This is a genomic window from Sulfitobacter mediterraneus (assembly GCF_016801775.1).
Lineage (GTDB): Bacteria > Pseudomonadota > Alphaproteobacteria > Rhodobacterales > Rhodobacteraceae > Sulfitobacter > Sulfitobacter mediterraneus_A.
In genome coordinates this window covers 1,645,510-2,101,225 of the sequence record NZ_CP069004.1, presented here as the reverse complement: position 1 = coordinate 2,101,225, position 455,716 = coordinate 1,645,510, and the positions used below count along the sequence as shown (strand labels likewise).

The 455,716-nt window shown below is 58.3% G+C and carries 435 protein-coding genes, 2 tRNA genes, 2 pseudogenes, 1 riboswitch and 1 other annotated feature (2 of these 441 running past the window's edge); of the genes and pseudogenes, 258 read left to right on the top strand and 181 right to left on the bottom strand.

Annotation, left to right across the window (positions count from 1 at the left end; genetic code table 11):
• Positions 1-515 carry the 5' portion of a 4Fe-4S binding protein gene (locus JNX03_RS10275; protein ID WP_203208979.1) on the bottom strand. The gene continues 1,435 nt to the left of window position 1, outside the view, so the window shows 515 of its 1,950 coding nt (coding positions 1-515); it begins with the start codon at positions 513-515; its stop codon lies beyond the left edge, outside the window.
• Positions 516-885: 370 nt separating this feature from the next.
• Here JNX03_RS10275 and JNX03_RS10270 point away from each other — a divergent pair, with 370 nt between their 5' ends.
• The 10 genes from JNX03_RS10270 (at position 886) to JNX03_RS10225 (ending at position 10,591) form a co-directional block, all read left to right on the top strand.
• A complete protein-coding gene (locus JNX03_RS10270; protein ID WP_203212215.1) occupies positions 886-1,425 on the top strand; it encodes a DUF3305 domain-containing protein in 540 nt (179 codons plus the stop codon).
• Positions 1,422-2,042, top strand: a complete 621-nt coding sequence (locus tag JNX03_RS10265; protein WP_203208978.1) for a DUF3306 domain-containing protein — start codon at positions 1,422-1,424, stop codon at positions 2,040-2,042. The genes JNX03_RS10270 and JNX03_RS10265 overlap by 4 nt, the downstream gene beginning before the upstream one ends.
• Positions 2,043-2,056: 14 nt before the next feature.
• Positions 2,057-2,665 carry a TorD/DmsD family molecular chaperone gene (locus tag JNX03_RS10260; protein ID WP_203208977.1) on the top strand — a complete coding sequence of 203 codons (609 nt, stop codon included), beginning with the start codon at positions 2,057-2,059 and terminating at the stop codon, positions 2,663-2,665.
• 50 nt (positions 2,666-2,715) lie between these two features.
• A complete protein-coding gene (locus JNX03_RS10255; RefSeq protein ID WP_203208976.1) occupies positions 2,716-2,907 on the top strand; it encodes a twin-arginine translocation signal domain-containing protein in 192 nt (63 codons plus the stop codon).
• Positions 2,908-3,018: 111 nt separating this feature from the next.
• Entirely contained in the window at positions 3,019-5,913 is a 2,895-nt protein-coding gene (locus tag JNX03_RS10250; protein ID WP_203208975.1) for a formate dehydrogenase subunit alpha, read from the top strand.
• A gap of 12 nt (positions 5,914-5,925) precedes the next feature.
• A complete protein-coding gene (fdh3B, locus tag JNX03_RS10245; RefSeq protein ID WP_203208974.1) occupies positions 5,926-6,519 on the top strand; it encodes a formate dehydrogenase FDH3 subunit beta in 594 nt (197 codons plus the stop codon).
• A 102-nt stretch (positions 6,520-6,621) separates the two neighbouring features.
• Positions 6,622-7,809, top strand: a complete 1,188-nt coding sequence (locus tag JNX03_RS10240) for a formate dehydrogenase subunit gamma (protein ID WP_203208973.1) — start codon at positions 6,622-6,624, stop codon at positions 7,807-7,809.
• 3 nt (positions 7,810-7,812) lie between these two features.
• Complete coding sequence (locus tag JNX03_RS10235; RefSeq protein WP_203208972.1) at positions 7,813-9,114, top strand: c-type cytochrome; 1,302 nt, start codon at positions 7,813-7,815, stop codon at positions 9,112-9,114.
• Complete coding sequence (locus tag JNX03_RS10230; RefSeq protein ID WP_203208971.1) at positions 9,111-9,248, top strand: hypothetical protein; 138 nt, start codon at positions 9,111-9,113, stop codon at positions 9,246-9,248. Before JNX03_RS10235 ends, JNX03_RS10230 begins: the two co-directional genes overlap by 4 nt.
• On the top strand, positions 9,245-10,591 hold the full coding sequence (locus JNX03_RS10225; RefSeq protein WP_203208970.1) for a sigma-54-dependent transcriptional regulator: 1,347 nt from the start codon (positions 9,245-9,247) through the stop codon (positions 10,589-10,591). Before JNX03_RS10230 ends, JNX03_RS10225 begins: the two co-directional genes overlap by 4 nt.
• A 3-nt stretch (positions 10,592-10,594) precedes the next feature.
• On the opposite strand, the gene JNX03_RS10220 is transcribed toward JNX03_RS10225, so the two are convergent.
• Positions 10,595-12,553 (bottom strand): sensor histidine kinase, encoded by a 1,959-nt coding sequence (locus tag JNX03_RS10220; RefSeq protein ID WP_203208969.1) that lies wholly within the window; start codon positions 12,551-12,553, stop codon positions 10,595-10,597.
• A gap of 2 nt (positions 12,554-12,555) precedes the next feature.
• Here JNX03_RS10220 and JNX03_RS10215 point away from each other — a divergent pair, with 2 nt between their 5' ends.
• A complete protein-coding gene (locus JNX03_RS10215; protein ID WP_203208968.1) occupies positions 12,556-13,899 on the top strand; it encodes a hypothetical protein in 1,344 nt (447 codons plus the stop codon).
• Between the two features lie 9 nt (positions 13,900-13,908).
• On the opposite strand, the gene JNX03_RS10210 is transcribed toward JNX03_RS10215, so the two are convergent.
• A complete protein-coding gene (locus JNX03_RS10210; protein WP_203208967.1) occupies positions 13,909-14,619 on the bottom strand; it encodes a cyclic nucleotide-binding domain-containing protein in 711 nt (236 codons plus the stop codon).
• Between the two features lie 264 nt (positions 14,620-14,883).
• Here JNX03_RS10210 and JNX03_RS10205 point away from each other — a divergent pair, with 264 nt between their 5' ends.
• The 16 genes from JNX03_RS10205 (at position 14,884) to JNX03_RS10130 (ending at position 33,517) form a co-directional block, all read left to right on the top strand.
• Positions 14,884-16,296, top strand: a complete 1,413-nt coding sequence (locus JNX03_RS10205) for an MFS transporter (protein WP_203208966.1) — start codon at positions 14,884-14,886, stop codon at positions 16,294-16,296.
• A 58-nt stretch (positions 16,297-16,354) separates the two neighbouring features.
• Positions 16,355-17,971, top strand: a complete 1,617-nt coding sequence (locus JNX03_RS10200; protein ID WP_203208965.1) for an MFS transporter — start codon at positions 16,355-16,357, stop codon at positions 17,969-17,971.
• An 81-nt stretch (positions 17,972-18,052) separates the two neighbouring features.
• Positions 18,053-21,772, top strand: a complete 3,720-nt coding sequence (locus tag JNX03_RS10195; RefSeq protein WP_203208964.1) for a nitrate reductase subunit alpha — start codon at positions 18,053-18,055, stop codon at positions 21,770-21,772.
• Positions 21,769-23,292 carry a nitrate reductase subunit beta gene (gene narH / locus JNX03_RS10190; protein WP_203208963.1) on the top strand — a complete coding sequence of 508 codons (1,524 nt, stop codon included), beginning with the start codon at positions 21,769-21,771 and terminating at the stop codon, positions 23,290-23,292. The genes JNX03_RS10195 and narH overlap by 4 nt, the downstream gene beginning before the upstream one ends.
• A gap of 1 nt (position 23,293) precedes the next feature.
• Complete coding sequence (gene narJ, locus JNX03_RS10185; protein WP_203208962.1) at positions 23,294-23,998, top strand: nitrate reductase molybdenum cofactor assembly chaperone; 705 nt, start codon at positions 23,294-23,296, stop codon at positions 23,996-23,998.
• Between the two features lie 13 nt (positions 23,999-24,011).
• A complete protein-coding gene (narI, locus tag JNX03_RS10180; RefSeq protein WP_203208961.1) occupies positions 24,012-24,740 on the top strand; it encodes a respiratory nitrate reductase subunit gamma in 729 nt (242 codons plus the stop codon).
• Positions 24,740-25,537, top strand: coding sequence for a peptidylprolyl isomerase (locus JNX03_RS10175; RefSeq protein ID WP_203208960.1), 798 nt, complete (start codon positions 24,740-24,742; stop codon positions 25,535-25,537). The genes narI and JNX03_RS10175 overlap by 1 nt, the downstream gene beginning before the upstream one ends.
• A 20-nt stretch (positions 25,538-25,557) precedes the next feature.
• Positions 25,558-26,118, top strand: a complete 561-nt coding sequence (locus tag JNX03_RS10170; RefSeq protein WP_203208959.1) for a hemerythrin domain-containing protein — start codon at positions 25,558-25,560, stop codon at positions 26,116-26,118.
• 48 nt (positions 26,119-26,166) lie between these two features.
• The gene (locus JNX03_RS10165) at positions 26,167-27,444 is read left to right on the top strand and encodes a molybdopterin molybdotransferase MoeA (RefSeq protein ID WP_203208958.1); all 1,278 of its coding nucleotides are present in this window, start codon (positions 26,167-26,169) and stop codon (positions 27,442-27,444) included.
• Positions 27,445-27,449: 5 nt separating this feature from the next.
• A complete protein-coding gene (locus tag JNX03_RS10160; RefSeq protein WP_203212214.1) occupies positions 27,450-27,971 on the top strand; it encodes a DUF2478 domain-containing protein in 522 nt (173 codons plus the stop codon).
• Positions 27,972-28,077: 106 nt separating this feature from the next.
• Entirely contained in the window at positions 28,078-28,350 is a 273-nt protein-coding gene (locus tag JNX03_RS10155) for a DUF6455 family protein (protein ID WP_203208957.1), read from the top strand.
• A 386-nt stretch (positions 28,351-28,736) separates the two neighbouring features.
• The gene (locus JNX03_RS10150; RefSeq protein ID WP_203208956.1) at positions 28,737-29,798 is read left to right on the top strand and encodes an extracellular solute-binding protein; all 1,062 of its coding nucleotides are present in this window, start codon (positions 28,737-28,739) and stop codon (positions 29,796-29,798) included.
• Between the two features lie 70 nt (positions 29,799-29,868).
• On the top strand, positions 29,869-30,975 hold the full coding sequence (locus JNX03_RS10145; RefSeq protein WP_203208955.1) for an ABC transporter ATP-binding protein: 1,107 nt from the start codon (positions 29,869-29,871) through the stop codon (positions 30,973-30,975).
• Positions 30,975-31,838, top strand: a complete 864-nt coding sequence (locus tag JNX03_RS10140; RefSeq protein WP_203212213.1) for an ABC transporter permease — start codon at positions 30,975-30,977, stop codon at positions 31,836-31,838. The genes JNX03_RS10145 and JNX03_RS10140 overlap by 1 nt, the downstream gene beginning before the upstream one ends.
• A 1-nt stretch (position 31,839) precedes the next feature.
• Complete coding sequence (locus JNX03_RS10135) at positions 31,840-32,685, top strand: ABC transporter permease (protein WP_203208954.1); 846 nt, start codon at positions 31,840-31,842, stop codon at positions 32,683-32,685.
• 64 nt (positions 32,686-32,749) lie between these two features.
• The gene (locus JNX03_RS10130; protein ID WP_203208953.1) at positions 32,750-33,517 is read left to right on the top strand and encodes an SDR family NAD(P)-dependent oxidoreductase; all 768 of its coding nucleotides are present in this window, start codon (positions 32,750-32,752) and stop codon (positions 33,515-33,517) included.
• A gap of 43 nt (positions 33,518-33,560) precedes the next feature.
• Here the strand turns inward: JNX03_RS10130 and JNX03_RS10125 are convergent, their stop codons facing one another.
• The 6 genes from JNX03_RS10125 to JNX03_RS10100 are packed head-to-tail and all read right to left on the bottom strand — an operon-like array spanning position 33,561 to position 39,505.
• On the bottom strand, positions 33,561-33,944 hold the full coding sequence (locus JNX03_RS10125) for a Na+/H+ antiporter subunit G (RefSeq protein WP_203208952.1): 384 nt from the start codon (positions 33,942-33,944) through the stop codon (positions 33,561-33,563).
• Positions 33,941-34,228, bottom strand: a complete 288-nt coding sequence (locus JNX03_RS10120; protein ID WP_203208951.1) for a K+/H+ antiporter subunit F — start codon at positions 34,226-34,228, stop codon at positions 33,941-33,943. The genes JNX03_RS10125 and JNX03_RS10120 overlap by 4 nt, the downstream gene beginning before the upstream one ends.
• The gene (locus JNX03_RS10115; RefSeq protein ID WP_203212212.1) at positions 34,228-34,725 is read right to left on the bottom strand and encodes a Na+/H+ antiporter subunit E; all 498 of its coding nucleotides are present in this window, start codon (positions 34,723-34,725) and stop codon (positions 34,228-34,230) included. Before JNX03_RS10115 ends, JNX03_RS10120 begins: the two co-directional genes overlap by 1 nt.
• A gap of 4 nt (positions 34,726-34,729) precedes the next feature.
• On the bottom strand, positions 34,730-36,277 hold the full coding sequence (locus JNX03_RS10110; RefSeq protein WP_203208950.1) for a monovalent cation/H+ antiporter subunit D: 1,548 nt from the start codon (positions 36,275-36,277) through the stop codon (positions 34,730-34,732).
• Positions 36,274-36,630 carry a Na+/H+ antiporter subunit C gene (locus JNX03_RS10105; RefSeq protein ID WP_203208949.1) on the bottom strand — a complete coding sequence of 119 codons (357 nt, stop codon included), beginning with the start codon at positions 36,628-36,630 and terminating at the stop codon, positions 36,274-36,276. The genes JNX03_RS10110 and JNX03_RS10105 overlap by 4 nt, the downstream gene beginning before the upstream one ends.
• A gap of 1 nt (position 36,631) precedes the next feature.
• The gene (locus tag JNX03_RS10100; protein ID WP_203208948.1) at positions 36,632-39,505 is read right to left on the bottom strand and encodes a monovalent cation/H+ antiporter subunit A; all 2,874 of its coding nucleotides are present in this window, start codon (positions 39,503-39,505) and stop codon (positions 36,632-36,634) included.
• 223 nt (positions 39,506-39,728) lie between these two features.
• Between JNX03_RS10100 and JNX03_RS10095 the strand changes: the two genes are divergently transcribed.
• Positions 39,729-40,691 (top strand): NADPH:quinone oxidoreductase family protein, encoded by a 963-nt coding sequence (locus tag JNX03_RS10095; protein WP_203208947.1) that lies wholly within the window; start codon positions 39,729-39,731, stop codon positions 40,689-40,691.
• Between the two features lie 3 nt (positions 40,692-40,694).
• Here JNX03_RS10095 and JNX03_RS10090 read toward each other — a convergent pair whose 3' ends face one another.
• Positions 40,695-41,672, bottom strand: a complete 978-nt coding sequence (locus JNX03_RS10090; RefSeq protein WP_203208946.1) for a DMT family transporter — start codon at positions 41,670-41,672, stop codon at positions 40,695-40,697.
• A gap of 77 nt (positions 41,673-41,749) precedes the next feature.
• Here JNX03_RS10090 and JNX03_RS10085 point away from each other — a divergent pair, with 77 nt between their 5' ends.
• From JNX03_RS10085 to JNX03_RS10030, 12 genes are all read left to right on the top strand, one after another.
• On the top strand, positions 41,750-42,262 hold the full coding sequence (locus tag JNX03_RS10085; protein WP_203208945.1) for a CoxG family protein: 513 nt from the start codon (positions 41,750-41,752) through the stop codon (positions 42,260-42,262).
• A 62-nt stretch (positions 42,263-42,324) separates the two neighbouring features.
• Complete coding sequence (locus tag JNX03_RS10080; RefSeq protein ID WP_203208944.1) at positions 42,325-43,254, top strand: ABC transporter ATP-binding protein; 930 nt, start codon at positions 42,325-42,327, stop codon at positions 43,252-43,254.
• The gene (locus tag JNX03_RS10075) at positions 43,251-44,012 is read left to right on the top strand and encodes an ABC transporter permease (RefSeq protein WP_203208943.1); all 762 of its coding nucleotides are present in this window, start codon (positions 43,251-43,253) and stop codon (positions 44,010-44,012) included. The genes JNX03_RS10080 and JNX03_RS10075 overlap by 4 nt, the downstream gene beginning before the upstream one ends.
• Positions 44,013-44,065: 53 nt before the next feature.
• The gene (locus tag JNX03_RS10070; protein ID WP_203208942.1) at positions 44,066-44,863 is read left to right on the top strand and encodes a S49 family peptidase; all 798 of its coding nucleotides are present in this window, start codon (positions 44,066-44,068) and stop codon (positions 44,861-44,863) included.
• A gap of 167 nt (positions 44,864-45,030) precedes the next feature.
• A complete protein-coding gene (locus JNX03_RS10065) occupies positions 45,031-45,987 on the top strand; it encodes a calcium/sodium antiporter (protein ID WP_231024250.1) in 957 nt (318 codons plus the stop codon).
• Positions 45,988-45,997: 10 nt separating this feature from the next.
• Positions 45,998-46,777, top strand: coding sequence for an SDR family oxidoreductase (locus tag JNX03_RS10060; RefSeq protein ID WP_203208941.1), 780 nt, complete (start codon positions 45,998-46,000; stop codon positions 46,775-46,777).
• 288 nt (positions 46,778-47,065) lie between these two features.
• Positions 47,066-48,931 carry an excinuclease ABC subunit UvrC gene (uvrC, locus tag JNX03_RS10055; protein ID WP_203208940.1) on the top strand — a complete coding sequence of 622 codons (1,866 nt, stop codon included), beginning with the start codon at positions 47,066-47,068 and terminating at the stop codon, positions 48,929-48,931.
• Between the two features lie 76 nt (positions 48,932-49,007).
• A complete protein-coding gene (gene pgsA, locus JNX03_RS10050) occupies positions 49,008-49,673 on the top strand; it encodes a CDP-diacylglycerol--glycerol-3-phosphate 3-phosphatidyltransferase (protein ID WP_203208939.1) in 666 nt (221 codons plus the stop codon).
• Positions 49,673-49,918, top strand: a complete 246-nt coding sequence (moaD, locus tag JNX03_RS10045) for a molybdopterin converting factor subunit 1 (RefSeq protein ID WP_203208938.1) — start codon at positions 49,673-49,675, stop codon at positions 49,916-49,918. The genes pgsA and moaD overlap by 1 nt, the downstream gene beginning before the upstream one ends.
• A gap of 3 nt (positions 49,919-49,921) precedes the next feature.
• Positions 49,922-50,365, top strand: coding sequence for a molybdenum cofactor biosynthesis protein MoaE (locus JNX03_RS10040; protein WP_203208937.1), 444 nt, complete (start codon positions 49,922-49,924; stop codon positions 50,363-50,365).
• Positions 50,366-50,473: 108 nt separating this feature from the next.
• Complete coding sequence (locus tag JNX03_RS10035; RefSeq protein WP_203208936.1) at positions 50,474-50,920, top strand: universal stress protein; 447 nt, start codon at positions 50,474-50,476, stop codon at positions 50,918-50,920.
• Positions 50,921-50,969: 49 nt separating this feature from the next.
• Entirely contained in the window at positions 50,970-51,467 is a 498-nt protein-coding gene (locus JNX03_RS10030) for a thiol-disulfide oxidoreductase DCC family protein (RefSeq protein ID WP_231024252.1), read from the top strand.
• A gap of 46 nt (positions 51,468-51,513) precedes the next feature.
• On the opposite strand, the gene JNX03_RS10025 is transcribed toward JNX03_RS10030, so the two are convergent.
• From JNX03_RS10025 to ubiA, 3 genes are all read right to left on the bottom strand, one after another.
• Positions 51,514-51,840 carry a hypothetical protein gene (locus JNX03_RS10025; protein ID WP_025047970.1) on the bottom strand — a complete coding sequence of 109 codons (327 nt, stop codon included), beginning with the start codon at positions 51,838-51,840 and terminating at the stop codon, positions 51,514-51,516.
• Positions 51,827-53,734 (bottom strand): OmpA family protein, encoded by a 1,908-nt coding sequence (locus tag JNX03_RS10020; RefSeq protein ID WP_203208935.1) that lies wholly within the window; start codon positions 53,732-53,734, stop codon positions 51,827-51,829. Before JNX03_RS10020 ends, JNX03_RS10025 begins: the two co-directional genes overlap by 14 nt.
• Positions 53,735-53,795: 61 nt before the next feature.
• Positions 53,796-54,770: a 4-hydroxybenzoate octaprenyltransferase gene (ubiA, locus tag JNX03_RS10015; RefSeq protein ID WP_203208934.1), complete on the bottom strand. Its 975-nt coding sequence runs from the start codon at positions 54,768-54,770 to the stop codon at positions 53,796-53,798.
• 12 nt (positions 54,771-54,782) lie between these two features.
• Here ubiA and JNX03_RS10010 point away from each other — a divergent pair, with 12 nt between their 5' ends.
• The 4 genes from JNX03_RS10010 (at position 54,783) to JNX03_RS09995 (ending at position 57,952) form a co-directional block, all read left to right on the top strand.
• Positions 54,783-55,511: a 16S rRNA (uracil(1498)-N(3))-methyltransferase gene (locus JNX03_RS10010; RefSeq protein ID WP_203208933.1), complete on the top strand. Its 729-nt coding sequence runs from the start codon at positions 54,783-54,785 to the stop codon at positions 55,509-55,511.
• An 89-nt stretch (positions 55,512-55,600) separates the two neighbouring features.
• Positions 55,601-56,128, top strand: a complete 528-nt coding sequence (locus JNX03_RS10005; protein WP_203208932.1) for a hypothetical protein — start codon at positions 55,601-55,603, stop codon at positions 56,126-56,128.
• A gap of 60 nt (positions 56,129-56,188) precedes the next feature.
• On the top strand, positions 56,189-57,559 hold the full coding sequence (locus JNX03_RS10000; RefSeq protein ID WP_203208931.1) for a glutamate--cysteine ligase: 1,371 nt from the start codon (positions 56,189-56,191) through the stop codon (positions 57,557-57,559).
• A gap of 120 nt (positions 57,560-57,679) precedes the next feature.
• The gene (locus JNX03_RS09995; protein ID WP_203208930.1) at positions 57,680-57,952 is read left to right on the top strand and encodes a hypothetical protein; all 273 of its coding nucleotides are present in this window, start codon (positions 57,680-57,682) and stop codon (positions 57,950-57,952) included.
• A 20-nt stretch (positions 57,953-57,972) separates the two neighbouring features.
• Here JNX03_RS09995 and JNX03_RS09990 read toward each other — a convergent pair whose 3' ends face one another.
• From JNX03_RS09990 to JNX03_RS09960, 7 genes are all read right to left on the bottom strand, one after another.
• Positions 57,973-58,596, bottom strand: a complete 624-nt coding sequence (locus JNX03_RS09990) for a LysE family translocator (RefSeq protein ID WP_203208929.1) — start codon at positions 58,594-58,596, stop codon at positions 57,973-57,975.
• On the bottom strand, positions 58,593-58,826 hold the full coding sequence (locus JNX03_RS09985; RefSeq protein WP_203212209.1) for a hypothetical protein: 234 nt from the start codon (positions 58,824-58,826) through the stop codon (positions 58,593-58,595). The genes JNX03_RS09990 and JNX03_RS09985 overlap by 4 nt, the downstream gene beginning before the upstream one ends.
• Before the next feature lie 41 nt (positions 58,827-58,867).
• The gene (gene plsY / locus JNX03_RS09980) at positions 58,868-59,476 is read right to left on the bottom strand and encodes a glycerol-3-phosphate 1-O-acyltransferase PlsY (protein WP_203208928.1); all 609 of its coding nucleotides are present in this window, start codon (positions 59,474-59,476) and stop codon (positions 58,868-58,870) included.
• On the bottom strand, positions 59,476-60,750 hold the full coding sequence (gene pyrC / locus JNX03_RS09975; RefSeq protein ID WP_203208927.1) for a dihydroorotase: 1,275 nt from the start codon (positions 60,748-60,750) through the stop codon (positions 59,476-59,478). The genes plsY and pyrC overlap by 1 nt, the downstream gene beginning before the upstream one ends.
• 79 nt (positions 60,751-60,829) lie before the next feature.
• Positions 60,830-61,285, bottom strand: a complete 456-nt coding sequence (locus tag JNX03_RS09970) for a hypothetical protein (RefSeq protein ID WP_203208926.1) — start codon at positions 61,283-61,285, stop codon at positions 60,830-60,832.
• 139 nt (positions 61,286-61,424) lie between these two features.
• Complete coding sequence (locus JNX03_RS09965) at positions 61,425-61,949, bottom strand: hypothetical protein (RefSeq protein WP_203208925.1); 525 nt, start codon at positions 61,947-61,949, stop codon at positions 61,425-61,427.
• Between the two features lie 42 nt (positions 61,950-61,991).
• Complete coding sequence (locus JNX03_RS09960; RefSeq protein ID WP_120504432.1) at positions 61,992-62,933, bottom strand: aspartate carbamoyltransferase catalytic subunit; 942 nt, start codon at positions 62,931-62,933, stop codon at positions 61,992-61,994.
• 150 nt (positions 62,934-63,083) lie between these two features.
• Between JNX03_RS09960 and JNX03_RS09955 the strand changes: the two genes are divergently transcribed.
• The 5 genes from JNX03_RS09955 to JNX03_RS09935 all read left to right on the top strand — a co-directional run bounded on the left by JNX03_RS09955 (position 63,084) and on the right by JNX03_RS09935 (position 69,966).
• Positions 63,084-63,854, top strand: a complete 771-nt coding sequence (locus JNX03_RS09955) for a uracil-DNA glycosylase (protein WP_203208924.1) — start codon at positions 63,084-63,086, stop codon at positions 63,852-63,854.
• Positions 63,851-64,465, top strand: coding sequence for a LysE family translocator (locus JNX03_RS09950; RefSeq protein WP_203208923.1), 615 nt, complete (start codon positions 63,851-63,853; stop codon positions 64,463-64,465). The genes JNX03_RS09955 and JNX03_RS09950 overlap by 4 nt, the downstream gene beginning before the upstream one ends.
• Positions 64,462-65,004 carry a molybdenum cofactor biosynthesis protein B gene (gene moaB, locus JNX03_RS09945; RefSeq protein ID WP_203208922.1) on the top strand — a complete coding sequence of 181 codons (543 nt, stop codon included), beginning with the start codon at positions 64,462-64,464 and terminating at the stop codon, positions 65,002-65,004. Before JNX03_RS09950 ends, moaB begins: the two co-directional genes overlap by 4 nt.
• Before the next feature lie 91 nt (positions 65,005-65,095).
• Entirely contained in the window at positions 65,096-66,562 is a 1,467-nt protein-coding gene (locus tag JNX03_RS09940; RefSeq protein ID WP_203212208.1) for an efflux RND transporter periplasmic adaptor subunit, read from the top strand.
• Between the two features lie 2 nt (positions 66,563-66,564).
• Entirely contained in the window at positions 66,565-69,966 is a 3,402-nt protein-coding gene (locus tag JNX03_RS09935) for an efflux RND transporter permease subunit (protein ID WP_203208921.1), read from the top strand.
• Position 69,967: 1 nt separating this feature from the next.
• Here JNX03_RS09935 and JNX03_RS09930 read toward each other — a convergent pair whose 3' ends face one another.
• Positions 69,968-70,789, bottom strand: a complete 822-nt coding sequence (locus tag JNX03_RS09930; RefSeq protein ID WP_203208920.1) for a protein-disulfide reductase DsbD domain-containing protein — start codon at positions 70,787-70,789, stop codon at positions 69,968-69,970.
• A 128-nt stretch (positions 70,790-70,917) separates the two neighbouring features.
• On the opposite strand from JNX03_RS09930, the gene JNX03_RS09925 reads away from it, so the two are divergent.
• Complete coding sequence (locus tag JNX03_RS09925; RefSeq protein ID WP_203208919.1) at positions 70,918-71,493, top strand: YqgE/AlgH family protein; 576 nt, start codon at positions 70,918-70,920, stop codon at positions 71,491-71,493.
• 8 nt (positions 71,494-71,501) lie between these two features.
• On the opposite strand, the gene JNX03_RS09920 is transcribed toward JNX03_RS09925, so the two are convergent.
• Complete coding sequence (locus tag JNX03_RS09920) at positions 71,502-72,443, bottom strand: L-threonylcarbamoyladenylate synthase (RefSeq protein WP_203212207.1); 942 nt, start codon at positions 72,441-72,443, stop codon at positions 71,502-71,504.
• Between the two features lie 132 nt (positions 72,444-72,575).
• Between JNX03_RS09920 and JNX03_RS09915 the strand changes: the two genes are divergently transcribed.
• The 5 genes from JNX03_RS09915 (at position 72,576) to JNX03_RS09895 (ending at position 76,696) form a co-directional block, all read left to right on the top strand.
• On the top strand, positions 72,576-74,288 hold the full coding sequence (locus JNX03_RS09915; RefSeq protein ID WP_203208918.1) for an acyl-CoA dehydrogenase: 1,713 nt from the start codon (positions 72,576-72,578) through the stop codon (positions 74,286-74,288).
• The gene (locus JNX03_RS09910) at positions 74,288-75,340 is read left to right on the top strand and encodes an MBL fold metallo-hydrolase (RefSeq protein WP_203208917.1); all 1,053 of its coding nucleotides are present in this window, start codon (positions 74,288-74,290) and stop codon (positions 75,338-75,340) included. The genes JNX03_RS09915 and JNX03_RS09910 overlap by 1 nt, the downstream gene beginning before the upstream one ends.
• A 9-nt stretch (positions 75,341-75,349) precedes the next feature.
• Positions 75,350-75,823, top strand: a complete 474-nt coding sequence (locus JNX03_RS09905; RefSeq protein ID WP_203208916.1) for a DUF6173 family protein — start codon at positions 75,350-75,352, stop codon at positions 75,821-75,823.
• Positions 75,824-75,926: 103 nt separating this feature from the next.
• Entirely contained in the window at positions 75,927-76,061 is a 135-nt protein-coding gene (locus JNX03_RS09900; RefSeq protein ID WP_025047946.1) for an aa3-type cytochrome c oxidase subunit IV, read from the top strand.
• Between the two features lie 29 nt (positions 76,062-76,090).
• Complete coding sequence (locus JNX03_RS09895) at positions 76,091-76,696, top strand: hypothetical protein (protein ID WP_203208915.1); 606 nt, start codon at positions 76,091-76,093, stop codon at positions 76,694-76,696.
• A 6-nt stretch (positions 76,697-76,702) separates the two neighbouring features.
• Here the strand turns inward: JNX03_RS09895 and JNX03_RS09890 are convergent, their stop codons facing one another.
• Both JNX03_RS09890 and JNX03_RS09885 read right to left on the bottom strand, forming a co-directional pair.
• Positions 76,703-77,029: an AzlD domain-containing protein gene (locus JNX03_RS09890; RefSeq protein ID WP_203208914.1), complete on the bottom strand. Its 327-nt coding sequence runs from the start codon at positions 77,027-77,029 to the stop codon at positions 76,703-76,705.
• Positions 77,026-77,745: an AzlC family ABC transporter permease gene (locus tag JNX03_RS09885; RefSeq protein WP_203208913.1), complete on the bottom strand. Its 720-nt coding sequence runs from the start codon at positions 77,743-77,745 to the stop codon at positions 77,026-77,028. Before JNX03_RS09885 ends, JNX03_RS09890 begins: the two co-directional genes overlap by 4 nt.
• A gap of 23 nt (positions 77,746-77,768) precedes the next feature.
• On the opposite strand from JNX03_RS09885, the gene JNX03_RS09880 reads away from it, so the two are divergent.
• The 5 genes from JNX03_RS09880 (at position 77,769) to JNX03_RS09860 (ending at position 82,529) form a co-directional block, all read left to right on the top strand.
• On the top strand, positions 77,769-78,683 hold the full coding sequence (locus JNX03_RS09880) for a formate dehydrogenase accessory sulfurtransferase FdhD (protein WP_203208912.1): 915 nt from the start codon (positions 77,769-77,771) through the stop codon (positions 78,681-78,683).
• Positions 78,680-79,282 carry a molybdenum cofactor guanylyltransferase MobA gene (mobA, locus tag JNX03_RS09875; RefSeq protein ID WP_203208911.1) on the top strand — a complete coding sequence of 201 codons (603 nt, stop codon included), beginning with the start codon at positions 78,680-78,682 and terminating at the stop codon, positions 79,280-79,282. Before JNX03_RS09880 ends, mobA begins: the two co-directional genes overlap by 4 nt.
• A complete protein-coding gene (gene mobB / locus JNX03_RS09870; protein ID WP_203208910.1) occupies positions 79,279-79,770 on the top strand; it encodes a molybdopterin-guanine dinucleotide biosynthesis protein B in 492 nt (163 codons plus the stop codon). The genes mobA and mobB overlap by 4 nt, the downstream gene beginning before the upstream one ends.
• A 20-nt stretch (positions 79,771-79,790) precedes the next feature.
• The gene (locus JNX03_RS09865; RefSeq protein ID WP_203212206.1) at positions 79,791-81,842 is read left to right on the top strand and encodes a molybdenum cofactor synthesis domain-containing protein; all 2,052 of its coding nucleotides are present in this window, start codon (positions 79,791-79,793) and stop codon (positions 81,840-81,842) included.
• Between the two features lie 252 nt (positions 81,843-82,094).
• Positions 82,095-82,529 carry a GNAT family N-acetyltransferase gene (locus tag JNX03_RS09860; RefSeq protein WP_203208909.1) on the top strand — a complete coding sequence of 145 codons (435 nt, stop codon included), beginning with the start codon at positions 82,095-82,097 and terminating at the stop codon, positions 82,527-82,529.
• 39 nt (positions 82,530-82,568) lie between these two features.
• Here the strand turns inward: JNX03_RS09860 and JNX03_RS09855 are convergent, their stop codons facing one another.
• The 3 genes from JNX03_RS09855 to JNX03_RS09845 form a co-directional block, all read right to left on the bottom strand.
• The gene (locus JNX03_RS09855; RefSeq protein ID WP_203208908.1) at positions 82,569-83,618 is read right to left on the bottom strand and encodes a hypothetical protein; all 1,050 of its coding nucleotides are present in this window, start codon (positions 83,616-83,618) and stop codon (positions 82,569-82,571) included.
• 14 nt (positions 83,619-83,632) lie between these two features.
• Positions 83,633-84,103: a transcription elongation factor GreA gene (gene greA, locus JNX03_RS09850; RefSeq protein ID WP_203208907.1), complete on the bottom strand. Its 471-nt coding sequence runs from the start codon at positions 84,101-84,103 to the stop codon at positions 83,633-83,635.
• Positions 84,104-84,244: 141 nt separating this feature from the next.
• Positions 84,245-84,625: a VOC family protein gene (locus tag JNX03_RS09845; protein WP_203208906.1), complete on the bottom strand. Its 381-nt coding sequence runs from the start codon at positions 84,623-84,625 to the stop codon at positions 84,245-84,247.
• An 87-nt stretch (positions 84,626-84,712) separates the two neighbouring features.
• Between JNX03_RS09845 and soxR the strand changes: the two genes are divergently transcribed.
• From soxR to JNX03_RS09825, 4 genes are all read left to right on the top strand, one after another.
• Positions 84,713-85,168, top strand: coding sequence for a redox-sensitive transcriptional activator SoxR (soxR, locus tag JNX03_RS09840; protein ID WP_203208905.1), 456 nt, complete (start codon positions 84,713-84,715; stop codon positions 85,166-85,168).
• Positions 85,169-85,362: 194 nt separating this feature from the next.
• Positions 85,363-87,012, top strand: coding sequence for an electron transfer flavoprotein-ubiquinone oxidoreductase (locus tag JNX03_RS09835; protein WP_203208904.1), 1,650 nt, complete (start codon positions 85,363-85,365; stop codon positions 87,010-87,012).
• 166 nt (positions 87,013-87,178) lie between these two features.
• A complete protein-coding gene (locus JNX03_RS09830) occupies positions 87,179-88,894 on the top strand; it encodes a tetratricopeptide repeat protein (protein WP_203208903.1) in 1,716 nt (571 codons plus the stop codon).
• Positions 88,884-89,690 (top strand): 4-(cytidine 5'-diphospho)-2-C-methyl-D-erythritol kinase, encoded by an 807-nt coding sequence (locus JNX03_RS09825; protein WP_203208902.1) that lies wholly within the window; start codon positions 88,884-88,886, stop codon positions 89,688-89,690. Before JNX03_RS09830 ends, JNX03_RS09825 begins: the two co-directional genes overlap by 11 nt.
• On the opposite strand, the gene JNX03_RS09820 is transcribed toward JNX03_RS09825, so the two are convergent.
• The gene (locus JNX03_RS09820) at positions 89,683-90,681 is read right to left on the bottom strand and encodes a polyprenyl synthetase family protein (protein WP_203208901.1); all 999 of its coding nucleotides are present in this window, start codon (positions 90,679-90,681) and stop codon (positions 89,683-89,685) included. The genes JNX03_RS09825 and JNX03_RS09820 overlap by 8 nt on opposite strands.
• A 56-nt stretch (positions 90,682-90,737) precedes the next feature.
• Between JNX03_RS09820 and JNX03_RS09815 the strand changes: the two genes are divergently transcribed.
• The 3 genes from JNX03_RS09815 to JNX03_RS09805 all read left to right on the top strand — a co-directional run bounded on the left by JNX03_RS09815 (position 90,738) and on the right by JNX03_RS09805 (position 91,977).
• Entirely contained in the window at positions 90,738-90,953 is a 216-nt protein-coding gene (locus JNX03_RS09815) for a DUF2007 domain-containing protein (RefSeq protein ID WP_203208900.1), read from the top strand.
• On the top strand, positions 90,950-91,702 hold the full coding sequence (locus tag JNX03_RS09810) for a tRNA1(Val) (adenine(37)-N6)-methyltransferase (RefSeq protein ID WP_203208899.1): 753 nt from the start codon (positions 90,950-90,952) through the stop codon (positions 91,700-91,702). Before JNX03_RS09815 ends, JNX03_RS09810 begins: the two co-directional genes overlap by 4 nt.
• Positions 91,703-91,812: 110 nt before the next feature.
• Entirely contained in the window at positions 91,813-91,977 is a 165-nt protein-coding gene (locus JNX03_RS09805) for a YdcH family protein (RefSeq protein WP_081785672.1), read from the top strand.
• Positions 91,978-91,989: 12 nt separating this feature from the next.
• Here JNX03_RS09805 and yddG read toward each other — a convergent pair whose 3' ends face one another.
• The 5 genes from yddG to JNX03_RS09780 form a co-directional block, all read right to left on the bottom strand.
• Positions 91,990-92,853, bottom strand: a complete 864-nt coding sequence (gene yddG, locus JNX03_RS09800; protein ID WP_203208898.1) for an aromatic amino acid exporter YddG — start codon at positions 92,851-92,853, stop codon at positions 91,990-91,992.
• Positions 92,850-93,788, bottom strand: a complete 939-nt coding sequence (locus tag JNX03_RS09795; protein WP_203208897.1) for a transcriptional regulator GcvA — start codon at positions 93,786-93,788, stop codon at positions 92,850-92,852. The genes yddG and JNX03_RS09795 overlap by 4 nt, the downstream gene beginning before the upstream one ends.
• Before the next feature lie 330 nt (positions 93,789-94,118).
• On the bottom strand, positions 94,119-94,841 hold the full coding sequence (gene phbB, locus JNX03_RS09790; protein ID WP_203208896.1) for an acetoacetyl-CoA reductase: 723 nt from the start codon (positions 94,839-94,841) through the stop codon (positions 94,119-94,121).
• Positions 94,842-94,917: 76 nt separating this feature from the next.
• Positions 94,918-96,093 (bottom strand): acetyl-CoA C-acetyltransferase, encoded by a 1,176-nt coding sequence (locus JNX03_RS09785; RefSeq protein WP_203208895.1) that lies wholly within the window; start codon positions 96,091-96,093, stop codon positions 94,918-94,920.
• 121 nt (positions 96,094-96,214) lie between these two features.
• Positions 96,215-97,060: an EAL domain-containing protein gene (locus tag JNX03_RS09780; protein WP_203208894.1), complete on the bottom strand. Its 846-nt coding sequence runs from the start codon at positions 97,058-97,060 to the stop codon at positions 96,215-96,217.
• Between the two features lie 100 nt (positions 97,061-97,160).
• On the opposite strand from JNX03_RS09780, the gene JNX03_RS09775 reads away from it, so the two are divergent.
• The 5 genes from JNX03_RS09775 (at position 97,161) to JNX03_RS09755 (ending at position 101,654) form a co-directional block, all read left to right on the top strand.
• The gene (locus JNX03_RS09775) at positions 97,161-97,730 is read left to right on the top strand and encodes a DNA-3-methyladenine glycosylase I (RefSeq protein WP_203208893.1); all 570 of its coding nucleotides are present in this window, start codon (positions 97,161-97,163) and stop codon (positions 97,728-97,730) included.
• Positions 97,731-98,128: 398 nt separating this feature from the next.
• Positions 98,129-98,749: a 30S ribosomal protein S4 gene (rpsD, locus tag JNX03_RS09770; protein WP_203208892.1), complete on the top strand. Its 621-nt coding sequence runs from the start codon at positions 98,129-98,131 to the stop codon at positions 98,747-98,749.
• A 126-nt stretch (positions 98,750-98,875) separates the two neighbouring features.
• Positions 98,876-99,958 carry a histidinol-phosphate transaminase gene (gene hisC / locus JNX03_RS09765; RefSeq protein ID WP_203208891.1) on the top strand — a complete coding sequence of 361 codons (1,083 nt, stop codon included), beginning with the start codon at positions 98,876-98,878 and terminating at the stop codon, positions 99,956-99,958.
• On the top strand, positions 99,955-100,878 hold the full coding sequence (locus JNX03_RS09760) for a prephenate/arogenate dehydrogenase family protein (RefSeq protein WP_203208890.1): 924 nt from the start codon (positions 99,955-99,957) through the stop codon (positions 100,876-100,878). Before hisC ends, JNX03_RS09760 begins: the two co-directional genes overlap by 4 nt.
• Positions 100,878-101,654 carry an extensin-like domain-containing protein gene (locus JNX03_RS09755; RefSeq protein ID WP_203208889.1) on the top strand — a complete coding sequence of 259 codons (777 nt, stop codon included), beginning with the start codon at positions 100,878-100,880 and terminating at the stop codon, positions 101,652-101,654. Before JNX03_RS09760 ends, JNX03_RS09755 begins: the two co-directional genes overlap by 1 nt.
• On the opposite strand, the gene JNX03_RS09750 is transcribed toward JNX03_RS09755, so the two are convergent.
• Positions 101,655-102,659 (bottom strand): DUF2125 domain-containing protein, encoded by a 1,005-nt coding sequence (locus tag JNX03_RS09750; RefSeq protein ID WP_203208888.1) that lies wholly within the window; start codon positions 102,657-102,659, stop codon positions 101,655-101,657. It lies immediately after the preceding gene.
• A gap of 66 nt (positions 102,660-102,725) precedes the next feature.
• Here JNX03_RS09750 and JNX03_RS09745 point away from each other — a divergent pair, with 66 nt between their 5' ends.
• The 3 genes from JNX03_RS09745 to JNX03_RS09735 all read left to right on the top strand — a co-directional run bounded on the left by JNX03_RS09745 (position 102,726) and on the right by JNX03_RS09735 (position 106,625).
• Positions 102,726-103,256 carry a gamma-glutamylcyclotransferase gene (locus JNX03_RS09745; protein ID WP_203208887.1) on the top strand — a complete coding sequence of 177 codons (531 nt, stop codon included), beginning with the start codon at positions 102,726-102,728 and terminating at the stop codon, positions 103,254-103,256.
• 73 nt (positions 103,257-103,329) lie between these two features.
• Positions 103,330-104,535: a biopolymer transporter ExbB gene (locus JNX03_RS09740; protein ID WP_203208886.1), complete on the top strand. Its 1,206-nt coding sequence runs from the start codon at positions 103,330-103,332 to the stop codon at positions 104,533-104,535.
• Between the two features lie 2 nt (positions 104,536-104,537).
• On the top strand, positions 104,538-106,625 hold the full coding sequence (locus JNX03_RS09735; RefSeq protein WP_203208885.1) for a peptidoglycan -binding protein: 2,088 nt from the start codon (positions 104,538-104,540) through the stop codon (positions 106,623-106,625).
• Between the two features lie 4 nt (positions 106,626-106,629).
• Here the strand turns inward: JNX03_RS09735 and JNX03_RS09730 are convergent, their stop codons facing one another.
• From JNX03_RS09730 to gloB, 3 genes are all read right to left on the bottom strand, one after another.
• The gene (locus JNX03_RS09730; protein ID WP_231024253.1) at positions 106,630-107,580 is read right to left on the bottom strand and encodes a M23 family metallopeptidase; all 951 of its coding nucleotides are present in this window, start codon (positions 107,578-107,580) and stop codon (positions 106,630-106,632) included.
• Positions 107,581-107,594: 14 nt separating this feature from the next.
• Positions 107,595-109,916: an ATP-dependent Clp protease ATP-binding subunit ClpA gene (gene clpA, locus JNX03_RS09725; protein ID WP_025047909.1), complete on the bottom strand. Its 2,322-nt coding sequence runs from the start codon at positions 109,914-109,916 to the stop codon at positions 107,595-107,597.
• A 174-nt stretch (positions 109,917-110,090) separates the two neighbouring features.
• Positions 110,091-110,858, bottom strand: a complete 768-nt coding sequence (gloB, locus tag JNX03_RS09720; protein ID WP_203208883.1) for a hydroxyacylglutathione hydrolase — start codon at positions 110,856-110,858, stop codon at positions 110,091-110,093.
• Between the two features lie 62 nt (positions 110,859-110,920).
• Here gloB and JNX03_RS09715 point away from each other — a divergent pair, with 62 nt between their 5' ends.
• The 8 genes from JNX03_RS09715 to JNX03_RS09680 all read left to right on the top strand — a co-directional run bounded on the left by JNX03_RS09715 (position 110,921) and on the right by JNX03_RS09680 (position 117,761).
• Positions 110,921-111,667, top strand: a complete 747-nt coding sequence (locus JNX03_RS09715; protein WP_203208882.1) for a methyltransferase domain-containing protein — start codon at positions 110,921-110,923, stop codon at positions 111,665-111,667.
• Between the two features lie 86 nt (positions 111,668-111,753).
• A complete protein-coding gene (locus JNX03_RS09710) occupies positions 111,754-112,071 on the top strand; it encodes a DUF3775 domain-containing protein (protein WP_203197486.1) in 318 nt (105 codons plus the stop codon).
• Between the two features lie 334 nt (positions 112,072-112,405).
• Complete coding sequence (locus JNX03_RS09705) at positions 112,406-112,966, top strand: F0F1 ATP synthase subunit delta (RefSeq protein WP_203208881.1); 561 nt, start codon at positions 112,406-112,408, stop codon at positions 112,964-112,966.
• Positions 112,967-114,505 (top strand): F0F1 ATP synthase subunit alpha, encoded by a 1,539-nt coding sequence (gene atpA, locus JNX03_RS09700; protein WP_203208880.1) that lies wholly within the window; start codon positions 112,967-112,969, stop codon positions 114,503-114,505.
• A 14-nt stretch (positions 114,506-114,519) separates the two neighbouring features.
• Entirely contained in the window at positions 114,520-115,398 is an 879-nt protein-coding gene (locus tag JNX03_RS09695; protein WP_203208879.1) for a F0F1 ATP synthase subunit gamma, read from the top strand.
• Positions 115,399-115,417: 19 nt separating this feature from the next.
• Positions 115,418-116,842, top strand: a complete 1,425-nt coding sequence (gene atpD / locus JNX03_RS09690; protein WP_203208878.1) for a F0F1 ATP synthase subunit beta — start codon at positions 115,418-115,420, stop codon at positions 116,840-116,842.
• A gap of 15 nt (positions 116,843-116,857) precedes the next feature.
• Positions 116,858-117,295: a F0F1 ATP synthase subunit epsilon gene (locus JNX03_RS09685; RefSeq protein WP_025047901.1), complete on the top strand. Its 438-nt coding sequence runs from the start codon at positions 116,858-116,860 to the stop codon at positions 117,293-117,295.
• Positions 117,296-117,410: 115 nt separating this feature from the next.
• Positions 117,411-117,761: an H-type lectin domain-containing protein gene (locus JNX03_RS09680; protein ID WP_203208877.1), complete on the top strand. Its 351-nt coding sequence runs from the start codon at positions 117,411-117,413 to the stop codon at positions 117,759-117,761.
• A gap of 8 nt (positions 117,762-117,769) precedes the next feature.
• On the opposite strand, the gene JNX03_RS09675 is transcribed toward JNX03_RS09680, so the two are convergent.
• The gene (locus tag JNX03_RS09675; protein ID WP_203208876.1) at positions 117,770-118,789 is read right to left on the bottom strand and encodes a ribose-phosphate pyrophosphokinase; all 1,020 of its coding nucleotides are present in this window, start codon (positions 118,787-118,789) and stop codon (positions 117,770-117,772) included.
• Between the two features lie 105 nt (positions 118,790-118,894).
• On the opposite strand from JNX03_RS09675, the gene JNX03_RS09670 reads away from it, so the two are divergent.
• A complete protein-coding gene (locus JNX03_RS09670) occupies positions 118,895-119,491 on the top strand; it encodes a 2-hydroxychromene-2-carboxylate isomerase (RefSeq protein WP_203208875.1) in 597 nt (198 codons plus the stop codon).
• On the top strand, positions 119,488-120,291 hold the full coding sequence (locus JNX03_RS09665) for an alpha/beta fold hydrolase (protein ID WP_203208874.1): 804 nt from the start codon (positions 119,488-119,490) through the stop codon (positions 120,289-120,291). Before JNX03_RS09670 ends, JNX03_RS09665 begins: the two co-directional genes overlap by 4 nt.
• Before the next feature lie 7 nt (positions 120,292-120,298).
• On the opposite strand, the gene JNX03_RS09660 is transcribed toward JNX03_RS09665, so the two are convergent.
• From JNX03_RS09660 to JNX03_RS09640, 5 genes are all read right to left on the bottom strand, one after another.
• Positions 120,299-121,333, bottom strand: a complete 1,035-nt coding sequence (locus JNX03_RS09660) for a threonine aldolase family protein (RefSeq protein WP_203208873.1) — start codon at positions 121,331-121,333, stop codon at positions 120,299-120,301.
• Positions 121,333-121,803 (bottom strand): YcgN family cysteine cluster protein, encoded by a 471-nt coding sequence (locus JNX03_RS09655; RefSeq protein WP_203208872.1) that lies wholly within the window; start codon positions 121,801-121,803, stop codon positions 121,333-121,335. The genes JNX03_RS09660 and JNX03_RS09655 overlap by 1 nt, the downstream gene beginning before the upstream one ends.
• Entirely contained in the window at positions 121,800-122,732 is a 933-nt protein-coding gene (locus JNX03_RS09650) for a bifunctional riboflavin kinase/FAD synthetase (protein WP_203208871.1), read from the bottom strand. The genes JNX03_RS09655 and JNX03_RS09650 overlap by 4 nt, the downstream gene beginning before the upstream one ends.
• Positions 122,733-122,849: 117 nt before the next feature.
• The gene (locus JNX03_RS09645; protein ID WP_025047893.1) at positions 122,850-123,293 is read right to left on the bottom strand and encodes a MaoC family dehydratase; all 444 of its coding nucleotides are present in this window, start codon (positions 123,291-123,293) and stop codon (positions 122,850-122,852) included.
• 90 nt (positions 123,294-123,383) lie between these two features.
• On the bottom strand, positions 123,384-124,256 hold the full coding sequence (locus JNX03_RS09640) for a TIGR01459 family HAD-type hydrolase (RefSeq protein ID WP_203208870.1): 873 nt from the start codon (positions 124,254-124,256) through the stop codon (positions 123,384-123,386).
• A 213-nt stretch (positions 124,257-124,469) separates the two neighbouring features.
• Between JNX03_RS09640 and JNX03_RS09635 the strand changes: the two genes are divergently transcribed.
• Complete coding sequence (locus JNX03_RS09635) at positions 124,470-124,820, top strand: hypothetical protein (RefSeq protein ID WP_203208869.1); 351 nt, start codon at positions 124,470-124,472, stop codon at positions 124,818-124,820.
• A gap of 79 nt (positions 124,821-124,899) precedes the next feature.
• On the opposite strand, the gene JNX03_RS09630 is transcribed toward JNX03_RS09635, so the two are convergent.
• Together JNX03_RS09630 and JNX03_RS09625 are read right to left on the bottom strand one after the other, a co-directional pair.
• Entirely contained in the window at positions 124,900-125,820 is a 921-nt protein-coding gene (locus JNX03_RS09630) for a manganese-dependent inorganic pyrophosphatase (RefSeq protein ID WP_203208868.1), read from the bottom strand.
• A 62-nt stretch (positions 125,821-125,882) separates the two neighbouring features.
• Positions 125,883-126,260, bottom strand: coding sequence for an MmcQ/YjbR family DNA-binding protein (locus tag JNX03_RS09625; protein ID WP_203208867.1), 378 nt, complete (start codon positions 126,258-126,260; stop codon positions 125,883-125,885).
• A 52-nt stretch (positions 126,261-126,312) separates the two neighbouring features.
• Here JNX03_RS09625 and JNX03_RS09620 point away from each other — a divergent pair, with 52 nt between their 5' ends.
• The 3 genes from JNX03_RS09620 (at position 126,313) to groL (ending at position 129,238) form a co-directional block, all read left to right on the top strand.
• A complete protein-coding gene (locus JNX03_RS09620) occupies positions 126,313-126,993 on the top strand; it encodes a DUF2161 domain-containing phosphodiesterase (protein WP_203208866.1) in 681 nt (226 codons plus the stop codon).
• A gap of 189 nt (positions 126,994-127,182) precedes the next feature.
• A complete protein-coding gene (gene groES, locus JNX03_RS09615; RefSeq protein ID WP_025047887.1) occupies positions 127,183-127,470 on the top strand; it encodes a co-chaperone GroES in 288 nt (95 codons plus the stop codon).
• Between the two features lie 115 nt (positions 127,471-127,585).
• The gene (groL, locus tag JNX03_RS09610) at positions 127,586-129,238 is read left to right on the top strand and encodes a chaperonin GroEL (protein ID WP_203208865.1); all 1,653 of its coding nucleotides are present in this window, start codon (positions 127,586-127,588) and stop codon (positions 129,236-129,238) included.
• A gap of 83 nt (positions 129,239-129,321) precedes the next feature.
• Here the strand turns inward: groL and JNX03_RS09605 are convergent, their stop codons facing one another.
• Positions 129,322-129,759, bottom strand: coding sequence for a response regulator (locus tag JNX03_RS09605; protein WP_203208864.1), 438 nt, complete (start codon positions 129,757-129,759; stop codon positions 129,322-129,324).
• Between the two features lie 21 nt (positions 129,760-129,780).
• Complete coding sequence (locus JNX03_RS09600; protein ID WP_203240748.1) at positions 129,781-131,778, bottom strand: sensor histidine kinase; 1,998 nt, start codon at positions 131,776-131,778, stop codon at positions 129,781-129,783.
• A gap of 73 nt (positions 131,779-131,851) precedes the next feature.
• Here JNX03_RS09600 and JNX03_RS09595 point away from each other — a divergent pair, with 73 nt between their 5' ends.
• From JNX03_RS09595 to JNX03_RS09580, 4 genes are all read left to right on the top strand, one after another.
• Positions 131,852-133,336, top strand: a complete 1,485-nt coding sequence (locus JNX03_RS09595; RefSeq protein WP_231024256.1) for an ABC transporter substrate-binding protein — start codon at positions 131,852-131,854, stop codon at positions 133,334-133,336.
• A 76-nt stretch (positions 133,337-133,412) separates the two neighbouring features.
• A complete protein-coding gene (locus JNX03_RS09590) occupies positions 133,413-134,144 on the top strand; it encodes a sensor histidine kinase (RefSeq protein ID WP_203208862.1) in 732 nt (243 codons plus the stop codon).
• 69 nt (positions 134,145-134,213) lie between these two features.
• A complete protein-coding gene (locus tag JNX03_RS09585) occupies positions 134,214-134,936 on the top strand; it encodes a response regulator (protein WP_203208861.1) in 723 nt (240 codons plus the stop codon).
• A gap of 59 nt (positions 134,937-134,995) precedes the next feature.
• Positions 134,996-135,844 (top strand): DMT family transporter, encoded by an 849-nt coding sequence (locus JNX03_RS09580; protein WP_203208860.1) that lies wholly within the window; start codon positions 134,996-134,998, stop codon positions 135,842-135,844.
• Here the strand turns inward: JNX03_RS09580 and JNX03_RS09575 are convergent.
• Positions 135,810-136,202 (bottom strand): NUDIX domain-containing protein, encoded by a 393-nt coding sequence (locus JNX03_RS09575; RefSeq protein ID WP_231024258.1) that lies wholly within the window; start codon positions 136,200-136,202, stop codon positions 135,810-135,812. The two genes, JNX03_RS09580 and JNX03_RS09575, sit on opposite strands and share 35 nt — an antisense overlap.
• A 130-nt stretch (positions 136,203-136,332) precedes the next feature.
• Here JNX03_RS09575 and JNX03_RS09570 point away from each other — a divergent pair, with 130 nt between their 5' ends.
• Positions 136,333-137,121, top strand: coding sequence for an alpha/beta fold hydrolase (locus tag JNX03_RS09570; RefSeq protein ID WP_203208858.1), 789 nt, complete (start codon positions 136,333-136,335; stop codon positions 137,119-137,121).
• Positions 137,108-138,250: an alpha-D-ribose 1-methylphosphonate 5-triphosphate diphosphatase gene (locus JNX03_RS09565; RefSeq protein ID WP_203208857.1), complete on the top strand. Its 1,143-nt coding sequence runs from the start codon at positions 137,108-137,110 to the stop codon at positions 138,248-138,250. Before JNX03_RS09570 ends, JNX03_RS09565 begins: the two co-directional genes overlap by 14 nt.
• Here the strand turns inward: JNX03_RS09565 and JNX03_RS09560 are convergent, their stop codons facing one another.
• From JNX03_RS09560 to JNX03_RS09550, 3 genes are all read right to left on the bottom strand, one after another.
• Positions 138,251-139,321 carry a 5-(carboxyamino)imidazole ribonucleotide synthase gene (locus JNX03_RS09560; protein WP_203208856.1) on the bottom strand — a complete coding sequence of 357 codons (1,071 nt, stop codon included), beginning with the start codon at positions 139,319-139,321 and terminating at the stop codon, positions 138,251-138,253.
• Positions 139,314-139,802 carry a 5-(carboxyamino)imidazole ribonucleotide mutase gene (gene purE, locus JNX03_RS09555; RefSeq protein ID WP_203208855.1) on the bottom strand — a complete coding sequence of 163 codons (489 nt, stop codon included), beginning with the start codon at positions 139,800-139,802 and terminating at the stop codon, positions 139,314-139,316. The genes JNX03_RS09560 and purE overlap by 8 nt, the downstream gene beginning before the upstream one ends.
• Before the next feature lie 80 nt (positions 139,803-139,882).
• Positions 139,883-140,107: a YdcH family protein gene (locus JNX03_RS09550; protein ID WP_025047875.1), complete on the bottom strand. Its 225-nt coding sequence runs from the start codon at positions 140,105-140,107 to the stop codon at positions 139,883-139,885.
• A gap of 164 nt (positions 140,108-140,271) precedes the next feature.
• Between JNX03_RS09550 and JNX03_RS09545 the strand changes: the two genes are divergently transcribed.
• On the top strand, positions 140,272-140,685 hold the full coding sequence (locus JNX03_RS09545) for an Hsp20 family protein (protein WP_203208854.1): 414 nt from the start codon (positions 140,272-140,274) through the stop codon (positions 140,683-140,685).
• A 4-nt stretch (positions 140,686-140,689) separates the two neighbouring features.
• The gene (locus tag JNX03_RS09540) at positions 140,690-140,911 is read left to right on the top strand and encodes a DUF1150 family protein (protein WP_231024260.1); all 222 of its coding nucleotides are present in this window, start codon (positions 140,690-140,692) and stop codon (positions 140,909-140,911) included.
• Between the two features lie 73 nt (positions 140,912-140,984).
• Here the strand turns inward: JNX03_RS09540 and JNX03_RS09535 are convergent, their stop codons facing one another.
• Both JNX03_RS09535 and trxB read right to left on the bottom strand, forming a co-directional pair.
• Positions 140,985-142,709: a bifunctional sulfate adenylyltransferase/adenylylsulfate kinase gene (locus JNX03_RS09535; protein ID WP_203208853.1), complete on the bottom strand. Its 1,725-nt coding sequence runs from the start codon at positions 142,707-142,709 to the stop codon at positions 140,985-140,987.
• A 156-nt stretch (positions 142,710-142,865) separates the two neighbouring features.
• Positions 142,866-143,870: a thioredoxin-disulfide reductase gene (trxB, locus tag JNX03_RS09530; RefSeq protein WP_203208852.1), complete on the bottom strand. Its 1,005-nt coding sequence runs from the start codon at positions 143,868-143,870 to the stop codon at positions 142,866-142,868.
• A 284-nt stretch (positions 143,871-144,154) separates the two neighbouring features.
• Here trxB and JNX03_RS09525 point away from each other — a divergent pair, with 284 nt between their 5' ends.
• Positions 144,155-144,655: an Lrp/AsnC family transcriptional regulator gene (locus JNX03_RS09525; RefSeq protein WP_203208851.1), complete on the top strand. Its 501-nt coding sequence runs from the start codon at positions 144,155-144,157 to the stop codon at positions 144,653-144,655.
• On the opposite strand, the gene JNX03_RS09520 is transcribed toward JNX03_RS09525, so the two are convergent.
• The 5 genes from JNX03_RS09520 to lgt all read right to left on the bottom strand — a co-directional run bounded on the left by JNX03_RS09520 (position 144,646) and on the right by lgt (position 148,872).
• Positions 144,646-145,446, bottom strand: coding sequence for a Hint domain-containing protein (locus JNX03_RS09520; protein ID WP_231024262.1), 801 nt, complete (start codon positions 145,444-145,446; stop codon positions 144,646-144,648). The two genes, JNX03_RS09525 and JNX03_RS09520, sit on opposite strands and share 10 nt — an antisense overlap.
• A 307-nt stretch (positions 145,447-145,753) precedes the next feature.
• Positions 145,754-145,897 carry a hypothetical protein gene (locus JNX03_RS09515; protein ID WP_203208850.1) on the bottom strand — a complete coding sequence of 48 codons (144 nt, stop codon included), beginning with the start codon at positions 145,895-145,897 and terminating at the stop codon, positions 145,754-145,756.
• Positions 145,898-146,183: 286 nt separating this feature from the next.
• On the bottom strand, positions 146,184-146,939 hold the full coding sequence (gene pgeF, locus JNX03_RS09510; protein WP_203208849.1) for a peptidoglycan editing factor PgeF: 756 nt from the start codon (positions 146,937-146,939) through the stop codon (positions 146,184-146,186).
• Positions 146,936-147,997, bottom strand: coding sequence for a class I SAM-dependent methyltransferase (locus tag JNX03_RS09505; RefSeq protein ID WP_203208848.1), 1,062 nt, complete (start codon positions 147,995-147,997; stop codon positions 146,936-146,938). The genes pgeF and JNX03_RS09505 overlap by 4 nt, the downstream gene beginning before the upstream one ends.
• Complete coding sequence (lgt, locus tag JNX03_RS09500; protein ID WP_203208847.1) at positions 147,994-148,872, bottom strand: prolipoprotein diacylglyceryl transferase; 879 nt, start codon at positions 148,870-148,872, stop codon at positions 147,994-147,996. The genes JNX03_RS09505 and lgt overlap by 4 nt, the downstream gene beginning before the upstream one ends.
• Before the next feature lie 96 nt (positions 148,873-148,968).
• On the opposite strand from lgt, the gene JNX03_RS09495 reads away from it, so the two are divergent.
• The 5 genes from JNX03_RS09495 to JNX03_RS09475 all read left to right on the top strand — a co-directional run bounded on the left by JNX03_RS09495 (position 148,969) and on the right by JNX03_RS09475 (position 152,178).
• Positions 148,969-149,208, top strand: a complete 240-nt coding sequence (locus JNX03_RS09495) for an accessory factor UbiK family protein (RefSeq protein ID WP_025047864.1) — start codon at positions 148,969-148,971, stop codon at positions 149,206-149,208.
• Between the two features lie 343 nt (positions 149,209-149,551).
• A complete protein-coding gene (locus JNX03_RS09490; RefSeq protein ID WP_203208846.1) occupies positions 149,552-150,052 on the top strand; it encodes a YbjN domain-containing protein in 501 nt (166 codons plus the stop codon).
• Between the two features lie 32 nt (positions 150,053-150,084).
• A complete protein-coding gene (proC, locus tag JNX03_RS09485) occupies positions 150,085-150,900 on the top strand; it encodes a pyrroline-5-carboxylate reductase (RefSeq protein WP_203208845.1) in 816 nt (271 codons plus the stop codon).
• On the top strand, positions 150,893-151,231 hold the full coding sequence (locus JNX03_RS09480) for a tRNA-binding protein (protein WP_203208844.1): 339 nt from the start codon (positions 150,893-150,895) through the stop codon (positions 151,229-151,231). Before proC ends, JNX03_RS09480 begins: the two co-directional genes overlap by 8 nt.
• Entirely contained in the window at positions 151,228-152,178 is a 951-nt protein-coding gene (locus JNX03_RS09475) for a 2-hydroxyacid dehydrogenase (RefSeq protein WP_203208843.1), read from the top strand. Before JNX03_RS09480 ends, JNX03_RS09475 begins: the two co-directional genes overlap by 4 nt.
• A 48-nt stretch (positions 152,179-152,226) precedes the next feature.
• On the opposite strand, the gene JNX03_RS09470 is transcribed toward JNX03_RS09475, so the two are convergent.
• On the bottom strand, positions 152,227-153,429 hold the full coding sequence (locus JNX03_RS09470) for a GAF domain-containing sensor histidine kinase (protein WP_203208842.1): 1,203 nt from the start codon (positions 153,427-153,429) through the stop codon (positions 152,227-152,229).
• A gap of 111 nt (positions 153,430-153,540) precedes the next feature.
• Positions 153,541-154,119, bottom strand: coding sequence for a thymidine kinase (locus JNX03_RS09465; RefSeq protein ID WP_203208841.1), 579 nt, complete (start codon positions 154,117-154,119; stop codon positions 153,541-153,543).
• Between the two features lie 207 nt (positions 154,120-154,326).
• On the opposite strand from JNX03_RS09465, the gene JNX03_RS09460 reads away from it, so the two are divergent.
• On the top strand, positions 154,327-154,785 hold the full coding sequence (locus JNX03_RS09460) for a hypothetical protein (protein ID WP_203208840.1): 459 nt from the start codon (positions 154,327-154,329) through the stop codon (positions 154,783-154,785).
• A 20-nt stretch (positions 154,786-154,805) separates the two neighbouring features.
• Here the strand turns inward: JNX03_RS09460 and JNX03_RS09455 are convergent, their stop codons facing one another.
• Entirely contained in the window at positions 154,806-155,930 is a 1,125-nt protein-coding gene (locus tag JNX03_RS09455; protein ID WP_203208839.1) for a beta-ketoacyl-ACP synthase III, read from the bottom strand.
• 118 nt (positions 155,931-156,048) lie between these two features.
• Here JNX03_RS09455 and JNX03_RS09450 point away from each other — a divergent pair, with 118 nt between their 5' ends.
• Entirely contained in the window at positions 156,049-156,930 is an 882-nt protein-coding gene (locus JNX03_RS09450; RefSeq protein WP_203240799.1) for a hypothetical protein, read from the top strand.
• 3 nt (positions 156,931-156,933) lie between these two features.
• Here the strand turns inward: JNX03_RS09450 and carB are convergent, their stop codons facing one another.
• Positions 156,934-160,266 carry a carbamoyl-phosphate synthase large subunit gene (carB, locus tag JNX03_RS09445; RefSeq protein ID WP_203208837.1) on the bottom strand — a complete coding sequence of 1,111 codons (3,333 nt, stop codon included), beginning with the start codon at positions 160,264-160,266 and terminating at the stop codon, positions 156,934-156,936.
• Positions 160,267-160,405: 139 nt separating this feature from the next.
• A complete protein-coding gene (locus JNX03_RS09440) occupies positions 160,406-161,176 on the bottom strand; it encodes an alpha/beta fold hydrolase (RefSeq protein ID WP_203208836.1) in 771 nt (256 codons plus the stop codon).
• 53 nt (positions 161,177-161,229) lie between these two features.
• Here JNX03_RS09440 and JNX03_RS09435 point away from each other — a divergent pair, with 53 nt between their 5' ends.
• The gene (locus JNX03_RS09435; protein WP_203208835.1) at positions 161,230-161,604 is read left to right on the top strand and encodes a hypothetical protein; all 375 of its coding nucleotides are present in this window, start codon (positions 161,230-161,232) and stop codon (positions 161,602-161,604) included.
• Here JNX03_RS09435 and JNX03_RS09430 read toward each other — a convergent pair.
• The 3 genes from JNX03_RS09430 to JNX03_RS09420 are packed head-to-tail and all read right to left on the bottom strand — an operon-like array spanning position 161,595 to position 163,417.
• Complete coding sequence (locus JNX03_RS09430) at positions 161,595-162,455, bottom strand: DUF817 domain-containing protein (protein ID WP_231024263.1); 861 nt, start codon at positions 162,453-162,455, stop codon at positions 161,595-161,597. The two genes, JNX03_RS09435 and JNX03_RS09430, sit on opposite strands and share 10 nt — an antisense overlap.
• 18 nt (positions 162,456-162,473) lie before the next feature.
• Entirely contained in the window at positions 162,474-162,869 is a 396-nt protein-coding gene (locus tag JNX03_RS09425) for a (R)-mandelonitrile lyase (RefSeq protein ID WP_203208834.1), read from the bottom strand.
• Positions 162,866-163,417 carry a TetR/AcrR family transcriptional regulator gene (locus JNX03_RS09420; RefSeq protein ID WP_203208833.1) on the bottom strand — a complete coding sequence of 184 codons (552 nt, stop codon included), beginning with the start codon at positions 163,415-163,417 and terminating at the stop codon, positions 162,866-162,868. The genes JNX03_RS09425 and JNX03_RS09420 overlap by 4 nt, the downstream gene beginning before the upstream one ends.
• Positions 163,418-163,525: 108 nt before the next feature.
• Here JNX03_RS09420 and JNX03_RS09415 point away from each other — a divergent pair, with 108 nt between their 5' ends.
• Positions 163,526-164,302: an SDR family NAD(P)-dependent oxidoreductase gene (locus JNX03_RS09415; protein ID WP_203208832.1), complete on the top strand. Its 777-nt coding sequence runs from the start codon at positions 163,526-163,528 to the stop codon at positions 164,300-164,302.
• 87 nt (positions 164,303-164,389) lie between these two features.
• Here JNX03_RS09415 and JNX03_RS09410 read toward each other — a convergent pair whose 3' ends face one another.
• Both JNX03_RS09410 and glyA read right to left on the bottom strand, forming a co-directional pair.
• Positions 164,390-164,743: a phasin family protein gene (locus tag JNX03_RS09410; protein WP_203208831.1), complete on the bottom strand. Its 354-nt coding sequence runs from the start codon at positions 164,741-164,743 to the stop codon at positions 164,390-164,392.
• Positions 164,744-164,954: 211 nt separating this feature from the next.
• Positions 164,955-166,232, bottom strand: coding sequence for a serine hydroxymethyltransferase (glyA, locus tag JNX03_RS09405; RefSeq protein ID WP_203208830.1), 1,278 nt, complete (start codon positions 166,230-166,232; stop codon positions 164,955-164,957).
• Between the two features lie 166 nt (positions 166,233-166,398).
• On the opposite strand from glyA, the gene JNX03_RS09400 reads away from it, so the two are divergent.
• Together JNX03_RS09400 and JNX03_RS09395 are read left to right on the top strand one after the other, a co-directional pair.
• A complete protein-coding gene (locus JNX03_RS09400) occupies positions 166,399-167,160 on the top strand; it encodes an NAD kinase (protein WP_203208829.1) in 762 nt (253 codons plus the stop codon).
• A 94-nt stretch (positions 167,161-167,254) separates the two neighbouring features.
• Positions 167,255-167,452, top strand: coding sequence for a CsbD family protein (locus tag JNX03_RS09395; protein WP_203208828.1), 198 nt, complete (start codon positions 167,255-167,257; stop codon positions 167,450-167,452).
• A 51-nt stretch (positions 167,453-167,503) separates the two neighbouring features.
• Here JNX03_RS09395 and JNX03_RS09390 read toward each other — a convergent pair whose 3' ends face one another.
• Positions 167,504-169,393 (bottom strand): propionyl-CoA synthetase, encoded by a 1,890-nt coding sequence (locus JNX03_RS09390; protein WP_203208827.1) that lies wholly within the window; start codon positions 169,391-169,393, stop codon positions 167,504-167,506.
• 229 nt (positions 169,394-169,622) lie between these two features.
• On the bottom strand, positions 169,623-171,896 hold the full coding sequence (locus JNX03_RS09385; RefSeq protein WP_203208826.1) for an NADP-dependent malic enzyme: 2,274 nt from the start codon (positions 171,894-171,896) through the stop codon (positions 169,623-169,625).
• Positions 171,897-172,085: 189 nt separating this feature from the next.
• On the opposite strand from JNX03_RS09385, the gene JNX03_RS09380 reads away from it, so the two are divergent.
• The 5 genes from JNX03_RS09380 (at position 172,086) to JNX03_RS09360 (ending at position 177,011) form a co-directional block, all read left to right on the top strand.
• On the top strand, positions 172,086-172,481 hold the full coding sequence (locus tag JNX03_RS09380; protein WP_203208825.1) for a cytidine deaminase: 396 nt from the start codon (positions 172,086-172,088) through the stop codon (positions 172,479-172,481).
• Positions 172,482-173,789: a thymidine phosphorylase gene (locus JNX03_RS09375; RefSeq protein WP_203208824.1), complete on the top strand. Its 1,308-nt coding sequence runs from the start codon at positions 172,482-172,484 to the stop codon at positions 173,787-173,789.
• On the top strand, positions 173,789-174,982 hold the full coding sequence (locus tag JNX03_RS09370; protein WP_203208823.1) for a phosphopentomutase: 1,194 nt from the start codon (positions 173,789-173,791) through the stop codon (positions 174,980-174,982). Before JNX03_RS09375 ends, JNX03_RS09370 begins: the two co-directional genes overlap by 1 nt.
• 135 nt (positions 174,983-175,117) lie before the next feature.
• Positions 175,118-175,759, top strand: coding sequence for a uracil phosphoribosyltransferase (upp, locus tag JNX03_RS09365; protein WP_203208822.1), 642 nt, complete (start codon positions 175,118-175,120; stop codon positions 175,757-175,759).
• 97 nt (positions 175,760-175,856) lie between these two features.
• Positions 175,857-177,011, top strand: coding sequence for an SPOR domain-containing protein (locus JNX03_RS09360; RefSeq protein WP_203208821.1), 1,155 nt, complete (start codon positions 175,857-175,859; stop codon positions 177,009-177,011).
• Here the strand turns inward: JNX03_RS09360 and JNX03_RS09355 are convergent.
• From JNX03_RS09355 to JNX03_RS09345, 3 genes are all read right to left on the bottom strand, one after another.
• Positions 176,984-177,736 (bottom strand): SGNH/GDSL hydrolase family protein, encoded by a 753-nt coding sequence (locus JNX03_RS09355; protein ID WP_203240746.1) that lies wholly within the window; start codon positions 177,734-177,736, stop codon positions 176,984-176,986. The two genes, JNX03_RS09360 and JNX03_RS09355, sit on opposite strands and share 28 nt — an antisense overlap.
• Before the next feature lie 4 nt (positions 177,737-177,740).
• Positions 177,741-178,754, bottom strand: coding sequence for a hypothetical protein (locus JNX03_RS09350; RefSeq protein ID WP_203208819.1), 1,014 nt, complete (start codon positions 178,752-178,754; stop codon positions 177,741-177,743).
• A 97-nt stretch (positions 178,755-178,851) separates the two neighbouring features.
• Positions 178,852-180,483: an AMP-binding protein gene (locus tag JNX03_RS09345; RefSeq protein WP_203208818.1), complete on the bottom strand. Its 1,632-nt coding sequence runs from the start codon at positions 180,481-180,483 to the stop codon at positions 178,852-178,854.
• A gap of 92 nt (positions 180,484-180,575) precedes the next feature.
• Between JNX03_RS09345 and JNX03_RS09340 the strand changes: the two genes are divergently transcribed.
• Positions 180,576-181,502 (top strand): DMT family transporter, encoded by a 927-nt coding sequence (locus JNX03_RS09340; protein WP_280526473.1) that lies wholly within the window; start codon positions 180,576-180,578, stop codon positions 181,500-181,502.
• 9 nt (positions 181,503-181,511) lie between these two features.
• Positions 181,512-182,159 carry a sulfotransferase family 2 domain-containing protein gene (locus tag JNX03_RS09335; RefSeq protein ID WP_203208817.1) on the top strand — a complete coding sequence of 216 codons (648 nt, stop codon included), beginning with the start codon at positions 181,512-181,514 and terminating at the stop codon, positions 182,157-182,159.
• Positions 182,160-182,169: 10 nt separating this feature from the next.
• Here the strand turns inward: JNX03_RS09335 and JNX03_RS09330 are convergent, their stop codons facing one another.
• The gene (locus tag JNX03_RS09330) at positions 182,170-182,526 is read right to left on the bottom strand and encodes a winged helix-turn-helix transcriptional regulator (RefSeq protein WP_203208816.1); all 357 of its coding nucleotides are present in this window, start codon (positions 182,524-182,526) and stop codon (positions 182,170-182,172) included.
• A 66-nt stretch (positions 182,527-182,592) separates the two neighbouring features.
• Between JNX03_RS09330 and JNX03_RS09325 the strand changes: the two genes are divergently transcribed.
• On the top strand, positions 182,593-183,507 hold the full coding sequence (locus tag JNX03_RS09325) for a DMT family transporter (protein ID WP_203208815.1): 915 nt from the start codon (positions 182,593-182,595) through the stop codon (positions 183,505-183,507).
• Here JNX03_RS09325 and JNX03_RS09320 read toward each other — a convergent pair.
• The 8 genes from JNX03_RS09320 to JNX03_RS09285 form a co-directional block, all read right to left on the bottom strand.
• Positions 183,497-184,762, bottom strand: coding sequence for a cytosine deaminase (locus tag JNX03_RS09320; RefSeq protein ID WP_203208814.1), 1,266 nt, complete (start codon positions 184,760-184,762; stop codon positions 183,497-183,499). The genes JNX03_RS09325 and JNX03_RS09320 overlap by 11 nt on opposite strands.
• Before the next feature lie 144 nt (positions 184,763-184,906).
• Positions 184,907-187,111 (bottom strand): 3-hydroxyacyl-CoA dehydrogenase NAD-binding domain-containing protein, encoded by a 2,205-nt coding sequence (locus JNX03_RS09315; RefSeq protein WP_203208813.1) that lies wholly within the window; start codon positions 187,109-187,111, stop codon positions 184,907-184,909.
• A gap of 21 nt (positions 187,112-187,132) precedes the next feature.
• Positions 187,133-188,344: an acetyl-CoA C-acetyltransferase gene (locus JNX03_RS09310; RefSeq protein ID WP_203208812.1), complete on the bottom strand. Its 1,212-nt coding sequence runs from the start codon at positions 188,342-188,344 to the stop codon at positions 187,133-187,135.
• 11 nt (positions 188,345-188,355) lie between these two features.
• Positions 188,356-188,994, bottom strand: a complete 639-nt coding sequence (locus JNX03_RS09305; RefSeq protein ID WP_203208811.1) for a glutathione S-transferase family protein — start codon at positions 188,992-188,994, stop codon at positions 188,356-188,358.
• A gap of 170 nt (positions 188,995-189,164) precedes the next feature.
• Positions 189,165-190,313 (bottom strand): acyl-CoA dehydrogenase family protein, encoded by a 1,149-nt coding sequence (locus JNX03_RS09300; protein WP_203212200.1) that lies wholly within the window; start codon positions 190,311-190,313, stop codon positions 189,165-189,167.
• Positions 190,314-190,347: 34 nt separating this feature from the next.
• Positions 190,348-190,560: a hypothetical protein gene (locus JNX03_RS09295; RefSeq protein ID WP_203208810.1), complete on the bottom strand. Its 213-nt coding sequence runs from the start codon at positions 190,558-190,560 to the stop codon at positions 190,348-190,350.
• 48 nt (positions 190,561-190,608) lie between these two features.
• Positions 190,609-192,390, bottom strand: coding sequence for an acyl-CoA dehydrogenase C-terminal domain-containing protein (locus tag JNX03_RS09290; RefSeq protein ID WP_203208809.1), 1,782 nt, complete (start codon positions 192,388-192,390; stop codon positions 190,609-190,611).
• Between the two features lie 54 nt (positions 192,391-192,444).
• Complete coding sequence (locus JNX03_RS09285; RefSeq protein WP_203208808.1) at positions 192,445-192,846, bottom strand: MerR family transcriptional regulator; 402 nt, start codon at positions 192,844-192,846, stop codon at positions 192,445-192,447.
• A gap of 276 nt (positions 192,847-193,122) precedes the next feature.
• Here JNX03_RS09285 and JNX03_RS09280 point away from each other — a divergent pair, with 276 nt between their 5' ends.
• Both JNX03_RS09280 and JNX03_RS09275 read left to right on the top strand, forming a co-directional pair.
• The gene (locus JNX03_RS09280) at positions 193,123-193,881 is read left to right on the top strand and encodes a helix-turn-helix transcriptional regulator (RefSeq protein WP_203208807.1); all 759 of its coding nucleotides are present in this window, start codon (positions 193,123-193,125) and stop codon (positions 193,879-193,881) included.
• 79 nt (positions 193,882-193,960) lie between these two features.
• On the top strand, positions 193,961-194,179 hold the full coding sequence (locus JNX03_RS09275) for a hypothetical protein (RefSeq protein ID WP_203208806.1): 219 nt from the start codon (positions 193,961-193,963) through the stop codon (positions 194,177-194,179).
• A 27-nt stretch (positions 194,180-194,206) separates the two neighbouring features.
• Here the strand turns inward: JNX03_RS09275 and JNX03_RS09270 are convergent, their stop codons facing one another.
• Positions 194,207-194,581, bottom strand: a complete 375-nt coding sequence (locus tag JNX03_RS09270) for a MerR family transcriptional regulator (protein WP_203208805.1) — start codon at positions 194,579-194,581, stop codon at positions 194,207-194,209.
• A gap of 119 nt (positions 194,582-194,700) precedes the next feature.
• Between JNX03_RS09270 and JNX03_RS09265 the strand changes: the two genes are divergently transcribed.
• The 3 genes from JNX03_RS09265 to JNX03_RS09255 are packed head-to-tail and all read left to right on the top strand — an operon-like array spanning position 194,701 to position 196,984.
• Positions 194,701-195,123: a PaaI family thioesterase gene (locus JNX03_RS09265; RefSeq protein WP_203208804.1), complete on the top strand. Its 423-nt coding sequence runs from the start codon at positions 194,701-194,703 to the stop codon at positions 195,121-195,123.
• Entirely contained in the window at positions 195,120-195,632 is a 513-nt protein-coding gene (locus tag JNX03_RS09260; RefSeq protein WP_203208803.1) for a PaaI family thioesterase, read from the top strand. The genes JNX03_RS09265 and JNX03_RS09260 overlap by 4 nt, the downstream gene beginning before the upstream one ends.
• Positions 195,632-196,984 (top strand): MATE family efflux transporter, encoded by a 1,353-nt coding sequence (locus JNX03_RS09255; protein ID WP_203208802.1) that lies wholly within the window; start codon positions 195,632-195,634, stop codon positions 196,982-196,984. Before JNX03_RS09260 ends, JNX03_RS09255 begins: the two co-directional genes overlap by 1 nt.
• 123 nt (positions 196,985-197,107) lie before the next feature.
• Here JNX03_RS09255 and arsC read toward each other — a convergent pair whose 3' ends face one another.
• From arsC to JNX03_RS09235, 4 genes are read right to left on the bottom strand one after another with little or no spacing between them, the layout of a single operon-like run.
• The gene (arsC, locus tag JNX03_RS09250) at positions 197,108-197,452 is read right to left on the bottom strand and encodes an arsenate reductase (glutaredoxin) (RefSeq protein WP_203208801.1); all 345 of its coding nucleotides are present in this window, start codon (positions 197,450-197,452) and stop codon (positions 197,108-197,110) included.
• A complete protein-coding gene (locus JNX03_RS09245) occupies positions 197,449-198,492 on the bottom strand; it encodes a quinone-dependent dihydroorotate dehydrogenase (RefSeq protein WP_203208800.1) in 1,044 nt (347 codons plus the stop codon). Before JNX03_RS09245 ends, arsC begins: the two co-directional genes overlap by 4 nt.
• Positions 198,489-198,920 (bottom strand): DUF1330 domain-containing protein, encoded by a 432-nt coding sequence (locus JNX03_RS09240; protein ID WP_203208799.1) that lies wholly within the window; start codon positions 198,918-198,920, stop codon positions 198,489-198,491. The genes JNX03_RS09245 and JNX03_RS09240 overlap by 4 nt, the downstream gene beginning before the upstream one ends.
• Positions 198,917-199,267, bottom strand: a complete 351-nt coding sequence (locus JNX03_RS09235) for a DUF952 domain-containing protein (protein WP_203208798.1) — start codon at positions 199,265-199,267, stop codon at positions 198,917-198,919. The genes JNX03_RS09240 and JNX03_RS09235 overlap by 4 nt, the downstream gene beginning before the upstream one ends.
• Positions 199,268-199,425: 158 nt before the next feature.
• Between JNX03_RS09235 and JNX03_RS09230 the strand changes: the two genes are divergently transcribed.
• Positions 199,426-200,982 (top strand): bifunctional metallophosphatase/5'-nucleotidase, encoded by a 1,557-nt coding sequence (locus JNX03_RS09230; RefSeq protein ID WP_203208797.1) that lies wholly within the window; start codon positions 199,426-199,428, stop codon positions 200,980-200,982.
• Between the two features lie 124 nt (positions 200,983-201,106).
• Here the strand turns inward: JNX03_RS09230 and JNX03_RS09225 are convergent, their stop codons facing one another.
• On the bottom strand, positions 201,107-202,141 hold the full coding sequence (locus JNX03_RS09225) for a helix-turn-helix domain-containing protein (protein WP_203208796.1): 1,035 nt from the start codon (positions 202,139-202,141) through the stop codon (positions 201,107-201,109).
• Positions 202,142-202,286: 145 nt separating this feature from the next.
• Here JNX03_RS09225 and JNX03_RS09220 point away from each other — a divergent pair, with 145 nt between their 5' ends.
• A complete protein-coding gene (locus JNX03_RS09220; RefSeq protein WP_203212067.1) occupies positions 202,287-203,312 on the top strand; it encodes an alpha/beta hydrolase family protein in 1,026 nt (341 codons plus the stop codon).
• Between the two features lie 104 nt (positions 203,313-203,416).
• The gene (locus tag JNX03_RS09215; RefSeq protein ID WP_203212066.1) at positions 203,417-204,082 is read left to right on the top strand and encodes an SOS response-associated peptidase; all 666 of its coding nucleotides are present in this window, start codon (positions 203,417-203,419) and stop codon (positions 204,080-204,082) included.
• A 42-nt stretch (positions 204,083-204,124) separates the two neighbouring features.
• On the opposite strand, the gene JNX03_RS09210 is transcribed toward JNX03_RS09215, so the two are convergent.
• On the bottom strand, positions 204,125-204,475 hold the full coding sequence (locus JNX03_RS09210) for a hypothetical protein (RefSeq protein ID WP_203240800.1): 351 nt from the start codon (positions 204,473-204,475) through the stop codon (positions 204,125-204,127).
• Positions 204,476-204,565: 90 nt separating this feature from the next.
• Positions 204,566-205,465, bottom strand: a complete 900-nt coding sequence (locus JNX03_RS09205) for a LysR substrate-binding domain-containing protein (RefSeq protein ID WP_203212199.1) — start codon at positions 205,463-205,465, stop codon at positions 204,566-204,568.
• 99 nt (positions 205,466-205,564) lie between these two features.
• On the opposite strand from JNX03_RS09205, the gene JNX03_RS09200 reads away from it, so the two are divergent.
• Positions 205,565-206,788: an acyl-CoA dehydrogenase gene (locus JNX03_RS09200; RefSeq protein ID WP_203212064.1), complete on the top strand. Its 1,224-nt coding sequence runs from the start codon at positions 205,565-205,567 to the stop codon at positions 206,786-206,788.
• A gap of 155 nt (positions 206,789-206,943) precedes the next feature.
• Positions 206,944-209,133: a thiamine pyrophosphate-dependent enzyme gene (locus JNX03_RS09195; protein ID WP_203212063.1), complete on the top strand. Its 2,190-nt coding sequence runs from the start codon at positions 206,944-206,946 to the stop codon at positions 209,131-209,133.
• Here the strand turns inward: JNX03_RS09195 and JNX03_RS09190 are convergent.
• From JNX03_RS09190 to JNX03_RS09145, 10 genes are all read right to left on the bottom strand, one after another.
• Positions 209,130-210,362, bottom strand: coding sequence for a mandelate racemase/muconate lactonizing enzyme family protein (locus JNX03_RS09190; protein ID WP_203212062.1), 1,233 nt, complete (start codon positions 210,360-210,362; stop codon positions 209,130-209,132). The two genes, JNX03_RS09195 and JNX03_RS09190, sit on opposite strands and share 4 nt — an antisense overlap.
• 128 nt (positions 210,363-210,490) lie before the next feature.
• Positions 210,491-211,579 (bottom strand): Zn-dependent alcohol dehydrogenase, encoded by a 1,089-nt coding sequence (locus tag JNX03_RS09185; RefSeq protein WP_203212061.1) that lies wholly within the window; start codon positions 211,577-211,579, stop codon positions 210,491-210,493.
• A gap of 92 nt (positions 211,580-211,671) precedes the next feature.
• A complete protein-coding gene (locus tag JNX03_RS09180; protein ID WP_203212060.1) occupies positions 211,672-212,871 on the bottom strand; it encodes a TCR/Tet family MFS transporter in 1,200 nt (399 codons plus the stop codon).
• Positions 212,872-212,875: 4 nt separating this feature from the next.
• Positions 212,876-214,201: a class-II fumarase/aspartase family protein gene (locus JNX03_RS09175; RefSeq protein ID WP_203212059.1), complete on the bottom strand. Its 1,326-nt coding sequence runs from the start codon at positions 214,199-214,201 to the stop codon at positions 212,876-212,878.
• A 3-nt stretch (positions 214,202-214,204) separates the two neighbouring features.
• Entirely contained in the window at positions 214,205-214,585 is a 381-nt protein-coding gene (gene pcaC / locus JNX03_RS09170; RefSeq protein ID WP_025049800.1) for a 4-carboxymuconolactone decarboxylase, read from the bottom strand.
• The gene (pcaD, locus tag JNX03_RS09165) at positions 214,578-215,366 is read right to left on the bottom strand and encodes a 3-oxoadipate enol-lactonase (protein ID WP_203212198.1); all 789 of its coding nucleotides are present in this window, start codon (positions 215,364-215,366) and stop codon (positions 214,578-214,580) included. Before pcaD ends, pcaC begins: the two co-directional genes overlap by 8 nt.
• Positions 215,366-216,562 (bottom strand): endonuclease/exonuclease/phosphatase family protein, encoded by a 1,197-nt coding sequence (locus JNX03_RS09160; RefSeq protein WP_203212058.1) that lies wholly within the window; start codon positions 216,560-216,562, stop codon positions 215,366-215,368. The genes pcaD and JNX03_RS09160 overlap by 1 nt, the downstream gene beginning before the upstream one ends.
• Positions 216,559-217,530 carry a threonine ammonia-lyase gene (locus JNX03_RS09155; RefSeq protein WP_203212057.1) on the bottom strand — a complete coding sequence of 324 codons (972 nt, stop codon included), beginning with the start codon at positions 217,528-217,530 and terminating at the stop codon, positions 216,559-216,561. Before JNX03_RS09155 ends, JNX03_RS09160 begins: the two co-directional genes overlap by 4 nt.
• Positions 217,527-218,351, bottom strand: a complete 825-nt coding sequence (locus JNX03_RS09150) for an alpha/beta fold hydrolase (protein WP_203212197.1) — start codon at positions 218,349-218,351, stop codon at positions 217,527-217,529. Before JNX03_RS09150 ends, JNX03_RS09155 begins: the two co-directional genes overlap by 4 nt.
• Positions 218,351-219,037, bottom strand: coding sequence for a haloacid dehalogenase type II (locus JNX03_RS09145; RefSeq protein WP_203212056.1), 687 nt, complete (start codon positions 219,035-219,037; stop codon positions 218,351-218,353). Before JNX03_RS09145 ends, JNX03_RS09150 begins: the two co-directional genes overlap by 1 nt.
• A gap of 182 nt (positions 219,038-219,219) precedes the next feature.
• On the opposite strand from JNX03_RS09145, the gene JNX03_RS09140 reads away from it, so the two are divergent.
• Complete coding sequence (locus JNX03_RS09140; RefSeq protein ID WP_203212055.1) at positions 219,220-219,648, top strand: FKBP-type peptidyl-prolyl cis-trans isomerase; 429 nt, start codon at positions 219,220-219,222, stop codon at positions 219,646-219,648.
• Positions 219,649-219,669: 21 nt separating this feature from the next.
• On the opposite strand, the gene JNX03_RS09135 is transcribed toward JNX03_RS09140, so the two are convergent.
• Positions 219,670-220,023 carry a hypothetical protein gene (locus JNX03_RS09135; RefSeq protein WP_203240801.1) on the bottom strand — a complete coding sequence of 118 codons (354 nt, stop codon included), beginning with the start codon at positions 220,021-220,023 and terminating at the stop codon, positions 219,670-219,672.
• 102 nt (positions 220,024-220,125) lie between these two features.
• Here JNX03_RS09135 and JNX03_RS09130 point away from each other — a divergent pair, with 102 nt between their 5' ends.
• Entirely contained in the window at positions 220,126-221,241 is a 1,116-nt protein-coding gene (locus tag JNX03_RS09130; RefSeq protein ID WP_203212053.1) for a THUMP domain-containing class I SAM-dependent RNA methyltransferase, read from the top strand.
• 99 nt (positions 221,242-221,340) lie between these two features.
• Complete coding sequence (locus JNX03_RS09125; protein WP_203212052.1) at positions 221,341-221,586, top strand: hypothetical protein; 246 nt, start codon at positions 221,341-221,343, stop codon at positions 221,584-221,586.
• Between the two features lie 6 nt (positions 221,587-221,592).
• On the opposite strand, the gene JNX03_RS09120 is transcribed toward JNX03_RS09125, so the two are convergent.
• From JNX03_RS09120 to fabA, 4 genes are all read right to left on the bottom strand, one after another.
• The gene (locus tag JNX03_RS09120) at positions 221,593-222,384 is read right to left on the bottom strand and encodes an enoyl-ACP reductase FabI (protein WP_203212051.1); all 792 of its coding nucleotides are present in this window, start codon (positions 222,382-222,384) and stop codon (positions 221,593-221,595) included.
• Between the two features lie 8 nt (positions 222,385-222,392).
• Entirely contained in the window at positions 222,393-223,622 is a 1,230-nt protein-coding gene (fabB, locus tag JNX03_RS09115; protein WP_203212050.1) for a beta-ketoacyl-ACP synthase I, read from the bottom strand.
• 407 nt (positions 223,623-224,029) lie between these two features.
• Positions 224,030-224,827 carry a hypothetical protein gene (locus tag JNX03_RS09110; RefSeq protein ID WP_203212049.1) on the bottom strand — a complete coding sequence of 266 codons (798 nt, stop codon included), beginning with the start codon at positions 224,825-224,827 and terminating at the stop codon, positions 224,030-224,032.
• A 1-nt stretch (position 224,828) separates the two neighbouring features.
• Positions 224,829-225,338, bottom strand: coding sequence for a bifunctional 3-hydroxydecanoyl-ACP dehydratase/trans-2-decenoyl-ACP isomerase (fabA, locus tag JNX03_RS09105; protein ID WP_203212048.1), 510 nt, complete (start codon positions 225,336-225,338; stop codon positions 224,829-224,831).
• A 187-nt stretch (positions 225,339-225,525) separates the two neighbouring features.
• On the opposite strand from fabA, the gene irrA reads away from it, so the two are divergent.
• Positions 225,526-225,948: an iron response transcriptional regulator IrrA gene (gene irrA / locus JNX03_RS09100; RefSeq protein ID WP_203212047.1), complete on the top strand. Its 423-nt coding sequence runs from the start codon at positions 225,526-225,528 to the stop codon at positions 225,946-225,948.
• Here irrA and JNX03_RS09095 read toward each other — a convergent pair.
• Positions 225,945-226,853, bottom strand: a complete 909-nt coding sequence (locus tag JNX03_RS09095) for a LysR family transcriptional regulator (RefSeq protein WP_203212046.1) — start codon at positions 226,851-226,853, stop codon at positions 225,945-225,947. The two genes, irrA and JNX03_RS09095, sit on opposite strands and share 4 nt — an antisense overlap.
• A gap of 89 nt (positions 226,854-226,942) precedes the next feature.
• Here JNX03_RS09095 and JNX03_RS09090 point away from each other — a divergent pair, with 89 nt between their 5' ends.
• On the top strand, positions 226,943-227,737 hold the full coding sequence (locus JNX03_RS09090; RefSeq protein ID WP_203212045.1) for a phytanoyl-CoA dioxygenase family protein: 795 nt from the start codon (positions 226,943-226,945) through the stop codon (positions 227,735-227,737).
• Here the strand turns inward: JNX03_RS09090 and JNX03_RS09085 are convergent, their stop codons facing one another.
• Together JNX03_RS09085 and JNX03_RS09080 are read right to left on the bottom strand one after the other, a co-directional pair.
• Entirely contained in the window at positions 227,738-228,583 is an 846-nt protein-coding gene (locus tag JNX03_RS09085; RefSeq protein ID WP_203212044.1) for a sterol desaturase family protein, read from the bottom strand.
• A gap of 1 nt (position 228,584) precedes the next feature.
• Entirely contained in the window at positions 228,585-229,454 is an 870-nt protein-coding gene (locus tag JNX03_RS09080; RefSeq protein WP_203212043.1) for a glycosyltransferase family 2 protein, read from the bottom strand.
• 111 nt (positions 229,455-229,565) lie between these two features.
• Between JNX03_RS09080 and miaB the strand changes: the two genes are divergently transcribed.
• The 8 genes from miaB to metK all read left to right on the top strand — a co-directional run bounded on the left by miaB (position 229,566) and on the right by metK (position 237,406).
• Positions 229,566-230,888, top strand: a complete 1,323-nt coding sequence (gene miaB, locus JNX03_RS09075; RefSeq protein ID WP_203212042.1) for a tRNA (N6-isopentenyl adenosine(37)-C2)-methylthiotransferase MiaB — start codon at positions 229,566-229,568, stop codon at positions 230,886-230,888.
• A 197-nt stretch (positions 230,889-231,085) separates the two neighbouring features.
• Positions 231,086-231,658: an OmpA family protein gene (locus JNX03_RS09070; protein WP_419584931.1), complete on the top strand. Its 573-nt coding sequence runs from the start codon at positions 231,086-231,088 to the stop codon at positions 231,656-231,658.
• Between the two features lie 11 nt (positions 231,659-231,669).
• On the top strand, positions 231,670-231,993 hold the full coding sequence (locus tag JNX03_RS09065; RefSeq protein WP_203212041.1) for a hypothetical protein: 324 nt from the start codon (positions 231,670-231,672) through the stop codon (positions 231,991-231,993).
• A gap of 147 nt (positions 231,994-232,140) precedes the next feature.
• Entirely contained in the window at positions 232,141-233,139 is a 999-nt protein-coding gene (locus tag JNX03_RS09060; protein WP_203212195.1) for a PhoH family protein, read from the top strand.
• A 69-nt stretch (positions 233,140-233,208) separates the two neighbouring features.
• Positions 233,209-233,724: an rRNA maturation RNase YbeY gene (ybeY, locus tag JNX03_RS09055; RefSeq protein WP_203212040.1), complete on the top strand. Its 516-nt coding sequence runs from the start codon at positions 233,209-233,211 to the stop codon at positions 233,722-233,724.
• A 25-nt stretch (positions 233,725-233,749) separates the two neighbouring features.
• Positions 233,750-234,649, top strand: a complete 900-nt coding sequence (locus JNX03_RS09050; protein ID WP_203212039.1) for a hemolysin family protein — start codon at positions 233,750-233,752, stop codon at positions 234,647-234,649.
• Entirely contained in the window at positions 234,646-236,133 is a 1,488-nt protein-coding gene (gene lnt, locus JNX03_RS09045) for an apolipoprotein N-acyltransferase (protein WP_203212038.1), read from the top strand. Before JNX03_RS09050 ends, lnt begins: the two co-directional genes overlap by 4 nt.
• Positions 236,134-236,170: 37 nt before the next feature.
• A riboswitch (SAM-SAH riboswitch) is annotated at positions 236,171-236,220 on the top strand.
• Positions 236,221-236,224: 4 nt separating this feature from the next.
• On the top strand, positions 236,225-237,406 hold the full coding sequence (metK, locus tag JNX03_RS09040) for a methionine adenosyltransferase (protein WP_203212037.1): 1,182 nt from the start codon (positions 236,225-236,227) through the stop codon (positions 237,404-237,406).
• A gap of 71 nt (positions 237,407-237,477) precedes the next feature.
• On the opposite strand, the gene JNX03_RS09035 is transcribed toward metK, so the two are convergent.
• A complete protein-coding gene (locus JNX03_RS09035) occupies positions 237,478-238,254 on the bottom strand; it encodes a response regulator (protein ID WP_203212036.1) in 777 nt (258 codons plus the stop codon).
• 103 nt (positions 238,255-238,357) lie between these two features.
• Between JNX03_RS09035 and trmB the strand changes: the two genes are divergently transcribed.
• From trmB to JNX03_RS08995, 8 genes and pseudogenes are all read left to right on the top strand, one after another.
• Entirely contained in the window at positions 238,358-239,059 is a 702-nt protein-coding gene (gene trmB / locus JNX03_RS09030; protein ID WP_203212035.1) for a tRNA (guanosine(46)-N7)-methyltransferase TrmB, read from the top strand.
• Between the two features lie 179 nt (positions 239,060-239,238).
• A complete protein-coding gene (gene aroA, locus JNX03_RS09025) occupies positions 239,239-240,591 on the top strand; it encodes a 3-phosphoshikimate 1-carboxyvinyltransferase (RefSeq protein ID WP_203212034.1) in 1,353 nt (450 codons plus the stop codon).
• Positions 240,591-241,106, top strand: coding sequence for a hypothetical protein (locus JNX03_RS09020; protein ID WP_203212033.1), 516 nt, complete (start codon positions 240,591-240,593; stop codon positions 241,104-241,106). The genes aroA and JNX03_RS09020 overlap by 1 nt, the downstream gene beginning before the upstream one ends.
• Positions 241,103-241,741: a (d)CMP kinase gene (locus tag JNX03_RS09015; protein WP_203212032.1), complete on the top strand. Its 639-nt coding sequence runs from the start codon at positions 241,103-241,105 to the stop codon at positions 241,739-241,741. Before JNX03_RS09020 ends, JNX03_RS09015 begins: the two co-directional genes overlap by 4 nt.
• Before the next feature lie 333 nt (positions 241,742-242,074).
• Positions 242,075-243,748, top strand: a complete 1,674-nt coding sequence (rpsA, locus tag JNX03_RS09010; protein WP_203212031.1) for a 30S ribosomal protein S1 — start codon at positions 242,075-242,077, stop codon at positions 243,746-243,748.
• 257 nt (positions 243,749-244,005) lie between these two features.
• Positions 244,006-244,314 (top strand): annotated as a pseudogene (ihfB, locus tag JNX03_RS09005) (integration host factor subunit beta); the annotation flags it as partial.
• Positions 244,314-244,664, top strand: a complete 351-nt coding sequence (locus JNX03_RS09000; RefSeq protein ID WP_203212030.1) for a LapA family protein — start codon at positions 244,314-244,316, stop codon at positions 244,662-244,664. The pseudogene ihfB and the gene JNX03_RS09000, both read left to right, overlap by 1 nt.
• Positions 244,665-244,672: 8 nt before the next feature.
• Positions 244,673-245,320: a phosphoribosylanthranilate isomerase gene (locus JNX03_RS08995; RefSeq protein ID WP_203212029.1), complete on the top strand. Its 648-nt coding sequence runs from the start codon at positions 244,673-244,675 to the stop codon at positions 245,318-245,320.
• A 90-nt stretch (positions 245,321-245,410) separates the two neighbouring features.
• On the opposite strand, the gene JNX03_RS08990 is transcribed toward JNX03_RS08995, so the two are convergent.
• The 6 genes from JNX03_RS08990 to JNX03_RS08965 all read right to left on the bottom strand — a co-directional run bounded on the left by JNX03_RS08990 (position 245,411) and on the right by JNX03_RS08965 (position 251,958).
• A complete protein-coding gene (locus JNX03_RS08990) occupies positions 245,411-246,907 on the bottom strand; it encodes a phosphomannomutase/phosphoglucomutase (protein ID WP_203212028.1) in 1,497 nt (498 codons plus the stop codon).
• Positions 246,908-246,931: 24 nt separating this feature from the next.
• A complete protein-coding gene (gene kdsA, locus JNX03_RS08985; protein ID WP_203212027.1) occupies positions 246,932-247,765 on the bottom strand; it encodes a 3-deoxy-8-phosphooctulonate synthase in 834 nt (277 codons plus the stop codon).
• Positions 247,762-249,669 (bottom strand): capsule biosynthesis protein, encoded by a 1,908-nt coding sequence (locus tag JNX03_RS08980; protein WP_203212026.1) that lies wholly within the window; start codon positions 249,667-249,669, stop codon positions 247,762-247,764. Before JNX03_RS08980 ends, kdsA begins: the two co-directional genes overlap by 4 nt.
• Entirely contained in the window at positions 249,647-250,306 is a 660-nt protein-coding gene (locus JNX03_RS08975) for an ABC transporter ATP-binding protein (protein WP_203212025.1), read from the bottom strand. Before JNX03_RS08975 ends, JNX03_RS08980 begins: the two co-directional genes overlap by 23 nt.
• A 289-nt stretch (positions 250,307-250,595) precedes the next feature.
• Positions 250,596-251,621, bottom strand: a complete 1,026-nt coding sequence (locus tag JNX03_RS08970) for a permease (protein WP_203212024.1) — start codon at positions 251,619-251,621, stop codon at positions 250,596-250,598.
• On the bottom strand, positions 251,614-251,958 hold the full coding sequence (locus JNX03_RS08965; protein ID WP_025049839.1) for an ArsR/SmtB family transcription factor: 345 nt from the start codon (positions 251,956-251,958) through the stop codon (positions 251,614-251,616). The genes JNX03_RS08970 and JNX03_RS08965 overlap by 8 nt, the downstream gene beginning before the upstream one ends.
• Positions 251,959-252,077: 119 nt before the next feature.
• Between JNX03_RS08965 and JNX03_RS08960 the strand changes: the two genes are divergently transcribed.
• The 4 genes from JNX03_RS08960 to JNX03_RS08945 all read left to right on the top strand — a co-directional run bounded on the left by JNX03_RS08960 (position 252,078) and on the right by JNX03_RS08945 (position 254,587).
• Entirely contained in the window at positions 252,078-252,665 is a 588-nt protein-coding gene (locus tag JNX03_RS08960; protein WP_203212023.1) for a uracil-DNA glycosylase family protein, read from the top strand.
• Complete coding sequence (locus JNX03_RS08955) at positions 252,658-253,440, top strand: SseB family protein (RefSeq protein WP_203212022.1); 783 nt, start codon at positions 252,658-252,660, stop codon at positions 253,438-253,440. The genes JNX03_RS08960 and JNX03_RS08955 overlap by 8 nt, the downstream gene beginning before the upstream one ends.
• 128 nt (positions 253,441-253,568) lie before the next feature.
• Entirely contained in the window at positions 253,569-254,093 is a 525-nt protein-coding gene (locus JNX03_RS08950; RefSeq protein ID WP_203212021.1) for a YHS domain-containing (seleno)protein, read from the top strand.
• A gap of 68 nt (positions 254,094-254,161) precedes the next feature.
• A complete protein-coding gene (locus tag JNX03_RS08945; RefSeq protein WP_203212194.1) occupies positions 254,162-254,587 on the top strand; it encodes a rhodanese-like domain-containing protein in 426 nt (141 codons plus the stop codon).
• On the opposite strand, the gene mdoH is transcribed toward JNX03_RS08945, so the two are convergent.
• From mdoH to JNX03_RS08905, 8 genes are all read right to left on the bottom strand, one after another.
• Positions 254,588-256,471 carry a glucans biosynthesis glucosyltransferase MdoH gene (mdoH, locus tag JNX03_RS08940; RefSeq protein WP_231024266.1) on the bottom strand — a complete coding sequence of 628 codons (1,884 nt, stop codon included), beginning with the start codon at positions 256,469-256,471 and terminating at the stop codon, positions 254,588-254,590.
• Complete coding sequence (locus JNX03_RS08935) at positions 256,468-257,997, bottom strand: glucan biosynthesis protein (RefSeq protein WP_203212020.1); 1,530 nt, start codon at positions 257,995-257,997, stop codon at positions 256,468-256,470. Before JNX03_RS08935 ends, mdoH begins: the two co-directional genes overlap by 4 nt.
• The gene (locus JNX03_RS08930; RefSeq protein WP_203212019.1) at positions 257,997-259,253 is read right to left on the bottom strand and encodes an OpgC family protein; all 1,257 of its coding nucleotides are present in this window, start codon (positions 259,251-259,253) and stop codon (positions 257,997-257,999) included. The genes JNX03_RS08935 and JNX03_RS08930 overlap by 1 nt, the downstream gene beginning before the upstream one ends.
• A 29-nt stretch (positions 259,254-259,282) precedes the next feature.
• On the bottom strand, positions 259,283-260,632 hold the full coding sequence (locus tag JNX03_RS08925) for a tetratricopeptide repeat protein (protein ID WP_231024267.1): 1,350 nt from the start codon (positions 260,630-260,632) through the stop codon (positions 259,283-259,285).
• 184 nt (positions 260,633-260,816) lie between these two features.
• Positions 260,817-262,040 carry a CaiB/BaiF CoA transferase family protein gene (locus JNX03_RS08920; RefSeq protein ID WP_203212018.1) on the bottom strand — a complete coding sequence of 408 codons (1,224 nt, stop codon included), beginning with the start codon at positions 262,038-262,040 and terminating at the stop codon, positions 260,817-260,819.
• Positions 262,024-263,640: a thiamine pyrophosphate-binding protein gene (locus tag JNX03_RS08915; protein WP_203212191.1), complete on the bottom strand. Its 1,617-nt coding sequence runs from the start codon at positions 263,638-263,640 to the stop codon at positions 262,024-262,026. The genes JNX03_RS08920 and JNX03_RS08915 overlap by 17 nt, the downstream gene beginning before the upstream one ends.
• A gap of 322 nt (positions 263,641-263,962) precedes the next feature.
• The gene (locus JNX03_RS08910; RefSeq protein WP_025049850.1) at positions 263,963-264,538 is read right to left on the bottom strand and encodes a GcrA family cell cycle regulator; all 576 of its coding nucleotides are present in this window, start codon (positions 264,536-264,538) and stop codon (positions 263,963-263,965) included.
• 103 nt (positions 264,539-264,641) lie between these two features.
• Positions 264,642-265,550, bottom strand: coding sequence for a DMT family transporter (locus JNX03_RS08905; protein WP_203212017.1), 909 nt, complete (start codon positions 265,548-265,550; stop codon positions 264,642-264,644).
• A 265-nt stretch (positions 265,551-265,815) separates the two neighbouring features.
• On the opposite strand from JNX03_RS08905, the gene JNX03_RS08900 reads away from it, so the two are divergent.
• The 3 genes from JNX03_RS08900 (at position 265,816) to JNX03_RS08890 (ending at position 268,976) form a co-directional block, all read left to right on the top strand.
• Positions 265,816-266,988, top strand: a complete 1,173-nt coding sequence (locus JNX03_RS08900; RefSeq protein WP_203212016.1) for an aspartate aminotransferase family protein — start codon at positions 265,816-265,818, stop codon at positions 266,986-266,988.
• A 70-nt stretch (positions 266,989-267,058) separates the two neighbouring features.
• Positions 267,059-267,964, top strand: coding sequence for an ornithine carbamoyltransferase (gene argF, locus JNX03_RS08895; RefSeq protein WP_203212015.1), 906 nt, complete (start codon positions 267,059-267,061; stop codon positions 267,962-267,964).
• Positions 267,954-268,976 carry a 2-dehydropantoate 2-reductase gene (locus tag JNX03_RS08890; protein ID WP_203212014.1) on the top strand — a complete coding sequence of 341 codons (1,023 nt, stop codon included), beginning with the start codon at positions 267,954-267,956 and terminating at the stop codon, positions 268,974-268,976. Before argF ends, JNX03_RS08890 begins: the two co-directional genes overlap by 11 nt.
• On the opposite strand, the gene JNX03_RS08885 is transcribed toward JNX03_RS08890, so the two are convergent.
• The 3 genes from JNX03_RS08885 to JNX03_RS08875 form a co-directional block, all read right to left on the bottom strand.
• On the bottom strand, positions 268,973-270,460 hold the full coding sequence (locus JNX03_RS08885) for an inorganic phosphate transporter (RefSeq protein ID WP_203212013.1): 1,488 nt from the start codon (positions 270,458-270,460) through the stop codon (positions 268,973-268,975). The genes JNX03_RS08890 and JNX03_RS08885 overlap by 4 nt on opposite strands.
• Positions 270,461-270,599: 139 nt before the next feature.
• Positions 270,600-271,058 carry an NUDIX hydrolase gene (locus JNX03_RS08880; protein WP_203212012.1) on the bottom strand — a complete coding sequence of 153 codons (459 nt, stop codon included), beginning with the start codon at positions 271,056-271,058 and terminating at the stop codon, positions 270,600-270,602.
• A gap of 174 nt (positions 271,059-271,232) precedes the next feature.
• Complete coding sequence (locus JNX03_RS08875; RefSeq protein WP_203212011.1) at positions 271,233-273,422, bottom strand: NADP-dependent isocitrate dehydrogenase; 2,190 nt, start codon at positions 273,420-273,422, stop codon at positions 271,233-271,235.
• Between the two features lie 255 nt (positions 273,423-273,677).
• On the opposite strand from JNX03_RS08875, the gene gndA reads away from it, so the two are divergent.
• Entirely contained in the window at positions 273,678-275,096 is a 1,419-nt protein-coding gene (gene gndA, locus JNX03_RS08870; RefSeq protein ID WP_203212010.1) for an NADP-dependent phosphogluconate dehydrogenase, read from the top strand.
• Between the two features lie 8 nt (positions 275,097-275,104).
• Here gndA and truA read toward each other — a convergent pair whose 3' ends face one another.
• On the bottom strand, positions 275,105-275,872 hold the full coding sequence (truA, locus tag JNX03_RS08865) for a tRNA pseudouridine(38-40) synthase TruA (protein WP_203212009.1): 768 nt from the start codon (positions 275,870-275,872) through the stop codon (positions 275,105-275,107).
• A 90-nt stretch (positions 275,873-275,962) separates the two neighbouring features.
• On the opposite strand from truA, the gene JNX03_RS08860 reads away from it, so the two are divergent.
• The 5 genes from JNX03_RS08860 to JNX03_RS08840 all read left to right on the top strand — a co-directional run bounded on the left by JNX03_RS08860 (position 275,963) and on the right by JNX03_RS08840 (position 282,585).
• Entirely contained in the window at positions 275,963-277,378 is a 1,416-nt protein-coding gene (locus JNX03_RS08860) for a YcjX family protein (protein ID WP_203212008.1), read from the top strand.
• Entirely contained in the window at positions 277,375-277,818 is a 444-nt protein-coding gene (locus JNX03_RS08855) for a GNAT family N-acetyltransferase (RefSeq protein ID WP_231024269.1), read from the top strand. The genes JNX03_RS08860 and JNX03_RS08855 overlap by 4 nt, the downstream gene beginning before the upstream one ends.
• The gene (locus JNX03_RS08850) at positions 277,818-278,819 is read left to right on the top strand and encodes a YcjF family protein (RefSeq protein WP_203212007.1); all 1,002 of its coding nucleotides are present in this window, start codon (positions 277,818-277,820) and stop codon (positions 278,817-278,819) included. Before JNX03_RS08855 ends, JNX03_RS08850 begins: the two co-directional genes overlap by 1 nt.
• 292 nt (positions 278,820-279,111) lie before the next feature.
• Positions 279,112-282,036 (top strand): isoleucine--tRNA ligase, encoded by a 2,925-nt coding sequence (ileS, locus tag JNX03_RS08845; RefSeq protein WP_203212006.1) that lies wholly within the window; start codon positions 279,112-279,114, stop codon positions 282,034-282,036.
• Positions 282,037-282,129: 93 nt separating this feature from the next.
• Entirely contained in the window at positions 282,130-282,585 is a 456-nt protein-coding gene (locus JNX03_RS08840) for a methylated-DNA--[protein]-cysteine S-methyltransferase (RefSeq protein WP_203212005.1), read from the top strand.
• Here JNX03_RS08840 and JNX03_RS08835 read toward each other — a convergent pair whose 3' ends face one another.
• Complete coding sequence (locus JNX03_RS08835) at positions 282,586-284,043, bottom strand: MFS transporter (protein ID WP_203212004.1); 1,458 nt, start codon at positions 284,041-284,043, stop codon at positions 282,586-282,588.
• 70 nt (positions 284,044-284,113) lie between these two features.
• Complete coding sequence (locus tag JNX03_RS08830; protein ID WP_203212003.1) at positions 284,114-284,803, bottom strand: CDP-alcohol phosphatidyltransferase family protein; 690 nt, start codon at positions 284,801-284,803, stop codon at positions 284,114-284,116.
• A 244-nt stretch (positions 284,804-285,047) separates the two neighbouring features.
• Here JNX03_RS08830 and rpmB point away from each other — a divergent pair, with 244 nt between their 5' ends.
• The 3 genes from rpmB (at position 285,048) to JNX03_RS08815 (ending at position 286,296) form a co-directional block, all read left to right on the top strand.
• Complete coding sequence (gene rpmB / locus JNX03_RS08825; protein WP_203212002.1) at positions 285,048-285,347, top strand: 50S ribosomal protein L28; 300 nt, start codon at positions 285,048-285,050, stop codon at positions 285,345-285,347.
• A 106-nt stretch (positions 285,348-285,453) separates the two neighbouring features.
• A complete protein-coding gene (locus JNX03_RS08820; RefSeq protein WP_203212001.1) occupies positions 285,454-285,789 on the top strand; it encodes a hypothetical protein in 336 nt (111 codons plus the stop codon).
• A 39-nt stretch (positions 285,790-285,828) separates the two neighbouring features.
• Positions 285,829-286,296 (top strand): copper chaperone PCu(A)C, encoded by a 468-nt coding sequence (locus tag JNX03_RS08815; RefSeq protein WP_231024271.1) that lies wholly within the window; start codon positions 285,829-285,831, stop codon positions 286,294-286,296.
• A gap of 80 nt (positions 286,297-286,376) precedes the next feature.
• Here the strand turns inward: JNX03_RS08815 and JNX03_RS08810 are convergent, their stop codons facing one another.
• A complete protein-coding gene (locus tag JNX03_RS08810; RefSeq protein ID WP_203212000.1) occupies positions 286,377-287,081 on the bottom strand; it encodes an NAD-dependent deacylase in 705 nt (234 codons plus the stop codon).
• The gene (locus JNX03_RS08805) at positions 287,078-288,052 is read right to left on the bottom strand and encodes a LysR family transcriptional regulator (RefSeq protein ID WP_203211999.1); all 975 of its coding nucleotides are present in this window, start codon (positions 288,050-288,052) and stop codon (positions 287,078-287,080) included. The genes JNX03_RS08810 and JNX03_RS08805 overlap by 4 nt, the downstream gene beginning before the upstream one ends.
• A 173-nt stretch (positions 288,053-288,225) precedes the next feature.
• Here JNX03_RS08805 and JNX03_RS08800 point away from each other — a divergent pair, with 173 nt between their 5' ends.
• From JNX03_RS08800 to JNX03_RS08735, 14 genes are all read left to right on the top strand, one after another.
• Entirely contained in the window at positions 288,226-289,101 is an 876-nt protein-coding gene (locus tag JNX03_RS08800) for a carbon-nitrogen hydrolase family protein (RefSeq protein WP_203211998.1), read from the top strand.
• Positions 289,102-289,182: 81 nt separating this feature from the next.
• On the top strand, positions 289,183-289,401 hold the full coding sequence (infA, locus tag JNX03_RS08795; RefSeq protein WP_005978431.1) for a translation initiation factor IF-1: 219 nt from the start codon (positions 289,183-289,185) through the stop codon (positions 289,399-289,401).
• Positions 289,402-289,520: 119 nt separating this feature from the next.
• Complete coding sequence (locus JNX03_RS08790; protein WP_203211997.1) at positions 289,521-290,099, top strand: Maf family protein; 579 nt, start codon at positions 289,521-289,523, stop codon at positions 290,097-290,099.
• Entirely contained in the window at positions 290,096-291,118 is a 1,023-nt protein-coding gene (locus JNX03_RS08785; RefSeq protein ID WP_203211996.1) for a ribonuclease E/G, read from the top strand. Before JNX03_RS08790 ends, JNX03_RS08785 begins: the two co-directional genes overlap by 4 nt.
• Complete coding sequence (locus JNX03_RS08780; RefSeq protein ID WP_203211995.1) at positions 291,115-291,306, top strand: DNA gyrase inhibitor YacG; 192 nt, start codon at positions 291,115-291,117, stop codon at positions 291,304-291,306. Before JNX03_RS08785 ends, JNX03_RS08780 begins: the two co-directional genes overlap by 4 nt.
• Before the next feature lie 102 nt (positions 291,307-291,408).
• Positions 291,409-291,483: transfer RNA gene (locus JNX03_RS08775), tRNA-Phe, on the top strand.
• Between the two features lie 152 nt (positions 291,484-291,635).
• Complete coding sequence (locus JNX03_RS08770; RefSeq protein WP_203211994.1) at positions 291,636-292,829, top strand: tyrosine-type recombinase/integrase; 1,194 nt, start codon at positions 291,636-291,638, stop codon at positions 292,827-292,829.
• Positions 292,826-293,641 (top strand): hypothetical protein, encoded by an 816-nt coding sequence (locus JNX03_RS08765; RefSeq protein WP_203211993.1) that lies wholly within the window; start codon positions 292,826-292,828, stop codon positions 293,639-293,641. The genes JNX03_RS08770 and JNX03_RS08765 overlap by 4 nt, the downstream gene beginning before the upstream one ends.
• 138 nt (positions 293,642-293,779) lie before the next feature.
• Entirely contained in the window at positions 293,780-294,007 is a 228-nt protein-coding gene (locus tag JNX03_RS08760; protein WP_203211992.1) for a helix-turn-helix transcriptional regulator, read from the top strand.
• Between the two features lie 81 nt (positions 294,008-294,088).
• Positions 294,089-294,388, top strand: a complete 300-nt coding sequence (locus JNX03_RS08755; RefSeq protein ID WP_203211991.1) for a hypothetical protein — start codon at positions 294,089-294,091, stop codon at positions 294,386-294,388.
• Between the two features lie 64 nt (positions 294,389-294,452).
• Entirely contained in the window at positions 294,453-296,726 is a 2,274-nt protein-coding gene (locus tag JNX03_RS08750) for a primase-helicase family protein (protein WP_203211990.1), read from the top strand.
• 444 nt (positions 296,727-297,170) lie between these two features.
• Entirely contained in the window at positions 297,171-297,491 is a 321-nt protein-coding gene (locus JNX03_RS20715; protein ID WP_203212188.1) for a transposase, read from the top strand.
• A 180-nt stretch (positions 297,492-297,671) separates the two neighbouring features.
• Positions 297,672-298,751, top strand: coding sequence for a ComEC/Rec2 family competence protein (locus JNX03_RS08740; protein ID WP_203211989.1), 1,080 nt, complete (start codon positions 297,672-297,674; stop codon positions 298,749-298,751).
• 94 nt (positions 298,752-298,845) lie between these two features.
• Positions 298,846-300,753: a CHAT domain-containing protein gene (locus tag JNX03_RS08735; RefSeq protein ID WP_203211988.1), complete on the top strand. Its 1,908-nt coding sequence runs from the start codon at positions 298,846-298,848 to the stop codon at positions 300,751-300,753.
• On the opposite strand, the gene JNX03_RS08730 is transcribed toward JNX03_RS08735, so the two are convergent.
• From JNX03_RS08730 to JNX03_RS20710, 3 genes are all read right to left on the bottom strand, one after another.
• A complete protein-coding gene (locus JNX03_RS08730; RefSeq protein WP_203211987.1) occupies positions 300,743-302,983 on the bottom strand; it encodes a S8 family peptidase in 2,241 nt (746 codons plus the stop codon). The two genes, JNX03_RS08735 and JNX03_RS08730, sit on opposite strands and share 11 nt — an antisense overlap.
• Positions 302,984-303,317: 334 nt before the next feature.
• The gene (locus tag JNX03_RS08725) at positions 303,318-304,298 is read right to left on the bottom strand and encodes an AAA family ATPase (RefSeq protein WP_203211986.1); all 981 of its coding nucleotides are present in this window, start codon (positions 304,296-304,298) and stop codon (positions 303,318-303,320) included.
• 273 nt (positions 304,299-304,571) lie between these two features.
• Positions 304,572-305,753: a T6SS phospholipase effector Tle1-like catalytic domain-containing protein gene (locus JNX03_RS20710; protein WP_203211985.1), complete on the bottom strand. Its 1,182-nt coding sequence runs from the start codon at positions 305,751-305,753 to the stop codon at positions 304,572-304,574.
• Between the two features lie 900 nt (positions 305,754-306,653).
• Between JNX03_RS20710 and JNX03_RS08715 the strand changes: the two are divergent.
• The 11 genes and pseudogenes from JNX03_RS08715 (at position 306,654) to JNX03_RS08660 (ending at position 317,062) form a co-directional block, all read left to right on the top strand.
• Positions 306,654-308,078: pseudogene (locus JNX03_RS08715) on the top strand (IS3 family transposase).
• Positions 306,941-307,057 (top strand) — a sequence feature (AL1L pseudoknot). (Overlaps the previous pseudogene by 117 nt.)
• Positions 308,079-308,140: 62 nt before the next feature.
• Positions 308,141-308,560 (top strand): DUF6326 family protein, encoded by a 420-nt coding sequence (locus JNX03_RS08705; protein WP_203211984.1) that lies wholly within the window; start codon positions 308,141-308,143, stop codon positions 308,558-308,560.
• Between the two features lie 168 nt (positions 308,561-308,728).
• Entirely contained in the window at positions 308,729-309,547 is an 819-nt protein-coding gene (locus tag JNX03_RS08700) for a fumarylacetoacetate hydrolase family protein (RefSeq protein WP_203211983.1), read from the top strand.
• Positions 309,544-310,179, top strand: a complete 636-nt coding sequence (locus JNX03_RS08695; RefSeq protein ID WP_203211982.1) for an RraA family protein — start codon at positions 309,544-309,546, stop codon at positions 310,177-310,179. The genes JNX03_RS08700 and JNX03_RS08695 overlap by 4 nt, the downstream gene beginning before the upstream one ends.
• 56 nt (positions 310,180-310,235) lie before the next feature.
• On the top strand, positions 310,236-311,288 hold the full coding sequence (locus JNX03_RS08690) for a C4-dicarboxylate TRAP transporter substrate-binding protein (RefSeq protein ID WP_203211981.1): 1,053 nt from the start codon (positions 310,236-310,238) through the stop codon (positions 311,286-311,288).
• Between the two features lie 4 nt (positions 311,289-311,292).
• Positions 311,293-311,808 (top strand): TRAP transporter small permease, encoded by a 516-nt coding sequence (locus JNX03_RS08685; protein WP_203211980.1) that lies wholly within the window; start codon positions 311,293-311,295, stop codon positions 311,806-311,808.
• Positions 311,805-313,115 (top strand): TRAP transporter large permease, encoded by a 1,311-nt coding sequence (locus JNX03_RS08680; protein WP_203211979.1) that lies wholly within the window; start codon positions 311,805-311,807, stop codon positions 313,113-313,115. The genes JNX03_RS08685 and JNX03_RS08680 overlap by 4 nt, the downstream gene beginning before the upstream one ends.
• An 11-nt stretch (positions 313,116-313,126) precedes the next feature.
• On the top strand, positions 313,127-313,855 hold the full coding sequence (locus tag JNX03_RS08675) for a class II aldolase/adducin family protein (protein WP_203211978.1): 729 nt from the start codon (positions 313,127-313,129) through the stop codon (positions 313,853-313,855).
• The gene (locus tag JNX03_RS08670) at positions 313,852-314,277 is read left to right on the top strand and encodes a (2Fe-2S)-binding protein (RefSeq protein WP_203211977.1); all 426 of its coding nucleotides are present in this window, start codon (positions 313,852-313,854) and stop codon (positions 314,275-314,277) included. Before JNX03_RS08675 ends, JNX03_RS08670 begins: the two co-directional genes overlap by 4 nt.
• Positions 314,274-316,370: a xanthine dehydrogenase family protein molybdopterin-binding subunit gene (locus JNX03_RS08665; protein WP_203211976.1), complete on the top strand. Its 2,097-nt coding sequence runs from the start codon at positions 314,274-314,276 to the stop codon at positions 316,368-316,370. Before JNX03_RS08670 ends, JNX03_RS08665 begins: the two co-directional genes overlap by 4 nt.
• A complete protein-coding gene (locus JNX03_RS08660; RefSeq protein ID WP_203211975.1) occupies positions 316,367-317,062 on the top strand; it encodes a GntR family transcriptional regulator in 696 nt (231 codons plus the stop codon). Before JNX03_RS08665 ends, JNX03_RS08660 begins: the two co-directional genes overlap by 4 nt.
• A 321-nt stretch (positions 317,063-317,383) precedes the next feature.
• On the opposite strand, the gene JNX03_RS08655 is transcribed toward JNX03_RS08660, so the two are convergent.
• Positions 317,384-317,971 (bottom strand): DUF2199 domain-containing protein, encoded by a 588-nt coding sequence (locus JNX03_RS08655; RefSeq protein ID WP_203211974.1) that lies wholly within the window; start codon positions 317,969-317,971, stop codon positions 317,384-317,386.
• A gap of 189 nt (positions 317,972-318,160) precedes the next feature.
• Between JNX03_RS08655 and JNX03_RS08650 the strand changes: the two genes are divergently transcribed.
• Positions 318,161-318,736 (top strand): hypothetical protein, encoded by a 576-nt coding sequence (locus tag JNX03_RS08650; protein WP_203211973.1) that lies wholly within the window; start codon positions 318,161-318,163, stop codon positions 318,734-318,736.
• Between the two features lie 565 nt (positions 318,737-319,301).
• On the opposite strand, the gene JNX03_RS08645 is transcribed toward JNX03_RS08650, so the two are convergent.
• Entirely contained in the window at positions 319,302-320,294 is a 993-nt protein-coding gene (locus JNX03_RS08645; RefSeq protein WP_203211972.1) for an AraC family transcriptional regulator, read from the bottom strand.
• Between the two features lie 137 nt (positions 320,295-320,431).
• On the opposite strand from JNX03_RS08645, the gene JNX03_RS08640 reads away from it, so the two are divergent.
• Positions 320,432-320,848, top strand: a complete 417-nt coding sequence (locus tag JNX03_RS08640; protein WP_203211971.1) for a DUF4345 domain-containing protein — start codon at positions 320,432-320,434, stop codon at positions 320,846-320,848.
• 20 nt (positions 320,849-320,868) lie between these two features.
• Here JNX03_RS08640 and JNX03_RS08635 read toward each other — a convergent pair whose 3' ends face one another.
• The 4 genes from JNX03_RS08635 to JNX03_RS08620 all read right to left on the bottom strand — a co-directional run bounded on the left by JNX03_RS08635 (position 320,869) and on the right by JNX03_RS08620 (position 325,174).
• The gene (locus JNX03_RS08635) at positions 320,869-321,846 is read right to left on the bottom strand and encodes a LacI family DNA-binding transcriptional regulator (protein WP_231024274.1); all 978 of its coding nucleotides are present in this window, start codon (positions 321,844-321,846) and stop codon (positions 320,869-320,871) included.
• A 64-nt stretch (positions 321,847-321,910) separates the two neighbouring features.
• Positions 321,911-322,876, bottom strand: coding sequence for a DUF4432 family protein (locus JNX03_RS08630; RefSeq protein WP_203211969.1), 966 nt, complete (start codon positions 322,874-322,876; stop codon positions 321,911-321,913).
• 49 nt (positions 322,877-322,925) lie between these two features.
• Positions 322,926-324,113, bottom strand: a complete 1,188-nt coding sequence (locus JNX03_RS08625) for a Gfo/Idh/MocA family protein (protein WP_203211968.1) — start codon at positions 324,111-324,113, stop codon at positions 322,926-322,928.
• A gap of 5 nt (positions 324,114-324,118) precedes the next feature.
• Positions 324,119-325,174 (bottom strand): sugar phosphate isomerase/epimerase family protein, encoded by a 1,056-nt coding sequence (locus JNX03_RS08620; RefSeq protein WP_203211967.1) that lies wholly within the window; start codon positions 325,172-325,174, stop codon positions 324,119-324,121.
• A 327-nt stretch (positions 325,175-325,501) separates the two neighbouring features.
• Between JNX03_RS08620 and JNX03_RS08615 the strand changes: the two genes are divergently transcribed.
• The 10 genes from JNX03_RS08615 to JNX03_RS08570 are packed head-to-tail and all read left to right on the top strand — an operon-like array spanning position 325,502 to position 335,919.
• Positions 325,502-327,112, top strand: coding sequence for an ABC transporter substrate-binding protein (locus tag JNX03_RS08615; RefSeq protein ID WP_203211966.1), 1,611 nt, complete (start codon positions 325,502-325,504; stop codon positions 327,110-327,112).
• Between the two features lie 58 nt (positions 327,113-327,170).
• Positions 327,171-328,019: a carbohydrate ABC transporter permease gene (locus JNX03_RS08610; RefSeq protein ID WP_037908891.1), complete on the top strand. Its 849-nt coding sequence runs from the start codon at positions 327,171-327,173 to the stop codon at positions 328,017-328,019.
• Positions 328,016-328,963: a carbohydrate ABC transporter permease gene (locus tag JNX03_RS08605; RefSeq protein WP_203211965.1), complete on the top strand. Its 948-nt coding sequence runs from the start codon at positions 328,016-328,018 to the stop codon at positions 328,961-328,963. Before JNX03_RS08610 ends, JNX03_RS08605 begins: the two co-directional genes overlap by 4 nt.
• Positions 328,963-330,075, top strand: a complete 1,113-nt coding sequence (locus JNX03_RS08600) for an ABC transporter ATP-binding protein (protein ID WP_203211964.1) — start codon at positions 328,963-328,965, stop codon at positions 330,073-330,075. Before JNX03_RS08605 ends, JNX03_RS08600 begins: the two co-directional genes overlap by 1 nt.
• Complete coding sequence (locus tag JNX03_RS08595) at positions 330,076-331,122, top strand: ABC transporter ATP-binding protein (protein WP_203211963.1); 1,047 nt, start codon at positions 330,076-330,078, stop codon at positions 331,120-331,122.
• Positions 331,119-332,048: a 3-hydroxyacyl-CoA dehydrogenase gene (locus JNX03_RS08590; RefSeq protein WP_203211962.1), complete on the top strand. Its 930-nt coding sequence runs from the start codon at positions 331,119-331,121 to the stop codon at positions 332,046-332,048. The genes JNX03_RS08595 and JNX03_RS08590 overlap by 4 nt, the downstream gene beginning before the upstream one ends.
• 4 nt (positions 332,049-332,052) lie before the next feature.
• Positions 332,053-332,991, top strand: a complete 939-nt coding sequence (locus tag JNX03_RS08585) for a 3-keto-5-aminohexanoate cleavage protein (protein WP_203211961.1) — start codon at positions 332,053-332,055, stop codon at positions 332,989-332,991.
• Positions 332,991-333,866 carry an SMP-30/gluconolactonase/LRE family protein gene (locus tag JNX03_RS08580; protein WP_203211960.1) on the top strand — a complete coding sequence of 292 codons (876 nt, stop codon included), beginning with the start codon at positions 332,991-332,993 and terminating at the stop codon, positions 333,864-333,866. Before JNX03_RS08585 ends, JNX03_RS08580 begins: the two co-directional genes overlap by 1 nt.
• Before the next feature lie 12 nt (positions 333,867-333,878).
• Positions 333,879-334,655, top strand: a complete 777-nt coding sequence (locus tag JNX03_RS08575; RefSeq protein ID WP_203211959.1) for an oxidoreductase — start codon at positions 333,879-333,881, stop codon at positions 334,653-334,655.
• The gene (locus tag JNX03_RS08570; protein ID WP_203211958.1) at positions 334,636-335,919 is read left to right on the top strand and encodes a glycerate kinase type-2 family protein; all 1,284 of its coding nucleotides are present in this window, start codon (positions 334,636-334,638) and stop codon (positions 335,917-335,919) included. The genes JNX03_RS08575 and JNX03_RS08570 overlap by 20 nt, the downstream gene beginning before the upstream one ends.
• Before the next feature lie 38 nt (positions 335,920-335,957).
• Here the strand turns inward: JNX03_RS08570 and JNX03_RS08565 are convergent, their stop codons facing one another.
• Both JNX03_RS08565 and JNX03_RS08560 read right to left on the bottom strand, forming a co-directional pair.
• Positions 335,958-337,556, bottom strand: a complete 1,599-nt coding sequence (locus tag JNX03_RS08565; protein WP_203211957.1) for a tetratricopeptide repeat-containing sulfotransferase family protein — start codon at positions 337,554-337,556, stop codon at positions 335,958-335,960.
• A 126-nt stretch (positions 337,557-337,682) separates the two neighbouring features.
• Positions 337,683-341,138 carry an indolepyruvate ferredoxin oxidoreductase family protein gene (locus tag JNX03_RS08560; RefSeq protein ID WP_203211956.1) on the bottom strand — a complete coding sequence of 1,152 codons (3,456 nt, stop codon included), beginning with the start codon at positions 341,136-341,138 and terminating at the stop codon, positions 337,683-337,685.
• A 253-nt stretch (positions 341,139-341,391) separates the two neighbouring features.
• Between JNX03_RS08560 and JNX03_RS08555 the strand changes: the two genes are divergently transcribed.
• The 7 genes from JNX03_RS08555 to JNX03_RS08525 all read left to right on the top strand — a co-directional run bounded on the left by JNX03_RS08555 (position 341,392) and on the right by JNX03_RS08525 (position 349,165).
• Positions 341,392-342,345, top strand: coding sequence for an ornithine cyclodeaminase family protein (locus tag JNX03_RS08555; protein WP_203211955.1), 954 nt, complete (start codon positions 341,392-341,394; stop codon positions 342,343-342,345).
• A gap of 227 nt (positions 342,346-342,572) precedes the next feature.
• On the top strand, positions 342,573-344,132 hold the full coding sequence (locus JNX03_RS08550; RefSeq protein WP_203211954.1) for an ABC transporter substrate-binding protein: 1,560 nt from the start codon (positions 342,573-342,575) through the stop codon (positions 344,130-344,132).
• A 128-nt stretch (positions 344,133-344,260) separates the two neighbouring features.
• Complete coding sequence (locus tag JNX03_RS08545; RefSeq protein WP_203211953.1) at positions 344,261-345,241, top strand: ABC transporter permease; 981 nt, start codon at positions 344,261-344,263, stop codon at positions 345,239-345,241.
• Positions 345,238-346,182: an ABC transporter permease gene (locus tag JNX03_RS08540; protein ID WP_203211952.1), complete on the top strand. Its 945-nt coding sequence runs from the start codon at positions 345,238-345,240 to the stop codon at positions 346,180-346,182. The genes JNX03_RS08545 and JNX03_RS08540 overlap by 4 nt, the downstream gene beginning before the upstream one ends.
• A gap of 5 nt (positions 346,183-346,187) precedes the next feature.
• Positions 346,188-347,180, top strand: a complete 993-nt coding sequence (locus JNX03_RS08535; protein WP_203211951.1) for an ABC transporter ATP-binding protein — start codon at positions 346,188-346,190, stop codon at positions 347,178-347,180.
• Positions 347,177-348,208 (top strand): ABC transporter ATP-binding protein, encoded by a 1,032-nt coding sequence (locus JNX03_RS08530; RefSeq protein WP_203211950.1) that lies wholly within the window; start codon positions 347,177-347,179, stop codon positions 348,206-348,208. Before JNX03_RS08535 ends, JNX03_RS08530 begins: the two co-directional genes overlap by 4 nt.
• 30 nt (positions 348,209-348,238) lie before the next feature.
• Complete coding sequence (locus JNX03_RS08525; RefSeq protein WP_203211949.1) at positions 348,239-349,165, top strand: LysR family transcriptional regulator; 927 nt, start codon at positions 348,239-348,241, stop codon at positions 349,163-349,165.
• A 44-nt stretch (positions 349,166-349,209) separates the two neighbouring features.
• On the opposite strand, the gene JNX03_RS08520 is transcribed toward JNX03_RS08525, so the two are convergent.
• From JNX03_RS08520 to JNX03_RS08505, 4 genes are all read right to left on the bottom strand, one after another.
• Positions 349,210-349,647, bottom strand: coding sequence for a universal stress protein (locus JNX03_RS08520; protein ID WP_203211948.1), 438 nt, complete (start codon positions 349,645-349,647; stop codon positions 349,210-349,212).
• The gene (locus JNX03_RS08515; protein ID WP_203211947.1) at positions 349,644-352,250 is read right to left on the bottom strand and encodes a TRAP transporter permease; all 2,607 of its coding nucleotides are present in this window, start codon (positions 352,248-352,250) and stop codon (positions 349,644-349,646) included. The genes JNX03_RS08520 and JNX03_RS08515 overlap by 4 nt, the downstream gene beginning before the upstream one ends.
• Before the next feature lie 96 nt (positions 352,251-352,346).
• Positions 352,347-353,315 (bottom strand): TAXI family TRAP transporter solute-binding subunit, encoded by a 969-nt coding sequence (locus JNX03_RS08510; protein ID WP_203211946.1) that lies wholly within the window; start codon positions 353,313-353,315, stop codon positions 352,347-352,349.
• Between the two features lie 37 nt (positions 353,316-353,352).
• On the bottom strand, positions 353,353-354,219 hold the full coding sequence (locus JNX03_RS08505) for a MurR/RpiR family transcriptional regulator (protein WP_203211945.1): 867 nt from the start codon (positions 354,217-354,219) through the stop codon (positions 353,353-353,355).
• A 108-nt stretch (positions 354,220-354,327) separates the two neighbouring features.
• Between JNX03_RS08505 and JNX03_RS08500 the strand changes: the two genes are divergently transcribed.
• The 5 genes from JNX03_RS08500 to JNX03_RS08480 all read left to right on the top strand — a co-directional run bounded on the left by JNX03_RS08500 (position 354,328) and on the right by JNX03_RS08480 (position 359,717).
• The gene (locus JNX03_RS08500) at positions 354,328-355,647 is read left to right on the top strand and encodes an aspartate aminotransferase family protein (protein WP_203211944.1); all 1,320 of its coding nucleotides are present in this window, start codon (positions 354,328-354,330) and stop codon (positions 355,645-355,647) included.
• Positions 355,644-356,438, top strand: a complete 795-nt coding sequence (locus JNX03_RS08495; protein ID WP_203211943.1) for a 3-keto-5-aminohexanoate cleavage protein — start codon at positions 355,644-355,646, stop codon at positions 356,436-356,438. The genes JNX03_RS08500 and JNX03_RS08495 overlap by 4 nt, the downstream gene beginning before the upstream one ends.
• Before the next feature lie 173 nt (positions 356,439-356,611).
• A complete protein-coding gene (locus JNX03_RS08490; protein ID WP_203211942.1) occupies positions 356,612-357,646 on the top strand; it encodes a fatty acid desaturase in 1,035 nt (344 codons plus the stop codon).
• A gap of 477 nt (positions 357,647-358,123) precedes the next feature.
• Positions 358,124-358,720 (top strand): putative adhesin, encoded by a 597-nt coding sequence (locus JNX03_RS08485; RefSeq protein WP_203211941.1) that lies wholly within the window; start codon positions 358,124-358,126, stop codon positions 358,718-358,720.
• Positions 358,721-358,925: 205 nt separating this feature from the next.
• A complete protein-coding gene (locus JNX03_RS08480) occupies positions 358,926-359,717 on the top strand; it encodes a hypothetical protein (RefSeq protein ID WP_203240802.1) in 792 nt (263 codons plus the stop codon).
• 5 nt (positions 359,718-359,722) lie between these two features.
• Here the strand turns inward: JNX03_RS08480 and JNX03_RS08475 are convergent, their stop codons facing one another.
• Positions 359,723-367,828, bottom strand: a complete 8,106-nt coding sequence (locus tag JNX03_RS08475; RefSeq protein ID WP_203211939.1) for a DUF4214 domain-containing protein — start codon at positions 367,826-367,828, stop codon at positions 359,723-359,725.
• A gap of 325 nt (positions 367,829-368,153) precedes the next feature.
• Between JNX03_RS08475 and JNX03_RS08470 the strand changes: the two genes are divergently transcribed.
• Complete coding sequence (locus tag JNX03_RS08470) at positions 368,154-369,665, top strand: caspase family protein (protein WP_203211938.1); 1,512 nt, start codon at positions 368,154-368,156, stop codon at positions 369,663-369,665.
• A 58-nt stretch (positions 369,666-369,723) separates the two neighbouring features.
• Here JNX03_RS08470 and JNX03_RS08465 read toward each other — a convergent pair whose 3' ends face one another.
• Complete coding sequence (locus tag JNX03_RS08465) at positions 369,724-370,434, bottom strand: hypothetical protein (RefSeq protein WP_203211937.1); 711 nt, start codon at positions 370,432-370,434, stop codon at positions 369,724-369,726.
• 236 nt (positions 370,435-370,670) lie between these two features.
• Here JNX03_RS08465 and JNX03_RS08460 point away from each other — a divergent pair, with 236 nt between their 5' ends.
• Positions 370,671-371,180 carry a hypothetical protein gene (locus tag JNX03_RS08460; protein WP_203211936.1) on the top strand — a complete coding sequence of 170 codons (510 nt, stop codon included), beginning with the start codon at positions 370,671-370,673 and terminating at the stop codon, positions 371,178-371,180.
• Positions 371,181-371,201: 21 nt separating this feature from the next.
• On the opposite strand, the gene JNX03_RS08455 is transcribed toward JNX03_RS08460, so the two are convergent.
• The 5 genes from JNX03_RS08455 to JNX03_RS08435 are packed head-to-tail and all read right to left on the bottom strand — an operon-like array spanning position 371,202 to position 374,659.
• On the bottom strand, positions 371,202-372,749 hold the full coding sequence (locus tag JNX03_RS08455; RefSeq protein WP_203211935.1) for a DUF4384 domain-containing protein: 1,548 nt from the start codon (positions 372,747-372,749) through the stop codon (positions 371,202-371,204).
• On the bottom strand, positions 372,746-373,162 hold the full coding sequence (locus JNX03_RS08450) for an ExbD/TolR family protein (protein ID WP_203211934.1): 417 nt from the start codon (positions 373,160-373,162) through the stop codon (positions 372,746-372,748). The genes JNX03_RS08455 and JNX03_RS08450 overlap by 4 nt, the downstream gene beginning before the upstream one ends.
• Entirely contained in the window at positions 373,159-373,599 is a 441-nt protein-coding gene (locus tag JNX03_RS08445) for an ExbD/TolR family protein (protein ID WP_203211933.1), read from the bottom strand. The genes JNX03_RS08450 and JNX03_RS08445 overlap by 4 nt, the downstream gene beginning before the upstream one ends.
• 10 nt (positions 373,600-373,609) lie before the next feature.
• Entirely contained in the window at positions 373,610-374,233 is a 624-nt protein-coding gene (locus JNX03_RS08440; RefSeq protein ID WP_203211932.1) for a MotA/TolQ/ExbB proton channel family protein, read from the bottom strand.
• Positions 374,234-374,236: 3 nt separating this feature from the next.
• A complete protein-coding gene (locus JNX03_RS08435; RefSeq protein WP_311201469.1) occupies positions 374,237-374,659 on the bottom strand; it encodes a hypothetical protein in 423 nt (140 codons plus the stop codon).
• Between the two features lie 293 nt (positions 374,660-374,952).
• Between JNX03_RS08435 and JNX03_RS08430 the strand changes: the two genes are divergently transcribed.
• The 19 genes from JNX03_RS08430 (at position 374,953) to JNX03_RS08340 (ending at position 399,270) form a co-directional block, all read left to right on the top strand.
• On the top strand, positions 374,953-376,083 hold the full coding sequence (locus tag JNX03_RS08430; protein WP_203211931.1) for a class I SAM-dependent methyltransferase: 1,131 nt from the start codon (positions 374,953-374,955) through the stop codon (positions 376,081-376,083).
• A 241-nt stretch (positions 376,084-376,324) separates the two neighbouring features.
• A complete protein-coding gene (gene tssA, locus JNX03_RS08425) occupies positions 376,325-377,365 on the top strand; it encodes a type VI secretion system protein TssA (protein ID WP_231024276.1) in 1,041 nt (346 codons plus the stop codon).
• 62 nt (positions 377,366-377,427) lie between these two features.
• Positions 377,428-377,949, top strand: coding sequence for a type VI secretion system contractile sheath small subunit (tssB, locus tag JNX03_RS08420; RefSeq protein ID WP_203211930.1), 522 nt, complete (start codon positions 377,428-377,430; stop codon positions 377,947-377,949).
• Positions 377,950-377,952: 3 nt separating this feature from the next.
• Positions 377,953-379,446 carry a type VI secretion system contractile sheath large subunit gene (gene tssC, locus JNX03_RS08415; protein WP_203211929.1) on the top strand — a complete coding sequence of 498 codons (1,494 nt, stop codon included), beginning with the start codon at positions 377,953-377,955 and terminating at the stop codon, positions 379,444-379,446.
• Between the two features lie 87 nt (positions 379,447-379,533).
• On the top strand, positions 379,534-380,025 hold the full coding sequence (locus JNX03_RS08410; RefSeq protein WP_203211928.1) for an Hcp family type VI secretion system effector: 492 nt from the start codon (positions 379,534-379,536) through the stop codon (positions 380,023-380,025).
• A gap of 60 nt (positions 380,026-380,085) precedes the next feature.
• Positions 380,086-380,922 (top strand): type VI secretion system accessory protein TagJ, encoded by an 837-nt coding sequence (locus JNX03_RS08405; protein ID WP_203211927.1) that lies wholly within the window; start codon positions 380,086-380,088, stop codon positions 380,920-380,922.
• Positions 380,915-381,412 (top strand): type VI secretion system baseplate subunit TssE, encoded by a 498-nt coding sequence (tssE, locus tag JNX03_RS08400; RefSeq protein ID WP_203211926.1) that lies wholly within the window; start codon positions 380,915-380,917, stop codon positions 381,410-381,412. The genes JNX03_RS08405 and tssE overlap by 8 nt, the downstream gene beginning before the upstream one ends.
• 6 nt (positions 381,413-381,418) lie before the next feature.
• The gene (gene tssF / locus JNX03_RS08395; RefSeq protein ID WP_203211925.1) at positions 381,419-383,299 is read left to right on the top strand and encodes a type VI secretion system baseplate subunit TssF; all 1,881 of its coding nucleotides are present in this window, start codon (positions 381,419-381,421) and stop codon (positions 383,297-383,299) included.
• A complete protein-coding gene (tssG, locus tag JNX03_RS08390) occupies positions 383,263-384,306 on the top strand; it encodes a type VI secretion system baseplate subunit TssG (RefSeq protein ID WP_203211924.1) in 1,044 nt (347 codons plus the stop codon). Before tssF ends, tssG begins: the two co-directional genes overlap by 37 nt.
• Before the next feature lie 38 nt (positions 384,307-384,344).
• The gene (tssH, locus tag JNX03_RS08385; protein ID WP_203211923.1) at positions 384,345-387,056 is read left to right on the top strand and encodes a type VI secretion system ATPase TssH; all 2,712 of its coding nucleotides are present in this window, start codon (positions 384,345-384,347) and stop codon (positions 387,054-387,056) included.
• A gap of 91 nt (positions 387,057-387,147) precedes the next feature.
• On the top strand, positions 387,148-389,151 hold the full coding sequence (locus JNX03_RS08380) for a type VI secretion system Vgr family protein (protein ID WP_203211922.1): 2,004 nt from the start codon (positions 387,148-387,150) through the stop codon (positions 389,149-389,151).
• Between the two features lie 11 nt (positions 389,152-389,162).
• Complete coding sequence (locus tag JNX03_RS08375) at positions 389,163-389,768, top strand: DUF6931 family protein (RefSeq protein WP_203211921.1); 606 nt, start codon at positions 389,163-389,165, stop codon at positions 389,766-389,768.
• Positions 389,769-389,772: 4 nt separating this feature from the next.
• A complete protein-coding gene (locus JNX03_RS08370; RefSeq protein WP_203211920.1) occupies positions 389,773-390,072 on the top strand; it encodes a PAAR domain-containing protein in 300 nt (99 codons plus the stop codon).
• Between the two features lie 9 nt (positions 390,073-390,081).
• Positions 390,082-391,488 carry a type VI secretion system-associated FHA domain protein TagH gene (gene tagH / locus JNX03_RS08365; RefSeq protein ID WP_203211919.1) on the top strand — a complete coding sequence of 469 codons (1,407 nt, stop codon included), beginning with the start codon at positions 390,082-390,084 and terminating at the stop codon, positions 391,486-391,488.
• 33 nt (positions 391,489-391,521) lie between these two features.
• Entirely contained in the window at positions 391,522-392,862 is a 1,341-nt protein-coding gene (gene tssK, locus JNX03_RS08360) for a type VI secretion system baseplate subunit TssK (protein ID WP_203211918.1), read from the top strand.
• 15 nt (positions 392,863-392,877) lie between these two features.
• Positions 392,878-394,311, top strand: coding sequence for a type IVB secretion system protein IcmH/DotU (gene icmH / locus JNX03_RS08355; protein WP_203211917.1), 1,434 nt, complete (start codon positions 392,878-392,880; stop codon positions 394,309-394,311).
• On the top strand, positions 394,308-397,868 hold the full coding sequence (gene tssM, locus JNX03_RS08350; protein WP_203211916.1) for a type VI secretion system membrane subunit TssM: 3,561 nt from the start codon (positions 394,308-394,310) through the stop codon (positions 397,866-397,868). The genes icmH and tssM overlap by 4 nt, the downstream gene beginning before the upstream one ends.
• Positions 397,868-398,551 (top strand): type VI secretion system-associated protein TagF, encoded by a 684-nt coding sequence (tagF, locus tag JNX03_RS08345; RefSeq protein ID WP_203211915.1) that lies wholly within the window; start codon positions 397,868-397,870, stop codon positions 398,549-398,551. Before tssM ends, tagF begins: the two co-directional genes overlap by 1 nt.
• Entirely contained in the window at positions 398,548-399,270 is a 723-nt protein-coding gene (locus tag JNX03_RS08340; protein ID WP_203211914.1) for a PP2C family protein-serine/threonine phosphatase, read from the top strand. The genes tagF and JNX03_RS08340 overlap by 4 nt, the downstream gene beginning before the upstream one ends.
• A 17-nt stretch (positions 399,271-399,287) precedes the next feature.
• Here the strand turns inward: JNX03_RS08340 and JNX03_RS08335 are convergent, their stop codons facing one another.
• Together JNX03_RS08335 and JNX03_RS08330 are read right to left on the bottom strand one after the other, a co-directional pair.
• Positions 399,288-401,459, bottom strand: coding sequence for a serine/threonine protein kinase (locus JNX03_RS08335; protein ID WP_203211913.1), 2,172 nt, complete (start codon positions 401,457-401,459; stop codon positions 399,288-399,290).
• A gap of 34 nt (positions 401,460-401,493) precedes the next feature.
• Positions 401,494-402,048 (bottom strand): OmpA family protein, encoded by a 555-nt coding sequence (locus tag JNX03_RS08330; protein ID WP_203211912.1) that lies wholly within the window; start codon positions 402,046-402,048, stop codon positions 401,494-401,496.
• Positions 402,049-402,249: 201 nt separating this feature from the next.
• Here JNX03_RS08330 and JNX03_RS08325 point away from each other — a divergent pair, with 201 nt between their 5' ends.
• The 5 genes from JNX03_RS08325 to JNX03_RS08305 all read left to right on the top strand — a co-directional run bounded on the left by JNX03_RS08325 (position 402,250) and on the right by JNX03_RS08305 (position 408,169).
• Positions 402,250-403,107 (top strand): M15 family metallopeptidase, encoded by an 858-nt coding sequence (locus JNX03_RS08325; RefSeq protein ID WP_203211911.1) that lies wholly within the window; start codon positions 402,250-402,252, stop codon positions 403,105-403,107.
• Between the two features lie 185 nt (positions 403,108-403,292).
• Positions 403,293-403,682: a hypothetical protein gene (locus JNX03_RS08320; RefSeq protein ID WP_203211910.1), complete on the top strand. Its 390-nt coding sequence runs from the start codon at positions 403,293-403,295 to the stop codon at positions 403,680-403,682.
• Between the two features lie 131 nt (positions 403,683-403,813).
• Positions 403,814-405,565, top strand: coding sequence for a hypothetical protein (locus JNX03_RS08315; protein WP_203245103.1), 1,752 nt, complete (start codon positions 403,814-403,816; stop codon positions 405,563-405,565).
• On the top strand, positions 405,558-406,805 hold the full coding sequence (locus JNX03_RS08310) for a ribulose-bisphosphate carboxylase large subunit family protein (protein WP_203211908.1): 1,248 nt from the start codon (positions 405,558-405,560) through the stop codon (positions 406,803-406,805). The genes JNX03_RS08315 and JNX03_RS08310 overlap by 8 nt, the downstream gene beginning before the upstream one ends.
• Positions 406,802-408,169, top strand: coding sequence for a four-carbon acid sugar kinase family protein (locus JNX03_RS08305; RefSeq protein WP_203211907.1), 1,368 nt, complete (start codon positions 406,802-406,804; stop codon positions 408,167-408,169). The genes JNX03_RS08310 and JNX03_RS08305 overlap by 4 nt, the downstream gene beginning before the upstream one ends.
• Here JNX03_RS08305 and JNX03_RS08300 read toward each other — a convergent pair.
• Together JNX03_RS08300 and JNX03_RS08295 are read right to left on the bottom strand one after the other, a co-directional pair.
• A complete protein-coding gene (locus tag JNX03_RS08300) occupies positions 408,154-408,987 on the bottom strand; it encodes a sugar phosphate isomerase/epimerase family protein (protein WP_203211906.1) in 834 nt (277 codons plus the stop codon). The two genes, JNX03_RS08305 and JNX03_RS08300, sit on opposite strands and share 16 nt — an antisense overlap.
• 3 nt (positions 408,988-408,990) lie before the next feature.
• A complete protein-coding gene (locus tag JNX03_RS08295; protein WP_203211905.1) occupies positions 408,991-409,827 on the bottom strand; it encodes a phosphogluconate dehydrogenase C-terminal domain-containing protein in 837 nt (278 codons plus the stop codon).
• A 179-nt stretch (positions 409,828-410,006) separates the two neighbouring features.
• Here JNX03_RS08295 and nanR point away from each other — a divergent pair, with 179 nt between their 5' ends.
• Positions 410,007-410,732, top strand: coding sequence for a transcriptional regulator NanR (gene nanR, locus JNX03_RS08290; protein WP_203211904.1), 726 nt, complete (start codon positions 410,007-410,009; stop codon positions 410,730-410,732).
• A 20-nt stretch (positions 410,733-410,752) separates the two neighbouring features.
• On the opposite strand, the gene JNX03_RS08285 is transcribed toward nanR, so the two are convergent.
• Genes JNX03_RS08285 through JNX03_RS08255 form a run of 7 tightly spaced genes read right to left on the bottom strand, consistent with a single transcriptional unit; the run spans position 410,753 to position 418,412 of the window.
• Positions 410,753-411,754 (bottom strand): Gfo/Idh/MocA family protein, encoded by a 1,002-nt coding sequence (locus tag JNX03_RS08285; RefSeq protein ID WP_203211903.1) that lies wholly within the window; start codon positions 411,752-411,754, stop codon positions 410,753-410,755.
• 4 nt (positions 411,755-411,758) lie between these two features.
• Positions 411,759-413,192 (bottom strand): sulfatase-like hydrolase/transferase, encoded by a 1,434-nt coding sequence (locus JNX03_RS08280; RefSeq protein ID WP_203211902.1) that lies wholly within the window; start codon positions 413,190-413,192, stop codon positions 411,759-411,761.
• A 27-nt stretch (positions 413,193-413,219) separates the two neighbouring features.
• The gene (locus JNX03_RS08275) at positions 413,220-413,954 is read right to left on the bottom strand and encodes a hypothetical protein (protein WP_203211901.1); all 735 of its coding nucleotides are present in this window, start codon (positions 413,952-413,954) and stop codon (positions 413,220-413,222) included.
• Positions 413,951-415,036, bottom strand: coding sequence for an ABC transporter ATP-binding protein (locus JNX03_RS08270; RefSeq protein ID WP_203211900.1), 1,086 nt, complete (start codon positions 415,034-415,036; stop codon positions 413,951-413,953). Before JNX03_RS08270 ends, JNX03_RS08275 begins: the two co-directional genes overlap by 4 nt.
• A 4-nt stretch (positions 415,037-415,040) precedes the next feature.
• Entirely contained in the window at positions 415,041-416,042 is a 1,002-nt protein-coding gene (locus JNX03_RS08265; RefSeq protein ID WP_203211899.1) for a carbohydrate ABC transporter permease, read from the bottom strand.
• Positions 416,042-417,022 carry a carbohydrate ABC transporter permease gene (locus JNX03_RS08260; protein ID WP_203211898.1) on the bottom strand — a complete coding sequence of 327 codons (981 nt, stop codon included), beginning with the start codon at positions 417,020-417,022 and terminating at the stop codon, positions 416,042-416,044. The genes JNX03_RS08265 and JNX03_RS08260 overlap by 1 nt, the downstream gene beginning before the upstream one ends.
• Before the next feature lie 49 nt (positions 417,023-417,071).
• Entirely contained in the window at positions 417,072-418,412 is a 1,341-nt protein-coding gene (locus tag JNX03_RS08255) for an ABC transporter substrate-binding protein (RefSeq protein WP_203211897.1), read from the bottom strand.
• A gap of 402 nt (positions 418,413-418,814) precedes the next feature.
• Here JNX03_RS08255 and JNX03_RS08245 point away from each other — a divergent pair, with 402 nt between their 5' ends.
• A complete protein-coding gene (locus JNX03_RS08245; protein WP_203211895.1) occupies positions 418,815-420,095 on the top strand; it encodes a tetratricopeptide repeat protein in 1,281 nt (426 codons plus the stop codon).
• A gap of 122 nt (positions 420,096-420,217) precedes the next feature.
• Positions 420,218-420,922 (top strand): TetR/AcrR family transcriptional regulator, encoded by a 705-nt coding sequence (locus JNX03_RS08240; protein ID WP_203211894.1) that lies wholly within the window; start codon positions 420,218-420,220, stop codon positions 420,920-420,922.
• Between the two features lie 27 nt (positions 420,923-420,949).
• Here JNX03_RS08240 and JNX03_RS08235 read toward each other — a convergent pair whose 3' ends face one another.
• From JNX03_RS08235 to JNX03_RS08195, 9 genes are all read right to left on the bottom strand, one after another.
• Positions 420,950-421,837, bottom strand: coding sequence for an SDR family oxidoreductase (locus JNX03_RS08235; protein WP_203211893.1), 888 nt, complete (start codon positions 421,835-421,837; stop codon positions 420,950-420,952).
• On the bottom strand, positions 421,824-422,768 hold the full coding sequence (locus tag JNX03_RS08230; RefSeq protein ID WP_203211892.1) for an alpha/beta hydrolase: 945 nt from the start codon (positions 422,766-422,768) through the stop codon (positions 421,824-421,826). The genes JNX03_RS08235 and JNX03_RS08230 overlap by 14 nt, the downstream gene beginning before the upstream one ends.
• Entirely contained in the window at positions 422,765-424,156 is a 1,392-nt protein-coding gene (locus tag JNX03_RS08225) for an MFS transporter (protein WP_203211891.1), read from the bottom strand. The genes JNX03_RS08230 and JNX03_RS08225 overlap by 4 nt, the downstream gene beginning before the upstream one ends.
• Positions 424,157-424,462: 306 nt before the next feature.
• Positions 424,463-424,765 (bottom strand): UxaA family hydrolase, encoded by a 303-nt coding sequence (locus JNX03_RS08220; RefSeq protein WP_203211890.1) that lies wholly within the window; start codon positions 424,763-424,765, stop codon positions 424,463-424,465.
• A complete protein-coding gene (locus JNX03_RS08215) occupies positions 424,762-425,928 on the bottom strand; it encodes a UxaA family hydrolase (protein ID WP_203240744.1) in 1,167 nt (388 codons plus the stop codon). Before JNX03_RS08215 ends, JNX03_RS08220 begins: the two co-directional genes overlap by 4 nt.
• A gap of 19 nt (positions 425,929-425,947) precedes the next feature.
• Positions 425,948-426,787, bottom strand: a complete 840-nt coding sequence (locus tag JNX03_RS08210; RefSeq protein WP_203211888.1) for an amidohydrolase family protein — start codon at positions 426,785-426,787, stop codon at positions 425,948-425,950.
• Positions 426,784-428,268, bottom strand: coding sequence for a tripartite tricarboxylate transporter permease (locus JNX03_RS08205; RefSeq protein WP_203240804.1), 1,485 nt, complete (start codon positions 428,266-428,268; stop codon positions 426,784-426,786). Before JNX03_RS08205 ends, JNX03_RS08210 begins: the two co-directional genes overlap by 4 nt.
• 3 nt (positions 428,269-428,271) lie before the next feature.
• Entirely contained in the window at positions 428,272-428,772 is a 501-nt protein-coding gene (locus JNX03_RS08200) for a tripartite tricarboxylate transporter TctB family protein (RefSeq protein WP_203211886.1), read from the bottom strand.
• Positions 428,769-429,713: a Bug family tripartite tricarboxylate transporter substrate binding protein gene (locus JNX03_RS08195; RefSeq protein ID WP_203211885.1), complete on the bottom strand. Its 945-nt coding sequence runs from the start codon at positions 429,711-429,713 to the stop codon at positions 428,769-428,771. Before JNX03_RS08195 ends, JNX03_RS08200 begins: the two co-directional genes overlap by 4 nt.
• A gap of 117 nt (positions 429,714-429,830) precedes the next feature.
• Between JNX03_RS08195 and JNX03_RS08190 the strand changes: the two genes are divergently transcribed.
• Positions 429,831-430,724, top strand: a complete 894-nt coding sequence (locus tag JNX03_RS08190; protein ID WP_203211884.1) for a LysR family transcriptional regulator — start codon at positions 429,831-429,833, stop codon at positions 430,722-430,724.
• A gap of 79 nt (positions 430,725-430,803) precedes the next feature.
• Here the strand turns inward: JNX03_RS08190 and JNX03_RS08185 are convergent, their stop codons facing one another.
• Positions 430,804-431,490 (bottom strand): GntR family transcriptional regulator, encoded by a 687-nt coding sequence (locus JNX03_RS08185; protein ID WP_203211883.1) that lies wholly within the window; start codon positions 431,488-431,490, stop codon positions 430,804-430,806.
• A gap of 106 nt (positions 431,491-431,596) precedes the next feature.
• On the opposite strand from JNX03_RS08185, the gene JNX03_RS08180 reads away from it, so the two are divergent.
• The 14 genes from JNX03_RS08180 to JNX03_RS08115 all read left to right on the top strand — a co-directional run bounded on the left by JNX03_RS08180 (position 431,597) and on the right by JNX03_RS08115 (position 447,213).
• Positions 431,597-432,931: an FAD-dependent oxidoreductase gene (locus JNX03_RS08180; RefSeq protein WP_203211882.1), complete on the top strand. Its 1,335-nt coding sequence runs from the start codon at positions 431,597-431,599 to the stop codon at positions 432,929-432,931.
• Between the two features lie 24 nt (positions 432,932-432,955).
• Entirely contained in the window at positions 432,956-433,708 is a 753-nt protein-coding gene (locus JNX03_RS08175; RefSeq protein WP_203211881.1) for an enoyl-CoA hydratase/isomerase family protein, read from the top strand.
• The gene (locus tag JNX03_RS08170; RefSeq protein ID WP_203211880.1) at positions 433,705-435,303 is read left to right on the top strand and encodes an acyl CoA:acetate/3-ketoacid CoA transferase; all 1,599 of its coding nucleotides are present in this window, start codon (positions 433,705-433,707) and stop codon (positions 435,301-435,303) included. Before JNX03_RS08175 ends, JNX03_RS08170 begins: the two co-directional genes overlap by 4 nt.
• Positions 435,300-436,391 carry a dihydrodipicolinate synthase family protein gene (locus JNX03_RS08165; protein ID WP_203211879.1) on the top strand — a complete coding sequence of 364 codons (1,092 nt, stop codon included), beginning with the start codon at positions 435,300-435,302 and terminating at the stop codon, positions 436,389-436,391. The genes JNX03_RS08170 and JNX03_RS08165 overlap by 4 nt, the downstream gene beginning before the upstream one ends.
• Before the next feature lie 24 nt (positions 436,392-436,415).
• Positions 436,416-437,471, top strand: a complete 1,056-nt coding sequence (locus JNX03_RS08160; protein ID WP_203211878.1) for an NAD-dependent epimerase/dehydratase family protein — start codon at positions 436,416-436,418, stop codon at positions 437,469-437,471.
• Positions 437,472-437,510: 39 nt separating this feature from the next.
• A complete protein-coding gene (locus tag JNX03_RS08155) occupies positions 437,511-438,263 on the top strand; it encodes an ABC transporter permease (protein WP_203211877.1) in 753 nt (250 codons plus the stop codon).
• Positions 438,260-439,036 carry an ABC transporter ATP-binding protein gene (locus JNX03_RS08150; RefSeq protein ID WP_203211876.1) on the top strand — a complete coding sequence of 259 codons (777 nt, stop codon included), beginning with the start codon at positions 438,260-438,262 and terminating at the stop codon, positions 439,034-439,036. The genes JNX03_RS08155 and JNX03_RS08150 overlap by 4 nt, the downstream gene beginning before the upstream one ends.
• Positions 439,037-439,071: 35 nt before the next feature.
• Positions 439,072-440,052, top strand: coding sequence for an ABC transporter substrate-binding protein (locus tag JNX03_RS08145; RefSeq protein ID WP_203211875.1), 981 nt, complete (start codon positions 439,072-439,074; stop codon positions 440,050-440,052).
• 60 nt (positions 440,053-440,112) lie between these two features.
• Complete coding sequence (locus JNX03_RS08140) at positions 440,113-441,543, top strand: mandelate racemase (RefSeq protein ID WP_203211874.1); 1,431 nt, start codon at positions 440,113-440,115, stop codon at positions 441,541-441,543.
• Between the two features lie 109 nt (positions 441,544-441,652).
• Positions 441,653-441,727, top strand: a tRNA-Gly gene (locus tag JNX03_RS08135).
• 99 nt (positions 441,728-441,826) lie between these two features.
• Positions 441,827-443,650, top strand: a complete 1,824-nt coding sequence (locus tag JNX03_RS08130; protein WP_203211873.1) for an ABC transporter transmembrane domain-containing protein — start codon at positions 441,827-441,829, stop codon at positions 443,648-443,650.
• 65 nt (positions 443,651-443,715) lie between these two features.
• Entirely contained in the window at positions 443,716-444,147 is a 432-nt protein-coding gene (lysM, locus tag JNX03_RS08125) for a peptidoglycan-binding protein LysM (protein WP_037908994.1), read from the top strand.
• A gap of 235 nt (positions 444,148-444,382) precedes the next feature.
• Positions 444,383-446,260 carry an acyl-CoA synthetase gene (locus tag JNX03_RS08120; protein ID WP_203212184.1) on the top strand — a complete coding sequence of 626 codons (1,878 nt, stop codon included), beginning with the start codon at positions 444,383-444,385 and terminating at the stop codon, positions 446,258-446,260.
• Positions 446,257-447,213 (top strand): alpha/beta hydrolase, encoded by a 957-nt coding sequence (locus JNX03_RS08115; protein WP_231024278.1) that lies wholly within the window; start codon positions 446,257-446,259, stop codon positions 447,211-447,213. The genes JNX03_RS08120 and JNX03_RS08115 overlap by 4 nt, the downstream gene beginning before the upstream one ends.
• A gap of 18 nt (positions 447,214-447,231) precedes the next feature.
• Here the strand turns inward: JNX03_RS08115 and JNX03_RS08110 are convergent, their stop codons facing one another.
• The gene (locus JNX03_RS08110) at positions 447,232-448,068 is read right to left on the bottom strand and encodes an alkaline phosphatase family protein (RefSeq protein ID WP_203211872.1); all 837 of its coding nucleotides are present in this window, start codon (positions 448,066-448,068) and stop codon (positions 447,232-447,234) included.
• Between the two features lie 213 nt (positions 448,069-448,281).
• Between JNX03_RS08110 and JNX03_RS08105 the strand changes: the two genes are divergently transcribed.
• Positions 448,282-449,508 carry a hypothetical protein gene (locus tag JNX03_RS08105; RefSeq protein ID WP_203211871.1) on the top strand — a complete coding sequence of 409 codons (1,227 nt, stop codon included), beginning with the start codon at positions 448,282-448,284 and terminating at the stop codon, positions 449,506-449,508.
• A 6-nt stretch (positions 449,509-449,514) separates the two neighbouring features.
• Here the strand turns inward: JNX03_RS08105 and JNX03_RS08100 are convergent, their stop codons facing one another.
• The 6 genes from JNX03_RS08100 to JNX03_RS08075 all read right to left on the bottom strand — a co-directional run.
• Positions 449,515-450,012 (bottom strand): cysteine hydrolase family protein, encoded by a 498-nt coding sequence (locus JNX03_RS08100; RefSeq protein WP_231024281.1) that lies wholly within the window; start codon positions 450,010-450,012, stop codon positions 449,515-449,517.
• A 122-nt stretch (positions 450,013-450,134) separates the two neighbouring features.
• On the bottom strand, positions 450,135-450,536 hold the full coding sequence (locus JNX03_RS08095) for a MarR family winged helix-turn-helix transcriptional regulator (RefSeq protein WP_231024283.1): 402 nt from the start codon (positions 450,534-450,536) through the stop codon (positions 450,135-450,137).
• 188 nt (positions 450,537-450,724) lie between these two features.
• The gene (locus JNX03_RS08090; RefSeq protein WP_203211869.1) at positions 450,725-452,476 is read right to left on the bottom strand and encodes a DUF4214 domain-containing protein; all 1,752 of its coding nucleotides are present in this window, start codon (positions 452,474-452,476) and stop codon (positions 450,725-450,727) included.
• Positions 452,477-452,648: 172 nt separating this feature from the next.
• Positions 452,649-454,286 (bottom strand): ABC transporter ATP-binding protein, encoded by a 1,638-nt coding sequence (locus tag JNX03_RS08085; protein ID WP_203211868.1) that lies wholly within the window; start codon positions 454,284-454,286, stop codon positions 452,649-452,651.
• A complete protein-coding gene (locus JNX03_RS08080; RefSeq protein WP_203211867.1) occupies positions 454,283-455,098 on the bottom strand; it encodes an ABC transporter permease in 816 nt (271 codons plus the stop codon). The genes JNX03_RS08085 and JNX03_RS08080 overlap by 4 nt, the downstream gene beginning before the upstream one ends.
• A protein-coding gene (locus tag JNX03_RS08075; RefSeq protein WP_025047785.1) for an ABC transporter permease crosses the window boundary here: on the bottom strand, positions 455,095-455,716 show its 3' portion. It continues 335 nt past the right edge of the window; the window shows 622 of its 957 coding nt (coding positions 336-957); its start codon lies beyond the right edge, outside the window; the stop codon is at positions 455,095-455,097. The genes JNX03_RS08080 and JNX03_RS08075 overlap by 4 nt, the downstream gene beginning before the upstream one ends.

Below are 455,716 nucleotides of genomic sequence, written 5' to 3'. Positions count from 1 at the left end.
TTTGCGGCTTTCAAGCGGCCCACAACAACATCGAAATTGCGGCTATCCAATCCATCGGGAGGGGTCGGCAACAGGACTGTCACGCTCAGATATTGGCAAAGCTGCGCGGCAATTTGCAGGGCCGTTTCGTCCCGCGCGAGGATCAGGCAAAGCCCCTCAGAAACGACATCAAGGGTCTTGGCGGTGGCGGCGGGTAAGGTCGCCTCGGCCACCAGCGCGGCCATTTTGGGTAGTTTTGGGGCGTCATCTGCGCTCCAACCTGCCCTGTCGCGCAGGTCTAGAGTGGCGGGGGCAGGAGCGTCCAGACTGTCTGCAAGCTCTGCAAAAAGAGCCGATTCTTGGGCACAGCAAAAAATTGCATCCCCGGTCGAGATCGCCTCTGCAGCAGCATTTGACTGGACCGTGCAGAGGGCGGAATGCACCTTTGAGCAGGGCAGGCCGGAGGCCGATGTGAGGCCCTCCGCGTCTATGGTTTGGGTGTTCGAGCAATTGCATAAAATCAATGATTTAGACATGTATTTGCCACCCCATTTCTTGCCTGTTTCGGGGCGCATTTTGCGTCCCGAAGCCAATCTAAGTAGGCATGATTCCTGTGGCCCGTAAACCGGCTTTTTGGTGGTGCCTCTGCCGGATCGGGGGCGAATCAGTTGGGATGATTCGGCGGTTCTGCGACGAGGTATATTTCCGATCATTTTGGTCGAGATAGACAATAAGTCCGAACCGGCCCTGTCCGACTTTTACAATTGCCCAAATTGTCCGCAATCTGATCAAAGCCTGTGCCAGCCCCAATTCGCGCTTTGTCCAAGAGCGACGTTAGGGCAGGCTTTACTGGCAATACGAAAACTCCGGGGCCAAGTGATCCACAATCCGCAACAGTATGAGACGATGCCGATGGGCGTTGTGCTGCGCCGCACACCGGGCGTGACCCGTTGGGCGAAGTGGTCATGGCGGGCTGTTGGTGTGTTGCCCGGCGCAGCAGAGGCCAATTGGGCCGCCCTGCGCAAGGATGGCGAGATCACCGAATTTCATGCCGCGACACTGATGCTTGAGCTGCATGGCGCTGAAACGGATGCATATCTGCACGGGCTCGCCGCGCAGGTGCCTTGTCTCTATGTGGTCATGCGCGAAACCGACGATGCGGCGCGGCCCTTTGATTTGGTTCTGATCACCGCCTCGCCCTATGAGGCGCAGGATTACGCGGACAACGGAGAGGACGTGGTCGAAAAGATCGCGATGCCCCCGATTGTGATCGGTTGGGTCGAAGCCTTCGCGCAGCGTTTCCACACCGAAGAGGTCTTCAAGAAACGGCGCCGCGACAAGAAAGATATCGGTCTTGTTGAAGACGGGATCGGCGATGTGCGGATTGCCCAGATGGCGGATGTTTACCGCGCCCCGAGCAAGGCCAAGAAGGAGCGCCTGCAATGAGCCGCAGTGATTTTTGGTCGCGGCGCAAGGCCGCGGTGGAGGCGGAAGCCGAAGGGGATGCACAAGCGCTGTTGCAAGCTGAGGCCGCGGGGCAGGGCGCCGCTTTGGCGGAAAAGACCGACGCAGAGATCCTTGAAGAGTTGGGCCTGCCTGACCCGGATACCTTGAGCGAAGGCGACGATTTCAAAGTCTTCCTGACCCAAAGTGTTCCTGCCCGCATTCGTGACCGTGCCCTGCGCCGCCTTTGGATCAGCAATCCGGTTTTGGCCAATGTCGATGGGCTGGTCGATTATGGTGAGGATTTCACCGATGCGTCTTTCCTGCTGGGCAATCTGCAGACGGCCTATCAGGTCGGCAAAGGCATGACAGCCCATGTTGAGGAACTGGCCCGCCAAGCGGAGGCAGAAAAAACCGCCGGCGAAGAGCCTGTGGCGCTTGAAGACGAAACCGAGACCGCACCTCAAGAGCCTGCGCAAGACACGATGCCAGAGGATGATCTGATCGCCGCAGCTGAGCCGCAGCCAAGTGCAACCGAAGAAACACACGAGCCTGAGTTGGCCGCCGCGCCCCGGCGGATGCGTTTTGTATTCGACACGCCCCAGCAGGTGTCTGCGTGACCAAGGAGACCGATATGACCGCCACCGCAGAGCAGATCACCATTGCGCCCGAAGACCGGCAGCGGGCCGATCTGTACAATTTCCTAGGTCTGCTTCTGGCCGGACCACCCAATGAGATGCTGCTGGAACAATGCGCCGATCTTGGCGGTGATGATGGCCCGCTTGGCACAGCAATCAATGCGCTGGCAAAGATCGCCAGGCTGTCCAAGCCCGCGCAGGTGGAACGCGAATTTAACAAGCTGTTCATCGGTTTGGGCCGGGGCGAGCTTTTGCCCTACGCAAGCTACTATTTGACCGGTTTTCTCAATGAAAAGCCACTGGCCAGCCTGCGACGCGATATGGCAGCGCGGGGGATGCGCCGTGCGCCAAATGTCTATGAGCCGGAGGACAACATCGCCTCCTTGATGGAGTTGATGGGCGCGATGATCGTTGGCCGTTTTGGCGCGCCCGCGCCGCTGGACGATCAAAAAGTGTTTTTTAACAGACACATCACCCCTTGGGCGGGGCATTTCTATTCGGATTTGGAAGCTGCAAAGAACTCGGTTTTCTATGCTGCGGTCGGCGCTGTTGGCCGGGTGTTCATGGAAATCGAGAGCGAAGGCTTTCGGATGAGCGCGGGCTAACCCCCGCATTTTTGGCGGGCAACCGTCACCCACCAGAGAGGAGGACTCTCATGACCAAGAAAAACGAGGAGGCAACAAGCCGACGCGATTTTCTCAAGCTGGCGGCGACCGGCGCACCTGCTGCGGCAGTTGCCGTTGTTGCCACCGGGGGCACGGCCGAGGCCGCGGAACCCGACCTGTCCTTGGAAAAGATGCAGGATACCGCGCACACCCGCGCCTACTACGACAGCGCCCGTTTCTGACCGGAACCGGACGATGTGAACTGCCACAGGCGACTGGTTGCGATTGGCCCGACTGCCTGCGGATTTCGTTAACCCAGCTCAGTCCAAAGATGGACAGCAAGGGAGGTTTAAATGCTTAGGAAAAAGACCAACGGGGTAGCGAGACGCCCCCAGCGGACAAGTATCCTGTCTGACGTCGCGGAGAAATCCGTCGACCGCCGTGCGTTCCTGCGCGGCAGCGGTCTGGCCATTGGTGGTCTTGCCGCAATCAGCGCCACCGGCGGTACGGTGACGCAAGCCAGCGCGGCATCCGCTGCGAGCGCGGCTGTTGAAACGATCAAATCGGTCTGCACCCATTGTTCGGTGGGCTGTACCGTTGTGGCCGAGGTGCAAAACGGTGTTTGGGTCGGGCAGGAGCCCGGCTGGGACAGCCCGTTCAACCTTGGTGCCCATTGCGCCAAGGGGGCGTCGGTGCGCGAACACGCGCACGGCGAACGCCGTCTGAAGTATCCGATGAAGAAAGAGGGCGGTGAGTGGAAGCGCATCAGCTGGGAACAGGCGATCAACGAGATCGGCGACGGCATGATGAACATCCGCGAAGAAAGCGGCCCTGACAGTGTCTATTGGCTGGGTTCGGCCAAGCACAGCAACGAACAGGCCTATTTGTTCCGCAAGTTTGCTGCCTATTGGGGCACCAACAACGTGGACCACCAGGCCCGGATCTGTCACTCGACCACAGTTGCCGGTGTTGCAAACACCTGGGGCTATGGCGCGATGACCAACTCCTACAATGACATCCACAATTCCAAGGCGATCTTCATTATCGGCGGCAACCCGGCCGAGGCGCATCCTGTCTCGCTGTTGCACGTGTTGAAAGCCAAGGAACAGAACAACGCGCCTCTGATCGTCTGCGATCCGCGGTTCACCCGCACGGCGGCCCATGCCGACGAATATGTGCGGTTCCGTCCCGGTACGGATGTGGCTCTGGTTTGGGGTATTCTCTATCACATCTTCGAAAACGGTTGGGAGGACAAAGAGTTCATCCGCACCCGTGTCTGGGGCATGGACCAGATCCGCGAGGAAGTGGCCAAATGGAACCCCGAAGAGGTCGAGCGTGTCACGGGCGCGCCGGGTTCTCAGCTGCGCCGCGTGGCGCGGACCATGGTCAACAATCGCCCCGGCACTGTGATCTGGTGCATGGGCGGCACGCAGCACACCAATGGCAACAACAACACCCGTGCCTATTGCATCCTTCAGCTGGCGCTGGGGAACATGGGCACAAGCGGTGGCGGCACCAACATCTTCCGCGGCCACGACAACGTACAGGGTGCGACCGACCTTGGTGTTCTGTCCCATACCCTGCCGGGTTACTACGGACTTTCCAAAGGGGCCTGGGCGCATTGGGCGCGGGTCTGGGAGGAAGATCCCGAATGGCTGGCCGGTCAGTTCGACAAGATCACTGGCGCAGATGGCAAGGACAAGAGCCTGCAAAATCTCAAGGGCATTCCGGTCTCGCGCTGGATTGACGGCGTCCTTGAGGACGAAGGCAACATGGACCAGCCCAACAAGGTGCGGGCCATGGTTCTGTGGGGCCACGCCCCGAACAGCCAGACGCGCGGTCCCGAGATGAAGACAGCGATGGAAAAGCTGGATATGCTGGTCGTGATTGACCCCTATCCAACGGTTTCTGCTGTTTTGCATGATCGCACGGACGGTGTTTACCTGTTGCCTGCTGCAACCCAGTTTGAAACGCGTGGCTCGGTCACCGCATCAAACCGGTCGTTCCAGTGGCGCGACAAGGTTGTGGACCCGCTGTTCGAATCCAAAACCGACCATGAGATCATAGGCCTGTTCGCCAAGAAGTTCGGCTGGTCCGATCGTTTCTTCCGCAATATCGAAATGGAAGACGATGTGACTCCCAATGTCGAAAGTGTCACGCGCGAGTTTAACCGCGGTCTTTGGACCATCGGTTACACCGGACAAAGCCCGGAACGGCTCAAGATGCACATGGCAAATCAGCATACCTTTGACCGCACCACCTTGCAGGCCATCGGTGGTCCGGCAGATGGCGATTACTATGGTCTGCCATGGCCGTGTTGGGGCACCGCCGAGATGAACCATCCCGGCACGCCGAACCTGTATGACATGTCCAAACCCGTGTCTGAGGGCGGTCTGACATTCCGCGCCCGCTTTGGTGTGGAACGCGATGGCGATAACCTTCTGGCCGAAGGGGTCTACAGCAAGAACTCGGAAATTCAGGACGGCTATCCCGAATTCACGATGCAGATGCTGATGGATCTGGGCTGGGACAGTGATCTGACGGATGATGAACGCGCTGCCATTGACGCGGTGGCCGGTCCCAAGACCAACTGGAAAACCGACCTTTCGGGCGGGATTCAGCGGGTCGCGATCAAGCATGAATGTGCGCCCTTCGGGAATGCCAAGGCGCGTGCGGTTGTGTGGACCTTCCCCGATCCGGTGCCATTGCACCGCGAGCCGCTCTATACGCCGCGGCGCGATCTGGTGGCGGATTATCCGACCTATGAGGATCGTCAGGACTACCGCCTGCCGACGCTCTATGCCTCGATCCAGAAAAACGACTTTTCCAAGGAGTATCCGATTGTCCTCACCTCCGGCCGTTTGGTCGAATATGAGGGCGGGGGCGAGGAAAGCCGTTCCAATCCCTGGCTGGCCGAGCTTCAGCAAGACATGTTTGTCGAGATCAACCCGCGTGATGCCAACAACATCGGGCTGCGGGATGGCGCACAGGTCTGGGTCGAAGGGCCAGAGGGCGGCAAGGTCAAGGTTATGGCGATGGTCACAGAGCGGGTCGGTGAAGGCGTTGCCTTTATGCCGTTCCACTTTGGCGGACATTTCCAGGGTCAGGATCTGCGGGACAAATACCCCGACGGTGCAGACCCCTATGTCCTGGGTGAAAGTTCAAACACAGCCCAGACCTATGGCTATGATTCCGTAACGCAAATGCAAGAGACCAAGACCACTCTTTGCAAAATCAGCGCAGCATAAGGAGAACGAGAAATGGCAAGAGCTAAGTTCCTCTGTGACGCCGAACGCTGCATTGAATGCAACGCCTGTGTCACCGCCTGTAAGAACGAGCATGAGGTGCCCTGGGGGATCAACCGCCGCCGCGTGGTGACCCTCAATGACGGCAAACCGGGCGAACGTTCGCTGTCGGTGGCCTGTATGCATTGTTCGGACGCACCATGTATGGCCGTCTGTCCGGTGGATTGCTTCTACCAGAACGAAGAAGGCGTCGTGTTGCATTCCAAAGATCTGTGCATCGGTTGCGGCTATTGCTTCTATGCGTGCCCGTTTGGCGCGCCGCAGTATCCGCAGGCGGGCAACTTTGGCAGCCGTGGCAAGATGGACAAATGTACCTTCTGCGCGGGTGGTCCCGAAGAGACCCACTCCACCGCCGAATTCGCCAAATACGGCCGCAACCGGATCGCAGAGGGCAAATTGCCGATCTGCGCCGAGATGTGTTCGACCAAGGCGCTTTTGGCTGGGGACGGCGATGTTGTGTCAGCGATCTACCGTGAGCGCGTTGTCGCACGCGGCTTTGGCTCGGGTGCATGGGGCTGGGGCACGGCCTATGACCAAAAGGGTGGCTAAGCCGCTCCTTTGGTTTTGAACCAACAGGGTGGCCCGTGGTCTTGTTACCTGCCGGGCCACCCGACCTTGATTTTAACCCTTTCAGATTTGGGAGGTGGGCCCATGCTTCGCGTGGCACTCGCACTCGTCCTTTCCCTGATGCTTGGCCTGACGGCGCAAGCACAGACAACCCCTGACCGCAGCGCCACCGGCGGGGCACAGACCCTTGCCGATATTCTGGCCCGTCAACGTGGCGAGCCTGTGGATGACAGCGCAATGCGCAGCGATACGGGCAATCCGGCGGATGTCGCGGGCGCGGCGCAGCTTGGCCCGATCGGGGGCACCTCTGATCCAGAGGTCTGGCGGGCGATCCGCTATGGCTCTGCCGAGACCCGCGTGTCTGCGGGTGGTGAGGTGGCCAGCGTTCTGGTGCAGGATGGCGGCATGAAATGGCTGAGCTGGCGCGACGGGCCACTGCGGACCTACGGCGGCTGGCTTTTGATCGGCACGCTGGGGGCGCTGGTGCTGTTCTATCTGCTGCGCGGTCGCATCCGCATCGACGAAGAGATGACAGGCCGCACAGTGACCCGGTTCAAGGCGATTGAACGCTTTGGTCACTGGTTGCTGGCGGGATCGTTTGTCCTGCTGGGGCTGACCGGGCTGGTGTCCCTCTTCGGGCGGGTCTTTATCGCGCCCTATCTGGGCCGAGAGGTGAATGCGACCTTGCTGAACGCATCGAAATGGATTCACAACAACGTGGCTTGGGCGTTCATTATCGGGCTAGTGATGATCTTTGTGATGTGGGTGGTTCACAACATCCCGAACCGGACTGACCTTGTTTGGCTGCGTCAGTTTGGCGGCATCATCGGCAAGAACCATCCGCCGGCGAAGAAGTTCAACGCCGGACAGAAGTTGATCTTTTGGTCGGTGATCCTGTTCGGTACATCCATCGCCGTTTCGGGTGTGTCGCTTCTGTTTCCCTATGAGCTGCCGCTGTTTGCCAAGACCTTTGCCATTCTCAACGATCTTGGGTTGCCAGGGTTGGTCGGTATGGAGCCCTTGCCCGTGATGTTGTCACCGCAGGAAGAGATGCAGTTTGCCCAAGGTTGGCACGCGATCATGGCATTTGTTCTGATGGCGATCATTCTGGCGCATATCTATATCGGCTCGGTCGGGATGGAGGGCGCCTATGACGCCATGGGCAGCGGCGAGGTGGATGAAGCCTGGGCGCATCAGCACCATTCGATCTGGTTGGATGAGATGAAAGAGGCGGGCAAAGATGGCCCGCAAAAGGCCCATCCGGCAGAATAGGCGATGCGGCTTTTTGCGACGATGTCTTTGATTGTGACGCTTTGCGCTGGCGCGGCCTTGGCGCAAAGCTTTACCACGCTCAAGGGGCACGGCGGCCCGATTATGGGGCTGGCCGTATCCAGCAGGGGGCAAGTCGCCACCGCCAGTTTCGACAATTCTGTGGGCCTTTGGGACGGACGCACTCCGCAATGGCTGGAGGGGCATGAGGCGGCGGTGAACGCAGTTGTATTCCTGCCAGACGGGGGGGTGGTCTCGGCCGGGGATGACTTTACGGTGCGGCTTTGGGAGGGCGCGCAGAGCCGGATCATCGGACAGCACAAAGGCAAAGTGACTGCTCTGGCAATTGCGCCCGATGGAGGGCTCATTGCCTCGGCCAGTTGGGACGGGACCATTGGCCTTTGGCCGCTGGCAGAGGGCAGTGGTAGTGTCATGAAATTGCGCGACAGCGGTGTGAACGATATCGTGTTCGGGGATGGTGGCGACAGCCTGTTTGCTGCGACCACGAAGGGCGAAGTGCTGTTGTTTGACCTGACAAAAGACGCACAGCCGCGGCCATTGGTGAAACACGGATTTGGCGTGAATGAGCTGGCGCTGGGGCCGCAGGGCCGCTGGCTGGCTTACGGCGCGGTGGACGGCGGCACGCGCATTCTGGATACAGTCACCGGCGTAGCTTTGGCTGACTTTACCCTGGACCGAAAGCCGATCCTGTCCATGGTGTATCATGACGGTGCTGGCTTGTTGGCGGTGGGTGACGGGCAGGGCTACATCATGCTGGTGGACACCCGATCCTGGCGCATCCGACAGGATTTTCGTGCCACGCGGCAAGGCCCGATCTGGGCGCTGGCGTTTTCACCGGATGGGGCGATGGTCTGGGCGGGCGGGCTTGATGACCTGGCCTATGGCTGGCCGATTGCTTTGATGGACCAGTTTGATCCTGCGATTGGGCAGGAGCGATCCTTTCTCAAAGAGGCCAGCGAGATGACCAATGGAGAGCGGCAATTCATGCGTAAATGTTCGATCTGCCACGCGCTTGACGCCGGTGCCTCGCGCAAGGCCGGTCCGACCCTGTACGGGGTCTTTGGCCGCACTGCGGGCCGCCTGCCGGGCTATCCCTATTCGCCAACGCTGGCAGGATCGGATATCGTTTGGACAGATGCGACAATCGACCAATTGTTCGATCTGGGACCAGATCACTATATCCCCGGGTCGAAAATGCCGATGCAGGTCATTGCCGCGCCGCAGGACCGGCGGGATTTGATAGAGTTTCTAAAGATCCATTCCCAGACAAAGGAGACAAAGCCATGAAAGCGATGTTCACCAGTTTCGCCGCCATCATTGTTATTGCGGTTGTTGCCAGCTTCGGGCTGGAAAGGGCGGGATTTTCGTCTGAAGAAGTCAACGCGGGCCCGTCCGTGAGATTGGGCAAAGGCAGCCAATGAAACCTGCCGCACCGGACGAATACGGCGAAAGCCTAGCCCATGCTTCGATCCTTGTGATCGACGATGAGCCTGGCATGCGCAACTTTCTGATGAAGATCCTCAAGCCGCGTTGCAAACGGGTGGAGCAAGCGGCCTCAACCGTCGAGGCTACTGCGCTGCTGGATCGCAGTTTCTTCGATCTGGTGATCCTCGACAATATCATGCCGGGGAAAACCGGGCTGGACTGGGTGCGCGAGCAACGCAATGTCGGGCTGTTTTCCGATACGATCCTGATCACCGCCTATGCGGATCTGGAAACCGCGATCAAAGCGGTGCGGACAGGTGTCGCAGACTTTGTACTCAAGCCGTTTCGCGCCAATCAGATCCTCAATGCCGCCGCACGGGCGCTGGACCGCCAGAATCTGCGGCGCGAGAATTTCCTGCTCAAACACGAGCTTGCTGGCGAAGGCAGCCATGCGCGGGGGCGGCTTTTGGGCAATTCTGCCGCAATCAGCGAAGTGCGCGATATTCTGGAACGGCTTGCTCCATTGCCAACCTCGGTCTTGTTTACGGGCGCCACCGGCACGGGCAAAGAGGTGGCCGCGCGGACCTTGCATTCGCTGTCAGACCGGGCCGACAAACCCTTTGTTGCGGTGAATTGCGCGGTGATTTCTCCTGACCGGATTGCGCAGGAACTGTTTGGTTTGGTCGACAATCAGGACCGCCGCAGTGATGGGCTGTTCCTGCATGCCGAGGGTGGGACGCTTTTCCTTGATGAGGTGGTGCAAATGCCCGAACAGGTGCAGGCCGCCTTGTTGCGGGTGCTGGAAGAACAGCGCATTCGCCCTGTCGGGGCAGAGCGGGAAATTCCGCTGAACCTGCGGTTCCTGTTCGCCACCAACGCCGATCTGGATCAGGCCGTCGCCGAAGGGCGGTTCCGGGCCGATCTCTATCACCGTATCAACGTGATGAAGGTCGAGATGCCCCCCTTGCGTGACCGCGCAGGCGATATATCGGAACTTGCGGCGCTGTTCTTGCGGCAATTTTCCAAGACGCTGGGTCTGCCCGCGATTGAGCTTGACGAAGAAACCTTGCTGAAATTTGCCCGCTACGATTGGCCCGGAAACGTGCGGGAATTGCGCAATCTGATTGAACGTTCGGTGATCCTTGGCACCTTTCCGGACAAGTTCGCCGGGGGGGGGCAGATCACCGGAACCCGTGCCATTGAATCGCTTGATCTGGTGATGCAACGGCACATCATGCACATACTGGATGAATGCGATGGCAACCGGGCAGAGGCCGCGCGGCGGCTGGGCGTTTCGCGCAAGACCGTGGATCGCAAATGCGCGGCTTGGGGTGTCTGATTGTCAAAAACTGTCTGGCGCTTCGGGCAGCCAGATTGAAAAGGCCGCGCCCCGCTTGCGCCGGTTGCGCACCCGGATCAGACCACCCGCCCGCTGAATCAATGTCTGGCTGATAGACAGACCCAGCCCGGTGCCTTCTGCCAGTTTGGTCGTAAAAAACGGATCAAACAGGGTATTGAGATTCTCATCCGGAATGCCCGGCCCGGTATCGGCAATTTGCAGGCATGTTCCGGCCTTGCCTTCAAGTTCCTCTGGAAACAGAGAAACAGTCAGCCTGCCATCCTGCTCCATCGCCTGTACCGCATTCACCAGCAGGTTCACGATCACCTGCTGCAACTCCCCCTCGTCAATCCGGACGGGAGGGGCGGGCGCAAGGTCAGTTTCAACCGTGATCTGGGTGTTGGATAACGTGTGGCCAATCAGAACAAGGCTGTCTTCGGTGACGCGGCCAATGTCCACAGTTTCCTCAGAGCTGCTGAATTCACTGGGGCGGGCAAATTGCAACAGCTTGCCAACGATGGCCCCGATCCGCTGCACCTGTCGGTCGATCAGGGACAGTTCGGTTGCCACCTCTTCGGCGCGGGTGTCGAGGGTTTGGCGGATCACGTCAACGTTGCCTTGGATCACCGCAACGGGGTTGTTGATCTCATGGGCGACACCTGCGGTGATCTCGCCAATCGAGGCCAGCTTCTCTGACATGACCAGTTGTTTGAAGGTCTCTTCCAGCTTGTAATTGGCTTCTTTTAGCTCCGCTGTGCGATCTTCAACCCGTTCATTCAGCTCATCCGCCCAAGATCGCAACGCCTGATCCCGCTCCTGTACCTGATCGAGCAGGGTATCGAGGTGGCTGGCGACAAGGCCAATTTCATCGTTTGACCCCACATCGCCATTGCGGGCATTCAGATCACCCTTCTCCACACGGGTCATGGTCTGGATCATGCGTTCGAGCGGCGAAAAGATGCCTTTGGCCATGCGCAGAAAAAACGGGATCGACACCGCAAGCAGCAGCAGAAACGCGATAAACAGCGCCAGATAGGCTTGTTGTTTTGCGGCGACAAAGGGCGCTTCGAGAAACCCGACATAAAGCATGCCGACACGTTCACCAAAGCTGTCGGAGATGGGCAGGTATCCCGAGATGTACCAATCATTCACCACAAAGGCGCGGTCGAGCCATGTTTTGCCGTCATCCAGCACTTTGCCGCGCACGACGGCAGAAACCCGGGTGCCCAGGGCGCGGACATCCTCGAACAGGCGCACGTTGGTCGAGACCCGGACATCCTCAAGAAACAGGGTCGCCGTGCCTTGCCGGTCGCCCCCCGTGGCAGCGTTGAGATAGACCAGCGCGTTGATCGTATCGATGAACCCCAGATTGCGGTTCAACAGGATGCCGCCCACCAGAACACCGCGATTGCCGCCTTGGCCCACGGGGCTAGCGGTGTGAACCACCATGCCGCGGTCTTCGACCGTGCGGGTGGTGGGTACGGCAGCTTGGGTCTCGATCAAGGGGACGCGGGCCCGCGTGGCCAGATCGCCGGGCAGGGCAGCGAGATCGGCGGCTGAGAAAATGTCGATGGCGGTGGCTGGCCGCCCGCGTTTGGCCGATGCGATCACAGGCCATTGATGTGCTGGTCCGGCGGTCTGATCAGGTGGGAGGTAATACAGAAAATCCAGTTGATACGCCCGCTGCTTGGCCTTCAGAAAGGTTGCCAATTCGGCCCGGTTTTGATCCAGCTCTGCGAGAAACTCGGCGGATTCGGTGATCCCCGTCATGTGGGTTCCGGTGCCATCCAGGATGCGGCCCAGATATTGCTCTGCGATCCGCAAATCACTGGCGACATTGGCAATTAGGATGTTGTCATATTCCGATGTCCAACGGTTCATGCCCAATAGCAGCATCAGCGGCATCAACACGACCATCGGCAACAAGGCCAAGGTCAAAAGGCGCAGCCGGACGGACTTCAACAGTGCGTACTGATTGGAAAACGGATCATGGCAAAACCCTACTTTGCCGATGCAGCCGATGCAATTTGTGTCATTTTTGCCAAAGTACTTTTCGACAAGTCAAATACCTTTTTCGTGAAATATTATTTTGTGGTACCGTTGAGGTAGTATCAGCCAACTTCGGCGAAACCGGAAAGTTGGGACATGTTTTGAGGTCTATGTATGTGGTGCACGGCAAGTTAAAAAGTCAGGTACGATCAAAGCGAAGTTCAGTTTTTTGGCGTCAACAAAAGGCAAGCGCTCTTGCCATAGGTCTTTGCGCGTTTTTTGGGAATGACGGCGCAATGGCTCAAGAAGCCGAAGTTTCGGCGCCAAAGACCGCACCGATAGCCGCATCCGCAAGCGACACGGCAAACGGCGCAGCACGCCAAACCCTCCCGATTGATTGCGGCGAAAACTCAACCACCATTGAACGTCAGGTGAAAAACCCAATGCGAATGGAGGTCGTCGATCCGACCAAGGCAGATTGGGCGGAGTACGAGCGCCGCGTTCTGGAGCAGTTCAATACAGACGGCGCATCCAAGCAAAAGACCGCGCCACCGGAGCCGGAGACGATAACAGAAACCACCGAGGGCTGCGCACTGGATGAGTGGGACGCTGAGCGGATGGCACCGGGTCTGGACCCCGAAAACGAGATAATGGTCACATACACCGGCAAAGTTACCAACCGGACCCAGGAAGGCCAAGGCACGGAGAACCAATCCGAAAGTGCAGGCGGGCGCAACCAAAAGGCCGGTGAAACCCTGCCAAGCGCCAAGGATATTTCACTCATGAAATCCATAGAGGATTTCTTGCAATCCGCGGTTTTTCGGTACGGGCTTGTCGCTGTTTTGGGCATTGCGCTGGTTTTGGTGTCAAAAACGCTGTTCCAACTGGCTTTGGGGTTCTTCTTTCGCCGGAGAAATTGCAGAATTGAGGCGGTCTTGTTGACAATCAATGACGAGTTTCCCGGGACTATCCTGATCTTGGGCAAGCTGGGTTGCCGATTTGCTGCTGATGATTTTGGCAAGATCGACCGGCTATTGGACACGCCCGACTTTGTCGATTTTTCGATCTCAATCGGGGGAAATGTGCGGCCAGTGTTCATCAATCGCACGCATGGCGCCGCATTCGCAGCCTTTTTCGTCGACCCACTCAAACGAAAAGAACAAGCCGAGATACTGCAACTTTCAACGATCAAGCCTCAGTTTGCCAGTTGGAAACCGGCAAAGAACGGCGGCAGGGGCGGGGTAAAGACGGTAAGGGCGAGGCTGGCGCGGCTGCAAGAAATGCGCGAGGAGGAACTTGCCCGCAAGGCAACGTCCTAACCGAACGGCTTAGCTCAGTGGATCGTCTATCAACGGGTCCGGCTTGGCCAATGAGGCCAGATCATCGGCATCTGCGATATGAACACTGGTTCCATTCACGGTCACACCATAAGGCTTGAGCGCCTTGATCGCGCGGGACAGGTTTTCCGGCGTCATACCCATTTGTGATGCGATTTTGCGTTTTTCGATGTTCAGCTCGAAAGTGCCGTTGCCGTTGCCATTACCATTGGCGCGGTTGTGATGCTTAAGAAGGTAGTTCGCCAGGCGTTCGATCGACGTGCGCAGTTTGAGATCTTTGCTGTTTTTGACGACCCCGCGATAACATTGGGCCAGTTCGGTCACCAAGGCACGCGAAAATCCGTTGTCGATATCGTAGATCTGCCGCACGTCCGTAGATGGCAGCAAGACAATGCGGCTTTTCTCCAAGGTGCGGGCTGACATCAGGTACGGCGCATCTTTGATCGTTGCTGCAAGGATGAAGGTCGAAACCGGTCTGACAATGGCCATTGTGGATTCGCGGCCATTCCAGGTGGCAAACAGCTCAACCGCTCCAGAAATGATCACATGCAGAAAATCGCTTGGCTCACCTTCTGAAATCAGCTCGATCTGCGGCGGGAAGTTCTGGACGTAGGAACCGCGCATAAGCGATTCAAAATTGTCGTCGGCCATCTCGGCAAAGATCGGCAATGCCCGAATATTCGTGGTTTCCGACTCATTCATGCTCAATGTTCACCCAAGCGAAGTTCGGACAGTTATCATATGTCTGCTTGATATATGTCAAACCAATTTGGGAAATTCTTTGATCTCTGGATTTGCGCGCCTCAAACCCGCAGATGACAAATTTCTGAGAAAGCCTTGTTTTGGCCCAATTTCTTAAAGACTTGATCCAGATCAAAACCGGCCAACTTGAAACGGCACAGGTTCCTCCAAAAGCAGCTCAGGACGGCCAATACGGGCCTGTCTGGGGATCGGAAGGAGAGACCAATGGAGCTTCAGAACAAGGCCACAAGTCTTTGGGGCAATTTCTTTAACGTAAAGATGGTGCAGATCAGAACGTTCCACATGACGTGGTTTGCGTTCTTCTCGTGCTTCTTTGCATGGTTTGGTATCGCGCCGCTGATGTCTGTTGTGCGCGATGAGTTGCAGCTGACAAAGGATCAGATCGGCTGGGCCATCATTGGCTCGGTGTCCGCAACCATCTTTGCGCGGCTGTTCATCGGCTGGCTCTGTGATCGGATCGGGCCAAGGAAATCCTACACATGGTTGCTGATCCTCGGGTCGCTGCCCGTAATGGGGATTGGCCTGGCGCAATCCTTTGAGACCTTTTTGCTGTTCCGGGTTCTGATCGGCTGTATCGGTGCATCCTTTGTAATCACCCAATACCACACATCCGTTATGTTCGCGCCCAACGTGGTCGGACAGGCCAACGCCACTTCGGCGGGCTGGGGGAACCTAGGCGGTGGTGTGACACAGTTTGTGATGCCGCTGTTGTTCTCGGTGTTCGTCGTTGGCTTTGGCTTTTCCGAGGCTGTCGGCTGGCGTGCGTCGATGATGGTTGTTGGCTCGATCATCTTTGTCACCGGGATCGCGTATTACTTCCTCACTCAGGATGCCCCTGACGGCAACTTTGATGAGCTCCGTGCGCAAGGCCGCATGGGTGAGAAAAAGAAAGTCACCGGCAACTATATGGCCGCATTGGCTGACCCGCGCGTTTGGGTTCTGTTTGTCATCTACGGTGCCTGCTTCGGGATCGAGTTGACCGTCAACAACGTCGCCGCGCTGTACTTCATGGATTACTTTGACCTGACCCTTGTCACCGCCGGTCTGGTGGCCGCGTCCTTTGGTCTTATGAACATGTTTGCGCGGACCCTTGGCGGGATCTTCGGTGACAACTTCGGTTCGCTCTGGGGCCTGCGTGGCCGCGCGTTCTGGCTGTTCGTCTGTATCTTCTGTGAAGGTCTGGCGCTGATGTTGTTCAGCCAGATGAGCGTTCTGTTCCTGGCTCTGCCTGCGCTGATTGTTTTCTCGCTGTTCACCCAGATGGCCGAAGGGGCGACCTATTCGGTGGTGCCATTCATCAACAAGAAGGCACTGGGCGCTGTGGCCGGTGTTGTGGGCGCGGGCGGTAACGCCGGTGCGGTTCTGGCGGGTTTCCTGTTCAAGAACACAATCGACTGGTCCGAAGCGTTCTTCATCCTTGGCATTATCGTGACCTGCGCATCCTTCATGGCTTTCTTTGTCCGGTTCTCGACCCGGCAGGAAGATGAAGAACGGGCCAACTTTGCCGCCGCCAATATCGAAACTCTGCGCGCCCGTGCCGCCAAGGCCAATGCCGCGCTGGAAGAAGGCATTCAGGCCATTGCCCGCAAGGACGGGCAGGCACCTGCAGCCGATTAATCACTGAACACGGCGGGCCAGGATCGGCCCGCCATCACGCTCATCTTGGAGGTATCAAGTGGGACAAGATCTAAGAAACTGGAACATTGAGGACGAAGGCTATTGGTCCTCTACCGGCAAGGCGATTGCCACACGCAACCTGTGGATTTCGATCCCCAGCCTGCTCTGCGGCTTCGCGGTCTGGCTGTACTGGGGCATCATCACCGTTCAGATGATCAACCTCGGCTTTGCCTTTGACCAGTCGCAGCTGTTCACGCTGGGCGCCATTGCCGGTCTGACCGGTGCGACCCTGCGCATTCCGTCAACATTCTTCATCCGTATCGCGGGCGGCAAGAACACCATCGTTTTCACCACAGCATTGCTGATGATCCCCGCTGCGGGTGCGGGTATTGCACTGCAAGACCCTGACACGCCGCTGTGGTATTTCCAGATTCTCGCCTTCCTGTCGGGTATCGGTGGCGGTAATTTCTCGTCCTCGATGTCCAACATCAGCTTCTTCTATCCGAAGAAAAAGCTGGGCTATGCGCTGGGCATGAACGCCGGTCTGGGCAACTTTGGTGTGACCACCATGCAAATCCTCATCCCGCTGGTAATGACGGTTGGTATCTTTGGTGGCGAAAGCCGCACGCTGGTCAACACATCCGGCACGCTGATCGGCAAGATTCCTGCCGGCACAGAGACCTATATCCACAACGCGGGCCTGATCTGGCTGGTGTTCCTGATCCCGTTGGCCATCATCGGCTGGATGGGCATGAACAACATCCGAGACGAACATGTCTCGCCTGACATCCCCAACCCGCTTGGTGGCTTTGCCATCATCACCGGTATGCTGTTGCTGGGCCTTGGCGCCGCTGCATTCGGCCTTTGGCTGCTGCTGCCGCAAACCGAAGGTGGGTTGCCAACATCAGGTATGGGCGTGTCCAAATGGATCGTGCTGCCCATCGTCATCGCTCTGACCGTCGGTCTGTTGAAGTTGATCCCCGGTGCCGTTGGCCAGAACCTGACACGTCAGTATCGGATATTTGGCAACAAGCACACTTGGGCCATGACCGTGATCTACACAATGACCTTCGGTTCGTTCATCGGCTTCTCGGCCGCACTGGCGCTGACCATCAAGGTGGTCTTTGGTTTCAGCCACATCGAAGTGGACGGGCTGATGACCCACGACACCGTGAACCCCAATGGCCCCTCGGCCCTGATGTTTGCATGGATGGGGCCGTTCATCGGCGCACTGATCCGTCCGATCGGTGGTATCTGGGCTGACAAGGCCGGTGGCGCGAAAGTGACGCAGATCATCTCGATCGTCATGGTCGCATCTGCCCTGGGCGTCGCTTACTTCATCCAGGCGGCCTACAACTCGGCCACGCCGGAACAGTACTTCTACCCGTTCCTGGGCCTGTTCCTGATCCTGTTCGCCGCCACCGGCATCGGCAACGGATCGACCTTCCGGACAATCGGTGTGGTGTTCGACAAAGAGCAGGCTGGCCCTGCACTGGGTTGGACGGCTGCTGTGGCTGCCTACGGTGCCTTCATCATCCCCAAAGTCTTTGGTGAGCAGTTGAAGGCCGGCACCCCCGAACTGGCGCTTTACGGTTTCGCGATCTTCTACGCGGTCTGCATCGTCATCAACTGGTGGTTCTACCTGCGCCCCGGCGCCTATGTCAAAAACCCATAATTCCACGCCATTGACGGCCTGCGCCGCCGTTTCGGCGCAGGCCCACCCCCTTAACGATACCTCAGGAGAGGAGCTAGCAAGATGAGCCACCTGCTCGACAGATTGAACTTTCTCCAGTCAAAAGAACTGGAAAAATTCTCGAACGGCCACGGGCAAGTGACCCGCGAGAACCGCGATTGGGAAGAGACCTATCGCAACCGCTGGCGCCACGACAAGATCGTGCGCTCGACCCATGGTGTGAACTGCACCGGCTCATGTAGCTGGAAGATCTACGTCAAATCCGGGATCGTCACATGGGAAACCCAGCAGACGGACTATCCGCGCACCCGTGCGGGCCTGCCCAACCACGAACCGCGTGGCTGTGCACGTGGCGCATCCTACAGCTGGTATCTGTATTCCGCGAACCGGGTGAAGAACCCGCTGATCCGCGGCAAACTTTTGAAAGTCTGGCGCGAGATGCGCAAGACCATGACCCCGATCGAGGCCTGGACCAAGCTTCAGAATGACCCGATCCTGCGGGCCAACTATGTCAAATCCCGTGGCAAGGGCGGCTTTGTCCGCGCGACATGGGATGAAAGCACCGAAATCATCGCGACCGCCAATGCCTATACGGCCAAGACATACGGTCCGGACCGCGTCTTCGGCTTCTCGCCCATTCCGGCGATGTCGATGGTCAGCTATGCCGCCGGATCGCGGTATCTGAGCCTGATGGGCGGCGTCTGCATGTCCTTCTATGACTGGTATTGCGACTTGCCACCGGCCTCTCCGATGACATGGGGCGAACAGACCGACGTGCCGGAAAGTGCCGATTGGTACAACGCGGGCTTCTTGCTGCTTTGGGGCTCCAACGTGCCGCAGACCCGGACACCGGATGCGCACTTCTACACCGAGGCACGCTATCGCGGCACCAAATCCGCTGTGATTTGCCCGGACTATTCCGAAGCGGCCAAGTTTGGCGACGTCTGGTTGGCCCCGAAACAGGGCACCGACAGCGCCTTGGCAATGGCCATGGGTCACGTGATCCTGCGCGAATACCATCTCGACCGTCAGGCCGAGTACTTCGAGGATTACACCCGCAAATATTCCGACTTCCCAATGCTGGTAAAGCTTGAGGAAAAAGACGGCCGGTACGTGCCGGGCCGCTTCCTGCGGGCCGATGATCTGGACGGCAAACTGGGCGAAGACAACAACCCCGAATGGAAAACTGTCGCCCTTGACCGCAAGGCGGGCCTGGTCGCGCCAAACGGTTCGGTTGGCTATCGCTGGGGTGAAGACGGTGAATGGAACCTTGAGGAACGTGCAAGCGGCAAAGACACCGACTTGATGACCTCGCTGGTTCTTGAAGAGGACCATGACAAGATTGTCGGTGTCGATTTCCCCTACTTCGGCGGTCAATCCACCAAGAACTTTGCGCAGTGCGATTTCCCTGATGTCATGACCCACAACATCCCTGTGAAAACCGTGAAAACGGCAGACGGCGATGTACAGGTTGCCACTGTGTTTGACCTCTTCTGCGCCAACTATGGCCTTGATCGCGGCCTGGGCGGGGATTGGGTCACCAAGGACTTTGCCGAAGACAAACCTTATACGCCTGCATGGGCCGAACGGATCACCGGTGTTCCTGCCGACAAGATTATCGCGGTTGCCCGTGAGTTTGCCACCAATGCCGAAAAGACCAATGGTAAATCCATGGTCATTCTGGGTGCCGGTCTGAACCACTGGTACCACATGGACATGAACTATCGCGGCATCATTAACATGTTGGTGATGTGTGGCTGTATCGGTCAGTCGGGCGGTGGCTGGAGCCACTACGTGGGCCAGGAAAAGCTGCGCCCGCAAACCGGATGGCAGCCGCTGGCCTTTGCGCTGGATTGGAACCGTCCACCACGTCACATGAACTCCACCTCGGCATGGTATGCGCATACCGATCAGTGGCGTTATGAGACCCTGACGGCGGATGAGATCCTGTCGCCAACGGCGCCAGAGGGTGATTGGAACGTCAATCTGATTGACTACAACATCCGCGCTGAACGCATGGGCTGGTTGCCATCGGCACCGCAGTTGAAAACCAACCCGCTTGAAGTGACCAAAGCGGCCAAAGCGGCTGGCAAAGAGATCAAAGACTACATCGCAGAACAGCTGAAATCCGGCGATCTGGAAATGTCTTGCGAAGATCCTGACGCACCCGAAAACTGGCCGCGCAACCTGTTTATCTGGCGGTCCAACCTGTTGGGTTCTTCGGGCAAAGGCCACGAGTATTTCCTCAAGCACTTGCTGGGCACCGACCACGGCGTGCTCGGTCATGACCTCGGTGTTGAGGGCGGCCAAATGCCATCAGAAGCCAAATGGCATGAAGAAGCGCCAGAAGGCAAACTGGACCTTTTGGTCTGCATTGACTTCCGGATGAGCACCACAGCAGTCTATTCCGATATCGTTCTGCCAACAGCAAGCTGGTACGAGAAGAACGACCTGAACACATCGGACATGCACCCGTTCATCCACCCGCTTCAGGCGGCTGTTGATCCTGCCTATGAGAGCAAATCGGACTGGGAAATCTTCAAGGCGATTGCCAAAAAATTCCAAGAGGTTGCACCCGAGGTGCTGGGCAAGGAAACCGATGTGGTTGCCCTGCCGATCCTGCACGACACACCGGCAGAGATTGCACAGGATCAGGTCCGCGACTGGAAGAAAGGCGAATGCGAACTGATCCCCGGAAAGACCGCACCAAACTATGTGCCGGTTGAGCGGGATTATACCGCGATCTACGACCGGTTTGTGGCTGTTGGTCCGCTGCTTGATAAGCTTGGCAATGGCGGCAAAGGTATCACCTGGAACACCGAAGTTGAGGTGCAGCATCTGCGCGATCTCAACGGCGAGTGGGAGGATGGCCCTGCCAAGGGTTGCCCGAAACTGGTGACTGACATCGACGCCACCGAGGTCATCTTGATGCTGGCCCCGGAAACCAATGGCGAAGTGGCTGTGAAAGCATGGGAACAACTGGGCAAAGCCACCGGCATTGACCACAGACATCTGGCGCTGCCGAAGGAAGACGAGAAAATCCGTTTCCGCGATATTGCCGCACAGCCGCGCAAGATCATCAGCTCGCCCACATGGTCCGGTATCGAAAGTGAACATGTCTGCTACAACGCCGGCTATACCAACGTGCATGAGTTGATCCCATGGCGCACCCTGACAGGCCGCCAGCAGCTGTATCAAGATCACCTGTGGATGCGCGCCTTTGGCGAAGGGTTCACAACCTACCGCCCACCTGTCGATCTGAAGACCATCAACAGCGACGTGATGGATGATGGCGACAGCCTGGTGCTCAACTTCATCACACCCCACCAGAAATGGGGCATCCACTCCACCTATTCGGACAACCTGTTGATGCTCACGCTCAACCGGGGTGGTCCGGTGGTCTGGCTGTCCGAGGTCGATGCGGCCAAGGCGGGGATTGCGGACAACGATTGGGTCGAGGTTTACAACACCAACGGGGCGCTTACGGCCCGTGCGGTTGTCAGCCAGCGCATGAAAGACGGCACGCTGTTTATGTACCACGCGCAGGAAAAGATCGTGAACACGCCCGGTTCTGAAAAGACCGGCAACCGTGGCGGCATCCACAACTCTGTGACCCGCACCACGCTCAAACCAACCCATATGATCGGCGGTTATGCCCATCAATCCTACGGCTTTAACTACTACGGCACCGTCGGGTCGAACCGGGATGAATTCGTCATCGTCAGAAAAATGCGGAAGGTCGACTGGCTCGATACACCCGCCAAAGTGGAGGCAGCAGAATGAGAGTTCGCGCACAAATCGGCATGGTGTTGAACCTGGACAAATGTATCGGGTGCCACACATGCTCTGTCACCTGCAAAAACGTCTGGACCAGCCGCGATGGTGTTGAATACGCATGGTTCAACAACGTGGAAACCAAACCGGGCACCGGCTATCCGACCGACTGGGAAAACCAGGCGCGTTGGAAAGGTGGCTGGGAACGGACACGATCTGGCAAGTTACAGCCCAAGCAGGGCAGCAAATGGCGGATTCTGGCCAATATCTTTGGCAACCCGGACCTGCCCGAAATTGACGACTATTATGAGCCGTTTGATTTCGATTATGACCACCTGAAATCGGCGCCCGAAATGACGGCCTTCCCGACTGCACGTCCAAGGTCCAAGATCACCGGCGAGCGGATGGAGAAGATCGAAAAAGGTCCGAACTGGGAAGAGATCCTTGGCGGTGAATTCGCCAAGCGCAGCGAAGACTACAACTTCGAAGGCATCCAGAAGGAGATCTACGGGGAATATGAAAATACATTCATGATGTATTTGCCCCGCCTTTGCGAACACTGTCTGAACCCGGCTTGCGCGGCATCCTGCCCGTCCGGCGCGATCTACAAACGCGAAGAAGACGGCATTGTTCTAATCGACCAGGAAAAATGCCGCGGCTGGCGGATGTGTGTGTCCGGCTGCCCCTACAAAAAGATCTACTACAACTGGCAGTCCGGCAAATCCGAGAAATGCACTCTGTGCTATCCCCGGATCGAAAGCGGCAACCCGACCGTTTGTTCGGAAACCTGCGTTGGGCGTATCCGGTATCTGGGCGTGATGCTTTATGATGCGGACAAGATCGAAGATGCGGCCAATGTGCCTGCTGAGACCGATCTTTATGATGCGCAGTTGGATGTTTTCCTCGATCCAAATGATCCCGCCGTCATCGAAGCGGCCCGTCGCGACGGCGTGCCGGAGGACTGGATCAAAGGCGCGCAGGAAAGCCCGATCTGGAAGATGGCGATGGAATGGAAAGTGGCGTTCCCGCTGCACCCCGAATATCGCACCCTGCCAATGGTCTGGTACATCCCGCCATTGTCACCGATCCAGAACGCTGCCGAAGCAGGCAAGATTGGCATGGACGGCGCAATGCCTGACGTTCAATCCCTGCGCATCCCGGTCAAATACCTCGCCAACATGCTGACGGCAGGGGACGAAGCCCCGGTTGTCACAGCGTTGGAGCGGATGATGGCCATGCGGTCTTACATGCGGTCAAAAACTGTGGATGGCGTGATCGATGAAGGCATCGCACAACGTGTGGGCCTCGAGCCGCGGATGATCGAGGACATGTATAAAATCATGGCTTTGGCCGATTACGAAGATCGTTTCGTGATCCCAACAACCCACCGTGAGCAGGTCGAAGAGGCCTATGACCTCAAGGGGGGCTGCGGGTTCACCGACGGCAACGGCTGTTCCACTGGTATCTCCAAAGGATCGCTTTTTGGCGGCTCCAAGAAACCTCTGAAAATGCCACAGGAGGTGCAGTAACATGGACCGTACACTGAAATCCTTTTCCCTACTTCTGAGCTACCCGACGCGCGAGCTGCAGCATGCGATGTCCGAGATCGGAGGCGTCCTTGCCTCGGATACGCGTTTGACAGCAGCAGCACGTCGGGCGTTGCGCCCGCTGGTTGAGGGGCTAGCCGGGCGCGACATCTATGACCTCGAAGAGCAGTTTGTCCTGCTCTTCGACCGCTCGCGGACCTTGTCGTTGAACCTGTTTGAACATGTTCACGGCGAGAGCCGCGACCGGGGTGGCGCGATGGTGTCGCTGATCGAAACCTACCGTGAGGCAGGGTTTGATCCGGCCACATCGGAACTGCCGGACCACTTGCCAGTCTTGTTGGAATTTCTGTCGACCCGTCCGTCACGTGAAGTGCGCGACACATTGACCGATGCCGCGCATATCTTTGAGGCCCTGCAAACCCGCCTTGAGCGGCGCGAAAGCCCCTATGCGGCGGTATTTGCAGCGCTGATCCAGATCGCGGGGGCCAAGGCCAATAAAGACGTGGTCGAGGCGATGCTCGCACAGCCGGACGATGATCCAACCGATCTCAAGGCGCTGGACGAGGTTTGGGAAGAATCCGAAGTGACCTTTGGCCCTGATCCAAACGCGGGCTGCCCGCAGGTGCGCGATATGCTTGCGCAGATGGACACACCGATAAACCCAGCGCCGCAAGCCGCGGCCAAGTAAGGGGATCACAGATATGTTTACCAACTTTGACATCGACTACTTCATCTTTGGGATCATGCCCTATATCGCGCTGACCGTGCTGATTGTGGGGTGTATCGCCCGGTATGAGCGTGATCCGTTCACTTGGAAATCGTCTTCCAGCCAGCTTTTGCGGCGCAAACAGTTAATTCTCGGGTCGGTGCTGTTTCACGTCGGCATTCTGACGGTGTTCTTTGGCCATCTTGCGGGTCTGTTTACCCCGGTCTGGATCCTCGACGCGCTGGGCATTCCCTATGCGCTCAAACAATGGATGGCGGTTGTCATCGGCGGCATTGCAGGTGTGACCGCACTGATCGGCGCGACCATTCTGTTGCACCGCCGCTTGACCGATCCCCGTATCCGCCGCCACTCCAGTTTTGCTGACATTGGCATTCTGGCGCTGATCTGGCTGCAATTGCTGATCGGTATCGGCACCATCTTCCTGACACTGCAACACATGGATGGCGCGGAAATGGTGCGCTTTATGACATGGTCGCAAAGTGTGGTTCTGTTGAACCTCAACGCCTGGGCGATGGTTGTGGATGTGCATTGGCTCTACAAGGCGCATATCTTCCTTGGCCTGCTGATCACCTTGCTGTTCCCGTTCACACGGTTGGTTCACATGGTGTCTGCCCCGATCCGTTATCTGTGGCGTCCCGGTTATCAGGTGGTGCGGTCGCGCCGCCAGACACCGTTGCCTGCACGCAATGAAGGGGCGAAGTGATGACCAAAGCGCTTTTCCCTGATGTGATCGTGAACGGCGTCACAATCGCTTCTGCCGCAATCGCGGCGGAGGCACAAAACCACAACGCGCCGAAGAACAAGCCGGGTCTGGCATGGCGGCAGGCGGCGCGGGCGTTGATCGTCCGCGAGGTGCTGCTGCAAGAAGCGGGCAAGCTTGGCGTGGTAGAGCCGCCGCGCCGCATGGGCGACGGGCTTGTGGAAACCCAAGAAGAGGCATTGATCCGCGGTGTCATTGATGCCGCGATCAAGGTCGCACCGCCCACCGATGAAGAAGTGCGCGCGGTCTGGAGCAAAGACCCCGATCGCTACCGTGCCCCGCCCCTTTGGGAGGTGTCACATATTCTGGTCGCGGCAGATCCGTCAGATGATGAAGCCCGCGGCAAGGCTTTGACCAAAGCGGCGGCTTTGACCGAACAGGTCTTGGCCGATCCCAAATGTTTTGGCCGCATCGCCAAGAACGACAGCGATTGTTCCTCCGCCCAGAACGGCGGGCTTTTGGGGCAGTTGTCACCAGGCGATACCGTGCCAGAATTCGAGGCCGCACTGCGTGATCTGAACGAAGGTGAGATCACCGCAGACCCCGTGGCCTCACGGTTTGGTTTTCACATCGTTCGGATGGATGCGGTTGCCGAAGGTGCCGTGCTGCCCTTTGAAGCGGTTGCCCCCAAGCTGCGCGCAGCGATGGAAAAGAACGCCTGGGTTCACGAAGTGCAAGCCCTGACCCAACGTCTGACCGATGCGGCCGAAATCGTGGGGATCGACTTAAAGGCATTTTGACGGTTGGAAGGGAGATGAATATGCGCCTCAATCCTTCCCAAAGGGGAGACTGGCTCAGCCCGGCTGAAATGGCGCGGCTTGGCAGTCCGCTCGACCTGATCAATGAAGATCACTACCGGCTACGGCACATTTGTGCCGTGCTGGACCGCTTGTCCGGCAAGCCCTCGCGGGAACCAGTGGATCTGGAACAAACCCGCGGGTTTCTGCGGATGGAGCTTTCGGCCCATATTGCTGACGAAGAAGAAGACCTGTTTCCGATGCTGCGCAAAAGATGTGAACCTGAAGATCAGGTGGAGCGGACGCTGGACCGGCTGAGCAAAGACCATTCAGACCATTTGAGGGGGGCCAAATACTGTCTCGCCATTCTGGATGGCCTGCGCTCCCGACGGCCTGAGCTGACAATGGATGAGCGGGCTGTGCTGCGCGGCTTTGCAGACAAGAAGCGCCGCCATCTGATCCTGGAAAACGCGATTCTGCTGCCGCTGGCACGGGCGCGATTGATGACAACCGATCTGCGCCAGATGCTTGAGCATATGCTGGATCGGCGCGGCTTGCCCGGAGGAGGGTATCATGCGGGTTGATCTTTGGGAGCTTGATGGGCCGTTTGGGCGATACCGAAAGGGCGCGACATGACAAAACACGAAATACTCGAATTGCCCGGTTGCGGCTGCGCGGACGCGCCGGAGGCCAAGCCTTTGTTGTCTGTGCAAGAGGCGCTGCGGCAAATCCGGCAGGCAACGGGCCGCGTTTCCGACACTGAAGAATTGCCGGTTGGAGAAACGCTTGGCCGGGTTCTGGGCCGCGATGTGCAGGCACAGATCATGATGCCGCCTTTCGACAATTCGGCGATGGATGGCTATGCCCTGCGGCGGTGCGACAGCCCAGAGGACGGACCTTTCCGCTTGCCCGTGGCGCAGCGGATCGCGGCGGGGCAGGCGGGGCAAACACCGCTTGAGCCGGGCACATGCACGCGCATTTTTACGGGTGCGCCGATCCCGGCGGGTGCTGATACGGTGGTGATGCAGGAGCAGGTGCGGCTCGACGCTGGATTTGCCATTTTTGAACGCGCACCCACCGAGGGCCAGAACATCCGCCGCGCCGGGGAAGACGTGGCATTGGGCGATGTGATCGTGCCTGCAGGGCAGGTGATCACCACCCGCGAATTGGCCGCGATCACCGGCGCTGGGTTGGCCAAGGTGCAGGTGTTCCGCAAGCTGCGTATCGCCGTGATCTGCACCGGATCAGAGCTGGCCCGCGCCGGAGAGACCCTCGACCCGGGTCAGATCTATGATGTGAACGGGCCTATGTTGAAATCTGCCGTTGCGGCCATTGGCGCGGATTTGGTCCATCAATCCAATTGCCCTGACAACAAACAGGCGCTGGCCGCGGCCACAGCCGCCGCATCGGAGATTGCCGATCTTGTGATCACCACGGGCGGGGTATCGGTGGGCGAAGAGGACCATGTGCATGGGGCAATCGCCCTTGCGGGCGGAGACCTTAAATTTGCGGGCGTTGCGATCAAACCGGGCAAGCCGCTGTCCTTTGGGCGCATCGGGCAAGCCGCTTTTCTTGGCTTGCCGGGCAATCCCGTGGCGGCCTTTGTGACCTGGACATTGTTTGCAAAACCGCTTTGCCAGCGTTTGTCCGGGGCTGCGGATGGCCTGTGCACTGCGCGATTGGTGCGGGCCGATACGCCATTGCGACACAAAACCGGACGTTGCGAATACCGCCCCGCGACGATTGTTGGCCGGGATGATCGGGGCCGTGAGGTTGTACACTTGGGGCCGCAGGTGCATTCTGCGCAACTGGCGCCGCTTGTCGGCTGTGACGGGTTGGTGCGCCTGCCCGGCGATGTGAGAGAGCTGCCCTTGGGCAGCATGTTGGAATTCTTACCATTTGAAGGCTAATGAAGATGAACCTTGCCTATACAATAACTGAACACAAAGGCGACCTTGACCTGCTGTTGGCCAGCTTGGCCGATGAATTGGCGGCAAAGGGAATGAAGACCGCCGGGATCGTGCAAATCAACTCGGAGCGCGAAACGTGCCATCCCTGCGATATGGATGTGCAGGTATTGCCCGATGGCCCCGTGATCCGCATTTCGCAATCGCTGGGCGCCGAGGCCAAGGGCTGCCGGTTGGATCCTGCGGCGTTGGAAACGGCAGTGGGCGAAGTATCGGCACGTTTGGATGCGGATGTGGATGTGTTGATCATCAACAAATTCGGCAAGCACGAGGCCTCGGGCCGCGGCATGCGCAGCGTCATCGCAACCGCGCTGGCGCAGGATATTCCGGTGATTGCCGGGGTGAATGCCCTGAACCGCGAAGCATTCTTGGAGTTTTCCGAAGGCTTGGCGGTGCAGGTCGCGCCGGATGTTCCGGCGCTGGCCGCTTGGTTAACCGGCACCCACGAAAAGACCGCCGAAGTCGCCTGAGGACGGTAAATAGGTCACGTTCAGAGCCACATCGGATTTGTCCCAGATCAAATGCGAGGTCTGATGGCTATGTTACAGTCCCTTTGGGGCGCATGGAGGAACCGTGATGGCATTGACGTTTTCACAGATGACAATCGAGAAATTCGAGGAACGGATGCGCCTGCGCCGCAGGATGCTGCAATCCACCGGGGCAGACCTCGGCAAAGGGTCTGCCTGGCCGACCACCGAACAAGACATTCGCGCCAGCGTTCAGAATTGTTGCGCCTGCGATAGCGAAGTTGACTGCCAGGCTTGGCTGGCGCGGCATCCGATTGCCGATGCGCCGCCCAGCTTTTGTAAGAACCAGGATGCGATCCTGCGTCAGAAGAAGGCGCTGTGATCCCACCTGTTGTCTCTTTGCGACATTTGGGATGGCAGGCCAACCGAATTAAATTTGATTTTTGAAGTCCTTGACGGGTGAAACGGGTGCAGATTCTTGCGCCGATTTGCCCGCAATTTGACGTTGTGCAGGCCTGTGCGGCACCCGTCGAAAGTTTCCAGATGAACAACTGTTTGTGCGCGAATGAGTGGGTAAGCTATTGAATTAAAATTGTTTATCGTCACAAAACTGTAACAAAAAATTTGACCTTCGGGACAAAAAACAACTCGAAAAGAGTTGTTCTTTGCCCGGACTGTCCCTACCAATATGCCATGTTGGTGGCGACCATGTGGGGCTGATGCGCCAACATCCAATGCAAAATCAATTTGCGTCCACGGGAGAGTGACATGAAATCGACTGTATTATTTGCGACCGGCGCTGCGCTGGCGCTGACGACATTTTCGGCGCAGGCAGACACCCTGCGCCTGCTGACATGGGGCGGATATGCGCCCGAAGACGTGGTGGCCAAGTTCGAGGCGGAAACCGGCCACACCGTTGAGGTGACAAAGTCCAACAACGAAGAAATGGTTGCCAAGCTGCGTGCGACAAACGGCGGCGGCTTTGATCTGGCACAGCCAAGCCAAGACCGGATCGCCGGGGCTCAGGCCGAGTTTGGGATCTACAAGCCGCTGGACATGTCCAAGATCGACACCAGCCTGTTCATTCCGTCAATGCTGGCCGCGACCAAGGGCAACACCATGGTCGATGGCGAGGTCTATGGCGTGCCGCATGTTTGGGGCACTTCCGGTTTGGTGGTGAACACTGCCGAAGCAGGTCAGGTGCAAGACTATATGGATCTGTGTGATCCCTCCGTCGCGGGTAAGGTGTCTTATCGTTTGAAGCGTCCAACGCTGATTGGATTTGCCTTCTCCATGGGCATGGACCCCTTTGCCGCCTACGCGGACCCAGATGCCTATCAGGCGATCCTGGACAAGGTCGAGGCGCAGTTGATCGACTGTAAATCCAACGTCAAAACCTATTGGGGCGGCGGTGACGAGATCAAGAACCTGCTGCGCTCTGGCGAAGTGACGGCGTCAATGGCATGGGACACCGGTGGCTGGCAGTTGAACGATGACAACGCCGACATCACCTTTGTTGCGCCCAAGTCCGGCGCGCTGGGTTGGATCGACACATTTGCCTTGCCTGCACGTGGTCGCGCGGATGATGCCGCTTACGCTTGGATCAACTTTGTGATGCAGCCCGAAATCGCGGCGATGATCACCACAGCAGCGGGCAACTTCACCGCCTCGCAAGGTGGTGATGCTGGCGTAGACGACGCGCTGAAGGCAAAGTATCAGGCCAGCTTCCCGCAAGAGGCGATCGACAACATCAAATGGTATCCTGCGGTGCCTGCGGGCCTTGAGGCGCTGGAAGGTGCCACCTTGGACCGGATCAACGCGGCCAAGTAAGCCAGTTTGACAAAACTACGGTTGGAGCGCGATCTTCGCGCTCCGCTTCTTTGTGTGAAAGACCCCTCTGATGCCTGATACTGCTGATCTTGAATGCCGTGCGATCTCAAAGAGTTTTGATGATTTTCAGGCTGTCAAAGAGGTGAGCTTTGACGTGCCGCCGGGCACGTTTTTCTCCATTCTTGGCCCGTCCGGATGTGGCAAGACCACGCTGTTGCGGATGATCGCGGGGTTTCAAGCGCCCAGCGGCGGTGATCTGTTGATCAAGGGCAAGAGCATGCTGAACGTGCCGCCGAACAAGCGGCCCGTGTCGATGGTGTTTCAACACCTGGCGCTGTTCCCGATGATGAGCATCGGCGCGAATGTCGGCTTTGGCCTGCGCCAACGCGGCGTGAATAAAGTGGATATCAAGAGACAGGTCGAACGGGTGCTTGAGCGTGTCGGTCTTGGCGGTGTGGCAGACCGGCCGGTGGATTCCCTGTCTGGCGGCCAGAAACAGCGTGTGGCGATTGCCCGCTGTATGGTGCTGGAGCCCGATGTGCTTTTGCTGGATGAACCGCTGGGCGCGTTGGATCTGAAACTGCGCGAACATATGAAGATTGAGCTGAAAAAGCTGCAATCGGAGTTCAACACGACTTTTGTCTATATCACCCATGACCAATCCGAAGCCTTGGTGATGAGCGATCAGATCGCCGTGATGAACCATGGTGTGTTTGAACAGGTCGGAACGGCCCGGGATCTTTATTACCACCCTTCCACAGCCTTTGTGGCCGGGTTCGTCGGAGAGGCGAACAAATATCAGGCGAAGGTGCAGGTTGCAGGCGCAGGCAGCTTGCAACTGCTGACCCGTGACGGTGTCGCGTTGCAAGGGGTCGATGCGGGTGAAGGATTGAAAGAAGGGGAGATGACGCAAGTGTTTGTGCGCCCCGAAGCGGTGCGATTGTCCCGCCGCCAAGAGGACGTTGCCAATCTGGGCAATACCGGCAATGGCAAAGTGGAAAGCGTGTTGTTCAACGGTGCCAACAGCCAGCTGATCCTGCGAGACAGCGCCACGGGCAGCGAGATGAGCGTGGCCTTGCCGCAAACCAGTGAATTCCGTGATCTGACCAAGGGCGATCCGATCTTTTTCGGGTGGGAGCCAGACCAGACACGTTGCTACAGACAGGCTGCTGGATGATGGCCTCTGACAAATCCCGACTTGGGCTGATCCTGCTGATGGCCCCGCTGGCGATCTGGCTGATGACGCTGATCGTTCTGCCGCATGTGGGGATGTTTCTGGTGTCTTTGCAGGAAAAGATTGGCATCCGGCAATATGAGACCAGCCTTGCCAATTATGCTGTGTTCTTTAACGAGCCGCTCTATTGGAACACCTTTGCCCGCACCGCCTATATGTCGATCACGGCAACGGTTTTGACCCTGCTGATCGGGTTTCCGGTGGCCTATTACATTGCCAAGCTGACACGGGGGCGGACCAAGACAACCCTGTTCCTTATGTGTCTGATCCCCTTTTGGGTGAGCGAGTTGGTGCGCACATTCGGTTGGATGATCCTTTTGCGCGAAACCGGTGTTCTGTCGTCATTCCTGCAATATATCGGTGTGTTGGCCGGTCCTGTTGAGTTTCTATATAACGATGCGGCGATCATGACGGGGCTGGTTTACACGTCCATGCTGTTCATGGTGGTGCCGCTGGTCACGACCCTCGATAGCCTTGATGACAGCCTGATCGAGGCGGGCTATGACCTTGGCGGCAGCAGCTTTAGCATCCTGCGCGAGATTGTAATCCCTCATGCCATGCCCGGGATCGTATCTGGCTGTATCGTGGTGTTCATGCTGTCACTGGGCAATTACCTGACGCCGATCCTGCTGGGCGGGAAAGACAGCCTTTGGTTCACCGGGCTGATTTATGACCAGTTTATCACCCGCTTTAACTGGGAGTTGGGATCGGCCTTTGGCTTCCTTTTGTTGGGCTTGTCTTCGCTGATCGTGTTTCTGGCTCTGAAATTGTCCGGCCAGTCGCTGGGCAAGACGATGGGGCGCTGAGATGATCACGGGTATTCCACAATCGTCGGGCTTCAAATGGACCTATAGGGCCTATGTGACGCTGTTCTTTATTTATCTGGCACTGCCATTGGTGACGGTCTGTGTCTTTGCTTTCAATGACAGTGTCTTTCCCTCGCTGCCATGGGACGGGTTCACATGGGACTGGTTCTTTGGCACCGAAGCGCCGCGGCTGGGGGTGTTTCATGAACGGCCCATCTTGCGCTCCATCGGCACCTCGGCCTTTGTTGCGGTCTGGGTGTCGGGGCTGGCCGTGCTGGTGGGCACCTGCAATGCCTTCTTGTTTGTCCGTCACGATTTTGCGGGCAAGGATTTCCTTTATATCCTGATGCTGTTGCCGCTGATCATTCCGGGGATCATCCTTGGGATTTCGATTCTCGTGTTCTCGAGCACCATCGCCAACACGTTGGAAGAGGCGACGGGCCTGTGGTTTGACGGGCTGCGCCCCGGTTTGATCCTTGTGATCCTTGGGCAGTTTTCCTTTATCACCACCTTTGCAACGCTGGTGATTTCTGCCCGTCTGCAAAAATTTGATCGTTCGCTGGAGGAGGCCGCGCTGAACCTTGGCGCGACCAAATGGGGCGCGATCCGGCAGGTGACGCTGCCATTCTTGCTGCCTGCGATGATTGCGGCGGCGGTTGTTGCGGTGCTGATGAGCTTTGAGAATTTCAACACAACGCTGATGCTGGTGGGCTCGGATGCGCCGCTGACGGTGACAATGTTTGACAGGCTCAAACAAGGGTCAACGCCGGTGCTGAACGCGGTCTCGCTGCTGTTGATCGTGGTCTCTGCGATCCTTGGCTTGGCGTCCTTATTGTCGCGGCGGTAGGTCTGGGCCTTGCTTTTGGCGGCACAGGGCCACACAACATCGGCAAAGCAAGGAGAGTATGGATATGGAAAACTGGGCAAATGCAGTGGCGGTTGTCACCGGGGGCGCGTCAGGTCTGGGCGCGGCCAGCGCAAAAGGTCTGACCGAGGCTGGTCTGAAGGTCGCGATCTTTGATTTGAACGAAGAGCAGGGGCAGGCCAAAGCCGCCGAACTGGGCGGGATTTTTCAAAAGGTCGATGTGTCGGATGCGGCCAGCGTCAAGGCCGGCTTTGCCGCCGTGACGGAACAATTGGGCGCACCACGCGTGTTGGTCAATTGCGCGGGCATCGGCCCTGCGGCCAAGACGGTTTCGCGCGGCGAAGCCCATGACGCGGGGCTGTTTTCCAAGGTGATCGGCATCAACCTGATCGGATCGTTCCATTGCGCCTCCGAGGCGGCGGCAGGCATGGTCGGGGCCGAACCGATGGCCCCGGACGGCCAGCGCGGCGTGATTATCAACACGGCGTCCGTTGCGGCCTATGAAGGCCAGGTTGGGCAGGTGGCCTATGCCGCGTCCAAAGGCGGCATCGTGGGGATGACCCTGCCGATGGCACGTGATCTGGCGGACAAGGGCGTACGGGTCTGCACCATTGCCCCGGGGCTGTTCCTGACGCCACTTCTCGAGGGGTTGCCGCAGGAGGTTCAGGATTCTCTGGGCGCGCAGGTGCCGTTCCCGTCCCGATTGGGGCAGCCTGCGGAATACGCCAAACTGGTCTGTCACATTCTCGACAATCCAATGTTGAACGGTGAGGTGATCCGTCTTGATGGTGCGATCCGCATGGCACCGCGGTAATCAGCAGGAAAAGCGTTGGCCGGGCAGATGCCCGGCCTAAAAATCAGTCCGCTTTTGCAATCTCGCGATCTGCTTCGGGCACGTTCAGGGTTGCCCACATATCATCCTTCGGCGGCGAAGGGGGCGTGTCGCATGTGCGTTTGTGGATGTTCACCTTGGCGATGAAATTGGCCGAGATTGGCGCGGTCACAAACAGAAACGCCATGATCAGCAACTCATGTAGCGACCCATCGGCAAAGACATAGCTGTGGATCATCGACGCCAGCAGCAACGCCCCGATGCCAATGGTACCAACCTTGGTCGGCGCATGCAGGCGGGTCATGGAATCGTTGAACTTGAGCAGGCCAATGGTCCCGATCAGGGCAAAGGCCGCCCCGACCAACAGGCAGATGCCAACGGCATAAATTCCGATCAGTTGGAGTGTCATTCGATGATATCCCCCCGCAGAACAAACCGTGCATAGGCCACGGTTGAGACAAATCCCAGCATGGCGATGATCAAGGCGACCTCAAAGTAAATCCGGCTGCCTTGCGAAATTCCCAAAAGGATGATCAATCCGATCGCGTTCACCACCATGGTATCCAGTGCCAGAATCCGATCTCCCGTGCTGGGCCCGATCACAAGACGCACCATCGATAAAACCTGAGACAGCGCTACCAGCGCAAAGGCGATAACCAAGGCGGCATTCATGAATTGCATCGCAGGTTCCATCAGAAAATCTCCTTCAGGCGGCGCTCATAGCGGTCTTTGATCTCGTCCCGGACACTGTCAGGATCGTCGGTGTGCAGCACATGCACCAGCAGGCTGTGCCCTTCGTCAGACAGGTCCGCAGACACGGTGCCGGGGGTCAGCGTGATTGTACCGGCCAGGATTGTGATCGCCTCGGGTTGGCGAAGATCCAGCGGGACAACGATCCAGGCGGGTCGCAGTTTTGAGTTCGGCTTTGTCAGCACAATCCAGGCCACCTGCACATTGGCGACCAGGATATCCCACAGTACGACGAGCATATAGCCGACCATTTGGCCCAGATGAAGCCGCACAGGGCGGTCAGGCCACCACACAACGGTCAGGCGCGGGATCAGAATACCAAGGATCAAGCCAAAGACGGCCATACCAGCAGAGAAATTATTTTGTAGCAGAATCCAGACCAACGCCAGAAGCAGTGTCAGCAACGGATGTGGAAACAGCCAGCGATAGGCGCGCATCAGCATATCAATGGCCCTCCTTCGGTGTGCTCAGCTTGCCCGGCGTGCCCAACACTTTGCTGATATAGGGCACTGGATCAAACAACTGTTTGGCGGTGGCATCGGCATAGCGATAGGCCGGTCCTGCAAAAACCGTGTGCAAAATCAGCAATGCCAGCAACCCGCCAACCGCGGAATAGGACAAAATGCTTGGCCGGGGGACGGGCAGTTGGCCTTCTTCCTCCGGCAGGGGTTCGGCGCTGGCTTTCCAGAACAGAACGCTGCCCGCGCGGGCAAAACCGACCACGCTGATCAGGCTCGCGGACAGAATGATCGCCCAGGTCCAGACCGCCAGCGGAGTGCCAAAGGCGGCATCGAGGATCATCAGTTTGCCGATAAAACCTGACAGCGGTGGCAGGCCGGTCATGGCTATCGCCGCAACAAAGAACAGTGCCGCCGTCAGGGCCGCGCCTGAAACGGGCGGCGCCGCGGTCAGGTTCAAATGAGCCCGTCCGGCCCGGACCAGATCAGAGATCAGGAACAGTGCCGCCGCCGCCAGTGTCGAATGAACGATGTAGTATAGCGCGGCGGCAATCCCCGCCTGCGTGAACAGCGAGATAGAGATCATCACCATCCCCATGGACCCTATCACCGCAAAGGCGACCAGACGGTCCAGTTTGCGTGCGGCCAACACGCCAATCATTCCCAGTGCCAGCGAGACCAGCGCAGCAGGCAGAAGCCACAGCCCGTGCAGGCCCGCAGTCACATCCAGATCAGGCGCAAAGACCATCGTGTAGACACGGATAATTGCGTAGGCGCCGACCTTGGTCATGATTGCAAAGAGCGCGGCTACGGGTGCGGGCGCTTCGGCATAGCTGGACGGCAGCCAGAAATGCAACGGCACCACCGCTGCCTTGATCGCAAACACGAGCAGCAGCATGACGGAAGCGATGCGAATGCCCACCGATTCTGCGGGATCAATCAATGCTACACGTTGGGCCAGATCGGCCATATTCAGGGTTCCGGTTTCGGCATAGATCGCGCCGAGGGCAAACAGGAACAGGGTTGAACCAAGCAGGTTGAACAGCACATATTGCACCCCCGCCCGCAGGCGCAGATTGCCGCCGCCGTGGATCATAAGCCCGTATGAGGCGATGAGCAGCACTTCGAAAAACACAAACAGGTTGAAGACGTCGCCAGTCAGAAAGGCGCCCATGATCCCCATCAACTGAAACTGAAACAGCGCATGGAAATGCCAGCCGCGTTTGTCCCAGCCCGATCCGATCGCATAGAGGATCACAAACAGGGCGAGCACCGCAGTCAGCAAGATCATCAAGGTCGACAGCCGATCCCCGACCAAGACAATGCCAAAGGGCGCGGCCCAATCGCTGAGCTGATAAAGGATGATCGTCCCGTCAGAGGCCTGCCATGCCAATCCGGCGGCAATCGCGATCAGGGACAGAACACCAGCCACAGAAAACACCCGCTGGATGCCGATGTGGTAGCGGGCCGCCAGCACGATAAACGGAGCCAGCAGCGCGGGTAGGACAACGGGGGCAATGATCCAATGGGTCATGTCGCATCCTCCGCTTTGAGGTCCGCTTCGGGCGGGGCTTGATCGTCTACATGATCGTCATCAGCGCCCAGATAGGCCCCCAGCGCGATCATTACCACAACAGCGGTCATCCCGAAGGAGATCACAATCGCGGTCAGAACAAGCGCCTGAGGCAGCGGGTCGGTGTAGGTCGCCGCATCGCCTAGGATTGGCGGTGCGCCAACGGTCAAACGGCCCGAGGCGAACAGAAAGACGTTCACAGCATAGGTCAGCAAAGACATGCCAATGATCACTGGAAAACTGCGCAAGCGCAGCACCAGATAGATACCCGCAGCGGTCAGGATGCCAATGGCGGAGGCAACAAGAAGTTCCATGTTATGCTCCTTCTTTCGCGGGGTTGGTGACATCGGCGGGATCGCGTGAGGGGTCGATATCCATCGGATGTTCGCTGTCCTGGGCATCCCTGCGCCGCGCCAAGCGCGAGAAGCTTTCAAGCGACAGCATCACCGCGCCGACAACCGCAAGGAACACACCCAGATCGAAAAGGGCCGCTGTGGCCAGTTCAAACTTTTCGAAGGGCGGGATGCGCACATAGGTGAAATCGGAGGTCAGGAACGGCTTGCCCACAAACCATGATCCGATCCCGGTCAGGCCCGCCGTCAATACACCCGCGCCGATCACCCCGTGGTAGGGATAGCGCAGCCGCGCCGAGGTCCAGGAAAAGCCGCTGGCCATATATTGCATCACCACCGCGATGGAGACCACAAGCCCGGCAATAAACCCGCCGCCCGGCTCATTGTGGCCGCGCCAGAAGATGTAGAAGCCAACCATCAGGACCACGGGCATCATCACCCGGGTCAGGACCACCATCATCGTGGGATGCATGTCGCCCGCGCGCGGTTGATCAGGCTTGCGGTTCAACAGCCGCGCCCGCACCGGACCGTCGAGCAGTGTTTCGGTCAAGGCATAGATCAGCAAGGCGGCGATCCCCAGCACGATAATCTCGCCAAAGGTGTCAAAGCCCCGGAAATCCACCAAGATCACGTTCACCACATTGGTGCCGCCGCCACCCTTGTAGGAATTGGCGAGGTGGTATTCGGAAATGGGCGAGGTAACCGCCTCGCGCAGCAGAAAATGATAGGACATCGCCAATGTCGCCAGACCGCCCGCAATGGCCACAAGCGCGTCGCGGGTGCGGCGCAGGACAGTGCTTTCAACCGGGGTGCGGTTGGGCAGGAAATTCAGCGCCAGCAACAGCAGGATGATGGAGACAACCTCAACCGTGATCTGCGTCATTGCCAGATCAGGTGCACTGAAGAAGACAAAACCGACAGAGACCATGAGCCCGACAATACCGATCAGGATCAGCGCCAGCAGACGGTTGCGATGCAAAAAGACCAAGCCGCCGGTCGCGGCGACCAGCATCACCCAGGCGGCGATCTCGACCGCTCCGGCGGGTTGCAACGTGCGGGTGGCCGCCGCCAAAGTGCCCGTAGACCAAGCATGATAGCCCGCAGCAATGACAGTCACGACCATAAAGGCGGCGTAGCGCGAGAAGGCACCATTGTGCAGTGGATGGATGATGCCCCGAGTTAAGGCAACTGCGGCCTCAATTGTCGCGTCAAAGATGGTTTTGGCCTCGGGTCTGGGGGCGGCATCCCACAGGCGCAGTGCCGGGCGATAGACCATCAACAGCAGCAGACCACCCAGCACCGCGACAATTGACATATAAAGCGGCGGCGTCAGCCCGTGCCAGATTTTCAAATGCGCCTTCGGCAGCGCCGCGGCTTCACCCAGAACGGCAGAGGTCACAAGCTTGACCAGCGGCTCTGCCAGAAACGGTGCAACGCCGATGGCTACAACCAGCACCACCAAGATGGCAGGCGGCAGCCACAAGCCGGGGCCGGGATCATGGGGTGCACTTGGGTAATCGTCGCGTTTGGGACCAAGGAAAGTGTGGCCAATCAGGCGGAAGCAGTAGGCGGCCGAAAACAGCGACCCCACAGTCGCCAGCGCAGGCACGAGCCAGGTTGTGCTGAACAATGCGGTATGGGTGGCCTCTTCCAGCATCATTTCCTTGGACAGGAACCCGTTGAGCAGGGGAATACCCGCCATCGACAGTGCGGCCAGTGTCGCGATCACGAATGTCACGGGCATCAGGTGACGCAGGCCGCCAAGCCTGCGGATGTCGCGGGTGTGGGTTTCGTGGTCGATGATACCGGCGGACATGAACAGCGCCGCTTTGAACGTGGCATGGTTGAGAATGTGAAACACCGCCGCCATCGCGCCAAAGGCTGTGCCCGTGCCAAGAAGCATTGTTATCAGCCCCAGATGGCTGACGGTGGAAAAGGCCAGCAAGGCTTTGAGGTCGTGTTTAAAGAGCGCGATTACCGCGCCCAGCACCATGGTGATCAATCCAGCCGTGGTGACAATCAAGAACCATTCCGGCGTGCCAGACAGGACCGGCCACATGCGGGCCATCAGGAAAATCCCGGCTTTGACCATGGTGGCCGAGTGCAGATAGGCCGACACAGGGGTGGGGGCCGCCATGGCGTGCGGCAGCCAGAAATGAAACGGAAATTGCGCCGATTTGGTAAAGCACCCCAAAAGGATCAACAGCAAGGCGGGCAAGTACAGCGGTGAGCTTTGGATCAACTCGCGGTTTTGCAAGATCACGCTGAGATCATAGCTGCCGACAATCTGGCCAAGGATCAGCATGCCACCGATCATCGCCAGACCGCCCATCCCCGTCACGGTCAGCGCCATACGTGCGCCCTGTCGTCCCTCGGGAAGATGTTTCCAGTAGCCGATCAACAGGAAGGAGGACAGGGATGTAAGCTCCCAGAACACCAGCAAAAGCAGGATGTTATCGCTTAGGACAATGCCGACCATCGCGCCTTGGAACAGCAGCAGATAGGTAAAAAACTCGCCCATATTGTCGTCGCGGGCCAGATAATACCGCGCATAGGCAATAATCAGCAGACCAATACCCAAAATCAGGCTGGCAAAGAAAAAGCCGAGACCATCCAGCATCAGGTTCACGTTGAGACCCAGCATCGGCAACCAATCAACGCCTGTGGTCACGACCTCTCCGGCGAGAACGGCGGGCAGGTTGGTCATGAGGCCGATGAAGGCTGCCAAGGTGACGGTAAAGGTGACGCCCGCACAGGCCTGACGGCCAGCGGAATTCATCAAACCGGGTAGCAAGGCCCCCAGAAAAGGGAGGGCAACGACAAGGAAGAGGGACACGCGAACTCCTGATCTTGGGGCCTGAAAGGTTGCCTTTATCTGGTTCAGTTTAAGGGTTTTCTCAAGGGAAACCGAACAGAATTGTCACAAAACCATCATTTGACCCGTTTGGCGGGTGATCTGCCGCGATCTGTCGCAGGATTTTGCGTGTCAGGGGCGGGGTGAACTCTTGCCAAAGATGCCACGCTCTGGCCTTTTGCGGGCAAAATCGGAAGGACCAGACATGCGCGCAATGCAAATCACCGCCTATAACGCCCCGCTTAGCCTTCAGAACGTGCCTGTCCCTCAACCAAAGGCGGGCGAGGTCTTGGTCAAGGTTGAAACCTGCGGATTGAATTTTGCTGATCTGCTGTCTATCAAGGGAACTTATCAGGAAAAGCCCGAGCTGCCCTATGCGCCGGGTATGGAACTGGCCGGTGAGATCACCGCATTGGGCGCGGGGGTGGACCATCTGGCGGTGGGGCAACGGATTGCGGCCTATACCGGGCAGGGGGGTCTGGGCGAATATGTGGCGATCCCCGCCGAGATTTGCGTGCCGATCCCCGATGAGATGAACGCGGTTGATGCGGCGGCTTTCCTCATTGCCTATGGCACCAGCCACGTGGGTCTTGACTACAAGGCGCAGCTGAAGCCGGGAGAACGCTTGTTGGTTCTGGGGGCATCGGGCGGCGTTGGCCTTACGGCGGTGGAACTGGGCAAGCTGATGGGGGCGGAGGTGATCGCCTGTGCGCGTGGAGAAGCCAAGCTTGAGATTTGCCGCAAAGCTGGTGCGGATCATCTGATCAACTCGGAGACCGGTGACATTCGTGAAATCGTGAAATCACTGGGCGGCGCGGATGTGGTTTATGACCCCATCGGCGGCGATCAATTCAAGGCGGCGATGCGGGCCTGTAACCCTGAGGCGCGTATCCTGCCGCTTGGCTTTGCCTCTGGCGAAGTGCCGCAGATTCCGGCCAACATCCTGCTGGTGAAAAACCTGACTGTGCTTGGGTTTTATTGGGGCGGCTATGCGCGGATCAATCCTGCGGTGCTAACCGACAGTTTCAAAACCCTGTTTGGTTGGTATGTGGCGGGCAAGTTGAAACCTCATGTCAGCCATGTCGCGCCTTTGGAGCAGGCCAATGAGGCATTGGAATTGTTGCGCAGTCGCAAGGCCACGGGAAAAGTGGTGGTGCAGGTGGCCTAGCGCTCAAAACCGGCCTCGCACTCGCCCTTCGACCTGCCGCGCCTTTTGTCGCTCGCGCAGGAAAACAAACAGGCCCGATCCCATGATCAGGGATATGCCGATCCAGACCTCCCATTCGGGCAAATCGCCAAAGATCACCAAGCCCCAGAATACGGCCAGTGGCAGGCCAACATATTCAAACGGAGCGACAGTGGCAGCGTCGGCCAGCCTGTAGGCCTGGCTCAGCGCATATCCGATGATTGCGGCGTTGAAGCCGAGCCCGCCAAAAATCAGCCAGTCCTCCTGCGGGGGCGAGACCCATGCCCGTAGAAGAAATTGCACAGAAGGATTGGCGGTTTCGGCGGCAAACCGGCCATCCCCGGCCACGACAAAAAATCCAACAGAGACCACGATAAACACCGCTTGAATGTAAACCGACAGCACGGAGGCCTTGGCTTTGACGCCCAACTTACGGGTCAGAAGCTGGTTCAATGCATAGGTGAGTGCGGCAATGATCGGCATTAGCAGCACCAGCCGCGAGGCTTGCAGCGTCTCTGTGCCTGCCCATGGCCGCTGCATGATCACCACGCCAATGAAGCCGACAAACACCGCCGCCATCCGTATCGGGCCAACCTTTTCGCCCAGCATCGGAATGGACAGAAGGGTGATGAACAAGGGTGCGGCAAAGAACAGGGCGGTCGCATCCGCAAGTGGCAGGGCGGCCAGTGCCACAAAGAAAGTCATATTGGCCACGACCACCAGAAGCCCCCGCAGAATATGCAAGGCAGGTTGATCGGTCTTGAGCAGATGCCAGCCGCCTTCGATCTTGACGAAAATCAAACTGAACAGAATGCCGATTGCAGAACGGGAAAACACGATCTGGTGCAGGGGATAGCCGCCTGACAATTGTTTGATCAGCATATCATTGATCGAGATTGCCGCGACCCCGCCCAGTACAAATGCAATGGCCAGTCCGGCCCGGTTCTGCAATCCTTCTGTCATAGGTTTGACCTATCAGCCCCGTTGCCCCTGTCCAGAGAAATGCGTAGCGTGAGACCAACACCAAAAGGAGCCGCCTCATGCATATGTCAGACACCCGCCAGATCGCTGTCCCTCCGGCCGAGGTTTATGCCGCGTTGCTTGACCCTGAGGTGCTCAAGCAATGCGTGCCCGGCGCACAAGAGGTAACTGGTACTGTAGAAGACGGGTTCCAGGCGACCGTTGTGCAGAAAGTTGGCCCCGTAAAGGCGACCTTTAAAGGCGAAGTGACCATTTCGGACATGGTGCCGGGCGAGGCGATGAAAATCGATGGATCGGGCAAAGGGGGCGCGGCAGGGTTTGCCAAGGGCGGCGCCGATGTGCGGTTTGCGGCCAAGGATGGCGGCACAGAGCTGAGCTATGATGTGGACGCCAAGGTGGGCGGCAAGCTGGCGCAGCTTGGCAGCCGGATCATCGACGGCTTTGCCAAGAAGATGGCCGATCAGTTTTTTGACAATCTGCAGACCGCATTGGAGGGGCCGGCAGAAGAGACCGACGCGCCAGATGCGGAAGAGGGCGGCAAAAAAGGCTGGTTCGGGCTGAAGAAAAACTAAACAGGTCTGTTCACTTTAATTTATCCGGTCTAGGTTCCCCGCCACAACAAGCGGAGAAGAGCATGACGGACATTGTCCAGATCAAGGATTTGCGTAAATCCTACAAGGGTGGCTTTCAGGCCTTGAAGGGCATCGACCTTGCCATTCGCAGGGGGGAGATTCTGGCGCTGCTCGGCCCGAATGGTGCGGGTAAAACAACCCTGATTTCAACGATTTGCGGGATCACAACCGCAACATCCGGGTCTGTCACAGTTGCCGGGCATGACATTGTCACCGATTACCGCGCCGCGCGGTCGATCATTGGTCTGGTGCCACAAGAGATCAATCTGGAACCCTTTGAGCGGGTGATCAATACCGTGCGATTCTCACGTGGTTTGTTTGGCAAGCCAAGCGACGATGCCGCCATCGAAAAAGTGCTTCGCCAACTGTCGCTCTGGGACAAGAAAGACAACCAGGTGCGGGAATTGTCCGGCGGGATGAAACGCCGGGTGCTGATCGCCAAGGCCTTGGCCCATGATCCGCGCGTGCTGTTTCTGGACGAACCCACAGCCGGGGTCGATGTCGAGTTGCGCAAAGACATGTGGGACATCGTGGCCAAGCTCAAGGCAGACGGCGTGACCATCATCCTGACCACCCATTACATCGAAGAGGCCGAAGCCATTGCCGACCGTGTGGGCGTGATTGCAAATGGTGAATTGATGCTGGTGGAGGAGAAAGACACGCTGATGGCGCGGATGGGACAGAAACAGCTTGATGTGCTGTTGACCGATCCGATTTCGGAGATACCAAAGGCGTTGCAATCAGATGCGCTTGAGCTGTCAGAGGATGGCACAACCTTGATCTACACCTACGACACCAGATCCGAACGCACGGGCATCACCAAACTGCTGGCCGATGTCGCGGCGGCGGGTCTTGTTCTGCGCGATGTACAAACCCGGCAATCCAGCCTTGAAGATATCTTTGTGGGTCTGGTCAAGGAGGATGCGGCATGAACTGGACTGCGATCAAATCCATTTACGTCTTTGAGATGTATCGCTTTTTCCGCACAATCGCGCAAAGCTTCCTCGCGCCGGTGATCTCTACCTCGCTGTATTTTGTCGTGTTTGGCGGGGCCATCGGCAGCCGCATTCAAGAGGTGGACGGGATCACCTATGCAGCCTTTATCGTGCCGGGTCTGATCATGCTGACAGTGATCACACAGTCTATTTCAAACGCCTCTTTCGGGATATACTTCCCCAAGTTCCTGGGTACGTTTTCCGAAATTCTGTCCGCCCCGATCAGCTTTATCGAGATTGTTCTTGGCTATGTTGGCGCGGCCGCGACCAAGGCGCTGATCATTGGCACGATCATCCTTGTCACCGCGTTCTTCTTTGTGGATTTCACCATCCAGAACCCATTGGCGATGATCGCGTTTCTGGTGCTGACCAGTGTGAGCTTTTCGCTGTTTGGTTTTATCCTCGGTGTCTGGGCAGGTAACTTTGAACAGTTGCAGATTGTGCCATTGCTGGTGATCACGCCGTTGATCTTTCTGGGTGGATCCTTCTATTCGATCTCGATGCTGCCGCCGGTTTGGCAATCGGTCTCGATGTTCAATCCGGTGGTTTACCTGATCTCGGGATTCCGCTGGTCGTTTTACGGCAGTGCGGACGTTCCCATCCTGACTTCTCTGCTGGCGATCGGGTTTTTCACCGGGGTTTGTTTGACCGTGATTTGGTGGATATTCCGCACCGGTTGGCGCATCCGGCAATAAACCTTTTGCCAGCCGCCTTGTTTGCGGCGGCTGGCCGCTCTACATGAGGTGACATGAAACGATGGCTGCCTTTCCTTAAATCTGATCCGACTGTTGCCGTGATCCGCCTCTCTGGCGTGATTGGCACACAGGGCCGTGGTGCATTGAACGATGCAACACTTGGGCCTGTCATTGAAAAAGCTTTTGCCAAGGGCAAGCCTGCCGCAGTTGCGCTTGAGCTGAATTCGCCAGGCGGCAGTCCAGTCCAATCGTCACTGATCGGCGCGCGCATCCGGCGGCTGGCGGCGGAAAAAGACATTCCCGTCATCGCTTTCGTCGAAGATGTCGCGGCCTCTGGCGGATATTGGCTGGCGGCGGCGGCTGATGAGATTTACGCCGATGCCAGTTCCGTTGTCGGCTCCATCGGGGTGATCTCTGCCTCGTTCGGTGTGCATGAGTTTATCAAGGAACACGGGGTTGAGCGGCGCGTTTATACCGCTGGCAAATCCAAATCCATGCTGGACCCTTTCCGCCCTGAAAACCCCGAAGATGTCGCGCGGCTGAAAACGCTGCTTGAGGACATTCACACCAATTTCATTGACCACATCAAAGACCGCCGCGGCGATAAGCTGCCTGAGGATCTTGACCTGTTCACCGGTGAGATCTGGCTGGCGCGGCGGGCACAGGAATTGGGTTTGATTGATGGCATCGGTCATCTGCTCCCCGTTCTGAAAGACCGCTTTGGTGACAAGGTAAAGCTGCGCCGCTATGGCGTTCGGCGCGGTTTGATGTCACGGTTCGGCATGCAGATGGTGCAGGACGCCGTTCACGGCATTGAGGAACGCGCCGCATTTGCGCGGTTTGGACTGTAATTCATGGTTTTCAAAATCGTCCTTCTCTTTCTCGTCTTCATGGGCGTGCTGGCGTGGTTTGGCAAAATGCACTGGATTGGTGGCAAGCGGTTCTCGCAGACCAAATGCCGGTCTTGCGGGCGTTATCGCATCGGCAAAGGCGCCTGTAGCTGCGGAGGGAAAAGCTGATGGTGATGCCATGGCTGCTGTCCGGTTTGGGTCTGCTGATCCTTCTGCTTGCAGGCGATGCGCTTGTTAAAGGCGCGGTGAACCTGTCACTGCGTTTGGGCGTCCCCGCCTTGATCGTCAGCTTGACGATTGTGGCCTTTGGCACCTCTGCGCCCGAATTGCTGATCTCCATCAAGGCCGTTCTGGATAATGCCCCCGGTATCGCGCTGGGCAATGTGGTGGGATCGAACACTGCTAATATCCTGCTGGTCCTGGGTATTCCTGCGCTTTTGGCGACGATGCACACGTCCGAATGCCGGACACGTAAGACCTACAATTTTATGATCGCCGCTTCGATCCTGTTTATCGCATTGGCGTTTCGCGGGGTTTTTGACTGGTTGGCCGGTTTGGTGCTGCTTGGGGGGCTGGCCTATGTGCTGGTCGATGCGTTCCGCGATGCCAAGGCGCACCGCAATGCCTGCAAGGGAGAGCCGGACGAGGAAGAAGAGCCTGAAGGCGCAGATCCGGATATGCCGGGCTGGCAAATTGCGGTTTTTCTGGTGCTTGGCCTGATTGGCCTGCCGGTCGGAGCCGGGCTGTTGGTGGACAATGCCACCGTGATTGCGCAGGCCTACGGCGTGAGCGATACGGTCATTGGCCTCACGCTGGTTGCCATCGGTACATCCCTGCCGGAGCTTGCCACAACTGTGATGGCGGCCCTGCGCCGTCAGGCAGATGTGGCGCTGGGCAACGTCATCGGATCGAACATGTTCAACCTGCTGGCCATTATCGGGATTGCCTCGCTGGTCGGGCCGATCTCGGTTGATCCTGAGTTCCTGCGATTTGATCTCTGGGTGATGCTGGGCGCGTCGTTGCTGTTGATCCCCTTTGTCTATCTGAAAATGGATATCACCCGGATCTGGGGAATTATTCTAAGCGCCCTATATGCCCTCTACCTGATTGTTGTATTGATCTGAGGAGGCCGCCATGAAAGGCGCATTGGTAACAGGGGCGGGGCATCGTTTGGGCCGCGCTATGGCGCTGGAACTTGCCGGGCAAGGCTTTGATGTCGCCGTGCATTTTTCCAGTTCTGCCGATGGTGCCAATGAAACCGTTCGCATGATCGAGGCAGCAGGCGGGCGGGCCGTGGCGCTGCAGGCCGATTTGCTGGAGGAGGAGCAGACGCAATCGCTGTTTCCACAGGCGCTTGAGGCTCTGGGGGGACCCATCACTTGCCTGATCAACAATGCCTCGATCTTTGAGTATGACACCGTGCAATCTGCCACGCGCGAGAGCTGGAACCGACATCTGGACAGCAACCTGCGGGCACCTTTTGTCCTGACACAGGCCATGGTTGCGCAGGGGCTCGCCCCGAAAACAGATGAGAATGGAGAGCCGCAGGCAACCGGCCTGATCGTCAATATGGTGGATCAACGGGTGCGCAAGCTGACCCCTGAATTCATGACCTATACGCTGGCCAAGATGGGCCTCTGGGCGATGACTCAGACCACGGCGCAGGCGCTTGCCCCTGCGATCCGGGTCAATGCCATCGGGCCGGGACCAACCTTGCAAGGCAGCCGCCAAAGCGACGCGCATTTCGCGGCGCAGCGGCGCAATACGGTTTTGCAGCGCGGCGCGGATGCCCAGGGAATCACGTCGGCGCTGAGCTACTTCTTGAACGCGCCTGCGGTCACCGGTCAGCTGCTTTGTGTGGATGGCGGGCAGCATCTGGGCTGGAAAACGCCGGATGTTCTTGGGGTCGAGTGACCGCAGCGGCGGCAAAGTTCTGCACCGGACACGCAAAGATTGCAGTTTTGTTGCGAAAATCAAGCGATTTCAATAATTTGGACGAGTGGTCAAAAAAATAATCAATAAAAACAGTGCTTTATTATAGTGCCTATTTTTTAGGCAAATCAACGAACCCTGCCGAAAACAAAGAGAAAACCACGTTGATCAGAAGTTATCATCAGACTTATCCACAAGTTCCGTGGGTATGTTCACACTTGTTAACTGTGGCTCCGTGTTGCAGCAAAGGCTAAGAATCAGGCGGAACCAATGAACAGCGAATCGGACATTCCAAAAACTGGAAATGAGGTCATTCAGGGGTATCTGAAGACCATCGACGCATCGCCCGGCGTTTACCGCATGCTCGATAGCGAAAGCCGTGTTCTTTATGTTGGCAAAGCCCGAAATCTGCGGGCGCGGGTCAGCAGTTATGCCCGGCCCACTGGCCATTCGGGGCGCATTTCGCGGATGATCGCCAATACCGCCTCGATGATGTTTCTGACCACCAAGACAGAAACCGAAGCGCTGCTGCTTGAGCAGAACCTGATCAAACAGCTTAAACCGAAATTCAACGTGCTGTTGCGCGATGACAAAAGCTTCCCCAATATTCTGGTAACAGCGGATCACGACTATCCGCAGATCAAAAAGCATCGCGGTGCGAAAAAGGAGAAGGGCAGTTATTATGGTCCCTTTGCCAGCGCCGGCGCGGTCAATCGTACCCTGAACCAGTTGCAGCGGGTATTCTTGCTGCGCGATTGTTCCAACGCGATGTTTGAAAGCCGGACACGCCCCTGCCTGCAACATCAGATCAAGCGGTGTTCGGCCCCGTGCGTGGGTAAGATCAGCCCAGAGGAATACCGCCAGACGGTGCGGGATGCAGAAAGGTTTCTGTCCGGCAAGACCACCGATATTCAGGCGCGGCTGGCTTCAGAGATGTCCGCGGCCTCCGAGGCAATGGAGTTTGAACGGGCGGCCGCGCTCCGGGACCGGATCAAAGCGTTGACGCAGGTGCAGACTGCGCAGGGCATCAACCCCAAAGGTGTGTCTGAGGCTGATATCATTGCGCTGCATATGGACAGCGGACAGGCCTGTGTTCAGGTGTTTTTCATTCGCGCCAATCAAAACTGGGGCAACCGTGATTATTATCCGCGCGTTGGCGCTGATGTCGATGCAGCTGAGGTGTTGGAAGCATTCATTGGTCAGTTTTACGACACCCGCGAGCCACCGCGCCAATTGATCCTCAGCAACGAAATTGAGAATCCCGATCTCATGGCGGATGCCCTTACAGGTAAGCTTGGCCGCAAGGTTGAGTTGCTCGTTCCCAAACGCGGGGAAAAGGCAGAGCTGGTCGATGGTGCATTGCGCAACGCGCGAGAATCGCTGGCCCGCAAGATGGCGGAGACAGCGACGCAAACGAAACTCTTGCAAGGATTGATGGATGCCTTTGATCTGCCCGAGCCGCCACAGCGGATTGAGGTCTATGATAACTCGCACATCCAAGGGACCAATGCGGTCGGCGGCATGATCGTGGCGGGGCCGGACGGCTTCATGAAAAACCAATACCGCAAATTCAACATTCGCGGTGATGAACTGACCCCCGGTGATGATTTTGGCATGATGAAAGAGGTTCTGACCCGCCGGTTCAAGCGGCTGATCAAGGAAGATCCCGATCGCAGTCAGGGCATGTGGCCGGATCTGCTTTTGATTGATGGCGGGGCAGGTCAGGTTAGTGCGGTTGCCTCCATCATGCGCGAATACGGGGTTGAGGATATTCCGATGGTGGGCGTGGCCAAAGGTGTAGACCGCGATGCTGGCAAGGAAGAATTCCACCGTGTCGGCAAACGCCCGATGGCCCTGCGCCATAATGATCCGGTGTTGTACTTTGTGCAGCGGATGCGGGATGAAGCGCACCGTTTCGCTATTGGCACGCACCGCGCCAAACGGGCCAAGGCCGTTGGCGCGACACCGCTTGATGATGTGCCCGGCGTGGGTGCGGCCCGCAAACGGGCGCTGCTTGCGCATTTTGGCTCTGCCAAGGCGGTTGGCCGCGCAGCGTTAAGCGATCTCAAGGCCGTTGATGGTGTTTCTGACGCTTTGGCCGAAACGATTTACGCCTATTTCCATGAACGCGGGTAGCGGCGCGGGGCCATTGGCTGCCTTTGCGGCAATCTTGATGCTTTTACGTCCCGAAAGGTCACTGTAGGGTGCCGACATGAAGTGGAATCTGCCCAATATCCTGACTGTCTTGCGTCTGGTCGCTGCGCCCGGCGTCGCGGTGATGTTTTTGTATTTCACCCGGCCCTATGCGGATTGGTTCGCGCTGATCCTGTTCCTGTCTGCGGCGATCACAGATTGGTTTGACGGCTATCTGGCGCGGGCGTGGAAACAGGAAACCAAACTGGGCGCAATGCTTGACCCGATCGCGGACAAAGCGATGGTGGTCATCGCGCTGATGGTGATCATTGCATTCTCAAGCTGGTCGCCCTGGCTGATCCTGCCCTCCACCGTGATCTTGTTTAGGGAGGTGTTTGTCTCGGGCCTGCGCGAATTCCTTGGCGATGTGGCGGGGACGCTGAAGGTCACGCAGTTGGCCAAATGGAAGACGACCTTTCAGATGACCGCGATCACCGTGCTCTTTGCCCAAGGGGTGTTTGAGCATTACCTCGGCATGTCCGTATTTGGCATGGATGAAGCCATGATAGATGCGGTGCTGAACGGTGAAGAAGAGGATGTACTCGGCCTGCGCTGGAAGCTGGAAGGTATGGAGTGGGCCGGATGGCTTGGTCTTTGGCTGCTGTGGATCGCTGCGGCGCTGACGGCGATCACTGGATTTGACTATCTGCGCAAGGCGCTGCCGCATCTTCGGGAGGGGCAATAATGGACGTTTTGTATTTCGCATGGGTCCGCGAACGCATTGGCCTGCCGCGCGAAAAGATCGAAACCGAGGCCCGGACGGTTGCGGATCTCGTCGCCGAACTGCGGGCTCGTGAAGACCGATATGATCTGGCGTTCTCTGATCTGACCGCGCTGCGCGTTGCGGTCGATCAGACCTTGGCAGATTTTGACGCCCCGCTGGATGGTGTGCGCGAAGTGGCCTTTTTCCCGCCGATGACAGGCGGCTGACGGATGCGTATCTCGGTTCAGGAAGCGCCGTTTGATCTGGGCAAGGAAAGCACGGACTTTGCGCAGGGCCGCTCCGATATGGGCGCGATTGTGACCTTTACCGGTGTTGTGCGTGACCTGCCGGATGATCCGCTCAAGGTCATGGAAATCGAACATTACCCCGGAATGACCGAAAGCGCCCTGCGCGAGATGGCCCAGACGGCTGTTGAACGGTTTTCGCTGGGGGATGTTCTGGTGATCCACCGCTACGGGCCGCTGTACCCCGGTGAAATGATCATGATGGTTGCAACCGCCGCGCGGCATCGCAAGGATGCATTTGAGGCGGCGGAGTTCTTGATGGATTACCTCAAATCGCGCGCCCCGTTCTGGAAGCGTGAAGTCACCGCGCAGGGGGCTGATTGGGTTGCGTCAAAGGATGAAGACGAGGACGCACTTGGTCGTTGGTAAGGCGCAAGTACCTGAAATATATATGGTAAATCTCTGTTGATGTGGATCAAGGTGATGCGGCCTTTCTTGCGGCATACTTATGACAACAGATCAAAAGGGAGATGAGATATGTTTAGCAATATCGTAGTCGGTTTTGACGGGTCCGAGCCGTCGAAAAATGCATTGAAAGTGGCCTGCGACCTCGCACAGAAATACGGCTCAGCAGTGCATCTGTCGCATACGCCGGTACATGAAACGGTTGCTTTCGCACTGGGTGCTGTAGCGGGCTATCATGTGGCGACGACCATGCCCAAACCCGAAGAGATCAAAGAAGCCTCTGACAAAGTGTTCGCGCAGGCGCAAGCCGTTGCTGACGCGGCGGGTGGTCCCAAGCTGACGCCACATGTGGGCGGCGGTGATCCGGCCCATGATATGCTGGATTGCGCCAATGCGGTTGGCGCAGACCTGATTGTGACTGGGCGCCGCGGCTTGGGCAATTTGACCGCTCTGATGATGGGCAGCACATCGGCCCATGTGGCACATCATGCGAAATGTGCCTGTTTGACGGTCGCTTGACCCCGCCAACCGTTAGTCTTGCAGTTGCCAAATAGAAAACAACCAAAAGTTGTTGATTTTTGCGATCATGCACGGCACATGTGCGGCCATGACATTAAGAAACACTCAAATTTCCTATCGGGATGCGCCGGAAATCCCGGCGTTTTCTGATGAGGGGCCAGTCTGTGTCATGGACGCAAACTGTGCCCTTTGCGCACGTGGTGCTATGTGGATTGCGCACAATGATCATCAAGGCGCATTTCGCATTATCCCTCTGCAATCGGATCTGGGCGCTGCATTGATGCGGCATTATGGCCTCGACCCGGAAGATTCAAATTCTTGGCTTTTTCTGGAAGACGGGCGCGCCTATTCCTCGTTGGAAGCGCTGGCGCGTGTTGGACGGCGACTCGGTGGTATTTGGCGCAGCTTAAGCGTTGTTCTGATTCTGCCCCGTCCAGTGCGGAACCTCCTTTACCGATTTGTAGCGCGCAACCGGTATCGCTGGTTCGGAACGGCGAACCTGTGTTTTGTTCCTGACCCGGAAGTGCAGAAAAGACTGATCAAGTGAAACTGCCCTGATCGGATGGCTGTGGTGCGCGTCAGCGGTGCTGCGCTCAGGCGCCCTTCTGGCGATCAATATAGGCGCGCATTTCTTCTGCTTCGTGCCGGGCATCGCGCAATCCGTCCATTGCGGCCCGCAATTCGGCCTCTGTCTGTGACAGTTGGTTGGTCAGTTCTGCCTCACGTTGCTGCAGATACGTGATCGCCTGATCGCGGGTCTCTTCGGCTTCGTGCAGTTCCTGGCTCATCCGGTCTAGCTGTTCGACATCACCGGCGGCCACGCGGGTGAAGCGGTGCAAAAGCCAATTGGCAAACCAGCCCAGACAAAACGCAACAAAAAGAATAATCGCGGTGGCGAGGACAAATTCAGTTCTGCTCATCGGATGTGCCTTCTGCGTCGGATGCTTCCGGTGTATCGCCCGATTCCGCGACACTTTCCAGCGTTGTTTCTTCGGGAATGGCGACGGTATCGGGGCGGATCAGCTTGAATTCAATGCGCCGGTTCTCTTCACGGCCCGCCTCCGTCTTGTTGTCGGCGATGGGAGTGGCCTCACCATAGCCCTTGGCGGTGAAAGAGCCGGTCAAAACACGGCGCGCGCGCAATTCGTTCAGGACCGATTCCGCCCGGCTTTGGCTCAGGGCGAGGTTCATGCTTTCGCGGCCCTGGCTGTCCGTGTGTCCTTGGATTTCCAATGGCAGATCGCCGCAGCGTTTCAGAATTTCTGCGATATCATCCATCGTGCCAAGGGCGGAGGCGTCAATGGTCGCGCTGCCAGGCTCAAAGTTGATCTTGCCAACCTTCAGCACTTCGCCAATCTCGGCCTCGCACTCATCCGGAGTGGGCAGGCCCAGCACCGGGTCCAGTTTTTCCTGATAGGTCACGTCAATCTTGTAATCCGCCCCTTCGCCAAGTTTGTCCGACAAGAGCGAGGCAATCTCGGTGCTTGCATCCGGGTTGCCGGTATTGCCCGTCACCGAAAGGCTATCCGGCGTGACCGTCACTGCGCCGTTGTTAAGCGCGGCAAGCGCCTCAAGGCCGGTCAAGACGCGCGGCGTCCAATCGCCAGGCAGGTTTTCGGCGATCCGGGCGGCTGTGTAAACTTTGTCAGAGCCGAACCGCGCCTTGGCATAGCTGTCGGCCAGTTCACGCAGGGTTTGATCGCTGACCCGGCCGCGCAGTTGTACTTGGCCCTCAGGGCTGAGAGTCGCGGTGAATTCGGGCGGGCCGGCATTGGGGTCTTCCAATTTGGGCAGCTTGGCCCGCAAGGCAAATACCTCTGGCAGGCTGGTTTCAAGCTCTCCGACCACGCGGTCGAATTGGGCCTGATCGGAGCCGGGCAAGGCAACAAGTGTGATGTCAGCGTCGGCAAATGTGACTGAGCCGCCCTCAAGCCGCTGCACGGCGTCGATGGCCTGCGTAACGGCCTTGGCCCAATTGGGGCTCGGCACGCCAAGGCCAACGGTGCAACGGGCGGTGCCGCTGACACCAGCGCGGGTGCCTGCCGCCAGAATGCGGATCCGGGCCTCTTCGGTGTCGGCAGAACAGGCATCAAAACGGGCGCCGTTTTCGTCAATGCCAAAGCGCAGGGCAAAAGGCGTGATCACCGGGCGCGGCGCGGCGATGTCCAAGACCAGGGTCAAACTTGGCGGCGCGGCACGGCGCAGCTTGGCCTCGATTGCGGCTTTGGCCTCCGGGCTGTCGGAGATGGCGGTGATCGACACATGGCCTGCCTCTACTGACGCCTTGGCGCGGGGCAATTGGGCAATGGCGTTGATCGCAAAGGCCAATGCCTCTTCCCAACCGGGCGGGGCAGGGTAATCAGCCGCCTCAAGCAGATCGGTGACTTCGGCGTCCCCGGCCACTTTTGTAAACCGCTTGACCGTGGCGGCGCGGTCCGTGCTTGTGGGCACCAGGCCGATGATGGAAATACCGCTGTCGTTGCGCAGGACTTCGGCAGAAAAGCGCGGAGGCGCGATGGCGGCTTGCGCTTCGACCTCCATCTCGTCGATGACGCGTGCTGCATCGACTATAGATCCCGCGGTGGTCAGCGCGTGAAAGCGGATCGCCTCTGTTGGGGCAATACCCGAAAGCGTGACTTGCAGCCCGTCCGCCTGCACTTCAGCCCAGGTCATTGAATTGGCATCCAGCGCATCGCGCACGCCAATTTCGGAGGATTCCTCGATCAGTTTTACGGAAAAGTTGGCGGCAACCAGCGAAACAACCGCCGCGGCGGTAAACGTCAGGCTGATGATCAAAAGAGCGGACAGGCGCATGCGTCAACTTCTGTACAGTTCAAGGTCAGCCTTTGATACGCCCGCAGGCGCGGGGGTGCAATCACGCCAGCAGGCTTGCGGCAAAAAACACAAGCGGGATCATGCCGGTATCGCGGTTGACGCGAAAAAGCTGCAGCATTTTTGCGGGATCATGGATGTCGAGCCCGCGCAATTGCCACGCCATATGCCATCCCATCGCCCAAGGTCCGGCAAGGGCAATAACCATCGCCAGAACGGAGGCATTGGGCAAAGCGGCAAAAACCACGGCCAGTCCCATCAGGCCGACAGTGGCCATCAAGAACCTGCGCAACCATTGTGACGTGTTCTCGCCAAACAGGCGGGCGGTGGATTTGACGCCGATCAGCGCGTCATCTTCGGTGTCCTGGTGGGCATAGATCGTATCGTAGAACAGCGTCCAGGCGATGCCAGCGGCATAAAGCAACAGGGCAGGTGATCCGAGGCTTCCGGTGTGGGCGGTCCAGACCAGCAATGCGCCCCAGTTGAAGGCAATACCCAGAAACACCTGCGGCCACCATGTAAAGCGCTTGGCAAAGGGGTAGACCACCACAGGGATCAGGGACAAAACGCCAAGCGAGATGGCCGCGTGGTTGAAGGTAAAGAGGATCATTGCGGCCAGAATGATCTGCGCAAACATCCAGACCAATGCTTGCCGCGCAGTGACACGCCCCGACGGAATGGGCCGCGACCGCGTGCGGGCAACCTGCGCGTCAAATTTCCGGTCGGTGATGTCATTCCACGTGCAGCCCGCGCCACGCATCAGCCAAGCGCCCAGTCCGCAGCCGACAAAGATCCACAGATCCTCCCAGCGGGGGGATTGATCAAACAGGATCGCCAGGGTCAGCCCCCACCAGCACGGCAACAACAAGAGCCATGTGCCGATGGGCCGATCTGCGCGGCTGAGCTGCAGATAGGGGCGGGCCGCGGAGGGCGCATATTTGTCCACCCAGTTATCCGCGGCGGCGTCTGCCACAGTTTGATCGTCCGGTGCATCTGGCGAAGGCGGGTGGTCTTGCATATATCTTGGCCCATGAGTGCAAAAATCAGACTTTATGTAGATCACCCACTGGGGCCGGGGCAATCGGTTCCTTTGGACAAAGCGCAGGCGCATTACCTTTTTGGGGTGATGCGGCTTGCTGTTGGGGCGCAGGTCTTGTTGTTCAATGGCCGTGACGGCGAATGGCGGGCGGATGTGATGGAGGCGGGCAAGCGGGGCGGCGTGATGGCCTGTGACGCGCAGACGCGGGATTTGCAGATGCCGCCCGATTTGTGGCTGATGTTTGCCCCGATCAAAAAGGCCCGCACCGATTTCATCGTGGAAAAGGCCGCCGAAATGGGCGCGGCGCGGATCTTGCCGGTGATGACGGAATTCACCAATGCCGGACGGGTGCAGCGCGACCGGCTGCAAGCCCATGCGGTTGAGGCTGCAGAGCAATGTGGCGGCACATTTGTGCCAGAGGTTGCCGAGGCTGTGAAGTTTGACAGGTTGCTGGACGGCTGGGGCCCCGAGCGACGGATCATGTTTTGTGATGAGGCGCTGGCAACCACTGGCGGCGCGGTTGGGCTGGCGGAAGGTGATACAGGTCCATGGGCGATCCTGATCGGCCCCGAAGGCGGGTTTTCAGAACGGGAACGTGGACGTCTACAACGGCTAGAGGCGGCCCATGCGGTGCGGCTTGGCCCGCGGATCTTGCGTGCGGATACCGCGGCGGTGGCGGCGATGACGCTTTGGCAGCAGTCGATGGGGGATTGGATGTGAGAGCGCAGCATTCTTTACAGGCGCTGGGAGTTTCACACCCCCAGACCCCCGCGAAGGTTTTTTAGCCAAATGAAGATGGGCGGTTTGCGATGAGTTTTTTCAGACCAGAAGCGCGGGCACAACTTTGGCGGTGGCGCGAAGTGATCGCGGCGGCTGGGATTTTCCTGATCGGTATCTGGATGGTGGCAGGGCCGGGGCTGTTGCTGGCGATACCCGGCTATGCATTGATCCTTGGCGGTGTTGCATTGGCTTGGCTGGGCATTCAACGCGGGCGGTTTCGCGGCGCAGATGGCGGCGCGGGCGCGGTGCAGGTGGACGAAGGGCAGGTGAGCTATTTTGGCCCATTGACTGGCGGCACCGTGGCTCTGCGCGAGATGGACAGCCTGACCCTTGATGGGGCGATGTTTCCGGCCCATTGGCGACTGACCCAGCGGGGCCAGCCAGCCTTGCTGATCCCGGTGAATGCAGCGGGAGCCGAGGCGCTTTTTGATGCATTTGCGACGCTGCCGGGGCTGCGGACCGAACGGATGCTGAGCATGCTCAACGCAAATTCCCATCAAGCGGTTGTGATCTGGCGGCGCGGTCCGCCGGGGCAAAACCCACAGCTGCTGCATTGACACCCCTCGCAATTCCCCGCATCCCTGCGGAAGCACAGAGCCAATATCGGAGCCTTCAATATGTCCATTCCTCAATCCGGCGGTGGCCCGATCGAACATCGCGACCAGCTTGCACAATATCTGGCGGATGGGTGTAAACCCAAAGAAGATTGGCGGATCGGCACTGAGCACGAGAAGTTTGGCTATTGCAAAGACACGCTTTTGCCACTGCCATATGAGGGAGAGCGGTCCATTCGCGTGATGCTCGAAGGGCTGCGAGACAGGCACAATTGGGCACCCGTCGAAGAGGGTGGCAAGTTGATCGGGCTTGAGAAAGACGGCGCCAATATCTCGCTTGAGCCGGGCGGCCAGTTGGAATTGTCCGGTGCGCCGGTCGAGACCATTCACGAAACTTGTGACGAGGTGAACACTCATTTGCGGCAGGTCAAGGATGTGGCCGATGAGATCGGCGTTGGCTGGATTGGTCTGGGCGCGGCCCCGGTATGGACCCATGAACAGATGGATCTGATGCCCAAGGGCCGCTACAAGTTGATGAACGACTATATGACCAAGGTTGGCACCATGGGCCGGGTGATGATGCGCCGGACCTGTACGGTGCAGGTCAACCTTGATTTCGGGTCCGAGGCCGACATGGTCAAAAAGATGCGCGTGGCGCTGGCCTTGCAGCCGGTGGCGACCGCCCTGTTTGCCAATTCACCCTTCTTTGAGGGCAAGCCCAATGGCCACAAATCCTGGCGCAGCCGGGTTTGGCGGGATCTGGACGCCGCCCGCACGGGCATGTTGCCATTTGTGTTTGAAGATGGCTTCGGCTTTGAACGCTGGGTGGATTACGCGCTCGATGTGCCGATGTATTTCGTCTATCGCGATGGTCAGTATATCGACGCGCTTGGCATGTCTTTCCGCGATTTCATGGAAGGCAAATTGCCTGCCTTGCCGGGCGAAACACCAACGCTCAGCGATTGGGCCGATCATCTGACAACCGCCTTTCCGGAAGCGCGGATGAAGAAATTTATCGAGATGCGCGGGGCCGATGGTGGCCCTTGGCGGCGGCTTTGCGCATTGCCGGCATTCTGGGTTGGTTTGATGTATGATCAAAACGCGCTGGATGCGGCGTGGGATCTGGTCAAGGGGTGGACGCCGGAACAGCGCGATGCCCTGCGCATTGCCGCTTCGGTGGATGGTTTGCAAGCCGAAGTGGAAGGCATCAAAATGCATAACATCGCCCATGAGGCGGTGATGCTGTCGGATATGGGGCTGCGCGCGCGCCGCCGTACCGGTGCAGGTGGTCTGGTTCCGGATGAGACCCATTTTCTCAATGCGTTGAAGGAAAGCATCGAAAGCGGCAAGGTGCCTGCGGATGAGTTGCTGGCCGATTACAACGGCAAATGGGGTGGCGATCTGGACCGGATTTATGCCGAGTACAGCTACTAGTCGTTTGATCGCAGGGAGTGATGGGGCGTGAAACCCTGTCTTTGCCTGCCTCGGGTTGTGCTTGCGATAGCGGACACAACTGTCCTAGCCTGAAGGCATAACTGCTTTAGGGAGAGTGAAATGCGTGATTTTTTCATCAAGTCATTGGAAGTTGTCATCAACGTGATTGTGGTCATTGCGGCCATCGGAATAATTGTTGCGGCGGGCATTGCTTTTGTCAGTGGTGATGCTGCGGCGGCGCAATATGGAGTTGGGGGTGTTGCCGCTGGACTCATGATCCTGATCGGCGGCGGAATCTACCTGACGATTATGGCGGGGTTCATGTATCTGGGCATTGGTATTTACCAAAACACCAAACGCACCGCAGAACTGCTTGAGCAACGGGCGACGTAACTGGCGGAAATGGCGCAGATTTAGCCAACCCGCGTTGTGAGAACCTTGATTGCGATTGCGCCAAAGGCCAGTGCAAAGAACCCTTCAAACCCGCGTTTGGCGCGGGTGTATGCGGCGGTCATTGGCGCGGAGGAAAAGATCAGCGCATAGAGGTGGAACATCAGCAGGCTTTGCACGCCGACCGCTGCGATCACGATGATCAAGGCGCTGGGCGTAGTGCCGGGCGGGATACCGATGGCGTAAAGCGCCCCAAAGAACAATACCGCTTTGGGATTGGTCAGGTGCAGGGCCAGCCCCTTGGCATAGGCACGGCGCGGGGTGGTCTTGGGCAGCGGTCTGGTTGTGATCTTGTTGCCCATCCAGGCGGCGCGGGCGGATTTCACCGCCAGCCACATCAGGTAGGCCGCGCCGACATAGCGCACGACCTCAAACACCCAGACATTGGCGGACATCACCGCACCAAGGCCAAAGGCCGCGGCGATGGACCACATGAACGATCCGGTGGTCACGCCCGAGGCCAACGCCAGTCCGGACTGGCGTCCCGATGACATGGATGTACCTGCAATGGCCAAAGTGGCCGGGCCGGGGCTGCCTGCGGCAATGAAGGCGGCAAAGAGGATCACGGGAAGGTTTACGTCGGTCATGTCGGATCTTTCAGGTCAGGGCGGTAGCCGCGCAAGAACGAGATGACCTTTTCAGCGGGCATTTCGCAAGGGTAAAGCCGGGGACCATCCTTGAGTGTGTAGAAGTTCAAGCTGATATAGTCCGGTCCGCCCAATTCCTGCGCCACCAGCTTTTGTGATTTTCCGGTCGCGAACTTGCTGCGGGTGACCAGATAGCGGCGCCCTCCGTAACGTCCGGTATTCGCGCCCATGGGAATGGCGTCGAGGCAGGCCGCGACGTCATCCGGGGGTGTCACCCCTTTTGGCCGATCTTGGGTTCCTCACCGGACCTGATACGTTTGATATTGGCCCGGTGTCGCCAGTAAATCAGCAGGGTCAGGGCCACGCCCAACAGGACCATATGGCCAAAGTTGAGCAAGACCATCAGGAAGGTCGATGCTGCCGCCGCAGCCAAAGCGCCCATGGATGAGATCCGTGTACTGAACGCGCCGATCAGCCAAGCGATGCAACAGCCGACTCCGACAGGCCAAGCGAGCGCCAGCAGCAGGCCCAGCAGGGTCGCCACACCTTTACCACCCTTGAACCGCAGCCATATCGGATAGCAATGGCCGAGCATTGCAGCAATGGCAGCAATCTGCGCGGCGTCCTCGCCGACCATCGCGCGGGCCAGCAGGACGGCCACCGCGCCTTTGCCACCGTCAAACAGCAGGGTCAACGCCGCGGCGGTCTTGTTCCCGGTGCGCAAGACATTGGTCGCGCCGATGTTGCCAGACCCGATCTCGCGCAGGTTTCCCAGGTTCATCAAACGGGCGAGGATCATGCCAAACGGTATGGACCCGATCAGATAACCCAGCAGTGCCCAAAGGGTCAGAACAACAGGAGAAGAGATGATCTCTGGCATTATTGAGCCTCAAATACGCAATTGCCTGCAACAAAGGTTTTCAGCACCTTACCCTGCATCCGCATTCCGTCAAATGGCGTGTTCAGGGACTTGGAACGCAGTGTGCTGCGGTCCATGACAAAAGGTGCATCGGGGTTGAACAGAACCAGATCGGCAGGGGCACCGGCCTGCAGCCGCCCCGAGGGAAGGCCAAGTCGCTTCGCCGGGTTCAGTGACATAGCGCGCCATAGCGTCGGCAGATCCATGACGTCCGCATGGACCAAACGCATGGCGGCGGGCAAAAAAGTCTCTAACCCCACCGCGCCGGAAGCGGCCTCTTCGAAGGGCAAGCGCTTGGATTCTTCGTCCTGCGGGGTGTGCATCGAACAGATGATATCGATCAATCCGCTGGCGACAGCTTCGGCGACCGCAAGGCGGTCGTCTTCGTCGCGCAAGGGAGGTTTCAGTTTGAAGAAGGTTCGATAATCCGCCACGTCCAGCGCATTGAGCGTCAGATGGTGGATGCCTACGCCCGCCGTGATGTCCAGCCCGTTGGCCTTGGCCCGTTCCAGCGCGGGCAGGGCGCGGGCGGTGGTGATCTGGTCCGCGTGATATTTTGCCCCGGTCATTTCGATCAGGGCGATGTCGCGGTCCAGCCCCATTCGCTCTGCCATAGGCGAGACAGCAGGCAAGCCGCGCAGCGAGGCAAATTTGCCCGAGGTGGCGGCGGCGCCCTTGCTCAGGATTGGCTCTTGCGGGTGGGCAATCACCAATGCGCCAAGGCTGCGGGCATAGGTCAAAGCGCGACCAAAGACTTTGGTGTCTGTGACCACGTGATCACAATCGGTAAAGGCGGCGGCACCCGCATCCATCAAGAACCCGATTTCCGTCATCTCCCGGCCCTGCCGCCCCTTGGTCAGGGCAGCCATCGGAACGACATTGACGGGCGCGGCCTCATTGGCGCGGCGGGTGACAAATTCCAGAACTTCGGGGCTGTCGATCGCCGGTTCGGTGTCAGGGCGGGTGATCATGGTGGTCACGCCCCCTGCCGCCGCGGCCAAGCCGGCAGAGCGGTAGCTTTCCTTGTGGCGCTCACCCGGCTCGCAGACTTTGACACCCAGATCGACGATACCGGGGGCAAGGCAATGGCCGCCACAGTCGATGACGTCCGCCCCCTTCGGGACCGTATCTTCGCCAATTTGCAGTATTTTTCCCTCTGAAATCGTCAAACCGCCGGTGATGATCTGTCCGGCGTCTGGGTCAATCAGCTTGGCATTGGTGAAATGCATGGTCATGGCGGGCCTTCGTGCAGTGGAGTTGCGCCCTCTTGCCTGAAAAACGGGTTCAAACCAAGGGGGATGTGGCGAACAATTCTCAAAGCGCGGCTTGGGCCGCCTTGATCGTCGCCACAAGCTCGGCGGGCTGGGCCAGATCGCGGATTACAACCGACTGGCCGTTTTGCAAAGTCACGACAACACGCGACAGCCATTGTCTGCGCAAGAACTTGATATCGCTTAGCGTGACCTGCCCATGGCCTTCGGGGCCGTCGTAGATCAACGCCGCACTCGTCAATTTCCAGATCTCATGACGACGCTTGCGCCACGCGGCCAAATCTTCGATGGCAAAGACACCGACGAAACCGGCCGTCGCAAGCAATGACCAGCCTGAGCCAAATTGCAGGAACTCCTTATAAGGGGCGCCGGGAAGGGCCAGCGCAAAAATTGCAGGCAGTTGCAGGCCAAGCGCGGTCAGTGCGGTGACAATTGCGATACGGCGCAGGCTGGCTTTGGGTGCGGGCCGCCATTGCGCAATGGGCTCTACCCGATCCACAGCATCATACCGACCACGCCAAAGGCCACCAACAACGCGATCATCGCGATGCGGCCGGACATTTTGGGATCGGGTTTGGGTTCTTGCATGACATAGGTTTAGCGGAATGCAGATGGCTGCGCCAGTGGCGCGGCCCGCGTTAAAGCAGCCACCACAGGATCAAAGCGCCCAGAACGATTAGCCCGGCCACCACCATCGCGCCGGCGCCGCGCCCGTCCGCAGGATTTGGCGGTGTGGTCTGCGCGTGACCGGTATAAGGCGCGGCGGCTTCGCTGGTCAGTGGGCTTTCGGGCGGGGCAGATTTTGTGCGGCCGTAGGTGCCGATCAGTGTCAGTTGCAATGCAGGTTTCAACACGGCCGCTTCCCCGCGAAATGCGGTGGAATAGACCAACATCACCCATCCCTCCAGCGCGGCCAGTTTTGCCGCGTCGCGGTCCAGTGCTTCGGATTGCACGTCAACACCCTCGCGCAGATAGCCCAGCAACCCGAGCTGGTCGAGATCAGAGATACGGATGACCTCAACACCTTTGGGGTCTACCTCAGCACCCAGCATTGTCGACAGCGATCCGGGGTTCTCAAGCGTTTCCGCCGCACCATCTGGCAGCGAGACCGAGAACACCCTGACCTGCCCGTGTTCGTTGCGGGGGATATCAATCGTCCTCATGTCGCTGCTCCTTTGGTGTGTCCGGGTTCACGGACACAACGCCTAGGCCGCCCGTGCGTTCCGAATGTTTTGTGCCAGCAGGTCCATTGCGGCCATACGAACGGCCACGCCCATCTCGACCTGGTCCTGAATCACGCTTCGGTTGATGTCATCTGCGAGGGTGCCGTCAATCTCGACACCGCGGTTCATTGGGCCAGGGTGCATCACGATCGCATCGGGTTTGGCATGGGCCAGTTTCTCTGCGTCCAGCCCGTAGCGGTGGTAATACTCGCGCTCTGAAGGGATGAACCCGCCATCCATGCGTTCTTTCTGAAGGCGTAGCATCATCACCACATCTACGTCCTTCAATCCCTCGGCCATGTCGTCAAACACTTCGACGCCAAATTCGCCGATTTGGGCGGGCATCAAGGTGGGTGGGCCGATCAGGCGGATGCGGTTTTCCATCTTGCCCAGTAACATGATGTTGGAGCGTGCCACGCGGCTGTGGGCAATATCGCCGCAAATCGCGATGGACAGACGGTGCAGGCGGCCCTTTGCGCGGCGGATGGTCAGCGCATCCAGCAAGGCCTGGGTCGGGTGTTCGTGGCGCCCGTCACCGGCGTTCAGCACGGCGCAGTTCACCTTTTGCGCCAGAAGGTCCACCGCGCCCGATTGCGGGTGGCGTACCACCAGAAGGTCGGGATGCATCGCATTCAAGGTCAGAGCCGTATCAATCAGTGTCTCACCCTTTTTGATCGATGAGGCCTGCATCGCCATATTCATCACATCCGCGCCAAGACGTTTGCCCGCGATCTCGAAACTGGCCTGGGTGCGGGTCGAGTTTTCAAAGAACATGTTGATCTGGGTCATGCCCGCCAGCACGTCATTGTGCTTGTCCGCCTGCCGGTTCAGATCGGCGTAAAAATCGGCGCGGTCCAAAATGGCAGTGATATCCGGCGGCGACAGCGGCTCAATGCCAAGCAGATGACGGTGGGGGAAGGACATGGGCAGACCCTTTTGCAGCGTTGCGGCCTTATAGGCGGGCATTGCCCTGCGCGGCAAGGTGATTGCGGCGGTGGGCACCGGTGCCGGCGCAAATTGCCGCATGTCGAACAGGGGTTTTGGTTCCCCTGGCCAGAGGCGTAAGTTGGGGCCATGGAATCAGTGAACTTTCATCACGATCTGGCCTTGCTGGATTGGCAGGTCGAACTGGGCGCGACCGATGCGATCTGTGACGTGCCGGTCAACCGCTATGAAGTGCCCGCCGCGATTGAAAAGCCCAAGCCAGCGGCCGCAGCGATGAAACCGGGTATTGCCGCTCCCGTCGAAGTGGATGCCGTTGCTGAGGCCGAAAGGACCGCGCAGGCCGCGCAGACCCTGCCAGAGCTGCAAGACGCATTGGCACGGTTCGAGCTTTGTGAGCTTAGGAAAGGCGCACGTAATCTCGTGTTTTCCGACGGCATCGCCGGGGCGGCTGTGATGATCGTGGGCGAGGCGCCGGGCCGGGATGAAGACCGTGCTGGCAAGCCGTTTGTGGGCCGCGCCGGTCAATTGCTGGACCGGATGTTTGGCGCGATTGACATGGGACGGGCCAATGCGGATGCGCCGATCTATATCACCAATGTTCTGCCTTGGCGGCCGCCGCAAAACCGCGACCCCAAGCCCGAAGAGATCGCTATGATGCGCCCGTTCTTGATGCGGCATATCGCGCTGGCCAAGCCTAAGGTGCTGGTCGCAGTGGGCAATCATGCCTGTCAGGCGCTGCTGAACAAACGCGGGATCACCCGTTTGCGCGGCCAATGGGCTGAGGTGGCGGGCCTACCCGTTATCCCGATGTTCCACCCGGCCTACCTGCTGCGTAATACAGATGCCAAGCGCGAGGCTTGGGCAGATTTGCTTAGCCTGAAGGGGCGGTTGAAAGGATGATTGACCTGCTGACCCTGGCCGCATTTGTGCCTGCCTCTCTGGCGCTGAACCTGACGCCGGGGGCGGATATGATGTTTTGTCTCGGGCAGGGGTTGCGCTCTGGGCCAAGGGCGGCGGTGGCGGCGAGCGCGGGGATCTCGGCGGGATCCATGGTGCATGTTTTGCTGGCGGGCCTGGGCCTTGGTGCGGTGATCGCCGCGTTGCCCTGGGCCTTTGACGCGATCCGCTGGGCTGGTGTGACCTATCTGCTGTTCCTGGCGGTGCAATCCCTGCGCAGCCATGCTGGAGCCAAACAAAAGGCGGCGGCGCTGCGTCCTGCGCGAGCCTTTGCAACGGGTTTTATCGTGAACCTGACCAACCCAAAGCTGATCTTCTTTGTTCTGGCGTTCTTGCCACAGTTTGTGAAACCCGAGGCGGGCAGCGTCTTGCTGCAATTCCTTATCTTCGGGTCGATCATCGGGCTGTTCGGCTTTTTCATCAACGCCGCTGTGGGCGTTTTTGCGGGCGGTGTCGGGCGGCGCGTGGCCTCGGGCAGTCGCGCGTTGAGCTGGATCACCAGCGGTATTTTTGTAGCGCTGGCGGCGCGATTGGCCCTGATGGAGCGAACATGAGCAGAATTGACGAAACCATGGAATTTGTTCCGGTCCGCATCGCGGTGCTGACCGTGTCGGACACACGCGCCCTTGCCGATGACAAGTCAGGCGATGTTCTGGCCGCGCGGATCGAGGCAGCCGGGCATATCCTGAAAGAGCGCAACATCGTGCGCGACGAACGAAAACTGATCGCAGATCAGCTGCGGACATGGTGCGCCGACGGCGATATCGACGTGGTGATCAGCACCGGCGGCACCGGATTGACGGGCCGCGATGTGACCGTTGAGGCCCACCGGGATGTTTACGAAAAAGAGATCGAAGCCTTCGGGACGGTCTTTACCATTGTGTCGATGCAAAAGATCGGCACCTCCGCCGTGCAAAGCCGCGCCACGGGCGGCGTGTCCAATGGGACTTATCTTTTTGCGCTGCCGGGATCACCGGGGGCCTGCAAGGATGCATGGGACGAGATCTTGTGCAAACAGCTCGATTATCGGCACCGGCCCTGCAATTTTGTAGAAATCATGCCACGTTTGGATGAACACAAGCGACGGAAATAGCGCTGGACCCCGTATCATCTTGTGACTTGGCATTTGTGGGCATGCCACTAGGTTAGTTGGGCGGTGCATGTCCGCAGGTGATGGGATAAAGATGCGGTTTCTAAGACAAAGCATGATCGGTTTGTTTCTGGCGGCGCTGACGTTTGGCCTGCTGGCTTATGCCGTGTCTTTGGTGGGCGGTGCCCTGCGCGAACGCCTCGCCGACGAGGCGAAAGCCCCCCCCGCGCGAGAGCGGGTGTTTGCGGTCAACGTTCAAACGGCGCGGGCGCAGACGGTTGTGCCGGTTTTGCAAAGCTTTGGCGAAGTGCAAAGCCGCCGGTTGCTGGAACTTCGCGCCGCGGGCAGTGGCCGGGTGATCGGCTTGGCTGACGGCTTTGAGGACGGCGGCACAGTTGTGGCCGGGCAAGAGCTGGTGCAGCTCGACCCGGCAGATGCGCAATCTGCGGTGGACCGGGCGTCCAATGATCTTGCCGATGCCGAAGCGGCTGTACGTGACGCGGACCGCAACCTTGCATTGGCACGCGATGAACTGGCTGCAGCGGAAGATCAGGCCGCTTTGCGCGAACGCGCCCTTGTCCGGCAACAGGATCTGGCAGAGCGGGGCGTTGGCACCACAGCGGCCACCGAAACAGCCGAGCTGGCGGTCTCAGCCGCGCAGCAGGCGGTGCTGTCGCGGCGGCAGGCGCTGGCGCAGGGACAAACCCGTGTGGATCAGGCCGCAACAGGATTGGCACGCTCGCGCATCGCGCTGGCCGAGGCGCGGCGGCGGCTTGAAGATACCACTTTGACCGCGCCCTTTGATGGCACATTGTCTTCGACCAATGTCGTGGTGGGGCGCTTGGTCTCTGCAAACGAGCGGTTGGCAGAGCTGATTGATCCCGATGACCTTGAGGTGTCTTTCCGGTTGTCGACCGCGCAATTCGCGCGATTGCTGGATGATCAGGGCGGGTTGATCAAGGCAGATGTGGACGTGATTTTGGATGTGGCAGGTGTGGATTTGACGGCAAAAGGCCGTATCAGCCGCGCCGCTGCGGCGGCGGGCGAGGGATCGACGGGGCGTTTGATCTTTGCTGCGCTGGGCAGTGCGCCGGGGTTCAAACCCGGTGATTTTGTGACCGTGCAAGTGCGCGAACCGGCGTTGCCCGATGTGGTCCGCCTGCCAGCCTCAGCGGTGGACGCAGGCGGCGAGGTTCTGGTGCTGGACGACGAAGACCGGCTGGAGGCCGTGAAGGTCACGGTGCTGCGCAATCAGGGTGATGATGTGCTGGTACGCGGCCCGATCCTGGGGCGTGAAGTGGTCGAGGCGCGCTCGCCCCTGCTGGGCGCGGGGATCGCGGTGAAACCATTGCGTCGCGGCGAGGATGGCGCGGCCACTGCGCCGCCGGACCAACCGGAAATGCTGGAACTGACCGAGGAACGCCGCGCCCGTCTTGTGGCCTTTGTCGAGGGCAACAAGCGGATGCCAAAAGAGGCCAAGGCACGGGTGTTGGCACAATTGTCAAAACCGCAGGTGCCGGCCCGCATGGTGGCCCGGATTGAAAGCCGCATGGGGGGCTAGCTATGGCACGGCCCATCGGATCTGCCGCAGGGGGTATCCTGTCCTATTTCACCCGCCACGCCACGGCGGCGAACCTGTTGCTGGTGGTGCTCTTGGTGGCCGGATTTGCCGCCGCGCCCAACATGCGCGCACAGTTTTTTCCTGATGTGATCATCGACAATGTCTCCGTGACCACCCTATGGAGCGGGGCCGGGGCCGAGGATGTGGACGAGGCCATCGTGCAGGTGTTGGAGCCTGCTTTGCTGGGTGTTGAGGGTGTCGAAAGTTCCAACAGCACCTCGCGCGAAGGGCGCGCTGTTGTGACACTGGATTTTGAGCCGGGCTGGGACATGGCCCGCGCCGCGGCGGATGTGCAGACGGCGGTCGATGCCATAACCACGCTGCCCGACGATGCCGAAGATCCCTCCGTGCGGCGCGGCGCCTGGCGCGACAGGGTCACGGATGTGGTGATTACCGGCCCGATTGCGCCTGCGCAGCTTGGACGATTTGCGGATGAATTTGTGACGCGTCTCTTTGCGGCGGGCGTCACGCGGACAACCATCCAAGGCGTCGCTGCGCCAGAGACTTTGGTCGAGGTGCCCTCGGCCAAGTTGATCGCCTTTGACATTTCCATGGCCGACATTGCCAGCGCCATCGCCGCCGAGGTCGATGCCGATCCGGCGGGCGATGTGAGCGGGGCCAACGCGAGGGTCCGGACAGGGACGGCCAAACGCAGCGCGGGCGAAATAGCCGGCATTGTTCTGCGCTCCAATCCTGACGGGTCAAAGCTGACCATCGGGGATGTCGCGCTGGTGCGTACCCAAGGCGTGGACCGCGAACGCAGCTTTTTCGTGGGGGCCGATCCGGCGATGTCGATCCGCGTCGACCGATCTGACCGGGGCGATGCCATCGCGATACAGGAGCGGGTAGAGCAGGTCGCCGCCGAATTGCAGGCCGGTTTGCCTGCCTCTGTGACGGTGGAGCTGATCCGCACCCGCGCCGAAGCGATTACCGGGCGCTTGGATCTTCTGATCGACAACGGGCTGATGGGGCTGGGGCTGGTCGTTGGGTTGCTGTTCTTGTTCCTCAATGCCCGCACCGCGTTCTGGGTCGCGGCAGGCATCCCTGTTGCGATGGGGGCGGCGATTGCGCTGATGTATGCGGCGGGTCTGACGCTCAACATGATCTCCCTTTTTGGGCTGATCATCACGCTGGGCATTGTTGTGGATGATGCGATTGTGGTCGGCGAACACGCCGATCACCGGTACCGCACCCTTGGCGAGGGGGCGATGCAGGCGGCGGAGAACGCCGCGCAGCGCATGGCAATGCCGGTGTTTGCGGCGACACTGACCACGATTATTGCCTTTTTTGGTCTGGTGGCTGTGGGAGGGCGATTTGGCGATCTGATCCGCGATATTCCTTTCACGGTGATTGCGGTTCTGGCGGCGTCACTGGTCGAATGTTTCTTGATCCTGCCCAACCATATGGCCCATGCCATGCGGGCGGCCGCCAAAGAGCATTGGTATGATCTGCCCAGCCGTATCACCAACATCGGCTTTGTCTGGTTGCGTGAAAACCTGTTCCGCCCGTTCATGGCCGGGGTGATCCGGGGGCGCTATGTTGTGCTGGCCGGGGTGACTGCGATCCTGGCCTCTCAGGTGGCGCTGTTCATCAATGGCGATGTGCAATGGCGGTTCTTCAACGCACCTGAGCGCGGGTCCGTCACCGGCAACTTTGCCATGGCTGAGGGGGCAACCCGCTCCGATACGCTTGAAATGATGCGCGAGATGCAGCGGGCAACGGAGGCTTTGGGGGCGGAATATGAGGAACGCTACGGGGTCAACCCGTTGGATTATGTCATCGCGCAAACGGGGGGCAATTCGGGCTATGGGCTGGCGGGCGCAGACAGCAAGGACAACGACCTGCTGGGTGGCATTTCGATTGAGTTGATTGATGCCGATCTGCGCCCCTATTCCAGCTTTGCTTTTGTTGGAGAGCTTCAGGACCGCGTGGTGCAGCATCCACTGGCCGAAACGGTCAGTTTTCGGGGGTGGCGGTCCGGCCCCGGAGGCGATGCGCTGGACGTGCAGTTTTACGGGGCCGACACGGATACGCTCAAGGCGGCATCAGAAGCGTTGCAAGCGGCGCTGCGGCAATATCCGGAAGTCAGCGCGGTTCAGGACAATCTGGCCTATGACAAAGAGGAGTTGATCCTCGATCTGACGGCGCAGGGACAGGCGCTTGGCTTTACCATCGACACGCTGGGCCGGGCCTTGCGCAACCGTTTGGGCGGCATTGAGGCGGCGACCTATCCCGATGGGCCGCGTTCCGCTGCGATCCGCGTAGAATTGCCCAAAGGCGAGCTGACCGCCGATTTTCTGGACCGCACGCAGATGCGGACACCGGCAGGGCAATACGTGCCGCTGGCCGATATCGTCAGTGTGGAGCGGCGCACGGGGTTCAGCACGGTGCGGCGTGAGAACGGCATTCGGCTGATCTCCGTGACCGGAGATATTTCCGAAGACGATCCGGCCCGCGCCAGCGAAATTGGCGAGGCTTTGCAAAATGACATCCTGCCGCGCATTGCCTCCGAATTGCAGGTCGAGTTCCGGTTGGCCGGTCTGAACGAACAGGAAGACGAATTCCTGAGCGATGCCTTGACCGGATTGATCCTGTGTTTGACGGGCATCTTCCTAGTACTGGCGTGGATCTTTGGCTCATGGACCCGGCCCCTGGTTGTGATGGCGATCATTCCGTTCGGGCTGGTTGGTACGATTTATGGTCATGCCTTGTGGGAGGTGCCGCTGAGCATGTTCACGGTTGTTGGGCTGCTTGGCATGACGGGAATTATCATCAACGATTCTATCGTGTTGGTCACAACGATTGACGAATACGCCACTACGCGCGGGCTGATACCGTCGATCATTGATGGCGCAGCGGATCGGTTGCGGCCAGTGATGTTGACGACAATGACCACGGTTCTGGGGATGGCGCCGCTGCTTTATGAGCAAAGCCAGCAGGCGCAGTTCCTCAAACCCACGGTGATCACACTGGTCTACGGTCTGGGCTTTGGCATGTTGCTGGTCTTGCTGGTGGTGCCTGCGCTAGTGGCTGCACAGCATGATGTGGCCCGCCAGATCGCGGCGATGCGCCGGGGCACAGCGGCACCGGTGCGCAGCTTGCGCTGGGGATTGTTGGCCTTGTGGGCTGTTGTGGTCGCTTGGGGCGCGGTGACGTTGGGCTGGGCCGCGTGGCAGGGCGCGCTCCATCCGCAGGTGTTGGCCCTGTTGCCCATGCTGGCCGGGCTCAAAGCGATGAGCGCCGCACTGGCGGCGTTTGTTGCCGGGGCTTTGGTGGTGGCACTGGCAGGCTATATCGCAGGGATTGCGGTCTACGCCATCGGAGGGCGCAAACAGGCCGCTTAGCCTAACGCGGGGCGCAGCCTTTGATCTCAACCGCGTGCTTCTTGCCCAGCACGGTGATCACCATATCGGATCGGTTGATCGCCACGGCACTGCCACTGACCGAAGCCAGTTCCGCCTGAACCGTCAGCGTTTTGCCGGACCGGCTTGCGCGGGTTTCGCTCATCCATAGGTCGGGGTTCGGGGTTTCGAACACCACGACTTCTTTGCCGCCCGCGTGGGGCAGGGTCAGCTTGGCGGTGATCTGCAATCCATCTGACGTGGGGCGCAGTGTGCAGGTGGCGGATTTAACGCCTGCCTCCTTGGCCGAATAGGGCCGCGACGCCAATGCGGCGGCGATCACTGGCGTTGGCTTGGCAGACGTGCTGTCCAAGGTCGCGCTCAAGGTCAGTTGTTGCGGCACACAGATATCGCTGCAAACCCCGATGTCGAGTGTTGCACGCAGGTTGATCGGCTGGCCTGCCCGGCGCGGTGCGATGGCTAAGGGCAGAACCAATTCTCGGGCGTATCCGATGGTGCGCATCCCGCTTTGGCTAAACACCTCGGGCGTGGGCCAGATCACCCGCACAGCCTTGAGATTGCCGGATTTGGACCAGTTGAACTGCGGGGGGATACCCGCATCGCCGGGGGTACGCCAGTAGGTTTTCCACCCCGGCAACAGCGTAAGGCGCAACGCTGCCACGCGGCTGCCGTCGGCCTGCTGCCATCCGGTCAGGATGTCGCCTGTGACCGGAACCTCAAATGCGTCCTGCGCCAAGGCGGGCAGGGGCGAAGACAGGGCCATCGCGCTACAAAGCGCAAGCGAGGTGAATAGACGTTTGATCATACCCCTACATGGGACAATCCGGCGTCACAGCCAAGTCACGTTTGCATCAGCCATGTTTCGCGTCTTTGTGCCGCGCCCCTTGCCCCGCTGGCGGCGAGGGTGCATCCTGAACGGGAATTTTGGGGATAATGTTGATGGCCGATCAGGCGCTGGATCTCACTGGAAAGTTGCTTGTCGCGATGCCGGGCATGGGCGATCCGCGGTTTGACCACTCGGTGATTTACCTTGTGTCCCATTCGGACGAAGGGGCGATGGGTCTGATCGTGAACAAGCCTGCACCGGGTGTATCGCTTGCCGATGTGCTGGATCAGCTGGAAAGCGCCCCGCCCATGGATGGCCCTTTGCACGGGGTGCATTTTGGCGGCCCGGTCGAGACAGGGCGCGGTTTTGTATTGCATTCGGATGACTATTGTTCTGCCATTCATACACTGAGGGTTGCGCCGGGTTTCGCCCTCACTGCGACCCTGGATATTCTGGAGGACATCGCGCGGGGCGACGGGCCGGAAAGCAGCCTGTTGATGCTGGGGTATTCCGGCTGGGGTCCGGGGCAGCTTGAGGGCGAGATTGCGCAGAACGGCTGGCTGACCTGCGATGTGCCGCCGGATTTGGTATTTGGAATGGCGGACGCGAAAAAATGGGCGGCGGCGCTGGAAAGCATTGGCATTGATCCATTGGGCCTCTCGGCCACGGCCGGTCACGCCTAAAGGCTGGATCAGCGCGGCGCAGCTGCCCGTTGCAATCTGTCATTTATCGCGCGGCCCAGCCCCTGCATCGGCACAGGTGCCACTGCGATGGGGCGGCGGGTGCTGTTGAGCTGGTGCAGATGGCCAAAAAGGTTTGCCGCAGCTTCGGACAGATCACCGGAGGCTGACAGGTTCAGATCGCACTGCATCGGTCCGAAGCCCAGCAAAACCTCATCGCCTCGCGCCTTGCCTGCGTTCAGGCGCACAGCAGCATCAGGCGCATAATGCGAGGCCAGTTGGCCCGGCGCGATGATCTCGGACCCTTGTGCCGTTTGCACGGGCCGACCCAGCGCAGCCTCAATCGCCTCCTGCGGCAAGCCACCTGCACGCAGGACCACCGGATCAGGGCCGGTGAGACCGACAATTGTGCTTTCCAGTCCAACGGAACAGGGACCATCGTCCAGAACCGCCGCAATCCGTCCATTGAGACCGGCCATCACGTGATCGGCGGTTGTGGCGCTGATCCGGCCTGATGGATTGGCAGAGGGGGCGGCAACCGGCCCGCCAAATTCGGCCAGCAGACGCCGCGCGGCGGGGTGCATCGGCACCCGCAGGGCGACGCTGTTCAGACCGGCTGTCACCAGCGGCGACAGATTTTGTTGATCACGCAATGGCAACACCATCGTCAGCGGGCCGGGCCAAAAGGCCGTCGCGAGTATTTCGGCGGCATCTGGCCAATCTACATAGTTCCGCGCCATCCCAGCATCCGACAGATGCACGATCAGTGGATTGAAACTGGGCCGGCCTTTGGCCTCGTAAATCCCGGCAACAGCCTGTCCGTTCGTGGCATCCGCGCCAAGGCCATAAACCGTCTCTGTCGGGAAGGCGACCAAACCCCCTTGGCGCAGCAAAGCGGCGGCATGGGAGATGCCATCATCTGTGGCGGAGAGGATTATTGTGTCCATGGCCATCTCTGTGCGTGACGCCGCGTTCAGGTTGCGGGACTGCGGTTGCCGTTTCATGCTGATCTCAATACCAGCAGCCCTTAGCAGGGCAGGATCGTGTTTGCCAAGCGCCTGCGCGCCCTAACAGGAGTATTGCCCATGCCATATCGCGCCGCTGTAGATGACTTTGACTTCCTTCTGGGGCAGGTGATCGATTTCGCCGCGCTCAGCGAAACGCAGCTCTTTGCCGATGCCACGCAGGATTTGTCCAAAGCGATCTTGGCGGAGGCTGGCAAGATGTGTGACGCGGTCTTGGCCCCGCTGCAAAGGGCCGGCGATCTGCATCCCGCGCGGTTGGAAAACGGCGTTGTGCGCACCTCGCCGGGCTATGCCGAAGGATTCAAGGCGATTGCCGAGGGGGGCTGGATCGGGATGTCAGCGGACCCGGACTATGGCGGGATGGGGCTGCCGATGAGCCTAACCTACGCGGTCAATGAAATGATGAGCGGCGCGTGCCTTTCGCTGCAGTTGGCTCCCTTGATGTGTCAGGGCCAGATTGAGGCGTTGGAACATCATGCCTCGGACGCGATCAAGGCGTTGTATCTGCCCAAGCTGATCAGCGGCGAATGGACGGGCACGATGAACCTGACCGAACCGCAGGCGGGATCGGACGTCGGTGCATTGTCGTCCAAAGCGATCAGCAATGGCGATGGAACCTATGCGATCACCGGACAAAAGATCTACATCTCATGGGGCGACAACGATTTTGCCGCCAATGTCTGCCATCTGGTTCTGGCGCGTTTGCCCGATGCCCCGTCCGGCACCAAGGGGATCAGCCTGTTTCTGGTGCCGAAGTTTCTGCCAGATGAAAACGGCGATCCGGGTTCGCGCAACACGCTCTCGGTGGTCAGTTTGGAGCACAAGCTGGGACTGCACGGATCCCCCACTGCAGTGATGCAATATGACGGGGCGACGGGGTGGATGGTCGGGCCGGAGCATGGCGGCATGGCTGCGATGTTTACAATGATGAACAACGCGCGGCTTGGCGTCGGCGGGCAGGGGATTGGCGTTGCAGAGGCGGCCTGCCAGCAAGCCTTGGCCTATGCGATGGAGCGCAAACAGGGGCGGACGGGCGCAGGTGGCGCTGGCACAATTGCGGACCATGCAGACGTGCGCCGGATGTTAATGGCGATGAAGGCCGATACTTTTGCGGCGCGGGCGATTGCGCTGTCTTGCGCCCATGCGATTGATATGGGCCGCGCCACCGGCGCTGCGGACTGGACCGCGCGGGCGGCGTTCTTGACCCCGATTGCCAAGGCGTTCGGATCTGATGTCGGGATCGAGGTTGCGCAGACCGGATTGCAGGTGCATGGCGGCATGGGCGTGATCGAAGAGACAGGCGCGGCACAATACAGCCGTGATGTGCGTGTGACGGCGATCTATGAAGGCACCAACGGCATTCAGGCGATGGATTTGGTTGGGCGCAAAATGCTGGACGGCGGCGAGGCCGCAAACCGGCTTTTGGACGAGATCGAAGCCGAGATTGAAGGCGCACGGGTGCATTTCCCAAATATGGCCGATGCGGTCTGGCAGTCGTGCGAAACCCTGCGCGAGGCGACCGACTGGATGGTGGCGCAGACGGATATGAACGCACGATTTGCCGGGGCGGTGCCTTACCTGCGATCTTTTGCACGGGTTCTGGGCGGGCATTTGCATCTGCTGTCTGCCAAGGCGGACATCGGCGGGCCACGGGAAAAACTGGCGCGTTTTTATATTCAACGGCTATTGCCGGAACATCAGGGCCTTTTGGCGCATGCACAGGCAGGCGACAAAGACTTATTTGCCCTCACAACAGAAGAGTTGATTGCGTAATGGCCGATTTTGCACCCGAAGGTATCCGCTATCCTTGGGACACACCGCCCGCCCATGGAACCGAGGCGATCGAGGTCGCGCCGGGGGTATTGTGGCTGCGGATGCCATTGCCGATGAAGCTGGACCATGTGAACGTTTATGCGCTGGACGAAGGTGACAGTTGGACCATCATTGACACCGGATTTTCATCGAAAAAGTCCAAGGCGATCTGGCAGGAAGCCATGGATGGCCCACTGGGAGGTAAGCCGGTCTCGCGGGTTGTGGTGACCCACCATCACCCCGATCACGTGGGTCTAGCGGGATGGTTTCAGACCGAATTTGGTGCCGAATTGGTGACGACGCGCACCGCATGGCTGACGGCGCGGATGCTGACGCTGGATGAACAAGAGGTGGCTCCCGCCGAAACGCTCAGCTTTTATCGCCAGTCCGGCATGGACAACGAGATTTTTGAAAAACGCAGGACGGACCGACCGTTCAACTTTGCCGATATCGTCGCGCCCTTGCCGCTGGGCTATACCCGGATCAAACAGGACGACACGATCACCATGGGCGGGCGCCTTTGGGATGTGCATATGGGCAACGGCCACGCCCCTGAACACGCCACATTCTGGAGCCGCGATGACAACCTGGTGATTGCGGGCGATCAGATCCTGCCGTCCATAAGCCCCAATGTCGGCGTTTACCCGACTGAGCCGATGGCGGACCCTATCGGCGAATGGCTTGAAGCCTGCGAACGGCTGGCGCCGATGGCGCGGCCTGATCATCTGGTCCTGGGCGGGCATAAGTTGCCGTTCACGGGATTGCCCAAACGCATGTCGCAGCTGATTGAGAATCACCATGGCGCGCTCGATCGGCTATTGGCCTTCATCGAAACGCCCAAAGCGGCCTCTGAATGTTTCCCGCCGCTGTTCAAAAGATCGATAGGAGAGGCGGAATATGGCCTGGCTTTGGTTGAGTCCGTCGCGCATTTGAGCCACCTTTACCAAACCGGTCTCGCAAAACGCGACAAACGCGAGGCGGACGGTGCATGGGTGTATCAACGCAAGGAATAGCAATTGCCAATGGATGATGAGATCAGGACCGCCGCCGAAGCCTTCGAGGCAGATGCCATGCCGCGTGTGCATGAGGTGCATTCCGATCCCAATAGCCGCAATGCTTGCGATCAGGAAATCCCGCAAAGCGTCAAAGACAAGCCGGTCACGCAGAAATCCCCTGCGCAATGGGCTTATGAGCGTGTGGTGCTGTATCTCAAGAATTTTGAGGAACAGCTCGACAACGAACACGAGGTCGCCATGGGCTTTACCGGCACCGAGGCCGGTGTTCTGCGGATCGAGGGCATGGGCTATTTTGACCCCGATATCGTGACATTCTACGGGACAGACCAAACCGGGGGGCGGACCCAGCTGATCCAGCATGTGAGCCAGCTTAACGTCGTACTGCGGGCATTGCCGAAACGGGTGGAAAATGCCGCCCCGAACCGGATCGGATTTCGATTGGTCGAGGATCTGGAAAATTCCGGTGATGATCCGGCATAGCGGGGCAAGGGCATGGATGTGACGATCTGATGCTTTGACCGCGTGACAGCGCCGTGCAATTAGGATAGCAAACCCGCAAACCAATTTACCGAGGACCGCAAAAATGGCCGAACACGAACATGGCAGCATGAACTACGAAGCGCAGGAAAAAACCTTTGCCGGCTTCATGTCATTTACAACCAAATCCGTGATTGTGATCTTGGTTCTGCTGGTGTTGATGGCGATCTTTATCCGCTAAGACCACCACCAAGACACAAGGGTGTTTCTGTGACACGTTATTTTGCCGGTCTGGCACTGGTCGCCTTGTTGGCGGGATGTGCTGCAGACAACAGCCCCGACAGCCCGATCGAAGCCGTGCAAGCGGCGGCTTATCAGGCGCCCGGGCCAAAGACCTTGACCATTTTTACCATGGTCAACAATCGCACGGGCAGTGGCGGGCACACCGCCCTGATGGTCAATGGATCCCAGCGGGTGATTTTTGATCCGGCTGGATCATTCCGTGATCCGCGCGTGACCGAACGCGGAGATGTGCTTTATGGTGTGACGCCAGGTTGGCTACAGGCCTATAAATCCGCCCACGCGCGCAGCACCTATCACGTGGTCAGTCAGGAATTTGTCGTCACGCCCGAACAGGCGGAAAAAGCGCTGCGGTTGGTGCAGGCCAATGGCGCGGTGCCAGGGGCCTTCTGCGCCAATGCGACAACCGCGATTCTGAGCCAGATCGAAGGGTTCGAGGGCGTGAAACAGACGTTTTATCCGGTCAAACTGATGGAACAGATCGAAAGCTTCCCTGGAGTTCGAACCACGCGTCTTTATGAGAATGACGAGGGTGATGTGATCGATGCGGTGAAGGCTGGTCAATTGGCCCAATAACCGGCGTTACCCGAGGAAATACAGCAAACCATATAGCGTGAATGCGCCCGACAGGATCGCCGCAATCACGTTTTTGCTGAGCAATCCAACCAACAGCGTGACACAAGCCGCCGCGAGGCGGGCGGGCTCTGTCTCGCCGCCTGTGGCTTGCGGCCAGATCACCTGCGGCGCGACGAGGGCGGGCAAAATGGCAACAGCGGTATAACGCAAGTGCCGCAGCAACCAATCTGGCATGGCCCGTGATCCGACAAATCCTGTAAAGACAAAGCGCAGAAAAAAGCTGCCGATGCCGAGGGCGATGATCACGATCCAGAGGGTGGTTTTGTCGATCATTCTGCCCGCCCCCGTTTGCGTTCCTGCCACAGCTCGGCTTGCGCACCGGCCATCATCCCGACAATACCAGCCACCATGAGGCCCAATGAATAGGGGATGCCAGCGGCCAACAGGCTGACTGCCACGGCCACCAATGCGGCAACCACATGGGCCAACGTGCGGAACATCGGCGCGATCATTGCAAGAAAGGTGATCGGGATTGCAAAATCCAGCGCCCAGCCATCAGGAAACCATGCGCCAAGATAGGCACCGATGAAGGTAAACCCGTACCACAGGGGCACAATCGGTGTAACCACGCCAAAGAAATATACCATCCGCAACGCGATGGACATATCGGGGCGGCGTTCATATTCGGCGACCGAGACAACATAGGATTGATCCACGGTTAAATACGCGGCCAGCGCACGCTGCCACAGCGGGGCCGCGCCGATGTAGGGGGTCAGTGCCGCAGAATACATCGCCATCCTCAGGTTTACAGCCAGCGATGAGATGATCACCACAAGTGTAGGCGCCTGTTCCTGCATCAGTTGCAGGGCCGTAAATTGCGCCGCCCCTGCAATAACGACAATGGAAAAGGTCAGCGTTTCGACCACGCTGAGGCCCGCCTCTGTCGCCACAAGGCCAAACAGAGAGGCAAACGGAATGATCACCAGAATGAACGGAGAGCTGTCAAAGATCCCCTTCAAATAGGTCGATTTTGCGGTGGTGGTGGCCATGGGAAATCCCTAACTTACCGGCCATGACTAGCGCCATTGGTGGGGGGATACAATTGGCACAAGACCCGGATGTGACCGAATACCTGATTGCGCCTGATCCAGCGGCGGCGCGGCTGACCCGGCCCGTGACGGGCATGGATCACGATGGCAATGAAACCACCATTCGCGTTGTCGAGGAGCGCCCGCTTACGATCTATCTCAACAGTCAGGAAATCGTCACGGCGATGACGATCGGGGATTATCCCGAATATCTGGCGCTAGGGTTTCTGCGCAATCAACACATGCTGCGCCCGGACGAAGAGATCACCCGCGTTGACTATGACGAAGAGCTCGAAACCGTGGTTGTGCGCACGGCGCGGGCCACAGATTACGAAGGCAAGATGCGCCGCAAAACACGCACCAGCGGCTGTGCGGTGGGCACGGTTTTTGGGGACATGATGGAGGGGCTGGATAAGGTTGTGCTGGCCGACACGCCGGTACGTAGTTCATGGCTCTATGCCCTGTCGGCCAAGATCAACCGCACGCCGTCGCTGTATCTTGAAGCAGGTGCGATCCATGGCACTGTGCTGTGTCATGAGGATAAGCCTTTGGTTTATATGGAGGATGTGGGCCGCCACAATGCGGTGGACAAGATTGCGGGATGGATGATGTCCGAAGGGATCGGGGCAGAGGACAAGATCCTGTATACCACCGGGCGACTGACCTCTGAAATGGTGATCAAGACCGCGATGATGGGCATTCCGGTGCTGGTATCACGGTCGGGCTTTACCGCATGGGGCGTCGAAATCGCACAGCAGATCGGGCTGACATTGATTGGCCGCATGAAGGGCAAACGCTTTGTCTGCCTCAGTGGCGAGGCGCGTCTGATCCGCGATGCGGACCCCGCGCAGGTGGCAGAAGAGCCGCGCAAGTCTGGCCGCAAGGGGGGCAAGGGATGAAGCAACCATTGGGCGTGATCCTCGCGGGGGGACAGGCCACGCGCATGGGTGGCGGCGACAAGGGATTGCTGGCGCTGGGCGGGCAAACCCTGCTGTCGCGGGTGATGGACCGGCTTGAACCGCAAGTGGCCGGGATGGCTTTGAACGCGAATGGCGATGCCGCGCGGTTTTCAGGGTTTGATTTGCCGGTGTTGCCAGACAGCATTTCAGGGTTCGTCGGTCCGTTGGCCGGCGTGCTGGCCGGGCTGGATTGGGCCGCGGAGCAGGGGGCAGATGCCATTGTGACCGCCGCCGCAGACACACCGTTTTTCCCTTGCGATCTGGTGCCACAGCTTTTGTTGCGCGGCGAGGGTATGACGCATCCCATGGTCCTGGCCGCGACACCGGCTGCCAAGCGCGGACAGGCGCGACATCCGACGTTTGGCCTGTGGCCCGTGGCGCTGCGTGATGATCTGCGGGCAGCCCTGCAAGGCGGGTTGCGCAAGGTTGTCATGTGGACAGACCAACATGGCGGGCGCGAGGCGTTGTTCCCGGAAGAGGCTGCGTTCTTTAACGTGAACACACCCGAAGATCTGGCGCGGGCGGAGGAGATGTTGTGAAATTATTTGGCGTTGTCGGTTGGAAAAACGCAGGCAAGACCGGTCTGATGGAACGTCTGGTGACAGAGATCACCGGGCGCGGCATCACCGTCTCGACCGTCAAACATGCGCACCACAGTTTCGATGTCGATCATCCGGGCAAAGACAGTTTCCGCCATCGCACGGCAGGCGCGTCAGAGGTGCTGCTCGCCTCAGGCAACCGCTTTGCCTTGATGCATGAATTGCGCGGCGCAAAGGAGCCAATTTTGGCCGAGCTGCTGACCCGCCTCAGCCCGGTCGATCTGGTATTGATCGAAGGATACAAACGCGATGATCACCCCAAGGTTGAGGCGCATCGGGCTGTGACGGGCAATCCCTTGATCGCGCCCGAAGATCCAACCGTGCGGGCGGTGGCGGCGGATGTGTCGCTTGATCTGGATCGGCCGGTGTTTGATTTGAATGATACGGTGGCGATCGCTGATTTCATACTGTCCGAGGTCGGGCTTTGACCCCGTTTGACACGGTTGTGATGGTCGATTGGTCGGCTGGAAACGACCGTGGGCCGCGTCCGGTGAAGGACGCGATTTGGATCGGGGTGCAGCGGGGGGCAGCGGCTGAGGAGCCTGTCTACCAGCGTAATCGGCAAGAGGCGGAGCAGTGGTTGGCGGCGTTTCTGACGGCTGAACGTGAAGAGAGACGGCGCGTTTTGGTCGGCTTTGATTTCCCGTTCGGCTATCCGGCTGGCTTTGCCGAGGCGCTGTGCGGGTCATCTGATCCGCTGGACTTGTGGGATTGGTTCGAGGCCCGGATTGAGGATGATCCAAAGGGCAACAACCGCTTTGATCTGGCAGCCGAGATCAATCTTGGTCTTGGGTTGGGGCAGGGGCCGTTTTGGTTCAACACGCTGTCTCGTGATATTGACGGGCTGCCGCGCAACAAGGATGGCTATGCCAATCCGTTCCCGGAAAAGCGGCGCTGTGAGGATCGGGCCAAGGGTGCGTTTACCTGTTGGCAAATGGGCGGTGCCGGTGCGGTAGGGGGGCAGGTGATGATGGGTCTGCCTGTACTGGCGCGGTTGCGCCGCCAGTTCGAGGTTGCGGTCTGGCCTTATCAGCCGCTGACCGCGCCCATTGCATTCGTCGAGATTTGGCCGTCGCTGACTGCCGGGACTGCGGCAGAGGGCATGATCAAAGACGCATGGCAGGTTCAGCAGATTGCTGGGCAGGTGGCGCAATTGCCCGCAGACCGGCTGGCCACGCTGCTTGATGTTGATGCGCCGGAGGAAGGGTGGATATTCGGTTTGGGACATGAAGATGAATTGCGCGGCGATGTGCCGCCGCCTTTGCGCAACGATTGTTTTGCATTGCCGCCTGGCGTGCACTGGACGCCCGTAAGCGAGGCGCATGATCTGCTTAAGGCGCGGCTTTCGGCGGTCACTCGGACCGAGACCGTGCCGCTCGGCGCGGCGGCGGGCCGGATCGCGGCGCAGGCGGTCTTCGCCGCACGGGCCAATCCGCCGCTGCCCAATACGGCGGTGGATGGGTACGGGTTTGCCGGTGGACGCGGGGCTGGCACACATGGGTTGCCATTGGTGGAGGGGCGTGCGGCGGCAGGTGACGCGCCCGGCGCTGTGCCGGAGGGGCTGGCGATCCGGGTTCTGACAGGTGCGGCGCTGCCCGAAGGGGTGGATACGGTGATCTTGCAAGAAGATGTGGGTTTGGCGGATGGGTCGGTCCGTTTTTCCGGCCCTATAAAGGCCGGAGCCAACACCCGAAAGGCTGGCGAAGACGTGATCGCGGGACAGGAAATTCTGCCTGTTGGGCGCAAGATCACACCAGCGGATCTGGCCCTTTTGGCGGCGACCGGTGTTTCCGAGGTGGCCGTGCGAAAGCCGCTGAAGGTGGGGGTAATCTCAACAGGGGATGAGCTGGTTGAGCCGGGTGCCTCTGCGCGCGACGGGCAGATCTATGATGCCAATCGTCCGATGTTGCTGGCGTTGGCAGAACAGTTTGGCCATGTGCCTGTGGACTTGGGCCGGGTGCCGGATGACCGCGAACTCTTGCGGGCGCGGCTGGACAATGCGGCGGCGGAGGTTGATGTCATCCTGACCAGCGGCGGCGCCTCTGCGGGGGATGAAGACCACGTGTCGGCCTTGTTGGAGCAGGCAGGCGCCATGGCGCTGTGGCGCATGGCGATCAAGCCGGGGCGGCCCTTGGCGCTGGGTCTGTGGCAGGGCGTTCCGGTCTTTGGCCTGCCCGGCAATCCCGTGGCGGCATTGGTTTGCGCGTTGATCTTTGCGCGGCCAGCGATGTCGGTTTTGGCCGGGGCAGGTTGGGCAGAACCGCAGGGGTTTGAAGTGCCCGCTGCCTTCGCCAAAGCGAAAAAGGCAGGACGCCGGGAATATCTCCGCGCAAGAATACGGGGTGGCCGGGCAGAGGTGTTTGCATCCGAAGGGTCGGGCCGGATCAGCGGGCTCAGTTGGGCCGAAGGGCTGGTGGAACTGCCGGAACCTGCCGGTGAGATCAAGCCGGGTGATATGGTCCGCTATGTGCCGTTTGGCAGCTATGGCCTTGCGGGGTGATGCGGTTTTGCATCGTGCCTGGATAGTGGCTCGCCTGGCCCTTGGGGATTTGCGGCGGGGCTGTCATACTCAGGACATCAAAATGGAGCTTTGATGTCCTGATAATTGCGGGCTGCAATGCGCAGCCCTTGTGCAGACAACCGTTGATTTGACCGCCTTGGCGGAAGGGTTCTTTGCGCAATCACCATATTCAATCAAGACAACGAACAGTGCCTAATTGGGCTGTTCGATCAAAGAAAGCATGCTCTGACAATGATCAGAAAATTCAAAACCGAAGACACCGAAGCGATCATCGACATCTGGCTTCGCGCCAGTTATCTGGCCCATCCGTTTCTCAGCGAAGCGTTTTTGCAAAGCGAGGCAGACAACGTCAGGAACATCTATCTGGTTCATGCCGAAACATGGGTGGCCGAAGTGAACGGCAATATCGCCGGTTTCATCGCCTTGCTGGATGATGAGGTTGGCGGGTTCTTTGTAGACCCAGACTATCACGGGCGCGGCTTGGGCCGGGCCTTGATGGACCACGCCGTCGCACTGCGCGGCGGTGCGGTGACGCTGGGTGTGTTCAAGGACAATCCTATCGGGCGGCGTTTTTACAAGGCCTATGGATTTACCGGGGATCAAGAGAGTATTCACGAACCCACAGGTCAGATGGAAATCCGTTTGACCTACCAAAAATCCGAATAGCAGATTGGGGCGGAGAGGAAACTTTCCGCCCCTTTTGACCTAGTCAAACGTACCGGCGCAGCGGCCGAGCAACATGAACGCGCGGGCCGTGCGCGTGTCAGCCAGCGCAGAGATTTCACCATCACTGGCACGTTCTTCGAATTCTGCAAAGGTCTTGTCAAAGCGGCGCAAAAAGTGGTGCGCGGCGTCGCGGAAGATCGGATCCTGTTTCATCCGCGCATTGGTGAGGGCCAGCGACGAGCGGTCCCTGATCCCACCCAGGGCGGCGATGGGGCGCCCGCGTGCGCCTTGCGCAAACTGCCGCCAGATCTCGGGGCGGGCGCGGTCGGGGCGCAGGTCGTCCATGTAGATGCCGTCCTGGGACATCAGGGTCAGCACATCCTGGGCCGCTTGGACCAATTGTGCGGCGGACCGGTCCTTGAGTGCGCGGCGCAGAGCGGCGAAGCCAACCTCATCCTCGGCGGTTTCAGGAAAATTCAAGGCGCGAATGAAATCATCATTGGACAGCATCGGCGCGAGGTCTGCCGCCTGTGTGCCAAGGGCCAGTGTAGGCTGATCATCCACTGGTGCCGCGGCCACCTGCGGGACTTTGCGGGCCTGCTCTTCGCGGCGCGATTGAAAGGTGGCCAGCGCGGTTTCGGTTTTGCGGGCCGTGGTTGCGATCTCATCCAGTTTGCGGGCCACAGAAGACGATCCAGATTGCATCCCATGCCCTTGTTGTTGGGCGATATAGGCTTGGCGAATGCCGTCTATAGCGGTCTGCAACCGTTGGCTTTCCTCGCGCATCACACGGCTGGCCCGCGCGGCGGTGGCGGCGACCCAGATCATCGCCACGGGCATGAAGACCGCCAGCATCGTCATCAGAAAACGCAGGCCATCCGCATCGCTGCTACCACCGGCCTGCGGATCTTGCGGCAAAACGACAAAAAACACCACGGCGCCCAGCAGCCACAGCGCGCTGAGTGCAATCGCCACCACCTCAATACCGGTCACGGTTTGCGGTTTGGGTTTGTCATAGATGCCAAGCGGTGTCGGGCGGGCCGGGGCCGCGCTGTCAGCCGCTGCTTCGATTTCGGGTCGTTCAGCCATGCCGGTTTTCCCGTTCAGGCAAAGACGATTTTGAGAACCTCATAGGATTTCTCGCCCCCCGGTGTGCGCACTTCGACCGAATCTCCTTCTTCCTTGCCGATCAAGGCGCGGGCAATGGGCGATTTGATGTTCAGCAGCCCATCCTCGATCTTGGCCTCATATTCGCCAACGATCTGATAGGTCTTTTCCTCATCGGTGTCCTCGTCCACCAGGGTGACCCGTGCGCCAAACTTGATTGCGCCGGACAATTTGGCCGGGTCAATCACATCGGCCAGCGAAATCACGCCTTCCAGTTCTTTGATGCGGCCTTCGATGAAGGATTGTTTTTCCTTGGCCGAATGATACTCGGCATTTTCGGACAGGTCCCCATGTTCACGGGCCTCGGCAATCGCCTTGATTATCGCAGGGCGTTCCTCTGTCTTGAGCTGCTTGAGCTCTGTTTCCAGCGCGGTATGGCCCGCGCGGGTCATGGGAATCTTTTCCATGGGTGGTCTGTCCACGTAATGAGGGCCGCACCCGCAAATCAAACGGGGGCGGCCGTTTTCGAAAATAGCTGCCCATTACCTGACCCAAATTGCCGTTGGATTGCAAGGGGGATGGGTTCGTCAATTGGCAGGGATCAGCCGTCAATCGTATTGGACAACTTCGTATTCGATATCGTCATCGTCGTGGAAGTAAAACCGCCGGCCGGGTTCGTAATCGGCGTGATTGCCGGTTTTGAAACCATGGGCAATCACGGCCGCTTCGGTGGCGTCGATATCATCCACGACAACAGCGATGTGGTTGAGACCGCCGACCTGTGTGTAGGTGTTGGTCTTGGCGTCCATAGGCGCGCGGGGGGTATAGAGCGCAAGGTATTGGTCCTCGGTGCCGACGTGAATGGAAAGGCCGCCGCCAAGGGAATCGCCTTGCCAGCGGATTTTCCACCCGAACAAAGCCTCCATCCAGGCGGCGGTTTTGTGGGGATCGGCCACGGTGAAATTGGTGTGTTCCAAAAGTGCAGGCATGTTTTGTCCTCTTCGGTTTTGCTTGACTGCCTGTTGTTGTAATTTCTAAACCTAACTTTAGATCAAGCATTTTTTTCGGAGGGCGATATGTCGATAAATGACGGGCTTTCGATCGGGGCATTGGCAGGGCGGACCGGGCTGGCCGTGTCGGCGATCCGATATTACGAGGCGCAGGGTCTGATAAAGCCCTGGCGCAACGCGGGAGGACAGCGGCGATTTGAACGGGCGGATCTGCGCAAACTCAGTTTCATCATGATCGCCCAGCAGTTTGGTTTCACCCTGCCGCAGATCAGAGCGGAGCTGGACCAATTGCCGGGCAAACGGCCACCCACGAAGGCCGACTGGGCGCGGATCAGCGAAAGCTTTCGCGATGCATTGGATCAGCGGATCGAGACCCTGACAAAGCTGCGCGAGAATCTGGACGGTTGCATTGGATGCGGATGTCTAAGCCTGGATGTCTGTGCCATGTACAATCCGGTGGATCGCGCCGCCGAAAAAGGGCCCGGCCCGCGTTATTTGATGGGGGATAGCCCCGAAACGTAATGCGGCGACAACCATTCGGGGGCGGGCAAGCAGGTCGTTTTTGGCCTTTCTTTGGGGTCATTTCTACATCGGCGACGAACAAATCGTGCAAACATGCTGCAAATGCAGCAATTAACGTATCGTCCCGATTGCAATGACGCTTGGCGTAGTTTAGCCAACTTCAAACCGATTTTGCCCTGAGGGAGGCCTTTGCCATGGCTGAAATTGAACGCGAAGCAATGGAATACGATGTTGTGATCGTTGGTGCGGGACCTGCGGGCCTGTCTGCAGCGATCCGGCTGAAGCAGTTGGACCCGGATTGCAACGTTGTTGTGCTGGAAAAAGGCTCTGAAGTGGGCGCGCATATTCTGTCGGGTGCGGTTCTTGATCCTTGCGGTCTGGATGCTTTGATCCCCGATTGGAAGGAAAAAGGCGCCCCTATCACCGTTCCGGTGAAAGAGGACAACTTCTATATGTTGGGCGAAGCAGGCCAGATCCGTGTGCCAAACTTCCCAATGCCGCCGCTGATGAACAACCACGGCAATTACATCGTTTCTATGGGCAACGTCTGCCGCTGGATGGCGGAACAGGCCGAAGAAATGGGTGTCGAAATTTTCCCTGGCATGGCTTGTTCCGAATTGGTCTTTGGCGACAATGGCGAAGTCAAAGGTGTGGTTGCCGGTGTCTTTGGCCTTGAGGCCGACGGCACCATCGGCCCGGACACAGAGCCGGGTATGGAATTGCACGGCAAATATGTTTTCCTGTCCGAAGGGGTGCGCGGCAGCCTCTCCAAGCAAGTGATCGAGAAATACGGTCTGTCAGACGGTGTTGAGCCGCAGAAATACGGCCTTGGCATGAAAGAGATCTGGGAAATTGACCCGGCGAAGCACCGCGAAGGCACGGTGACGCATACGATGGGTTGGCCTCTCAACAGCAACGCAGGTGGCGGATCTTTCATCTATCACCTTGATAACAATCAGGTCTATGTCGGTTTTGTTGTCCACCTTGGCTACAAGAACCCACATGTTTTTCCTTACATGGAGTTCCAGCGCTTCAAGCATCACCCAATGGTGGCCGAACTGCTCAAGGGCGGCAAACGCGTGGCCTATGGCGCTCGTGCCATAACCGAAGGCGGCTATCAGTCGATGCCAAAAATGGTAGCGCCGGGTGTTGCCCTGTTGGGCTGTTCGGTTGGTATGGTCAACGTGCCCCGGATCAAGGGCAACCATAACGCGATGCTGTCTGGCAAGGCCGCGGCCGAGGCCGCATATGCGGCGATTCAGGCCGGGCGTTCGGGTGATGAGCTGAATGACTACGAAGCCGATGTACGCGGCGGCCCAATTGGCGCGGATTTGAAAAAGGTACGCAACGTCAAACCGTTGTGGTCCAAGTACGGCCTGATGGCATCGCTGGCGGTTGGCGGTTTTGACATGTGGTGCAACACCTTCGGCTTCTCACTTCTTGGCACGCTCAAACACGGCAAATCCGATGCCGAGGCAACGGAGCATGCGGACAAACACAAGGTCATTGACTATCCCAAGCCCGATGGCACGATCAGCTTTGATCGCCTGACCAATGTTGCGTTCTCCTTTACCAACCACGAGGAAAGCCAACCGGCCCACCTGAAGCTGAAAGATGCCTCTGTGCCGGTCGAGGTGAACCTTGCCAAATTTGCTGGTCCTTCGGCCCGCTATTGCCCGGCAGGTGTTTACGAGTTCATCGAAGAGCCAGGCAGCGCGCCCAAGTTCCAGATCAACTTCCAGAACTGTGTGCATTGCAAAACCTGCGATATCAAAGACCCAAGCCAGAACATCACCTGGACAACGCCGCAGGGTGGCGATGGGCCGAATTACCCCAACATGTGATCAACCGATGATCGCAAGCGGATCAAGGGCGGGGGCAACCCCGCCTTTTTTATATATTGCGGGGTTCCGCCGACACGCCCTCACAACGCCTTGAGCCGCCTTCGTCACCATTGCGCTTGGCCGCTGGTCTGATAGCCTTTGAAAAAACGCATGAGGACGATCAGTGATGCTGCGCAAAGCTTTGGGAATGGCCGCCGTATTGGCGCTGACGGGGATGGCGGGTGCGCCGGTGCAGGCGCAATCTGTCGCTGGCCCCTATCTGGCGGGCCGCCATGCCGCCGTGAACAGCGATTATGCCGAGGCCGCCCGGTATTATGCACAAGCGCTTGCGCGGGATTCGCAAAACGTTGAATTGATGGAAAGCGCCGCGCTGTCCTATCTGTCGCTGGGCGAGGTGGAACGCGCCCTGCCGCTGGCCCGTGTGCTTGAGGCCAAGAAACAACGCAGCCAGGTCGCACGGATGCTACTGACTGCGGGTCATGCGCAAACTGAGGATTACAAAGCGATCCTGGCCAGCGAAGATGATAGCAGCGGCATTGGCCCTTGGGTCGATGGGTTGGTCAAGGCGTGGGCGCTGATGGGTACCGGCGATGTGCGTGCAGCGATGGCCGCCTTTGACAAGCTCAGCAAAGAGGCGGGCATGCAAGGTTTTGTGATGTACCACAAGGCTTTGGCCCTTGCGAGTGTGGGTGATTTTGAAGGCGCGGAAATGATATTTGGCGATCAGGTTGCTGGCGCTGCCGGTCAGACCCGCCGGGGCGTGATGGCCCATGCGGAAATTCTGGCGCAGCTTGACCGCCATGGCGACGCCCTGCAAGTGATCGAAGCCAGCTTTGGTGGCAGCACGGACCCTGAATTGGATGTGCTGATTGCCGCGCTCAAAGCCAAAGAGACCGTGCCATTTACCCATGTACGCGATGCAAAATCTGGAATTGCCGAGGTATTCTTTACTTTTGCAGCGGTCCTGAAAAGTGAGGCCGCAGGGGACTATTACGTGCTGTTGTACACACGGCTGGCCCGTTATCTGCGCCCCGATCACGTGGATGCGCTTTTGCTGACGGCCAGCCTGCTGGAAGGGCTGGGTCAGCATGATCTGGCGATCAAGGAATACAAGGACGTGCCCGCCGACAGCCCGACCTATCACGCGGCTGAACTGGGCCGCGCGGATGCTTTGCGCCGGTCTGGTAAAGCGGATCAAGCCATTGAGGTTTTGGAACAATTGGCCCGCAGCCATGGAGACTTGGCGGTTGTGCACTCCACATTGGGGGATGTTCTGCGCGCGCAGGATGATTTCAAGGGTGCCATTGCGGCCTATGATCGCGCGATTGAACGGGTGTCAGACACCGCTCGTCTGCGCTGGGTGCTGCTGTATTCGCGCGGCATTGCCTATGAAAGGCTGGGCGATGAGGTCGCGTCAGAGGCCGATTTTCGGGCCGCGCTGGCGATCAACCCCGAACAGCCTCAGGTGTTGAACTATCTTGGCTATTCGATGGTAGAACAGCAGCGCAATCTGGATGAGGCGCTCGATATGATCGAACGGGCCGTCGCGGCCAGTCCGGACAGTGGCTATATCGTCGATTCGCTGGGCTGGGTGTTCTACCGGCTTGGCCGCTATGACGAGGCGGTTGAGCAGATGGAACGCGCGGTCGAGCTGATCCCGATTGATCCGGTGGTGAATGACCATTTGGGTGATGTCTATTGGGCCGTGGGCCGCTTCCGCGAGGCGGAGTTTCAGTGGAGCCGGGCTTTGTCTTTCATTGACGAAGACGACACTGACACAGAGGCCGATCCGAAACGCATCCGCCGCAAGCTGGAGGTTGGGCTAGACGTCGTTTTGGAAGAGGAAGGTGCACCTCCCCTTAAGGTCGCCAATGACATCTGAGGCATTTGCGCCGGCCAAGATCAATCTCGCGCTGCATGTGACGGGCCAACGGGATGACGGGTATCATCTGCTTGATTCCATTGTGATGTTTGCGGATGTCGGTGATCGGCTCTGGTTTTCTAAAGCTGAAGACATGGCGATTTCCGTAACTGGTCCCTTTGCCGAAGGGGTGCCTGTGGACAGGCGCAATCTGGTTTGGCGGGCGGCAGAACTGGCCGGGTTTTCCGGTGCAATCCAGCTTGAGAAGAATCTACCACATGGAGCCGGCATCGGGGGCGGCTCATCTGATGCTGCGGCGGTGCTGCGTCACTGCGGTTATGCCGGCGACGGCGCAGTGCTTGGCGCGGATGTTCCGGTTTGCAAAGCTGCCAAGGCGCAGCGCATGCAGGGTATTGGCGAGGTTTTGACACCGCTTTCTGGCCGGCCTGTGTTGCATGCTGTTCTGGTTAATCCGGGAGTGGAGATTTCGACGCCCGAGGTGTTCAAGGCGCTGAACCAAAAAGAAAATTCCGAAATGTCAGGTGATCCCATGGGTCTTTCAACGGCGGAGGATGTGATCGCGTTCTTGAAAGGTCAGCGCAATGATCTTGAAGACCCGGCGCAATCCGTGGCACCCGCGATCACGTCAGTTCTAGACACACTCAATGGCATGCCGCACTGCCGTTTGGCACGGATGTCGGGGTCCGGGGCGACGTGTTTTGCATTGATGGACACGGCGAAACACACCGCAGAAGCGGCGCAGACCATCGCGACTGAGCATGCCGACTGGTGGGTGCGGCCTTGCGTGCTTAGCTGATGCGGCTGACCACGTAGTCGGCCAGATCGACCAACATATCTTTGACATCGTGATCGGGCAGGGGGGAAAGCGCCGCCTTGGCCTTGTTGGCCCAATCCAGCGCATCGGCCTGCGTTGCGGTCAATGTGTCATGTTTGGCCAGCAGGGAAAGGGCGTGATCCAGATCACCGTCTTCCTGCTTGCCCTTTTCGATGGTCCGCTCCCAAAAGGCGCGTTCCTCGGCGTCGGCTTTGGCCACGGCTTTGATCACCGGCAGTGTCAGCTTGCGCTCGCGGAAATCGTCGCCGATGTTCTTGCCGGTCGCGTTTGGCTCACCGCGATAGTCGAGCAGGTCATCGACAATCTGAAACGCAATGCCAAGGGCATCACCGTAGTCAAACAGTGCCTGTACGCGGGCCGCATCGGCCCCGGCAATCACCCCGCCCACTTCCATCGCGGCAGAGAACAAAGCGGCGGTTTTGCCGCGCACCACTTGCAGGTAAATGTCTTCGCCCGTTGCAAGGTTCTGTGCGGCGGTCAGTTGCAACACTTCGCCCTCGGCAATCGTGGCGGCAGCGTTTGACAGGATCCGCATCACTGGCATGGAGCCGGGTTCGGTCATCAACTGAAAACTGCGGGCGAAGAGATAGTCCCCCACCAGAACCGACGATTGGTTGTCCCAGAGCAGGTTCGCCGTGGGCCTCCCGCGCCGCTGTGCGCTTTCGTCAACCACGTCATCGTGCAGCAGGGTCGCGGTGTGAATAAACTCAACCGTGGCGGCCAGATGCACATGATAGGGCCCGTCATAGCCACACATGCGCGCCGAGGCGAGGGTCATCATCGGGCGCAGACGTTTGCCGCCGGCCTCAACCAAATGCGCGGTCACTTCGGGGATGCGCGGCGCGTGTTCCGAGGCCATCCGTTCACGGATCAAATCCCCAACAGCGGCCATATCTTCGGCCAGATAGGCCGCAAGACGGTCATGGGGTTTCAATGCGTTGCCATTTTTCATGAATATGATCCCACCCAAGGCTCGACAATTCGGTCTGCCTGTCCCACATCTTTGGTATGAAGGAACTTTTGCGCAGCACAGACATGACGGTCATCGCCTTTGCCACGGCCCTTCTTCAGGGCGAGGATATAGACTGCTTTGAAATGGACGTAAACATGAGCGTGCTGGAAGGTGGCATCGGTATCTTTCCACGCCGCTTGATGGTGCATCCCGATGATCATGAGGATGCAGTTCTGGTTTTGCGGGACAATGACATCCCGCTGGGTTTGTGACGGGGTTTTCCGACAACGCATTGACCCGTGATGCGTTTCTGGGAGGGCTGCTGCATCTCTATCAGCCGCGCCATGGATATCGTGCAGGCGTTGATCCGGTGCTTCTGGCGGCCAGTGTGCCGGCGGATGGCGGGCAGCGCGTTCTAGAGCTTGGCTGCGGCGTTGGCGCGGCGATTCTCTGCCTTGGGGCGCGGGTGCCGGATTTGCAATTGACCGGGATTGAGCGGGAGCCAGCCTTTGCAGAGTTGGCCTTGCGCAACGGCGGTGATGCGCTTGAGGTTGTAACGGCAGACCTGCGCGAGATGCCCTTGCACCTGCGGCAGCGGCAATTTGACCATGTGCTGGCCAATCCACCCTATTTTGATCGCGCGGCCTCTGTTGCCTCAGATGATCCGGCGCGGGAAAGCGCCCATGGCGAGGACACGCCGCTGGCACAATGGGTGAAAGTTGCCGCCAAGCGGCTGGCCCCCAAAGGGCAAGCGCATTTCATTCACCGGATTGAGCGGTTGCCGGATCTGTTGCGGGCCATGCCGCATGACCTTGGATCTGTTGAAGTTTTACCGTTGGCCGCCCGCGCCGGACGTGACCCGGACAGGGTGATTGTACGGGCTCGCAAAAACGGTCGTGCGGCGTTTCGTCTCCATACGGCAATGGTCATGCATCTAGGCGCACGACATGATCCGAACGCAAAGCGCTATACCCCTGAAATAGATGATGTTTTGCGAAATGGCGCGGCGCTGCGTTTCTGAGCATGATTAAGCAAATTTTTACCGATGTAACAGATTTGCTGCAGGGCGGCGTGACATGTTTGCAGGAGTGTGGTCCACTCGAGACCTAAACATTCATCAAGGAGGAATACATGGCCCTTAACGCACATCTGGAGACCCTGAAGCGGAAACACCAGGCGATGAGCGATGCTGTCGAAAACGCCCAACGCGCCCCCGGAGTTGATGATCTGGAAGTTGCGACGATGAAAAAGGAAAAGCTGCGACTGAAAGAGGAAATTGCGCGGCTATCGAGTTGACGATTTTGTAATTTATTGACGAAGGCTGGCGCGAGCTGCGATTGCCGCGCCGCCTGTGATCAGGGCCGCCGCCCAGAGCAAGGTAAAGCTGGGCGCGGCCACTCCTGCGATCACGAGAACCAGGGTAGACAGCAAGGGCGCGGCGTATGAGCTGGTGCCGAGCAATTGAATATCACCCTGCTTCACCCCGATATCCCAGACAAAGAATGCAAGACCAACGGGACCAAGCCCCAAGCCCGCGATGGCAGCCCACCCAAGTGTGGTTTGCGGCAACACCGTTTCCTCGAACAACAGATGCATGGGCAAGGACAGGGCCGCACTGGCCAGGCAAAACACCGCTACAGAAGCGGTGGGCGCTGTGCCAACCTTGCGTGACAAAACCGAATAGCCGGACCATGTCAGCGCGCACAGCACAGCCAGCGCATAGCCGGGCGCATATTCGGCGGAGAACCCCGCGCCGCCGCCCGTGATGATCAGCGCCGCGCCGGCAAAACCCAGACATGCGCCGATGATATGCCCGTTTTTCAAGACTTCACCGGGCAGGAGGCCGGAAAAGATCACGATCAAGAGCGGCCAGAGATAAGCGATCAAACCGGCCTCAGCCGCAGGTGCGAGGCGCAGCGCCGAAAAGTACAGGGCGTGGTAGCCAAAAAGCCCAAGTGTGCCAAAGATATAGACACGCAATGGTACCTTACGCAGGCGGGGCAATGCACCCGTCGCTGCCGTCCAGATCAGGCCCAGCGTACCGCCGATGGCGAAACACAGCGTATTGAGCAAAAATGGCGGCGTCGGCGCAGAGCCCACGGTGAACAGCGCCAGCAGGGCCCATAGAAGAACGGCGACAAAACCGATTGCGGTGGCCTGAGGGCGGGTCATGGGTTTGGCTGCTCCAGCGGGGTCATTGCATCCGCGATATGTTCGGTTTTTTCGATCTCTTGCAATATCCAGTTTTGAAAGGCGTGCACCTGAGGCCGGGTTTCCGCGCCCAAGGGGCAGATGAACCGAAACCGCCCGCCGGTGGGCAGGACAAAGGGATAGGGCGCAACAAGCCGCCCGTCCGCCAGATCCTTGATCACCAAGGCCCGGCGTCCCAGCGCCACGCCAACCCCGGCGAGGGCGGCGTCGATGGCATGATCGGCTTGGGAAAACTGAGGTCCGAAATTGGGTGTCATGGGAACGCCCATTGCATCAAACCAGCTTTGCCAGTTCACCACGGGGCGCACAAAATCAATGGACTTGTCTACGATGAGCACCGCGTCAGTCAGGCTTTGTGGTGTGGGGTAACGCTTAGCGAGTTCTGGCGTCATCACCGGAACAACCCATTCCGCCGCCAATGGGAGGGAGTAAAGCCCTTCATCGGGCCCCTGGCCAAACCGGATTGCGACGTCCACATCGTCACGGGCAAAATCCATCATTCTGAGCGAGGCAGAAAACCGAAGCTCGATCTCGGGATGTTTTTGGGCAAATTCATAAAGCCGCGGCGCCAGCCATTTGGCGGTAAAGGCCGGGCCTGCTGTCACGGTGAGCGTTTGGTGATCCTGTGTGCGCAGGGCGGCCCGCCACCCTGCCGTCAGGGTTTCAAAGGCGGCTTGGGCCTCCGGGGCCAATGCCCGGCCCGCATCTGTGAGTTCAACCGCGCGATTGAGGCGGCGAAAGACAGGCGCGCCCAGATGATCCTCAAGGGACTTGATCTGAAAGCTCAGCGCGGCAGGGGTCACATTCAGCTCATCCGCCGCGCGGGCAAAGGACATGTGCCTTGCAGCCGCGTCAAAGGCACGCAAGGCGGTGAGAGGGGGCAGGGTATTCGACATGTTCACACAAGTAATACTTAACTGAGGCTTTGGAAAGTCTCGTTTGTCAGCGGTGAACGGAAGGTACATCTTAGGGTCAGTTCAAATGTACTCAAGTTTCCCTTCTGAAAGGATCCAGATCATGATCGAAGCGACCACAAACCCCGCCGCCCGCAGCATCATGCAGAATGCCCATGCCGAACGCGCCGCCGCCGTTCAGGGCGTCTGGGCCTGGCTGATGGGTAGATCTTCCCGCTGAGCGACTGCAGCGCTCTTACGGGATAGAAAAAGGCCGGCTCTGGATGAGCCGGCCTTTTTGTTGTCAGATCCGCCGTGGCGGTGGTGTCTTAGTTAGACAAAGAACTGTGCACCATTGGCAGAGATCGTGGAGCCGTTGATAAAGCCCGCGTCGTCAGCCACGAGGAATTTCACCGCGCGGGCGATCTCTTCTGGTTCGCCCAGACGTCCGGCTGGGATCTGCGCGATGATGCTTTCACGAACTTTCTCGGGCACGGCCATAACCATGTCTGTACCGATATAACCGGGGCAGATGGCATTTGCCGTGATGTTTGCACGTGCGCCTTCCTGGGCCAGCGATTTCACGATGCCCAGATCACCGGCTTTGGTCGCAGCATAGTTCACTTGGGCGAACTGGCCCTTCTGACCGTTGATGGAAGAAATCACAACGATACGGCCAAACTTGCGCTCGCGCATGCCGGGCCAGATCGGATGAACCGTGTTGAACACGCCGGTCAGGTTGGTGTCGATCACCTGATGCCACTGCTCGGGTGTCATTTTGTGGAATGGCGCGTCGCGGGTGATGCCTGCGTTGGCCACGACCACTTCGATCGGGCCGAGGTCCGCTTCGACCTGTTCGATGCCCGCTTTGGAGCTGTCGTAATCGGCAACGTTCCATTTGTAGGTCTTGATGCCGGTCTCTTCGGTGAAGGCGGCGGCGGCTTCATCGTTGCCTGCGTAGGTCGCGGCGACGGAATAACCGGCTGCTTTGAGTTCTTTGGAAATGGCGGCGCCGATGCCACGGCTGCCTCCGGTAACAAGTGCGACGCGGGACATAGTGATCCTTTCCCTTGAGTAACGTTATTTCTAATTCGAGCTTGGGTGCGCAATATTCTTGCGCACCCAGGTCTGTTTAGGGGCGTTCAAGGCACATAGCAACACCCATACCGCCGCCGATGCAAAGTGTCGCAAGGCCTTTCTTGGCGCCGCGCCGCTTCATTTCGAACAGCAGTGTGTTGAGAATACGTGCGCCGGATGCGCCAATGGGGTGACCGATGGCAATCGCGCCGCCGTTCACATTGACGATGGATGGATCCCAGCCCATATCCTTGTTCACGGCGCAGGCCTGTGCGGCAAAGGCTTCGTTGGCTTCAACCAGATCCAGATCCTCGGCCTTCCAGCCCGCCTTTTCCAGCGCCTTGCGGGAAGCGTAGATTGGACCAACACCCATGATGGATGGGTCCAGACCGGCAGTGGCGTAGGATGCGATGCGGGCCAATGGCTCAATGCCGCGCTTTTCTGCGTCATCCGCGCTCATCAACAGGGCGCCTGCGGCACCGTCGTTGAGGCCTGATGCGTTGGCCGCAGTGACCGAACCGTCGCGGGTGAACGCAGGGCGCAGTTTCTGCATGGCTTCCATAGTGGCGCCGTGACGGATGTATTCATCGCTGTCCACAACGATGTCGCCCTTGCGGGTCTTGACGGTGAAAGCCGTGATTTCATCGGCGAATTTGCCGGCTTTCTGGGCGGCTTCGGCCTTGTTTTGCGAGGCGACGGCGAATTCGTCCTGCTGTTCGCGGCTGATCTGCCATTTTTCAGCAACGTTTTCGGCGGTTTGACCCATGTGATAGCCGTTGAACGCATCCCAAAGACCGTCGCGGATCATGGTGTCGATGAATTGCAGATCGCCCATTTTCTGGCCCGCACGCAGATTTTGCGCATGGGGAGAGAGGGTCATGTTTTCCTGACCGCCTGCCGCTACGATGGAGGCATCGCCGAGCTGGATGTGCTGTGCGGCCAATGCCACGGCACGCAGGCCGGACCCGCAAACCTGGTTGATGCTCCAGGCGGCGGCTTCTTGTGGCAGGCCAGCATTGATATGCGCCTGACGGGCAGGGTTCTGGCCTTGGGCGGCGGTCAGCACCTGGCCCAGAATAGTTTCGGAAACCTCGGAGGCATCCACACCGGCACGGGCTACGATTTCCTTGAGAACGGCAGCGCCCAGATCATGTGCGGGCGTCGTGGCGAAAGAGCCACCGAAGCTGCCCACCGGGGTGCGTGCCGCGGATGCGATGACGACGTTGGTCATATAGTTAATTCCTCTACCATTGGCCGAGGATACAATAACGCCTGCCGAAAAGTGACAGGGCGCTCCCCAAACCTTCTGGGGGTCTCTTACCCTATTTGCTGCATCGCGGCAACTGAACCGATCATATGGGGGCGGTTGGCCCTTTCCCGGTTTTGAGCCATTTGGGCCGGGTTATGGGAGCGCTAAAAAGGTAGCCTTGTAAACAGTCTATGCCCATTTCCGTTAACGTAGCGGCATCTTCTGCGTTTTCGACAAATTCAGCGATGGTCAGCATGTCAAAATGTCGCGCTATGGAAATCAGTGCCGCGGTGATGGCGCGGTTGTCCGGGTTTTGAGAGATTCCCTGGATGAATTGACCGTCCAGTTTCAGGATATCAAAGTAGAAATCCTTGAAGTAGCGGATCGCGGTAAAGCCTGCGCCAAAGTCGTCCATGGCAAAACAAACACCATGCGGTTGCAGCTCATCCATGAAATCCGCGACAAGTTCCGGCACCAGCATGGCCGAACTTTCCGTGATCTCAAGGATCAGCCGCTCGCCCAGCGTTTCATCTTGCCGCAAGGCCCGGCGCAATACCTGATTCCATGATTTATAGCCGATCGACCGTGCCGACATATTGATCGACAGCCGCAGCCCCGGATTTTGGCGCAAGGCACTCAGGCCCATGCGCAGGGCCTGCACATCAATCTCGCGGCCCAACTCCGTATCCTCGACCGCAGGCATGAATTCGCGTGCCGGTATCACCCGCCCGGTTTCATCGATGATCCGCATCAATCCTTCATAAAAGGCGACCTTGCTGTGGTTGCTGGCCCGCATAATCGGCTGGTAGGCCAGCAGCGTCTGTTTGTGCAGCAGCGCATCACGAACCATGGCAACAGTGTTTCTGTCCCGTTGGGCAAGGGCAAAATTCAGCGGGCTTTCCACCCCCGGTGTGATATCGCTGAAACGACGTTTGTGCCGGCTGCCCACGATGATGTACTTTCCTCTGACCCGTGCCGACAGTGCAGGGCAAATGATAACGCGGCCTTAACAGGCAAATTTTCGAAAAATCGAGGGAAAGGCAGGATTGATGGAACGCTGTGGCTGGGCCGGACTGGAAAAGATTTACGTTGATTACCACGACACGGAATGGGGCGTGCCGGAGTATGACAGTCGCGCGCTTTGGGAAAAGCTCATTCTGGACGGGTTTCAAGCAGGGCTGAGCTGGATCACGATCCTGAAAAAACGCGAAAATTTTCGCGCTGCCTTTGAGGGGTTTGATCCGCATGTGATTGCCGGTTGGGGCGAGGCGGAGGTGACCCGCCTGCTGGCCGATCCCGGCATCATCCGGCACCGCGGCAAGATTGAGGCCACGATCAACAATGCCCGCGCGTGGATCGAATTGGAGGAGAAGAGCGGCTTCGATACCTTCATGTGGCGATACGTGGACGGCACCCCCCTGCAGACCCGTTTTGCCACGCAGGCCGATGTGCCGCCACAGACCCCGCTTTCGGTGCAGGTGTCAAAAGATCTCAAGAAAGCCGGATTCAAATTCTGTGGCCCGACGATTGTCTATGCCTGGATGGAGGCTTGCGGTCTGGTGAATGATCACATCGTGACATGCCACCGGCATGATGAATGTGCAGCAATGGCGCAGTAGGGGCGGTTGGCGGCTATGTGGAACTTGCCGAGCAACAAGAGCCGCCGCGCCCGAATCGAGGGGCGGAAAGCAAAGCGCCCGCCCCGTGGGGGCGGTTCGGGCGCTGCCAAATCGAAGATTTGGCATTTTGCACGCTATCTTGAAGGGCACGTAAGGCCTCATAGCTGACCTTGATCTGTCAATTTATCGTCGTGCGGCCAGCTTTCTAGGCTAGACGAACTAGAAGCGGCTAACCTGAAAACCTCTTCCTTTCCTCAGCCAATCCCATTCCCGTGTTGACTCTGTCCCGATCCCCCGTATAAGCGCGGCTTCATTGGTGTTGGTGGCCCCCGCGAGGGGATGCCTGTCGGGTCTTGGACCAAAGGACAACGCCCTTTAACATTTAAAGGAGAACAGCCGTGACCAAACGCACCGCTGCCAAGCACAAACTTGACCGCCGCATGGGCGAAAACATCTGGGGCCGTCCGAAATCCCCCGTGAACCGCCGCGAATATGGCCCCGGCCAGCACGGTCAGCGCCGCAAAGGCAAACTTTCCGACTTCGGTATCCAGCTGCGCGCCAAGCAGAAGCTCAAGGGCTACTACGGCGACCTGACCGAAAAGCAATTCCGCCGCATCTACGGTGAAGCTGAGCGTGTAAAAGGCGACACAGGTGAAAACCTCATCGGTCTGCTGGAACGCCGCCTGGACGCGGTTGTGTACCGCGCCAAATTCGTTGCGACCGTATTTGCTGCACGCCAGTTCGTGAACCACGGCCATGTCCGTGTGAACGGCAAGAAAGTGAACATTCCTTCCTACCGTGTAAAAGAAGGTGACGTTATCGAAGTGCGTGACCGTTCCAAGCAGATGGTTGCACTGCTCGAAGCCACCCAGCTGGCTGAGCGTGACGTGCCTGACTATATCGAGGCAGACCATTCGAAGATGACCGCGACATTCGTGCGCACGCCTGCGCTGGGCGATGTGCCGTATCCGGTCATGATGGAACCAAACCTCGTCGTGGAATTCTACGCGAAGAACTAATCTTCGCCTTTCATTCCAAGCCAATTCAGGGCCGCGACGGGAAACCGCCGCGGCCTTTCTCGTTTTGGCTGGCCGCAGCTTCCCATGGCCGCTACAACCCTCGCGATGGGGGAAGGAAGACAGCAGATGACCAAGATCACACCGCAACCCGGCATCATGGAGATCGCACTTTACCAAGGTGGGGCAAGCCAATTGCCCGGCCACAGTGATGTGCTTAAACTCAGCTCCAATGAGAACCCGCTTGGCCCGCCGCCTTCCGCGATGAAGGCCGTGTCAGAGGCCGCCGCGCAACTGCATCGCTATCCCTCCACGGATCATGCCGAACTGCGCGCCGCGATTGCGGATCTTTGGTCGCTTGATCCGGAGCGGATCCTTTGCGGTGTGGGTTCGGACGAGGTGTTGCAGATTGTCATTCAGGCCTACGCAGGTGTGGGTGATGAGATCATTTTTACCGAACACGGGTTCTCCATGTATCCGATCCTGACTCACATGGCAGGCGCTACACCTGTTTGCGTGCCTGAGAAGAGCCGCGTTGTGGATGTGGATACGGTATTGGCAGCCGTCACGGATAAGACCCGTCTGGTTCTGATCACCAACCCCGGCAACCCTACCGGCACTGTTTTGCCCGAAGGAGAGCTGGAGCGGCTGGCGGATGCCTTGCCTGCGGATGTGATCCTGGTAATCGACGGGGCCTATACCGAATACGCCGAAGGCTTTGATGGCGGGGCTGCTTTGGCTCAATCGCGTTCAAACGTCTTAATGACACGCACTTTTTCCAAAGTCTACGGACTGGGCGGTTTGCGCATCGGTTGGGGCTATGGTCCACAAGAGATGATCGATGTGATGCGCCGCGTTCGCCAGCCCTTCAACCTGTCTGGCGTTCAACTGGCTGCGGCTGAGGCGGCTGCAAAAGACCGTGATTGGCTGCGCACCTGCGTAGATTTGAACGCAGAACAACGGGCGCGACTGACGGGCGCCGTGCGGCAATTGGGACTGGCCTGCGATGACAGTTCCGCCAATTTCGTGCTGGTCCGTTGCCGGGACGCAGCGGAGGCGGATGCGGCTGATCAGGCCCTGAAGGCCGCCGGCATTCTGATCCGCCGCGTGCCTGCATATGGCTTTCCCGAAGGTCTGCGGATCACCGTCGGCGATGCCCAACAAACAGATCGTGTTATCACGGCTTTGACCAACTGGAGAACTGCAGGGTGAGTGCGCAAGTATATGAAAAGGTTGCCTTGATCGGGCTTGGGCTTATCGCCTCTTCGATGTTTTGGGCGATGAAACGTGGCGGTGTTGCAGGGTCCGTTTCAGGCTACGCCCGGTCCGCCGAGACCCGTGATGTTGCCCGCGAGATTGGCCTGTGTGACACCGTGTGCGACAGCCTGTCCGAGGTTGTGAAAGACGCGGATCTGGTTGTGCTTTGTGTGCCGGTCGGGGTGATGGGCGCGGTTGCCGCAGAGATTGCGCCAATGCTGAAACCCGGTGCCACGGTCACGGATGTGGGGTCCGTCAAAGCGGACGTGATCGCCCAGGTTGGCCCTGAGTTGCCTGACAACGTGCATTTCATTCCCGCACACCCATTGGCTGGCACCGAACATTCCGGCCCTCGGTCAGGGTTTGCGGAACTTTTCGACAACCGATGGTGCCTTTTGGTGCCGGTAGAAGGCACCAACCCCCAAGCCACGGCAGATTTGCGCCGGTTTTGGGAGGGGCTTGGCTCCAACGTTGATGAAATGGATGCCGAACACCATGATCTGGTTTTGGCGGTCACCTCTCATGCGCCGCACCTTATTGCTTATACGATGGTAGGGGTCGCCGATGACCTGAGACGTGTGACTGACAGCGAAGTAATAAAATATTCAGCAGCTGGGTTTAGGGATTTTACCCGGATCGCAGCGAGCGACCCGACGATGTGGAGGGATGTGTTTTTGACCAACAAAGATGCAACCCTCGAAATCCTCGGGCGCTTTACCGAAGAGCTTTTTGCGCTGCAACGGGCGATCCGTCAGGGTGATGGTGATCACCTGTTTGACTATTTCACCCGCACCCGTGCCATCCGGCGCGGGATCATTGAGGCGGGGCAGGATACGGATGCGCCGGACTTTGGGCGCGGTGCTAGGGGAAAATAATGCGTCTATTTGTGCTGGCTTTGGTGATGATCGGACAGGCCTGTTGGGCCGAAGGACCGGAAAATTCCAAAAGGCCGGTGCAACGCGGCGGAAATGTTTATCCGGCGGCTATGGCTGGGGCTGGTGTGGCTGCGCCGGTTGCAAGTCATGAAAAGTTGATGCTGGGCAATGGGTTGTCTTTGTCACTGCGGCCATTGTTTCGCCCCGCGCGGGTGGAGAAAAACGCCCGCCAGAAAAAACGAATTCTGAGGAAGGGCGCTGTGTGCGGAGATTTGGCCATCCAAGGTGAAGAGATCGGCCGGGTCAAAGCGCGGCTGAAAGGTTGCGGTGTTGAGCGGGCAGTGCGCGTAAGGTCGGTTTCCGGCGTGAGCCTGAGCCAGACATCCGTGATGGATTGCCGGACGGCTGACGCGTTGAAAAAATGGCTGGATCGCACGGCCAAGCCTGCGTTGTCCCGCACGGGCGGCGGTTTGACCGGCCTCAAGGTGGCGGCGCATTACGCTTGCCGAACCCGCAACAATAAGAAAGGCGCAAAGATATCGGAGCATGGCAAAGGCCGGGCGATTGATATATCCGCCTTCCGGTTGCGCAACGGGTCGGAGATCACCGTTTTGCACGGCTGGAACAACCGTGGAACCAAAAAGGCATTGCGCAAAATGCACCGCGGCGCGTGCGGCCCATTCAAGACCGTTCTTGGCCCGCAAGCGGATCGTTATCATCGCGATCATTTCCATTTCGACACGGCGATCTCCCGCGGCGGCAACTACTGCCGCTGATCAGCGCAGCACAATGCGCGGGGCCGGGCCCAGACGAATTGAGCCCAGAAACATCTCGCCACCCGCGAACCGCAGACCTAGATCAAGGCGGGTCGGATCACCGCCCAGATTGGCCAAGGCGCCCAGCATTGTTTGGGCTCGCGGGCGTATGCTTGCGGGCAGGACGCCAGCTGCCACGGCCAGATCCAAAAGCTCTCCCCAATTTTCGACCAAGAGGTTCGCGGTGCCATCGGGGGTGCCCATGCTGTCCACGGTCAGATCGCCATCCGCAACCAAGCGGACCGGCCCCCAGGTTGCATTGGCGTCTCGCAAGATGATGCGGCGCGGTTGGGGCCGGATGTCCTCGATTGCGCGGCGGTCCCATGGGCGGTCAAAGGTCACTGTCAGGTTTGCGGCGAAGTTTTCGAAAGACAGCGGCCAATCAGCGGGCACTGCCAATTGAACCCGCAGGGGGTCGCCCGGACGGAGATTGTCGATTTGCAAGTCAAACTGATATTCCTCATCGATAACATCATCTTGCGTGATTTTCATGGCCCAGCTGTCACCGGCCAGAATGTTGCCCGGTCGGGTGTTCCATCGCCATGCACCGCCGTGGGTCTGCATGCTGTCCAACTCCAATGATACTCCCGGATGCAAATGCAGCCGCGCGATGCCATCTTGCAGCCGGAACAGATGTTTGCTGTCAGCGATGTGCAGTTCAATCGGGGTGCTTGGCACAGACAGGGTGACATATCCCGGCCAATAGGCGGGCGCGGAAACCGTGGTGCCGTCCAACCGAAGCGCCAGCCCCGTTTCAGGATCCGCGAGAGATAGATCCATGATTTGGGTCTGAAGCTCAAAAGGAAAACCGGTGGTAGTGATGGGCGCCGCTTCCGCTTGCCATCCTTCTGCACGGCGGGCCGCCATCCAGCCATCTAAACCCCGATCAATTACGGAGGCGGCCATCCACCACCAACCGCTCCAAACCACTGCCAAAAGGATCAGCAATCGGATCAATATGCGCATGCTGAAACCCCTTTAACTCTACCGCTATATGCGGTTTACCCAAGGCAAATAGAAAGGACCAGCGCGATGGCAATGTGGGTATTCGGATATGGCAGTCTGCTTTGGAACCCCGGTTTCGATGTCGCCGAAAGTGTGATCGGCACCTTGCCGGGCTATGCGCGATCATTCTGCATGCGCTCCATCCATCATCGCGGCACCGAGGAAAACCCCGGCTTGGTTCTTGCGCTTGATGAACATCCAGACACCGCATGCGAAGGGATTGCGCTGCGGGTTGTGCCGGGGCAGGAGGCCGAGACACTGGCCTATTTGCGGGAACGTGAATTGATTTCCTCAGCTTACGTGGAAAAGACGCTGACCGTACATCTCAATGACAATCGCGATATTGAGGCGTTGGTCTATGTGATCGACGAGGCGCATGTGCAATATTGCGGTGGTCTGCCGCTCGAAGAACAAGCGCAAATCATCGCCAAAGCGGTGGGTGGGCGCGGGCCAAACACCGAATATCTCTACAATACCGCCGATCATCTGGCCGAGGTTGGCCTGCATGATCCGGCGCTCGAATGGCTCAATGCGCGGGTCAAAACACTGGCAACATAATTCCTTGGCATCCGGCGCAATTTTCGGTGTAAACTGCAACTAAAGCAGGCAAAAGGGTCAGGAGCAGGGCCGCATGTCGCAGCCAGAACGCGAACAACGACCGCAGTTTTCCCAACCCTTGCGTCAGATTGCTCTGATGCTGGTTGTGTTGATCTTGACGGGTGCTGGTGCCACGCTGGCGCTGCCTTCGGTATATCCGATTTTTGCCGCCAATCCTTATCTCAACGGCGTGATCATCTTTGTCTTTTTGATCGGCGTGCTGGCCTGTTTTTATCAGGTGGTGCAACTGATGGGATCGGTCCGCTGGATTGAGAATTTCGCGTCTGACTCCCCCGACCCCGACACCGTCGCGCCGCAGCTTTTGGCTCCTCTGGCTTCGCTCTTGCGGACGCGGGGGGCACGGATGCAGGTCAGTGCAACATCAACCAGATCCATTCTTGACTCAGTTGCCACCCGAATAGACGAGGCGCGTGAAATTACGCGCTATATCGTCAACATGCTGATTTTTTTGGGTCTTCTGGGTACTTTCTATGGCCTCGCGACCACAGTTCCGGCTGTTGTTGACACCATTCGCAGCCTCGCCCCAGCCGAGGGTGACGGCGGCGTCGATGTTTTCACGCGGTTGATGACCGGGCTTGAGGCGCAGCTTGGCGGTATGGGCGTGGCCTTTGGATCGTCCCTTTTGGGATTGGCCGGATCGCTGGTTGTTGGCCTGTTGGAGCTGTTCGCAGGGCATGGCCAGAACCGATTCTATCAAGAGCTGGAAGATTGGCTGAGTTCCATCACCCGCGTCGGTTTCTCCTCTGGCGAAGAAGCCGGAGGCGAACAACACGTCATGGCCGGGGTTGTCGATCACATGGCCGAACAGATGGAGCAGTTGCAGCAATTGTTTGCCCGCTCTGACGCCAGCCGTGCCCAGGTTGATGAAAAGATGGGTAAACTGGCCGATGCCGTTGATCGGATGACCACCCGGATCGAAGGGACCGATCCAGCCAGCGCTGCCCTCGAACGAGTGGCCGCAGGACAAGAACGCCTGATCGCCACGCTTGAGGCGCAAGGATCAGGCGAGGGGATCGATGCCGAAAGCCGGATGCGGTTGCGGTCCATCGACGTACAGATGCTGCGTATTCTCGAAGAGATCTCCGCAGGCCGGCAAGAAACCATGGCCGAGTTGCGCCACGATATTTCACTGCTGGCCAAGGCCTTGTCTTCGCCGCGTCGCAACACTGAACCGCGCAGGCAACGCCCCAATGACCAACCCGGCGGCGGGACGCGCTAGCCATGGCATTGTCCCGCAGGACAGGTGCGCGTTTTCAGGGGTCGATCTGGCCGGGATTTGTGGATGCAATGACTGGCCTTTTGCTGGTCCTGATGTTTGTTTTGACAATTTTCATGATCGTGCAATTCGTTCTGACCGAACGGATCACAGGACAAGAAACCGAGCTGGACGCGCTGTCTGGCGAAGTGGCTGCCTTGGCGCAGGCTTTGGGGCTTGAGGAACGGTCCAATGCGCAGCTCGAGGCCCGTCTTGGTGCGCTTAATGCGTCATTGCGTGACGCGCAGGGCGAGCTGACCGAGCAATCGGCGTTGATCGCGGCCTTGACGTCCGAGCGGGATCAGCAGGCAGAAAACCTGCGGGCTGCGCAAAGCCAGATCACAGGTTTTGAGGCGCAGGTTGCCGCGCTTTTGGCGGAGCGCGACGGGGCATTGACGCAGATCGGCGCATTGGAGACACGCCAGTCCGAGTTGCTGGACCGGCAGCAGAGCTTGCTTGATGAACAAGAGGCCCTCAATCTGGCATTGGCGGCCAGCCGAAGTGAAATCGATGCTCAAGAAGAAGCTGCGCGATTGGCTGCTGCCCGGCGTGAGGCACTTGATGCATTGGTTGCCGATTTGCAGGCGCGCAACGCCGAGGCGCAAGAGCAAGTGACAGCGCTGCAGGGGCAAATCGCAGAAACCACCAAGGCTCTGTCAGAGGAAGAGGCGGCAAAACTGGCCGAAGCTGCAGCCGCAGAGGCGCTGAGGGCAAAGTTGCAGGATGCGGATGCCGAGCTGACGGCAATGACGCTGGCGCTGGAGGCCAAGCGAAAGGAAGCCGAAGAAACCCTGACGTTGCTGGCGGCAGCGCGGGCGTCGCAGTCTGAACTGGATGACCAGTTGATCAAAGCTCTGATCAGCCTCCAAGCTGCGGAAACTGCGGCAAAGGTTGGTGAGGATGCGCAGGCCGAGGTAGGGCGGCTTCAGGGAGAATTGACCGTTTTGCGGGCCGAACTGGACCGGGCCCGCGCGGCCGGGGCTGACACGGAGCTGACGTTGACGGCGCAAGGCGATGCGCTGCGGGCGGATCTGGCGGCGGCACAGGGGCAGATTGCGCAACTGGAACAAGACCTTGAAACCAGCCGTGCCCGTTTGAGCGCAGACCGTGACGCGCTGCGTGAGGAGTTGGCGCAGGCGCGGGTCGATATCGCAGTGTTGGAGCAGGCCTTGCAGGACAATCAGACGGTTTTGGAAACCGACCGCGCAACGCTCCGCGCGCAATTGGCAGAGGCACTGGCGGCGAAGATTGCGGCGCAGGCATTGGCCGAGGACAACAGCACCGATGCACAGAAACAGGCGGCATTGGTCAGCGCCGCGCAGGCGGCCTTGGCCGAAGAAAAACAGATCAGCAGTGAGGCGCAGCGCCAAACCGAACTTTTGAACCAACAGGTCGCGGCCTTGCGCACGCAACTTGGCGATCTGCGTGCCTTGCTGGATGACGCTGAACTACGGGATGCGGCAAAGACCCTGCAATTGGAATCGCTAGGCTCAGATTTGAACACCGCGCTGGCCCGTGTGGCCGCCGAAGAAAGCCGCCGCGCAGCCCTTGAGGCCGCGGAACGGGCGCGACTTGAAGCAAAAGCCAAGGATCTGGAACAGTACCGTTCAGAGTTCTTTGGGCGTCTGCGCGACGTGCTTGGCAATCAGGATGGTGTGCGAATCGAAGGGGACCGGTTTGTGTTTTCTTCCGAGGTTTTGTTCCCACCCGGCGGCGCGGTTTTGTCTGATGACGGGCAGGCCGAGATCGCCAAAGTGGCGCGAATTCTGCAATCGGTTGCGGATGACATCCCGCCCGAAATTGATTGGGTGATCCGCGTGGACGGGCACACCGATAACGTCCCGCTGTCGGGGCTAGGTGAATTTGCAGACAATTGGGAGTTGAGCCAGGCGCGGGCTTTGTCGGTGGTGAAATACATGATCTCTGCTTTGGGTATCGCGCCGGACCGGTTGGCCGCCAACGGGTTTGGTCAGTATCAGCCGGTTGCGGCTGGCGACAGCGAAGAGGCACGGGCGCAGAATCGCAGGATTGAACTGAAGTTCACCGAAAAGTAACGGATCAGTCCTGAATGGTGGTGGTCCAGGTCTGGCTGTCGATCACAGCACCATCCCGGATGAGGGCGGCACGTCCTGCATAATCGCCTGATGGCCAAGGGGTGCGGCGGCGTTTCTGCCCAATGGCGCGGAAGGCTTGGGCTTTTGCTTTGTCGAAGCTGTGGCGCTTGGACAGACGCAAGCCATTTGGGCCAGTGATGGAGATGTCCAGAATATCGCCTTTTCGAAAGCCAAACCCAAAGGAGAAAGCAACGACATTTTCCGATTTTCTGGATAATTCGCTGCTGGCCGTGCCCGCCTTGACCTGAGAATAATCGGGCACCTGATCGGTAAACCCAGACAAGAGCAAGCCGCCCGCGCGATAGGGTGGCGGATCCCGCCAGAGGGTGTGGGATGGCGCAGTGGCGCAGGAAGTTTCCCCGTTTGGCACAAATGGATCAATCTGATTGCCATCCTTGCGCACCGATAAATGCAGATGTGGAAAGGCCGCCCTACCGGACATTCCAACCTCTCCAAGAGGGGTGCCAACGGCGACCCGATCCCCCTTTGCAATGGCCAGAGATCCGCGTTTGAGGTGGCAATATTGGGTTTCCCAACCATCCGCATGGCGCAGCACCACGCCATTCCCGCATTCGCGGCCTTTGACCTCTTTGGCGTTGGCCTGCGAATAGACCTGATCTGCCATGCCATCGCGCAGCCCGACCACCACACCGGGCGCCGCTGCCAAGACAGGCACGCCCCGTTTCATCATGGCGAGGTGAGGCAGGGCAAAGTCGGTGCCTTTGTGGCCATCATAACTGAGCCCGGAACAGCGGTAATCCTGCGCCGTTTCGCTTGGATCATGGTCTACATATTGCTGAATATAGCAGGTCTGTCCGAGATCGCAGTCAATCGGCAGTTCCAAAAGAAACCCCTCCGCCAGTGCAGGACCGGCGAAGGGGGTTAGCAGGGCCAACAGGCCCCGCAAAATCATTCCGCAGTCAGCAGCGGTGGTTTGTCGCCAGAGATCCGCGGCTTTTCAAGGCCGAGAATGGTCAGGTCCAGTTCACCTTTTTTGACGCCGACCTTCACAACACCGCCCTTGGCGAGCGAGCCAAACAGCAGCTCTTCCGCCAAAGGTTTTTTGATGTGTTCCTGAATCACGCGGCCCAAGGGACGGGCGCCCATTTTGTCATCATAGCCTTTATCGGCCAGCCATTCGGCGGCTTTCTTGCTGAGCTCGATGGTCACGTTGCGGTCCATCAATTGCGCTTCGAGTTGCAGCACAAATTTCTCGACCACGCGCAGGATCACTTCCTTCGGCAAGGCGCCAAAGCTGATCACGGCATCCAGACGGTTGCGGAATTCCGGTGTGAAGGTCCGCTCGATCGCAGCGGTGTCCTCACCTGTACGGCGATCCCGGCCAAAGCCGACGGCCTCTTTCGCCTGTTCTGCAGCACCGGCGTTGGAGGTCATGATCAGCACCACATTGCGGAAATCAACGGTGCGTCCGTTGTGATCCGTCAGGCGGCCATTATCCATCACCTGCAACAGGATGTTGTAGACATCAGGGTGGGCTTTTTCCATCTCGTCGAGCAGCAGGACACAATGCGGATGCTGGTCAACGCCATCGGTCAACAGCCCGCCTTGGTCAAAGCCGACATAACCGGGAGGCGCACCAATCAGGCGCGAAACGGCGTGTTTTTCCATGTATTCGGACATGTCAAAGCGCAGCAATTCCACACCAAGGGTATCGGCCAATTGCTTGGCAACCTCGGTCTTCCCGACGCCTGTCGGACCGGCGAACAGGTAGTTGCCGATGGGTTTTTCCGGCTCCCGCAGGCCCGCGCGCGCCAATTTGATGGCGGAGGAAAGCGCCTCAATCGCGGTATCCTGACCAAAGACCACCCGCTTGAGCGAGGTTTCGAGGTCTTTGAGCACAATCACATCATCCTTGGAGACATTCTTGGGCGGGATGCGGGCGATCTTGGCGACGACGGCCTCTACCTCTTTGGTGCCGATGGTCTTGCGGCGTTTGGAGGCAACAACCAGATGTTGCGCCGCGCCAGCCTCGTCAATGACGTCAATGGCGCTGTCGGGCAGCTTGCGGTCGTTGATGTAGCGATGCGCCAGTTCAACGGAGGTTTTGATCGCATCCGAGGTATATTTGACCGAATGGTGATCCTCGAAATACGGTTTCAGCCCGCGCAGGATTTTCACCGCATCTTCGACGGAAGGCTCATTCACATCAATTTTCTGGAACCGGCGCGACAGGGCGCGGTCCTTTTCAAAGTGCTGGCGGAACTCCTTGTAGGTGGTGGAGCCCATGGTGCGCAGCTTGCCACCTTGCAAGGCAGGTTTCAGCAAGTTTGAGGCATCCATTGCCCCGCCAGAGGTTGCGCCAGCGCCAATCACGGTGTGAATCTCGTCGATGAACAGAACAGCGTCCTTATGTTCTTCCAACTCGGTCACAACCGCCTTGAGCCGTTCCTCAAAATCACCGCGGTAACGGGTGCCAGCCAGCAATGCGCCCATGTCGAGCGAATAGATGGTGGTGTTTTCCAGAACTTCCGGGGTTTCGCCAGCGACGATCTTGCGGGCCAGCCCCTCGGCAATGGCGGTTTTACCAACACCGGGATCACCCACCAGCAGTGGGTTGTTCTTGCGGCGGCGGCACAGCACTTGAATGCAGCGTTCGACCTCGTCAGAGCGGCCAATCAGCGGATCCACGTCACCGTCACGGGATTTGGCATTCAGATCCACGCAATATTTGGCCAGCGCCGATTCTTTTTTCTCACCCTCGGTGACGCCCTGCGGCTCTTCCTCGTGCTCGGGGGCACCGGACAGGGGGCGGGCCTCGCCATAGGCGGGGTCTTTTGCAACACCGTGGGCGATGTAGTTGACCGCGTCATAGCGGGTCATTTCCTGTTCCTGCAGGAAATAGGCGGCATTGCTTTCGCGTTCGGCAAAGATCGCGACCAGCACATTGGCGCCGGTCACTTCGGTCCGGCCCGAGGATTGCACATGGATCGCGGCGCGTTGGATCACCCGCTGGAACGCGGCGGTGGGCACCGCCTCGGAGCCGTCCACATCGGTGACAAGGTTGCTGAGATCCTCATCGACAAATTCGTTCAGGGTGTCGCGCAATTCGTCTGTGTCGACGGAACAGGCTTTCATCACCTGCGCGGCATCGGGTTCATCAATCAGTGCCAACAGCAGATGTTCCAGCGTGGCAAATTCATGGCGGCGGGCATTGGCCAGCGCAAGGGCTGCGTGGATTGCCTGCTCAAGTGTAGTCGAGAATGAAGGCACGGGCGTGCTCCTTTTCGATCGGGGCCGGCGGAGTTCTGTGGGATAACAGACCCCGGTCCGACCATGGCCTCATAGTATTAGAGTTTGGTTGATCGTGGCCGGTCTTCAAGCGTTTTCTTGAAAAAGACGCTCACTTTTGCCGTGATCGGTGCGTTTTGGCCATTTAAGCCGGGTTTAAAAACTGTCTTTGCGCTTGCGAATTTCCGTAAAAACAGCGGCATCCGTGGCATCTTGCATCCCCAGGGTTGCGCGGATGCCAGGATCGGCGGGGCGCAAAAAGGGATTGGTTTCAAGCTCGGTTGAAAGTTTCGAGGGAACAGTCGGCAACCCCTTTTCTCGGGCCGCCTGAATGTCGTTTGACCTAGATATAAGGGCTGCGTTGTCGGGATCAACCGTGAGCGCAAATTTCGCGTTTGAGGCGGTATATTCATGGCCCGAGCAGATAACCGTCTCGGCGGGCAGGGCCATCAGCTTTTGCATGCTGGCCCACATCTGGTCTGGCGTGCCTTCAAACAAGCGGCCGCAGCCTAGCGCCATAAGACTGTCGGCGGTAAAGGCAACACCGGCCTTGGGGACATATAGGGCGATATGACCGATGGTATGACCGGACACATCCAGCACCTCTGCCTGCAATGCCCCCAGCGATACCGTATCACCTTCGGACACAGCCAGATCGAGTTTGGGCAAGCGGTGCGTATCGGCCTTGGCGCCAACCACCTTGGCCGGATGAACCGCCAGCAGATCGGGCAGGCCGTCAATATGATCCCAATGGTGATGGGTTAGCCAGACCTGCGTTGCGGACCAGCCGCGGCCTTCCAGCTCTTTCAGGATCGGGCCTGCTTCCGGCACGTCGATCACCGCAACTTCGCCGCTGTCATGATCGCGCAACAGATAGGCGTAATTGTCGGACAGGCAGGGGATCGTGATCAGATCATAGGGCATGGTGTCTTACCTCGGTGGTGCGTACTATGACGACAGAGTGTCACTCACCAAGGCGGGCTGCAATGCATCTTGATGTACAAGATTTGCGGAATTTCTATTATCGCAGTGCGCTGGGACGTGCGGCACAGAAAAGCATGCGCAGCCGGTTGTTGGAATTCTGGCCTGAGGCCAAGGGGCAGACGGTGGTCGGCTTTGGCTTTGCTGCACCCTTGTTGCGGCCCTATCTGAAAGACGCCCGGCGGGTGATCACTCTGATGCCCGGGCCGCAGGGGGTGATGCCCTGGCCGGCGGGCATGCCGAACACTTCCGTTTTGACCGAAGAAACGCTTTGGCCGATAGAGACCGGTCATGTGGACAAGCTGGTGCTGCTGCATGGGCTTGAGACCAGCGAACGCCCCAGTGATCTGCTTGAGGAATGCTGGCGGGTGCTGGGGCCGGGGGGCAGGGCGCTGTTTATCGTACCGAACCGGGCCGGTCTTTGGGCGCGGCGGGACCGGACCCCGTTCGGTTATGGGCGGCCCTATTCGCCCGGCCAGCTTGAGACCCAACTGCGCAAGCATCAGTTCTTGCCAGAGCGGCACATGGGTGCCTTGTTCCAGTTTCCCTCCCAGCAACGTGTCTGGATGAAATCGGCCGGATTGTTTGAGAAAGTCGGGCGGCATATGCCAACGATGATGGCAGGCGGCGCGTTTATGGTCGAAGCGACCAAACTGGTATACCCGCCCAAAGGCAAGGTGGAACGGCGCACGGCGCGGCGGGCAATTGAAGTGCTTGAAGGCATGGCCGAACCCACAGCCAAGCCAATATAGACCCGCCCCGACATTGATCTGGCGCAAAGAAAACCCCGCTGGGGCATGCCAAGGTTCAGCCCAACACTGAATCAAAGGGGATAGCGATGTTACAGATCAGCCAGCGCAAAGTGGCGCAAATCATTCTTTATGGTCATGAGATCGAACGCGGCGAAGCGGAGCTGCGCGGCTTTCTCGAAACCCTCAATGACGAAGAACTGCACAGCCTTGTTGCCGTGATGTGGATCGGACGGGGCAGCTTTGAGCCCGATGATCTGGCCGAGGCAATGGCCACCGCCGAACGCGAGGCCAGCATTCCGACACCCGACTACCTTTTGGGCTCTCCGCACTTTTGCGACCACCTCGAAAGCGGGATGGAGGCTCTGGGCCTGTCGGTTGCGGACGCGGAAGAAGATTTGCTGTAACCAAAGCGAGAAATGCGCGGCATGTCCGAGAAGGCCCGGATGCGCCGTAAACAGACAAACAGACCCTGGGCGGCGGGTGTAAGAATCGCGCAACCTCGTTATTTTTAAGCAACATTGAGGGATTTACAGGTGGACAAAGCGCCGCATGTGCCGCTGACCCCATAAAATAAAGCGATAGGGACTCTTCGTCGGGGCGTGATACAGTGTTGCGGGGCGGAACCCTGTCTGCTACATCGCCCCTGATTTAGACGTCTTGAACCGTTTCAAGCCGCGCCAACACTCCGGTGACGCGACTTCCTTCGCATACCGGAACTGACTGTATGAGAGGATGGACGTGTCCGAAACAGCATCAATTTCCACCGGCATCGCGCAACGCTATGCCGCTGCCGTTTACGATCTGGCGAAAGAGACCAAGAAGGTCAAAGCCATCGAGACCGACCTTGAAGGTCTGTCCGCGGCGCTGACAGAGAGCGAAGATTTCCGCAATCTGATCCATTCCCCGATCTACAGCCGCGATGAACAGGCAAATGCCGTTTCCGCGCTGGCCAAGAAAATGAAACTGTCGCCGATGATGGGCAACACGCTGGCGCTGATGGCGCAAAAGCGCCGCCTGTTTGTTTTGCCGCAGTTGGTCAAGACACTGCGCGATCTGATCGCTGCCGACAAAGGCGAGATCACCGCCGAAGTTACATCGGCCAAGGCGCTGACCAAGACACAATCAGACAAACTTGCCAAATCGCTTAAGGCGACGACCGGCAAAACCGTAACGCTCCAAACGACCGTGGATGAAACCCTCATCGGCGGTATTGTCGTCAAAGTGGGCTCCAAGATGATCGACACCTCGATCCGCTCGAAGCTCAATTCCCTACAGAATGCAATGAAAGAGGTCGGATAAATGGGTATCCAAGCTGCAGAGATTTCTGCGATCCTGAAAGACCAGATCAAGAATTTCGGTCAAGAAGCAGAAGTGGCCGAAGTTGGCCGCGTGCTGTCCGTCGGTGACGGTATTGCCCGTGTTTACGGTCTGGACAATGTTCAGGCTGGTGAGATGGTTGAATTCCCCGGCGGTATTCAGGGTATGGCCCTGAACCTCGAAGCGGACAACGTTGGTGTTGTTATCTTCGGTTCCGACCGTGACATCAAAGAAGGCGACACCGTCAAGCGCACGAACTCCATTGTGGACGTGCCAACAGGTGACGCACTTCTTGGCCGTGTTGTTGACGGTTTGGGCAACCCAATTGACGGCAAAGGCCCGATCAATTCCAAGACCCGCGGTCTTGCCGATGTGAAAGCGCCCGGCATTATCCCGCGTAAGTCGGTGCATGAGCCAATGGCGACTGGTCTCAAATCCGTTGACGCGATGATCCCGATTGGCCGTGGCCAGCGCGAATTGATCATCGGCGACCGTCAGACCGGTAAAACAGCCGTGGCGCTGGACGCCATGCTGAACCAGGCACAGGTGAATGCCGCCGCCGGTGACGACGAGAGCAAGAAAATGTACTGCGTGTACGTTGCGATTGGTCAAAAGCGTTCCACCGTGGCGCAGCTGGTCAAAAAGCTCGAAGAAGCTGGCGCGATGGAATATTGCATCGTTGTCGCTGCCACCGCGTCGGAGCCTGCACCTATGCAGTTCCTTGCGCCTTATGCCGCCACCGCAATGGCAGAGCACTTCCGCGACAATGGCCGCCACGCTTTGATCATCTACGATGATTTGTCCAAGCAGGCTGTGTCCTATCGCCAGATGTCCCTGCTTCTGCGTCGCCCACCAGGGCGTGAAGCCTATCCTGGTGACGTTTTCTATCTCCACTCCCGCCTGCTGGAACGTTCGGCCAAGCTGAACGAAGACAACGGCGCCGGTTCCTTGACGGCTCTGCCGATCATCGAAACCCAAGGTGGTGACGTTTCCGCGTTTATTCCAACCAACGTGATTTCGATCACCGACGGTCAGATCTTCCTGGAAACAGAACTGTTCTACCAAGGTATCCGTCCTGCTGTGAACACCGGTCTGTCGGTTTCGCGGGTTGGCTCTTCGGCCCAGACCAAAGCGATGTCTTCAGTTGCCGGTCCGGTGAAACTGTCCTTGGCTCAGTACCGCGAAATGGCGGCCTTTGCCCAGTTCGGCTCCGATCTGGATGCCGCCACTCAGCAGCTGTTGAACCGTGGTGCCCGCTTGACCGAGCTGATGAAACAGCCGCAGTACGCCCCACTGTCCAACGCCGAGATCGTTTGCGTGATCTACGCCGGTACACACGGCTACCTCGACAAGCTCGACGTGGCGCAAGTGGGCCGCTGGGAACAGGGTCTGCTGGCGCATCTGCGCGGCAAGCACGCCGACCTGCTCAAGGACATCACCGACAACGATCGTAAGGTGAAAGATGAGCTGGAAGACAAAATCAAAGCTGCGCTCGACTCTTACGCCGCTGACTTCGCTTAAGGAGAGATAAGCCAATGGCAAATCTCAAGGACCTTAAAAACAGGATCTCGACGGTCAAATCGACCCGCAAGATCACCAAGGCCATGCAAATGGTTGCCGCGGCGAAACTTCGCCGCGCGCAGGAAGCTGCCGAAGCCTCACGCCCCTATGCCGAACGGTTCAACGCCGTGATGGCGGGGCTTGCGGCCTCCGTTGGCGGATCTGACAGTGCCCCCAAACTGCTAAGCGGTACAGGGTCAGATCAGGTTCAGCTTTTGGTCGTCATGACGTCCGAACGCGGGCTGTGCGGTGGTTTCAACACCAACATCGTCAAATTGGCCAAAGCCAAGGCACAAAAAGTGCTGGCAGCGGGCAAACAGCTGAAGATTCTGACCGTTGGCAAAAAAGGCCGCGATCAGCTGAAGCGTGAATTTGGCACCTATATGATCGGTCACGTGGACATGTCCGAGGTGAAGCGTCTGGGTTATGCCGATGCGCAAAACATCGCCAAAGACGTCCTGGCGCGGTTTGATGCTGGCGAATTCGACGTGGCGACGCTGTTCTATGCGAAGTTCGTCAATGTGGTCAGCCAAATCCCGACAGCCCAACAGATCATCCCGGCGGAATTCGAAGATGCCGGCGAAGATGCGGGCGCCTCGACGCTGTTTGACTACGAGCCTTCTGAAGAGGCGATCCTTGCGGATCTGCTGCCACGCGGTGTTGCCACTGCGATCTTCTCCGGCTTGTTGGAAAACGCAGCATCGGAGCAGGGCGCGCGGATGTCCGCGATGGACAACGCCACTCGCAATGCGGGCGACATGATCGACAGTTTGACGATCCAGTACAACCGCTCGCGTCAGGCCGTCATCACGAACGAGCTGATCGAAATCATTTCCGGCGCGGAAGCGCTGTAAGCAATATCGGAGAAACGACATGGCAAAAGCAGTCGGCAAAATTACTCAGGTCATCGGCGCCGTCGTTGACGTGCAGTTCGAAGATAATCTTCCTGAGATCCTGAACGCCCTTCACACAGAGAACCAAGGCAAGAACCTTGTTCTCGAAGTGGCGCAGCACCTTGGCGAAAACACCGTTCGCGCCATCGCGATGGACGCCACAGAAGGCCTCGTTCGCGGCGCCTCTGTAACCGACACAGGCGCACCGATTCAGGTGCCCGTTGGCAAAGGCACATTGGGCCGTATCCTGAACGTGACCGGTGATCCGGTTGACGAAAAGGGCCCGGTTGACGCAACAGACAGCCGCGCCATTCACGGCGATGCGCCTGCGTTCGAAGCGCAGTCCACCGAAACCGAGATCCTGACAACAGGCATCAAAGTGATCGACCTGCTGGCCCCCTACACCAAGGGCGGTAAAATTGGTCTGTTCGGCGGTGCCGGCGTTGGCAAAACCGTTTTGATCATGGAACTGATCAACAACATCGCGAAGGTGCACTCCGGTGTGTCCGTGTTCGCCGGTGTGGGTGAGCGGACCCGTGAAGGGAACGACCTTTACCACGAAATGATTGAATCCGGCGTTATCGTTCCTGATAACCTGCCAGAGTCCAAAATTGCTCTGGTCTATGGCCAGATGAACGAGCCTCCAGGCGCACGTATGCGTGTGGCCCTGTCCGGTCTGACATTGGCCGAACAGTTCCGCGACGAATCCGGTTCAGACGTTCTGTTCTTTGTGGACAACATCTTCCGCTTTACACAGGCCGGTTCCGAAGTGTCCGCCCTTCTGGGCCGTATTCCCTCTGCTGTGGGTTACCAGCCAACGCTGGCCACCGACATGGGTGCGATGCAGGAACGTATTTCCTCGACAAAGAACGGTTCGATCACATCGGTTCAGGCCGTATACGTACCTGCGGATGACCTTACTGACCCTGCGCCAGCGACATCCTTTGCCCACCTCGACGCGACTACCGTTCTGGACCGTGCAATCTCGGAAAAGGGTATTTACCCTGCTGTGGATCCGCTTGGCTCCACCTCCCGTCTGCTCGATCCGCTGATCATCGGCGAAGAGCACTACAAGGTTGCCACAGACGTGCAGCAGGTTCTGCAGCGCTACAAATCCTTGCAGGACATCATCGCGATCCTCGGCATGGACGAACTCAGCGAAGAAGACAAACTTGCCGTGGCCCGTGCCCGTAAGATCGAACGCTTCCTGAGCCAGCCTTTCGACGTTGCGAAAGTGTTTACCGGTTCCGACGGTGTTCAGGTGCCTCTGGAAGACACAATCGCGTCCTTCAAAGCGGTTGTGGCCGGTGAATATGACCACCTGCCAGAGGGCGCCTTCTACATGGTTGGCGGCATCGACGAAGTGAAGGCGAAAGCCGAGAAAATGGCAGCAGACGCCGCCTAATCAGGAGCCTTACTCATGGCAGACACGATGCAATTCGATTTGGTGTCGCCCGAGCGGCGGCTGGCCTCGATGGAGGTCACTTCGGTACAGATTCCCGGTGCGGATGGCGATATGACGGCGATGGAGGGGCATGCCCCCACCATCACCACGCTGCGCCCCGGCGTTCTGACAGTAGACGGCCCGGATGGGACACAAGCCTATGTTGTGACCGGCGGTTTCGCCGAAATCAGCAGCCGTGGTGTGTCGGTTCTGGCCGAGCGTGCCGTGGTTAAGGGTGACATGACCCAAGACCAGCTCGATGAGATGGTTGAAGAGGCCAAGACCACCTATGCCAAAGCCAAAGAGGCTTTTGCAAATGAACCCGGCCCCGTGGATGACGCAGCCAAGCTGTTGTCGGATATGGTCGCAATGGGCGATGAGATCGGTCTTTCGGCTAAACAGCCAAACCTCTGATCTGGTTACAATAGTATTAAAGAGGCCTCGCGAAAGCGGGGCCTTTTTGCTTTGCTGCACCCGCAAAATCCGCCAGTATGCACGCACAACTGGAATGCCGGGCACCGTCTGAATTATGAAAAAACTACGCAGTCATCTTATTGGCGTGGACAGCGGAGATGTTGTCCTGTTTTCCGACTATGAAAACGGCGGCGACATGTGGACAGGCGAGGGCCAGCGCGAGCGACGCAAACAAATCGTCTTTTCCGAAGCGTTCAAATCTCCCCCCAGTGTTCAGGTGTCGCTGTCGTTGTGGGACGTGGATGCTGCGACGGTCATGCGCGCCGATATCGCCGCAGATGCGGTGACAGAGACCGGTTTTGACATGGTGTTCCGCACGTGGGGCGACACCCGTGTGGCACGGGTGCGCATGGCGTGGTCGGCCATTGGGGAACTCTCTGAAGACGACGATTGGGACGTTAGCTGATCAGGCGATCAGTTGCCCGCGTACATGCCATCATAGATCGGGCCCAGCGTGTCCTGCTCAAACAGCGACGAAACGGATGTGCCGTTCCAGATATTCAGGATTGCCTGGGCAAAGACCGGTGCCGTTGGCACGATGCGGATGTTGGCGGCATTCTTGACCTCGGCAGTGGGTTGAATGCTGTCGGTGATGACCAGCGATTTCATAACAGAGTTTGTCACCCGTTCCACGGCGGGGCCGGACATTACGCCGTGGCTGATGTAGGAATGCACTTCCTTGGCCCCATTTTCGAGCAGCACTTCGGCGGCTTTGCACAATGTACCAGCGGTGTCACAGATGTCATCCACGATCAGACAGATCTTGCCTTTCACATCACCGATGACGGTCATCTCGGCGATTTCGCCGGGTTTTTCGCGGCGTTTGTCGACGATAGCCAGCGGGGAATTGATCCGCTTTGCCAGTTCCCTTGCGCGGGCCACGCCGCCCACGTCAGGGGAGACGATCATCAACTCGTCCATGCGCTCTTTGAATGTGTGTTTGATATCGAGGGCGAACACCGGTGAGGCATAGAGGTTGTCCACTGGAATATCGAAAAAGCCCTGAATCTGTGCGGCGTGCAGGTCCATCGTCAGAACCCGTTCAATCCCGGTACCAACCAGCATGTTTGCCACCATCTTGGCGGTGATCGGTGTCCGCGCCTTGGTGCGGCGATCCTGACGGGCATAGCCGAAGTATGGCAGTACCGCTGTAACCCGCGCCGCAGATGACCGGCGCAGCGCGTCGGCCATGATCAGCAGTTCCATAAGGTTGTCGTTGGCCGGGTTCGAGGTTGGCTGAATAATGAACATATCCTCGCCGCGCACGTTTTCGAACACCTCGACAAAAATTTCACCGTCGTTGAACCGCTCGACCCGCGCATCGACCAAACCTACGTTGACCCCCCGGTGCAGCGACATGCGCCGCGCGATTGCCTTTGCCAGTGGCATATTGGCGTTGCCTGAAATCAGTTTGGGTTCTGAGCGGGTGGGCATTGGGGCAGTCTCCGAGTGGGGCGTAGATGACAGATTCGTGACGTTGACACCACCTAGCATGGCCTTACGGTGCCGCAAAGCAGCTCAACCCAGAAGGAGAGCCAAATGATCCAGATCGACTATTTTTTTGCCACTCTGTCCCCTTATTGCTACCTCGCGGGCACCCGCCTTGAAGAGGTTGCCGCCAAACATGGGGCGACCATCAATTACAAGCCGTTTGATATCGTTTCGGCCTTTGGCCGGACGGGGGGGACACCGCCCAAAGACCGGCACATCAGCCGGATCGAATATCGCGCGCAGGAACTGGTCCGGCAGGCGAAGAAGCTGGATATGCCGTTCAATCTCAAACCTGCACATTGGCCGACCAATGGGGCACCCGCCGCCTATGCCTTTATCGCTGCCCAGAATGCAGGCGGTGGTGATTTGGGCCAATTGGCGCATTTGATCACCCGCGCCGTTTGGGCCGAGGAAAAAGACATCGCTCAAGACGACGTCATACGCGCCTGTCTGCAAGAGGCCGGATTTGATCCTGCATTGGCGGACAGCGGCATGTTGGTCGGGGCCGAAACCTATGCCCGCAACCTAGAAGAGGCAGTGGAGCGCGGGGTCTTTGGCGCGCCGTTCTATTTCGTGGGTGATCAACGGTTCTGGGGACAGGACCGCATCGCGGATCTTGATGCCCATCTGGCAGGCGATCTGTGACAGCCCAAGCGGGGTTTATCCCCCATGTGAGCACGCTTGGATCCGGCCCGCGCCGGGTTCTTGCCTTGCATTGCACGTTGGCTTTTGGCGGGGCGTGGGGCGGTATGGTCAAGCAGCTTGGCGAAGACCTGACCTTTGTCGCACCCGACATGCCCAGCCATGGCCGCAGCGTTGATTGGGATCAGCGCAGCAGTTTTGCAGATACCGTGCTGGCGGCGTCTTTGTCGGTGATGGATGATGCCCCGATGGATGTGATCGGTCACTCCTTTGGCGCGGCTACGGCCCTGCGCATGGCGGTACAGCATCCCGCAAGGGTCCGAAGTATCACTTTGATCGAGCCGGTGTTTTTTGCCGTAGCGATAGCCGACGCGCCAGAAACCATGGGAGATCACGACGGGCGGGCACAACCTTTCGTGGACGCCATGCAAGCGGGTGACCCCGCGCTTGCTGCCCGTTTGTTCAACCGAATGTGGAGCGAGGCAGGCACGTGGGATCGCTTGCCAAACCGCACCCGCGCCGCCATGACCCGTGCCATCCACGTGGTACCGGACACCGATGCGTTTCTCTATGACGACCTCTGCGGACTGCTGGAACCGGGGCAGCTTGATGCGCTGTCGGTGCCAACCTTGCTGATCCGCGGCGAACAGGCATTGCCTGCCATTGCAGCGGTGAATGACGGGCTGTGCAAACGCATCCCCGGCGCGGTTCAGTCGACTATTGCCGGGGCAGGTCACATGGCCCCGATCAGCCATCCGGCAGAAACGGCAGAAGCATTTGCCAGCTTGCTCGAACGGGCCTGATTGGCGATTAGAACTGGCTCAGAAACTGGTCGATTTGCTCTTTGCTGATGGACCAGTCGCAGACCATCCGCGCGGCAAGCAAGCTGTCCTCTGGTCCATCAAGCGGCCCGTCCCATAGGTAATATTTGGCCCCGGCCTCATGCAGCTTGCGGTGAATGGCGCGTGGGAAACGCGGGAACAGCATATTGGCCTGCGGCGCGTGCAAAAACTCTGCCCCGGCCTTGCGCAACCCTTCAGCCAAATAGGCCGCATTGGCATTGGCCTGCTGCGCGGTCTCGCGCCACAGATCACCCTGCAGGTATCCAGCCATTTGCGCGGACAGGAACCGGTGCTTTGAAAACAGATGCGCCCCGCGCTTGCGGCGCAGTTCAAATTCCCAGGCCTTAGCCGGATCGAAGAACACAACCGCCTCAACACCCATGCAGCCGTTCTTGGTGCCGCCAAAGCTGACAACATCCACACCCAACTTCCATGTCATCTCGGCGGCAGTGCAGTTCAGCGCCTCGGTCGCATTGGCGAACCGTGCGCCATCCATATGCACCGGCAATTCATGCGTCTTGGCCACATCTGTCAACGCCCGTAGTTCTTCCAGGCTGTGTACTGATCCGCGTTCGGTCACTTGGGTGATCGACACCGGGCCAGGCTGGGCGGAATGTACATCGCCCGCCGTGCGGGCCGTGATTGCCGCTTGCAAGCTCTCAGGCGTCATCTTGTCGTCGGTCGGAATCACCGTCAGCTTGGCTGCACCTGCGTAGAACTCCGGCGCGTTGCACTCGTCTTCGTGAATATGGGCAACTTCGGAGCAGAAAATAGTTTGCCAAGGCTGGCAATAACAAGCGAGCGCCAGCGCATTGGCCGCTGTGCCCGTTGCCACGAGATAAACCGCCGCCTCTGGCGCTTCAAACACCCGGCGGATCTCGGTGCGAACCTCATCCATGATCGGATCTTTACCATAGGGCATTGCGTAATCAGTGTTGGCCGCGATCACCCGCTCCATCACCTTGGGATGCACTGGGCCTGCATTGTCAGAGGCAAAAAACATCAGGTCGGTTCCTCGATAATATGGTCTTCCCATTCCTCGAACGGGGTGTCGAATTCTGAAACGGTCCCACCCTGCACGCTGATCCCGGCGTCGTGTACCGATTGGGCGGTGCCGCTGATCAAAGGATGCCAAGCGGGCAGGGGCTTGCCCTGCCACAGCAACCGATAGGCGCAGGTCTGCGGCATCCAATAGGCGTGGCTGTCCATGTTGTCCGGGCGCAGCACGATGCAATCGGGCACAAACTGATGGCGGTTTTCGTAATGCACACAGCGGCAGGTCGCATCATCCAGCAGGCGGCAAGCCACACGGGTCAGCGCCACTTCGCCGCTGTCCTCATCTTCCAGCTTGTTCAGGCAACATTTCCCGCAGCCATCGCAAAGCGCTTCCCATTCTGTCGGGTTCATCTCGGACAGCGGTTTCTTTTCCCAAAACCTCGGGGTCAGGCCCTTGCGCACGATGGGATCGCTCATAGGGCGTCCAGAATGCTGCGGGCTTTGGCACAATCGGCATCCATCTGGGTGATCAGGGCATCAAGGCTGTCAAAGTTCTCTTCACCGCGCAGATGTTCGACCAAGGCGATGGACAACGGCGTGCCGTAAAGATCGCCTTTGAAGTCAAAGATATAGGTTTCCAGATTGGCGGTGTTCTCTCCAAACATCGGCCGCACGCCGATGCTTGCCGCGCCTTGATAGCTGCCCTTGTGTGGACCTTCCAAAACATCGACGAGCACCGCGTAAACGCCAAAAGCAGGCGGGTGGATGTCATCAATGGACATATTCGCCGTGGGAAAGCCCAACTCGCGCCCGCGCTGTTCACCAGTGATCACCGGCCCGTCCACGCGGTGCCAATGGCCCAACATCGCGGCCGCCTCGCGCGGCTTGCCATCGCTGAGCGCCTTGCGGATCGCGGTGGAGGATACGGTCTGTGCTCCGGTTTCCAAAAGCGGGGCAATCGTCACGCCAAAGCCGAAAGTCTCGCCAAAGGTGACAAGGTCCTTCGCGCTGCCCGCGCGGCCTTTGCCAAAACAAAAATCGGCCCCAACCACCACGTGGGCAATGCCCAGCCCATCCTTAAGCACATCGCGGGCAAATTCTTCGGGCGTGAGGGAGGCCAGTTGCGTGCCAAAGTTCAGCTCGTAAAGCAGATCAATGCCAACCTTCTCCAACCGATGCGCCCGCGCATCGCGGCTCATCAGGCGAAAGGGCGGCGCGTCGGGGGCAAAAAATTCCCTCGGGTGCGGCTCAAAGGTGATCACGCCCAGCGGTGCATCGGGGGCGGCGTTGCGGGCCAGATCGATCACGGACATATGTCCCTGATGTACGCCGTCAAAATTGCCAATCGCGGCGGTGGCACCGCGGTCGCTTTGTTCTACAAACTGATGGTCTCGGATGATCTTCATAGATCATTGCCTAGCGGCCACGGCCCGCAGTGGCAAGCACTGGACCAGCTTCATTTGGTCCAAAAACTTCCGGGGGAATCGCGGCTTGCCGCGATGGGGGTTGGCCCCCTTGCCGGATCAGTCGAACTTGCGCGACGGTGCCAGTACCGTGGCTTCGCCGATCAACACCTTCTTGCCATCCACAGCACAATGGCAATCCATTTTCACCCGGCGTTTGGCGAACTCAATGTCGGTGACCTTGACCTCGGCATAGACCATATCACCGGGGCGCACAGGGCCAAGAAATTTGAGCGATTGACCCAGATACACGGTGCCATGACCGGGCAGTTGTTCTCCGATCACCGCAGAGATCAATCCGGCGGTCAGCATCCCGTGTGCGATCCGGCCTTCAAAGATCGTGTCCTGGGCATAGTCATCATCCAGATGCACCGGGTTCCGGTCCGTCGAGATCTGCGCAAACATTTCGATATCAGCGTCGGTCACGACCTTACGCAGATAGCGGCTCATGCCGATTTCGATGTCTTCGATACAGATCGTGCCGCGCGGAAGGTTGTCCAACATACCCCATCCTCTGAGTAATAAAATGCCGTTCGGAGCATCTCCGATGCAACTTAATTACTTTGCAGGCGCAGAAAATCAAGGGGAAAATGACTAGCGCAGGAACCCGATTGAATAGGTCGGAGAGGATTTTTCTTTTTCCAGATAGTCATTTAGCGCATCTGGGTCAGGTTGTCGCAGAGTTTTTGTTTCCGCTGCGGCAAGGCCGCCTGTGATGAACAGAGAATCAATATCTTCGCCAATCGCACCGCGAATGTCGGTCAGGATGCCATCGCCGATGGCCAAAATCCGGTCGTCTGACACAACTTTGCCCAGTGCAGACAGCCGCCGCCGCGCCAGATCATAGATCGGCGGATGCGGTTTTCCGAAATACAGGCTCTCGCCGCCCATCTCCGCATAGAGCTTGGCCAGCGCCCCGGCGCACCATTCGCGTTGGTGGCCACGATCCACCACGATATCAGGATTGGCGCAAAGCAGTTTCAAACCCATCTGTTTGGCCATCAGGAACTGTGGGCGCATCACATCGGGGTCCGCATGCGGATCTTCCGGGCCGGTGCACACAATACCTTCAGCCTCAGCCAGCGGCACCTGTTCGATCGTCATCGGATTGTCGAGCAGGTGCAGCGGCTGGAAGAACTTTTCCTCACCCGGTTGGCCAATGAACCAGACCTTTTGCCCGACGACCCCCTGAAACATGGCGGAGCGGGCGGAATCGCCTGAGGTTGCAATTGTGTCCCATGCGTCATCCGGCACACCGAAATGCACCAGCTGTTTCTCGACGCCGGCGCGGGGGCGGGGAGAATTGGTGACCAACACGACCTTGCCGCCAGCCTTGCGATAGGTCTGAAGAGCCGCGACCGCATCGGGCAATGCTTTGACCCCGTCGTGCACACAACCCCACAGATCCACAAACAGCGCATCATATTGCGCGGAAATCTCGGCGAGGGTGTCAACTATGCGTGTCATCAGAAGGCTCCAACTGGTTATGCAGCAGACTTAGGGGATAATGCCGCGTGATGGAACCAGCGATGCGGTGGCGGAGTGGCCCCCGATTCGCCCTTTGAGCACAATTGCGCCTTAATTTTGCCGCGGGTTTTGGCGGGGATGTTTCGGATTCTGGGGATAATTCAGGGGATAACTGACCATTGATGCCGCCAGATATTCAATCCTCACCAGAATGTGGCCGAATTGTGGAATTTGTTTGAAACGGCCGGGATTCCCCTCAATGCTTGGACTCTGCAATACTTGGGGGAAGACATGGACGTGTTCCATAATCCGACAATTTCATCGACGCTGCTTGGGGTCAGCGCCTATCAAAAGGCCAGCGGCCGGTACGTAGAACGCAAGCCCGTGGCGGCGGCCAATCAGGCTGCAAAACCTGCGCCTGCCAAACGCCCAGCGGTGTCTCGGCAAAGCACGAAGGAAAAGAAGATTTCGGTGCTGAAGTCGCTGCAAACCCAGTCCAACTCAGGAATGGTGAAGATGCGCGATGTTGCGTCGGCGCTGGACGATCTGCTCAAGACGTCCTGAACCGCGACAAACAGTTTACTTGTGAAGCGAGAATGGCCGCCCCGAGGCGGCCATTTCTTTTTCGAACATTACAACTGCGTTACAGTTTCAGGTTTGGGATAATCTGCTTTTTCCGGCTCATGATGCCGGGCAGGACAACGGTGTCACCCTCAACAGACGCGCCAAAGCTGTTCTCGGCAATGTGCTTGACCATGTCATTTGGCACCAGCAGGGTGGCCTCTTCCTTGAGAATGTCGACGATGAACAGCAACACCTGCGCGGCGCCGTCTTCTTCCGCGATGCCGGGCATTGCGGCCATCAGGGCGTCTTTGCGGGCCAGCAACGGGGCAGGGGAGGTGGTTTCCAGAACCGAAACCCGAAGGCCAGTGCCATCCAGATCAAATTCCTTGCTGTCCATGCGCAGCAATTCTGGCTCCGAAAAGGCAGAGACATCGGATTTGGCCGCGAACATCTCGGCGGCAAAGGCGCTGATGTCGACGCCCAGATCCTCGGCCAGCGCATGGGCGATGGCGGTGTCTTCCTGAGTCGTGGTCGGGCTGCGGAATTCCAGCGTGTCAGACAGAATGCACGACAGCATCGCGCCCTTGATCCCGCGCGGTGCCTGCGCCAGGTCATCGCCAATCATTTTGTACATGATGGTGGCGGTGCAGGCGAGCGGCTGAATGTTGATCTCGATCGGGCCGCGTGTTTCCAGACCTGCCACCAGACGGTGGTGATCAATGATCCCGCGAATGTCGGCCTCGTTGATATTGTCAGGCAATTCGCCGGGGTTGTTGGTGTCGACAATTACAACAGGGGTGTCAGCGGCCAGTTCGGTCATGATCTCCGGCTTGTCCAGATCCCAATGGTCCAGCACGAAGAGCGCCTCGGTGTTCGGCTCGCCCAAAAGGACGGGCTTTGCCTCAACACCTTTGATCTGGTTGAGATACCATGCCCAGATGATCGGGCTGCCGGTGCTGTCGGTATCGGGGTTCTTGTGGCCAAAAACAAGCGTGGTCATGGGCTATCCTTGCGTCGCAATCTAACGGTTTCGCCGCCTTATATGGGGCGTTTGGTCCGTTGTCACGGCTTTTGCCGCGGTGCGGCGTCAAGCCCCAGTTCGGCGCGTTTTTTCTTGGTGAGGGCGTCGATGGCCATCTCATAGGACGCAAAAATGTGTTCGCGCAGGCTGTCGTCTGACAAGCCCGGTTCGCCATAATGCTGAATCCACTTCAACCCCCTTGAAGCCATGTAGGGAGCGGGCCGTAATCCGGGGCTGTCCGAGAGAATCTCAAAGCCCATTTCGGTGGCTTTGAAGGTCACGGTATTGCCACCATCCCCCATCCCAACGACGGCAAAAAGCTTGCCGCCCACCTTGTAAACGTCGGATTTGCCCCATTGGACCACATGGGTGGCTTGCGGAAGTCCGGCGCAGAAAGTCTTCAGTTCATCACGTGTCATGGCGGCAGATTAGCGGGTTGGAGGGGGTGTGAAAATGGGGCAATCTGAGGCTATGAGCAATCCGCGCGAAACTGACCTGTATCCCCCGATCAAAACCTTTCTTGAGGATCAGGGTTATGTGGTGAAATCCGAGGTTGGCGCGGCTGATGTGGTAGCCTTGCGCGGCGGTGAGCCTCCGGTCGTGGTTGAACTGAAACTTGGGTTTTCCTTGGCGTTGTTTCATCAATGTATCGCCCGGATGAAAGTGACCGATGACGTCTATCTTGCGGTGGCGCGGCAGAGCGGCAAGCGGTTTGCAAAGGCGGTAAAGGACAATACCGCCCTTGCGCGGCGGCTAGGGCTTGGCCTGATCACGGTGCGCCTGTCGGATGGACTTGTTGAGGTTCATTGCGATCCCGGGCCTTATGCACCGCGTAAAAACAAGAAACGTGAGGTCCAACTGCTGCGCGAATTTGCACGGCGGCAGGGCGATCCGAACGACGGCGGCCAAACCCGAGCAGGATTGGTGACGGCTTACCGGCAAGATGCGCTCAAGATCGCGATGTATCTGTTTGAGGTCGGCGCAAGCAAAGGCGCGGATGTGGCCAAGGAAACCAAGGTTTCGGTGGCGACACGGATGATGCGGGACAATCACTATGGATGGTTCGAGAAGGTCGAAAAAGGGATCTACGGGCTGACCCCGGCCGGGGCGGAGGCCGTTGGCACATCGGGCAATGTGCTTGGCTCAGACTGATCCGGGACGGCTGATCCGAGTTGTTCTGAAATTTTGCATGCAATTTTTCCAATCTCATTGGTTGACAGCTTTGTCGCTCATCCTTAGCTATGCGCCGTTAGCACTCGAACTGGATGAGTGATAACGGCCCGCTCTCAAACGGAGCAGCGGGTCTGGGAGAGTAACTTTGAGCCTTAAGGAGCTGCAAAGATGGCATTGAAACCGCTTCACGACCGCGTGCTGGTAAAGCGCACAGAAAGCGAAGAAAAAACTGCTGGCGGATTGATCATCCCTGATAGCGCAAAAGAAAAACCTTCCGAGGGCGAAGTTGTCGCGACAGGTGAAGGCGCCCGTAAAGACAGCGGCGAACTGATCGAGATGGCTGTAAAAGCCGGCGATCGCATCCTGTTCGGCAAATGGTCCGGTACAGAAGTCACCGTCGATGGTGAAGAAATGCTGATGATGAAAGAAAGCGACATCATGGGGATCCTGTCCTAATCGGACTGGCCCGGTGTCGGACGATCTGTTCGACCCACATGATTGCACAACATCAAACCCGTAGGCCGGACAGGATTGTCCGTCAAAACGGAAGATAGATATTAGGAGACGACAAATGGCTGCTAAGGACGTCAAATTTGACACCGATGCCCGCAACAAAATGCTCCGGGGTGTGAACATCCTGGCTGACGCGGTGAAAGTCACGCTGGGCCCCAAAGGCCGCAACGTGGTTCTGGACAAATCTTTCGGCGCACCACGCATCACCAAAGACGGTGTATCCGTGGCGAAAGAGATCGAACTGGAAGACAAGTTCGAGAACATGGGCGCACAGATGGTGAAAGAAGTTGCTTCTCGCACCAACGACGAAGCCGGTGACGGTACAACAACCGCAACTGTTCTGGCTCAGGCTATCGTGCGCGAAGGTATGAAATCTGTTGCCGCTGGCATGAACCCAATGGACCTCAAGCGCGGCATTGATCTTGCAACTTCCAAAGTTGTTGAAGCAATCAAAGCGGCGGCACGTCCCGTGTCCGACAGCGACGAAGTTGCCCAGGTTGGCACCATCTCCGCCAACGGCGAAGCGGAAATCGGTCGACAGATCGCAGACGCGATGCAGAAAGTCGGCAACGAGGGTGTGATCACCGTCGAAGAAAACAAAGGTCTGGAAACAGAGACGGACGTTGTCGAAGGCATGCAGTTCGACCGCGGCTACCTGTCCCCATACTTTGTCACCAATGCTGACAAGATGACTGTTGAGCTGGAGGATGCGATCATCCTGCTGCACGAAAAGAAACTGTCGTCCCTGCAGCCAATGGTTCCACTGCTGGAGCAGGTGATCCAGTCTCAGAAGCCTCTGCTGATCATCGCTGAAGATGTTGAAGGCGAAGCCCTGGCAACCCTGGTTGTGAACAAACTGCGCGGCGGTCTGAAGATCGCAGCTGTGAAAGCGCCCGGTTTTGGCGATCGCCGCAAAGCGATGCTGCAAGACCTTGCGATCCTCACAGGCGGTCAGGTGATCTCCGAAGATCTGGGTATGAAGCTTGAGTCCGTGACCATGGACATGTTGGGTTCTGCCAAGAAAGTGTCGATCACCAAAGACGAGACAACCGTTGTGGACGGTTCCGGCGACAAAGCCGAGATCGAAGCACGTGTGGCTCAGATCCGCGGCCAGATCGAAGAAACGTCTTCCGACTACGACCGTGAAAAACTGCAAGAACGTGTTGCCAAACTGGCAGGCGGTGTTGCCGTTATCCGCGTGGGCGGCATGACCGAAGTTGAAGTGAAAGAGCGCAAAGACCGCGTTGACGATGCACTGAACGCGACACGTGCCGCTGTTCAAGAAGGTATCGTTGTGGGTGGTGGTGTTGCTCTGGTTCAGGCCGGCAAGAAACTCGACGGTCTCGAAGGTGCAAACAACGATCAGAACGTTGGCATCAACATCGTGCGCAAGGCCATCGAAGCTCCACTGCGTCAGATCGCTGAAAACTCCGGCGTTGATGGTGCGGTTGTCGCGGGCAAGATCCGTGAAAGCTCCGACCTGACATTCGGCTTCAACGCTCAGACCGAAGAATACGGCGACATGTTCAAGTTCGGCGTCATCGACCCGGCCAAAGTTGTCCGTACCGCGCTGCAAGATGCGGCCTCTGTTGCAGGTCTGTTGATCACAACCGAAGCTATGGTTGCTGATCGTCCGGCCAAAGACGGCGCCGGCGCCGGCGGCGGCATGCCCGACATGGGCGGCATGGGCGGCATGGGCGGCATGATGTAAGCCAGCCTATCGTGCTGAAAATTTGGGGCGTGCCGGTGACGGCGCGCCCTTTTTCTTTTCGGTCCTGGCTGTTTCAACCGCCGTCAGACGGGCAGCTCGACAATGCGTGAGTAGGTGCCCAACATATTGAGCGCTGTGGCCAATGTTTCCGATGGATTTTCTTTCACCACATAACCGGCGACATTGTGATCATAGGCGGATTGGACGTCTTGCGGTGTGTCTGATGTGGTAAAGACAAAGACCACAACCCGCGAAAGATCTGGGTCCGACCGCAGCGCATCGAGAAGCTCAAGCCCGCCCATGCGCGGCATGTTCAGGTCCAGTGTGACGATATAGGGCGGCAGGCCAGCGTGCTCCTTCAACTCTCTTTTCAAGAATTCCAAGGCATGTTGGCCATCCGTGCAGATATGGGTTTCATTCGAAATCTTTAACTTTCGCATGGCTCTTTGCATTGCCATGACGCTGATTTCATCGTCATCCACGATTAAGAACCGTGCTTCTTGCAACTTCTTGTTTCGCATATTCGCACCTTTTCATTCTGGTCAGGCTGCTTTGCCCAGCCGGGTTTGGTCGCAACGTGCCGGAGGAGGGTGGAGCGGCAACGTTACGCAGATTGTTGTGCCCCGTCTTAAATCGGGGTTCGATTGAAGGGTGATCGCACCTTTTTCACGTTTGATAAGTTTGCGCACAACCGCCAGGCCAAGCCCGCTGCCTTCAACTTCGTCGCGCGGCTTTAAGGTTTGAAACAACTCGAATACTTTTTCGTGGTAAAGCGGGGATATGCCCGGCCCATCGTCTTGAATTTCGAAACGGTATTGGTCCGCGATGATCTCAGCCTGGAACGTGATACGGCCATTCGGCCTGTCGTGGTGTTTGATGACATTGATGAGCAGGTTGGTGCAAATATTGCGCAGAACATCGCCCTTGGCACCGAAGGGCATCGGCAATTTTCCAAAAACCACCTCAAAGTTCTGGTCGGGATCAAGGTTTTTCAGGATGCGGATCACGGTTTGGCGAAAATCCACAAGTTCGAATGCGTCAGAGACATGTTCGGCTTGAACATAGGCCAGAAGATCATTCAGGTGACCGTTCAGGCGGAGCGTCCGTTTCTCCAGCAAAGACAGATAGGCGCGGCTTTCGGAAGACAGTTGGTTCTCTTCGTCTTCCGAGACCCAGGTGCACAAATCCTGAATGGCCCTGACCGGAGTGCGCAAATCATGCGCGGTGATATAGGCAAATTTCTCCAGTTCTTCATTGGAATAGTGCAGATCTTCGGCGTTCTTTTTGAAGGTCAAAAGCGCATTGGCCATTTCACCAAGCTCGTCCGGGCCGGAGACCGGAATCGGGTGGTTCAGATCACCCGAAGCTATAGCCCGAACCGACTGGTTGAGCCGATGAATTCGTCGATTGAACTGCCGCTCAATAATGCTGTGGTTGGCGGTGAAAGTGACCGTCAATCCGACGGCCACCGCAATGACCAAGGTCAGGGTGATCCTGGATATGGCTTGCTGTAATGCCTGCGAAGCCGCCTCTACAACATCGCGAGAACGGATCACCAGCCCAGAGGTCAATTGCATCGCGCTGGCCGTCAGGTCTTGCTGGGTCTCCCTGTGCTTTCTCTGCGCTTCATCCAAAGTGGCCAGAGCCTTCTTCTGGGTGAAGATACCGTCCTTTTCGCGCAGCACATCACGCATCCCGGCAATATGCCGCGACAAGGCAAGACGGTCTGGTCCTTCGGGCAATTCGGCGAGGTACAAAATGGCTCTTTGTAATCCCAATTGGGCCTGTGCCAGTGCGCGCGCGTGTTCTTGGTGCACGTTGCTGTCGTTTGACACATGCGCCAACCCCACCACTCTGTCGAGTTCAAAGCTCAGGCTGGTGACTGTCAGGGATGGCAGAAAAAGACCTTCAAAGGCATCGGCAACCATGGCTGGACTGATTTGACCGGAAAGCGACATGGATTGGAGAAAGTCATTGGTTTGGCTGGACAAATTCAATGTGAACTTCTCGAGTAAATCCTGTGATTGCGTGTGCAAATCGTTCAGAATTTTGTGTTGGCTATTCAATGTTTGCCGGACTTTGAGGTAGGATATGCGGTCCTCCAGAATTGAGAGGGCACTTGCCTCAGCCAGCCGAAGGTTCTCTGTTAGCTCTGAAATTGCGACTTGCGATTGCCCAAGCGCAATCAATTGTCCCAAATTTTTATGCATATCCTGCACCGATTGGGCGATGTCGTCCCTGATATGGTCGGTCGCCTCGTTCGCTTGAATACGGTCAATTCGGCTCACCAATGCGGCCAGTTGTACCAAGCCGGCCTGAATGCCCTCTGACCGGTCAAGGATCGGGAGGGCCGCCTGATCAAGCTGGTTGTACGACTGCATGATCGCGCGGGCCTGCTGCATGGAGGCAAGCCAGACAACCGCTGTGACTGTCGCAAGGATCAGCAGCGCAATGCGAAGCCGCACAGTGATGCGCGACAGATGATTTGGTCCCGGTAAACCGAGCCATTGGAGAGGCAACATGCCTCTTGCATAGGTCATGCCCATTAAGGCGTTCTTAACGCCCGGCAGATAGGCCTTGGTCGATCCAGATAGTCTAGAACCGGACTGTACCATGATTTGCAAAACTGATCCGCCACCTGCGCTCAGCCGGCGAGATGCCCTTGAGCTTTGCGCGGGCGGGCTGATGTCTATTGCAGGTGGATTGCGCGCCGTGCCGGCAAATGCGGGCAATGCTGAACAGAGTGTTGATGCCTACGTCGTGCAGGTTCTGCGGGATAGGTTTTCCGCTCAATCACAATCACTTAGGTTGCTGTTGCCAAATGGATCCGGCGCAAATCTAGGGCCGGTGATTGCGGCATTCACGGCACAAACCGGCGTGAATATAGAACCGATTGAAGTGCCGCTGGATGAGGTCGTGAATACGCTGATCCTCGACAACGTGCTGGATCAACGTCGGTTTGATATCGCATTGCCTGCAACTTTTGCCCTGCCGGATCTTGTTTCGGCAGGCACTCTGCTGCCTCTGGATGAATATGTGGCCGCTCATGAGCCGGCGGGGTTCCGCAACGGGATTCTGTATCCAACCGGAGATACATTTGACGGTGAAACCTATGGATTTCAAACAGATGGCGATGCCTATCTGATGTTCTACCATGCCGAAATGATCTCAAGTACGGAGAACCAGGAACGTTTTGCTGAGCGCTTTGGCCACCGGCTTGAAATTCCGCGTACGTGGGAAGAATTGGACCGGCAGATGGCGTTCTTTCATGCGCCGGAGGACGGTGTCTTTGGAGGATTGTTGTTTCGCGTTCCACAATTTCTGGCATGGGAATGGTGGGGGCGGTTTCATTCCAAGGGGGTATGGCCAATGGCGCCGGACCTCACACCTCAGATCCACGGCGAGGCCGGCGTCACAGCCCTTGAAGAGATGATCCGCGCCACCGATAGCCTTGCTCCAGGTCATGAAAACATCGGTCTGTTCGAGAATTGGGAGCGGTACGCAAAAGGTGATATCTACGCAAATATTGGTTGGGGCGGGACACAGAAATATCTCAACCAACCCAAGTCCGGGATGCGGGGGCGCATGGTGTTTGGCCCGACACCGGGTGGGCAAATTGGCCAAGGCCCGTTGGCTGTTCCCTATTTCAATTGGGGCTGGAATTTTGTGGTGAGCGCCACATCCGATTACCCGGAACTTGCCTATTTGTTCTCTCTGTTTGCAGCCAGCCCCCGCATGTCAACATTGGCGGTTGGCCAGACCGGGGGATTCTTTGACCCCTTCCGGGCAGAACATTATCAGGATGCAAAGATCATCGACGCCTATTCGGCGCCCTTTCTCAAAGTTCATAGAGAGGCCATGGGCAATGCCATTCCTGATTTATACCTCAAAGGGCACTCGGAGTATTTTTCGGCATTGGCAAAGGGCTTGGACGCGGCAGTTACAGGTGCACTAAAGCCCGAAGTTGCATTGCAGGGCGTTGCACAGAAATGGGAGTTGATTTCGGGGAAGGCGGGGCATGCGCAACAGGTTTTGCGATGGCGAGACCTGCGTGAGAAATACCCGCCGCATGTCAAAGCTGCGTTGAGGGATTTATGACCTCAAAGGGCGACCGTTAAGCAAAAAGAAAGGTGGGCTGTGTAACCCTCCATCAGACCGACTTATTGAGGACATTATGCAAAGCGAACAGATGCCTGCCCAGCCTGAGGGTAACGACGGCTCTCAGGAATCGGGTCAAAATTCGCAGGATATCGAAGACTTTATCTATCTGATCAGTCACGACGTTCGAAGCTCGGTTCGGGCATTGCTTGAGCTTCCAAATTGGATTTCCGAAGATCTGGAAGAAGCCGGTTTTCCTGTTCAAGGGCAAGTTGCGGCTTCGATTGAGCTGATGAACCGGCACACCAGCCGCCTTGATCGTATGCTGGTGGATCTGCTCACCTATTCGCGGATAGGACGCATGCAGAGCGTTCAAACCTTGTCCCTTGATGATGCGCTTGATCAAGTTTTGGAAGAAATTGACCTTCCCACCGGCTTTGTCGTGACCCGTGATTTGAAAGCATTGGAGGTCACGATGGGAAACCGCGATATTCTAACGCTGTTGTCTGCACTTATCTCCAATGCCTTTCGGCACCATGACAAGACTTGGGGAAAGATACACGTGGCGGCGCGGATGGATGGAGCGGATGTTGTGCTGAGCGTTTCGGATGATGGCCCAGGTATAGACGAAGAGTTTCGCGAGCGGGTCTTTGGTGCGATGATCACGCTGCGGCCCCGCGATGAGGTGGAGGGCAGCGGCATGGGGCTGGCCAATGTACGCAAGATCGCAAATCTTTATAAAGGCAGCGCATCGGTGGTGCCGTCTGTCTATGGCAGAGGATGTTCCATTGAGGTGCGCATTTCCTGAGGTCGGGCGACCGACAATCCGACTAAACTTCGATCGAAGTATACTGACCGCTGAACGCGCAATTAAGGTTTGGTCAACACTGCCGCGCCAATCTTTCTCGTACACGACCAAGTGAGAGTGAGAAAAATGCTTCAGTCCGGACCAACAGAACTGCAACCTTCACCACATATATTGATGCCCGGCGACATTCGGGCGCTGCTGCTGGATGACAGCAATTTTGATCGTGCGCGCATTCGGCGGCTGAGCCAACGAACGGGTCTCTCCATACAGATTGACGAAGTCGATAGCATTGACGCCATGGACCAGGCGGTGATCAACGAAAACTACGATCTGATCTTGATCGACTACCGGCTTCCTGTTGGGGATGGATTGGTCGCGCTGGATCATATTTTGCAAAATGATCAAAATCGCGATGCCGGAAAAATCATGATCACCGGTAACGGTGCCGTAGATACGGCCGTACAGGCGATGCGCGGTGGGTGTCATGATTATCTGAACAAAGATGATATGGACGAGGATGTTTTGCACGGCGCGATTATCAATGCATTGACCGTCGCGCGGCAGCGTCGCTTGCAAACCAGCGAGCTTGAGCTCCAACAAAGTATGATCAAGAATGCGCTGTTGGATGCCATGAAGGACCAGGAGCTGCGCGACAATGTGGTCACAATGTTCAAACAGGAATTCGACAGCATGACCGCCCTGCGCAAGGCCCGCCTTTCTGATTTGACCCCCGCCGAAATTGATGCGCTGGTATCTGGTTTTTCGGACGAGGATGACTTTATTTTTCACTAACGCGGCATCATTGAACTTTCTCGCTTGGCGGCACAGGAAGCGGCCGCTAAGCCAAAGGTATGCGGCTTTTCTTGCTCATCACTTTGACGATGATTGCCTTCGCGGCAAACTCTGTCCTCACCCGGCTGGCAATCGCGGGCGGGCATATGGATCCATCCGGTTTTGCCCTGATCCGGGTTCTGTCTGGCGCGGTGGTTCTGGGCATGTTGATGACCTTGCGCGGAGGCTCCTTGCGTTTGTTGCGCAAGAGGCGGCTTCCCGGTGCGTTTAGTCTGGCGGCCTATATGGTTGGCTTTTCGCTGGCTTATCTGACACTCGATGCCGGGCTTGGTGCGTTGATTCTGTTTGGTGTCGTTCAAATCGCGATGTTTGTTCACGCGGCTATCACTGTCAAACGGCCAAGCCTGCGGCAGATCGGCGGTGCCAGTTTGGCCTTTGCTGGATTGCTTGTCGCGCTTTGGCCAGGGGCGGGCAGCAACACCGATCTCGTTGGCGCGACGTTGATGGTGATGGCCGGTTTGGGCTGGGCGGCCTATTCGATCATTGGTCGCGGCGCGGTTGATCCATTGGCCGCAACGACGGCCAACTTCTTGCTTTGCTTTCCGATTTTGATTGTCCTTCTGGTCGGGCCTGCCTTGTCGATGACGATCACCGGCGCAGCGCTTGCCATCCTTTGTGGCGCGCTGACGTCAGGGTTGGGCTATGCCCTGTGGTATCGTGTCTTGCCGCAAATAGAGGGCGCGACGGCAGCGGTGGTACAATTGAGCGTGCCGATCCTTGCCATCCTCGGTGGAGCGCTCTTGTTAAATGAAACTGTGGGGCTGCTCTTGATGATTGCGACGGCTTTGGTCGTTGGGGGGATCGGCTGGGCCGTTACCGCACCAAAGGTTCCAGCGGATCATAGGTGATGGCCTGCGCCGGATCGAAGGCAACTGCGCGGAGGCTGTCCGGCTTGTGATGCACCTCGCTCAACTCCGTCTCTGTCAGCCAGCGCCGCACTGTGACGATCTTGTCCGTGTCCTCCCAGTTGGGTTTGATCTCGGCTGATCCGATCACGCTGCACCGAAAATAGATGTCTACCTGATGAAAGCTGCCGCCCGGATCGTGAAATTCATTCACCAGGCAAGGTTCGCCGACCTCGATTTGCAGGCCGGTTTCCTCAAATACCTCTCGGCGCAAGTTATCTGGCAGGGATGATCCCGGCTCGACCCCGCCGCCGGGGGGGCACATCAACGCGCTTTGCCCGTTTGCATAGGCGTTGACCATGAGCAGCCTGCCTTCATGGAGCAAGATGGCGCGAACGGCCACCCGTGGGGCATTGGGCATGGTGGTTCTTTTCGTCAGATTAACTCTGGCCAGCATTTCACATGGCGGGGATTCAGTCTATCTCAGTTCTATGTTTGCACGATTTGTGATCTCTTTTGCGTTTCTCTGGCTGACCGCGCTGCCGGCATTGGCCCAGCAGCGCTGTGCGGTCTTGCTGCACGGATTGGCGCGTACGGAGACCTCATTTGCCTTGATGGAAGCCGCGCTAGAGGCCGAAGGATACCGCATTGTCCGCCCCGGCTATCCGTCAACAGAGGCGTCCATTCAGGATCTGATCAAGCCGACCTTGCCGGATGCAATCGCCGAGTGCGGCACCGAAAAGGTTGATTTTGTGACCCATTCCATGGGCGGCATTCTGGTTCGGCAATGGGCGGCGGAGGCCGGCGCAGAGCTGATCGGCCGAGTGGTGATGCTGGCACCGCCCAATCAAGGCAGTGAAGTCGTTGACGAATTGGATGATTACAATGTCTTCGGCTGGGTCAACGGTCCGGCGGGGGGGCAGATGGGCACGGGGGCGGAGTCCCTGCCGCGCAATTTGCCCCCGGTGGATTATCCGGTGGGCGTTATCGCGGGATCACAATCGTTGAACCCCTATTTTTCATCGCTGTTGCCGGGGGCGGATGATGGCAAGGTTTCGGTTGCATCGACGATGGTGGACGGTATGACGGACCACATCGTTTTGCCGGTGACCCATACCTTTATGATGAACAATCCACGGGTGATCGCGCAGACCATGACCTTTCTCAAGACCGGGTCGTTTGACCGGTCAATGACATGGCTCGACGGTGTTTTGGATTCAATTGGCTGCTCTGACGGGGTGTGCCTGCCCGGAGTGGACCTGCCCGATGCAAAACCTTGATCTGACCGGTGCGGAGGTCTTGTTGCCGGGTGGACTGCAGGTTCAGACGGTCTCTTTTGCGCAGGGCTTCATGCAGGCAGAGCGGGCCGGACGTGCGGTCGATCTGACCGGATTTCTGGTCCTTCCCGGTATTATTGATCTGCATGGCGATGCGTTTGAACGCCACCTTGCGCCTCGCCGCGGCGCGATGAAACAGATGAACGAAGGGTTGATTGCTGCCGAAGCTGAACTCGCGGCCAATGGGATTACAACCGCGGTTCTTGCGCAATTCGTCAGCTGGGAAGGCGGGCTGCGCGGGGTGGATTTTGCCGATCAGGTGTTCGGCGCGATCCGGTCAACTGCGCCGGATGTTGTGACAGACCTGCGGGCGCAATTGCGGTTTGAGACCCATATGCTGGACCTCTATGCAGAGCTGCCGGAGCGCATTCGGCAGTGGGGCTTGTCCTATGTGGTGTTCAACGATCATCTGCCGCATGACCGTCTTGCGGCTGGCAAGACGCCCAAGCGGATGGTCGGGCAGGCGCTCAAGGCGGGACGCAATCCGGATGTTCATCTGGCCATGATGAAAGACATGCATGCCCGCCGGGATGAAGTACCTGCGGCGTTGGACGCACTTTGCGCCAGTTTGGCACGCGCAGGTATTCAGATGGGCAGCCACGATGACCAGACAAGCGAGGATCGCGCGATCTGGCGCGAGCGGGGCGTGCGGGTGTCGGAATTTCCTGAAACCCATGCCGCTGCGGAGGCCGCGCATGCGGCGGGTGATGCGGTGGTGATGGGCGCGCCCAACGTCGTGCGCGGCGGGTCGCACAATGGCAATCTCTCGGCGATCGATTTGATAGCGATGGGCATGTGCGATGCGCTTGCGTCCGACTATCATTACCCATCGCCGCGCCGTGCAGCACTGATGTTGGCGGATACGGGGCTGTGCGATTTGGCCGCTGCCTGGCATCTGGTGTCGGCAGGTCCGGCCAAGGTGTTGGGCTTGGCGGATCGGGGTAGTCTGACACCGGGAATGCGGGCCGATATGGTGATCCTGCACAAGGACAGCCGCCGCGTGGCGGCGACCCTCGCGGGTGGGCGGTTTTCCTATCTATCGGGCGAAATTGCCACGCGGTTTATCGGCTGATCATCCGCGCTGGATGCGGTTTACATGTCCCATCTTGCGGCCCGGTTTGGTCTCCGACTTGCCATAGAGATGTAGGGCGCAATCACGCTCTTTCATCAGTTCCGGTACGCGGTCCATGTCATCGCCGATCAGGTTTTCCATCACCACATCGGCATGACGCGACCCATCACCCAGCGGCCAGCCGGTGATGGCGCGAATATGCTGTTCGAACTGGTCGACGGTGCAGCCATTCTGCGTCCAATGACCTGAATTGTGCACGCGCGGGGCGATCTCATTGACCACAAGCCCCTGCGCCGTAACAAACAGCTCGACGCCCAAGACACCTACATAATTCAATGCATTGAGAATGTTGGCGGCCATCAGCACGGCATCCATCCGCTGGGATGCGCTGAGCTTGGCTGGCACAGTTGTGCTGTGCAAAATACCGTCACGATGGACGTTCTCACCGGGATCAAAGCAGGCCACATCGCCCTCAGGGCTGCGGGCGGCGATCACAGATACTTCGTGACTGAACTCGACAAACCCTTCTAGAACAGCAGGCGCGCCTTGCATGTCCGCGAAGGCTTGATCGGTGTCTTCTGCGCTGCGCAGCCGCGCCTGACCTTTGCCGTCATACCCAAAACGCCGTGTCTTCAGGATCGAAGGGGTGCCAATTGATGCGACAGCGGTCTTCATCGCAGCGGCGTCAGGCACATCGGCAAAGGGCGCAACTGTCAGGCCCAGACCTTGCAGAAATTCTTTCTCGGTCAGGCGGTCCTGTGAAATCCGCAGGGCTTCGCGCCCCGGACGGATGGCGACCTGTGCCTCAATCACGTCCAATGCGGCGGTGGGCACGTTTTCAAACTCAAACGTCACCACGTCACAGGATTTGGCAAATCGGAGCAATGCATCATGATCGTCATAGCTCGCAGTGGTCACCGCATTGGCGACATGACCTGCAGGCGGGTTTGCGCCCGGCTCAAAGATATGGGTTTTGAATCCAAGTCGCGCTGCCGCGACAGACAGCATCCGGCCCAATTGCCCGCCGCCCAGAATGCCGATTGTGCTGCCAATGGGGAGAGGTTTAGTCATCGCTTGGAGCCTCCGGTATTGACGCGCTCAGCGCCTCGCGCCATTCATCCAGCCGCTTTGCGACTTCCGCGTCTTGCAACGCCAGAATGCCGGCGGCCATCAATCCGGCGTTGGCTGCGCCCGCCGCACCAATGGCCATCGTGGCCACGGGAAACCCCTTGGGCATCTGCAAAATGGAATAGAGGGAATCCACACCCGAAAGCGCCTTGGTTTGCACCGGCACGCCAATGACTGGCACACGGGTTTTTGAGGCCATCATCCCTGGCAAATGGGCCGCGCCGCCTGCGCCGGCGATGATCACCTGCAAGCCGCGGTCCACCGCCGTTTTGCCATAGTCCCAAAGCCGGTCGGGGGTGCGATGCGCAGAAACGATCCGCGTTTCATATGCGATGCCCAATTCATCAAGCAGCGTTGCCGCCTCGCGCATGGTGGCCCAGTCCGACTGAGATCCCATGATAATACCGACAGGGGGGGTGGTCATGAAACTGGGCCTTTGATTAGAAATTTGAAGAAGCGGCACTATAGCCAAGCGGCCCGCCGTGGCAATGCAACACCGGCGCTTTAGGCAATGATATCAGGGGTCAGACGGTCTTCGATCTGGGCAATCAGATCCTTTAGCCGCAGTTTGCGCTTTTTCAGCCGCTGAAGGGTCAGTTGATCGCCGGTTTTGCGATCCACAAGCGCATGAATGGCCTCGTCCAGATCCCGGTGCTCGCGCCGGAACACTTCCAGTTCCACGCGCAGCACATCGTCGTTTTTCATCGACAGATCTTGGGGGTCGGTCATGGGCAGGTGATTCCGTTTGGCGTCGGTCCGTTGAATATAGGGGTTAGCCATGATCGCGCATAGCCCTTGCGCCCTGCCAAATGCGCCCCCATATTCTTTTTAACGGGTTGCCGCATCAGGGGCCTGGTATTTGACTGTCGCTTGAGATCGTAAGGACGTGTCGCATGACAAAAATGACGCTTGGCTCTTATCCCCATATGTTGGGGTTTGAACAGCTGGAACGGGTGCTGGAACGCACTGCCAAAGGTGGCAACGAAGGCTATCCCCCGTTCAACATCGAACAGACATCTGATTTTAGCTATCGCATCACTCTGGCCGTGGCCGGGTTTGCCGATAATGATCTGTCGATCACCGTGGAGGATCGCCAATTGGTGATCCGTGGCCGTCAGACCGACGATTCCGCCGGACGAGTTTTTTTACACCGCGGCATTGCGGCTCGGCAATTCCAACGCTCCTTCGTTCTGGCGGACGGTGTCGAGGTTGGAGAGGCACTGATGGAGAACGGTTTGCTGCACGTGGACTTGACCCGCGCCAAACCTGAGACAGTTGTACAGACAATCGCGATTAAGAAAGGGTAGCCGAATGGAAAATATGAACGCCCAGCCAAACAAGGACCGGACCGTTTACGTCAAAACAATTGCGGTCACGGATCTGCCACGTGAGGTACGTGCGCAGGCCGAAGGGCTAGAGCAGCTTTACGCGGTCCATGACGCACAGGGGCAGCAGCTGGCGCTTGTTGGCAATCGCAAGCTGGCCTTTCATCTGGCCCGTGAACACGACTATGCGCCGGTGATGGTGCATTGATCGTTTGATCCGACCTTAGAAACGAAAAAGGCCGCAGTGATAACTGCGGCCTTTTTTGTGATCTGTTGCCTGATCAGAGGCTCATCGCGTTGATCAAACCCATGCTTTCAAGCTTCAACAACACCTGATGGGCGCAGTTGTCGACCTCAACATTTTCGGTTTCCAGTCGCAGTTCCGGGCTTTCAGGGACGTCATAAGGGTCTGAGATCCCGGTGAATTCCTTGATCTTGCCTTCGCGGGCCAGCTTGTAGAGCCCCTTGCGGTCGCGGCGTTCGCACTCCTCGATTGAGGTGGCCACATGCACCTCGACGAAGGCGCCAAAGTTCTCGACGTCTTCGCGCACGGCGCGGCGGGTGGTGGCATAGGGCGCGATCGGCGCACAGATGGCGATGCCGCCGTTCTTGGTGATCTCAGATGCGACATAGCCGATGCGGCGGATGTTGAGATCGCGGTGTTCCTTGCTGAACCCCAGTTCGGAGCTGAGGTTTTTGCGCACGATATCGCCGTCCAACAAGGTCACGGGGCGCCCGCCCATTTCCATCAGCTTGACCATCAAAGCGTTTGCGACGGTGGATTTGCCAGAGCCGGAGAAACCGGTAAAAAACACGGTAAAGCCTTGCTGGCTGCGGGGCGGCCGGGTGCGGCGCAGCTCTTTGACTACCTCGGGGAAAGAGAACCATTCTGGGATCTCAAGACCCTCTTGCAGGCGGCGGCGCAACTCCGTGCCCGAAATATTCAGGATCGTCACGTCGTCCTTGTCTAGGATTTCGTCGGCAGGTTCGTATTGGGCGCGTTCCTGCACATATACCATGTGCTTAAAGTCGACCATTTCGATGCCCATTTCCTCTTGATGCTCGCGGAACAGATCCTGTGCATCGTAGGGGCCATAAAAATCTTCGCCCTTGGCATTTTTGCCGGGGCCAGCGTGATCGCGGCCCACGATGAAATGTGTGCAGCCGTGGTTCTTGCGGATCAACCCGTGCCAGACGGCCTCACGCGGGCCAGCCATACGCATGGCGAGGTTCAGCAAAGACATGTTGGTGGTCGCGGCGGGGTACTTGTCCAGCACCGCCTCATAACAGCGCACGCGGGTAAAGTGATCCACATCGCCCGGTTTGGTCATGCCAACCACCGGATGGATCAGCAGGTTCGCCTGTGCCTCACGGGCCGCGCGGAACGTCAGTTCCTGATGGGCGCGGTGTAGGGGGTTGCGGGTTTGGAAGGCCACAATCTTGCGCCAGCCCAGCTTGCGGAAATAAGCGCGCAATTCGTTTGGCGTGTCGCGGCGGGCACGGAAATCATAGTGTACCGGTTGCTGGATGCCGGTGACCGGACCGCCAAGATAGACGCTGCCGGCTTGATTGTGCAGGTAGTTCACGGCTGGATGGGTGTCGTCATCCGCGCCGAAAACCTTCTCGGCCTCGCGCGATTTGTCGGGCGTCCAGCGGTCGGTCACGGTCATGGTGCCAAGGATAACGCCCTCTTGGTCGCGCAGGGCGATATCTTGCCCCACTTCGATCGAGGCGGCGAAGTCTTCGGAGACGTCCAGCGTGATCGGCATTGGCCAGAGGCTGCCGTCGGCCAGCCGCATGTTTTCAACAACACCGTTGTAGTCTTCTTCGGAAAGGAACCCTTTGAGCGGGTTGAACCCGCCATTCATCAACAGTTCAAGATCACAAATCTGGCGCGGAGACAGATCGTGGCTGGTCAGTTCCGCCGCCTCAAGTTTCATCTTCTGCGCGGAATCGTAGGATACAAAAAGCTCCGGTATCGGGGCCAGATTGCTCAACATTGTCATGGTTTTCTCGTTTTGCCTCAGGTCGCAGCGCGACTTTCCCGCGCGGTATGCCCCTTCAATAAGACAAATGTCTAGCAAAGCTCGAAAAAACAGCTTTCAAAAAGGAAAAAGTTCGCGGTTTGGCGCAAAAACCACGCCAAACCGTCTAAATTGGCGTTAAACGCCCTCTTTTACTTCTGCACCGTGACCCAGCGGCAGGGAGGTGTCTTTGCCTTCGTCATCACCGACTTCGGCAAGGAAACGCTCCGCTTCAAGCGCGGCCATACACCCCATGCCCGCACTGGTCACCGCTTGGCGGTACTTGTGGTCTGTCAGATCACCCGCAGCGAACACGCCGGGGATCGACGTTTCTGTGCTATCAGGCTTGGTCACGACATAGCCGCCCATGTGGGTCTCCAGCGTATCTTTGACCAATTCGTTGGCAGGCGCGTGACCGATGGCAACAAAAACACCCTTGGCCGGAATGTCCGTGATCTCGCCGGTTTTGGTGTGTTTGACCTTGACGCCTTCGACGCCCAGCGGATTGTCGGTGCCGTAAACTTCTTCCAATTCATGGAACCAGAGAGGCTCAATCTTGGGGTTTTTCATCAAGCGGTTGATCAGGATCTTTTCCGCCCGCAGCTCATCACGGCGGTGGATCAACGTGACCTTGGAGGCAAAGTTGGTGAGGAACAATGCCTCTTCCACGGCGGTGTTGCCGCCGCCGATGACGACGATCTCCTGACCGCGATAGAAAAAGCCATCACATGTGGCACAGGCAGATACGCCAAAGCCTTTGAACTTTTCTTCGCTCTCAAGGCCAAGCCATTTGGCACGGGCGCCGGTGGCAAGGATGACCGCGTCTGCCACATAGGTGGTGCCGCTGTCGCCTGTCGCATGGAAGGGGCGGCTGGACAGATCCAGATCGGTGATAATATCGCCGATGATTTCGGTGCCCATCGCCTTTGCGTGGTCTTGCATGCGGACCATCAGATCCGGCCCTTGCACCTCGGTATCGCCGGGCCAGTTTTCGACCTCTGTTGTGGTGGTCAACTGGCCGCCAGGTTCGATGCCCTGCACCAAGATAGGCTCCAGCATGGCGCGGCTGGCATAAACGCCTGCGGTATATCCCGCTGGGCCTGAGCCGATGATCAGAACTTTGGTTTTGCGTGTCTCGGCCATATGGCACCCCCGAAGATCAATTGCAGCCCGCCCGATATAGCCATGGCGGCGGCCTGCTTAAACCCCTGAAGATTCCGGATAGGGAGCCAAGGCCGCTTTACCTGCGACAGAAATCCGATTATCAGCCGCAAACCCAAGCTGTTAGCGCCAAAGATCAATGGGTGCATCTTGGTGCTCAAGTCGGGGTGTTCAGACATCGCAGAAAGAATCTTGCGTGAATGCGAAACAATATTGCGTGCGCCACTGGCGCTGCTATAAGAATCGCAATCTTGAAAGGGGCAAACATGGCAGGCACACGGCTTGATCCGATTGATCGGAAAATTCTGGCTGAATTGCAGGCGGACGGTCGGATGACCAACGTTGAATTGGCCAAACGGGTTGGTATTTCCGCGCCGCCCTGTCTGCGCCGGGTGCGTACCCTCGAGGAACAGGGGTACATCAAGGGTTACCATGCCGATGTTGACGCCCGCGAGTTGGGCTTTGAGGTGCAGGTGTTTGCGATGGTGGGGCTGGCCAGCCAGGCCGAAGTTGATCTGAGTGCCTTCGAAGCAAAATGCCGCGAATGGCCGCTGGTGCGTGAATGCCACATGCTCAACGGCGAGGTGGATTTCATCCTCAAATGCGTGGCGCCGGACCTGTCCAGCTTTCAAAGCTTTCTCACCGGTGACTTGTTGACCACACCCAATGTGGCCAGTGTCAAAACCAGCCTGGTGATCCGGGGCGCCAAGGATGACCCTGGCGTTCCCTTTGATGTTTTGGAACAGCGGCTCGAAACTCAGGCCTGAAGCGCCTGAACGGTTCCGGTGTCCAAACCCGCTTCGGGTGCGCGGGGATGTGCCAGAGGCCCAAAATCGGCCAAGGTGTCGATCTGCGGAAACATTTCCAGGAATCGGTCCCGTAAGGAGGATGACGTTGCCCGCATCGCATGGGCACCGGGGTGAAATGTCTCCATCTCCAGCCCGCCTGCATTGATCGCCGCATGGCGGGTCAGGCAAATGTGGAACAGGCGCACCGGCGTCGGTGGCACCACTTCAATCACATTCACACCATCCACAAATTCCCGCACCGGGGTCAGCAGCCTGGTTTCGCCAGCCTCGCCGCGCAGGTGATGCGGCGTCTTGAGAATACGCGCGCCCGGTCCCACAGTCAGGAAAGACGAGGGGCGCGCCGGGCCGAAACTGTCCGCCATGATGCGCATCAATGGCATCCGGCGGCCTGCGTCGGCAGGGACAAAGCTGCTGGATCCGATCCAGATCACGGGTGCCGGCTCGCCCGAGGAGGTGTTGACCATATCGCCCGGTTGCAGGTCTTCCACGGCGATGCCGCCGATTTCGGTCTGGATGACAGTGCCACGGGCAAAGGCGGTGAAGGCGGATTCAAACAAGGATAGGGCAGGCGCACGATCTTGGCCGATGAACAGCGATCCGTCTTTGCGCAGCGCGGCAATTTCAAAACTGCGCATGGGCACGGGCGATGTGCCGCGCCCGCCACGCTGTGCCGGTGGGTATTGGGCAAAGCCCGGCTGTGACAGTCCTGCGGATGTCGCACCGGTGCTGCGGTATGCGTTCAATGTCATGCGAAAACCTTTCTCAGGTTGGTCACATCCGTGTCGGCCCCCACCGACAACCACGGAAATAACAGGTGTCATCTCATGTCGTCATTGCAGCGAAAATCGCAGCCCAAGCCCGTGATTGTCAAAAAACCGGGGACATTGACGCCTCTTTCTTTCCCAATTTTGAGGGGGGTTGCCTTACTGTTTCCTTAATTGTGGATGGATTTGCCACATTTGCAGACAAAAACGCCCCGCATGCGAATCAACACATGCGGGGCGTTCTGAACGAGGGAACGTTCAAATCCCGGTAACCGGGAGGGAGATCTCTGCGTTAGGCGCTTTTGCGCTGCGGCGCTGCGGCGTTGCGCTTGGCGATGAATGCAGCGCGGCGTGCACCGCGGGCCCAGGGCATCACTGTATCGTTCTTGGCTGCGGCTTCGACGACACCTTTGATGAAGCGTTTGTTGGTTTTCATGGCTCTGGTCCTCTTGTGCATTCTGTTCTGGGCGTTTGCCCTTGCTTGAGGATGAATATGGCGGGTCAATCGGGCCGGTTTTTGGCAATTTGAGAAAAAGTTGAAAAAACTCCGGCGCAATTCCTGCCGCTTTATGGTCAGCTTGCCCCAATTGGCAGGCGCCCTTGTTTTTATGGACCATGCGGCCGTTCAATCATCAATCCGGTCGAAAATTTCGGATTGTTTCCAGATTGGGATCAGGCAATTGGGCAGGTCTGGGGCAGATTTCGCCCCAATCCTGCCCAGATCAGAGAGTGATGCAGGCAATCAGACGCCCATAATCGGCTTCTTTGGCGTGGGTCGTGCGCCTGTAGGAATAAAACCGGTCAGGATCACTATAGGTACAATGCCGCGTCCATTCGGCATGGCCCACACCAGCAGCCCGCAGGCGGTTCAGCCCAAATCCGGGCAAATCAAACTGCATCCGATCTGCCTCACCCTGGGCGAAATAGCGGGCATAGTCGGGATCTTCGGCCAGAAAATCCTCAAAGAACTCCGGCCCCACCTCATAGGCGCGTTGGCTGATGGAGGGGCCGATGACGGCTGTGATGTTGCCAGCCGTTGCACCAAGTTTGACCATCGCATCCACGGTCGCTTGTAACACGCCGTCCAGCGTCCCGCGCCAGCCCGCGTGGGCGGCACCGATGACACCGGCATCTGGGTCGGCAAATAGAACGGGTTGGCAATCGGCGGTCAGGATCGACAGGGCAAGTCCGGGTGTATCGGTCACCAAGGCATCGGCCCGTGGTTTGTCTTTGGTGGCGGTGGTGACAGTGACAACGTCGGCAGAGTGCACCTGATGCACCCCCAAGAGGCAATCTGGCGCCACACCCATGGCATCTGCCACGCGGGCGCGGTTAATGGTGACGATCTCGGACTGGTCAGAACTGCCCTGACCGCAATTCAATCCGGCAAACACGCCAGAAGACGCACCGCCCTTGCGGGTGAAGAACCCGTGGCGCAGGGGGGCAAGGCTGTCAGTTGTCAGAATCTCGAGTGTCATGGATCCAATCCCGGAGGCGGTGTGCCGCCCTTGGGAAAGAGCGCCATCACTTTAAACAGGTTTCCCATTTCTGCGGGATGCGTCAACCGGCGATGTGCGGCAATATGGTTTTCGAGTGCCGATCCGCTGAGCGCGCGGGCCAGTTGCTGCGCTCTTTGGGTGATGCCAAGACGTTCGAGAAACACCCCTTGAGCGGTGACGCGGCTATAGGCGCAACCGGACGCGGCCATGGCCAGCGCTTCGAAATCGACATGGGCGGTCAGGTCTGCAAGGCCAGGAGAGGAGAGCGGATCAACGGATTCGTGATTCTGAACGGCCTGAAGCGTGTCACCCAGACTGCGCCAGTCGCCATAGTCAACGATCAGCGCTGCGCCGCCTCTGGCGGCGATGCGGCTGGCAATCTGTTCTGCAATGGGTCCGGCTGCTGGGCAGGTCTCAATTAGATCACCGTCTTTGGTATCATCGAGGCGGAAACTCAGGCCAGGGCACGGTTGGGCAGGGCCAAGGCCCATGGTCAGCGTGCCGCCCTCTGTGCCGATGTTACGCTCGCGCCAGTTGGGCCCGGCGCGTTGAAACTGCCGGATCGGCAGGGCGTCGAAGAATTCATTGGCGATGAGGAACAGCGGTTGTTCGGGCAGGTCTGCTATACTGTCCAGCCAGCGCACGGGATGCGGGTTGAGGGTTTCTTGCTGCACGGATTGCAATGCGGGGGAGGCCTCGATCAAGATGACCTCAGCCGCATCCAGAAAGCCCGGCACCTGTCTTGCAGCCCGCAGCAGGTCGGCCATTAATGTGCCGCGGCCCGGTCCAAGCTCGGCCAGGGTAAAGGGATTGGGTGCACCTTGTTCCAGCCAGGCCTGCGCCAAGGCAAGGCCGATCAATTCGCCAAACATCTGGCTGATTTCTGGTGCCGTGACAAAATCACCGCTTTGTCCAAATGGCGTTTGGCTGGTGTAATAACCCAGCGTCGGGTGCAGCAAGCAGGTGGACATATAATCGTCCAGACGCATCGGTCCTTCGGCCGCGATCCGCGCGAGGATATGGTCCTTGAGGGTCATGGGCGGGCGCGGAAGATCAAGAACAGGCCGACAGCGATCATCGGCAGGCTCAGGATCTGGCCCATGGTCAGGCCAAATTCGCCAAGCTGCCATGCAAGGCCCAATGGGTTGCCATCCGAGACAAATTGCGCATCCGGCTGGCGGACAAATTCGACCGCAAATCGTGCCGCGCCGTATCCGGCAAGGAATGTCCCGCAAATCACGCCGCCACGCTTCAGCGCGCCGCGCCGCCATGCCAGCCAGAGGATCACGCCCCCAAGGATCAACCCTTCGAGCAGCGCCTCATAAAGCTGCGAGGGGTGCCGGGCGCAGATGCCAGCCACCTCCGGGCAAAACTGCGCAGCTTCGGTCGGGAAGGCCACGCCCCAAGGCAGATCGGTTGGACGCCCCCAAAGCTCAGCGTTGATGAAATTCGCAATCCGCCCCAGCAAAAGGCCGGGGGCAAGGCCGAGGCAGATCATATCGGCGGTTGGCAGTTTGGGGATGGCGTGGCGCTGGGTATAGGCAAAGGCGGCGATGATCACGCCAAGTGCACCGCCATGAAACGACATACCGCCCTGCCAGACCTGTAGGATCTGGCCGGGATTGGCGAGATAATGCGCGGGTTGATAAAATAGGACATATCCCAAGCGCCCGCCCAGAATGACCCCCAGAATGACCCAGAACAACATATCTTCGACCTGCTGCGCGGTCATTGGGGGGGTATTGCTGCGCCAAAGCTCTGGCTTGCGGATCGTGCGCACGACAAGCCGCCAGCCGATGACGATCCCTGCGATATAGGCCAGCGCATACCACCGCAGGGCAAAAGACATACCAAAAAGAGACACAGTGAAGATCTCGGGGGCGATATCGGGAAAGGGGATCATAGCGGTCATGGCGCTGATTGAGCGTGATGGGCCGAGGAAGTCAACCTTGCGAGCGGCGCACCGAGACCCCATATAAGGATCAACACAAAGCGCCGGAGACCAGACATGCAAACCCGTAACAAGATTTTTGACGATATCAGCCAGATGATGACCAACGCCATGGGCGTGGCACAGGGCGCAAAGGACGAAGCGGAAACCGCCATGAAAGGCATGATGGACCGCTGGCTGGCGGACCGCGATTTTGTGACGCGCGAAGAGTTTGACGCGGTGCGGGCGATGGCCCAGAAGGCGCGCGAAGAGAACGAGGCGCTCAAGGCGCGTCTGGACGCGCTTGAGGCCAAGTAAACGCAACCCAAAGGCGGCGCTGCCGCGCCATTCTGTATATTGCAGATTGAGAATGATCACCCGGACCGCCCCCGTGGCGTCCGGGTGTTTTGTTGTTCTTGAGTTTTTCTTGCCAAATGAAGAGATGCACCGCGTTATTTTGGTGTTCGGGCCGACTTACACACAAGATATTGGAGTTATCCCCTACGAATTGTGGTTATCCCCAGAAAAGGGGTTGCCAGATGCGCCCGCTGCCCGCACCATATCTAGTATAGGCGCTGGGTCGCCCCACGCCTTTTAGTGCAGGCTTCCATGTTTGGTGGTGAATACGCCGCCCGACCCGGATAAAAAAAGAGGTGGCGAAATGGCCCTGTCCGAGCAGTACCTTGAAGAAGATATTCACCCCATTGATATTGTTGAGCATTTGGCGGCTCATCATGATTGGGATTTTGATCGAATTGCGGATGATCAGATTGCGATGGCTGTGGAGGGGCAGTGGCGCACCTATTCCATCACCCTTGCCTGGTCGTCCTATGATGAGACTTTGCGCTTGATCTGTACCTTCGAGATGGAGCCGCCCGCCGAGAAATTGCCAAAGCTTTATGAGCTTCTCAACAATGTGAACGATCAATGTTGGGCTGGTGCCTTTACCTATTGGGCAGAACAGAAGTTGATGGTCTATCGCTATGGTTTGGTGCTGGCGGGGGGAAATGTTGCCTCGGCCGAGCAGATTGACACAATGATCGGTGCCGCCGTGATGAGCGCGGAGCGGTATTACCCGGCGCTGCAGCTTCTGGTCTGGGGGGACCGGACGCCGGAAGAAGCCATTCAGGTTGCCATTGCAGAGGCCTACGGGCGGGCGTAACACTTTGCCCCGGAACAACCGGGGGACATATCATGAAAGACAGCCGAATTGCATCGGGCGGCTTGGTGTTGCTGGGATGCGGCAAGATGGGATCCGCGATGTTGGCCGGGTGGCTGGCCCGCGGCTTGCCGGCCACGTCGGTTTGGGTCAAGGATCCCTATCCATCTGAATGGTTGCAGGCGCAAGGCGTGCATCTGAACCAACCTTTGCCAGAGACGCCAGCGGTGGTGCTGGTGGCGGTCAAACCGCAGATGATGGCCGAGGCCTTGCCGACCTTGAGGCCAATGGGCAACGGCGAGACTGTTTTTGTCAGTGTCGCGGCGGGAACCACGATCTCCTTTTTTGAAAATGTACTTGGCGCAGACACGCCTGTTGTGCGGGCAATGCCCAATACGCCGGCAGCAATCTCTCAGGGGATCACGGCAATTGTCGCCAATGACGCCGCCGGCGCAGCCGCGCTGGATGAGGCGGAGGCGCTTTTGTCCGCGGTGGGTGCGGTTGTCCGGTTGGAGCAGGAGGCGCAGATTGACGCGGTCACCGGGGTCAGCGGATCTGGCCCAGCTTACGTGTTCCATATGATAGAGACCATGGCGGCGGCGGGTGAGGCGCAAGGGTTGCCAGCCGATCTATCAATGCAATTGGCCAAGGCAACCGTGGCCGGGGCAGGTGCCTTGGCGATGGCGGCAGAGGAAAGCCCAACGCAGTTGCGGGTCAATGTGACCAGTCCAAATGGCACCACGCAGGCCGCGCTTGAGGTGTTGATGGATGAAAAAGACGGCTTTCCTGCCTTGCTGCAGCGGGCGGTGAAGGCGGCAACAGACAGATCGAAGGAACTGGCAGGTGGCTGAGATATCATTTGATGATTTCATGAAGGTGGATGTTCGGGTTGGCACGGTGACGCGGGCCGAACCCTTTCCGGAGGCGCGAAAGCCTGCGATCAAGATGTGGATCGATTTCGGACCAGAGATTGGTGAGCGCAAGACATCCGCGCAGATCACCGTGCATTACACGCCTGAGAACCTGGTCGGGCGGCAGGTGATGGGCGTGGTCAATTTCCCGCCCCGGCAAATCGGGCCGTTCATGTCAGAGGTTCTGGTTTTGGGAACGCCGGATGCAGACGGCGCGATCGTGCTTTTGCAACCCGGCCAAGAGGTGCCGAACGGAGGGCGGATGCATTGAATAAGGTTTTGGTAACGCGGCCCCTGCCGGAGGCCGTCACATCGCAACTGACCGCTGTGGAACTGACAGTGCGCGATGAGACATTGCCGTTGACCGCGCAGGAATTGCGGGCCGCATTATCCGAGTATGACGCGGTCTTGCCGACCTTGGGCGATGCATTCTCGGCCGAGGTCTTTGCAGATGTGCCTGCGCCGCGCTGCCGTTTGCTGGCGAATTTCGGTGTTGGCTATAACCACATTGATGCAGCGGCGGCCAAGGCGGCGGGGATCACTGTCACCAACACACCCGGCGCAGTTACCGATGCCACTGCGGATATTGCAATGACGCTGATGCTCATGTCAGCTCGGCGTGCCGGCGAAGGGGAACGGTTTGTGCGTTCCGGCACTTGGCCGGGGTGGCATCCGACGCAGATGCTGGGCCTGCATCTGACGGGCAAGACTGTCGGTATCGTGGGTATGGGCCGGATCGGACAGGCGATTGCGCGGCGCTGCCATTTTGGGTTTGGCATGGATGTGGCCTATTTCAGCCGCAGCGAGAAGACGCTGGCCTATCCGGCGCAACAATATTCCGACCTCAAAGAGATGGCCGGAAAAGTTGATATCATGGTGGCCGCTGTACCGGGCAGTCCGCAGACCCATCATTTGATTGATGCTGCGGTGTTGGATGCGATGCAACCCCATGGCCATCTGATCAACATCTCGCGGGGAGATGTTGTTGAAGAGGCCGCTTTGATCACAGCCTTGCAAGACCGGCGGATCGGTGGTGCCGGGCTGGATGTTTACGAATTCGAGCCGAAAGTGCCTGCGGCGCTGCGGGAACTGGAGAATGTCGTGCTGTTGCCGCATCTGGGCACCTCCGCACTGGAGGTGCGGGTCGAAATGGGGCTGATGGCGGTTGAGAATATTCAGGCGTTTTTGGCCGGAAAGACACCGCCAAACGCAGTGTAGAAAAGGCGCTGCACCGGTAAGAGGATGCAGCGCCTGTAGATCTCGGGTCTAGTTGACCGTCCGCCATTTGGGCAGGCGAATGCAGGCCACGGTCTGGGTTGGTTCGGCCCGGACCTCAAATTCACCGCCGTGCAGTTCAACCAGTTTGCGGGTCAGGGGCAGGCCAAGACCAAGGCCGCCGCCGGTGCCGCGTTTTTCGATGTCGCCGCCCACGATGAAGGGTTTGTAAAGCTCGGCCAGCTCGACGTGATCGTCGATGCTGCCATTGTCGGCAACACAAATTTCGACGTTTCCGGCTGGGTCATGACCGCAGGATATCGCAATCTCGTCGCCGCCATGCAGAACGGAATTGAGCATCAGTGAGGTCAGGCAGATCTTGATGTGTTCTTGATCCACAAGAATTTCACCGTGCATATCCGTTGTCGGGTTGATGATGGTCTTGCCAACTTCGGCTACGCTGAATTGATGGTTTTGCCGCAGATCATCCAGCAGATCGGCCATATTGGTTGATTGCTCGTTCAGTTGTAGTTCACCAGTGTTGATGTTGCTGAACTTCAGAATGGAATCGATCAGCGTCGACAGATGTTCGCTGGATTTGATCGAACTGTTGGCCAGCTTTTTGCTGACCTGGTCTTCAAGGCGGGACTCAAGGATGCGCATCGCACCGTGAACGATGGTCAGGGGCGTGCGCAGCTCATGACCAACAAGTGTGAGAAAAGCCGACTGGCCTTGATCACTAGGCACGGCAGCAGGTTCTGCAGGGGCTTTTTCCAATGCGGCCACAACCGCGCGGCCCATGTCCTTGAGCACAGCCATATCGCGTTCACTGGGGGCCTCATGCGGGACCACATCCAAGGCGCAAAGGCTGCCGAAGCGATAACCGGACGACAAGATCAGCGGCACACCGGCATAAAACCGGGCTTGAGGGCCGCCTTCGGCAACCATCGGGTGATCGGCAAACTTGGGATCTTTGCTGAGATCGGGGATAATCATCGGCTGTTCGGTCATGATCGTATGGGTGCAGAACGATTGATTCTTTGGCATTTCGCCCAGTTCAATGCCGATCACCGATTTGTACCACTGTGTGTCTTGTTCCACGACAGAGATATGTGCGATGGGACAGCCAAACAGCTTGGCCGTTGCATCGCACAGTGCATCGAACAACGCTTCGTTTTCGCGGGTCAGACCCGGCACATGCTGCACGGCAGCGACACGGGCTTCTTCATTGAAGGGAATTGGGTGGGTTCTCATATCCGGCCTCAATATGTTTTGAGTTCAAATCAATATTTTTGCCTGAGCTAAGGGAAGATCAGGTCAAAAATTGGGCAGGACTTCGGTAAATATTGGCAGGGGTGTGTGAAATCAGCCTTCGACCGCCTCACGCCAGTGTCGGCGGCACAGGGAAACATAGGTCTCATTCCCGCCGATCTGGACTTGTGCGCCGTCTTTCAAGACGGTGCCATCCGCCGCCGTCCGGACAACCATGGTCGCTTTTTTCCCGCAATGGCAGATGGTGCGGACTTCGCGCATTTCATCGCTCAGCGCCAGCAGGGTGGCCGATCCGGGAAACAGCTCTCCGCGGAAATCCACACGAAGGCCGAAACACATGATCGGGACCCGCAGATCGTCCACAGCGCGGGCCAGTTGCCACACCTGTTCGGGCTGCAGAAACTGTGCCTCATCAATGAACACACAGGCGCAGGGCCCGGCGTCGATCCGATTTTCAATCTTGGCAAAGAGATCTTCGCCGGGGGCAAAGGTATCGGCCTTTTCGCCAATGCCGATCCGCGAGGCGATGCGCCCTTCGCCGGCGCGATTGTCAAACTGGGCGGTCAAAAGATAGGGCACCATGCCCCGTTCGACATAGTTATGGGCCGCCTGAAGCAGTACCGTCGATTTGCCCGCGTTCATGGTGGAATAGTGAAAGTACAGTTTTGCCATGGCCGTGTTGGTACGCCATCGGGCGGGCGGGCTTCAAGCGTTCGGCGGCCGAAAACCGACCGGCGGGCGCAATTTCCGGTGAGGCCAAAAGAAGCAGACGCCGTTTTATAAATGACAAGTCGGGGTGGTTTGAGTAAGGGGTCTACCAACGGGCCGGTTTTCTGCGACAATAAGAAACGGGCAAGCGAGCGGCGGGGAGGCTGAGACATGGCCGGTATGGGCAGTTATCTGAAGAAACACACCGAAGCATTGGTGAAAGATGTTGGCATCGAGCCCGCGTGCGAAGTGACCGGTAAATCCAAGGCAACCTTGGGACGTTACTATTCAGACAACCCTGAACATTCTGATCGTTTCATGCCCATTGATGCCGTGGCGCAGCTGGAAGAGGCCGCTGGCTATCCTCATGTCACGGTCGCCTTGGCCGAGCTGCGCGGCGTTGCCTTGAACTTCGAAGGGCGGCGGGCCAATTCCGAACGCTCGGGCAATGTGAATTCAGATGTGATCGCGCTCAGCCAACGGTTTGCGCTTTTGATGGCAGAGTATCAGCAGTCCATAGAAGACGGGCAGATCTCTGTGAACGAAGCCAAGCGATTGCTGAAAGAAACCACCCTGTTGCAGCAGGTGCTGGTGGACATGAAGCTGAACCTCGAAGACGAAAGCGGCTGATAGCAGGGGCGGGGCAGGCGTTAGCCGTGCCGTTGGACCACCACGGAGCCAACGGAATAGCCTGCGCCAAACGAACAGATCAGCCCGGTATCGCCGTCTTTCATATCGTTGGAATGTTTGGAAAACGCGATGATCGACCCCGCCGATGAGGTGTTGGCGTATTCTTGCAGGATGTTGGGCTGCTCGCCTGGCTCCGGCGTGCGTCCCAGAACCTTGCGACCGATAAAATCATTCATGGATTTGTTGGCCTGATGCAGCCACAGCCGTTTGAGATCCTTCGCATCCACACCCTCTTCGGCCATGTGACCGGCGATATGTTCCGCCACCAGCGGCAACACCTCTTTGAACACCTTCCGGCCATTCTGCATGAACTGCATATCGCGGCGGTCCTTGACCCCGTCGGGGCGCGAGCGGCGCAAAAAGCCATTGTTGTTCCGGATATTATTGGAAAAATCAGTGGCACAGCGGGTCGATTTGATCTCGAAATAGGGGCCGGTTGCTGCTTCTTCGCGTTCGATCAGGGTGGCGGTGGCGACATCGCCAAAGATGAAATGGCAATCGCGGTCGCGCCATTCCAGATGCGCCGAACAGATCTCAGGATTGACCACCAGCGCCGACCGGATGGAGCCGGAGCGCACCATATCCGCCGCCGCCTGAATGCCGAATGTTGCAGATGAACAGGCGACGTTCATATCAAATGCAAAGCCCTCGATGCCCAGCAGATCCTGTATTTCGATTGCCACCGCCGGATAGGCCCGTTCAAGGTTGGAGGCGGCGCAAATCACCGCATCCACATCGGCAGCGGTTTTGCCCGCCTGGGCCAATGCTTTAGTTGCGGCATCAAGGGCCATCTCTGCCATCAGGCTGGGTTCATCATCGCTGCGCTGGCGCAGCAGGGGATGCATCACCTCAGGATCGAGAACGCCGGTTTTATCAATCACATAACGCTGCTCAATGCCGCTGGCCTTAAAAATGAACTCTTCGGAGGAATGCTCCTTTGCATCCAGATCACCGGCCGCAATCGCATCCGCGTTTCGCGTATTATAGAGATCGACATAGGCGTTGAACGCTTCGACCAATTCGGCATTGGTGATGATCTGGTCCGGGGTGAAAACACCGGTGCCGGTGATGGCAGGTTTGAACATGAAAAGGCCCTCTTGCGTTGGGTCAGGGTACACATGCCGGGGCCAGCGGGGCAAGGGCGAAGGGGGTTCTGGGGTATTTGTGAGAGCGCGGGTCAGAAAGTTTTAAGGCTTTGCAGCGATGTTACCGCGGATGAAGCTGCAAAGGGCGATGACATTGGGTTTCTGGGTGCGGCTTTTCCTTGCCGTGTTTCTTTGTGCCGGACCTGCATTGGCGCAGGATGCCGGATCACTGCGGATGGATTTGATGGCGCAGCAGGGTCAAAGGGCGCTGCGGATCGCGAAATCCGCCTGTTTGGTCATGTCGGGATCACAATCAGAGCTGCACGCAGATGCGGCCACTGAAACCGCGCTGGAATTTGATGCCACCATGGTGCAGCTCATCGACGGGGACGCCGGGACCGGACTGGCACCTGAGAAAGACGATGCACGGCGTCAGAGGCTGGAGGAAATATCGCGTCTTTCCAAAGGATTGACACGTTCTTCTTTGCAGATTGCAGCAGGGGATTTTCACACGATCCCTGTCTCTTTGTTGCTGGTGCGCAATCAACGGGTGGCGGATCAGATGTTTGAGGTTTTGTCGGAAGCGGCCTCAAGCTATGCCCCGGCTGAACAACCGACGGAAGTCCGCAATGCGATCGGGCTTTTGCAGGCCCAACATGCCTTGATCGAAGAATTGCTTCGCGATGTTTGCTATGCACGGCTGTCGCTTGGACCCGAAGATCACGGGGCGCAAATGATTGCAAAAATGCGCAGGTTTGAGGCGGCGAATGCGGCCTTGATCACAGGTGATGCCGAGCGCGGCCTGTCAAAAGCGCCTAACATCAGCATCAAGATTGCCCTTGGCCAAGTGGACAGCAAATGGATCAGCCTTCACGCCCTGCTCAACGATGCCGCGATGGGCAAGGAACAGGACGTGCGCGATGTACAGCTTGCATCTGTGTTGGGCGAAACCCTCACCCACCGCATGACCAAACTGATCAAGATGTATCGAAAGCTGTGAGGGTTACCCCTGCAAGGATTTCACCCCAATCTCGTCTTCGGCCTGCGCCTTGATCGCCAGAGCGGCCGCATGTGAACCGGCCGCCGTGGTGAAATAGGGGATCTTGTCAAAGAGCGCGATGGAGCGAATGGATTTGCTGTCCTCGACGGCTTGGGCACCTTCGGTGGTGTTCATCACCAGATGCACGTCGCCATCTTTCATCATGTCCGTGATGTCAGGGCGGCCCTCATAGACCTTGTTGACCACATCACAGGACAATCCCTGACCATTGAGCCATTCGGCGGTGCCGCGGGTGGCGATCAGGGTAAAGCCCTGATCCAAAAGCACTTTGGCCGCTTCAAGCATATCCGGTGTTTTGTCCATGTCCTTGATCGACAGGAAAGCACAACCGTTGCGTGGCAGTGGGTTGCCCGCGCCCATCTGCGCCTTGAGGAAGGCGCGGGGGAAGTCGCGATCCCAGCCCATCACTTCACCGGTTGAGCGCATTTCCGGCCCAAGCAGGGTATCAACGCCGGGGAAACGGGCGAATGGCATCACGGCCTCTTTCACCGAGAACCACGGCATGTTTGGATCGGCCAATGTCATCGGATCACCAAGCGGCAGGACATCGTCATAAGAGGCCTGCTCTGGATAGGCGGGACGCTTAGGGAAGTTTGACAGAGGCTCACCCGCCATAATCCGGGCGGCGATGGAAGCAATGGCACTGTCCGTCGCCTTGGCCACAAATGGCACGGTGCGCGAGGCGCGCGGGTTCACTTCGATCAGGTAGATCTCGCCGTCTTTGAGGGCGAACTGAATATTCATCAGACCAACCACATTCAACGCCAAGGCCAGGGCGCGGGTCTGTTTCTCGACCTCTTCGATCACGTCACGGGACAGCGAATAGGGCGGCAAGGAACAGGCACTGTCACCCGAATGCACACCCGCCTCTTCGATATGCTGCATGATACCGGCGACATGCACGTCTTTGCCATCGCAAAGGGCGTCAACGTCCAGTTCCACCGCGCCGGACAGATAGCTGTCGAGCAAAACAGGGCTGTCACCAGAGACAACAACTGCGGTCGAGATGTAGCGTTCCAACGACGCCTGATCACGCACGATTTCCATGGCGCGCCCCCCCAGAACATAGGAGGGACGGATCACCAGCGGGAAGCCGATGTCAGAGGCAATTTCCATCGCTTCGCTGTCGGAATGCGCGATGCCATTGTGCGGCTGCTTCAGGCCAAGGCTTTGCACAAGCTGCTGGAAACGTTCACGATCCTCGGCCAGGTCAATTGCGTCCGGCGTGGTGCCAAGGATCGGGATACCGGCCTCTTGCAAGGCGTTGGCCAGTTTCAGCGGGGTCTGGCCACCAAACTGAACGATCACACCGTGCAGGATGCCGTTTTCCTGCTCAACCCGCAGGATCTCCATGACATGTTCAAAGGTCAGCGGTTCAAAATACAACCGGTCCGAGGTGTCATAGTCGGTCGAGACCGTCTCGGGGTTGCAGTTGACCATGATGGTCTCGTAACCCGCATCGGTCAGCGCATAGCAGGCGTGACAGCAGCAATAATCAAACTCGATCCCCTGACCGATCCGGTTGGGGCCGCCGCCAAGGATCACGACCTTTTTGCGTTCCGATGGGCGCGCCTCGCATTCCACGTCGCCCATCATTGGAGCCTCGTAGGTGGAGTACATGTAAGGCGTCTGCGCCTCAAATTCCGCGGCGCAGGTGTCGATGCGTTTGAACACCGCTTTGACGCCTGCGTTCAGGCGTGCGTTGCGGACTGCGGTTTCGGATTGCCCGGTCAAATGGGCCAGCCGTGCATCGGTGAAGCCCATCATCTTGAGGTGGCGCATCGCGGTTTCATCCGTGGGCAGGCCGTCGGTTTTGACTTGTGTCTCCGCGTCGATGATTTCGCGGATGCGGGCGAGGAACCAAGGGTCAAACATGGTCACGCCGTGAATTTCGTCATCGGACATGCCGTGGCGCATGGCTTGGGCAATGGTGCGCAGACGGTCCGGAGTTTGTTTGCTGATCGCTTTGACCAAGGCCGCCTGGTCAGGCGCGCCGGGAATGTCGATCTCATCAAAGCCGGTGAGGCCCGATTCCATCGAAGCCAGCGCCTTTTGCATGCTCTCGTGGATGGTGCGGCCGATGGACATCGCCTCGCCCACGGATTTCATCGCCGTGGTCAGGTTCGGCTCGGAACCGGGGAATTTCTCAAAGGCGAATTTCGGGATCTTGGTGACCACATAGTCAATGGTCGGTTCAAAGCTGGCTGGCGTCACGCCGGTGATGTCGTTGTCGAGCTCATCGAGGGTAAAGCCAACAGCCAGCTTTGCCGCGATCTTGGCAATCGGGAAACCCGTCGCCTTGGACGCAAGCGCCGAGGAACGCGACACGCGCGGGTTCATTTCGATCACAACCATGCGGCCATCGGCGGGGTTCACCGCCCATTGCACGTTGGAGCCGCCGGTTTCCACGCCGATCTCGCGCAGAACCGCGATCGAGTGGTTGCGCATGATCTGGTATTCTTTGTCCGTCAGGGTCAGTGCCGGTGCCACGGTTATGGAATCGCCGGTGTGCACGCCCATCGGGTCCACGTTTTCGATGGAACAGACGATAATCGCATTGTCGGCGGTGTCGCGCACCACCTCCATTTCGAACTCTTTCCAACCGAGCAGTGATTCGTCGATCAGGATCTGCCCCATAGGAGAGGCGTCCATGCCGGAGCGGCAGAAGAATTCGTAGTCTTCGCGGTTGTAGGCGACGCCGCCGCCGGTGCCGCCCATGGTAAAGGCGGGGCGGATAATGGCCGGTAGACCGATCTCTTCGAGGTCTTCAAGCGCCAGCGCCACACCCGCAGCAAGATCTTTCTTGCCGTCCGCGCCGATGGGCGCAGTGCAGATCGTGGCGCGGGGATTTTCGATGCCCAGACGGTCCATTGCTTCGCGGAAGAGTTTGCGATCTTCTGCCATTTCAATGGCTTCGCGTTTGGCTCCGATCATCTCAACACCGAATTTTTCCAGCACACCCATCTCTTCGAGGGCGAGGGAAGTGTTCAGCCCGGTCTGGCCGCCCATTGTCGGGAGCAAGGCATCGGGGCGTTCTTTTTCAATGATCTTGGCGACAATCTCGGGCGTGATCGGTTCAATATAGGTCGCATCGGCCAGCCCCGGATCGGTCATGATCGTGGCCGGGTTGGAGTTCACAAGAATGACACGGTATCCCTCTTCCTTGAGGGCTTTGCAGGCCTGTGCGCCGGAGTAGTCAAACTCGCAGGCCTGGCCAATAACAATGGGGCCTGCACCAATGATCATGATCGACTGGATGTCGGTTCTCTTTGGCATGGCTATGGCCCCCGGATGTTTGCAAATTGTCCTGCGTTATAGGGATGGCAACGCCGGTTGCAAGGGTGGAATGGGGGCCAGCCCCCATACCCCCGGAATATTTTTGGCCAAAAAGGGGGAGGGTCTGCCTGTGTCGGGTTCAGGCGTCCAGAAAAATCCGGGCGGCGGCCTCGAATTCGCGGGGTTTTTCGGCATGCAGCCAGTGCCCTGCGCCGGGCAGTTTGGCAAAGCGGGCGGAGGGGAAAAGCGCCTTGATCGTGGGCCGGTGTTCGGGGCGCACATAATCCGAGGCGCCGCCGGACAGGAACAATGTGGGGCCTTCAAATACGCCGGTGATATCCGATGGCCAGCCGATGATCTTGGGCATTTCGGCCTCAAGCACATCGAGGTTGAGGCGCCATGCCTTGCCCGGCACGTCCAGCGATTGCGTGAAGAAGCTTTGTAGTGCGCGATCGACACCTTGATCGGCCAATTGTGCTTCAGCGTCCGAGCGGCGGGTGACGGCGGAGAGGTCAACGTTTCGCATGGCGTCGATATACATTTGCTGTGTGTGGCCATAGGCGGTTGGCGCGATATCTGCGACAATCAACCGGCGCAAAAGCTCTGGATGGGTCAATGCGAGCACCATCGCCGCCTTGCCGCCCATGGAATGCCCGCAGACATCGACAGGGATGTTCAAATGGGTGATCAGATCGGCCAGATCCTGTGCCATGTCCGGATAGCTTTGGCTGGACATGCGCGGGCTGGTGCCGTGGTTGCGCATATCCACGGTGATCACCCTGCGGCGGTCGGACAGGCGCTTTGCGATCACGCCCCAATTGCGGCCTGATCCGTATAGACCATGCACAATGATCAGGGCGGGGGTGTCGGCGGTTGCGGGGTTATCCCCGTATTCGGAATAGCTGAGCATGAGATAGGGGTAGCGCCATTGCAGCCCATGGGCCAGAGCGATTAAAAGGGGGGATGATTTATCAATCGGACATCGCTGTCAAAACCGAAGCCCTTCGCGATTTGCTGCGAGAGAAATTTGGCGTCAAGGCACGCGATTTGCGGCGTGCTTTGGCGCGCACGGGGCGACGATTGCCGCAGGCATTGCACAGGCAGGCCGAGGTTCTGATCCGGGCGGAGCATGAGGCGAGTCATCCCAAGCTTGCATTGCAATGGGATCCGGCGCGGATTGATCAGGCCTTTGAGGCCGTGGCGGCGCATCTGCGCCAGATCGACGTGAAAGAGCGGCGCAAATCATACCTTTTGCGGATGGCCGGACTGATTGTGTTTTATCTGCTGGTTATCGTGAGTGCCTTTGTCTTTTGGATGTGGTGGCGCGGCTACGTTTGAGGCGGGTCATCCTCTGGTGGGCGCAGCGCGTCGCGCAGCACCAGCGTGACAGTGACAAAACTGACGTAAAGCAGCAAATACCATGACCCCATCTTGGCAAAGCGCACCATTTCACCGGCGTTTTGGCCCGCATAAAGCCATGTGCGTGTGGCTGTGCCGATGTTTTCAGCCACCCAGAGAAAGAAGCTGGTGAGGAAGGCGGCCAGAGGCAGCGGCATCCAATAGCGCCGTGCACCGATGTGAAACCAGATCCGTGTGCGGGCAAACAGCACAACCGTGGCGGCAAACAGCGCGATGCGGATATCCGGCAGATAGTGATGGGCAAAGAAATTGGTGTAGATCGCCACCGCCAACAGAACCGTTGTCCAATAGGGCGGATAGGGCGCGAAGCGCATGTTAAACAGGCGGATCACCCGTGCCATATAGGAGCCTACCGCCGCATACATGAAGCCTGAAAAAAGCGGCACACCCCAGATCTTGCTGATCGCATCGCCGGGATAGGCCCAACTGCCCGCGTTGACCTTGAAGATCTCCATCAGGGTGCCGGTCAGGTGGAACAGGGCGATCACACGGGCCTCCCGCCAGCTTTCCATACCGGTTGCGAGGAACAGGGCTTGCAGCGCGAGGGCGTAGATCAACAGGGCATCAAAGCGTGCGATGGGCCAATGGGGCTGCCAGATGCGATCACTGATGATCAATCCGGCCAGCAGCAGGGCACCGGGAAAAGCGGCCCAGCCCTGTTTCAGCACAAACATTACGAATTCAGCCAGCGCCATCGGCAGGCGGGCGCGCATCCAGTCGCCCAGATTGCGTTCAAGGCGTTTCGTGCGGTTCGAAGGTGTCGCTTTCATCAGTAAGTGCAGCCGCGTTCAGGCGCTGTATTGGGCGTCAGTAACATGTTCCATCCAATCCACTGCGCTGCCATCCAGTTCCTCTTGCAGGGCGATATGGGTCATCGCGCAATCGGGCGCGGCTCCGTGCCAATGCTTTTCACCCGGTTCAAACCAGACCACATCGCCGGGACGCAGCGGCTTGACCGGTTCGCCTTCCTTTTGGGCCAGTCCGGCGCCAGAGGTCACGATCAGGGTTTGGCCCAACGGATGGGTGTGCCATGCCGTACGGGCGCCTGGCTCAAACGTGACGGTCACGCCGCGCAGGCGGGACGGGGCAGGGGTGCTGACCAAGGGGTCCATGCGAACGGTGCCTGTGAAATAGTCGGGGCTGCCTGCGCCGGAGGGGCGCGAACCTGCGGGATGGATGATCATGGGGTCTCTCCTGAATATGAAAGGGCGGCTTGCATCATGTGGCGGAGCCGGGCCTCATAGGCGGCGGTGCTTGGGGCGGGGTAATCCGGCAGCTTGATGGTTTTCTCGACCACGCTGATCCCCAGAAGCACCGCCATGAAAAGCGCGGTGCGGGCGGGGCATCCGATAATGGCCAGCAGGGGGGCGTAGAAATTGTCATGGGTCAGGCGGCGCACCTTTTCGCCGACCTCGTCGTCATGGGCGTTGGACAAGATCATCCGCACAACCGATGGCATTTCGCCGCCCCTTGGGGCGGTGACAAAAAGCTGTGCCATCAGAGCCATCAGTTGATCTGTGGACTTGGCCCGTGCGCTTGGGTCGTCAAATGCACCGGCCAAGGTGGAGTCGAAGAGACCCATCTTGCCGCCGAAATAGCGCGAGATCAGCGCCACATCGACGTCCGCAGCCTTGGCGATTTGGCGCAGAGATACCGAAGTATAGCCCTGCGCCCAAAGCAGGCGACGTCCGTGGAGGAGCAGTTTCTCGCGGGTATTCAAGGCTTTGGTCATAAAGGCAGCTTAAACTCCGGTTTTAGGTTGTCAACAAGTGTTGACATATCGAACAGAGAGCTTAGGTAGAGCGTCAACAACTGTTGACCCAACCCGAAGGACACTCTCATGAGCAACACCGCATTAATCACTGGCGCCTCGTCTGGCATCGGCATGGAATTTGCCCGCTATCACGCATCCAAGGGCGGTGATGTCATCATCACGGCGCGGCGGGAAGGCACGCTGAACACGCTCAAGGCTGAGCTTGAGCAGAAACATGGGATCGAAGTGCATGTCTTTGCATTGGATCTTGGTGCGCAGGGCGGAGCAGAAGCGCTTTATCAGAAGATAAAGGCGGCGGGACTCAAGGTCGATATCCTGATCAACAACGCCGGGTTCGGCGGGCAGGGCATGCATATCGACCGGCCCCTGGAGGACGAGTTGGGAATGATCGACCTGAATGTCAAAGCCCTGGTCGCGCTGACCCATCTGGCGGCGGCGGATATGGTGGCGCAGGGCGGCGGCAAGATCTTGCAAGTGGGGTCAACAGCCGGATTCATGCCGGGGCCCAATCAGGCAGTCTATTTCGCGACTAAGGCCTTTGTGAAATCCTTCTCAGAGGCGATTGACCAAGAGCTGCGCCCGCGCGGTGTGACCTCAACCGTGCTGGCACCCGGCTATGTCGAAACGGAGTTTGCGCAGACGGCCAACCTTGAAGGGACCAAGCTGGTCTCTGGCGGTGGCAAGACCCCTGCGAGCGTTGCCAAACATGGTTATGACGCGATGATGCGCGGCGATCTGGTGACGGTGAATGAACGTGGGCTGGGCTTTTTGGTGAACTGGGTGATCCCGTTCCTGCCGCGCCGTCAGGTGCTCAAGATGGTCCAGAACATGCAGGCCAAATGACCGGCACATGGGTCGCTAGGCCATAATTATTCTACTCCGGCGGGCCTATGGCCAGCCGGTACTCACTTTTGCCCGGCGTGCAAAGATTTACAAAGGCACGTCGTCGTATTTGCGCGCATGTGAGGCGGTGACCTCTTTCATGGTGTCTTGCGTGGCCTTGGTCATCATCTCGAACATGCGGGACGCCTCGGCGGTATAGTCCTGAACGGCCTTGGTGTAGAATTCGGACTGAAGCTGAAACAATTCCTGCGGAGTGGTGCAGCCCATCATCGCTTTTTGCAGTTCGACGTCCTGTTCAAACCGCTCAGAGACAAACCGGCTGCTTTCATCCATGACCTTTTTCCATGCGGACATTCCGACGGGATTGACCGCCGCCATTGCGGCTGCCATTGGCATTGCGGAAAAATCTGCTGTTTCGGCCTTTTTCGATGTCTTTCCCATTCTTGCGTCTCCCTTTCTGGGTGTCATGTGTCAGCGGGAATCTGCCGCTGATCCAACCCCCAAAGTCTAGCAGATTTCGTGTTTTGCTGCCTTGATGCAGGTCAATGAGGGCTGCCTCGTGCCAGATCTAGATGCGGATCGCAGGCTTTCAAACAAAAACGCCCCCGCATGTCAGCGGGGGCGTTTGCCGTTCTCAAAAAAAAGAAAAGGTTCAGAGGTTCGGGTAAAGCGGGAAGCGGGCGCAAAGCTCGGCAACCTCGCCGCGCACCTTCGCTTCAACCTCTGCGTTGCCGTCTTCGCCGTTGGCGGCCAGGCCATCGACCACTTCGATGATCCAATCCGCGATCTGGCGGAACTCTGCCTCGCCAAAGCCGCGGGTTGTCCCGGCGGGGGAGCCAAGGCGGATGCCCGAAGTCACGGTTGGTTTTTCAGGGTCAAACGGCACACCGTTCTTGTTGCAGGTGATATGGGCGCGGCCCAATGCCTTGTCGACGATGTTGCCGGTCACGCCCTTGGGGCGCAGATCAACCAACACCACATGGGTGTCGGTGCCGTGGGTCACAGTGTCCAGCCCGCCTTTGATCAGCTGATCGGAAAGCGCCTGCGCATTGGTGATGACCTGTTTGATATAGTCCTTGAACTCAGGACGCAGCGCCTCACCAAAGGCGACGGCCTTGGCCGCGATCACATGCATCAACGGGCCACCCTGAATACCGGGGAAGATGGCGGAGTTGAACTTTTTCGCCAGTGCCTCGTCATTGGTCAGGATCATGCCGCCGCGTGGACCGCGCAGGGTTTTGTGGGTTGTGGTGGTGGCCACATGGGCGTGCGGGAAGGGCGATGGATGTTCGCCCGCGGCCACGAGACCGGCAAAATGCGCCATGTCAACGTGCAGATAAGCGCCAACCATATCGGCAATCTCCCGCATGCGGGCAAAATCGATCTGGCGCGGAATGGCGGAACCGCCCGCGATGATCATCTTGGGCTGGTGCTCTTTGGCCAATGCCTCAACCTGATCATAATCCAGCAGGTTGTCTTGCTTGCGCACGCCATATTGGATGGCGTTGAACCATTTGCCTGACTGGTTCGGCTTGGCACCATGCGTCAGGTGACCACCTGCATCCAAGGACATGCCAAGGATCGTATCGCCGGGCTGCAACAGCGCTTGGAACACACCTTGGTTCGCCTGCGAGCCGGAGTTGGGCTGCACGTTGGCAAATGCGCAGTCAAACAGTTTGCAGGCCCGTTCAATGGCAAGGTTTTCGGCCACATCGACATGCTGGCACCCACCATAATAGCGGCGGCCCGGATAGCCTTCGGCGTATTTGTTGGTCATGATAGACCCCTGCGCCTCAAGCACAGCGGCAGACACGATATTTTCAGATGCGATCAGCTCGATCTCATCGCGCTGGCGGCCCAGCTCATCGGTGATGGAGCCAAAGATTTCGGGGTCTGATTCAGACAGGGTAGCGGTGAAAAAGCCGGACATGATGCTGTTCCTTTGGGCTGCGAAATTTCGTGTTTCGTATCGGAAACACCGGCGGCTTGGAAGTGGGGAAAGCGACGCAACGCCAGATATGTGCGGCAATGCTGGTAGCCTGAGGAATAATGTGATTGTTTTGGAGCGAATTGCGCCCAATCGGAAACTTTGCCCCATGTCCATGAGAATCGCTTTTGCGGCCAGCCGCGCCAGTGTCGCCCAGACAGCGCGTGCAGCGTTGATCGGGCGCTATGGCAATGTGCCCCCCGAAGAGGCAGAGGTGATCGTGGCGCTGGGCGGCGATGGTTTCATGCTGCAAACATTGCATAACACTCAGGATTTGCCCGCGCCGGTTTACGGGATGAATCGCGGCACCATCGGGTTCTTGATGAACGAATACCGCGAATCCGATCTGGTTGAACGCCTCCGCGCGGCCGAAACGGCCGTGATCAATCCCTTGGTGATGCGTGCCACAGACAGCGCAGGAGAGGTGCATGAGGCACTGGCGATCAACGAGGTGTCCCTGCTGCGTGCTGGTCCGCAAGCGGCCAAGTTGCAGATCACTGTTGATGGTCGCTTGCGGCTTCAGGAACTGGTGTGCGACGGTGCCCTGGTTGCCACGCCAGCCGGATCCACGGCCTATAACTATTCCGCTCATGGTCCGATCCTGCCCATTGGCGCCGAGATACTGGCCCTGACGGCCATGGCCGCCTTTCGCCCCCGCCGGTGGCGCGGGGCGCTGCTGCCCAAGACGGCGCATGTTCGCTTTGATGTGCTTGAGCCGGAAAAGCGCCCCGTGATGGCGGATGCGGATGGCAAGTCACACCGTGATGTGGTCTCGGTCGAGGTCCGTTCAGAGCCGGAAGTGGCGCATACGATCCTTTTTGATCCCGGCCATGGCCTGGAAGAGCGGTTGATCAGCGAACAGTTCAACTGAACTTTTTCCCGATTTTATGGAACGGCTGGTGGGGTGTGTCCGTTGGTTTCTCGAAGGCGCCTGAGCGCTGCAACTCGAGAAAAGGAGACCAGACATGAATTGGGACCAGATCAAAGGCAAATGGAAGCAGATTTCCGGTGACGTGCAGGCCCATTGGGGCAAACTGACCAACGATGAAGTGGATGAGGCGGCGGGGAACCGTGACAAGCTGGTCGGCAAGATTCAGGAACGTTACGGCATCGCCAAGGAAGAGGCGGAGCGTCAGGTAGACGACTTTTTCGCAAAAGCTTGATTGAAAATATCGAACGGGACTGGGGCGGCCTTATCAGGCCGCCCTTTTTCGTTACTTGGCGTAGCCGATGGTCTGCAATGCGGCCTTGATTTCATCCAGAATGGCCGGATCATCAATCGTGGCAGGCAATTTGAACTCTTGCCCGTCGGCAATCTTGACCATCGTCGCCCGCAAGATCTTGCCCGAGCGTGTCTTGGGCAGACGGTCTACCACCAACGCCTGTTTGAACGCGGCCACCGGGCCAATCTGATCGCGGATGCGTTTGACACATTCCTTCGTGATCTCTTCATGCGGGCGGTTCACACCATTGGACAGGCACAAAAGGCCAACGGGTGATTGCCCCTTAAGCGCATCACTGACCCCGACGACCGCACATTCTGCCACATCGGGATGGCCCGCCAGAACTTCCTCCATTGCGCCGGTCGACAAACGGTGACCGGCCACGTTGATCACATCATCGGTCCGCGCCATGATGTAGAGGTATCCGTCCTCATCCATCATGCCCGCATCGCCGGTTTCGTAATAGCCGGGAAAGGTCGTCAGGTAGGATTTGCGGAACCGGTCCTCGGCATTCCAAAGGGTTGGCAATGTGCCGGGGGGCAGGGGCAATTTGATCGCAATCGCGCCCAGTTCACCAGGTTTTTGCGGGTGGCCGGCCTCGTCCAGAATTTCGACCTGATATCCCGGCATCGGCACAGTGGGAGAGCCGATCTTGACCGGCAATGCCTCCAGCCCGGCAGGGTTGCCCGCGATGGTATAGCCTGTCTCGGTCTGCCACCAATGGTCATAAACCGGGATGTCCAAAATCTCTTGCGCCCATTCGATGGTATCTGGATCAGCTCTTTCACCCGCCAGATACAGCGCGCGCAAACCGCTTAGATCATATTTCTTGCGATATTCCCCCTTGGGGTCTTCGCGTTTCACGGCGCGGATGGCCGTGGGCGCGGTAAAGAAGCTGCGCACGTTATGCTCTTCTATGATCCGCCAGAAGGTGCCTGCGTCCGGTGTGCCAATGGGCTTGCCCTCAAACACCACGGTGGTGTTGCCATGGATCAAGGGGCCATAACAGATGTAGCTGTGACCCACGACCCAGCCCACATCTGAGGCAGCCCAGAACACATCGCCAGGATCGACATTGTAGATGTTTTTCATGGTCCAGTTCAGCGCCACCAGATGCCCGCCCGTGTGGCGTACGACACCTTTGGGCGCACCGGTGGTGCCAGAAGTATAAAGAATATAGGCAGGGTGATTGCCCTCAACCGGCACACAATCGGCAGGGGTGACGCCCTGCTGGCAATCATGCCAATCCAGATCACGGCCCGGCGTCAGCGCGCACAAATGCTGCGGGCGCTGCAAAACAATACAGACATCCGGTTTGTGATCGGCCATTTCAATCGCACCATCGAGGAGCGGTTTGTATTCCACGACACGGCCCGGCTCCAAGCCGCAGGAGGCGGCAATAATCGCCTTGGGGGCACAATCATCTATGCGCACGGCCAGTTCATTGGCGGCAAATCCGCCAAAGACCACAGAGTGTACTGCACCAATGCGTGCACATGCCAACATCGCCTCAAGCGCCTCTGGCACCATGGGCATATAAATGATTACCCGGTCGCCCTTGACCACACCCTGCGCGGACAATGCGCCGGCCAACGACGCAACGCGGGTTTGCAGTTCTGCATAGGTGATCTTGGCCTGCGTTCCGGTGATCGGGCTGTCATGAATGATTGCCACCTGATCGCCGCGCCCGCCTTCGACATGGCGATCAACGGCGTTGTAACAACCATTGACCTTGGCATCCGCGAACCATTCAAACAGGTCATTGCCCCGTTCAAAAAGCGCCTGCTTGGGGGCCTCAACCCAATCAATCGCCTCGGCTGCCTTCAGCCAAAACGCCTCCGGATCATCCTGCCAGGCGGCATAAGTTTCGCGGTATCCCATGGTGTCCTCCCCCGTAATCCCTCGCCCTTGTGGTTACGCAGCGTCACTGCAGCGGGCAAGAGGCGCAAAAGTCGCAGCGCAAGATTTGAAAAGAAATTTTCTAGATCCACGTCAATGTTGTAACGCCGCTATCCTCTTCATTTGGCCAGAAAAACTCACCCCAATCCTCCCCGAAGGGAGAATTGTGTAAATCAGAGGAGGGGCCTGTCTGCCGCCTTTGGGTCACTGATCAGCCGTAATGCGCAACAGGTGTGCCCGCAATTGCCCCCACGTTCAGCAGCCCGCGGGCCGTGATCGAGGGTGAAACGATATGCGCCCGGTTTCCCATGCCCATCAGGATCGGTCCGACCTCTAGACCGCCGCCTTTCATCTTGAGAATGTTGCGCACGCCCGATGCCGCATCCGCATGGGCGAAGACCAGAACATTGGCTGCCCCATCAAGCCGGTTGCCGGGCAAAAGCCGCTCGCGCAGTTCGGGGTCCAGCGCGGTGTCGATGTTCATCTCGCCCTCGTAGGCAAAGTCATCGCCCCCTGCATCCAACAGACGAATGGCCGCCCGCAGTCGTTTGCCGCTGCCTTCGCCTTGATTGCCAAATTGGCTTTGCGAACAGAAGGCGACCTTGGGCTCCAGACCAAAGCGGCGCACATGCCGCGCCGCGCCGCGTGCGATCTCGGCAATCTGTTCGGGGGTGGGGTGCAGATGCACCTGCGTGTCGGCGATAAAGAGCGGCCCGTCTTCGAGGATCATCATCGACAAAGCGCCATGCGGCCGCAGACCGTCCCGACCCAGCACCTGTTCGACGTAATTCATATGCCAACGGAACTCACCAAAGGTGCCGCAGATCAGGCTGTCGGCCTCGCCGCGATGCACCATCACCGCACCGATCGCGGTGGTGTTGGTGCGCATGACCGCGCGGGCAATGTCGGGCGATACGCCGCGCCGGGCCATCAGCTGATGATAGGTTTCCCAATAGTCGCGGTAGCGCGGATCGTTTTCGGGGTTTACCAGATCCACGTTGTCGCCAAGTTTGAGGGTCAGGCCCGCCTTCTCGATCCGCCGTTCGATCACCTCGGGGCGGCCAATCAGGATCGGGCGTTCGACGGTTTCCTCAATGATCGCCTGCGCGGCGCGCAGCACCCGTTCATCTTCGCCTTCTGCAAAGACCAGGCGGCGCGGCGAGGTGCGGGCCGCCTCAAATACGGGCCGCATCAGCAATGCGGATTTGAACACAGATCCGTCCAGGCGGTGTTTATATGCCTCAAGATCGTCAATGGGCCGCGCCGCCACGCCGGTTTCCATCGCAGCCTTGGCGACGGCAGATGACACCACTCCGATCAGGCGCGGGTCAAAGGGTTTGGGGATCAGATAATCCGCCCCGAAGGTCAGTTGCTCGCCTTGGTAGGCTGCGGCGGCCTCGGCGGAGGTCGTTGCACGTGCGAGGGCGGCAATGCCGTCAATACAGGCCAGCTGCATCTCGTCATTGATGGTGGTGGCCCCGACATCCAATGCGCCCCGGAATATGAAGGGAAAACACAGTACATTGTTGACCTGATTTGGAAAATCGGACCTGCCTGTGGCAATGATCGCATCCGGTGCCACGGCCCGCGCCAGATCCGGCAGGATTTCGGGCGTGGGATTGGCGAGGGCAAAAATGATCGGCCGCTTGGTCATCTTGCCGACCATTTCAGGGGACAATACGCCCGGCCCGGACAGGCCAAGGAACATGTCTGCGTCATGGATCACATCATCCAGCGTGCGCAGGTCCGTGGCTTGGGCATATTCGGCCTTGATCGGGTTCATATCGACCTCACGGCCCTCGTAAACCAACCCGTGAATGTCACAAAGCCAGACGTTCTCGCGCTTAACGCCAAGTTTGAGCAGCATATTCAGACAGGCAATGCCCGCCGCGCCGCCGCCGGTTGAGACAATCTTGATATCCTCAAATTTCTTACCCGCCACATGCAGGGCGTTCTTGGCTGCTGCGCCGACAACGATGGCTGTGCCGTGCTGATCGTCGTGGAAAACCGGGATATTCATCCGCTCGCGGCAGATCCGTTCAACGGTAAAGCAATCGGGCGCTTTGATGTCTTCGAGATTGATCGCGCCAAAGGTGGGGCCAAGCGCACAGACAATATCCGCCAGCTTTTCCGGATCGCTTTCGTCCACTTCGATGTCAAAGCAGTCGATGCTGGCAAACTTCTTGAACAGGACTGCCTTGCCTTCCATCACCGGTTTGGAGGCCAGTGCGCCAATATTGCCAAGCCCCAGAACCGCGGTGCCGTTTGTCACCACTGCCACCAGATTGGCACGGGATGTATAGAGCGCAGCCGTTGCGGGATCTTCCTTGATTTCAAGGCAGGCTTCGGCCACGCCAGGGGAATAGGCTCGCGCCAGATCACGCCCGTTGGCCAATGGTTTGGTCGCCCGGATCTCAAGCTTGCCCGGCTTGGGAAAGGCATGATAATCAAGCGCGGCCTGACGGAGATTTGGCTTGTCGGACATGAAAAGGCTCCCTGAGAAAAATATGGTTTAGCGTTAAACTACTTTTTCGATCCAGCCAATACGACATTTCTGCGCACCGATCCGGTTTCACACTTTCTAACAGATCGTAACGGCAAGCGGGTGGATAATCTGCGCAAATCCATCGTAACCTTATCGGAAGTGAATGAGTGACCCGAAAAAGAGAGCGCAATGTCCCAAGAATTAAGAGCCGCCGCCGTGCAGGTCCGCGAAAATGCGCATGCCCCCTATTCCAACTTCAAGGTAGGGGCGGCGATCCGTGCAGTGTCCGGTGCGGTCTATGTTGGCTGCAACGTCGAAAACGTGGCCTATCCCGAAGGCACCTGCGCCGAGGCGGGCGCGATTGCCGCGATGGTGGCTGCGGGCGAGACCGAGCTGACCGAAGCCTATGTGGTGGCAGGCAGTGAATTGCCGGTGACGCCCTGCGGCGGATGCCGTCAGAAGCTGGCCGAGTTTGGCGCCGGCGCAGTGCCCGTCACCATGGCGACAACTGCAGGCCTCGAAGAACATACAACTCTGGCAGATCTGTTGCCCGGTGCCTTTGCCGCCGCGCATATGGAGGGCTGAATGACCAACGCCCGAACGATATTGGCCAAACTGCGTCATCAAGAACCGCTGGATGCGTCCGAATTGGGTTGGGCCGCCGCCGCCCTTGCCAGCGGCGAGATGAGCGCCGCCCAAGCAGGCGCATTTGCCATGGGGATTTGCCGCAATGGTCTGGATGACGCGGGCCGCGTGGCGCTGACGCTGGCGATGCGCGATTCCGGGCAAGTGCTGAAATGGGATCTGAACGGGCCCGTGCTGGACAAACATTCCACCGGCGGTGTCGGGGATTGTGTGTCCTTGATTCTTGCGCCCGCCTTGGCGGCTTGCGGGGCTTTTGTGCCGATGATTTCTGGGCGCGGCCTTGGCCATACAGGCGGCACGCTGGACAAGCTGGAGGCCATACCGGGCGTGACGACGCAAGTCGAGGAGGCACGCTTGCACGACATCGTGCGTCAGGTCGGCTGTGCCATCGTCGGGGCCACGGGCAACATCGCGCCCGCGGACAAGCGGCTTTATGCGGTGCGTGATGTGACTTCTACGGTGGATTCGCTGGATCTGATCACCGCGTCGATCCTCAGCAAAAAACTGGCCGCCAGTCTTGAGGGGCTGGTGCTGGACGTGAAAGTCGGAAGCGGTGCTTTTATGAAAGAGCTTCCGGAAGCGCAGGCTTTGGCAAAGGCGCTGACCGCAACGGCCAATGCTGCCGGTTGCCGCACAACGGCGGTGATCAGCGACATGAACCAACCTTTGGTGCCGAGCCTTGGCAATGCGCTTGAGGTGGCAGAGGTGATGCGCGTGTTGCGCGGAGATGAGCAGGGTCCGATCATCGATGTGGCGGCGGCGCTTGGCGGTGTGTTGTTGGCCAATGGTGGATTGGTGCCGGATGTGCAGGCAGGCGCGGATGCGATTGTGACTGCCATCCGCTCGGGTGCCGCGGCTGAGGTGTTTGGCAAAATGCTGGCCGCCTTGGGCGGGCCGGTCAGCTTTGTCGAAAACTGGCAGCGATTTCTGCCCGAGGCCACGGTGATCCGCGCGGTCAAGGCCACCAGTGCGGGCTATGTCACAGCAATCGACGGTGAGGCGCTTGGCCTTGCTGTGGTGGAACTGGGCGGCGGGCGCAAAATTGAAAGCGACGAGGTGAACCCGGCGGTTGGCCTGTCAGAAGTGGTGCGGCTGGGCGAAAGGGTGACACGCGGGCAAACCTTGGCCGTCGTACATGCCAGCCGGTCGGATCTGGCGGATCAGGCGGTCGCGGCGGTGCGGGCCGCGATGACCCTGTCGGACAAGCGGGCAGACCTGCCTGATCTGATCATCGAAAGGGTAGGATAATGGCGCGTGCATTTTTGGTGGTGATGGACAGTGTCGGCATTGGCGGCGCGCCGGATGCGGACCAGTTTTTCAACGGGGATCAGCCTGATACCGGAGCCAATACGCTGGGCCATATTGCGCAGGCCTGTGCGGCGGGCAAGGCCGAAGAGGGGCGCAGCGGGCCGTTAAAACTGCCGGTGCTTTCGGCGCTTGGCCTTGGTGCGGCGGTTAAACTGGCCAGCGGTCTGGATCTGCCGGACCTGCATGCAGAGATCAAAGGCGGCTGGGGCGCGGCCACCGAAGTATCGCGCGGCAAGGATACGCCGTCAGGGCATTGGGAACTGGCCGGATTGCCCGTGCCGTGGGATTGGCATTACTTCCCGGACGAGACGCCAGCCTTTCCCGATCATGTTACTGCGCATTTGGCGAAGATGGCCGGAACCGAGGGGATCTTGGGCAATTGCCATGCCTCTGGCACGGCAGTCATTGCTGATCTGGGAGCGGAGCACTGCGAAACAGGTTGGCCAATCTGCTACACTTCTGCCGATTCCGTTTTGCAGATCGCCGCGCATGAGGACCATTTTGGGCTCGACCGCCTGTTGGATCTTTGCCGCGCCGTTGCGCCGATGTTGCATGAGATGAAAGTCGGCCGTGTGATCGCGCGGCCCTTCGTCGGCGATGCCGCCAGCGGGTTTGAACGCACTGCCAACCGCCGTGATTTTGCGATTATGCCCCCCAAGCCGGTGTTGACCAATTGGGTGCAAGACGCGGGCGGTAAAGTCTATGCCATTGGCAAGATTGGCGATATTTTCTCAATGCAGGGGATTGATGAGGTCCGCAAAGGACGTGACGCGGCGCTGATGGGACATTTGGGTGATTTGGTGGATGAGGCGGAAGACGGATCATTTACCTTTGCCAATTTTGTGGAATTCGACAGTGAATATGGTCACCGCCGCGATGTGTCCGGCTATGCCCGTGCGCTGGAGTGGTTTGACCGTGAGATCGGGCAGATCATGGCGCGGCTGCGGCCGGGTGATCTTATGGTCCTGACCGCCGATCACGGCAATGACCCGACGTGGATCGGCACCGATCACACCCGGGAACGGGTGCCCGTGCTGGTGACAGGCGGGGCGCAGGGGCCACTGGGGCAGATCGGCTTTGCCGATGTGGCGCATGTGGTGGCGGACCATTTGGGGGTCGCTCCACAGACGTAAACGTTGATTTGGGGGCCAGCCCCCACCGGCAAAGCCGGTTCCCCCGGAGTACTTTTGGCCAAAAAGGGAGGGGGGCTGCGCTTGCGGCGGCGGGCGTTTCGGGCCAAAAGACATGTAAACCAAAGGAGCTGCCCCATGTCCCATGCCGCCGACCATCTGACTGTTGTTGATCACCCGCTGGTGCAGCACAAATTGACCATCATGCGCGACAAGGAAACGCCGACAGCGGTGTTCCGTCAGTTGCTGCGCGAGATCAGCCAGCTGTTGGCTTATGAGGTCACGCGCGGCCTGCCGATGACGACCAAAGAGATCGAAACCCCGATGCAGACCATGAGTGCGCCAACTCTGGACGGAAAAAAGCTGGCGCTGATTTCGATCCTGCGGGCGGGCAATGGCCTGTTGGATGGGGTGCTTGAGTTGATCCCCTCGGCGCGGGTTGGGTTTGTCGGGCTGTACCGTGATGAGGAAACGCTCAAGCCGGTACAGTATTATTTCAAGGTGCCTGAGGCGCTGGATGACCGGTTGGTGATTGCCGTTGATCCGATGCTGGCGACGGGAAATTCATCGGTGGCAGCGATTGATCTGCTCAAGAAATCCGGCGCAACCAACATTCGGTTTCTGTGTCTTTTGGCAGCGCCTGAAGGTGTGGCGCGGATGCGTGAGGCCCATCCGGATGTGCCGATCGTGACGGCGGCCTTGGATGAGCGCCTCAATGAGGTTGGCTATATCGTGCCAGGCCTCGGGGACGCGGGCGACCGGATGTTCGGGACCAAATAATCCGGGCCATGCTTTCACGCGTTGCGTGTATTTCTGACCCTAGACTTGGGCGGTCTGCTGGTGCATTCTGACAACATCTTGTGTGTGGGGACACGTTATGAAGATCATCAGATTGATTGCAGCTTCAGCTTTGGCCGGTGGACTTGGCTTGGGCCTTGCTCAGGCCCAGACAGCAGAACGGCAACCGACAGAGTTTCCGCCTGATAGCTTCAAGGGCAAACAATATGTCGACAGTGAGGGGTGCGTTTTTATCCGCGCGGGCATTGACGGCAATGTGTCCTGGGTGCCGCGTGTCACGCGGGATCGCAAAATCGTTTGCGGCTTTGCACCCAGCCTGCCATCGCAGGTGGCCAGCGCCGAAGTGGTCCCGGAAGAAACCGAAGTGGCAGCTGCAGCGCCGGAGACATCGCCATCCCCAGTGGTGAAACCTGAGCGCCCTGCGAAGGCCAAAGCCAAGCCGCGCCGGAAGGCGCCGGTTGTGCGCCGCCAGACCGCGCCCAAGCCGGTTCCTGTGGCATCGGTTGATGTGTTTCCCAAGCCGCCTGTCAACCTGCGGACCGCAGCCTCGGGACGGGTTGAGATCACCCCGCAAACCCGCATCGCGCCCGTTCATGTGGTGGCAAACCGCGTGAACACCCGAAATGTCACAATCCCGCGTGGCTATCGCCGGGTTTGGGATGATGACCGTCTGAACCCCCACCGCGCCGAACAGAATCTTGACGGGCGCAACGACATGCTGCTGGTCTGGACCCAGACCGTGCCGCGCCGTTTGATTGATCAGCGCAGCGGGCGCGATATGACGGCCAGCGTGCCACTCGTTTATCCTTATGTCGATTTGGCCCGGCAACGGCAGGGCTTGGGCGAAGTGACCATCGTCGAGAAGGACGGGCAGCGGATGAAACGGATCATTCGCAATCAAAGGCCGGTTGCGGTTGTGCGCCCGCCGGTTCTGTCGTCGCGGTCTGCGCCCAAGGTGCCATTGGCCAGGCCGGAGGTCCGCGTTGCACCCAAAGTGACAGACAACGCGACCCGCTATATTCAGATTGGTCTTTTCACGACGCCGGCCAAGGCAAAGGCGGCGGCACAACGGATTGCGCGGATGGGGATGCCGGCCCGTATCGGCAAAAAACGGCAGGGCGGAAAGCTCTACAGCATGGTGCAAGCGGGACCGTTTGCGGGACAAGCTGCTGCGCAAGTGGCACAAAAGAAGGTGATCGGTGCCGGCTACGACGGGCGCGTTCTGCGGGACTGACCCTGGTATCCAGATTTGAGTTTTGGCCAGTCGGTGATGATCCGGCTGGCCATTTCTTTTGCCCAAAGCGTGTTGAGCTGCGCATTGGGGTGGAAGCCGTCCGAGGCCATCAGCCCTGGATCAGCCGGAAGATCAAACGGCACATAGGTCAGGTCGGCGGTTTTGGCGGCATGGCGCTGCATCGTGGTCTCGAAGGCTTGGGCGTGGCGGCCAAGGGTCCAGCGCAGGGGCTGTGGCAGCAATGGAAACGCGCCCATCGGAGGTACGCCGGACAGATATATTCGGCGCGGATCATGGCGTGCCCTGAGGTCGTCAAATAGCGCCATTTGTTGACGCAGCCATGTCCGGCGAGGCAGCAGCCGGGTCACATCGTTCACGCCCAATGCGGTGACCATGATATCGGCGGGATCGGCGGCTGTGTTTTGCAGGCGCTTTCGCGTGCTTTTTGTGGTTGCGCCGGACAAGGCGTCCAGATGCCATGAAACGGTGAACTGGCCCGCAAGCGCAGCGGCCAGTTGCCCGCTGAGTGCCTCTGTTTGGGTTTGCACGCCAACACCAGCGGCGGAGCTGTCACCGACGATCCGCAGGCGCAGAGGCGGGCCACTGCCCAACACACCCGATCTGGGTCCAGCAGCCTCGGGCAACCGCTGGGCAATGCGTCTGACTTTTAGGGCTTGGGCAATCAACAGCGGGGACAGGGCCAAGCGGGCCATGGTGTCCAACACGGCGTTAACCCCCGCAGATGTTTTGCAGGCGCAGCCAGTTGGCGTCAGACATCAAAGGTTCGGTGAGCTTTCCATTCATCGGATCGCCTTCGATCAGGTGCAGAACCGTCTCGCCGGTGATGTCGCGGGCATAGGCGTAGGGAGTGCTGCGCAGCTCTGCCGCGCCAAAACGGGCCAGCTGCGCGGCGACATCCGGCGCATCGGGGGGCGTTGTGGTCAGATGCTCAGCATAGGCTGCGAGGGCGGCAGGGGCGACATCCCCGGTGGTCAACAGGCGGAAATTCTCGCGGATGCCGACGACCTCAAGCAGATCGCGCAACGGGTCTTTGGCGGCGCGGCGGGTCATTTCCGTCAGGATATATCCGGCGGCCACGTCCGGCTCTTCCCAGTCCTCGACCACGTCGCGGTCCAGCACGATCACGCCGCCGGGCAGATGCAGGCTGTGTTGTGGCATCTCGGGCAGGATCGCCAGCTTGCCCGCGCCGAGCCGCTTGGAGAGCAGTCCAAGGGCGGCCAGCCCGCTTGCGTCAGTGCAGCGCGTGCCCGAGACACGTTCAATCCGTTTAAGGAGTTCTGCACCAATGGCGGCGCGTTTGACCTGTGGCACCACCCGCAAAGTGTGGTCCTGCATCGCGCCGGGCAACCAAAAGAGCGCCAGCGCAAGCACCACAACCACCGAGACCAGAACCCCAAGCCAGCGCAGACGCCCCGGTTTCGGGCGGCTTTTGTGGATACGGCGGCGCAGTTTTTCAATCCCCGCGACCATTTCGGTCTCGTTTTCCGGCAGTTCAAGTGTCTCGCCCGGATCGCCGTCAGGATGATAGAGCGCCGGCACCTCTTCGGGGTTGGCCCGTTCAACAGCTGCGATAGACCAATGCGCCAGCGGCTGATCTTTCATGTCCGTCAGAGTCAGGGTGGCATCGCCCAAAGACACGATCACTTCGCGCCGCTGGGCGTCGGGGCTGGCACGCCACAGGCCCGTCGCTTCGAGACGGGCGTATTCTCTGAGGGCGGTCATGGGTTTGCTGCACTGCCTTTGTTATCTGTTCAATTTAACACAGAGGTGAAACGGGGCAATGGGGCAATGGGCAGAATGCGCCCAATGCCCATGGTTCTCAGCGCAAGTGACCGGCGATGGTGCGCAACTCGAACTTCTGGATTTTACCGGTTGAGGTTTTTGGTAGCTCTTGAAAGATCACCCTTTTGGGCGCTTTGAAGCCTGCAAGCGTTTGCCGGACAAAGGCGATCAATGCCGCTTCGTCCCCCTCTGCGCCGGGTTTGAGCTCCACAAAGGCACAGGGCACTTCGCCCCATTTCTCATCGGGTTTGGCGACGACAGCTGCAAGATTGACGTCCGGATGCTCCATCAGGACACCTTCAACCTCGACGGACGAGATGTTTTCACCGCCCGAGATGATGATGTCTTTTGCGCGATCGGCGATCTGAATGTAGCCATCCTCATGTTGCACGGCCAAGTCGCCGGAATGGAAATAGCCGCCAGCAAAAGCTTCGGCAGTAGCGTCGGGGTTTTTTAGGTATCCTTTCATCACCGAATTGCCGCGGATCATGATCTCACCCTGGGTGGTGCCATCGCGGGGGATCTGGCGGATCTTGCTGTCGGTGACAGTGATGTGGTCCATCATCGGCATGGCCACACCCTGACGGGCCTTGATCGCGGCGCGGGCGGATTGATCCAGCGTTTCCCAATCCTCACTGCGCCACAGGCATTCGGTGACATGGCCATAGGTTTCGGTGAGGCCGTAAACTTGGGTTACGTTGAATCCCAGCTTTTCAATCTTGGCAAGGGTGGCCGGGGCCGGGGGCGCACCGGCGGTAAAAACCTCCACCTGATGATCAAAGGCGCGGCGTTCGGTGTCGGATGCGTTGACCACCATGTTCAGAACGATGGGCGCCCCGCCAAAATGGGTGACCCCTTCATCCGCGATGGCATTGTAGATCGCCCCTGCGGTTACATCGCGGCAACAGACCAAGGTGCCGCCGATCAGCGGCATCATCCATGTGTGGTTCCAACCGTTGCAGTGAAACAGTGGCACGATCTGCATGAACACCGGATGCAGCACCATCCGCCATGAGATCACCGTGCCCATGGTCATCAGATAGGCGCCGCGGTGGTGGTAAACCACGCCTTTGGGCCGTCCGGTGGTGCCTGAGGTGTAATTGAGTGCGAGGCTTTCCCATTCGTCCTGCGGCATGAGCCAGGCAAATTCCACATTGCCGGTTTTCAGAAAATCCTCGTATTGGGGATGGCGGCCAGAGGGCTTGTGCCGTGAATTGGGATCGACCACCTCGATGATCTTGGGCGGGGTGCCATCCATCAGCGCGGCGGCAGTTTCGGCCAGGTCCATAAATTCACTGTCCACAAGCAGCACCTTGGCGCCGCCGTGATCAAAGATATAGGCGACCGTTCCGGCGTCCAGCCGGGTGTTGATGGTGTTCAGGACCGCACCGCAGGCCGGAACCCCGAAATGGGCCTCGGCCTGTGCGGGCAGGTTGGGAATGAGCGTTGCCACAACATCACCGGGTTTCACCCCGATCCCCACCAGCGCAGAGGCCAGGCAGGTGCACCGTTCGTAGTATTCACCGTAATTCACGCGGTGATCGCCATAAACAACCGCCGTGCGTGCCGGAAACACCTCGGCGGCGCGGCGCAGATGCGACAGCGGCGTCAGGGGCACATAATTGGCGGCGCATTTGTCCAGCCCGGTTTCGTCCTGCATCCAACCCATGACCTGTCTCCCCGAATTCATGTCGCTTTGGGGGTTGAATATTGCTGGCTGTGCGTGACTTTGGAAGGGCTGATTTGCACAAAGGGGCGCAAGTGAACGAACAATCGACAAAGCCCGCGCTGGCCGCGATCTCTGTGCTGGGCGGAATGGCGGCCCTTGGGCTGACCGACAACTTCGTGCCGCATATTTCGGAACGCGGGTCGCTGTGGCAGTTCCATCTTGTGCGCTCGGTGATGGCATTTGTGGTCTTGGGGGCTGTGGTGGCATTCGGCTACGGCAGTTTGCGGGCCAAGCGGCCCATCGCGGTGCTGGGGCGCAGTCTGTTTCAAGCCGGTGCAATGCTGATCTATTTTGGCTGCCTGTCCGTGCTGCCGATTGGCGTGGTAGTGGCGGGCCTGTTTACATCACCGTTGTTTGTTGTGCTGATCTCGATCCTGTTTCAAGGCAAATCCGTGGGCCTGTTCCGTTGGGCGGCGGTGGTGATCGGCTTTGTCGGCGCTTTGATGGTGATCCGCCCCGATCCTTCCGCGCTGGACCCGATCAGTTTCCTGCCCATCGTGGCGGGGTTGCTTTACGCTATTGGCGCAGTGGCCACGCGGGCGTGGTGCGAGGGGGAAAGCACATTGACCCTGACCGCCGGATTCTTCGGAATGCTGGGTGTGTTTGGCCTTATTGGGGTGTTTGTTGTCTCTGGCGAGGCACCGGCAGGGCACGATGGTTTTGTGCTGCGCTCCTGGGGGCCGCTGGACGCGGAGATGCTGTTCTGGTTCGCGGTACAGGCGGTGGGCTCGCTCATCGGGATCGGCTTGATCTTTCGCGGCTATTTGTTGGGTGAGGCCAGTCATGTGGCCGTCTTTGAATACTCGCTGCTGGTCTTTGCCAGCTTTTGGGCATGGGCTCTTTGGGATCAAACCGTGCCGGTGTTGGGGTTGTTTGGCATGGTCTTGATCGCCCTTGCGGGTAGCATCATCGCTCTGCGCAGCACCGCCCCGGTTGGCGCGGGCCGGGTGCCGGAATAGGATGCGGATATGATCATCAGCCGCGGGCGGTCCTATCTCTTTGTGCATATTCCCAAAACCGGCGGCACCTCCATGGCGCTGGCGCTTGAGGGCCGCGCAATGAAGGACGATGTGATGATCGGAGACACGCCCAAGGCGGTCAAACGGCGGCGTCGCCTCAAGAATGTGCAAACCGCCGGGCGGCTTTGGAAACACAGCACATTGGCCGATATTGATGGATTGATCGGTGTGGATAAGATCGCGGATCTCTTCACTTTCACCCTTGTGCGCAACCCGTGGGATCGCACGGTCAGCTATTATCACTGGCTGCGCGAACAGACATTTGATCATGCATCGGTCAGGCTGGCCAAGACGCAGGATTTTGAGGGTTTCGTATCTGATCCACAGACGCAGCAAAGTCTGCGCCAGTGGCCTGCCCGTCGCTATATGACGGATTTCAACGGAACGGAGCAGTGCCGCGCCTACATCCGCCTTGAACATCTGGCCGAGGATGCCGCACCGCTTTGGGCGCATCTGGGGTTTGAACTGGAACTGCCGCAGAGCAATGCATCGGTGCGGGAAACAGATTACCGGCGCTATTATTCCCCGGCGACGTGCGAAATTGTTGCCGAGTGTTGCGCAGAAGATATCGCGCGATTTGGTTATGTCTACGATTAACGGGGCCGGATCAGTCGCCCGTAGAAGCCGCCGCCAGGGTCGGAACCCAGTCTTGCGCCCAATCCCCCAGCGGCTCCAGCCGTTTGAACAGGTCGCGCCCATCTGCCGTCAGGCTGTAGCCATCATCGGCCCTGTCAACCAAACCAACGGCCCGCAATTCCTTGAGGCGGGTGTTCAGCACACTGGGCGAGGCGCTGTCACATCTGGCCTGCAAGTCTCTGAAATTGCGGTTCTTGTCGCTGAGGTTCCATAAGATTCCCATCGCCCAGCGACGGCTGAGCAGGTCAAAGAGCACCATGATGGGTTGACCACTTTTCGATCCGCGCACGGCAGTTCCGGGTTTCGGAAGGCGTATGTCTTTTGTCATTCTGGCCTTGCTACTAAAAATGTAGCAACCTATGCTATTATTTTCGTAGCAAAGGATGCCCCAGCCATGTCACAAAAAGCAAGCCCCTCAGATATCGCGCTTTGGCTCGCGCTCGCCGCGATGTGGAGCTCGTCTTATGGCGTGATCAAACTGGGCGTCGAGACCCTTGACCCGATGACGCTTGTGGCGGGCCGTATGGTGATCGGGGCGGCCGTCATCCTTGCGGTTTTGATGCTGCGGGGGCAACGCCTGTCAACGCGGCCCCGTGATTGGACGTCTTATCTGATCACCGGAATGTTGGGCAGCACGGTGCCGTTCTTACTGATCACCTTTGGCGAGCAAACGGTCGACAGCGCATTGGCGTCCATATTGATGGGGGTGGCACCTGTGGCCACCGTTCTCTTGGCAGCTTTGACCTTTGCCGATGAACGGCTGACAACGCGGGTGACTTTAGGGGTTGGTTTGGCTCTGATCGGGGTTGTGACCTTGGTTGGCCCTGCGGCTCTTTCTGGGCTGGGCGATGACCTGAGCGGTCAACTGGCCATCGTCGGTGCAACGCTTTGTTATGCCGCCGGAACGATCTACGTCAAAGCATATGTGAAAAGGCCAGCAATGGAAATGGCGGCGGGCTCCATGCTGGTCGGGGCCATCGTGGCCTGTGTCATCGCAACGGTTTGGGGGAAAGGCATCACGGGCGTTGATTTGTCGCCGCGATCCATTGGCGCGGTTGTCTATCTGGGGCTTTTCTCAACCGCCGCGGCCAATTTGATCTATTTCCATCTGGTGCCCCGCCTCGGGGCAACACGGATGTCGCAGATCAACTTTGCCGTGCCTGTGGGCGGCAGTCTGATTGGGGTTGGACTATTGGGCGAAACCCTCGCGCCCAGTCAAATGCTTGCCCTTGGGATCATTTCAGGCGCGGTCTATCTTGTGCTGTCTGCGAAACGCCAGCCGTCGGTCAGACCTGCGATCAAGGCATGATCGGGTCAAGCTCGGCATAGTCTGGTAAGGTCCGGTCGATCTGCTTGCCGCCGCGCAACACGATCCGGTTCGATTGCGGGCGGGCCAATATTTCGGTCCAGTTGCGGGCGCGGCAAATCACCAGATCGGCGGGTTGGCCGATGGCAAGGGACGGCGTGCGAAATCCGCAGGCCTGTGCCGGATTGGTAGAAAATGCGCGAGTCCAATCATAGCTCGAATGGTCCAGTTGCGCGATGCGCGTGGCCTCGCGCATCACCTCGATCATGTCCAGATCGCCATAGGCATAAAACGGATCGCGTGTGTTGTCGGAGGCAAAGCTGACATTGATCCCGCGCTGCGCCATTTCATGTACCAAGGTGATCCCCCGCCAACGCGGCGTGCGCCCCGCCCGGCGGTCTTGCAGGTACATGTTGCACATCGGAAGGCTGACAACGTTGAGACCTGCCTTGGCAACCAGATCGAGGGTTTGCTTGGCTTCGGCCTCTTCCTGCATGGCCAGTGAACAGCAATGGCCGACGGTGACCGGGGCATCAAACCTCATCTCCAGAACCGTTTCCGCGATCAGCCGCAGATAGTTGGAGGAGGGATCGGCGGTTTCGTCCACATGCATATCAACGGCCAAGCCGCGCGCCTCGGCGATGGTCAGAAATTCTTGCACGGCGCGGCGCGGGTCCGGCATGGGATATGTGGCACATCCCAATATTCCACCGTATTGCGCCACCAAATCGGCGGTGCGGGCAAAAGCGGGATCCGTGACCGCCTCGGCCAAGCCAACAAGGCAAACCGCCTGCAAGGTGATCCGGTCTGCCCATTCTTGTTGCACCTCCCGAAACACGGGCCAACTGATGACGTCCTGAGGGGCAGCGCTGTCGAGATGGGTGCGGATGGCACTGGTGCCGTGGGCATAGGCGCAGCGCAGGGAAAAATCCATGCGGCGGCGCAGATCATCCGCAGACCAATGGGCCTGCCGGTCCGGTTGCACCGCACCTATCGCCCCGTCAAAACTGCCATCAGGATTGGCGGCGCGGGGCCAGATGTGCCCCTTGTCGAGATGCGTGTGCATGTCGGTGAAGGGCGCAAAGGCCATCGCGCCGCCCATATCTATCACATCGGCCTGTGGATGCAGGCCGCAGAACCGGCCATTCTCAATGCTGATGTCGATGCGGCGCAGATCGCCGGTTTGCCCCAGATAACAGGCTGGAACTGTGAGGTTCTTCAGGGTGAGCGGCCCTTGGGGCAGATCTTTGAAATCCATATGCGGTGTCGCCTCTTGCCCTGCGTTGGTGGAGCGTTGACTTTGCGGCGATGGGCGTTCCTGTCAAGCGCCCACGTTGCGCTGAGACGCAAAACGGGGCGCCGCAGCGCCCCGTTTGTGATGGCAGTTTGCTTGTGCCCAAGCTTACGCGGCTGCGGCGGCCTTCGGGCCAAAGCGGCCATAGAACGTCTGGTTCTTCTCAGCCATTTCGCGCAGCAGATCGGGGCATTTAAAGCGCGGGCCGAACTTCGCTTCCAACTGGTCACAACGTTCTGCCGCATAAGGCGTTCCGATCATGTCCAGCCAGCTCAGCGGGCCGCCTGTGGCGGGGGCAAAGCCCCAACCCAGGATCGCGCCCACGTCGCCCTCGCGGATGTCCATCAGAACACCTTCTTCCAGAGCGCGGACGGCTTCGAGCACCTGAACAAACATCAACCGGTCCTGCACTTCTTGCAGGTCTGGCTGTTCTTCGGCCAAAGGATATTTGTCGTGGACGCCTTTCCAGTACCCAATGCGCTTGCCTTTTTCGTCATAGTCGAAATAGCCCGCATTGGCCTTGCGGCCCAAACGGCCCAGATCTTCCATCCAGACAATCAGATCATCCGCTTCGGAGGCCGGGTATTCATTGCCCATCGCCGCCTTGGTCGCCCGCATGATCTTGGTTGCCAGATCAATGGAGGTCTCATCGCCCAGTTGGATCGGGCCGACGGGGAAGCCGAGCATCTGCGCGGCGTTATCGATCAGCACGGGCGCCACACCTTCGGTGACCATCCGTGTGGCCTCGTTGCCGTAAGGGATGATGCAACGGTTGGCGTAGAAGAACCGCGCGTCGTTGACCACGATCGGGGTCTTGCGGATCTGGCGCACGTAATCCAGCGCCTTGGCCACCGCACGGTCACCGGTGTTGGCGCCTTTGATGATCTCCACCAGCAACATCCGTTCCACGGGGGAGAAGAAGTGAATGCCGATGAATTGGTCCTGACGTGAGGACGCCTTTGCCAGATCAGTGATCGGCAGGGTCGAGGTGTTGGAGGCAAAGATGCAATCCTCGGGGATCACGGCTTCGACCTTTTGGGTCATCTCGGCCTTGACCTTGGGATCTTCAAACACCGCTTCGATGATCAGATCGCAACCCTTCAGCGCATCGAGATCCGGCGTTGCCGTGATCAGGTTCAACAGGGCTTCTTTCTTTTCCGGCGTGGCCTTTTTGCGGGCGATGCCCTTGTCCATATAGGCCTCGGAATAGGCTTTTCCCTTGTCAGCGGCGGCTTGGTCGCGGTCGATCAGAACAACCTCGATCCCGGCCTGTGCGGAGACCAGAGCGATGCCCGCACCCATCATGCCAGCGCCCAGAACACCCAGCTTTTTCACGCGCTGGTCAGAGATACCTTCGGGGCGTACAGCGCCTTTTTCCAAGGCTTCCTTGTTCAGGAACAAAGACCGGATCATCGCAGAGGACGAGGGGTTCATCAGAACATTGGTGAACCAACGCGCCTCGATCTTGAGCGCGGTGTCAAAAGGCACCAAGGCGCCTTCGTATACGGCAGAAAGCAAGGCTTTGGCGGCAGGAAACGCGCCTTTGGTCTTGCCATGAACCATTGCGCTGGCGCCCACGAAGGTCATGAAACCGGCCGGGTGATAGGGGGCACCACCGGGCATTTTGTAGCCCTTGGCATCCCATGGTTTGACCAGATCGGCGTCCTTGGCGTTCAACACCCATTCACGGGCGGCTGCCATTGGATCATCGGCCACTTCGTCGATCAAACCGGCCTTGGCGGCGGCGGCAGGGGCAACCATCTTGCCTTCGAGCAGGAAGGAAGAGGCGGCCATCGCGCCCAGTTTGCGCACCAGACGGGTTGTGCCGCCCGCACCGGGGAAAATCCCGACGAGGATTTCGGGCAAGCCGATGCGTGCCTTGGGGTTGTCCGCGCAGAAAATCCGGTGCGTCGCCAATGGCAGTTCCAGCCCGATGCCAGCGGCGGTGCCGGGCAGGGCCGCGGCTATTGGCTTGCCGCCCTTCAGCGTCTTTGGGTCCATGCCCGCGCGTTCGATCTTGCGCAGCAGATGGTGCATCCGCATGGTGCCTTCGAACAGGCCCTTGGCAGGGTCGTCGCCTGCATCGGCCTTCATCTTGGCCAGCAGGTTGAGGTCCATCCCACCCGCAAAGGAACCGTCCTTGCCAGAGGTGATGATGATGCCTTTTACGGCGTCGTCACCCAGCGCCTGATCAATCAGCGCGTCCAGTTCTGTCAGCCCGTCGATGGACATCACGTTCATGGTCTTGTCCGCGACATCCCATGTGATGACAGCAACGCCTTCGCTGTCGGTGGTCATTGTAAAATCGGTCATATCTTGTCTCCTGATCCGCGCTTACACGCGCTCAATGATGGTCGCGGCGCCCATGCCGGATGCGATGCAAAGGGTGGCGAGACCCACCTCTTTGTCCGCCCGCTCAAGCTCATCCAGCAAGGTGCCGATGATCATCGCGCCAGTGGCGCCCAACGGGTGACCCATGGCGATAGAGCCGCCGTTTACGTTGACCTTGTCATGGTCCACGCCAAAGGCATCCATGAACAGCATCACAACAGAGGCAAAGGCTTCGTTGACCTCGAACAGGTCGATGTCAGAAATGTTCATACCATTGTCCGCAAGGATCTTTTTCGTGGCGGGAACAGGGCCGGTCAACATGATGGTGGGGTCGGTGCCGATCTTGGTGGTGGCCCGGATACGGGCGCGGGGCTTGAGGCCGTATTTCTCGCCAAACTCCTTGTTGCCGATCAATACAGCAGCTGCGCCATCAACGATGCCCGAAGAGTTCCCGGCGTGGTGGATGTGGTTGATCTTTTCCAAATGCGGGTACTTCAGCATCGCCACTTTATCAAAGCCCGGCATGACTTCACCCATGGCCTGAAACGCGGGGTTCAAACTGCCCAGCGACTGCATGTCTGTTTGCGGGCGCATATATTCGTCGTGATCGAGAATGGTCAGCCCGTTCTGGTCCTTGACCTTGATCACGGAATTGGCAAAGCGGCCTTCGTCCCATGCTCTTTTCGCTCGCTGCTGCGATGCGATGGCCAGCTGATCCGCGTCGTCGCGGGTAAAGCCGTATTCGGTGGCAATAATATCGGCCGAGATGCCCTGCGGGACAAAATACTGGTCAATAGCAAGGCTCGGATCGACGGCAATGGCGGCGCCGTCGCTGCCCATGGGTACGCGGCCCATCATTTCCACGCCGCCGGCGATATAGGCCATGCCGGCCCCGCCTTTGACCTGATTGGCCGCGAGGTTCACCGCTTCCATGCCAGAAGCGCAGAACCGGTTGATGGCCAGACCCGGAATGCGTTCATCCAGTTCAGAGCCCAAAACGGCGGTCCGGGCCAGACAGCCGCCCTGTTCCATCACCTGTGTGACATTGCCCCAGATCACATCCTCAACGGCGTGGCCTTCAAGGTTGTTGCGTTCCTTTACGGCGTTCAAGGTCAGTGAGGACAGCCGTGCGGCGGTCACCTCATGCAGGGATCCGTCCTTGCGGCCCTTGCCGCGCGGTGTGCGCAATGCGTCATAAATATAAGCTTCGGTCATGTCTCTCTCCTTCAAGCGCGGTCAGCGGGGCTGCCGGGCATCAAATTGTATGGGGCTTTCCAGCCCGGTTCGTTGGACAGACGCGTGAGCCACGCGTCGATGTTGGGCCAATCCTTGCGGTCAAAACCGAAGGCTTCGGGGTAATACAGATAGCCGCAGCAGCTCAGGTCGGCGTTGGTCACGCCATCGCCGACAATCCATTCGCGGCCCTCGAGGTGATCGTTGAGCACGGCATAGGCCGCCTTGAGGCGACCTTGATTGAAGGCGATCACCTCTGCCGGACGTTTGTCTGCGGGCAGGAAATTCATCAAGAAACGGGTCAGCCCGGCCATGGAGCTGAGCTTGTGATTGTCCCAGAGCACCCAGCGCAGGATCTCGCGCCGCTCTGCGTCGTCCTTGCCGCCGAACTTGCCTGACTTTTCGGACACATAGTCTTGGATAACCCCGGATTGGGTCAACCGCAGATCTCCGTCGATCATCACCGGCGCTTCGCCCATGGAATTTACGGTCGCGCGGTACTCGGGCGTGCGGGTTTCGCCACCGAAGAAATCGACCTTCACCGGTTCCCAGTCCAGACCGGACAATTGCAGCGCCAGTGCCGCCTTATAGGCATTGCCAGATTCGCCAAAGCAGTGGAGTTTGATGGTCATTGTTGATCCTTCCTGAATGTTGCACTGGGGGTTTCACACCCCCAGACCCCCGTGGAGATTTTTCTGGCCAAATGAAGCAGGGCGGGGCGCAGAGCCGTGAGGGGTGCGCGGGCCTGTTCTCATTTTTCTAGAAAAACTCAATCTTTCCTCTCGTCTGGCGCGGTGGGCGGCTACAGCCCACGCGCGATCAATTCCTTCATAATCTCGTTGGTGCCGCCGTAGATGCGCTGCACCCTGGCGTCGGCCCACATTTCGCCCACTGCATATTCCTGCATGAAGCCATAGCCGCCGTGCAATTGCAGACAGGCATCCAGAACTTCGCCCTGTGTATCGGTCAGCCAGTATTTCTGCATCGCGGCCTTTTCGACGGTCAGTTCGCCGCGCAAATGATCGGCGATGCATTCGTCGAGGAAGGCGCGGGAAACCATGGTTTTGGTCTTGCATTCCGCCAGTTGAAAGCGGGTGTTCTGAAACTGTGTCAGCGGCCCGCCAAAGGCTTCGCGTTCCTTGCAATAGGCGATGGTGCGTTCCACTGCGCCTTCCATGGCACCCACTGCGCCGCAGCCGATGATCAACCGTTCTTGTGGCAATTGCTGCATCATCTGGTAGAACCCCTGTCCCTCTTGTTGGCCGAGGATGTTCTCAGGCGGGATTTCGACGTTGTCAAAGAACAGCTCTGACGTGTCCGCCGCATGCAACCCGATTTTGTCGAGGTTGCGGCCACGCTGGAACCCGTCTGCGCCCTCTGTTTCCAGAACCACCAGCGAAACCCCCCTGGAGCCTTCCGAAGGGTCAGTTTTGGCCGCCACGATGATCAGGTTGGCGTGCTGGCCGTTGGTGATGAATGTCTTTTGGCCCGACAGGCAGTAGGCGTTGCCGTCGCGGATGGCCTTGGTCTTGATCCGCTGCACATCCGATCCGGTGGAGGGTTCGGTCATCGCAAGCGCCCCAACCATTTCGCCGGTGGCCATCTTGGGAAGCCAGCGTTTTTTCTGATCTTCGGTGCCATAGGCGAGGATGTAATGGGCCACGATGCCCGAATGGATGCCATTGCCCCAGGACGCCAGATTGGCGCGGGAGCCTTCGATCAGGATGGCGGCCTCATGGCCAAAATCACCGCCCGCGCCGCCGTATTCCTCGGGAATGGATGGGCACAGCAGGCCCAACTCGCCCGCCTGGTTCCAGGTGTCGCGATCCATCTGGCCCTGCTTGCGCCATTTCTCGAAATGGGGGGACCATTCGGAAGTGATGAACTGCGCCGTCATCTCCGCAATCATGCGGTGTTCGTCGGTCATCCATGTCGATGTGGTGGCGGTCATCTGGGTCATTGCACCCCTCCCAAGGTGGCACGGATCAACGTTTGCGGTCGTCCAGTTCAGAGTTGAACAGGCGCAGGCGCGCGATCAGGTTTTCTTCGTTCATGACGCTGTTGAAATTCTCGAACAGAAACGACAGCGCCTCACCCTCGTCCAAACCAGCTTCTGCGCTGAACTTCTTGAGCCTGCGATAGCCTTCCTCGGTCATGGCGACGGGAAAGCGGCGGGTCAGGCGAAAGCGTTTTGGCATTGGGTCTCCGGCATGGAACTGGGTGGGGGTGACCCCACCCAGAAAGGTTCAAAACTGCGCGGCGTCAAGGGCCATCACGGTATCGGCACCGGACTGGATCCGTGTCAGGTGCAGTGCCGTGGCGGGCAGTTGCCGTGCCATGTAATAGCGGCCTGTCGCGAGCTTTGTCTCATAGAACGCGGCGTCACCGGTCCCGCCTGCAAGGGCGGTTTTTGCGGCCAGACCCATGCGAGCCCACATCAGGCCAAGGCAGACGTGGCCGAACATGTGCATAAAGTCGTTGGAGCCTGCCAGCGCATGGTTGGGGTTCTTCATGCCGTTCTGCATGAAATACATGCCCGCGCTCTGCAGATCCTTGCTGGCCGCCTTCAGCGGATCGAGGAAGTCTTTGTCGAACGCCGCGTCCTGACCGGCATGTTCCTTGATGAAGTTCTTCACCAGATCAAAGAAGGCCATCACATGTTTGCCGCCGTCCTGAGCCAATTTACGGCCCACCAGATCCAGCGCCTGCACGCCATTTGCGCCCTCGTAGATCATCGCGATACGGGCATCGCGGGTGAACTGGGACATGCCCCATTCTTCGATATAGCCGTGGCCGCCATAGACCTGCTGGGCCTTCACGGTCATGTCGTAACCTTGATCGGTCAAGAAGCCTTTGATCACCGGCGTCAGCAATGACACCAGCCCGTCGGCGTCTTTGTCGCCCGCGCGGTGGGCGGCGTCGATCATGGTCGCGCCCCAAAGAATGAAGGCGCGTGCGCCCTCGGCAAAGCTCTTCTGGTCCATCAGCGAGCGACGGATGTCGGGGTGTACGATCAGGGGATCGGCAGGCTTGTCAGGGTGCTCCGCGCCGGTCACGGCACGGCCCTGCAGGCGGTCCTTGGCGTATTCGGCAGCATTCTGATATGCCACTTCCGCCGCAGCGAGACCTTGCATGCCAACACCCAGACGCGCTTCGTTCATCATGGTGAACATGGCGCGCATGCCTTTGTGTTCCTCGCCCAGCAGATAACCGGTGGCGCCGTCATAGTTCATCACGCAGGTGGAGTTGCCGTGGATGCCCATCTTTTCCTCGATGGAGCCAACCGCAACGCCATTGCGTTCACCCAAAGAGCCGTCTTCGTTGACGATGAACTTTGGCACGATGAAGAGAGAAACACCTTTGATCCCTTCGGGGCCGCCTTCGATCTTGGCCAGCACCAGATGGATGATGTTGTCGGCCATGTCATGCTCGCCGGACGAGATGAAGATCTTTTGACCCGTGATCTTGTATGACCCGTCTGCCTGTGGCGCGGCCTTGGTGCGCATCAGGCCCAGATCGGTGCCGCAATGCGGCTCCGTCAGGTTCATCGTGCCGGTCCATTCGCAGGAGACCATGTTGGGCAGATAGGTGTCTTTTTGCGCGTCCGTGCCGTGGGCCAGAATGGCCGAGGCGGCGCCATGGGTCAGACCTTGATACATGGTGAAGGCCTGGTTGGCGGCCGAGAACATCTCGCCCACTGCGGTGCCAACAACATAAGGCATGTTCTGCCCGCCATATTGCTCGGGCATGTCCAGGCCGGGCCAGCCGCCTTCCTTGACCTTTTCAAAGGCTTCCTTGAAACCCTTGGGCGTATAGACAACGCCGTTTTCAAGGCGGCAGCCTTCTTTGTCGCCCACCACGTTCAGTGGCGCGAGGACTTCGGAGGTGAGTTTGCCCGCCTCTTCGAGGATCGCGGAGGTGAAATCGGCCTCCAGCTCGTCATAGCCGGGAATGGTCGATCCGGTGATGTTCAAAACGTCGTGCAGGACAAATTGCAGGTCTTTTGTCGGGGCGGTGTAGCTGGGCATGAGTGTCTCCCTAAAGCTCGATTGGTCAGCTGATATTATTGAGGCAGGGGCGGATTACTCCGCCGCCTTGCGATTTTGATTCATGGAGGCGACGATCTTTTCGCCCCATTTGATCTGATCCTTGAGGTCATCGATGGCCTCGTTCAGCTCATCACGTTGCGAGATCATGTCTGCCAGACGGTCGCGGGCAATCTCATAGGTGCGGGCGATCTGGGTCTGCTGCTGGTCGCCCATGTGATAGAGGTCGAGCAGCTGGCGAATTTCCTCAAGGCTAAAGCCAAACCGCTTGCCGCGCAGGATCAGTTTGAGCCGGGCGCGATCGCGTTTTGTGAACAGACGTTTCTGACCCTCGCGGATCGGAAAAAGCAGTTCTTTGGCTTCGTAAAAGCGCAGTGTGCGTGGGGTCACGTCGAATGCATCGCACATCTGACGGATCGTGAGTGTTTCAGTATTCATAGTCGTTTCCTTCGTAAGAAAAGCTACGTTCTGAAGCGCATTTGGGCGTTCGATGTCGTTCTTACAACAGTGATTGACGTTGACGTAAGGTGGACGTCGCGTCACTTTGGTGGTTGCGCAGGTTTTCGCCGGAAATCTCTGTGTTCACGCATTCTTGTGGTGGCCTTTTCAGAGGACGGGGCGGTATCAGGCGCTGCCTGGCCGAATCCCCTTTTGCGCCCCTTAGGCTGACAATTTCTGAATTTGTGCTACTTTATGGGTCGAACGGAGGAGACCATGACGGACGTTCCGCCGCTGAAAGACTTCGTGACAGATTGTGAGACTGCAAATCATCTGGCTGATTTGTGGCGTCTTTCTGTGCGCTTTTTCGAAAGTCGTGGCATTGCGATGGTCAGCTATCATTCCGACACCGAAGTTGAGAACAGAGAACTTGGCACAATTGGCAAGTCGGGCATCCTGCAAAGCGGTTACCCCGAGGAATGGGTGTGCCAGTATATCGACGGCAAGCTGAGCCTGCTGGACCCAATGCCGGAACTTGCAGCCAAGATCGGGCGGCCTTTCTACTGGTCTGAGATCAACGATCTGGCCAATCTGACATATGAACAACAACGCTACATGGCCCTTCGGGCGGCTTCCGATCTGGGCGACGGGATTGCGCTGCAGGTCTACGGGCCGAACGCGCGCAATGCGCTTGTCTGTCTTGGCTTTGGTGACGGAACACCAAAGCTGACTGCAGAGGCGATATTTGAATTGCAATGCGCGGCGCAGATTGCCCATCTGCGCTATTGCGCCATCTCGGGTGAACAGGATCGGGCCAAGGTGGATCTGTCCCCAAGGGAGCTAGAGGTGCTGCGCTGGATTGCCCGCGGAAAAAGCAACTCCGTCATCGCCGAGATTCTGGGCATCTCGCGGCATACGGTCGATACAATGACCCGCCGGATGTTTGACAAGCTGGACGTCAATGACCGCACCACCGCCGCAGTTCGGGGGCTCGGATCAGGTTTGTTGCAATTGCGCCGCAAACAGGTGGTGTAACGCAATTGCGTGACATGACCCGCCCTTGGGCAAGACCTAGCTAGCGCTAAACGCATTTTCCAATGAATTGTGAGCCAGAATGGCTTTTGAGGTAGAAATGACCGAGACCACGCTATGCAAAGCCCGTGCGCGGCCCGCAGAAGAGTTGCAAGAGGCCGTCATGCTGATTGAACGGGCCACCTATGATCTGGCTGAAACCGCACGCGGTGAAACCATCTCCGAGCTGATCGCAATTGCTGCGGATTTGCAGCGTGTCGTTGATGGGCTAATGGCCAAACGCGCAAAAAAGGTTAACTAGGCCGTTCTGTTCGTCCGGCCTGTCTGGTCAGTCCAGCGCAATGGTTTTGGCTGTTTCGTCGCGCAATTTCTGCAACTCGTCGATGGCTTCGTCCAGTTGCACCCGCTGCTCCGCCAGCTCAAGCAATTGACCATCTGCCATTTCGACCCAGGCCCGCATCTGCGCCTCGGTGCCCTCGTGTTCGTAGATCAGCAACCACTGTCGAATGTCCTCAAGCGAAAAGCCGAACTTGCGGCCCCGCATGATCAATTTCATGCGCGCACTTTCGCGCGGTCCATAAAACCGCGCCCGTCCTTCGCGATCCGGTTCCAGCAGTTCAATGTACTCATAGTACCGCAGGGTCCGCGGTGTGACATCAAATTTGGCGCACATTTCTTTGAATGTCAGGCGGTCGTCTGCCATGTTCTGTCTCTCCTCTGGACCAAGCTATGATCATGCCAAGCCAAGCGCAAGCAGCGGGCTTGCCCTTTGTTGGTCACGCGATGATAAAGAGCCAAACCGCAGGCGAGGACCAACCTTCCATGTCAGACAAAATCAAGATGGCACGCCAGTTCATTCAGGCCCTGCCGCATTCCGTGGCGCTGGGCATGCATCTGGATGAACTGGACAATGGCACCGCCGTGATTTCGATGCCTTATTCGGATAAACTGATTGGCGATCCCAAGACCGGGGTTGTGCATGGTGGTGCGGTGTCGGCGCTTATGGACACCAGCTGCGGCGCGGCGGTCATGAGCCATCCCAGCAATCCGGCCGGCACCGCGACGCTTGATCTGCGGATCGAATATCTGCGTGCTGCGACGCCGGGGCAGACAATCACCACCCGCGCCACCTGCTATCACGTCACGCGCTCCGTTGCTTTTGTCCGCGCTGCCGCGTCAGATGATGACAACGAAAATCCGGTCGCCATCGCGACCGGCACCTTTACTGTGGAGGGCAAAAAATGAGCAATCGCCGCCCGCCAGAGCCTGTTCAAGTGGTCAAAAAACGACGTGATGCAGTTTTGCGCACCATGGTCGAAGGGGTGCCCTACATCCAGTTTTTGGGCATTGAGTTTGAACGCCGGGGGGATGAGCTGACGGCCGTGATGCCGTTTGACCAATCCCTGATCGGCAATCCCATTCTGCCGGCCCTGCACGGCGGGGCCACGGCGGCCTTTTTGGAGGTGACCGCGATTATCACCCTCAGCTGGGGATTGATCTGGGAAGATATGGAAAGCGGCGCGTTGGATGTGAACAATCTAGATCATTCCCACCTGCCGCGCCTGCCCAAAACGGTCGATTTTACCGTGGATTATCTGCGGACAGGGCTGCCACGTGATGCCTATGCACGGGCGCGGATCAACCGGTCTGGCCGGCGTTATGCGTCGGTGCATGTCGAGGCATGGCAGGACAACCGCAGCAAACTCTTTGCCCAGGCAACCGGCCACTTTGTGCTGCCCACGCGGCAGGGTTAATGACAGACCCGCTGCAAGATGCCGACCTGAGCGATAGGGAGCTTGGCCCGAAAGAGGCGGTGACTCACCGCCGTGTGTTGCATATTGCGCTGCCGATTGTGCTGTCCAATGCCACGGTGCCGATCCTTGGTGCGGTGGACACCGGTGTCGTGGGGCAGATGGGGCTGGCAGCCCCCATCGGCGCGGTAGGGCTGGGCGCGATCATCCTGTCGGCGCTTTACTGGATCTTCGGCTTTTTGCGCATGGGTACTGTTGGTCTGACCGCGCAGGCCGCAGGGCAGGGCGATCAGGCCGAGGTGGCTGCGCTGCTAAGTCGTGGCTTGATGATTGGTGGGGGGGCGGGTGCGGTTTTGGTGGCCCTGCAACTGCCGCTGTTCTGGGGCGCGTTTCGGCTCGCGCCGGGATCTGCAGAGGTCGAAACGCTGGCCCATCAATATATGGCGGTGCGTATCTGGTCTGCCCCGGCGGCGATATCCCTTTATGCAATCACCGGCTGGCTGATTGCGCAGGAACGCACCCGTGCGGTGCTGGTGCTGCAACTGTGGATGAACGGGCTGAATATCCTGCTGGATCTGTGGTTCGTGCTGGGTCTCGGCTGGGGCGTGAGCGGCGTGGCCTTCGCGACCTTTATCGCCGAATGGAGCGGTGCCGCGCTGGGGCTGTGGTTCTGTCGGGGCGTGTTCCAAAGCGGCGCATGGCGCGATCGGCTGCAGGTCTTTTCCCGCGCCAGATGGGTGCGGATGATGCAGCTGAATGTGGATATTCTGCTGCGGTCGCTGTTGCTTCAGGCGATGTTCGTGACCTTCCTGTTTGTCGGGGCGGGGTTTGGTGATGTCACATTGGCGGCCAATCAGGTGCTCATGCAGTTCTTGATGATCACCTCCTATGCCCTTGATGGATTTGCGTTTTCCGCCGAGGCGATCGTGGGTCAGGCCTTTGGCGCAGGGCGGCGCGGTGTGCTGCGGCGCGGGGCGGTGCTGACCTCTGGCTGGGCGTTTTTCATTTGCTCATTGTTGATGATCGGCTTTTGGATCGCGGGTCCGTGGTTGATCGATCTGATGACCACCGCGCCCGACGTGCGCATGGCCGCGCGGGAATTCCTGCCCTATGTGGTCTTGATGCCGGTGCTGGGCTGCGGGGCGTTCATGCTGGACGGGATCTTTATCGGAGCAACGCGGTCGCGCGACATGCGTGACATGATGCTTGTGTCATTCGTGATCTATGCAGCGGCGGCGTTGATCTTGGTGCCGTGGCTGGGCAATCACGGGCTTTGGGTGTCGATCTTGATTTCTTTCGTGGCGCGGACTGCAACCTTGGCGTGGCGATACCCGAAACTGGAAGCGGCAGTCTAGTCGTTTTCCTAAAGAAAACGGACCGGAAATTTTGAAATTTCCGGTGTGGTGCGGATCAGGCGTCGCGCGCCCATTTCGATTTCTTCGAAGAAATCGGTTCGGAGTTTTTGAAAACTCCGGTCCTTAAAGCAGTGTTTTGACGTTCTCTGGTGGTCGGCCTATGACCGCCCGATCCCCCTTGATCACAATCGGACGTTCGATCAACGCAGGCTGTGCTGCCATGGCGCTGAGTAGTTCCGAGTCGGAGCTTTCCTTTCCAAGGCCCATATCCTTAAAGGCCTTGTCCCCGCTGCGCATCATCTCGATCAGTGGCGGCGTGCCAAGCGCCGCTCGGACAGCTTTGATCTCTGCCTCCGTCGGGGCATCGTCGAGGTATCTGCGGATCGCAACCTCTGCACCCGCCTCTTCGATTAGGGCCAGCGTTTGCCGCGATTTCGAGCAGCGCGGATTGTGCCAAATGGTGATCATAACCAACTTTCCTTTGCAGTGCCGACAGCATCGGCCACGGTGGCAAACCCGTCACGGGCCAGCAGGTCATCGAGACCCGTCGCAATTTCGGATACCATTGAGAGCCCGCCATAAACCAGCGCGGTGTAGAGCTGCACCGCAGATGCGCCTGCGCGGATTTTTGTATAGGCCTGTTCCGCACTGGCGATCCCGCCCACACCCACCAACGGGATGTCCGTGAGCGTGGAAAGCCGCGCCAGAACGCGTGTGGATTTGTCGAACAGCGGCGCACCGGACAGACCGCCGGCCTCGGCTTTGTGCGGACTTTTCAGCCCGTCGCGGTCAAGCGTGGTGTTGGTGGCAATGATCGCGGCAACACCTGCGTTGTTGGCCACATCTGCCACATCCTCGATCTCGGCAGGGGTGAGATCCGGCGCGATCTTCAGGAATACAGGCGTTGCCCCGCGCACGTCCATAACCCCGTCCAGCAAGCCCGCCAAGGCCGCCTTGCCCTGTAGATCGCGCAGCTTTTCCGTATTGGGAGAAGAGACATTCACCGTTGCAAAATCCACGTGGTCCCGTGCAGCGGTCATGACTTTGGCAAAATCGGCAGCGCGATCGGTGCTGGTTTTGTTCGCGCCAAGGTTCAGCCCCACCGGAACGCCCGCGCCGCGCCGGGCAAGGCGGGCGATGATCGCCTCCATGCCGTCGTTGTTGAAGCCAAAGCGGTTGATCGCGGCGCGGTCGTCGGTCAGGCGAAACAGGCGCGGTTTCGGGTTGCCTGGCTGAGGTCGCGGCGTTGCGGCGCCCACCTCGATAAATCCGAAACCGGCGCGGGACAGGGGGGCAATTGCGGTGGCGTTCTTGTCAAACCCTGCGGCGAGACCAACCGGATTGGGCAGCTCCAATCCCGCAAGCGTGGTTTTCAAACGGGGCGACGTCGCCGGGCCAGGTGCAGGGGTCAGCCCCAATTGCAAGGCGCGGATTGCCAGCCCATGTGCGGCCTCGGGATCAATCTTGCGCAGGGCTGCGAGGCCAAGCCGTTCCAGCAGCGCGTTCATGCAAATTCATCCGTCACAGGCAATGCGCCAGCCCGGATCAGCCGGGAAGTTTTGACCGCCGCCTGCCGGTGAACAACAGCCTGTTGATAGTCAGGATCAGAGATCATCGCGAGAAAGGCATGGGCGTTCGGATAGCGGGCAATAAACATCAGATCCCAGGCTTCGTCAGAGGGGCCGATCAACGTGGTCTCGAACTTGCCGCGCCACAGGATACTGCCGCCAACCTTGGCCAGCACAGGCGCGCTTTGCTTGCCATAGTGGCCATAGGCCTGCGCACCGGTCAGGCCATCGCGGGCCAGTTCATGATCGCCAGGATAGTTGGCCAGATCGTTCAGGGCGACCAGATTGACCATTTCGATAGGCGTTTCGCGATTTAGGTTCTTAAACGCATCAAACTGGGCGCGATCAGGATCAATATGCCTGGTCATTCGCTCGCCTCTTCCAGCCCTGCAGGAAACTGATGCACGCCGTCCACCAGAGGCAGGGGCTGCGCCCAAACCACATCGTCCATAGTCATCTTTCGGTACAAATGCGGGAACAGCGCATCACCACGCGACACTTCCCATTGCAAGGCATCACCCGCCGCCTCGACATCAATAGCGATCAGATGCAGATCCTCTGCGCCGGCAAAATGCTTGGCTGCGGTTTCGGCGGCCTGGGTTGCGGTCGAGAAATGAACATAGCCATCGGCCACATCAATGGGTGCGCCCGTGGTTTCTCCATCGCGGCGCAGCGCGGCCCATTCATCGGACCGGAATATCTTGAAAATCAGCATATCATCCTGATGCCTTGGGGCGCGCATGGGGTCAAGTGGATCGCTCTGATCTTGCCGCTTTGACGCAGGGGTATCGCGCCAGGCGTGCATAACATCTTTGACAGCGCAGCGCCCTCGCGCCACCATGCGGGCATAACAAATCCAATAGGGGAAAACCGATGAAACGATTCCTGACTGCCACAGCTGCGCTGGCACTGACCGGCACCATGGCCGCAGCCGATTACAATTTGACGATTTTGCACACCAATGATTTCCACGCCCGGTTTGAGCCGATCAGCAAATACGACGGACCCTGCTCCGCCGAGGACAATGGCGAGGGCAAATGCTTTGGCGGCTCTGGACGTTTGCAGACTGCGATCACGGCAGCGCGTGGCCGGACCAACAACTCGATCCTTGTGGATGGCGGCGACCAGTTTCAAGGCACGTTGTTCTATACCTATTACAAGGGCGCGCTGGCCGCCGAGATGATGAACCAGATGGGCTATGACGCGATGACCGTGGGCAACCACGAGTTTGACGACGGTCCAGAGGTTCTGCGCGGATTTATGGATGCGGTGGAATTTCCGGTTTTGATGTCCAATGCCGATGTCTCGGGGGAGCCGTTGCTGGCGGGCAAACTGGCAAAATCTACAGTGATCGAACGCGGCGGCGAGAAGCTGGGCCTGATCGGCCTGACCCCGCATGACACGCACGAGCTGGCCAGCCCCGGCGAAAACATTGTCTTTACTGATCCGGTGCAAGCGGTGCAGGGCGAGGTGGACAAACTGACCGCTGAAGGCGTGAACAAGATCATCGTGCTCAGCCACTCCGGCTATGTCGTCGATCAAAAAGTCGCGGCTGAAACCACGGGCGTTGACGTGATCGTGGGCGGGCATTCCAATACGCTTCTGTCCAACACCAATGACCGTGCGCAGGGGCCGTATCCGACAATGGTGGGCAACACCGCGATTGTGCAGGCCTATGCTTATGGCAAGTTCCTCGGTGAATTGAACGTCACCTTTGACGACGCGGGCAATCTGACCGAGGCCAAGGGTGAACCGTTGATCATGGATGCGGCCGTGACCGAAGACGAAGGCACAGTTGCCCGCATCGCAGAGGCGGCTGTCCCGCTTGAAGAGATCCGCAACAAGGTTGTGGCCCAGACCGATGAGGCCATTGGCGGCGACCGTGCGGTGTGCCGCGCAATGGAATGCACCATGGGCAACCTGATCGCCGATGCAATGCTGGCGCGGGTCAAGGATCAGGGCATCGACGTGGCGATCCAGAACGGCGGTGGCATCCGTGCCTCCATCGAGGCGGGCGAAGTGACGATGGGCGAGGTGCTGACCGTGTTGCCGTTCCAGAACACCTTGTCCACCTTCCAGGTGACGGGTGCCACATTGGTTGAAGCGCTGGAAAACGGTGTGAGCCAGGTCGAAGAGGGTGCAGGTCGTTTCCCGCAGGTTGCGGGCATGACCTATGCCTTTGACGGCAAAGCCGAAGCGGGCAGCCGTATCAGTGACGTGATGGTCGGCGGTGCGCCGATTGATTTGAACAAGGTCTATGGCGTTGTGTCCAACAACTATGTCCGCAACGGCGGCGACGGCTACAAGATGTTCAAAGACGCCGACAATGCCTATGACTTCGGGCCAGATCTTGCAGATGTTACGGCGGAATATCTGGCTGCGAATGCACCATACAAGCCCTATACGGATGGCCGTATCACTGTGAAGTAAACGCAGACGTCATGTTTGTGAGAAAGGGGCGCGTTCCATTGGGGCGCGTCCCTTTTAATTTAATCCGTAAAGGGGCAAGCGGGGCGCTGTGATTGAGTAGCGGCAATTGCAGGCCTCACCCCAATCAGCCTTTCGTCTTCGCGGCCGCCTCGTCCCGATATTGCGCGGGCGTTTGCTGATACACACGCTGAAACTCCCGATAGAAGTTCGATCGCGTCAGAAACCCGCTTTGGGACATGACCTGCGATACGCTGTCGTTGGTGTCGCGCAGCAGGCGGGCGGCGTGGCCCAAACGGAAACCGTTCACATATTGCGACATGTTCATGCCCTGGCTTTGATTGATCGCCGTTGACAGGCTGCGTTCGGGCACGGACAGGCGGCGGGCAATCCTTTGTAGGGACAGATCGGGGTCCAGATAGATCTGGCTTTTGAGCAGCATCTCGCGGGCCCGCTGTTCGAGGTCTGCCTCATTTCGGGCCGGGCTTTCCGATGCGGGGGCAGGGGCCGATTGTTCAGGCGCCAGAATGCTGGGCATGCGCGTGAGGATCAGCAACAGCAACCCAATCAGCATGAGCGATCCAAGCGACACCATCGCAGTGGCGTGATTGCCGCGGGCGAAAACGAAATTCAGCGCAATCGCGGTGTCCAGTATCAGCAAGATCAAGAGCAAACCCGCCCCCAGCAACATCCAACGCTGCGCCGGGCGGGCAATGTCGAGGCGGGCAAAGATCAGGTGGTCTGGCCCCCTTCGGGACAGGCGGATCAGCAAGGCGATGTAGATCAGATAGCTGAGGCTGATCGCCAGATCGAAGTCGCGGTAGATATTGGCAAAGAGGCCAAGCACCAAAGCCAACAACAGCGCTGCACCCAGATGCCATGATGCCTGCCTGTGCAGGTCTTTGGCGGGCAGCGCCAGTGACAGAAACCCAAGATACAAAAGCGGCCCGACCGACAGCGGCAGCACCCGTTGAAATGTGATGAAATCCTCGATGCCGTAGCCAAAGCGCAGACCAACCAACAGCGATTGCAAGGCAAAACCGGCAAACAGCAGGGCAAAATACACCGCCGCACTGCGCCGGCCCAGGTCAAGCCGCAGCATCAGAGGTGCAATCACCAGAGACAGCAGAGCAGCCAACACCGGCAATGGTAGCGAAATCATCCCTATGGCCCCTCTTTGATGTCCTCGATTGCGTCAGACCTGTCCTAGATCGTGATAGAGGACAGGTTTGCCCCCCTCAACCCATTGTTTTGCTTGGTTCGCTTGGCAATTTGGGATGCATCGACACCCAAAAAGGATCACGTCCATGAAGAACCTGTTTCACATCACCGCCCTCTCATTGTCGCTCTGTGCGGGGGTTGCCCATGCAGATGCCGATCACACCGGACTGGCTGAGCTGACCGTTTCAGACAGCCGCAGCGACCGCCCGCTCAGCGGGTTTTTCTGGTATCCCACTGCGCAGACCGGCACCGCCGAGACAGTCCACACCAATGCCGTTTGGGAGGGGATCGACGTCATCAAGGATGCGGCGCCAGAGGCTGGCAAGCATCCCTTTGTCGTGCTGTCCCACGGTATGTATGGCAATGCCATGAACCAAACCTGGCTTGCGGATGCGCTGGTGGGTGAGGGATACATTGTGGCCGCGATCAGCCACCCGGGCACATCGACCTGGCTTCGTGACGAAGATCATGCGCGGGCGCTGTGGGACCGGCCTCGCGACATAAGCCGCGTGATAGATCACGCGTTGTCTGATCCCGCGCTCTCTGCCCATATCGATCCGGACCGGATCTATATGGCGGGACATTCCTTGGGCGGGTTCACTGCCGTGGCGTTGGCAGGCGGGCGGTTTGATCCGGCGGCATTTGATGCGTTCTGTGCAAGTGATGCGGCTGATATCGGGTGCAAAGCCTTGGCCAATTGGAAGGTGGCGCGATCAGACGATGATCGCATTCAGATGGCACAGGATTTGTCCGATCCACGGATCAAGGCCTTTGCGGTGTATGATCTTGGCGGCACGCAAACCTTTTCGGCCCAGAGCCTTGCCGCGATTGAACGGCCAATGCTGGTGATGGGCGCGCCGGTGGACATCGCGGGAATGAACCTCGATACGGAATCGCGGGCGCTGTCCGCTTTGCTGCCTGCGGAAGAGGTCACATATCTTGAGCCGGCAACCCTGTCGCATTTTGATTTCATGGGCATCTGCAAGCCGGCCGGTTTCGAGATCCTGCAAACCGAAGAGCCGGGCGATGAGATCATCTGCCGCGATGGTGGGGCCGCACGGGCGCAGGACCATGCCATGATCCTCAAGGCGACCGTGGCACAGTTCCAATAAGCTTCCGACCAAGGCAATGGGCGGCGGGTCAGGGATGGTCCGTCGCCCTAGTCAGTTCTTCGCCTCCTCGCTAAACTGTGATTGTTGGCGGGGAGGGCAAGATTATGTGCGGACGGATGGCAGTGACATTGCCGCATGATGCGATGGCGCAGATTTTTGCCGCGGCGCCCGCCAATGCCTTGCCAAGCGTGCCGAACTACAACGTCTGCCCGACCATGGATGTGCATATTGTGACTTCGGATGCGGAAGGTCACAGACGGCTGGGCGCGATGCGCTGGGGGTTCATTCCGGTGTGGTACAAAAAACCGGCAGGCGGTCCCTTGTTGATCAACGCACGGGCCGAAACCATCGCCGAAAAACCCGCCTTTCGCACAGCGGCGCGGGAACGGCGCGGGTTGATCATCTGTAGCGGGTTCTATGAATGGACCAAGGATGCCGAAGGGGGGCGCGACCCTTGGTATATCACCCGTCGCGACACTTCACCGCTGGCCTTTGCAGCGGTTTGGCAAAACTGGAAAACGCCCGACGGGGATGTGATTCCCACCTGTGCAATAGTGACCACCGGAGCCAATACGCCCATGCAGGAGATCCATCACAGGATGCCGGTGATCCTCGACGAAGACGATTGGCCCTTGTGGTTGGGCGAACAAGGCAAAGGGGCGGCCACACTCATGCAGCCTGCAAAAGATGACCTTTTGCAGTGGCACAGGGTGGACCGTGCGGTAAATTCAAACCGGGCGTCCGGGCCCGAATTGATCGAGCCCATCTAGCGCCGTCAAAAGCCGCAGTCTGGCTGCGGCCTGAGAATTTGATTATTCGTCGAGCGGCGCCGGATCGTAGGAAATTTGTCCTTCGATATCAAAGCCTTCAAGGTCAACGCCGCCATTGAAGGTCAGCGGTGTGTCTTCCATCAACGCCAGTGCAAAGCTGCCATCGACAGGGATCGAACCTGAGGTCCAGCTGTCATTTGGACCGGACACTGTTTGTGTGGCGTTGCTGTCGTTGACGAAAACGATTGTATCACCCTGCATCGCATAGGTGATGGTCGGGAAGTACCCGCCGTCCTCGATCAACACGGTGTGCTCTGCCGATACAGCAGGGCTTGCGATGCAAGCGGCTGCGGTGGCAATAGCAAATGTGCTCATGCGAAATGAGTTAAGCATCGAAGTGCTCCTTTCAACGGCCCCCACCGTTCACGTGAATTGTCTATATCGATCAAATGGGGCAAAATTTTGGCGTAAACTTTGCAAACCTCAGTCGCGGAGGGGCAGTTTTGCCTGTTCCGACAGCCAGTCCCGAAATGAGGAGAGCGCGGCGCCCTCCGGCCGGTCAAGCGGCCAGACCAGATAGTAACTGCCGATGCTCTGGGTGGTCTCGCGCGAGGCAAGCTGCAATTGGCCGTCGCGCAGATAAGGCTCTGCAAAAAACGTTGGCAGCAGGGCAACGCCAAGCCCATGAATGGCCGCCTGGGCCATGGTGGAAAACTGATCGAACATCATACCCGTGGGCGGATCGCCCTCAACCTTCAATGCGGCCAGCCATCGGGCCCAGCCGCGCGGCCGGGTTTCCAGATGCAAAAGGGGATGGTTGAGGATATCTTGTGGATCGGTCAGGGGCGCCTCAAGCAGGTCGGGGGCGCAAACCGGAACCACGGTTTCGGGCATCAAGGGCAGGTAGTTCACGCCAGGCCAATCCTCGAACCCGAAATGGATCGCTGCGTCAAAAGCGCTGTCTTGAATGGCAAAAGGTTGCAGGCGTGTGCTGAGGTTGACGGTCACTTCGGGATGACTGCGGGCAAAATCGCGCAGGCGCGGGGCCAGCCAATGCATGCCAAAAGCCGGCAGAATGGCGAGGTTCAGCGAGCCGCCGACAGGATTGGTGCGCACCGAGACAGAGGCCTGCGCGAGCCGGTTCAGGATCGCGCGGACCTCTCCAACATAGGAATGACCTGCCTCGGTCAGGGTCAATTGCCGCCCCTGACGCGCGAGCAGCGGCACACCAAGCTGGTCTTCCAGGGTCTTGAGCTGCCTGCTGATCGCGCTTTGGGTCAGCGACAATTCATGCGCGGCCCGCGTGGCGCTGCCAAGGCGGGCCACGGCCTCGAAGGCGAGCAGGGCAGAGATCGAGGGCAAAAACCGGCGCGGGGCGATCATATGACTTTTTCTCATGAATGCAGAACAAAGCAGCGATAGTGTTTGCGGCACGGTTTTGCAATACTGCCGCCAAATCGCCGACCTTTGAAAGGACTAGATATGACCGCTGATGCGCCTGCACTGCGTGCCAAGGATGCCCCCGATCTGGGCACATTTGACTGGGCGGACCCGTTCCGCCTGACTGATCAACTGACCGAAGATGAACGCATGATCCAAGACAGCGCCCGCGCCTATGCGCAGGAAAAGCTGCAACCAAGGGTCATTGACGCCTTTGCCAACGAAGAGACCGACCCGTCCATCTTCAAAGAAATGGGCGACATGGGCCTTTTGGGTGTGACCATACCCGAGGAATACGGTGGGCTGGGCGGCGGCTATGTGTCTTATGGGCTGGTGGCACGTGAGGTGGAGCGTGTGGACAGCGGATACCGGTCGATGATGTCGGTGCAGGCCAGTCTGGTGATGTATCCGATTTACGCCTACGGCTCGGAAGAGCAGCGCAAGAAATACCTGCCAAAGCTGTGCAGCGGTGAATGGATCGGCTGTTTTGGTCTGACGGAGCCGGATGCGGGGTCTGACCCGGCAGGCATGAAAACCCGCGCCGTGAAAACCGCAACGGGTTATAAGCTGACCGGATCAAAGATGTGGATCTCAAACGCGCCGATTGCCGATGTCTTTGTGGTTTGGGCCAAGTCCGAAGAGCATGGCGGCAAGATCCGCGGTTTCGTGCTGGAAAAAGGCATGAAGGGGCTGTCTGCCCCCAAGATTGGCAACAAGCTGTCGCTGCGGGCGTCGATCACCGGCGAGATCGTGATGGACAATGTTGAAGTGGGCGAGGATGCATTGCTGCCACATGTGCAGGGTCTCAAAGGGCCGTTCGGCTGTCTGAACCGCGCACGCTACGGCATCAGCTGGGGCGCGATGGGCGCGGCCGAGTTCTGCTGGCACGCGGCGCGCCAATATGGTCTGGACCGCAAACAGTTTGGCAAGCCCTTGGCACAGACCCAGCTTTTCCAGAAAAAGCTGGCGGATATGATGACCGAAATTTCCCTCGGCCTGCAAGGCTCGCTTCAGGTGGGGCGTTTGATGGATGCGGCCAATGCCGCGCCCGAGATGATCTCGATCGTCAAGCGCAACAATTGTGGCAAGGCGCTGGAAGTGGCGCGGCATGCCCGTGACATGCACGGCGGCAACGGGATTTCCGGTGAGTTCCAAGTGATCCGCCACATGATGAACCTGGAGACAGTGAACACCTATGAGGGCACCCATGATGTGCATGCGCTGATCCTGGGGCGTGCGCAAACTGGCCTTCAGGCGTTTTTCTAAAGACGGGTTTGAGGGGGCGTTCCTCCCCCTCAAACTCCCCCTCCGAGTATTTGAGGCCAAAAAGGGAAGAGACGTTTCTTTGATTGGCTTTTCCTTTGATGCGCTGCTGTGTTGGATGACGGTCCGGCAGGCGGCACCAAGAACATAGGATCCAGATGGACCGCGTCAGTATTGTGCATGAAAATTTCCTGCGCCGGGTGCCCGCGCAGGATTTTCCCGTTGGGGACAGCCCTGTTGAAACGCTTGCGCCGGCGGAAGCTTTGGCGGTGTTCCGGGCACAGGTCTTGAGTCGCGCCCTGGATTTGCAAAGCCGCGTGATGCAAAAGCAGGGGCAGGGGTTTTATACCATCGGATCATCCGGTCATGAGGGAATGGCGGCGGTGGGCCATGCGCTGCGCGTGAACGATATGGCATTCCTGCATTACCGCGATGCGGCGTTTCAGATCGCCCGTGCCGGCAAGGCCGGTCACGAGGGTATCATGCGGGATATGTTACTGAGCTTCGCTTGCGCGGCGGAAGATCCAACCAGTGGCGGGCGGCACAAGGTTTTGGGATCGCGTCCTTTGATGATCCCCCCGCAAACCTCCACGATCGCCAGCCATCTGCCCAAGGCGGTAGGGGCCGCGCATAGCATCGGTCTTGCCCGGCGCAAACGGCCCGAACACGCGGTCCTGCCCCGTGACGGGATCGTGATGTGCAGTTTTGGTGATGCCTCGCTCAATCATTCCACCGCGCAAGGAGCGATCAATGCGGCCTGCTGGACGGCGGTTCAGGCAGTGCCTTTGCCCTTGCTGTTTGTCTGCGAGGACAACGGCATCGGGATTTCGACCAAGACGCCGACAGGTTGGGTCAAATCCTCCATGTCGATGCGGCCAGGTTTGAAGTACTTCGAGGCGGATGGTCTTGATATGTACGCGGCTTTTGCCGCCGCGCGGGAGGCTGCCGAATGGGTCCGCATACACCGCAAACCGGCGTTTCTGCATTTGCGCACGGTGCGGTTGTATGGCCATGCAGGTCCGGATGTTGTGACGTCTTATTTGCCCAAGGCCGAGGTCGAGGCGGATGAAGCTCATGATCCGCTGCTGTATTCCGCGCGGGGTTTGATAGCCGCGGGGGCAGCCTCAGCAGAGGAAGTGCTTGGCATATATCAGGGCACACTGGCCGATGTCGCCGAGGCCGCGCAGGAGATGGCTAAGGTCCCGCGTTTGAAAAACGCAGCAGAGGTGATGAAAAGTCTGATCCCGCCCACCCGTGCCTGTGCGCCCAGCAATGGCCCCTCTGCCGACCGCCGCGCTGAGGTATTTGGCAGCGATCTGGCGCAGATGGACCAACCGCAACCTATGTCACGACTGATCAACTGGGCCATACATGATCTTATGTTGACCCATGACGAGACCTTGCTGATGGGGGAGGACGTCGGGCGCAAAGGCGGCAACTACGGGGTCACGCAAAAGCTGCATGCCCGGTTTGGCCCGGCGCGGGTGATTGATACATTGCTGGATGAACAAAGTATTCTGGGGCTCGCCATCGGTTTGGCCCACAACGGGTTTATCCCGATGCCCGAGATCCAGTTTCTGGCCTATCTCCACAATGCCGAGGACCAGCTGCGCGGCGAGGCGGCGACCCTGCCGTTTTTCTCGAACGGGCAATGGGCCAACCCGATGGTCGTCCGCATTTCGGCACTGGGCTATCAAAAGGGCTTTGGCGGGCATTTCCACAATGACAACTCGCTGGCGGTGCTGCGCGACATTCCGGGGTTGATCATTGCCTGCCCCTCCAGCGGCGATGAGGCCGCGATGATGCTGCGTGAGGCGCATCGCCTCGCGCGTGAGGAACAGCGGGTGGTGATTTTTGTAGAACCCATCGCGCTTTACCCGATGCGCGATCTGCTTGAGGAAGGCGACGGGGGGTGGATGCGGAGCTATCCCGCGCCGGACCAGCGGATCGGACTGGACACTGTTGGCGTGCATGGCGAGGGTGGGGATCTGGCGATTGTGACCTATGGCAATGGTCACTACCTCAGCCGCCAGGCCCAGTATGATTTGGCGGCCAGCGGCATCAATGCGCGGGTGATCGACCTGCGCTGGCTTGCGCCTCTGCCAGAACAGGCCCTGCTTGATGCAATCGGCGACCGGCACGTGCTGATCGTTGACGAATGCCGCCGCACCGGCGGTCAGGCCGAGGCACTGATGGCGCTGATGCTGGAGGCGGGCAAACATCAGACCGCCCGCATCGTCGCCGAGGACAGCTTTATCGCCACGGGGCCAGCTTACGGCGTGACCATGCCCTCTCGTGAGGGGATCGTGGCGGCGGCGCACCGCCTTGTGAAAAGCAGCCCAGACTAGTCCTTGTGCGAAGGCGCACCGCCCTCAAAAGCGTTGCCATTGACGTAATCACAGGGGGCTTCCTGCATTTGCAAATGCAGGTCGTTGCCGCGGTAGGGATTGGCCCGCGCCAGTTCCTCGTCCACTTCGATGCCAAGACCGGGGGCGGTTGGGGCAGGGATGAACCCCTCCTCGACCCGGATCGATCCCTTGATCAATTGGTCATGGAACGGCGTCTCGATGGTTTCTGCCATCAGGATGTTGGGGATGGACACGGCAAGATGGATATTGGCCGCCCATTCCACCGGCCCGGCATAAAGATGCGGTGCCATCTGGGCGTTATAGACCTCTGCCATTGCGGCGATCTTCTTGGTTTCCCAAATACCGCCAGACCGGCCAAGCGCAGGTTGCAGGATTGACGCCGCACCAGATCGCAGAACCGGCGCGAACTCGGCCTTGGTGGTCAACCGCTCTCCTGTGGCGATGGGGATACGAACAGACCGGGCTACCTGCGCCATCTGTTCTACCGCATCCGGCGGGATCGGCTCTTCAAACCACAGTGGGCTATAAGGCTCCAATGCCTGACCCAGCCGGATCGCGCCTGCTGTGGTGAACTGACCATGAGTGCCGAACAGCAAATCCGCCTTGTCGCCCACCGCGTCGCGGATGGCTTTGCAAAAGGCGACAGATTGCGCAATGTCACTCATCGCGGGCATGTGACCGCCGCGCAGGGTGTAGGGGCCAGCCGGATCAAACTTCACGGCTGTAAAACCCCGCGCAACACAATCTGCCGCGGCTTCGGCGGCCATCTCGGGCGAGGTCCAGAACGCCGACACATCATGATGCGCCATCGGATAAAGATAGGTATAGGCCCGCACCCGCGCATTCATCCGCCCGCCCAAAAGCGCATAAACCGGGCGGTCGCGGTCTTTGCCCAGAATATCCCAACAGGCGATCTCCAGCCCCGAGAACGCGCCAATCACAGTCAGATCAGGCCGCTGGGTAAAGCCGGACGAATAGGCGCGGCGGAACATCAATTCGATGTTCTCTGGGTTCTCGCCTTGCATATGCCGCTCAAACACATCTTCGATCACCGCCACCATCGCCTTGGGGCCGATGGAACTGGCGTAACATTCACCCCAACCGGTGATCCCGGTATCCGTGGTCACTTTTACCAAAATCCAATAACGCCCGCCCCATCCGGGTGCTGGCGGCGATGTGACAATCACGTCAAGATCTTGCAGCTTCATCTTACAGTCCTTTCAAAGGGCCCGTGCCCCTCCCTTTTTGGCCAAAAATACTCGGAGGGGGAGTTTGAGGGGGAGGAACGCCCCCTCAATCCGGCCGCAGATCCAATGGGGATCTGCGAAAATCGGCTTCAACGGTCGAACATAATCACATTGCGCCGTGCCGCGCCGGTCTTGGTGTCGGCAATGGCGTCATTGATCTGGTCCAGGGTCCAGCGCCCCGAAATCAACTCGTCCAGTTTAAGCCGCCCTTGCAGATACAGGTCCACCATCCACGGGATGTCCCGCTGGATCACCACGTCGCCCATCTTGGAGCCGACCATGCCCTGACCCACAGCAGCCAGCATCACCGGCTCATAGGTCGAGACCTGACCGGAATGGGGCATGCCGACCATGATCACCTTGCCGCCGCCCGCCAGATAGCGCGGGGCGGTGTCATAGGCCGGGATGGCCCCAACGGTGACAATCACAGCATCGGCGCCGCGGCCCATGGCCTTTTGCGCGGCCCGCCACGGCTTGGGGTCGGTGGCCAAGACGCCATCGGTTGCGCCAAACTCTTTGGCGATCTCCAGCTTCTCTTCGCTCATGTCCACAGCAACAATGCGCCGCGCACCTGCGATCCGTGCGCCTTGGATGGCGTTGAGACCGACACCGCCTGCGCCGATCACCACGACATCCTGACCAGCCCGCACACCGGCAGCATTGACCACCGCGCCCACGCCGGTGATCACGCCGCAAGCGATCAGGCTGGCGGCATCTTTGGGGATGTCTGGGCTGATCTTCACCACCTGCGACTGCTCTACTACGACCTTTTCGGCAAAGGCACCCGAGGCCATCGCCTGATGCAGCTTGCCTCCATCGGCGGTTTTCAAGGGGCCGTGATCGCCGTCATAGGGCGTCTCGCAGATGGTCGGTTTGCCGCCCGAACAGCTGGGGCAGGTGCCGCAGGCGCGGATTAGGGTCACGACAACACTGTCTCCCACTGACAGGCCGCGCACAGTGGGGCCGGCGGCTGTTACCCGTCCGGCGGCTTCATGGCCATAAACGGCGGGCAGGGATCCGCCCCATGCCCCTTCGGCAAAGGAAATGTCCGAATGGCAGATCGCGACGGCATCAAGGGTGACTTCCACCTCACTGCCGCCCGGCGCGCGCAGTTGCACCTCTTCGATTGTCAGGGGTGCACCAAACTCATGGGCGACGGCGGCTTTGATCAGGGTCACGGGCTTTCCTTTCCTCGCGGGTCACCGGTCAGGGTGGCGAGAAAAGCCATGCGGCGCAAGCGAAGATACGACCCTTGTTTTGTCCGATTACGTCACGTTGTTTTACGGGGCGAAAAAACAAAGATTGCCAGTGCAACGATGCTGAGGGCCATGGCCAAAAGAAACGGGGCACCGGGCAGGTAAAAGGCGGTTCCGTCTTTGGTGAATTCCGAAAAGCTGGCGGTCATTGCCAAGGGTGACAGGATCATGGCCAGCGCTGTGGTCGAGGTGAGCGCACCTTGCAATTCGCCTTGGGCGTTGGCATCGACGCGCCGCGACATGACCCCTTGAAGCGCCGGCGGGATGACCCCGCCGATGGCCGCAATCGGGGTGAGGATCAGGGCAAGCGTGCCCGAGGTGATCACCCCAATTGCGCCATAGCTTGCGATGGCAAAAATAAAGCCAAAGTTCACCGTGCCGCGTTCGCCAAACCAGTTCAACGTCAACCGGATTGCGCCGCCCTGCACCAGCGCCATCGCCACTCCAAACAGCGCCAGTGAAAGCCCGATCACTGAGGCGGACCATTCAAACCGTTCCTGCCCGAAGTAGGACCAGACCGAAGGATAGACCGCAAAGGCCACGTGATAGAGAAAATAAACCGCCACCAAGGGCAGAACGCCGGGCAGCTTGCGCAGTTGCCGCAATGCGCCGAAGGGATTGGCCCGCAACCATTCAAACGGGCGGCGCGTGGAATCTGTGACGGTCTCTTTCAAAACAAACCAGCCCAAAACCACATTGGCACTGGCCAGCGCCGCCGCGGCCCAGAACGGCGCGCGGGTGCCATATTCGGCCAGCAAACCGCCAATCAGTGGCCCCAGAACAAAGCCGATGCCAAACCCGGCCCCGATCAGGCCAAAGTTCTTGGTCCGGTCCTCGGGGGCGGAAATGTCAGCCATATAGGCCGTGGCCGTTGCATGGGTTGCCGCCGTGATCCCGCCGACGATCCGTCCGATCAGCAGCAGCCATATGCTTCCTGCCAGCGCCATCACCACATAGTCGATCGCCATCACGACCAGAGAAGTCAACAAGACAGGCCGCCGGCCATAGCGGTCCGACAAGCCGCCCAATGTCGGGCCGAACAGGAATTGCATCACGGCAAAGCTGGTGGCCATAACCCCGCCCCAAAGCGCGGCGTCACTGAGGGCAAGCCCGCGCACTTCGCGGATCAGATCGGGCATCACCGGCATCATCAGACCAATGCCCATAGCATCAATCATCACCGTGGCCATGATGAACAGAACGGCAGGGTTCATGCGCTCAGAGATCCTTTGTGCGGCTGGCAAATGCTGCTGCGTCTGCGGCGGCTTGGCCGCTGCCGGATAAAGGATCAAAGGTGTTCTCTGCAAGATCAGGATAGGCCGCCTTTGCGAGATCCTTGAGCGGTATTTGCTTTTCCATGGCCTCAAGGCACAGGGCTTTGGCTTTGGCCTGCGCCTCGGGGCGCGGCATCAGATCGGCCAATGCAAAGCTGAGCGCTTCGGCGTGGATCAGGCCCAATGACGCTTCCAGATTGGCGTGCATCTGCACAGGGCGCGGCGCAATCCCGCTGGCGAGCCGCTTGGTATGGTCCAATGCCGAGGCCAGAGACAGGCAGAGGGGCGGCAGGGCCATCCATTCGGCAAACCACGCCCCCCCGTCGCGTTGATGTTGATGGGCGGCGGCGGCTTGCAGGGTGGCCCGCTGGCCGGTGAACTGATGCGACAGGGCAAGGATCGCAGACGGTCCCACAGGGTTTTGTTTTTGCGGCATGGTGGAGGAGGCACCAGCCGCGCCGAGGCTGATCTCCTGAACATCGCTGCCGGTCAGACCGATCAGCGATTGGCCGATATGCGCAAGCGCCGCCATCACGCGCCCCTGCCAATCCGCGATCCGCAACAAAGGGGTGCGGTCCGTGTGCCAGGATCGCTTAGGGTCGTTCAACCCCAAGGCTTTGGCCAAACCCGCGCGAGTCTCAGAGGCTTTGTCACCCAGCGCAGAGGCCGTGCCAGACGCACCGGAGAGCGATACCCAAAGCGATGATTTTCGCAGATCTTCCAACTCGCTCAGCGCATCCAGCAGCGGCTTCCCCCAATGCGCCAGAACAGCGCCCCAGGTGGTCGGGGTGGCATGTTGGCCGTAGGTGCGGGCGGGCATCGGCAGGCTGGCATGTTCTTCCGCTGCCTTGCCCAACGCATTTAAAATCTCGCGCAGGTCCGCCTCGGCCAATGCCAAAGCCTGCCGCAAGCGCAGCATCAACGCAGTGTCGATAATGTCTTGCGAGGTCGCACCCCAATGCACGTATTGCGCGTGTTCGGGGGCTTGCATCTCATCGCGGAATGCCGCGACCAGCCCCGGAACACTGACCCCATTTGCGCCGGTGGCCTTGGCAATTGCGCCGGGGTCTACCTGAATTTCCATCGCGGCCCGATGGATTGCCGCGCCGCTGATTTGCGGGATCAAACCCAGATCACCCTGCACCTTGGCCAGCGCCCCTTCGGTCAGCAGCATGGCGCGAATGGCGGCGCTGTCCGAGAACAGCCGCCCCGTGTCGCCTGTCGGAAAAAGCTGCGCGAACAGCGGGCTGTCAAAAACCGATGCGGCCATGTTTTAGTCTTCCAATTCCATTTCGGCCCAGGTTTGCTTGGCCAATTTGATCGCGTGGTTCGCCTTTGGCACCCCGCAATAGATCGCAACATGCTGAAACGCTTCGATAATATCGCTTTGGCTTGCCCCTGTGCGGGCGCAGGCACGGATGTGCATGGGAATCTCGTCAAAATTGCCCATCGCGGCGAGCAAGGCCAGCGTCAGCATCGACCGTTCGCGCCGCGAGATCGCGTCTGATGCCCAGACATTGCCCCATGCGCCCTCGGTGATCAGGGTCTGAAAGGGCACATCGGCATCGGTTTTCGCGGCCTCGGCGCGGTCCACATGGGCGTCGCCCAAGACCGAGCGGCGCACCTCCATGCCTTTGTCGTAGCGGTCAGACATGACCGACACCTTTGAGGAAATCGGTCAAAACCTGCGCGTATTCTTCGGGCTGTTCGGCACAGGGCAGATGGCCCGCCTTGCGGATCAAATGGAACCTGGAGCCGGGGATGAGGTCAATGGTTTCGCGCACCAGATCGGGCGGTGTTGCTCCATCTTCGGACCCGGCGATGCCCAAAGCGGGCAGGCGCAGACCAGACGTCGGCGTGTAAAAATCTGTGCCAGAGATCGCAGCGGCGCAAGCGATATATCCGTGGTCCACCTGCCGGGCCAACATATTGCGCCACAGTTCCAGCTCTGGCGTGGCGCGGAACTGGGCAGCGAACCAACGTTCCATAACCGCATCAGCAAGAGCCTCTATGCCGCCCTTTTGTACCGCGCCAATGCGTTCGGCCCACATTTCGGCATTCCCAATTTTGGCTGCGGTGTTGGACAGGACCACGGCGCGGATCAGGTCCAGCCGTTTGACCGCCAGCCCTTGCGCAATCATTCCGCCAATCGAAAGGCCCACAAAAACGCATTCCTTTACCCCCAGATGATCCAGCAGCCTTTCGGTGTCGGTGACCAAGCTGCCCATCGAGTAATTGCCGGGCGGACAGGAGGACAGCCCATGACCGCGTTTGTCAAACCGGATGATCCGCAGCCCCTTGGGCAGCATCGGCAGGATGGGATCCCACAGGCGCATATCCGTGCCCAGTGAATTGGCGAAAACCACGGGCGGCCCATCATCCGGTCCATCAACGCGGTAGTGCAGACGCACATCGCCGGTATCAAACATCCTCATCATTTGCCCTCCCGCAATTGAATGGTCGCCATGATCTGTCCGTGATCCGAGGCCAGCTTGTTATAGGGCGCTTCGGGGTGGCTGCCATCCGTCAAATGGTCATTCAACACTGTGAAATAGGACATTTCGCCGATATGGCCTTTCCAATCGGGCAAGAAATGCCGTGACATCATAATCTGGTCGATGCTCTCATAGACGCCGCCAAAGGCCGAGGTATAGACCATGTCGCGCAGAGACTTTCGTACAAACATCTTTTCCGCCGAATGCAGGCGCACGGCCTCGATGCTTTCGGTGATCTGCGCGCTTTCGGCCTCTGAATAGCGGTCGCCACGATGCTCCGCATCATGGCGCAGCATCCAGGCGTAGTTCTTGAAGGGCTGTTCGCCCATGATGATCTCGGTGCTGACAGCATGTTCGTTGTCGTTGAAATCCCCCAGCACCATCACGGGGCGGCCCTGTCGCAGTTCCCCGACAATAGCGCCGCGCAGCACCCATGCTTCGGCCATGCGCCGCATCGCCGACCGTGCCGCGCCCAAGGCACGGCCCACCGGATCATATTGGGTCAGATCGGCCTCAGCGGGATATTCGGCCCCCTCTGCACGGATAAATTCCCCAAGTTTTGATTTCAGGTGGCAATTGAACACAGTGACGACCTGATCGCCCACCGGCACCCGCACCTTGAGGATGGGGCGGCTGAGTTTTTGAATGGTAAAATGCCCGCCCTCGGTCCCGCCAAAGGTCTGAAAGGGGATTTCCAGCGGCGTATCGAGAACTTGAATGATTTGCGGGTCTTCGGCAAAGCCAAGCCTCGACAGGATCGCCACGCCGGGACGGCGCTGGCCGGGGGCGCCATCATGTACGTTGGGCGCGAAAGCCAGCGCGGCGTTGCTGTAGTCACGAAACGCAAGCCTGTCAAAGATCGCGCGGTGGCGGTACCTTTTGTCTTCGCCGGGCACAGAGGCGTCGTTACTGTCCTGACCGTAACGATCTGCACGGGCGATGGTGGCACGCAGGCTTTGCTCGTCGAAAATCTCTTGAAAGCCAATGATATCGGCGTTCAGTGATACGATCTGATCGGCCAGCCAATCTTCTTTCCAGGCGTATTCCTCCGGTGTGTAGGACTGGAATTTGTAATATTCCTGATCGGGACCGATCAGGTTCTTGACGTTGAAACTGGCGATGGAAAACTGGGTCATGCCAGCGTTTCCAAGGCACGGATGAACATCGCCGCATCCACATTACCGCCCGAGATTGTGACGATCACGTCGTCGCCCTCTATCTCATCGCGCCGGAAAAGGGCTGCTGCCAATGCCGCTGCGCCCCCCGGTTCGGCCACCAGTTTGAGGCGATTGAAGGCATGGGCCATCGCTTGCAACGCTTCATTTTCGGACACGACCAATCCGGGGCCAGCGAGCCGCTGCATGATGGGAAAGGTGATGTCGCCCGGTTGCGGGGTGATGATCGCATCGCAGATATTGCCCGAGGTGCGGGCGTTGCGTTCGATCCGGCCCGATTGCAAGGACCGCGCCACATCGTCAAAGCCTTCCGGCTCTGCCGGGCGCACGCGCAGGCCCGGCGCCTCCGCCTCAAGCGCCAGCGCGATGCCGGAGGTCAACCCACCCCCGCCGCAACAGACAATAACGTCGGCCTTTTCAATGCCTTGTTCCGCTGCTTGGCGGGCAATCTCAAGTCCCGTTGTGCCTTGTCCGGCGATCACCTGCGGTTCATCATAGGGTTTGATCAAGGTCAGCCCACGATCCTGGGCCAGCTTGTCACCAATCTCCTCGCGGCTTTCGCTGGCCCGATCATACAGCACCACCTCGGCCCCATAAGCGCGTGTGTTCTCGATCTTCAGGACCGGGCTGTCCGAGGGCATGATGATCACGGCAGGTGCGCCGTGCATCTTCGCCGCCAAAGCCACCCCTTGTGCGTGGTTGCCGCTTGAAAAAGCAATGACCCCTTTGGCTCGCACGTCCGGCGCGAGGGCAGAAAGGGCCGACCATGCACCGCGAAACTTGAAACTGCCGGTGTGTTGCAGGCATTCCGGTTTCACCCAGACGCGGCGGCCCGCCAGTTCATCCAGCAGCGGCGCATTCAGCAAAGGCGTTTCGCGGGCGTGACCCTTGAGGCGTGCGGCTGCGGCGCGGATCATTTCGATGTTCATTTGAGCATTCCTAACCAATCGTTCAGGGCGTCGACGGCCTCTGGTTCATCCAAAAACGGAACATGTCCCCGATCCGGCACAGTGGCGGCAATCATATCGGGGCGGCGGCGCTGCATCTCGTTCAATGTCTCGACGTTCAGCAAGTTTGAATTGGCCCCGCGGATGGCCGCGATGGGCAGGTCGGCCAGCGCATCAAACAGTGGCCAAAGGTCCACTGGATCGGCCTGCGCCGCGGCTTCTACGGCTTTTCGTAGCGCGGGATCATAGGTGATCTTCAGCCCGCTTTCGGTTTGGGTGTAGTGCTTTTGCGCCTCTTCCAGCCAGCGGCTGTCCGGAACATTGCTAAAATCGACAAAAAGTGCGGCCATGGTCGCAGCCGCCTCGGCGTGGGTTTTGGCAGAGGGGTTGCGGCCGATATAGCCCATGATCAGCTCAAGCCCCTTTGGATCCAGCACTGGCCCCACATCATTGAGCGCGACCCCCAGCAGGCGGTCTTTGGCTACGGCGGCCAAAACCATCGCATTCAGACCCCCACGCGATGTGCCAAGCACGGCGACCTTGTCCAGCTCAAGATGGTTCAAAAGCTCAACGACATCGCGGCATTCCACGTTGAGGTTGTAGTTCTGCCAATCGGGATCAAAATCCGATCCGCCGCGCCCGCGATAATCCAGCCGGATCACCCGATGGCCAGACAGATGCGGCATCACGTAATCAAAGTCGGCGCCGGTGCGGGTCAGACCGGCAAGGCAAAGGATCGGCAGGCCAGTCCCCTCATCTGTGTAAAGCAGGGACAGGCCGTCAGAGGTTGTGAATTTGGCCATCATGCGCCCGCCAGTTCGGGGATGCCTGTCAGGTCGGACATGACATGTTTGGGTGTCCATGGCAGGCGGTCAACCGGATCACCACCGCGGTTCACCCACGCGGCGGTAAACCCGTATCCAGTGGCAGCACCCGCATCCCAACCGTTTGATGATACAAATAGAACTTCGTCCTTGGCGCAGCCAAATTGCTGTCCGACCAGATCATAGACCCGCGCGTCGGGTTTGAAGATACCGACACTTTGCACCGACAGGCAGCTGTCGAGAACATCACCAATCCCGGCACTGGCTACGGCTCCTTGCAGCATATCGGGCGACCCGTTTGACAAAATCGCGGTGTTCAAACCCGCCGCCTTGAGCGCGGCCAGCATCTTGGGCACCTCAGGGTAGGCCTGCAATTCCCAATAGAGCGCCAAAAGCCGTTCGCGCAGCGGCGCATCCCCCGCATGGCCGGTTTTCTCAAGCGCCCAATCAAGGCCGTTCTGGGTGACTTCCCAAAAATCCGTATGGGCATCCGCCACGGCCCGCAGCCATGAATACTGAAGCTGCTTGAGCCGCCAATGTTCGGCAACCTGCGGCCAATCGTCCTTGATCGCGGCGAAATCCGGTTCTGCTGCAGCTTGGCGTGCTGCGGCGGCGACATCGAACAACGTGCCATAAGCATCAAAGACACAGGTGGTGATGGGCATGGGATACTCCTTGATGTGTCAGCGCAGACTGTCACGGCAGGCAGGGAGGGAAAAGAGGCGAAATGCCAATACAGGGCAGGGGGTTTACACGGCGGCGCGGCTTTGAAACATTGCGCCGAATCCGGAGCACCCGCGCAGATACGCGGCCTCCGCCCATTTTCCCGACACAATTGGAGTTTTCTATGGCTGAGGTCAAATCAGGCGATAAAGTTGGCATTCACTACACAGGCACGTTGCTGGACGGCACAACCTTTGACAGTTCCGAAGGACGCGAGCCGCTGGAATTCGAAGTTGGCTCTGGTCAGATCATTCCCGGCCTTGATGTAGCGATCCCCGGTATGGTGGTGGGTGAAAAGAAGGTGGTAAAGATCGCTTGCGCGGATGCTTACGGCCCGCTGAACCCGGAAATGCGTCAGGCGGTTCCGCGGGAAGGCATTCCGGCAGACATCCCGCTTGAAGTTGGCACGCAGTTGCAAATGCAGACCCCCGATGGCCAGGCCTTGCCGGTGATGGTGGTTGAGGTGGACGAGGCTACCGTGACACTGGATGCCAATCACCCGCTGGCGGGCAAAGACCTGCAATTTGATATCGAGCTGGTTTCGATCGGCTAAGGGATGGATGGGGCTGCGGCCCTATTCCTCGACTTTTCGGGCGGCGATGCGCCGCCCGGCTTCGACCGCCAATGCGCCGCTGTCGGGCGCTTCGGTTACGGGCCGGTTGATCCTGATCCCGCCACTGCCTGGCGCGTCAGTGGGCAAAGGCGCTATTGCATGTTGCGGCTGATCCCGTTTGGTCAGTTTTAGAACAGCCTCGATCCCGGCATCCATCAAATCCTGGCGCAACTGCGGCTCTGACCTGAGGATCGCGCCGATAGTCAGCATCAGCACAAGCCCAAGAATACGCGCCCAGAACATCGCGCGCCGCGATCTGTCACGCCGCGATTGAAGAGTTTCGTGTTTGTAAGTCTCGGCAAAGCTCATAGCCAAGGGGTAGACCATGAAATCGGCAGAAAAAGGGCAGACGGATCAAAAGATCAGAAAATGCATCTGCCCCTCGCCGCCAGCTATCAAAGCGATTAAGCAAGGCGCATGAACACATCTGATACATTTGAGATTTTCCTGGTCTGCGCCCCCGGCGTCGAGCCGCAGTTGCATCAAGAGGTGATGCAGCGCGGCTTTGCCGATCCGCAGATCACCGGTGGCGGCGTGACCATCATGGGCGGCTGGCACGATGTTTGGCGCGCCAACCTGGAACTGCGCGGGGCGGTGCGGGTGCTGGCGCGGATCGGATCGTTCATGGCTTTCCATCTGGCGCAGCTCGACAAACGCGCGCGCAGGTTTCCATGGGGTGATGTGCTGCGCGCCGATGTGCCGGTCAAGGTGCAGGTGACGTGCAAAGCCTCGAAGATCTATCACGCCAAGGCTGCAAGCCAACGCATCGAAACCGCCCTGCGCGAGAGCCACGGCATCACTGTTTCGCCCGAGGCCGAGATGGTGGTGAAAGTGCGCATTCACGACAATCAGGTGACGATCAGCCTCGATACCAGCGGCGAGGCTCTGCATAAGCGCGGGCACAAAGAGGCGGTTGGCAAAGCGCCAATGCGCGAGAACCTGGCGGCGCTGTTCTTGCGTGAATGCGGGTATGATGGGCAGGAACCTGTGGTCGATCCGATGTGCGGCTCCGGCACCTTCTTGATCGAAGCGGCGGAAATCGCGGCGGGCTTGCAACCGGGGCGCAGCCGGCGGTTTGCCTTTGAAGATTTGGCCAGTTTTGATGAGGCGGCTTGGGACGTGATGAAAAAGGATGTCCCGCAAGTGAGTCCGCAAAAGCGGTTTTTTGGATCGGACAGGGATGCAGGTGCAATCCGGATGAGCACAGCCAATGCCGACCGGGCCGGCGTTGCAGACTGGTGCAGTTTTGCCTGCCATGGTGCGGGTGAGGTCACACCGCCCGAAGGCCCGCCCGGTCTGGTGATTGTAAACCCGCCCTATGGTGCACGGATCGGCAATAAAAAACTACTTTATCCGCTCTATGGGACGTTGGGGCAGACCTTGCTGGAACGCTTTAAAGGCTGGCGCGTCGGGCTGGTGACATCAGAGCCGCCATTGGCCAAGGCGACAGGATTGCCTTGGAAACCGCTGGGGCCGGCTGTGGCGCATGGCGGATTGAAAATCTGGCTGTGGCAGACGCCACCGCTGCGATAAGGTGGCTCCAAGTCCGGCCAAGGCCAGCCGTCATTTTGTCGAAATTCTGACCAATTGCCAAATTATGCGCTGTTTCGCCGCTTACGAAAGGATGCAGACATGGAAGCCTTGGGGCAGTGTGCCGACAATATCGCCGCCTACCTCGCGGTGGGCGCCGCAGCGCTTTATCTGATCGGCACATTGATCTATTTCGCGCTGCGCCGCAGCCTGATATCGCTGTGTTACGGCTGCGTCGGCGCGGGCTTTGTCTATGCCGGAACCATTTGGGTCACGCCGCATCTGGTCATTTTGTGGGCCGTTGGCACGTTTGGCATGGGCACGGTTATTTGCGACGGGTTTTGGTAACCTTCTTTAAAGGTTGTCCTGTTGCGGCATGCCCAGAACGTGAAAACCGCCATCGACGCGCACAATCTCGCCCGTGGTGCAGGCACCCGCGTCCGAGGCCAGATAAACGGCAGTGCCGCCCACCGCCTCAAGCGTCGCGTTGGAACGCAGAGGCGCGTTCTGGTCGGTGTGCTTGTAGGTTTTTCGTGCCCCGCCAATGGCCGCACCCGCCAGCGTTTTCATGGGGCCGGGCGAAATGGCATTCACGCGGATGCCTTCGGGACCCAGATCATTGGCCAGATAGCGCGTCGCGCTTTCCAGTGCCGCCTTGGCCACACCCATGACGTTGTAATTGGGCACAACGCGGTTTGACCCCTGATAGGTCAGCGTCAACAAGGTGCCGCCGTTTTCCACCATCAACGGATGGGCGCGGCGGGCCACTTCGATAAAGCTGTAGGCGGAGATATCCATTGAGTTCTTGAAGTTCTCCCGGCTGGTGTTCAGGAACCGTCCGGTCAGTTCGGATTTGTCGGAAAACGCAATCGCATGGACCACGAAGTCAATCGTCGGCCAGCGTGCGGCCAGCTGATCAAAAGCGGTGTCGAGCGAGGCATCATCGGTCACATCCACATCGACCATGAAGTCCGATCCAACCGATTCCGCCAAGGGGCGCAAACGCGAGCCAAAGGCCTCCCCCTGATAGGTAAAGGCCAGTTCGGCTCCGGCGCCGGCCATCGCCTTGGCAATGCCCCATGCAATGGACCGTTCGTTCGCGACACCCATGATCAGGCCGCGTTTCCCTTTAAGCAAATCCGACATTTTGTTCCTTACCCCTGATACTTGGACAGGATCATAGACCCGTTGGTGCCACCAAAGCCAAAGGAATTGGTCATGACAGAATCCAAACCGGCATTTTCAACCAGATCTGTTGCAATCTCTTCAGGCTTGAGCGCCGGATCGAGGGTTTCGACGTTGATGGAGGGTGTGATGAAATCATTCTCCAGCATCAGCAAGCAAAAGATTGCCTCCATCGCGCCTGCTGCGCCCTGACCATGGCCGGTGAGGGATTTGGTCGAGCTGACGGGCGGCGTGCTGCCGGCCCCAAAAACGCGGCGCACGGCTTCGATCTCGCCGACATCGCCGACCGGGGTCGAGGTGCCATGGGCGTTGATATAACTGACCTTGCGGCCTTCGGGCAGGGTGGCCAGCGCCAGTTCCATCGCCCGCTGTCCGCCCTCGCCAGAGGGGGCAACCATGTCATGGCCGTCCGAGGTGGCCGCAAAACCGGTCACTTCGGCATAGATTTTTGCACCGCGGGCCAATGCGTGATCCAGATCTTCCAGCACCACGATGCCGCCGCCGCCAGTGATGACAAAGCCATCGCGGTTGGCGTCAAAGGCACGGGAGGCTTTGTCCGGCGTGTCGTTGTATTTGCTGCTCATCGCGCCCATGGCGTCAAAGAGGCATGACAGCGTCCAATCCAGCTCTTCGCCGCCGCCTGCAAACATCACGTCCTGTTTGCCCAGCATGATCTGCTCTGCCGCCGAGCCCATGCAATGTAGCGAGGTCGAGCAGGCCGAGGTGATGGAATAATTGATGCCTTTGATCTTATAGGCCGTGGAGAGGTTGGCGCTGATCGTGGAGGACATGCATTTTGGCACGGCAAATGGCCCGATCCGCTTGGTCGCGCCGGTTTTGTCGACGGTGTCATGGGCGATCTTCATGGCCGAGGTGGACGGCCCGCCGGAGCCAGCGATCAGACCGGTGCGCGGGTTGCTGATGATGCTTTCGTCAAGGCCCGCGTCGGCAATCGCTTGCCCCATTGCGATATAGGCATAGGCGGCACCCGGCCCCATGAACCGCAATGTGCGCTTGTCCACATGTTCGGAAACATCCAGCTTGATCGTGCCGGCGATCTGGCTGCGGAACCCGTGTTCGGCCATTTCGGGGCTGGCTTCGATCCCCGATTTCCCCGCTTTCAAAGAGGCGATCACCTCTTCTGCGTTGTTTCCGATAGATGAGACAATGCCCAGACCTGTAACGACAACACGGCGCATACCGCACTCCTTTGATTGGTTGGTTCTGTGTATGACAGCAGGGTGCGGGGGCGCAAGCGGTTAGGGGCGCTCTGCGCCGACCGCCTGGGGTGGGTTGGCTGGATTTCAAAGAACGGCCGCGCCCGCAGCACACCGGTCAGCCTCCGCCCGCCCCCCAGGCGGGGGCTTTGCCCCCACCTCGGCCGGGGGCCGCCCCTGGATTGGCTGGTGTGTCTGGTTTCAACCTAGACCATCCTGCTGCCCGCTGGGGCTTTGGTTTCAATCCCTCACATAATCAGGGGGGATCCCCTTGGGGACATCGACGCAATTGAGGATAGGTGCGAGGTTTCCAAATACCCCTGCACCCGCAGTACGCTGGTCAGCCTCTCACTTGGAGAGCTTCGGTCGCGCCAGTGATCTGGATCCTGTCAGTCCTGCCTCGGAAGGCGGCTTCGCTGGTGTAGTTCTGGTTTTCCAGGTCCTTTTGGTAAGCCCTCGACCGGAGCGCCATATCGCGACATTCGCAATCCAGAATAAAATATGCTATTAACAAACTGATTGAGGAAGAAAATACATCCGACAACGTATGAAACGAAAACCGCGCAAACTATGGTCAGTTTCGGAGGAGAAATGCCGGAATAAACAGACGCGAGTTCCCAAAGAGACCATAACAGATTGACATTCCAGAAACAGATAAACGCGGCAACGATGTATCGATTGACCTTGGTAACGCTGAACGGTGGTATCGTTTCGGGGGCTTGCAAAGGGTAGACTTGATATAGGTTCTGGCCCAGTGCATGGCCGAGAATATCAACATGCCTTTCCCAATTGTTTTGCCAAAATTTCGCGCCACTAATCACCGCGGCCCAGAGCCAGGCAATCGTTAAGGACAAACTGGACAATACGGTGATTGCCCATAGAGAGTTATTGCTAGGATTTGTTGTGATTATTATTTTGGGCTCGGACCAGCTTTTCGAAGAAGTCAAAGAGATGGTGGTATCCCCTGCCGTCCAAAGAAACATAGCTATGCCTATTAAGGCCGCTTGCATCGCCCAAAGGTAAGCTGTTCGCTTCCAGTATAATTCAATTTCAAACTCGCGAATTCTATGCGCCGTTTCGTAGGCTTCTTTGACTGCAATTTTGTCAGTTGAGCTTATTCCGAGTTCTTCAAGATAACGCTCTCGGAACTCGGAATCGAAGAAAACGTCTTCCTTCGGCCTATTCATTTCAGCTCTCGCTCAGCGCAACTTTCATTCCGGTGACCTGATAGATTACCTCGCCGTCCGCCTCGACGATGCCATCGGCGACACCCATGGTCAGGCGGCGGGTCTGGATCGCCTTGGTGAAATCAATCTTGTAGGTCAGCATCTTGCGGTCGGGGCGCACCATGCCGGTCAGCTTCACCTCACCCACGCCAAGGGCATAGCCGCGCCCCTGCCAGCCGCGCCAGCCAAGGTTGAAACCGGTCAGCTGCCACAGGCCATCCAGGCCCAGACAGCCGGGCATGATCGGGTTACCGGGAAAGTGGCAGTCAAAGAACCACAGATCGGGCGTGATATCGAATTCGGCGGTGATATGACCCTTGCCATGGGCGCCGCCATCGGCCGAGACATCGGTGATCCGGTCCATCATCAACATGGGCGGCGCTGGCAATTGGGCGTTGCCGGGGCCAAACAGCTTTCCTTCGGCGCATTTCAACAGATCTTCTTTGTCAAAGCTGGTGGGGTATTCGGCCATTGGGTCGGCTCTCCTGCGTCACGTGGTTCCAAGTTGACCTGATCTAGCACCCCGATTGCACAAGCCGCAAGTCAAAGCCCACGGGCGGCGGCATGAGCACTGTTGTGCATAGAGGGCGAATAGTCATTGAAAACAAGGGTCGCCGCGCCCTATATGGTAGGCAGGGACGACGCGCAACGGAGCCATCATGACACAGATGCATCAACAGAACGGCACGCGATGGCTGGAACAGGCCGGGGTGCGCCCCACACGGCAGCGGGTCACATTGGCCAGCCTTCTGGTGGGTGATGGCCAGCACCGCCATGTCACCGCCGAAAGCCTGTTTGAAGCCGCCAAAGGGCAGGGCGATGCCGTGTCATTGGCAACTGTTTACAACACCTTACGTGCTTTTTGCGATGCAGGTTTGCTGCAAGAGGTTACTGTTGACGGCTCCAAAAGCTATTTTGACACCAACACCCATGATCACCCGCATTTCTATTGGGAAGATGATGCGCGGCTGACCGATGCACCGGCCGATCAGTTGGTGATTTCGCAGGTGCCAGACGCGCCTGACGGGGCCGAGATTGCCAGTGTGGATGTGGTGATCCGTCTGCGACGCAAAGCGAATTAAGCGCCGCCAAAGCGGAATAAATCTGCGTCCTCCAAAATCTCTCCAATCAAATTCGCTGTGCCGCCGGGCACAGGATCGCCCAATTGTGCCAATACGACAGGCTCCTCTGCGGCGGGGTCCGTGACGGGCAGGGCACAAAGGGCGCGGCCATCATAGCTGTGCTGTGATGGGGGCACCGAATAGCTGATGCCGATGCCCTCCCCATGGGCGGCAAGGGACCGCATCACCTCAACCGGGGCGGCGTGGCCTGCCAAATGCGGGGTAAATCCGGCGCTTTGACAGAGTTTGACCATATGCTGCACCGAAAGTCCGTCATCTGACAGGATCAACACCTCTTCGGCCAGATCGCTCAGTTTCAGGTCTGCACGGCGCGCCAGCGGGTGATCCATGGCGATAAAGGCATGCGGACGCAGGTGCCCCAGAACCCGTTTGCTGAACCGCGCATCCAGGCCAATGTCCCAGGTGATCGCCAGATCAATCGCGCCTTCGGCCATACCGCGCACCAGCGTTTCAAAATTGCCTAGGCGGCTGCGGAGCTCAATCTCCGGCAGGGACTGGCGCAAACGGCTGAGGGCCGGGGCCAAGACAAAGGGTGCCAGATCGTGGAAACAGCCCAAGGCAACGCTGGGCTGTGACAGGGGCGATTGCCCTGATTGTTCCAGTCTTCGGGCCGACCCAAGCAGGGATTTGGCCTCTTTGACAAAGTTTCGCCCATCCGGGGTTATCGTCACGCCTTGTCCGCGCCCGCGCAGGAACAAGGGCCGCTGCAATCGGGCCTCGATGATATCCAGCGCATTGGACAGCGAGGGTTGCGACACATTCAGATGGGCGGCTGCAGCGGACAGGCTGCCGTGATCGGCAATCGCGACCACATAACTGTAGTGCCGGAGCGTTAAGTATAGCATCAGCCTATTCCAATGTTTCGCATTTATTATTTGAAACTAACGACTGCTGGCGCGAATGTCATGGCAAGACACAGTCAAAGGACAATCAAATGCCGCATCCCCTGATCACCCAAGACCATATCGACAGCTACCAGCGTGACGGTGTGGTGTTGATCAAAGGTCTGTTTGCAGACCACGTCGAAACCCTTCGCGCCGGTGTGGCCCGCAATATGGAGGCGCCAGGCCCATACGCGTCAAACAACGACAAGCCGGGCGAGACAGGCCTGTTCTTTGACGATTATTGCAACTGGGATCGTATCCCCGAATTTGAAGAGGTGATCCGCAATTCTGACGTTGCTGAGATCGCCTCCGAGTTGATGCAAAGCCAATCCGCGCAGCTGTTTCATGATCACGTGTTGGTCAAAGAGCCGGGCACCTCGATGGCCACCCCATGGCATCAGGATGGGCCATATTATTTTGTTGAGGGCAAGCAGACAGTCAGTTTCTGGTCGCCGCTTGATCCGGTGCAGGAGGCCTCGCTGCGTTGTGTCGCGGGATCGCATTTGTGGGAAAAACCCGTGCTGCCGACGCGCTGGGCCAAGGGGGATGCGTTCTTTGATCCTGCACCTTATATGGCGGTCCCGGATCCGGATGCCGAAGGCATGGATATCCGCGAATGGCCGATGGAGCCGGGCGATGCGGTGGCGTTCAACTATGGCATTCTGCACGGTGCGCGGGGCAATACCTCGGGGGCGCGGAGGCGGGCGTTTTCACTGCGGTTGGTGGGGGATGACGCCCGCTATACCCAGCGGCCCGGGCCAACTTCACCGCCCTATCCGGGCCATGACATGACCGAAGGCCAGAAGCTGCGCGAGGATTGGTTTCCGGTGCTCTGGCCCCGTTGATCAGCCGCCCGAGGGCGGGGAGGACTCGCGCCTTGGCGTCTCCTCATCGCCGCGCAGGGGTTGCATCAACATCCGGTCAAGCCACAGATCACGGCGGGTCCGGAACTGCGGCAATCCGATGGTCATACCTGTATGTCCTTTGCGGGGTTGGGCCGTATAGGTGCCAAAAATCCGATCCCACCAGGGCAGGTTAAAGCCAAAATTGCTATGGGTCTCCGCAGGAATATCCGAATGATGGACCCGGTGCATATCAGGCGTGACCAATACAAGGCGCAGCATCCGGTCCAGACGGTTTGGCAGGTCGACATTGGCGTGATTGAACATTGCGCTGGCGTTCAGCACCACCTCAAACAGCAAGACCGCGATGGCAGGCGGCCCAAGGATCAACACCAGCGTCATCTTGACCGCCATTGACAGTATGATCTCAACCGGATGAAACCGCAGGCCCGTGGTCACGTCGAATTCCAGATCGGCGTGATGCATCCGGTGCAGCCGCCACAGGGCAGGCACCGCGTGAAACACCACATGCTGCAGATAGATCGCCAGATCAAAGAGCAGGAGCGAAACCACTACAGCCAGCCATTGCGGCAAAGCCAGCAGGTTCAGCAAACCCCAACCGTTTTGCTGTGCAATGACAGCAAGGCCAACAGCCACCACGGGAAACAGCAGCCGTACCAGGGCCGCATCCAGCACCACAATCGCCAGATTGTTGGACCAACGAAGAAGCCTTGGGATATCGCGGCGGCGGCGGGGGGATGCGATCTCCCAAATCGCCATGATCAGCAACACCAGCAGGAAAACCAAGATGCGCAATCGCGCTTCGTTTTCCAGCAGGGCTTGCGTCATTTCAGAACCATTGCCCTGGTTCCATCAACCCCAGATCAAGCAGTTGTCGCGAGTGCCATTCAAAGGCGGCGGAGTTGTGCCATTTGAAACTGTCGATTTCAAAGGTGCTGCCAGGATTGGTCTTGAGCGCCTTGGCCGTGCGGAAAGAACAGACCGCCGCCGTGATGTTGTGATGCCAAGGACAGGCGTAGGTGTTGTATTCTTCATCATTAAAGGTGTGATCCCACCGAAGGCGCAGTCCTTTCTTCGCACGAAACAGCGGAATGCGGTCGATCTTGCGCCGTGTGGCAGGCACATGTTCCTCATATCGCCAGCGGAGCCCGCCAAAGAAATCCAACTGACGTTCCTTTGGGTCGCCGCCATTCGCTTCGTCCTTGCGGGCCAAAGCGTAATAGCCCGATTTGTCCAAATGCGCCCGGTCCAGCGAGACCGCGTTTGGATGCTCGCCCAGATCATCAGCATAAAGATCAATGACATAAGCCAATAATGCAGAGCGTCGCTCTTCCGTGTGAAAGGCCAGCATTTCAACAACATTGCGGGTCTCGCAAAACGGATAGAACAGGTATTCCGCGTTGTAGCAGTAGTACATCCACTGCCCGGCAGCATGATCAATCATGGCGTTGATCGCCGTTTCCATCGCCATGTCCGCAGACATGTCATAATCCACTCTGTGAATCGTTTCGGACAGGTCGCGCGGCAAATCAAATTCAGTCGGCATGAGCGCGATGATGGATTTGAACCCCGCTTGCTGATGATGGCGCAGGGACGTGTCGATCTCTACATCGTCCTCCACCATGATCACTGCCACCGGTCCCTTGGCCAGTGCCTCCGGCGCGTCTTTGATCAATTCATCTAGCGAAGAATGGTGCATGGAACCTCTCGGAGAAACGTCTGGCGCAGAATCGGCCAATTCCACCTCCATTGCAAGCCATGGCAGGCACTGTTACATGGCGGCTTCTGCCTTTTGATCCGGATATCTGCCATGACCACGCCTAAGAAACTGTTTATCAAGACATACGGCTGTCAGATGAATGTCTATGACAGCGAACGCATGGTCGAGGCGCTCGGCGGTGAGGGTTATATTGAGACCAAAACCGCCGATGACGCGGATATGATCCTGCTCAACACCTGTCACATCCGGGAAAAAGCTGCCGAAAAGGTCTATTCCGAACTGGGGCGCCTCAAGCCGCTCAAGGCGTTGAACCCGGATCTCAAGATCGGCGTGGCGGGCTGTGTTGCGCAGGCCGAAGGCGCAGAAATCATGCGCCGCCAGCCCGCGGTGGATCTGGTGGTTGGCCCGCAGTCCTATCACCGTCTGCCCCAGATGGAGGCAAAACTGCGCAAGGGCGAGACCGCGCTCGACACCGATTTCCCTGAAGAAGACAAGTTTGAGCATCTCAAATCCCGCCCCAAGACCAAACGCGCCCCGGCGGCGTTCCTGACGGTTCAGGAAGGCTGCGATAAATTCTGCGCCTTCTGCGTGGTGCCCTATACGCGTGGTGCAGAGGTCAGCCGCCCCGCCACCCGCGTTCTGGAGGAGGCCCGCGCCCTGGTGGATCGCGGCGTGCGTGAGGTGACTTTGCTGGGGCAGAACGTCAATGCCTATCACGGTGCTGGCCCCAAGGGCGACATGACGCTGGCGGGCCTTGTGCGGGAATTGGCCAAGATCGACGGTCTGGATCGCATTCGTTACACCACCAGCCACCCCAACGACATGGAGGACGATCTGATCGCCGCCCATGGCGAGGTTGAGGCGCTGATGCCCTATCTGCATTTGCCGGTACAATCGGGTTCTGACCACATCCTCAAGCGGATGAACCGCAGCCACACCGCTGAAAGCTATCTTCGGCTGATCGAACGCATCCGCGCCGCGCGCCCCGATATCCTGATGTCCGGTGATTTCATCGTCGGCTTCCCCGAAGAGAGCGATGCAGATTTCGAGGCCACCATGGATCTGGTGCGCGAGGTCCGTTACGGCTATGCCTATTCGTTCAAATACTCCACTCGCCCCGGCACTCCGGCGGCAGAACGTGCGCTTATCCCTGACGATGTCGCCAACGACCGCTTGCAGCGGTTGCAGGCGTTGATCACCCAGCATCAGAAAGAGATACAGCAAAGCATGGTTGGCCGTGAGCTGTCTGTTCTGGTCGAGAAATCGGGCCGCAACCCCGGTCAGATGCTTGGTAAATCGGAATATCTTCATGCGGTGCATATTGATGACGCACAGGCGCAAATTGGCGACATCGTGCCAGTTAAAATTGTGAAATCAATGACAAATTCCCTCACTGCGCGACAAATCGGGTAAACATCCGGTCCCTATCTGCAATGCCGCAGCCTAGTTTCTGGCGCATTTTATTGGGTGCGTTAACACTTTCACCCCCTAAATATTGATATCTGTGCTTCACAGCAGCTGTTTTTCTGCCTAACCTTGAAGGGAATGCAGGCGGCAGTGGCGTGTGGGCAACGGGCCGGCCCGTCGAAACCGAAATGCGAGGAACTCTTGTGGTTAACACACTCTCAAGACTGATCGGCGTATGGGGCATCTGTGCAATGATGGCCGGCCTTTTGGCCGCACCGCCCGTTGGTGCGCAAACCGCATCACAGCAGGGCCGCGATCAAGGTCAATATGTGCCGGGTATCTGGGTTGATCCCGATGGCTGCGAGCATTGGGTCATGGATGACGGAGCAGAAGGGTTCATGAGCCCGCATTTGACCCGTGACGGCAAACCGGTTTGTCGCGGCGGCAACATCTGCGGCGTTTTGAATTCGGACCAGTTCTTTGCAACCAACAGCTTCCGCCTCGGGACCTCTGCGCAGGAACGGCTCGCCGCGTTTTTCCAAAATGAAAAGGCGCGGTCATTTGTGATCACCGGTCATACCGACAGCCGCGCCTCGGATTCCTACAACATGCGGCTGTCCTTGAACCGCGCCAACGCGGTCGCGGCTATCGCCCGCGCCAACGGCGGTAACGTCAGCAACGTGCGCGGCTACGGAGAACGCAAACCCATTGCCACCAATGCAACCGCCGCAGGCCGGGCCCAGAACCGCCGCGTCGAAATTCTCTGTGTGCGGTGAAGGACATGATGATGCAAAAGAGCAGATTTCTAATTGTAGGCGCTTGTTTTATTGGCCTCGCGGGATGCGTCGATATCGAAGCTGGGCCCGGTTTGGGGTTCAAGGAGGACAAGTCCTTTGATCGCGGCTTTGACAAAAAACCACTGAGCGAGTTGCAAGCAGGCATTTGGGTGGATCCAAACGGATGTGACCATTGGATTATCGACGACGGTGTCGAAGGCTATCTGTCGCCGCGCCTTGCGCGCGACGGCAAGCCAGTTTGCAGCGGCGTTGTGCCCCCGACCTATACATCGGGGGATTTCAAACGCGGCTCAAACGTGCCGGACCCGAACTGAACATGCGTCAGCGCAGCACCATCACCGGGCCGGAGCGTGTGACGCTCCGGCCCTTGTTGTTTTTGCGGGATGCAATCGCCCCGCAATCTCCCTATTTAGTGAGTCTGAGTGCAAGCAAAGGAGCGCCACTTGCCTGAAAGCGATCTGATGACAGCCGCCACACCTACAGCTGATCCTGTGGTGCTGGAATTTCCGGACAACCGTTTGCTGATTGATCTGTGCGGCGCCTATGACGCCCACCTGGCCGCCATCGAAAAGGCGCTGGAGGTGCAAATCATCCGCCGCGGCAATCAACTGTCCGTGCTTGGTGATGCCGATGCGGCCCAGCAGGCCGGGCAGTTGCTGAACATGCTCTACGCCCGTCTCGAAGGAGGGCGTGCAGTGGAACCTGCAGATGTGGACAGCCTGATCCGAATGGGTGGATCAGAGGTCGACACCGGCGTGCGCCAGGGCGACCAGATCGAAATGCCCATTGGTCAGGCGATCGAAATCCAGACCCGCAAAAAACGGGTGGAGCCGCGCACGGAGGCACAAAAGGCCTATGTGCAATCGCTCTTTGACAATGAAATGGCGTTCGGGATTGGTCCGGCGGGCACTGGCAAAACCTACCTTGCTGTGGCGGTGGGGGTTTCCATGTTCATCGGCGGTCACGTGGACCGGATCATCCTCAGTCGTCCGGCGGTCGAGGCGGGTGAAAAACTTGGCTACTTGCCCGGCGATATGAAAGACAAGGTCGATCCCTACATGCAGCCGCTTTATGATGCGCTGAATGATTTTCTGCCGGGCAAGCAACTGGCCAAACTGCTTGAGGAAAAACGCATCGAAATCGCGCCGCTGGCCTTCATGCGTGGGCGCACCCTGTCCAACGCATTTGTGGTTTTGGATGAGGCGCAAAACGCCACTTCGATGCAGATGAAAATGTTCCTGACCCGCCTTGGTGAGGGCTCGCGCATGGTCATCACCGGCGACCGCACACAGATCGATTTGCCGCGCGGCGTGCCGTCAGGGCTGGCAGATGCCGAACGCCTGCTGAACCGCATCCCAAAGATCAGCTTTAACTATTTCACCTCCAAGGATGTCGTGCGCCACCCGCTGGTCGCCGCCATCATCGAAGCTTACGAGGCCGAAGCAGAGCGCAAAGCATGATGGGCGTCCTCTCTCTTTTTGGCCTTAAATATTCCGGGGGTCCGGGGGCTGGCCCCCGGCAGCGCTGAGATGCAGGGACTCGATGTTGTGATCGAAGATGCGCGTTGGGCAGATCTTGATCTCGAAACCCTCGCGGAAACTGCGGCTCAGGCCACGTTGGCCTATCTGGCGATGGATGCGGACTGCTGTGAATTGACGGTGCTGGCCTGCGATGATGCCCGCATAACTGTGCTGAATGGCGATTTTCGGGACAAACCCACCGCAACCAATGTGCTCAGCTGGCCTGCCGAAGAGCGCGGCGCGGCCCGGCCAGGCGGTGACCCGCTGCCGGCATTGCCCGGGCCGGACGGCATGATTGAACTGGGCGATATCGCCATCAGCTACGACACCTGCACAGCAGAGGCCGCCGCGGCAAACAAGCCGATTCCGGCCCATGTGACCCATCTCATCGTGCACGGCGTGCTGCATCTGTTGGGTTTTGATCACATCTGCGACCCAGATGCGGCCCTGATGGAAGGGTTCGAGGTCGAAATACTTGGCAAACTGGGTCATGATGACCCATATAGGATCATCCCGGCAGATTGACTGCCCTATCACAAGACAGGACCCAATGGGCGATACAGACGGACCATCTGACGCGGCGCGGCGCGCGCTTCCAGATGAAGGAATGGACCAAGAGACCGAAGACAGCCCAAAATCGGGCGGTTTCTTCTCACGGGTGATCGGGGCGCTGAGCCCTTCCGACAGCGAGATCGAGAATGATCTGACACCGCCACAGGTGGACAGGGTCTCGGCCCGCGGCATGATGAACTTGCGGCGGATGCGGGTGGATGATGTGGCGGTTCCCAAGGCGGAAATCACCGCTGTTCCGGTCACGATCTCATTGGAAGAACTGGTCGAGGTATTCAAAGACAGCGGCCTGACCCGTTTGCCGGTCTATGATGGCACACTGGATACGCCTGTGGGCATGGCCCACCTCAAGGATCTGGCGCTTCAGCATGGGTTCAACGGCAAATCCACAGATTTCGACATGGGCAATATGCTGCGGCCGCTGTTGTTTGTGCCGCCCAGCATGACCATTGGCGTGTTGCTGACCAAGATGCAGGCAGAGCGGCGGCATATGGCGCTGGTGATTGACGAATATGGCGGCGTGGATGGTCTTGTGACAATCGAGGATCTGATCGAACAGGTCATCGGCGAGATAGAAGACGAACACGACGTGGACGAAGGCACCTTCTGGAGCGTGGAAAAGCCCGGCACCTATCTGGCACTGGCAAAGACCCCACTTGAGGATTTCGAAGCGGAGATCGGCCATTCCCTGACCGATCACGAGGCCGTCGACGAAGAGGAAATCGACACGCTTGGGGGGTTGGTTTTCATGCTGTCGGGCCGCGTACCGACGCGCGGTGAGGTTGTTTTGCACCCTGATGGCCCGGAGTTCGAGGTGATCGATGCGGACCCCCGCCGGATCAAACGATTGCGGGTGCGGACCACCGGATCCACCGGATGACCACCCCGAAGGGGGCGTGGCGCAGCTTGATTGTGGCGGCTCTTGTCGGCGCCGCCGCAGGCTTTGGTCAGGCGCCCTATAACCTGCCCGTGTTGCTTTTTGCTGCTTTTGCTTTGGCCTTCTGGTTGGCGCGGCAGCAACAAAGCATCCGCCGTGCCGCGCTTTTGGGCTGGGCATTTGGCACCGGATATTTCCTGCACAGCCTGCATTGGATCGTCTCGCCGTTCCTGGTGGATGTGCCCCGCCACGGCTGGATGGCGCCCTTCGCGCTGGTGTTTATGGCGGCGGGTCTTGCTCTGTTCTGGGGGGCGGCTTTTGCCGGCGGGCGGTACCTGTCACGCAAAAGCCTATGGCCTGTTGCGCTATGTCTGGCGGCGGCAGAGATGATCCGTGCCTATATCTTTACCGGTTTTCCCTGGGCCACACCGGCGCAAGCCTTGGTTGATGTGGCGGCGGGGCAGGGGCTGGCCTTTGTGGGGCCGCACGGGGTGAACCTGGCCTTGCTCATCTGTGCCGCGCTCGCCGCTGGTGCAACTCGTCATGGCTCCGCGCGTTTCGTCGGTGGGATCAGCGCTGCTGCCGCCGCTGCACTTTTGCTCTTGCCGCCCTATGCGCCGACCGCGCCGATGACTGATCATACCCTGCGCCTGATCCAGCCAAACGCGCCGCAGAAAGACAAATGGGATCCGGACAAGGCCTACACATTCTATTACCGTCAGTTGGAGCTGACCGCAGCGCCGCCGCATGCGTCTGGACAAGCGCCTGATCTGGTCATCTGGCCTGAAACCGCGATCCCATGGGCCTTGCCCTACGGCGAAGAGGCATTGGCCCCCATTGCCGAAGCGGCGGGACAGGCCACCGTCACATTGGGTGTTCAACGCACCCGAGATTTGCGGTTTTTCAACTCCATGGTGGTTCTGGATCCGCAAGGTACGGTGACGCAGACCTATGACAAACATCATCTTGTGCCCTTTGGCGAATATATGCCGTTTGGCGATTTGCTGGCCCGGATCGGGATCCATGGCTTGGCCCCGCAAAACGGGGCGGGATTTTCGGCCGGCCCTGGGCCTGAACTGCTGGATTTCGGGGTTTTGGGGCAGGCCTTGCCATTGATTTGTTATGAGGCGGTTTTTGCCCATGATGTGAACGGCGCGCCCCAGCGGCCTGCCTTTCTGATCCAGATCACCAATGATGCGTGGTTTGGCAAAGGGGCCGGACCGAAACAGCATCTGGCGCAGGCGCGTATGCGGGCAATGGAACAGGGGTTGCCGCTGGCGCGGGCGGCAAACACGGGCATTTCTGCAATGATTGACCCTTGGGGCCGTGTGACAGCATCATTGCCGCTGAACACATCCGGCTTTGTGGATGCGGTCCTGCCCGCCGATGCACCTGCGACGCTGTATGCGCGCACGGGCGATCTGCCGCTTGCGATCTTGCTTGTTCTTGCCTTGGCCGCTGCGGCACTCGGCCGTCGCCGCAGTTAAAGATTGACCCTGCTGGCCTGCGCCGATAAGCCGAACAGATATGCCACAACGGCTTCCTGACGTGGCAGTTTTTTATCTATTGGAGCACGATATGTCCCGACAGAATTATGTTTTTACTTCGGAATCCGTTTCCGAAGGCCACCCCGATAAGGTCTGTGACCGGATTTCGGATGCGGTTCTCGATGCCTTCCTGAGCGAAGAGCCCGAGGCGCGGGTGGCGGCCGAAACCTTTGCCACCACGAACCGCGTGGTCATCGGCGGCGAGGTTGGGCTCAGCGACAAGAAAAAGCTGGGGGAATATCTTGATCAGATCGAGGACATTGCGCGGGCTTGTATCAAAGACATCGGTTACGAGCAGGACAAATTCCACCACGCCACCTGCGAGATCACCAACCTGTTGCATGGGCAATCTGCCCATATCGCGCAGGGTGTTGATGCCTCTGCCAACAAAGATGAAGGCGCGGGGGATCAGGGGATCATGTTCGGTTTTGCGACCGATGAGACACCCGAATTGATGCCAGCGCCGATTCACTACGCTCATGCGATCCTGCGCCGCTTGGCCGAAGTTCGCAAAGACGGGACAGAGCCAACTCTGCGCCCAGATGCCAAAAGCCAGCTGTCTGTGCGTTATGAAAATGGCAAGCCGGTTGGCGTGACGTCCATTGTTCTGTCGACACAGCATGCGGACGAAAGCCAGACCAGCGATGACATCCGCGCCATTGTCGAGCCTTACATCCGCGAGCAACTGCCCGACGGCTGGATCACCGATGCGACCGAATGGTGGGTGAACCCCACCGGTAAATTTGTGATCGGCGGACCGGACGGCGATGCGGGCCTCACCGGACGCAAGATCATCGTGGATACCTATGGCGGCGCGGCCCCGCATGGTGGCGGCGCGTTTTCCGGCAAAGACCCGACCAAGGTTGACCGGTCGGCGGCTTATGCGGCCCGATATCTGGCCAAGAATGTTGTGGCCTCCGGTATGGCCAGCAAATGCACGATCCAGCTCAGCTATGCGATTGGGGTGAGCAAGCCATTGTCGATCTATTGTGACACTTTTGGCACCGGCCAAGTGCGCGACGAGGACATCGAAAAGGCGATTGGTGCCACGATGGACCTGACGCCGCGCGGCATTCGCGAACATCTGCAGCTGAACCGCCCGATCTATCAGCGCACGGCGGCTTACGGCCACTTTGGCCGCGCCCCGCAAGAGGATGGTGGCTTCAGCTGGGAAAAGACTGACCTTGCAGAGGCGCTGAAAGCCGCCGTTTGATCGGCAGTCCAAGCCTTCAAAGTATGTAAAGAAGGGGCCGCTATCGCGGCCCTTTTCGGTTGTGTCCAGGGTCAGTGCGGCATTCGGGCGAATGGAGAAGGCGGTTTGCGCGGCGCGGCCAGATCCTCCTGCGCGGCTTCGCTGAGCGGCGTCAGCATCCCGCCAACCAAAGCTTCGCCCTGATAGCGCTCCATCTCGATCAGGAATTCCCACAAAATCATGCAAGAGCTGTCAATCCGGTCAAACTGATCCAGTTGCGGGGCGCCTGCGCGTTCCGCGCCTGAGCGCAGATCCCGCAATTGTCGCATCATGCGGCTGACCATGGGTTTGATGTCGCGGGCACATTGGCCGGCGAAATGTTCAAGCACCCTTTCCACCTCCTGACGGGCGTAGGTCTGGGTTTCGACAGCGATGGTCAGTTCTGATTTTTGAAGGGCGTTGCCGACAGCGCGTTGAAAGGTGGCCGAGGACAGTTCGTCCTTGGTCAGATAATCGGCACAGCCCCAATCGAGCGCCTGTTGTTCGATATTGTCCTGACCAAGCCCTGTGATCATGATCGTGGCGGTGTTCAGGTTGCGCGGCGACAGGCGCACCAGTTCCAGTGCATCCAGTCCATTGCCATCGGGCAGATAGTAATCAATCAAGATCAGCGAGAATGTGCTTTCTTCGATGCGGCTGCGAAAATCGTTAAGGCTGCTGGCGTTGGACACCGCGCAGGGAAAATCGAGGCCCGAACAGAATCGGGCCAGACGGTGCCTGTCAAACCGTTCGTCATCCAGGATGAGAACCGATGTAGGTTGGCCATTGGTGACAGATCCATGTGGCCGCAGGGGTGAGGGGCTGGGCAAGGAGCGTCCTTTCAACAAGATTGCCCGTTTATAGGCGCGAGGTTATTACCCAAGCCTTAATGCGCCCGTTGCAGCAGGGCGCGGGCTTCGGTAAAGGCAGCGCATGACACAGCCAATACGCCCCCGCCGCAATTTCTATGGTCGCCTCAAAGGCAAATCGCTCAAGAAATCCCAACAGGGGTATATTGAGCAGGATCTGGACGGGTTGTCGCCCGGTCCGGTCAGCTGGGAAGACAATCCGCAGCGCGACCCTTTGGATTTGCAAGGCCTCTTTGATGGCAAGCCGGTTTGGCTTGAGATCGGTTTTGGCGGCGGTGAACATCTGGTGCATCAGGCGGTGCAGAATCCCGATGTCGGGATCATCGGCTGCGAGCCCTATATCAACGGGGTTGCGATGCTCTTGGGCAAGATCCGCCGCGCGGGTGTCGGCAACCTGGCAATCCACCCCGGTGATGTGCGCGATATGTTTGATGTGTTGGAAGAGGCGTCGATTGACCGGGCGTTTCTGCTTTATCCCGATCCCTGGCCAAAATCACGGCATCACCGCCGGCGATTCGTCACGCCGGAGCATCTTGAGCCACTGGCGCGGGTGCTGAAGCCCGGTGCGATGTTTCGGGTGGCTACCGATATCGAGGACTACGTGCGCCAGACATTGGAGCAGGTGCCGCAGTTCGGGTTTGAGTGGCTGGCCGAAGGGCCGGAGGATTGGCGGCAGCCATGGGATGATTGGCTGTCGACCCGGTATGAGCAAAAGGCTCTGCGCGAAGGGCGGACACCGCACTACCTGACCTTCCGCAAGACTTGATCCGATTGTGCGGGAAGGCCCGCATTCGATTTTGTTTTGCTGATGAGGGGCACTGGCCCCTCAAACTCCCCCAGAGGTTTTTGGGCCAAATGAAGTTTGGTGCCGGCGCCGTTGCGGATGGCATGGACGTGGTTTCAAGGCTGAGATAGAAGCATTTTGAACAAAGTAAGGACGCTAACATGTCGAGCCACGGTGCCCCCATTCCCATGACTTCTACCGCCTGTGGGCCTCTGTCCGGCGTGGCCGAGGTACCAGGTGACAAGTCGATTTCGCACAGATCATTGATTTTGGGTGCAATGGCGGTGGGCGAGACCACGATCACCGGATTGCTGGAAGGGCAGGACGTGCTTGATACGGCCAAGGCCATGCGGGCCTTCGGCGCAGAGGTGACGGATCACGGCGGCGGATCCTGGTCGGTACATGGGGTTGGCGTGGGCGGTTTCGCCGAGCCTGAGAACGTGATCGATTGCGGCAATTCCGGCACCGGGGTGCGGCTGATCATGGGGGCAATGGCGACATCACCGATCACGGCGACCTTTACAGGGGATGCCAGTTTGAACGGCCGGCCCATGGCCCGGATCACCGACCCTTTGGCGCTGTTTGGTTGTCAGTCCGTGGGCCGCAAGGGTGGACGTTTGCCGATGACATTGGTGGGGGCAGGTGATCCTGTGCCTGTGCGTTACGAGGTGCCGGTGCCGTCGGCGCAGGTCAAATCAGCGGTCTTGCTGGCCGGGTTGAACACGCCGGGTCAAACCGTGGTGGTTGAGGCCGAAGCAACACGCGACCACACGGAGCGGATGCTGGCCGGTTTTGGCGCAGAGATCACGGTAGAACAGACAGACGAAGGGCGTGTGATCACCCTGACGGGGCAGCCCGAGTTAAAGCCTCAGCATATTGATGTGCCGCGTGATCCGTCTTCGGCGGCCTTTCCGGTTTGTGCCGCGCTGATCGTGCCGGGGTCGGATGTCCTGGTGCCGGGGATCGGGTTGAACCCGACGCGGGCCGGTGTCTTTACCACGCTGCGCGAGATGGGTGCGGATCTGACCTACGAGAATGAGCGCGAAGAGGGCGGTGAGCCGGTTGCCGATCTGCGGGCGCGGTTTTCGCCGAACCTCAAGGGGATCGAAGTGCCACCGGAACGTGCCGCGTCGATGATTGATGAGTATCCGGTATTGTCGGTTGTTGCCGCCTTTGCCGAAGGGCAGACTGTGATGCGCGGTGTGAAAGAGCTGCGCGTGAAGGAAAGCGACCGGATTGACGCGATGGCCACGGGTTTGCGGGCCAATGGCATTGAGGTTGAGGATGGACCCGACTGGTGGATCGTCACCGGGCGCGGTCACGGCAATGTGCCTGGCGGAGCGACCTGCGCCAGCCATCTCGATCACCGGATTGCGATGTCATTCATGATCCTGGGCATGGCGTCGCAGCAGCCGGTGCAGTTGGATGACGGCGGGCCGATCGCCACATCATTCCCGATTTTTGAACCGTTGATGCAACAGCTGGGTGCGCAGGTGACGCGCAACGCGGGCTGATGACGCTGGGCCGTTTGGTCAAACTGTCCTGCGCGATCTCGCTTGTGCTTTTTCTGGTGTTGGCGGCATTGTCGAAAGGGTGGTTGGAGCCAGACGGGGCGCTGATTTTTGACAGCCGACTTGGCGGATATACTCTGGCAGAGGCGCAGGCCTATCTGGGTATGCTGGATGCGGGGCAAAAGCAGCTCTATCTGGGATGGTTTCGCTGGCTGGATACCGTGTTTCCGGTGCTTCTGACGTTTTTTCTGTCGGGGGTTCTTTGGGGGCAGGCACCTGGGGTTCATCCGGCAATGCGCCTGTCGTTACTCATCATTCCTGCGGCTTATCTGGTGATGGATCTGGTAGAGAATGCCTTGGTGGCCGATATGTTGCACAGTGCGGCGTTGGATGCAGAAACGGTGACGCTAGCCAGCGGGTTCACTATGGCGAAATGGAGCTTTCTCGCGCTGGCATGTGCCATTTGTCTTTGGGCATGGCGATGGGCACCAAAACAACGCGCAAGGAGCGGGTTATGACAACAAACGGCTTTACCGTGGCAATTGACGGGCCTGCGGCCTCTGGCAAAGGCACAATTTCCAAGGCCGTGGCAGCGCATTTCGGTTTTGCGCATCTGGACACCGGTTTGCTGTATCGGGCGGTTGCGGCGAAAACCTTGCAGGGGCAGCCGCCTCAAGAGGCCGCGCGGGCGCTGGTGCCGGGGGATCTGGAGCATGACGATCTGCGCCGCCCCTCTGTGGCGCAGGAGGCCAGCCGGGTTGCGGCGATTCCCGAAGTGCGGGCGGCTTTGATCGATTTTCAGCGCAGTTTTGCGGCGCGGGCAGGCGGTGCGGTTCTGGATGGGCGCGACATCGGGACGGTGATTTGCCCGCAGGCGCAGGTAAAACTGTTTGTCACCGCAGATGCCGAAATACGTGCCGAACGCCGCTATGCTGAGCTGGCAGGCAAGGGCATGGATGTGACGCCGGAAGAGGTGTTGAAAGATGTGCTGGCGCGGGATGCGCGGGATATGGGACGCGCCGATGCGCCACTGAAACCGGCGACGGATGCGGTGCGGATCGATACATCGAATATGGCGATAGCCGATGCAGTGGCGGAAGTCGTTGCCTTGATCCAGAAGGTTCTGGATCGAATGCCAGACAACAGAGCATAGGCGATTTCATGAAAGGCATCGGGCCCTAAATTCCGGATTTTTTGCGCTCGGGCAGCGGCGCGGCTGGAAACCGGTGATCGGACCGGCCCATTGGCACAGCGCCGGGGCAGACAAATGGGGCTTTGGCCCTTGCAGTGCAGGGGTATTTGGCCTATACGCGCGTCTGTCTAAGGGGCGGATACAGCTTCGGACACAATTTGCGGGCAGGGTCGGTTTCAACCGGCCCTCTTTCGTTTGTGTTTGATGCCCGTGCGGCAGACCAATTTCATTCCAAGACCGGCGGAGACAACCGCACGGCCAGAAAACAAGTCTAGATTAGGAAAAATACGCTACATGGCGAATATGATGGACGAGTTTGAAGCACTCTTGAACGAAAGCTTCGAAATGGACACCCCCGAAGAGGGTTCCGTAGTTAAAGGCAAGGTGATCGCGATCGAAGCGGGCCAGGCCATCATCGACGTAGGCTACAAGATGGAAGGCCGCGTTGAGCTGAAAGAATTTGCCGAACCAGGCGAAGCTCCCAAAGTTGAAGTCGGCGACGAGGTAGAAGTCTTCCTGCGTCAGGTCGAAAACTCCCGCGGTGAAGCGGTTATTTCTCGTGAGATGGCCCGCCGCGAAGAAGCATGGGATCGTCTGGAAAAAGCCTATGCCGCAGAAGAGCGTGTCGAAGGCGCGATCTTTGGCCGCGTCAAAGGTGGCTTTACCGTTGATCTGGGCGGCGCGGTTGCGTTCCTGCCCGGCTCTCAGGTTGATGTGCGCCCCGTGCGCGATGCCGGCCCATTGATGGGTCTCAAGCAGCCATTCCAGGTTCTGAAGATGGACCGTCGCCGTGGCAACATCGTTGTCTCGCGTCGTGCGATCCTCGAAGAATCCCGTGCCGAGCAGCGTGCCGAAGTGATCGGCAACCTGACCGAAGGTCAGACTGTTGACGGTGTGGTCAAGAACATCACCGAATATGGTGCGTTTGTTGATTTGGGCGGTGTTGACGGCTTGCTGCACGTCACAGACATGGCGTGGCGCCGTGTGAACCACCCATCCGAGATCCTGACAATTGGCGAAACCATCAAGGTTCAGGTCATCAAGATCAACAAAGAGACACATCGTATCTCCTTGGGCATGAAGCAGTTGCAAGAAGATCCATGGGATCTGGTTGCCGCGAAATACCCGCTGGAATCCTCGCACACTGGCCGCGTGACCAACATCACCGATTACGGTGCCTTTGTTGAGTTGGAGCCCGGTGTTGAAGGTCTCGTTCACGTGTCCGAAATGTCCTGGACCAAAAAGAACGTACACCCAGGCAAGATCGTTTCCACATCTCAGGAAGTCGAAGTCATGGTTCTGGAAATCGACGGTGCCAAGCGCCGCGTTTCCCTTGGTCTCAAGCAGACCATGCGCAACCCATGGGAAGTGTTTGCAGAAACACACCCTGAAGGCACAGAAGTTGAAGGCGAAGTCAAAAACATCACCGAATTCGGTCTGTTTGTTGGCCTGCCAGGCGACATCGACGGCATGGTGCACCTGTCTGACCTCAGCTGGGACGAGCGCGGCGAAGACGCGATCCAGAACTACCGCAAGGGCGACATGGTTCAGGCCGTTGTCTCCGAGGTTGACGTTGAGAAAGAGCGTATCTCGCTCTCCATCAAAGGCGTCGGTGGCGACAAGTTCGCAGAAGCGGTTGGCGGCGTGAAGCGCGGCTCCATCGTGACCGTGAACGTGACCTCGATCGAAGAGGGCGGGATCGAAGTGGAATATGAAGGTATGAAATCCTTCATCCGTCGCTCCGATCTGTCCCGTGACCGTGCAGAGCAGCGCCCAGAGCGTTTCTCGGTCGGTGACAAGGTTGACGTGCGCATCACCAACGTGGACGCCAAGGCACACCGTTTGGGCGTGTCCATCAAGGCCCGCGAAATCGCCGAAGAGAAAGAAGCGGTTGAACAGTATGGTTCCTCCGATTCCGGCGCATCCTTGGGTGATATTCTTGGTGCGGCGCTGAAGGGCGACGAGTGATCTGCTAGATCCCATTGCATAGATTAAGGTGGCCCCGCAGCGCATGTTGCGGGGCTATTTTTTGCGAATCGCCCGGATCTGAAGATGGATGAAGGGCGCAATTTCCAGCCAGAATAGCCAAAACGCCCGATGAGCCAGCGGAAAATTGCCTGAAAACAGTGCCTTCTGCCGAAAAAACCCGACCGGGGGGCGCAAGGATCACTTCCCGATTGAAAGGTTTCTTCCTATAGTCGTCTTTTAGCAGCAAAAAAACATATAGACGTCTCGGGGGGGATAATTCGATGATCCGGTCAGAACTGATCCAGAAAATTGCAGACGACAATCCACATTTGTACCAACGCGATGTTGAGCGGATCGTGAATACCATCTTTGACGAGATCACCAGCGCGATGGCGCAGGGCGACCGTGTTGAGCTGCGCGGATTTGGCGCGTTTTCCGTCAAGAAGCGGGATGCCAGAGTGGGCCGTAACCCGCGCACCGGCGAAGCGGTCAATGTTGAGGAAAAACATGTGCCCTTCTTCAAAACCGGCAAGCTGCTGCGGGATCGGTTAAACGGGAAAGCCTGATGCGTTACGTTCGCTATTTTTGTATTGCCATCTTTGCGGTGGCGCTCATCTCTGTTGCGCTGGCCAATCGTGCGATTGTGCCGCTCAAGATCCTGCCCACAGAGGTGTCACATTGGTTTGCGGTGAACCCGCAGATCGAACTGCCGCTGTTTCTGGTGATCCTTGGTAGCATTGTCGCCGGCCTGTTGGTTGGCTTTATCTGGGAATGGATCCGCGAATATGGCCAGCGTGCCGAAGCGGCACGGCAGGCCCGCGAAATGCGCCGGCTTGAGCGTGAGGTCGCCCGACTCAAGGGTGAAAAGCATCAGGGCAAGGACGAGGTTCTCGCGCTGCTTGACGAGGCCAGCTGAGGCAGATCATGCCTGCACATGTAAATGTCAAAATCTGCGGTCTGACCGATCGCGCGGCTTTGGACGCCGCCGTGGTGGCGGGCGCGCGCTATGTCGGATTGGTGTTCTTTGAGAAATCTCCCCGCCATATTTCCTTGCCGGATGCTGCGGCGTTGGCCGCGCTGATCCCGGAAGGGATTTGCAAGGTGGCGCTGGTAGTGGATGCAGAGGATGCATTCCTTGACCGGCTGCTGGCCGAAGTCCCGCTTGATATGCTGCAGCTACATGGCAAGGAAAGCCCTGCGCGGGTTCTTGAGATCAAGGCGCGTTATGGCTTGCCGGTGATGAAGGCGGTCGGGATTGCCGATGCCAGCGATCTGCCCGCGCTTGAGGCCTATATGCAGGTTGCCGATCAGATCCTTGTGGATGCCAAGCCGCCGAAAGACGCTGCGCTGCCCGGCGGCAACGGGTTGGCCTTTGACTGGCGTTTGATTGCCGGGCGCCGCTGGCCGGTGCCATGGATGTTGGCCGGAGGATTGACGCCGGACAATGTGGAAGAGGCGATTGCGATGACCGGCGCAAATCAGGTGGATGTGTCATCCGGAGTGGAGCAGGCGCCGGGTGTGAAAGATGTATCCAAGATCGCGGCGTTTTGCGCCGCGGCCCATGGTGATTGAGCAGCTGCGCTGCATTCGATTTATTTGGATGGGGGGCTTTGCCCCCCAAACCCCCCAGAGGTTTTTCTGGCCAAATGAAGAAGGGCCGGATCAGATGGTTTGGTCGTAATCCCCCACGCCCTGCTCGGTGCGGATCACGGCATCCAGATCCTTAAAGATTGCGCGCATTTCGGCTTCTGATGCGGGGCTTTCGCAGACGACCACAAGATTGGGCGTGTTTGACGAGGCGCGGATCAGCCCCCATGCGCCGTTGTCGAGGATCACACGGGCGCCGTTGACTGTCACAACGTCTTTGATGGCGCGGCCTGCGATCTGTTCGCCTGCGGCGTGTTTGGCGACAAGCCTGTCCACCAGCCGTGCGAGGATGTCGTATTTTTCGGTGTCCGCGGCATAGGGCGACATGGTCGGGGTGGCCCAGGTTTGCGGCAGGGCCTTGCGCAAGTCGGACATCGACATGTTGGGGTTGCGGTCCATGAGTTTGCAGATCTCGACCGCGACGCGCATGCCGCAGTCATAGCCGCGGCCAATGGGTTCGGCGAGGAAGTAATGGCCGGATTTCTCAAACCCCGCCAATGCGCCGATCTCTTTCACCCGGCGCTTCATGTGGGAATGACCGGTTTTCCAGTAGTCGGCTTTGATACCGTGTTTCTGAAGCTCGGGGTCCGAGGCAAAGAGGCCAGTTGATTTCACGTCTGCAACAAAGGTGGCATTTGGATAGAGTTTGGCCAGATCACGGGCCATGATTACGCCAACCTTGTCGGCGAAGATTTCCTCACCTTCGTCATCCACCACGCCGCAGCGGTCGCCATCGCCGTCAAAGCCAAGCGCGAAGTCTGCGCCGGATGCTTTGACCGAGGCGCTCATGTCGTGGAGCATTTCCATGGCTTCGGGGTTTGGGTTGTAGTGCGGGAAAGTGTAATCCAGCGCGTTGTGGCTGGGCAAAACTTCGACGCCGAGGCGTGCAAAGAGTTCGGGCGCGAAGGCAGAGGCGGTGCCGTTGCCGGTGGCGCAGACGACCTTGAGCTTGCGGGACATTTTGAAGTCGCCAACCAGATCGTCGAGATAGGCCTCGCGCACGCCGTGGATAAATTCGTAACGGCCGCCGCTTTGGGGTTTGCCTTCTCCGTTCAGGACGATGTCACGCAGTTCGGCCATTTCATCGGGGCCATGGGTCAGCGGGCGTTCAAAGCCCATCTTGACCCCGGTCCAGCCGTTGGGGTTATGGCTGGCCGTGACCATGGCGACCGCAGGGGCATCCAGGTGGAACTGGGCAAAATAGGCCATGGGCGACAGGGCCGGACCGATGTCTTTAACGTGGATACCGGCCTGCATCAGACCCAGCATCAGCGCGTTTTTGATCGACAGGGAATAGTCGCGATAATCGTTGCCGACGGCGATCACGGGTTCAATTCCGCGCCGCTGCATCTGGGTGCCAAGGCCAAGGCCGAGGGCGGTGATGCCGGGTAGGTTGATGTCATCTGGGTATTTCCAGCGGGCGTCATATTCGCGGAACCCCGTGGGGGTGATCATCGCATCGCGCAGGAATTCCCAGGTGTTCTGGGTCACGGTTGGTGCCGGTTTTGTCACGTCAGATCTCGCAAATTGGGTCGATTAAAATGTCATGGGGTGCTGTTTGGCCAGCGCGTCAAACTTCATCAATGTGGTGATCAGATCGGGCATCTGGTCGAGATAGATCATGTTGGGGCCGTCGCTGGGCGCGTTGTCCGGATCTTCGTGGGTTTCGAGGAACACAGCCGCCACGCCGATAGACACGGCCGCGCGGGCCAGCACCGGGGCAAATTCGCGCTGCCCGCCCGATGAGGTGCCTTTGCCGCCGGGGCTGGCAACCGCGTGCGTGGCGTCCATCACCACCGGATAGCCGGTTTGCGCCATCTGCGGCAGGCCGCGCATGTCCGTTACCAATGTGTTGTAGCCAAAGGCGGTGCCGCGTTCGGTCAGCAGGATTTTCTCATTGCCGGTCGATTTGATCTTGTCGACGATGTTGCCCATTTCCCAAGGGGCGAGCCATTGGCCCTTTTTCACATTCACCGCAGCGCCGGTGTTGCCTGCGGCCAAAAGTATGTCGGTCTGGCGGCATAGGAAGGCAGGGATTTGCAGCACATCCACCGCATCTGCGGCGATGGCGCATTGGGCCTCGGTGTGGACATCCGTGAGCACAGGTACATCCAGTGCCTTGCCAACCGACTGCAGCACCTTGAGGCCCTGATCAATCCCCAAACCGCGTTTGCCAGACAGCGAAGTGCGGTTGGCCTTGTCATAGCTGGCTTTGAAAATGTACTGCGCCCCGGCGGCGGCGCAGGCCTCTTTCATTTTGCCGGCAATCATCTGGGCGTGATCTTCGCTTTCAAGCTGGCAGGGGCCGGCGATCACGGTCAGGGGGCGATCATTGCCGACAATCACGTCACGGATGGTTACTTGGGTCATGAGGTTACCTGTTCTCTGAGAATGGAGGCTGTCAGGGACAACATCAGGTAGATGCCTGCAAAGATCAGGAAAGCCAAGATCGTGTTCTCGAATCGGCGGGGATATGTCGGCTCTTGCGGGGCGACGGGCTGCACGGCGACGGTCAGATAGCGGACCTGGCGGTTGGCCTCTGTCCGGGCTTGCTCCATCGCGGTTTGTGCCGATTGCAGCACCATGTCTGCGGCGGCAAGATCGGCCTTGGCCAATTGCATGGTCACCGCCTGCTTGGCCAAGGAATTCTCACCTTCGGTGGCGGAGTTCATTTTCACATTCAATTTGGCAAGCTGTTCCTTGAGGCGGCGCACATCGCTGCGCGCGCCATCCACCTTGGCCTTGTTGGGGCGCGGGTTGTCCAGAAGGGCCGACAAGGCCAGTTCCTTTTCGATCAACAGCCCCTCGTAGGTGGTGATCTGGGCGCGGATCGCGACGATCTCGGCCTCGGGATCAACGCCGTTCTCAATTTGCAGACGGATCAATGCCTCCTGCGTGTCGCGGCGGTTCTTCTGCGCGGTTTCGAAGCCGGCCAACGCGTCGCGCATCCCGTCTTCACGCTTTTGCTTGGACAGTTCGTTGACGCGGTCTTCGGCGTATTCCAGCAGGCTTTCGGAAAAGGCGGCAGAGACCTGAGGATCGGCAGCGATCACTTCCATGCGGATCACGCCCTCAGTAGGGTCATAGCCGATTTTGACGTTCTTTTTATAGACTTTATAGGCCTCTTCGTTGGTCGGGTTTTCTTTGAGCCGTTGCACAACGTCGATCGAGGGATCTGAAAAATGTGCCTTGAATCCTGTGTCTTCGTCCAGCTTGAGCATCGCATCCTTGGATTGCAGGTAGGCCTGCGTTGCGATGCTGTCGGCGCTGTTGGCAAATTGCGTGGGCAGAATGCCGCCAAAGGGGCTGGCACCGCCGCCGCCCTCACTTTGGATGATCAGGAACTGGCTGTTGGTGGCATACATCGGCGAGGCGATCTTGTAGAAATAGATCCCCGCAATCAGCGTAGGCAGCAATACAAAGGCGGAGAGCCGGGCCAGCAACAGGGCCAGCTTGCGACGACGGCGCAGGGTAATGTCCCGTTGAATTTGCGAGATTTCATGTTCGCGCCGCTCTGCCGGAGAGAGCTGTTCGGTGGAGGGCAGAGTGTTGCCGCCAACTGGCGTGGTTTGCGGCAATTGAATGCGCCCGCCCTTGGCATTGGGCTGCGGGGTGTTGGCAGGTGGCTTGGGCGCACCTGCCGGGTTGGCGGGGGGCTGTCCATCGTTGTTTGGCACAACCAGTTCCAGCATGTTGGAGCGTTGGAACGGGTCGATGCCTTGTTCCCGCAGCAGGCGCACCGCGTCAAAATCGGATGTTGGGGCCAGCCCGTGTTTTTGGGCCACCCGGCGGGCCATGCGCAACTGCCGTCCCGTGAGGCCTTCACGCCGGATCGCATCGATATCTGTCTCGCCGCCCGGTGGCTGGCTGGGCACCGCGTCCTGTTGTGGCGGTGTCGGCGTGGCCTCTGGCCGAGGGGCATGGCGGGTTTGCTCTGGCGCATGAGTTTGAGCATGATCGCCCGCTGGCCTACGCTGTGGCTGCGGGGGGGGCGCCGGTGTGGGGGCAGGTTGCTGCCGTGGCGGTGCGGCTTGCGGCGCGTCGCGACGGGGGGCGGCCTGGCGTGGCGGTTCGTGATGCGCCGCTTCGGGCGGCGGCACGGCGCGGGGGGCTGCATGCGCGGCGGCGCGGCGTTGCAATGCAACGGGCGGCTCGCCGTATTGCTCCTTGGCTTGCGCGCGCTGCACATGCTCCGGCGTATCGGCAGGCTGGCTGTGCGTGGGTGAGGCGCTCCGCTTGATGCGGAATTTTCTAGCCTTGGGTTTCGTAGTCATAGAGCTGTTTCGCTTCTTCCAAGGTGTCAAACATATAAAGTTTCCCGCCCAACAGGACGGCCGCCGAACGGGCAAATTTTTCCAGGGTCTGCGCTTGGTGCGAGACAATGATGATCGTGGTGGTGCGCAGACGTTCCTGCAGGATTTCACCGGCCTTGCGGTTGAACTCCATATCCGTGGTTGATGGCATGCCCTCGTCGATCAGGTAGATGTCGAAATCCAGCGCCAGCATCAGCGAGAATGTGAACCGCGATCGCATGCCGGAGGAATAGGTGCCCAGCGGTTGGTCAAAATATTCGCCCAACCCACACAGCCAGCGGCAGAAGCTTTCGACATAATCGGGGTCGAGCCCATAAAGCCGCGCGATGTATCGGGCGTTTTCCATGGCGGAAACCTTGCCGACAACACCGCCCATGAACCCCAGCGGAAAGGAGATGTTGCAACCACGGCGGATTTCACCCTCATCGGGTTTCTCCAAACCGGCCATCATATTGATAAGTGTCGATTTACCAGTGCCGTTGGGGGCGAGGATTCCCAGAGAATTGCCCAGGTCCACGCGAAAAGACACATGGTCAAGAATGACCTTGTGCTGCGATCCCGTCCAAAAGGACTTGGATACATTCTCAAACTCCAGCATGCCCTGCTCCGGTGCCGCCTGTTATTGGGCCTGTCCCTCCTTAGCAGAGGTGTCTTAAAGGCCTATTTACCGCGTTTTTCTGCACTATGTCCCATTTTCTTGGAAAAGTACAATGATCGGAAGCCTTTGGCGTGCTTTACCGCGCAATTGTGGAGGTGTGGCACCAATTCGGTGCGGAAAGTGGGTGAGAATATGCCTCCCACGGGCCGAAAACCGGATCTACTGTTCAAAAATCGAGCCCCCCGCAGCACTGCCTGAGCAGGCTGCAGGGGGCAAGGCCATCAGTGGCTCAGGCGACGGCTTGCCAAGCAAGACCCGCGATCATCGCGCCGATCAGGGCAAAGCCGAGATAGGCCATAAAGACCCGTGGTTTGACCAAGGCCCAGACCGCGATTGCCGCCGGGATACAGCTGACGCCGCCCGCGATGACAAAGGACATTGCCGCGCCCTGGGTCATGCCTTGGGCCAGAAGGGCGTCCACCAGCGGCACAGCGGCATAACCGTTGAGATAGGCCGGTGCGCCCACCAATGCGCCAAGCAGGATCGGCATCAACCCCTCACCGCCCAAGACGGATGCGATCATCTCGGCCGGGATATAGTGCAGCATCAATGCCTCGATCACATAGGCAAGGGTCAGCCATTTGAAGAGAAACAGCGCATTCTCGCGGGCGGTTTCGGAAAACACCGCGCGGCGGTCCGGCTCAGGCCAGAACTTCCAAACGGTTTGGCCGGAGAACGGTTTTTGTACGCCGCAGCAGCCTCCAACACTGGGGCGTTCCTTCAGCGGATCAGCAAAAAGCGGGGTGTTCGCGGCCAGCATGACGCCAAAACCGCCCAGCATCCCGATGCCAACGGCAGCGATGGTTTTGGCCAGTGCAAAATCAAATCCCAAGGTGCCAGAGGTGATGGCGAACATTGCCGGATCCATCAGCGGGGAGGCCAGCCAAAAGGCCATGACCGCACCCAAAGGCGCACCTACGGCCAGCAAAGCGGCGATAAAGGGGATGACCTCGCAGGAACAAAAGGGTGACAACCCGCCCAGCAGGGCCGCCATCACGATCATCCGCGCCGGGTTGCCTTCGAACGCGCGGGCGAGCAGGTTTTCCGCCCCGCTGGCTTTGAGGTAAGCCACTGCAAATACAGCAAAAAGAATAAAGGGGGCGGTGCCAGACAAGGCCTTGGCGGCGAATGTCACCGTCGGGATGAACTGCGGCCAGTCAAGCAATGCGACAAGCGCCAGCATCAGGGCGGTTACCCCCCATGCGCCAATTTTCAGGCGGCTCATCGGAGATTGGGTTTGGGTTGTGTCAGCCATGATTGTGTTCCTCACAGGGGCTGCCCGCATCCGCGCAGCATTCGGTCAGCAGGAAATGGGACAGCGCCTGCACCTCTTCATAGGCAACCGCGGCGCAGATGGTGCTGCGGCCCTGCCGTTCCTGTTTGACAAGGCCAGCGGCAGCCAACAGCTTGAGATGATGTGTCAGGGTCGATCCGGTCACGCCGGTGCGATCCCCGAGCAGTCCGATGCTGAGCCCGTCAGGACCAGCCCGAACCAAGGTGCGCAGGACCATCAGGCGCTGCTCGGAGCCAAGCGCGGCAAAGCTGGCAGCGGCCAGAGTGAGGGGCGGGGTTTGTGGAGAATCAATTTTCATATTTCTAGAAATATAGAAATGAAGAGGCGACGCAAGCTTTATTTCGATAATCTTCGAAATGAACGCGTCTTCTCACTGTTTCGCCTTGGCGCGGCAGTGGCATCGGCTATCCTGCGCCCATGACAGACATCCGTGATCCCCTGCGCCGTTGTACTCTCTGTGCAGATCGCTTTGCCGCCACGGCGACGGGCCATCAGCCGCGTCCGGTGGTCTGGTTCGCGCCGGAGGCCAAGATCTTGATCGCGGGGCAGGCGCCCGGCCTGCGTGTCCATGAAAGCGGCAAGCCGTTCTGGGATGCCTCCGGCACCCGATTGCGCGACTGGATGGGGCTGGATGAAGACACCTTCTATGACCAATCCAAGCTGGCGATCTTGCCGATGGCGTTTTGTTTTCCCGGCTATAATGCCAGCGGCAGCGACCTGCCGCCGCCACCGATCTGCGCCAGGACGTGGCGGGCAGAGGCACTGAACCTGTTGCCGGATATCCGGCTTACAGTTCTGATTGGTGGCTATGCAATGAAATATCATCTGCCGGACCATCAATCGGTGCGCCTATCCGTCGCGGGGTGGCGGGATCATCCAAAAGGCGTCTTTGCCTTGCCTCACCCGTCCTGGCGCAATACCGGTTGGCTGAAGAAAAATCCGTGGTTCGAGGCAGAAGTGGTGCCGCGACTGCGGGCCGCTGTGACCGAGGTGCTCCATGACTGATCTGACCCCGCTGGACGAGGCACATGCCGCGATGACCGCCGCGCCCGATGACGACACGGCGCGCCTGCGGTTTTACGAGCGGATCGCAGATGTCGAGCTTTTCATGCTGCTTGAGGCAGAGCCGGAGGGCGACCAGATCAATCCGATCTTGCTGGACGATGCCTATGTTGTGGTGTTCGACCGCGCGGCGCGTCTGGCTGCCTATGTGGGCGAGGCGGCGCCCTATGTGGCACTGTCAGGACGGGCGATTGCCGGAATGCTGGAGGGACAGCCCTTGGGCATGGCCGTGAACATCGGTGTGGCACCATCAGAAATCCTGCTGCCCGCCGGTGCAATGGAATGGCTGCGTGATACCCTGGCCCATGAGGCGGGTGAGGTGGAGGCCAAGATCGAGGCTTTGCTGCCGCCCAAGGGCTTACCCGAGACATTGATCGCCGCAATTGACGCCAAATTGGCGACGGCCACGGGTATGGCGGCGGGCGCATTTTTGGTGGCGGTGGATTATGCGGGCGGTGGGCGCGGTCATTTGCTGGCTTTTGTCGGGGCGATCCCGCGGGCGCAGGATGCGCTGGTGCGGGCCGCCTCTGAGGCGCTGACGTTTTCCGGGATCGAAGCAGGGGCCATGGATGTGGGCTTTTTTGCGCCTAATGATCCGACGGTCGAAAAACTGGCCAGAGTTGGGCTGCGCTTTGACTTGCCGCAGGGCGAGGGATTGCAACATACGCCGCGCATGCCACCGGGCAGTGACCCCTCCAAACCCCCTATTTTGAAATAAACCTCTCTGTTATCCTGCGGAAATTCACCGCCCCGTCACATCGGCGCGAGGTCACAGCTTCGTGGGATGTGAATGCAGGGGCGGGCTCCTAGGTTGGCTTTACCGAAGCCTCATAAAGGAATTGAAACGTGAACCGCTTTACCCTCTCCATCGCCGCCGCTGCCACAGCCCTGACCTTTGCCTCGCAAGCTTTTGCAGGAGATCAATATATCGACGGCACCGGTTTTGCCGCTTCAGGCTATGACGTGGTTGCCTATTTCGATCTGCCTCAAAACCCCATTGGTCAAAGCCAGCCCGCGCCCGTTGCCGGGGACAAGGATATCACTGCTGAATACAACGGGGCAAAATTTGCCTTTTCCAGCGAGGCCAACAAGACCGCGTTTCTGGCCGATCCGGCCAAATATGCACCGCAGTATGACGGCCATTGCGCCTATGGCGTGTCCAAAGGCGGCAAGGTTCCGGGCAACCCGACCCTGTGGCGGATTGTGGATGACAAGCTGTACCTGAACATCACCAAGAACGTCGTTGGTTTTTGGGAAGAGGACATTCCAGGTAACATCGATCTGGCCGAAGGCAACTGGACCAGCATCGAACCTGCGCCTGCATCTGATCGGGCCATTCCCAAGTTCACCAGCGCCGCGCCTGTGAACTGATGCGCAGACCCCGGCGCGATCCATCGTTTGACCCTCCGCCCAAAAAGCGGTTTCCGCGTCGGGGGTTCATGCTGGGATCTGTGGCGGGGGTCACGCTGAGCGTCTTTTGGGTCGCGAGGTACTACAATATCGGGGCGGAGGTTGGCAGCGCCGACCTGTCCGCCCCGGATGCATTGGCGCAGGCCGATGCCGGGAAGATCACGCTTATTGACATTCGCAGGCCCGAGGAATGGGCGGCGACGGGCATCGCGCAACCGGCGGTGCCTATCGACATGCGGCGGGATGACTTTGCTGTTGCTCTGCTTGAGGCCTTGAACGGCGACAGGGCACAACCCGTGGCCTTGATCTGCGCCCGAGGCGTGCGGTCGGCGCGACTGGCCAGGGCGTTGCGGGAGGCGGGCTTTGAACAGGTTCTGGATGTGCCGGAAGGTATGGTTGGATCCGGCGCCGGGCCGGGGTGGATCAGTCGCGGATTGCCGGTACGCCAGCCCTGATCATTCTGCCGCGATATGATCTGCGGCCAGAATCTGACCTTTCATTTGGGATCTTGCGGCGCGGGCGCGGCGCACAATGGCCGGCTCACGCAGGGAATTGGGGCTGTCCATGCGCAGCCCTTTCAGGCCAAGTCGCGAGACATCCAGCGCGGAGAGTGCCGACAGCGGCACCGCAGCGACAAGGCTGAACACAATCGGCACCAGCCAGAACGATATCAGACCGGCCAGCAACCCCGCGAGCAGCACCAACCCGAGCAGGGTTTCGATCCAGTGGAATTTGATCAACGTGGTGATCGGATAGCTTTGGGCGCTGCGCTGTTGCGGGGCCCATGGTTCGGATCGGGTGAATGTGGCCCGCAGCACGGCTTTGGTCTGCTGGATCATCAGGACCGGCGCATAGGCGACAGAAAACGCAATTTCGGTCAAGACGGAGATCAGGAAGGGGCGCCGCCCGCCAAAACTGCGTGTCGCGGTCGGTGTGGCGGCGATGATCGCGGCACCGGCCAGTTTCGGTGCCAGCAACATCGCGTACATGATCACCAGAAACACGGCACTGTCGATATGGCTCATGGCGGGGGGCCAGTCCGGGAACAGCGGATTGGCTTCGTTGAAATAACGGATCACATTTGTTTCCGCGTCTTTGCCCAACAAAGCCCAGACCACCAGCAGCACAAACCATGCAGGCGACAGAAGATAGCTCACCGCGCCATGCAGCAGGTGAAACCGCGATACCGGATGCAGACCTGCCGTGCGCAGGAGTCGCAGATGCTGCAGGTTGCCCCGGCACCAACGGCGGTCGCGCAGAACATAGTCGATCAACGTGCCGGGGGTTTCTTCAAAGCTGCCGGTGACGCGGGGCAGGAACCGCACACGCCATCCGGCGCGGCGCAGCAGGCCGGCTTCGACAAAATCATGGCTGAGGATCAGATCACTGCGCCCTTTCCGCCCGCGCAGGTGCGGCAGGCCCGCGCTTTGGGCAAAGGCACGGGTGCGGATAATCGCGTTATGGCCCCAATAGTTGCCCTCGTTACGTGACCAAAGCGCCAGCCCCTCGGCCAGAAGCCAGCCATAGGCGATGTTGGAAAACTGTTGTACGCGGGCAAAGAGGGTGTTGGCCCCAATCAGCATCGGAAAGCTCTGGATCAGACCGGCCTCAGGATCATTCGCCAGTTCAGAGGCCAGCCGTTCGATCGCTCGGCCTGTCATCAGGCTGTCGGCGTCTAGCACAAGCATCCCTTCATAGGCGGCACCCCAGCCTGTGATCCAGTTGACCAGATTGCCGACCTTCTTGTCCGTGTTGGCGGCGCGGCGGCGGTAATAGACGGGTATCTGTTTCGGCGCGGTGGCCCGCAACCGTTCAAATGCCTGCCGCTCCTGCGCAGCGATGGTTTCGTTCCGCGTGTCGGACAGGATGAACAGGCTATAGCTGTGCGGTCCTTTGCGGGCGGCCAGATCGTCCAGCATGGCGGCGGCATTGCCAAAAACATCCCAAGGAACTTCGTTGTAGATCGGGACCAACAGGGCGACATCCATGGGTGTGATCGCGGCGGGGCTTCTTGTTTCTGCCGCCTGCCGCGCCAGCAAGGCCGAGATCGCCACGCCGACGGTGCTGACCGACAGCGTGACCCAGACAAAGGTCAGTCCGATCATCATCAGCAAGGCCCATTCCAGCCCGGTCATGCCGCCGCTGGACAGCCATCCATAGATGCCAAGCATCAGTGCCAGTGTCCCCACACAGGCAGGGCCAAACACAGCCAAGCGCCAACGTCTGTTGCCAGCGGGTGCCTCGGCGCGGCGGGCGGGTGCATGGCTAAAATCCTGCGCGTCCATATCCAGTGGCGCGGCGGGCGGCATGGCATTGGGGGGGCAGGGTGGCTGGGTCATGATGCGGTCCACCGATAGAGCCAAACCTCGCTTAAGGGGGCGCCGTTCAGCCGCAGCTGCGCCCGGAACTCGGCCAGCGTCGCCTCGCCGGGCTCGAAGGTAAATGCCAATCTCGGACCGCCGATTTCTGGGTTGCGCTGCACTATGCCGGATGATGTGTCACCGGCGCTGGAACGCAGAATAATCTCAACCTTGCTCAGGTCATCCGGCACATGGGCGGCATCTTCAAAGTCGATTGCGATGATCTGCCCGCCTTCGGGACGGCCGCCCATCGCTGTGTTCAAAACCTTTAGCGGCATGTCAGGCACATCGACAACCGGATCCGCGCCCCAATGGAGGGTATAGCTCATCTGATGTTGAGACCCGGCCTTGAGCGGGGCAGAGGGCCGCCAATAGGCGACGATGTTGTCGTAAATTTCAAGGTCAGCAGGGATCTCGACCAGCGTGACCGCGCCCTTGCCCCAATCCTCGCCCGGTGTAATCCAGACGGCGGGACGCTTGTGGTATAGCGCCTCAAGGTCATTGAAATCCGAGAACTTGCGCTTGCGCTGCATCAGGCCAAAACCGCGCGGATTGTTGTCGGCAAAGGCACTGATTTGAAGGGCGGCGGGGTTGGCCAGTGGCCGCCAGATCACCTCGCCTGCGCCATTGTGGATCAGCAGGCCGTCACTGTCATGGACGGCGGGCCGGAAATCCGAGAACCGCTGGCGCATGGTGTCGTCAAACAGGAACATGGAGGTCAGCGGCGCTATGCCAAGATGGGTGATGTCGGTGCGGGCAAAAACATGGGCCTCAACCTGCATCTCCAAGACCGCGCCATGGGTGATCTCAAAGCGGTAAGCCCCGGTGCAGGACGGGCTGTCGAGCAGGGCATGCAGGACGATGCTGTCACTGCCGGGTGCGGGCGTTTCCAGCCAAAAAGCGGTGAAATCGGGAAATTCCTCGCCCATCGGGTCGCCGGTTTTGAGCGCGAGCCCACGCGCAGACAACCCGTAAATCTCACCCGTGCCAATGCCGCGGAAATAGCTGGCGCCCTGAAAAACCGCATATTCCTGAAATATGCCGCTTGTTTCCAGCTCAGCCCGCAGGCGCAGACCGGAATAGCCGAGGGTCTCGTCAAGATCGACGTCGGGGAATTTGTCGGTGGTGTCAAAAACGCCCATGTCAAAACGGACGGGGCGCGATTGGCCCTCCTCCACCACATGCAAGGCGACGGCTTGCGGAAAGTAGAGACCGGGGGGAAAGACATCAACCCGCTGGGGTGCATCGCTGTTTTCCCACAGGGCGTTGCGGGCATCGAACCAGATCTTGCGATATTGGTCATAGGTCAGGTTGCGCCAGCTTTCAGGGATCTGCGGGCGCGGGCTGTAGGGTTTGGTGGCCAGGGCGCGGGCGCGGGCCAGAACGGTGTCCTGATCAAAGGCGCTGGCCTCGGCTGCCAATTGCAAGCCCGGTTCTTCGGCCCAGGCGGCGGCGGGCAGGGCGGCCAATGCGGCCAGAGATTTGAGAACATCGCGGCGCAGCATCAGGCACCTGCCTTTGCGCGCCAGGGCTGGGATTTGAACCAACCTGCGCCATAGGCCACCGCCACCAGTATTGCCGCGCCGATCAGATTGACCAGCAGGGTGGCAGCCAGACTGCGGCCCAGCACATCCAGCGCGAAACCCATGACCCGCGCCATGAACATACTGGCAACAAAGACCGCCAATGACTGTTGCCCGACCTTGAGGATCACCGCCAAGGCGCCTGACCAGACCCGCGCCGCAGCGCCGGTGCCACGGGCCAAAAGCCGCGCCCCTTTGTCGCCCGCCGCGACCCAGGCCAGATAGGCCAGCGCCAGAAAGTGCGCATAGCGCAGAATGCCGAAGTCCGATTTGTTGATCAGCCCGCCGTTTGTAATCCGCCAGTCTTTCGCCCAGTCAAAACCAAATTCGCGCACGCCAATGCTGCTGAGCGGGACATTGGCCAGCACCACAAATGCCGCCACGGCGATCAGGATCTTATGAACCGGCGGCTTGGGCAGCCAGCCGCGCATGAAGGCAAAGCCGGTAAAAAAGATCAGCTGCCAGCCAAACGGATTGAAGAACCAAGACCTGTCTGTCCAGGGCTCCGCCGGGAACTCCAGATGCAGATGGCCAAGGCCAAAGACCTCAAGCAATGCATCCTGCGCCATCAACCAGACAAGTATGACAAAGCCAGCCACAGCCCAAAGGTTGATCCGCGCCAGTGCCATCACCAGCGGCATCATGATCAGAACCACCATGTACATTGGTAAAATGTCGAAATAATTCGGCACATAGCGCAGGGTCATAAAGCTGAGCAGGATGTTGGAGTTGTCCCATTTGTCACTTTCGACAAACATCATCCACAGGTTCAACTGGCCCCAATAGTTGCGCCCCGTGATGTCCAGCTCTGTCAGATAGACGGTCATCGCCAGCGTCGCAAAGAACAGCCCCACATGCGCCCAATAGACCTGCCAGACCCGGAACAGCACACGCGCCGTGCCCAACATCCAACCCATCCGCACAAATGCGCCGCCAAAAGCGATGGCGCTGGCCATGCCGGAACAGAACACAAATATCTCGGTGGCGTCGGAAAACCCCCAACGCGCGGGTATCCAAAGGGTCAGCAGGTTTCCGGGGGTGTGGGCGATCAGGATGATGAACATCGCAATGCCGCGAAAGAAATCCAGCCGCAGATCCCGCACCCGCGTGCCGGATTGGGCACCCAATGCGGTCACAGGGCGTGATGGAACTTCGGATGTGGCAGCTGCAAGGCTCATAATGTTCGGTGGGTCCGCAAATCAGGTGGTTATTGCGCCGGGATGCGGCGGGCTGTGGACAGGCGGTCAAATCGGGTTGCGGTAAAGCGATCCTCGTGACCGGCCCGCAGGGCAAGACGGTCAAGCAGGATCGCTTCTGCGCCATCCAGATGGCCTGCACGCAGTCCTGCGTCAATGGTCATGCGTTCAAACACGTCGCGCTGGGCATGACTTCCGCCGATGCTCTGCATTTTTGGGCGGGCTTTCGCCAAAAGGCTAAATGCATCGCCATAACGCCCCTCGGCAAAGGCGTTGAGACCCTCCAGTGCGGCAAGGCCTGGATCGGCCACGCGGGCGGCCATTTCACCGTTGTCCTTGGCATCGCGGGCAAAGCGGGCGGCCATGGCATCGGCGGCTGCGCCTTCCTTGGCGCCGGACAGGGCCAGCATGTAGTGCAGGTCGGCAAAGACGAGGCAACCATCGTCAATGCGTGGTGCGGCCAATGCGCCAAGTTCGTCCCATCGGGCGCCAACGTCTATGCCCTCAAGCTCAAGCCGCATCAGCAGTGAGGTTGCATTGGCAATGTCGCGGTAATCGTCGGTTTTGTCGGCGCGGATCTGGCTGTCATAGAGGGACAGCGCCACGTCAAGCTGACCAAGGTCCAGATGCAGCAAGGCTTTGTGCCACCAAACGTGATAGCGGAAATTGTTGGATCCGTCCCAGGCGCTTTTGTGGTTTTCGATCAGAGTGATCCCAGCGCCCGGCTCAGCCCGCATATCATGCACATGCGCCACCGCATGAAGCCCCCAGGCATCGTCGGGCGCATAGGTCAGACCGGCCCGGCCCGTATGTTCGGCGCGGGCGTATTCTCCTGTTTCCTCAAGCGCGAAGGCGTGACATCCCAGCACATAACCGCACAGTGGATGATCCGGCCCATGCGCGGGCAAAACCCGTTCGATCGATCTGCGCATCCCGGCCGCATCCCCAAGGATAAAGCGGATGGCCTGACTGGCCTTGGCGGATAATGTGTCTTGGGGTTGATCCTGCAGAGCCTTCTCAAGCGCGGCAATCGCGCCGGTGGGGTGCATTGCCAGCCATGCCTCCAATGCATCGATCCAGCAGGCCTCGCGGCCTGAAACGGGACGCGCGGCGCGGGCTGTCTTTGCAGCAACCAGCGCACCCTCGGCCACCGCCCACATCTCGGCGCGGCCCAGCATCAGCGAAAAAAGCCCCCTCGCCGCATGGGCCATGGCAAAATCGGGATCAGCCTCCAGCGTCGCGCCCAGATGCTGCGGCGTGGCGGTGCCATGTGCCAGAAACGCGCGGATCATCGCGTTCCAACTGGTCAGCGCCTCTGTACTTTGCAGTGAAACGGATGCGTTGCAAATATCGACTGTCATCACCGTGGCCTTGTGCGATTGCTGTTCTAAGGCAAAGGGATAGCGGGATTCTGAAAACCGATGAACGGGTCTGACGCGTGTCACACGCCAACGTGAAGCGGGCCTGCGCTTTCGTGAGCGAATGTGTCAGTTGGTCGGCCTGGTTGCCACGATCTTACGCGATCGCTTTGCTTTGGGTAGCGGTCTATCGCTGTGGATCGCCCTTTTGAGGCGCATCCGGCCCCCATGTTTCAAGCACATCACGGGTGTCCTGGCCAAATCGCGGCGGCGGGCGACGGTATTGCACCGGCGTGCGCGACAGTTTCAGCGGATTGCCCAAAAGTTGTAACATGCCGCCCGCGATGTCGGGGCGCGGCATGTCGATCACCGCATCGCGGGCGCGTGCCTGATCCGACGCCAGCGCCTCGGCAATGGTGTTGATCGGGCCGCAAGGCACTTTGACCGCCTGCAATTGGGCCAGCATCTCGGCCTTCGGGCGCTCTTTCATCGCCGGCACGATTTTCGCCAGCAGTGCGGTGCGGTTTTCGATGCGCGCCAGATTGGTCTGGAACATCGGATCGCCCGCCAGAACACTCAGCCCGATTACATCGCAGAACCGCGCAAATTGCGCATCATTGCCGACCGCCAACAGGATATGCCCGTCACGGCATTCAAAGGCGTCATAGGGCACGATGTTGGGGTGGGCATTGCCGCGCCGCTCTGGCAAGTTTCCGGAGGTCAGGAAATTGGTGCCTTCGTTGATCAGCCACGCCATGGCGCTGTCCACCAGGGACAGGTCGATATGCTGGCCCTCGCCGGTTTGATCGCGATGCCGCAAAGCGGCCAGAACCCCAATGGTGGCATACATGCCGCACATCACATCCGCGATGCCAACGCCCACTTTCATCGGGGCCCCATCGGGGGCGCCAGTGATCGACATGATCCCGCCGAACCCTTGCGCCATCAGATCATAGCCGGGTTGATCGCGGTTGGGGCCGGTCTGGCCATAGCCGGAGATGGAGCAATAAATCAGCGCGGGATGCGCGGCCATCAGGCTGGCGTGATCCAGCCCGTATTTCCTGAGGCCGTCGGGCTTGAAATTCTCCACCACAATATCGGCGCGCGCCGCAAGGTGGCGCAGGATCTTTTGGCCATCTTCGCTGGAAATATCCACGGCGATGGAGTGTTTGTTGCGATTCGCAGCCATGAAGTAGGCTGACAGATCGGTGGGATTGCCATCCGCGCCCCTAGCGTAATTCGGCCCCCAGCCACGGGTGTCATCGCCGCCACTGCGCGGGTTCTCCACCTTGATAACCGTTGCGCCGAGATCGCCCAGCATCTGTGTGCAGGTCGGACCGGCCAAAATGCGACTGAGGTCGAGGACAAAAATACCGTCCAACGCGCCTTTTGGCTCAGATGCGGCCATCATAAGCTCCGCGATCAATCACGGCGGCAATCACGGTGAAGGTGTCCGCCTGCATCGCCTGTTCAAGCGCGGTTTCCAGTGCCTTGCGGCTGCGCACCGTCGCGCCGCGGCCGCCAAATGCCACCCCCATGGCCGCGAAATTGTGCCGGGGAAAATCCACACCAGAGTTGCTAAGCCTCCGCTCTCGCTGCTTTTTCTCGATCAGGGCAAGCGAAGCATCGACAAAGACCACAAAAATAGGCGCAAGGCTCAGTTCCGCGGCGGTGGCCAATTCACCGGCCACCATCAGGAACCCCGCGTCGCCGGAGAACGACACGACATTGCGCTCCGGGTCGGCAAGTTTTGCGCCGATCGCCATCGGAACAGCACAGCCCATGGTGCAAAGCGCCGAAGATTGCATAAGATCGCGCGGCGCGTGGCATTCCCACATCTGGCTCAGCAAGATCCGGTGCGCACCGCTGTCGGCAGATGCGATGGTGCCCTTGGGTAGAACAGCGCGGCAGGTGTCGATCACTGCGGCAGGCCCCCAGTCTTCGTCATTGGGAAAGGCTGCGCTGAGCGCGGTCTTGAGCTGATGAATTTCGCCGTCCACCCATGTGGCACGCGGATCCAGCCCGTCACTGAGGGCGGAAAGGGTCGGGGCGCAGTCCGTCACGAAATTGAGCGTGCTTTGGTGCATATAGTGGTGGTTTGGTGCGGCGGTGATGTCGATCACGCGCTGGCTGTCCGGGGTCCAGACATCGCGCCAGCCGGGGCGCATTTCGATGGGGTCATAGCCGACACAGATGACCAGATCTGCCGATTGTGTGAAAGGCACCAGATGCGTGTCCGCCAAGGGGGACAGACCTGCACCGCCAAGGGCCAGCGGGTGATCCTCGGGCAACATGCCTTTGGCTTTATAGGTGGTGATCACCGGAATGTTGTGATCTTCGGCGAACTCGCGCACCGCTTGCGCGGCGTGTTGGTTCATCGCATCCACGCCAACAATCATCAGCGGCTTGCGCGCATCGGCCAGCCAGCTGCGGGCGGTTTCCAGATCCTTTTCCGCCGGAATGCTGGGTGATGCCGGGCGGCGGCGGGCAGGGGCCAGCGCTGGAATGTCGGTATCGGCCACGCCGATGGGCACGTCGATATGAACCGGGCCCATGCGCCCTTCGGTGGCGATGGCAATGGCCTTGTCCGCGATCACATGGGCGGAGCCAGCAGACAAGCGGAACGTCGCCTTGGTGATCGGCGCAAACACCGCCTGATGGTCAACGACCTGATGGGTGTAGCGGGCCGCCTCATCCGCATCGACACAGCCGGACAGAACAATCAGCGGCACCTGATCTTGCAGTGCGTTTGCCACGGTGTTGACCCCGTTCAATGTGCCGGGGCCGATGGTGCCGACCAGAATGGCAGGCGCATGATCGCGGTGGTGTACCCCCTCGGCCATGAACCCCGCGGCATTCTCGTGTTTGGCGAGGATAAACTGGATGCCCGCTTGTCTGAGCGCATCTATCAGGGTCAAAACCTCACCACCCGGCATGCCAAAGGCATAGCGGCAGCCGGCATCATACAGACGGCGGGCCAGTGCGTCAGCAGCGCGGATCGTATCAGGCATCATCGGACCTTTCGGATGCAGAACTCGGCAAGTTACCAATGCACGGTCGGCGCAAAGGTGCAATCTATTGATCTCTAGAGATTATTGCATGCGCGTAAATCCCCCTCACGGATTGGTGAAAGAGGCGGAGTGGCTGGTTTTTGCAAAGTTGGCACATGGCCGTCATGCACAGGGCAAGGGCTTAGCAGCCAGTCAGCGACAGACCACCTCGCGGGCTGATATTGCCCGGCTTGGCGCTTGAACCCAAGATTCGGCGCCAGCAAAGGAAAAAGGGCGGCACTTTCACGTCCCGCCCTTCGAATCTTGTAGAGCTGTGACCAGCTTACCGGCGACGGTCGCGGCGGGCTGACATAGGTTGGAAGGCCACGCCGACATGGGCCTCGCAATAGGGTTTGCCTTGTTGCACGGGCAGACCGCAGAACCAGAAATCCTCGGTAGCCGGATCGCCTACGGGCCATTTGCAGGTCCGCTCGGTCAGCTCCATCAGGCCGATCTTCTTAGCCTTCTTCTCAATCTCGTTGACCTTGGCCAGAGCCTCCGGGCTGATCTCGTTGGCCGACGGCTGCGGCGGCAAGGGCTGGCCTGCCGGGATAATCTGCTTGCGGGCGGGCAAGTTGGATTTCGGCGGCGCGGCGGCTTCGGTCTTCATTTCCGGCGCGGCGGGTTTGGGCGCGGCTGGCTTGGCCTTGGGTTCCGCCTTGGGGGCGGGTTTGGCCTTGGGTTCGGATTTCAGCGCGGCAGCACCCGTGGTTGTGCGGTTCGACAGACCAAGACGGTGCACCTTGCCAATCACGGCGTTGCGCGTCACACCGCCCAGTTCCTTGGCGATCTGGCTTGCGGACTGGCCTTCGCCCCACATTTTCTTGAGTGTCTCTACGCGCTCATCAGTCCAGGACATTTGCGGCTTCCCTAGCTAAAAAGCGGCCCCCAATGATGGACCGCTTTGTCAAATTCAGTGGTCTATTCTAATCACTCGGGGGCTGGGTGCAAGGTGTGAAGCGTCACAGCGCCGTATGAGCGGCCGGAGGTTTGGGTTTTTGGCGTGCCTCGCGCAGGGCCAGCAGGGCCGCACCGGCGATAATGATGCCTGCGCCGATCAGGGTGATGGCGTCGGGGGTTACACCGTAGAAGATTTGGTCGTAGAGGGCGGCAAAGATCAATGTGCCATAGCTGAACGGCGCGACAAAGCTGGCATCGGCGCGGGCCATCGCATTGACAAAGCAGGTCTGCGCGACAGCCATGCAGACCCCGATTGCAGCCAATAACGCCCATTGTGCGGCGCTTGGCATTTGCCAGACGGGCAGAACCGCCAATGTGGCGATACAAAGCCCCATCAGGTTGTTGAAAAACAGGATCTGGAACGGCCCTTCACGTTTCGTCAGTTTCTTGATGAAAATCAGTTCAAGCCCCATCACCATTGCCGCGCCAAACGCCAAAAGCGCGGCGGGCTGAAAACTCTCCGGTGTGGGGCGCAGAAGAATAAGTGCGCCAAAAAGCGCCAGCGCTGCGGCAAACCAGCGGATGCGGCCCACGGTTTCGCCAAGCAGGGGAATGGCCAGCATCATGCCAAAAACCGGGTTGAGAAAGGAGATCGCCGTGGCATCGGCCAGTGGGATATAGGCGACAGAGGCAAACATCAGCGTGATCCCGGCCCAACCGCAGCTGGTGCGGGCAAGGTGCAACCCCCAATGCGGTGCGCTCAGGCGGGGGCGCATGATCATGACGGCGGTGGAAATCGCCATGAATGCAAACAAAAAGCGGCCATGGCTGATCTGGAGCGCGGGCAAAGCAGGACCAAGTGCATCATTGCCAAGCGCCTTGGCCATCAGCGTGGTGGCCGCGATAAAGGCGGTCGCAATCCCGATCAATCCGGCGGCGAGGGCGTTGTTTTGATGCTTGGCCTGATACATGGCCAAGCTATGACCGCAGCGGCGATGCGTCACAAGTGGGAAATTGGGGCTTTGCAACTGTTGGATTTGCCCCTAAGAGAGGGCCCATGATCACACAAATGGCATACCTGTCCCGACGACGCTAAGGTTTTATACCGCTCCCCTGCACAATTGCAGGTGGTGATCTTGTTGCCTGTGTGCAGCCCTCCTTCCAAACTGACTTGACCAGACCCGCCGCCCATGCCCTTTTGGGCCTTTGTTGCGGCCCTTACCTAAGGACACTTCCATGATCTCTTCCGTCTTGCCGACCTATTCGCGTGCTCCTCTCAGCTTTGTCTCCGGACAAGGCAGCTGGTTGATCGAGGCGGATGGCCGACGTTTTCTGGATCTGGGTGCGGGGATTGCGGTGAATGCACTGGGCCATGCGCATCCGGCGCTGGTTGAGGCCTTGACCGCCCAGGCGGGAACGCTTTGGCACACCTCGAACCTCTATCAGATCCCGCAGCAGCAGGCGCTGGCGGACAAGCTGGTCGATAACAGCTTTGCCGATACGGTGTTTTTCACCAATTCGGGCACAGAAAGCTGTGAGCTGGCGGTAAAGATGGCGCGCAAGTATTTCTATGACAAAGGCCAGCCCGAGCGGGTTGAGATCATCACCTTCTCGGGCAGTTTCCATGGCCGGTCCTCGGCCGGGATCGCGGCGGCCGGATCGGAAAAGATGACCAAGGGGTTTGGCCCGTTGCTTCCCGGTTTTGTACATCTCGAATTTGGTGATCATGATGCGCTAAGGGCGGCGATCACTGACAAGACTGCCGGTATTCTGGTGGAGCCTGTGCAGGGTGAGGGCGGCATTCGCCCGCTGCCCGATGCCTGCCTGAAGGGGCTGCGGGATCTGTGTGATGAACACGGCATTCTGATGATGCTGGATGAGGTGCAATGCGGCGTTGGCCGGACGGGCAAGCTCTTTGCGCATGAATGGGCCGGTGTCGGACCAGACATCATGATGGTGGCCAAGGGCATCGGCGGCGGCTTCCCGCTGGGCGCGGTTCTGGCGACCGAGGAAGCGGCCTCTGGCATGACCGCTGGCACCCACGGGTCAACCTATGGCGGCAATCCATTGGGCTGTGCCGTGGGCAATGCGGTGATTGATATCGTGGCCGATCCGGCGTTTCTGGCCGAGGTGAACCGCAAGGCGGGCCTGTTGCGGCAAAAGCTGGAAGGGCTGATCGCCAGCCATCCGGATGTATTCGAAGAGGTGCGCGGATCGGGTCTGATGCTGGGCATCAAATGCAAGGCGGTGAACGCGGATGTGGTGAAGGCCGGCTATGACGCCGAGGTGATCACCGTGCCTGCCGCCGACAATGTGATCCGCCTGTTGCCCGCACTGAACATCAGCGATGACGAGATTGCCGAAGCGGTCTCCCGGCTTGATCGTGCTGCGGCCAGCCTGAGCGCCTGATCCAAGATTGACCGATGACAAGAGTTCTGCCGCCGAGGGATGCTGCGAACTTTGACGAGAAAGAATACCCATGAACCATTTTCTAGACATTCACCAAACCTCACCTGCCGATCTGCGGAGCATCATTGATGACGCCGCTGCGATGAAAAAATCGCGGGCCGGGCGTCCACGCGGTGCGCCGGATGATGAACAGCCGCTCAAGGATCACATGGTTGCACTGATCTTTGAAAAGCCATCGACGCGAACACGGGTGTCTTTTGACGTGGGCGTGCGCCAGATGGGCGGGCAGACCATGGTGTTGTCGGGTGCCGATATGCAGTTGGGCCACGGCGAGACCATCGCGGATACCGCGCGGGTGCTGAGCCGTTACGTCGATCTGATCATGATCCGGACCTTTGAGGAACAGACCCTGCTGGACATGGCCGAATACGCCACGGTGCCGGTGATCAACGGTCTGACCAACCGAACGCACCCCTGTCAGATCATGGCGGATATCCAGACGTTCGAAGAACACAACGGCCCCATCAAAGGCAAAAAGGTGGTCTGGTCCGGCGATGGCAACAACGTCTTTGCAAGTTTTGCCCATGCGGCCAAACAGTTTGAGTTTGACCTGACCTTCACCGGCCCGCCGCCGCTGGACCCCGAAGCCGCGCTTGATGGTCTCTACACAATCGAACGCGATCCGCAAAAGGCGGTTGAGGGTGCCGATCTGGTGGTCACAGACACTTGGGTCTCCATGCATGATCCGCAGTCGGCCCGCGAACGGCGGCACAACCAGCTGCGCGGCTATCAGGTCAATGATGCACTGATGGCCAAGGCCAAGGATGATGCGCTCTTTATGCATTGCCTGCCTGCACACCGCGATGATGAGGCCACGAGCAGCGTTATGGACGGGCCGCATTCGGTGATCTTTGACGAGGCAGAAAACCGCCTGCACGCGCAAAAGGCGATCATGCGGTGGTGCCTTGGCCGCTGAGCCACGTATCGTCATTGCCGGGGCGGGGGCCATTGGTTGTTTTGTCGGCGGCCTTTTGGCCGCTGGCGGGCGGCGGGTCACGTTGCTGGTGCGACCACGGGTGGCGCAGGAAATCCGCTCGCATGGTCTGACGCTCACGGATTTTGGCGGCATGGCGATTCAGATCGGAGCAGATCGTTTGGCCCTGTCCGAAGATCCGGCCTGCCTGTCGAAGGCGGATGTGGTGCTTGTCACGGTCAAATCCGGCGACACCGCAGCCATCGCGGAACTGATCGACCAACTCGCCCCGATCAAAGCGCCGGTGATCAGCCTGCAAAACGGGTTGCGCAACGGGGCGCTGTTGCAAGAGGTCTTGCCCGGGCGCGATGTGCGCGGCGGGATGGTGCCTTTCAACGTCGTACCGATGGGGCAGGGATGTTACCACCGCGCCACCAGCGGGGATGTGGTTATTGCGGGCGGTGCAGGCGATCTGGACGGGTTGCTGTCAGTTCCGCACCTCAGCACAACCAGCAGCCGTGACATCGAAGCGGTGCAATGGGGCAAGTTTCTGATCAACCTCAACAATGCTTTGAATGCGCTGAGCGGCCTTCCCCTGGCAGAACAACTGCGGGATCGGGCCTGGCGGCGGCTGATGGCGGATCAATGGCAGGAGGCCTTGGGCATTCTGCGCGGGGCTGGTATTCGCCCCGTGTCGACGACGCCGGTTTCTGTCGGAATGATCCCGTTTATCCTGCGCCTGCCGACGCCGCTGTTTTCGAGGATCGCGGCCTCGATGTTGACAATTGATGCGCAGGCGCGGACGTCGATGGCGCTGGATCTGATGGCGGGCCGCCCGACCGAGATTGACAGCCTGCAGGGTGCAGTGATTGCGATGGCGCAGGCGCAGGGCCGTCCCGCGCCGATTTGCACTATGGTGGCTGAGGTGATCCGCACCGCGGAATTGGCCGCAGAAGGGTTGCCCGACCTCAGCGCCACAGCTTTGCGCCGCGAGATCCGGCAGGCTGCTTCTTAATTTACGACCGCGTTGAGAACGTAGAACACAATCGCCGACATCGTTGCGGCGGCGGGCACAGTGATGACCCAGGCGGCAACAATTGTCATAAAGTGAGAGCGGCGCACCAGCTTGCGGCGGCGCCGTTCCTCTGGGGCGATGCGTTTGACGTTGCCCGCGGTTTCACCGGGGCGGCGCAGGCGGCGTTCCATATGCCATTCGCGGTAGAACCCAACACCGAAAACCCCGCCAACCGCGATATGGGTTGAGCTGACTGGCAGGCCAAGCCATGAGGCGATGATCACGGTGATCGCCGCCGAGAGGGCCACACAATAGGCGCGCATCGGGTTCAGCTTGGTGATCTGGCTGCCGACCATGCGGATCAGCTTGGGACCAAACAGGAACAGGCCAAACGAGATACCAAAGGCACCGATAACCATCACCCACATCGGAATGGACACCTTGGCCTCGAAGCCGCCGAATTCGGTGGCATGGACAATTGCGGCCAGCGGACCAACGGCATTGGCCACGTCGTTTGCACCATGGGCAAAGCTGAGCAAAGCGGCAGACAACACCAACGGCAGGCCAAAGAGGATTTTCACGGATTTGTTGCGGTTCTCCATGCCTACGGAGGCGCGCCGCACCAGCGGGGCGGATATGGCATAGGCCAGAGCCCCAAGCAGAAGCCCGATCAACAAGGCAGTGGGCAGATCGATCTTGACGATCTTTTTCAGCCCCTTCAGCGCCAGATAGGAGGCAAAAACACCGGCCATGACGCCCACAAGGACAGGGACCCAGCGGCGGGCGGCTGCAATTTTGTCGTCCTGATAGATGATCCGTGCCTTGATGAAGGCAAGGAACATGGCGGCCACTGCGCCGCCCAGAACCGGCGAGATCACCCAGCTGGCGGCGATCAGTCCCATGGAGGGCCAGTTGACCGCTGTCATCCCTGCCGCCGCGATGCCCGCACCCATCACACCGCCCACGACGGAGTGGGTTGTGGAAACCGGCGCACCAACCCAAGTGGCAAGGTTGACCCAAAGCGCCGATGAGATCAGCGCCGCCATCATTGCCCAGATAAACACCTGTGTATCCGCGATGGAGGCCGGATCAATGATGCCTTTGGAGATGGTCGAAACCACATCGCCGCCTGCCAGCAAGGCGCCTGCGCTTTCGCACAGCGCCGCAATCACGATGGCGCCGCCCATGGTCAGGGCATTGGCACCTACCGCCGGGCCCATGTTGTTGGCCACATCGTTGGCACCGATGTTCACGGCCATATAGGCACCAAAGACGGCAGCAGCGACAACGACAAAACTGGTGGGGGTCTGGCCAAAGAAGACTGCGGCAATCACCCCGGCCAGCACCATAAAGGCCAGTGCGATACCGGGACCGACCAGAGGGCGAGCGACATAGGTCGTGGCCAGCTCAACCTGAGAGATGCGGTTGAGGTCTGTATCCAGTGTTTTCCACTGACTGCCCTGCGGGCCTTTGTCCGTCGCCATGCCTGTACCTTCCAAGGAAGTGATTGATCCGGTGGGGAGGTGGCATACCACGCGCCGCCGCGCAAGCGCGGCGTCACAAAACCGTCACATTTTATGGCGGATTGAGGCTTTTGAGAGGGGCTATCGGGTCAGAGCAAGCTCAGAGCGCGTTCAAGATCGCCTTCAGGTCCGGCTCATCCACCAGATTGGCGGCTTCCTTGGGGGCGAACCAGGCGCGTTTGCGGGCATTTGCCTCCGGGTAATCCTCGCTCAGATCGCGCACACGGGTCAGGTAGACCTGCGCCTCGACCGGCACGGTCAACCCTTCGCCAAGGCCCTTGGCATATTCGTAAAAGCCGACCGGATCGCTTTCGATGTCCGCCTGGGTCACGCCAGCCTCTTCCCATGCTTCTTGCAGGGCGGCGCCCGGACCATCAAGCCCGTCGATGGGCCAGCCCTTTGGCACGATCCAGCGCCCGGTGTCCCGGCTGGTGATCAGCAGCACACGTTTGCCGTCTTCGGTTTCGCGATAGCACAACGCCGCGACCTGCAGTCGCTTGGGGCGCTGCAACAGCGGCAGCAGCATGTCATCCCATGCACGTTTGAATGTGTGTATCATATTGACCTGGCTTCGTTTTTGTAGGTTTTTCGTCTGCTCTCGTTCTACATATAGGCGTAAAATGGCCAAAGATCAAACCTGGGGCGGGTTTGAGAGGCTCAGGGAAGGCCGTACAAACGAAAAAGGCCGCGCAACCTATGGGGTTGCACGGCCTTGGTTTCGCGCCAGATCGGTTTACCCGATGATGCTGTTCAATGTCGCGGAGGATCGCATAACAGCCGCCGTTTTGGCCGCGTCAGTGCGGTAATATCCGCCCAGGTCCACAGGAGAGCCCTGTGCCGCGGCCAGTTCCGCAATGATCTTGTCTTCGCTCTCGGCCAATGCCTTGGCGATGGGCGCAAAATGCGCTGCAAGATCAGCATCATCCGATTGCGCGGCCAATGCCTCGGCCCAGTAGCGGGCGAACCAATAATGGCTGTCGCGGTTGTCCGGCTCACCCACCTTGCGGGAGGGCGAGCGGCCATTGTCGAGAATGCCTTGCGTTGCGGCATCCACCGCCTGGCCCAGAACGCGGGCCTTTGCGTTGCCTTTGCTGTCGGCCAGGAACGTCAGGCTTTCTCCCAGGGCGCAGAATTCGCCAAGGCTGTCCCAACGCAGGTGATTTTCTTCGACCAACTGTTGAACGTGCTTGGGGGCAGAGCCGCCCGCGCCTGTTTCAAACAGCCCGCCGCCGTTCATCAGCTTCACAATCGACAGCATCTTGGCCGAGGTTGCCAGTTCAAGGATCGGGAACAGATCGGTCAGATAGTCCCGCAACACGTTGCCGGTGATGGCGATGGTGTTCTCGCCCTTGGTGATGGTCTCGAACGAGGCGCGTGTGGCTTCGCGCGGGGCCATGATCTCAAACTTGTCGGCGACGCCTTTGGCCTCAAGGATTGGTTTGACATAGGCAATCAGTTCCGCGTCATGGGCGCGGTCTGCGTCCAGCCAGAAGATCGCGCGGCAGCCTTCCGCCTTTTGACGATCAATTGCGAGGTTCACCCAGTCTTCGATCGGGGCCTTGCGTGCAGAGGCAGAGCGCCAGATGTCGCCAACCTCAACCGCGTGGGAATGCAGGACCGTGCCATCATCGAGGATCATCTTGACGGTGCCCGCCTCAGGGATCTCGAATGTCGTCGGGTGGGAGCCGTATTCCTCGGCTTTTTGCGCCATCAGGCCGATGTTTTGGACAGTGCCTGCGGTGGCGGGGTTCATCTTGCCATTCTCTTTGAAGAACTTGATGGTCTCGTCATAAACCGGCGCATAGGAATTGTCAGGGATCACGCAATTGGTGTCCGCTTCCTTGCCGTCTGGCCCCCAACCTTTGCCGCCAGCGCGGATCAGCGCGGGCATGGAGGCATCGATGATCACGTCAGAGGACACATGCAGGTTGGTGATGCCCTTATCGGAATCCACCATGTACATCGGCGGGCGCGCGGCCATGCAGGCCTCGATATCTGCCATGATCGCCGCATCGCCTTCGACGCGGGCCAGCAGATCGCCCAGGCCGGAGTTCGGGTTCACACCCAGCTCGGCCATCTTGTCGCCATGGGCGTCAAACACCGGGGCAAGGAACGCCTTGACCGCGTGACCAAAGATGATCGGGTCAGAGACCTTCATCATCGTCGCTTTCATGTGCAACGAAAACAGCGTGCCTGCGGCCTTGGTCTTTTCAATCTCGCTGGCGAGGAAGGCTTTCAAGGCGGCTGCGCTCATGAACGTGGCATCGACCACGGTGCCTGCGGGGTAGGCGATACCGTCTTTCAGAACAGTTTCACCCGTGGCAGTTTCCAGAACGATCTTGGCGGTGGTATCCTTGGGCAGTGTCGCGGAAACCTCGTTCGAGAAAAAGTCGCCACCGGACATGGAGGAGACTTCGGTTTTGCTGTCTGCGCTCCAGTCGCCCATGCGGTGGGGGTTGTTCTGGGCAAAGCTTTTCACGGCTTTGGCGGCACGGCGGTCAGAGTTGCCCTCGCGCAGGACCGGGTTCACGGCAGAGCCTTTGATGCCGTCGTATTTGGCACGGATGGCTTTTTCCGCGTCGGTTGCGGGTGCTTCGGGATAATCGGGCAGGGCAAAGCCTTGCGACTGCAGCTCTTTGATCGCGGCAACAAGCTGCGGCACGGAGGCCGAGATGTTGGGCAGCTTGATCACGTTGGCGTCCGGCGTTTTGACCAGACGGCCCAGTTCAGCCAGATCATCGGACTGCTGCTGCGCTTCGCTCAGGTGTTCGGGGAAGGTGGCGAGGATACGCCCGGCGAGGCTGATGTCCTTGGTCCCGACGGAAACACCGGCGGCTGCGGCAAATTTCTGGATGATAGGGAGGAAAGATGCGGACGCCAGTTCCGGCGCTTCGTCCACTTTGGTGTAAATGATATCGGACATAGGAATCTCCTCATGTGTGAATTTGCCGCTTCATAGCGGGTTCATTGGAGAACGTCTACGGTATACCATTGTATACGATGCGGCATATTGAACTTTTTTGATGGTTTTGCACCTGTGCAGGCAGGTTTTCGCGGGCAAGGGAGGGATTGGGAAGGCGTGGTGCCAACGAATGCCTATTGGCCTTCTGGAGTTCGCCCGCTTAAATGAGTTGGAGAACAGGCGACATTTGATACACATCCGGGAGCAGCGGCAGCCATGAACAAACAGTCAAAGGGTGCGGATATCGGTGTTTACGGGCTGGGCACAATGGGGTCTGCGCTGGCGCTCAATCTTGCCGATAGCGGGTTCGACGTGGCGGTCTCTAATCGGGAGGCGGAATGGATCGACGATTTCATCCAAGAAGCCGGACCATTGGGCAAGCGGTTGACCGGCCAAGCTGATCTGGCGGATTTTGTCGCGGCCGTTGCACGGCCACGCAGCATCCTCTTTATGATCCCGTCCGGCGCGCCCATGGATGCCATGATTGAGGCCATCCGCCCGCATCTGGAGGAGGGTGATACAATCATTGACGGGGGAAACGCCGATTTCAACGACACCCGTCGGCGGTCTGCGGATCTGGATGGCACGGGGCTGCATTTTGTTGGCATGGGCGTATCGGGGGGGGAAGAGGGCGCCCGGCATGGTCCCTCGATGATGGTGGGCGGCAGCGATCATTCGTGGACCAGCCTGCGTCCGATGGCAGAGGCGATTGCGGCCAAGTTCAAGGGCGATCCTTGCGTGGCGCATCTGGGGCCGGATGGTGCGGGGCATTTTGTCAAGACCGTGCACAACGGCATCGAATACGCCGACATGCAGATGATTGCAGAGATTTACGGTTTGCTGCGCGATGCGGGCGGGCAGTCTGCGCCGCAGATCGGTAGATTGTTTGCGGATTGGAAAGATGGCCCGCTCAGCTCTTATCTGATTGAAGTTTCCGCCGCGGCGCTTTTGTCAGTCGACAGCAAGACCGGCCAGCCCATGGTCGATGTAATCCGCGATCAGGCCGGGCAGAAGGGGACGGGTCGCTGGACCTTGATCGAGGCGTTGAAGATGGGGCAGTCGGCCAATACCATCGAGGCAGCGGTGGGCGCGCGTGGCTGGTCCTCGGAGAAAGACACACGGGTGATGGCCGAGCCTTTGTTGGCAGCGGGGGCGCTTGAGGCAGGGATGCCAAGCGCGGCGGATCTGGAACAGGCGATGCTGGCGGGCCGTATTCTGGCCCATGCTCAGGGCTTTCGCGTGCTTTGGGCCGCATCGGAAGAGTTTGACTGGTCCCTCGATATGGCGCGAATTTCCGAGATCTGGCGGGCGGGATGTATCATCCGCTCGGCACTTCTGGACGAATTTGCGGATGCATTCCGCAGTGAATTGCCTGCCTGCCATCTGATCCTTGCGCCGGCCATGCGTGCGCGGCTGAAGGCATCCGTACCAGCCTTGCGGCGGGTTTTGACGGCGGCGATTGGCTTGGGCGTGGCGATGCCCGCGCTGTCTGCGTCTTTGGCGTGGTATGACACCATGCGGCGGGGGCGCGGCACCGCAAACCTTATTCAGGCGCAGAGGGATTTCTTTGGGGCGCATGGCTTTGCCCGCATCGACGAAGAGGGCAAGTTTCACGGGGATTGGAACGCACTGTAGGCCTGCGCTTAGGCGAAGGGATCTGCCGGATAGCTGACATTCGCCAGATAAAGGCCTTGCGGCGGGCAGACCGGCCCACAGGCGGCGCGGTCACGTGCCGCCAGTGCGGAACGCACATCTTCGGGCGTCCAAGACCCAGCGCCGACCCGTTCGAGCGTGCCGACAAAGCTGCGGACCTGATTGTGCAGAAAGGACCGCGCCCGCACATCAAAATGAAACTCGGTGCCGCCCAGTGTTTCCACGCGGCTGACGCGCAGATGATCAAGGGTCTTTACCGGGCTTTCGGCCTGGCAGATCGTTGACCGGAACGTCGTGAAATCATGTTTGCCCACCAGAATATCCGCCGCGGCCTGCATGGCACCTTCGTCCAGATCGTGTTTGACCTGCCAGACCAGCCCTTCTTGATGGGTGGCCGGGGCACGGCGCGACAGGATACGGAACAGATAGCGCCGCTCAAGTGCCGAGAACCGCGCATGGAAGTCATCGTCAACTGCTGCGCAGGCAGTGATCGCGACAGGCTGCGGCTTGAGGTGGTAATTAAGCGCCTCTGACAAGCGGAAGGCCTGCCAGTCACCGTTCATATCGCAATGGGCCACCTGCGCCAGCGCATGCACGCCGGCATCGGTGCGTCCGGCGGCGGCAATGGTGTGTTCACGCGGCTCCAGTTTGGCCAAGGCTGTCTCAATCGCGCCCTGCACCGACGGCAGGTTCACCTGTCGCTGCCAGCCGACAAAAGGCGCGCCGTGGTATTCGATTTTGAGGGCAAAACGGGGCATGGGCCGCGTCTAGCGTGGTGGCTGGCTTCTGGCAATCCCTGACCCGCCTGCCTATGTTAAGCCCAAACACATTTCGGGGCGGACGCAGCTTTGGTCATCTCACGCATTGCCGATGGTATCTGGCGGCAGGTTGAAACGGTGCAAGACACCGTGTCAGAGACATTTTTTGAGCCGGTGATCCGTCTTGGCGTAACCGGCTTGGCGCGGTCGGGCAAGACGGTGTTCATCACTTCGCTGGTGGCAAACCTGCTGGACCGTGGCCGTATGCCGGGGCTACTGGCCGCGTCCGAAGGGCGGATCGAGGCGGCGTTCTTGCAACCACAGCCCGATGATACGGTGCCGCGCTTTGACTATGAGAACCACCTTGCTGCGCTGACTGGCCCGACACCGCATTGGCCAGACAGCACCCGCGCGATTTCCGAGCTGCGTCTGTCGCTCAAGGTGCGTCCAAACGGGCTCTTGTCCGGGTTGCAGGGGCCGCGCACCATCCATCTTGATATTGTTGATTACCCCGGCGAATGGCTGCTGGATCTGGGCTTGATGGAGCGCAGTTATGAAGACTGGTCCAAAGACACCCTGAGCCGCATTGAAAACCGCCAAGCGGCGGCGGCCTTTCTGGCGCTGGCCAAGACCACGGACCCCGAGGCCAAGCATGAAGAAACCTTGGCGCAGGATCTGGCGCGGGAATTTGCCAGCTATCTACAGGCCGCGCGGCAAGACGGGTTTTCCGATTGCACGCCGGGGCGTTTCCTCCTGCCCGGTGATCTGGCCGGATCGCCGGTACTGACCTTTGCGCCGATCCGCACGGATGGCCCGTCAAAGCGCGGGTCTTTGCATCGCGAAATGGCGCGGCGGTTCGAGGCCTACAAGAAACGTGTGGTGCAGCCGTTTTTCCGCGATCACTTTGCGCGGATTGACCGGCAGGTGGTTTTGGTTGATGCGCTGGGCGCGATCCATCAAGGGCCGCAAGCGGTCGAGGATCTGCGGGCAGCGCTGAGCGAGACATTGTCTGCGTTTCGGCCCGGCAACAACGGGTTTCTCAGCAATCTGCTGCGCGGTAAGCGGGTGGAGAAGATTCTGTTTGCGGCCACCAAGGCCGACCATTTGCACCACAAACAACATCCGCGTCTGACCGCGATCATGCAGGCCCTTGTCCGAGAGGCACAGGATCGCGCGCAATACGCTGGTGCAGGCACCGCCGCCCTGTCGATTGCCTCGCTCAGGGCAACGACGGAGGATGAGATGAAACACGGGGGCGATCTGTTGCCCGTGGTGCGTGGCACGTTGCTTGAAACCGGCAAGGAGGCGGCCTTTTATCCCGGTGACCTGCCCCAAGACCCTGCGCATCTGCTGACGCCCGCGCGGCAGGGGGCAGAGGCGTGGCTGGATCAGGATTACCAGGTGATGCGCTTTGCCCCGGCGCCGTTGAACCTGCGCCCGGGTGACGGGCCACCACATATCCGGCTGGACCGGGCGGCGGAGTTTCTGATCGGGGATCGGTTGTGATTGCCTTGCGGGCCGCGCGGTCCACAGATGCCGGGACCGTCGGAGGTATTCTGACCGAATTTGCCGCGACAACCGACTGGATGCCAAAGTTGCACAGCGGGGCCGAAGACATTGCCCATGCAGGCGCGATGATCAAGCGCGGTTGGGTGACCGTGGCCGAGGCAAGTGGCGAGGTGATCGGATTTTCTGCATGTGATGGCGCGGATCTGGATGCGCTTTACGTGGCGGGCGCAGCGCGGGGGCAGGGGGCCGGAACGGCGCTTTTGCGCCACGTGCAAGGCCAGCATGACAGGCTGACGCTTTGGACGTTTCAGGCCAATGTAGGGGCGCAGCGGTTCTACCTGCGTCACGGATTTTCCGAAATAGAGCGCACGGATGGGATGACCACCGACGAAAAACTGCCGGATGTGCGGTTCGAATGGCAAAGAGAGGGCGCGTGATGGCCAAGGGTCCGGTTCTATTTGAGATCGAAGAGAATACCGCAGCGCGCCCGCAAGTGGCCGATGCGCCGCCGGTGCCCGATATCCTGCCTGCCGCGCCACAGGGGCAGGCGATGCAGGTCGCCGCGCGGCTGGCGGCGCGAAAACCATCGCTGCTGGGCCGGTTGTTTTGGTGGTTGTCAGGTGCCTTGGTCGGGGCGCTGGTGTCCATTGCGGCATGGACCTTTGTTACGGACCTGATGGCACGGTATCCGCTGCTGGGTTGGGCGATGACGGTACTGATCGGGGCGTTTTTGCTGGTGCTGTCCTTGGTGGGCCTGCGCGAGATGGCTGCCTTTGGCCGGCTCTCCAAGCTGGACGGGCTGCGCCATGATGCGGGGCAGGCGCTGGCGCAAAAGGATCTGGGCGCGGCACGGGCGGTGACCGACCGGCTGGTCCGGCTTTATCAGGGGCGCGAGGACACCCGCTGGGGCCGGGATCGCCTGAAGGAGCTGCGCGGCGATCAAATGGATGCCGAAGGGCTGTTACATCTGGCAGAGGCGGAGCTGCTGGCGCCACTGGATCAGGCCGCCAGCCGCGAGGTCGAAGCGGCGGCACGTCAGGTGGCGACCGTGACAGCGCTGGTGCCGTTGGCGCTGGCGGATGTGGCCGCGGCACTGACGGCCAACCTGCGGATGATCCGGCGGGTGGCTGAGGTCTATGGCGGGCGATCCGGGTTTTTCGGATCCTGGCGGCTGACCCGCGCGGTGATGTCGCATCTGGTGGCAACGGGTGCGGTTGCGGTTGGCGATGATATGCTCGAGCCGTTTTTGGGCGGCTCGATCCTTGGCAAGCTCAGCCGCCGGTTTGGCGAAGGCTTGGTGAATGGTGCATTGACCGCCCGCGTCGGCGTGGCCGCGATGGAGGTGTGTCGCCCGCTGCCGTTCGCGCCGGATCGGCGCCCCAAGGTGCGCGGGATCGTCAAGCGGGCCTTGGGCGGGCTGTTTGGCGCGAAAGCTTAGCCCTGCATTTCTGGCCGATGCAAAGGCGCGGCTGCGCCGCAATCGATTTAAGTTGAATGGGGGCTTTGCCCCCAAACCCCCTGAGTATTTAGGGCCAAAAAGGGGGATAAACGGGGGCTTGTGGGGCATTTGCTGCGGGCCTATAAGCGGGGCATGAGACGCATCACAGCGATCATTATTCGAATTATTTACCCGGCGCTCTGATAAAGTGAGACGCCGGGCAGAGGTGTTTGAGACCATCGCACCGACCTTCCGATACATCCCCTGATTGATTTGCCAAAGGACGCGACAGATGTGCGCCGATACGCCCGAGACACACGACTATAAATCCACGCTGAACCTGCCCAAGACCGATTTTCCCATGCGGGCGGGATTGCCCAAGCGGGAGCCGGCCTGGCTGGCGCGCTGGGAAGAGATTGGCGTTTACGATCGCCTGCGCGAAAAAGCGGGGCGCACGCCTTTTACGCTGCATGACGGGCCGCCCTATGCCAACGGGCATCTGCATATCGGTCATGCGCTGAACAAAACGATCAAGGATATGATCGTGCGCAGCCATCAGATGATGGGCTATGATGCGCGGTATATTCCGGGGTGGGATTGTCATGGCTTGCCGATCGAGTGGAAGATCGAGGAGCAGTACCGCAAGAAGGGCCGCGACAAGGATCAGGTGCCGATCAACGAGTTTCGCGGGGAATGCCGCGAGTTTGCCCGTGGCTGGGTCGATGTGCAGCGCGAGGAATTCAAGCGGCTTGGTGTGCAGGGCAATTGGGCCGAACCTTATCTGACAATGGATTTCCATGCCGAACGGGTGATTGCCGAGGAATTCATGAAGTTCCTGATGAACGGCACGCTCTATCAGGGGTCGAAGCCGGTGATGTGGTCGCCGGTGGAGCAGACCGCCCTGGCCGAGGCCGAGGTGGAATATCACGACAAGGACAGCTTTACCATTTGGGTGAAGTTTGACGTGGTCTCGGATGGTGATCTGAGCGGTGCAAAGGTGGTGATCTGGACCACAACGCCATGGACCATGCCATCGAACAAGGCCGTGGTTTACGGCGCGGGTATTTCTTATGGCCTTTATGAAGTGACTGCGACGCCGGAGGAGTGCTGGGCCAATGTCGGGGACAGATACCTGCTCGCTGACAATCTGGCGGCCGATGTCTTTGGCCGGGCGCGGCTTGAGGATGGGCAGTGGACCCGCCTGCGCGATGTCACCAATGACGAGTTGGCGGGTATTGCGCTGCGCCATCCGCTGGCCGGGGCCGAAGGCAGCGAAGGCGAATGGGATGATCTGCGCGATTTCCGCGCGGCGGATTTTGTGACCGACACAGAAGGCACTGGTTTTGTGCATTGTGCGCCCTCGCATGGTCTTGAGGAATACGAGCTTTATCGCGATCTGGGCATGTTGGCCGATGTGATCACCTACAACGTCAATCCTGACGGGCGGTTCCGCGATGATCTGCCGTTCTTTGGCGGAAAGGCGATCCTCAAGCCCAATGGCAAAGAGGGCAATGCCAATGCCGCGATCATCGACAAACTGGTCGAGGTCGGCGGGCTGCTGGCGCGCGGCAAGATCAAGCACAGCTATCCGCATTCCTGGCGCTCCAAGGCGCCGGTGATCTATCGCAACACACCGCAGTGGTTTGCCGCCATCGACAAGCCGGTTGGCGATGGGCTGGACATGCATGGCAAGACCATCCGCGAGCGGGCGCTGACCGAGATCGACAATGTGAACTGGACCCCCAAATCCGGGCGCAACCGTCTGCATTCGATGATGGAGGCGCGGCCCGATTGGGTGCTTTCACGGCAGCGGGCATGGGGTGTGCCGCTGACTTGCTTCACCAAGAAGGGTGTTTTGCCGACGGATCCTGATTTCCTGCTGCGCAATGCGGATGTGAATGCCCGGATTGTCGAGGCCTTTGAGGCCGAGGGCGCGGATTGCTGGTACGAGGATGGCGCGAAAGAGCGATTCCTGGGCAATCTGGTCAATCCCGATGACTATGATCAGGTGATGGATATTCTGGATGTGTGGTTTGATTCCGGCTCCACCCATGCCTTTACCTTGCGCGACCGCGAAGATGGCACCGAGGATGGTATCGCAGATGTCTATATGGAAGGCACCGACCAGCACCGGGGTTGGTTCCATTCATCCTTGCTGCAATCGGTGGGCACCACGGGCCGTGCGCCCTATCGCAATGTGGTGACCCATGGCTTCACGCTGGATGCCAAGGGCATGAAGATGTCCAAATCTATCGGCAACACCATCGTGCCGGAAAAGATCGTGCAGCAATATGGCGCGGATATCCTGCGCCTGTGGGTGGCGCAGACTGATTACACCGCAGATCAGCGGATTGGCGATGAGATCCTCAAGGGGGTGGCTGACAGCTATCGCCGGTTGCGCAATACGATGCGCTATATGCTGGGCTCGCTGAATGACTTCACCGAAAGTGATCGGGTGGAGCCTGCGGATATGCCAGAGCTGGAGCGCTGGGTGCTGCACCGATTGGCCGAGTTGGACGCGCAGGTGCGCGATGGCTATGCCAAGTTTGATTTCCAGGGTGTGTTCCAGGCGGTCTTTACCTTTGCCACGGTGGATCTGAGTGCGTTCTACTTCGATATCCGCAAGGATGCGCTTTATTGCGATGGCGACACCCTGCGCCGCCGGTCGGCGCGGACGGTGCTGGATATCCTGTTCCACCGGTTGACCACATGGCTTGCCCCCATCTTGGTGTTCACCACCGAAGAGATCTGGCTTGAACGTTTCCCTGGTGAAGGCAGTTCGGTGCATTTGACCGATATCCCTGAAACACCGCAAAGCTGGCTGGATGCAGATCTGGCGGCGAAATGGGCGCAGGTGCGTGCAGCGCGGCGCGTGGTGACGGCCGCGCTTGAGGTGCAGCGGGTCGAGAAGGTGATCGGAGCCTCGCTTGAGGCGGCGCCGGTGGTTTATGTCGCGGATGCAGATCAACGGGAGGCACTGGAAAGCGTGTCATTCGAGGATGTAGCGATCACCTCTGCCATCACCGTTTCTGGGGATGATGCGCCGTCAGATGCGTTCCGTTTGCCAGAGACAGAAGGCGTTGCCGTGGTTTTCGCAAAGGCGGCGGGCGACAAATGCGAGCGTTGCTGGAAGGTCCTGCCGGATGTGGGCAGCCACAGCCATGGCGGCGTTTGCGGTCGGTGCGATACTGCGGTGGAAGAGACCAACGCGGTTTAAAACCTAAGGTGGGGATTTTCCCCACCTTTCCCCATCCGATTCTTGCGCAAGAACCGGATTGCGGCGGGGGGCGCTTGCCCCCATCATAGCTGCATGAAACAGCGCAGCGTTCCCACACAATTTGGCAACCTGACCCTGACCGAAGAGGACGGGGCGATCACTCGTCTGGATTGGACCAGGGTCGGACAGCAGGACCGCTCATCCTTGCTTGATCGCGCGGCAGAGCAGCTGACGGCCTATGCAGCGGGTGATCTGGAAGATTTTGATTTGCCACTGCGGGTTGCGGGCACCGATTTTCAGCGCGATGTCTGTGCGGCGATGTCCGCAATCCCCTTTGGCTATACCCGCACCTACGGCGAGATTGCCAAGGCACTGGGCGTGCCGGCACAGGCGGTCGGGCAGGCCTGTGGTGGCAATCCGATCCCGGTGATCATACCGTGCCACCGCGTGATGGGGGCCAAAGGGCTGACCGGGTTTTCGGGGCGCGGCGGGGTCGAGACCAAGGTGGCGCTCTTGCGCCATGAGGGCGCGGCGGGTCTGTTGATCTGATCAATTTTCGGCGGTCATCGCCGCATCATAAGGATGTTTGCGCACCAGACCCAGCATGGCCCCCAGCCCGATCAGCGCCAGCGGCAGGCAGGACAGGAACAATATACGCGCCACGCTGGCGGCGTCGTCGGGTCCGGTCATGGTCAGGAACCCCGCGGCATTGGCGATGATCCCTACATAGGCCGCGCCAAGGGCATAGCCGATGCGCTGCACTGTGGGGATGGCACCCGACACGCGCTGGATTTCGTGTTCCGGCACCAATGCAGTGATGCGGCGCAGGATGAAGGTCCAGGCCAGGCCAAAACCGCCACCTTCCAGGGCTGCAAAGAAGGCGATCAACCAGATCGGGCCAGCAGGCACTGCATAGGCAAAGCCGGGGATGCTGATGGTGGTCATGATCATGCCTGCGGCGATCCATAGCCGATCAAGACGTTCGGGTGCACCGCTCACCGTCACGGCGGCGAGGGTCCAGCCGATGGAGGAGGCCGCGACGATGTATCCGGCGGTCAGGGCAGAGATGCCATGGATCGTGGTCATCAGAAGGGGGCCATAGGCAAGGATGCCAATGGTGGCGATCGACAGCATCAGGATCATCAGCAGGGTTGCGCCTGTGGCGTGCCTCGGGTCAAGCGGGGCATTGGGGAGCAATCGGTCTGCGCCCGCCTGCCCATCGCGCCAGAGGAACCAGCCAAGACAGGACAGACCCGCAAGGATCAGAAGGGTGGAGCGCAGAGGTTCCACACGGATACCGCCGGCCGAGATCAGCACAACGGCAAGGCAGAGGACCGCAAGCCGCACAACGGGGAACCGTCCCAGTGGGCCGTCTTGGGGAAGGGGGCCGGTGCTGCCCTGCAGGGCGATCCAGATCGCGAGGCACATGGCCTGCACGGCGAAAAAGCCAAAGCCCCAGCGCCAATTGGCATATTCGACGAAGAGCCCGCCCAGCAAGGGCCCCAGAAAGGCCGAAAGCCCCCAGAACGTCGACACCACCGCCAATACCCGAGCGGCATAGCGGCGCGGAAACAGCACGCCCACCGCGACAAAAGCCATCGCAACCATGCCGCCGCCGCCAAGGCCCTGCATCACCCGGCCGATCAGGACAACGCCCATGGTGGGGCTGATGGCGCTGAGCAAACAACCAAAGCCAAACAGGGCCGCTGCGACACTCATCGGGCCGCGCAGCCCGTAGCGCATCGTCAAAAGTGCAGTGCCTGCGCCGGCCACGATCGAGCCGATTTCATAGATGGATACGGTCCAGCTGACGAAGGCCGCGCCGCCAATATCTGCCACCATGGAAGGCAGCATTGTCGCCACGATCAGGCTGTCAGCGGCATGTAACCAAACCGCGAGGCAGACCAAGGCCAAGGGGCCGGAATAGCCACTGCGCAGAAATTCACCCCAAGAGACATAGCTGTCTTGTTGTGGCAACGGGGCGGCGGAATTGGGGGCGTCGGTCATGTCAAATCCTCTCGTTGCATTTCTGATGCAGGCTCAACCTAGGTTGAGGTCAAGAGGAAAATGCACCAGCCTATTTGGGCTCGGTCAACTGCTGCACGGCGCCAGCGCAAATCAGATAGACCGAAGTGATGACCAAACCCCAATGGGCCCAGCTTTCGGGATGAAAATCGACCCAAGCCGCCCAGCCGGCGAAAAAGGTCCAGGCCAGCGCCATGGGCAAAGTCACTGTGCGCCAGCGTTCAGTGCGCACGGGGTGAACAAATTTGATTGGCAGGAACATCGTGATGGCCAGTGCGAACACGATGATCAGGCTGACCCACCACACCGGTTGCAGGGCGAAAAGCACGATCACCAGCATGTTCCAACAGCCGGGAAAGCCGGAAAAGGAATTGTCCTTGGTCTTCATCCGGGTGTCGGCAAAATACATTGCAGATGCAAAGGTGACGATGATGATCATGGCCCAGCCGCTCCACCCGTCCATGAGGCCGGATTTAAACAGCGCAAAGGCCGGGATGAACACATATGTCAGATAGTCGATGATCAAATCCAGCAACACACCGTCAAATTCGGGCGCATTGGTTTTGACATCAAACCGGCGGGCCAGCGGGCCGTCGATCCCGTCAACAAAGAATGCCACAACGAGCCACAGAAACATCAGGTCCCATTTGCCGTCGACCGCGGCAAGCATCGCGAGCATGGCAAAAACGGCACCGGTTGCAGTGAAAAGATGAACGAGAAGGGCGCGCATATGTATGGTCATTTGGCAGGTGTCGCAAATCTGCGCGAGGGATGCAAAGGAAATGGCGCGGCCGGGCTGGCGCCGGGGCCAGGAATGTGGCAAATGCACATAGGCCCGAAATTCCGCCCTCGCGCGGACTTCGGGTTGACGCCTTGGCCGATTCCCACTAAAGCCAGCGAACCAGTTTCAGGGTCGCCCGCCGCGGCCCGTTTTATGTGTTGCGCCGACCCCTTGGCGCTGCACCACTAAACAAAAGGATAGACCCATGTCGCGCGTTTGCGAATTGACCGGAAAAGGCCCGATGACGGGCAACAACGTAAGCCACGCGAACAACAAGACGCGTCGCCGCTTTCTGCCGAACCTGAACGACACCACATTGCAGTCCGAATCGCTGGGCCGCTCGTTCAAACTGCGCATTTCTGCGGCTGCTCTGCGCAGCGTGGATCACCGTGGCGGTCTGGACAAGTTCCTGGCCAAGGCAAAAGACACCGAGCTGTCTGCCAACGCGCTGAAGATCAAAAAGGCAATCGCCAAATCCAGCGCAACAGCAGAAGCGCTTTCCTGATCGGAAACTCCGAACAGTTTGAGTTTAGGCAACCCCGGATCATCTGATCCGGGGTTGCGTCGTTTTGCGCCTCGAATGTCCGACCTGCATGGGCTAATGCGAAGGTATGAAACGCCACCTGCTCTCATTTTTGATGGTTCTTGTTCTGGCGCTGACCAGCCAGAGCATGGCGGTGGCGCGTGGGGCAAATGCAGCCACGGGGCAGATGGTTCTGTGTACGGGCAATGGTCCGTTGGCGGTCTATGTAGATGCGAGTGGGGCGCCGACGTCCGCGCCCCACATTTGCCCTGACTCGGCGCTGAATGTCCTGTTTGAGGTGCACGCGCCGGAGTTCAACGCGCCGCAGCAAATTCTGTGCTTTGAGGTTGGCCGTAGGCTGGCATTGCCTGCACGGCTGGCAGCGCGCGCATTAATGCCGCCGGCACGGGCTCCCCCTGTTTGATCTGAAACTTCCGTTTTCCGATCAATCAAGGACAAGACAATGACATATACACGATTCTTTTCAGCAGCTTCTGCTGCGTTCTTCATGTTGGCCGCCCCTGTTTTTGCAGGGGATATCATGGTCAAAGACCCCTATGCCCGCAGTTCTACGCCATCCTCGCCGACGGGCGCTGCGTTTATGATACTGATGAACAATTCTGATCAGGATGATCGCCTGATCGCGGCCAGTTCCGACGTGGCGGGCCGGGTTGAACTGCACACGCATATCGAAGACGAGAACGGCGTGATGAAGATGACCGAGATCGAAGGCGGCATCGCGGTGCCAGCGGGCGAAATGCATGCGCTCAAACGGGGCGGCGATCATGTGATGTTCATGGGGCTGTCAGCGCCGCTTGAGCAGGACACAGAGATCACCGTTACCCTGACCTTTGAAAAAGCCGGTGACATCGACGTGAAGATCCCTGTGGATCACACGCGCAAACCAAAACATGGGGCGATGAGCCACTGACACAAGCGGCGCGGGCTTTGGCCCGCGCTGTCTTCGTTTTATTGACAAAGATCAGGCCGGGAAATGCGCGTTTTCCGGAGTCACTGACCCAAGATTTCATCCACCCAGGCCGTGACCGTTTCCGAGGCCGGCCCCAGCCGATGCTCCGCAAACTGGTTTCCCACAGCCGAGCGTTCCAGATTGAACTCAAGCGTGTGGGCGCCAGCGCGGCGCGCCTCCGCGACAAATCCAGCCGCTGGATATACGTTGCCCGATGTGCCAATTGCGGCAAAGATGTCTGCCTGCGTCAGGTGGTCAAACAGCAGATCCATCTCATAGGGCATTTCGCCAAACCAAACGATGTCAGGGCGTGCTGCAGGCGCGTTGCAGGCGGGGCATGGGTCACCGGCAGCCATGACCATGGGTGCGGGCCACCTGTGATCGCAAACCGCACATAGTGCGCCTTTCAGATGCCCGTGCATATGATGTACGACCTGCGAGCCGCCCCGTTCGTGCAGGTCATCGACATTCTGGGTGATCACAATCACTTCGCCGGGGTGCTCCGCTTCGAGCCGGGCCAGTGCCTTGTGGGCGGCATTGGGGTGAACCTCGGCTGCTTGTGCGCGGCGGGCGTTGTAGAATTGCACAACCAGATCCGGATCGCGGGCAAAACCTTCCGGGGTGGCGACATCCTCAACCCGGTGCTGCGCCCAGAGGCCATCTTCGGCCCGAAACGTTTCGATCCCGCTTTCGGCGGAAATACCCGCACCGGTCAATATGACAATCTTGGCATTTGGCTGCGTCATCCGGCTGTCTCTCCGATCAGATGGAACTTATCTGCAAGCCAGGGACGGCGGGCGGTGGCGGGGCCGATCATATGGGCCTCCATCAGCTGTTGCATCGTGCGGGCAATATCACGCGGCACCGGTCCGGACCATTCCGATCCGGCAAAAAGCGAAATTTGCCGCGCCGCCTCCGGGATCGGCAGGGCCATCACCCGCATGCCCTCGTGGAACCGGGTGGCCCGCATATAACCCAGCGGCGTGGTGATCGCCCAGCCGATTCCGCGTGCCACCATGGCCATAAGCGCCAGATGGCTGCCAATCTCAAAGCGGGCCGAGAGTTCCAGATCCTGACCTTGGAGAAAACTGCTGATCTGGGTTTCGATCAACTGACCCGTGGCATAATGCAAAAAGGGAATATCTCCTTCCCCCTCAAGCAATTGTTGCGCCTGTGCGCGGCTGCCCGCAGGGGTGACAATGATGAAGGGATCGCGGGCCAGCGGATATTCGATCACGCCGGGAACCTTTTCACTGGTGCGGGCCGCGATCGCCATGTGCAGGCTCTTGTCGCGGATCGCCTGGGCCAGTTCGTTGCTGCCTGCGGTGGTCATGCGAAACCGGCAACCGGTCAGGCTGTCGGCCAATATGGTGGCCAGCCTTGGCGTCAGATCGTCGTCGAAATCGTCAATGATACCGAGATTCAATTCGCCCAGATGTGCCAGATCCATCACGGTGACTTCGCTTTGTGCAAGCCGCAACTCGGAAAGAGCAGCCTCGGTGCGGCGCAGGAAGAGGCGGCCTGCCGGGGTGAGACGCATGGGACGGCGACCGTGATCTATCAACTCGGCACCAACGGCCGTTTCAAGATTGCGCATTTGCTGGCTCACTGCGGGTTGGCTGAGCCCGGTGATGGCTGCAGCTTGGGCCACAGATCCGGTCTGGGCGAGGGCCTCGAACACTTCGATGCCGCGCAGTGAGATGCCTTTTTTCAACATGAATTTCCCCCCCTCATTTTTGGTTGTTTGAAACTAATGCGCCTTTCAGTCAAGTAAATATGGATAAGTAGGGGTTCAGTTTATGGAAAACGAAATAGGAAGATGTTCCCAAATCTGGCTTGAAGGACAGAGGAAGGCGGCGCAAACTGCGACTGAAGTAAGGGAACACACAGATGAAAATTGCCAGTGCCGCGTATCCTTTGGATGTTTTGACCTCCTGGGCGCAGTTTGAAGACAAGATTGAGGCTTGGGTGGCGGATGCCGCGGGTGCCGGGGCAGATTTGCTGGTCTTTCCTGAATATGGTGCGATGGAGCTGGCCACGCTGGATGGTTTGAAGGTCGCCGGCGATCTGGAGGCAAGCCTGTTTTCGGTTTCGGACCGTTTGCCGGATGCAGATGCATTGCACCTCAAGTTGGCGGCGTCTTACGGCGTTCATATCGTCGCGGCCTCCGGTCCGGCGGCAACAGCGACTCGCCCGGTCAATCGTGCGCGGTTGATCACGCCAACAGGGCAGGTCGGTGTGCAGGACAAACAGATCATGACCCGGTTTGAGGGCGAGGTCTGGGATGTGGTGCCGGGCAACAACTTGCAGGTGTTTGACACCGCATTGGGCAAGATCGGCATTCTGATCTGTTATGACAGCGAATTTCCACTGCTGGGTCGTGCGCTGACAGAATGTGATGTGATCGCTGTGCCCAGCGTCACCGAAACCCTGGCCGGATATTGGCGGGTGCGTATCGGGTCGATGGCAAGGGCGCTGGAAAATCAATGTGTTACGGCGATGTCTTCGGTTGTGGGCGATGCTGAATGGTCAGAAGCTTTGGGCACATCCTTTGGTGCGGGCGGCATTTATGGCCCGCCCGACAACGGCTTTCCGCCCACGGGTGTGCTGGCCGCAGGGGCGCTCAATGATCCGGTTTGGACCTATGCAGATGTGGATTTGAAACAGATTGCCAATGTCCGCGCTGATGGCATTGTTTTGAACCGTCAGCACTGGTCCGGCCAGGAGGGGCGTGACCATCCTGCGACAAACGTCTCTTTGCGCTGATTGCCCCTTGAAATATTGGCAAAATGCGCCCATTTAAGCCTGCGCCCTTATTTTGGAGGGCATTTTGATCAAGGAGAGACCATGGCCAAGGAAGATACGCTCGAATTTCCCGGTGTCGTGAAGGAACTCTTGCCTAATGCGACGTTTCGGGTCGAGCTGGAAAACGGCCATGAGATCATCGCACATACGGCAGGCAAGATGCGCAAGAACCGCATCCGTGTTCTGGCTGGCGACAAGGTACAGGTGGAAATGACCCCCTATGATTTGACCAAGGGTCGGATCAACTACCGCTTTAAGTAAAATCAGATCGATGGCCGGGACCGCATCATGCAGTTGCACCCGGCCTTGACCCCCTGCCGCGGGCCAGCGGGCGCAGATGCTGCGGCTGTGGCATCATCAGGCAGACGAGGCGCAGACCAATGACATTCATCCTCGGATCAGGCAGTCCGCGCCGCATGGAATTGCTGGCGCAAATTGGCGTGGTTGCAGATGATATTCGTGCCCCCGACATTGATGAGACCCCGGCAAAGGGCGAACTGCCGCGCCCCTATTGTGCGCGCATGGCGCGGGAAAAAGCGGCGGCCGTACCAGCAGATGCCGATGATATCGTGCTTTGCGCCGATACGACGGTGGCCCTGGGTCGGCGCATTCTTGGAAAACCTGATGATGAGGCCGAGGCCGAGGCGTTTTTGCGCCTGATGTCCGGACGCCGTCACAAGGTGATCACCGCCGTGGCTGTGAAGCGCGGTGATCGGACCTGGGAACGGGACGTGCAAAGCACGGTCAAAATGAAATCCCTGTCTGACCTGGAGATCAAGGCCTATCTTGCCACCGGCGACTGGCAGGGCAAGGCGGGCGGCTATGGCATTCAAGGTCCGGCAGGGGCGTTGATCCCGTGGATCAGCGGCTCGTTCACCGCGATTGTGGGATTGCCGCTGGCCGAGACCGCCAATCTGCTGATCGCTGCGGGTTATCCGCTTTATGGAGGTGCCGCATGAAGGGCCGCAGTATCATTCTTGACCATCTGGGAGAGACAGAAGCCGCCGCGCTGATGGTCGATGGCAAGCTGGACGATCTGCTCATTGACAGCGATGCGCCGCGCCCCGGAACGATCTATCGTGCGATCGCGGACCGGCCCGTCAAAGGGCAGGGCGGAATGTTCCTGAAGACCCCTGACGGATCGGCATTTCTGCGCCAGATCAAAGGGTTGTCCCCCGGCCAGCCAATTTTGGTACAGGTGACCGGATATGCCGAGCCGGGCAAGGCCTTGCCGGTGACCGCAAAGATCCTGTTCAAAAGCCGCTATGCGATTGTCACGCCCGATGCACCGGGCTTGAACGTCTCGCGCAGTATCAAAAAGGAAGACGAGCGCGACCGTTTGCTTGAGATTGCCCATGAAGTTGCCAGCGAGGCACCACATGGGTTGATCCTGCGATCATCCTGCGCAGGGGCGGATGGCGACGAGATCAGCGACGATATCTCAGCAATGCTGGATCTGGCCGACAAGGTGCTTGGCGATACGTCGACCGAAATGGAAGTGCTGGCTGAGGGCGACGGCCCGCATATCCTGGCATGGCGCGATTGGACCGATCCTGCGGAGGTGGTTACGGAGGTAGGCGGGTTTGAAACCCATGGTGTCCTGGATGCATTGGAGGCCGCTCGCGGCGCGACTGTTGGCCTTGGCGGGGGCGCTGCGATGTATGTTGAACCGACCCGCGCCTTGGTCGCTGTTGATGTCAACACAGGCAATGATGCGTCATTGGCGGCAGGGGTAAAGGCGAATATGGCCTGCGCCCGCATGTTGCCGCGTGCGCTTCGGGTGCGGGGATTGGGCGGGCAAATCACGCTGGATCTGGCACCCATGCCCAAAAAGGACCGCCGCACGTTTGAAACGGCCCTGCGGGCCGCGTTTCGCACCGACGGGGTCGAAACGACTTTGGTGGGCTGGACGCCGCTCGGCCACTTTGAGCTGCAACGCAAACGCGCCCGCGCGCCCCTGGACGAGGCCCTGTCATGAGCTGCCCGATCTGTGCTGAGGACAGTTCCGCAAAATACCGCCCGTTTTGTTCGCGGCGCTGCGCGGATGTGGATTTGTCCAAATGGATGAACGGCAATTACGCGATCCCTTCACGCGATCCCGAAGACATAGAAGCCGCCGCAGAGGCCGCCGAAGCCGCTCTGAACGCAGCACAAAAGCCGCAATAAAGCTGATTGGGCGATGGCGCGAAAAAACTTCGTAAAAGAGGCTGGACACCCCCGCCGCAACCTCCTAGAACCCGCTCACCCGACCAATGATTGGTCTCCCGTGCCCGGGTAGCTCAGGGGTAGAGCAGTGGATTGAAAATCCTCGTGTCGGTGGTTCGATTCCGCCCCCGGGCACCACTTCAAGGTCCAGAGACCTCCAGAAGTGGCCATTAGATTTATAAGCTTCTGATATTTAAAGACCTGGTGTCCAGTGGCGTCCAGCAAAAAACAGTGACAGCTTTCCCTGTTGGGGGTACTTTTGGGGGTACCTAAACCGCGGTCACCAACAGATGCCACTTACAGATACAGCGCTCAAAAATGCCAAACCCACAGGTAAAGCCTTTAAGATGGCTGATGCCGGGGGGCTCTACTTGCTCGTCACACCTGCGGGATCGCGCTTATGGCGCATGAAGTACCGCTACGATGGGCGCGAGAAGCTTTTGTCGTTTGGTCCCTATCCAATCATTACACTTAAGAAAGCACGATTGCTGCGCGATGAAGCAAAAGCGCGGCTCTTTGATGGCCAGGACCCGTCAGCCCTTCGAAAGCAGCAAGCTCAGCAAGCTAGGGAGGCCCGGTCACATTCTTTTTCAGCTATCTCTGACGAATATCTCCAGAAGCTTGAGAAAGAGGGCCTAGCAGTCGCTACCCTGAAGAAAAATAGATGGCTGCTGACCTTTCCAGAAAAGAGCATTGGCCAACAACCCATTTCTCAGATTGCGCCAACGGATGTCCTGTCTGTGCTGCGTGAAGTGGAAAACGACGGCAAGTATGAGACCGCTAGGCGACTACGGTCGACAATGAGCGCGGTTTTCAAGTTTGCAATAGCAACTGGCCGTGCAAGTTCGGACCCAACATACGCTCTGCAAGGAGCTTTGATCACTCCTCAGGCAAAGTCACGGGCAGCGCTCATCAAACGCCATGATATTGGAAAACTCCTTCTGGGTATTGAGAAGGCAAGTTGCCACCTCAAAGTAAGAATCGCACTTCAACTATTGGCACTATTGGCACCAAGACCGGGTGAACTGCGTCTTGCTCATTGGACTGAGTTCGACCTTGCGGATCGGATTTGGCGAATTCCAGCAGAGCGTATGAAAATGCGACGCGCGCACCGGGTACCATTGTCGACACAGGCGCTAGAACTTCTTGGAGACCTCAGAGACCTGAACACGGGGTCCTCGTATCTATTTCCTTCCGTAAAATCGAACGAGAAAGCAATATCTGAAAATACGCTAAACCAAGCGCTTCGGCGCATGGGTTATTCAAAGGAACGTGTCACAGCACACGGGTTTCGCGCGACCTTCAGCACGATTGCTAATGAAAGCGGGCTATGGAATGCCGACGCCATTGAACGCGCCCTTGCTCATGTCGAAGTGAACGACGTGCGTCGCGCCTACTTACGTGGCGAGCATTGGGACGAGCGGGTGCGGATGACCCAGTGGTGGGCAGATGAGCTCGATAGCTTCAGGGAAAGCGTTCGATGACCGCTCCGCCGCGACCCATTGGGAAAACGACATTAACCATCGATACTATCGGCCATGAACAGATCCTCGGACCTCAACAAGTCGCCCAAATTCTCGATGCCGTTGCAATTGATGTGGCGAGCTGGGTCCAGAACCCGAGAACTGGCCACCTAGGGTTCAGTAGGGCATTAAACGATTTTATCGACCAGTTTTTAGCGCTGAAACTGGAAACAAAATCCGATCTGAAAGAGCGAAGAAAACTACAGCGCATGCGATCATACCTCGAGGATTACATGGACGCGGCCCAAAAGCTAAGGCATTCCAGTTTTCCGCCACCGTACCTCCCGAAAGACTGGTTCGACAGTACAATGGGGTTTTACGATGGTCTTCAGGCCCGATTTGACGAAAGGTCGTCAGGTGGGCGAGTGGAAGCTACAGTGGAATGGGAGTTCATCGGCAAGTGTGCGGCGCTGTTTTCACTAGCCTTCGATGTTGAACCAACAAGCTCTGTTCCAGGGGCACGCCGAGAGACTGGAGCCTTCAGTAGATTCCTAGTCGCCATCGATCAGACGTGCCGAGAACGTCTGCTAGTACCGGGGACAGCAAGCAATTTGCTTCCAAATAGCTTTCGACATGAGGTCTTTCTGGCTGTCCAAAGCGATGATCGGTTGCGAAGACTTATCAACAAAGCCTTGCAGTACGAGAGGGTCTACCCAGAGGATCATGATCAGTCAACTAAGACCTCAACGTATTGGATTAGATACAAAAAACTAATTCAAGACATTTACATTAACATAGACTCTGAGCAGCAAGGCCTTCGCAAAGAAGACTGAAGTCTCCGTACCTATGAGTCAGTCAATGGATTTTACCTGTCAGTCACCTAGCAGGTTATGTCCTTAGATTTGAATTCCGGTAGCGTCCATTTGTTTCCAGTCACCGCCGCTTCTGGCGTTCACATAAGGAAACAAACGATGTCGACTAAACTATTTTGGAAAGACACACCTCCTCGTGGAAAACTTCTTCGGCCACAGGACGTGGTGGAGCGGACGGGTTTGTCACGTTCGCAAATCTACCAGATGATAGCTGAAGAACGTTTCCCGCCGTTCGTAAAACTATCAACACGCGCCTCCGCCCTTCCAGAAACCTGGCTCGATCGGTTTATCGAACTTCAAGCAGAACGTTCGATGAACTCTCTGTAAGGGAATCCACAAGTCCAATCAGAACTGATCGGGAGCCGCAGCTCGCGGCTCTCCCCTTCTGCCTATTGAAAGGTAAAAAAAATGAACAAGAAATCTATGAAACTGCCAAATGATGACTGGGTCTTTAACTATTCCAAGACACTCGCAGACGCGCTCACCGACGGGTTTGATCAAAAGACGGCGATTGAAATCTCGTGCATCATGGTCTCCGTTCGTATGGACCTTGAACCGTATATTGGGCGTTTGGCAGCACTGAAAACCAAAGTGACTGTTAGCAAAGCATCGGGGGAACGTTTCCAAGTGTCCGTCGACATTGACTATTCTCTCGTACCCCGTCGCTTGCGAGAAAAAGCTGACAAGTATCTGAAAGAAAACGGTTAAATATAAAATAGATGTCTGGGCAGGTAACAGTTGCCCAGACATCCTCTCAATAAGAGGTAACCTGATGTCGAAAGCACCACTCTCACTTTTGGCCATGCAGGGCGTCAAGCGCTGGGTCGCCTACACCGGCACCCTCATGGAAAACGGAAAACTTAATAAAGCTCCGATCTGCCCGCGGAGTGGGCGCAATGCGAAAAACAACGATCCCCGGACTTGGGACATAAAAGTTCATGCTGATCGTTTTGTTGCAAGCGCCTCCAAGAATAATGCTAAACCAGGCGTAGGAATTGTTCTGGGTGAGATTGAACCGGGCCTCTACCTTATGGGGGTGGACTTAGACGGATGCTACAATCCGAAGAACAAAGACCTTGAAGTCTGGGCTAAGGAAATCTTGAAAAAGCTCGGGGCATACGCGGAACTATCGCCGTCTGGAACTGGCTTGAAGATTTTTTTCCTTTACCGTTCGCGAGAAGACCCGTGCAAGCTCATCGATGGGAAAAAGAAGAAAGAATGGAAGCACAGAACTCACTATGGGATCGAACTTCACATTAAGCATAGCTATTTTACCGTCACAGGGGATTCCTATGATCTTGAAGCCGGTGTTGACGAGTTAACCGGGCTTTTTGGTCGATTGGTCGAAGTAAGCGAACACCAGCTTGAGTGGCTTATTTCGTATGCAGGGGCAACCTTCAAAAGGCTAGGCGCACACGCACGTGATGAGAGCGGGAGCGGCTACGGATTTCGCTTCCTTCAAAATCTTGCCCGAGAAGGTATTAACGACGAACACGAAGCGATTAGTCGTTTGCAGTCGGATACAGGTGATGCCGGTGAGTGGGGCAACAGGGCTTCCGACCGCGAACTTCGTCGCTCCTGGAACAGAGCCCTCGAACATGTCCAACGCCAGGGCGACGATCTTCTCAGCGAACTTGATGAGGATCCTCAAGGTCTGACTTGGGGAAGTGATGATCCAGTCGTAGCGGAACTCAACATCCGTCACGCTGTCGTCAGAAACGGCGGACGCATATTGGCAGCGTGGTTCGATGAACTTGGCGGGATTGAATTCGGTTCCGTGGAAGATGTCCATAAGTGGTATGCCAATCGCACGCTCCCAATCATAAACTCCAATCGGCGGCAGCCGATCTCAAGATATTGGCTGGGCCATTCGGACCGCCGTCAGTACAATCGGGTCGTTTTTCTTCCTGATGAATCGCGGGTGAAGCCAGATGAGCTTAATTTGTGGAGGGGGTGGGCCATATCCCCTGGAGCGAACAAGTCAGCCGAATTATTGCTTCGTCACATCTTCGAAGTTCTTGCAAACGGCAACCAAGAACACTTCGATTACATTATTGGGTGGCTCGCCCATTTGATCCAAAGACCCGGTGAAAAACCAGGGGTCGCTTTGGTGTTCAAAGGTGGCAAGGGCGCTGGCAAAGATACCCTGGCTGTGGTTATGAAAAAAATCGTTGGCAATAGCCACACAGCACATATCAATCGGCCAGACCTGCTGACGCAAAAATTTAATGCCCACTTCGAAACAGCTCTATTTGCACATGTGGAGGAGGCCTTCTGGGCGGGTTCTAAGCAAGACAAAGGAGCGCTCCAGGCGCTTATCACAAGTGAAACCACAACCTTGGAGCGGAAAGGCATCGACCCAATTACCATTCCGTCTTTCGTTCGACTGTTTTTGACTACGAATGAAGACTGGGTTGTTCCAGCTTCGGCAGATGAACGCCGCTACGCAGTCTTCAATGTTTCTGATGCTCGAATTGGGGACCGTGATTATTTCGACGCGCTCTACAGTGAAATTGGCGAGGATGGTGTTGCCGCATTTTTGGAGTACCTGATAAACCATGAACTTTCTGATTTCGAAGTCCGCAACGTTCCGCAGACCGGCGCTTTGGTAGAGCAGAAACTGGCGTCACTCTCAGGCCTGGAACGTTGGTGGTATGACGTCTTGTCGGATGGCGTTCTACCTATGGCTGGCTTCAATGGAGAGAAGTGGCATGAGACCGAAATTTTGGTGGAGAGGTCGGCTTTGAGAAATAGTTATGATGACTATGTCCGAAGCTCTCGTTTTCAGGGTGAAACCGTGACTTCCGAGGTTTTTGGTCGCAAACTTCGGGAACTTGTGCCCGGCCTGCAGGATCGAAGACCCACTATCTCCGGTTCTCGATCGCGGATGTACGCATTTCCAGTTTTGCATGAAGTGCGAAAGGCTTTCGAAACAAAGATTAACGGCAGAATACTATGGGAGGACGAAACCCAAGATGTCCAAGATGACCAGTCCGATCGGGATGAAGATGACAACATACAAGAGACTCTGCGACTTCTAGTTTAGCTTGGACAACATGGACATCCGGGACAGAAAGGAAAAATCTAGGTTTCAAACCCAAAAAATTCAGAAAATTTTCCCTTACCGGGGCTCTGCGCACCCCCTGGGCACTCTCCAGGGGGGAGAAGGACCCAAGCGACACATATGGTCGATATAAAAACCACGGGGTGACCGGCCAGAAGATTTTCTAGACGACAATTGGCCGATCAAGGAGCAAAAAGTCCGGCTGATGGAGCGAATGCTTCGTTCTGACTGACTGAACCCCGTAGTAATAAGCCGAACGGAGAACCTGCCAGTCAGCGGGCCAATCGCCCCAATGGGGCGGTACGCAAGGTTCCTGAAGGGCAATGATGGTGCGGTTTCCGTCGGCATCCCGCGTGACCATGACGGCAGCTTTAAACCTGAACTAGTCCAGAAGGGTCAGACCCGATTGACGGGGTGGTTTACTAGATTGTCGGGCTTTATGCCGCTGGCCTGCCGACCCGCGATATCTGTGCTCGTCTTGAAAAAGTTCATAACCTGACGTTGTCCGCTGACCTTGTCAGCCACGGCACTGACGCAGTTCTGGCGGAGGTTTACGACTGCCAAAACCGCGCGTTGGCACCGGCGTACTCCATCGTTTTGCTCGATGCTCTGCGGGTCAAAATCCGCTATGCGGAAAGCCGTCTTGTCAGAAACAGGGCGGTCTTCGTAACCCTGGGCGTCACTCCGGATGTGATCGTGAGGTTGCCGTACAAATCGATCTTCGTCACACATCGTAGACCGGAGTGACAAAAATAGTCTCCCAACGAATCTGTACCGAATTAGAACTGAGCAGGTATTAGTTCCTAAGAACGAATTGATGGAATGTTGAGGTGTCAGAAAAAGCGCGCTAGGCCCTACTTCAACGATTGTTGATAAAGCGTTTTGGTTGACCGTAGTGAACAAAAACATTTTTGAGGAGAAAATCTAATGTCATTGTTTAGCTTAAAGCTATTACCCGCATCGGACGGTGACTGCTTGATCCTGTCTTGGAGCGACGGTGGGCCTCTGAAACACATGGTCGTCGATGGAGGTCGCGCGGGGACTTATCCTTATCTCAAAAAGCAATTTGTCCGAATGGCGGAAAATGGTGAGGAACTTGAATTGTATGTCCTCACGCACATTGATGCCGATCACATTTCTGGAGCGCTTTCTTATTTGAAAGACAGTAGACGGCCAATTGCACCCAAAGATGTGTGGTTCAACGGCTATAGGCAGATAAAGGGCGAGGGACGGCGAAGCATGCAGCAAGGCGACGCGTATTCGGCCGCGCTGGCTAAACTAGGCTGGCCGCTTAATCGGCACTTTTCTGGTGGTGTGGCATCCATTGAAACCGCGCCGAATCCTATAGAGGTGGCGGGGCTCAAATTGAGTATTCTCTCGCCAGACTCCACTCGTCTTAAGGCGATGGGGGAACGTTGGACAAGGTGGTATCGGAAGCAGGATACTGAGGGTAAAGCTGCCACGAGAGAAGGAACACGCGCCTCTGCTAATCGAAATAAAGAGCCGCTCCCTAACCCACTTGTTGTCGAAGACCTAGTAGTGGATACAGATATCGACTCGGAAGTTCCTAATGGCACGAGCATTGCTTTTGTTGCTGAATGGCAAGGCCGCCGAGTTCTATTTGGAGGCGACGCCCATCCCGATTTGTTAGTAAATTCACTTGGTCCTCTGGCCGATGCCGAAGGTGGCCGCTACCGCGTTGACCTTCTAAAGGCACCGCATCACGGCAGCACGAAAAACATATCGCGAGAGCTCGTTGAACGTATCGATTGTAGGCATATTGTCCTATCAACGAACGGGAACATCCATAGTCACCCAGACCCCCAGGCAATCGCAAAGTTCATTCACTTTGGTTCGCAAGGGCGAAAGGTCTTACATTTTAACTACGACACTGACCGGACAAGACCTTGGGACAATGCAACGGCTAAGCAACGGTACGATTACGAGGCACGCTATCCGACTGGGACACCAGGGATGATCGAGATCGACGTTATGGCGTGCCAATGATCGGCATTGGCAATGCAGCAAGAAACGAGGTCTAACATGGTAGAGGCCGTTAGGGACATCAAATTGGGGCTGATTAGGCGCACGAGGATAGCAGATGGAGCATGAATGGAGCAACGTTGCAGAACTGTGTGACAAGCTGAGGAGGCAACTTGAAGATCGTCATAGAGGGCTTGTGACGAATCTTATGGTTGATTTGGAGGGCGATACTCTGATCCTGCAAGGCGAAGTAGCGAGCGAAGACTGCAAGGGTGATGCAAAGCGTTTACTTTTGGGCTTTGACAGCGTGCTTAAGGTGCGTAACGAACTCGTCGTTGCCGGTTTTCTTGAGGCCGCAAGCGATGGATATGACGACTATTTTGAGATAATCGAGACACTTCCAGATCAGGCATCGCCAAACTCCGACGAAGTTTTTACAGCCCCTTCACCAGACCATTCGAACTCCAATCAGACTGAACCTCGAAAAAGCCCGGAAACTGTTGAGACCACGCAGGTTCATCCAGAGCAATTAAGCTCAGGCGTAACTAGCTCTCTTGATGCGGTCGAAGTGCTGCGTTGTCCCAAGATCGAAACGCGAGGCGAGCTGTCTCCAGGAAAAGAAGTTCGCATTGAGATCGATCTGAAGGCGGACTTGTGTTTAGATACGCCAGCTATGTCCCTAGGAAGTTTTACACCTGATTGGGAAGCGATTCCAATTCGGGTTCAGCTTTTTGCGCCTTGGGCCACTCAAGTAATTGCTGAAAGTGACACAGTCACGATCTTGGCCAATGGAACGTCGAGGCCTGCCAGCTTTAGGTTGGTTGTATCGAACGAATTTGTCATTGGAACCACTGCGCAGTTGCAAGTATCTTTCCAGCACGGAACGCGAGTTTGCGGACACATGAGTCATGATTTGACGTCCCATGCAGGCCAGGCAACTAGAAAGCCTGACAACGACGACAAGATTGCACCGATGATAGCAATTGCTGCAGAAGCGAGCGGTCCAAGTCTCTCCATTAAAATCATCTGCAACAACGATGGATCACAAACTTGGATGTGGACAGCATTGGTCCCAGGAAGAATTCGGGAATCAAGCGGCCAGATCAATTTGGCCAACGGGGGGGAAGAGTTCGCCAGCAGTCTACTTGAGACATGTCCGGATATGGATTCTGCTGGTTTTAGACGTGCAATGGCGGGCGTTGGACAACTCCTGTGGGAAACGACACCTGAGCACTTCCGGGCCGCGTACACTGAACTGCGCACAGAGCTTGGGGGCAATTTTCCGATCCAGTTTATCAGCGATGACCCCCACATTCCTTGGGAAATGATGAAGCCCGACCTGGAAGGTGTCGACCATCTATTCCTTGAGCACCCGGTTGCGCGCTGGCCACTGAACAACGCAAAGCCTCGTAGGCACCAGTTTCCCGGTGGCGCACTGCTCTCATTCGTACCAAACTATACTGCGGGGGATAGCCCGCTGCCATCCGCCAAGGCCGAAGGCGAGTGGCTGTGCGCCAACCTCGGTGCTGTGGCCTGCAAGGCGACTAGCGCAAACTTCTTAAATGTACTGGACGGCAAATACGGGGCTCCAGTCGGAATCCTACATTTTGCAGGTCACGGCTCGTTTGAAACTGGGATTTTCAATTGTGGCATCGAAATGGAGGACCGTCCGATAAGAATATTGGATGTCAACCAGGGGACCGTGGTGCTGGGCTCCCATGATGCGACCCTTGTTGTACTTAATGCATGTGAAACCTCTGCAGGATCACGTCTCTTGGGAATGAATGCTGGCTGGGGCGCTACAATTGCGGCCCGTGATTTTGGAGGACTAGTCGCCCCTTTGTGGGAGGTGCAGGACGATGTGGCCCTTGCAATTGTTCAAGAAGTACTTCCGTCACTGGTTAAGGAAAACTGCAACCTCGGAGAGGCCTTGTTAAAAGCGCGTAGGTTGCAGTCCGATATATCAATCTCCGCATTCGCATATTTGGCACACGGTGACGTGATGGCAAAATTTCCTAGGTCCTGACTACACTAGGAACATCAACTAGAAGATTTGCCGGAATTAGTGAGCGAACTTCGGCAACAAGATCATTTGCTGTCTGCGGTGTTCTTATCGACACAATAAGACTGTATCTGACTGGGACATCAGCCACTTCTAACCCACCATTTGCCCACCATCCACGCATCGGCGTAACAGTTATCATCTGACGATCAACAAGCTGATAGGCCGGTCCACGCCAGATGTCGTGATGGAGCGTTCCACGCGGACGATTTTCACGGCCAAGAACCCAACCTTCATCCGAGGCTTGAGGATCGTGCGATATGATTGCCTTGTTTACACGCTTCCGGGTGCGCTCCTCACTTTCGCCAAACCGTTGGAAGTCGAACTTCAGGCCGTGAGAGGGATAATATTGCTGACGATCCAAACCTGCACTGTGTAGATCGGGCTGTATGAAGTAGGATAGCGTACAACGCAGTTCGATCTCAGTTGCAGCGAGGGCCCTGAGGGCAGCATCCGGCCAGGGAAGCCGAACCGATTTCATTTCCTTCAAAGTAACGCTTTTTCCTTCCTCCTTTTTGTAAGGTCGGAGCTCGTCTTCAGAAATGAGTGTGAGCGCATTCTCAGCGCTCCAGAATAGGCGTTCTTCGTTCGGAACGCCCCAACCAAAGCAGTCAAGCAAAGAAAGAGTTGCTTGCTGCTCAGATTCACCAGCGTCGATGAGAGTCTGCCAGTGTGCCCACATAGTGGGGGTCCATTCGGCCGAGTGTACGATCAACCCTCTTACCGTTTCTGGTCGCATTGCAGGATATCTCGCCATCACCCTACCTGCCAAACGGGCTGCTGCCGCACAAGCGGCGCTGGTGTCACCTGTAAGAGTAATGGGTTGGCGCACTGGGTCATTAGACGTTGTTGCGATCATGTCAGGGCCGTGTGGGCGGGAGGTCGTGCCGCTAGGGTCGATCCCATGGTTTCCGCCTTCCATTAAAATGTCCGGCTTGTGTCGTCTTATTTCCCAAGGTTTTGCAGTCCGAGACCTTGGGGACAGCCCCCCCGCAATGGCGAGGGGAGACGGTCCGGAAGATTTATTGGTTAGAGCTCCCACTGCAAGCACATTAAGTGCCTGCGCGGGCGACTGAATGCCGTGTTCGCCATTTAGAGTGGCGTAAAATTGTGTTTGATACGGTTCTGTTATGGTAGCTTCCACGTTTCCTACAGCAACGCAGAAGAGACGCATCTGTGTGCCTCTGTCAAACGCAAGGGCGTCTAGTGTGCTTGACGTAGATGTTGGCCTGCCATCTTCTGGTTCTCCAACGGTAGTTGCCGCAAGGCAGTAGACTCTCGGATGTGCTGCCCGCGTCTCTGCCTCTGTTATTCCGCGCAAGATTGCATCTCGCGCTGGTATCCGAACCGAACTTTTTGGGTCGAATACAACTATGGATTCCAAGCCCGTCTCCAGCGTTACCGGCCCGGCTATAGAAGCGACCTCGCCCAAGTCTCCATATAGTGCGATCCCAGCCATTTTGGACCCGTGGCCATCGCTATCAAACCGGTTCCATGCCGTTGCCACCGTTTGGCAGCGTTCTGCTGGCAGGGACGATGATAGTAAGGGGTGGGACCAGTTGACGCCTGTATCGAGGAGGCTGATCCAAGGCGCAGACGCTGGCGCAGGAATCACTCGTTGGGCTATCTGTTGTATCTGCTGAAGCCGCTCTGGTGGAGGAAGGAGCGCGTGCTCCGCAATAAAGTTGGATGCGCCTCGCAACTCGACCACTGCTGCACTCTGTTCGATAAGTCTCTCGAGGGATGCTTTCGTTGCAAGGCCATTATATACGGTTATATCAGTAAATTCTGTTGGATGGCCTGTCAGCTTGATTCCTAGCCGAACCACTGCAGTATCGAAATAAGCGCGTTGCGGAGAACGCACCCAAATTTCCCATTCAACAGCGCCCTTCTCGCGTGGGAAGTTCTCTTGTGGATCGGTCCATAAGTCTTCGAGCTTTGCGACCCTAAAGGATGAGGCACTTTCGAAAAGCCAGAAGTTTCTAGGGCGGTTACCATTACCTAGTTCGTTGCCGTTTCCTTCGTCAAATACGTTCAATGTTGCGGAAGCGGAATCTTCATCAACCCAATCATGGTACTTTGAGAGAGAACTATCCAAGCTTTTAATGGCGTTTTCCGTTAAAAAATAAATAGCTCGATCACGCCCACGCTGCCCTCTTGTATCAGCTGAGCGTTGCACATTAAGCAATTTCATTCCACGACTATTAGCGCGACGTGAATCGCCTACTTCAAGTTGCTGACCTTCTCGGGAAGAGACCGCAACGGTTACACCGCATTTATCGGCAGGGATGCCAAGATCTTTTTGCTCGCGGCGTATTTCGCGAACGTGGTTTCCCAGAGTGGCAAGATCCCCTCTCAATTGTTGTGTGTGTAAAGATCGATCATCAACCTTTCGAGGCCTAAGAGTGCTGCCCCCGCCGTACGGTTCGAAATCTTTAGAAGCCTCTCCCAGTCCCCGGAGAATCGTGTGCCTATAACGCGTCATATTTAATCATCGACAATCTAATTTTGTGAGTGCTTGCTATACACTAGAGTTTTAAATGAATTCGCTCACCGATGGCGCGCAAAAGGATAGCGTTCGTAAGAATGCCCTTTGATTCAAGAACTGCATCACGAGCCGCATCGTCTGCAGCCGCGACGATTTCAGCTTGGCTTAGACCCTCAGCGGCCGCTGAAATCTTGTTCCATTCAACTTCGGCGAGATCGAACTGAGGGAGATGCTGAGTGAGAATCCTGCGTACATGATCTGGAGGCGGCAACGCATATTGAACAGTCGCCTCGAAGCGCCGAAAAATCGCCCGATCAAGCAATTCATGGTGGTTTGTAGCTGCTAGAATGAGACTGCCCGAGGAATCCTCGTCAAGAAACTGGAGAAACGAGTTTAACATGCGGCGAGCTTCACCGATGTCATTCTCAGCACCTCGTCGAGTAGCGAGCGCATCTACCTCGTCAAAGAAGTAGACGCCCCGAGCTTGTTGCATCGCATCGAAAACGATCCGAAGCTTGGCTGCTGTTTCCCCCATGTACTTCGTAATCACTCCGTCAAGCAGCACAGTGAACAAGGGTAAGCCGAGTTCTCCGGCGATGGCCGCAGCCGTCAGTGTTTTGCCAGTCCCAGGCGGCCCTGACAGCAAGATCTTTCGCCGCGGCTGGAGGCCCATGTCCGCTAGTATTTGCCGTTCCCGATGTTCGCGAACAATTCGGCGAAGCCTAGTTTCGACGTCGTCAGCGAGGACTACATCGGAGAGCCGAGTGTCCGGATATGACGCGCGAACCAGTGATGTGAGTTCGCCACGAGGAGCTGCGATAAGAGTTGGACGAGAAGAAGCACGGCGCTCACTGGTTTCCGCGCGTAATTCTCCGACTAACTTAGCGATCTCGTCTGCCATTCGATGGTGACCGGCCTTACGTGAATCGCTGACAATGTGATCTGCGACGGCGAAGAAGCGTTCTTCGTCACCTGATGCATGGCTGCGTATCATTGCTATGAGTTGTTTGCTGTTCGCCATGCCTAACCCCTAATTATTATTAAACAACTTATCGCCTTGGAGCTTCGTTGAACACCCGTCGTTCGGCAATTTTTAACATGTAGAACCCACAAAGCCACCGCTTCTACCCTAAACCCAAGTAAAAGATATCCTTAGCTGCCCATTTTTATCTGCTGCGCAGTGCGGCTACACACAGAAACGGTCTACTTGTTACATGAGACATTGGACTAATTCCGCCCGATCTTCAAACGCTTCGTGAAAAATGTAATGCGCCTCGCGACTATCAAAATAGCTTTAAACTACCACGTGGTTCTTTGGAATGTTCGATCTTTGAACCGCGTTCGGTCCAGCACTGTGTGCAAAGACCGATGAATGGATATTAGCGCCCGCTGGGACACATCGCTCTTCGAACCAAGGTATATAAAAGCCCGCCACACTCTTTCTTGTGGTTGGAATATGACGATGTTGAAGCCGAGGGATACCCTCAAGAACGGACCATCCCTTGGTCATCGAATTGTTCATCGGGGCCTGAGTGCATGGTTCGACATAATCCCCACCATTCTTACCAAGCACAATGGTGTTTACGGTGCGTGTCTTAAGCTCCAAGTCCGAGGAACGTGCCTCGTTAATCATCCAATCCAAAGGAATCTTAGCAATGGAGCTTTTAGGTTCCGGATACCCACCGCCGACATCGCCATGTGATCCAACGAACCACACCTCTTTGACATCTTGCTCCACCTCTAGTCTTAGACTGAAACGCTGTGGGCGGTGTACTTTGCCTGCGGGCCATAGCTGAGGTTGAAACATAGTTCTGCGCTCATCCAATGCAACAGCATGTCGGACGCACCTGACGCTAGGATTTGCACTTGTGAACGCGTGGGACCTCAGCCTTGGACCAAGTCTCCCACTTTCAATCACTGAGCCAACTGTGTCGAATAGACCTAGAAAGTGAATCTTGGGTCGGGTTGGGCGAAGAATGCGTTCAAAAAGGCGAACTTCAGCAAACGCACGGTCACTACTCTCGCGGTCTGTGTTTTCACCTATACTTTTGTATGCACGATATGCGTAGTTTAGGAGATTGAGGTTATCGGGATGAAGCAACCCGACAGCATGAATAAAGCCTGCAAGGACCCTTGCGGTGTATGCGCCCCGGCTAAAGCCGAAAATGAAAATTCGATCCGAATCCGGGCCATCAACTTCAGCTGGTCGGTGTTGATATTTGTGAACGAGATATCGATAGGCCTCTTTTACATTGGCGTCCAACCCCCAGCCCGTTGCTAGCCCCCAAATTTCGACGCCTTTTCTGCAATAGTATGAAGCTGAATTTTCAGCGCCGAACGTGCCCACTCCAGGATCATAAAAAACGGATTGTTCAGGAGATTTCTTGAGGCATCCAAAAAGTCTCAAAATGTTGGTCCTGTCTTCGGAAACTTCATTCGAGGTCCCGTCGCACAATATTACAATATTCTTAGGCAAATGTTTGATCCGTCCAGCAGTTCTTCCTGAACAGGGGTAATATGGAATAGATGACTAAGGAACACATTTTTCAATGTGACTTGCTATCAACATCAACTTCACTCTCGGCACGAGTACTGAAGCCGCGAGATGCACGGGATTTAGCCCTTCCTGTTGCGCGGCCTTAACGTGGATCGGCCCAATCAGATCAGGGCATCACTAAATTCTGCGCGTTTCTCTCGAAAAAACGGAATGGTGGCCCGTCTGGGAAAATGGGTATCTGAGTTTAGGAACATTTCATTCAAGCGTTTTTCAGGAAGGCGCGCGTGGTCTTTAGGAGCGGAAAATCGATTTAAAGCAATTCTCTGCGGGGGGTTCTTTTGGGGGTATATCCGAAGTAATGGGAGAGATAAATGAAATTAAAACAGCTACTTAGGTCTTGAAGGCGATTCCGCCCCCGGGCACCATAAATTTTAGTAAAAATGTTTGAATTCAACGGGTTGCGTAAATTACACCGTGTCTTCTTCCGCTATTTTCCAGCGTTTCGCATGGTCTAGGCTGGGTGTTGGGGGTTGGTGAGCAAAAAAGTCGATCCTCCTTTTGCACCAATTTCCTTCGTCAAGAAATTTACGGTTTCAGCATCGCTTAGCTTGCAGACGATGTTCTTGTTGGGAAAACCTCCGCAAATTAGCAAAGACCTTTCCTGCACCGCAGCAAACGCGCCAAACCTAATCAGAAAGGCACTCGCGCGCAGTTCAGATCTCTACTTTCCGCACTAGCAGCACGTTATTTTTTTACAGAAGGGCGGATAGCAGTCATTCGCTGCGTTAGGGTCAGGACTTCGGTAACGGTGCCGTCCGAGTCAAGGGGTTCTGAACCGCCCCTTGTTTGCCGGAGACCCAGAAGTAAGGATACTGGGTTATGGAAAAGAACAAATGTGGAAACAGATATTCACCGGAAGTGCGGGAGCGTGCTGTGCGGATGGTGTTCGAGCATCAGGGTGAATTTGACAGCCAATCTGCTGCGATCAGATCAATTGCGCCCAAGATTGGTTGTGGCCCTGATACGCTCAGGGCCTGGGTTCGGCGGGCTGAGACTGAGAGCGGTCGACGCGATGGTGTGACGACCGCCGAGCGGGAACGGATCAAGGCACTTGAGCGTGAGAACCGGCAGCTTCGGCAGACCAATGAAATCCTGAAGGAAGCTTCAGCGTATTTTGCGCAGGCGGAGCTCGACCGGCCATTTCGGAAATGATTGCGTTTATCAAAGAGCATCGAGGCGTCTGTGGGGTCGAGCCGATCTGTCGCGTTTTGCAGATTGCCCCTTCCATTGCCCGGCAGTGCATTTGCAAAGCAAATGTCACGAGAGGGGACGTTCTATGCGCATCTGGCGATCGAGCGTGATCCAGACCTTGCATCGGATCGCGCCGAACGGGACGCACAATTACGACCTGCAATGAAGCAGCTCTGGGAAGACAATCGATCTGTTTACGGTGCACGTAAGTTGTGGCGTGCCATGCTCCGTGAGGGCCATGATCTGGCACGCTGCACGGTCGAACGGCTCATGCGTGATATTGGGATTGAAGGTGTCAGGCGCGGCAAGAAGATCAAAACGACTTGGTCTGACAAAGCCCTGCCGTGTCCAATGGATCGTGTGAACAGACAGTTCCGTGCAACGATGCCCAACCAACTCTGGGTATCAGACTTCACCTATGTCTCGACCTGGCAAGGCTTTGTCTATGTGGCATTTGTCATCGACACCTTCGCAAACAAGATCGTCGGGTGGCGTGCATAAAGGTCACAGCAAACCCAGTTTGTCTTGGATGCTTTGGAGCAGGCACTTTATGAGCGACGGCCCAGTGACAGCCTGATCCATCACAGCGATCGCGGCAGCCAATATGTGTCGATCAAATACACCGAACGGTTGGCGGATGCTGGGCTGGAACCCAGCGTGGGCACGGTCGGTGACTCGTATGACACTGCATTGGCCGAGACGATGATTGGTCTCTTCAAAGCGGAGGTCATCCACAGACTGGGACCATGGAAATCCGCTGACGCGGTCGAGTGGGAAACCCTCAAATGGGTCGACTGGTTTAACAACCGCCGCTTGCTCGAACCCATCGGATACATCACGCCAGCCGAAGCTGAGGAGGCATTCTACGCAATCGGCCAAGGGGCCTCAACGCAGACCGCGCTCTTTCTGGTCACGATGGGCCTCTTTGACATTGAGCCGCTGGGGTTTTCCCGTGACGTACTGATGGTCGGGGCGTGGGCCATCAAACTTGCGATTGCAGAATTCCTGATCCGCCGCGCCTTTGCGGTGCGCGCATCCGGTGCAGTGATCTGAACCCGGTCGTGCTCCCGGCCCGATACCGGCAAAATCCAGAAACAAAGAAAGAAGACACCTAAATGAGACGGCTCGATCCCCATATTCTTCTGTCGGCCCTATGGCTGTTCATATTGCTCAACATCATCTTTCGCGACATTCACCAGTTTGTCCTCGCGTCCCATATCGAGATGCTGTTGACAGGCCATTACAACGGCATTGAGATCACTGAAGGGCTGATGCTTTTGGGCGGTTTCCTCGTCCAAGTGCCGATTGCGATGGTGCTCTTTTCGCTCCTGCTAACCCGCAGGATTGGTCGCCCTGTCACCTTTCTTGCAGCGATCGTCACAACCGGTACGCTCCTTTCCTCGGCCCCCACCGACATGGATGACACCTTCCACCTCGTCATCGAGATTGTGGCTCTAATCGCAATTCTCTGGACCGCATGGACGTGGCCCGAGCACGAACACACCGCGCCGCTTTCCGCCGCAAGTTCTCCGTAAAAACTCGCGTCCCAAAGCCGACTTTCCATCTTGTGCATTGGGGCGCGCCGTCTCGTGGCGTGGATCCGGCCCATTTCGATTGGATAGCAGGGGAGAGTTCCGAGTACAAAATTTTGGTGTTGCAGAATCGTACACGATTTGCTTATCGTGCACTAAATGGAGGATTTGATGGGTATTTTGAGATATCAAAACCAGGCGGGTGCCGCCTATGCTCTCGTAGAGGGTGACACTGCGACAAAGCTGGACGCAGCAACGCTGGTCGATGCGCTTGCATTGGATTGCGCCAAAGGTGAAACCGTGGATCTCAAAACCTTGCACCCGCTTCCGGCACTTGATCCAGGCGGCAAAATTCTTTGCGTGGCGCTGAACTATGTCGATCATGCCAAAGAGGCAGAGCAACCGATTCCTGAAACGCCACTGCTGTTCTTCAAAGCGCCAGAATGCATGATCGGCGCTGACGATCCAATTGATCCTCCGTCGATGATCAAACAGCTCGACTATGAAGGCGAGATGGCCATCATCATTGGTAAGGGCGGGCGCGATATCTCCAAGGCAGATGCGCTTGATCATATTGCGGGCGTGACACCCTTCAACGATGTCTCGGCGCGAGACATTTTCAAGGTAAAAGCGGGCGATACCGTCCACCTTGACTGGTTTTCAGCCAAGTCGATTGACCGGTCCACTCCAATAGGCCCAGAAGTTGTGCCGATGACACAAATGCGTGATGCCATTGAGGCAGGCACGGTGCGCGTCGTGACCAAGGTGAACGGTGACGTTCGTCAGGATGCACCGATCTCGGATATGATATTCGACATTCCGACCTTGATCGCCTTCATCTCTAGCCGCGTGACCCTGAGTCCCGGCGACGTGATCGCCACTGGAACGCCACCGGGCGTCGGTGCGGGCACAGGGCAATACATCTCCTCCGGCGATGTCGTGCGGATCGAGATTACTGGTCTGCCGGTGCTGGAGAATACGGTCGCATGACAAGAGCCAACCGTCTTACAGAACTCGGGGCCGCGACTTTGTTTGAAGCCGCAGGTAAGAAAGGTGCTCTGCCGCCGCGCCTACGGCCTGTAACTGGCGGTGCATTTGCAGGTCCAGCACGCACCGCGCGGGTGCCAGCGGGCGAAAACCTGACCTTGCATCACATGGTCCCGACGCTGCGCTCTGGCGAAGTACTGGTTGTTGATGGAGGGGGTCACCTTGAAACAGCCTTATGGGGTGATGTGATGGCCGCTGCCGCGCTGACGCAAGGCTGTGCGGGTTTGGTGGTTGACGGGGCTATTCGCGATGCCACACAGATTCAGGCCATGGGCCTATCAGTGCATGCGGCCGGTCTGGCTGTGCCCGGACCAGCCAAAGACAAGCTGGGAGAGACCGACGTTTCTCTTGTGCTTGGCGCTGCATGCGTATCACCCGGCGACTGGATTATTGCGGATGCAGACGGGGTCGTCTGCGTGGCCCAAGCCGATCTCGATGCCGTGATCGCAGCCGCCGAGGCCCGTGCCACATCCGAAGCAGCCCTCATAGACGATCTGCGGAGCAAACGAACAACGACGCTCACCGCGCTGGGACTGCGGGAGGCAGTGTCTGCAGAGTCAACCAAGGTGCTGTGATGTGCAGCAGTGCAAACCAAAGAAGCGCCACGGTAAGTGGCAAAGGGAGGAACATCATGAAACATTTGACAGGTGCTATGGCTATTGCCATGGCAACAGCCACACCGATGGCTGCCGAGACAATCGACGTGACGATCGTGGCAGGCCATCCACCGATCTTTATTTGGGTCAAGAACCTAACGGAAGCTTTCATCCCAGCCGTGGATGCCGCACTTGAAGGGACCGGTCATTCCATCGACTGGAATGAGGCCTACGGCGGGTCGCTTGCCAAACCGGGCGGTGAAAGCGATGCGGTCGCTGCCGGTCTTGCGCAGGTGGCCTACAATCCGACTCTCTTCAATCCGTCACTCTACCCACTGCAAAACGTCGCTTACGTAGCGCCATTTGGCACGGACGATCCCCGGCTTGCAGCTCAGATCGTGACGGAAATTCAGGCGAAGACACCCGCTATGATGCAGGCCTGGGCTGATCAAGATCAGGTCTTTCTGGGTGGCGGGTTTGCCATCGACAGCTACCACCTGTTTGTGACGGAACCGGTAAACAGTGTTGCGGATATGGAAGGGCGACGTATTTGCGCGCCTGGACCAACGGCCAACTGGATCCAGGGAACGGGGGCTGCGCCAGTGTCGTCAAGCCTCGGCGAATATTACAATTCGATCCAGACAGGGGTCTGTGATGGAGCAGTTGTTTTTGCCACCGCCGCGGCGCCTGCAGGTATCGCAGAGGTCGCGCCCTATATGATCCGTGTCAACTTTGGTGCGCCATTCGCGGCCGGGCTTTCCGCGAATGCGGACTTCTACGAGGATCTTCCCGAGGAAGTGCGTGCCGCATTACATGCCGGTGCGGACGCCTTCGCCGAGGCTATGTTCTCTGACCAAGAAGACCTGATCGCGGGCGCCTATGACAAAATTTCCGCTGACGGCGGTCAGATCATTGATCCCTCCGAAGAGGTGCGCCAAGAATGGGCCGCCGCTTTGCCAGCCATTCCAAGAGACTGGGCGGCGCGACAGGATGCTGCCGGACTGCCGGGCACCGAAGTGCTGAGCGCTTACATGGATGCCTTACGCGCTGCGGGTGAGACGCCATTGCGCGACTGGGACAAAGAATAGCGTCTTGGTACAGACCAAAACAATCCATCCTGTTGATCGCGTGCTCGCCATCGTGGCGTCCGCGTTCGCCGGGCTTGGCGCGCTCGCGACGCTTGCCTTGCTCGTCGTCGTCAACCTCGATGTGGGGATGCGTTCGTTTCTCAATCGACCGCTTCCTGCCATACCCGAGCTCGTCGCCTTGTCGATTACAGGCATTGTCTTTTTGCAGGCACCCTCCGCTCTTCTGGCGGGGCGTTTCATCAAATCGGACGCGCTGGCAAAGCTGATCCTGGCGCAGCGTCCACGATTGCACCCTTGGTTTGCTGGAATGTTCGGTCTGGCGGGTGCCGCGTTGTTTGGATGCATCGCCTATGCGTCCTGGCCGATCCTGACCAAGGCATGGTCGCGCGGCGACTATGTCGGCACCTTGGGTGTCATCACCTTTCCGACTTGGCCAATCAGCCTCATTGTTGTTCTTGGTTCACTGACCTGTGCAGCGATCTATCTACGCAGCATCACCTGGAAAGAGAGCCAGCCATGAGCATCGAAGCTACAGTCGGTCTATTGTCGGTTGTGGGAATGGTGGGCCTGATCTGGCTGGGCCTGCATGTCGCAGTGGCGCTTGCACTCACGTCCTTTCTTGCGGTCTGGGCACTGCGCGGTGATCCGGAACTTGCAGCGCGGCTGATCGGGCTGGCGGCCAAGGACTCCATCTCGTCATATGTGTTTGGGGTGATCCCGCTTTTTGTTCTGATGGGGCTGCTGGTTGAACGGGCGGGGGTTGGGCGTGACGCCTACGATGTTGCCGAGACCGCGTTTCGGCGCATCAAGGGTGGGCTTGGTATTGCGACAGTCGGCGCGAATGCGATCTTCGCGGCAATCACCGGTGTCTCGATTGCATCCGCTGCGGTCTTCACCAAGGTGGCCGTCCCCCAGATGATCGACCGCGGCTATGCACCACGCTTCGCCGTCGGGGTCGTTGCCGGATCATCCGTGCTGGGTATGCTGATCCCTCCGTCCCTTCTCCTCATTATTTACGGTGTTCTGGTCGAGGTCTCGATCGGCAATCTTTTCATTGCGGGCGTTATTCCCGGCCTGATGCTCGCAGTCCTCTATGCAATTGGTATTCTGGGTGCTGCACATTTTGCGCCAAAAACGCTTGGCGCACCACGTGTGTTGGACGGCCCGCCAATGCCTCTGCAAACCGTTGCAGCCAAACTCGCGCCGGTGGTCATTCTGATCGGTGCGGTTTTCGGGGGACTTTACGGAGGGCTTTTCACCCCGACAGAGGCCGGTGCCGTCGGCGCACTCGGTGCGCTGGTCATCGCACTTGTCCGCCGCGCATTAAGCTTTCAGACATTCTGGGAGGTCCTCCGCGAGACCGGATACATCACCGCTGCCATCTGCATACTCTTCGTGGCGGCAACGATGTATTCACGGATGCTGGCGCTGTCAGGGTTTCCAGATGCACTGGGCGACTGGCTGCGCGCCTCTGAATTGGGCTTCGTCGGGATCGTTGTCGCCTATGTCGCGCTGATCCTCGTTATGGGATCCATCCTGGATTCGACGTCGATCATGTTGATCTGCGTGCCGCTTTTTGCGCCAATCGTCGCGGGTATGGGCGGCGATCTGGTTTGGTTCGGCATCGTGACTATCATCGCGGTCGAAATCGGTTTGCTGACCCCGCCGTTGGGCATCTCGGCCTTTGTGGTCAAGGCCAACCTTGACGACGACCGGATCACCTTGCGTGATGTCTTCATGGGGGCGGCCCCATTCGCCGCGATCATGGCGATTGCCCTCGCACTGGTGATAGCATTTCCCGCACTATCGCTTATTCTTGTTCGCTGAAGGATTTCAAAATGCCTGACAATCAACGTGACGCCACCCAAGAGCTGAAAAACGAACTCGCCCTGGGATATCGTGCCATGGCCTTCAACGGTTTGGGCCTTGGCCTGCTTGCGCATCTGACGGCGCGGTTGCCTGGATCGGACACGTACTGGACGTATCAGATCGGCCAATCTGTCGAGGAAGTCACAGTGTCAGATCTGGCCGAATGCACGATGGACACAAAACCTTTGATTGAAGGCAAACGGATCAACCCGTCGATCCTGTGCCACGGGGATGTCTACAAGGCGCGGCCCGATGTGACCTGCATCCTGCATCATCATTCCAAAGCATCCATTGCGATGGGGGCTATTGGCGCCAATGTGCAGCCCTATGATCGCAACTCGGGCCGTTGGCATGACGAGATTGCAATTGTCGAGGATTTCGATGCACCCGAGATTCACAATCAGGGAGGATCAATGGTCGACGCGCTTGGCAGCGGCAAGGCACTTATCCTCAAACACCACGGCGTTCTTGTCACGGGCCGCAGTGTGCGCGATGCCGTTGTTGCTGCCGCAGAACTGGACCGTGTTATGGAGGTTCAGTTAATGGCGATGGCCGCAGGCAAGATCGACCTCATGCCGCAGGAAGAGATCGACGACTGCAAAAAGTTTCTCGCTTCGGATATGTTCGCGGATGGCACCTGGAACTGGTATCTGCGCAGCATGGAGCGGTCCGGCCTGTCGGATGGCGCGCTGACATGACGGCACTGACGGTCAACGGTATGGCGGTCGAAACCACCTTTGACGGCCCGCTCTTGCATCTGCTGCGCGGTGAGTTGGATCTCTTCGCGGCCAAGCTGGGATGCGGTGAGGGGAATTGCGGAGCGTGTACGGTGATCGTGAACGGGCAAGCCGTGCAATCCTGCCAGACACCGCTGTGGGACCTGGAAGGGGCGGAGGTGCGTACCGTTGAAGGGTTGCGTGCAGATGATCCTGTCATCGCAGCTTTCATGGAGGAGAACGCGGCGCAATGCGGCTTTTGCATCCCCGGCATTTTGATGACGGTGACGGCCTTGCGGGATCAGGGGAAAGGCGGCGATCTGCTTCAGACGCTTGACGAGCGCCACATCTGTCGTTGCGGGGCGCATATGCGCATCCTGCGTGCGGCGCGGACGGTTTTATGACCGCGCCGTCCACAAGCCTCAAGGCCGCACCGCTCATTTCGCATTGGGTGGGTTTTGAAAGCGGTCGCGTGCAGATCCGTTCAGGAAAGGTCGAGATCGGGCAGGGCATCGGCCACGCGCTGATGCGCATCGCGGCCGAAGAACTGGAAGTGCCGATGGAGATCATCGACCTGGTGCAAGGCCGCACGGCGGAAACGCCCAACGAACTGTGGTCGTCAGCATCGATTTCTGTCGAGGTTGGTGGGCTTGCGGTGCGCCAGGCATGCACACATGCGCGTGCACTGGCGCTGGCCGAGGGTGCCCGGCTGCAAAATGTCCATCCGGAGGACGCTGGCGTCGCCGATTGCGGGCGTGGGACTGCCGACATGGCGGCCCTTTACGATGCCGTCGCACCCAGTCTTGATCTTGACGTGCCGGTCGATCCGGCGCTGTCCCCCAAGCCCCGATCCGATTACAGCGTTCTGCCCGAGAAAACGGTACCCCATGATTTGCGGGATAGATTGACCGGCAAGCCAGGTGCCTTCCTGCAGGACTTCACATTGCCCGGGATGCTTCACGCGCGTGTCCTGCATCCGCCCTGCACGGCTGGTGTGCTGTTGCAGTGCGATGAGACGGCTTTGGCGGCCCTTCCATGCGTCCGTCATGTCGTGCGGGATGAGTCCTTTGTCGCCTTGGTCGCCGAGACAGAGCATGACGCAATCCGCGCGGCCCAGGCGGCCAGCGCGCATGTCAGCTGGGACACGCCGGATCTGCCCGAAGGCGCGGACCTGCCCGCGCTGCTCAAGGATCTGCCGGCAGAGCGGCGGCGCATCCTAACAAGGGGTGACGCGGTCACCTCCGTTGATGTTGAACTCTGCGTCACCCGGCCTTTTCTGGCTCATGCCTCTGTCGGACTTTCGACAGCGGTGGCCCGGCCCGATGACAAAGGCATGACCGTCTGGACGCAGTCGCAAGGGGTCTATCCGACCCGTGATGAAATTGCCCGTACGTTGGGCATTGCATCCGAAGACCTGCGCCTGATCCATGTTCCGGGGGCGGGATGTTATGGCCACAACGGGGCCGATGATGTGGCCCTTGATGCGGCGCTTTGTGCCCGTGCTGTCGGCGCACCAGTGCGCGTGTCATGGACGCGCACGCAGGAAATGACGTCTGCGCCGCTCGGCTCAGGCATGATGGTCGATGTCGGCGCCAGCCTTGCGCAGGGGCGCATCACGGGCTGGACGCATAAGGTGCGCTCGCTCACGCATCTCACACGGCCCGGCTGGGGCGACGGCATCAATCTGCTGTCGGCATGGCGACTAGGCGATCCACATGCGGCCTCAGACATTGAGGATCCCGGCCAAGTGCCTTTTGGCGGCGGGGGAGACCGGAATGCGATTCCGCTTTATGCGGTGCCGAATATCCAGGTCACGTATGATATGATCAAGGCGCAACCGGTGCGGACCTCCGCGCTGCGGTCGCTGGGGGCGCATGCCAATGTCTTTGCCATCGAAAGCCTGATGGATGAATGTGCGCTATCGGTGGGGGCTGATCCGGTTGCTTTCCGCCTTGCGCACTTGGAAGACCCACGTGCGCGCGCGGTCCTGCGCTGCGCAGCAGATATGGCAAGTTGGGACGATCGCAGCAGCGGGGGCGACGGTATCGGTTGGGGCATCGGACTGGGCCGCTACAAAAACAAGGCAGCCTATTTCGCCGTGGCGCTTCGGCTGGAAGCTGACGCGGCCCTTCATGTTACGAACGTCCATTGCGCGGTTGATTGCGGTTTGCCTGTTGATCCCGACGGGGTACGCAACCAGATTGAGGGAGGTATCATTCAGGCTTTGTCCTGGACTTTGAAAGAAGAGACGGTACTGCGACCTGATGGATTGTCGGCACGGGGCTGGGATACCTATTCCATCATCAACTGGGACGAGCTACCAAGCAAGCTGGAGGTCAAGATCATGGATGCCGAAAACAACCCGGCCCTTGGGGTAGGTGAATGCACGATGGGCCCTGTTGCGGGTGCTGTTGGGAATGCCATTCGCAACGCGCTCGGGGTTCGCTTGACTGCAATGCCGCTGACCCCCCAAAAACTGCTGGAGGCCTTGGCATGACCGCGTTTCCTGTTCTTGGCGACCCGTTCAATTCACCCGGCGTGCGCGAAACGACCGCAACCGCAGTCTATCGCCGCATGAAGGTTGATCTGATGACCGGCGCGCTTAAACCCGGCGCACGGCTAAATGTGTCCGCCCTGGCCAACCGTTACGAGACCTCGAACAATCCGGTGCGGGAGGCGCTGAACCGGCTGACTGCGGAGCGTCTGATCGTACAGCGCGACCAGAAAGGCTTTGCTGCACCCTTGATGACGGTCGAAGACCTGCGAGATCTGGCCGACACCCGCATAGCTCTCGAAACGATTGCGCTGCGCCGCGCCATGGAACGCGGCGATGAAAGCTGGCGGCGTGATTGCAAGGTGGCGTTTCACGTGTTGTCCGAAACACATTATGCTGACGCTCAAGGACTCCCCGATCTTGAATGGGAAGCGGCGCATCGCAGCTTTCATCTCAAGTTGATTGAGCCATGCGGCTCTCCACGCCTACTTAACTTCTGCGATGACCTGATGTACCAAGCCGCCCGCGCGCGGTTCCTCGCGGTCACGTCTACACCCGATGGCCGCCTGCGAGAAACAGAGCACAGCGCGCTTCTGGAGGCCGTGATCGGAGGTGACCAAGGCGCAGCCATTGATCGGCTGTCGGCGCATTACCGTACTACGATTGAACTTGTTGAAAAACGCCTCGATGTGTAGCGGCCAATCGGAAAACGTCTTCGTAAAGCCCAAAGAAAATGTGCCGACTCATAGAACCGGATCCAAATCCTACGCGACACTGCACGGGCGGGACGCTGAACTGGCAGTAATAGGTGCGCACCAGATCCAACCCGTCTGATGAGTATTGACTATTGAAACAGGCTTTGTCCCTGGCACGGCGAATGCCTGTAAAGTCCGCGACTTGATCCTTGCCGCCAAAATTTTTGCTGCGCGACGACTGAATGGCAGGTATCTCCGCCGTCGCGCAGTGTCACGAATCGAGCAGATACGGCGATTCTCGTGCTACGCGCGCTCGCAGCATTATTTGAAGACTTCTGCTCTGGGCTCTCTACCGCCGTTCGCTTGATTTGCAATTTTGGTTGCTTGTTTCCAACTGATACCCTTCCTTTGATCAACTGCAAGCTGATGTGCATTTTTCCACAAGATTACTTTTGGTCTCTGGCCTTTTGAGCCCCAATAAACTTCACCCTCAAGATGGGTAAGTGGTTCGCCAATCTGAGTGTTATTGTAAAATGGCAAGTTCACAGGCAGCCATCCGAAGCTCTGTTCATCCGACTGATCAGTTTCAAAGGTTTCTGTGTATTTTTCGAAATTCTCTTCCGACTGGGTTATCCACACACCCCATGTAAAAGGCTCGGATGCCCCTATAATCGGGATTTCCAGAATGACCCTGATGCAATAAATCGGGTCTTCACTCGTGTCATTATCGCTTGGGACTATCTTGCAAAGGTCATCGCAATATTGAATCCGATTACTTCTCTCTGTTTCTGGAACATCAAAGTAATATGGGGGGTACTTCACGGAGAAGGATGGCGATCCCTCATGATGTTTTCCACATTCATTGCATTTATACTTGAAACTCCTTTTCCGGAGTAAACGTTCAAACATGTCTGATCCCTTCGATCCACTATGAAGAAAGCAGATATTATGAGGACTTTCAATCTGGTCCACTTCGGGCTCATACCCGACATGTGACAGTTTCGGTCGGCATTGCCAACTTGTAGGGTGGGGCACGACACAAAGAAGGCCGAATGGCGGCTGTGCGGGACAAAGCCGACTTCTACCAGTAGAAAAAGAATGACCGCTTTGATATGCATTGTTCTAGTCAAGGACACTCAGGAGATATCTAATCGTGCATTAAAGTGGGCAACGACAACAAAGAAAGCCTTCTCTTCTATGGGACACGAAAAGAAACCACTTTATCGAAAAGTTAACACTCGAACCTATGGTGTGCGCCATGGTGATGGAGGAAAAGCGAAATGGGAACGCGGCACAAAAAAGGCTGACCGCGACCAATCGATGCTTGGAACAATGCACAAGAAACATCGGCATGGCTTAGACTATACACCGTTGTTTAAGTTCTTATTGTCCAAGGTCGGCCAGAACTGGGATGAGGTTCATAGCGAGGCCGTGAGCAGGCTGGACAACGACGAACCAATTTCTTGGTTGGTGTCAGAAACCAAAGAAGAAGGTCGGCCTTTCGTTCGGACTGGAGAAAGTTCCTACTTTAGCGGTCTTTATGTGGATGACGACAATCGCTTAGCTTTGGTTGACCCCGATCTGACTGCCAATTCCATGAAGCCATTCTGCTCATGCTGCACCCACACTTTGAATGGGCAAAGGCTCACACAAGGCTTCTCGCCCTCAAAGTAGTCAACAGGCGAAAATCAGTTCCTGAGGAAAGCCGCCATTCGTGCACAACGCAGCTATTTGAACTTTGGGCTCGTTGCAGACGTTCGCTACAGGGAGCCTAGATGACTTCTTTGGGCCGACAGCCCATCTTGCCGAGAAGAACCCCAGCCGCCTTCCGCGGCGGTCTACACATCATCGACGTCACGTTGAATGGCAAGGACATTGGTCGATTGCCGTCGGTTGGAGCGCCTGTCTGCTACAAATATTTGATATTCGTTCACACGAGGGAACGTGACCAGGTTTCAAAACAAGTTTTCGTACTCGCACCAGAGGCAAATGCGGAGTTGGGGGTACCGAATGGGGTACAAGGAGTTTTATACGTATATATTTCTGTTTAAAATCTGATACTTGCTATTCTTTTTAAACCCCGCCCCCGGCACCACTTAAATGAGATTCCTCCATTTGCAGTTCACTGGCTGCTGCGGCAATTGGTTTGTGAGGCTGGCTATAAAGCCCTGCTTGCAAATCATCGAGGTAATCGGCTTGCTGCCCTGAAAAAAGGCCGGTCCTGATCTTCATATGCTCTTTACTGTGCGGGACTGGCTTCCTTTTTGTGTCGAATTTGGCCCGGGGATACGCCAAAAACCCGTTTGAACGCGCGGCTGAACGCGGGTTCTGACGTGTAGCCCAGGCTGTCGGCGATTGTGGCCAGAGGCAGCCCCGTTTCCAACAGCTTCTGACGCGCCAGTTGCATGCGCCAAACTGTGAGGTATTGCATGGCTGACTGCCCTACGAGGGCCGTGAAACGCGCGGAAAAGGCAGAGCGGGACATGCCGGCGGTCTTGGCCAAGGTTTCGACCGTCCATCCCTCAGCAGGGGTGCGATGCATGGCCATGATGGCCTGGCCGATCTGGGCGTCGCGCAGGGCTTGCAACCAGCCGGTGTTGGCCTCCGGCGCGGTGTTGATCCAGTTTCTGATCGCTTCGATAACCACCACATCGGCCAGCCGGGTGATCACTGTTTCGCCGCCGGGGCGCAACTGCCGTGCTTCGTTTGAAATGAACTGCAGTGTGCTTTGCAGCCATGTGCCTGCGTATCCTTGCCAAGTGTCAATTTTGAGAACATCTGGCAACATGGCCATCAGCCGTTGGCCTGCCGCATGGTCAAACCGGACAATTCCATACATGGCGCGGGTCACGTCGCCGCCGCCGCCATAATGCAAGGTCTCATAGGCATCGGTGATCTTGCGTACGGGGAGACTGGCAAGATCTTCGGTTTTGGCATCTGGACCGCTGCGCAAGATGTGCGGGGCGCCTGAGGTCAGAAGGACCAGATTACCCTGGCCGATCAACAGTGGTTTTCTGTCCCCGATCTCCAACCAACACTGGCCTTCTGTGACAACTATGAAGGCCAGAACACCGTCCACTTTTGGCACATTAAACCCCCAAGGGGCGGACAAGTCCGTCTGGCAGTAGAATGTGCCGGATAACTTGAGAAGATGAAGCACTTCGCCCAAGGGATCGCCAATCGGCTGGGCCACGGCAGCGGGGTCAGGGATATGTGTATCGGCAGGAGACATGGGTTGGTTTGATATCGAATAGATGGTCTCACGTCCAGTTATTCAGGACGAACAGATATAAAACTTGGACATACTATCATTGTTCATGCGGATCTCGGCGTTACCTTTGGATCATCAATTGAAACAAGGAAGATGACATGAATACCTCAATGATGACCAAGATCTTGCTGGCCTTCTCCGGGTTGATCGCTGTGGGGGTGGGAATTGGCGTTCTGTTTTTGCCGCATGCGTTTCACGCTTCGGCGGGGATCAGTGTGGGCGACGACGTGAATCTGCTCAATGAACTCAGATCGCCGGGCGCGATGATCCTTTTGGCTGGTGCCGTTATTCTGGTTGGCGCATTCCGGTCGCGACTTACGGTGGTGGCGTTGATCCTTTCCACAGCCGTGTATCTGTCGTTTGGGCTGTCTCGGATTGTGAGTGTGGTGGCGGACGGCATTCCAAACGCGGCGATGTTGCAGATTCTAGGGTTGGAGCTGTTTATAGGAGGGATGAGCGCGTTATTGCTTTATGCGGTAAGAGGGCAGAACCTGCGCGTTTTGCAACAGGCCTGAATGCCCGTCGCTCGCCGAAATCAGCGTCGTAGGATAATGTCGTAAGGCAGGATCGCATTCTCAACGGTTTGCCCGTTGACCAAACGCTTCATCCGTTCGACTGCCTCCTCGGCGTAGCGGACATGGGGCACACTCACCGTGTTCAACCATGGGGCAAGCCAGTGGTTCAGGGGGTTGTCATCAAAGCCGTAGATCGCCGTATCCTGCGGCACGTTCAGGCCCAATTCGCGGCACCGCCGGTAGGCGCCATAGGCGATTTGGTCGTTGCCGCAGACGATGGCGGAGTAGGGGGTCTTGGCGGTGTTCATGAGGTGAACGGCGCAGGCATAACCGCTTTCCATCGACAGTTCGGCCTCGATCATGTTCTCGGGCAGAATGGCGCGGCCTTCTCGTTCGAACTCACTGCGGAACCCGTCCAGACGGGCGCGGCTGGTATTGGATGTCTGGGGGCCGTGAATGAGGGCAATCGGGCCATCGTTTTCACGCATGATTGCCTTGGCCAATTCGCTGGCTGCGGACCGGTCGTCAATGCCGATAAACGGCAGGTCGGGCAAATCGTCAATTTGCCGGTTGATCAGGATCACCGGTGTATGTTCGGCCAGTTCCTTGAGATTTGGACTATCGACCGCGCAAAGCATAAAGACACCAGCCACCTGCCGCGAACGGATCTCTTCGAGGCAGCGATCTTGCAGTTGGACGTTTTCGTTCGAGTTGAACAACAGCATTGCCGCACCTTCATCGTTCAGGCGGCGCTCGATTTCCCAGGCCACGGCAGAAAAGAAGTTGTTCTGGATGCTGGAAATGATCATGGCAAAGGTGTTGTTGGAATGTCCGCGCAGCGCCTTGCCGATCCAGTTGGGGCGATAGTTCAGCTCTGCAATGGCTTTTTCGACCTTTTGGCGCGTCGCCTCCGAGACATTGCCGGTTCCCTCGTTCATGGCCCGGCTGACACTTGCAATGGAAACCCCTGCGGCCTGCGCGACGTCCTTGATTGACACCTTGGGGGCCTTGGATTTCATAAAGGTATAACTCTCACATAAAGGCAGGCACGGGCCGCAAATTTCATGGCCCGCTTACAGACACGGTCAGATAGTAGTCTCTCTGCGCTCCGGCAACCAGATGTGATTGTTTCTTGTCGTTCAAATCGGTCTGTGGCTCCAGGCCGAGGGCGAAGGTGCCGGATTGAAATGCCTGCCAAAGCGCAGTCACGGGCAGGGTGTCGGGATCAAATTGGATAGACAACGTGCAACCCGCGCCGTTGGTCAGGCCGATATGGCCGTCCTGAGGTGCGGCGCAGGCTTGCACGACTTCGACATGATCCTCCGATGGCTCAGCGCCACTTGCATCAAGCTGATCGCGCAGAGGCCAGCAATCGCCGGTCAGGCTGCTTTGTGCATTCAGGAACGGATAGCCCGCGTTGAAGTGATAGAGGATGCCGTGCCGGACCGGGCGAAACCCGCGATTGGTGACATGGTCCGCAATAGTGATCTCGGCGGCGGAAAGGGAAAACCGGTAGGTGCGCAGCAGTTCGAGGTTTTCGCCAAAAACACTGGCCTGTTGGATGCGTAGTTTGATGCAGATTACGCCGTTGTCCCAATCGATCTGCTTTTCGAGAACCTCCGCCTTTTGCGCGGCAATGCGTCCGTGTAACGGATGCACGTTGTTGTCTCTGAGCGGATACAAAAAATCGTCCGCAGGGGTTTCTGTCGGCACTCCGTGATGATCGAGCCCGCATGTCACCATAAAGCCATCAAAGCCGCGCAGAAACCCAAGGCCATGTTCGGCTTCGCTGTCTGGCCAAGGGCAGGGGGCGAGGGTGTTGGAATGCCAGCCGATTTCGGCCCCCTTGTAAGATAGGCGCAGCAGATCGCCCCCCCGATCCAGCGCGATATCGGCGCAAAGCCCGCTTGGCGTGCGCACCTCGATCAGTCGGCCGCTGGCACCGGGGCCATCTGTGATAGTGACCTGCCGGATGTCAGCGAGACCCCGTCCCATTGCCGTGCGGCGAAAAATTTCGGTCGGGGTCAAGCTGCGCTCCTTTGTTGCGGTTGAGGTCTGCGGGGTGGCATGAGGCGGCTCAGCCTGCCTTTGCCACCTTCTGCCAGACCGCGCCTGCATTGGATGATTGCACACATGCCTCGATGAACGCGAGGCCCGTGGCGCCGTCGCGCACGGTTGGTAAGTCAGTGGCAAACGGGTCCGGGTCACGCCCTTCCTTTGCAGCCCAGATAATCTCGGCGGCGTTGGAGTAGATGTTCCCGAAGCCTTCGATATAGCCCTCAGGATGGCGTGGCGGCATTCGGGTGCCTGCGTTGGCCACATCCATTGCGCCGGGACCGCCGCGAGTGATGGTGCGTGTCGGCTCTCCGAAGGGGGTGTAATAGAGGTTGTCATTATCCTCGCCGACCCATTCAAGCCCGCCCTTGGTGCCATAGATGCCGATGCTCAGACGGTTGTAATTCCCCGGTGCAACCTGACTGGTCCAAAGCGTTCCGGTCGCGCCACCCTTGTAGCGCAGCAGGACGTTGGCATTGTCATCAAGCTGGCGACCCGGAACATAGCTGCGCAGATCGGCACAGACCTCTTCCAGCTCAAGCCCAGAGATGAAGGCCGCAAGATTAAACGCATGCACGCCAATATCACCGATGGACCCACCGACGCCCGCCAGCTTGGGATCGGTCCGCCATGCAGCCTGTTTCTGCCCTTCAGCGTCCAGCGCCGTGGTCAGCCAATCCTGCACATACGACGTGCGAATGACTTGAATCTCGCCCAATGTGCCATCAGCCACCATCGCGCGGGCCTGCCGCACCAAGGGATAGCCGGTGTTGTTCTGGGTCAGCACAAACTGCACGCCGCTGGCGTCCGCGATGCGCACCAGTTCTTGGGATTCCGCAAAGGTGACGGTCATGGGTTTGTCACAGATGACGTTGATACCTGCCTCGAGGAATGCTTTGGAGACCTCAAAATGCAGGTGGTTCGGCGTCACGATGGAGACCGCGTCAATGCCGTCCTCGCGGTTGCTTTCGGCTTTGACCATGTCCTGCCAGCTTGTGTAGGCGCGATCCGGGTCCAGCCCCAGATCCGCACCGGAGGCCTTGGCATTGTCCGGGTCCGCCGACAGCGCCCCTGCAACAATGTCCCATTTGTCGTCCAGACGGGCGGCCATGCGATGCACCGCGCCGATAAACGCGCCGCGACCACCGCCGACCATGCCAAGCCGCAATTTTCTTGCGGCTTGTTCTGTTCCAAAGGATTCGATTGCCATGTCGCTTACTCCAGGCCCAGGATCGCGCGGGCACCTGAGACATCGCCTTTGCCACCGGCAAAATCGTCAAAGGTTTTGTCTGTGACCCGGCGAATCTGATCGCGGATAAACTGGGCCCCTTTGGGGGCGGCATCCTCGGGGTGTTCAATGCAGTCTTCCCATTCGTAGACGGCCCAACCCTTGAAATCATATTCCGTCAGCTTGGAGAAAATCGCGCCAAAATCCGTCTGCCCGTCACCCAGGCTGCGGTCCCGCGCGGCGCGTTTCAGCCATGGCTGGTATCCGGACAGGAAGCCTTGCTTGCCCGTTGGGTTGAATTCGCTGTCCTTGACGTGGAACATCTTGATCCGCTCATGGTAGAAATCGATGAATTGCACGTAGTCCAAGCCCTGTTTCACAAAATGGCTTGCGTCGTAGTTGATGTGGCAACGGTTGTGGTTGTTCACTCGCTCAAGGAACATCTCAAAGGTCACACCATCATAGAGATCTTCGGTTGGATGCAGCTCAAAGCACAGATCCACGCCGTTCTCTTCGTAGACGTCCAGAACCGGCAGCCAGATGCGGGCCAATTCGTCAAAGGCTTCGTTGATCAGGGCTTCATCCCGCTGCGGGAACGGGTACCAGAAAGGCCAGGCCAAAGCGCCGCTGAAGGTCGCATGTTCGGTCAGTCCGAGATTCTTTGATGCGCGGGCGCAATCCTTGAGCTGTTCAATCGCCCAGGCTTGCCGCGCATTGCGGTTGCCGCGCACTTCGGGGGGGCAGAGGCCATCCATCCATGTGTCATAGGCGGGGTGAACGGCGCAAAGTTGTCCTTGAATGTGGCTTGCCGTGTCACAGATCACAACGCCGTTTTCCTTGGCGATACCGTTTAGTTCATCGGCGTAGGTCTTTGATTCGGCGGCTTTTTTCAGATCGATAAAGCGGGTGTCCCACATCGGCAATTGAACGGCTTCAAAGCCGCATTCTTTGACCCATCCGCAAATCGCGTCGAGGCTGTTGAACGGCGCGTCGTCGCCGGCGAACTGGCCCAAAAACAGGCCCGGTCCCTTGATGGTTTCCATTGTGGTCTCTCCCTTTGTGTTGATTCGACTATGTCAAACTGGCGTACATAGCTCAAGTAAACGTTTCCAGTTTGATCCTTGAAAAGTCGAAGTGCATTGTCAAGAAATTTCGAAATTTTGCGTGAGGAATCGGATCGAAAATCGCCAAATTTTTCAATTAATAGTTATTTATCGTTTATAAATAAAGGTTTATATGATGTAGATTTGAGGGTCAAAACTTCGGCGAGATTCAGGATTGACTAATGTAAACGTTTCCTCTTCCCTAAGGGAACGAGATGAAACGCGGCCGATCAAGAAGGGCGGAGAGCGTGTCTCAGGGAGGAAGTTATGACAAAGACCAACATTACGCGGAGAGGAATGCTGAAAGGCGGCGCTGCGATGACGGCGCTTGGTGCTGTTGGCATCAACCCTCGGTTCGTGCGACCAGCCCATGCATCGGCGCTTGCGTCGGGAATGACGGGCGGTCCAACAGGATTTCCTGGTGCGGAGCGGTTCCAGTACAATGAATCGCATTCAGAGGGCCGCGCCATCGAAGCGATGAAAAAGATGGTTGCCGAAGGGCGGGCACCTGCAAAGATCACAATGCTCCTGACCGATGGTGCCATCGGCCAGATCACACAGCCTTTCCCGTCCGGCCCCTCGGTCAAAGAGGTGTGGGAAGCGGAAACCGGCGTGGAGATCGAGATCGTCGGCGCACCGGCAGGCGACATCTGGAAGCGGGTTTTGCAAGATGTGACCACGCAATCGGGTGCCTTTGATATCTACACCCATCCATGGAACAGCCTTGGCGATCTGGTCGAGGCCGGCGGCGCGATGAACCTCAATGATTTCGTCGCAACCCACCAGCCTGATTGGGCGGATGAGGAACGTGGAACGCCCACAGCGCAAACCGCTGAATTGCTGTATAAATATGGCGGCGATTATTATGGTGCGTCGCTGGATGGTGACTTTCAAACCTGGGTTTACAACAAGGGCTACTTTGAAGATTCTGCCCATGCCCAGCCGTTTCAGGATCAGTATGGCCGTGTACTCGCGCCGCCAAACACATGGGAAGAAAGCGATCAGATCAGCGCGTTCTTTACCGGCCGGACCGGCCTTGGCGGCAGCAAGATCTACGGCAATGGCAACGACATGGCGCCGTTCTGGGGCTTGCCACGCTTTTATGCCAGACTTGCCGCGCAGGCGGTGCCGAACATGTATTGGTTCGACGAGGACGGTCGGCCTAACCTTGATACCGATCAGGCGATCAAGGCGGCGTCCGAATACGTCAAATCCCGCGAATGGGCGCACCCTGATGCATTGTCCTGGACCTATGCCGAGGGCTATGCCGGGATCGGAAGCGGGCAAACACCGCATCTGACGACCTATACCAACGTCACCAAGTTTGTGGACCGGATGAATGAGGATGGCACTCCGGCAAGCCCCGCTGCAGGGCAGTTGAGCGCCTATATCCCGCCCGGTGTGAACCATGATGGTGATTTGGTGCGCCGTTCGGTGATCTACTACAACATCACCGGCACCGTGAGTTCCAACAGTGCCAACCCCGAAGCGGCCTATCTGTTCCTGCAATGGCTCAGCTCGACGCGGATCTATTCGTGGATGACAGGCAATCCGGCGGGTTACTTCGATCCGTTCCAGAAGGCCAACTTCTCGGAACAATTCGTGGAGGACACCTATCATCCCTATATGATGGACACGATCCGCGAGACCATTGCGAGGTCGGCACCAACCATCAACTTTGCCGGGCAGACGGCGTTCGATTCCGCGTTGGATGAGGAATTGCAGGCCGCATTAACAGGGCAGAAATCACCCGAGGATGCGATGCGCGATGCGCAGCGCAAATGGGAACGGGTGATCAAACGGAAGGGCGAGGAAAAGATGATCCCTGCCATTCAAGCCAGTCGTGCAGCGTGGCCAACGCTCATCGACAAAGGCTAACCCCAGCGATCCCGCAGCACAGGATCGCTGCGGGATCGTGACCCAACCGGAGATCACAATGACTGGACTACTATTACGCACCCTTGCGGTGGCCTTTTTTGCTGCGCTTGCGCTTTTGCCGATCTCCTGGATGGCATCCATGGCGTTCAAGCCGGCTGCGGAATGGACGTCCGCCGCTGGCGGGCTGACCTTTTTGCCCAAAGACCCGACGCTGAACAATTTCCGCTATGTGTTCACCGGCAACTCCCCCGATCAAATGGTCGGATTGGACCGGACCGTCTGGCGGCCCCTTTATGCCAGCCTTTTGACGGCAATCTCCGGCACGTTAATTGCAGTGATCTGCGGTACGGCGGCGGCATATGCGGTGAGCCGCGAGCGTGTGCATGAGAGCATCGGACTTTCCCTGCTGCAACTTCGGATCTTCCCGCCGCTGGCGGTGATGATCCCGGTGATGATCATGTGGTCGTTCCTCGGGATGATCGACACATGGTGGGGGCTGGCCCTGATCTATGGCATCGTGACGCTGCCGTTTTCCTATTGGCTGATGAAAGCCTATTTCGACGAATTGCCCCGCGAGATCGAAGAGGCGGCCATCGTCGAGGGCTGCACCCCGTTTGAGGCTTTCCGGCAAATCACATTGCCGATTGTTGCCTCCGCGGTGGCCTCGACAGCCCTGTTTATCTTTATCCTCAACTGGTCCGATTACCTCATCGCGCTGCTGCTGACCCGCAAGGACTGGACGACGATCCCTGTTTACATGAACGCGCTGGCCACAGCGGCAAGCGGACAACTTTATGGCGCAAAGGCCGCGCTGGGCCTGTTGGCCGCCGTGCCGCCGATCATCCTTGGCATTTCGATCCAAAGGTTCCTCGTGCGTGGTCTGACATTCGGAGCACTGAAACAATGACTGATGCAACTTCTTCTGCACCTCTGTCCGTTGAGGAACCGCCCGCGGACAAGCTTGCACAATCGCGCCGGTCCCTTGCCGTACGGCTGTTGATTCCCGCGCAGGTGCTGCTGGTTTTCATCGTCGCGTTCCCTCTGATCATGCAGATCTTTATCTCGCTGACATGGTGGACGCCGCTGGATGGTGATCCCTGGTATCTGGCATGGATGTCGTGGAACTGGTTCGACAACTATACCTATCTGATGCAGGACGACGGACTTTGGGGCTCGGTCGGGCGGACCTTGCTCTTTGTTGCGGTGGCAGTCCCGATTGAGTTTCTGCTGGGCCTGATGTTGGCCGCGCTGTTTTATGAGGGCGTGTTCGGGCGACCCGTGCTTTATAGCCTGATCCTGATGCCGATGATGATTGTGCCGGCGGTGGCAGGATACATCTTTTTCCTGATTTTTCAACAAACTGGCCCGCTGAATTCCGCTTTGTCACTGGTTTGGCCAGGGGCGTTGGATGTCAACTGGCTCAATGACACCACCCGCGCATTCATCGCTGTTGTGATCGCGGATGTCTGGCAGTGGACGCCGCTGATGTTTTTGATCCTTTTTGCCGGACTGATGAGCGTGCCCGAAGATCAAATGCGGGCGGCAACGATCCTTGGTGCCAACTGGCGGCAACGGTTCTTTCGCATCGCACTGCCGCGCATCAAGACCGTCATCGCCATCGCAATCGGGCTGCGGGTGATCGAGTGTTTCAAGATCTTTGACATGTTGTTTGTGATGACAGGTGGCGGGCCGGGCGTCGCCACTGAAAGCCTGTCGCTGTTTCTCTACAAACGCACCTTTCAGGATCTCGAATGGTCCTATGTGGCCTCCATCGGGATCACGGTCCTTGTTGCACTGTCGGTGCTTACTGCGGTGCTGATGGCCCGCGTCAAGAAAAAGGATGCAAGCTGATGGCAAGTGTAACGCTTGAGGGCACCTCAAAAAAGTTCGGTGAATTCACCGCTGTTCGAAACATGAATCTTGCGATCAACGATGCAGAGTTTGTTGCGATCCTCGGGCCGTCGGGCTGCGGGAAATCCACGACGATGAACATGATCGCAGGCATCGAGGATGTCAGTGGCGGCACCATCCGGTTTGACGGAACGGATGTCACCAATGTGCCGATGCAAAAACGCGGCGTTGGGTTTGTGTTCCAGAACTACGCCATCTTTACGCATATGTCGGTGCGCAAGAACTTGGCCTTCGGGTTGGAGGTACAGGGGGTGCAACAGGCCGAGATCAACCGACGGGTTGAGGAAATGGCCGAGTTTATGGCGCTCAGCCACCGCATTGATGCGCCGTCTGCATCCCTGTCGGTGAATGAGCTGCAGAAACTGGCGATTGGTAGATCTGCGATTGTCGAGCCGTCGATCTTCTTGCTGGATGAGCCGCTGTCCAATCTTGATGCAGCGTTCCGCGAGCGGATGCGGAGCGACCTTCGGCAATTGCAGCGCAGTCTGAACCAGACAATGATCTACGTCACCCATGACCAGATCGAGGCGATGGGGCTGGCGGACCGGATTGCGGTTATGGATCAGGCCACCTTGCAACAGTTCGACACGCCCGAGAACATCTATTCGCGGCCTGAGAACACCTTTGTTGCCGGTTTCATCGGCGCGCCTTCGATGAATCTGGTGCGTGCGCGGATAGAAGAACGGGGCGGCGCGATGTTTGCGGATCTGGCCGGCCGGGAGGCGGATGCGGTTGCGCTGGATGACCGGTTGACCAAACAGGCGCGGGCCAGCGGCGGGGTTGCACTGACCTTCGGTTTCCGGCCGGAGCATCTGCGCATTTCGGACCAGCCGGGAGCGGGCACCCTGGCCGCTCAGGTGGTCCTGGTCGAATTGGTTGGCCGCCGGAAACTTGTGCATTTTTCAACCGGACAAACCCGTTTTGTCGGCAGCTTTGACCGCAGCGTTTCCTTGCGGCCCGGCGAGGCGGCCAATGTCTCGTTCGATCTCGGGAAATGTCACCTTTTTGACCCGAATACAGGGCTGCGGTTGCGGCTGGGGGAGGACGACTAGATGGCTGAAATTCAGATATTGGGCGTATCCAAAGCCTATGGCGGTGTGACCGCCCTCGACAATATATCCCTGACCCTGAAGGACGGGTCGTTCACCTCGATCTTTGGGCCTCCGGGGTCGGGCAAGTCGGTGTTGTTGCGGCTTTTGCTGGGGCTTGAGACGGTGGATGCGGGGCAGATCCTGATCGACGGTGTCGATGTCACCCGCGCCCTGCCAAGCGAACGCAATCTGGGCATGGTGTTTCAGAACCTGGCGCTGTTTCCGCAGCTGACCGCCTATGAAAACATCGCCTTTCCCCTGCGCCGCCGGAACACCGATCAATCGGAAATCGACAAACGCATCGATGCCCTTACCGGCGTTCTGAACATCGGACACATCCTTTCGAAAAAACCAGCGGCGCTGTCGGGTGGCGAACGGCAAAGGGTTGCGATTGGCCGTGCCTTGGTGCGCGATGCCGGTGCCTATCTGATGGATGAACCGATTGCCGCCTTGGACGCGCGGCTGCGCGACGACATGCGGCTTGAGCTGAAACGCCTGCAATCGGAGCTGGGCAAAACTTTCATCTACGTCACCCACGACTGCGATGAAGCGATGGCTGTGGCCGATCAATTGGCCATCCTCAACGAGGGGCGGTTTGAACAGGTTGGCCGGCCAGAGGATGTTTACGGCGATCCGGCCACGCTTGCTGTTGCCGAATTGGTCGGCGCGCCGCGTATTTCGGTGCTGCCTGCCTTTGGTGACAGTGATGGGATGAAATTCGCACTGGGCCGGCTGGCGGGCGAAAAGGTCAAGGGCGAATGTTTGATGGCGCTGCGCCCTGAGGCGGTACGCCTAACCCCCGGTGCCAATGGCCCATGTTCAGCCCCTGTGACCGATATTGAACGGTTGGGCGCATTTGCGATCGTGACGGCCGGGCGTGACGGGGCGCAGGTGCGTGCAATCACAGATGGTGACAGCCCGCTGCGACTGGGCGCCGAGGTTGAGATCACGGTCGATCCGGGCGGTATGTTGCTGTTCGATCCTGAAACCGGGGTGCGGCACACATGAACCGGAATATCGCCATTATCGGGGCAGGTCTGATCGGCCAATCCTGGGCCATCACATTTGCCCGCGCGGGGTACAATGCCGCGTTGTTTGACACCCAAAAAGGGGCGGTGGAGGCCGCTCATGACCAGATCGCTCGTTCTTGCGGATCGCTCGAGGAACTTGATCTGTTGTCGGGGCAAAGCGGGGCAGAGGTCTGCGCCCGCATACGGAGCGCTTCGTCCATGGAAGATGCGGTGGACGGGGTCTGCCATGTTCAGGAGAACACACCGGAAAACGTTGAGATCAAGCGCGGCATTTTTGCCGATCTGGATCGCGCCACACCCAAAGATGCGGTTATCGCAAGTTCAACGTCGGCCTTGATGCCGTCGCAGTTTTCTGAAGGACTTGAAGGTGCGCACCGCTGTCTGGTGGCGCATCCCTTGAACCCGCCGCATCTGATCCCCGCGGTGGAACTGGTGCCCGGACCTGCGACGTCAGCGGAGGCGATGGAGGCTACAACCCGGTTGATGCAAGCGATCCGGCAAACGCCGATCCGGACGCTGCGCGAGGTGGAGGGCTTCATCATGAACCGGCTTCAGGGCGCGATCCTAGACGAAGCCTTTGCCCTTGTTGAACAAGGCCTTGCCAGCCCGCAGGATGTGGATGCCGCAATGCGGGACGGGTTGGCGCGGCGCTGGGTGTTCATGGGGCCATTTGAAACGATTGATCTCAATGCCCCCGGCGGCGTTGCGGATTTCATTGACCGTTACGGACCAGCCTATGACCGGATCGGGGCACATCGTCCTGGCCGTACGGATTGGTCCGGGCCGGTGTCTGACAGCGTGATCAACGCGCTTCAGGGGTATGACAGAAAAACGCGCAGCAATTGGCGCGACGACAGGCTGGCCAATCTGGCCAAGTTCGTCGGAGAAGAAAAAGAAAGTTAAGACTATGACTGCTCGACAAAAAACCGGAACCGTGATCGTGACCTGCGCCTTGACCGGTGCCATCCATACCCCTGGGATGTCGCCCTATTTGCCGGTCACACCAGATGAAATCATCGCCGAAGGCCGCCGCGCGGTAGAGGCAGGGGCGGCCATTCTGCACGTCCATGCCCGCGACCCCGAAACCGGCCGGCCAGATCAAACGGTTGAGGCCTTTGGCCGCATTCTGCCCGCGCTCAAGGAAACCGGCGCTGTGATCAACATCACCACCGGCGGCAGCCCCTTCATGAAAGTGGACGAACGTGTTGGCCCGTCCGCACATTTCGCGCCAGAGCTGTCATCGCTGAACATGGGCTCGATGAACATGGGGCTCTACCCGATGCAGTCGCGGTTCCCGGATCTGGGACGTGATTGGGAAAACGACCATCTGGAAAATTCCCGCGATGTGGTGTTCCGCAACACTTTCAAGGATATCGAACATATCCTCGACACATGCGGGCCAAATGGCACAAGGTTTGAATTTGAGTGTTATGACATCGGTCACATCTACACGCTGGCCCATATGAAAGGGCGCGGCAAGGTTTCTGGCCCGTTGTTCGTACAATCGGTTTTTGGTCTTTTGGGGGGCATCGGCGGACACCCGGAGGATGTGATGATGATGCGCCGCACCGCGGACAGATTGCTTGGGGATGATTATGAATGGTCGGTGCTCGGGGCAGGGTCCAACCAGTTGCGCATCGCGGCCACGGCTGCCGCGACCGGCGGACATGTGCGGGTTGGGCTTGAGGATTCCCTTTGGGCGGGACCGGGGCAACTGGCCACCAGCAGTGCCCAGCAGATCGAAAAGGTCAAAGACGTTCTGTCAGGTCTCAGCCTGGCCCCTGCAACACCGGATGATGCCCGTTCCATCCTTGGGCTCAAAGGCGCGAATGAAGTGAATTTCTGATGAAGATATCGGTTCTGTGTGACGTGAAACCCCTGTTGGGCGAAGGCCCGATATGGGATGTTGAACGCCAAAGGCTCTGGTTTATCGACAGCCTTGGCCGCCGGATTTTTCGCTGTACCGAACAGGGCGGCGAGATGTCGGCATGGACGGTCCCGTCCCCCATCGGATCCATGGCGTTGCGGCGGGCAGGCGGGGCGATTGTGGCCCTGCAGGACGGGTTTCATGCGCTTGATTTCGACAGCGGAGAGCTGCGCCATATCATCGATCCCGAGCCAGAGCGTCCGGGCAACCGGCTGAACGATGGCAAGGTCGATGGCGCAGGCCGGTTCCTGTGCGGATCTATGGACATGGGCGAGACCGATCCAACCGGCACGCTGTGGCGGCTTGACCCGGATATGTCGCTGCACCGGCTTGAGGATAATATCATCTGTTCAAACGGTCCGTGCTTTTCGCCCGATTGGCACACGTTGTATTTTGCCGACAGTTTCACCGGCAAGATCCGGGCCTATGATTATGACCCTGAAACGGGCACCCCCAGCAACAGCCGGACCTTTGCTGTGTTGCCAGACGACAGGGGCGGCGCTCCTGACGGGGCAACCGTGGACAGCGAAGGTTATGTCTGGTCGGCCTGTGTCTTTGATGGCCGCATTCACCGTTTTGCGCCGGATGGCAGTGTGGATCGCGTGATTGAAATGCCGGTGTGCAAGATCACCAGCCTGACCTTTGGCGGCCCGCAGCTTGACACCCTGTTTGTCACCTCGATGGCAGAGCCGCCATTGCCCCGCCACCCCGGTGATGGCCCGCTGCGCGGCGCGACATTTCGCATTGATGGATTGGGCGTGACCGGCCTGCCTGAACCCCGCTTTGCCGGTTAAAGGAGACATGACATGACCCAGAAAACAGCAATCATCACGGGCGCCGCACAAGGCGTGGGAGAGGCGATCGCAGAGCGTTTGGCAGGAGAAGGTGTCACGCGCATGCTGCTGATTGACCGCAACGGCGCAGCGATGGTGGGTCTCGCGGCCCGTCTCAAGGACAGGGGCGTTGAGGCAGATGTGTTGACGCTGGATCTTGCTGATATAGAGGGGCTGATGCGGGATTTGCCGGCCGCCTTGGATGGGATTGGCCCGGTGGACATTCTGGCCAATACCGCAGGGTCCACCGCACGGGGCGGCTTGGCCGATACCACGCCCGAGGCCTTTGATCTGCTCTTTGCGATCAACGTGCGTGCGCCATTTTTCTTGATGCAACTGGTTGCCCCGAAAATGCGAGAGGGCGGAGTGATCATCAATGTCACCTCGATGCTGGCCTATGGCGGCCCGCCCTTCCTGATGACCTATTCCGCGACCAAGGCGGCGCTGGTGGCGATGACCAAAAGCGCGGCAAACACGCTCAAACGGGACAGGGTACGGGTGTTGGGGATCAATCTGGGCTGGACATGGACCCCCGGCGAGCAGGAGACCCAGACCAAGGTTCATGGTTTGCCTGATGACTGGCGCGAAACTGTCGGGGCCAGCCAGCCTTTCGGGCGGCTTTTGATGCCCGAAGACCCGGCGGCACTGGTTGCGTTTCTGGCGTCCAAGGATGCCTGCATGATGACAGGTGCAATCATTGATCTGGACCAGTTCGTCGCAGGCACCGTGGATGACAACCCCGGTGCCTGATCCTTCGGTCGTGGACAGGGCTTTGTTGGTTGAACTGTTTGACGCTGCAGTTGCGGCGGCGGATCCGATGACGGCGCTGCGAAATGCCTTGCCCGATCCGCCGCAAGGCAAAACCGTGGTTGTAGGGGCGGGCAAGGGTGCGGCGCAACTGGCCAATGCACTTGAACATTTATGGCCCGGTCCGCTGACGGGTGTTGTTGCCACACGCTACGGATTTGCGGTGCCTTGCAAGCAAATCACCGTGATGGAAGCGGCGCATCCGGTGCCGGATCAGGCAGGAGTGGAGGCGGCGTCGGCGCTGCTCGAGACAGTGTCGGGTCTGGAGCCAGAGGATCTGGTGATTGCGCTGATCTGCGGCGGGGGGTCGGCGCTTTTGCCGGCTCCACCTGAAGGGCTGTCGTTGCAGGACGAACAGGAGTTGAACCAATCCTTGCTGCGTTCGGGTGCGCCCATATCGGCGATGAATGCGATCCGCAAACATGTGAGCGCGATCAAGGGGGGCAGGTTGGCCGCCGCCGCCTATCCTGCACGGGTGGTGACTTTGGTGGTGTCGGATGTGCCAGGTGATGATCCGGCACAGGTGGCATCTGGCCCAACTGTACCGGACAGGGTTTCGCGCCAAGATGCCCTTGCGATGATTGATCACTACAACATCGATTTGCCGGCGCATATCCGTGCCCACATCGCCAGTGCAGAGGCCGACGCGCCGCATCCTGAGGATCCGGTTTTTGCGGACCATTCAGTGCGCGTTATCGCTTCTGCCCGTCAATCGCTTGACGCTGCGGCGGCAGTGGCCAAGGCGCGGGGGCTAGATGCCGCGATCCTGTCCGATGCTATCGAAGGCGAGGCGCGGGAAGTGGCGCAGATGCATGCCGCCATCGCCCGTCAGGTCAAAGACCGCGACCACCCCTTTGCCAAACCAGTGGTAATCCTGTCGGGTGGCGAAACCACAGTGACCCTGCGCCATAGGGGCCGCGGCGGGCGCAACACCGAGTTTCTGTTGTCACTGGCGCTGCATCTGGAAGGCACGGCAGGGATCACGGCGCTGGCCGCAGACACAGATGGCATCGACGGATCGGAGGACAACGCCGGTGCCTTTGTGGACGGGTCCAGTTGCGCAAGGATGCGCCGCCATGGCCGAGACCCCAGAGGGGATTTGAACGCCAATGATGCCTTTAGCGCTTTCGAGGCCAGCGATGATTTGTTTTCGCCCGGTCCGACGGGCACAAACGTCAATGATTTCAGGGCGATTATTGTGCGGTGATTGGCGCGTGTGACGGGGTCCAAACGTTTTACTTGGTGCTAGATCAATCCAGATGCCACCAACGCCGACCGCATCGGGGCCAATTCCGCCTCATAACGGGTCCATTGCCGGTTGCTGTCCCGGTAGATCGGTTTGCGGATTTGCCTTGCGCTGGCTGTCAGCACCAGATTTGATCCCTTTTCGGGGGTGAGCCAATCCTCTGACCAGTCCAGTCCCGTCGCGGCGGCCAGAGATCGGGTTGTGCTCTCCGGTTCAGAGACCAAAGCCTCGTAGCCCAGATCGAAGATCCGGTCCGGATAGCAGCTGCGCCAATGCGCCATCAGATCGCGGTGCAGCGCCATGAAACGTGCGATATCACTTGGATCATAGACAAACCCGTTGCCCGCGCTGTCAAAAGATTGCCGGTAAAGCGACCATGCCACCGCCATCGGATCACGGGACATATGAACAATACGGGCCTCTGGCAACGCAGCACAGATAAAGCCGATCCAGCGGAAATTGAGCGGCATTTTGTCGATCAGAACTGTCGCCCCATCGCCATATTCGGCCAGGCCGCTGCGCAGCTCATTGCCCAGGTCGTCAATGTCGGTCTGGGTCAGGGATTTGTTCGCGCGGTCCATCACGTCACGCATCAGGCGCACCACGGCCAGTTGCACCACGGTCAACTCACCACAGGGGCGCGTACCGTTTGACCGGGCGAGGATCTGCTCTGCCAAAGTGGTGCCGGTGCGCGGCAGACCTGTAATAAAGATGGGCCGCTGTGGGGTGGCAACTTCTGCGGATTGCATCGGTTCTTTCATCAACACTTTGCTGAGGGCGCAGGGGATCGCATCCTTTTGAAAGTCGTATTGCAGGTTGGCTTTGGCCAGTTGGTTGGCCTGTTCCAGATGGGCAAAGGCCTGCTTGGTATCACCCAGATCATCATAGGCCTTGAACAGGGCAAAATGCAGCGGGGCCAGCGCCGGGTTGTTTCTGTCCTTAGAGGCCAGCAGGTCGCGCATCTGTTGCAGGTGCGGTGTGTCGGCGGAATAGGTGGTTTCCTGCGAAAGATTGAGATGCAGCGCCGGATTGGCCGGATCAATCGCGATGGCGCGACGATAGTATTCGGCAGCCTCCGTGCGGGCACCCTCTGCACGGGCCGAAATACCCAGATTGTTAAGGCTTTGAACATCGGTGGCAGGATCGCCAAGCGCGGCAGTAAAGCTTTTTTTTGCTGCCGCGCCCTGTCCCAAGAGCCGTTGCGCTGTGCCTTGGATGTTCAACGCATGCCGGTTATCCGGGGATTTGTCCAAAATGGCCTGCGCGGCGGCGAGGGCCGCAGGGGCGTTGAGTTGATCCAACAAGCACGAGGCAAGGGCAAGCCCGAGGTCGATCTCTTCAGGGGCCAGAGTACAGGCGGCGCGCAGCTGTGCTTCCGCGTCGGACCACCGGCGTTCTTCCTGCGCTTTTCGCGCGGCGGTGCGCATCTGTGGCAGGGCTGTGGTTTTCAACGCCGCCATCCCCTGCAAGGCACGTTTGTTCGATGGAAACCGTGTCAGAACCTGCGCAAATGCTGCGACCGCGCCGGGATAATCACCTGCGTTGGCCGCCTTACGGGCGCGGGTCAGGATCTTGTCGGTCGGTTCTTTTTTGGGCACGTGTGATCCTTCCAATCGCCGCGACGGGCTGCGGGATTTGGCAGCCCAATCTGTGATTGATGCGATCTTAGTTCAGATCTCTTAGCGGGTGTATGGGCAATTCACCTTTGGTACTATTTCTCTGGTTCAGGCGGCCTGTGCCGGCTTTGCCGTGATCTTCGACCGAAGCTCGGCGCGGACCAGCGCGGCAGCATCGGCGTGACGCTCACGGATATGCCCGTAGCCGCGGATCTGCTCCGGCAGGTTCAGCAGGGCGGTGATGTCGTCGGCTTTGCTGTCCGACCAGTGATCGAGCGCAAAGGCCACGTCATCTTCGTATTCAGCCAGCAACCGGCGGGCCAGTTTCGCCTCTGCGCTGTTGCGGAAGGGGTCAAGCAGCGTGCCGCGCAATCCGCGCAGTCTGGACATCAGGCCAAAGGCCGTCAGTACCCATGGGCCAACCTCGCCCTTGATCGGTCTGCCTGAGGCCTTGTCGATCTTGCCGAAGGGCCATGCGCCCACATGGAAGGTCAGCTTCAGATCGCCGTCAAAGGTCTGTTGCAAGCCTTCTTGGAAGGCCGGGTCGGCATAAAGGCGGGCTACTTCCCATTCGTCCTTGACGGCCAGCATTTTGAAGTATCCCTTGGCCAGCGCCCTGAGCGCGGCATCATTGCATCCGGCCTCGCGTGCTGCGGTCAATCGGTCCGTGTAGCGGGTGACATTGGTTGCAATGCCATAGGCGCGCAGCATATCCGTGCGCTTTGCGATCAATTCATCAACGGGTTCCGCCCGGCGGGCGCTGAGATCAACCGGTGCCTCGCCACCTGCCAACCGCTGTGCCGCCTCCGGATCGGCATAGGCCAACCGGCCCAGATCGAAGGCTTGGTAGTTCTGTTCCACCTTGGTGCCGTTCAGAGCGATGGCACGGCGGATTGAGGCCAGCGACAGCGGCACGCCGCCTTGTTGCCAGGCCGCGCCCATCAGCACCATATTGGCAAACACGCGGTCGCCCATCACCTTTTCCGCCAGATCCTGCGCCGCTAGTCCACGGGCGCGATCCCCCAATACAGTGGTCAGGCGCGACATCTGTTCGTCGCCGTTCAACGTCCAATCCGGGTTCTTGGAAAACTCGGAGGTGGGAACCACCGTGGTATCTGTCACGGCGACGGCATCGTCAGATTTCAACAGCGACAGGGCCTCATCCCCCGCTGCCACAACCAGATCACAACCAATCAGGCAGTTGGCCTCGTCCACGGCAATGCGCGTGGCCCGCATATCCGCGGGGCTGGCGGCGATCTTGATATGGGAGTGCACCGCGCCGTATTTCTGGGCCAGTCCGGTGATGTCGAGATTGGACGAATAATGCCCCTCGGCATGGGCGGCCACGGCAAGGGTCTGGCCAACCGTGACAACGCCCGCGCCGCCGATGCCCGACACCAGCACCGACCAAGACCCGTCAATCGCCGGAATTTTCGGGTCGGGCAGGTGGCTGATGTCAATGGTGCCTGCCTGCTGCCGCGCTTTTTTCAGGGTTGCGCCGGACACTGTCACGAAGGAGGGACAGAACCCTTCGACGCAGGAGAAATCCTTGTTGCAGGAGGATTGATTGATCTGCCGCTTGCGGCCCAGCTCGGTTTCCAGCGGCTCAATCGCCATACATTGCGACACGGTCGAACAATCGCCGCAGCCTTCGCAGACCGCCGGGTTGATAAAGGCGCGTTTGTCCGGGTCCACCCATTTGCCGCGTTTGCGCAGGCGGCGACGTTCGGTTGCGCAAGGCTGGTCAAAGATCAGTACGGTCACTTCGGGGATCTCGCGCAGCTCTTGCTGAACCTGATCCATGGCGGTGCGAGGATGCAGCGTGACCCCTTTGGGCAGGGGTACGCTTGCATATTTCTCCGGCTCATCAGAAACCAGCGCAATCCTGTTGACCCCTTCGGCCCGCAATTGCGCGACCATGCTTTCAGGCGAGACATCGCCATCATGGGCCTGGCCGCCGGTCATCGAGACAAAACCGTTGTGCAGCAGTTTGTAGGTGATCGGCGCCTTGGCGGCGACTGCGGCGCGGATCGCCATCAGGCCGGAGTGGAAATAGGTGCCATCGCCCATATTGGTGAAAACGTGTTTTTCATCGGTAAAGGGAAATTGACCAAGCCATCCCACACCCTCGCCGCCCATATGTGACATCGAGTTGGTCCGCGTCGGGTCGCGCAGCATCGCCATGGAGTGACAACCAATCCCGGCCAAGGCGCGGCTGCCGTCGATGACTTGGGTGGAACGCCCGTGCGGGCAACCGGCGCAAAAGGACGGGGCGCGGATTGCGCCGCTGCTGCCAAGGGCCGGAGGTTGATCCGGTTGATTGGGCAGGGGGATGCCGCAGGCCGGGTCGGCCTCATTCGCGCCTCGTGCGATGATGCGGGCAATCATTGTCGGATCAATTTCGCCAAAGTTGGGAAAGGCTGGATCACCCGCGTCGAATGAATAGGCCTGACCGCTGAAGGTTTTGCCGATCAGGCGGGGGGTGAGAGCGGTGCCATAAAGCTGTGTGCGGATCTGATCTTCGAGAAGCGGGCGCTTTTCTTCAACCACGATGATCGTATCCAGCCCCTTGGCAAAGTCTTTCACGGCCGTGTCATCCAGTGGCCAGACCATGCCCACCTTCAAAAGCCGTACCTCCGCATTGCCGATCTTGCCGTCCTTGTATCCCATTCCGGCCAATGCCTGCGCCAGATCCTGCCAGGCCTTGCCCGCCGCCACGATGCCGATGGTCGCGTTCTTGCTGCCGCTAATCTGGTTCAGATCGTTGCTGCGGGCATAGTTCAAGGCGCGCTTGATCTTTTCATCCCAAAGCCTGCGCTCTTGTTCCATAAGCGGGGTGAAATGGGTGATGCCGGGGGGCGGTGTATCAGAGGCGGGCACTGTTATGTGCGGGCTGTCCGGGCCAACCTGCACCGATCCGCCGCCTTCGACCACGTCAGTGACCAGCTTCAACCCGACCAAAGCGCCGGAAAACCGGCTCATCGCGATGCCGTGCAACCCGTAATCCAGAACCTCCTGGGCATTGGCTGGGGCCAAAAGCGGCATGCCAAGCGAGACAAAGTTATAGTCGGAATAGCAGGCCAATGTTGACGATTTTGCACCGTGATCATCACCCACCAACAAGATCGATCCGCCTTTGGGATTTGATCCAGCCAGATTGGCGTGGCGCAGCGGGTCAAGCGACCGGTCCATGCCGGGCGCCTTGCCGTACCAGATTGAGAACACCCCTTCGACTTTTGCACCGGGGAACAGGCCAACCTGCTGTGCGCCCCATGTGGCGGTGGCGGCCAGATCTTCGTTCACGCCCGCTTGAAACACCACGTTATGGGCCAGCAGCTCTTTCTCGGCAGCCCAAAGCTCCATGTCATAGCGGCCCATGGGTGATCCGCGATAGCCGGAAATATATCCGCCCGTGTTCAACCCTGCGGCGGCATCCCGTTTGCGCTGTTGGAGCGGCAAACGGACCAGCGCCTGCATGCCGGTCATATAGACCCAGCCCTCATCTTGTGACAGCCGATCTTCAAGCGTCATCTCAAGTCTGTTGGTCGGGGTCGGTGCGTTCATGCCAATGGCTCCTCGCTGGATGGGGCGGCACCGTCGCGATCAATTGCGGCGGCGCAGTCCCCGATCCTGAAAGTGTAGAAGCGCAACTGTCTTTGCGTCCAGTTTCTTTTGTGACTGTCACGCGGCGTCAGTCAGAACGAGAGAGGGCCATCGAGCCTGCGGAGCACCGGGCAACACATTGCCCTATGTCGGCCCGCCCAAGGTCGATAAGGTGAAAGGTATAAGCCTAACGTGGGCGCAAGGAAGCCATATCATGATAAACATCACCGCCGATGAGATCCGCAAGCATTTGCTAATGGCCGAGGCCATTGAGGTGGTACAGGCCGCGATGGTTGCGGTGGCTGAGGGCAAGGCCAACCTGCCGCTTCGCAGTGTGATGGACATCGACGGTGTTAACAAACTGGGCATCATGCCGGGCGCGATGCGCGATCCGGTGCTCTACGGCGTCAAGATCCTCAGCTTGTTCCCCGGCAATCCGGCGCGGGGCTTGTCATCGCATATCGGGGTGGTGATCCTCTTTGATGCAGACACCGGCGCGCCCGTGGTCAGCATGGACGCGGATGCCCTGACCGCGATCCGAACTGCCGCCGCAACCGCTGCTGCGACCCGCGTTCTGGCCCGCAAGGATGCGCAGACCCTTGCGATTGTCGGAACGGGCGAACAGGCCGAAAGCCATATTGCGGCGCTCACGCAGGTGCGCGGCATTCGGGACATCCGCATCGCGGGCCGCAGCCCGGAGCGTGCGGAGGCTTTCGTCGCGGCGCAGGCACAACATTATCCCGCCATCACATTTGCCGCATCACCAGATGTGCCTACGGCGGTGCGCGGTGCAGATATTGTTTGTACCGTGACCTCGTCAGCCGAGGTGATCTTGCAGGCGGAATGGATTGAGCCCGGCACCCATGTCAACGCTGTGGGCGCCTCCATTCCAAGTCTGCAAGAGATCGACAGCGCCCTGGTGGCGCAGGGCAGATTGTTTGTCGATTACAAACCCTCCGCCCTTGCACAGGCGCGCGATATCATTACGGCGATTGATGCGGGTATGATGACGGAGGCGGATATCTGCGCCGAAATTGGCGATGTCTATCGGGGACTGGCCGCGGGGCGCAGAGCCGCGGATGAGATCACGGTTTATCGCTCGTTGGGCATTGCTGCGCAGGATCTGTTTTGCGCCGATCATGTGTGGCGGGCGGTCCGGGATCCCTGAACTGAGTATTAGAGAACTGCCGCGGCTACGATTAAGGCGCGGTTAATTTCTCAGTATTCTGTTTAAGGCTCGATGTAAGGCGCAGAAATGTAAAGATAAAACAAGAGCCATTACCGATTTGCATGAGCGATTTGAAATTGGCATTGGCAACTTCCCGCCTGTATGTCTTAACAATTTGCCACCGATACAGGAGGCCAATGCTTGGCATCCGACAAGGAGGAAACACCATGAATAAACTTATCCGCATTGCTGCGGCTGGCGTGATGACCGCCGCCCTCAGCACTGTTGCGCAGGCGGAGGTCACTGTGAAAGTGGCCTATGACGCCGATCCCGTTTCGCTTGATCCGCATGAGCAACTGTCCGGTGGCACGCTGCAACTGTCGCATATGGTCTTTGACCCGCTGGTGCGCTGGACACAGGACCTGCAATTTGAAGCGCGTCTGGCCCAAAGCTGGGAACAGATCGACGCAACCACAACCCGCTTTCACCTGCGGGACGGCGTCAAGTTCCACTCCGGCAACGAACTGACCGCGGCTGACGTTGAGTGGACATTCGACCGTTTGAAAGAAAGCCCTGACTTCAAGGGGATCTTCAGCCTGTTCACCGATGTGAAAGTGATTGACGAAGACACATTTGATCTGATCACTTCCGAGCCTTATCCGCTGGTGCTGCACACGGCGACCTACATCTTCCCGATGGACAGCAAATTCTACACCGGCACAACAGATGACGGAAAAGACAAAGCTGAACTGGTCAAGCACGGCGACAGCTTTGCGTCGCGCAACGTTTCCGGCACCGGCCCCTTCACGGTGACCGAGCGTGAACAGGGTGTGAAAGTGGTCTTTGACCGTTTCGGCGGCTACTGGGACACTGCAAGCAAAGGCAACGTGGACAAGATCGTTCTGACGCCGATCAAAGAAGACCCGACACGTGTGGCGGCCCTGCTGTCCGGTGATGTGGACTTTATCGCGCCGGTGCCACCAACTGACCTCAAGCGTGTTGAAGAGAACGACGGCACCAACCTGATCACCATGCCCGGCACACGTATCATCACCTTCCAGATGAACCAGAACCGTGTCGAAGCGTTCAAAGACGCCCGTGTGCGCAAGGCGATCGATTATGCCGTGAACAACGCCGGTATCGTTGACCGCATCATGCGCGGCTTTGGCACCGTGGGCGCACAGGCAAGCCCGGCAGGCTATCTGGGTCACGACCCGGCACTGACACCACGTTTCGATGTGGAAAAAGCCAAGGCGCTGATGGCCGAAGCTGGCTATGCGGATGGTTTCGAAGTGACGATGATGGCCCCAAACAACCGCTATGTGAACGACGACAAGATCGCACAGGCGGTGGCATCGATGCTGTCCAAGATCAACATCAAAGTTGACCTGCAGACCATGCCAAAGGCCCAATACTGGCCCAAATTCGACGAACGCGCGGCTGACATGATGATGATCGGCTGGCATTCGGACACCGAAGATTCGGCGAACTTCCACCAGTTCCTGTCTGCCTGCCCTGATGAGGCAACCGGCAACGGCCAATATAACTCCGGCAACTACTGTAACGCCGAAGCGGATGCGCTGATGAATGCATCCAACAGCGAAACCGACGCAGGCAAGCGCGGCGCAATGCTGCAAAAGCTGGAAGGTATCCTGTACGAAGAAGCGGCGTTCATCCCGCTGCATTGGCAGAACCTCGCATGGGGCGCCCGCAAAGGTGTCCATGCAGAAGCCATCGTGAATGCGCTGAACTTCCCATACTTCGGCGATCTCGTTGTAGATAAATAAATCGCGGTCAACGTGACACCTGTCCGGGGCGGGCCTATGCCGCCCCGGATTCTTGATGACAGGTTGTTTTTTCGTGGGCGGTGCTATGGTGGCCGCGCATCAACAAACGACATAACAGGTTAGAAAATATGCTCGCCTATCTCGTGAAACGCGTGTTCCAGGCCATCGCAGTGATGCTTGTCATCTCGCTGGTTGGTTTTGCCATTCAAGACAATCTGGGGGATCCGCTGCGCGAACTTGTCGGGCAATCAGTGTCTGAGGAAGTGCGTCAGGACCTGCGTGATGAGCTGGGCCTGAACGACAGTTTTTTCAAGCAATACACCCGGTTCCTGGGCAATGCGTTGCAGGGCGATCTGGGCACCAGCTACTTCTTCAAGGAACCGGCGCTGGATGTGATTTTGAAAAAGCTGCCCGCCACGCTTGAGCTGGTGCTGGGCGCGACCTTGATCATTGTCGGCTTCTCCGTTCCCTTGGGCGTGTATACGGCGATCAAACCCAACACGATCCTGAGCCGTCTGATTATGGGCATCTCGATTGTCGGGATTTCCATTCCGGTGTTCCTGACCGCGATCCTGATGATATTTGTCTTTTCCGTCGAATTTGGCTGGCTGCCCTCTTATGGGCGGGGGGATGTTGTGAATGTCTTTGGCTATTGGGACACCAACTTTGCGACCCTGGATGGCTGGGCGCATATCCTGCTGCCATCGCTGGCACTGGCCTCGATCATGCTGCCGCTGTTTGTGCGCCTGATCCGGGCCGAAATGATGGAAGTCTTGCAAAGTGAATATGTGAAGTACGCCAAGGCCAAGGGCATCCGGCCGTTCCGCATCTACTTTGTACATGCGCTCAAAAACACATTGTTGCCGGTGATCACGGTGGGCGGTGTGCAGATCGGCACGATGGTCGCCTATACGATCCTGACCGAGACCGTGTTCCAGTGGCCCGGCATGGGGTTCATGTTCCTGGAGGCCGTGAACCGTGTCGATACGCCCCTGATCGTTGCCTATCTGATTGTTGTGGGGTTCATCTTTGTGCTGACCAACACTGTGGTTGATCTGATTTACGGACTGGTCAATCCAACCGTTAACCTTGCGAGGATGGGGGCATGAGCATGACCACAACCGCCGCCGAGGCCTCCCGCTGGAGCCGTATGTGGAACTCCAACATGGGCTACAGCTTTCGCCGCAATCCCGTGGCCGTCGTTTCACTGGCAATCTTTGTTTTCATCACGTTGATGTCGCTCTTGGCCCCGCTGATTGCGCCGTTTGACCCATATGATCCAGCGCAGATCGATATCATGAACAGTGAATATCCGCCGGTCTGGGTGGATGGGGCAGATCCGCAATTCATGTTTGGCACCGATGATCAGGGCCGAGATCTGTGGTCAACCATTCTCTATGGCACGCGGCTGTCGTTGTTGATCGGTCTTTGTGCGGTGGCGTTGCAGGCGTTTCTTGGCATCTCAATCGGCCTGATTGCAGGTTATGTCGGCGGGCGTCTGGACAGCTTGCTGATGCGGATGGCCGATATTCAGCTGTCGTTCTCCACGTTGATGGTGGCGATCATTTTCCTTGCGGTGACGCAGGCGATGTTTGGCTCCGAGACCTTTAACCAATATGCGGTGTACTTCCTCATTGCCGTGATCGGCGTGGCCGAATGGCCGCAATACGCACGCACGGTGCGGGCCACTGTGCTGGCCGAGAAAAAGAAAGAATATGTCGACAGCGCCCGCGTCCTCGGCTTTGGCCCCTTGCGGATCATGGTGCGGCACATCCTGCCCAACTCGTTGTCTCCGATCTTTGTGATTTCCACGGTGCAGGTGGCCAATGCGATCATCTCCGAGGCTTCTCTCAGCTTTCTTGGACTGGGTATGCCGCCAAGCCAACCATCACTGGGCTCGCTGATCTCGTCCGGCTTTGACTACATCTTCTCCGGCAGTTGGTGGATCACGGCAATCCCCGGTGTGGTGCTGGTGGTGCTGGTGCTGGTGATCAACCTTCTGGGCGACTGGATGCGCGATGTCCTGAACCCGAAACTGTATAAGGGTTAAGCGCCATGTCTTTGCTTTCTGTACGTGACCTGACCGTCAAATTCGCCATGCGTGAGAACACGGTGACCGCGCTCGACAACATCAGCTTTGATCTGGCCAAGGGCGAGCGTTTGGGCATTGTCGGGGAATCCGGGGCGGGCAAATCCATCACCGGCTTTTCGTTGATGAACCTGCTCAGCCGTCCGGGATTTATCGACCACGGCAAGATCCTGTTTGAGGGGGACGACATTGTGAAGATGTCCGAATCCCAGATGCGTGGCATTCGTGGCAACCGTATGGCGATGATCTTTCAGGATCCGATGGTGACGCTCAATCCGGTTCTGACAATTGGCCAGCAGATGGTCGAGACCCTGATGGCGCATCGCAAGCTGAGCAAGGCGGAGGCGGAACAGATCGCCGTGGTCAAACTGCGTGAAGTCTATATCCCGTCGCCTGAAGAACGGCTGGCACAATACCCGCACGAGCTGTCCGGCGGGATGCGCCAGCGGATCATCATCGCCATGGCGCTGCTGCTTGATCCGGAACTGATCATTGCGGATGAGCCGACCACCGCGCTGGATGTAACCATTCAGGCTGACATCATGGAGCTGTTGCTGGAGCTGTGCCAATCCAACAAGGTGGGTTTGATCCTGATCACCCACGATCTGGGCGTGGTCAGCCAGATGACCGAACGGACATTGGTGATGTATGCGGGCAAGATCATCGAGGCGGGCCGCACGCGCGAGATCATCAATGATCCGCAGCATCCCTATACCCAAGGCTTGATCAACGCCTTGCCGCAGCAAACGAAACCGGGCATGCGGCTCAAGCAGATTCCGGGCAATATGCCATCGCTCACCGCGATTCCGGCCGGGTGCCCCTTCAGCCCGCGCTGCGAATATGTGCGCGATCACTGCCGCACGACACGGCCTGAACCCGTGCAATACGCCCATGTCGAGGTGGCCTGCCATGAGGTGAACCGCCTGCATCAGGAAAATTCAGAGGAGCAAAGCGCATGAAAGACGCCATGAGCGATGGATCCCTGCTGGAGCTGAAGCAGGTCGAGAAACGCTTTGATCTGGATCAGGGCTTTCTTGAGACGATCAAACTGCGCAAAGGCAAGGTGATCCGCGAAAAGCGGTCCGTGCATGCGGTCAACAATGTCTCGCTCAAGGTGGACCGCGGCGAGGCACTTTGTGTGGTGGGCGAAAGCGGCTGTGGCAAATCCACGGTGGCACGTCTGATCGCGGGTCTGCTCAAGCCCAACGCAGGCGAGATCCATTACGACGGAGAACGCATCGACAACCGGTCGCGCCGGGCGATGATCCCACTGCGCAAGAAGATGCAGATGATCTTTCAAAACCCTTATGCGTCACTGAACTCGCGGATGAACATCCAGCAAGCGCTGGAAGAGCCCGTGCGCTATCACAACCCCGGTTTCGGCCGCGGCGAGGTACGCGACAAGGTGGCCGAGGTCATGCGCTCTGTCGGGGTCGATCCCAGTTGGTCGGCGCGCTATCCGCACGAATTCTCGGGCGGCCAGCGGCAGCGTATCGCCATTGCCCGCGCCCTGACGGTTGATCCTGAATTTATCATCGCGGATGAGCCGATTTCGGCATTGGATGTGTCCATTCAGGCGCAGGTGCTGAACCTGATGCTTGAGGCCAAGGACCAGCGCGGTCTGACCTATCTGTTCATCACCCATGACCTCAGTGTGGTGCAGCATTTCGGCACCCGTGTTGCGGTGCTTTATCTGGGATCGGTCTGCGAATTGGCGGATACGGCGACGCTGTTTGAAAACCCCAAGCACCCCTATACGCGGGCGCTGTTGTCGGCTGTGCCACAGCTCAAGGATGACCGACCCAACCATATCCGCCTCAAGGGCGAGATCCCGACGCCGATCAACCTGCCGCAAGGTTGCCCGTTCCAAAGCCGCTGTGCCTATGCCAATGACCGATGCCGGACGGACCAGCCGCGCCCTGCGCTGCAGCCGGACGGATCCATGGTGGCGTGCCACGCGGTTGAAGAAGGCCGGATGGTTGATTAAACATCCGACGTTGTAGAACGGATTGCTCAGTTGGACATTGCCTGGCTCAGAGATTTCGAGGCTTTGGTCGCGCAGAAGAACTTCTCGCGGGCGGCGGAAGATCGCAATGTGAGCCAGCCTGCCTTTTCACGCCGGATACGCGCGTTGGAAGAGGAAGTGGGGGTCAAGCTGATCAACCGCCAGACCTTGCCCCTGTCCCTGACACCCGCGGGCGAGGTGTTTCTGCCGCAGGCCCGGATCATGTTGCGCACCTATCAAGAGACTTTGGAGCGCTGCCAGATCATTGATGCAGCGGGCGAAAACGTGATCCGCTTTGCCACGTCGCAATCGCTTTATATGACGCACTACAAAACCCATATTGCACCGCTGGTGGAAAAGGGGGGGCTGGACATTGATCTGAACTCAACCAGTTGGGCGGCGGATCAATTCGTCTCTGCACTTCAGCAACGCTACTGCGATGTGATCCTGACGTATTGGCATCCGTCGATGGATTTCCTGGCACCGCTTGAGATGGGCAAATGTGAATATCTGACCCTATCGCGCGATGACTTCCTGCCAGTGTCGCGCGTGGGCGCAGATGGCCCGATGCATCAGCTGCGCAAAGGCGGCAACAAACCGGTTTCGCTCTTGTCTTATGGCACAGCGTCGGCGTTGAGGTCCGTGGTCGATAACACCCTGCGCCAGAACATTGACGGACCCAAAATACTGGTGGTCAACCGCAATGCGCTTGCGATCTCTGTCAAGGCGATGATCATGGAGGGGTTTGGCCTTGGCTGGTTGCCCCGCGAACTGTGCAAAGAAGAGTTGGAGGGCGGGCAGATACAAATCGTTGGCTCTGACGCCTATATCGAGAAGCTTGAAGTGCGGCTTTATCGCGACAAGGACAACCGCAAGCCAACGCTCAACACTTTGTGGGATGACATGAAGCTGCTGGTTGAGGCACAGGCAGGCGGTTAGGGGCCGCCCCGACCTTGTCAGCCGGGGCAGCATCGTTCTTTGGCTCAGGTGTCGCGCACCACATAGACCGAACATTTGGCGTGCCGGACAATGCGCGAGGCGTTGGGCCCGATGAGATAATCTGACAGGTCTGGCTTATGCGCCCCGACAACGATCAGCGCCGGTTTGGTGGTATTGGCCAGTTTCAGGATCTCTTCATAGGCGCGACCCGTGGCCACGATATGGCGCACGTTGGCGTTCCGGGCATCATCCAGTGCCTTGGTCACCACCTCGTCCAGCAGAACCTTGGCATCGGCCACCATCTTTTCGTGATGATCCTTGTCAAAGAACCCTGCAACCGACGTCATCCCATAGTCGGGGATGACGGCAACCACATCCAGTTGCGCCCCATCCAGGGCGGCAAGGCGTGCCGCCATCTGAATGGTCTTGAGGTCTTCGTCGCCGTGACTGACATCAACGGCACATAATACGGAATTGCTCATGCTGGCTCTCCTGTCTTGGACATCCGGGCGCGTTGGAGGAAGGCCACAAACGCGAGCAGGATGAGGGCGGGGATAAAGATCACCTCTTTGGGCATTTGATCTGCCGGCGCTTTGACCGATGCGATCTGCACCGGGTTGTCGCCATAGAAATCAAAGCTGCTGAGGCTGTCCGAGAAGGGCGAGCCGAAGGCAGGCTCATCCAGATTGACCGCGTCACCGTCTTCGACCAGCAGCATCCCGAATTCGGCAAGCCGGTCATCTGCGGAGCCGTCGCCAGTGATCGGCATGACCAAAGTGGTTTCCTTGGTCTCGCCGGTGTCAAAGTCTGGGCCGGATACGATCAGGCGCATTTCATCGCCTGCCTTGGCCTCGCCCAGTGCCGTGGTAAAGGCCGCCGGTTCAACCACCGCAAACGGAGGCTGCAATCGGTTCATCACAAAGTCCGGCCTGAACAGCACAAAGGCGATCAGCACCAAAGCGACGCTTTCATAGATGCGGCTCTTGGTCAGGAACCAGCCCATCGTGCCCGCAGTGAACACTAGGATCGCGATGGAGGCGGTGACAAAGACCAGTATCCCTTGCATCCAGGTCACATCAATCAACAACAGGTCGGTGTTGAAGATGAACACGAACGGCAGGGCCACGGTGCGCAGCGAATAGAAGAACGCCACAAACCCGGTTTTGATCGCATCCCCGCCAGACACCGCCGCGGCGGCAAAACTGGCAAGGCCCACAGGCGGGGTCACATCCGCCATGATGCCAAAGTAGAAGACAAACAGGTGCACCGCGATCAGTGGCACAATCAGACCCGATTGCGCGCCCAGTTCAACCACAACGCCCGCCATCAGCGAGGACACAACGATGTAGTTGGCGGTGGTTGGCAGACCCATGCCAAGGACGAGGGACAACAGCCCCACCATCACCAGCATCAAGATCAGATTGCCGCCCGACAGGAACTCGACCAGATCCGCCATGACCTGACCCACACCGGTCAGCGTCACTGTGCCCACGATCACACCCGCCGTGGCCGTGGCCAGACCGATGCCGATCATATTGCGTGCGCCGTCAATCAGACCCTGCACCAGATCGACAACACCATCTTTGAAGGCATTGGCCATCTCGCTTTCCCCACGGAAGATCGTCTTCAGCGGGCGTTGGGTCAGCAGGATCACAAACAAGAGCATGGTGGCCCAGAAGGCCGACAGACCCGGAGATTTCTGTTCGATCATCAGGAAATACACCAGAACGATGATCGGCAGGAGGTAATAGAGACCCGATTTGTAGATCTCGCCGACAACAGGCAGTTCAACCTCTTCGGCGTTGGGATCGTCCGGTTCCAGATCCGGCACGCTGGCCGCCAGTTTGAGCAAAACAGCGTAGGCCACAAAGATCAGGATCGACAGGATCAGGCCGGAATTGTCCGGCACTGCCGCCACAACCCAAGCGACGGGATATTGCACGCCGTAACACAGGCCCGCAAATCCGGCAAAGAACAGCGCCATGCCGCCGATGGTACGGCCCATGGACACAACGCGGTTGCCCAGCGTCGGCATGTTGTTCTTTACCGCTTCGAGATGCACGATATAGACCAGCGCGATGTAGGAAATCGTCGCCGGCAAGAAGGCATGGGTGATCACTTCGACATAGGAAATGCCGACATATTCCACCATCAGGAACGCCGCGGCGCCCATAACGGGTGGCATGATCTGACCGTTCACTGAAGACGCAACCTCAACCGCGCCCGCCTTTTCAGACGAGAAGCCCACACGTTTCATCAGGGGAATGGTGAATGTGCCGGTGGTCACAACATTGGCGATGGATGAGCCAGAGATCAGGCCGGTCGCGGCAGAGCCGACAACCGCCGCTTTGGCAGGGCCGCCTTTGAGGTGCCCAAGGGCGCCAAAGGCCATCTTGATAAAGTAGTTCCCGGCACCCGCTTTATCGAGCAGGGCCCCAAAGAGAACAAAGAGGAATACGAACTTGGTCGATACCCCAAGGGCGATACCAAAGACACCTTCGGAGGTGATCCACATATGGCTCATCGCTTTTTTCAGCGAGGCGCCTTTCCAGCGGATGACATCTGGCACAATCTCGGATGAACCAAAGAACACATAGCCCAGAAAGATCACTGCAATAATTGCCATGGCGGGTCCGAGGGCGCGGCGCGCACCTTCAAACAGCAGCAGCAGACCGGCCAACGCGAACCATTTGTCCACGTCGTCAGCCAAACCGCCTGCATCGACGATCTTTTGGTAAAAGACAAAACCGTAAAGCGCGATGAACGCGCCGGCCAGCGCCATGATCCAATCGGCAATGGGGATGTAATGGCGGGGGCTGGATTTAAATGCGGGGTAGGCCATGAAGGCCAGAAAGACCGCAAAAGCCAAATGCACCTGCCGCGAGTTGTTGATCACATCGCCGGGCAGGACGTAATTGGCCAGCGGCGAGGCCAGCAAGACCTGAAACAAGGACCAAACCACAGCGACGATGGCCAGCATTGTGCCGACACCCCCCGCAGGATCGCGTGCACCCGCGTCGGAGGAGGCAACAAGATCCTGCAGCTCCTCTTCGCTTAGCGCTCTGTTTTGTGAATTGTCGGCCATGAAGAATGTCCCCCTGAGTGCAGATATTGCTGCATTTTTTGTTCTATCTGGTCGTGAAGAAAGGGGCGCGAACGCCCCTTTCTGTGAGGCTTTCGATTACTCGATGATGCCTGCTTCTTTGTAGTATTTCGCAGCACCGGGGTGCAGCGGCGCGGACAGACCCGCGGTTGCCATTTCCTTGGGGTCAAGGTTGGCAAAGGCAGGGTGCAGCTTTTTGAAATCTTCGATGTTTTCCATCACGGATTTCACAACTGCATAGACCGCTTCTTCTGACACATCTGTGGAGGTCACGAATGTCGCGCCCACACCAAATGTCATCGTGTCGCCGTCATTGCCGCGATACATGCCGCCGGGAATTGTTGCGGAGCGGTAGAACGGATTATCCGCGATCAGGCCATTCACTGCGTCGCCGTCAACTGTCACCAGAACGGAATCGCAAGCGGTGGTCGCTTCCTGAATGGAGCCGGATGGGTGGCCAACGGTGTAGACCATCGCATCGATCTGGTTGTCACACAGCGCCGCAGACTGCTCTGCCGCTTTCAGCTCTGTTGCCAGTGCGAAATCGCCCGTGGTCCAGCCTTTGGCCTCCAGCAGAACTTCCATTGTGCCGCGCTGACCGGAACCGGGGTTGCCGATGTTCACACGCTTGCCTTTGAGATCGTCAAAGTTTTTCACGCCAGCATCGGCGCGGGCCACAACGGTAAAGGGCTCAGGGTGGACAGAGAACACAGCCCGCAGACCTTCGAATTTGCCAGCTTCTTCGAATTTGGATGTGCCGTTATAGGCGTGGTACTGCCAGTCGGACTGGGCCACACCAAACTCAAGCTCACCCTCGCGGATGGTGTTGATGTTGTAGACCGATCCGCCCGTGGATTCCACGGAGCAGCGGATGCCATGCTCTTTTCGGCCCTTGTTCACCAGACGGCAGATCGCGCCACCCGTTGGGTAATACACGCCGGTCACGCCACCGGTGCCGATTGTGATGAACTCTTCGGCCATCGCGGCCGGTGCCATCAGCGCACCCAGCGCCAGACCTGCGGCAGAAAATTTCCAGTTGATAGACATCTATACTCTCCTTGTTTGATGTTTGCTTTTGGTGATGTCAGCCGTCCCAAACCTCGCTGAGACGACGATTCTTGTTTTCCACTTCGGCGATGCGGTGCCGTGCGGAAGCGTCTGAAATTGCGGCCAGCTTTCCGATCAGGATTTCGCACAGAACCAAGGTGGTTGTGTAGGATGAAAAGAAATGTGGGCTTTGGGTCGGGACGATGAAACTGTCCGATGCATAGGCGAGCGCCGGGCAGGTGTGCGTGTCGGTGATCACCACGACATAGGCACCCGCATCAAAGGCCTCCTTGGCGGCATTGATGGATTTGCTGGCAAAAGGCGGCTTGGTGATCACGATCAACACGTCTTTGGAAGACAATCCCACCAAACCGCTGGCAAGGGATGCGCCCATTCGGCTGGCCATGGACCAATTGTCAAAAAGGAAATTGGCCATATAGGTGAGATATTCTGCAACGCCCGTTGACCCAAGGGCGCCTGTCACCAGCACCCGCCGTGCCTGATAAAGGTGATCCACACAGGCATCGAGCCGGTCTTTATCGATGGTGCCGCTTAGGGCCTGCAAGTTCGATGCGCAGGCTTGGGTGTGCTGTGCGATAAAATCGGGATCCCCTTCGTCATGGCTTTGCTGCAAGGCCTCGACGCCGCGCGAAAACGATCCGGGGCGGTGTTGGATTTCCAGACGCAACAGATCGCGCAGGTCTTCATAGCTGGTAAAGCCCAAGGCACTGGACATGCGCGAAAAGGTGGCCGGGGCCAGCTTGGCGTCTTTGGAAATGGTGCGTAGGCTTCGGGTGGCGACATCGACAGGGTTTGACACAACAAAATCGGCCGCCTCTTTCAGCTTGGCGCTGAGCGTGGCGTATTTTCCTGACAGTTGTTGTTCAAACGACAGATCTGACAAATCACCCCCCCGATGACTGCATCACAGGAGTGTTTCATCTGTTTCACACCTAGTCAATCACAGAATCGTATGTTTCAATAAGGCAGCTGCACCAATGGGGGTTTTCCCGTGTCACATGTCTTTCCACGTCATACTAAATCCAACCTTCCCACCGTCGCACGCGGCGAGGGGGTCTATCTTTACGATCAATCGGGCAAGCAATATTTTGACGGGTCAGGCGGCGCGGCTGTGTCTTGCCTTGGCCATGGTGATCCGGATGTGATTGCGGCGATCAAGGCGCAACTTGACAGCATCGCCTATGCGCACACCAGCTTTTTCACTTCCGATCCGGCCGAGCAATTGGCGGACAAGCTGATATCTCATGCCCCCGAAGGCATTGACCGGGTCTATCTGGTGTCAGGCGGGTCCGAGGCGATGGAGGCCGCACTCAAGCTGGCACGGCAGTATTTTGTAGAGATTGGCCAGCCACAGCGCCGCCATGTGATTGCACGGCGGCAAAGCTATCATGGTAACACGTTGGGCGCTTTGGCCACGGGCGGCAATGAATGGCGGCGCGCGCCTTTTGCGCCGTTGATGGTTGAAACCACGCATATATCGCCGTGTTTTGAATACCGTGGCAAGCGGGCCGAAGAAACCACGCTGGCTTATGGCCACCGCGTTGCCGATGAGTTGGAGGCCGAGATCAAGCGTCTGGGGGAGGACAGCGTCTTTGCCTTTGTTGCAGAACCAGTGGTCGGGGCGACCGCCGGCGCGGTGCCAGCGGTTGAGGGCTATTTCAAACGCATCCGCGAAATTTGCGACCGCTATGGCGTTTTGTTGATCTTGGACGAGGTGATGTGCGGGATGGGTCGCACCGGCAAACTGTTTGCCTGCGAAGAGGACGGCGTTGCCCCGGACATCATCGCCATCGCCAAAGGGCTGGGTGCGGGTTATCAGGCCATCGGCGCGATGCTGTGCAGCGCCAGAATTTATGCCGCGATCGAGGATGGCAGCGGCTTTTTCCAGCATGGGCATACCTATGTCGGGCACCCGACCGCCTGTGCGGCTTCGCTTGCGGTGCTGACCAAATTGACCGATGGCGGGCTGGTGAACCGTTCTGCAGAGATGGGGAGCAAATTGCAGTCGGCCCTGGAACAGGCCTTTGGCCAGCATCCCAACATCGGTGACATTAGGGGCAGGGGGCTATTCCGCGGGATCGAGATCGTTGAGGACCGCGAGACCAAAGCGCCTTTTGCACCGGAGCGGGGCATCAACAAGCTGCTCAAGAAAGAGACATTTGCGGCGGGCTTGATCTGTTATCCGATGGGCGGAACGATTGACGGCGTACGCGGCGATCACATCCTGCTGGCCCCGCCGTTTATCCTTGAGGATGGGCATATCGACGAGATCGTGACCAAGCTGAGCACCGCCATTGGTGCGGTGTTGTGACGCCACTTCCTAGGCTTATGGTCGCGCCCACCGGCGCCCGCAAAACCAAGGCAGACCATCCCGAATTGCCTATCACCTTGCCCGAGATCCTGCGCACGGCGGAGGCGTGTTTCAGGGCTGGTGCAGATGGGTTACACTTGCACATCCGGGATGCGCAGGGTGCCCATGTTCTGGACGCAGGGCAATACCGCGAGGCGCTTGAGGCGTTGCGACATGCCCTTCCTGACATGGCCGTGCAGATCACAACCGAGGCTGTTGGCCGCTACTCTCCGTCAGAGCAGCGCCAGATCATCCGGCAAGTGCGCCCGGATCTGGTGTCGGTGTCATTGGCCGAGATGACAGCGGATGATGATCAAAGCGCGGTCTTGGCGTTTTACGACTGGGCAGCAGTCAACGAGATTGCGGTGCAGCATATTCTTTATGGTGCAGAAGATCTGCAGACGTTCTCGGCAATGGCGGCGCAAGGTCAATTGGGCGACGGGGTGTTGCAAGTGATTTTTGTGTTGGGTCGGTATAGTGACGGGCAGCAATCACTGCCTGCTGATCTTGATCCGTTTCTGTCCTGGATGGCGGGACTTGAGGTGCCGCTGGACTGGGCGATCTGCGCCTTTGGCACCCAAGAAACCGCCTGCCTCGCCGCTGCTGCCGGAGCGGGCGGCAAACTGCGGGTTGGGTTTGAGAACTCTTTGCACAATGCCGATGGAACAATTGCCGCCGACAACGCTGAGAGAGTCGCGGAGATCGCGCAAGTCATATCCGCCGGGCAAAGCCGTCCTGTCGCTTTCGCCTAGGGCCGGTTTCTCCGTTCCCGCCCAAGTTGATCGGACCTTTGACAAAGCCTCCCACTGCGCGGGGGCTTGCCCAAACAGGGAGAATTGCCCGTTTGTCGCAGCAAAGGGCCAAGAGTCTTCTTGATTCGACGGGTTAATCGTTTATCAGAAATTCAAACGATAGAAGCAGGCGCATGTCCCTAAATAAAAATTCTAACGGGCAATCGCCCGAAATTCGTGCTTCACGCGACTGGGTGAAAGTTCTTTCCGGATACCGCGAACCTGCGACCACACGCAGTGCATTCGAACTGGGGGTGACATTGGTACCCTTTGTCCTGCTTTGGGCGTTGGCCTGGGCGGCCATGTCGGTCAGCTATTGGCTGACCTTCGGTTTGTCTTTGCTGAATGCGGGTTTTCTGCTGCGCTTGTTTGCGATTCAACACGATTGCGGCCATGGCGCGTTTTTCAAGAGCCGCACTTTCAGTGATTGGGTTGGCCGTGTCCTTGGGGTACTGACCGTCACGCCCTACGATGTTTGGCGGCATACGCATTCTGTCCACCACAGTTCATCGGGCAACCTATGCCGGCGCGGGATGGGCGACATTCACACAATGACCGTCGAAGAATACCAAAAGCTGTCTTGGATCCTGCGGCTACACTACCGGCTGTATCGCAATCCTTTGGTTCTGTTTGGGTTGGGGCCAGGATATATCTTCTTGTTGCAAAACCGTATTCCGCTTGGCCTGATGGGCCGTGCGAAATACTGGACCAGCGCGATGGCAACCAATGCGGCAATCCTCGCCGTGCTGGGCCTTGTGATTTATTTTGGCGGGCTGGCGCCGATTTTGCTTATTTTTCTGCCGTCCACATTGCTTGCGGCAACTGCGGGTGTCTGGCTGTTTTATGTTCAGCACCAGTTCGAAGAAACCCACTGGGACAAAAGCACCGATTGGGATCTGCATGACGCGGCGCTGCACGGCAGCTCTCACTATGTTTTGCCGCCTGTGTTGCAGTGGGTCTCCGCCAACATCGGCATCCACCATGTCCATCATTTGTATAGCCGCATTCCATTTTATCGTCTGCCAGATGTCCTGCGCGATTTTCCGGACCTCGACATTGGCAACCGCATGACAATCCGTGAAAGCCTCGCCAATGCGCGGCTGCACCTGTGGGACGAGGACAGCCGTCAGTTGCTGTCCTTTGCACAGGCCCGCGCGTTGCGCAGCTGAGGCGCCACGCCCCCAGGCCATCATCTTTTCTACCGACAGGCGGCTTCCATTTTGGGGGCTGCTAGCACAAGTTTATTTGAGCGTTGACAGACACAGGAGATGTCTGGGACTCTCCTTCAGCGCCATTTGTGTGCGAGCTGTTCGTTGATCGGTTACAAATTTTGTCAACCGGAGTGCATCAAGCCAATGTGCCATTGGTGCCGGCAATTTTGCAGGCAAGGACAGTAATGTGGACAGTGTGGTGCGCGATGCCGCTGTGGGGCGGTTGTGTTTGAGCATGAATATTCTTTTGAGAGCCCTCGCTGCGGAGGTCCCGATAAAAAGTTGCCGAAACCGCCCGACGATGACGGAGGGATCACGAAACCGGGGTGATCCACAAAGGCACGCAGTCGCGACATGTGCCGAGCAAATGAAAAACCAGGGCAGGCGCAGCACGCAGTAGCAGAGAGTTCAACATCAGGTCAGCGGAGGAAGGTAATGAAAACGAAGAAGAAGAATGGATTTAAGATCATTCAAAGCGGGATGGCCACGCAGATCGTTCTGTTGTGCCACGGTGGGTGGAACGATGGTGACGGATTCACCAGTATTCCTGCTGGGGTTCGGCTTTGCTTTTATACCGGCCACGGACATTTCACCATCGGTATGTCTGTATATGATGCGGTCTGTAAAGAACCTGCACGTGCGCGGGGCGGGCTGGTCAAGAAACTGGACATCGCCGAAGATGATCTGAGGGACATGGCCAAGGCATACAACACTTCGTTTGAAACACTCAGGGACCGACAGCTTGCCCAGACAACAGGCGTTTACGACAGCTTTGAGGGCCCCAATCCCATCTTCGACTATGTCCTGTCACGCGAGCCCAATGGCACGCGCTATGAAAATGAAAAAAAGACCACGGCGGCTCATGCGAGAGGGGCGCAAAATGTGGATATCGATCTGATGGTGATGACCACAACCAAACCGCGCGCCCTGTCGGATGTTTTTTCGATCATCAAGGACATGGGATATCAGACCTTGCATTTTGGGGCCTGCCGCGTGCCATATGGCGGGACACCTTCGGATGTAACAGGGTGACAAGGACGGGGGCAACAACATCGGTGGTGAGTGCTGATAGCCTTTTTTGATGTCTACTTGAGCGGATTTGACAGATAAATAACCTATGACTTTCGCCAATCCGCCAGCCCGCACCCCCGCATTCTGCAAATCCTGCCGTCAACAACTGACGTCGGTCGCGGCTGTCGAGGCAGGCTATTGCGACCGTCCGGAATGTGCGACCAGAATGAAAATTGACCAGTCCGGGCAGTTGGCAAAATCACAGGAGGAACAATACCAGAAATGGCTGGAGATCACCCATGCCCGCACTGCGCCTGTCATCATGGCTGCTGCGCAGGAAATTGGTGAGGATGATCTGGACGAGGTGGCGCATGGGCTGGCGCCCTATGTCGATATTCCCGTTGTGCCGCTTCCGGCAGAGCGGCGATCGGCGTTTGAGGCACATCTTCGGGCGGCCGTGCGCGAGAGTTTTGAGGCAACCGATGCCAGCGAGGTGCCGCCGGAGCGGCCAGAGGATGATCCTGAATATGCCCGCCGCCTTGCGCAGGAAGCGCCGGATCCGATGGCGCTCAATGCGGCCTGCATTGCCTGTCAGGGCGATTGCTGTTTGCAAGGCGGCACCCGCCACGCTTTTATCAAGAAAAACGTGATCGACTATTTCCGCTGGTCCAATCCGGAGGCCACGGCGGATGAGATTGTCCAGATCTATCTGGACCATATCCCGGAGAACAGCACATCAGGAAGTTGCGTGTATCACGGGGTGCAGGGCTGTACATTGCCGCGCAATTATCGGGCCAATATCTGCAACAGCTTTCAATGTCGCTTCCGGCTCACCCTGTTCCAGGATTATGTGATGAAACCCGGTTCGGCGGCTGTTGTTGCGGGTATTTCGCATGATCATACCGAAGATCCCGCCGCCGGAGCGCCCTATTTGCGTGTGGTTTCCGTCAGCGAAGAGGGAGATGTGACCATCCACTCGCATCTGACCTTGCCCGCCTTGCCCGGGGCCAACAGCTAACGCGCCTAGGCAATCGCAAACGGATCATCCAGAACGCCGACCACAGGCATCAAGAACGCCCCGTTGACCGGATCAAGCGCGGCGATGTGATAGGCGTCAATGGCCGCAACGGCGGCGTCTTGACTGGATTGGCTGCCATCAAAAAGGGCCATCGCATCTGTGGCATTACTCACGTCTGACATGCCCTTGGTGACCGCAAAATAGGTGCCGATGTCGGTCTTGGTGGCAAGGTATTCCCGGTCTAGCAATTGCTGCGCGACAAAGTCTTCGCCTTGGGTGGGGTCCAGTTCCGATTTCGCACCGCGCAACACTTCGAGAATGAAGGCATCCCGGCTGACGGCGCCGGTCTCAAGCAGGCCAACCCAGAAATCAAATCCGGCCTGATCAGGGGTGCGGCCCAGCACATTGTTGTAAACGGCTTCGGCAAAGACATCAAAAGCGGTGCCAGGGGGATAGGTCGCCTTGGTCTCGTCCTGGTCCACAAAGAGGGTCGCCATCTGGCTCAGGGTTGTCCCCTTGGCAAAGGCGGTGCCCCAGAAGTTCAGGCCAACTGCGTCCGGTGCGCGGTTGAAGTATGCGATGTAAAGCTCGATAAAACTTTGGAAATCTTCGATGGACAATCCAGTCGGGCCACCGAAAAAGGTCAAATCGAAGGCGCCGCCAAAGAGGTTGGTGGAGAAATCCAATAGCTCGACATCGACCAAAGTATCGCTGCCATCGCCATCTGTCCGGCGATCCGCGATCAAGGTCTCTGTGGGGCTGAGTGTCAGAGTGTATGCGGTTTGACCGCCAGAGAAACGCGCCATATCGCTGCCGGTTCCGCCATCGATGATGTCATCACCGCTGCCGCCGATCAATGTGTCGTTTGCGCCCTGACCCAGCAATATGTCATTGTCTGCGCCGCCGTTGATATGTTCGGCGGCATCTCCCCCGCGCACATAATCATCGCCAGTTCCGGCATTGATCTGATTGCCATCGCCCTGCTGTGCATCTGGGTTGATGCGCACCGCCGCACCAGAGAGGCTGTCGACCACGATGACGTTTTCATCATCGAAATCAAATCCGGGCCAGGCGGCCAACAGGTCTTGGATAAGCACAGGTTTTTGCGAGAAATCAAAGCGCAGCAATCGCGATCCGGTTTGCGAGAAAACCTCGGCGGCGTGGACTGTACCGCTCAGATCAGCCACGGCAGACGGGCTGTTCTTTTCAAAACCGCCGTCCAGATCAATCAGCAGGTTTTGCCCCGTGACCCCTTCGAGGAACAGAGCAGAATTGCCATCCGCGCTGATCAGGTTGGTGTTGTCATTGACCAAGGCAAAGCTGGCCGGGCTTTCCGTCAGGATATTTGGCCTTTCGTAATACATCGTCTGGCCGCCGGGGATGTCGGTGTAATCATCCGTTAGGACAAGCGCGGCCGGCGCTGGATCTGCGGTGTTGGGCGAGGGGGCTGGCGCTTGAACCACAGAGGCTTGTGTTCCGGCCAATGTGGGCAGGGCAAAGGGATCCGCGGCGCCATAGTTAACCTGATAACCAAGATCTTCCATCGCGCCGATTGTGATGGCGCTAAGGGCGTTGTCGATCACGCCGGGCAGGCGCGGGCCGCTGCTTTCATTTCGGAACCCGATTGTTGGCGTCATCAGTTCTTTGTCCAAGATGGCTTCGCGCCAGTATTCATTGGCCAGCCCGCCATCTGCACCGTCTTCAAGCAGGGCGCTGCCGTTCGGTGTGCCCGAAACATCGGCAAATTCACGCAGCGCATTGGAACCGACATAGGCCGTTTGCCCATTGGTGTTTTGCACCAGCCCAAATTCTTCCCAAAGGCTACCAAAGCCAAGCGCGCGCCCGATGGCATTGGCCGCCAGATCATCAATGCTCAGCTTCACGGTTTCGGCCGCTTCGGCGTTGACGACGATCCTGGATCGGGTCGGCAACAGCGCCCCCGTCGCAAGATCTGTACCGCGCTGTTCGACGACACCGGAGATCGCAAGAATCTCCTGCTCAACCCCTTCGAACACCAATTCGATATCGACAATCTGCACTTCGATCAGGATGTCATCCACAAAGCCGTAGCCCTCGACCGAGGCAAAGGGCAGATCGCCAGTGATCACGGATTCCCACCGTGCGGCAGCGGCTTCAAATCCTTGGCGGAATTCTTCCGGGCCTTGATAATCGAGCGTGATGTCAAAGCTGTCGTTATCAACAACGCCCCCTAAATCATTGAGGTTCAGTTGGTATTGCCCTGTGGTTTCAAGAAAGCCGCCCGCTGAAAAATAATAGGTACCAGAGTTTTCGACTGAGAATTGCAGGGCGCTGTTGGCACCGTTGCCGCCGTCGTCATTCTCTGTGTTGGTGATCAAGACGCTGTTGCTGTCATAGACACCGTAGAAATAGGGATCGCTCAGCGCTGCAGGTCCGTCTTGCGATAGCAGATCAATCTGGTAGAGGCGGCCGGCGGTCAGATCGACCTCAAACCAATCCCTGTCATCGGGAAAATCAATAGATCCTGTCGCGCTTCCACCGGGGACAATTCGGCCAGTGGTTGACACATCCGCAGCAAAGTCATCCAGCAGGCCCAGATCGTCGATAGAGACGGTGTAGCTGCCGATCTCATCGTCAAAACCGGAGACTTCGACATAGTATTGGCCCTGTTCAGGTGGCGTGAAATTGGCAAGACTGTCCCTTCCAACACCGCTGTCGTCATCGGTGCTTTGGGAAAACGGGCCGCTGCCGTCCAGTGCAAAAACGCCCGTCAGGACTGGATCGGCCAATGTGCCGCCGTTGGAATCCACACCTTGAAGATTGATCTGATAGCTGGTGCCGCCATCCAAAGTCACCAAAAAGCGGTCGGTGTCTCCGGGGCTGTCGATGATACCGTTGCCGGGTGTGCCAAGGGTTAGTGCGCCGAATTCGCCAGCGACACCCGGGAGAAAATCGTCCAGATAGCGCACGAAGTCTGCGGTCAATGTATAGTCGCCAATACCCAGATCGCCTGATGCGGCCACCTCGATCTGGTACACTCCGTCCTGATCCACCGTCAGGCTATCGACCAAGGCATTGTCGCCCACGCCGCCATTGTCATCGGATGTTCCGGCAATCAATGCGCCGCTGCTGCTAAACAGGCCGATCAATTCGGGGTTGGACAACGATCCGCCGCCGGTCGCGGCCCCCTCTAGCGAGATGGCATATTCCACCCCGGCCAGAAGCGTCACATCAAACCGATCGCGGTCGCCTGCGGTCTCGATTGTACCGAGGGCCGGTGTATCGACCGTCAGCGCGCCAAACACATCGGCAAAGCTGCCGGGGAGGTAGTCGTCAACTGCGCCCAGCGTATTGACCGCCACCGTGTAATCGCCGGTGCCTATGTCCAGATGGCTGCCCACTTCGATTTCGTATGTGCCGTCGCTGCCGACAGTAAATGGGGCGCTGGCCGCGTCTTGGCCGGTTCCGCTATTGTCGTCTGCCGTGCCAGATACAAGGTTGTTTTCCAGATCAAACAGGCCAAACAGTTCCGGGTCTGGCAGGCTGCCGCCGCCGCCGGAATCGCCTGAAACTGTGATCTCATAGACCAAACCCGCCTCCAAGCTGACCTGGAACCTGTCGCGGTCTGTGTCAAATTCGATGGCACCCGTGGCGCTATTGTCTGCAGCAACGTTGCCCAGTTGACTTGCGGTGCCGCCGGGTAGGAAATCGTCAATGAAGCCGTCTTCGATCAGGCTCAGGGAATAGCTGCCCGTTGCGCCTTGCAGGATCGATCCAACCTCGATCTCGTAGACCCCGTCTGCGCTGACATTAAGACTTGCCACCAGCGCATCTGTTCCGGTGCCTGAATTGTCGTCGTTTGAGCCGCTCACAAGTTGGTTCAGCGGGTCATAAACACCCAAGAGCGCAGGATCGCTTAATGTGCCACCGGCGCTGTCACTGCCTTGAAGGGAAATGGTGTAGAGTTTGCCAGCCTCAAGCGTGGCCAAAAACCTGTCTGTGTCCCCGGCGCTTTCGATACTGCCAACTTCTGTCTGACCGGCGGCAATGTTGCCAAATTGGGTGGCAAATGGGCCGGGCAAATAATCGTCTTCGGTGCCCAAGTTGATCAGTTCAACACGGTACCCGCCACCCTGCGGGCCGTGGCTGCCAATTTCGACTTGGTAGGTGTCTGTGGCTTCGACCGAAAAGATCGGCACGATTCCGTCTGGGATGGGGTTGTCGTCACCATCTGCAGTCCCGGCGACCATTTCACCTTCGATGTCAAAGACACCGATCAAGGACGGGTCACTGATGCCCGATGTGCCGATAACCGTGAGCGCGTAAAAATCGCCTGCATTCAGATCAACGGAAAAACGATCGCGGTCGCCTTCAAAATCGATGTGGCCATCGGCGGTTCCGTCAACCAGCAAAGTGCCAAACTGCGAGGCGGGAATATCCACGGCGGTGCCTGGCAGGAAGTCGTCCTTCGTCTCGATGCTGAGCGCGTAATCGCCCGCAAACCCGTCTCCCGACGATCCGACCTCGATCTCATAAAGCCCGTCCGCGGTGACACGGAAGCTGTCAACGCGCGCATCAAAGCGTTGACCGCTGTCGTCATCCGTGGTGCCTGCCACCAAGGTGCCAAGTGGGTCAAACACACCGTAGAGTTCGGGGTTCAAAAGCGGATCGTTGGAAATGCCATTGGCTGTCAGGTTCAGCTCGTAGGTATGGCCCGCGGTCAGCTCAACAGTGAACCTGTCGCGGTCTGCTTCGGTCTCCAGCCGCCCTGTCGCAGCTTGCCCCACGGATATTGCGCCATTTGACGTGGCGAACAATCCCGGCAGGTAATCATCCACTGCGCCAAGGGCCGTCGCCGTCAGAGCATAATCCCCCGTGGCCAGATCGCCAGAAGCGGCGACCTCGACCTCGTAGATGCCATCCTCTGGGACTGTGAAGCCCGAGACAAGCGCATCATTTCCGGTGCCGCTGTTGTCGTCCGCTGTGCCATCGACCAACAGGCCGAGCGCATCAAAAAGTCCAATAATTGCAGGATCCAAGAGAGGGTCATTGCTCAGATCCGCCGAAGCCAGCGAGAGGGAATAGACCTGCTCCGCCTCCAGAGAAATCAGGAACCTGTCGCGGTCGCCTAGCGTCTCAATACTGCCCGTGGCCGGGGCCGTCAGTGTCAGATTGCCATATTGGCTTGCGTCATCGCCGGGCAGATAGTCGTCCGCCAGTTCCGCCATCGTAATGAACTGGTTGCCGAGAGTCGTCGCGCCACGCGAGTCGATCACGGTGAAAGGAATAACCAGCCTTGACCCAGGGGCCGCCGCCGCGCTGTTGACGGTGATATCGCCATTTGCGGCCATTGATCCGGTCAGAGCGCCGCCAAAGGTAAACGGCAAAACAGAGAAATCCTCGCCGCTGCCATCGAGATATTCGATCAGGACATTTCCGATCACTTCGGGATCGGTAAACTGATAGTCAAAAATTTCCGATGTCGCCCCTTCGGGCGCAGAGTTGATGGTAAATTCCAAAGACAGGTCGACCTCGGTCCGCTGCAGTTGGCCAAAAACCTGCCCGCCATTGACGTTTTCATAGGTCGCGCCGCCGTTGTTGCCCGCCGGACCAACCCAATCAACATAGCCGATTGCGTCAATGGTCAGTGTCTCGTCATCCTCGACGAGATCATCGTCCACCGCCTGCACCGAGATATCCAATGTGTCGCCGACACTGCTGGAGAATATGTAATCATCTGGCGACAGGGCGCTGCCTGCGAATAGGACGCTTGTCACATCCCAATCCACCACGGTGTCGGCACTGAAACCGACATCTTCCAAGGTGAGGCTGGCGTTGAATGTTACCCCCTCGTTTATGGTCTCCTCCAGCAGGGGATCGTCCAGAGGCGGGCCAAGTTCATCGTATTGCAGAACATAGCTGCCGGTGTCTGAGCCTTCGCTGGGCGAGGCGCTGACCGCGAAATAATGGGTGCCGGTATAGGTGGCCTCATAGGTGGAAAAACTGTTCAGCCCTTCGCCGCTGTCGTCGTCTTCGCCACCAAGAAAGGCGCCGAGATTGTCATAGACCCCAAGGAACAGCGGATCTTCGAGGGTGCCAACGCCGGTTTCTTCGCCCTTGAGGTGGATGTCGTAAAGGCTGCCTTGGACGAGTGAGACCGCAAACCAATCCACGTCGTCAAAGGTTTCGATGGTGCCTGTGACATGGGTATTTGCAAAGCCGCCTGGAGCAAAAGTGCCGGTGGTGGTGATATCATCGGCAAAGTCGTCCACGGGCCCGATCAACGCCGCGCTCAGCTGATAATAGCCCGTCCCGTTTTGTGCGCCATCGTCGCCAACGGCGATGTAAAAGGTGCCGGTTTCATCGGCGGTAAAGGTAATCTGGCCGCTGTTGTAAGTGAAGCTTTCACCACTCACGCCAAAGGCTTGAAAGCCGGACGAATCATAGACGCGCAAGGCTGGCAGGTCGAAATCGGACCGGTAGCTGTCTTCGCCGAGAAAGGAGAAGGTGTAGGCGAACCCGTCTTCCAGACTGACGGCAAACCAGTCTTCGTCGTCTTCGGTTTCATTGGTTCCGGTCACACTGCCGCCGATGGTCAGGGATCCGGAGGTCAGGGTGGTGTTGGCATAGTCATCCAGTGCGGAGCCGATGGTCAGCAGGCTTAGAGTGTAAGAGCCGGTCGTCGATGAGAAAGCACCTGCCGAGATGAAATAATCGCCGGTGGTCGGGGCGGTAAAGATGATCTGGCTGTCCAGATTGCCGTCTTCAATATCATCATTGCCCGTGCCGGGGATCAGGTTGTCAGGGTGGTTATAGTAGTTGTTCCAGGCATAGCTGTAGAGCCCGTAAATATAGGGGTCCACAAAACCAGAGCTGTTGAGATCAAACTGATAGACCGTGCCAGCGGTCAGTTCGACAAGGAAAAAGTCGCGATCAAATGCGGTTTCGATTTCTCCGCCGACGACGGCGTTGATCGGCAGATCACCATCGCTTGACGGGTTGTTGCCATAGTCATCAATGACCGCAATCTCGTCGACCTCAACGGTATAGGTGCCAGTATGACCGACATAGGATGCAATCGCGATATGGTGCGCGCCCGAAGCGGTCGCGAGATAGCGCAGGGCGCTGTTGCCACCAGATGCACCACCATTAAAGGCATAGGGGACAGCTGACCCAAGCGGGTCGATTATTGCTTCGATAACGGGAAAATCCAATGTGCCATCGGCGGTGTCCAGTCCTAAGGCGTAGATGTCATAGGTCTCGCCCGCGGTCAGCGTGACCTCGATCCAATCGACGTCTCCGTCAGCTTCGATTTCGCCCGTGGTGCTGCCGTTTACGGCAACAAATCCGGATCCGAGGCTGCTGTCGGTGTAGTCGTCAAGATAGCCCAGATCGGTGAGGTCTAACTGGTAACGTCCCACATCCGAGCCGGAGGTCGAGGCGTCAACATAGTGAACGCCCGAATAGGTTGCGGTGTATTCGAAAAAACTGGAAACAGGAGACACGCTGGATCCGCTGATATCCAGACTGTTTGAAATGGCATCTCCGTTGGCGTCGCGCAGCAAACCCATGCTGACGGCAGGGGCCGTGGCCCATGTGCCAGCACCATCACCAAACAATTCGAACCGGTAAGTTACGCCCTGAACGAGGTCCGCGCGGAACCAGTCGGAATCGCCCTGGGTCTCGAATGCTCCAAACGCCGAGCCTCCCGCAAATACACTGCCCGTGGTGAATGTGCTCGCGGCATAATCGTCAAAGGTTCCAAGGTCACTGACCGATAGGGTATAACTGCCGGTGCCCTGATTATAGGCCGAAGCCGCGATGAAATGTGGGCCGTCGTAGGTGGCGGTGTAGATTATACTGGCGCTACGGGTGGCTGGGTCACTGTCGTCGTCAGCCTGGCCGGGAATGGCGATGCCGGTGCTATCATACATGCCGCGCAAGAAGGGATCGAACAGGGTGTTGAGATCATCACTGTAAATGCCATCAATGCGGATCTCATAGGTTTGCCCCGCCAGCATCGAGACAGAAAACCAATCCTGATCGCCGATGGTTTCGATCACTCCAGTTGCGGCGTCACCAATCGCGACAGAGGCAGCGGTCAGGATGGAAGCGTCAAAATCATCGGGCATGGCAAACCAATCTTCGATCTGGTGGTGTCATTTGCAATTCGCAACGAGATTTTTCTGATCAAATTGCACCGGTGAGCGCGTAGAAATTTCGCGCAATACCGGCATGTCAGCACGATCTAATTGCTTGAAGAGGCGGAATAAGTCATGACCAGCCCCCCCGGACTATTTTGCGAGCAGAAGCCGAATTGGGCTGCAAGTCAAGCGTTCAGGCATCGGCACCCCGGCCGTCGGGGTGGCTGCATCCGTTCAAAAAAAGGTGTATGGTGCGCCAAGGTGATCACCCTATGATGGCGCGATCAACGGGAATTTCGAAAGTTGGCCTGCTATGAAAACTCTGCTGCGTGCGTTTCTCTTTGCTTTGGCGTTGTGCGCCGGGACCGTCCATTTGGCCCATGCCAGCCCTGAACGGGTGGCACTGGTTCTGGGCATGGCGCAGTATCAGTCGATTGAGCCTCTGACCAACACCAGCAACGATGCAGAGGCTCTCGCAAAGACGCTGACCGATATCGGGTTTGATGTGACTTTGGGTTTGGACAAGACCGCAGCTGAGCTGCGTGAGATGATGCGGGAGTTTGCCTTCCGCTCTGAAACGGCGGATCTGGCTTTGGTCTATTTTGCCGGGCACGGGATTGAGGTGCAGGGCGAGAATTTCCTGATCCCCATCGATGCGCGGCCACGCAGCAACGATGATGTACAGCAACAATCCATTTCCCTCAAAGAGATGCTGGCCGTGGTGGAACGGGCGCGAAAGATGCGGATCGTGATCCTCGACAGTTGCCGAAACAATCCCTTGGGCGGGGGGATTAGCCTTGCCCAGACTGACACGTCGAACCAGCAACCGGTGGACGAGGCCACTCGCGGCGTTGGCGGGCTTGCCGCAGCGAACCCGGATCGCGGCACATTGGTCGCCTTTGCGGCCAAGGACGGGCAGGTCGCTCTTGATGGCAACCGCGGTAACAGCCCCTATGCCCGTGCGTTGATTGACAAGATGGCCGAGCCGGGCCTGGAGATCAGCCTGATGTTCCGGCAGGTCCGGGATGCGGTGCTGCGGGAAACCGGCAATTTGCAAGAGCCGCACACCTACGGCAGCCTGTCCGGCACTCCGTTTTATCTGTCCGGCAACAGCGAAGGCCAACCCGATATTTCAGGCGCGGAGCCTGCAACCGCGTGGTCCAAGCTGCGCCCCGATCAGGAATCGCAGCTTTTGGCGCTGGCCGATCTGGGGGACACGCGGTCCATGCTGGGATTGGCCTATATCCGGTTGAACCCGGAAGATTCGCGTTTTGATCCCGCCGCAGCGGTCGAGTTTCTGGAACGGGCCGCCGCGCGAGGATCTCCAGAGGCGCAGATGGAACTGGCCAAGCTTTTTGAACAGGGCCTTGGCGTGGAAATTGACGAGAAACGCGCGCTGGAGCTTTATCGCGCTGCGGCGGACCAGGACTTTGCCGATGCAATCAATGATCTCGGGTTCTTGTATTATCAGGGCGGTTTGGGTCTGCGGGCTGATCCGGCAAAGGCGCTTGAGCTGTTCGAGCGGGCTGCAGATCTGCGCCAGCCCGAGGCGCAGTTCAATTTTGCAGCATTGATTGATGATGGGCTGATCGCCAAGAAGGGCCCGCCAGAGGCGGCTGGATATCTCTATGCGGCATTGCGGTCGGGCAGTGAGGATGTGCTGAACCTTTTGTTGCAGCGGCCCACCATGTTCAAAGAGGAAACCCGCCGTGAATTGCAAAAGCTCCTGAAGAACAACGCCTTTTACGCCGGCAGCATTGATGGCGATTTTGGCCCCGGCACCAATCGCAGCATCCGCGCGGCATACGGCCTGGAAGACGGATAAGGCCGACCCTTTTCGAGGGCCGGCCTTTGCAGGTCTTGTGTTTCTGTTTTGGCGCGGCTTACGCGGACCGCAACAGAACCTTGTTTGATCCGACTGCCGCCGCGATCTTTTGATAGTGGATCGCCCGTTTGGCATCCGAACTTGCCGCCCGCAAAAGCTTGGTTTCGGCCTCTTCCATCACATTTGCCGCCGCCTGCCGCAGCGGGACCATGGTTTCTGGCTTTACCGGTGTGATGGGCGGCGTGGTCAAGGTCTGACCATTGTTCTTTGTTGTGCTGACGCGCACTCTTGGCTTGGCCTTGTCTGCGTTGGCGCGGGTCAGTGAGGTGAGATCCCGCGCTGTGTCCTCAAGGATTTGTTTTACCTCGGCATAATCACCATTGGCCGGGATGTCCGCAGCGAGCTCGCGGTACATCGCGGCATAACAACCGATCTGGTATTCATCGGGCGCGGCTTCGCAAATGTCGCCAATCTGCTGGATCTGCGTGACAAAGGCCGCAGTTTGAGCATCTGTCGCTTCAATCTCGGGTTCGTGTCCGGCGGGGCCTTCGCCTTCTTCCTCTTCCATTTCATACTCAGGCTCCGGCTCAATCGGCTCGCCGCCGACCTGTGCGTAGCGTGGGTAGATCAACTCAATCGCAGTTGCCTGGGCGTCTTGAAAATCGGGCGATTGGGCATGTTTTGGGGTATTGGCAAAAACCGGCGTCGCAACCAGACCAAGGGGTGCGACCAGGACAACAGCAAGGCGGGTATATTTATTTGAAATCATTGATACAGCGCTTTCCACTGAGAATTTGAACATATCGAACGAACTGAAATCACACATTTCTGTGCGCAATGCGAGATGTTCAAACGATTGGAGTTATCCGGAAGATGGTAAGCCTGTCGGAAAAACAAAGCAAGGTTGCCGCCCGCAATTGGTTGCCAAAGGCCACCATGGAGCCCTTGATTTCGCGCTTTGCGGTGGATGTGATAAGATGCGCACGAACAGACAACGGACACATTATGGCAAAGTCGCAGGGGCTGCATAATCTGGAATCGAAAGGGCTGGATAAACTGGCCAAGGATCTGTCTGGGCGGCTTGATCAGGCCATGGCGCATGGCTGGATCGACGGTGTTCTTGATGCTTATGCCGCCATTCCCGGCGCTCAATTCGGGACCCAGATCGAGGCGATTTCGCATGTGGTTGATTTCGTTCGTGGCATGGTCTTCCAGAGTGCCCAAAAATCCTATTCAAAGGATGCTGATACGCTGGTGGCGGTGATTGAACAGAACCGCGATCACCGTTTGGCGGTTTATATCGAACTGGTCGATCAACCCAGTTTTTCTGCGACCTTGGCCAGATATACGGTTTGGAAAGGCACGCTTTTTGAGGTCAATTTGAAGGGCAAGGCGATTGTATGCTGGCACCCGGACAAAGATTTCAAACCGCAAGGGGCGGTGAACGTCATGCATACCAAATACAGCCAGCTTGGCCGCCGCCAACGGCGGCGCGAAACCGCAGCCGAGAACTGATTTCGCGGCGGCGGCGTGGAATTATTCGGCCGAGGTGGACACAAAGAAATAGACCCATTCCCCTTTGAAATCCGGATGGGTCGATTTGGCCTCGGCCACCTTGTCCTTCAGCCAATCCAGATAGGGCGCGGCCGGCTCGCTTAAGGGGCGTACCCCGTCATAAAGCGGTGCTGACGCGGCAAAGGCCACTGCGATTTCCTGCCCGTAGGGCGGGCCAACCTTCATGAACAATCCGGTCTCTCCCGGCTGCAAGGCGCGGTCCGAGCCGACTTTTATGGCGGATTGTTTCGGTGCACGCTTCATCGGTGTATGGGCGTTGGGCAACAGGTGAATGACGTTCCCCGCCGCATCGAAGTAATCCACATAGACGTAGGCGTCGTAATCGGCCCCTTGCAGCGTCAGAACCATCGGCTGTTCCGCGACATATCGGAATTCCCTGGCGTGGGTGTCATCGCCAACCAACAGCGGATTGGTGATTTGATCGGTCGATTGCGGCAGGCCGACCCCAGCGATGCCAGCCAATGCACCGCATTGGGGGCTGGGCAGGATCAACAGGTTGTCCAACACTGGTATGTCAGCGCCCATTTTTTCCTGCATTGCCTGCAGAACCGATCCTCGCAGGGCGTCTTCCGGCACATGGCCGGATACAACCAGTGCATTGTCCAGAGGCTCAAACCGAACCTGAACGCGCGAACACGGGACGCCGCTGATCACCGAGGCGAGATCGTCTTTGACGTCATTTGAAGATCCTCTCAAATCGCCGGGCCGCATAAAACTTTGAAAGGCGGTCAGCGAAACGGGATCGACGGGTCCGTCCCCCGGGGCGGCGAATGCGAGGGTGGCTTGACCCTCAAGTGCAGGCAGGGCCAACGGGACTGCCGCGTCTGCAGAAAGCGGAACATCGGCGCTGGCCATGGCTTGAGGGGTGTTTGCAATGGCTTGTGTTGTGGACAAATTGGCGGTGGGGGCAGGGGGTGCTGCAAGCGGTGCCGGCGGCAGTGTGAGGGCCGCCGAGACGACCAGTTTTGCCGTATCGCTTGCCGGTTGCAGCAGGGTGATTGTCTGGGTTTGTACAGAGGCGGCGGCGATCGGCTGCGCTTCGGTTGCCGAAACAGAAACAGCTTGAGCGATGTTTTGAACAGTCACGGCACTGGCCAGCGTGGGGGCAGGAAGGTTCAAGGCCTGCGCCGGGGGCGCGCTTTGCGCCACTGTGTTGGTGAGGGGCGTCGATCGGGCCGCAATCCGGGGTGCGGTCTGGGACACAGGCGGGGCTTGCGGTATTTTCTCGGATCTCGCCTTAACCGCTTGCGAGCGTTGCAGGGCCGGACCATGGGCGGCAAGTCTGCTGCTTTCCGCCGTGTTCTGCCGGGCCGCGGTCAATTCTGGCGTGGCTTCTTTGGCCGCGCTGCGCGCCACCTGATAGGTTGTCATATTCAGCTTGGTTTGCGGCTTGGGCTGATCCTCCACGGGCCCGGGTTTGATCGCCCAGATCAAAAGCGCCGCGGCGGCGGCATGGGAGGCAACAGAGGCAACCGTGCCCGCACCCCAAAGACCCGCGCCGCGCATCATTGGGTTGGATCGTGGGGTTCGGGGGTGACAACCAATGCCACCTCCTGTGCGCCCAAGGCTTCGATCCGTCTGAGCAAAGGCAGGACATGGCGCAGTTCGACGGCACTGTTGGCGTTGATGCGGATCAGGGTTTGCGGGGCGTCGGCCAATGCCCGTGCCAGGCGGCTGTCCATTTGGGAAAGCGTGACCAATGCGCCATCCAGCGCCACAGTGCCGGAGGCAGAGACCGAAACGGTCATCCCGCCCGATGGCATATCCGCGCCGGTCAATGCGGTTGGCGGGATTACATCAAAGGGTGCCGTTGCATCCATGCGGCCGATCAACATGAAGAAAACCAGCAGAAAAAAGACCACATCAATCAGGGCCACGATGGTCTCTGGCGGGGTGCGGGATGGGCGGCGGGACAATCTCATGGGGAGGCATCCAGCCGGACAATTTGCAATTGGGTCACACCGGATAGGGTGGCTATGTCCATCACCGAAACCAGCGCCTGCATACTGGCCGATCCTGACGGCAGGATCAGCACCTGTTGGTCTGCGTTCTGTTGTATCTTGTCCTCAAAAAGCTGTTTCAGATCGGCCAGCGCATAAGCTTGCCCGCGCAGGGTGGGTGTTCCGTCCGCCCCGATCCGCACCATCAAGACCCCGCCGCCACCCACTTGGGCGGGTGGCGCATCGTCAGGGGCATCATCTGCCCGTTGCAGCGCGGGGATCATGTCGAGATTGATATAGGTCGATGTGACCATAAAGAAGATCAACAAGATCAACATGACGTCGATCATCGGCACCATGGAAATCAGCGCCTTGGGCCGTTTGGGCCGGTGCAGTACTGGGGCAGGATCATGGGTCATGCCTGCCGCCTCACTTGGGGTGTTGTTCGTGGACCAACATCAACTGCGCGATGGCCCCTTCGATGCATTGTGCCCCGCGTTCTGCGCGGGCCGACAACAAGGACGCCCCGACCGCCGCGGGAATAGCGACCAGCAATCCGGCGGCTGTGGTCAGAAGTGCCTGCCAGATACCGCCCGCCAAAACAGAGGCATTTGCCGCACCCTGTGCCAGTTCCAATTCCTGAAAGGACTGGATCATGCCCAGAACAGTCCCCAGCAGACCGATCAGCGGCGAAATCATCGCGATCAATTCCAGAAACTGGATCTGTTTGTTCATCTGCGCGAATTCCTCGTTGCCGCGGCGGGTGAGCTCCGTCATCAAGGGTGGGCCGGAATAGCCATCTTTCAGCGCTTGCATGGCGTAGCTTAGAACCCGATCTGCGGGTGCCTTTCCTGCGCCGCTTTGTGTGGCGGCGGATGTGGTGTCGCCCTTGGCATATGCCTCAATCGCAGCCGTGCGCAGGTCCGACCCAGAGGTCACCGACCAAAGTTGCAGCGTCTTGACGGCAATCACCGTGAGGGAAAACACCGACAACACGATCAGCACTGCAATGATGGGACCGCCGGTTCCGATGCTCTCAAACAAGCCAAACATCGGTTATTTGACCAACTTTGTTGTGGTCTTGCTGTTCAGTTTTAGAAAGGAGAAACAATCCGCCTCAGGCTCATTCTGGGGTTTGCAGGTCGTGATGTCGTGCAGCAGGATCTCCGAGATGTCTGTGCAGGCAATCTGTGGGATCGCAAAAAGTTTCAACGTGGTGCGTTCAATCGGCAGGGGGGCGGCGTCGATGGACAAAAGCCGGTCAATCACACCTTGGGAATCAAGAATGGCCAGGCTCATCTCAAAGCCTTCAAAGCTTTTGCCGACCTCGTTGCGAAACAAAAAGAACGCTTGGCATCCGCCGGTTTCACCCGGTTCGAACTTGTTCAATTCCACGGTGAGATCGCCGCTTTCGGCGCATGCGCCGGTTGCCATCAATCCCATGATCGCACCTGCGGCGATTGTCGAAATTCGTTTCACATCTTTCCCCCAAAAATAGTGACCGCGTCGCCGTGAACTGATCGAATGTAGCGCAATGTCAGGCGTGCCCGGCATTGTGTTTCTGTCCTGATCGGGCCGATATTTCGCTTTGGCTGCGCGGTAATTCGCCCAAGAATTGGGCCGCTTACACAATGGGGCAAAGTGAACGACAAGTTTGCATTTTGGTCAAGGCCGGTTCAAGAATGAGGTCCACGCGCATCCGCGATCGCACCAATTAGGGGTGCGGTGATGCGACCTGAGTTTAATTTGCAGTCTTTGAAAGGACCAATGTGATGCACGAGCAAAGCGGCGGCCCTGACAGCTATTTCAAGCAACTTGGCGGGTTTGACGGGCGCCTGAAAGGGATCATTCAAAAGCTCGAGGCAGAGCTTGCAAAACCATCCCGCCGGAACGCACGGCAAGTGGATTTCCTGTGTACAGAGATTGACCGTCTGACCCGCGAGTACCTGCTTTTTCTGACGGCAATGAACACCGCGCGGATTGCACAAGAGGCCGCGGCGAGCACCCCAGACGAGGCGATGGACATCAAACGCGTTTGGGGCGTTGTGGGTGCCCGAACCAATCTGTTTCGTCTCGAAATCAACAGATGGGCCACCATCCGGGGGCTGGTTCAGGAACAGCGCCAGACCAGACGACTGCCGCTTTATCCGCCGCAGGCCAAGCTGGCGAAAACGACTTACACACAGATGGGCGCGAGCGATGATGTGTTCCATTGGTTGCATGCGATGTTGAACCCGTCAGAGCAAAGCGATGCCGCCCGCGATCACGCGTGTTTCCCAGATATTGCGCTGTCCAACAGTGAGTTTCACGAGCATTTGCATGCCGCTTATCGGGTGATCCTGGCGCAACGCCGGAATGAACCTGTGCGGTTCTTGGATGTCGGCTGTGGTGGTGGGCTCAAGGTCCTGACCGCCTTTCGCTATTTCCCGGAAACCCACGGGTTTGATTTTGATCCCGCCTATCTGGACGCCGCCAATCATCTGCTTTCCAAGGATGATGGTCTCAATTGCCAGGTGTTTGAACAAGACGCGCTGACCTTTGAGGGGTACGGGAACTACGATGTTATCTATTTCTACCGCCCAATCAGCGAAGAAACCCTGCTGATCGAGATGGAGCAAGCGATTGCCACACAGGCGCGTCCCGGCACGGTATTGGTTGCACCATACGTCAGTTTTCCGGCCCGTCATGAGGCGCTGGGCTGCGGCCATATTGGCGGTGCTGTCTATGTCGCTGGGATGTCACAAAAGCAGGCCAAAAGCCTTCGGATCAAGGCAGAGAAAATGGGCCCCTATATCGTGAAACCGGATGATGCGCTGCTGTCTTCGGTTTGGGACCCGCTGTTGGTGGTGTCACGTGCCAACGGCTTTGATATTCCAGACCGCTACAAGAAACCGCGATACTAGGGCCCTGACCCTAAGGCACGATGCAAACTGAGGTCCCCGCGATAGGTGCGGGGTTTGGCGAAGCCTGCGATGCGGGCCAACTGTGCCGTATCAACGGGGAATTTCCGACAGGCCTCTTTGCTAAATCCCGCTCAACCAATTCTAGACCTAGCTTTTCTCGCAGGAGTTGGTACCATAATTTCTTTACGGTCTGCTTTGTTCCTCGTTCTTTTGGTGTCCTCAGTAATTAAGGTTTTGTGCTTTGTCTGACTTGATGAAGACCCATGGCGATGAAACGCCAAGCGGTGAAAATTTGGAGTATGATCCGGCCTTCACAGCGATGGAGCTTGAAGCGCAGCCGGAAGAAGAGCGCCAGGCGGGCAGCGAAATTGTTGCGGGCAGTGATCCGGACTACAAAGCGCTGGCGCAAAAGGCGCGGGAAGTGCTGGACCGCAGCCACGAGATCCGCGCGGCGATCTATCTGGCCGACAGCGAGCTACGGATTAACGGGCTGGAAGGGTTTGCCGAGGTCACAAGATTTATACGTTTCTGCCTTGAGGAGCATTGGGACACCTGCCATCCGGAACTGGATGCGGATGATGACAATGATCCAACCATGCGGATCAATGCGGTTACCAACCTCGCGGGCCGGGCCACTGTGCTGCGGTCTTTGCGTCGCTGGGCACCTTTGACCAACAGCCGGGCGTTTGGGCAGGTCACATTGCGCGACATTGAGGTGTCGAACGGCGATACCCCGCCAGCGGATGATGAGACACCGATGCCGATGTCGGATGTGCAGGCGGCCTTTAAGGATACGCCATCAGAACAACTGATGGCCTACTATGACGCTGCAAGATCAGCCTTTGAAGATGTGAACGCCATTGATGCGGTGTTCCTTGAGAAAACACCTGGCTTTGGTCCATCACTTGACCCGCTGCAAAAGATGTTGGGCGATATTGTCGGCATTCTGGCCAAAGAAACCGGCGCAGATACACCCGCCACCGAGGGCAGCGATGCCGAAACCGATGCGGGAACCGGCCAAGCGCCTCAAAGTGGCGGGACAGGCGGCGCGGCGGTCAGCGCGCCGGGGCAGATCGCATCACCCGCCGATGTGGCCAGCGCCCTTGACAGCATCATTGCGTATTACAAGCGAAACGAACCCTCTAGCCCATTGCCTATTCTGCTCGCACGGGCGCGGCGGTTGATCGGGGCGGATTTCCTGACAATCGTCAATGATATCGCGCCCTTGGGCCTAGAGAATGTCAACCTCGTGGGAGGCATAGAAGAAGACTACAGCGAATAAGCCGCCTCTGATTTCCGGGGCGGGACAGCCAATTAAAAACATCAAAAATGGGGGAGACGACAATGTCCAGCTCACAGAAATTCATCGCCAGAAACCGCGCCCCGAGGGTGCAAATCGAATATGACGTTGAACTCTACGGTGCCGAGAAAAAAGTTCAGCTGCCATTTGTTATGGGGGTCATGTCTGATCTCGCGGGCAAGTCCGAAGTGGAACAGCCAGGCGTTGCGGATCGCAAGTTCCTGGAAATTGATGTCGATAACTTCGATGACCGGATGAAAGCGATGAAACCGCGCGTGGCGTTTTCCGTACCAAACACGCTGACCGGCGAAGGCAATCTGTCGGTCGATGTCAGCTTTGAAAGCATGGACGATTTTTCGCCCGGTGCCATTGCCCGCAAGGTTGAGCCGCTGCGCAAGTTGATGGAGGCGCGCAACGAGTTGTCGAATCTGATGACCTACATGGACGGCAAACCCGGTGCGGAAGAGCTGATTTCAAAAGCGATGAACGATCCTGCATTGCTCAAGTCGTTGGCGGCGCAAGCTGCTCCGGCTGACGATCAGGGTGACGCGAAAGACGAGGAGTAAACCATGGCCGAAGAAGCAACAGAAGTCGAAGGCGGCGCAGGCGCGGTTCAGACGGAAGAGTCTGATTTTTCCAGCCTGCTGCAGAAAGAGTTTCGCCCGCGCACGGAGACGGCCAAAACTGCCGTTGAAACTGCTGTCACCACATTGGCGCAGCAAGCCCTTGAGAACGCATCCCTTATTTCAGAGGATGTTCTGCTGTCGCTCGAAGCGATGGTGGCGGAAATTGATCGTAAGCTGTCAGAACAGATCAACCAGATCATCCACCATGACGAATACCAAGAGCTGGAAAGCGCGTGGCGGGGTTTGCATTTCTTGGTGAACAACACCGAAACCGATGAGATGCTGAAGATCCGGGTGTTCAATATCTCAAAGAAAGAACTGCACAAGACAGTGCGCAAGTTCAAAGGCACGGCTTGGGATCAATCGCCGATCTTCAAAAAACTTTACGGCGAAGAATACGACCAAATCGGCGGCGAACCTTATGGCTGTCTGGTCGGGGACTATTACTTTGACCACACGCCGCCGGATGTGGAACTGCTTGGTGAAATGGCCAAGATCAGTGCCGCTGGCCACGCGCCATTCCTTGCTGCGGCAGCCCCATCCTTGATGCAGTTTGAAAACTGGGGTGAGCTGTCCAACCCGCGCGATCTGACCAAGATTTTCCAGACGCCGGAATATGCTGGTTGGCGCAGTCTGCGCGACAGCGAGGACAGCAAATATCTGGGTCTGGCGATGCCAAAGTTCTTGGGCCGTCAGCCTTATGGGGCCAAGTCGAACCCGGTGGAAGAATTCGCCTTTGAAGAGGAAACCGGCGACGGCGATTCATCCAAGTTTGCATGGGTCAACGCAGCCTATGGGATGGCGATGAACATCAACCGATCCTTCAAGGAATATGGGTGGTGCAGCCGTATCCGCGGAGTTGAGTCGGGCGGCACAATCGAAGGTCTGCCAACCCATACCTTCCCGACAGATGACGGCGGCGTGGACATGAAATGCCCAACCGAAGTGACCATCGGTGACCGCCGCGAGGCCGAACTGGCCAAGGCGGGTCTGATGCCGCTTTTGCACCGTAAAAACACGGATGTGGCATCATTTATCGGGGCGCAATCGCTGCATAAACCGGCCGTATATGACGATCCGGATGCAACAGCGAATGCCAACCTTGCGGCACGTTTGCCCTATCTTTTCGCGACCTGCCGTTTTGCGCATTATCTAAAATGCATGGTTCGTGATAAGGTGGGTTCATTCAAAGAACGGGCTGAAATGGAGCGGTGGCTGAACGACTGGATTATGCAATACGTCGACGGCAACCCGGGCACATCGAGCGAAGACACCAAGGCGCGCAAGCCTCTTGCGGCGGCCGAGGTTGTTGTCGAGGCGGACGAGGAAAATCCGGGCTACTACCGCTCGCAATTCTATCTGCGCCCGCATTACCAATTGGAAGGCCTGTCCGTTTCACTGCGGCTTGTGTCGAAGTTGCCTTCTGAAAAACAGTAAGAAAATTGAGGTCGCTCCGGTTGTCGGTGCGACCCGCCAATTTTTTAAACGCGGAAGATCCGCTCTATCCATGAAAGGACGTTCGTAATGGCCGTCGACATGTTTCTCGATATCACGGGTGAAATTGAAGGTGAATCGCAGGATGCGAAACACAAGAACGAAATTGATGTTCTGGCTTGGTCATGGGGCATGAGCCAGTCCGGCAGCTTCCACGTTGGTGGTGGCGGCGGTTCCGGCAAGGCAAACTTCCAAGACATCTCGATCACAAAATGGGTGGATAAAGCATCCGCCATTCTGATGGTGTATTGCGCCAATGGTGATCACTTCGCTGAAGCCAAGCTGACGGTTCGCAAGGCCGGCAAAAAGCCGCTGGAATATATCATCATCTCCATGAAAGACGTTCTGATCACATCTGTGTCCACAGGTGGTTCGGGCGGAGAAGACAAGCTGACGGAAAATGTCACGCTGAACTTCCGGTCCTGCAAGGTTGAATATGTACCACAGAAGAAAGACGGCAGCGGCGATGCTGCGAAGACTTTCGAATGGAACATGGCCGAGAACGAACCAAAGTTCGGCTAAAGGGTGCGCCGCGACCTGGTCGCGGCGACCTTCCTTGCACATTTCTGACGGAGCGCACTTGTGGAAAATACCGCACAAGATCTTTTGAAATCCGGGGATTTGGCCGGTGCATTGGCTGCTTTGCAGAACGATGTCCGGTCGCGGCCCGAAGATGCCAAATTGCGCATTTTTCTGTTTCAATTGCTTTGTGTGCAGGGGAACTGGGAACGCGCCATTGCGCAGCTTAAACTATGTGCGCAACTGGACGCTTCGGCCTTGCCGATGGCCCAAACCTACCGCGAGGCGATTATCTGTGAGGTATTCCGCGAGAAGGTATTCAAGGGCGAGAAAGATGCGCTGATTTTTGGGGAACCTCAGGATTGGCTGGCTTTGCTGGCACAGGCGCTTCGGGCGCTTGCAAAAGGTGATACCGCCCAAGCCGCACAGCTGCGCGAAGAGGCCTTTGACAAGGCACCTGCCGCCTCAGGCGAAATCGATGGGCAGGATTTTGAATGGATCGCGGACGCCGATATGCGGCTGGGTCCGGTATTGGAAATTGTCATTAACGGCAAGTACTTCTGGATGCCCTTCAATGTCCTTTCCAGTCTCCGGATCGAGGCGCCGGAGGATTTGCGTGATACCGTTTGGACGGCCGCCAATCTGACATTGAACAACGGCGGCGAATTGGTCGGGCTCATTCCGACCCGCTATGCCGGAACTGTGGCGACGGGCGAGGATGCGATGCTGTTGTCGCGAACCACGCAATGGGATGATCTGGGCGAAGGGTTGTTTGCCGGTCTGGGTCAGAGGCTTTTGGTGACTGATGCGGCGGAAGTTCCGTTGATGGACGCGCGTAACATCCAGTTTGCTGCGCCGTCCGGTTCGGCGGCACCGGATGGGGACGAGGGGGATGGCTGATCGGACCCTTACAGAGCGCCTTCAACCGTCGATCCTGGATCGGCTCACCGACGAAGCACCGCACAAAAAGACCGAAACAGCATCGGAGCGGATGATCGATATCCGGCGTCTGCGCGAGATCATTCAGCGTGATCTGTCTTGGCTGCTGAACACCGGTAACATTGACAGCGAGATCGACGCCGATCTCTATCCCAATGTCTCGCAATCGGTCCTGAACTATGGTGTGCCGGACGCGACGGGCGATTACGCAAACCTGCGCCGTGCGGCCAATGTGCGCGATGCCATTCAAAAGGCTGTCGAACTTTTTGAGCCGCGTCTGATTGATGGATCCCTTAACGTGATCAGCCGGACCAAGGATGCCAAGCGCGAGCCGGTGATCACCTTTGATATCGTCGGCGATATGTGGGCCCAGCCCCTGCCGACCGAATTGTATCTGCGCAGCCAGTTTGACACCACAACCGGTCAGGTCACGCTAGAGCAGGGGGCATAACCCACGATGGATAGCCGCCTGCTGAGACATTACGAGACCGAGCTTGCCTTCCTGCGGGAGATGGGCGCGGAATTTGCAGATGCCTATCCCAAGATCGCTTCGCGCCTGGGCATGGACGGTCTCGAAATCCTAGATCCCTATGTTGAGCGATTGCTGGAAGGTACGGCGTTTCTGACGGCGCGTGTCCAGTTAGAGCTGGAGATGCAATATCCGGCCTTCACCAGCCATTTGCTTGACGTGGTGTTCCCACATTTTCTGGCGCCGACACCCTCGATGATGGTGGCAGAGTTGCTTCCCGATCTGACCAATGCCGACCTCGCGCAGGGCTATGAGCTGCCCCGCGACACCACGTTGCGGTCCAAGACGGTCAGCGGTGCTCAAAAAGCCTGCCAGTTCCGCACGGCCCATGACTTGGATTTGTGGCCCATCACTGTGACAGAGGCGGAATATATCGACGGGCGCGGTGCGCTGGTTGCCGCGGGCGTTGCGCAAGACCCCGACGCCCGCGCCGCTGTCCGATTGAGGCTGACCCGGCATGGCGGATTGCCGATCAAGGAATTGCCGCTGGATCGGCTGACGTTCTTTCTGGGTGGACAGCTCAGCACCGGTTGGTCCTTGTTCGAAATGCTCTGCGCCAGCCCCGCAACCGTGGTGGCCAAATCGCCGAACCGGCGGGACGGCTGGACCCAAAGGTTGCAAAACCCGATCCGCCCACGCGGCCTGGACCGGGATGAGGCGTTGTTGCCCACGCCGCGCCCGTCCTTTGATGGCTACAGGTTGTTGCAGGAACATTTTGCGATGCCGGAACGCAATCTGTTTGTTGAGGTGTCGGGCCTGCAATCGGTGATCACGCGCTGCGATGAAGACAGTCTTGATCTTTATTTCCTGATGCGGGACAGCAAGCCGGAGATTGCGCCGAACATCACGCCGGATGCGCTGAAGCTGCATTGTGTGCCTGCGATCAATCTTTTCCCGAAACGATGTGACCGCGTGCCCGTGTCCGAGCGGTTTACAGAATATCACCTCGTCGCGGACCGAACCGCGCCCAAGGATTTCGAGGTTTTTTCAATTTCCAAAGTCACGGGTATCAGCAAAGAAGGCAAAGACGATCTGCCGCTGAAGGCGTTTTATTCCGCCGATGAGATGACCGCAGCGGCGGGTGGGGGCGGGGCGTATTACACCCACAAGCGCCATTTGCGCCAGCGCAGCGCAGCCGAAACCCTCAAGGGGATGCGCACCAATTACCTTGGTTCCGAGAGCTATCTGTCGATTGTGGATGCGCATGAAGCGCCCTATCCGGCCCATCTTGGCCAATTGGCAGTTGAGGCGATGGTGACCAACCGCGATCTGCCGATGCTGCTGCCCAATGGGGTTGATAACGTGTTTCACTTGCCCGAAGGCGGGCCGGTTACGACAATTCGAACGCCTGTCGGCCCAACCAAGCCCAAGCCCTGCATTGCCCAGGGGGATGCTGCCTGGCGGGCGGTCAGCCATCTGAGCCTGAATTACCTGTCAATCTCGGATGACACCGGGGCCGACGGCGGCGGCGCGGCGGCGCTTCGCGAGCTCATTGGACTTTACGCGCCCATCGGCGACCGCGCGATGGAGCAGCAACTTGAAGGGATCGTCGCAGTCAATACACGCCCGATTGTCCGGCGCATCCATGAGGGCACCTTGTCCACCGCAGTGCGCGGCCTGGAAATCACGCTGGAACTGGACGAAACCCTGTTCGAGGGCAGTTCGGTGCTGTCCCTCGCGGCGGTGTTGGAGCGGTTCTTTCAAAAATATGCGACCATCAACAGTTTTACCGAGATGGTCCTGAAAACCCAACAAAGAGGAGAGATCACAAGATGGTCACCAAGGAAGGGGACACATCGCGCGATCTGACCCACCTTGAACGTCTGATCCGTGATCCCGAAGCCCATCATATTTTCCACGCCATGCGCCTTCTTGATGCACAGGGGCAGGGCGGCCCGCGGTTCGGCCAGTCCCGGCGTCCGCGGCAGGATGGTGTGCGTTTTGGTCAGGAACCCTATCTTGGGTTTCCACCCTCAACTATCCAGGGCTTTGACAAACCTACCAAAGCGAGACCGTCAAAACTGCGAAACTTCTTTTTCGGTTTTTTTGGGCCACATGGCCCTTTGCCGCTGCACCTGACGGAATATGCCCGCAGCCGGAAGTTGAACTACAACGATCCTACCTTTGTGGCCTTTGCCGATATGCTGACGCACCGGCTGATGACCCTGCTGTATCGCGCTTGGGTGCAGGGCCAGCCGACAGCCGCCTTTGATCGCGGCGAGAACAGCGAAACCGAAAACAAGATCGCGGCGCTGGGTGGGTATCACGGCAAGAACCTGCGGAACCGGGACGCGATGCCTGAAATGGCGAAACGCCATTATGTCGGGTTGCTGGCCAATGGACCGCGCAATGCCGATGGGCTGGTCGCGATCCTCAACGGCTTCTTTGACGCGCCCGTGACATTGGAAGAATTTGTTGGCGAATGGCTGACGCTTGAGCCGTCCGATCATTGGATCCTTGGCGGGCCTGCAACACTGGGGCAGACCGCCTGTATCGGGGCGCGGGTTTGGTCGCAGTCGTCGAAGTTCCGTCTGCGGATTGGACCCCTGTCGATGGAGGATTATCAAAACCTGTTGCCCGGCTCCCCCGCGTTGGAACGGCTGCGGGCGATTGTGCGCAATTATATCGGAGATCAACTCGATTGGGATGTGAACCTTGTCCTGCACGGCAAAGATGTCCCGCAAGCGCAGTTGGGGGCCACGACCCAATTGGGGCTAACCAGCTGGATCGGTTCGGATCCGCATCCCGAGGAAGTTGCCGATTTGTATCTAGAACCCTTGGTCGCCCGGCCCGCTCATGAGGTGCAGGCGGCCTGAATTGAAACCTTAACCGCGCCACAGCGGAGGAGATTGCGATGACCGAAATCAGCCGTGTTGCCCTTTTTGGCAAGCTGAACAAGATTGGATATCAATCCATCGAAGGCGCGACCGTGTTTTGCAAGATGCGCGGCAACCCTTACGTCGAACTCATTCATTGGTTGGCGCAATTGGTGCAGGTCGACAATTGCGATCTGGCAAAGGTGATGCAGCATTACGATCTGGACCCGGCCAAACTTTCGGCGGATATGACCCGCGCGTTGGATGCTCTTCCGCGCGGTGCCAGTTCAATTTCAGATCTTTCGGCGCATTTGCAAAGTGCGATGGAACGGGCCTGGGTTTACGGATCGCTGCTCTACAACTCCAATCAGGTTCGCACCGGGCATTTGATTCTGGGGCTGCTCAAGACGCCGGATCTGCGGCCAATTCTGATGAATATCTCGGGCGAATTTGCCAAGATCAAGGTGGATGACTTTTCCGACAACTTCGACGCCATCGTGGACGGCTCGATCGAAGACGCATTGCGGCCGCAGGACGGCTCGCAAACCGGCGGCGGCGCAGTGCCGGGCGAGGCCTCCGGCGCTATGGCCCCCGGCGCGATGGGCAAGGAAGAGGCGTTGCAGCAGTTCTGCACCGATCTGACGGAACAGGCCCGCAACGGCGAGATTGATCCGATTGTTGGCCGTGATGAAGAAATCCGCCAGATCGTTGATGTGCTGATGCGCAGACGCCAGAACAATCCGATCCTGACCGGTGAGGCCGGCGTGGGCAAGACGGCGGTCGTTGAGGGCTTTGCACTGCGCATCGCGCGCGGCGACGTGCCGCCAGCATTGCGTGAGGCACGGTTGCTGACGCTCGATGTGGGGCTGCTGCAGGCTGGCGCCTCGATGAAGGGCGAATTCGAAAACCGTTTGCGTCAGGTCATTGACGAGGTTCAGGCCTCAACCGTGCCGATCATCATGTTTGTGGATGAAACCCACACCCTCGTGGGCGCGGGCGGTGCGGCGGGCACCGGGGATGCGGCGAATCTGCTCAAGCCCGCGCTGGCGCGAGGCACATTGCGCACCATTGGTGCGACCACCTGGGCCGAGTACAAAAAACATATCGAAAAAGATCCGGCCCTCACGCGCCGTTTCCAGGTGGTTCAGGTCGAAGAGCCGGATATTCCCAAGGCCATCATGATGATGCGCGGGATTGCCACGATGTTGGAAAGCCACCATCAGGTGCAAGTGCTGGACGAAGGCATCGAAGCGGCGGTGTCGCTGTCGGCGCGGTATATTCCGGCCCGCCAGTTGCCCGACAAATCGGTCAGCGTTCTGGACACGGCCTGCGCCCGTGTGGCCGTGAGCCAACATGCCGTACCTGCCGAGGTGGACGATAGCCGCAAGCGGATTGATGCTTTGACCACAGAGCTAGAGATCATAGGCCGCGATGAGACCGCAGGCATGGATGTGGCCGACCGGCGCGAGGCGATCACAGCCCTCAAAGCCGAGGAAGAGGCGCGTCTTGCCACGCTTGACGAACGCTGGGAGGCCGAGAAAGCTGTGGTCAGCGGCATTCTGGAGCTGCGCAGCAAATTGCGCGAAGGCGGCGCGCCGGTGGATACACCTGATGCCGACAGCGAAGACGCGGTTAAGCAAAGCCCGATGACAGCGGAGGAACGCGCCGATCTGTTGACGCAGCTCAAGGCCAAAAACGCCGAGCTTGAAGAACTGCAGGGCCAGACGCCACTGATCCTGCCCATCGTCGATGCCCATGCCGTGGCCAGCGTTGTGGGCGATTGGACAGGCATCCCCGTGGGACGCATGGTCAGCGATGAACTGGCAACTGTGCTGAACCTCGAAGAGCATCTGTCCAAAAGGGTGATCGGACAGGACCACGCGATGGAAATGATCGCCAAGCGTATCAAGACCAGCCGCGCCGAACTGGACAACCCGAACAAGCCCATCGGTGTCTTCTTGCTGGCAGGGACCAGCGGCGTCGGCAAAACTGAAACCGCGCTTGCCCTTGCCGAGGTGCTGTATGGCGGCGAACAGAACGTCATCACCATCAACATGTCCGAATATCAAGAATCCCATACCGTCAGCAGCCTGAAAGGTGCGCCTCCGGGTTATGTGGGTTACGGGGAGGGGGGCGTCTTGACCGAAGCGGTGCGGCGCAAACCCTATTCGGTTGTTCTTCTCGATGAGGTCGAAAAAGCGCATCCAGATGTGCACGAGCTGTTCTTTCAGGTCTTCGACAAAGGTGTGATGGAAGATGGCGAGGGACGGTCGATTGATTTCAGGAACACGCTGATCCTGCTGACGTCGAATGCGGGGTCCGATTTGATTATGGACATGTGCGCCGATCCTGACCTGATGCCGGAACCTGAAGGCATCGCAAAAGCACTGCGCGATCCATTGCTCAAGATTTTCCCGGCGGCGTTGCTGGGGCGGCTTGTCACGATACCCTATTATCCGTTGTCGCCTGATATGATCGGCAAGATCACACGGCTGCAACTGGGCCGGATCGAGAAGCGGGTTTCAGAGGCACATGGGGTGCCGTTCACCTATACGGACGCCGTTGTTGATACGATCGTGTCACGTTGTCAGGAGCTGGAATCTGGCGGACGGATGATTGACGCCATCGTGACCAATTCGATGCTGCCGGACATCTCGTCTGAGTTTTTGCGCCGGATGATGGTCGGCGAGACAGTCAGCAAAGTGGCGATTGATGTAACAGATGGAGAGTTCAGCTACGGTTTTGACTGAGACTGCGGGCCGGGGTCAAAAGACTGCGGTCCGAGAGTTGGTCAGTGAACGCCGGTTGGGCTAGGCTCATCAGAGTCAGAGAGGGCAGAACATGCTAAAGAATCTTGATCCTGCCGGTTTTCCGCTACGGCTTGAAGGGGATGTCAACGACAAAAAACTGCTGCCGCTGGTTGCGCAGGTGCGCGAGGGCGTCAGCACCATTTCCAGCGTCACAGTCGAGTTCTTCTGCGAGAACGCCAAACTGGCCCTGACAGATATTGTTGGCAAATCCATGCACCTTGTTGCGGCTGACGACAAAGACGCGCAAAAACGCTGGTTTCGCGGCACCTGCATCTCGGCCGAGTTTGTGGGAAAGGTGGAGGTCGGGGCACATTACCGCGCCGAGATCCGTCCATGGCTGTGGTTCCTGACACGCCGGACCGATGTGCGAATCTATCAGAAAAAGACCGTTGTTGAAATCATTACGGAAGTGATTCAGGAGTACGGCTTTTCCGGTCACATCCAGAAAAAGCTGAACGCCAGCTACCAACCGCGTGAATATTGCACACAATACCGCGAGACCGACTTTGATTTCATCAGCCGCCTGATGGAGGAAGAGGGGATCTATTATTTCTTCCGGCACGAAGGGGACACCGAAAAGCTGGTTCTCGCAGATGCGCCCAGTGCGCATGAACCCATCGCCAAGCCGTCGAAGCTGTTGTTCATGCCGCAGACCATCAAATCCACAATCGAAGTGACCGATCCGGTGGTCTTCGAATGGAACAACGCCGAACAGGTTCGCAGCGGCAAGGTGACGCTGGAGGACTATGATTTCGAGAACACCACCGCCGATTTGACGACCGAAAGCACGAGATCGGGCGTTGCCTACATCGATCAGGAACACGAACGCTATGACTACCCCGGCCACTATCGCAAGGCGCCTTTGGGCGAGGAGTTTGCCAAGGTCCGCATGGAAAGCGAAGGTGTGCAGCACAAGACGGTTGTGGGGTTGTCGGACGCGGTGATGATGGGGGTCGGTCAGACATTTACCTTGGATAAATCGCCCCGCCCGGATGATCCGACGGATGTGATGGTGCTGGAATGCGAACACCAGTTTTTGCAGGTTCAGGCGCTGGGCGATGCGGTGCTGGGCAATCTGTTCAAGACGCTGGGCGTTGATGACCCCCAGGCCGACCACAACGACGCGCATTTGGTGCGCTTCAAGGCGATTGCCAGCGATGCGCAGTATCGCAGCCCTCAAATCACCCCATGGCCAAATATCGGCGGCATCCATACCGCAGTTGTCACCGGTCCCGCCGGAGAGGAAATCTGGACTGATAAATTTGGCCGGATCAAGATCCAGTTTCACTGGGACCGGGACGGCGAGAACGATGACAAGTCTTCCTGCTGGGTGCGCACGATGATGCCTTGGACCGGCAAACGTTGGGGCGCGATTGCGATCCCGCGCATCGGCCAAGAGGTGGTGATCCAGTTCGAAGAGGGCGATCCGGATCGCCCGCTGTGTATAGGCATGCTGTACAATGACAAAACCATGCCGCCCTACAGCTTGCCGGACAACAAGACCCAATCAGGCGTGAAGACCAACAGCTCTCTCAAGGGGGGCGGGTTCAACGAATTGATGTTTGAGGACAAGAAAGACGATGAACTGGTCCGGTTCCAGTCGGAAAAAGACTATGAGCAGATCGTCAAGAACAATGCATCGGTCAAGATCGGCCTTGAGAAAAAGGACGACGGCAATCTCGATGTTGTGGTGCACAACGATGTGAACGAGACCATCAACGAAGGCAACTATACTGAAAAGGTCAAAAAGGGCGATCACAAGACCACGCTGGACAAGGGCGATCATGAAACTTTGCTCAAGATGGGCGACATGAAGGTCGATGTGAAATCGGGCAAGATTGTCGTCACGGCGATGAAATCCATCGAGTTCAAGGTGGGCGGTTCCTCGATCAAGATGGATCCCAAATCGATCACAGTGAAAAGTCCGACCGTCACCGTGCAGGCCGATATCAAGGCCGATGTGACCAGCCCGCTGACAACGGTCAAAGCCGATACGATGCTCACGCTTAAGGGCGGTGTGGTCTTTATCAACTAGGATGCAGTGCATTGGATAAACGTTTCGAAAACCTGACAAAATTGCCATCGGAGCCTGCGGCAAAGATGTTGGCAGAACAAAACGCAAAGCTGGGAACCCAGTTGTCCGCGCCCGCCAGTGCGCCGATTGGCGTGGTGCTCGAAGAGTTGGACGCCAAGGATGCGCCGATAGATATTCTGCGTCTGATGTCTGTTGTTTTGCCTGCGCGTGAACGGGTCTGGTGGGCCTGTCTTGCGGCGCGAGATATTGTCGGGGCGGGCGCGGCAAATGCCACACCGTCGCTGGCCGCCGCCGAGGCATGGGTTTTTCAGCCCACCGATGAAAACCGCGAGGCGGCGATTGCAAGTCTGGACTATGCGCCGGTGCAGGATGACACTGTCAATTGCGCCCTGAGCGTGATGTATGCGGACGGAACATTGGGGCCGGGCGAAATGGCGCAATATCCCGGTCCGGCGGGTGGATCATCCGTGGCGGCCTTTGCTATGAATATTGAGGCGCTTGGCAAGAAGATGGATCAGTTCGACAGCTATACACAGCTCTTGGTGGACCGTGCGTTGGACATTGCCAAAGGCGGGAACGGTGTCTTTGACGCCTCAGAAACGAAACAAGAAGGATAAGATCATGGGTATGCCACAAGCCAGAATGACCGATCTGCACGCCTGTGCCTTGCCGACCACGCCGCCACCACCGGTTTTGCCCGTGCCGATCCCGATTGCGCCACCCTGCCTGCCAACCGTGATGATTGGCAAGTTGCCTGCGGCGCGGGTCACCGACATGACAATGGCCGTGCCGCCGCATCCGATCGTCAAAGGGTCCGGCACGGTGTTGATCGGCAAATTGTTGGCCGCGCGGATCGGTGACAACTGCGCCTGTGGCGGTCCAATTGCACTGGGCGAATTTACCGTGCTGGTGGGGGGCTGATTTTCCACGATGACGGTAACGCTTAAATTTCAATCCTCGGGCATGGTGCCCGGCAGTGGCCAACCTGTCACGATGCGTGGCGGCAGCCTGACCGTCGGGCGCGGCCCCGCCAATGATCTGGTTTTACCCGATCCGGACAGGATGCTGTCCAAAAACCATTTTGTCCTAGAAGAACATAACGGGCGGTACGTCATTGTAGATTTATCCACCAATGGCACCTTTCTGAACTATTCCAAGGTGCCATTGGGCCGGACGCCCAAGCCCCTGAACAGCGGTGATGTTTTGTCGGCTGGCGGTTATGAGCTGGTGGTTGAGATTGGCGCGGAATTGCCTGATCTGATGGATATTCCCGCCCCCACAGCCTCGGCGTTTCCGGGCAATGCGGATACGTCCTCCGATCCCTTGGCGGTACTGGACGATCCCAGCATCGAAGGCGATTTTCTGGATGACCTTCTGGGTGCAGAGGGCGGTCCAAAAGGGCCGACCCAGATTGACACATCTGATCCCATTGATGAGCTGCTCTTGCCGATGGGTGACGAAGAAGATCCGTTCTTCAAACACCCCGAGGACGGCACCGAAGGCAGCGGTGCATCGCTGGAGATGCACAGTCCCTCGACCAATGACAGTTTCAAACCGGGCGCGGCGTTTGATACCTCGCTGATCCCGGATGATTGGGACAATTTGCTGGAACCTGACAATCCGGCCCCGACGAAAACGCCAGAGACCGTGGTGCCGAAGCCAGAAGTGGCCCAAGCGCCTGTCCCGCCAGCGTCTGCACCCGTTGCACAGCCTGCGCCCGCACCAGTTGCCGCCGCACCTCAATCCGGTGGCGGTGATCAAACGGCGGCTAAACGCTTTATCGAGGCACTGGATTGTGAGGATCTGGCGGTCGCCGATGCGGATCTGGATCAAACCATGGCCCGTCTGGGCCGTGTGATGCGCACAATGATCATTGGCCTGCGCGAAATCCTGATGACGCGGACGTCGATCAAGTCCGAGTTCCGCATTGATCAAACGATGATCAGCGCCGGTGGAAATAACCCGCTAAAGTTCTCCCTGAGCGAAGATCACGCCATTGAGGCCTTGGTCAAACCCAAGTCCAAAGGCTATCTTTCCCCCGAAAGCGCGACCGAAGAGGCGCTGGATGACATCAAAGCCCACGAGGTTGCGATGGTCACGGGCATGCAGGCGGCCATCAAAGGGGTTCTGAGCAAGCTTGACCCACAGGAACTGGCGGGCCAGATTGAAACCTCGGGTGCCTTTGGCAGTATGTTCAAAGGCAAGAAAGCCCGTTACTGGGAAGTATACGAAAAAATGTATTCTCAGATATCCGACCAGGCTGAGAACGATTTCCATGAGTTGTTCAGCCGGGAATTTGCTCGGGCTTACAAAGAGCAGCTCGATAAACTGAAATAGTGCTATTTTGCGCAACAAACGGGAGGCCGGCGATTGTCCTGGGACAACAAAGTGCTTTGGACCGAGGGGCTGTTTTTGCAACCCCATCATTTCCAGCAGGCTGATCGATATACTGAATCGCTGATTGCAGGTATCGCGCGTCGAACGCTGCCCTATTCATGGGGCTTTTCATCGCTAGAAATCGACGAGGAGGCGCTGAAAGTTGGCAAGTTCAGCCTCAAGAACTGTTCCGGGCTGACGCAGGACGGCACGGTCTTTCGGGTACCGCAAGCCGAGGATCACCCGCCGTCGCTGGAGGTGCCTGAAAACATCAAGGATTGCGTCGTTCTTTTGACAATCCCGCAACGCCGCCAAGGGGCCAGCGAGGTTGATATGACCGATGGAGGCCATTCCGCCAGCCGGTTGTTGCCCTCCGAGATTGAAGTTACCGATGCAGCAGGCGCTGGCAAAAAACCTGTGACGATTGGCGTGGGCAAGCTGCGCCTGAAATTCGCGCTGGCGGTGGATGACCTGTCGGACATGCTGGCGATTCCCATTGCGCGGATCATTGAGGTGCGTCCCGACAAAGAGGTGTTGCTGGACCGGTCGTTTATTCCCAGTTGCCTGGATGTGCGTGCCGCCCCTGCTTTGGCTGGTTTTATCAGCGAGTTGGAAGGGCTGCTGTCGCACCGGATGCAGGCGCTTGCCGGGCGTTTGTCTGAAAGCGGGCCTGCGCGGGGCACGGCGGATATTTCCGATTTTCTGTTGTTGATGACGGTGAACAGGGCGCTGCCGGTGTTCCGCCATTTTGCCAACATCGAAAACCTGCATCCAGAGGCCGCCTATCGGGCCTGTGTGTCGCTGGCCGGTGAACTGGCCGCTTTTATGAGCGACAACAAAGAAGCGCCGTTGTTTCCGGCCTATCAGCATGACGATCTGCGCGGCACCTTCAACCCGGTGTTCCGCGCCTTGCGGCAATACCTGAGCGCGGTGCTGGAACAAACGGCGGTGTCCATCGCTCTGGAAGAGCGTAAATACGGCATCAGTGTGGGCATCATTGCCGACCGCAAGCTGCTGTCCAACGCCGGTTTTGTTTTGGCGGTCAAAGCCGACGTGCCTGCCGAAGACATTCGCCGGCATTTTGCCGGACAATCCAAGATCGGTCCGGTTGAGGAGATCCGGCAGTTGGTCAACTCGGCACTTCCGGGGATCACCTTGCGGCCCTTGCCGATTGCCCCCCGCCAGGTCGCGTATCATGCGGGCACCGTCTATTTCGAGTTGGATGCAGAAAGCCCCTATTGGGGCAAGATGACCACCTCGGGCGGGATCGCCGTGCATGTGTCGGGGCAATACCCCGGCCTAGAGATGGAACTTTGGGCGATCCGAAACAGCTAGGAGAGGTCTGCCGCGATGTCTGATGACGACCCGTTCGCCGAACCTGGCGATACCGACAAGACGGTGATTAAACCCAACCCCGGCGGGCGTCGGTCTGCGGGGCAATCGCAACCTGCGGCGCCAGCGCCCGCAGCTCCAGCGCCCATGCCGCAAGAACATAGCACTGCGCGGGAGGGCGGCCCGGAAGCTTTTGGCGTTCCCAACCCACAAGGCGGCCAGCGCAGCGCGGCGCAGACCCGCAAATCCCACAATGAACCAGAGCTTGTCCTGACGGGCATGAACACGCTGAACGCTTGCGCGGCGCCGCTTTTTGCTTTGGTCAGCCGTATCCAGAACCAGGCACAGCATATGGACGCGGAAAAGCTGCGCCAATCGGTTGTGTCCGAGGTACGGGCCTTTGAAAATCGAGCATTGCAGGCGGGGATTGCGGCCCAAACGGTGAAGGCCGCGCGCTATGCGCTATGCGCGACGATAGATGATATCGTGCTGAACACACCTTGGGGCGGGCAATCCAACTGGGGTCTGCAATCCATGGTCGGCACGTTTCACCGCGAAACAGTCGGCGGCGATCGTTTCTATGATCTTCTGGCGCGGCTGCAAAAGGACGCTGGCAACAATCTGGAATTGCTGGAGTTTCTTTACATGTGCCTCTCGCTTGGTTTTGAGGGGCGCTTGCGGGTCGAACAGGGCGGGCCGGAAAAGCATCAGCGTATCCGGCTTGGGCTGGCGCAATTGATCCGGGCGCAGCGCGGGGATTTTGAAAGAGATCTCTCACCGCAATGGAAGGGTGTCGACAAACCCCATCGCGCTATGTCGGCGTGGAAACCAGTTTGGATCGCGCTTGCTGTCACAGGTATCTTGCTGATCGCCGAATTTGCCGGATTGAGCTATGTTCTGTCCAACCGGACCGAGAACTTGATCGGGCAATTGTCGGTGATTGACGCGGGTCCGGTGGCCGAGCTGGAACGCCGTGCGCCGCCACCACCGCCCATTCCGACCAAAGACATCCAGATCGAAAAGGTCGTGTCCTTTCTGGAGCCAGAGATCAACGAAGGGTTGGTCAAAGTCTTTGGCAAGGGCAACACATTGGTCATACGTATTGCTGGGTCTGGCATGTTCGGGTCTGGTTCTGACCGGCTGGTTGATGCCTTTGAAAAACCGATTGCACGGGTGGCCGAGGCGCTGCGCGACGAGCCCGGCAAGATCATCATTGTGGGGCATTCGGACAATGTTCCCATTCGGTCTTCGCGGTTTCCCTCGAACATGCATCTGTCGCTCGCGCGGGCCAAGTCCGTTATGAAGTCCATGGCCGCGACCGTACAGAAGACCGACCGCCTCAGCGCCGAAGGCCGCGCGGATGCCGAACCCATTGCCGACAACGGCACACGAGAAGGGCGGGCCACCAACCGCCGCATTGAAGTGATCCTCGTGCAGGAGAAAGACGCATGAAGTTTCTCCGCTTTTTCCAATCCATCCACTTTGTACTGGCGTTCTTTGCCGTCGTGCTGTCGTTGTGCATCTGGTATTTTGGTCCGCTCTTTGGTGGCGATGAAATCAGGCCACTTGGGTCTGTGCTGGTGCGTCTGGTCGTTGTTGCTGCTGTGTTGCTGGTGTTCGGGGGGATCTCGCTTGGGATTTTTCTAAAGCGGCGCAAACAAGAAACAGCAATGGTTGAAGAGATCGCCGAAAGCACCGATGCGGGCGATGACGTTGTTGGCGATGAAATTTCTGAGCTGCGGACCAAGCTGAAAACCGCGATGGCAGATTTGCGCAAGTCCAAGAACGGGCGGACGCATCTGAACGAATTGCCGTGGTACATCATGATTGGCCCGCCCGGCGCGGGCAAGACAACGGCGATCGTCAATTCAGGCATGCAATTTCCGCTGGCCGAAAAAATGGGCAAGGCGGCCATTGGCGGTGTGGGCGGCACGCGCAATTGCGACTGGTGGTTTGCCAATGATGCCGTGCTGATCGATACGGCGGGCCGCTATACAACTCAGGAAAGCGACGCCAAGGCGGACAATGCCGCTTGGCTTGGCTTTTTGCGGTTGCTCAAGAAATTCCGCAAACGCCAGCCGATCAACGGCGCGATCATTGCCATCAGCCTGAGCGATCTGGCTTTGCAGGATGAGATCACCCAGAATGGCCATGCCAATGCGGTGCGCAAGCGTTTGGTTGAACTGCGCGAGACCCTCGCGGCGCGGTTCCCTGTTTATGTGCTGTTCACCAAGGCGGACCTGATCGCGGGTTTCATGGAATTCCATGACAGTTTGGGCAAGGAGGACCGCGAACAGGTCTGGGGCTTCACCTTTGAGCTGGATACAGCCAAGGGCGATGCCTCCCCCGTGGCCGGTTTTGATGAACAGTTTGCGGCGCTGTTGGAGCGGCTCAATTCGCAATCCCTTGAAAAAATGCAAGCCGAAACCGACCCGCAGCGCCGGTCGCTGATTGCAGGGTTTCCAAGTCAGGTTGCATCTATGCGCGGCGTCGCCCGCACCTTTTTGAACGAAGTCTTTCAGGAAAATCGTTATCAGCAGCGGCAAATGCTGCGCGGGGCCTATTTCACCTCCGGCACGCAGGAAGGCACGCCCATCGACCGTCTGATGCTCAGCATGGCGCGGACCTTCGGGATTGGCCGGCAGGCCATCGGCAGTGGGCAGGGCGCGGGGCGGTCCTATTTCCTGACCCGCCTGTTTGAACAGGTAATCTTTCCCGAGGCGGGTCTGGTGTCTGCCGATGCCAAGGTTGAACGCCGCTACAAGATCACAAAATGGGCTGCCATTGCCGCGACCGTATTGGTCGCGGTCGGCGTTGGGGCGCTTTTGGTGCGGTCCTTTCAGGGCAACAGTGCGCTGATCGCCGAGGCCAACGAAAATGTTGCGAATTATAGTGTTGTGGCGGCATCACTGCCCATCAGTCCGATCGGCGATACCGATCTGGTGCCGGTGGTTGAGGCGCTGAATGTGCTGAAGATGCTTCCGGACAACCCTACTGTTGGGGCGCCCAAGCCGGAAACCAAGCTGACCTACGGTTTGTATCAAGGCGAGGTCATCGGATCGCAAGCGGCGCAGACCTATCGGCGGGCCTTGAACCAGCGGTTCTTGCCACGGCTCCTGCTGCGCCTTGAGGAACAGATCAGCGGCAATATGAACAACCCAGATCTGCTTTATGAGGCGTTGAAAATCTATCTGATGCTGGGTCTGCAAGGGCCAATGAACCAGGATCTGGTGCGTGAATGGATGGTGCTGGACTGGTCGCTAGCCTATCCCGGACCGTCCCGTGATGCCTTTCGCGCCGATCTTGAGGCGCATCTTGAGGCACTGTTGACCCAGCCTATGCAGGAGATCGCACTAAACGGGCCATTGGTCGAACAAGTGCAGGGCTTGCTGTCTGAAATGCCTCTGGCACAGCGGGTCTATAACGGCATCATCAACAGCCCTGCCGCCGCCGAACTGCCGAAATGGCGGATCACGGATGTCAGCGGCCCTGCGGTGTCGCGGGTATTTGTGCGGTCCTCCGGCAAGGCGTTGAACGAAGGTATCGAGGGCATCTTTACCCACGCGGGGTTCAACCGGGTATTCTTGGACGAAGCATTGGGGGTGGCCGCGCGTATCCAGCGTGAAAGCTGGGTTCTTGGCCCCCGCGGCGAGGCAGAGCAAACCGAACAGGCGCTGTCCGCGCTCAGCCGCGATGTACTGGATCTTTACTACAACGATTACATCTCGCGCTACGATGCGATTCTGGGCGATGTGGACATCATCCCGCTTGAATCTCTCAGCCACGCGGTTGAGGTGACAAATGTCCTGTCTGGCCCTACCTCACCAATTGTCAATCTGCTTGAAGCAATAGCGGAAGAAACCAAGCTGGCTTCGGAGACAGGGGCAACCGGTGGATCTGGTGTTGCGGCCGACCTTGGTCAGGCAGCTGACAATGAGGTGCAGCGTTCAGTCAGCTACCGGACACGTATCTTGCTTGAGGCGCTGTCAAAATCCGCTGCCGCAACGGGCGCACCGCCCCCCAAGGCACCGGGCACCTATGTGGAAGAGCGGTTCGAATGGTTGCACCGCCTGACAGAAGCGCCGGAGCCGGGCCTGCCGTCGCAGCTGGGCGAGTTGATGACCCTGCTGACAGAGCTGTATCAAGAGCTGAACAAGATGAGCTTCTCCGGCTCGTCCACGGGGGGTGAGGGCGGCATTGCAATCAAACGGTTCCTTGACGCTGCTGCCCGTGCGGATGGGCCGCTTGAACGTTGGGCGACACAGATCGCGTCCGGGTCGTCAGGGATCACTTCGGACAGCACCCGATCAGGGATCAATGCGCGGTGGCAGTCCAGCATTCTGCCTTTCTGCCAGCAGGCGCTGACCGACCGTTATCCGTTCAACCAAAGAGCGCGGGCTGACGTGGCGATTGCGGATTTTCAGAAATTGTTCGGGCCAACCGGCCTGATTGACAGTTTCGTCAATGAAAACCTGCTCAAGTATATCGACACCCGCACACGGCCCTGGTCGTGGAAACGTGTAAATGACGTTGATCTGGGGATCAGCCCTGCGGTCCTCAAACAACTGCAATATGCCGCTGAAATCCGTGAGGCATTCTTTGCTGGCGGGGCCACACCGACGATCCAGTTCCAGATCATGCCGCAGGCGCTTGACCCCAAGGCCAAGTCTGTGGCGCTGGAAATTCACGGCAGTCAGGTAAACTTTTCCCATGGGGACAGGGCGCCAACACCGGTGGCGGTGGAATGGCCGGGCGGTGTTGGGCTGGCGCGGCTGGTGTTTGCCCCGCAACCGCGCAACATCGAAAGCGTGCTGCAACGCGACGGCCCCTGGGCGTGGTTCCGTCTGTTGAATGCAGCGACGGTGCGGCGCACAAATGTGTCTGATCGCAAGCGGGTGATCTTTACGGTCGGGGGGCGCATCGCGATCTTCCAGCTGCAGTCCGGATCGGTGATCAACCCCTTTGCTTTGCCTGCCTTGTCGAAATTCAGCTGCCCAAAGACATTCTGATGGGGTCGGCTGGGTTCGGAGCCTATGGCAAAATTCCCAGCATCGGGGATTTTTTCCGTCTGGACCCTCCACCGGGTTTTGTTTCTGTCTGGGACAATTGGTTGCAGCGCTGTTTGGTGTCGGGCACCCATACATACGGCGGCCAATGGGACGCGCTTTATATGTCGGTACCGATCTGGCGGTTTTGCCTGTCGCCGGGGCTGGCCGGGGCGGGTAAGATCATCGGTGTTCTGATGCCATCGGTGGATCGGGTCGGGCGGCGGTTTCCGCTGACATTGATGGCGCCGCTGATATCCGCCGCGCCTGTGTTGTCCGATCATTTCTCCAACGCGGATCTCTTTTCCCGGCTTGAAGATATAGCGCTGGCCTCCCTTGATGATGAAACCGGCCGGGACGGGCTGGAGGCTGCTTTGTCCACGTTAAACGGCCCAGTGGCTGGCGCGGCGGCAAAAGTGTCGCAAGGGGCGAGCCGGATGACAATGCAGCAGTCCGGATCGGAGGCCGATCTACTGGCAGCATTGGCAGGACGGTCAATGCCCGCCCATCTGACCGCGCCCAGCGTTTGGTCTGCGCAAATTGACGGGGATCAACGGATTTTGGTTTGCGAAGGTCTGCCAGAAGGCCCGAACATGCAGGCGCTGTTTGATTTCGACGCAGCGGTCTGGACGGAGGAGGCGACATGAGCGACATCACACAAGTGCGCTATAACGCGCGATCCCATGTCGGGCTCAAACGGGCCGTAAATGAAGATTCGCTTTTGGCCCTGCCAGAGCAGAAGATCTGGGTGGTGTCCGACGGTATGGGCGGCCATGCGGCAGGGGATTACGCCAGCCAATTGATCACCGGGTTGATTGCCACAATCGACCCCGACCTGCCTGCCGCCGATACGATGCATGCCCTGCGCGGTGCAATCCAAAGCGCCCATGCGATGATCCTAGCCGAAGCCGAGACCCGGCAGGTTGAGGTGATCGGCGCAACGGTTGCCTGTCTGGTTCTGGCCAATTCCCACTTTGTCGGGATCTGGGCCGGTGACAGCCGCATCTACCGCTTTCGCGATGGGGAAATTCAGATGCTGACGGCAGATCATTCTATCGTTGCAACTTTGGTGCAATCTGGTCAGTTGACCTGGGACGAGGCCGAACAGCATCCGCAATCCAATGCCATCACCCGCGCGGTTGGGGTGGGCGAAGAGCTGGAGCTGGACAAAGTGCGCGGCGAAGTGGAGCCGGGCGACCGGTTCTTGCTATGCTCTGACGGGCTGACCAAATATGCGACCTTTGGGATGCTCGAAAAGGTTCTGGCGCAATCCCCGCTTGAGACGATCACGGACCGGTTGATCCAGATCGCATTGGATGGCGGCGGCGCGGACAACATCACCGTTATTGTCGTGGATGTCGATTAGGCCGGACCAGTATAACGCTAGCGGGTCGAGGTCGTAAGGATCTTGCTGTCGAGCGAATAGATCTCCGCCTGGTTCACCCCTTCTTGGGCCAGCAGTGCCTCTGAATAACTGAGCGCGGATTCGCTTGTGGGGCGCATTTCATCGAACAAGGGCGCGCTGGAGTGGATCACGATGATCTTGGATTTCCCGACAGTTGAATCGTCCACCCGAAACGCGATCTCGCCGTTTTCGCGGGGGCTGTTCACGGCGTATGCCACGCGAATGGTCTGTGCCCCCTCCGCGCCCTCGCGCAGGTCTGCTACGGCGTTGCTGGCGCGGTTGATATTCGGCAGCAGGTGAAAGACGTTGCCAGACACGTCCAGCACTGAAACCGAAAGGTAGCCTGAATTCACCTCGGGCGGCAGTTGCACATCAATCACAGGGTTTTCACCAACGACAAAGTCGCCGGTCAGGTTTGGGGCGTTGTCATTGTCGCCCTGATAAAAGACCACGTCGATGTCGCTGGTCGGAGCCTTGGGCAGAATGCTTTCCATCAGGCACAATGTTGGATTCAGCAGATCAACTGAGATGTTCACTGGCCGGTCGCCCGCCACATCGCCAAGCGCGGCACTGAGCGCATCACGGCTTTGCGGGCTGGCCATCGTGCCACCAACCGTGATTGCGCTGCCCAGCCCGTAACCCACCGCAGGTGGGTCGATGAGCGACAGAGGCCCGCAATCGGCCCGCGCCTTGAGGATCGGGGTCAACCGTTCCGCCGGCAGGACAAGTTCGTTCAGTCGGAAGGCCGCATCTGTCTGAAGTTCGCCAATGGTGCCTGCATCAAACAGGGTTTGAAGCTGGTCATAATCGGCTTTGTCCGTTGTCTCACCTTCGATCACAACGTCATTGCCGGACACGGAGACGCGCCAGACCTCCAGATCATCTACGGCGTCCAGAATTGTCAGGATATCTGCGCCCCAGCTTTCCGCAATTGCGCCGCTGGCAAGGGTCAGATCGGTGGTGCCGTTGGCCGCGCGAATGCGTTCGCGAATTTCGTCTGCCACCATGTCGGACGGGACAAATCCAACAGCGCGGGGCAGGGCGTCTTTGGCGCGGGCCATGGACAGGCGGTATGGATCCGCGACGGGCAGGGCGGGGGCCGAGGAAAAGACGCCCGACAGGAACAGCCCGATCCCTACGGCCACTGCAACCAGCCCGCCTATCACCGGAATCAGGATGCGGGATTTCTGTGGATCGGCTTTGGATTTGGCGGGGGCGGCTGGCTTGGCTTGGGCAGCGGTTGGTGCCTTTGGTTGTTTCTTTGGCAGGGGCGCGATGATTGTCGCGTCTGATAAATCATCATCTTCGTCCGGGGTGGCATCTGCGGCTGAGCCATCCAAGGCCGCCAGAACCGCCGCCGCGGATTGATAACGGTTGTCCGGCACCGGATCAGTCATCTTATCCAGCAGGGATTTCAGCGGCTCAGGCACACCATCGGTATCAAGGGGCAATGCCTTGTTCTTGACCACCTCCATTGGATTGTTGCCGATGTCGGGGGATTTGCCCCGGAAATTGGCCAACAAAAGCGCGCCCAAGGAATAGATATCTGTCCGTTCATCGGTGTGGCCGGCCATCTGTTCGGGCGCGGCATAGGCGTATTTGCCAGCGAATTCGTTGCCGACAATAGTTTCCGCGCCGGGGTTGGTGTCTTTGGCGATGCCAAAATCGATGATCACTGCCTGCGCCGGATCGCCGCCGCGCAGGATGATGTTGTCGGGCGACAGATCGCGGTGGCAAATATTATGGGCATGTGCGGCCTGCAGCCCTTCGGCAACCCGGCGGCAGATGACCAACAGGTCCTCGGCAGACATCGGCCCTTCTTTGAGCTTTTTATCAAGGCCCGGGCCATCGACATAGTCAATCAGCAGATAAACATGCCCATCGGGCGTGCGGTTGTTCTCGGCATAGCGCACCACCGCGTCATGCCGGATCTCACGCATCGCCTCTTCGCGGGTGAGCAACAGCAGATAGTCATCGTTATTGGCAAATTCGGTCTTGAGAACCTTTAGCGCAACCAGTCGGCCAGAGATCTCTGACCGGGCGCGATAAACGTCGGACGTGCCGCCCCGGCCCAGAATGGCCTCGACCCGGTAGGTATTGTTGACCAGATCACCAATCTGGAACAGGTCACTGGGAAGGGATTTGGTCATGGTGCTGTCGCTGCCGCAGAGACGGCGAGGCCCATCAACCTAATGCCTGAAATTCAACGCGCCGGTTGTCATCGCTGCGGGGATCGGAGGTGTCAAAAGGTGCACTTTCGCCCAGACCAATCGCTTCGAGGCGGTTTTCATCAACGGCGCATTCGTTCACCAGATGGCGCTTGACCTCTTGAGCGCGCAGCAATGACAGGTTCTTGTTATAGGACGCAGACCCTGAACTGTCGGTGTGACCGACGATCTGAAACAGTTTGACGTCAACCGCATTCATCACCTGGCACAGCGTGTCGAGCTTCGATTTCTGGTCATCCCGCAACGAGGCACTGTCAAAATCGAACTTGATCTTGATGTTCACCTGATCTGCCTTGGCAACCTGGGAATAGGTGGTCTGTGCCGGTTTGACCGCCGCAGTTTCCGTTGTTGCACCTGTGTCTGACCCGTCTGCGGGCACCAGAACAAGACCACGGGTCTTTTGTTTTTCGAAAGCCTGAGTGATCTCTTCTGCGGTCATCTCAGAAGAGGTCTGCGCGGCGGCAAAGGTCAATGGCATCGCAGAAATTGCAACTGCAAGCGTTACACCCATACATGTTCTACTGCGAGAAATCATAACGCGCTTCCTTTCAAAGGGATCGGGATAATATGCAAAGTCTATCCTAGGCTGCCCTGTCTCACAACGTTTTTGAGGCGGGTGTTCAACTCTGAGGTGGTTTCCGCTTGGCCGCAAGGCCGAAGCAGGCTTTACTCACACTATCCTGTTTCGGCAGCATCTTGTGGACCTCAGATCATGCGCTTGCTTCCAGCGATCCTCATCAGCCTCGCGATTGTCATCGCGCCGGTCATTTGGCTGCTATTGCCTGCTGTGCTGGTCGAAGAGAACCTGATCGACGGCCCCGCCATTGATTCCGGTGCCCGTATCGAGATTGAGATGCTCAACCAGCGGGTCGAGGATCTGCAAATCCAGATTGAAGAGCTTAGCTCGGAATTGTCCAATGTCGCAGCGCAGGCATCGCGTGCGCCGATGGGAGGCGGCGGCGGGTTGAATTCGGTGCCCGATGATGCCGATACCTTTCGCCAAAGCGGACCAAATGAGATCATAGATTCATACGCGCAGGTTGTTCTGATTGCGAACCGGCGCAAGGTGAACGAGGGTTTGGTCATTGCCGGTCCGCGGCATCTGACCAAGGTGTTCGGCCCACCGCGCGAAGTGTTGTCGGACAATTGCGAAGCGATGACAAACCCCCGATTGAAGGGGAAACTGGTCACCGAAAAGGTCGGTCCCATTCGGGTTCGGATGCTCAAACCGGCCATCGAGTCCTTGCATAAGATCATGCAGAATATTCAGGTGACCGACCCTGATCTTTATGCGCGGATCAACACCGCAGGGGCATTATGTGTCCGGCAGATCCGCGGCACGCGAGGACGGGCATCGACCCATTCCTTTGGCCTCGCGGTAGATCTGAACATCGACGGAGTGCTCGACACATTGGGCGATGGCAAGACCCAGCTGGGCTTGACCATTCTGGCTGATTTTTTCCGCAGCGAAGGCTGGGTCTGGGGCGCCGCATGGGGGCGCGAAGACAGCATGCATTTTGAGGTCAGCCGTCAATTGCTGGACCAATGGATCAAGGACGGACAGCTTTGATCTGACAGGACGATTGCCCGTCCCGCGACTTTTCCTTGTGATTGTGCTAAGATCGGCCTGCGTAGAGTAGAGGGGCGGAGTAAATCCGGCCCATAGAGCAAGCGAAATTTCTGCGCTCAGAGGCGGGCGGTGATCTGTGGCGGCCAGAGGCCTGCCGTGTCTCTTTGCGCAAATTGGACAATGCGATGGACCATAACCTTTTTCTACAGCTTCGCGCTGTGTTGAACCAATACTATCTGCCAGCCCCCGCGCCGCCAGTGGTTGGATACCTGCGCGGCAGCGCCTCACCGGGGATATGGCGGGCCAAGATTGCGGAGCGCAATGAACAGTTGATGTTGCTCGGAAACGCAGAGCCGACGGCGGCTGATTGGGCCAACGCCGGGGTAGAGCACCGTACCGGCGAGACACAGAGGATCACCCTGCCGATGCTCAATGGTTTTGTCCTGACCTACGGCGGGTTCATGGCGGGGCGGCCATGGGCGGCGATCTGCGACGAGAATGAAGACAGCGTGACCATCGGCTTTCCCAACGCACTTGCGAGTTTTGAGCAGGCCATCGCCCGAAACGGCCAGTAGCCGATCGCAGCGTGGTCCCGCGCAATCGGCCCAGCGGCCCCGATTGATTGACAAATGAACACCCAGCCCATATTCAAGAGGCAACTGGTATAATCAGGTGATCTTTTGTTTTTCGAGAAAAGTCTGAGCCCTTGGCAGTGAACCTCAACCAACTGACGTTTTCGACGGCAGGCGCGGGTCTGCGCGATCTTTCTTGGGGCGGGGTCAATATCCTGCACTCGGTGTTCTTTGCGGTTCGTGGTCTTAAGTGGGAAGTCTTGCCATCACAGGATGTCGAAGAGGTCCAAACCACAACGCCAGAGCAGTTTCATTGGACCCGTCGCGAGGTGTTTGCGGACAATTTCGAGAGCTGTCTGTCGGTCACGGCGCAAGACAGCGGTTTGATCTCACTTGAGATGTCGCTGACCAGCAGGCGGGCCTTTGAGGTCAATCGCGCCGGGTTCAATGTCTTGTTCCCCATCGACGATCTTGCCGGGAGATCTGCAAACGTCCTGCATTCAAACGGTAGGGTTGAATTGGCGAGGTTTCCAGAGCTGATCAGCCCCGAACAGCCGTTTTTCGATATGCAGGGCATCGAATATACCGTGCAGTCGGCAAAGGTTGCCCTCACTTTTGAGGGCGAGGTTTTTGAGTTGGAGGATCAGCGGAACTGGTCTGATGCATCCTTCAAGGCCTATTGTCCGCCACTTGCCGATCCGCGTCCCAGACGGTTTGAAGCAGGGGAGGTGATTTGCCAGCGCGTGACCGTCAAGATCACTGGCGCACCGCAAAAAATGGCAACGGTCAAGACCACCCAACCGCGCAGCGTCCGGATGCCGGAGATCTTGCTTGTCGCGGGCAAACCGGCCCCCCAGACGGCCCTTCCGAAAGGCGCGCGACGGTTGGTCCGGTTTGATTCAGATGCACCTTGGACGGATGCTGAATTGGGCAATCTGTCCGGTGGCACCCCCATTGATGCAGAGATTATCCTGCCGCCCGATCCGGCGCGGGCCGAATATTTTATGCGCGGACTTGCCCAAGATCTGAGAGACGCGGGCGTTGAAGTGGCACATGTTGTTGCGCTTCCTTCGGGGTATCTCAAACGGCTGCCGCCGGATGGGGCCGTCCCTTCGGGGCTTGGCCTTGCCGCGGCTGCCGACCTTGCCGCGCAAGCCTTTCGAGGCGCAGGTTTGGGCGTTGGCGCCTTGACCCATTTCACGGAGCTGAACCGTCGCCGGCCACCTGGAGGACTGGGGGCGTATGTAACCCATGGCAATGCCGCAATTGTGCATTCCGCCGATGATCAATCCGTTCTTGAAACCCTCACGGGGTTGCGCCACGTGATGCGCAGTGCCTGCGCCATAGCCGTTGATCGGGCATATCGACTTGGTCTGGTGGCGATCGCGATGCGCAGCAATCCGCATGCAGATGGGCTGCTGCCCAACCCGGATGGCGCACAGATGACCATGACCGATGATGATCCTCGGCAGCGCACCAGCTTTGGTGCCGCATATGCCGTCGCTGCGGCAACCCTTGCAGCCCGTGCCGGGGCGGAGGCGATCTGCCTCGGGGCGCTGGATGGTCCGTTTTCTATCGCTGACCAAAACCGGCGCCTGCATCCGATTGGCCATGTGGTTGGCCAGTTGGCAGGTTTGTCAGGGCGTAATGTGACAGCGGCCTATGACAACGGTGTTTACCGCCTCTGCGCAGGCACAACAGCGATAACCGCAAATTGCAGTCTTACCTCGCAGACGTTGCCCGATGGCATTTCGCCCATTGGCACTTTGTTGGTTGGCACAGACGCCGCCGCAGGCACCCATCGCGTGCTGCCTGCGATGTCCTGCCACATCTCTATGCATCCAGACAGACCTTTGCCTCAAAACCGGAGCCGCGCAGATGAGTGACCGAATAGAAGCTGACTATTTGATCGAAACCCCGATTGATCCTGCAGATGCCGCCGCCGTAATGGCAGGAGAGCAATCGTCAGGAACCTTCGTGAAACTGGCATCGGAGACGCCCGAATTGATCGAACGCGCCGCAGCGCGGGTCGAATATGTCGAGACAATAGACACCGTTGCGCAGCCCTCGTTGCCGGGGGCGATCCCGGCGCAATCCTATGCCGTGGCCAAGGTGACCCTGTCCTGGCCGCTGGAAAACCTGGGGCCGTCACTACCCAATCTGATGGCAACGATCTCAGGCAATCTGTTCGAGCTGCGCCAGTTCACCGGGCTGCGCATTCTGGATCTGCGGGTGCCCGCCGCATTCACCAGCCACAACCCCGGCCCAAAATTTGGCATAGAGGGCACCCGCCGGTTGAGCGGGGTGCATAAGCGGCCCTTGATTGGCACGATTATCAAACCATCCGTCGGACTTGACCCAACACAAACCGCTGCGATGGTTGCGGACCTTGCCGAAGCTGGCGTTGATTTTATCAAGGATGACGAATTACAGGCCGATGGTCCTGCCTGCCCCTTCGAAGATCGGGCGCGTGCAGTCATGGAGGTGATCAACCGCGCCGCAGACCGGACGGGCCGCAAGGTTATGTTTGCATTCAATCTGACAGGAGAAGTGGACGAGATGCGCCGCCGGCATGATCTGATACGGGATTTTGGCGGAACCTGTGTGATGGTATCGCTCAACTCTGTCGGACTGTCAGGGATGTTGGCCTTGGCGCGGCATTCCGAATTGCCGATCCATGCGCACCGGAATGGGTGGGGATATCTGAGCCGTGAACCGATGCTTGGGTGGTCTTACGTGGCGTGGCAAAAGTTTTGGCGGCTGGCGGGTGCGGACCACATGCATGTAAACGGGCTGCGCAACAAATTTTGCGAGGCCGACGAAAGTGTGATCCGTTCGGCGCGGGCTTGTTTGACGCCGCTGAGGCCTGAGGCGCCCTGCCTTGCGATGCCTGTCTTCTCTTCGGCGCAGACCCCGTTGCAGGCGGCGGAAACCTATCGGCAATTGGGCAGCGCAGATCTGATCCACGCGGCTGGGGGCGGCATTGCAGGCCACCCCCACGGCGCGGCCGCCGGTGTTCGGGCGATGCGGGCGGCATGGGATGCGGCCATGAATGGTATTCCTATCGGCGAAGCGGCGCGGGGCAATCCGGCGCTGGCGGCGGCAATCAAGGCGTTTGATCAATGACCCCCTTGATGGCGTGGTATGGTGACGACTTCACCGGATCAGCCGCAGTGCTGGAGGTATTGGCTTTTGCAGGGGTGTCCGGGGTCTTGTTCCTAAAGCCGCCAACCGACCAGCAAAGGGACCGATTTAGCGCTGCACGGGCGGTTGGACTTGCGGGGGCGGCGCGGGCGCAAACGCCAGAATGGATGGAGGCCAATCTGCCAGTGGCCTTTGAGTGGTTGCATCAGAGCGGGGCGGAGATCGCGCTTTACAAGGTTTGCTCCACACTGGATTCCGCCCCGCAGGTCGGGTCAATTGGCCGGGCCATTGATATTGGCCAGCGGGTTTTTGACAATGCATGGGTGCCCTGCCTCGTCGCGGCACCGCAAATGCGCCGCTACCAGTGCTTTGGCCATCTTTTTGCCGGTGCGCCGACCAAAGTGTACCGGTTGGACCGGCATCCCGTGATGGCCCGGCATCCGGTCACGCCGATGCAGGAATCCGATGTTGCGCTGCACCTCTCACGCCAGACCGGGCGGCAGTTCGGGTTGGTTGATCTGGCAGCGTTGGTTGATGATGAAGGGGCTGCGTCCTGTCTGGCCAATGCCGTGCAAAGCGGCGCGGAAATCATCAGTTTGGATGCGCAGAGCGAGGCTGACATGTCCCGTTGCGGCAAGTTGATCTGGGACAACCGCCAAGCGCCGCAATTCGCGGTCGGCTCGCAGGGGGTGGCTTACGCACTGGTGGCCCATTGGGCCGCGACCGGCGTTATCCCAACGGCGCCCGCGCTGCCGCGCCTCGCTCCGGTGCAGAATATACTCGCGGTGTCAGGCTCTGTTTCTGCGGTCACTGCGGCGCAGATTGCACATGCCACTTCACACGGATTCGTCGGGATCGCCCTTGATGCTGCTGAGATTGCTGTAGATGGTCCGGCATCGCGCAGGGCGCTGGACGCCGCGCGCGGCGCTGCAGTCAAGGCATTCCAGTCTGGGCAAAGCCCGCTGATCTACACGGCGCGCGGGCCTGACGATCCCGCGGTTGAGCGGTACCGGCGGTCAGTCGCGGCAGCTGGCCTGACACTGCACGAAACGAACCGTCGCATCGGGCATGTCCTTGGCCGACTTCTGCAAGATCTCATTGCACAGACCGGCGCGTCGCGGGTTGTCATATCCGGCGGCGACAGTTCCAGCCATGCCGCCCAAGAGCTGAACATATTTGCGCTTGAGGCGCTTGCACCGGTTTCGCCGGGGGCGGCGATGTTTCGTGCGGCGTCGGACGATCCGGCAACAGACGGGCTAGAGATCGCGTTGAAGGGCGGGCAGATGGGGCGCACCAGCTTTTTTTGTGACTTGCGCGACGGTGTGCGGGATCACACCAACCCGTAACTACGGCAAAATGCGCGTGAGGTGGTGAGGGCCGCCGCAATTTCGGTGCGGCTGCACGGATGTTCGCGCCGCGCCGGATCCGCGCGGCCCGGACGCGCCAGGCGCAATGGCATTTCCAACGAGGCGGGGACATCCCCATGCTGCATCAGTGCAGGAATGATCTGGTCATAGGGCAAATCGCCTTGGCCAATGGGCGTAAACACCCAATCATCGGCGACGGTTGCAATGTCTTTGAGGTGGTAGTGAACGACGTGCCGCAGATCACCGGCCAGATCGTCAAGCGGGTCACATGCGCCGCGTGAATATGTGAAAACATTGCCGATATCGTAGTTCAATCCGATCCAATCAGCGCCGATCCGGTCAAGCAACGCGTTGCCCTCGGCAAGCGTACCAATCAGGTTGTCCGCCCCGTGCCCGGGGTTTTCCAGGGCCAGAACAACGCCCGTTGCCTCGCATTCATCTTGCGCAGTCTCAAGCGCGGCGCGAAAACTGTCCATTCGGGCATGAGACGCAGAATTGGTGATCAGGAATTCCGCGCCCAGTTCCGCCGCAAAACGAACCCGGCGGCGCAGCATTTCTGCCGCGTCCGCCTCGCCCAAATCCAGATGTGCCGACACCGCGCGAATGCCCAGGCCTTCGGTCTGGGCGCGGTGCCGCAATTGCCGGGCGGCGGGCTCGGAAAGGTCGGTCTCACCAAAATCGACATAGCCATGAATATAGGCAGGTTCGACCAGCGTGAAACCGGCCTCGGCTATATCGGCGAGACCGGCATCAAAGCTGTAGCCATCGTAGAGAACCGTGGAAACTGCAAGCGTCACGGATCAACCGCCGCGAACGATCAGCTCAGAGGCTTCCTTGACCACTTTGGGGTCGAGGGCGCGGCGCCAGTCATCCTTGACCACCACTTTCTTGGCAAATTCCATCAACCGAAGCGCAGCGTCAGACGGCACTTTGGGTGAGAATCCGAACCACATGGCCAATTCGACGTTGAGATGCCCGATCAGGAAATCAAATGCGGCTTGCCGGTCGATGTCGTAGGTCTTTTCGCATTCATCCACCGCTTCGACCATGACGTCGATGAAGGGCATGGCGACCATCTCGGACAAGCCCGGCTCAAGAATGGCCAGTTGTTCGGTGGTCACCCGGTGCGTGCGGATGATCGGCGACCACATGGTTTCACAAATCTCGCGGCCAATATCGTAGTGTTCCTCTGGTCCCTGCATCAAGGCGCAAACGATGGCTTGATTGGCCACACCGCCGTGATAGTCGCGGCGGGCCTCCCAATCGGTTTCGTCGTTGAAAATGGGCGGATGACACGGATGGCCGATAAAGTAGGTGATATCCTCGCGTTCGGGCAAGACCCCGGCATAGGGCGCAGCCGCGTCCAGGATCAGTACAATCGTGCCAGGCTTGAGGCGTGGCACCAATTTGTCCGCGACCTGCCCGATAACAGAATCCGGCAGGGCAAGCACAACAGCATCAACCGTTTTGATCCAATCATCGCCATCGGTCACCGGAATGCCTGCATTGCCAAGGCGTTCCCGGCCTTCGTCAGAAATTTCGATCGCAACCAGATCATATTGAGATTCATGGATTTTTCGCGAAATTCGCGCACCCATTTTTCCGCCTGCACCGAGTATCGCAATTTTATTGTTCATGTACTTACCGTTTGGATTTCAGATAGAGATTATGTGATTAACATAGTATACCACTTTATGCGGCAAACCCCGGGATAAGTCAACACTGCGGCCAAAGGGCTGGAAACGTCGGGTTCACTGGTTTACATGTCATACAAGTGCAATGAGCGATCGGAAGATCTTGAGATAGCGAGGCAACCTTGGCCCCCCAGACCCAACCGATACGACGTCGAAAGCTGAGCGACGAAGTCAAAGAGCGCATTCTTGAGACCATTCAACGCGAGGCTTTGGGGCCGGGGGATATCCTGCCGTCAGAGCGCGAGTTGATGAACCAGTATGGCGTTGGCCGACCCGCGATTCGAGAGGCGATGCAATCGCTGCAAAGCATGGGTTTGATCGAGGTGCGCCACGGCGAACGGCCGCGGGTCGCAGAACCGTCCATGGATGGTGCGCTGGATCAGATGAGCCTGACAATGAAGCATATCCTGTCGCATTCCGGGACCACGCTTGAGCATCTCAAGGAAGCCCGGATCGGGCTGGAATGCTATTTGGTGGGCCGGGCCGCAGATATGCGCACGCAGGCGCAATTGGATCATCTGGCCGAGATCATGGATGCGCTGCGGGATGCGCGGGATGCGCCGGTGAAATTCATGACTTTGGACGGCCGTTTCCATCAGGCAATCGCCGAGATACCCGGCAATCCGCTTTACAGTGCTGTGACCCATGCGATTTTCGACTGGCTTTCGGTGTTTCACGTCGCCAATGTGCGCACGCCGGGCCTCGAAGAACTGACCCTGTCGGAGCATCAAGAGATTTTTGATGCCATCGCCCAGGGGGATCCGGCGCAGGCGCGCAGCGCGATGAAACGGCACCTGATGCGCAGCAATGCCCTGTACGATCAGGCCAACGCCCGCAGCGATTCCTAGCAACCCTCTCGCACGGATGGTTACTGCGGCGCCGCACCTATCGGGGCAGAAAGCGCATAGGCTTGTTCGACCAGACGCAGCGTTTTGAGATTGTCCTCAAGACCGGTCTCAAAGGCGCCGCCGCTTTCCAGTTGTTCAACAAAATGCGCGATGGTCGCGGATGCGGCCTCGGCAAGCAGGTTGTCCTCACCAAAGTCGATTTCCTGAGGTTGCGGCCCATGCAGGCGCAGCAAAGTGTTTTCAAGGGTCACGCGCCCCTTCGAACCCAGTATTTCCAGCCAATCGCTTGCGCCGTTTGGGGTGCCATGTGCGGTCATATCGCCGCTGATCAACACCGGAACCGCGTTGGTGGTTTCTGCATATAAGGTTGCCGAGGTTTCGCCGGTGATTTGAGGATCCACGCGGGCGGCGCGGGCAGAGATCAGATTGAGATCCCCGACAAGGAAACGAACCGTGTCGATGTTGTGGATCAACACTTCGGCAAGCACGAGGCGGGGCTCTTTCAACATGAACGGCTGGCGGCCAGCCGCAGGCCGCATGCCGGTCTCATCAGGCAGCATCGCGGTGGACCGCATCGCCATCGAGACATGGCGAATGTCACCGACAAGACCCTGGTCAATCCATTGTTTGATCCGGCGGTAGGGCTGACGGAACCGCCAGTTTTCATGCACCATAAACCGGTCTTCCGCGCACAGCTTTTGCGCAAACTCTTCCGCCTCGGCCAGTGAGGGTGCAAGCGGTTTTTGACAAATGACAGGCAATCCGGCCGCGAGACCGGCCAGCGATTGTTCGATGTGCACCTGTCGTGGGGCCGCGACGTCCAGCACGTCAATCTCGCCTGCATCTATCATGGCGCGTGCATCCGTGTGGATTTTGCCAATCTGGTAGTGATCCGCGGTGAAATGTGTCCGTGCAAGGTCCGGGTCCGCGATGGCCACCACTTCTGCACCTGCGCGGCGCCATGCCTCGATATGTACGGGCGCGATATAGCCAGCGCCGGATAGTCCAATTCTCAGTCCCATGTTGTCACCATTTGGTCCGCCGGCGTCCGGGCGCCTGCGCTATCAGTTCTGGATCTTTGGTCAGCCAATCAACGGTCCATTCATTGTGCAAATGGTCATTTGTATCGGCCATCCATCCGACCATCTTGCGTTTGAGCATATCCAAGACGTCTGCGTGGTCCTTGCTTTCGGCCAGATTGACCATCTGCCACGGGTCTTCCTTGCGATCATAAAGCTCGTCGATATCGTTGGTGTGGTAGATGTAGGCCCAATCGTCGGTGGTCAGCAGCCGCATGGAATACAGCCCCATATGGCTGCCGTGAAATTCGCAATAGGCGCTATCTGGCCAGTCGTCCGGGGGTGGGGCGCCTTTCATTTGGCTGAGCAGGGACCGGCCATGAAATACGTCTGGCCTTTCGGCACCGGCGATTTCCATGACCGTGCCGCAAATGTCGAGAAAATGATGCACGAAGGCGTCACAGGTGCTGCCCTGCGGGATCACTCCGGGCCACCGCATGAGCATCGGCACGCGGTAGATCTCTTCGTACATCGTGTAGTCTTTGTTGCATATTCCATGGGCCCCGATGGTGTCGCCGTGATCGGATGTCCAGATTACCAGCGTATCATCGTCGAGCCCCAGAGCCGTGAGGTGGTCAAGCACACGCCCGACCTGATCGTCGATCATTGTGATCTCGCCGTAATAGGCCGAGATCAGTTTGGCCCAATCGGCCCAGGGCAGGTTTTCGGTGCGCCAGTGCTTTTGTTTGATGCTCTGGACCGAGGGTTTTCCCTCCAGGGTGTCGGCATTGTTCGGCCATTGCGGGATATCCGCCGGGTCGTACATCGAAAAATAGGGCTCTGGCACAACATTGGGGAAATGCGGCCCGTGAAAATCAAGGCGCAGGAAAAATGGATCATCACCCGCATGGTGTTTGTCGATCAGTCGAATGGCATTGTCGGCCAGAAAGGCGGGGCGGCTTTTGTCGGCAGGTGCCTCGTCCCTGACAGCGCGTTGGGTGAGGTAATCGTTAAAGGCGTCAGGCACGGCTAACCCCTGATCCTGCCGCCAAGTCATGTAGTCGCCCAGACTGACATAATCTTCGTAGCCAAACCCCGGCGGGTCGATCTTTGAGACATGCCATTTGCCAACATAGCCCATCCGGTATCCTGCCGACTTCAAAGCGGCAGACATCCGGTCATCGGCAGGTTCAAGTTGGGCGCGCACCGGATGCAGGCCCACATTGGTCAACACGCGATGTTCATGCGGATAAACACCACTGAGCAGGGAACACCGCACGGGCGAGCACAGGCCTGTGGGCGTAAAGGCCTTGTCAAATCGCATGCCGGCTTTGGCAACCTTGTCCATGTTCGGGGTCCGGCAGACAGTGGACCCGTAGGCCCCGACGGAATCCACCCTTTGTTGGTCGGTTACGATGACAAGAATGTTAGGCCGGCTCATTCAGTTTCCTTTGGTTTGATCTGGCAACTACGACGTACGCCATGGCTGCAACAAATTACGCGGTGTGCGGTTGGCGACACGCTGCCGTTCATGATGAATGGCTTCGGTCATCGGATTTGGATTGCCCGCTGCGTTCAATCCCACGCGCATCATGCGGCCGGACCGCAGATAGAGATAGGCCGCGCCAGCAGGGCCGGGGAGCAGGCCAACCGTGGCTGCCATGGCCAAAATCGACAATGCCAGAATGGTAAAGCAGGCCAGCGGATACCGCAGGACAATCCCGGCAAGTTCGGCAAGTCTGCGGGGCAGGGCGGCGGCGCGATCCAAGGCAAAGGCGGGTGACAATACGGCAAGTTCCAGCACGACGAGGATCAGCCAACCGCCGCCCACGGCCCGCGCTACCCCTTGGGCAGAGCCCGCATCAGCGCCCAGCAGCAGAAGCATTGCCGCCCCGCCAAGCCCGACCAAGGTGAAGGCCAAAACAAGGCAAAACAGCCAGTCGGGCCGCATCGCTGAAACGTTGATATCGGCCCGCGCCGCAACTTGGTTTACCAGTTCTGCAGTGGCGGCCAATGCCACAAGGCCAAACCAAACCGCGACCACCATCGCGGGCGCAAACAACACCGGCGACAACGCATAGGTCAGCGAGATCGGGTATAGAAAAAGCGCGGCAAGGCTCAGCACAGCGATATTCAGGCCGAAACAGAAAACGGCATTGTCCCACAGATCAACCAAGGACCGGCGGAGCAAGGCAGCGATCATATGTCTTTGCCCGTCAGTGCGAGGCCGCCATCATCAAAGAAATGAAGCCGCGCTTCGGCAAAACCCAAGGACAATGCATCGCTTGAAGGTATCGACCCACCTTCGGCCTGCAAAATAGTGAAGTCGCCAAACGGCAGCGAAATATGGTGATAGGCCCGGTCGCCCAAATGCTCTGCCCCCAGTTCGGTAAAATCGGCAGCAGCAATGTTTACCGTGCTCCCGCCGACAATCACATGTTCAGGGCGCACACCCAAGGTGCGGGTGCCTTGTGGCACTTGCCGCTTGAACTTTGCCTGAAGGCCGCCTTGCAGATACACAACCGATCCTTTTGGCCCGTTGTCCACTTTTTCGACGGGCAGGAAATTCATCGAGGGTGAGCCGATGAACCCCGCAACAAATCGGTTTGCGGGATGGTTGTAGATATCAAGCGGCGCACCGACCTGTTGAACATAGCCACTGTTCAGGATCACCACGTTGTCGGCGAGGGTCATCGCCTCGACCTGGTCATGGGTGACAAAGATCATTGTGGCACCCAGTTCCTTTTGCAATCTGGCAATTTCGAGCCGCATCTTGACCCGCAATTCGGCGTCAAGGTTAGACAGCGGTTCATCGAACAAGAACACCTTGGGATTGCGGATCATCGCACGGCCCATGGCAACCCGCTGGCGTTGGCCGCCTGACAGGTCACGCGGCAGCCTGTCCAGAAGCGGCTCAAGCTCAAGCACACGGGCGGTTTCGCGCACCTTGATGTCAATTTCTGACTTTGGCGTGCCCTTCATTTTCAGGGGAAAGGCCATGTTCTTGAAAACAGTCTGGTGCGGGTAAAGCGCATAGTTCTGAAACACCATGGCACATCCGCGTTCCGACGGGTCGGCCTCATTCACGATCCGGTCCCCGATCTGCAATTCGCCATCGCTGATGTCTTCCAGGCCCGCGATCATCCGCAGCAGGGTGGACTTGCCGCAGCCTGACGGGCCAAGCAGGACCGTCAGCTTGTTGGCCTCAATTTCCAGATCAATGCCATGCAATACTTCAACGGAACCATAACGTTTGACGGCTTTGGTAAGGGTTACTTGTGTCATGGGCCTATCCTTTGACCGCGCCGGCCATGGCCGAGCGAATAAACAATTTCTGGAACACCAGATAAACGACCAGGATCGGCAGCAGTGACAACAGCACGCCCGAGAAGATCGCCTCGAAGTTGGTGGTGAACGTGCCGCCTATAGATGCCACAAATGCGGGCAGGGTGTAGTTGTCAGGTCTCAGCAGCACCAGCGCATGTAGCAGATCGTTCCAGAACCAGGGCATGGTAATGGACGCAAAGACGGCAAAGGGTGTCCCCATAAGCGGCAGCAGGATGTAGAGGAAATAGTGATAGTGTTTGCCTCCATCCATATAGACGGACTCTTTCAATTCGCGCGGAACTGTTGCGATGTAGGAGGTAAATACCATCGTGGACAGGGCGCCGCCTTTGATGTGCAGCAAGACCAGCGACAGCAGACTGTTTTCCAACCCCAGATACCGCGTGATGATGATGTATTGGGGCAAGATGACCATCATGGGTGGAATGATCATGTTCAATAGGTAGGTGTTGTAAACGAACATATGCCATCGCCGCCGGAACCCGGCCAGGGCTGATCCGGTCATGATCCCCAAAAGGGCCCCGACCAGAACGGAGGCACCAGTAACAACGATTGTGGCTATGAGTGAGCGGACAAAGCCATTGTTCACAATGGTATAAATCCCATTGTATTGGACAAACGGTTCGAGATAGCTGCGGATGCTCTCCGGCTCGATCTCATACTTCTCGGCGATCTGGCTCAGTTTCAGCTGGGGGTTCAGATACCCTTTGATCCCCATCTCGCGCCGGAAGGCGCGAGCATCGACGTTGTAGATCGTTGATAGATCACCGATCCGCGCATTCATCGACAGGTCGCGGCGCTCGGGGATCCAAAGGTGCAATTCGGTGGACTCAATTGTCGGCGTGAAAGCCCGCACCGCCAGAATATAGAAGGGTGTCAGCGTCAACAGACAATAAGCCGATAGGAAGGCAATCAGCAGGTACTTTTTCCGGGTAGTTTTACGCATCAGTGATAGCTCAATTTCTTTTGCAGCCGGTTGAGCCAGAACGCGAGAAACACGAGTGGCAGGAAAATCACCATCGACGCGGTTATACCTTGCGCGAGGGTGCCAATCTTGGCGCCGCCCATCGTCGCAGACCCGAAACCAAGCTGATAGATGAAGATAGACATGAATTCACCGTTCTGATTGCCAGCCAATGCACCGAGGCCGACAAGTTCATCAAAGATCCCGAAAGAATTGATGATGGAAAAGATGGTCGCGATGATCATGCTGGGCACGATCTGCGGCAGGTATATGTACCAGACACGCTGCCAATAGCGGGCGCCGTCCATGCGTGCAGATTCGATTGTCTCACTGGGAATAGCAAGCAACCCACCCAGAAACAGCGCCATGTTAAATCCGGCCGCTTTCCAGCCGTACATGAAGGGCAGGACATAAAGTGAGGTTGTCTCGCTTTTGGCATCAAAGGCATTGTTGCTGAACCCTGCCTCGGACAAAATCAGATTGAACGATCCGGTGTCCGTGGAAAACAGCATGACCATGATCAGGCCAACCCCGATGCCGGACAACATCCAGGGCATATAGATGATGGTAAAGAACAGCCCCTTCAGCTTTGACACCAATTCGAACATGGCGAGCGCCAGCAAAAAGCCGAACAGAAAGACCATCACGTAATTCACACAGGAAAAGATGATCGTGCGCCGCAATGCTGCAAAAAGCCGTTCATCAAGCGGCCCCTGAAACAACGAGGCGATATTGTCGAACCCGACCCAATTGACGTCCTGATCAAGGAAGTCCACCTGATCGGTAAAAATGATCGGAAGCGCAATCGCGAAGGGCAGGATCTGCAGGCCGATGTAGATGATATACTGCGGTGCGATGTAAATCAGATCGGTTAGAAACTCCCGCCTGCTACGTGCCTTTGCGGCTTGATCGCGCGTGGCCTTATTGGAGGCCACGCGCCCGTGTTGACTGCTCGTATTCATGCCTTGCTCCGTCGCAATAGCCGGTGGAAAAGGTGGTTAGCGGGTGATCCTATTGCCCGTAAGCTTGGTCCCAACGTTCCTGCATCAGAGCAAGCAAATCAGCGAGGCTTTGTTCACCGGAAACGTAATCACCGATTTCAGATGCCATCACGTTATCTTCGATCACGAAAGGTGTGCCACTTTTTTGCATCGGACCGGCCGCAGCCTGACCACCAAGGGAGCTGTCAAAAGTGATCTCGCCTGCGTCAAGGGATGGCCCGACCAGCTTGAGATATTGCGGGTTTTGCAATTCCACACCGCCCTGTTCGGACAGATCCATGGCGGGGACATAGCCAACAGCTTCGGCGCGCAGTTTGACGATCTCCGGGGAGGTCCACCAGTAAAATGCCTTCTTCGCCGCGTCAAAGTTCGGATCGTCTTTGTTGGCCGCATAAAGGGCAGAGCCACGATCAGCGGTTGTTGCATCCTGCCACACGACGCCATCGGCATTTGGCGGGAAAAAGATGCCGTCAAGTTCCACATCGGGATTCTGCGCCATCACCTTGTTCCAAAGCCAAGGTCCGTGGACAGCAAGGATGGATTTGCCGGTGATAAAGCTGGCTTCAAACTCCTGCTCCCATGCGCGATTCCACCAGTTGTTCGGGAAATAACCCTTTTCGGTGAACTCTTTGGCCAGTTTCAGGGCCGGCACCAATGGGTTGTTCGCCTCATCGGTCCAGGCAATTTTGCCGGTCCACAAATCGCGCACATCTTCTTTGGAGGCGCCGAGGCCAACGGCCCATGCTTCCAACATCCAGCGGCCCCAGAAACGTGGATGCCAACCGATATCAAGAACATATTCCAGATCGTCGCGGCCCTCGACGTAGACCTTGAGTTCTTCGAGAAGCGCCCGCAAGTCATCGACGGATTTCACTGATTTAGGGTCAAGTCCGGCCAACTTCATCTCGTCGGCGTAGTAGATCATGTTCAGGAACAAGCCACCCTGCACGTTGAATGCGGGGGCATAGCCTTTTACGCCATGGGTTTTTTCAAAGATCTGGCGGGCGTCGTAGTTGGCCTTGTCCCACCACGGAAAATCAATTTCCATGAGGTTCAGGTATGTCTTGTAATTGTCTTGTGTAGGAAATGTCAGGCCGCGAATGTCGGGTGGATCGCCAGCGGCTACACGCGCTTGAAAGGCTGCTTCGGTGTCTTCGTTGATTGCAAACAGCTCGATCTTTACGCCGGGATTTTCTTCCTCGTAGAGATCCCAGATCGCCCGATCCTGGGCAAAATACTCTGGTTGAGTGGCCGAAACTTCCAGCACGGTCTCTTGTGCAGCGGCCATTCCGGTCAGGCCTGCAACCGCGAAACTGACCGCGCAGCCCAATCTTGATAGTGCCTTTGACATTGTCTTCCCCCTATTCGTTTTGCTTTATGCGGTATCAATATCATGTCATCATACCAGTTGTAAATCTTTATTATCGGCCTATGAAATGTCACGAGGCCAAGGCCGGATTCCAGCGCTTGATGCGGCTGTGGTAATGGGTGGTTGGTGGCCGATTTTGACAGGTAGATCTCTTTTTGTGGCCATATATCAGTGATTTAAGGTGGGCTCGCTGCCGGTCTGTAAATGAGCCGAAACACCCCGGTCGCACAGTCTCATCGTGCTTGGGCGACTTGCGCCTCAACGAAATGCACGGCGCGGCGCAGCAGGAAATGCATCTCCAGCCGCAGACATTTGAAGAGAAACGCCCTATGGTCGCTCGAAAACCATTCAGGGACAACGAGCCCCTTGTGAAAGGATAAATCCATGTTGACCGATAGCTATGGCAACCAAATTACGGTCACGTCCCAAGCGGCACTGGATCAATACGACCTGGGTGTCAGACAGTTCCTGGCGGCAGATTTTGGCGCGGCAGAGGCGTTTCAAACGGCCGTTGATCAGGATGAAGGTTTTGCGCTTGGGCATGTGGGGCTGGCGCGGGCGTTGATGATGTCCGGCCAAATGCCAGCGGCCAAGGCCGCGATGGCCCGCGCCCAAACTCTCGCGGCCAGACTGGATACACGGCAGCGCCAGCATGTCGAGTGCTTTGCCCTGCTGTTTGCGGGCCAACCGCACAAAGCCCGCGCAATGGTGAAGAGCCATGTGCGCGCCTATCCACGGGATGCGCTTGCAGCCCAGCTTTGCGCGAATGTGTTCGGATTGATCGGGTTTTCTGGCGAAGTGGGTCGCGAGGCCGAATTGCTGGCCTATACCTCGGCCCTCTTGCCGCACTATGGCGAGGATTGGTGGATGATGTCGATGCATGCGCTGTCCCTCTGTGAGACCGGTCAGATCGACGCATCGATGCAGTTGATGGACAAATCGCTGGCCTTGAATGCGCGCAATGCCAATGCGGCCCATTTCAAATCACACGCGCAATATGAGGCCGGAGATGCGGCGGCGGGGCGTCGGTATCTGGCCGATTGGCTTGTGGATTATGACGACCGCGCCGTGCTGCATGGGCACCTGAGCTGGCATGCAGCACTTTGGGCGCTTCATGACGGCGATGCGGAGGGCATGTGGGCGGCGATTGATGCTGGCGTCGGTCCGCAGGCGGCGAAGGGCCTGCCGATCAATGTGCTGACGGATACCGCCGCGATCTTTTACCGGGCCGAACTTGCGGGCCTGCCCGTTGCCCCGAAACGCTGGTCGGAATTGAGTGAGTATGCCACACAATTTTTCCCCGAAACCGGCCAAAGCTTCGCCGATATGCATGCGGCCTTGGCCCATGCCATGGCGGGGAACGCAGATCGTCTGGCCTATATCTGCGACACTGCCAAGGGCTTTGCCGGCGATCTTGTACAGCCTGTCGCGCGGGCATGGGGGGCAATTGCGCGTCAGGATTGGCAGGCGGCGTTGGAGGAGCTGGTCATGGTTATGGGAACAACGGAGCGGCTTGGCGGCAGCCGCGCCCAACGTGATCTGCTGGAACTGACCTACGCCAATGTCCTGCTCAAGCTTGGCCTGACCGAAGAGGCACGGCGCAGCTTGACCACGCGCAGGCCGGTGCTGGCCGCTGCCCCGCCGATTGCAGGCTTTGGGGCGTAACCGCGATTTGGCGGGAATGGCCATAACCGCGCGTCAGAACCAGGCGTTTGCAGCCTTTCACACCGGAAACAGGCCGAAATTTCGCCTGTCCGCGCTTGGATAGCATGTGCTATCCAAATGGTATGACTGACGAAACCAAGACCGCCAAGCCGCCGCGGCGCAGAGGGCGCAAACCCAATTCCAACATCAATCGCAGCAGTATTCTGGACGCTGCGATCATGCTGGCGCTTGAGAATGGGCCAGAGGCCCTCTCGACGGTGCGCATTGCGCGGGCGATGGATATTGTGCAGTCCGGTTTTTACGCGCATTTCAAGAACATGGACGACTGTATCTCGGCCCTTGCGCTGCGGATCGAAGCATCGGTTCGGGCGCCCATTGCAGAACGAATGGCGGCGCTGCGGCAGTCCAACCCAAGTGATGCAGCGACGTTGACCCCCTATTACGAGGGGCTGTTCGATCTGATCGAAGACACCGGCCCACTGATGGAATTGTTCCTGCGCTACCGGCAGGATCGCAGCCCGTTGGGCGCGGTGCTGGATCAAGGTGAGGCGGCGCTGGTGGAGGATCTTACCGATCACCTGGATGCAATCATGCCAGCGGATGCAGGTGCCCCGGCGCTGGCCCATCGCAGTGCAAAAGACCGGCGTCAGGCTTGCTTCGTCATGGCGCATTTTCTTGTGCGCCAGACATTTGAGGGGGTCCGCATGTGGCGGGAAGGGCAACTGGCCCGCACCGCCGCGGCCCGGCTTTTGGCCGAACAGACTGCGGTGTTTGGTGTCAGTGCCGCAGCCGCAGGGATGTTTGCCCGGCAGGTTGATCAAGCCTAGGGACAAGACACCAAGGTGTGACCTTAACTAACCCGCCTTGTCGAGCGCTCCGTCATCCTCGTGACCCAGATCCGTAGATACGATACGTCCCTGTTCCGCCAGCTTGCGCGAGGCTGTCATTGCGGCCTCGATGTTTTCATCCTTATAGGCGCGTTCCAGCATTCTCTGCACAAAGCGGGGCCAGCGAATGACATAGTTCATCCGGCGCGGCGCAACGGCTTCGCGTTCCCGTTTCTTCACCATTCCCACGGCCACCTGTGCCACGTCACGGGCAGAAACGGATTGTTTGCCGCCAAGGTTCGGCTCGCCCCAAAGATGCACCATGACCTGATCCACCGGACGAATTTCGTCAGGGTCGGGCACGACAAAGCTGGGGCAGAGCGCGCCTACATCAACGCCCCGGTGCCGCACTTCCTGGCGCATGCAATCCATAAGCGCCCAGACGCCTGCTTTGGCTGCGCAATATTGGCCCTGCAGCGGCGAATGGGCGACTGCAGCGGTTGAACAAACAGATAGGAAATACCCCCGGCTCATCATCAGGTAGGGCAGGGCGACATGGGCGACGCGGTAAGTGCCGGTGAGATTGACGGAAACCATACGTTCCATCGTCGCTGGCGGCGCAGCTTCAACGCTGCCGGTGCCCATGATGCCGGCATTTGACACCACCGCATCGATGCGACCAAACTCCTGTGCTGCGGCTTCAAACGCTGTCTTGACAGAGGCATCGTCGGTCACGTCCATATCCACGGCCATCGTGAGCCCGCCGAGTTCGTTCTTAAGTGCCTGCAACAGTTCAGGTTCAAGACCGGCCAGAACGATATGCGCGCCTTCTGCGTGCATGGCGCGGGCCATCGCACGGCCCACATTGCGGGCCGGACCGGTGATCAGAATGACGCGGTTCTCAAGCGTTGACATTGGCGGTCTCCATGTTCAGGGCGCTTTGCAAAAATGCAATCTGATCGGCGATCGCGGCTTTGAAGGGCGCACCGTGATAAATTTCGAAATGTTCAATCGGATAGTCGATATGTCTCCCCTTGGGCGCGTTTGCCGCCGCGGCGCGGGCCGGTTCGGGGGGCGTCACGGCATCCTTGGTTGCGATTTGCACCAGTAATGGGCAGGGAATTTCGGCAGTGGTCGTGCCGGGCCGCCATTTCAGCATCTGCAGAAAGACGCGCGGGGTGATCCGGTTTTCCATGGTAGAGCCTTGATCCTTTTGCCACCAATCGGGCTGAATGGCGTCGGGCGTTGTCATGGCGCAGAGTGTGCCGGGATGGCCTGTTGCGCCGACGTAATAAGGATATTTGCCACGTTTTTCGCGCCAGCGGTCCCGCAGCGCGGCGATGAATAGGCGAAACGCGGTTTTGGGATCGCCCGTGTTTTGGCGTCCGTCGGCAAAGGGCGCTTGGGCGATGGCGGCCGCCACGGGCGCGGTGCGGGCAATATCCATGACGTGACCGCCGGAAAAGGACGACCCCCAAATCGCCACACGCGCGGGATCCACATCGTCGCGGGCGCGGGTCCAGTCAATCACCGCACGCCATTCCTCTTGCTGTCTTGGAATATCCATCCACTGACGGGGCAGGCCACCGGATCTGCCAAAGGTGCGGTAGTCAAACAAAACCACGGTCAATCCGGCTGCGGCGAAATGATCGCCATACCGCAAAAGCGGTTCATGGATCACCCCAGAAAATCCATGCGCCAGAACGATGGCTGGCTGTTTGCCAGATACGTCTTGTGCCCGTTTGACCCAGACATGTACAAGATCGCCGCCCACCTCGATGTCGGTCTCGCAGGTGGCAATCTTTGCCGCCAGATCTCTGGCAGTGGTGTGAGCTTGCGCCATCATGCCTCTCCGTCCTGAGGCTGGGCCGTATTTGTTCGCAGGCCTTGTTGCACAGCGCGGGTGATCGGATATCCAAAGGTCAGAACCATCGCGACAAGAAAGATCGCCAGCGGGATCGGGCCGGTCATCCAGACAAAGGCGGTCAACGTGCCCTCACTTTGGACAACTTGCCCGGCTTGATGATCAAAGACCGACAACATCATGGCATTCCAGAAGATCGCCAGCGATCCGGCGATCTTTTGCGCAAAAACAAAGACCGACGACACCAGCCCCTCGCGTTTGGCCCCGTGCGTCTGCGCGTCCATGTCCACGGCGTCAGGCAGCATCGCCCAAGGAAACAGATTGATGGCAGAGATCCCGATGCCAGAGATCGCGGCAGCAATCATAAGCGTGGGCGTCACCCCGTCCCTTGGGATGAAGGGGATCATGGCAAGGAACACGCCATAGACCACGAAACCTGCGATCAAGCCGCGGTGTTTGCCGATCTTGCCGCCGACAAAGGCCCAGAGCGGGAAGGACAGGATCGACAACAGAAAGATCGCCCCCAGGATCGGCCCCTGTGCCGGGCCCGGCACGCCGATCACGCTTTCGAGATAGAACGGCACCATGGATTGCACAATCAACGTGCCCAGCACTGACAAAAGCAAAATCAACACGATGCGGGTATAACCCGGCGTTCGGAACAGGCTTTTGACCTCAGCCCAAAACGGCTTGCTCGGCAGGGCATCCGCTCCGGTCTTTGCATCGGGAATGGCCCAAAGGAAGGGGACCAATGAGACCGCGCCTACCGCCGCGAACACAGTGGCAACCGTGATCCAAGCTGATGCGGGGGATGCAGCCAGATCAGTGGCCTGCCCAAGTGCCAGCACCAAGCCGGGCGTGACAGCGATGGCGATCAGCACGGCGAGGAAGTTGAACATGAAATTGACCGACAACAGCTTGGTACGGCCATGGTAGGTCGGTTCGAGATCCGGCACCAAGGCCAGGCGCGGGATCGAGATCATGGTAAAGAACAACGAGAAAGTCATGAAACCTAAAGTCGCCAGAACGAATTTGGCGGCTGTGCCGTCGACCAAAACAGGCAGTGCCCAGATCGCAACATAGCTGAGCGCACCGGGCAACAGGGCCCATTTGATCGCCGGTTTCCGGCCGACAGCATGGCGCATCCGGTCCGACCAACGCCCGATCACCGGATCCATCACCGCATCAAACAGGCGCCCCGTCAGAAAGGCGATACCTGCCAGAAATGGCGGGATCGCCGCGATGTTCACAAAGAAATACAGCAGCCATGAGTTGATCGCGATAAAGGCGAGGCCGACGTTCAATTCGGCTGCGCCATAGGCCATTTTGCGGCCAATCGACAACCCTCCTGCGGATTTGGTCTTGGTCATCTGTTCCCCTCCCAAAGAACCCTCTGACATGAGGTTTAATGATATGCTTATCATTTAATTTGAAATCTCACAAGCGTGTTGGAAATCCCTTTATGCAAGGCCGCCCTGCGATCATGGGATGTGGACGTTCTGCCTGTGGTTCGGCGGGAAAAGCGGATCAGGATTGGGGGCAGTTGCCGGTAAAATGATCACTGTCGGGCGTATTTCGGGTGCGACTGCGCCCGTTTTCGGATCGTATTCCGGTTGATGTCATGGGGCAGGGATACCGCTGCGATTCTGCCATTCTGGGCAAGTTTTCTTGGCCGGTCAGTGCCCAGAGTGACGGCCGCGCTTGGACGTCATATTGTGGATATGAACTTTCTCGCCCTTGCGAATGGCAGTCTGTGCGGTGCCAATGGTTTGACCGTATTTGATCACGTCGCTACCGGCCTTCTGATCGCTCAAGCAGAGTTTGAAGTAGATCGGAATATCCTCTTTAGCGACCAATGGTTGGTGAGACCCAATGGCAATATTGTCGCCTGTCTTGGCACCGGCCAGCAGTGTTGCAACAGTATCGTCCGGATGCAGGACGATGGCGGGGACGGTCTTTTGCGGGGATGCCTTGCTCAAAGTGCCGCTCCAAAACGGCTGACAACATCATCGCCCTGTTTCAATATTTCGCCCCATGTCATCTGGCCATTGGCCACATCAAGGGTTGCCTCTGCGATCCGCCTTGACCCGGTCGGCAGGGGGGCTGCTGTCTCAATCAAGTCGTCAAGCCGCACATCGAACTGCTGGAACAGTCGCTGACAACTCACCTTGTTCCCGCAGATCTTGATCGTGGGCATGAGCCCGCTGACAAAGCTGTTCCCCGCACCCGTTGTGAAAAGCGCGATTTGGCACCCGGCAGCGGCCAGCGCGGTTAGGTGTTCGGGTGCATAGTTTGGCGTGTCCATGGCGAACAATCCGCTGCCTTGGGGCGTTTCTGCATAGTCCAGAACGCCCATGATCGGGGTTGATCCGGTCTTTGAAATACCGCCCAGTGACTTTTCTTCGATGCTGGAAAGCCCTGCGGCGATGTTTGTGGGGCTGGGATTGCTGCCCATCAGGTCGAGACCGGTGGTCATGGCAGAGGCTTCGCGCCCTGCGGGGAGGGTGACAAGCCGATCTGCAATTTCTGCTGACGCGGCCCGCGCTGCCAAGAGATGCTCCGCCCCGATCCATTCAACGACCTCGCCAAAGATGGCGGTGCCGCCCTGTGCAATCAATTGGTCGATAAAAGCCCCGGTGCTGGGATTGGCGATCAGACCTGAACTGGGGTCGGACCGCCCGCATTTCAATCCAACGCGCAGTGCAGAAACCGGCGCGGGTGCGCGGCGCTGGCTGGACAGGTCTTTGGCCAGTTGCGCAGCCATGCGTGTGCCTTTCGCAACAAGATCGACGGGGTCTTGTTCCACCTCGTTCAAGGTCAGGATCTGGACAGTTTGACCTTCTGCCTTGATGGCTTGGGCCAGTGTTTCCGCTTTGGGCTTGTGGTCGCTTATCAGGAGAACGGCGCCATTGTTGGGGTTGCAGGCCAGGCCGACAAGGGCGCGGTAATGTACTTCTCGGTCCTGGCCGATCAATCCGGTCGAATAGGGCATCGTTACGACGTGGCACCCTTGCACTGCTGCGCCGATCTGCCGGGCGGGGGCGGTGGTCAGCCCCGTCACGGACAGCACAAGAACATGGTTGCGGACGCCCACCAAACCATTGGGCCTGTGATATCCATCAAAGTCTTGCAGGGCCGTCATCGCATTTTCCTGACCGGTTTCAGAACCCGTAAAGCTGCGCGGGGTTGGCGCAGAGTATCCGGTTGTAGGTCTCCGGATCCTCATTACACCAATCCAGCAGAAGGTTGAGCAAATGCGTTTCTGACGGGGCGGGGACATCGTTGGTATGCGGCCAGTTTGAAGCCCAAAGCATCCGGCCGGGCGCATGTGCAATCAAGGCACGTGCCTCTGCGGCGACATCCTCAAAATCCGGTCCGCCGCTGCGCGAATTGACATAGGGCGCCGAGATTTTCACCCAGGCCCCGGCGTCCACAAGCGTGAGCAATGTGCGGAACGCATGATGTGTGACTTTGACAGGAGGGAGGAACCTGCCGATATGTGCGATGACGACATCGCAAGGCAGAGCACAAAGTGTCGAAACCAGATCGGGCAGTTCGCGCCCGTTGACCTGTATCTCAATGTGCCACCCCAAGGGTGCGATGCGCTGGGCGGTTTGCACCAGCCCGTCGCGGGTAACTGCCCCCCCATCCAGCAAAAAATAGCGCAAGCCGCGTACTCCGCGCTGGTGCAGATCGTGAAGCTGCGCATCGGAGACATCGGGGGAAACCACCGCCACCATACGTGCATTGCCGTCGAACTGCGCCACAGCGCCAAGCTGCACAGAATTGTCTTGCCCGTAATGTGTGGGCTGGACCAGAATCGCCCGGCTGAGCCCCAACGCCTCTTGCACCTTGGTATATTCGCTGCGCCCGCAGGGTGGGGGCAACGGTTTTTGCGCGCTCTTGGCCCGTTTTACCCCTGCCGCAAAGAAATGGATGTGGGTGTCGCAGGCCCCGGCATCGGGGCGCAGCCGAAGTGTTTCTGTGCAGCGGTTCGTCATGTTTTGTCGCCGCGCCGGGGGATCATTTGCAGGGCCAGCAGAACCCCGGCAGAAAGCACAAAGAAAAGGCTGACAGGCCGGGTCAGCATGGGCAGATAAGACCCGCCAGAGGCCTGCAAGCCGGACCGCAGCTCTGCTTCCAGAATGCTGGCCAGCACAAAGCCGATGACGAAGGGGCCGACAGGCACCTTTGCCCGTTCGAGCAAGACCCCAACGAGGCCAAACCCGATCACCACGTAGACATCAAACATCCGGTTCGACAGACCAAAAGCACCGATGACGCAGAACACAAAGATGGCAGGCATCAGGTAGGCGGTTTTGATCCGCACGATCCGTGCCAATGCCGGCAGCGCAAGAACCATCATGGCGAACATCAAGACATTGGCGATCAGGTAGGCCGCCATCAGGGCCCAGACAAACTCACCGTTGGTTACAAACAAAAGCGGACCGGGCTGGATTTGGTGCAGCACCAATGCCCCCAGAAGGATCGCATCGATGGGGCTTCCGGGAATGCCCATGGTGATCAGCGGAACCAAGGCCCCGCCAACGTTCGAATTGTTGGCCGATTCCGAGGCGACGATGCCTTCTTCGCAGCCCGTGCCGAACTTTTCGGGGGTCTTGGAAAAGCTTCTGGCGGTGCCATAGGCGATCATCGACGCGATGGAGGCGCCAACGCCGGGCAGAACACCGACAAAGGTGCCGATCACAGAAGAGCGGAACATATTGCCGCCGTGGCGACGCAAGTCGCGCAAGCCCGGCAGTTTTGTCTTGTCAAACTTTGCCATGATCGGCGGCGCGCCGCGGGTGGCAGCGGCTGCGGTGTCTCTGATGATTTGGCTCATCACAAAAACACCCAGCAGGACGGGCAATAGGTTGAATCCGTCCGCAAGCTCATCCACACCAAAGGTCAAACGCAATTGACCATCGCTTTCATTCAGGCCAGGCAGGGCAAAGGCAATGCCAAGCGCGCCGCCAAGCAGGCCTTTTGCCATCGAGCCTTTGGACAACGCGGCGATCAGGACCATCGCCAGCAACACCATGCTGAAATATTCCCAGGGTCCGAAGGTCAGCGCCAGCTTGGCCAGCGGCGGGGACATGACAACCAGAAAAACACCTGCGATCAATCCACCTACCAAAGAGGCGGTGACGCCAAGACCCAAGGCTCTGCCCGCTTCGCCGCGGGCCGCCATCGGGTGGCCGTCAAATGTGGTCATGACAGCCGAGGGCGTTCCGGGCATGCGCAGCAGGGTCGCGCTGACCATTCCGCCGGACACAGCGCCGACATACATGCCAATCATCATCACCAGCGCATCGGTCGCGTTCATCCCGAATGTCAGCGGAATGGTCAGCGAGATAAGCATCCCGCCGCCGAGGCCAGGGATAGCACCAACCACGATACCGCAGCCAACACCGAGGATCAGCCAAAGCACGGTTGGAAATTGCATGACCTGTATGAGGGCAGAAAACAGAGCTTCAGTCATAGTTTACACCGGCAGATCCATGTAAAAGAATTTCGTAAAGATCCACTGGCCGCCAACGCCGAGGATCAAACCAATGATCAGGTTCACGATCAGCACCGACCGTTCAGGCCGGATGATGGCGCCTGCTGCGGGGATGAACAGGAGTGTTGCTAGCCAGAAGGGGACAATCCGGAAATCCAGCACGCCGGTATAAAGCAATGCCAACAGCACAATGCCGGCCCCGTTTGCGGCTCCTTGAAGGGAGGCCTCGCCGGTGGCTCCCGATTGCCGCCGCTGCCGCACATAGGGCATCAGCACAAGCAGTGCCAAACCGGCCAGAACAACAGCCACTGCCTTTGGCACGGCAGCCGATCCCAAAGGATCAAATGTTGGCGGTGGCAGCACCGATGCACCTGCGTATAATCCAGCCGCAATGATGGCGGTAAAGATACAGAGGTGGAGATCGGCGTTGTCCGTCGGGCGGGGTGAGCCGCCCTCAGGCAGGTTTTCGGCTGGCGTGCTCATTTCGACGCTTTGACCGTTTCGACCAGTGGTGCAATTTTGGCGCTAAAGTCGTCAAGCTGGGCATCAAGGGCATCCGGTTCGATGAAGCTGGCCGAAATGCCCAGAGTTTCGAATTCTGCCTGTAGATCTGCGTTGGACATTGCCGCTCGCAGGGCATCGCGCATGACGTTCAACCGGTCTTCGGGCGTCCCTTTGGGCGCGAGCCAGATCCTTGTGTGCTGCGCAGAAACCGGTATGCCGATCTCGGCTGCTGTGGGCACATCAGGCAAAGCCGCGCTGCGTTCATTTGCAAGGACGGCGATGGCACGCAGCCCCGAATCCTTGTGTTTGACCAGCTCGTTCACGCCAAAAGTGGCAAAATCATTGTGCCCGCCCAAGACCGCGGCCAGACGCTTGGCCCCGCCGCCGGCCTGGACAAAACGAAACTTTGCTCCGGCTTCCTCGGCCACCAGAAGTGGAAAGAAATGCACGGTCAGTCCGATGTTTGTGGCAGCCGAAAGCGTATCCGGCGCTGATTTGCCGCGCTCCAACAAGTCTTTCAAGGACGCGATGTCGCTGTCCTTGCGCACACCTATGCCAAGACCGACAAAACCCGTCGCGCCGACAATTTCGAAATCGTTGTGGTCGTAGTCCACCACACCCATGACATTCGAGGTCACGATGCCTTCGTGCCAGAACCCGAATGTATAGCCGTCCGGATCCGCCTTGAGAACTTCGCGGGTGCCGATGGTGCCGCCTGCGCCCTTCATATTCACGATGGCGATGCTTTCGGGCAGCAAGTTGTTGGCTTCAATGGTGCGCTGAACGATGCGGGCCGTGGTGTCCATACCGCCGCCAGCACCAGTCGGTACAATCAGCTTGATCGGTTGTTCGGGGTAATCCGCCAAAAGCGGGCTTGCCAATCCTGCGGCCATCGCCGCGGCAAGTGCCAGATACTTCATGATCTCTCCTCCCAGAGGTTAATTCCTGGTTAGCATGACAGGGTTGATGCATAAGCAATAGTTTCAATTTGTCATGCTGGCATGATAGCTTGTCATGATAGGTGGGCTGGAGGCCGTATGAACATCCAAAGTTTGCGACATTTCGTGACAGTTGCCGAAGAGGGCAGCCTTGGCCGGGCACGGGAAAAACTGAATATCACGCAGACCGGCCTCACCAAGAGTATCCAGCGGCTTGAGACCAGTCTTGGCGGCGCACTGTTTCGCCGGTCGGTTCAGGGCATGACATTGACCCAGGCCGGACGCACCCTGCTGCCCCATGCGCGGCTGGTTCTGGCGCAGTCTGATCGCGCGGTCAGTACCGTGTCCGACCTGATTGAGGGCCGGGATGGCGCAATCGCCATCGGAGCGGCGCCAGAGTGGCTTGAGTTTGGGGTCGAACAGGCGGTTCTTGACTTGCGCCAGAAATACCCCGGCACGCAAATTTTCATCTCGTCGGGGCGCAACACACGGGCCTTGGTCGCCGATTTGCGCGACGGGCGGCTGGATTTGGTGGTCGGGGTGTCACAGATGGAAGATATGGACGACCTGATTTTTGAACCGATCGCATCCAACCGTCAGGGGATCATCCTGGCCAAAGGGCACGAACTGCTGGAGAACGATCCGGTTTCTCTCAAAGATCTGGAGGCCTACCAGTGGGTGTTGCCGGTTCGGAGCACCTTGTTCCGTGCCCGATTGGACAATCTGTTTTTGGAGCAGGGGCTGGCGCCCCCCGTTGCAGAGATAGAGACCAACTTTATGCCGTTTGTGATTTCCTGCGTCGGGCATAGCGGGATGCTTGGCACCGCAACCGACGCGCTGATCGCTGCGCATCCGCGATCCGATGTGACATTTCTGGAAATGGGGTCGATGCTTGAGCGGCCCATGGGCATCATGACACGGGCAGGCGAGCCGGTCACGCGGCCGCAGAGGCGTTTTGTTGATGTGCTCAAGGCGCATGTTGGAAAAGTGTAGCAAGCGCAGGTCTTGGCCCTATTGTCTGCCCGCGCTGTTCCATAGGCAATTCGGCAGGCATGGCATGCCCATTGCGCGATCAGCCAATTCCGCGAATCGAATCCTTGGTGGCTTTCTCAAGACAATCCAAAAGGGCGCAGTTGCTTTCCATCGCGCCGGTTTCATCGCCAGCCGCAATTGCACGCAAGGTGGCGGCGTGATGTTTTGCGGCGATGGAAAAACTGTCGGTGTCCGAAATGGACGCATACCAAAACCGCCGCGAAAGGTTGTGAACAACGGTGATCTGGTTTTTAAGAAACCGGTTGCCCGTGGCTTCGGCCTGAATCTCGTGGATCATCTTGTTGATATCGAGGTAATGCTCAATGTCGTTTTCCTTGATGGCCCGCTCCAACTCATCCGCAAGATGCAACATGGCCTGCTTTTGTTTGGGCTTGGCGCGTTTGGCGGCCAAAGATACCACCAGCTTTTCAAGGGGGCGGCGCATTTCCAGCAGCTCCAGCTGGCCTGTGACATCAGCGGCGGTTACTAGAATTCCACGGCGCGGCAGAACCTCGACAAACCCTTCGAACTTCAGCCGCTGAAGCGCCTCGCGCACGGGCGTTCGGCCGCATCCCAACTCACGGCCAAGTTCGCTTTCTGAGATAAGCTGATGGGTGCCAAGGCGTCCTGTCACGATCATCTTTTGGATCGCGTCATAGGCAATGTCTGTCAGCGATCTGTCGCCCGCTTCGATCACCGCCGGATCTTCAACAATCTCTTTTACCATCAGTCATGCTCCACTTCGGGGCAAATGTAATTGTTGACAAGGTGTATATCAATTGCTTATTAGTCAAATCAACAACTGATATATCAGATGACGATCAGGGGGTGAGATGACTGCGCAAGACCTAAGAGCCAAGCAAAGACTGGATTGCGATTTGGTTGTCGTTGGCGGTGGCGCCGCAGGGGTGACAACCGCAACCATTGCGGCACGCGCCGGTCTGCGGGTCGTCGTGATTGAACGTCACGGCTTTGCTGGCGGCGGGGCAGTGGCCGGTCACTCCGGCACCATTTGCGGGCTCTACGAGGCAACCGATAATCAGTCCGATGCGCCAGTCCTGGCCGTGCATGGATTTGCATCGGAATTTATCAGCCGGATGGAAGAACGCGGCGGACTGGCAGAGCCAGTGCAATACGGAAAAACCTTTACCCGCGTGCATGATCCGATTGTCTGGCGTGAGGTGTCGGATGATCTTTTGACCGAGGCGGGCGTTACAACCATCTATCACGCGGTCGCAACGCGCGTTCTGGCCGAAGGTGAGAAAATCGAAGGTGTCGAGGTTTGGACAAAACAGGGGCCGCTGGAGGTGCGCGCCAAGGTCACTGTGGACGCGTCAGGGGACGCAGATATCGTGGCAATGGCAGGCCTGCCCAACTTTGTCGGAGACAACGGGCGGGTGCAGAACCCGACGATGATCTTTCGGCTTTTGGGTGTCGATGTCGGTGCGTTCAAGGCACGTTATGGCGCGGACACCATTATGCCGCCAGATGTCTCGCAACTGATCATCGATAGCAATGCATCCGGGAAATATACCCTGCCGCGGGCCAAGATCTGGCTTTTTCCAACAACCCGCCCGAATGAGCTGCTTTGCAATTGCACGCGGATCATTGGCGAGGATGGTCGCGAGTTGAACCCATTGTTCTGGAAAGACTTTTCAGAGGCGGAAATACAGGGGCGCCGGCAAGCCCGTGAATACGCGCGGTTCTTCAAGGACAATCTCGTGGGATGTGAGCAGTCCTTTGTCAACGACATGGCGGTTCAGGTGGGGGTTCGGCAAACCCGGCAGGTCGAAGGCGCGACCAAGCTGACCAATACTGACGTGGTCCTTGGCACAAAATTCAAACATGGGATCGCGCGGTCCCCTTGGCCGATTGAACTGCATTCGGGAATAAAGCCTAAGGTCGAATGGCTGCTGAACGACGTTTATGAAATCCCCTTTGGGTGTTTCGTTCCGCAGGCGGGCGAAAACCTGATGGTCGCTGGCCGGTGCCTGTCGGCAGAGCATGAGGCCGTCGCCTCGGCTCGTGTGACGGCGCAGTGTTTTGGATACGGTCATGCGGTGGGTCACGCGGCGGTGATAGCCGCGCGGGACGGCGTTGCCCCAAGAGATATTCAAGGCGCGGATATCCGCATGATTTTGAACCGTGAAAATGCCCGGCTGGACTAAGACCCGCCTGACTGGAGAACTGCAATGAGCGATCAGATTTTGATAGATCACAAAGACGGCTACGCAATCGTCACAAACAACAAACCGGCCCGCCGCAATGCGCTGGGCACACAAAGCATGGCCGAACTTTATGCCGCGCTGCTGGATCTGGAAAAAGATCCCGAGTGTAAAGCGGTTGTTCTGACCGGTGCGGCACCAGCGTTCTGTGCGGGCAGTGATCTCAAGGAGCTGGGCGGGCTTTCGATACCGGACATGTGCGCCCATGAGGCGGAAACCGCACGTATCGCACGACAGATCGGGATGTTGTCCATTCCCGTTGTGGCGGCCGTGGAGGGGTATGCGCTGGGCGGCGGGTTTATCCTGGCGACGTCCTGCGACATCGTTGTCAGTGCGGCCAGCACAAAATGGAACATGCCAGAGGTGCGCAATGGCTGGATCCCGCCTTGGGGTCTGCAAACCTTGGCGGCGCGCACGAGCGCTGCAAACGCCCGGCTTATCACATGGGGTGTTCTGGAGATCGACGGGGCAGAGGCGCTGCGTCTTGGGGTTGCCGATGTGATTGCCCCGGACGGAGAGGCGCTGGTTGCCGCTTGCGGAATTGCAAAGCGGTTGGCCGAATTGCCCGCGAATGCCGTGGCCTCAACCAAGAGGTTCTTTGAAACAACCGCCACGGCTGATGCCGAACGGCAGGATGCAGAGGCCAACCGATTGTTTGGGCTTGATTGCCAAAGCGAGGCGGCCAAGGCCGTTCTGGCCAAGTTTACGGTGGCCCGATGAACAAGATTGTTACAGAAGCCCAAGCCGTTGCGGACATTCCGTCACATGCAACAGTTGCCAGTGCGGGTGTCATCGGCTGGGTCACACCGGACAAGGTGCTCAAGGCATTGGGGGACCGGTTTGCACAAACCGCCGCGCCCCGCGATCTGACATTCTTTTTCCCTTGCGGGACAGGGGATGCGGTTGGCATCAAGGGGATGGATCACGTCGCCCGTGAAGGGCTGATGAAACGCATCGTGTCGGGCAGCTATATTAATCCGGTTGATCCGGCGACAGGGCAGCGACCAGCCTTGATGCGATTGATCCATGACAACAAGGTCGAAGCTTACAGCTGGCCGATTGGCGCAACCATGCATTGGCTGCGCGAAGTGGCCCGCAAGAGCCCGGGATATATGACCCGCGTTGGTCTGGGAACATATGCCGACCCCCGTCACGGCGGTGGCAAGTTTACCGATAAGGCAACCGAGGATCTGATCCGTGTGATCACCCTCGATGACGAGGAGCTGTTGTTCTACCCCAGTTGGCCCATCGATGTGGCGATCCTGCGGGCGGCCACGGCAGATGAACATGGCAACCTCAGTTGGGAAGATGAGCCGCTGACCACCTCCAACGTCGCATTGGCGCTGGCGGCCAAGGCGTCGGGCGGCAAGGTGATTGCCCAAGTGCGCCGCGTTGTGCCCGTGGGGGATCGTCCCGCCAGCCAGAATCGGCTTCCGGGCGTGTTTGTCGATCAGGTGGTTGTTGATCCCGATATGATGATGACCACTGATGTGCCCTATGATGCGGCCTATTTCGGCGGCGAGCACAAGGATATCTCAACCCTTTCCGCGCCACCGTTTTCGGTGGATCGGATTATTGCCAACCGGATCGCCCCGGAGGTTCGCAAGCACGAGCTGTCAATCTTTGGCTTTGGCGCGGCCACCGATGTGCCTTTGGTCATGGCCGAGAACGGCCAGTTTGATAACGGTGGCATATACGATTATCCCGGCACGACGGAACACGGCGCCTACGGCGGTATCGTGATGCCCGGCTGGCAGTTTTCGGCCAATATCAACCCTGATGCATTGCTTGATGGGGTCACGCAGTTTGACGTGATCGATGGGGGATTGTGCAAATTCACTGCGCTGAGTTTTGCGGAATATGACGCTTCCGGCGTTGTGAACGTGTCGAAATTTGGCAAGGCCAATCCGGGTGCTGGTGGATTTATCGACATCGCGCAGAATGCCGAACGCCTTATTTTTGCAGGTACTTTCACAACCGGTGGATTGCGTGCCGATGTGGTCGCTGGCAAGCTGGTGATCGAACGGGAGGGGAAAGTGCGGAAGTTTGTCAAAGAAGCCGCCTCCATCACCTACCGGGTTCAACACGGTGTATCCGAACGAAACCAGGATGCGTTGATCGTCACTGAACGGGCTGTTTTCAGATGCGCTGCGGATGGTCTTGAGCTGATCGAAATTGCGCCTGGCATTGATCTTCAAACGCAGGTTCTTGACCTGATGGATTTTGCACCGGTCAGAATAGCGGAGCCGCTGGCCCTGATGGATGCGGCCCATTTCTTGAAACCAGATCGGGAAGAGGAGCGCGTGAGCACATGATTGCCCAAGACATCCCAAAAGAGGCGTTGAACCTTCTTCGTACCGGCGTGGCCATTCCGGCCCATCCGTTACTGTTGGACAATGACCGCAAGTTGGACACCACCCGCCAACAGGCCGTCACGCGGTATTATTTGGATGCCGGGGCAGGCGGCATTGCCGCGGGCGTTCACACAACCCAATTCGCCATCCGCGACGTCGGACTTTATGAGCCGGTCTTGCGCCTCGCAGCCGAGACAGCGCTTGACTGGACAGACGACGCGCGGCTTCTCATTGCGGGGGTGACGGGCAAAACGGCGCAGGCTACCCAAGAGGCGCAGGTCGCACGGGGGCTGGGGTATCACGCGGCACTCTTGAACCTTGCCCACCTGAACGGCGTGCCGGAGGCGGAGATTCTTGAGCATTGCCGGACCGTTGCAAAGGAAATGCCGGTCATCGGATTTGCTCTTTTGCCTTCGGTGGGGGGCTTCCATCTGTCCTATGAGTTCTGGAAGGCCTTTGCGCAGATTGAAAACGTCATCGCGATCAAGATGGCCCCGTTTGATCGGTACCGGACGATTGATATTGTCCGCGCGGTCTATGATGCCGGCGCCGAAGATCGGATCACGCTCTACACCGGCAATGACGATCATATCATTCTGGATCTGATCCAGCCTTTCGTTGTGCGCTCTGAGGATGGCAAACAAGAACGCCGGGCCCGCATTCGCGGCGGGCTTCTGGGCCATTGGAGCGTTTGGGTCGAGAAATCCGCCAAGATGCTGCGCCGCATTCAGGCGGTTCCGGATGGCGCGGATATGCCCGAAGATCTGCTGGCCCTCGATAGCATGGTAACAGATTGTAATCTGGCGATTTATGACGCGCTGAACGATCTCAAGGGCTGCATCCCCGGTTGTCTCGAAGTGTTGCGCCGGCAGGGGCTGGCAGAGAACACATTGTGCCTCAATCCGGACGAAACCCTAAGCCCCGGTCAACTTGAACAAATTGACCGCGTTTACCGGATGTATCCGGAAATGAACGACGACATCTTTGTAAAAATCAATCTTGAACGCTGGCTGAGCGGTGACCAAAACGCGCACCCGCTTGTGACCTGAACGACCCCAAGGGGAGGAACCCAAATGACAACTACAATTGAAACCCTGAACCCGAGCTTGTTTCCCGAAGCGTTTCGCGATGTCGAACACCTTGAAGATTTCATGTCGATCCCGACACAGGAGGTCGTTGATGATCTGAACAGTCTGGACGGCGACATCATGATCTTGGGCGTCGGCGGAAAGATCGGCGTGACAATGGCCCGCATGGCCAAGAAGGCCTGCCCGGACAAGCGCGTGATCGGTGTCTCGCGGTTTTCCGAAGAAGGCGTGCAAGAGCGGCTGAATGCATGGGGCATTGAGACGATCCCGTGTGATCTGCTGGATCGGGATGCTGTGAACGCGCTGCCGAAGATCAAAAACGTGATCTACATGGCGGGGCTCAAGTTCGATTTCCGGGGCCGCGAAGATTTCCTCTGGGCAATGAACACAATCGCGCCGCAGATCACGGCCGAAGCTTTCAAAGACAGCCGGCTCGTCACTTTTTCGACCATTCACGTCTATCCATGGTCGAACCCTCTGCATGGCGGAGTAACGGAACAGGATCTGCCCTTGGCCCGGCCCGGCGAATACGCAAACTCTGTCGTCGGCCGTGAACGGACATTCGAGTATTTCTCCAAACTGCACGGGACGCCCGGCCGCGCCATGCGCTTTGTCTATGCGATCGACCCCCGCTATGGCGTGATGCAGGAAATCGCGAGCTGGGTGAAAGACGGAAAAGATATTCCGCTGGACACGGGCCACGTCAATATCATGTGGCAGGGCGATGCAAATGCGCAATTCCTCCGCATGTTGGCAAACACCACCGTTCCAACCAGCCCGATCAACGTTGGTGGCCCAGAAACTGTATCGGTACGCTACCTCGCCAACCGGTTTGGCCAGGAGTTCGGGATCGAGCCGCGGTTCACCGGCCAGGAGCAGGACAATTGTTTGCTGGTCAACTGTGACAAGGCCAACGGCATTCTGGGCAATCCGGTTGTCCCGATGGATCCGATGATCAAATGGGTCGCTGACTGGGTCAAGACAGGCAAACCCGTTCATGGCAAACCGTCAAAATTCGAAGTGCGATCAGGCGAATTTTGATCGGACCAGCAACGCACTTTGAACAAGGAGGGACGCAACATGTCCGCTCGTGGATACTTATACGCAATTGCGGCGCATATCGGGTTCGTCCTGTTGTGGCAGCTCGCTGTCATCGTCGCTGATGTACCCAGCTACATCTTGCCATCACCGCTCGAGACCATCGCGGAAATCACGGACAGTTCTTATAACTGGTGGACCCATACATGGGTCACCACGTTGGAGATCTTTGGCGGTTATGCCATGGCTGTGATCGTGGGGGTGGCGCTGGCGGTTTTGTTCGTCTGGGTGCCGCCGCTGAACGCATCGCTGATGCCGCTGCTGGTGACTTTGAACATGGTGCCCAAAGTCGCGATGGCGCCGTTGTTCATCATCTGGTTCAGCTACGGCATTGTTCCCAATATGATAATTGCATTCACAATCTGCTTCTTCCCGATTGTTCTGACGACCTATCGCGGGTTGGTCGAGGTGGAGCCGGATCTTATCAACCTGGTCAAGGCGCTCAAGGCGAACCGCTGGCAGATCTTCATCAAGATCCAATTGCCTGGATCTCTCCCCTATCTGTTCTCCGGGATGAAGGTTGCCGCAATCCTCGCTGTGGCAGGCGCAATCGTGGGCGAATTCATCGCCTCCGAAGAGGGTTTGGGGAACTTTCTGCTGATCCAGCAGAACGCGCTCAACACCTCGGCAATGATGATGGCGCTGCTGCTGATCACGGCGATTGGCATGGCCCTCTACGGCTTTGTCATCGCGCTCGAATACATCTTCATCACACGTAAGGGAATTCAGACATGAGCAAGATCGATCCTCAGCCCTTCGTCAAACTGGACGGCGTTAAGAAAGTCTTCAAGGTTGGCGACAAAGAGTTCCTTGCTGTGCAGGATGTCTCCTTTGAAGTGAAAGAAGGGGAATTGGTGTCGATTGTCGGGCCGTCAGGCTGTGGTAAATCGACCATTCTCAGCATCCTGTCCGAACTGCATCCCGCCACCGAAGGCACCGTGCAAATCGGCAATGACCTGTCCCCGTTTACGCCGGGTAAAGACATCGGCATGGTGTTCCAGAAGGCGCTCTTGCTGAAATGGCGCACAATCATCGACAACGTCATGCTGCCGGCCGAAATCCTTGGACTTCCGCAAAAAGAAAGCCGGGAGCGGGCAAAAGACCTGATAGAGATGGTCGGCCTTGGCGATTTTGCCGATGCGTTTCCGCAGCAACTCTCAGGCGGCATGCAACAGCGGGCGTCGATTGCCCGCGCCCTTGTGCATGACCCGCGCCTGATTTTGATGGATGAGCCCTTTGGCGCATTGGACGCGCTGACCCGAGAGAGGATGAACCTCGAACTGCTTCGGATCTGGAAAGAAAGCAAAAAGACCATCTTGTTTGTCACCCACGGCATTCAAGAGGCCGTGTTTCTAGGCAGCCAGGTGGCCGTGATGACTTCCGGTCCGGCACGCATGGCCGCGCATTTCGATATCGACTTGCCAGAACCCCGAACGCTCGACGTCAAAACAACCGAAAAATTTGGCGAATACACCAAGCAAATCTATCGCCTGCTTGGATTGGACTGAACCAGAACCACGAAAATTCTCTAAGGGAGGAAACCATGAGAAACATAGCGAAACTGCTGGGCGCAAGCGCCCTGGCATGCACCACCTCAGCCGCAGCACAGGCCGAAGAATTGAGCCTGCAATTGAACTGGAAAGCCGGCGGCGATCACGCACCGATCTATTACGCCTTGCAACAGGGTTGGTACACCGACGCGGGTGTGGATCTTGAAGTACGGCAAGGCTCCGGCTCCGGTGCGGCGGCCAAAGCGCTGGATGTTGGGCAGGCAGAACTGGCCATCATCGACACGCCAACGGCGCTTCAGTTCCTGGGCAAAGGCAGCAAGATGAAAGGCATCTTTGTCGCCTACAATGACAACGCGGCTGGCCTGTATTGGAAAAAAAGCTCTGGCATCTCGAGTGTTCAGGATCTGAAGGGCAAGAAGATCGGCGCGCCTGCCTTTGACGCGGCCCGCCAGATGTGGGTTCCGATTTCTCAGGCGATTGGACTCGATCCCGATGATGTCACTTGGGTGAATTTGCAGCCCACGGCCAAGGTGGCGGCATTGCAGTCAGGCTCCATTGACGCGACGACGCATTTCTATTCCGTGCACTTCATCTACGAAGACATCTTTGGTGATGATCTGGGCTATGCGCTTTTGCGCGATGAGGGCATGAACAACTACAGCCTTGCCTATTGGGCCAGTGATGACACGCTTGAAACCAAAAAGGATGCGGTAAAAGCGATGGTCAACGTGACGCAAAAGGCATTCTCCTTCTGCCTGGAAACGCCAGCACCCTGCGCCGCGGCCTTGTCCGAAGCGGTCAGCCTGAAGTTGTCAGATGCGGAGCGCCAGTTGGAATATGCGTCGCGGGTCATGCCCGGTGTCGGCAACACGTTGTCCGTCGGAGAATGGAGCGGTGACCGCCTCGCGCAGGACTATAAGGTGGTTCAACAGGCCTATGGTCTTGATGATCTGGATACATCAACGGTGTTTACCAATGAATTCATCGATACATCAGTGACCTACCCAAAGTAATCGATCCGAAACAACCGCCCCTTTGGCCGAAATGCCGAAGGGGCAAATATAAGTGCGTCCATGTCTGAATTTCAGTTTACCGTCGACGAAGTCATTCAACTCGAGCGGCCGGTGACATTCCGAATGCCGTTTCGGTACGGTGTTGTCACCTTAACATCAGCGCCAGAAGCCTATGTCGCGGTCCGCATTACAACCCGTGATCAGAAGTCTCATTGGGGCATCGCCGCCGACCTTCTGGCGCCCAAATGGTTCGACAAATCACCTGAATTGACCAACCAGGACAACTTCGAACAACTGCGCCGTTCCATAGCAATTGCCGCCAGCCATTATGTTGACGGGCGGCGGTACGCCAGTGCATTTGGCCATCACAGCGCTGCGGAAACCATACATCACGAAGAATGCGCCGAACAAGAATTGCCGGGTCTTGTTGCGGGGTTTGGTTTGGCCCAAATCGACCGGGCCATTCTAGATGCATGTTGCCGCGCTTGGGGTGTGTCCTTTGCCGCGGCCATTGCGCGGAATCTTCCGGGCATCACAAGTGACACAGCACATGATTTGACGGGTTTTGACCTGCCGTACTTCCTTGCATCGTTGCGTCCTGCGGACACAATGACAGTGCGGCATACTGTCGGCCTTACAGATGTGATCGAGGCGCAAGGCAAGGCCGCCGATGGGCCGAATGACGGATTGCCGCAAACCCTGCGCGAAAATTGCGAGGCTTACGGGCTGCGTGCATTCAAGCTCAAGCTGTCCGGTGATGCGCCTGCAGACATTGATCGTCTGAGCCGGATCGCAGGGGTACTGGATGACTTGCCGGGCGGATATTTCTGCACACTTGATGGCAATGAACAGTTTCAAACACCCGACGCCTTTGCGGCGTTTTGGGAGAACGCAAAAGCCCAACCACAACTGGGCCGTCTGACAAACGCAGTGAGAATTGTGGAACAGCCCATCGCAAGGGCGAACGCACTTTCGGTGCCTTTGGGCCAGGTCGGCGCGGATATACCCTGCGAAATCGACGAATCCGATGCAAACATGACCGCATTTTTTGCTGCGCAAGCCTTGGGTTATCGCGGTGTATCCAGCAAATCCTGCAAGGGGGTATACCGGTCCCTGTTGAACCGTGCGCGGGTGGCCAAATGGAATGCTGAAGATCCGTTGGGCGGGTTCTTCTTGTCCGCCGAGGATCTGTCCACCCAGGCCGGGATCGCCTTGCAGCAAGACGTGGCCTTGGCCAACCTCATTGGATGCACGCACATAGAGCGCAACGGCCATCAATACGGTGACGGGCTTGCAGGTGCCCCGCAAAGCTGGCGCTCGGCGCTGCTGGATCAACATGGGGATCTTTATCGCGCCGGGGACGGGCGGGTGGATCTGAAAATCCAGCAAGGTCAGCTTTCGACACGGTCCATCAACTCCAGCGGCTATGGGACAAGTCTGCCCTTGTCGCTATTGCTGGATGCGTTTGAAACCGTCCAGCATGTCCGTTAGCCCGTGATGGATGCAAGCTTGAGGCCTCTTGAACCGTCCTGCACGGCCCATGATCCTCATATTGCACTTGACCCCCATAACCCTTTGAAATAATCACCAACCTGTCCGAGCGGGCGTTGTGTAATGGTTAAGACCTCAGTTTTCCAAACTGAAGATGAGGGTTCGATTCCCTCCGCCCGCTCCAACATTTCCCATCATTTGAATTTGCACGCCGCGACAGTAGGGCGCTTGACCCTGCCGTTGGCTCAGGCCATGACCGGTGCACCATCACAAAGGATGTTCCATGGCCCGGCGCACGACCCTCAACACCCCGCCACCGGTTCCGGCTGGCACTGCCAACGCTGAACGGGAGAAATCTCGCAAGTTGGGGGCGCTGCGGGCGTTGATGCCGTTCATGTGGCCCTACCGCGCGTTGATGATCGCTGCTGTTCTTGCGCTGATCTCGACGGCGGTGATCTCGCTGACCTTGCCATTGGCGGTGCGCCGCGTGGTGGACAATTTCGGCACCAGTGAGCCTGAGCTTCTCGATCAGTACTTTCTCGCGGCTTTGGTGATTGCAGGGCTTCTGGCGGTTGGAACGGGTCTGCGTTATGCGCTTGTCACCCGCTTGGGCGAACGGGTTGTGGCCGACATTCGCAAGGCAGTTTTTGATCGCGTGATCGGAATGAGCCCGGCGTTTTACGAAAACATCATGACCGGTGAAGTGCTGAGCCGGATTACGACGGACACCACGCTGATCTTGTCGGTGATCGGATCGTCGGTCTCAATTGCGCTGCGTAACCTTTTGATTTTTCTAGGTGGCCTTGTTCTGATGCTGCTGACATCTGCCAAGCTGACGGGGCTCGTCCTGTTGATCGTGCCTGCTGTTGTGATCCCGATTTTGACTCTGGGCCGCAGGCTGCGCGTGATGAGCCGCGAAAACCAGGATTGGATTGCGGCGTCCTCAGGCAATGCATCGGAAAGCCTTACTGCCGTGCAGACAGTGCAGGCCTTCACCCATGAAATGGCCAGCCGAGGTCAGTTTGCGCAGATGACCGAGGCGTCTTTTGATGCAGCGCGGCGGCGGATCAAGACCCGCGCGGCGATGACGGTGATTGTGATTTTCCTGGTGTTCTCGGGCGTGGTTGGTGTGCTTTGGATCGGGGCGCGGGATGTGCGGGCAGACCAGATGTCAGCAGGTGCCTTGGTGCAGTTTGTGATCTATGCGGTGATGGTCGCCGGCGCGGTTGCGGCACTGTCAGAGATCTGGGGCGAATTGCAGCGCGCAGCAGGGGCCACAGAGCGGCTTGTCGAGTTGCTGCAAACCGAAGACGCGGTGCAAGATCCGGCCAATGCCGCGACATTGGCACAGCCGGTCAAAGGGCTGATCGCGTTTGAAGATGTGCATTTTTCCTATCCGGCACGGCCCGATGTTGTTGCACTGGATGGTGTGACGCTGACCATCACGCCGGGTGAAACCGTTGCCTTTGTCGGCCCGTCGGGCGCAGGCAAGACCACGATCATCCAGCTTATCCAACGGTTCTATGACCCGGCGTCCGGGCGCATCACTCTGGATGGTGCCGATCTGCGCACATTGGCGCGGGACGATTTCCGCCGGTCGATTGCTCTGGTGCCGCAAGATCCGGTCATTTTTGCGGCCAGCGCCGCTGAAAACATCCGCTTTGGCCGCCCTGATGCCTCGGATGCCGATGTGCAGGAGGCAGCACGCGCCGCCGCCGCCCATGCGTTCATCAGCGCCTTGCCGGAGGGCTATGACAGCTACCTTGGCGAGCGGGGCGTGATGCTGTCTGGCGGTCAAAAACAGCGGATCGCGATTGCCCGTGCCATCTTGCGGGATGCCCCGGTGCTGCTGCTGGACGAGGCAACCTCGGCTCTGGATGCAGAAAGCGAACGCGCGGTGCAACTGGCGGTGGACAAGCTGAGCGCGGACCGCACCACATTGATCGTGGCCCACCGATTGGCGACTGTGAAAAAGGCCGACCGGATTGTCGTTTTGGAGGCGGGCCGGATCGTCGCGACCGGAACTCATGACGAACTGGTCGCCAAAGGCGGGCTTTACGCGCGGCTGGCACGGTTGCAGTTTACAGACGGGATGGCGGCAGAGTAGCCTGAAAGGGATCTGTTCCGGTTCGGCGCTGTTGCCGGACCTTTATCATCAATGGGAGTATTGAGATGGGTTTGTGGAGTTTTGTTAAGGACGCTGGCAAAAAGGTTTTTGGCGGCGGTGATGATGAAGAGGTGACCGGTGCGGCCCTGAAGGACGAGCTGAAGGAGCTGGGCCTGGATTCCGATGATCTGGATATCACGGTCGAAGGAGACACCGTCAAGGTCAGCGGCAAGGCCGCCAGTCAGGAAATGAAGGAAAAGGTCATCCTCGCGGTGGGCAACGTCGAAGGCGTGGCAGCGGTTGAGGATGACGTATCGGGCGGCGACGCCGATCCGGTGTTCCACACCGTTGAAAAGGGTGACACGCTTTGGGCGGTTTCGGAAAAGGCATTGGGCAAGGGATCGCGTTATATGGAGATCTTCGAGGCGAACAAGCCGATGCTCAGCGACCCGGACAAGATTTACCCCGGCCAGGTGCTACGCATCCCCGCAGCCTGATCACCGTTTCAGCCACGTAGGGCAGAGGGCAGCCCCCCTGGACCCCCTGACGTATTTAAGGCCAAAAAGGCTGGAGGCGCCGGTACAGCAATGTCCGGCGCCTTTTGTCGTGACGTCATAGAGGGTGACGCGGCGTCCATGTACCTTGCAAGCTTGCGAAATGCTGCATTTCGCCGCATCCTGTCCTTCAGGGAAAACAAAGCCGAAAAATCGGCGCTCAAGGGGAGGAATGGCGATGACATTTGCCGGGATGGAGGATCGCAACGCGATCGAGGCGGAAATGCCGTGGGCGGAACGGGATGTGCCCAAGACGCTTTATGGGTTGCTGAGTGACACAACCGCGAAGTTTCCGAACCACAATGCGATCTCGTATCAGATTTTTTCGGGTCCGAAGGACAAGGCGGAGACGCTGAACTGGACCCAGCTTCATGGCCGTGTGACACAGGCAGCGAACCTGTTCCGGTCACTGGGCGTCGGCCCCAAGGATGTGGTGGCCTATGTGCTGCCCAATTGCAATGAAACCGCGATCACCCTGTTGGGCGGCGGTGTGGCGGGGATCGCCAATCCGATCAACCCGCTTTTGGATGCCGAACAGATCGGATCGATCCTGCGCGAAACCGGGGCGTCTGTGGTTGTGACATTGCGCCCGTTCCCCAAGACGGATGTGGCCGAGAAAACCGCCGAGGCGGTCAAGCTGGCGCCGGGTGTCCATACGGTTCTGGAAGTGGATCTGGTGCGCTATCTGACGCCGCCAAAGTCTTGGATCGTGCCATTGATACGCCCCAAGGGCCGGGTCGAAAATCAGGCCAAATATATGAATTTCAATGCCGAGCTGGCCAAGCAGCCTACGAAGTTGACCTTTGAGGACGTGCAAGAAGACCGCGTGGCGTTCTATTTCCACACGGGCGGCACCACGGGCATGCCAAAGGTCGCGCAGCACCTGTATTCCGGCACGATCTACAACGGTTGGGTCGGCTCGACCTTGCTGCTGGACGAAAACGACGTGATGCTTTGCCCATTGCCGCTGTTCCATGTGATGGCCTGTCAGGTGATGCTGCTGGGCGCGCTGTCTTCTGGTGCGCATATCGTTTTCCCAACCCCGCAGGGCTATCGCGGCGAAGGGGTCTTCGACAACATCTGGAAACTGGTTGAACGTTGGAAGGTGACCTTTGTTGTGTCGGTGCCGACCGCGCTGGCCGCGACCATGCAGGTTCCGGTGAATGCTGATATTTCCACGGTGAAAACCGCTTTCTCAGGCTCCGCGCCTTTGCCGCTTGAGCTGTTCCGCCGGTTTGAACAAACCACCGGCATGACCATTGTCGAAGGCTACGGCATGACCGAGGCGACCTGCCTTGTGTCGGGCAACCCAGTGGACGGGGTGAAAAAGGTCGGATCGATCGGCATTCCGTTCCCCTACACAGATGTGAAAATCATCAAGGGAACGGACAAGGGCGATGTCGAGGCGGCGATTGACGAGATCGGCGAGATTTGCGTGTCCAATCCGGGTGTCTATGTGGGCAACACCTACACCGAGGCGGAAAAGAACGAGGGGCTTTACTACAAGGACAAGTATCTGCGCACCGGCGATCTGGGCCGTGTGGACAGCGACGGTTATCTGTGGATCACGGGCCGGTCCAAGGATCTGATCATCCGGGGCGGGCACAATATTGATCCGGCCGAGATCGAAGAGGCCTTGCTTAGCCATGAGGCTGTGGCCTTTGCCGGTGCGATTGGCCAGCCGGACGCGCATTCGGGCGAACTGCCCTGTGCCTTTGTTGAGCTGGTCGATGGCGCATCCGTCACACCCGAAGAGCTGTTGGCGCATTGCGAGAAAGAAGTGCATGAGCGGGCCGCGCGGCCCAAGCATATGACGATCCTGGATGAACTGCCAAAAACGGCAGTTGGCAAGATTTTCAAACCCGATCTGCGCAAGATGGCAATCACCCGTATTTTTAACCAAGAGCTGGAGAAAGCGGGCGTCGCGGCACGGGTGACTTCGGTGATCGATGACAAAAAGCGCGGTTTGGTGGCCAAAGTTGCGGGCAATGGCGCGTCCGAAGGGGATGTGGCCAATGTGCTGAATGACTTCACCGGGGCTTGGGATCTGGTGTGAGCCCCCCCGATTATCAATCGCTGATCGATGCAGAGACCTGGGCCTATATGGCCCGGCTCGACGCGGCCTATCCGCCCGATGCGGTTGAAATGACGATAGAGGATCAGCGGCGCCTCTATGACGACATGTGCGCGATCTTTTATCAGGGGCGTCCGGAGGGTGTCACGGTCACGGATGAACCTTACGGCGGCGTGCCCTGCCGCCGCTATGAGGTGTCAGACAGCGCGGTGACGGTGGTTTACTACCACGGTGGCGGCTTTGTCGTGGGCAGTCTGGACAGCCACGATGATGTCTGTGCCGAGATCTGCAAACGCACCGGATACCGGGTGATTTCGGTGGACTATGGTCTCGCGCCGGATGTGACTTTTCCGGGCTGTTTCAACGATGCCTGGGCGGCCTTCTCGGCCATTTCAGACGCGTTTGACGGTGATCTGATCCTTTGCGGCGACAGCGCTGGCGGCAATTTGGCGGCGGCGATGGCCCATCATGCGCGGGGCCGTATTGACGGGCGGGTCAGAGGGCAGGTGTTGATCTATCCCGGGCTGGGCGGCGATTGGGGGCAGGGATCCTACGTAGAGCATGCCAATGCGCCGCAGCTCACGGTCGCGGATATGGCGTTTTACCGTACCGTGCGCACGGGAGGGTTGGAGCCGCCAAAAGGTGATCCGCGGTTTGCACCTTTGCATGACAGCGATTTTGGTGGGTTGCCGCCAACCGTCCTGATCACCGCGCAATGTGATCCGTTGTCAAGCGATGGCGGTGCGTATCGCGATGCGGTGCAAGGTGCGGGCGGCAAGGCGGTGTGGTTCAACATGGATGGCATGGTGCATGCCTGTCTGCGCGCGCGGTCCTGTTCGGTCCGTGCGGCTGCGTTTTTTGATCGGGTGATTGATGCAGTGGCGGCACTGGGGCAGGGGCAATGGCCCTATGATGCGGAGCCGGCGGGGAAGTAACCCCACCAGATCAAACCTTTAGGACAAAAACCTCTTGGCTTTCATCGTGTCAGCAATCGGTGCGCCGAGCCTGTGCAGGATCGTTGGTGCCAGCTGCAATTGATCAATCACTATATCCTCTGCTGGTCCCTCAGCCGGCCCAAAGTAATAAAGCGCCGCCTCCTGTTGCAGCGGGTCGCGCCCGCCGTGGTGGCCGCGGGCGTCCTGACCGTGATCTGCGGTCACGATCACCTCATACCCAGCGGCCCGCCATTTGGGGATGAACGGGGCCAGCATTTCGTCCATCACGAAACAGGCATGATCCATTTCCTGGCTTTCGTGAAAGAACCTGTGGCCCATACTGTCGAGCGTGCAGGTGTGCAACATGCCGTAATTGAGACCAAAGCGCAGGCAGAGGTTGGTCAGCGAGGCAAAGAGATCCACATCAGAGGGGGTCATCTGATTGGTCTGTCCGTATCCAGTCATGGTGTGAAATCGGCCGTGGTTGATCGTGGCGCTGTCCGGTTCGTCATATTCGACATCACGGACATAATCGAAGGGATGGCGGTTAAAGAACTCTGACCAAAAGCTGTGTGCGACCGCGCCGGTCACGCCGCCCGCTTCGCGGACCTGGCTGAACACGTCTTTTTCCTTGAGGCGGAAGACATTGCCATTGCCGGTGCAGCCATGCACCGCAGGTGCAACGCCGGTGTGGATCGAGGCATAGCAAGAGGCGGAAATGGAGGGCAGCACCGACCGGATCTTCCAGACCCGCGCATCACCACTGTCCACCCAGCCTTCCAGATTGCCAAACAGCCTGCGCCAGTTGCGGTAGGGCACGCCGTCGAGAATGATCAGCAAAAGTTTGTTGTCCACGTGGCACCTCATTGCTTGCGGTTTTGAGAACCATCACAGATGTATTTCTGAATAGAAAGGGGGCAGTTGGGCCAAATTTATCACCTTTGCCCCACGTCACCTACCACTTAGGGGCCATGTGGCAAAATTGGTCATTCAGTCGATCACGAAACCGTGATAATTTGATGAAACTGCCGTATTTTCGGCGGTTATCAAATCGGGCGGGTTCATTTCATGACGCATTTTCAAAAGTTTACTGCTGCTTTGGCGGGTGTTTTTCTCCTTGTAGGGGCAAAGCCGGGAGAGGCGGACCAAGCCAATTCTCCCACAGGCACCTCCTTGCGTTATTCGGAACGGATGCTGGACCGGCAGGGGGACGTCACGGGCAAGGTGGGCATCGCCCTGCGGGCCCGGCAGTCAGGCGAGATTGGCACGCTGACCTTTGGCGGGCGACTTTTTGCCACGATCATTGCCGAGCGCACCAATACCGCTGGTAAATTCCCGATCCTGTCGCGGCTGCCGCCGACCCACACCAGCGGCACCTCTGATGTTTATGGCGTGGTGAACGAGGCCACCGTGCATGCCACATTGGCGCTGCCGATGGTCACAGCCTTTGCCCAGGCTGAATATACCGAAGTCGAATACCCCGGCCAGGATGCGCTGCAACTGCGCAAATACTGGGTCGCGCTTGGCGATCTGGACCGGTCGCCGTTTTACTTGGCAGTGGGGCGCAAGACGGTGAATTTTGGCAATTTTGCCACCTATGCCCCCTTCACCCATTCGCACAGCAATCACTATTTTTGGGCGCAATCGAAAGATCCGGTGATCGAAGTCGGCTATCTGGGCAAGAACACCGATCTGGCCTTTAGCCTTATCCCTGGCCATCGCGGTTTGCGGGTCGTGGACAGCCCGGACAACGATGGCGATTACGAGAATTACGCGGTCAACCTCGCGCACCGGGTGGACCTGAAGGGCGGGATGCAACTGCAACTGGGCGGTGGTTATCTGCGGGGCACGATCTATGACAGCGCAATTGCCCATCATCCGCCCTCTGCCGGAACCGCCCGTTTGTGGAATGGCGCCTATAACATGAACGCGACGCTGAGTGCAGACCGCTATGACCTGATGGCGGAGTTCACCAAGACCACCGGCATCTGGCCCGCGACCGGCCATAAGGTCAGCGCATTGACTCTTCAGGGCCGCTACCGGTCAGAGCTGTTTGGCAAACCCGCCACCTATTCCCTATCGCTGAGCCGCGGTGTGCAGGGGGCCAAGGGCACCGAGTGGGAAAAGATGGATCAGGCTGTGCTGGGCGTTGAGGTGGACATGAGCAAGCATCTAAAGCTGGGCGCGGAATACATGTTCAACGACGGGTTTGTGCCGCTGATCATGCCCAAGGCGGTCGGCGATGCGGGGGTACAATCTCATACGCTGATCATCGGTGCGAAACTGACCTTCTGATCCGGGCTAGATCAATGTAACGCCGTTTTCTTCAAGCTGTTTCAGGGCTTTCTCCCCGGCCGTTTGATCCCCGGCCAGGATCGTCCGCCGGTCAATTGTCACCTGATACCCCCGTGCGCGGGCGGCAAGCGCCGTTTTGGCCACGCAATAGGCGGTATCCAGCCCCATCACATGCAAATGGCCGACCCCAAGTTTTTTCAGCAAGGGGTCAAGTGCGCCCGTTTCAAATCCGTCCTGCACCCGCTTGACCAGTGTATGATCCGCCTTGCCCGCAAAGGGCCCGGCAATTTCGGTGCCATCCGAGCCCGCCACTGCAGCCCCCTTCATGGTGAGGCGTGCAATCACTCTGGTCGAGGGGATGGACCATTCCTGCCGCAGGGCGATGACGGGGATGCCATTGGCCTTGGCCCGTTCCACCGCATGCAAGATTGCGATTTCTGCCTTGGCCTTCTGATCTGCGTTGTAGGGGCCATCCTGCCAGAAGACGGTTTGCAGGTCGATCATCACAAGTGCCGTTTCGGACTGCCCTCGAACCAGAGGGCCGGTACTGACCCGTTTTATCAGCCTGATGCCGTGAAGAAGCCATAGGGTGAGACCGCCAATGACAAGAGCAGAAAGAAAAACCGTCACGGAGCCTTCTCCTCGGTGGCGGACTTTAGCCGCGCGATCAATTGCTGCATGGTTCTGAGTGTGATCTCCAACTCTTCATCAGGCAGATCGCCACCGATCCTTTTCAGCAATTCCTTCTCGCGCTGCATGACCTGAGCAATAAGGCTCTGCCCGGTCTCGGTCAGGGCAATGAGCTTGGAGCGTTGATGACGGGGGTTCGGGACCGCCTCAGTGAACCCGGCGTCATGGGTGTCGTTGATCATCAGCTGTACATATTGCCGTTTGATCTCAAGACGCTGCGCGATTTCGGGGACCGTCGCTGCGCCGCCATCTGCGAGGATTTCCAGCACCGCGCGCATGCGAACGGTCAGCCCGCTGCCCTCGAGGCCGCGTTCCACCGCCGCTTCTGCAGCCTGCATCAGGGGGCGGGATTGCCAGATAACCTGGTAAAGATGATGTAAGTGATTCATGACATTAAGCATGTCATAATGACATTTATAATGTCAAGGCGATCCAAACAAAAACAGGCCGGGCAATCGCGCCCGGCCTATGTCATATCTTACGCCAATTGGCGCGCTGTTCGTCAGGGTGAAGTTGACGTTCCAAGTTACGTGTCAAACATCCCGCCCGTGATGCCCACCATGGTGATCAACAACTCGCCCGTATCCGGGTCCATCGCTGCTTCGTGGTAATCCTCGATCAAGGTCTTCGCCTCGGCAAAGCTTTGACCGGAGCCGTCGAATGTCTCGAACACGTTTTCGGCATGATCGACATTGCTCATTCCTTTGTAGGCCGAAAAATAGAGACCCAGATAGGTCTTCGCCTCCAGAAACAGCGCATCGGTGACCCGCTGGGATATGGTTTCCGCACTGTCATCTGTGGAAGCTTCGGCCCGGGTGCCGCGGATGATCTCAAGCACCAATTCTCCACGGCTGATCTGGCCCGCCTCCAGCACGCCAGACCAAAACGCCAAGCCATCGGCATCCGGTGCACGGTTCAGGACGTTTTGATAGACGGCGGAAATGAACGCCGCAGGACCATCGTCAAACGGAAACAACGCCTGCGCCTCGACAGAGGCGGCAAGATGCCCTGCGACCTCTTCAAGAGACATCCCCTTCACCACATGCTGCGCCCAGAAATACAGACCCAAAGCATCTGGCGCACGGTCGAAAAACGCGGTGTAGATCTCAACCAATTCGCGCGCTTCTGCGTCACTCAATTCAACCGCATCGCGAAGTGCGCCAATATTGAGGGCTGTGGCGTCTCCTGTCAGGTGATGCACCTCATCGTTGGTATGGAAATGAAAGGTGCTCAGCTCATTTAGATCAATGGTACGGTCCTGAAATTCCAGAAAATCAATGTTGAACAGGGTGTCTGAGCCTTCTCTGTCCGCCACTTTGTCTTGGACGGAGATGGTTCGCATCAGCAATACCGTGTCAAGCGATGCAGAAGGGCCGATGCCTTCGTAGTGGTCAAGCGGCACGATGCTCTGCAATTCTGTATGAATCCTCGCGACGTTCTGCTCGACATTTATGATAAAATTTGAGCTTGGATAGTTATAAACCGCTGTTGCCCCCACGGACACATCGCTGCCAAATATTCCTTTTTCGGTTGACCTCAGTTCATCATTTCCTGGCCCGCCGTATAGACGATCTTGCCCGATATCCGAGAAAATGAAATCGTCACCGCTTCCCCCGAACACGGTATCATCACCGATGGAGGACCGGATATGATCGTCACCGGCACCGCCTTCGATTACGGTATTCGCTGAGGGGGCAAATGTCTTCCAACGTTCAACATAGGTGAGATCGATGTCAGTATCTGGCAATATTTGATCGCTGACCAACACATTGCCGAAAAAATCGTAAAATTCAGGCTCGATCTGAATACGGTCATCGCCATCATGCCCGTTTACGACAAGCGGTGTTGTGCCATCGGACAATGCCTCAACGGTGATTTCGTCATCTCCGGCAAAAAAGGCCGCATCCAATTCGTTGGTCCAGGGCTGATCATTGGCTTGGCCATTGCCGGCTACGGCATTGGAGTAGTGACTGAAATCAACGCCATTGACGTCAAGCTGCACAACCGTTTGCTCGATCGGGACACCTTCGTAAACATAGGACGGTTCCTCAAGCGTCGTTCTGATGCCGGTGATGGTGCCTGTGATCCTGCCGTCGCCGTCTTGCTGAAAAGACCCTGTTAATCTGGTCTTCAATTCCGCTTCACCCAAAGCTTCAAATGTGACTGCGGTTGCGGAAAAATGCGTGTTGAATGTGGTGAAGGTTCCTGTTGGATCGACGTAATTGTCTGAGACGGGCCGCACAAAAGCTGGCGCCGAAAAGATAAAGAATTGTGACATGAAATTACCTGTCGTTGAGGGGTGTACAGTAACCTGTTAACCTCCCTATGCGCTGATCGCAAGTTCAATCTTTGATTGCAAGATGGTCGGAGGTTTGCCTATTGCGGGTGCCGTCAAAGCAGCCACAAAACAAACAAAGCCGGGCAAACGCGCCCGGCTTGTCCTTTTGGTCTTAGTTCCCGGCGCTTTCCATCTTGCGATGGGCCAGAACGTCTTCGAGCCAGCCAAGCTTCATCTCCGGAACGGAGCTGAGCAGCAGGTCTGTATAGTCATCAAAAGGCGGGGCCAGCACTTGGGATTTTGGTCCATAGCGGACAACCTCGCCTTGGAACATCACCGCAATACTGTCGGCAATCGCTTTGACCGTGGCCAGATCATGGGTGATGAACAGGTAGGAGACATCCTCGATCTTTTGCAGTTTCAAAAGCAGTTTGAGGATGCCGTCCGCCACCAGCGGATCGAGGGCCGATGTGACCTCGTCGCAAATGATCAATTTGGGTTTGGCCGCCAGTGCCCGCGCGATGCAGACACGTTGTTTCTGACCGCCGGACAGCTCCGCCGGATAACGATCCTGAAAGCCTTCGCCCAGTTCGATCTCATCGAGAAGTTCCTGAATACGCGTCTGCTTTTCCTTGCCCTTGAGGCCAAAGTAGAACTCAAGCGGGCGGCCGATGATCGTGCCAACGGTCTGGCGCGGGTTCATCGCGGTGTCCGCCATCTGGTAGATCATCTGCAACTCGCGCAGATCCTCAAGCGGACGGGTGGCCAGATCGGGAGTGAGCGTGTGATCGTCAAAGACGATCTGCCCGTCCGAAGCAGGCAAAAGCCCGGTGATCACCCGCGCAAGGGTCGATTTGCCAGATCCGCTTTCCCCGACCACGGCCAGTGTTTGACCGGGGTGCAGCTCCACGTTGATGCCCTTGAGCACGTCAAAGTTGGTGCCTTTGTAGCGGGCCGTGACATTCTCAACCCGCAACAGCGGCGTGTCGGTGGGAACTTTTTCTTCGTGGTTGATCGACCGGACAGAAACCAGCGCCTTGGTGTATTCCTCACGCGGTGCGTTGATGATCTGGTCGGTGGTGCCGTATTCCACCATCTCGCCCTGTTGCAGCACCATGATGTGATCACTGACCTGCGCCACAACGGCGAGATCATGCGTGATATAAAGGGCTGCCACACCAGTGTCGCGGATGGCGTCCTTGATCGCGGCCAACACGTCGATTTGGGTGGTCACATCCAGCGCGGTGGTGGGTTCGTCAAAGACCACCATGTCCGGCTCGGGACACAGCGCCAACGCCGTCATGCAGCGTTGCAACTGTCCCCCCGAGACCTGATGCGGATACCGGTTCCCGATGGTTTCCGGGTCCGGCAGGCCAAGCTTGGCAAACAATTCCACGGCCCGTTCTTCGGCGTCTTTGCGCGAGAATTTACCTTGAAAGATTGCCGCCTCGGTCACCTGTTCCATGATCTTCTTGGCGGGGTTGAAGGACGCCGCCGCCGATTGAGACACGTAAGTCACCTCGGCGCCCCGCAACCGGCGCACATCGCGCAGACCCGATTGCAGGATGTCGCGGCCATTGACCCAGACCTCGCCGCCAGTCAGCTCAACACCGCCCCGCCCATAGGCCATGGAGGCCAGACCGATGGTGGATTTGCCCGCGCCGGATTCGCCGATCAGGCCCAGCACCTTGCCCGCCTCAAGATCGAAATCGACGCCATGGACAATTTCGATATCCCGTGGCCGTTCGCCGGGTGGATAGATCGTCGCGCCAATTTTGAGGCCGCGTACCTTTAGCAGTGGTTTGGTCATCCCCGGCCCCCTTTCAGCGATGTGGTGCGGTTCAGGATCCAGTCCGCAACAAGGTTGATCGAGATACATAGGATGGCGATGGCATAGGCCGGATAAAGTGCTGCCTGAATGCCGTAGTTGATGCCTTCCTTGTTCTCTTTCACGATCCCGCCCCAATCGGCCAGCGGTGGCTGTACACCAAGACCAAGGAAGGACAGCGTGGAGATGAAGAGCACCGCGAAGATGAAGCGCAGACCCATCTCGGCCACGAGGGGGGAGAGCGCATTCGGCAGGGTTTCGCGGAAGATGATCCAGCCGATTTTTTCGCCCCGCAGGCGGGCCGCTTCGACGTAATCCATGACCGTGATGTCAACCGCGACAGCACGGGCAAGTCGGAACACGCGTGTGCTGTCCAAAAGGCCCATCAGCAGGATCAGGATGAATGTGGTTGTTGGCATCACCGACAAGACCACAAGCGCAAAGATCAGCGATGGGATCGACATGATCAGATCGACAAAGCGGCTGATGGTCTGGTCAACCCAACCGCCCGATACCGCGGCAAAGAAGCCCAGGACAGAGCCAAGTGTAAAGCTCAGGATCGTTGCCATAGTCGCGATAAAGATCGTTGTGCGTCCGCCGTAGATCAGACGCGTCAGCAGGTCGCGGCCAATGCTGTCGGTGCCCAGCAGAAATTCGGACGAAGAGGGTTCCCAGACATCGCCGACGACTTCGGCCATGCCATAGGGCGCGATAAAGGGCGCAAAGAGTGCCATCAGGAAAAAGAGGCCAGTGAAGAACAGGCCGATGAGGGCGGAAAGAGGTATGTTCTTCATTTTGGATGCCTCAACCTTGGGTTCGCGAGGATTGAGACGATGTCGGCAATCAGGTTCAACCCGATGTAAACGGCGGCAAAGATCAGGCCACAGGCCTGCACCACAGGCACATCGCGTTTGGCAACGTGATCCACCAGATATTGCCCCATGCCGGGATAGGCAAAGACCACTTCGACCACGACCACACCAACCACCAGATAGGCAAGGTTGATCATCACAACGTTGACGATGGGGGCGATGGCGTTGGGAAAGGCGTGTTTGGCAATGATGCGCAGCATGCCCATACCTTTGAGTTCTGCCGTTTCGATATAGGCCGATTGCATCACATTCAGGATCGCGGCACGGGTCATCCGCATCATATGGGCCAGCACCACAAGGGTCAGAACCATAACGGGGATCGCAATGGCGTTGAGTTTCGCGCCAAGCGACATGCTGTCGTTGATGATCGCAACGGAGGAGAACCAGCCAAGGCGGATGGAAATCCAGTAAATAAGTACATAGCCGATCATAAATTCGGGGATCGAAATGGTGGTCAGTGTGACCGCCGAGATCACCTTGTCGGGGATCCGGTCTTTGTAACGTACGGCCAGAAGGCCCAGAAAAATAGCGAGTGGAACC

What these genes read in the sequence shown, in the direction of transcription:
- JNX03_RS08740 (WP_203211989.1), top strand. Translation starts at nt 297,672, where the DNA reads ATGTCATTGTTTAGCTTAAAGCTATTACCCGCATCGGACGGTGACTGC.
- JNX03_RS08600 (WP_203211964.1), top strand. Translation starts at nt 328,963, where the DNA reads ATGGCAAGTGTAACGCTTGAGGGCACCTCAAAAAAGTTCGGTGAATTC.
- JNX03_RS08920 (WP_203212018.1), bottom strand. Translation starts at nt 262,040, where the DNA reads ATGATGGCCGCATCTGAGCCAAAAGGCGCGTTGGACGGTATTTTTGTC.
- JNX03_RS08175 (WP_203211881.1), top strand. Translation starts at nt 432,956, where the DNA reads ATGAGCGATCAGATTTTGATAGATCACAAAGACGGCTACGCAATCGTC.
- JNX03_RS08945 (WP_203212194.1), top strand. Translation starts at nt 254,162, where the DNA reads ATGCTGGGATCTGTGGCGGGGGTCACGCTGAGCGTCTTTTGGGTCGCG.
- JNX03_RS08910 (WP_025049850.1), bottom strand. Translation starts at nt 264,538, where the DNA reads ATGTCCTGGACTGATGAGCGCGTAGAGACACTCAAGAAAATGTGGGGC.
- JNX03_RS08620 (WP_203211967.1), bottom strand. Translation starts at nt 325,174, where the DNA reads ATGGAAACCATCAAGGGACCGGGCCTGTTTTTGGGCCAGTTCGCCGGC.
- JNX03_RS09400 (WP_203208829.1), top strand. Translation starts at nt 166,399, where the DNA reads ATGTCCATGAGAATCGCTTTTGCGGCCAGCCGCGCCAGTGTCGCCCAG.
- JNX03_RS09150 (WP_203212197.1), bottom strand. Translation starts at nt 218,351, where the DNA reads ATGGCCAAATTCACAACCTCTGACGGCCTGTCCCTGCTTTACACAGAT.
- JNX03_RS08750 (WP_203211990.1), top strand. Translation starts at nt 294,453, where the DNA reads ATGTCGAAAGCACCACTCTCACTTTTGGCCATGCAGGGCGTCAAGCGC.
- JNX03_RS10230 (WP_203208971.1), top strand. Translation starts at nt 9,111, where the DNA reads ATGAAAGCGATGTTCACCAGTTTCGCCGCCATCATTGTTATTGCGGTT.
- pyrC (WP_203208927.1), bottom strand. Translation starts at nt 60,750, where the DNA reads ATGACCATGCATTTCACCAATGCCAAGCTGATTGACCCAGACGCCGGA.
- JNX03_RS09015 (WP_203212032.1), top strand. Translation starts at nt 241,103, where the DNA reads ATGACAACAAACGGCTTTACCGTGGCAATTGACGGGCCTGCGGCCTCT.
- JNX03_RS10020 (WP_203208935.1), bottom strand. Translation starts at nt 53,734, where the DNA reads ATGCGCCTGTCCGCTCTTTTGATCATCAGCCTGACGTTTACCGCCGCG.
- JNX03_RS08285 (WP_203211903.1), bottom strand. Translation starts at nt 411,754, where the DNA reads ATGGGACTGAGAATTGGACTATCCGGCGCTGGCTATATCGCGCCCGTA.
- atpA (WP_203208880.1), top strand. Translation starts at nt 112,967, where the DNA reads ATGGGTATCCAAGCTGCAGAGATTTCTGCGATCCTGAAAGACCAGATC.
- JNX03_RS08615 (WP_203211966.1), top strand. Translation starts at nt 325,502, where the DNA reads ATGACAAAGACCAACATTACGCGGAGAGGAATGCTGAAAGGCGGCGCT.
- JNX03_RS10135 (WP_203208954.1), top strand. Translation starts at nt 31,840, where the DNA reads ATGATCACGGGTATTCCACAATCGTCGGGCTTCAAATGGACCTATAGG.
- JNX03_RS08520 (WP_203211948.1), bottom strand. Translation starts at nt 349,647, where the DNA reads ATGAGCAATTCCGTATTATGTGCCGTTGATGTCAGTCACGGCGACGAA.
- carB (WP_203208837.1), bottom strand. Translation starts at nt 160,266, where the DNA reads ATGCCAAAGAGAACCGACATCCAGTCGATCATGATCATTGGTGCAGGC.
- JNX03_RS09085 (WP_203212044.1), bottom strand. Translation starts at nt 228,583, where the DNA reads ATGACGCAAGCCCTGCTGGAAAACGAAGCGCGATTGCGCATCTTGGTT.
- hisC (WP_203208891.1), top strand. Translation starts at nt 98,876, where the DNA reads ATGACCAAGATCACACCGCAACCCGGCATCATGGAGATCGCACTTTAC.
- JNX03_RS08935 (WP_203212020.1), bottom strand. Translation starts at nt 257,997, where the DNA reads ATGCTGCGCCGCGATGTTCTCAAATCTCTGGCCGCATTGGCCGCCCTG.
- JNX03_RS09190 (WP_203212062.1), bottom strand. Translation starts at nt 210,362, where the DNA reads ATGAAGCTGCAAGATCTTGACGTGATTGTCACATCGCCGCCAGCACCC.
- rpsA (WP_203212031.1), top strand. Translation starts at nt 242,075, where the DNA reads ATGGCGAATATGATGGACGAGTTTGAAGCACTCTTGAACGAAAGCTTC.
- JNX03_RS09710 (WP_203197486.1), top strand. Translation starts at nt 111,754, where the DNA reads ATGTTACAGATCAGCCAGCGCAAAGTGGCGCAAATCATTCTTTATGGT.
- gndA (WP_203212010.1), top strand. Translation starts at nt 273,678, where the DNA reads ATGAACAAACAGTCAAAGGGTGCGGATATCGGTGTTTACGGGCTGGGC.
- JNX03_RS08150 (WP_203211876.1), top strand. Translation starts at nt 438,260, where the DNA reads ATGAGCAAGATCGATCCTCAGCCCTTCGTCAAACTGGACGGCGTTAAG.
- truA (WP_203212009.1), bottom strand. Translation starts at nt 275,872, where the DNA reads ATGCCCCGTTTTGCCCTCAAAATCGAATACCACGGCGCGCCTTTTGTC.
- JNX03_RS09180 (WP_203212060.1), bottom strand. Translation starts at nt 212,871, where the DNA reads ATGAACCCTGCCGTTCTGTTCATCATGGCCACGGTGATGATTGATGCT.
- JNX03_RS09930 (WP_203208920.1), bottom strand. Translation starts at nt 70,789, where the DNA reads ATGATCAAACGTCTATTCACCTCGCTTGCGCTTTGTAGCGCGATGGCC.
- JNX03_RS10005 (WP_203208932.1), top strand. Translation starts at nt 55,601, where the DNA reads ATGAGTTTTTTCAGACCAGAAGCGCGGGCACAACTTTGGCGGTGGCGC.
- JNX03_RS10260 (WP_203208977.1), top strand. Translation starts at nt 2,057, where the DNA reads ATGACCGCCACCGCAGAGCAGATCACCATTGCGCCCGAAGACCGGCAG.
- JNX03_RS08295 (WP_203211905.1), bottom strand. Translation starts at nt 409,827, where the DNA reads ATGAACAATAAAATTGCGATACTCGGTGCAGGCGGAAAAATGGGTGCG.
- JNX03_RS09835 (WP_203208904.1), top strand. Translation starts at nt 85,363, where the DNA reads ATGGCTGAAATTGAACGCGAAGCAATGGAATACGATGTTGTGATCGTT.
- metK (WP_203212037.1), top strand. Translation starts at nt 236,225, where the DNA reads ATGTCCCGACAGAATTATGTTTTTACTTCGGAATCCGTTTCCGAAGGC.
- JNX03_RS09310 (WP_203208812.1), bottom strand. Translation starts at nt 188,344, where the DNA reads ATGACCGAAGCTTATATTTATGACGCATTGCGCACACCGCGCGGCAAG.
- JNX03_RS09490 (WP_203208846.1), top strand. Translation starts at nt 149,552, where the DNA reads ATGGCCCTGTCCGAGCAGTACCTTGAAGAAGATATTCACCCCATTGAT.
- JNX03_RS08165 (WP_203211879.1), top strand. Translation starts at nt 435,300, where the DNA reads ATGATTGCCCAAGACATCCCAAAAGAGGCGTTGAACCTTCTTCGTACC.
- JNX03_RS08120 (WP_203212184.1), top strand. Translation starts at nt 444,383, where the DNA reads ATGACATTTGCCGGGATGGAGGATCGCAACGCGATCGAGGCGGAAATG.
- JNX03_RS10035 (WP_203208936.1), top strand. Translation starts at nt 50,474, where the DNA reads ATGTTTAGCAATATCGTAGTCGGTTTTGACGGGTCCGAGCCGTCGAAA.
- JNX03_RS09120 (WP_203212051.1), bottom strand. Translation starts at nt 222,384, where the DNA reads ATGTCGGATTTGCTTAAAGGGAAACGCGGCCTGATCATGGGTGTCGCG.
- JNX03_RS08485 (WP_203211941.1), top strand. Translation starts at nt 358,124, where the DNA reads ATGAAAACGAAGAAGAAGAATGGATTTAAGATCATTCAAAGCGGGATG.
- JNX03_RS08100 (WP_231024281.1), bottom strand. Translation starts at nt 450,012, where the DNA reads ATGATCGACCTGCAAACCGTCTTCTGGCAGGATGGCCCCTACAACGCA.
- JNX03_RS08645 (WP_203211972.1), bottom strand. Translation starts at nt 320,294, where the DNA reads ATGTCTCCTGCCGATACACATATCCCTGACCCCGCTGCCGTGGCCCAG.
- JNX03_RS09415 (WP_203208832.1), top strand. Translation starts at nt 163,526, where the DNA reads ATGAGCAACACCGCATTAATCACTGGCGCCTCGTCTGGCATCGGCATG.
- JNX03_RS08670 (WP_203211977.1), top strand. Translation starts at nt 313,852, where the DNA reads ATGACGGCACTGACGGTCAACGGTATGGCGGTCGAAACCACCTTTGAC.
- JNX03_RS09910 (WP_203208917.1), top strand. Translation starts at nt 74,288, where the DNA reads ATGGCCGATTTTGCACCCGAAGGTATCCGCTATCCTTGGGACACACCG.
- JNX03_RS08460 (WP_203211936.1), top strand. Translation starts at nt 370,671, where the DNA reads ATGGCAAAGTCGCAGGGGCTGCATAATCTGGAATCGAAAGGGCTGGAT.
- JNX03_RS08320 (WP_203211910.1), top strand. Translation starts at nt 403,293, where the DNA reads ATGGACCATAACCTTTTTCTACAGCTTCGCGCTGTGTTGAACCAATAC.
- trmB (WP_203212035.1), top strand. Translation starts at nt 238,358, where the DNA reads ATGACACAGCCAATACGCCCCCGCCGCAATTTCTATGGTCGCCTCAAA.
- JNX03_RS08770 (WP_203211994.1), top strand. Translation starts at nt 291,636, where the DNA reads ATGCCACTTACAGATACAGCGCTCAAAAATGCCAAACCCACAGGTAAA.
- JNX03_RS08760 (WP_203211992.1), top strand. Translation starts at nt 293,780, where the DNA reads ATGTCGACTAAACTATTTTGGAAAGACACACCTCCTCGTGGAAAACTT.
- JNX03_RS10170 (WP_203208959.1), top strand. Translation starts at nt 25,558, where the DNA reads ATGCGCCTCAATCCTTCCCAAAGGGGAGACTGGCTCAGCCCGGCTGAA.
- JNX03_RS09545 (WP_203208854.1), top strand. Translation starts at nt 140,272, where the DNA reads ATGACAAAAATGACGCTTGGCTCTTATCCCCATATGTTGGGGTTTGAA.
- JNX03_RS09520 (WP_231024262.1), bottom strand. Translation starts at nt 145,446, where the DNA reads ATGACATTGAACGCATACCGCAGCACCGGTGCGACATCCGCAGGACTG.
- gloB (WP_203208883.1), bottom strand. Translation starts at nt 110,858, where the DNA reads ATGCCCTATGATCTGATCACGATCCCCTGCCTGTCCGACAATTACGCC.
- phbB (WP_203208896.1), bottom strand. Translation starts at nt 94,841, where the DNA reads ATGTCCCGCGTCGCACTTGTTACCGGAGGCAGCCGTGGCATCGGCGCC.
- JNX03_RS10165 (WP_203208958.1), top strand. Translation starts at nt 26,167, where the DNA reads ATGACAAAACACGAAATACTCGAATTGCCCGGTTGCGGCTGCGCGGAC.
- JNX03_RS08625 (WP_203211968.1), bottom strand. Translation starts at nt 324,113, where the DNA reads ATGGCAATCGAATCCTTTGGAACAGAACAAGCCGCAAGAAAATTGCGG.
- JNX03_RS09825 (WP_203208902.1), top strand. Translation starts at nt 88,884, where the DNA reads ATGACATCTGAGGCATTTGCGCCGGCCAAGATCAATCTCGCGCTGCAT.
- JNX03_RS09020 (WP_203212033.1), top strand. Translation starts at nt 240,591, where the DNA reads ATGACGCTGGGCCGTTTGGTCAAACTGTCCTGCGCGATCTCGCTTGTG.
- JNX03_RS09820 (WP_203208901.1), bottom strand. Translation starts at nt 90,681, where the DNA reads ATGAAAAATGGCAACGCATTGAAACCCCATGACCGTCTTGCGGCCTAT.
- JNX03_RS08595 (WP_203211963.1), top strand. Translation starts at nt 330,076, where the DNA reads ATGGCTGAAATTCAGATATTGGGCGTATCCAAAGCCTATGGCGGTGTG.
- JNX03_RS10195 (WP_203208964.1), top strand. Translation starts at nt 18,053, where the DNA reads ATGAGCCACCTGCTCGACAGATTGAACTTTCTCCAGTCAAAAGAACTG.
- mobA (WP_203208911.1), top strand. Translation starts at nt 78,680, where the DNA reads ATGAAGCAACCATTGGGCGTGATCCTCGCGGGGGGACAGGCCACGCGC.
- JNX03_RS09395 (WP_203208828.1), top strand. Translation starts at nt 167,255, where the DNA reads ATGAATTGGGACCAGATCAAAGGCAAATGGAAGCAGATTTCCGGTGAC.
- JNX03_RS10105 (WP_203208949.1), bottom strand. Translation starts at nt 36,630, where the DNA reads ATGGAACTTCTTGTTGCCTCCGCCATTGGCATCCTGACCGCTGCGGGT.
- proC (WP_203208845.1), top strand. Translation starts at nt 150,085, where the DNA reads ATGAAAGACAGCCGAATTGCATCGGGCGGCTTGGTGTTGCTGGGATGC.
- pgeF (WP_203208849.1), bottom strand. Translation starts at nt 146,939, where the DNA reads ATGACACTCGAGATTCTGACAACTGACAGCCTTGCCCCCCTGCGCCAC.
- JNX03_RS08255 (WP_203211897.1), bottom strand. Translation starts at nt 418,412, where the DNA reads ATGTCAAAGGCACTATCAAGATTGGGCTGCGCGGTCAGTTTCGCGGTT.
- upp (WP_203208822.1), top strand. Translation starts at nt 175,118, where the DNA reads ATGTCCCATGCCGCCGACCATCTGACTGTTGTTGATCACCCGCTGGTG.
- JNX03_RS09645 (WP_025047893.1), bottom strand. Translation starts at nt 123,293, where the DNA reads ATGTTGGACAACCTTCCGCGCGGCACGATCTGTATCGAAGACATCGAA.
- JNX03_RS08185 (WP_203211883.1), bottom strand. Translation starts at nt 431,490, where the DNA reads ATGGTAAAAGAGATTGTTGAAGATCCGGCGGTGATCGAAGCGGGCGAC.
- JNX03_RS09750 (WP_203208888.1), bottom strand. Translation starts at nt 102,659, where the DNA reads ATGCGCATATTGATCCGATTGCTGATCCTTTTGGCAGTGGTTTGGAGC.
- moaB (WP_203208922.1), top strand. Translation starts at nt 64,462, where the DNA reads ATGAGCAGAATTGACGAAACCATGGAATTTGTTCCGGTCCGCATCGCG.
- JNX03_RS10130 (WP_203208953.1), top strand. Translation starts at nt 32,750, where the DNA reads ATGGAAAACTGGGCAAATGCAGTGGCGGTTGTCACCGGGGGCGCGTCA.
- JNX03_RS08810 (WP_203212000.1), bottom strand. Translation starts at nt 287,081, where the DNA reads ATGACGCAGCCAAATGCCAAGATTGTCATATTGACCGGTGCGGGTATT.
- tagH (WP_203211919.1), top strand. Translation starts at nt 390,082, where the DNA reads ATGACGGTAACGCTTAAATTTCAATCCTCGGGCATGGTGCCCGGCAGT.
- trxB (WP_203208852.1), bottom strand. Translation starts at nt 143,870, where the DNA reads ATGGCCGAGACACGCAAAACCAAAGTTCTGATCATCGGCTCAGGCCCA.
- JNX03_RS08325 (WP_203211911.1), top strand. Translation starts at nt 402,250, where the DNA reads ATGCGCTTGCTTCCAGCGATCCTCATCAGCCTCGCGATTGTCATCGCG.
- JNX03_RS09455 (WP_203208839.1), bottom strand. Translation starts at nt 155,930, where the DNA reads ATGTTCAAACCTGCCATCACCGGCACCGGTGTTTTCACCCCGGACCAG.
- JNX03_RS09090 (WP_203212045.1), top strand. Translation starts at nt 226,943, where the DNA reads ATGCCGCATCCCCTGATCACCCAAGACCATATCGACAGCTACCAGCGT.
- JNX03_RS09215 (WP_203212066.1), top strand. Translation starts at nt 203,417, where the DNA reads ATGTGCGGACGGATGGCAGTGACATTGCCGCATGATGCGATGGCGCAG.
- icmH (WP_203211917.1), top strand. Translation starts at nt 392,878, where the DNA reads ATGTCTGATGACGACCCGTTCGCCGAACCTGGCGATACCGACAAGACG.
- JNX03_RS08190 (WP_203211884.1), top strand. Translation starts at nt 429,831, where the DNA reads ATGAACATCCAAAGTTTGCGACATTTCGTGACAGTTGCCGAAGAGGGC.
- JNX03_RS08270 (WP_203211900.1), bottom strand. Translation starts at nt 415,036, where the DNA reads ATGACACAAGTAACCCTTACCAAAGCCGTCAAACGTTATGGTTCCGTT.
- JNX03_RS10120 (WP_203208951.1), bottom strand. Translation starts at nt 34,228, where the DNA reads ATGGAACCTGCGATGCAATTCATGAATGCCGCCTTGGTTATCGCCTTT.
- JNX03_RS09425 (WP_203208834.1), bottom strand. Translation starts at nt 162,869, where the DNA reads ATGATCATCCATCCCGCAGGTTCGCGCCCCTCCGGCGCAGGCAGCCCC.
- JNX03_RS09655 (WP_203208872.1), bottom strand. Translation starts at nt 121,803, where the DNA reads ATGAGCGATCCCATCGTGCGCAAGGGCCTGACCCCGAGGTTTTGGGAA.
- JNX03_RS09410 (WP_203208831.1), bottom strand. Translation starts at nt 164,743, where the DNA reads ATGGGAAAGACATCGAAAAAGGCCGAAACAGCAGATTTTTCCGCAATG.
- JNX03_RS09080 (WP_203212043.1), bottom strand. Translation starts at nt 229,454, where the DNA reads ATGCACCATTCTTCGCTAGATGAATTGATCAAAGACGCGCCGGAGGCA.
- JNX03_RS09305 (WP_203208811.1), bottom strand. Translation starts at nt 188,994, where the DNA reads ATGACCATCAAACTCCACTGCTTTGGCGAATCTGGCAATGCCTATAAG.
- JNX03_RS08240 (WP_203211894.1), top strand. Translation starts at nt 420,218, where the DNA reads ATGACTGACGAAACCAAGACCGCCAAGCCGCCGCGGCGCAGAGGGCGC.
- JNX03_RS08215 (WP_203240744.1), bottom strand. Translation starts at nt 425,928, where the DNA reads ATGACGGCCCTGCAAGACTTTGATGGATATCACAGGCCCAATGGTTTG.
- JNX03_RS08925 (WP_231024267.1), bottom strand. Translation starts at nt 260,632, where the DNA reads ATGACAGTCGATATTTGCAACGCATCCGTTTCACTGCAAAGTACAGAG.
- JNX03_RS08700 (WP_203211983.1), top strand. Translation starts at nt 308,729, where the DNA reads ATGGGTATTTTGAGATATCAAAACCAGGCGGGTGCCGCCTATGCTCTC.
- ubiA (WP_203208934.1), bottom strand. Translation starts at nt 54,770, where the DNA reads ATGCAAGACCACCCGCCTTCGCCAGATGCACCGGACGATCAAACTGTG.
- JNX03_RS10085 (WP_203208945.1), top strand. Translation starts at nt 41,750, where the DNA reads ATGCATATGTCAGACACCCGCCAGATCGCTGTCCCTCCGGCCGAGGTT.
- aroA (WP_203212034.1), top strand. Translation starts at nt 239,239, where the DNA reads ATGTCGAGCCACGGTGCCCCCATTCCCATGACTTCTACCGCCTGTGGG.
- JNX03_RS09620 (WP_203208866.1), top strand. Translation starts at nt 126,313, where the DNA reads ATGAGCAATCCGCGCGAAACTGACCTGTATCCCCCGATCAAAACCTTT.
- JNX03_RS10110 (WP_203208950.1), bottom strand. Translation starts at nt 36,277, where the DNA reads ATGACCCATTGGATCATTGCCCCCGTTGTCCTACCCGCGCTGCTGGCT.
- glyA (WP_203208830.1), bottom strand. Translation starts at nt 166,232, where the DNA reads ATGTCCGGCTTTTTCACCGCTACCCTGTCTGAATCAGACCCCGAAATC.
- JNX03_RS08310 (WP_203211908.1), top strand. Translation starts at nt 405,558, where the DNA reads ATGAGTGACCGAATAGAAGCTGACTATTTGATCGAAACCCCGATTGAT.
- JNX03_RS08690 (WP_203211981.1), top strand. Translation starts at nt 310,236, where the DNA reads ATGAAACATTTGACAGGTGCTATGGCTATTGCCATGGCAACAGCCACA.
- JNX03_RS08230 (WP_203211892.1), bottom strand. Translation starts at nt 422,768, where the DNA reads ATGATGGCGCAAGCTCACACCACTGCCAGAGATCTGGCGGCAAAGATT.
- pgsA (WP_203208939.1), top strand. Translation starts at nt 49,008, where the DNA reads ATGAAGTGGAATCTGCCCAATATCCTGACTGTCTTGCGTCTGGTCGCT.
- JNX03_RS10070 (WP_203208942.1), top strand. Translation starts at nt 44,066, where the DNA reads ATGAAACGATGGCTGCCTTTCCTTAAATCTGATCCGACTGTTGCCGTG.
- JNX03_RS09845 (WP_203208906.1), bottom strand. Translation starts at nt 84,625, where the DNA reads ATGCCTGCACTTTTGGAACACACCAATTTCACCGTGGCCGATCCCCAC.
- ybeY (WP_203212040.1), top strand. Translation starts at nt 233,209, where the DNA reads ATGCAGGGACTCGATGTTGTGATCGAAGATGCGCGTTGGGCAGATCTT.
- JNX03_RS08090 (WP_203211869.1), bottom strand. Translation starts at nt 452,476, where the DNA reads ATGTCACAATTCTTTATCTTTTCGGCGCCAGCTTTTGTGCGGCCCGTC.
- JNX03_RS08980 (WP_203212026.1), bottom strand. Translation starts at nt 249,669, where the DNA reads ATGACTACGAAACCCAAGGCTAGAAAATTCCGCATCAAGCGGAGCGCC.
- JNX03_RS08725 (WP_203211986.1), bottom strand. Translation starts at nt 304,298, where the DNA reads ATGGCGAACAGCAAACAACTCATAGCAATGATACGCAGCCATGCATCA.
- JNX03_RS09715 (WP_203208882.1), top strand. Translation starts at nt 110,921, where the DNA reads ATGCATCTTGATGTACAAGATTTGCGGAATTTCTATTATCGCAGTGCG.
- JNX03_RS08755 (WP_203211991.1), top strand. Translation starts at nt 294,089, where the DNA reads ATGAACAAGAAATCTATGAAACTGCCAAATGATGACTGGGTCTTTAAC.
- JNX03_RS09470 (WP_203208842.1), bottom strand. Translation starts at nt 153,429, where the DNA reads ATGAGAACCCACCCAATTCCCTTCAATGAAGAAGCCCGTGTCGCTGCC.
- tssF (WP_203211925.1), top strand. Translation starts at nt 381,419, where the DNA reads ATGGATAGCCGCCTGCTGAGACATTACGAGACCGAGCTTGCCTTCCTG.
- JNX03_RS09570 (WP_203208858.1), top strand. Translation starts at nt 136,333, where the DNA reads ATGTTTGCACGATTTGTGATCTCTTTTGCGTTTCTCTGGCTGACCGCG.
- JNX03_RS08900 (WP_203212016.1), top strand. Translation starts at nt 265,816, where the DNA reads ATGATCTCTTCCGTCTTGCCGACCTATTCGCGTGCTCCTCTCAGCTTT.
- JNX03_RS08335 (WP_203211913.1), bottom strand. Translation starts at nt 401,459, where the DNA reads ATGACCAAATCCCTTCCCAGTGACCTGTTCCAGATTGGTGATCTGGTC.
- JNX03_RS09430 (WP_231024263.1), bottom strand. Translation starts at nt 162,455, where the DNA reads ATGAAAGCGACACCTTCGAACCGCACGAAACGCCTTGAACGCAATCTG.
- JNX03_RS09745 (WP_203208887.1), top strand. Translation starts at nt 102,726, where the DNA reads ATGGCAATGTGGGTATTCGGATATGGCAGTCTGCTTTGGAACCCCGGT.
- JNX03_RS09275 (WP_203208806.1), top strand. Translation starts at nt 193,961, where the DNA reads ATGGCTTTTGAGGTAGAAATGACCGAGACCACGCTATGCAAAGCCCGT.
- JNX03_RS09000 (WP_203212030.1), top strand. Translation starts at nt 244,314, where the DNA reads ATGCGTTACGTTCGCTATTTTTGTATTGCCATCTTTGCGGTGGCGCTC.
- JNX03_RS08280 (WP_203211902.1), bottom strand. Translation starts at nt 413,192, where the DNA reads ATGAGCCGGCCTAACATTCTTGTCATCGTAACCGACCAACAAAGGGTG.
- JNX03_RS09805 (WP_081785672.1), top strand. Translation starts at nt 91,813, where the DNA reads ATGGCCCTTAACGCACATCTGGAGACCCTGAAGCGGAAACACCAGGCG.
- JNX03_RS09685 (WP_025047901.1), top strand. Translation starts at nt 116,858, where the DNA reads ATGGCAGACACGATGCAATTCGATTTGGTGTCGCCCGAGCGGCGGCTG.
- JNX03_RS08640 (WP_203211971.1), top strand. Translation starts at nt 320,432, where the DNA reads ATGAATACCTCAATGATGACCAAGATCTTGCTGGCCTTCTCCGGGTTG.
- JNX03_RS09380 (WP_203208825.1), top strand. Translation starts at nt 172,086, where the DNA reads ATGTCCCAAGAATTAAGAGCCGCCGCCGTGCAGGTCCGCGAAAATGCG.
- tssC (WP_203211929.1), top strand. Translation starts at nt 377,953, where the DNA reads ATGGCCGAAGAAGCAACAGAAGTCGAAGGCGGCGCAGGCGCGGTTCAG.
- JNX03_RS08835 (WP_203212004.1), bottom strand. Translation starts at nt 284,043, where the DNA reads ATGACCGACGCCCCCAATTCCGCCGCCCCGTTGCCACAACAAGACAGC.
- JNX03_RS09350 (WP_203208819.1), bottom strand. Translation starts at nt 178,754, where the DNA reads ATGACCGCCCTCAGAGAATACGCCCGTCTCGAAGCGACGGGCCTGTGG.
- JNX03_RS08440 (WP_203211932.1), bottom strand. Translation starts at nt 374,233, where the DNA reads ATGTTTGGCTTGTTTGAGAGCATCGGAACCGGCGGTCCCATCATTGCA.
- JNX03_RS08245 (WP_203211895.1), top strand. Translation starts at nt 418,815, where the DNA reads ATGTTGACCGATAGCTATGGCAACCAAATTACGGTCACGTCCCAAGCG.
- JNX03_RS08590 (WP_203211962.1), top strand. Translation starts at nt 331,119, where the DNA reads ATGAACCGGAATATCGCCATTATCGGGGCAGGTCTGATCGGCCAATCC.
- JNX03_RS08665 (WP_203211976.1), top strand. Translation starts at nt 314,274, where the DNA reads ATGACCGCGCCGTCCACAAGCCTCAAGGCCGCACCGCTCATTTCGCAT.
- greA (WP_203208907.1), bottom strand. Translation starts at nt 84,103, where the DNA reads ATGGAAAAGATTCCCATGACCCGCGCGGGCCATACCGCGCTGGAAACA.
- JNX03_RS09920 (WP_203212207.1), bottom strand. Translation starts at nt 72,443, where the DNA reads ATGGCCATGGACACAATAATCCTCTCCGCCACAGATGATGGCATCTCC.
- JNX03_RS08960 (WP_203212023.1), top strand. Translation starts at nt 252,078, where the DNA reads ATGACAGACATCCGTGATCCCCTGCGCCGTTGTACTCTCTGTGCAGAT.
- JNX03_RS10225 (WP_203208970.1), top strand. Translation starts at nt 9,245, where the DNA reads ATGAAACCTGCCGCACCGGACGAATACGGCGAAAGCCTAGCCCATGCT.
- JNX03_RS09535 (WP_203208853.1), bottom strand. Translation starts at nt 142,709, where the DNA reads ATGACAATGTTGAGCAATCTGGCCCCGATACCGGAGCTTTTTGTATCC.
- JNX03_RS09175 (WP_203212059.1), bottom strand. Translation starts at nt 214,201, where the DNA reads ATGGCCGCATCGGTTTTTGACAGCCCGCTGTTCGCGCAGCTTTTTCCG.
- infA (WP_005978431.1), top strand. Translation starts at nt 289,183, where the DNA reads ATGGCCAAGGAAGATACGCTCGAATTTCCCGGTGTCGTGAAGGAACTC.
- tssH (WP_203211923.1), top strand. Translation starts at nt 384,345, where the DNA reads ATGACCGAAATCAGCCGTGTTGCCCTTTTTGGCAAGCTGAACAAGATT.
- JNX03_RS08605 (WP_203211965.1), top strand. Translation starts at nt 328,016, where the DNA reads ATGACTGATGCAACTTCTTCTGCACCTCTGTCCGTTGAGGAACCGCCC.
- JNX03_RS09640 (WP_203208870.1), bottom strand. Translation starts at nt 124,256, where the DNA reads ATGACACGCATAGTTGACACCCTCGCCGAGATTTCCGCGCAATATGAT.
- JNX03_RS09125 (WP_203212052.1), top strand. Translation starts at nt 221,341, where the DNA reads ATGGAAGCCTTGGGGCAGTGTGCCGACAATATCGCCGCCTACCTCGCG.
- JNX03_RS09110 (WP_203212049.1), bottom strand. Translation starts at nt 224,827, where the DNA reads ATGAATAGGCCGAAGGAAGACGTTTTCTTCGATTCCGAGTTCCGAGAG.
- JNX03_RS08515 (WP_203211947.1), bottom strand. Translation starts at nt 352,250, where the DNA reads ATGGCCGACAATTCACAAAACAGAGCGCTAAGCGAAGAGGAGCTGCAG.
- JNX03_RS08780 (WP_203211995.1), top strand. Translation starts at nt 291,115, where the DNA reads ATGAGCTGCCCGATCTGTGCTGAGGACAGTTCCGCAAAATACCGCCCG.
- JNX03_RS08145 (WP_203211875.1), top strand. Translation starts at nt 439,072, where the DNA reads ATGAGAAACATAGCGAAACTGCTGGGCGCAAGCGCCCTGGCATGCACC.
- groES (WP_025047887.1), top strand. Translation starts at nt 127,183, where the DNA reads ATGGCATTGAAACCGCTTCACGACCGCGTGCTGGTAAAGCGCACAGAA.
- miaB (WP_203212042.1), top strand. Translation starts at nt 229,566, where the DNA reads ATGACCACGCCTAAGAAACTGTTTATCAAGACATACGGCTGTCAGATG.
- JNX03_RS09965 (WP_203208925.1), bottom strand. Translation starts at nt 61,949, where the DNA reads ATGAGGACGATTGATATCCCCCGCAACGAACACGGGCAGGTCAGGGTG.
- JNX03_RS10175 (WP_203208960.1), top strand. Translation starts at nt 24,740, where the DNA reads ATGACCAAAGCGCTTTTCCCTGATGTGATCGTGAACGGCGTCACAATC.
- JNX03_RS09220 (WP_203212067.1), top strand. Translation starts at nt 202,287, where the DNA reads ATGAAGAACCTGTTTCACATCACCGCCCTCTCATTGTCGCTCTGTGCG.
- JNX03_RS08955 (WP_203212022.1), top strand. Translation starts at nt 252,658, where the DNA reads ATGACTGATCTGACCCCGCTGGACGAGGCACATGCCGCGATGACCGCC.
- JNX03_RS08130 (WP_203211873.1), top strand. Translation starts at nt 441,827, where the DNA reads ATGGCCCGGCGCACGACCCTCAACACCCCGCCACCGGTTCCGGCTGGC.
- JNX03_RS09095 (WP_203212046.1), bottom strand. Translation starts at nt 226,853, where the DNA reads ATGCTATACTTAACGCTCCGGCACTACAGTTATGTGGTCGCGATTGCC.
- JNX03_RS09575 (WP_231024258.1), bottom strand. Translation starts at nt 136,202, where the DNA reads ATGGTCAACGCCTATGCAAACGGGCAAAGCGCGTTGATGTGCCCCCCC.
- yddG (WP_203208898.1), bottom strand. Translation starts at nt 92,853, where the DNA reads ATGACCCGCCCTCAGGCCACCGCAATCGGTTTTGTCGCCGTTCTTCTA.
- JNX03_RS08200 (WP_203211886.1), bottom strand. Translation starts at nt 428,772, where the DNA reads ATGAGCACGCCAGCCGAAAACCTGCCTGAGGGCGGCTCACCCCGCCCG.
- lysM (WP_037908994.1), top strand. Translation starts at nt 443,716, where the DNA reads ATGGGTTTGTGGAGTTTTGTTAAGGACGCTGGCAAAAAGGTTTTTGGC.
- JNX03_RS08535 (WP_203211951.1), top strand. Translation starts at nt 346,188, where the DNA reads ATGTCTTTGCTTTCTGTACGTGACCTGACCGTCAAATTCGCCATGCGT.
- JNX03_RS09950 (WP_203208923.1), top strand. Translation starts at nt 63,851, where the DNA reads ATGATTGACCTGCTGACCCTGGCCGCATTTGTGCCTGCCTCTCTGGCG.
- JNX03_RS09280 (WP_203208807.1), top strand. Translation starts at nt 193,123, where the DNA reads ATGACGGACGTTCCGCCGCTGAAAGACTTCGTGACAGATTGTGAGACT.
- JNX03_RS08995 (WP_203212029.1), top strand. Translation starts at nt 244,673, where the DNA reads ATGCCTGCACATGTAAATGTCAAAATCTGCGGTCTGACCGATCGCGCG.
- JNX03_RS09495 (WP_025047864.1), top strand. Translation starts at nt 148,969, where the DNA reads ATGCAAACCCGTAACAAGATTTTTGACGATATCAGCCAGATGATGACC.
- kdsA (WP_203212027.1), bottom strand. Translation starts at nt 247,765, where the DNA reads ATGACCCAAGTAACCATCCGTGACGTGATTGTCGGCAATGATCGCCCC.
- JNX03_RS10040 (WP_203208937.1), top strand. Translation starts at nt 49,922, where the DNA reads ATGCGTATCTCGGTTCAGGAAGCGCCGTTTGATCTGGGCAAGGAAAGC.
- JNX03_RS09315 (WP_203208813.1), bottom strand. Translation starts at nt 187,111, where the DNA reads ATGACCGATTTTACAATGACCACCGACAGCGAAGGCGTTGCTGTCATC.
- JNX03_RS09145 (WP_203212056.1), bottom strand. Translation starts at nt 219,037, where the DNA reads ATGCCCATCACCACCTGTGTCTTTGATGCTTATGGCACGTTGTTCGAT.
- JNX03_RS08235 (WP_203211893.1), bottom strand. Translation starts at nt 421,837, where the DNA reads ATGTCAACGCTTGAGAACCGCGTCATTCTGATCACCGGTCCGGCCCGC.
- JNX03_RS10060 (WP_203208941.1), top strand. Translation starts at nt 45,998, where the DNA reads ATGAAAGGCGCATTGGTAACAGGGGCGGGGCATCGTTTGGGCCGCGCT.
- JNX03_RS08930 (WP_203212019.1), bottom strand. Translation starts at nt 259,253, where the DNA reads ATGAGCCTTGCAGCTGCCACATCCGAAGTTCCATCACGCCCTGTGACC.
- JNX03_RS09915 (WP_203208918.1), top strand. Translation starts at nt 72,576, where the DNA reads ATGCCATATCGCGCCGCTGTAGATGACTTTGACTTCCTTCTGGGGCAG.
- JNX03_RS09540 (WP_231024260.1), top strand. Translation starts at nt 140,690, where the DNA reads ATGGAAAATATGAACGCCCAGCCAAACAAGGACCGGACCGTTTACGTC.
- JNX03_RS10000 (WP_203208931.1), top strand. Translation starts at nt 56,189, where the DNA reads ATGTCCATTCCTCAATCCGGCGGTGGCCCGATCGAACATCGCGACCAG.
- JNX03_RS08610 (WP_037908891.1), top strand. Translation starts at nt 327,171, where the DNA reads ATGACTGGACTACTATTACGCACCCTTGCGGTGGCCTTTTTTGCTGCG.
- JNX03_RS09985 (WP_203212209.1), bottom strand. Translation starts at nt 58,826, where the DNA reads ATGGGCGCGAATACCGGACGTTACGGAGGGCGCCGCTATCTGGTCACC.
- JNX03_RS09325 (WP_203208815.1), top strand. Translation starts at nt 182,593, where the DNA reads ATGTCACAAAAAGCAAGCCCCTCAGATATCGCGCTTTGGCTCGCGCTC.
- JNX03_RS09855 (WP_203208908.1), bottom strand. Translation starts at nt 83,618, where the DNA reads ATGGCTGAACGACCCGAAATCGAAGCAGCGGCTGACAGCGCGGCCCCG.
- JNX03_RS09525 (WP_203208851.1), top strand. Translation starts at nt 144,155, where the DNA reads ATGGCAGGCACACGGCTTGATCCGATTGATCGGAAAATTCTGGCTGAA.
- JNX03_RS08195 (WP_203211885.1), bottom strand. Translation starts at nt 429,713, where the DNA reads ATGAAGTATCTGGCACTTGCCGCGGCGATGGCCGCAGGATTGGCAAGC.
- lgt (WP_203208847.1), bottom strand. Translation starts at nt 148,872, where the DNA reads ATGACCGCTATGATCCCCTTTCCCGATATCGCCCCCGAGATCTTCACT.
- purE (WP_203208855.1), bottom strand. Translation starts at nt 139,802, where the DNA reads ATGACCACCCCCCCTGTCGGTATTATCATGGGATCTCAGTCGGACTGG.
- JNX03_RS08850 (WP_203212007.1), top strand. Translation starts at nt 277,818, where the DNA reads ATGGCCAAGGGTCCGGTTCTATTTGAGATCGAAGAGAATACCGCAGCG.
- JNX03_RS09755 (WP_203208889.1), top strand. Translation starts at nt 100,878, where the DNA reads ATGCGTCTATTTGTGCTGGCTTTGGTGATGATCGGACAGGCCTGTTGG.
- JNX03_RS09505 (WP_203208848.1), bottom strand. Translation starts at nt 147,997, where the DNA reads ATGACCCTCAAGGACCATATCCTCGCGCGGATCGCGGCCGAAGGACCG.
- JNX03_RS08225 (WP_203211891.1), bottom strand. Translation starts at nt 424,156, where the DNA reads ATGACCAAGACCAAATCCGCAGGAGGGTTGTCGATTGGCCGCAAAATG.
- JNX03_RS08965 (WP_025049839.1), bottom strand. Translation starts at nt 251,958, where the DNA reads ATGAAAATTGATTCTCCACAAACCCCGCCCCTCACTCTGGCCGCTGCC.
- JNX03_RS08885 (WP_203212013.1), bottom strand. Translation starts at nt 270,460, where the DNA reads ATGGCGACGGACAAAGGCCCGCAGGGCAGTCAGTGGAAAACACTGGAT.
- JNX03_RS09235 (WP_203208798.1), bottom strand. Translation starts at nt 199,267, where the DNA reads ATGCTGATTTTCAAGATATTCCGGTCCGATGAATGGGCCGCGCTGCGC.
- JNX03_RS10250 (WP_203208975.1), top strand. Translation starts at nt 3,019, where the DNA reads ATGCTTAGGAAAAAGACCAACGGGGTAGCGAGACGCCCCCAGCGGACA.
- JNX03_RS09160 (WP_203212058.1), bottom strand. Translation starts at nt 216,562, where the DNA reads ATGACCCAGTTTTCCATCGCCAGTTTCAACGTCAAGAACCTGATCGGT.
- JNX03_RS09680 (WP_203208877.1), top strand. Translation starts at nt 117,411, where the DNA reads ATGAAAAAACTACGCAGTCATCTTATTGGCGTGGACAGCGGAGATGTT.
- JNX03_RS08160 (WP_203211878.1), top strand. Translation starts at nt 436,416, where the DNA reads ATGACAACTACAATTGAAACCCTGAACCCGAGCTTGTTTCCCGAAGCG.
- JNX03_RS08970 (WP_203212024.1), bottom strand. Translation starts at nt 251,621, where the DNA reads ATGGCTGACACAACCCAAACCCAATCTCCGATGAGCCGCCTGAAAATT.
- JNX03_RS08410 (WP_203211928.1), top strand. Translation starts at nt 379,534, where the DNA reads ATGGCCGTCGACATGTTTCTCGATATCACGGGTGAAATTGAAGGTGAA.
- JNX03_RS09155 (WP_203212057.1), bottom strand. Translation starts at nt 217,530, where the DNA reads ATGAACATCGAAATGATCCGCGCCGCAGCCGCACGCCTCAAGGGTCAC.
- JNX03_RS09565 (WP_203208857.1), top strand. Translation starts at nt 137,108, where the DNA reads ATGCAAAACCTTGATCTGACCGGTGCGGAGGTCTTGTTGCCGGGTGGA.
- JNX03_RS08445 (WP_203211933.1), bottom strand. Translation starts at nt 373,599, where the DNA reads ATGACCCATGATCCTGCCCCAGTACTGCACCGGCCCAAACGGCCCAAG.
- JNX03_RS09795 (WP_203208897.1), bottom strand. Translation starts at nt 93,788, where the DNA reads ATGTCGAATACCCTGCCCCCTCTCACCGCCTTGCGTGCCTTTGACGCG.
- JNX03_RS10240 (WP_203208973.1), top strand. Translation starts at nt 6,622, where the DNA reads ATGCTTCGCGTGGCACTCGCACTCGTCCTTTCCCTGATGCTTGGCCTG.
- JNX03_RS08735 (WP_203211988.1), top strand. Translation starts at nt 298,846, where the DNA reads ATGGAGCATGAATGGAGCAACGTTGCAGAACTGTGTGACAAGCTGAGG.
- JNX03_RS08455 (WP_203211935.1), bottom strand. Translation starts at nt 372,749, where the DNA reads ATGATGCGCGGCGCGGGTCTTTGGGGTGCGGGCACGGTTGCCTCTGTT.
- moaD (WP_203208938.1), top strand. Translation starts at nt 49,673, where the DNA reads ATGGACGTTTTGTATTTCGCATGGGTCCGCGAACGCATTGGCCTGCCG.
- JNX03_RS09550 (WP_025047875.1), bottom strand. Translation starts at nt 140,107, where the DNA reads ATGACCGACCCCCAAGATCTGTCGATGAAAAACGACGATGTGCTGCGC.
- JNX03_RS09900 (WP_025047946.1), top strand. Translation starts at nt 75,927, where the DNA reads ATGGCCGAACACGAACATGGCAGCATGAACTACGAAGCGCAGGAAAAA.
- tssG (WP_203211924.1), top strand. Translation starts at nt 383,263, where the DNA reads ATGGTCACCAAGGAAGGGGACACATCGCGCGATCTGACCCACCTTGAA.
- JNX03_RS08975 (WP_203212025.1), bottom strand. Translation starts at nt 250,306, where the DNA reads ATGCTGGAGTTTGAGAATGTATCCAAGTCCTTTTGGACGGGATCGCAG.
- JNX03_RS09560 (WP_203208856.1), bottom strand. Translation starts at nt 139,321, where the DNA reads ATGACTAAACCTCTCCCCATTGGCAGCACAATCGGCATTCTGGGCGGC.
- JNX03_RS10125 (WP_203208952.1), bottom strand. Translation starts at nt 33,944, where the DNA reads ATGACACTCCAACTGATCGGAATTTATGCCGTTGGCATCTGCCTGTTG.
- JNX03_RS10270 (WP_203212215.1), top strand. Translation starts at nt 886, where the DNA reads ATGCCGATGGGCGTTGTGCTGCGCCGCACACCGGGCGTGACCCGTTGG.
- JNX03_RS08550 (WP_203211954.1), top strand. Translation starts at nt 342,573, where the DNA reads ATGAATAAACTTATCCGCATTGCTGCGGCTGGCGTGATGACCGCCGCC.
- JNX03_RS09590 (WP_203208862.1), top strand. Translation starts at nt 133,413, where the DNA reads ATGCAAAGCGAACAGATGCCTGCCCAGCCTGAGGGTAACGACGGCTCT.
- JNX03_RS08705 (WP_203211984.1), top strand. Translation starts at nt 308,141, where the DNA reads ATGAGACGGCTCGATCCCCATATTCTTCTGTCGGCCCTATGGCTGTTC.
- JNX03_RS10140 (WP_203212213.1), top strand. Translation starts at nt 30,975, where the DNA reads ATGGCCTCTGACAAATCCCGACTTGGGCTGATCCTGCTGATGGCCCCG.
- JNX03_RS09420 (WP_203208833.1), bottom strand. Translation starts at nt 163,417, where the DNA reads ATGACCAAAGCCTTGAATACCCGCGAGAAACTGCTCCTCCACGGACGT.
- narH (WP_203208963.1), top strand. Translation starts at nt 21,769, where the DNA reads ATGAGAGTTCGCGCACAAATCGGCATGGTGTTGAACCTGGACAAATGT.
- JNX03_RS08675 (WP_203211978.1), top strand. Translation starts at nt 313,127, where the DNA reads ATGCCTGACAATCAACGTGACGCCACCCAAGAGCTGAAAAACGAACTC.
- JNX03_RS10155 (WP_203208957.1), top strand. Translation starts at nt 28,078, where the DNA reads ATGGCATTGACGTTTTCACAGATGACAATCGAGAAATTCGAGGAACGG.
- JNX03_RS10160 (WP_203212214.1), top strand. Translation starts at nt 27,450, where the DNA reads ATGAACCTTGCCTATACAATAACTGAACACAAAGGCGACCTTGACCTG.
- JNX03_RS09130 (WP_203212053.1), top strand. Translation starts at nt 220,126, where the DNA reads ATGAACACATCTGATACATTTGAGATTTTCCTGGTCTGCGCCCCCGGC.
- JNX03_RS08380 (WP_203211922.1), top strand. Translation starts at nt 387,148, where the DNA reads ATGCTAAAGAATCTTGATCCTGCCGGTTTTCCGCTACGGCTTGAAGGG.
- JNX03_RS09240 (WP_203208799.1), bottom strand. Translation starts at nt 198,920, where the DNA reads ATGACCAGGCATATTGATCCTGATCGCGCCCAGTTTGATGCGTTTAAG.
- JNX03_RS09320 (WP_203208814.1), bottom strand. Translation starts at nt 184,762, where the DNA reads ATGGATTTCAAAGATCTGCCCCAAGGGCCGCTCACCCTGAAGAACCTC.
- JNX03_RS10145 (WP_203208955.1), top strand. Translation starts at nt 29,869, where the DNA reads ATGCCTGATACTGCTGATCTTGAATGCCGTGCGATCTCAAAGAGTTTT.
- JNX03_RS10150 (WP_203208956.1), top strand. Translation starts at nt 28,737, where the DNA reads ATGAAATCGACTGTATTATTTGCGACCGGCGCTGCGCTGGCGCTGACG.
- JNX03_RS09205 (WP_203212199.1), bottom strand. Translation starts at nt 205,465, where the DNA reads ATGATCGCCCCGCGCCGGTTTTTGCCCTCGATCTCTGCCCTGCTCGCC.
- JNX03_RS09670 (WP_203208875.1), top strand. Translation starts at nt 118,895, where the DNA reads ATGATCCAGATCGACTATTTTTTTGCCACTCTGTCCCCTTATTGCTAC.
- JNX03_RS09230 (WP_203208797.1), top strand. Translation starts at nt 199,426, where the DNA reads ATGAAACGATTCCTGACTGCCACAGCTGCGCTGGCACTGACCGGCACC.
- JNX03_RS08820 (WP_203212001.1), top strand. Translation starts at nt 285,454, where the DNA reads ATGAAACGCCACCTGCTCTCATTTTTGATGGTTCTTGTTCTGGCGCTG.
- JNX03_RS09140 (WP_203212055.1), top strand. Translation starts at nt 219,220, where the DNA reads ATGGCTGAGGTCAAATCAGGCGATAAAGTTGGCATTCACTACACAGGC.
- JNX03_RS09195 (WP_203212063.1), top strand. Translation starts at nt 206,944, where the DNA reads ATGGACCGCGTCAGTATTGTGCATGAAAATTTCCTGCGCCGGGTGCCC.
- argF (WP_203212015.1), top strand. Translation starts at nt 267,059, where the DNA reads ATGAACCATTTTCTAGACATTCACCAAACCTCACCTGCCGATCTGCGG.
- JNX03_RS08905 (WP_203212017.1), bottom strand. Translation starts at nt 265,550, where the DNA reads ATGTATCAGGCCAAGCATCAAAACAACGCCCTCGCCGCCGGATTGATC.
- groL (WP_203208865.1), top strand. Translation starts at nt 127,586, where the DNA reads ATGGCTGCTAAGGACGTCAAATTTGACACCGATGCCCGCAACAAAATG.
- JNX03_RS08545 (WP_203211953.1), top strand. Translation starts at nt 344,261, where the DNA reads ATGCTCGCCTATCTCGTGAAACGCGTGTTCCAGGCCATCGCAGTGATG.
- JNX03_RS08695 (WP_203211982.1), top strand. Translation starts at nt 309,544, where the DNA reads ATGACAAGAGCCAACCGTCTTACAGAACTCGGGGCCGCGACTTTGTTT.
- JNX03_RS09260 (WP_203208803.1), top strand. Translation starts at nt 195,120, where the DNA reads ATGAGCAATCGCCGCCCGCCAGAGCCTGTTCAAGTGGTCAAAAAACGA.
- JNX03_RS08800 (WP_203211998.1), top strand. Translation starts at nt 288,226, where the DNA reads ATGAAAATTGCCAGTGCCGCGTATCCTTTGGATGTTTTGACCTCCTGG.
- pcaD (WP_203212198.1), bottom strand. Translation starts at nt 215,366, where the DNA reads ATGAGGATGTTTGATACCGGCGATGTGCGTCTGCACTACCGCGTTGAT.
- JNX03_RS08785 (WP_203211996.1), top strand. Translation starts at nt 290,096, where the DNA reads ATGAAGGGCCGCAGTATCATTCTTGACCATCTGGGAGAGACAGAAGCC.
- JNX03_RS08915 (WP_203212191.1), bottom strand. Translation starts at nt 263,640, where the DNA reads ATGCCTGATACGATCCGCGCTGCTGACGCACTGGCCCGCCGTCTGTAT.
- JNX03_RS09580 (WP_203208860.1), top strand. Translation starts at nt 134,996, where the DNA reads ATGCGGCTTTTCTTGCTCATCACTTTGACGATGATTGCCTTCGCGGCA.
- JNX03_RS09905 (WP_203208916.1), top strand. Translation starts at nt 75,350, where the DNA reads ATGGATGATGAGATCAGGACCGCCGCCGAAGCCTTCGAGGCAGATGCC.
- JNX03_RS08655 (WP_203211974.1), bottom strand. Translation starts at nt 317,971, where the DNA reads ATGTTTGAACGTTTACTCCGGAAAAGGAGTTTCAAGTATAAATGCAAT.
- JNX03_RS09940 (WP_203212208.1), top strand. Translation starts at nt 65,096, where the DNA reads ATGCGGTTTCTAAGACAAAGCATGATCGGTTTGTTTCTGGCGGCGCTG.
- JNX03_RS09605 (WP_203208864.1), bottom strand. Translation starts at nt 129,759, where the DNA reads ATGCGAAACAAGAAGTTGCAAGAAGCACGGTTCTTAATCGTGGATGAC.
- JNX03_RS09330 (WP_203208816.1), bottom strand. Translation starts at nt 182,526, where the DNA reads ATGACAAAAGACATACGCCTTCCGAAACCCGGAACTGCCGTGCGCGGA.
- JNX03_RS09440 (WP_203208836.1), bottom strand. Translation starts at nt 161,176, where the DNA reads ATGCTCAGCTATTCCGAATACGGGGATAACCCCGCAACCGCCGACACC.
- JNX03_RS08875 (WP_203212011.1), bottom strand. Translation starts at nt 273,422, where the DNA reads ATGTCCGATATCATTTACACCAAAGTGGACGAAGCGCCGGAACTGGCG.
- JNX03_RS08680 (WP_203211979.1), top strand. Translation starts at nt 311,805, where the DNA reads ATGAGCATCGAAGCTACAGTCGGTCTATTGTCGGTTGTGGGAATGGTG.
- JNX03_RS10235 (WP_203208972.1), top strand. Translation starts at nt 7,813, where the DNA reads ATGCGGCTTTTTGCGACGATGTCTTTGATTGTGACGCTTTGCGCTGGC.
- JNX03_RS08340 (WP_203211914.1), top strand. Translation starts at nt 398,548, where the DNA reads ATGAGCGACATCACACAAGTGCGCTATAACGCGCGATCCCATGTCGGG.
- JNX03_RS08105 (WP_203211871.1), top strand. Translation starts at nt 448,282, where the DNA reads ATGACGCATTTTCAAAAGTTTACTGCTGCTTTGGCGGGTGTTTTTCTC.
- mdoH (WP_231024266.1), bottom strand. Translation starts at nt 256,471, where the DNA reads ATGACCCAGCCACCCTGCCCCCCCAATGCCATGCCGCCCGCCGCGCCA.
- JNX03_RS09885 (WP_203208913.1), bottom strand. Translation starts at nt 77,745, where the DNA reads ATGGCCACCACCACCGCAAAATCGACCTATTTGAAGGGGATCTTTGAC.
- JNX03_RS09630 (WP_203208868.1), bottom strand. Translation starts at nt 125,820, where the DNA reads ATGACCACGCTTGTTTTTGGCCACAAGAACCCCGATACCGACAGCACC.
- JNX03_RS08585 (WP_203211961.1), top strand. Translation starts at nt 332,053, where the DNA reads ATGACTGCTCGACAAAAAACCGGAACCGTGATCGTGACCTGCGCCTTG.
- JNX03_RS08480 (WP_203240802.1), top strand. Translation starts at nt 358,926, where the DNA reads ATGAAAATTGACCAGTCCGGGCAGTTGGCAAAATCACAGGAGGAACAA.
- JNX03_RS09935 (WP_203208921.1), top strand. Translation starts at nt 66,565, where the DNA reads ATGGCACGGCCCATCGGATCTGCCGCAGGGGGTATCCTGTCCTATTTC.
- JNX03_RS08140 (WP_203211874.1), top strand. Translation starts at nt 440,113, where the DNA reads ATGTCTGAATTTCAGTTTACCGTCGACGAAGTCATTCAACTCGAGCGG.
- JNX03_RS09675 (WP_203208876.1), bottom strand. Translation starts at nt 118,789, where the DNA reads ATGCCCACCCGCTCAGAACCCAAACTGATTTCAGGCAACGCCAATATG.
- JNX03_RS08840 (WP_203212005.1), top strand. Translation starts at nt 282,130, where the DNA reads ATGAAACAGCGCAGCGTTCCCACACAATTTGGCAACCTGACCCTGACC.
- JNX03_RS09295 (WP_203208810.1), bottom strand. Translation starts at nt 190,560, where the DNA reads ATGCCAAAACGCTTTCGCCTGACCCGCCGCTTTCCCGTCGCCATGACC.
- pcaC (WP_025049800.1), bottom strand. Translation starts at nt 214,585, where the DNA reads ATGTCTGACCGCTACGACAAAGGCATGGAGGTGCGCCGCTCGGTCTTG.
- JNX03_RS09390 (WP_203208827.1), bottom strand. Translation starts at nt 169,393, where the DNA reads ATGGGATACCGCGAAACTTATGCCGCCTGGCAGGATGATCCGGAGGCG.
- JNX03_RS10010 (WP_203208933.1), top strand. Translation starts at nt 54,783, where the DNA reads ATGAGTGCAAAAATCAGACTTTATGTAGATCACCCACTGGGGCCGGGG.
- JNX03_RS09370 (WP_203208823.1), top strand. Translation starts at nt 173,789, where the DNA reads ATGGCGCGTGCATTTTTGGTGGTGATGGACAGTGTCGGCATTGGCGGC.
- JNX03_RS09595 (WP_231024256.1), top strand. Translation starts at nt 131,852, where the DNA reads ATGATTTGCAAAACTGATCCGCCACCTGCGCTCAGCCGGCGAGATGCC.
- JNX03_RS09880 (WP_203208912.1), top strand. Translation starts at nt 77,769, where the DNA reads ATGACTAGCGCCATTGGTGGGGGGATACAATTGGCACAAGACCCGGAT.
- irrA (WP_203212047.1), top strand. Translation starts at nt 225,526, where the DNA reads ATGACACAGATGCATCAACAGAACGGCACGCGATGGCTGGAACAGGCC.
- JNX03_RS08555 (WP_203211955.1), top strand. Translation starts at nt 341,392, where the DNA reads ATGATAAACATCACCGCCGATGAGATCCGCAAGCATTTGCTAATGGCC.
- JNX03_RS08570 (WP_203211958.1), top strand. Translation starts at nt 334,636, where the DNA reads ATGACAACCCCGGTGCCTGATCCTTCGGTCGTGGACAGGGCTTTGTTG.
- JNX03_RS08095 (WP_231024283.1), bottom strand. Translation starts at nt 450,536, where the DNA reads ATGCAGGCTGCAGAAGCGGCGGTGGAACGCGGCCTCGAGGGCAGCGGG.
- JNX03_RS08650 (WP_203211973.1), top strand. Translation starts at nt 318,161, where the DNA reads ATGACCGCTTTGATATGCATTGTTCTAGTCAAGGACACTCAGGAGATA.
- JNX03_RS08575 (WP_203211959.1), top strand. Translation starts at nt 333,879, where the DNA reads ATGACCCAGAAAACAGCAATCATCACGGGCGCCGCACAAGGCGTGGGA.
- lnt (WP_203212038.1), top strand. Translation starts at nt 234,646, where the DNA reads ATGACCACCCCGAAGGGGGCGTGGCGCAGCTTGATTGTGGCGGCTCTT.
- JNX03_RS08530 (WP_203211950.1), top strand. Translation starts at nt 347,177, where the DNA reads ATGAAAGACGCCATGAGCGATGGATCCCTGCTGGAGCTGAAGCAGGTC.
- JNX03_RS10025 (WP_025047970.1), bottom strand. Translation starts at nt 51,840, where the DNA reads ATGAGCAGAACTGAATTTGTCCTCGCCACCGCGATTATTCTTTTTGTT.
- JNX03_RS08210 (WP_203211888.1), bottom strand. Translation starts at nt 426,787, where the DNA reads ATGACGAACCGCTGCACAGAAACACTTCGGCTGCGCCCCGATGCCGGG.
- JNX03_RS08465 (WP_203211937.1), bottom strand. Translation starts at nt 370,434, where the DNA reads ATGATTTCAAATAAATATACCCGCCTTGCTGTTGTCCTGGTCGCACCC.
- JNX03_RS08730 (WP_203211987.1), bottom strand. Translation starts at nt 302,983, where the DNA reads ATGAAATTGCTTAATGTGCAACGCTCAGCTGATACAAGAGGGCAGCGT.
- JNX03_RS10265 (WP_203208978.1), top strand. Translation starts at nt 1,422, where the DNA reads ATGAGCCGCAGTGATTTTTGGTCGCGGCGCAAGGCCGCGGTGGAGGCG.
- JNX03_RS09050 (WP_203212039.1), top strand. Translation starts at nt 233,750, where the DNA reads ATGGGCGATACAGACGGACCATCTGACGCGGCGCGGCGCGCGCTTCCA.
- JNX03_RS09450 (WP_203240799.1), top strand. Translation starts at nt 156,049, where the DNA reads ATGTTACCGCGGATGAAGCTGCAAAGGGCGATGACATTGGGTTTCTGG.
- JNX03_RS08260 (WP_203211898.1), bottom strand. Translation starts at nt 417,022, where the DNA reads ATGAATACGAGCAGTCAACACGGGCGCGTGGCCTCCAATAAGGCCACG.
- JNX03_RS09300 (WP_203212200.1), bottom strand. Translation starts at nt 190,313, where the DNA reads ATGACCGCCACCACATCGACATGGATGACCGACGAACACCGCATGATT.
- JNX03_RS09210 (WP_203240800.1), bottom strand. Translation starts at nt 204,475, where the DNA reads ATGCTTAACTCATTTCGCATGAGCACATTTGCTATTGCCACCGCAGCC.
- JNX03_RS09465 (WP_203208841.1), bottom strand. Translation starts at nt 154,119, where the DNA reads ATGGCAAAACTGTACTTTCACTATTCCACCATGAACGCGGGCAAATCG.
- JNX03_RS09865 (WP_203212206.1), top strand. Translation starts at nt 79,791, where the DNA reads ATGGTCGATTGGTCGGCTGGAAACGACCGTGGGCCGCGTCCGGTGAAG.
- JNX03_RS09255 (WP_203208802.1), top strand. Translation starts at nt 195,632, where the DNA reads ATGACAGACCCGCTGCAAGATGCCGACCTGAGCGATAGGGAGCTTGGC.
- JNX03_RS09290 (WP_203208809.1), bottom strand. Translation starts at nt 192,390, where the DNA reads ATGCCCAGCTACACCGCCCCGACAAAAGACCTGCAATTTGTCCTGCAC.
- JNX03_RS08430 (WP_203211931.1), top strand. Translation starts at nt 374,953, where the DNA reads ATGCACGAGCAAAGCGGCGGCCCTGACAGCTATTTCAAGCAACTTGGC.
- JNX03_RS08370 (WP_203211920.1), top strand. Translation starts at nt 389,773, where the DNA reads ATGGGTATGCCACAAGCCAGAATGACCGATCTGCACGCCTGTGCCTTG.
- JNX03_RS09385 (WP_203208826.1), bottom strand. Translation starts at nt 171,896, where the DNA reads ATGTCCGACAAGCCAAATCTCCGTCAGGCCGCGCTTGATTATCATGCC.
- tssM (WP_203211916.1), top strand. Translation starts at nt 394,308, where the DNA reads ATGAAGTTTCTCCGCTTTTTCCAATCCATCCACTTTGTACTGGCGTTC.
- JNX03_RS08470 (WP_203211938.1), top strand. Translation starts at nt 368,154, where the DNA reads ATGAAAACTCTGCTGCGTGCGTTTCTCTTTGCTTTGGCGTTGTGCGCC.
- JNX03_RS08180 (WP_203211882.1), top strand. Translation starts at nt 431,597, where the DNA reads ATGACTGCGCAAGACCTAAGAGCCAAGCAAAGACTGGATTGCGATTTG.
- JNX03_RS09285 (WP_203208808.1), bottom strand. Translation starts at nt 192,846, where the DNA reads ATGAATACTGAAACACTCACGATCCGTCAGATGTGCGATGCATTCGAC.
- tssB (WP_203211930.1), top strand. Translation starts at nt 377,428, where the DNA reads ATGTCCAGCTCACAGAAATTCATCGCCAGAAACCGCGCCCCGAGGGTG.
- JNX03_RS08510 (WP_203211946.1), bottom strand. Translation starts at nt 353,315, where the DNA reads ATGTCTATCAACTGGAAATTTTCTGCCGCAGGTCTGGCGCTGGGTGCG.
- JNX03_RS08170 (WP_203211880.1), top strand. Translation starts at nt 433,705, where the DNA reads ATGAACAAGATTGTTACAGAAGCCCAAGCCGTTGCGGACATTCCGTCA.
- JNX03_RS09200 (WP_203212064.1), top strand. Translation starts at nt 205,565, where the DNA reads ATGACCGCTGATGCGCCTGCACTGCGTGCCAAGGATGCCCCCGATCTG.
- JNX03_RS08815 (WP_231024271.1), top strand. Translation starts at nt 285,829, where the DNA reads ATGACATATACACGATTCTTTTCAGCAGCTTCTGCTGCGTTCTTCATG.
- JNX03_RS09600 (WP_203240748.1), bottom strand. Translation starts at nt 131,778, where the DNA reads ATGACCTATGCAAGAGGCATGTTGCCTCTCCAATGGCTCGGTTTACCG.
- JNX03_RS09650 (WP_203208871.1), bottom strand. Translation starts at nt 122,732, where the DNA reads ATGAAGATCATCCGAGACCATCAGTTTGTAGAACAAAGCGACCGCGGT.
- JNX03_RS09625 (WP_203208867.1), bottom strand. Translation starts at nt 126,260, where the DNA reads ATGACACGTGATGAACTGAAGACTTTCTGCGCCGGACTTCCGCAAGCC.
- JNX03_RS09695 (WP_203208879.1), top strand. Translation starts at nt 114,520, where the DNA reads ATGGCAAATCTCAAGGACCTTAAAAACAGGATCTCGACGGTCAAATCG.
- JNX03_RS09960 (WP_120504432.1), bottom strand. Translation starts at nt 62,933, where the DNA reads ATGTCCTTCCCCCACCGTCATCTGCTTGGCATTGAGCCGCTGTCGCCG.
- JNX03_RS10095 (WP_203208947.1), top strand. Translation starts at nt 39,729, where the DNA reads ATGCGCGCAATGCAAATCACCGCCTATAACGCCCCGCTTAGCCTTCAG.
- JNX03_RS10210 (WP_203208967.1), bottom strand. Translation starts at nt 14,619, where the DNA reads ATGAATGAGTCGGAAACCACGAATATTCGGGCATTGCCGATCTTTGCC.
- JNX03_RS09735 (WP_203208885.1), top strand. Translation starts at nt 104,538, where the DNA reads ATGGCATTGTCCCGCAGGACAGGTGCGCGTTTTCAGGGGTCGATCTGG.
- JNX03_RS08765 (WP_203211993.1), top strand. Translation starts at nt 292,826, where the DNA reads ATGACCGCTCCGCCGCGACCCATTGGGAAAACGACATTAACCATCGAT.
- JNX03_RS08205 (WP_203240804.1), bottom strand. Translation starts at nt 428,268, where the DNA reads ATGACTGAAGCTCTGTTTTCTGCCCTCATACAGGTCATGCAATTTCCA.
- JNX03_RS08155 (WP_203211877.1), top strand. Translation starts at nt 437,511, where the DNA reads ATGTCCGCTCGTGGATACTTATACGCAATTGCGGCGCATATCGGGTTC.
- rpmB (WP_203212002.1), top strand. Translation starts at nt 285,048, where the DNA reads ATGTCGCGCGTTTGCGAATTGACCGGAAAAGGCCCGATGACGGGCAAC.
- narJ (WP_203208962.1), top strand. Translation starts at nt 23,294, where the DNA reads ATGGACCGTACACTGAAATCCTTTTCCCTACTTCTGAGCTACCCGACG.
- JNX03_RS09265 (WP_203208804.1), top strand. Translation starts at nt 194,701, where the DNA reads ATGTCAGACAAAATCAAGATGGCACGCCAGTTCATTCAGGCCCTGCCG.
- JNX03_RS08805 (WP_203211999.1), bottom strand. Translation starts at nt 288,052, where the DNA reads ATGTTGAAAAAAGGCATCTCACTGCGCGGCATCGAAGTGTTCGAGGCC.
- JNX03_RS08490 (WP_203211942.1), top strand. Translation starts at nt 356,612, where the DNA reads ATGTCCCTAAATAAAAATTCTAACGGGCAATCGCCCGAAATTCGTGCT.
- JNX03_RS08275 (WP_203211901.1), bottom strand. Translation starts at nt 413,954, where the DNA reads ATGATCGCTGCCTTGCTCCGCCGGTCCTTGGTTGATCTGTGGGACAAT.
- atpD (WP_203208878.1), top strand. Translation starts at nt 115,418, where the DNA reads ATGGCAAAAGCAGTCGGCAAAATTACTCAGGTCATCGGCGCCGTCGTT.
- JNX03_RS09990 (WP_203208929.1), bottom strand. Translation starts at nt 58,596, where the DNA reads ATGACCGACGTAAACCTTCCCGTGATCCTCTTTGCCGCCTTCATTGCC.
- JNX03_RS09995 (WP_203208930.1), top strand. Translation starts at nt 57,680, where the DNA reads ATGCGTGATTTTTTCATCAAGTCATTGGAAGTTGTCATCAACGTGATT.
- JNX03_RS10090 (WP_203208946.1), bottom strand. Translation starts at nt 41,672, where the DNA reads ATGACAGAAGGATTGCAGAACCGGGCCGGACTGGCCATTGCATTTGTA.
- JNX03_RS10255 (WP_203208976.1), top strand. Translation starts at nt 2,716, where the DNA reads ATGACCAAGAAAAACGAGGAGGCAACAAGCCGACGCGATTTTCTCAAG.
- JNX03_RS09925 (WP_203208919.1), top strand. Translation starts at nt 70,918, where the DNA reads ATGTTGATGGCCGATCAGGCGCTGGATCTCACTGGAAAGTTGCTTGTC.
- JNX03_RS09740 (WP_203208886.1), top strand. Translation starts at nt 103,330, where the DNA reads ATGTCGCAGCCAGAACGCGAACAACGACCGCAGTTTTCCCAACCCTTG.
- JNX03_RS10205 (WP_203208966.1), top strand. Translation starts at nt 14,884, where the DNA reads ATGGAGCTTCAGAACAAGGCCACAAGTCTTTGGGGCAATTTCTTTAAC.
- JNX03_RS09245 (WP_203208800.1), bottom strand. Translation starts at nt 198,492, where the DNA reads ATGAACGCGCTGCTGGAACGGCTTGGCCTCGCAGCCCTGCGCAAGATT.
- JNX03_RS08085 (WP_203211868.1), bottom strand. Translation starts at nt 454,286, where the DNA reads ATGACCAAACCACTGCTAAAGGTACGCGGCCTCAAAATTGGCGCGACG.
- JNX03_RS09515 (WP_203208850.1), bottom strand. Translation starts at nt 145,897, where the DNA reads ATGAAAACCAACAAACGCTTCATCAAAGGTGTCGTCGAAGCCGCAGCC.
- JNX03_RS08330 (WP_203211912.1), bottom strand. Translation starts at nt 402,048, where the DNA reads ATGGGTGTAACGCTTGCAGTTGCAATTTCTGCGATGCCATTGACCTTT.
- JNX03_RS08265 (WP_203211899.1), bottom strand. Translation starts at nt 416,042, where the DNA reads ATGCGTAAAACTACCCGGAAAAAGTACCTGCTGATTGCCTTCCTATCG.
- soxR (WP_203208905.1), top strand. Translation starts at nt 84,713, where the DNA reads ATGTCGATAAATGACGGGCTTTCGATCGGGGCATTGGCAGGGCGGACC.
- JNX03_RS09955 (WP_203208924.1), top strand. Translation starts at nt 63,084, where the DNA reads ATGGAATCAGTGAACTTTCATCACGATCTGGCCTTGCTGGATTGGCAG.
- JNX03_RS09270 (WP_203208805.1), bottom strand. Translation starts at nt 194,581, where the DNA reads ATGGCAGACGACCGCCTGACATTCAAAGAAATGTGCGCCAAATTTGAT.
- JNX03_RS08450 (WP_203211934.1), bottom strand. Translation starts at nt 373,162, where the DNA reads ATGAGATTGTCCCGCCGCCCATCCCGCACCCCGCCAGAGACCATCGTG.
- JNX03_RS09060 (WP_203212195.1), top strand. Translation starts at nt 232,141, where the DNA reads ATGACAGCCGCCACACCTACAGCTGATCCTGTGGTGCTGGAATTTCCG.
- arsC (WP_203208801.1), bottom strand. Translation starts at nt 197,452, where the DNA reads ATGATCACCATTTGGCACAATCCGCGCTGCTCGAAATCGCGGCAAACG.
- ileS (WP_203212006.1), top strand. Translation starts at nt 279,112, where the DNA reads ATGTGCGCCGATACGCCCGAGACACACGACTATAAATCCACGCTGAAC.
- JNX03_RS08475 (WP_203211939.1), bottom strand. Translation starts at nt 367,828, where the DNA reads ATGCCCGATGATTTTGACGCTTCCATCCTGACCGCTGCCTCTGTCGCG.
- JNX03_RS08305 (WP_203211907.1), top strand. Translation starts at nt 406,802, where the DNA reads ATGACCCCCTTGATGGCGTGGTATGGTGACGACTTCACCGGATCAGCC.
- plsY (WP_203208928.1), bottom strand. Translation starts at nt 59,476, where the DNA reads ATGCCAGAGATCATCTCTTCTCCTGTTGTTCTGACCCTTTGGGCACTG.
- JNX03_RS10065 (WP_231024250.1), top strand. Translation starts at nt 45,031, where the DNA reads ATGGTGATGCCATGGCTGCTGTCCGGTTTGGGTCTGCTGATCCTTCTG.
- JNX03_RS09860 (WP_203208909.1), top strand. Translation starts at nt 82,095, where the DNA reads ATGATCAGAAAATTCAAAACCGAAGACACCGAAGCGATCATCGACATC.
- JNX03_RS09345 (WP_203208818.1), bottom strand. Translation starts at nt 180,483, where the DNA reads ATGGGTTGGATGCAGGACGAAACCGGGCTGGACAAATGCGCCGCCAAT.
- JNX03_RS09435 (WP_203208835.1), top strand. Translation starts at nt 161,230, where the DNA reads ATGATTTATCAATCGGACATCGCTGTCAAAACCGAAGCCCTTCGCGAT.
- JNX03_RS09375 (WP_203208824.1), top strand. Translation starts at nt 172,482, where the DNA reads ATGACCAACGCCCGAACGATATTGGCCAAACTGCGTCATCAAGAACCG.
- JNX03_RS08790 (WP_203211997.1), top strand. Translation starts at nt 289,521, where the DNA reads ATGACATTCATCCTCGGATCAGGCAGTCCGCGCCGCATGGAATTGCTG.
- narI (WP_203208961.1), top strand. Translation starts at nt 24,012, where the DNA reads ATGTTTACCAACTTTGACATCGACTACTTCATCTTTGGGATCATGCCC.
- fabA (WP_203212048.1), bottom strand. Translation starts at nt 225,338, where the DNA reads ATGGCCGAATACCCCACCAGCTTTGACAAAGAAGATCTGTTGAAATGC.
- JNX03_RS08880 (WP_203212012.1), bottom strand. Translation starts at nt 271,058, where the DNA reads ATGATACACACATTCAAACGTGCATGGGATGACATGCTGCTGCCGCTG.
- JNX03_RS08580 (WP_203211960.1), top strand. Translation starts at nt 332,991, where the DNA reads ATGAAGATATCGGTTCTGTGTGACGTGAAACCCCTGTTGGGCGAAGGC.
- fdh3B (WP_203208974.1), top strand. Translation starts at nt 5,926, where the DNA reads ATGGCAAGAGCTAAGTTCCTCTGTGACGCCGAACGCTGCATTGAATGC.
- JNX03_RS09890 (WP_203208914.1), bottom strand. Translation starts at nt 77,029, where the DNA reads ATGATCGACAAAACCACCCTCTGGATCGTGATCATCGCCCTCGGCATC.
- uvrC (WP_203208940.1), top strand. Translation starts at nt 47,066, where the DNA reads ATGAACAGCGAATCGGACATTCCAAAAACTGGAAATGAGGTCATTCAG.
- JNX03_RS09335 (WP_203208817.1), top strand. Translation starts at nt 181,512, where the DNA reads ATGATCATCAGCCGCGGGCGGTCCTATCTCTTTGTGCATATTCCCAAA.
- fabB (WP_203212050.1), bottom strand. Translation starts at nt 223,622, where the DNA reads ATGCGCCGTGTTGTCGTTACAGGTCTGGGCATTGTCTCATCTATCGGA.
- JNX03_RS09785 (WP_203208895.1), bottom strand. Translation starts at nt 96,093, where the DNA reads ATGACCAACGTCGTCATCGCATCCGCGGCACGCACCCCGGTGGGCAGC.
- JNX03_RS10080 (WP_203208944.1), top strand. Translation starts at nt 42,325, where the DNA reads ATGACGGACATTGTCCAGATCAAGGATTTGCGTAAATCCTACAAGGGT.
- JNX03_RS08660 (WP_203211975.1), top strand. Translation starts at nt 316,367, where the DNA reads ATGACCGCGTTTCCTGTTCTTGGCGACCCGTTCAATTCACCCGGCGTG.
- JNX03_RS09460 (WP_203208840.1), top strand. Translation starts at nt 154,327, where the DNA reads ATGGCCGGTATGGGCAGTTATCTGAAGAAACACACCGAAGCATTGGTG.
- JNX03_RS09360 (WP_203208821.1), top strand. Translation starts at nt 175,857, where the DNA reads ATGAAGATCATCAGATTGATTGCAGCTTCAGCTTTGGCCGGTGGACTT.
- JNX03_RS09660 (WP_203208873.1), bottom strand. Translation starts at nt 121,333, where the DNA reads ATGTTTTTTGCCTCTGACAATGCAGGCCCAGTGCATCCCAAGGTGATG.
- JNX03_RS09775 (WP_203208893.1), top strand. Translation starts at nt 97,161, where the DNA reads ATGGAACGCTGTGGCTGGGCCGGACTGGAAAAGATTTACGTTGATTAC.
- tssE (WP_203211926.1), top strand. Translation starts at nt 380,915, where the DNA reads ATGGCTGATCGGACCCTTACAGAGCGCCTTCAACCGTCGATCCTGGAT.
- JNX03_RS09830 (WP_203208903.1), top strand. Translation starts at nt 87,179, where the DNA reads ATGCTGCGCAAAGCTTTGGGAATGGCCGCCGTATTGGCGCTGACGGGG.
- tagF (WP_203211915.1), top strand. Translation starts at nt 397,868, where the DNA reads ATGGGGTCGGCTGGGTTCGGAGCCTATGGCAAAATTCCCAGCATCGGG.
- JNX03_RS10075 (WP_203208943.1), top strand. Translation starts at nt 43,251, where the DNA reads ATGAACTGGACTGCGATCAAATCCATTTACGTCTTTGAGATGTATCGC.
- JNX03_RS09815 (WP_203208900.1), top strand. Translation starts at nt 90,738, where the DNA reads ATGAAGGAACTTTTGCGCAGCACAGACATGACGGTCATCGCCTTTGCC.
- JNX03_RS08080 (WP_203211867.1), bottom strand. Translation starts at nt 455,098, where the DNA reads ATGAAGAACATACCTCTTTCCGCCCTCATCGGCCTGTTCTTCACTGGC.
- JNX03_RS08830 (WP_203212003.1), bottom strand. Translation starts at nt 284,803, where the DNA reads ATGACCATACATATGCGCGCCCTTCTCGTTCATCTTTTCACTGCAACC.
- JNX03_RS08540 (WP_203211952.1), top strand. Translation starts at nt 345,238, where the DNA reads ATGAGCATGACCACAACCGCCGCCGAGGCCTCCCGCTGGAGCCGTATG.
- JNX03_RS09065 (WP_203212041.1), top strand. Translation starts at nt 231,670, where the DNA reads ATGCAAAAGAGCAGATTTCTAATTGTAGGCGCTTGTTTTATTGGCCTC.
- JNX03_RS08560 (WP_203211956.1), bottom strand. Translation starts at nt 341,138, where the DNA reads ATGAACGCACCGACCCCGACCAACAGACTTGAGATGACGCTTGAAGAT.
- JNX03_RS09225 (WP_203208796.1), bottom strand. Translation starts at nt 202,141, where the DNA reads ATGATTTCGCTACCATTGCCGGTGTTGGCTGCTCTGCTGTCTCTGGTG.